Origin of the sequence: Duganella sp. CT11-25, assembly GCF_047302815.1 — a bacterium.
GTDB lineage: Bacteria > Pseudomonadota > Gammaproteobacteria > Burkholderiales > Burkholderiaceae_D > Rugamonas.
This window is the reverse complement of the sequence record NZ_JBKBFD010000001.1, coordinates 2,343,394-2,799,615: the sequence shown is the minus strand read 5'-3', so window position 1 is coordinate 2,799,615 and position 456,222 is coordinate 2,343,394. Positions and strand designations below refer to the sequence as shown.

Genomic DNA, 456,222 nt, shown 5'->3' with positions numbered 1-456,222 from the left:
GCCTGCGACAGCGCGGTGCTGGTGTTGCCGGCGGTGTCGCTGACCCGGACCAGCAGCGTGCCGCTGGCCGTCAGCGTGCGCGCCAGCGACCAGCTGCTCTGGCCGACGGTGGCCGCGGCAGTGGCCCAGGTGGCGCCGTTGTCGATCGAGACCTGGACGATTTCGCCGCTGGCCAGGTTGGCCGACAGCGTGCCGCTGACGGTCTGCGCCGGATCGCTGGTGATGAAGTCGGTCGGCGAGGTGCCGGTGTCGCTGGAGAAGGCGGCGGTGGCCACGGTGGTGGTGGGCGCGCTGGTGTCGAGCGTGTAGCTCTGGAAGCTCAGCGCGCTGTCGTTGCCGGCGGCGTCGGTGACCTTGAGCATGATGGCGCCGGCGCCGAGCGTGGCGCCGTTCCAGCTCAGCGCGGTGCCGGTCACCTTGCTGGTGATATTGGTCCAGTGGGCGCCGCTGTCGACCGAGCCCCAGACCACGTCGGTGCCGGCCGGCGCGCCGTCGAGCGTGGCGCTGATGGTCTGCGAGGCGGTCTTGGTGATGAAGTCGGTGGCACTGACGCCGGTGTCGGCCGACAGCGCGATACTGCCGAAGCTGATCGTCGGCACGGTGGTGTCGACCGTGTAGGCCTGGCTGAGCACGCTGCCGTCGTTGCCGGCGGCGTCGGTGACCTTGAGCTTGAGCGTGCCGGTGCTGGCGAGCGTGACGCCGTCCCAGCTCAGCGAGGTGCCGCTGACCTTGTTGCTGATGTCGGTCCAGTGGGCGCCGTTGTCGAGCGAGCCCCAGACCACGTCGCTGCCGGCCGGCGCGCCGCTGAGCGTGGCGGTGATGGTCTGGGCGCTGGTTTGGGTGACGAAGTCGGTGGCCAGCGTGCCGGTGTCGTCCGACAGCGCCTGGGCGCTGAAGGTGATCGTCGGCGCGGTGGTGTCGTACTGGTAGGCCTGCGACAGCGCGGTGCTGTCGTTGCCGGCGGTGTCGCTGACCTTGACCAGCAGCGTGTCGCTGGCCGTCAGCGTGCGCGCCAGCGACCAGGTGCTCTGGCCGACGGTGGCCGTGGCGGCGGTCCAGGTGGCGCCGTTGTTGATCGACACGTAGACCTTTTCGCCGCTGGCCAGGTTGGCCGACAGCGTGCCGCTGATGGTCTGCGACGGATCGCTGGTGATGAAGTCGGTCGACAGGGGGCCGGTGTCGCTGGAAAAGGCGGCGCTGGCCACGGTGGTGGTGGGCGCGGTGGTGTCGAGCGTGTAGGCCTGGGAGCTCAGCGCGCTGTCGTTGCCGGCGGCGTCGGTGACCTTGAACACGATGGCGCCGGCGCCGGCGCCGAGCGTGGCGCCGTCCCAGCTCAGCGCGGTGCCGGCCACTTTGTTGGTGATGTTGGTCCAGTGGGCGCCGTTGTCGACCGAGCCCCACACCACGTCGGTGCCGGCCGGCGCGCCGTCGAGCGTGGCGCTGATGGTCTGCGAGGCGGTCTTGGTGATGAAGTCGGTGCCGCTGACGCCGGTGTCGGCCGACAGCGCGATGCTGCCGAAGCTGATCGTCGGCGCGGTGCTGTCGACCGTGTAGGTCTGGCTGCGCACGGTGCCGTCGTTGCCGGCCGCGTCGGTGACCTTGAGCAGCAGCGTGCCGCCGCTGTCGAGCGTGACGCCGTCCCAGCTCAGCGACATGCCGCTGACCTTGTTGGTGATGTCGGTCCAGTGGCTGCCGTTGTCGATCGAGCCCCAGACGACGTCGGTGCCGGCCGGCGTACCGCTGAGGTCGGCGGTGATGGTCTGGGCGGCGTGCTGGGTGATGAAGTCGGTCCCCAGCGTGCCGGTGTCGTCCGACAGCGCCTGGGCGCTGAAGGTGATGGTCGGCGCGGTGGTGTCGAGCGTGTAGGTGTGCGAATAGGCGGTGCTGGTGGAGCCGCCGTTGGTCACGCGCGCCATGAAGGTGTTGGTGCCGGACAGCGTGGTGTTGGTGCTCCACGCGCTGCTGCCGACCGCGTAGGTGGTGGCGTCGGTCCAGGTGGTGCCGCCGTTGTAGGACACCTCGACCTTTTCGCCGGCGCCCAGGTTGCCCGACAGCGTGCCGCTGATGGTCTGCGCGGCGGTCTTGGTGATGTAGTCGGTCGACAGCGTGCCGGTGTCGGCCGACAGGTGGGCGCCGTTGACCGCGGCGGCCGGCGGCGGCAGCGCCTTGACGTCGGAGATGTCGAGATTCTGGAAGGTCGTGTACTGCAGGGAGCTGAGGGTCACGCTGCGGACGTCGCTCAGCGACACGGTGACCGGGGACAGCGTGCCGTCGTCGTTGATCGTCTTGTGGATGGTGGTGCCGGCCGTGCCGTCGGTCTTGACGTAGTCGATGACCAGGTCGTTGCCGTAGGAGGCCACGTCCAGCGCGTTCAGGTCGAAGGTGTAGCCGGCCTGGACGGTGATGATCAGCCGCGTCGTGGTCTGGTCCGGGTCCAGCGCATACAGGCCATTGCCGTCGCCGAAAATATACAGGTCGGGGCCGGCGCTGGCGAAGGTGAAGGTCTTGCCGCCGACGGTCTTGGTGATGGTGTTCTTGTGGCCGTCGCCGTCGGTATCGTGGCCATTGTCGTCGCCATCGACGTTGAACGTGAACGTCACCAGTTCCAGCGTGCCGTCGTACTGCGCCGGCGCCAGTGCGCGCGCCTCGATGGCGCCGGCGTGCGCCTCCAGCGTCCAGTTGCCGCCCAGGCTGGCGGAACCGGTGATGTCGGTCGAGGCGGCGACGTCGGCGCCGGTGGCCTGGGCGATGCCGGCCAGCAGCGCGTTGTGGTCGCCGGCGGCGACGTCGCAGCCGTACAGCAGCAAGTCGCCATCCGTCGTCAGCGCCTGGCCCAGCCGCGCCAGTTCGGCCTGCGTCGTCGACGAAGCCAGCGAGCTTACGCTCAGCGCATTGGTGCCCAGGTTGACCACGCCCTGCGAGCCGTGCGACAGGATGTGTATCGCGTCGAGCCCGCTTTGGCCGGCGGCCCATTGCGCGATCTGCGCCAGGCCGTCGCGGCTGCCGTCGAATTCGACGATGCCGACGCCGTCGCGCACGCCCGCTTCCAGCGTCTTGTAGTTGGCCAGCGAGGTGTCGACCAGCACCACCTCCTTCTTGCCCTCGTCCCGCGCCGGCTCGGCCGCGCGCACCGTCACCGCCGGCGGCACCGGCGGCGGGGCGCTGTCGTGGGCCTGGGCCGCGTGGGCGGCATCGGCCACGGCGCCGTCGAACATGAAGCGCTGCTCCAGCGGCAGCAGCTGTGAAGCCGGGCGCAGCGGGCGGCGGGCGCCGGCGGCAAGTTGTGCGGGGACGAAGGGATGGTTCATGTCAAGCTCCAGGGGATGCGTGGTGGGCGCGGCTTAAAGGGAGGGCCGAAGGGCTGGTCGTTGCGGCGAATTTGGCGAGATGGGCGTCGACCTTGCGGTCCAGCTCGGGCCGCCATTCAGGCGGCATGATGGCCAGCACGCTGGCCAGGAGTTGTTCGGTGGAGGCCAGCCGCGCGGCATCGCGCAGGCTGGCCTTGGCGGCGCTGGCCCACAGGTAGACCTTGGCCAGCTGTTCGGCGCTGAGGGCGCCCGTGTCCGGCTGCGGCGGCAGGTGGGCGTACAGCACGGCGGTCGGCAGGTAGGCCGCCACATAGCCTTCGGCGGCCAGGGTTTCCATGCCGGTCAGCGCGGCGTCGCGGTCGGCCTCGCCGCCATCGCCCTGCGATTGCATGATGGCTAGCCGGAAGCGCGCCTCGGTGAGGCCGGCCTTGGCCGCGCGCTCGAACCAGCCGCGCGCCTGCGCCAGGTCGGGCGGGACGTCGGCATCGTCGCTGAGGAACAGGGCCAGCCGCAGCATCGCCGGCGGCGCGTTGGACTGGGCGCCCTGGGTGCACAGCGCCAGGCCGCGCGGCACGTCGCGCGGCACGCCGCGGCCGTGGATCAGCAGCTCGGCGGCCGAGCACAGCGAGATGTAGTGGCTGCCCTTGGCGGCGTCCAGGTAGGACGCCAGCGCGGCCTCGGCGTTGCCGGGCCTGGCGGCGTCGCGCATCAGGCAGTCGCCGTGCAGGTGCTGGGCCGCCGGGATGCGGCGCGGCGCGGCCTTGGCGAACCAGGCGCAGGCGAGATCGGCGTTGACCGGCCGGCCCCAGCCGTTTTGATGGAACAGGCCCAGCGTGAATTGCGCCAGCGGGTTGCCGGCGGCGTGGCGCTGGAACAGCGCATAGGCGCGCGCGTAGTCGCGCTGGTCCAGCCGGGCGTAGGCCGCGCCCAGTTCCCTGGCGTAGTCCTTGGGCCGTTCGGCGCGGGCGGCGGGCGCCGCCAACAACAACAGCAGCAGCGGGGCCAGCAATCGAAGAATTCGTGTGTACAGCATGTTGGTTCCGGCGGCCGCCGGAGGGCGGCCGCTAAGTACGACGGTTGATTAGTTACGGCTCGGGAAGATCCCGCTGGTGGCGATCATGTAGTACATGGCGACAAACGGCGGCATGATGCTGGTCGGCTGGGTGCCGCCGGTCGGGCCGGTGACGCCGCTGGCGTTGGTGGTGCCGCTGACGGTGACCGGCGCGGAGCCGGCCAGCGTGACGGTGCCGCTGCCGCTGGCGGTGACGGTGACGGCGCCACTGATCGAGCCGGCCGCCATGGCCACGGTGGTCGGCGTGCCGCCGAGATAGATGCGGTTCGGCGGTCCGGCCGGCACCGACAGGTAGGCGTCGGTCGGGGTGGCGGTGCTGGCGCCGGCGTTGGCCGCGTTCAGCCGCAGCGCCGAGGTGTCGGCGCTGTAGGTCACGCCGCTCAGCGAGACGCTGCTGGTGCCGCCGGTGACGGCGCCCAGGTTGGCGGTGCCGGTCAGGCCGGTCAAGGTCAGCGGCACGGCCAGCGAGTGCGTGTGGGCCGGCATGTTGTTGATGGTCAGCGTGACGTTGGTGCTGCCGCCGGTCTGGCCGGGCACGAAGTTGCCGCTGCTGGGGCTGTTGCCGGCGCCGAGCAGGAAGCGGCCGCGCAGGTCGGGCAGGGCGAAGGTGGACTGGCCGTCGCCGCCGTAGGTGGTGCCGATCAGCGCGAACAGCGCCGAGTTCTGCGAGATCGGCAGCAGGCGGCCGTCGGCCGGAGCGTAGCCGCGCCAGTCGTTGCTCGGCGCGGCCAGCACGCAGATGGTCGACAGGTAATCCTCGGCCGAGCAGGCGTAGCTGGCGGTACTCCAGCTTCCTGCCACGGCGGCAACGGCGGCCAGCGTGATGCAACGGGCGATACGGTGCGAATGCGACTTCATATGTTCCCCTTTGGTTTTGGTGTGGGTGGAAAAACTATTTTTGCGGCGGCGCCATCAGCACCTTGCCGCTCATACCGGCGACCAGCTCGCCGAAGCGGCCGTCGATGACGGCCGTCAGTTTGACGGACTGGCTGACCGGATCGACGCGGGCGCCGATGCGCTGCACCTTGGCCGGGTAGGTCTTGCCGGTCTCGTCAATGCTGACCTGGAAGGCGGCGCCGCTGCGGATCCAGCTCAGCCAGCGCGAGGGAATGATGAATTCCAGTTCCAGCGTGCTGTCGTCGAGGATTTCCATCAGCGCCTGGCCGGGCTGCACGTACTGCTGTTCGCGCGCCTTTTGCTCGGCGATGCGGCCGCCGAACGGCGCCGCGATGCTGCACTTGCCCAGCAGCGCGCGGTTGGCCGCGACCTCCGCCTGGGCCTTGAGCGATTCGGCCTTGGAGATATCGAGTTCGATCTTGCCCACCGAGTTGAGCTCGGCGAGCTTCTGGTTGCCTTTCCAGTTGGTGTCGGCCGCCATCAGCGCGGCTTCGGCCTTGGCCAGCTGGGCCTGCTGCAGCACGCAGTCGAACTGCACCAGCAGCTGGCCCTGCTTGAAGGCGGCGCCCTCGGACAGCGGCAGGCGGTTGATCTTGGCGCCGATCTCGGCGGCCAGCGTGGTGTAGCGGCGCGGCGACAGCTGGGCGCGGATTTCGCGCGTTTCCAGCGTGGCGCCGGCGGCCGCCGGCTGCGGCACGGCAGCCTGGACCACTGGCAAGACCAGCGCGCCGGCTGCCAGGGCGAGGCGCAGCGCGGACAAGACAACGGTCATGGACGGTCCTCGAGCGACGGCAGCTGGCCCTGGTTCCAGGTTTGCAGCGATTTGGCGACGGCGGCGGTCAGCTCGGCCAGCGGCATGGTGGACGAGCCGTCGATGACCGGCTCCATGCCCAGCGTGGCCTGCAGGCGCGAGGCGGCCGCCTGCGCGTTCGACAGCGCCTGGTAGCGGCGCAGCTGCGACAGCACCGAGGTGCTTTGCTGCGAGATGCGGTCCAGCGCCGACTGTTTCTGCGCATCGGCCTGGTTGGCGATGTGCTGGGCGATGCGGCCGTCGACCTCGGAGATGGCGTCGGCGCGCTCGTACTGGCGGGCGGTGTTGGCGTATTGCTGGCGGGCGATGTGCACCTGGCTCAGCACGGCCATCTGCATCGCCATGCGGCGCTGGTTGGCCAGCGTCACGCCGGCGTCGGCCAGGCGCATCTGCGCCGGCGCCGAGAGCAGGCCCAGCAGGTTGAACGAAATCTGCGCGCCGGCTTCGTTCCAGTTCTGGTGGATCAGGTAGTCGTCGTTGCTGTGCTTGACGCCATAGTTGAACGACAGGCCGGGGAACAGCTTGAGCATGGTGCGGCGGGTTTCCTGCTGGGCGATGCGGGCGTTGTAGATGCCTTCGCGCAGGTCGGGATTGCGCATCAGCGCCACTTCTTCCATCTTGTCCATCGGTTGCTGCAGCCACAGCGTGTTGATGCCGGCGGCCGGTTCGGCCACCGTGTAGTCGCTGGACAGCGGCAGCATGGTCAGCGTCGCCAGTTCGACCCGCGCGGTCGACAGCTCTTGCTCGATGGTTTCCAGCAGGCGCAGGTTTTCCAGCAGCTGGCGCTGGTAGCGCAGCGGCTCCAGCGGCGAGCGGATGCGGTCGCTCTCGGCGGTGCGCGCATCCTTGAGCGCGCCTTCCGATTCGGCGATGGTGCTGCGCAGCAGCGGCACCAGTTTTTGCGCCGCCACCACGCGCCAGTAGGCGGTGCGCACGTCCAGGATCAGGTTGTGCAGGGCTTTGCGGCGGCGTTCGCCGGCGATCATCACGCGGTCGGCGTTCTGGCGGGCGGCGTAGTAGCTCTGGCCGAAGTCGAGCAGGCTCCACGAAATGCCGACTTCGCTGCTCAGCACCTCGCGGCTGGACGAGATATACGGATTGGCCAGCGACGGCGCGCCGGTGACCGAGTCGACGCTGCGGGTGATGAGGTCGTTGTTGCGGTCGCGGTAGCCGGCCGAAGCGATCAGCTTGGGGAGCATGTCGAACTTGCCGGCCTCGAAGGTGCCCATGGCCACGGCTTCTTCCATCGCCTTGTAGCGGCGTTCGGCGTTGTACTTGATGGCGCGGGCGATGGCGCCGTCCAGGGTCAGCGGGCCGGCCAGAGGCTCGACGTCGCGCGCCAGCGCCGCCTTGTCTTCCTGCAATGCGGAGCGGACTTCGGGCAGCGACAATTTCGCGCTTTCCACATTAAGCGTCGAGCAACCGCTGAGTATCAGCAGACCGGTTGCACCGAGTGCGAGGGTCTTGATTGCGGAGAAATTAATGTGTTTGATGTTTTGATTGGAGCGCATTAATTGAATTTCTCTGGTTAAGATGCCTAGTTAATTTAGGGTAATAAGTGTTTTGCGTAGTGTACTTCGGTGTAGCTACCCGAATTACCCATTTTGGGGCAATGTGGCGTATTCGATACAGCCATATTATCTTACTTCCAGTTCACAATCCTTCAGGAAACCTTCTGACGCCTTCCCTATATGGCTGTAGGGCTTAGCTCCAAGCTTCCGTGAAAATTCGTGACAATCAAAATAATATTAAGTTAATGTGGGATAAGAATTCCGTGATTATTGGAGAGAATTGGCCGGGTATTGGGATGGGCGAGCGGGCGCTCGGAAATAAAAAAAGGGAAGCATAAAGCTTCCCTTTTTTGTTATACCGGACCGGGTTATCGGCGGGTATCGACTTGAACCAGCGGTTCGTCGTTTTGCGGCGGCAGCGGCTTGCGTTCACGCGGCACGCGGGCCGGAGCGACCGCCTTGGCGGCAGCTTCCTGGGCGGCGCGCAGCTTGGCCGGGTCGGTGGCCGCCAGCGTCAGGCCGGCGGAGCCGAGCACTGCCTGCAGGTCGATCGGGGCCGATGCCGGCACCGGCGCGGCGACTGGCGCAGGTGCAGGTGCAGGTGCAGGCGCAGCGACCGGAGCCGGTGCAGGTGCGACGGCGACCGGTGCGGCAACCACAGGCTCAGCGACCGGCGCTGGCGCAGGTACTGGCGCTGGAGCTGCTTCCACGGCCACCGGGGCGGCCACTTCGGCGACCACGGCTGGTGTTTCCGCCACGGCTGCTACCGGTTCCGCTACGACTGGCTCAGCAACGACCGGCGCGGCAACCGGAGCGGCCGGCGCTTCCGCTACGACAGCGGCTGGCGCCGGTTCGGCGGCAGGTGCTTCGGTCACGGCAGGTGCAGCAGCAACGACCGGCTCGGCGACAACGGCAACCGGCTCGGCGACCGGCGCGGCTGCCACCGGTTCAGCAACTGCTTCCGCTGCCACTGGCGCTTCCACGGCGGCCATTGCCACGGGTGCCGCAGGCGCTGCGGACACTTCCTCAGCTACTGGTGCCTGGGCTGCGACTGGTGCGGCAACTTCGGCTTCGGCGGCTGGAGCGACGTTGAAGCCCAGTTCGCTTTGCTCGCCGGCTTCGCCGGTTGCGGATTCCTGGCCTTCCACGCCGTCGCGGTCGCGACGGTTGCGGTTGCGGCCGCCGCGACGGCGACGACGACGCGGCTCTTCGCCGTCGACGCCCGCTTCGTTTTCTTCACCTTCAGGACCGGCGTTCGGCGCGGTTTTCAGGATGCTGGTGGCGGCCTCGGTCACCGGACCGGTGGATGGCACGCCGGCGTTCAATGCCAGCTCTTCTACCTTGGCTTCGACCGGGGCTTTCTCGCCGCGCGGCTCGCGCGGAGGGCGTGGCGTGCGTTCCGGACGTTCGGCGCGCTCAGGGCGCTCGGCGCGTTCGCGTGGAGCCTGGCCTTCGACAGCCTGGTTTTCACGCGGTTCGCGCGGCTCGCGTGGCGGACGCGGCGGACGGGCTGGACGGCCGGCATCGGCCGCTTTCGCTTCATCCTGGCCTGGACGGGCTGCGCCTGGTTCGCGCTCTTCGCGCTCGCCACGGCCGCCTTTGCCATTACGGCTGCGGCCGCGCGGGCCACGGGCGTTGCGGTCGCCGCGGTCGCCGGATGGCGCCTTGACCACGATGGTCGGCTGCTGCGGCAGCGCCGGGGCGGCCGGCTTGCCGGTGAAGAAGCCGATCAGCTTGGCAAAGAAACCTTGCTCGGCCGGCGCCGGCACAGGGGCGGGAGCCGGCTTGATGACGGTTTCGCTCGGCTTGCGCTCGACCAGCGGTGCGGGCTGGTCCGGGGTAATGGTCTTGACCATGGCTTCCTGGCGCGGCTTGGCTTCTTCCTTCTGGCGCTTGCTGTAGGCCATGTCGGTTTCGGCGGTCTCGGCCAGCGAGTAGCTGGCCTGGCTGTCTTCCAGGCGCGGGTCGTCGTGCTTGATGCGTTCCAGCTTGTAGTGCGGCGTGTCCAGATGCTTGTTCGGGATCAGGATCACGGAAATGCGGTGACGGTTTTCGATCTTCAGCACTTCGCCGCGCTTCTCGTTCAGCAGGAAGGCCGCCACGTCCACCGGAACCTGCACGTGGATGGTGGCCGAGTTTTCCTTCATCGCCTCTTCCTGGATGATGCGCAGGACTTGCAGGGCCGACGATTCGGTGTCGCGGATGTGGCCGGTACCGGAGCAGCGCGGGCAGGTCACGTGCGAACCTTCGGACAGCGAAGGACGCAGGCGCTGGCGCGACAGTTCCATCAGGCCGAAGCGGGAAATCTTGCCCATTTGTACACGGGCGCGGTCGTGGTGCAGCGCGTCCTTCAGGCGTTGCTCGACTTCGCGCTGGTTCTTGGCGACTTCCATGTCGATGAAGTCGATCACGATCAGGCCGCCCAGGTCGCGCAGGCGCAGCTGGCGGGCCACTTCCTCGGCCGCTTCGCAGTTGGTGTTGAAGGCGGTGGTTTCGATGTCGGAACCGCGGGTGGCGCGGGCCGAGTTGACGTCGACCGACACCAGCGCTTCGGTGTGGTCGATGACGATGGCGCCGCCCGACGGCAGCGGCACGGTGCGCGAGTACGCGGTTTCGATCTGGTGTTCGATCTGGAAGCGCGAGAACAGCGGCACATCGTCGCTGTAGCGTTTCACGCGGTGCACCATGTCGGGCATCACGTGGCTCATGAACTGGTGCGCCTGTTCGTAGATATCGTCGGTATCGATCAGGATCTCGCCGATATCAGGCTGGAAGTAGTCGCGAATCGCGCGGATCACCAGCGACGACTCCTGGTAGATCAGGAACGCGCCGGAAGCCGACTTGCCGGCGCCTTCGATCGCGCGCCACAGTTGCATCAGGTAATTCAAGTCCCACTGCAGCTCGTCGACGTTGCGGCCGATGCCGGCGGTGCGGGCGATCACCGACATGCCTGGCGGCAAGTCCAGCTTGTCCATGGTTTCGCGCAGTTCCTGGCGCTCTTCACCTTCGACACGGCGGGAAACACCACCACCGCGCGGGTTGTTCGGCATCAGCACCAGGTAGCGGCCGGCCAGCGAGACGAAGGAGGTCAGGGCGGCGCCTTTGTTGCCGCGCTCTTCCTTTTCCACCTGGACCATGATTTCCTGGCCTTCGCGCAGCGCTTCCTTGACGGAGGCGTTGCGGACGTCGACGCCTTCGCGGAAGTAAGTGCGTGCTACTTCCTTGAATGGCAGGAAACCGTGGCGATCTTCGCCGTAGCTGACGAAGCAAGCTTCGAGCGACGGTTCGATGCGGGTGATCACGCCTTTGTAGATATTGGACTTGCGCTGTTCGCGTCCGGCGGTTTCGATGTCGATATCGATCAGTTTCTGACCGTCGACAATCGCTACGCGCAGTTCTTCTTGCTGCGTAGCATTAAACAACATGCGTTTCATTTTTATTAACTCCGCGACCCGAAGGTCATCTCTGTGCCGCCCGGCTTCTTAGTCCAGGCAACGTAGGTACAGGGATATACGCGAGAATCAGGTGATTGCGGTGGGTATGCCCATCCTGTGCGACACGGCAGCGCAGGGCTGCGGCCGCAACTGGGCGCTGAGAGGTCGATCGACATGCCGAGTGCCCGCATCACCTGCAACTCTTCTATGCGGCCCGGATGTTTGCGGGGGGCAGAGAATGCAGGCGGTGAGCAACGTCGTTGAGAGCCAAATCCTGGCCAAGCTTACGTACTACAAGTATTACAACAACCGGGCTGGTTTCAGCCTTCCGTCGAGCTTGCAGCAAAGCATTGGGGTCTGGCGAAAACGGCAAGCGTTATCAACTTCATCAACCGGCCAGCCCGACTCTTGATCGAGCTGACCGGACTTTATCCTTACAATCCAATCATTCTGATTCAGCATCCTTGCCGCCATCCGATTACAACAACGGTGCAACCTTGATTCCGGCAGGGGTGGTGCGTATACATTTTTTCCTCTGAATTTGCAATTTGGCGAGGCCAGTGGAGACGCCCCTGTGTAAAATGTGCTTTTATTCTTACACTTGCCGCAGATTGAACCGCAGCGAAACAATTATATATTCAAAATGAAGGACTTAGAGAGATTTCTGGGAAGACAGAGCAAATGAAGATGCAAAATGATGTTGTTCCCCCTTCAACACCTGCGCCGCTGCAAGCACAATTCGTCACCATCACTGAAGAAGAAGCCGGTCAACGTATCGATAACTACCTGTTGCGTGTGTGCAAAGGCGTGCCGAAAAGCCACGTCTATCGCATCCTGCGCTCGGGTGAGGTGCGGGTAAACAAGGGGCGTATCGATCAATTGTACCGATTGGTACAAGGTGATGTGGTGCGCATTCCGCCGGTCCGCATCGCGGAAAAGGCCGACGCCAGCCATGTGCCGGCCGCCGAGTTCAAGATTATTTTCGAAGACAGCCACCTGCTGGTGATCGACAAGCCGGCCGGCGTGGCCGTGCACGGCGGTTCCGGCGTCTCGTTCGGCGTGATCGAGCAGTTGCGCGCCTCGCGCCCGGACGCCAAGTTCCTGGAACTGGTGCACCGCCTGGACCGCGATACCTCGGGCCTGTTGTTGCTGGCCAAGAAACGTTCGGCGCTGACCAACCTGCACGAGCAGATGCGCGACGGCCACACCGACAAGCGCTACCTGACCATGGTGGCGGGCGACTGGAAAAATGCGCGCCAGCACGTCAAGCTGCCGCTGCATAAATATACGACCGCCGACGGCGAGCGTCGGGTGGCGGTGCAGGCCGACGGCATGCCGTCGCACACGGTGTTCACGCTGCTGAAGAAATTCCACGGCTTCGCCTTGCTGGAAGCGGAGCTGAAGACCGGGCGCACCCACCAGATCCGCGTACATCTGGCATCTTCCGGCTTCGCCATCGCAGGTGATGATAAATACGGCGATTTTGCGCTCAACCGCGCTTTGCTGAAAGCCGATGCCACGCGCGGCGCGCTCAAGCGCATGTTCCTGCACGCCCATCAAATTACGTTTACCCATCCGGATTCCGGAAAAATCATGACACTGAACGCGCCTTTGGCCGCCGAATGTGAGCGATTCTTGGTAAGCTTGGGGAAACCTCTTAACTAAACGCAAATATTCATTGAAGGAGCCGGCCAACTGGTGCGGCCGGAACACATGGCAAGAAAGCAATTTGATTTAATCGTCTTCGATTGGGATGGAACGTTGATGGATTCCACGTCAACGATCGTGAAATGCATACAGGCGGCGGCCCGCGACCTGTCGCTGCCGATCCCGCGCGACGATGCGGCCGCCCATGTCATCGGCCTCGGCCTGCATGAAGCCATGCAGGCGGTGCTGCCGGAAATCGATCCGTCGTATTACCCGCGCATGGTGGAGCGCTACCGCTACCATTTCCTGTCGCGCGATCATGAACTGACGCTGTTCCCGGGCGTGCAGGACATGCTGACCGAGCTGTCGCAGAACGGTTACTTCCTGGCGGTGGCCACCGGCAAGAGCCGGGTCGGCTTGAACCGCGCCATGAATGACGTCAAACTGTTGTCCATGTTTGATGCCACCCGCTGCGCCGACGAAACCTTCTCCAAGCCGCATCCCGCCATGCTGCAGGAGTTGACGCGGGAGTTGGGGCAGGATATGCGCCGTACCGTGATGATCGGCGATACTTCGCATGATTTGCTGATGGCGAACAACGCCGGCGCCGGCGCCATCGCGGTCCAGTACGGCGCCCATCCGGCCGACCAGCTGGCCGCCTGCAATCCGCTGTATTCGGCCGCCACGGTGGCCGAGCTGCACCAATGGCTGAGCGAGCACGCCTGATGCCAGTGGACGAGATCCTGATCTGCGCTTCGGACGCGGTGCTGGAAGGCGGCAAGGGCGTGCGCTTCGCCCTGACCGCCGGCGGCGACGACGGCACCGGCTTCGTGGTGCGCTACGGCGGCAAGGCCTATGCCTACCTGAACCGCTGCGCCCACGTGCCGATCGAGCTGGACTGGGCCGAAGGCGAGTTCTTCGAGTCGAGCAAGCTGTACCTGATGTGCTCGACCCACGGCGCGATTTATGTGCCGGAAACCGGCATGTGCGCCGGCGGCCCTTGCCGCGGCGGCCGCCTGCGGCCGATCGCCGTGGTCGAGCGCGACCAGCAGATCTTCTGGCAGCCGGACGAATACGTGCGCCCCGTGCGCGCCTGATAACAACCTGACAAAGCAATCCATGAGCGACAACACCAGCGATTCCAGCAACAGCAGCAGCGCCATCCCTCCCGTCACGCCGGGAAAACCGGCCGTGGCCGCCTCCAACTGGGAGCGCGAAGTGCTGGAAAAACTGGTGTTCGCCACGCTGAAAGAGCAAAAGGCGGCGCGCCGCTGGGGCATCTTCTTCAAGGCCGTGACCTTGCTGGTGATCGTGATCGGGCTCAGCGCCTACCTGGACATCAGCTGGACCGGTTCGGACGGCGAGACGCTGGGCCGCCACACCGCGCTGATCGAGGTCGACGGCGCGATCGAGTCGGAGGGCAGCGGTTCGGCGGCGGTGGTGATCCCGGCGCTGAACAAGGCGTTTTCCGACAGCGGCTCGGTGGCCGTGGTGCTGCACATCAATAGTCCGGGCGGCAGTCCGGTGCAGGCCGGCATGATCGTCGACGAGATGGTGCGCCTGCGCAAGGGCTATCCGGGCAAGCCGCTATACGTGGTGGTGGACGAGATCTGCGCCTCCGGCTGCTACTACATCGCGGCCGGCGCCGACCGCATCTATGTCAACAAGGCCAGCATCATCGGTTCGATCGGCGTGCTGATGGACGGCTTCGGCTTCACCGGCGTGATGGAAAAGGTCGGCGTCGAGCGCCGCCTGCTGACGGCCGGCGAGAACAAGGGCTTCATGGATCCGTTCAGCCCGCTGACGGAAAAGCACAAGCAGCATGCGCAGGCGATGCTGGATGAAATCCACCAGCAATTCATCGCCGTGGTGCGCAACGGCCGCGGCAAGCGCCTGAAGGAGACGCCGGACATGTTCTCCGGGCTGTTCTGGACCGGCGCCAAGGCCATCGACATGGGCCTGGCGGACGCCTTCGGCAGCGTCGACAGCGTCGCGCGCGACGTCGTCAAGGCCGAAGACATCATCGATTACACCGAGCACGAAGGCTTGCCTGAGCGCGTGCTGAAGAAATTCGGCGCGGCGATGGGGGCGGGCGCGATGAAATCGGCGGTGGACACGGTCAAGCCCAGCCTGCGCTGACGGGGCGTTGCCAGCCGGGCTCTTAGTCACAGTGATAGCATGACTGGCAGACCGATTAACATTATCAATCCAGCCTTTTTTTCACTTGCATATCCGACTTGGTGAACTATAGTAGTGTTGTAGTTCTTTCCAAGGGGGGCCGATATAAACAGTTTATCTTGTTGTCAGCACGATCTTGATTCAGTTTGATGGAACTACTCAACTGCATCATTGATGCGGAGTAGAGAGAATTTCGATTCCTCGTTAGAGCCCTGTGATGGGGCTGAGAACAGCGGCGCAATGCCGCTGTTTTCTATTTCGGCCTCGGTTTGCGCAAAGCCGCCGGCATCGAGCCAGGCCAGGAACTGGCGCTGCTGCTCGCTGTGCCATAGGGCCTGGGCGCCGGACGGCGGAGCGGCCGGGAGGTCGTTGCTGCGGCAGCTGGCCAGCAACAGTTCGGCGCGGTGCATGGCGGCCTGGGCTTGCGCCGCCGGGGGGGCGATGATGGTCGACATATGATGTCCTGCTGAGTTTCCTAGTGCAGTAGGCGGATTCCTAATGCGGTTTCAGTCTAACAATACATTTTTTGTCGTGACTTGATATGTATCAATGGTTGACCGTCCTGTAAAATCACGACCATGAGTAAACTATCCTTGGACCGCATCCTGCAATCGCAGGGTTTTGGCACCCGCAAATACTGCCGCTCCCTGATCGAGGACGGCGAAGTCAGTATCGGCGGCGTCGTGCATGACAACTACAAAGCCGGCATCGAGACCGATGGCCTGGTGCTGACCATCTTCGGCGACGAAGAGTGGGTCTACCGCCAACATCTGTATATCGCGCTGAACAAGCCCGCCAATTTCGAGTGCTCGCGCAAGCCCAGCCACCATCCCGGCGTGCTGACCCTGCTGCCCGAGCAATTCACTTGGCGCGAGGTGCAGCCGGTCGGCCGGCTCGACCACGACACCACCGGCATGCTGCTGATGTCCGACGATGGACCGTTTATCCATGCACAATCGTCGCCGAAGCGCCATGTTCCCAAAATCTACCAGGCCACCACGCAGGAACCGGTGAGCGACGACCTGGTGGCGCAGCTGTTGTCCGGCGTGCAATTGCACGACGAGCCGGCGCCGCTGGCGGCGCAAACCTGCGTCAAGCGCGGCGAGCACCAGCTGGAAATCGTGCTGGAGCAGGGCAAATACCACCAGGTCAAGCGCATGCTGGCGGCCGCCGGCAACCATTGCAGCGCCTTGCACCGCTCGGCCATCGGCGCGCTGACGCTGGAATCGCTGGGCATCGCCGAAGGCGAGTGGTGCTACCTGACCCCGGAACAACTGGCCATGCTGGCGCCGGCCTGAGCGTGATCAGGCGTCACAGGCGCAGCTTGCGTTTTTCCTTGATGCCGTAGCGCAGATAATGTTCGGCCGGATTCATGCCGGCCCTGGCGACGTCCGGGTTGGCCGCGAGGTAAAGCGCGGGATCGAAGGTGAGGTTCCAGCGCCGCTGCTTCGGGTCGGTGGCATGGATGAAGGTGTCCGGGATGTCGTAGCCGGCATAGCGGTTGGGCACCTTCTGTCCCGTCAGGATATTGGTCAGCTTGCGGAAAGCGATGCTGCCGTAAAACGGATCGGACAGCATCGGCGTGTAGTAGGCACACTCGTCGAAGAAGTAGTGCGTCACCTGGGACCAGCGGGTGCGCTGCGGATCGCGCTGCGGACTGCCGCCGTGCAGCAGGTTGGCGGCCCAGATCAGCGCCTGGCCTTTGCGCGCGTGGAAGCGCTGCGGCTGGGCCTGGCGCGCCTCCACCAGTTCGCGCCACATCGCTTCATAGAGTTTCTGGCTGGCCGCGCCGTCCATCTCCGCCACGCAACGGCCGATGTGTTCGTTGGTGTAGATCGGCCACTGGTGGCTGCCGGGGAAATACATCAGCGGGCCGTTGTCGTCGTCGGTGTCTTCCATGGCCACCCAGACGCCGCACATGAAGCGTTCCGGCGCCGAGCTGAAATGCAGCGAGTCGCTATGGAAATGCTGCTGCGTGCCGACCGGGAAGTTCAATGTCTGGAACGGCCACGCCGGGCGGCCGTACAGCTTGCCCAGCAATTCCAGCACCTGCTGGTTGCAGGCGATGCTCCGCACGTCGTCCTGGGTCTGCCAGGCGTTCTGCACCCGCAGGCTGTCGTCTTGCCGCCGATGGCCCTCGGCCCGCCATTGGGCCAGGTCGAACCGGTCCGCCAGGTCGCGCTGGATGTTGTCCGCCATGCGCGCGAAATCGGGTTCGGGAAAATCGAAGACCGCATAGCCCTGGTGCGCCAGGTCGAACGCTATCTTGCGCGTGGCCTCGTCGAGCGCCGGATCGCTGAAAATGCGCGCAAAAAACGGTGATTCGATGTGCGGGACGCCCGGTAGGGAGGTGATCATCGACTGTCTCCAAGTCTGCTGATGGATGGCATGGTAAATCAAGCGGGCGGCTGGGGCAATTGTACTGCTGCTTTGTACTGGTGCTTTCGCCGCCATCGCCCATCTGTTACAGTTTGGCCGGTGATGAACCTACCGCCCCACCCATGAAACTCGCTACCCTGAAAGACGACACCCGCGACGGCCAATTGATCGTCGTGTCGCGTGATTTGAAAACCGCGCAACTGGCCGACGGCGTGGCGCGCACCCTGCAGCGCGCGCTGGACGACTGGACCTTCATCGCGCCGCAGCTGGAGCAGATCTACCAGGACCTGAACCACGGCCGCGGCCGCCGCAGCTTCGATTTCGAGCCGAAAAACTGCATGGCGCCGCTGCCGCGCGCCTTCCAGTGGGCCGACGGTTCGGCCTATGTCAACCACGTCGAGCTGGTGCGCAAGGCGCGCGGCGCCGAGCTGCCGGCCTCGTTCCGGGACGAGCCGCTGATGTACCAGGGCGGCAGCGACGATTTTATCGGCCCGACCGACGATATCGCGCTGTTCCACGAAGAATGGGGCATCGACTTCGAGGCGGAGGTGGCGGTGGTCACCGACGACGTGCCGATGGGCGCCACCGCCGACCAGGCGCACCAGCGCATCCGCCTGCTGATGCTGGTCAACGACGTATCGCTGCGCAACCTCATCCCCGACGAGCTGGCCAAGGGCTTCGGCTTCGTGCAGGCCAAGCCGGCCACCAGCTTTTCGCCGGTGGCGGTCACGCCGGACGAGCTGGGCGAGGCCTGGAAGGGCGGCAAGGTCCACCTGCCGCTGCTCTCGACCTGGAACGACAAGCTGGTCGGCAAGCCGCAGGCCGGCGTCGACATGACCTTCAACTTCCCGCAGCTGATCGCGCACCTGGCCAAGACCCGCAACCTGCGCGCCGGCTCCATCATCGGCTCGGGCACGGTGTCCAACAAGGACGCCAAGCGCGGCTATTCCTGCATCGCCGAGCAGCGCGCCAGGGAAATGATCGCCGGCGGCGCGCCGCTCACGCCGTTCATGGCCTTCGGCGACACCATCCGCATCGACATGCTCAACGGCGACGGCAAATCCGTGTTCGGCGCGATCGAGCAAAAGGTGGCCCAGGCGGTCGCCCGCAAGTTCGCCTAGAGCTGCTCCATAAAGCAGAGCTCGCAGCCGATCGAGGTGATCGACAGGTCGGTGGGCGAGACTTGCTGGCGCGCGCGGATCTGCTCCAGCAGCGGCGCCAGCTTCGGCAGGAAGGGATCGCTGCGTATCTTGAACTGCAACACCAGCGCGCCGACGTCGCGCACGGCATTGAGGAAATCCGCCGCCGTCATGCGGTTCAGGTTGCCGCGGTAAGCGTTCCAGCGCTCGGGGAACTGTTCCTTGATGGCTTCCGGCGTCATCCACAGGTGTTCCCAGTTGGTGCGCCCGAGGTGGCCGCCGATGGCCGAGAACCACAGCCCGTCGGCGTAGATGGCGATCCGCCCGCCGGGGCGCAGCAGCGGCCGGAACGCGTTGAGCACGCCCTTCAAATCCATCACGTGCTCGAACACGCCGTTCGAGATGATCAGGTCGTAGCGCTGCGGATGGTCGATGGCCAGGTCGTGGACGTCGCATTGATGCATCGAGTAATTGAACTCGCCATAGCCCTGCTCGGCCATCACCGCCGCCAGCGGCTGGTGCTTCGGCGGGCTCAGGTCGATGCCCAGCGCCGACCTGGCCCGGCGCCGCGCGCACCACAGGATTTCATTGCCCAGGCCGCAGCCGAACACCAGCACATCCTTGCCCGCCGGATCGCCCAGCGGCAGCAGCGCCGCGTCCAGGCCTTTTTCGCGTTGCACGATATATTGCTTGCAGGTTTCGATCTGTTGTTCGCTCAGTTGCATGCTCGGCTTTCAGGTTGCGGCCAGCGCCGCCAGCGGCTGGTGGTGCTCGGGATGGCGGTAGAAAAAGTGGACCGGCAACACCAGGCCGGTGACGGGATCGCTCGCTTCGAGCATGCTCATGTGCAGGGGCTGCTGCTCGCGGCGGAAATGCCGCAGCACGTCGCGGCCGTAGCGGCGCCGCATGCTGCCCGCCGGCCCGGCCTGGATCGAGGTCCAGGGCCGTGCCTGCGGATCGGCCAGGCACGCCAGCAGCACGCCCTGCGGGGATAGCAGCCCCATCAGTTGGTGGAAGTCGCCGCGGTCGTCGTCCAGGAATTCCAGCACGTGGACCAGCGCGATCAAGTCGTAGCTGCCGTTCATGGCGCCATGGAGCTGCGGCGCCAACCGGCCCGGCGCCGGCTGCGGCGAGAGCGTCCACGCGGGCAGGCGCCGCGGATCGAACACCGGCGGGGCGCCGACCTGCAGCGCGCGCCGCCACGCCAGGTAGTCCGGAGGCAACATCCGCAGCGCGGCGCCGACGGCGCGCTGGCGCTCCAGCGCGCCGCAGCCCATGCAGTGCGGCGCGCTCCCGTCCGGCCCGGTCCGGCCGCCCGGGCCGGGACCGAACCCGGCGCCGCCGCACAGGTTGCAGCGCGGCTGGCGCGAGGCGTCCGCGCCGCTCATCGGATCGGCGCGCCGGCGCGGCGTCGGCAGCGTCGGCAAATAGTGACACACTGCGGAAATATGTGCATGTTCGTCATGTTTTGTGTGAATATGCTATTGCTGACAGCATCGTTGATATACCGCCGTTTGTCGAGCCCTTCGGCCGCCGCGGCGACTGACGAAAGGCGACGCGCATGGGAATGGCTATCGCAGTAATCGGGCTGGGCTATGTGGGCCTGCCGCTGGTGGTGGAATTCGGCAAGCATATGCCGGCGCTGGGCATGGACCAGAGCACGCACAAGGTGGCGTGCTGCCAGCGTGGCGAAGACCCGTCGCGCGAGCTGTCGGCGGCGCAGATGGCGGCGGCGGTGCACGCGCGCTACACCGCCGACCCGGCCGAGCTGGCGCAGGCCGACATCCTGATCATCGCCGTGCCGACCCCGGTCGACGCCGCCCACACACCGGACTTCGCGCCGCTGATCGACGCCAGCCGCGACGTCGGCCGCCACATGAAGCGCGGCGCCACCGTCATCTACGAATCGACCGTGTATCCGGGCGCCACCGAGGAAATCTGCATCCCCGAGCTGGAGCGCGCCTCCGGCCTGCAATGGAAGCGGGATTTCTTTGTCGGCTATTCGCCCGAGCGCATCAATCCCGGCGACCGCACCCACGTGCTGACCAACATCGTCAAGGTGGTCTCGGGCGACACGCCGGAGACGCTGGCGCGGGTGGCGGCATTGTACGAGACGGTGGTCGAGGCCGGCGTGCACCGCGCCTCCAGCATCAAGGTGGCCGAGGCCAGCAAGGTGATCGAGAACACCCAGCGCGACCTCAACATCGCGCTGATGAACGAGCTGGCGATCATCTTCGACCGCGCCGGCATCGACACCGCCGAGGTGCTGAAGGCGGCCGGCACCAAGTGGAACTTCCTCAAGTTCCAGCCCGGCCTGGTGGGCGGCCATTGCATCGGCGTCGATCCCTACTACCTAACCTACAAGGCGGACATGCTGGGCTACCACCCGCAGGTGATCCTGGCCGGGCGCCGCATCAACGACGGCATGGCCAAGTACGTGGCCGAGCAGACCATCAAGAACATGATCGCGGCCGGCCTGCACATCAAGGGCGCGCGGGTCAACGTGCTGGGCCTGACGTTCAAGGAAAACTGCGCCGACCTGCGCAACTCCAAGGTCGCCTGCCTGATCCAGGAGCTGCAGGCCTACGGCGTCGAGGTCTTCGTGCACGACCCGTGGGCCGATCCGGCGCAGGCGCTGCACCACTACGGCCTGGCCTTGCACGCCTGGGACGACTTGCCGGTGGCCGACGCCGTGGTGGCGGCGGTGGCGCACCGCCAGCTGACCGCGCGCACCACCGCCGAGTTCAGCGCCAAGCTGGCCGACGGCGGCTGCTTCATCGACGTCAAGTCCTGCTTCGCCACGGCCGGCCTGGCCGAGCGCGGCGTGCGCGTCTGGCGCCTGTAAGATGGACGCCGCCGTCAGCCAGGTCCAGATTGTCGGCCTCAGCCACGTCAACGCCGTGCGCGGCGCGCTGGCGCGCGATCCCGCCGCGCTGCCCTGTCCGGTCCAGGTGCTGCATATGCTGTCGGCGGTGCCGAGCCGCCGCTTCGTCGTCGATGAGGACGGCGCGCCGCAGCTCGACCCGGGCCTGCGGGCGACGGTGCGGGCGGTGGCCGACAGCGGCAAACTGGTGTTTTCCCAGGTCGGCGGCAACACCCACCATTTCTTTGGCCTGATGCGCCATCCGCAGCCGTTCGATTTCATGCTGCCCGAACGGCCGGCGCTGGCGCTCGACGACGGCGCCCGGCTGCTGACCTGCGGCTACGTCAGGGCGGCGCTGCGGCACATGATGCAAGCCGAATTCGACATGCTGGCGGCGCTGGCCAACGCCACCCGCGCGCCGCTCTGCCATCTGGAAAGCCCGCCGCCGATCAGCGACAACGGCTATTGCGAACGCCTGCTGCCGGCATCGTTCCAGCCATGGATCGCGCAGGGCCGCAGGGTGGCCGCGCCCGCGCTGCGCTACAAGCTCTGGCGCCTGCACAGCGGGCTGGTGGCCGCCGAGTGCCACCGGCTCGGCATCGGATTCCTGCCGTGTCCGCCGGACGCGATGGATGAAGACGGCTTTCTGCTGCCGCCGTACTGGTTCGACCCGCTGCACGGCAACGCCGACTACGGCGCGCTGCTGCTGCGCCAGCTGGCGCAGCGCATCAGGCGGACGGACGCGCCCGCGGAGCCGGCGCATGGCTGACCATCCCTACCGCGCGTTGCCGGCGACCGCGCACTGGCGCCGCGGCGTGGCCGATGTCCCGCTGCCGGAGATCGATCCGGTCGGCGACTTCAAGTTCAAGCTGGCGCCGTCGGACAAGGTGGCCAGCGCGGGCAGCTGCTTTGCCCAGCATATCGCGCGCCACCTGGCGGCCGGCGGCCTGCTGCATTACGTGGCCGAGCCTGGACATCCGCTGGGGACGGCTGAAACCGACCGGCAATTCGGCTACGGCATGTTTTCCGCCAGATACGGCAACGTCTACACCTCGCGCCAGCTGCTGCAGCTGTTGCTGCGCGCGCTGGGCGAATTCACGCCGCAAGAGCCGTGCTGGCGCGCCGCCGGCGGCGGCTATCTCGATCCGTTCCGGCCCACGGTGGAGCCGGACGGTTTCGCCAGCCGGGAGGAAATGGAGGCCGACCGCGCCGGCCACCTGGGGGCGGTGCGACGCATGTTCGAGACGCTGGACGTGTTTGTCTTCACGCTGGGCTTGACCGAATACTGGCGCGCGCGCGCCGACGGCGCCGCGTTCCCGCTGTGCCCGGGCGTGGCGGGCGGCGCGTTCGAGCCGTCGCGCTATTGCTTCGACAACCTGTCGGTGGCCGAGGTGGTGGACGACATGCGGCGCTTCCGCGACCGCCTGCTGGCGCTGAACCCGCGCGCGCGCATCATCCTGACGGTGTCGCCGGTGCCGCTGATGGCCACCATGGCGCCGCGCCACGTGCTGCTCTCGAACGCCGCCTCCAAGGCCATCCTGCGCGCGGCCGCCGACCAGCTGGAGCGCGAGCACGAGCGGGTCGCCTATTTCCCTTCCTATGAAATCGTCACCGCCGGCGCGGCGCGCGGGTGCTACTTCGATCCCGACCTGCGCTCGGTGACGGCGGAGGGCGTGGCCCACGTCATGCGGCTGTTCCTGCTGCACGCGGCGGCGCAGCCGGAGGCCGGCGCGGCGTGCCAGCCCGGGCTTGCCGATGCGGACGCGGCGGCGCAGCGCTTGGCGCACGACACCAGGCGCGGCGTCGACGCGGTCTGTGACGAAAACCTGCTCTAGCGGCACGCGGCGAGGTAGGCGCTGGCCTCGCCGTGGTCGCGGAAGAACAGGTGCACCCGCTGCGCGCTGCCGCTGCAGGGATCGGCGCTGTCGACCGCCACCGTCGCCAGGTCCTTGGCGCCGCAGCCGAAGTGCTCGGCCAGGTCGGCGCCGTACAACTGGTAGGGCTGCTGCGCCCGCCCTTCGTCGTTGAGGCCGCGCGCGGTGGCGGCGCGCTCGTCGGGGGCGATGAAGCAGATGGCCATCAGCCCCTTGGGCGTCAGCATCCGGTACAGCAGGTCGAATTGTTCGCGGTCCTGGCGGACGAATTCCAGGCCATACACGACCGAAATGAAATCGTAGCCGGCGGCGATCGCGGGGTTGCCCGCCAGCTCCTCCAGCGGCGCCTGGTCGCAGGCCGCGAACCAGCGCCGGTCGGCCCCCTGTTCCGCGCCCGCCAGCAAGGCCCGCCGCCAGCGCAGCGCGTCGCCGGGCAGCGACTGCAGCACCCGGGCCAGGCTGCGGTGCCGCTCCAGCGCGCCGCACTGCAGGCAGCACGGCGCGTCGCCGTTCTGCGCCATGCGGCCGGCCGGGCCGGGGCCGAACCGCAGGCCGCCGCACAGATTGCACGCCGGCGCGGCCGGGCGGGGCGCCGCTTGCAGCAGCACCTCTTCGTCGCAATTGGCCTTGACCAGTTCCTGCATGGCGCCGGCGTGCGCGTCGGCCGGCGGCGCCAGCGCCAGCGCGGCGGCGGTCGGCGGCAGCGCCGCCAGGCCGGCGAAATGCTGGAGGAAGACGCGCATGACGTGGCGCACGCCGGCCTCGGTGACGGAGCGCAGGTCGTCGGCGAAATAGCGGCCGCGCGCATGGCTGCCGGTGATGATTTCGTAGGATGGCATATACGCCACCAGCGGCCGGGCGTCGCTGATTTCGCCGCAGGCCGCCCGCAGCACCGACTTCGAATACGTGGTGGCGGTCAGCACGTGCTGGTCGGCGTGGCCGGTGGCGGCCAGCGGAACGGGCGACACCGTCAGGACGATCCTGGCGCCGGGATTGACGGCGCGCAGCAGGTCGATGAAGGCCAGCATGTCGTCCACCACTTCGGCCACGCGGAAATTGCGCAGGCGATAGCGGCCGGCGTCGATATCGTCGGCGACCACGGCCGGGCACAGCGGAAACACCACGCCGTCCGCCGCCGCTTCCCAGGCCTCGGTGAGGCCGAGCGTCAACACCAGCACGTCCAGGCTTTCAAACGCGGCGCGCACCGCCCGCAGGTGCTGCGCGCGGTCGGCCAGCAGCTCTTCGCGCGAAGCGAAGCCGCCGGGCTGGATGGCGGGCCGGAACGGGTCGATGTACGCGCCCCCGGCGCCGCGCCAGACCGTGTCCCCGGGGACCAGCTGGCCGTAGGCGCGGCGGTACAGCTGCAGCAACTGGCGGGCGGTATACAGGTTGCCGTAGCGCGCGCTGAAGGTGCCGTAGTTGTAGGCCGACGCCTCCTGTTCCGTGGCCATGGGGCTGGCCGCCTCGGTCACCAGGAAATGGAAGCCGGCCGCGCGCAAATGCCGCGCGATGTGCTGGGCGAAGCAGCTGCCCGCCGTCGCCACCTTGTCCTGCCGGCCGATCTGGAACGGCGCCGCCGTCATCGGATCGAGCAGCTCGCCGGCCTGGTCGGCCACGCCGCGGCTCCAGAAGCAGTGCTTGGGCAACTGGCTGTAGGGATGTTGTTTCATGCGCCGGCCTCGGTCTCGTTCAGGGCGTGCAACTGCTGGATCATCAGCTTGCCATACAGCAGGTTGCCGTGGGTCGGGTCGTCGCGGCAAAACTGCTGGCGCAGCATGCCGTCCTGGTCCACGGACTGCGGCGGCACCGGCACGAAGCGCATGCCGGAGCGGGCGCAATATTCCCGCAGCAGTTGCGTATGCAGGCGCCAGAACTTGTAGCGCAGGCGGTCCGGCGCCAGCCCGTGTTGCGCGATCGCTTGCGCGAAGCCGGCCGGGTGGCGCAGCACGTGATCGCGCGGGCTGGGAGCGGGCGGTTCGATCACATACAGCGGCCGCTGCCTGAATTGGGCGTGAAAAACCGCCAGGTCGGCGAAATCCTGGCGCATATGGCGCTGCAGGATGGCCTTCAGCAGGCCATACGGGTAGAGCGTCGCGTCCGCCACCAGCGGCAGCTGCGGCTGCTCGGGCAGGTGGAAATCAAACGGCCCGCCGGGATGGTTCACCAGGCCGAGGACGATGTGCCTGCTGGCCCGGATAAACAGGCAGACGCGCGCGTACGGGCCGCCGTCGACCTCGGCGAATTCGCCGGGGGCGCGGTATCGGACGCTGCCGTCGGCCTGCTCCTCCATGCAGTAGAGGAAGTCGAGATCGTTGTCCGGCGAGCCCACGCCCCTGAGCGCGTTCATATGGCTATGGCCGATGCAGAGTATCTTTTGCATGGCCGCTTATCCGCACCGGGCGTCCTGCGCGCGCGCCAGCTCCGCCAGCAGCCGGCCCACCAGCGGCGCCTGCGGCGCCAGCTGCACGCTGAAGCTCCAGCCGGCGCCAAGCTGGCGCAGGATGCTGGCCGGCAGCGCCGGATGGAATTGCGGATCGTCGCCGGTGGCGATCAGGTACAGCGCGCCGTCCGCGCGGCAGAAGCGGGCGTTGCGCCAGTCCTGGCCGGCGTGCCCGGCGGCGTCCCAGCACCACATCAGCGCGCCGCTGGGATTGCGCAGCTCCATGCCGGCGATGCGCGCGGCCAGCGCGCCGTCGGCGATGTCGAAGCGCAATTGCTCGATGCCGGCCGCCGCCGGCAGCGTGAACAGCAATTCCTGCAGGCTGCCGTCCAGCGCGATGGACAGGCTGGCCGCGCGCGCCTCGCTAAAGTCGTTGTCGCGCTGGCGCCAGAACAGCTGCGCCGTCATGTGCGGCGCCGGCGCCGGCCTGGGCATGAAGCGGGCCGGCGCCGCCGGCGCCTGCGCGAACACGCGCGCGATGTCGCCGCCGGCGCTGCGCTCGAGGAATTGCTGGTAGCTCATCAGGCCGGAATATTCCTGGTGCTGCGCCCGGTATTGCTGGTAGCTGATGTCGACGTCCAGCGGATAGTCCAGCACCAGGCCGTCGTTCCAGACCAGGCCGACGCCGAAGTCCTCCGACACCGTGACCGCCCGGCCGCGGTTGTGGTGGCGCAGCAGCGCGAACGCCTTGTAGGTCTCGCCGACCCAGGCGCCGTGGCGGCGCGCCAGCGAGGTCTGCTCCTCGCGCTCGGGATGGCAGTCGTGCACCACCAGCACGCCGCCCGGATTGAGCAGCGCCGGCAGCGCGCGCAGCGCATGGTCGACGTCGGGCCGCACATGGACCGGGTCGAAGAAGATCACGTCGAAGCGCCGGCCGGCATGCCGTTCCAGCAGCTGCGGCAGCGGCAGCAGGTCCTGCGGCGGCACGTCCGCGGCCAGGCGCAGCAGGCGCGGCAAATTGCGCGCGTCGAGATAGGAATGCTCCGGCAGGTAGGCCAGGGTCTTGCTGTCGCAGACGATGTCGGCGTAATAGGTGGCGCCGTCGAACTTGTTGTATTCGAGGTAGCTGGTGAAACCGAAGCAGCGTATCAGGCGGTTGATGATGTCGCCCTTGCTGAGGCGCAAGCGGCTGCCGGCGTCGTGCTGGTCCGGCGCCGGCAGCGCCAGCGGCGCCAGGCCGTAGTGGCGCCGCCGTTCGTGCACCAGGCGCGCGAAATATTCCCAGCTGTGCTCGGCGGCGATGCGCGGTTCCGGCGCCAGCGTCCAGTCGTCGGCATAGCCCAGCGCGGCCATCAGCGGCGCCAGCGGCGGGCGCAGCCAGGCCACGTCGTCGGCGGTGAACCAGTGGCGCCAGTCGCCGGCGCCCTTGGTGCGGGCCACCCGCTGGTATTGCGGATCGACGCTGGCGCCGGCCCGCACCGGCAGCCCCAGGTAGTCCGACAGCGCCTGCAGCCGGCCCGCCACCAGGTCTTCGTAGCGCAGGATGAACCAGTCGCCGGCGGCGGCGGCAAACGACGCCAGCGCCCCGCCGTGGGCCAGGGTGTCGGCCAGGAAGCACGAGGGCTCGCCCAGCGGCGGCAACTGCCGCAGCGAGACCGATCCCGGCGCCTGCTGCTTGCGCTGCAGCAGCATCGCATAGACGCGCAGATAGGCCGGGTCGTCCAGCAGCACGCGGTGCGACGCCACCAGGTACAGCAGCCGGCTGATCAGGTTGTCGCGCGGGTCGCGCACCAGCAGGATGCGGCGCTCGAAGCCGGCGCCGAAGGCGGCGATGCGGTCGGCGCGCTCGTGCTCGAAGATCAGCTTGACGGCGGCGTGCGGCGGCAGTTGCGCCAGCTCGGCGATGGGGACTTCGAAGTGCAGCGCCGGCTGTCCGCCCATGGCCTGCGCCACCGCGTACAGCAGCGCGCTGGTGCCGCTCTTGGCGTTGCCGACGATCAGGCAGCGCATGATGCCGCCCGCTGGCGCGCCAGCGCGTCGCCGAACACCTGCTGCGGCGACAGCCAGCGCACGCAGGAAAATTCCGCCAGCACCGCGTGCAGCTGGCCGAGGAAGTGCCAGCTGCCCTCGGCCATCGCGTAGTGATGGCTGAGGATGCCGACCGGCTCGTCCAGCGCGCCGTGGCGGCGCGCCCGCAGCATCGCCGCCAGCCGCTCGGCCAGCATAGCCGGCGCATGCACGCCGGCCTTCACGCGCCAGTCGACGATGTCGATGTGGGTGTCGACCCGCTGCACGCCGCCGGCGGCGGCGTGCGGCAAGCCGTAGTATTGCGACAGGCCGTACAGGCCGATGGCGGGCAAGGCCGCCACCAGCGGATCGGCCAGGCTGTTCCAGGGCGGCACCAGGACCGGCATGAAGCGCGCGCCGAACAGCTCGCGCATGCGGGCATGGCCTCGCTCCAGTTCGGCGCGCGCCACGGCCGGCGCGCGTTCGGCGCCGAATTCGCTTTTCGGCGCGCCCTCGGGCGCGTGGTTGACGTGGCCCCAGCCGTGCTGGCAGAACGACAGCGTCGGCAGCGCGGCGGTGTCGCGCGCCAGCGCCGGATCGGCCCGCTGCGGGATCACCGCCATCAGCACCGGTGCCCGGTAGCGCTGCGACATGGCGGCCAGCCGCGTCAGCGGCGCGCCGGACCGGACCAGGTCGTCGTCGCGCCACCAGAGTGTGCAGTCGGCCCGCGCCGCCTGCCACTCGGCCAGCTCGGCGCGCAGCGGCGCAAAGGGGTCGGCGATGCCGCCGCTGGCCGGCTGCAGCGCGGGATTCCATGCCAGCAGGTGCCGCAGCCACAGCGCGGCGTCCTGGTCCGAGCGGAACAGCAGCCAGCCGGGCCGGCGCGCCGCGCCGCACGGATCCTGCTGGTCGAACGCCAGCACGCTGCAGGCCATGGGCAGGTCCGCCAGCCGTTGCAGCATGAGGTCCAGCCGCTGCCGCGGCGGCGCGCCGTCGGCCGCCGCGCCGATGAAGTAGGCGACGCCGCGCGCCGACAGCGCCGCCATGGCGGCGGCAAGCGGGAGCGTCTCGGCCGGCGCCGTTGCCGCGGCATCGTCGGTGGCGGCCGGCGCCAGCACGGCGGCGATGAAGTCCGCCGGCGCGCCGGACCCGGCGTCCGGCCGGAACCACTGGCGGTTCAGGCCGGGCAGCGCGGCCGGCAGGCGGGCCTGGCGCCAGTCGAGCAAGCCCAGCGGCAAGCCGCTCAAGCCGTCGCGCGCCATGCGGTCCAGCGCGCTGCCGCCGCAGACGGCGCACGCGGCGCCGCCGTCGACGGCGCCGCCGCACAGATTGCAGCACGGCGCGGGCGCGCGGCTATCGGCCATGGCCGGCCATCCGCGCCAGGCCGCTCACGGCATGACCTCGTCGACGATGCGCAGGCTGCCGTTCCAGCCGCGCAGCCAGGCGCTCAGCAGCGCGATGTCCGGCGCGTGCCGGGCGAACAGGTGCACCGCGTCGTGGGCGCCGGTGACGGGATCGCTGCCTTCGATCACCAGCATGCCCATCTGCTTGGCCGCGCAGCCGAAGCGCTGGTAGACGTCGCGGCCGTACAGGTGGAGGTTGTCGTAGCGGTCGACGCCGCGCTCGAAGTCCTGGCTGCGCTCGCGCGACAGCGGCCTGCCGAAGCAAATGTGCAGCAGCCCGCGCGGCGACAGCACGCGGTGCAGCTCGTCGAAGGCGGCCAGGTCGTTCGGGATGCACTCGAGCACGTGGCTCAGCGTGATGAAATCGTAGCTGCCGTCGGCGCGGGCGATGGCCTGGATGTCGAGGCTGTTCTCGCCGCCGTAGACCGAGATTTCGTGCTGGCGGAACCAGCCCGGGTGGGCGCCCTGGTCGGGGCTGAACTGCAGGGCGCGACGCCAGTCGAGGAAGCCGATCGGCAGCGCCTGGAACAGGTGGCGCACCAGCCGGTGGCGCTCCAGCGCGCCGCACTGGCGGCAGTGCGGCGGCAGGCCGGTGCTGCTCATGCGGCCGGCCGGACCGGGGCCGAACGCGCCGCCGCCGCAGATGTTGCAGACGATCTGCGGCGGCGCCTCGGGCTCGATGGTGGCCGGCGCCGGCACCGGCACGGCCGCGGCCTGCTTGCGCAGCACGAACCAGTCCTGGAATTCGCCGTGGTGGGGATCGGCCAGCCAGGAGCCCGGCTGGTGCGCGGCCACCGTCAACCCTTCGGCCGCGAACAGCCGGCGCAGGAACGCTTCCTCGTAGGCGATCACGTGCAGCGGCTCGGCCGGATTGTGGATGTAGGCGTGCTCGGAGATCTGCTGGGTCAGCGGATAGCGCATGGCATGGTGCTGGGCCGCCAGCGAGTAGCCTTCGGGCAGGCTGAAAAAGGTGACGATCCAGCTGCCGCCGTCGCGCAGCAGTTGGCCGATGCGGCGCAGGTACTGGCGCACGTCGTCCTCGTACATATGGGTAAACACCGAGAAGGTGGTGATGCAATCGAAGCTGCACCCGGCGTACGGCAGCTCGAGCGCCTCGAACGGCAGGCCGCCCGGGTTGTAGCGGGCGTTGTGGACGTTGACGAAGTCGAAGCGGTAGCGCTCGCCGTCCGGCGGCGCGTCGAAGTGCTGGCGCAGCCAGTCGATATGTTCGGGCAGGATGTCGAAGCCGCGGTAGCTGCCGCGGAAGCCGGCGCGGCGCAAGCCATAGGCCAGGCGGCCGTAGCCGCAGCCGACGTCGAGCAGGTCGGCCGTCAGGTCGCCGCCGATGCGCTTGAGCACGTTGGCCGCCAGGCCATCCGAGATCGGCAGGAAGTTGTCCTCGGTCTCGCCCATGAAGCGCAGCGGCTGTGGCGGGATCAGTACGGCCGCCGCCGTGTCCTGGGCCGCGCTCATGGGCGCGGCTCCAGCGGCGCCAGCCGCGCCACCGTTTGCAGGATGACGTCGACGCGGTGCCCGAAGGTATGCTTGGCCACGATCAATTCACGCAATTGCTTGCCCTCCTTGCTGGTTTTCTGCTTGCTCTTCCGCAACCTGGCGACGCCGGCCGCGAGATCGTCCGGCGTGCTGTAGTAATGTACCGCATCGCCGAACAGCGCGCGGCAGGCCGGCATGTCGTCGCTGACGATGGTGGCGCCGCAGGCGCCGGCGTCGAACAGGCGGTTGCTGACGAAACCCTGCTGGCGCATGTCGCTCCAGTGGTCGTTGAGCACCACGCGGGCGGCCGAATAGTAATGGCGCAGCCGCGCGTTCTCGACATAGTCCTGGCGCACCTTGTCGGGCGGCAGGATGCCTTCCCACTGGCCGCCGTAGACGCTGAAATCGACGCCGCCGGCCAGCGCATACTGTACCACCTCGCGCAGCTGGCGGCGCGAGTTGCCGACGAAAATCACCTCCGGCACCTGCAGCTGCGGGTCCAGTTCCGGGTGGAACAGCGCCGGGTCGGTGCACTGCAGCAGCGGGCTGACCTGGTCGCCCATGCGCGTGCCGAGCCAGGCGGCAAAGCTGTCCGAGGCGACGAACACGTGGTGGTAGCGCTGCAGCTCGGTCACGGCGACCTCGTCCGGATGGCTGATCAGCCAGGCCAGGTTGATGGCGGTCGGCTGCGGCTGGTAGGCCGACAGGCCGCGCAGCACCAGCACCACGTCGTCGCCGGCGGTCAGGCCGTTGTACCAGTCGGGCAGGATGTCGATGCGGGCATGGTGGCCGCGCGCCTCCAGCGCGCGCTTGATGCCCAGCGCGAAATGGTAGTCGCCCCATTGATGGCGCTGCGCCATGTCGGGCACGCCGATCTTGATGGCGAAGCGCAGCGTGGTGTCGAGCATGTCCTGCAGGCGCCGGCGGAAGGTGGCGGCGCGCTGGTCGTAGGTGTGCCGGGTCAGCACCTCCTGGTGCAGGCGCGCGGCCAGCGCCTCGCGCTCGGCGTCGTGCTCGAGGTAATGCCTGAGCAGCGCCTGCAGCTCGGCGTCGGTGTCGAAGGCCGGCAGCAGGCCGGGGAACAGCTCGTCGGCGCCGCCGCGGCAGTTGGTCAGCACCAGGCGGCCGCTGGCGAGGGCGTCGAACACGCGCGAGTTGAGCGAGTTCCAGTCGCGCGTGACCGGATGCGAGTCGTCCAGCACGACCTTGGCCGAGCAATAGATCTGCGGCAGCGCCGCGTACGGCACGGCGCCGCGCCAGTGCTGGCGCCAGTCGGGCCGGTCTTGCCAGCCGTGGCCGTAGATGGCGAAGCGGTAGCGCTCGCGCGCCAGGTCCTGCAGGCCGATGGCCTCGCGCTCGGCGCCCCAGTAGCTGCCGGTGAAGGTGACGTCGCTGGCGTGCTCGGCGACGGCCGGCTGCGGCCGGAAGCGGCTGGCGTTGGCGGCGATCGGCAGCAGCGTGCCGGCCACGCCGCTGACCGCCTTGACATGGTCGAGCGCCTTCTGCGACGACGCGAACACCAGCTGGTAGGACGCGAACTGCGGCGCCGCCAGCCACTGGTCGACGCGGTTGCGGATCCAGGCCACCGTCACCAGGCCGGGATTGGCGTCGCTGACCTTCTCGATCGCATAGTCGTGGCGCATGACGACCAGCACGTCGGTGCCGGGCAGCTGGTGGGTCGGCATCGCGGCGAACATCACTTCCCAGCCGTACAGGCGGTGCAGCGCCTCGCCGAATTCCAGCGCGGTGAAGAAGTCGCCGGCCGGGGTGCTGATCGCGGTGGCGGTGACGGCGATCGTCACGCGCAGCGGCGTCGGCCGCCACAGCGTGTCGCCGTCGACCAGCGCGCGCAGGATGGTGCGCGTCAGGCGGCGCCCGTGGCGCTCGACGTACAGCTTGCGGTTGTTGCTGTGCAGCTGGGCCGTATACATTTTCTGCTGGGTGCCGGTGAGGATCTTGGAGTCGCGCGTGGCGCTGCGGTTGTGCAGCGCCACCGCGGCGGTCTCGCACAGCACCGCCTTGCCCAGCCGGGCGCGCAGCGTCAGGCACAGGTCGACGTCCTCCATGCCGTACACATAGCCTTCATGGAAGCCGCCGACGGCCTGGAAGTCGGCCGCGCGGCACATCAGCAGCGCGCCGGTGGCGATCGGCAGGTCGTAGCAGCCGGCCAGGTCGGCGCCCGGCTGTTCGCCCAGCTCCATCGGCGCGTAGTAGCGCTGGCCCTGGGCGCCGAGGACGTCGGTCTTGAACTGCACGCCCTGGTGGTGGGTGATGTAGCGCCAGGCGCCGGCGCCGTCGGCCAGCGGTTCGAGCAGCTTGAGGCCGACCGCGCCGACCGCCGGGTCGGCCAGCCGCGCCAGCATCGGCGCCAGGCAATCGTGCAGCATCACCAGGTCGTTGTTGGCGAACACCAGGTAGCGGCCGCGCGCCAGCGCGGCCGCGTGGTTGTTGGAGGACGAGAACGAGAAGTTGACGCCGCGCGCCAGCACCCGCAATGGCAGCCGCTGCGCGTATTCGGCCGCCACCGCCAGGCTGTCGTCGCTGGAGCCGTGGTCGACCAGCAGCAGCTCGTACGGATGCTGCCATTGCACCCGCGTCATCGAGTCGAGGAAGTCGCGCAGGATGGCGGCGCCGTTCCAGTTCAACGCGATCACCGACAGCAGCGGCGCGTCGCCGGCGGCCGGCCGCTCCGGCGCCGGCGCCTGGCCGCTGCCATGCCACAGGCGGTCCGGCACCGCATGGCGGTAGTGGCCGTCCGCCGGCGGCGCGAGCTGGCGGCCGAAATGGTCGACCAGCGGGAACAGCAGCGCGCCGTAGTCGTGCTTGAGTTCGAGGTCGCCCTCGACGATGACCACCCGCAGCCGGCGCTTGGCGCCGTTCATCAGCCGGGTCGGCAGGCGCACCAGGAACACATGGTGGCCGTGCCGGTTGTCGTTGCGCAGGCGGGCGCTGAAGCGGTTGGCCTGCACCACCTGCACCAGCTCATGGTCGACATACACCGCCACGTGCACCGGCCGGGCCGGCTGCTTGCGGTCCCAGGCCCAGCCCATGACCATGCCGCTGTTGGCCTGCTCGACAAAGCCCTGGTAGCGCTCCTCGGGCGCGATCGCCGCCAGCTGCTCGGGCTTGAGCTGCAGCGGCACGTCGTGCTCCAGCTTGAGGTGCAGCGTGGCGCCGCCGGCGCGCACCGCGATGTGGCGCGCCTGGCCGTCGTACAGCGCGGCCGGGAACGGCAGGTGGAAGCCGTGCACGCCGTCGATCTGGAACAGCTGGTTGACGTCGCGCCGCGGTTGCAGCGAGCGGGCCTGGCACAGCAGCTGCTCGCCGTCGTACAGGCCGACAACCAGGCTGTCGGCCGGCGCGTTGGTGTCGTAGACCCAGCCGGTGATGGCGTGGCCGTCGAGCTGCTCGACGCGGCCGCAGACCGCCTGGCGCCACGCCAGCGAGACGCCGCCGCCCTGGGCCCGCAGCCGCTGGCGGGTGCCGCGCAGGTTGACCGCCAGCGCGTGGTCGGCGCCGTCGTCGAGCGTGTACGGCAGCTCGAACTTGAAGTTGAAGGCGTCGCCCTGCAGCGCGCCGAGCTCGACCGGCATCTTGCCCAGGTTGCGCCCGCCGTCGTCGACGCGCAGCTCGGCGACGCCGCCCGGCAGTCCGGCCGGATCGATCCAGCCGTACAGGATGCCGTTGCGGACCCGGAAGCTGCCGCCGTCGTAGCGCTGGAACGGCAGGCCGTGCTCGGGCAGCGCCAGTTGCGCGTCGAGCTCCGGCACCCGCAGCAGCAGCCGGTGCGGCTGGCCGTCGAACAGCAGGTCGGGCGCGGCCAGGTGGAAGCCGTGGGTGCCCGGATCGATGCCGGCCTCCAGCACGTCGGGGCGGAATTGGTTGGCGGCGCAGGCCGGCTGCGGCTGGCCGTCGATATGCAGCTCGATGGTCAGCGCCAGCGCCGGGTCGGCGCAGCGCAGCCAGCCGCTGAAGCCGCCCGCTTCGGCCAGGTCCAGCGTGATCAGGTCGCCGCGCCGGCCGGCCGACGGGGCCGGGCTGGCCGGCGCGCCGGCCGCGGCCGCCGTCGCCGCGCGCGGCAGGCGCAGCGTGGTTTCAAACACATGGGCTTCGAGCGTGTCGAGGCCGAACGGCGGCAGGTGCTTGGGCAGCGGCCAGTGGAAGCCGCAGTGCAGGCCGGCGGCGCCGGGCAGCGTCAGGTCCGGGCGCGGCAGCGTGCAGCTGGTGAAGCCGGCGACCTGGCCGCCGATGCGGAATTCCAGCGCCAGCGGTTCCTGCGGGCTGTCCAGGTCCAGGCACCAGCCGCTGACGCCGTCCGGGCCGATGCTGTCGATCTGGCCGCGGATGGTGCGCGCGCGGGCGTCGCCGTCCGGGCCGGCGGGGGAGGAAAGGCTGATCGGTTCCATGCGGTCTCCTGCTGCGATAGGGATGGTCAAGGGGCGATGGCTCATGCGGCCGCGCCCAGCCACTGGCGCTGCCGCGCCAGGCAATGGCGCAGTTCGATTTCCGGCAGCACGCGCGGCGGCCGCGGCGCGCCGGGGCCGGCCGCGCAATGCGCGGCGATGGCGTCGGCGTAGCCGTCCTGGTCGAAAAAGCCGCGCGTCTCGATGCCGAGGCGGCCGGCGAACTCCAGCACCGGCGCGGTGGCCGAGGCCACCAGCGGCACGCCGCTGGCGGCCGCCTCGAGGAAGGACCAGGACAGCACGAACGGCACGGTCCAGTAGGCGTGCACGCGGCTGACGCTGAGCAGCTGCAGGTATTGCGCGTAGCCGATGTTGCCGACCAGGTGGACGCGCGCCATGTCGAGGCGGGGGCCGACCTCGGCCAGTAGGTGCTCCTTCCAGCTGCCGCCGCCGGGCGCCAGGCTGCCGTAGCCGGGTTCGCTGCCGCCGACAATCACCGCGTGCGCCCGCGGCCGCCGCCGCAGCACCTCGGGCAGCATGCGCATGAACACCTGGAAGCCGCGCACCGGCTCCAGGTTGCGCGCCACGTAGCTGATCACCTCGTCGCCCGGCTGGAACTGCAGCGCGCGGCCGTCGCGCCGCAGTTCCAGTCGCGCGTCCGGGTCGTGGCGCAGGCGCGCGCTGTCGATGCCGTCGTGGATCACGCTGATGCGTTCGCGCGCCCAGGCCGGGTAGGTGTTGCGCTGCCACTGCGTCGGCGAGACGGCGGCGTCGGCCAGCTCCAGGCTGAGCAGGTTGGTGCTGTTGCGCAGGCGCAGGCGGCAGCGTTCGGCGAAGCTGAGCGCCGGCAGCGCCGGGTCGAAGCCGACGTCCTGGCCTTCGAGCGCGTAGTAGTACTCGCAGTAGATCAGCAGGCGCGCGCGCGGGAACACGTCCTTCAGGAACAGCGCCTCGCCCCAGCCGGGGTGGGCCACGATGACGTCCGGCGTGTAGCCCTCGCGCTGCAGCTGCAGTGCGGCGGCGGCGGCGGCCTCGGCGTGCAGCACCTGGCCTTCCTGGTGCTGCAGCAGCGGATGGGTGTCGGCCGCGGCCGGGCGCAGCATGCGGTAGGTGCGCAGCGTGACGCCAGCCGGCACCGGCTGCTGGTAGCGGCCCAGCGCCACCACCTGGTGCGCCGGATCGCGCCCCAGGTCGGCCGCCAGGTGCAGGAACTGGCCGGGGAAGTTCTGGTGCACGAACAGGATCTTCATTGCGTCACCCCGGCCAGCTCGTCAAACACGGCGGCGCCGGCGGCCGGCATGCTGGCCACGGCCCACAGGTCCCAGTGCCGGCCCTCGTGCACCCGCACTTCGTGGAAGCCGGCCGCCAGCAGGCTGCGCCCCAGCGTGGCGGCGGTGAAGCCGGTGCGGTGCGCCATGTAGCCGTTGCCGGCGGCCAGCGAGGCCTGGTGGCCGAACACGATGTCGAGCGCGCTGATCGGGCCGGCGGCCGACTGGTACAGCGGCTCGTCGAGGCGGCCGGCGGCGATCTGCAGCGCCACCGCGCGCAGGTCGGGCAGCGTGATCAGCGCGTAGCCGTCGGGCTTGAGCACGCGGCGGAACTCGGCCAGCGCGCGCGGCACCTGATGGCCTTCGAGGTGCTCCAGGTTGTGCGAGGAAAACACGGCGTCGATGCTGGCGTCGGCCACCATGTGCAGGTCGCTGATGCTGGCGACGATGTCGGGCGCCACGGCGGCGTCGATGTCGAGCCGGATCTCGCGCCACTGCGGCGGGCCGAAGCAGGCCGGCAGGCGCCGGTTGCCGCGCGGGCCGCAGCCGACGTGCAGCAGCTGGCGGGCGGCGGCGTTTGGTACGGCAAGGGTGTCGGCGGCGCGCGGCGGCATGGCTCAATCCTCTGCGGCGGGCAGGCCGGCGCGGCGCGGGGCGCGCGGCCGCGGCGGCAGCGCCAGCCCGCTGAACAGCGCGCTGCGCAGGTCCAGGCTCAGGCTGGGATGGTAGGCGCGGTCGTCCAGCAGCGCCGCCTGCCAGCGCCGGCGCAGCCGCTCGGATTCGCGCAGCAGGCGCTGGCGCTGGGCCGGCGTGGTGTCGTGGCCGCGGCTGGCCGATTCGGCGTGCAGCAGGCGCGCGTGCGGGGTCCAGACGATGCGCCCGCCGCCGCGCTGCAGCTTCAGGCACAGGTCGACGTCGTTGAAGGCCACCGGGAACGCTTGCGCGTCCATGCCGCCGGCGGCCAGGTAGTCGCGCTTGCGCAGCAGCATGCAGGCGGCCGTCACGGCGCTGACCCGCTGGCTGAGCTGGTTGCGGCCGTGGTCGCCCCAGTCGGCGTCGGCCAGGTGGTTGCCGTAGTGGCCGGCCAGGTTGCCGAGGCCGAGCACCACGCCGCCGTGCTGCACCATGCCGTTCGGCCACAGCAGCTTGGCGCCGGCCGCCACCACGCCCGGCTGCAGCAGCGCGGCCAGCAGCTCCTCGAGCCAGCCGTCGTGCAGCGCCTCGACATCGTTGTTGAGCAGGCCGACGATCTCGCCGCGCGCCAGCGCCACCGCATCGTTGTTGAGGGCGGCGTAGTTGAACGGCCCCGGCCGCGCCAGCACGGTCACGCCGCGCCTGGCCAGCGCGCGCAGGTAGCGCCGGCTGGCCGGCTGCACCGAGCCGTTGTCGACCACGATCAGCTCCAGCGCCGGCCACGCCGTGTGGCGCTCGATGCTGTCGATGCAGCGCTGCAGCAGGTCGCCGTGGTCGCGGGTCGGAATGATCAGGCTGACGGCCGGCAGGGCGGCCGGCAGCGGGTGCCGCACGCGGCGCGCGGCGTAGCCGGCATCGGCCGGGGGCGCCAGCGGCGCCAGCGTGCTGCCGGGCGCGATGCGCTGCAGCGCGGCGGCGGCGGCGGCGTGGCGGGCTTGCCGCTGCCCGGCGTCGGGCGGCCGGCGGCGTTGGTACAGCACGCGCGGCACATGGACGATGGCCTCGGCGCCGTCCCGCCACAGGCCGGCCAGCACTTGCCAGGCCAGCGCCGCCGGATCGGCCGCCGCCTGCGCGCCGGCGGCGCGCACCGCGTCGGCGCGCATCAGCATGCCGTCCAGCGGATAGTCGCTGGCCAGCGCGTACTCGGGATTCCAGGCCGGTTTGAACCATGGCCGGCCGTCGCATTCGCTGTCGGCATACACCAGTTGCGCGCCGGGCAGGGCCAGGCCGTCCAGCGCCCAGGCCAGCGCCTGCGGCGCCAGCGCGTCGCCGGCCTGCACGCAGCCGAGCACCTGATTGCCGTCGTCCAGCGCGGCGCGCAGCGCGGCCGCGAAGGTCGGCAGGGCGCGGCCCGGGCCGGCGGCGTACACGCGCAGCGCCTGCCCGGGCCGCGCCGCCAGGCTGGCCGCGCTGTGCGCGTAGGCCTGGTCGTCGCCGGGGCCGCTGACGATGATGGCCACCGACGGCGCGGGGCCGGGCCGGGCCGGGCCGGGCGCGCCGGGCGCGGCGCACAGCGCCGTCCACTGCCGGTACCCGGCTAGGCCGAGGCCGCGCGGCAGCAGCCGTTCGTATCCCTGGATCACGTCGGTCAGCAGCGCCGGCTGGTCCGGCGGCAACAGCGCGCGCAGGCCGGACGCATGGCAGCAGACGGTGACCGGGCTGCCGTTGAGCGGCACGCCGTCCTGGTCGACCACGCGCACGCTGTGGGGCTTGCCGTCGGCCAGCTCGACCGGCAGTTCCAGCTGGAAGCCGTGGCGCTCGGCGGCCTGGCCGCGCAGGTGCGGGTAGAACCGGTCGGCGCGCGCGCCGGCCACCAGGAGGGCGCCGACAAACGCTTGCACGGTCTGGGTTTGCGGCAGGTAGGGATGGCGCGACCAACCGTGCAGGCGCAGGCCGCCGTCGCCGTAGACGCCGCCGGCCGTGCCGCCCTGGGCGGCCGGCGGCGGCGCATGATCGGCGTGGCCGGGCAGCACGACGGCGGTGTTGGCGACGCGCACCGTCAGCATGCCGCGCGCGGCGCCGTCCAGCGCCCCAAGGTCGGCCACGAAACCGTGGCAGGGGTCGGCGCCGTCCAGCTGCGCGGCCAGGTCGGGACGCGCCACATCGGCCACCGTGGCGGCGATCGCTTCGCCGTCGAGCAGGACCTCCAGCACCACGCGCGCCTGCGTGTCGCGCCGGTCGAGCGCCCAGCCGTACAGCAGCTCGCCTTGCACGCCTTCCAGCCGGCCCAGCCAGCGCCGCGCGCCGGCCTTGCCGGCGGCGCGCGTGCCGTGGAGGACGGCGGCCGGCGTGCGGGGTTGATTCATGCGCGGCGCTCCCCGTGGACGGGCTCGGCCAGCCAGGCGGCCAGCCAGGCGCCGGCGTCGAAACCGGCGTCGAGGCGGACCGCGGGCCGGCCGGCCGGCGCGGCGGCGCCGTCCTCGGCCAACACCACGGCGCAGCCGACCAGGTCCAGTAGCGCCTGATCGTCCAGCAGCGCCGCCGCCTGCGGCGCGGCGTCATCCGCCGGCGCCGCCGGGTCCGGCGCGGGCGGCAACAGGTCGACCACGCCGGTGCGCCACAGCGCTTCGCTGGCGTCGCCGATGACCAGCAGCCGCGGCGCGGCGATCAGGCGCGCCAGCCGCAGCAGCTGCGCGGCATGGGCCGCGCCGTGGCGGTGGCGCCAGACCGCGATGCGGCGGCAGCCGGACGGCAGCGGCGTGTCGGCGGCGGCCGGACGGCGCCCGCGCGCCGGCTGGGCGGCGCCGGCGGGCGCCAGGCGGGCGCGCAGGCGCTGGCGCGGACCGGCCAGCGGGTCGTCGCGCAGGAAGCGCTGGTAGTCCGGGTAGTAATCGGGGTAGCGCGCCAGCAGCACGGCGCGGTTCTGGCGCACCCGCAGTTTTTTTTCGTCGCCGAACGAGACGCCGCCCGCATGGGCCACGTAGACGCCGGTCGCCGCCAGGTGGCGGTAGCCGGCGGCGCGCGCGCGCAGGCACCAGTCGACTTCCTCGCCGTAGCCGCGCTGCAGGCCGACGCCGTCCAGCACGCCGACCGCGTCGAGCGCGGCGCGCCGCATCAGCATGGCGAAGCCGCAACAGGCCGGCAGTTCGATGTCGGCGCCCATCCCGCCACGGCGCAGCGCGGCGGCGGCGGCGTCGAGCCGGCGCAAGCCGGCCGGGCCGGGCGCCGGCGCCGCCACGCCGATGCTGGGGAAGCTGCTGATCTCGCCGTTGTTGGACCACGGCGTGACGGCGGCGATGTCGTCCGCGCTGTACAGCGCCGTCAGCAGGCGGTCGATCCAGTCGCCGTGCACCAGCGTGTCGGCGTTCAGCAGCAGGACGTCGTGGCTGCCCGGCAGGCGCAGCGCGCGGTTGACGCTTTCTATGAAGCCAAGGTTGTGGCGGTTGCGCAGCAGTGTGATGCGGCCGGCGGCGGCCAGGCTGTCGAGCCAGGCCGACAGCGCCGCTTCCGGGCTGCCGTCGTCGATCACCAGCACGGCGGCCGCCGCGCGGTTGTGCGGCAGGCTGGCCAGCACGCTGGCGAGGCAGGCCTGCACCGAGGCCAGGCCGCGGTACACCGGGATCACCACGGCCAGCGCCGCGTCGCGCGCGGCGGCCGGCGCGGCGGCCGCTCCCGGCGCGGCGAACGCCAGCGGCGAGCCCGGCAGGGGCGCCGCCGCCGTGGCCAGCGACCACACGCCGTCCGGCTGCGGCGGCACCACGCGGAAGCGGCCGGCCGGCAGCGTGAGCTGGTAGCGGGCCTGGGTCAGTTCGTCCTGCAGGTGCAAGGTCTGCGGCCCGCCGAACAGCAGGCCCTCGATGACGTCGCCCGCTTTCCAGCAGGCGCCGGGCGGCGCGGCGGCGGCGGCTTGCAGCGCCGACAGCAGGCTGGCGTGGCTGCCGTCGCGGCAGCGCGCCGGCAGCAGCGCCGGTCCCAGCGCGGCGACCCGGGCGGTGTCGCCCTGCGCCAGCCAGGCCTGCAGCAGGCCGTCCTGCAGCCGGGCGTCCAGCGGCGCGCGGCACCAGGCCTGGTGCCAGGCGGCGGCGGCAAGCGCCGGCCGCGCGGCTTGCACGATGGTGGCGCGCAGCAGCGCCGGCAAGGCTTCGGTGGGCAATAGGCGGCAGGCGGATTCCGCCGCCAGCAGGGCGTCGCCGGGGCGGCCGGCCTTGAAGGCCGAGACCGCCTGCTCCAGCAGGAAATCGGCGCGCCTGCGCGGCACGCCGAACTCCAGCGGCAAGGGGGAGTGCGTCCCCGCTGCTGCCGTCACGCTCAGACGATGTTGTGGACGATGGTGACCGTGCCGACCACGGTGGCCTCGGTGTGCAGCACACCATCCAGGTTGTGCGCGGCCACGCTGACAAAGTTCATCAGCAGGTCCGCGCGCGACAAGCCGTTCGCCAGCGCATTGGTCCAGAACGCCACGCCGTCGGCGTCGCCGGCGCGGGCGAAGGTGTTCTGGTACAAGTTGCTGATGAACTGGGCGTCGGTCTGCGCCGCCATCGCCTGGTATTCCGGCGAACTGAGGAAGAACTCGGCGATTTGCTTCAGCGACACACCCTGGTTGGCGGCATCGAAGTAGAACTTGATGCCGCCACCGTCCGCATCGCGCCCGAAGGCGGCCGAGTACAGCGTGCTGACGGCGGCCTGCGTGCTGTCCTTGGCAAACACCAGCGATTCGCCGTCGTCGAGCTGGACGAACTGGATCTTGCTGATGTCGGTGACCAGGCCGCTGTCGTTCTGCGTCACCACCGCATGGCCGCCGGACACGCTGACCGTGTAGTCGGAGGCGTTGCCGGCCATGTCGACGATGGCGTGGCCGGTGCCGCCGGCGATGGTGCTGTTGCCCAGTCCGGCCACCACCGTGTCCGAGCCGGCGCCGGCGATCACGGTGCTGTTGCCGGTGCCGAGCGTCAGCAGGGTGTTCTTGTTGTCGCTGATGACGATGCTGTCGTTGCCGGACGAACCGACCACGACGCGGTCGGTGATGCCGGCGGCATGCGCCGGTACCGTGGTGGGGCCGTCGTTGAGCGTGGTGATCACGCCGCCCTTGCCCTGGAAGATCACGACCGGGGCGTTGCTCGGCGGCGTGAGGGTGGTCTGCGTGGTGTCCGACGAGGAGATCAGCACCACTTCGGCGCCTGAGGCCACGGTCACCACGCCGCTGGCGTCCGGCGTGACCGTATCGAAGCGCACGGTGGCGTTGTCGACCGTGGTCAGGGCCAGGATCTTGCTGATGGTGTCGTCGGTGAACACCGCGGTGCTACTGCTTTGCAATGCAGTGGTGACGGTGCTGGTGTCTGATTCATACATGGTGCTCTCCTGTAGTTGCCAAGCTATTCCATTGAACCGGATGCTGTACTTCTACGGTTGGCTTTCCGCCGTTTCCGGTGCGACGATGCTGCTGTTTTTGCGCCGTTTTGCGGCCGGCGCGGCCTTGAATACGTGCGTGTGGGCGGCGTCGTCCCACGGGTTCTGGCCCGGCGCCGGCGGCGTGGCCGGCACGGCGCGCAGGCTGAGCGCGGTCAGGTGCTCCAGCCCGGACGGCCCGCTCAACGGCGTCGCGGTCTGTACCGGCAGCCGGAAGCCGCCGCTGAAATGGGCTTCGCCTTCGAGGCGGAACTGCGCGGCGCGCGGGCCGATCAGGGCGAAGGTGACTTCGGTGATGCGCCTGGCGGCGTTGCGGGTGCCGCAGAACTTGCCGGATTTGACGATCGGCAGCGCGCCGCCGCCCTCGACCGCCGCGCCGTAGGCCAGCTCCACGCCTTCCGGCCGGTCCGGCCACATGACCTGGAATCCTTCGAGGCGCAGTTCGCCGGCGGGGTCGCCCAGCCGCTCGCCGGGCGCCGCCACGGCGTCGCCCTGCCGTTCGATGTGGCCGATCAGCGAGATGCCGCTGGGGCCGATCTGGATGGCGTTGGCGCCGGCCGCGGCCGGGGTTCGGGCGGGGGCGGGCGGCGTGGCCGCTTGCCCATCCAGGCCGACCCGATCCAGCCGCAGCGCCGGCACCGGGTCGTTCTTGTTGACGAGGAAAGCGCTGACCAGCAGTTCGACCGGCGCTTCGCTGACATGCACCACGATGCAATCGGCGCCGTCGCGCAGGACCGCGCCGTGGGTGGCGGGCGTGCCCAGGGTTTCCATCCGGCCGCCGCCGTTGCCGGGGCCGCGCGCGATGCCCAGGGGCGCCAGCCCGCCTTTGGGGTGGCGCAGGATGTACATCCCGGGTTGCAGTGTGATGATGGTGCTGGAGATTTCCATTTGTTACCAATCCGAGTCAAGCGTTTTGGATAACATCTAGTGTCTTTTTTGTAGCGTTTTATGAATATACCGCAAACAATTGGAAACTAGTGCAGCACGTTAAAACTTTTTTATAGTGTCGTAAAAAAATTATTTGTACGGGACGGACTGGACAAATCCGCCGAACGCGAGAACGGATTTTCGCTATTGCTGGAATCTTTTTCATAGGGAAATGTTTCAGCCGTGCGGCACGGGTACGGCGAACAGCGGCGCCTTTCCCGCCCTGTTCGGGGAATAGCCATACGGCAATATCGCCAATAATGGTGGCTATATTCCCAGGAGTTGGACATGGCAGAAGACAGCGACGCCGAAAAGACCGAACCCGCGTCAGCGAAGCGCCTCGAGCAGGCGCGCGAGGAAGGCGACGTTCCGCGATCGCGGGAAGTGGCGACGTTTACCGTGCTGATGACCGCCGGCGCCGGCCTGTGGATGACCGGCGACGGGCTGATACGCCAGCTCAATTCCGCCCTGGTGTCCGGCCTGAGCTTAGACCAGGAGCAAATCTTCAATGCCGACGTGCTGCTCAGCCGCATCCTGGTGGACGTGGTGCGGGTGATGGTCGCCTGCCTGCCGCTGGGCATCGCGGTGATGATCGTCGCGCTGGCGTCGCCGCTGCTGGTGGGCGGCTGGCTGTTCAGCAGCAAGGCCTTCATGCCGAAGTTCAGCAAGCTCAATCCCATCAACGGCATCGGCAATATGTTTTCCACCAATGCGCTGGTCGAGCTGCTCAAGGCGGTCGGCAAGACGCTGGTGGTCGGCTTCGTGACCTGGCTGGTGGTGATGAAATACAAGGATGCGGTGATCGGCCTGGCGGTTGAGCCGCTCAAGCTGGGCACGGTACACCTGATCAACATGCTGGCCAGCAGTTTCCTGTTCATCGTCGGCGCGCTGGGCCTGATCGCCGCGATCGACGGCCCGTACCAGATGTGGCATTACGCGAACAAGCTGAAGATGACCCGCCAGGAGCTGATCCAGGAATCCAAGGAGTCCGACGGCAATCCGCAGATCAAGGCCAAGATCCGCCAGCTGCAGCGCGAGATGGCCAAGCGCCGCATGATGGCCGACGTGCCGACCGCCGACGTGGTGGTGACCAACCCGACCCACTACGCGGTGGCGCTGAAGTACAGCGACGGCATGCGCGGCGCGCCGAAAGTGGTGGCCAAGGGGACTGACGAGGTGGCGGCCAGGATCCGCGAACTGGCCAAGGAGCACAAGGTGACCATGCTGGAGGCGCCGGCGCTGGCGCGCGCGCTGCACAAGCACACCGAGATCGGCGACGAAATTCCGGAGGCGCTGTACGCGGCGGTGGCCGAAGTGCTGGCCTATGTGTTCCAGCTGCGCCTGTTCAGCAAGGGCGGCGGCAACCGTCCGGAGATACCGAGGAAACTCGATGTGCCGCCTGAGCTCGATCCGCTGGACCCGGCCTTCATCCCCAGGCACGGCAAGAAAACAGATTTAGATAAGGGAGCACCCGCATGAACGCCCTGAGCAACATCAAACTGCCGCCTTGGCTGCAAGGCCTGGCCAGCTCGCAAAACAAGGCCAGCCTGGCGGCGCCTATCCTGATCATCATGCTGCTGGCGATGATGGTGCTGCCGCTGCCGGCGTTCATCCTCGACATCTTCTTCAGCTTCAATATCGCGCTGGCGGTGATCGTGCTGTTGACCAGCCTGTACACCGTCAAGCCGCTGGACTTCATGGCCTTCCCGACCATCCTGCTGGTGTCGACCATGCTGCGCCTGTCGCTGAACGTGGCGTCGACCCGCGTGGTGCTGACCGAGGGGCACACCGGCGCCGACGCGGCCGGCAAGGTGATCGAGGCCTTCGGCCACTTCCTGATCGGCGGCAACTACACGGTCGGTATCGTGGTCTTCATCATCCTGACCATCATCAACTTCACCGTGGTGACCAAGGGTGCGGGCCGTATCGCCGAGGTGGGCGCGCGTTTCGCCCTGGATGCGATGCCGGGCAAGCAGATGGCGATCGACGCCGACCTCAACGCCGGCCTGATCGGCGAGGCCGAGGCCCGCAAGCGCCGCAGCGAAGTGGCGCAGGAAGCGGAATTCTACGGCGCCATGGACGGCGCCAGCAAATATGTGCGCGGCGATGCCGTGGCCGGCATCCTGGTGACGGTGATCAACGTGGTCGGCGGCCTGCTGGTCGGCCTGCTGCAGCACGACATGGGCTTCGCCGACGCGCTGAAGAACTACACGCTGCTGGCCATCGGCGACGGCCTGGTGGCGCAGATCCCGTCGCTGATCATTTCGACCGCGGCCGGTATCGTGGTGTCGCGCGTGGCCAGCGAGCAGGACATCGGCACCCAGGTGGTGGGCCAGCTGTTCGCCAAGCCGCAGGTGCTGTACATCACCGCCGCCATCATCGGCGGCATGGGCCTGATCCCGGGCATGCCGAACCTGGTGTTCCTGCTGCTGGCCGGCACGCTGGCCGGCTCGGCCTACCTGATGTCCAAGCGCGCGGTGACCAAGGTGGCGGCCGAGGCGGCGGCCGCCGCCGAAGCGGCGCCGGCCGCCGCCGCCGCCGCCGAGCAGGAAGAGGCCAGCTGGCAGGACATCATGCCGGTCGATACGCTGGGCCTGGAAGTGGGCTACCGCCTGATTCCGCTGGTCGACAAGACGCAGGGCGGCGAGCTGCTCAAGCGCATCAAGGGCATCCGCAAGAAATTCGCGCAGGAAGTCGGCTTCCTGGCGCCGCCGGTGCACATCCGCGACAACCTGGAGTTGAAGCCGTCGGCCTACCGCATCACGCTCAAGGGCGTGGAAGTGGGCACCGGCGAGGCCTTCAACGGCCAGTTCCTGGCGATCAATCCGGGCATGGCCAGCGGCACGCTGCCCGGCATGGCGACCAGCGATCCGGCCTTCGGCCTGCCGGCCACCTGGATCGACGCCGCGCTGCGCGACCAGGCGCAGGGCATGGGCTACACGGTGGTCGACGCCGGCACCGTGGTGGCGACCCACCTGAACCATCTGATCACGACCCACGCTGCCGAGCTGCTGGGCCGCGCCGAGGTGCAGGCGCTGCTGGATCACCTGGGCAAGGATGCGCCCAAGCTGGTGGAAGACCTGGTGCCGAAGATGGTGTCGCTGTCGACGCTGCAGAAGGTGTTGCAGAACCTGCTGATGGAAGGCGTGCATATCCGCGACATGCGCTCGATTATCGAGACGCTGGCCGAGCACGCGGTGCATACGCAGGATCCGAACGATTTGACGGCGCTGGTGCGCATCTCGCTGGGCCGGGCGATCGTGCAGCAGCTGTTCCCCGGCGCCGGCGAATTGTCGGTGATGACCCTGGATAACCGCCTGGAACGCTTGCTGATGCAGGCGCTGGCGGCCAGCGGTCCGGACGGCGCCGGCATCGAGCCCGGCCTGGCCGACACCATCGCCCAGCAGGCGCAGCAGGCGGCGCAGCAGCAGGAGGCGCTCGGCCTGACGCCGGTGCTGCTGGTGCCGGGACCGCTGCGGGCCTTGCTGTCGCGCTTCCTGCGCCGCGCCTTGCCGCAGCTGAAGGTGCTGTCGCATGCCGAGATCCCGGAGACCAAGACCATCCGCGTGACCGCGCTGGTGGGCCAGCAGCCGGCATAAGCCTTGATATGGTCGCGGGCGAGGCCATGCAGGCGGCTTAGACTGCTTGCATGGCTAACGACGACTACGACACGCCGTGGAAGGAAGTGATCATGCGTCACTTTCCGGAGTTCATGGCTTTCTATTTTCCCGCGGCGCATGCGGCGATCGATTGGTCGCAGCCGCATACTTTTCTCGATCGGGAGTTTGCCGCCCTGACCCGCGATGCCGAACTGGGCAAGCGCCTGCTCGACAAGCTGGTCAGCGTGAGTCTGGTCGATGGCGGTGAGCAGTGGGTGCTGGTGCACCTGGAGATACAGGGCTGGCATGACCTCGATTTCGCCGAGCGCCTATTTGTCTACAACTATCGCGCCTACGACCATTATCGCCGGCCGGTCGCCAGCCTGGCCCTGCTGGCGGACGACAGCAAGCGCTGGCGACCGGATTCGTTCGGCTACAGCCTGCTTGGCTGCGCCATGCGAATTGAATTCCCCGTCGTGAAACTCGTGGACTTTGCCGATCGGATCAAGGACTTGCGATCCTCTGCGAATCCATTCGCACTGGTCACCGCAGCGCATCTGCTAGCGCGTCAAACCACACGCAATGCGCATCGCCGCCGCATCGCCAAGTGGAAGCTCACGAAGCTGCTGTATGAGCAGGACTGGAGCAAGCAGCGTATCATCGATTTGTATCGCGTGATCGACTGGATCATGCGTTTGCCGAAGGAGCTAGACAAGCGCTTGCGCGACGGGATTCTAGAATTGGAAAGGAGGCATACCATGACTTACTTGTCATCGATAGAGCGAATTGGAATGGAAATTGGAATACAAAAAGGCATGGAGCAAGGCAGGGAGATAGGCATGCAACAAGGTATGCAGCAAGGTATGCAGCAAGGCATGCAGCAAGGTATGCAGCAAGGGCAGTCGGAACTGCTGATTGCGCTGATCGCGAAGCGTTTCGGTCCGATCGATCTGGATACGCGGTTGAAACTGGCGGCTGCGAATCCAAGGCAGCTCATTGCCTGGGCGCGAAACTTTGTCGATGCCGCGACGCTGGATGATGTTTTTAATAATAAATAGCCACCTCGGCCGCGATGGCGAAATGCGGCCCATTTGCCCCCCTGTTCATCGGATCGTTTCCAGAGTGCATCGTCAATAATGGAACTATCAGAGTCAAGGCGTCTCATCCGGAGGACGCGCTGCTCTATCTAGTCCCTGAGAGACGGCCATGAATGTGAAAAAATTTACCGCACCGACTTCCCGCGAAGCGCTGCGCAAAGTGCGTGAATCGCTCGGCCCCGATGCCGTGATCCTGTCCAACCGCCAGGTCGACGGCGGCGTCGAGATCCTCGCGCTGGCCAATGACGATGCCGCCTCGCTGGCCATGCCGGCGCCGCATTCGCCGATGGCCGATCCGGCGCCGTCGCTCGACCTGAACACCGCCGTGCCGACCAGCCATCGCCGCGCCGAAGCGCGCGTGGAACCGCGCATGGAGCCGGGCTTCCCGAGCGCCACGCCGGCCCCGGCGCAGCCGCAACCGCAGCCAGCATTGCCAGCGCAACCGGTGCGCCGCGTGGTGGCTTCCGCCGCGTCGTTCGCCAGCGCCACCAAGGCCGCCGCCGCCGCGCCGCAAGCCCAGCCGTCGGCCCCGGCCAAGGCCGGCGTCGACGCCGAGCAGGTCGCCGCGATGGTGGCCGCCGCCGTCGCCAGCGCCAAGGAAAACGCCGCCGCCGAGATGAGCGGCATGATGAATGAAATCCGCGCCATGCGCGGCATGATGGAAACCCAGCTGGCCGAAATCTCGTGGGGCGCGACCCAGTCCCGCGAACCGCAGAAGGCCGCCGTGCTGCGCGAAATGCTGGCCGCCGGTTTCTCGGCCAGCCTGGCGCGCTACCTGCTTGACAAGATGCCGGCCAACCGCGACGTCGCCGACAGCCTGCGCTGGATTAAGACCGTGCTGACCCGCAACCTGCAAACCATGGCCAACGAAGATGCGCTGATCGACCAGGGCGGCGTGTTCGCGCTGGTCGGCCCGACCGGCGTCGGCAAGACCACCAGCACCGCCAAGCTAGCCGCGCGCTGCGTGATGCGCCACGGCCCGGACAAGCTGGCGCTGATCACCACCGACGCCTACCGTATCGGCGCCCACGAACAGCTGCGCATCTATGGCAAGATCCTCGGCGTGATGGTGCATTCGGTCAAGGACGAAGCCGACCTGCGCATCGCGCTGAAGGAATTGAAGAACAAGCACACGGTGCTGATCGACACGGTCGGCGTCAGCCAGCGCGACCAGATGGTGACCGAACAGGTATCGATGCTGCAAGGCGCCGGCGCCGACGTCAAGCGCCTGCTGTGCCTGAACGCCACCGCGACCCAGGAAACCCTGAACGAAGTGGTGCGCGCCTATCAGGGCAGCGGCCTGGCCGGCTGCATCATGACCAAGCTGGACGAAGCGGCCGCGATCGGCAACGTGCTGGACGTGGTGATCCGCCAGAAACTCAACCTGTTCTACGTGTCGAACGGGCAGCGGGTGCCGGAAGACCTGCACCTGGCCGACCCGGCCTACCTGATCGACCGCGCTTTCAAGTTAAAACGCGATATCGTCAACACCCAGTACCTGGACGCGGAGCTGCCGATGCTGATGAGCACGGGGATGAACGGCGCCAACGGCGTGCGCGAGGTGCACCTTGGCTAATTTCGATTTCGACCAGGCGGAGGGACTGCGCCGCATGCTGGCGGGGCCGCAGCCCCGCATCGTCACCTTCCTGTCGGCCTCGCCGCAGGACGACAAGGGTTCCATGCTGGTCAACCTGGGCGCCTCGCTGGCGCGCGCCGGCAACGACGTGCTGATCGTCGACGCCTGCGCCAGCGCCCACGGCGTGGCCTCGCGCCTCGGCGTCGACGGCGGCGCCAGCCTGCTCGACGTGGCGCGCCAGGAATGCGCGCTGAACCAGGTGATCCACCAAGTGCCGCAGGGTTTCGCTGTGGCGTCGATGACACGCGGCGCGGTGCGCGGCGGCCCGGATGAAACGCGGCGCCTGGCCAAGGCCTTCGACGTGCTGGTCAAGCAGACCGGCGTGGTCATCGTCGACGGCGAATTCGACGGCGAGGCTTTCCCGGTGCCGGTCATGTCCAGCTCGGAAATCATCGTCCAGGTCTCGAATAGCGCTACCTCGATCAAGGCCGCCTACAGTATGATCAAGCGCCTGAACCAGGAACTGGGCCGGCGCCCGTTCGGAATTCTGGTCACCGGGGCTTCCGAATCCGAGGCAAAGGTGGTATACGATAATATGGCACAGGCAGCCAGCCGTTATCTGGCCGTCAACCTGGTTTCGATGGGCTCGGTGCCCGCGGATGAGTACCTGCAACGTGCCGCGCGCTTGGGGCGCGCGGTGGTCGATGCGTTTCCGCTGGCCGGTGCCTCGGTCGCGTTTCGTCAACTGGCGGGGCGCTTCGCGCTGGCCGGCTCGCCATCCTTTCATACGGGGAGCAGCAACCGCTTTAGCGCATGAATCATAGTAAAGATAAAAAATAAACTACATGTACACGGCCAAGGGGAAAACGGAGAAGGATTCTTTGCTGACGGCGCACATGCCGTTGGTCAAGCGCCTTGCCCATCACATGAAGGCGAAGCTGCCGCCCAGCGTCGAAGTCGACGACCTGGTGCAAGCCGGAATGATCGGCCTGCTCGACGCCATCAACCGCTATGAGGACACCCACGGCGCCCAGTTCGAGACCTATGCCGTGCTGCGCATCCGCGGCGCCATGCTCGACGAGCTGCGCAACAGCGACTGGCTGCCGCGCTCGATGCGCCAGAACATGCGCAAGATCGAGACCGCGATGGCCACGCTGCAGCAGCGCCTCGGCCATCCGCCGACCGAGTCGGAAGTGGCCAAGATGCTCAAGCTGTCGCTGGCCGACTACCAGGAAATGCTGGCCGACGGCGGTGGCCACCAGCTGGTCTACTACGAGGATTTCCACGACGACGACGGCAACGACAGCTTTCTCGACCGCTATGCCTCCGACGAGGATGCCGACCCGCTGCGCTCGCTGCTGGACGGCGACTTCCGCCAGGCCGTGATCGACGCCATCGACATGTTGCCCGAGCGCGAGAAGATGCTGATGGGGCTGTACTATGAAGAGGAGCTCAACTTGAAAGAAATCGGCGCCGTGATGGGCGTGTCGGAATCGCGCGTATCGCAATTGCATACGCAGGCCGTGGCGCGCCTGCGCGCCTCACTCCGGGAGCGGTCTTGGACTGGGCCAGCGTAGCCGGGGTGCTGCTGGCGCTGGCCGGCATCGTCATCGGCCAGTCGCTCGAAGGCGGCAAGATCGGGTCGCTGCTGCAGCCGGCCGCGTTCGCCATCGTGGTGATCGGCACCTTCGGCGCGGTGCTGCTGCAGACCCGCTTCAAGACCTTCGTGCGCGGCGTGCGCATGCTGCGGCTGGTGTTTGCGCCGCCGCCCGACACCCGCGCCGTGCTGGCGCGCGACATCAACGCCTGGAACCTGGCGGCGCGCCGTGACGGCCTGCTGTCGCTGGAGCGCTACATGCTCGCCTCCAAGGACAAGTTCAACACCAAGGGCCTGCGGCTGATCGTCGACGGCATCCATCCCGACAAGCTGCGCCAGCTGCTCGATACCGAGATCACCGCCTATGAAACGGAAGAGCGCCAGGCGGTGCGGATCTGGGAATCGGCGGCCGGCTATTCGCCCACCATCGGCATCCTGGGCGCGGTGCTGGGCCTGATCCACGTGATGGAAAACCTCACCGATCCGAGCAAGCTCGGTTCCGGCATCGCGGTCGCCTTCGTCTCGACGATCTACGGCGTCGGGCTGGCCAATTTGCTGTTCTACCCGATCGCGAATAAACTCAAGGCGATCGTCACGCAGGCCGTGCACCAGCAGGAAATCGCCGCCGCCGTGTTCTACGACATCGCCACCGGCGACCACACGCGCGTGATCGACGAGCGCATCGCCACGCTGCTGCGGGAGCACTGACATGCAGTACCGGCGCGCGCGCAGGAAGTTCGACGACGAACCGGAAAACCATGAGCGATGGCTGATCTCCTACGCCGACTTCATCACGCTGCTGTTCGCCTTCTTCGTCGTGATGTACGCGATTTCCTCCGTCAATATCGGCAAGTACGTGGTGTTCTCCGACGCGCTCGGCGATGCCTTCGGCGGCGCCGGCGCGGCCAGGCCGATTAACACCCAGGTGCAGAACCTGCCCATCCCCAATCCCGGCCTGAAGCGCCGCACCGAGCAGCTGCGTAAGGAAAAAGAGCACATGACCAAGCTGGCGCAGGATTTGCTGTCGACGCTGGCGCCGCTGGTCAAGGAGGGCAAGGTGCGGGTGACGCAGAACAGCCGCGGCGTCAGCGTCGAGATCAACGCCTCGGTGCTGTTCGACCCGGGCGACGCCCGCCTGACCAATGAATCGACCGAAGCGCTGCGCGCGGTGGCCGGCCTGCTCAGGGACGACAGCCACAAGGTGCAGGTCGAAGGCCATACCGACAACCAGCCGATCAGGAATCCGCAGTTCCCGTCCAACTGGGAATTGTCGGCGGTGCGCGCCAGCAGCGTGGTGCGGCTGTTCATCGACGCCGGCGTCGCGCCCGGCCGCCTGACGGCGGTCGGCTTCAGCGCCAACCTGCCGGTCGCGCCCAACGACACGCCGCAGGGGCGCGCGCGCAACCGCCGCGTGGCGGTGACGATCTTGTCGGGGATTCCGGAGACGGTGACGGAGATACCGACGCCGGCGGCGCCGGCGCCGCAATAGGCAGAATCAGCCGGCGAGGAAGCCGCGGCTGCGGGGCAGGGTGGTGGCCATGCCGCCGGGGCCGTAGAAATTATTCTGCGCCGCGCCCTGCGGACGCAAGGCTTGCAGCGCGCCCTGGGTGTGCCCCATCTGCTTGTTGATCAGCATGCCGTTGAGTCGGTTCAGTTCCTTGGCTTCGCGGGTATGTTCCAGCAGTGCCTGCCACAGCGAGGCCGATTCGTCGCGCGTCTCGCCGCTGGCGGCGATCCAGGCCTCCATGCCGGATTCCTGTGCCGGGAAGCCGGATTTGCCCAGCGCGCGGTGGCGTTGCGCGGACAACAGGGTCATTTGCGTGACCAGCGCGGTCTTGCGGGTGGTGACAGCCTGCAGGCTGTCGATTTCCGCCGTCACCAGCAGTTGCTGTTCCTGCTTGAGCACGTCCAGCAGGGTGGCCATGATGTGCTCTTCTTCGCGCAGGCTGTTCAGCGGGGTGGCGGTGGACATAAGATTCCTAACGTTTTCTTGAGTGCAGCAGATCCTTGACTGTATCCAGCAAGCCATCCGCTACTTTTTCCGAGTTGACCTGGAACTGACCGTCGGCAATCGCCAGCTTGATGCGTTCGACTTTCTTGGTATCGAACACCGCATTGGCGCCGCCGGCCGAACTGGCCGCCATAGCCTGGCCTTGCGGCGACAGGCGCACATTGTCCGACGCTACGTTCGTCGGCGCCGCTTCCGTCGCCTTTTCCGCGCCGCGCGCGGTCGAGGAGGTGGTCGCGGGCGTCGACGGCAAGCCGGTCGTGCTCTTCAATGTATCGTTGATTTTCACAGCATTTTCCTTCTCTGGTAGGAGTACGAAACTCCGGGATCTAAGTGAATAACGGCGGCTGGCCGGTAAACTTTAGCCGCGCGCCGCTGCCGATCCCCGGCGTTTCGTCAAAACGCCACCTCCACCAGTCCGCCTGTCTTGGCGATTCCGGTAATTTGTTGTCCACCGGAAGTTTTAACTTGTACTACCTGGCCGTCGCCGGCCGTGCTCATGGCGCGCGCCTCGGCCGAGACGCTGAAGCCGTTGCCGCTGGAGACCAGCCGCACCAGCTGCCCGGACTGCACCACCGGCTTGCTGCGCAGCGTGTCCAGGCGTAAAGGCGTGCCTGGAGGCAACGAAACATTGGCCATGCGGCCGATCACCTGGCTGGCGTCGGTGGCTATGCCTGCAGGCAACATTGTCAAATCGCCCTTGAGGGTCACCAGCTGGCCGGCGTCGATCGGCTGGCCCTGCGCCAGCGGCGCCGCGCTGGCGATGTAGTCGCCCATCACGGTGACGCTGGCTTGAATATATACCGTCCAGGCCGCCGGTGTCGCACAACGCACGCCCACCGTGGTCTTGCCCCAGGCGCGCGCGCCCGGCGTGAAGAACGCTTGCGGGTCGGGGCAGGCGGCCAGGTTCATGCGCGGGTCGATCGCGCCCACGGCGACCGTGACCTGGCCCGGCAGGCCGGCGGTCTGCACCTGCAGGAACTGTTCGACGCTGCGCTTGAGCGCGGCGGCGTCCTGGCGCCCCTGGGCGCCGGCCGAGCCGACGGCGGCGGCGAGCAGCGCGGCGAGTAAGAGACGTGATTTCATGGCGTAGGTTTCCCCTTCAATATGGCCATCATAGTCTGGCGGGCTGGACTTGAAGCGGTGAATAGCGCGGAAAAGGCCGTCCTTCTCTACCGATGGTTCCGCCAATCAACTCCGTATCATCGGTCCTGTCATAACAAGTTCGTCCACTGTTTGGGCGGCCACCAGGAGCCTGCGATGCTAGGGAAACTCGACGATTACCTGCGCTTTAACGAAGCCGCGCTGAGCCTGCGCTCGCAGCGGCAGAGCGTGCTCGCCTCGAACATCGCCAACGGCGACACGCCGAACTACAAGGCCCGCGACATCGACTTCAGCAGCGCGCTGAAGACGGCCCTGGACAAGGCCAGCCCGAGCGCGGCGGCCAGCCTGAAGACCACCGCCAGCAAGCATTACCCGAACCCTCCGCAAGACGGTAGCACCATGGCCGACGGCACGCCGCTGCTGTACCGCGGCGTGGTGCAGGGCGCGGTGGACGGCAATACGGTCGACATGGATGTCGAGCGCAACCAGTTCGCCGACAACGCCATCCGTTACGAGGCCGGCATCACCGCGATCAACGCCCAGATCAAAACGATGATGGCGGCGATCCAGTCAGGGAGCTAATCATGTCTTTGTTTAATATTTTCAATGTTTCCGGTTCGGCCATGAGCGCGCAGGCGCAGCGCCTGAACGTGGTGGCCTCCAACCTGGCCAACGCCGACAGCGCCACCAGCGCCAGCGGCGAAGCCTACCGCGCGCGCCAGGTGGTGTTCGAGGCGACCACGCCGACCGCCGGCGGCGCCGCCACCGGTGTGCGCGTCAGCCAGGTGGTCGAGGACCAGTCGCCGATGAAGCAGATGTACGACCCCAAGCACCCGATGGCGGACGACAAGGGCTATGTGACCATGCCCAACGTCAACGTCGTCGACGAGATGGTCAACATGCTGTCGGCGTCGCGTTCCTACCAGACCAACGTCGAGACCATGAACGCGGCCAAGACGCTGCTGCTGAAAACACTGACCATCGGTCAATCTTAACGAGGGGTTCATCATGGGTTTATCCGGAGGCGTGATCGACACGCCCAAAGCGGCCGCCACCAACAGCGTCGCCACCACCAGTACCGCCACCGCCACCGACAGCGTGCAGGCCGACCAGGACAAGTTCATGAAGCTGCTGGTGACGCAGCTGCAGAACCAGGATCCGCTGAATCCGATGGACAACGCGGCCATGACCAGCCAGCTGGCCCAGCTGTCGACCGTGACCGGCATCAACAAGGTCAACGCCACGCTGGAATCGCTGCGCACCGACCAGGCCACGGCCCAGTCGATGAGCGCGCTGAACCTGATCGGCAAGGGCATCCTGGTGGAAGGCAAGGGCATCGAGCTCAGCAGCGCCAAGGACGCCGACGGCGTCAGCACCAGCAGCAGCGTGTTCGGCATCGACCTGGCCTCGGCCGCCGCCAGCGTCACCATCAACATCCAGGACAAGACCGGCAAGACGGTGCGCACCATGAGCATGACCAACGCCGACGTCGGCACCTACCCGATCACCTGGGACGGCCTGATGGACGACAAGAAGACCACCGCGCCGGACGGCAGCTATACCTTTACCGTCACCGCCACCAACGACGGCAGCAAGGCGCTGACCGACGCCACGCCGCTGCAGCTGGCGGCCGTGGCCAGCGTGTCGACCGGCAGCGGCGGCGTCAAATTGAACACCTCGCTCGGGCATTTCAGCATGAGCGAAGTGAAAGAAGTTTTGTAAGCAGTCATCACACCTAGATAGGGGAATACCATGTTCCAACAAGGACTGAGCGGCTTGAACGCCGCATCCAAATCGCTGGATGTCATTGGCAACAACATCGCCAATGCCAGTACGGTGGGTTTCAAGAGCTCGCAGGCGCAATTCGCCGACCTGTACGCCAACTCGCTGAACGGCGTGTCGGGCAACAACGCGGGCATCGGTGTGACGACGGCTAAGCTGGCACAGCAGTTCACCCAGGGCAATATCGAGACCAGCAGCAATCCGCTGGACGTATCGATCAACGGCGGCGGCTTCTTCCGCATGGTGGTCAACGGCGCGGTGCAGTATTCGCGCAACGGCCAGTTCCATGAGGACGCCAGCCACACCCTGGTCAACGCCCAGGGCGCGCAGCTGACCGGCTACCTGTCCAACACGGCCGGCGTGATCCAGCTGGGCGCGCCGGTGCCGCTGACGCTCGACAAGTCGGACCTGACGCCGGTGGAAACCAGCGAAGTGAACTTCCAGCTGAACCTGAGCTCGGCCGAGAAAGTGCCGGCCACCATCCCGTTCGACGCCGGCGATCCGACCAGCTACAACAAGCAAACCGTGCTGAACGTGTACGACAGCCTGGGCACCTCGCACATCATGACCAGCTACTACGTCAAGACCGACGCCAATACCTGGGACGTGTACGCCGCAGCCGACAACAAGGAAATCGTCTCGGCCAGCGTGGCCGCCGCCATCAACAGCGACCAGACCGTGATCGATGCCCGCACCGCCTACAACAACGAGGTGCGCGCCACGCCGCCGGACCCGGCGTTGATCGCCACCGCCGCCGCCACCTATGCCACCGCCGCGTACACCGCGATGACGACCGCCGCCAGCGTGCCGCCGGCCGCCGCCTCGCAGGCGCAGCTGGATGCGCTGACGGCCGCCTACACCGCGCTGGACCCGACCGTCAGCGGCCAGATCACCGGCATGTCCCCCGACGAGATCAACTCCAAGCTGGCCGCGGCCATCACCGTGCCTGCGGTGAAAGTCGGCACGCTGCTGTTCACCAAGAGCGGCGCGCTCGACGAGCAGGCCATGGCCCTGATGACCCCGGCGCAAACCCTGCCGTTCCAGATCAGCCTGCCGATCTTCCCGGACACCGGCGCCCAGGAACCGATGATCGTCGCCACGACGTTCGACAAGACCACCCAGTACGGCAGCGTCACCAACGACCTGGGCTCGACCCAGAACGGTTACTCGGCCGGCTCCTGGCAGCGTTACGCCATCGACGAGAATGGCGTGATCATGGGCCAGTACAGCAACGGCAAGTCGCGCGCCATGGGCCAGATCGCCATGGCCAACTTCGCCAGCGTCGACGGCCTGACCCCGCTGGGCAACAATGCCTGGGCGGAAAGCTCGAGCTCGGGTCCGCCGACCGTGGGCGTGCCCAACGCCGGCTCGATGGGATCGCTGCGCGCCAGCTCGGTGGAAACCTCGAACACCGACCTGACGGCCGAACTGGTCAACATGATCACCGCGCAGCGCGTCTACCAGGCCAATGCGCAGACCATCAAGACCGAGGATTCGATCCTGCAAACCCTGGTCAACCTGCGTTAATTAGCCAGCCATGGACCGCCTCGTCTATACCGCGATGACCGGTGCCCGCCACGTGATGGAGCAGCAAGCCACCGTGGCGAACAACCTGTCCAACGCCACCACCACCGGCTTCCGCGCCCAGCTCGACACGTTCCGCGCGGTGCCGGTGGTGTCGGAGGGCCTGGCGACGCGCGCCTTCGTGGTCGATTCGACGGTCGGCGCCGACATGCGCGCCGGCCCGATCCAGACCACCGGCCGCGCGCTCGACATCGCCATCCGCGACCAGGGCTGGATCGCGGTGCAGTCGGCCGACGGTTCGGAAGCCTATACCCGCAACGGCAGCCTCAAGGTGAGCGAGAACGGCCTGCTGCAAACCAGCGGCGGCCAGACCATCCAGGGCGAGGGCGGCCCGATCGCCATTCCGCCGGACACCACCGTGATGGTGGCCGGCGACGGCACCGTCAGCACCATCTCCACCGACTATCAGCCGGGCCCGGCCAACGTGCTGGGGCGCATCAAGCTGGTCAATCCGGACCCCAAGGGCCTGGTGCGCGGCGACGACGGCCTGTTCCGCCAGACCAGCGGCGTGCCGGCCGACAACGACGCCGCCGTGCGCGTGGTGGACGGCGCGCTGGAGGGCAGCAACGTCAATCCGGTCGATTCCATGGTCAACATGATCAGCTTGGCAAGGCAGTTTGAAATGCAAATGAGCCTGATGAAGAACGCCGAGAATAACGCCGCAAAAGCCACCCAGATCCTCGCTTTGAGTTGATGTCCTCTCCCGCATAATGGTTGCGTGGGATGAGTAGCTGTCGCTCCGGCAGCCTCATCCAGGCAACGGGAGAAGGAAAATGATACGTTCACTTTGGATCGCCAAGACGGGCATGGAAGCGCAGCAGACCGCGCTGGACGTCACGTCCAACAACCTGGCCAACGTCAGCACCAACGGCTTCAAGAAGTCGCGCGCGGTGTTCGAAGACTTGCTGTACCAGAATATCCGCCAGCCGGGCGGCCAGTCGTCGCAACAGACCAACCTGCCGTCCGGCATGCAGCTCGGTACCGGCGTGCGTCCGGTCGCGATCGAGCGCGTGCACACCCAGGGCAATCCTCAGTCGACCGGCAACGACAAGGACCTGATGGTCAACGGCAACGGCTTCTTCAACGTGCTGCTGCCGGACGGCACCACCGCCTACACCCGCGACGGCTCCTTCCAGCGCGACAACAACGGCCAGATGGTGACCTCCAGCGGCTTCGTGCTGCAGCCTGCCATCACCATCCCGATCACCGCGCAATCGATCACCGTCGGCCGCGACGGCACCGTCTCTGTGACCCTGCCGGGCCAGGTCGCGCCGCAGCAGATCGGCAGCATCCAGTTGTCGACCTTCATCAACCCGACCGGGCTGGAATCGAAGGGCGAGAACCTGTACGTGGAAACCGGCGCTTCCGGCAATCCGCAAACCAATACGCCGGGCACCAACGGCACCGGCGTGATCCTGCAGGGCTACGTGGAAACCTCGAACGTCAACGTGGTCGAGGAAATGGTCAATATGATCCAGACCCAGCGCGCCTACGAGATCAATTCCAAGGCCATCACCACCTCCGACCAGATGCTGCAGAAACTGTCGCAGATGTAAGGGAACAGATCATGACCTCCGCCACCACCATTGTTGCCGCAGCGCTCGCCGGGTTTGTCCTCAGCGGCTGCATGAGCACCCCGACCTCCATCGTCACCATGCCGATGTCGGCCCGTCCGCTGACCTCGGAGCAGCAACAGGCTGTGCCGAGCAACGGCGCGATCTACCAGGCTTCGGTCTACCGTCCGGTGTTCGAAGACCGCCGCGCGCGCCACATCGGCGACGTGCTGACGCTGGTCATCACCGAGCGCACCTCGGCCAACAAGACCGGCGCCAGCTCGGGCAACAAGTCCGGCAGCGTCAGCGTTGCCCTGCCCAAGCCCTTGCAATCGACCTTCGGCAATCCGCTGGCGGTCAGCAACGACAGCAAGTTCGCCGACGGCGACAACCAGTCGGCCAGCAACGCCTTCACCGGCACCATGGGCATCACCGTGGTCGAGGTGCTGGCCAACGGCAACCTGATCGTGGCCGGCGAAAAGCAGGTCGGCATGAACAAGGGCGTCGAGTACATCCGCTTCTCCGGCATGATCAATCCGGACAGCATCGCCACCGGCAATACCGTGCAGTCGACCGCCGTGGCCGACGCCCGCGTCGAATACCGCACCAGCAGCCAGATCGACCGCGCCGAAGTGGCGTCGATGGCGTCGCGTTTCTTCCAAAGCCTGTTACCGTTCTGAGGCCGGATATGCACCGCACCCACCACATGATCACCGGCGCGCGCCGCACGGCCGGCGTCTGCAAGCTGGCGCTGCTGACCGCGGCGCTGGCCGGCCTGGCGCTGCTGTCGACGCCGGCCAGCGCCGAACACCTGCGCGACCTGGCCAGCATCGCCGGCGTGCGCCACAACCAATTGATCGGCTACGGCCTGGTCGTCGGCCTCGACGGCAGCGGCGACCAGACCACGCAAACCCCGTTCACCGTGCAGAGCGTGGTGTCGATGCTGCAGCAGTTGGGCGTGAACCTGCCGCAGGGCACGCAGCTGCAATTGAAAAACGTCGCCGCCGTGATGGTGACGGCGTCGCTGCCGCCGTTCTCGCAGCCGGGCCAGACGCTGGACATCACCGTGTCGTCGATGGGCAATGCCAAGAGCTTGCGCGGCGGCACCTTGCTGATGACGCCGCTCAAGGGCGCCGACGGCCAGGTCTACGGCATGGCCCAGGGCAATGTGCTGGTCGGCGGCGTCGGCGTGCAAGCCGGCGGCGGCGGTGGCGGCGGCAGTTCGCTGACCGTCAACCACCTGAGCGTGGGCAAGATTTCCGGCGGCGCCACCGTCGAGCGCGCGGTCGCTTCGGCGCTGGGCGAAAACAATATCATCCGGCTGGAACTGAACACCGCCGACTTCGCCACCGCCAGCCGCGTGGTCGAGGCCATCAACGACAAGTACGGCGCCGGCATCGCCTACGCGCTGGACAGCCGCGTGATCCGCGTGCAGGCGCCGAGCAGCAGCGACCAGCGCGTCAGCTTCATCGGCTCGCTGCAGGACATGCAGGTCAATCCGGCCGAGCAGCCGGCCAAGGTCATCATGAACGCGCGCACCGGTTCGGTGGTGATGAACCGCGCCGTCACGCTCGACACCTGCGCCATCTCGCACGGCAACCTGTCGGTATCGGTCAATGCCGACACCCAGGTCAGCCAGCCCAACCCGCTGTCGGGCGGCCGCACCGTAGTCACGCAGAACCCGCAGGTCGGCATCAAGGCCGACAGCGGCAAGGTGATGCTGGTCAAGGGCGGCGCCTCGCTGGCCGAGGTGGTCAAGGCGCTCAACGCCATCGGCGCCACGCCGCAGGACCTGCTGTCCATCCTGCAGGCCATGAAGGCCGCCGGTTCGCTGCGCGCCGAGCTGGAAATCATTTAAGCGGGTGACATCATGACCAGCCCAACTTCCAACACCACCGACCTGACCGGCAAGTTCGCGCTTGACGTCAAGGACATGGGCAGCCTGAAGCAGTCCGCCAGGGCCGGCAGCCCGGAAGCGCTGAAGTCGGCCGCGACGCAGTTCGAGGCGATGTTCGTCAACATGATGATGAAGAGCATGCGCGACGCCACGCCGCAGGACGGCATGATGGACAGCCAGCAGACCAAGATGTTCACCACCATGCTGGACCAGCAGACCAGCCAGAACATTGCCAAGAAGGGCATCGGCCTGTCCGACATGCTGATACGCCAGCTGTCCAAGACCAGCGACACCCAGGCGCTGGCGATCGGCGCCGACGGCAACACGGCCGCCGATGGCAACGGCGGCAGTTTCGGCGGCCTGGCCAGCCTGATGGACGCCAAGCTGCAGCGCGCCATCGCGGCGGCCGGCGGCAACGCTAGCGAGTTTGGCAACGGCGCGGCGCTGACCCTGGTCGGCAACGGCGCGGCCGGCGCCGCCAAGGGCTCGCAGGCGCCGCACGTGCGCAGCTTCCAGGACAAGCTCGGCGCGCACGCGGAAGAGGCCAGCCGCGCCACCGGCATCCCGGCCAAGTTCATGCTGGGCCAGGCGGCGCTGGAAAGCGGCTGGGGCAAGCGCGAGATCAAGGGCCGCGACGGCACCAACAGCAACAACCTGTTCGGCATCAAGGCCACCGGCGACTGGAAGGGCAAGGTGGTCGAGGCCACCACCACCGAATACGTCAACGGCAAGGCGCAGACCAAGGTCGAGCGCTTCCGCGCCTACGACAGCTACAGCGACAGTTTCAAGGATTACGCCAAGTTGCTGGCCAGTAATCCTCGCTATGAAAAAGTGCTGGCCAGCGCCGGCGACGCCGCCAGTTTCGCCCAGGGGCTGCAGAAGGCGGGCTACGCCACCGACCCCAACTATGCCAACAAGCTGACCAGCATCATCAAGCGCTCGCTGGCCGGCTAGTAAAGATTCGGCGCGGGCTGCCGTAAACGTCATATACAAAGAGTGTACATATCATGAGTCTTCTCAGCATCGGCAAAAGCGGTTTGTTGGCCGCCCAGGTGGGTCTGGCGACCACCGGCAACAACATCACCAACGCCGGTGTGGCCGGCTACAACCGCCAGGTCGCGATCCAGAACGATACCGCCACCCAGGACAAGGGTTTCGGCTTCGTCGGTACCGGCACCGAGGTGACGGCCGTGCGCCGCTATTACGACAACTTCCTGGCGACCTCGCTGCGCAACGCCGAGTCCAGCCAGGCCTCGCTGGACGCGTACACCAAGCAGATCAGCCAGATCGACAACCTGCTGGCCGATCCGACCGCCGGCCTGTCGCCGGCGCTGCAGGACTTCTTCAACGGCGTGCAGGACGCCACCTCGAACCCGGCGTCGTCGGCCTCGCGCCAGGCCATGCTGTCGAGCGCGGAATCGCTGGCGGCGCGCTTCCAGGGCCTGAGCGCGCGCATGTCCGAGATCGCCTCCGGCGTCAGCGGCCAGATCGTGTCCAGCGTCAGCGAGATCAACGCCTACGCTTCCGAGCTTGCCAAGCTGAACAACACCATCGCCGGCCTGACCACCGACGGCAAGGCGCCCAACGATCTGCTGGACCAGCGCGACCAGCTGCTGACCGAACTGAACAAGTTGGTCAAGACCACCGTGATCCCGGGCGACAACAATATGCTGACGGTGCAGATCGGCACCGGCCAGCCGCTGGTGGTGGGCAACAAGGCTTTCCAGCTGGGCACGTCGACCTCGCCGACCGACGCCAGCCGCGTCACGGTCGGCTATGTGACGTCGAGCGGCGCCTTCAGCGAACTGCCCGACTCGGTGCTGACCGGCGGCCAGCTGGGCGGCTTGCTGGAGTTCCGCGACGGCGCCATGGACCGCGCGCAAAATTCGCTGGGCCAGGTGGCGGCCGGGCTGGCGGTCAGCTTCAACGCCCAGCACGTGCTGGGCCAGGACCAGAACGGCGACCTCGGCACGCCGTTCTTCAATCCGATCAATGCCTATGTCGGGCCGAGTACCAAGAATTCGCCGCTCAGCACGGCCGAGATCAGCGCGGTGGTGACCGACGCCGGCGGCCTGACCGCCAGCGACTACAGCGTCGATTACGACGGCACCAATTTCAACGTCACGCGCCTGAGCGACGGCAAGATCACGCAGATCAATCCCTTCCCGCAGACCACGCCGCAGGTGATCGATGGCGTGTCCTACAGCATCACCGGCACCCCGGTGGCCAAGGACAACTTCCTGGTGCGGCCGACCTTCAACGCCGCCAAGGATTTCTCGGTCGCCATCCAGGACCGCACCAAGATCGCGCTGGCGGCGCCGATCGCCACCGCCGCGCCGACCAGCAACGCCGGCAACGGCAAGATCACGGCCGGCACGGTGGACGCCAATTACCTGACGCCGGGCAACGCGCTGACGGGGCCCGTCACGCTGAGCTTTGACCAGGCCAGCGGCACGCTGTCGGGCTTCCCGGCCACGCAGGACGTGACGGTGACGGTCAACGGCACGGCCACCGTGTATCCGGCCGGCACGCCGGTGCCGTACACCGACGGCGCCGCCATCAGTTTCGGCGGCGTCAGCTTCAACATCAGCGGCACGCCGGCCGACCTCGATACCTTCACGGTCGGTCCCAATGTCAGCGGCGTGGGCGACAGCCGCAACGGCGCCTTGCTGGCCGGCTTGCAAACGAAAAACATTTTAGATAATGGCAACGCCACTTACCAGACCACCTATGCCCAGATGGTCAACTTTGTCGGCACCAAGGCGCGCGAGGCGCAGATCGGCAGCAACGCCGCCGACGCCGCCGTGGTCCAGGCCACCAGCGCGCAGCAGAGCGTCTCCGGTGTGAACCTGGATGAGGAAGCGGCAAATCTGTTACGCTACCAGCAGGCCTACCAGGCCAGCGGCAAGGTAATGCAGGTGGCCAGCCAGTTGTTTGATACTTTGCTCAGCCTGGGCAATTAAGAAAGTAAGGTGGCACCATGAGTATGCGCATCAGTACCAAGACGATCTACGACCGGGGTGTGAACAACATCACCACGCAGCAGGCGGCGATGTCGCGCACCCAGCAGCAGCTGGCCACCGGCCGCAAGAACCTGACCGCGGCCGACGACCCGATCGCCACGGCGCGCGCGCTGGAAGTGACGCAGTCGCAATCGATCAACACCCAGCTGGTGACCAACCGCTCCAACGCCAAGGGCATGCTGTCGCTGGAAACCGTGGCGCTGGCCAGCTCGACCGCCATCATGCAGGATATCAAGGACCTAGCGGTCAAGGCCGGCAACGGTTCGATGACGCAAAAGGACCGCGAATCGCTGGCGGTGGAACTGGAAGGCCGGCTGTCCGACCTGCTGGGCCAGGCCAACACTTCGGACGGCGTCGGCGGCTATGTGTTTTCCGGCTATAAATCGACCACCTTGCCGTTCACGCAAACCGCCAGCGGCGCCGCCTACCAGGGCGACCAGGGCCAGCGCGAGCTGCAGGTCGGCTCCACCCGCAAGCTGCCGATCACCGATTCCGGCTCCTCGGTGTTCGAGAACAATGCCACCGGCAACGGCAGCTTCGTGACCGGCGTCGATGCGGCCAATTACGACCGCGGCGGCACCGGCATCATCAGCGCCGGCTCGGTCAAGGATGCGACCCAGCTGACCGGCCACAAGTACCAGATCGATTTCCAGGTGGTGCCGGCGTCGCCGGGCGTGTCCAAGGTGACCACCTATACGGTGACCGACCTGACCTTGAACCAGCCGGTGCCCGCCACGCCGGTGCCGGCCGTGCCGCAGCCGTACACCAGCGGCGCCAACATCACTTTCGACGGCGTGCAGTTCGACATCAAGGGCGACCCGGCCGACCTGGATAATTTCACGGTCGAACCGTCCACCAAGCAATCGGTGTTCACCACCGTCAGCGACATGATCAAGGCGCTGCGCGCGCCCGGCGACGGCGCGGCCGGGCAGGCCAGCCTGAACAATAAGCTGAACCAGTTGCAGATGAATATCGACAACGCCACCGACAATATCTTGTCGGTGCAGTCGGCGGTCGGCTCGCGCCTGAAGGAGCTCGACTACCTGGACAGCTCGGGCGACGACCTGGGCCTGCAATACGCGACCACGCTGTCGGTGTTGCAGGACGTCGACACGGTGGCGGCGATATCGCTGTTCACCCAGCAGCAGACCACGCTGACGGCGGCGCAGAAAGCGTTCACGACCATGAGCGGCCTGTCGCTGTTTAACTACATCAGCTGACGCCCCGCCTCCGCCCATAAAAAACTCCATGTGCGCATGACGCACATGGAGTTTTTTTTCGTCCGCGCAACGCACCCCGGTGTCAGTGCCGACATTCGGACATGAGCTCGTGTCCGAATGTCGGCACTGACACCGAAGGGCTTACTTGGCGGCCAGCATGCCGGCGGCGGGTTGCTTGCGCAGCCAGTCGTCGTGCTGCGCGGCGGCGGCGCCGCTGAGGCCGGCCGCGGCGTCGTATTGCCGCAGCTGCTCGCTCAGCGCCAGGACGCTGCCGCCCAAGCCGGCGGCGCTGGCGCTGGATTGCGCCGCCGCTGCGGCCGGCGTGGCCAGCTGGCCGGCGGTGCTCGTGCCTTCCGCCTGCTGGCCGTAGCTGGCGATGGCCTGCGTCAGCGCGCTGACCTGCGCCGCGCGGTCGGCCAGGAACCAGGCGTCGACCACCTGGCCGGTGCTGCCGTCGGTGCTGGTGTAGCTGGAGCTGAGGCCGATCCAGTTGTTGTTGTTCAGCTCGCTGACCTTGTCGGCCGCCACCGTCAGGCTGGCGATGTTCAGCGCCGCCAGCGTCTTCAGCTCGTCGGCCTGGCTGACGCCGTCCGCGTTGGCGTCGACCCACACGCGCAGGTCGCCGTACAGCGCGTCCCGGCTGTCGACCAGCCCGTCGTGGTTGCTGTCCAGGTCGGACAGCGCGGCGAAGCCGTCGCTGGCCTTGCCGCCGCCGCTGCGGTCGGTGGCGGTGCCGAACAATTCGCTGCCGTCGTTGATGACGCCGTCATGGTTGCGGTCCAGCGCGAGCAAGCCGTCGCCCGAGCCGACCCAGCCGGTCCGCACCTTGCCGCCGTCGGCGCGGATGTCGAACTGCACGCCGTCCAGGTAGTTCAGCGTGGCGATGCCGTTGCGGTCGAGGTCGAGGATCAGCGGGCTGGCCGACAGCGCCGCCTTTTGCGCGTCGCTCAGGGCGTTGCGCTGGGTGGCGCTCAGCGCGCTGACCTGGGCCATCGTCAACGCGGCGAGCTGGTCGACCGTCAGGCTGCTGAGCGAGGCGGCTTTCAAGCCGGCGATCTGCGCCGTCTTCAGCGCCGTGAGGTCGGCCGCATCCAGCATCTGCAGCTGGTCGGTGTTGAGCGCGTTCAGCGCCGCCAGCGAGAGCGCCGCGAACTTGGCCGAGTCGAGCGAACTGATCTGCGAGGTGGTCAGGCCCAGCACCTGTGTCGAGGCCAGCGCGGCGAGCTGCCTGGTCGACAGGGTGTTGACGGCGGAGTCGTCCAGGCTGGCGATCTGGTCGGACGTGAAGCCCGGAATCTGCGCCGTGGTGAAGGCGCTCAGGGAACTCAGCGCGTGCAGCTGGTCGGTGCTCAGTCCCTTGATCTGCGCCGCCAGCAGCGCCGCCACCGCCTTGGTCGACAGCGCGGCGAACTGGCTGGCGGTCAACACCGCCAGCTGCCTGGTGGTCAGCGTCTGCACCTGCGCCGTGGTGAAGCTGCCGACCGCCGTCAGGCTCAGGGAACTGAACTGGTCGCTGGTCAGGTAGGACAGCGTCAGGCCGCTGGCCTGCTGGGCGCTCAGGTTGCCCAGCTGTTCGGTCGACAGCTGCGCCACCTGCTTGGCGACCAGCGCGTGCATCTGCGCCGAGCCCAGCGAGCCGAAGCTGTCCGAGTCCAGCAAGCTCAACTGGTCGGAGGTCAGCGCCGCCACCTGGGCCGCGCTCAGGTTGCCCAGCGAGCTCAGTGCATTGATCTGGTCGGTGCTCATGGCCTTGATTTCGGTGGCCGTGAATCCCGGAATCTGCGCGCTGGTCAGGCTGGTAACCTGGTCCAGCGTCAGGGCGGCCACCTGGGCCGTGTTGAGCACGGCCAGCTGCGCGGAGCCCAGGGCTTGCAGGTCGCTCACTTCCATCGCCTGGATCTGGTCGGTGCCCATGCCCGGCAGCGCGGCCAGCGACAGCGCGCGCACCTGGGCGGTGGTCAACGCGACGATCTGGTCGGTCGTCAGGTTCAGCAGCTGGGTCTTGCTCAGCGTGGCGATCTGCGCGGTCTTCAGCGAGGCGATGTGGTCGGCGTCCAGCGACACCAGCTGGGCGGTGGTCAGCGCCGTGAATTGCAGCGCGGTCAGCGGGTTGAGCGAGGCCAGGCCGGCCAGCTGGTCGCTGCTGAGCGCCTTGATCTGCGCCGCCGTCATGGAGGCGATTTCGGCGGTGGTCAGCTGGCCCATCTGGTCGACGCTGAGCATGCTGATCTGCGCCGTGGTCAGCGCGGCGAACTGGCTGGTCTTCAGGCCGGCCAGGTCTTCCTGTTCCATGGCCGTCAGTTGATCGCTGTTGAGCGCGCGGATCGCGGCGGTGCTCACCGACTTCCATTGATTGACGCTCAGCGCCTGGATCTGGTGGGTGTTGAGCGAGGCGATCTGCTTGCTGGTCAGCGCGGCGATCTGCACGGTGGTCAGATTGCCCAGCTGGGTGTCGTCCAGCGCGCCCAGGCTGTCGGTGGACAGGCCGCCGATCTGCCGGGTGCCCAGCCAGCCGGACGGCAGCAGCGCGAATTGATCCGAGCTCAGGGCGTTGATTTGCTTCGAGGTCAGCGCGCGCACCTGCGCCGAGGTCAGCGCGGCCAGCTGGTCGTTGCTGATGGCCACCATGTCGTCGGTGGTCAGCGCCACGATCTGCAGCGTGCTCATGGCCGCCAGGTCGCCCGCTTCGATGGCGGCGAACTGGGTCGGGTCGAGCGCGGCGATGGAGCGGGTCGACAGCGAGCGCACTTGCTGCGTGCTCAGGTTGGCGATCTGGTCCGCCGTCAGCGTGTGCACCTGGTTGAGCGTGAGCGCGCCGATGGCGCCGGTGTTGAAGAAGCTGATCTGGTCGCTGGTGATGGCCAGTAACTGGTCGGTGCTCAGCGCCACCATCTGCGCCGAGCGCAGCGCGGCGATGTCGGCGCCCTCGATGGCGGCGATCTGGCCGGCCGTCAGCGCGGCCAGCGTGCGCGTGTTCATCGCCAGCATGTCGGCGGTTTCCAGCGCGACGATCTGGTCGGTGGTCAGCGACGGCGCCTGCAGGTTGCTCAGCGCGGCGATCTGGCTGGTCTTCATCTGCGCGATCTGGTCCGGCAGCAGCAGCGGCAGCTGGTCGGTGGTCAGCGCGCGGATCTGCGCCGTGGTCAGGCCGGCGATCGCGGTCAGCGCGGCCACCTGGCTGGCGGTCAGCAAGGGAATCTGGCTGACCTTGAGGCCGGCCACGCCCAGCGTCGACAACGCGGCGATCTGGTCGGTGGTCAGCGCCTGCAGCTGGTCGCTGCTGAGCGCCTGCAGCTGGGCCGACTTGAGGAAGGCGATGTCGCCCGCCTCGATGGTGGCGATCTGCGTCAGGTCCAGGCCCTTCAGGCCGTTGGTGCTCAGCGCGCCGACCTGCTCGCCGCTCAGCGCTTCCAGCTGGGCGGCGTTCAGGACCGACAGTTGCAGCGAGCTCAGCGCGCCGATCTGTTTGGTGCCGAGCGAGGCGATGTCGTCCACCGTCAGCGCGATGATGCGGTCGGTCGACAGCGCGGCGATCTGGTTGGTGGTGTAGTCGGACAGGTTGCCCAGCGCGGACAGTTGCGCCAGGCTAAGCACGGACAGCTGGGCCTGGCTGAAGGCGGCGATGTCGGCACTGCCCAGCGCGTGCAGCTGGTCGGTCAGCAACACTTGCATCTGGTCCGTGGTCAGCGAGCGCAGCTGGGCGGTGGTCATCGCCGCCAGGTCTTCGTTTTCGATGGCGACCACCTGGGTCAGGCTCAGGTGCGACACCATGCCGGTCGACAGCGCGCGGATCTGCGCGGTCGACAGCGCGATGAGCTGGGCGTCGGTCAGGCCGTCGGCCTGGTTGCTGCCGAGCGCGGCCAGCTGGCTGGTCTTGAAGGTGGTGAAGGTCGGCGTGGCCAGCGTGCTCAGCTGGTCGGTGCTCAGCGCCCGCATCTGTTGCGTGGTCAGCGAGGTGAGCGCGCTGAGCGCGCCCAGCATGCTGCTGTCCAGGTAGCCGATCTGGCGGGTGCTCAGCGCGGCGATTTCCAGCGTGGTCAGCGTGCCGTACTGGCTCAGCAGAAGATTGGTCAGCTGGTCGCTGGTCAGCGCCGCCACCTGGTTGCTGCTCAGCGCGCGCAGGTCGTAGTCCGGCAGCGCGTTGAGCTGGTCGGTCGGCAGCGCGGCGATCATCGCGGTCGACAGCGAGCGCACCTGGGCCGAGGTCAGCGCGACGATCTGCTGGGTGCTGAAGAATTGCAGCTGCGCCGTGGTCAGCGCGGCGACCTGCGCGGTCTTCAGCGCGGCGACCTGGGCCGGCGTCAGCGCCATGATCTGGTCGCTCGACAGGCCGCTGATCTGGCGCGTGCCGATGCCGTTCAGGCTGCCGAGCGCGGCGAACTGGTCGGTGTTCAGCGCGCCCATCTGGCGGGTGGTCAGCGCGGCGATTTCCTGCGACGTGAACGCGGCCAGCTGGCCCAGCGTCAACGCGGCCACCTGGTCGGTGCGCAACGCGGCGACCTGGGCGGTGCTGAGGGCGGCGATGTCGATCGCCTCGATGCTCGCGGTCTGCTCGGTGGTCAGCGCCGCCAGCACGGCCGTGCCCATGCCGCGTACTTGCGCGGTCGACAGCGCGACCACCTGGTCGGTGCCCAGCGCCTGCGCCTGCATGCTGCTGAGCGCGCTCAACTGGTTGGTCTTGAGCGTGCCGATCTGCGTCACCAGCAGGTTGTTGATCTGTTCGGTGGTCAAGGCCTTGATCTGCGCCGTGGTCAGCGGCGCCAGCGAGGCCAGGCTGTCGATCTGGCTGGTCGACAGCGCGCCGATCTGCCTGGTGGTCAGGCTGGACAGTACCTTGGTGCCGATCGCGCCGAACTGGTCGGAGGTCAGCGCCGCCAGCTGGTCGCTATTGAACGCGACGATCTGGTTGGTGCCGAGCGCGGCGATGTCGACCGCCTCGATCGCCTGCACCTGCGTGGTGCCCAGCGCGCCCAGCGTGGCGGCGTTCAGGCTGCGTACCTGGGCGGTGGTCAGCGCGACGATCTGGTCGGTGGTCAGGGCGCCGATCTGGCCGCTGGTCAGGCCGGCGATCTGGTTGGTTTTCAGCGTGGCGATGCTGCCCAGGCTGGCCACCTGATCGGTGGTCAGCGCGGCGATCTGCTTGCTGGTCAGCGGCGCCAGCGTGGCCAGGCTGGCCATCTGCCCGGTGGTCAGCGCATGCACTTGCTGGGTGCTCAGGCTGGCGATGTCCAGCGTGCTCAGCGCGGCGACCTGGGTCAGCAGCAGGTTGCTGACCTGGTCGGTGGTCAGGGCGGTGATCTGCTTGGTGGTCAGCGCCAGCAGGTCGGCGAGCTCGATCGCCTGCACCTGCGCGGTGCTCAGCGCGGCCAGCTGGGCGGCGCTCAGGGCCCGGACCTGCGCCGTGGTCAGCGCGACGATCTGGTCGCTGCTCAGGACGACGGCCTGGTCGGTGGTCAGCGAGGCGATCTGGCGCGTGGTCAGGTTGGCCAGGATGGACAGCGGCAGCGAGGCGATCTGGTCGGTGGTGAGCGCGGCGATGGCGGCGGTCGAGAAGCTGGCCAGCGACGACAGCGCGGCCAGCTGGGCGGTCGATAGCGCGGCCTTCTGGAGCGGCGTCAGCGCGGCGATTTCCGCCGTGGTCAGGCTGGTGATCTGCGCGGTGCTCAGCGACACCACCTGGTCGGTCGACAGCGCGGCGACCTGGCGGGTGGTCAGGATCGACAGTTCGGCATTGCTCAGCGCGGCGATCTGGTCGGTGGTCAGCGCCGAGATGGCGGCGGTGCCGATGGCGCGCAGCTGGTCGGTGCCCATGCCGAGGATTTGCGCGGTGGTCAGCGACGCCAGCTGGTCGGTCGACAGCGCGGCGAACTGGTTGGTCTTGAGCGAGCGCAGGTCGGCCAGGTTGAGGCTGGACACCTGGTCGGTGTTGAGCGCGCTCAGCTGTTTGGTGGTCAGCGCGCTCAGCGTGAGCAGCGCGTCGAGCTGCGCATTGTCCATGGCGCCCAGCTGGGTCAGCGTCAGCGCGGCCAGTTCGGCGGTGGTCAGCGCGCGCAGCTGCGCCGAGCTCAGCGCCAGCAGCTGGGCGGTGGTCAGCACGGTGATCTGGCGCGTGGTCAGCGACGCCAGGTCGCCGTTGGCCAGTGCGGCGATGCGGTCGGTGCCCAGCGCGGCCAGCGCGGCCGTGGTCAGCGCCCGCAGCTGCGCGGTGTTCATGGCGACCACCTGGTCGCTGGTCATGGCCGCAGCCTGGTCGGAGCCGAGCGCGGCGATCTGCGCGGTTTGCAGCAGCGCGAAGTCGTCCGTCCCCATCTGGGCGATCTGGTCGCTGGTGAGGGCGGTGATTTGCTTGGTGCCCAGCGGCGTGAGCGAGGTCAGCGCGGCGATCTGGTCGCTGCTCAGCACGGCCAGCTGGTCGGCCGTCAGCGCCCGCACTTCGGCGGTGGTCAGCGCGGCCATCTGGAACACGGTCAGCGCGCGCACCTGGTCGGTGCTCAGGCGGGCGATCTGCGAGGTCAGCATGGCGCGGACGTCGCGCGTTTCGATCGCGGCGATGGCGTCGGTGCTCAGCGCCGACAGCGCGCCGGTGCTCAGCGCCGAGATCTGCTGGCTGGTCATGGCGACGATCTGGTCGGTCGTCAGCGCGCGCAGCTGGTCACTGGTCATGGCGCCGAACTGGCGCGTGCCCAGGGTGGCCAGGTCGGCCAGCGTGATGCCGCCGATCTGGTCCGAGGTCAGGGCGCGGATCTGGCGCGAGCTCAGCGTGTTGAGGAAGCGCAGCGCGTCGATCTGGTCGGTGCTCAGCGCGGCGATCTGGTCGTTGGTCAGGGCGACGGTATCGGCGCTGTTCAGTGCCCAGATCTGCTCGGTTTGCAACGCGACGATCTGGTCGCTGGTGAACTTGCTGACCTGGCTGTCGTCGAGGGCGGCGATGTCGCGCGTTTCGATCGCCCGCACCTGGTTGGTGGTGAGCGAAACGATGTTCGCCGAGCTCAGGCCGCGGAACTGGCCGGTGCCCAGCGCGACGATCTGGTCGGTGGTCAGCGAGACGATCTGGTCCGAGTTCAGCACGCCGAGCTGGCTGCTGGCCAGCGAGGCCAGGTTGCGGGTGGTCAGCGACGACAGCTGCAGCGTGGTGAAGGAGCCGATCTGGCGGCTGTTCATGCCGGCCAGCGTGGACAGCGCGTTCAGCTGGTCGGTGGTCAGCACGCCGACCTGGTCGGTGCTGAGGGCGCCGACGGCGCCGCTGCTGAGCGCGGTGAACTGGTCGGTCTGCAGCGATACCAGCTGGTCGGTCGCCAGGCGCGCCACTTGCGCGGTCTGCAGCGCGGCGATGTCGCGCGTCTCGATCAGGCGCACCTGGTCGGTGGTCAGCGTGTTGAGCATGGCGGTGCTCATGGCGCCGTACTGGGCCACGGTCAGGCCGATGATCTGGTCGCTGGTCAGTCCCTGCACCTGGTCGCTGGTCAGCGCGGCCAGTTGGGCGTTGGTGAGGGCGACGACGTCCTTGCTCTCCAGCGCGCCCAGCTGTTGCGTGGTCAGCGCCTGGATTTGCGCGGTGGTCAGCGGCAGCAGCGATTTCAGCGCGACGATCTGGTCGGTGGTCAGCGCCGCCAGTTGCTCGGCGCTCAGCGCCTGCTGGTCGACGGTGCTCAGCGCCGCGATCTGGTCGGTGGTCAGCGCGGCGACCTGGTCGCTGCTCAAGGCGCGGATCTGGGCGGTGGTCAGCACGGCGAAGTCGCGCGTTTCCAGCGCCTGCACCTGCGCCGTGGTCAGCTCGTTGAGCAGGGCGGTGCTCAGCGCGACGGCCTGGGCGGTGCTCAGCGCGACCAGCTGATCGCTGGTCAGCGCCTGGACCTGGTCCGAATTCAGCGAGGCCAGCTGGCTGCTGGTGAGCATGTTGATGGTGCGGGTGGCCAGCGCGGCGATCTGGCTGGTGGTCAGCGACTGGATCTGCACGCTGGTCAGCGGCAGCAGCGACTTGAGCGCGACGATCTGGTCGGTGCTGAGCGCGGCCAGCTGTTCGGGGCGCAGCGCCAGCGCGTCGTTGGTGGTCAGCGACAGGATCTGGTCGGTGCTCAGCGCGACGATCTGGTCGGTGTTCAGCGCGACCACCTGGGCGGTGGTGAGCGCGGCGATGTCGCGCGTCTCGATCGCGCGGACCTGGTCGGTGCTCAGCTGGGCCACCATGCCGGTGGTCAGCGCGGCGACCTGGCCGACGGTCAGCATCGCCACCTGGTCGGTGCTCAGCGACAGGATCTGGTCGCTGCTCAGCGCCGCCAGCTGGTCGCTGCTCAGCGCCACCAGGTCCTGGGTTTCCAGCGCGTGCAGCTGGTCGGTGGTGAGCGCCCGGATTTGCGCGCTGCCCAGCACCATCAGCGATTTCAGTGCGACGATCTGGTCGGTGGTGAGCGCCGCCAGTTGCGCCGGCAGCAGCGCCTGCTCGTTGGCGGTGGTCAGCGCGGCGATCTGTTCGGTGCCGAGCGCGGCGACCTGGTCGCTGCTCAGCGCCAGTATCTGGCTCGTGGTCAGCGCGGCGAAGTCGCGCGTTTCAATGGCGCGGACCTGGTCGGTGCTCAGCTGGCTGAGCATGTCGGTGCTCAGCGTGGCGACCTGGCCGGTGATCAGCAGCGCCACCTGGTCGGTGCTCAGCGCGGCGATCTGGCCGGCCAGCAGCGCGGCCAGCTGGACGCTGGTGAGGGCGGCCACGTCCTGGGTTTCCAGCGCGTGCAGCTGGTCGGTGGTGAGCGCCTGGATTTGCGCGGTGCTCAGCGGCGCCAGGGTTTTCAGCGCCACGATCTGGTCGGTGGTGAGTACCGCCAGTTGTTCCGGCAGCAGCGCCCGTTCGTCGGCGGTGCTCAGCGCGGCGATCTGGTCGGTCGTCAGCGCGGCGATCTGGTCGCTGCTCAGCGCGCGGATCTGGGCGGTGGTCAGCTGCGCGAAGTCGCGCGTCTCCAGCGCCTGCACTTGCAGCGTGGTCAGCTGGGTCAGCCAGGTGGTGGTCAGCGCCACCACCTGGCCGGTGGCCAGGGCGATGAGCTGGTCGCTGGTCAGCGCGTGCACCTGGTCTTCGCTCATCGCGGCCAGCTGGGTGGTGCTGAGGGAGAGGATGTCGCGGGTCGCCAGCGAGGCGATCTGGTCGGTCGTGAGCGACTGGATCTGGCGGCTGCTCAGCGGCAGCAGCGACTTGAGCGCGGTGATCTGGTCGGTGGTCATCGCGGCCAGCTGCTCCGGCAGCAGCGCCACGGCGTCGTTGCTGGTCAGCGCCAGGATCTGCTCGGTGCTCAGCGCCAGCAGCTGGTCGGTGCCCAGCGCGCGCACCTGGTTGGTGGTCAGCGCGCCGATGTCGCGGGTTTCGATGGCGTGGATCTGGCTGGTGCTCAACTGGCTGAGCATGCTGGTGGTCAGCGCGGCGATCTGGGCCGTGGTCATCAGCGCCACCTGGTCGGTGCTCAGCGCCGCGATCTGGTCGGGCGTCAGCGCGGCCAGCTGGGCGCTGGTCAGGGCCACCAGGTCGCGGGTCTCCAGCGAGACCAGCTGGGCGGTGGTGAGCGCCTGGATTTGCGCGGTGCTCAGCGGCAGCAGCGATTTCAGCGCGGCGATCTGGTCGGTGCTGAGGACGGCGATCTGGCCGGCGCTCAGCGCCTTGGCGATGTCGGTGCTCAGCGCGGCGACCTGGTCGGTGCTCAGCGCGGCCAGCTGGTCGCTGGCCAGGGTGCGGATCTGCCGGCTGGTCAGCGCGACCATGTCGCGCGTCTCGATGGCCTGCACCTGGGTGGTGCTCAGCAGGCCGATCATGGCGGTGGTCAGCGCCGCCACCTGGGCCGTGCCCAGGCTGACGATCTGGTCGGTGGACAACGCCACCACCTGGTCCGGATTCAGCGCGGCCAGCTGGGCCGTGCTGAGGGCGGCGATGGTCTTGGTGGCCAGCGCGACCACCTGGTCGGTGGTCAGCGCGGCGATCTGGGCCGAATTCAGCGTGGTCAGCGAGCTCAGCGCGACGATCTGGTCGGTGCTCAGCAGCGGCAGCTGGCCGACCGTCAGCGCGGCGATTTCATTGCTGCGCAGCGCGTGCGCCTGGTCGGTGCTCATGCCGGCCAGCTGGACGTCGGTCAGGGCGGCGATCTGCCGGCTCGACAGCCAGACCAGGTCGCGGGTTTCCAGCGCGCCGAACTGGTTGCTGGTCAGCGCGACCAGGGTGGCGGTGGTCAGCGTGCTCACTTGCAGCGTGCTCAGCTGAGCGATCTGGTCGGTGGTGACGGTGCTCAGCTGGCCCGCGGTCAGCGCGTTGACCTGGCTGGTGGTGAGCTGCTGCAGCGCGCTCGAGGACAGCGAAGCCACCTGGTCGCTGGTCAGCGCGGTGATGGCGGCGGTGCTGATGGCGCCCACCTGCTGCGAGCTCAGCGCGGCGAGCTGGTCGGTGGTCAGGTTGACGATCTGGTCGGACGAAATGGTATTGATCTGCAGCGTCTGCAGCGCGCGCATGTCGGCGGTTTCCAGCACGGCCAGCTGGGCGGCGCTCAGCACGTTCAGCTGGCGGCTGGTCAGGGCCGTCATTTCACGCGTGCTCAGCGCCACCAGCTGCTCGGTCTTGAGGGTCAGGACCTGGTCGCTGGTGAGGGCGCCGATCTGGGCGTTGGTCATGGCCGGGATGCCGTCGGTGGTAATGCCGAGTATGCCTTCGAGACTGAGGCGCGACAGTTGCAGCGTGGACAGGGCGTGGATGCCCGCCGTGCTCATCGCGCCGATCTGGTCGGAGCTGAACGCTTGCATGTCCTCGGTCGTGAGCGTGGTGATCTGCGCCGTGGACCAGGCTGCGATCTGGTCCGTGTCAAAGGTTGGAACTTGCGTCGTCATTACAGGGTCTCCCGGGAAGCTCCCATGATAGCGTAAATTGCCCCATGGAAACCAAAATTAAGCTGGCTGGCGATTGAATTTGGCTATGGTTGCAGGCCCGGAGGTCGAACCGGCAAGCTTGCCGGTTTGACTGGCGGCGGACGTTGCGACCAGGTGCGCGGCATCAGCCGCACGCGTTCTATGCCTTCCAAAAACAGGTTTTGCACGGGCGTTCCCAGGTAGGGCAGGGTCATGGCGATCACCAGCAAGCCCACCCCCAAGGTGATCGGGAACCCGATGCCGAACAAATTCAGTTGTGGCGCCGCGCGCGTCAAGATGCCCAGCGCCACGTTGGTAATCAGTAAAGCCGCCACGATGGGCAGCGACAGCTGCACACCGGTGCTGAAAATCTTGCCGCCCCAGTCGGCCAGCTGCTTGAAGCCGCCGCCGTAGATCGGTGTCGCCGAGATCGGCAGCGAGGAAAAACTCTCCACCAGCGCCGCCAGCAGCACCAAGTGGGCGTTCACCGCCAGGAACGCCATGGTCGCCACCAGCGACAGGAACTGGCTGATGGCCGACGAGCGCCCCTGGGTGGCGGGATCGAAAAAGGTCGCAAACCCAAGGCCCATGGTCAGGCTGGAAATCTCGCCCGCCATCTCCACCGCCGCGAAAATGATGCGGATGGTGAAGCCCATCGCCAGTCCCACCAGCATTTCCTGCGCCAGGATCAGCAGCCCGGCCAGCGACAGCGGGTCGGCGGCCGGTCCCGCCGGCACGGCCGGCGCGACGATCATCGCCAGCAGGATTCCCAGGCTGAGCTTGATGCGCACCGGCACCGCGCTGTTGCCGAACAGCGGCGAGGCCGCGATCAGCGCCATGATGCGCGCGAGCGGCCACAGCAAACCCGCGACCCACATATTGATATCGGCGGACGAGACGGTAATCATGAGGGTTGGCGTCCCGCTGTTACATTTCCGTCAGGCATCAATGTCAACATTCTAAGCGAACTTTTTATAAAATCGGAAACTGTTACATATTGGCAAAATTGCTATCCCACAAGAAGCGGAATGCCGCCGAAGACCTCGCGCATATAGTCCAGCATCACCGACAGCATCCACGGCCCGGCCACCACCAGCGCGACGAAGATGCCGACCAGCTTGGGGATGAAGGACAGCGTCTGCTCGTTGATCTGGGTGGCGGCCTGGAAGATGCTGACCACCAGGCCGATGATCAGCGCCACCAGCAGCATCGGCGCGGCCACCATCAGGGTGATCTCCATCGCGTGGCGGCCCATCGTCATCACGCTTTCGGGTGTCATCGCGGCCTCCTAGTAGAAACTCTGGGCCAGCGAGCCGAGCAGTAGTTGCCAGCCATCCACCAGCACGAACAGCATCAGCTTGAACGGCAGCGAAATCACCGCCGGCGACATCATCATCATCCCCATCGACATCAATACAGAGGCGACCACCATGTCGATAATCAGAAATGGAATGAAGATGGCAAAGCCGATCTGGAACGCGGTTTTCAGTTCGCTGGTGACGAAGGCCGGCACCAGGATCCGCAGCGGCACGTCTTCCGGCCCCTGCAGGGCGGGGCTGCGCGACAATTTGACGAACAGCGCCAGGTCGGCCTGGCGGGTCTGCTTCATCATGAAAGTTTTTAATGGGGCCGCGCCCTTGTCGAGCGCTTCGGTCATGTTGATCTTGCTTTCCTGCAGCGGCAGGTAGGCTTCGTTGTAGATCTTGTCGAAGGTCGGCCCCATCACGAACAGGGTCAGGAACAGGGCCAGGCCGACGATCACCTGGTTGGGCGGCGCCGATTGCGTGCCCAGCGCCTGGCGCAGCAGCGACAGCACGATGATGATGCGGGTGAACGCGGTCATCAGCAACAGCGCGGCCGGGATGAAGGTCAGCGCCGTCATCAGCAGCATGGTCTGGATCGGCAGCGTGTAGTTGGTGCCGCCGCCGGCGGCCGGCGTGGCGTTCAGGGCCGGGATGCCGATGTTCGATTCCGCGCCCGCCAGCAGCGGCAGCGCCAGCGCGCCCAACATCAGCAGGGATTTGACGGCCGTAGCCCTGGAGATGCCGGCCAGCTTATTTGCCATTGCGCTTGTCTAAGGTTTGTTTGAGCCATTCGGCGAAGTTGGCGGTCGGCACGCTCGCCGTGGTCGCCGGTTCGCTGCTTTCCTGGCGCGGCATGGTGGCCAGCGCGTTCATGCGGCCGGGCGAGGCGCCCACCACGATCCATTGCTCGCCCACCTCGACCACCAGGATGCGCTCGCGGGTGCCGACGCTGAGGCTGCCGACCAGCTTGACGTTGCTGTTGCCGCCGCCGAAGTTCTTCGGGCCGAAGCGCTTCAGGAACCAGGCCAGGCCCAGCATCAGGGCCAGCACGAACAGCAGCGCGAAGGTGGTTTGCAGCAGGCCGCCGCCGGCCGACGTGGCGCCGGCCGCCGGGGTAGGGATGGTCATGGCCAGCGGGCCGGGCGGCGTTGCCGGCGCGGCGGCCGGGGTTGCGGCTGCCGCTGCCGGGCCTGGCGCCGGGTCGGCAACCGCGCCGGCCGGCGCCGCCGGCGTTTCGGCCGAGGCCGCCGGCGCCGCCGTGCTGCTGGCGGCGGCATGGCCGCCGCCGATGGTGCCCGAGACGGTGCGCTGGGCCATTGCGGGCGCGGCGGCCAAGGCCGCCGCGAGGATGAGGGTCAAGGTCAGTCCGTGTTTCATTTATTCAATTTTCGGATACGTTCGGACGGCGTGATGATGTCGGTCAGGCGGATACCGAACTTGTCGTTCACCACCACCACCTCGCCCTGGGCGATCAGGCAGCCGTTGACCAGCACGTCCATCGGCTCGCCGGCCAGGCCGTCCAGCTCCACCACCGAGCCCTGCGCCAGTTGCAGCAGGTTCTTGATGGCGATCTTGGTGCGGCCCAGTTCCACCGTCAGCTGGACCGGGATATCGAGGATGAAGTCGATGTCGTTATGCGTCTCGGTCTTGCTGGGCGTGCTGGAAAAGTCCTTGAACACGGCGGCGCTGGCCGCCTGGGCCTGCTGTTTTTCCAGCGCCGCGGCTTCCGCCTGGGCTTGCTCGGCAATCGCCGCGCCCCATGGGTCGTCATCCATGGCCTGGTCGTCTTGATTATCCGACATATTTCTCTCCTGTATTGCGGTCACCGGCGGCGTGTGCGCCGGCGTTATTTAATGTTATCGGCATTGGCGAGCAGTTTCTCCACCTTCAGCGCATATTGTCCGTTCATCACCCCGTAGCTGCAATCCATCACCGGCACGCCGTCGACCGTGGCCGAGATCAATTCCGGTATCGTCAGGGGGATGATGTCGCCCACCCGCATATTGAGGATTTCGTCGAAATTGACCTTGGCCGTGCCCAGCGACGCCACCACCTCGACTTCGGCGATCTGGATCTGCTGCGTCATCAGGCGGATCCAGCGCTTGTCCACTTCCAGCGCCTCGCCCTGCAGGCTGGAGGTCAGCGAATCGCGGATCGGCTCGATCATCGAGTACGGCATGCAGAAGTGGATCTGGCCGGACACCGATCCCAGCTCCACCGTGAAGGTCGACGCCACCACCACCTCGTTCGGCGTGGCGATGTTGGCGAACTGGGTATTCATTTCCGAGCGGATGTACTCGAACTCGACCGGGTAGACCGGTTCCCACGACTTGGTGTAGGCCTCGAACACGATGTCCAGGATGCGCAGGATGATGCGCTGCTCGGTCTGGGTGAAGTCGCGGCCCTCGACGCGGGTGTGGAAACGGCCGTCGCCGCCGAACAGGTTGTCCACCAGCAGGAACACCAGGCCCGGATCGAACACCATCAGCGCCGTGCCGCGCAGCGGCTTCATGTGCACCAGGTTCAGGTTGGTCGGCACCACCAGGTTGCGGATGAACTCGGAATACTTGGAGACCCGCACCGAGCCGACCGACACCTCGGCGCTGCGGCGCAGGAAGTTGAACAGGCCGACGCGCAGCAAGCGGGCGAAGCGCTCGTTGATAATTTCCAGCGTCGGCATGCGCCCGCGGACGATACGTTCCTGGGTGGCCAGGTTGTAGGTCCGGACTCCCGCGACGTCTTCCTGCGCCTGGACGTCGTCCTGGTCGCCATTGACGCCCTTCAGAAGGGCATCGACTTCTTCCTGGGAGAGAAAATTATCAGCCATGACTTTCTACTTACTGAATGATAAAGGACGTGAACAGGACATCTTCGACTTCCTGCTGCGAGCCGCGGTCTTCAAACGGTTCGCGCAATTGGGTGATGATTTCCTTGGCCAGCTGGATCTTGCCTTCCGGCGTGTTGATGTCCGCGGCGCGCTTGCTCGACAGCAGCAGCAGCATGCGGCTGCGCACCTTGGCCATGTTGTTCTTGATGTTTTCCTTCTCTTCCAGGCCGCCCACCTCCAGCGTGAACGCCACTTGCAGATACTGGTCGGCGCCGCTCTCGCCCGGTTGCAGGTTGACGGTGAACGGTTCCACCGGCACGTATTCCGGCGGGCCGACCGGCTTCTTGGACTTCTTGCCTTTCTTCGCCGGCGCTTCATGTTCTTCGCCGGCATCGGCCTGGCCGTGCAGGAAGAACCAGGCGGCGCCGCCACCCGCGGCGGCCAGCACCAGCACGACCGCCAGGATGATGATGATCAGTTTTTTGCTGCCGCCACCCGCAGGGGCTTCAACTTTCTGATCGGCTTTCATTTTTGGGTTCGCTTTCAAAATAGCCCTTGCTTGGTGCGGAAGTGGATCATGACGCCATTATGTCATTATCAGTTGAGCCTGCGCAGTTGGATACGCCGAAAAGAGGGGCGTTCCGGGCACTGCTTAACGTTTCCTTAGTGTAACAGACAACAAAACCGGGAGGGCAGGGGCGCCGGTCCCGGTTTGGCTGGTGCGGGCCCGGGATCAGGCGAAAGTATCGACCGCGCCGGCCGGTGCGCGGCGCGCCGGCGGGGCGCTGCGCGGCGGCTCCGCGCCCGTGGCGCCGCTGTCGCCGCCGAAACGGGCACTGGAACCGCCGCCGCCGCCGTTGCCGCCCTGCGCCGAGCCGGCCTGCTGGCTGAAACTGTTGTTCTGGTCCGACATGCCGGCCGACACGGTGGCGCTGCCCAGCTGGATGCCGGCCTCGCCCATCATTTCTTTCAGCTTCGGCAGCGCCGCTTCCAGCGCCTGGCGCACTTCCGGCGCGGCCGAGCTGAAGGCGGCGGTGGCCTGGTCCTTGTTGATGCTCAGTACGACCTGCAGCGGACCCAGGTCCGGCGGATTCAGTTCCATGGTGGCGCTCTGTTCGCCGCCGGCGGCCATGAAGACGATCTTCTGGCCCAGTTGCTGGTCCCAGGCCTGGGTGCCGACACGGCTGCTGAGCTTGTCGGTCGGCACGGTCGTGGCGGCCTTGGCGATTTCCTGCGCGGCACGGGCGGCGGTCGGCGCGATGGCGGCCGGCGCGGCCTCCTTCAGCGCCGTGGCGAATTCGGTGGCGGCGGCGGTCTTGGTCGCGGTGGCGTTGCCCGGCTCCAGCTGCGCCGGATCGGCTTGCTGCTGGGTTTGCGTCAATTGCGGCTGGCTGTCGCCGGCTGGCGCCGCCTTGGTTTCGATGCGGTTGATGACGTCGGTGCCGGTTTTCGGCGCGGCGGCGGTGTCGGCCACGGCGGCGGTATCGGCCGCCTTGTCGTCCTTCAGCGTTGGCGCCGGCTTGGTGTCGGCGGCGGCTGGCGTGGCGGCGGCCACCACCGGCTTGAGATTGCCGTTGGCGGCGGCGCCGTCGGCGGCGGCGGCAGCGGCGGCATCGGCGGCGGCTTGCGCGGCCGAACCGGCCTGGCCCAGTGCCGCCTTGAAGTCCTTGGCGGGGGCGCCATCGGCGCCGGCCTTGGCCGCTTGCAGCGCGGCGGCGTCCAGTACGGCGTCGCCGGTGTCCTGCACGCCGGCTGCGGCGGCATCGGCGGCGCCGGTCTCGCCGGCCGCGGCGCTGGCCGCCAGGGCTGCTGCTGCGGCTGCTGCTTCGGCGGCGTCGGCAGCCAGCGTGGCGGCGCTGCCGCCGGCTGTCGCCGCCGGGGCGATCGCCGCATCGGCGGCATCGGCAACCGGTACGCTGGCAGGTGCCGCCGGTTGATTAAAGGCGGCCACCAGGGCCAGCATGTCGGCTACCGGATCGGCCGATTGCGCGGCCTGGGCATCGCTGCTGGCGCTGTCGGCGGCGCTGTCCTCGCTGTCGCTGCTGGCGGTCTTGGCCGGCGCCGGGGCGGACGCGGCGGGCGCTTCATTCGCGGCGGCGGCCTGCTTGGCCTGGTCGGCCGCGTCGGCCTGGGTGTTTTGCTGTTGCTGGGCGGGCTTGGCCGGCGCCGCCTGCTTGGGCGCGGACGAGCGCGACGCGGCCGGGCGGTCAGCCGCCTTGGCCGGCGCATTCGAACTGCCGGCATTGGCCTGGCGCTGATCCATCTCGCGCGAAAGTGCTTGCTTGAACGAATTATCCGCACCGCCCGCGCCCAGGTTCAGGTTGACCTTGGGCGCCGCCACCGCGTTGGCGTTCAGGGTAGGAATTTGAAGGTTCGGAGTTTGCATGTTTCGCGCCGTATCGGTTGGTTAAATGCGTCAGCGTTTGTAATACGCCTGCCGTGCTGCGTGTTCGTCCATCTGCTTCTGGTCGCGCTTGTTTTCCAGCTTGAGCGCCGCAGCGTCGGCCCGGTCGTTCAGGGTGGAATAGGACATGCGCTTGCGCTCGCTCGCCTGCCAGACCATCTTTTCCTGCTCGCTGCGGTACTCGGCGTGCTTGATCATGTCCATCTGGCCCTTGACCGCCACCTCCAGCTTTTCGATGAAAGCCTGGAAGTTGCGGTAGGCCATGGGCGTGATCCCCGCCTGTTGCGCCGTTTCGAATTTCTTGACGTATTCCTCGCGGAAGCCGACCAGCATCTGATGCTTTTGCTTGGCGTCGTCGACCGCCTTCAGGGCGATCCCCAGCCGCTTGGCCGCATCGTCCGTTTCCCGGCGCGCCAGGTCCATCAGTGTTTCAAGTTGCGCTTTGGAAGCCATGATGACTCATTATAAGTAGCGGTTGGCCAAGGCCATCAGTCGAATAGAGAGGTAAGTTGGCCTAAGCTCTCGCCCATGGTCACGCGTTCGCTGATTTGCTGCTGCAGAAAGTTTTCTATCCTGTCATGCAACAGGATGGCCTGGTCCAGCACCGGATCGGTGCCGGCCGCGTAGGCGCCGACGCTGATCAGGTCGCGGCTGCGTTCGAAGCGCGAGAACAGTTGCTTCAGGTGGCGGGCCTTGGTCTGGTGCTCGTGCGAGGTGATCGAGTGCATGGCGCGGCTGATCGATTGTTCGATGTCGATCGCGGGATAGTGGCCGGCTTCCGCCAGGCGGCGGTTGAGCACGATGTGGCCGTCCAGGATCGCGCGCGCCGAGTCGGCGATCGGATCCTGCTGGTCGTCGCCCTCGGTCAGCACGGTGTAGAAGGCGGTGATCGAGCCGCCGCCCATTTCGCCGTTGCCGGCGCGTTCGACCAGGATCGGCAGTTTGGCGAACACCGACGGCGGATAGCCCTTGGTGGCGGGCGGCTCGCCGATCGCCAGCGCGATCTCGCGCTGCGCCATCGCGTAGCGGGTCAGCGAGTCCATGATCAGCAGCACGTTCTGGCCCTGGTCGCGGAAATGTTCGGCGATGGCGGTGGCGTAGGCCGCGCCCTGCAGGCGCATCAGCGGCGGCGTGTCGGCCGGGGCCGCCACGACCACGGAACGGGCCAGGCCTTCCTCGCCGAGGATTTGTTCGATGAATTCCTTCACCTCCCGACCGCGTTCGCCGATCAGGCCGACCACGATGACGTCGGCCTCGGTGTAGCGCGCCATCATGCCCAGCAACACGGATTTGCCGACGCCGGAACCGGCGAACAGGCCCATGCGCTGGCCGCGGCCGACCGTCAGCATGGCGTTGATCGAGCGCACACCGACGTCCAGCGTTTCGACGATGGGCGCGCGGCCCAGCGGGTTGGCGGGACGGACGTTGATCGGCGCGCTCTCGCTGGCGTGCAGCGGGCCGAGGTTGTCGAGCGGGCGGCCGGCGCCGTCCAGCACGCGGCCCAGCAGTTCCTGGCCGACCGGCAGGTGGCGCGCGCGGTCGCTCGGGCGGCGGCGCGGATGGGCCACGGTGCCCGGTTTCGGGATCGACGGCTCGACCGGGAACACGCGGGTGCCGGGCACCACGCCTTCGACATCGCTTTGCGGCATCAGGAACAAGCGGTCGCCTTCAAAGCCGACCACTTCGGCCTCGATCTTGCCGCCGGCCGGCAGCGGCACGGTGCAGGCGGCGCCCACGGCCAGGCGCAGGCCGACCGCCTCCATCACCAGGCCGGCCACGCGCGTGACGCGGCCCGAGACCTGCATCGGTTCGACGAAGCCGACCAGCGCGGCGCAATCGCTCAGATAGGATTTCCAGCGGCCCGCGTGCGGGTTGGCGGGGACGGGGGCGGTGTCCATGTCAGGCCAGCCAGTCCACTTCTTTGCCCAGCGCGTGGCTCAGGCGTTGCCAGCGCGAGGCGGCGCTGGCGTCGATCTGGTTGCTGGCGGTATCGACCTTGCAGCCGCCGCGGCCGACGCTGGCGTCTTCGACCACGCGCCAGCCGCCCTTGTCCAGTTCCTCGCCGATGCCGGTACGTACCACGGCGGCGTCGTCGGGGTGCAGCACCAGCAGCGCCGGCTGCTGCAACACCGGCAGGTATTCGATGGCGTCGCGCACGATCGGCAGCACCAGCTCGGGCTTGACCTGCAGCGCGTTCTTCAGCATGCCCTTGGCCAGCTGCAGCGCCAGGTCCAGCACCTCGTTGGCGATCAACTGGTCGGCGTCCTGCAGCGCGCTGCTGAAGCTGTCGGCCAGCGCGCGCACTTGTTGCAATTCTTCCTTGCTGGCCAGCTTGCCGGCCTCGATGGCGTCGGCGTGGCCGGCCGCATGGCCTTCATCGTAGCCCTCCTTGCGGGCTTGCTCGCGGATCGCCTCGAGTTCCTCGACGGTCGGGTATTCGACCGGCGGCGGCAGCGGCGGGCCCATTTCCAGCTGTTCCTGCTGCTCCTGCAGCGCCTCCTGCACGCGCTGCTCGGCCTGCAACTGGGCGTCTTCGGCGTCGCGCTCGCGCTGCTCGGCCTGGCGCAGGGCGACCGTGCTGGGACGCTCGTCGCCAAACGACGTCATCTCCCAGCGCTGGAACGCCGACTGCTGCTCTTTGGGTAACATGGCCATCAGACGAAGGAATCCTCACCTTTTCCGCCGAGCACGATCTGGCCTTCGTCGGCCAGGCGGCGCACGATTTGCAGAATTTGCTTCTGTTGCGTTTCCACCTCGGACAGGCGGACCGGTCCTTTCGATTCCAGGTCTTCGCGCATCATTTCCGACGCCCGCGCCGACATGTTCTTGAAGATCTTGTCGCGCAATTCCTGCGACGCGCCCTTCAGGGCGATAATCAGCATTTCCGACTGCACTTCGCGCAGCAGCAGCTGGATGCCGCGGTCGTCGATATCGATCAGGTTGTCGAACACGAACATTTCGTCCATGATCTTCTGCGCCATGTCGTTGTCGTAGTTCTTGATGTTGTCCATCACCGAACCTTCCTGCTCGCCGCTCATGAAGTTCAGGATCTCGGCGGCGGCGCGGACGCCGCCCAGCGACGATTTCTTGATGTTTTCATTGCCCGACAGCAGCTTGGTCAGCACGTCGTTCAGTTCGCGCAGCGCGGCCGGCTGCACGCCGTCCAGCGTGGCGATGCGCAGCACCACGTCGTTGCGCAGGCGGTCGGTGAAGTGGCCCAGGATTTCGCAGGCCTGGTCGCGCTCCAGGTGGACCAGGATGGTGGCGATGATCTGCGGGTGCTCGTTGCGGATCAGCTCGGCCACCGATTGCGAATCCATCCACTTCAGCGATTCGATGCCGGAGGCGTCCTTGCCGCCCAGGATGCGCGACAGCAGCACCGAGGCCTTGTCGTCGCCCAGCGCCTTGGTCAGCACCTGGCGGATGTACTCGTCCGAATCCAGGCCCACGGTGGAGGCCGCCGCGACCATGTCGCGGAAGTTGTCCAGGGTGCCGACCACTTCCTCATGGGGCACGTTCTTCATGGTCGCCATGGCGGCGCCCAGCTTGAGCACTTCGCGCGGGCCGAGGAACTTCATCACCTCGGCGGCCTCGCTCTCGCCCATGGCCAGCATCAGGATGGCGGCCTTTTGCAATCCGGTATTCTCAGTCATTTGCGCCTATCCATTCTTTAATCACGTTGGCAACGATGCGCGGATCCTCGGTGGCCAGTTTCTTGGCCATGGCCAGGTTTTCGCGGTAGCCGCGCGCGGTGTTTTCTTCCATCTTGCGCAACTCTTCCTCGGCGATGAGGGCGGCGTCCGGGCCTTCCTCGACGACCTCTTCCGGCTCTTCCGGTTCCGGCTCCGGCGCATTGATCTCGTCGATCTTCTTGAACACCGGGCGCATCATCGGACGCACGATGCGCATCAGGATGTACAGCAACACCAGCGCGGTGATCAGGAACTTCGCCAGATCCTTGGCCATCGGCAAGTTGGCCGGGTCGCGCCACCAGTCCGGCGGCGGCTCGAACGGCTTGTCGACGCCGTCGAACGGCGAGTTGGCCACGCTGACGGCGTCGCCGCGGTCCTGGTTGTAGCCCATGGCTTGCTTGACCAGGTCGTTGATCTTGGCCATCTCTTCAGGAGTATAGGCCTTGATCGTGACTTTGCCGTCCTTATCGATGAGGCGCTTGTAATTGACCACCACCGCCACCGTCATGCGGCGCAGGCCGCCCATGCCGCGTTGCTCGTAGCGCACGGTCTTGTCGACTTCGTAGTTGGTGGTCGATTCCTTGTGGTTCGGGCCGTTGGCGGCGCCGGCCGCCGCGGTGCCCGGCGGCGTGCCGGGGGCGGGCGCGTTCGGGCCGGCGGCGCCGGCCACCTGGGTCAGCGGCGCGGTGGCGGTGCCCGGCGGCTGGTTCGACAGCGCGCCCGGAATGCCGCCCGGATTGGCGTTGCCGCCATTGCCGTTGGTTTCCACGCTCTGCTGGCTGCGGATGGCGGAGGCGGCCGGCGGCGAGTTCGGCTTGTAGGTTTCGGCGGCCTGCTCGATCTGCGAGAAATCGACGTCGGCGGTGGCCTCGGCGCGCACATTGCCTTCGCCGACGATGGGGATGATGATCGATTCGACCTGCTTGATGACCTGCAGCTGCATGTCCTTGACATACTTGAGCTGGGTTTCATCCATGTTCTTGGCGTTCAGGCCGGAACTGCCGTTCTTGTTTTGGTCGGAAATCAGGTTGCCGGCCTGGTCGACCACGGTGACGTTGGCAGGCAGCAATTCGGGCACGCTGGAGGCGACCAGGTGGACGATGGCGCCGGTCTGCTGCGGGTCCAGCATGCGGTTGGGGTGCAGGGTGACGATCACCGAGGCGGTCGGCTTTTGCTGGTCGCGCACGAACACGGACGGCTTCGGCAGCGCCAGGTGGACGCGGGCGTTCTCGACCGGCGCCAGCGACATCACCGAGCGCGCCAGCTCGCCTTCCAGCGCGCGCTGGTAGTTGACTTGTTCGAGGAACTGGGACACGCCCAGCTTCTGGTTTTCCATCAGCTCGAAGCCGACGTTGCCGCCCTTGGGCAAGCCCTGGGCCGCCAGCTTCAGGCGGATATCGTGGACTTGCTCGGCCGGCACCAGGATGGCCGTACCGTTGTCGGAGAACTTGTGCTTGACGTTGAGCTTGTCCAGCTCGGCCGTGATGGCGCCGCCGTCGCGGTCGGTGAAGTTGGAGAACAGCACCGCGTATTCAGGCGGCTTGTTCCACAGCCACAGGCCGAGCAGGATGGCGACGACGGCCGCCGCGCCGGCGGCGCGCAGGAAATTGCGGCCCATCGGCGTCTGGATGAAGGGCAGCCGTTCCGCGCCGCCGTCGGTTTGCGCGGCAGCTGTGTCGTTTTGGATTTCTTCCGCTACGGCCATGATGGTTGGTTTCCGGTGGGTTCTGGTAGGAATGGGCCATTATTGCGCGTTTCCGGGCCGGTCAATGCCCGGAACAGAGCGCCGTTTACGGTCCTGCTCGGTCCTGTGGGCTGGCCTTCCCCTTGGTATTCTGTCAGCACTGATAGAGCCGTGCCGTATTGTAACGCCACGCTCGGCCATGTCGTGGAATTTGTTCCATGACAGCAACAAGACGGGAGTGAGAGATGAGAACAGGTGGAATCGACAGCAGCCAGATCCAGGCGATGATCGCGCAATTGAAGGCGCACGCCACGCGCCCGAGCCTGACGCCGCCGGTGATCCAGACCGAAGCGCCGGCCGCGCCCAAGGCGGAGTTTTCGGACGCGCTGAAGAAGTCGCTGGACGCGGTCAACGCCAGCCAGGTCGAGGCCGACGGCATGAGCAAGAAATTCGCGATGGGCGACGATAGCGTCAGCCTGTCGGACATGATGATCTCGATGCAGAAAGCCAGCATCAACTTCCAGGCCACCATCCAGGTGCGCAACAAGCTGGTCTCGGCCTACCACGACATCATGAACATGCAGGTCTAAAAAGCGGGGGCAGTTCCGACAAACGGACCCCGCCTTACTTCAGCACGACCTTGCGCAGCGTTTCCACCGCCAGCAGCGCGAAGAACAGCCAGGCGCAGGCGGTCACCGCGATCGGCGGCACGCCGGGGATGTGCATCACCCGGTCCATGAACGTGTAGGCGGTGGCGAAGACGAAGGCCGCCGCCAGTACCCAATTGCGCTGCTTGGCGAACAGACCGGCGCACGTGACCGTGCCGGCCAGGCTGATGATGGTGGCGATTTGCATGCTTTGATTAGCTGAGGCCGGCGATGCGGGCGTTGCGTTCGCGTTCCAGCTTGGTGATGTAGCGCTGCACATAGGCCAGCATGCCGCGCGAGATGTTGACGAATTCGCAGCCCAGGCGGCGGTTGGTCTTGTTGTTGAGCAAGGTCAGGTCGAGCGAGTTGCGCACCTGCAGCGCCGTGGCCACCTGGCCGATTTCCGGCAGGTCGATCAGGCAATCCGCATAGTTCTTGCCGATCGAGTCGCCCAAGATCATTTTATTGTCCAGGATGGCGATCCCGCCGCAGCTGATGTCGGCCAGCGGGAAGGTGGTGGTGCCGCCCAGCTCGGCAGGCAGCGGGATCACCACCCGCACCGGGTTGGTGACCGGCGTGGCGATGCGGTAGAACTCGCGCCGCTGCAGTCGGATCAGCGTGTCCGGGATGTCGATCTTGAACGCCGGGTTGCCTTCGAACGTGGTCGATTCGATATGGGCGGCGGCGAACAGGATGCGCACCTTGTCCAGCGTGGTTTCGAACGACAGCCGGCGCGAGGCCAGGATGCGCTTGTTCTGCTCCTTGTCGATCGAGCAGTCGAGGATCACGGTCCGGCTGTGCTCGTCCACGTCCAGGATCGAGGTCACGCAGACGTCCGCTTCGCCCTGGATCAGCATGCGGATTAACTGGTTTTTTTCGCCGATGCCGCGCAGCAGGGAGAAAATCTCCTTTCGTGATTCGACTTCAAAATCGTGCCAGTTTTCCAATTCCGCATCCTGAAAGTGTGGGTACATCTGTTGCCAGTTCGAGTCAAATTTCGGTCAAGGGGATGCTGGTGTCCGGCGGCGCCGGGAGCGCCAGGCCGGACTTTTGCGCTGATTCAATATGATATAGCCAGGCCAACAGTTCCGCAATCGTACGATACAGCGTGGGCGGAATTTGTTGGTCTAGATCAATATCCATCAGTAAAGAGACAAGTTCCCTGGACTCATGGATGAACACGCCTGCCTCCTGGGCGACGTTGATGATCTGCTCGGCCACCAGGCCGCGGCCCTTGGCCACCACCTTGGGTGCCGGGGCGCCGGTCTGGTAGGCCAGGGCCACCGCCTGCTGCAGCGGCCGGCGTGGGGCGTCATCCGTCATCGCGCGCCTCCTGGCTGATGGTCAGCGAGGACAGCGGCGCGCCGGCCGCCTCCATCGCGCCCTCCAGCCGGCCGGCATAGGCGCGCAGCGTGGTGGCGGTGTCGTCGCTGTCGGCCTGCACCTGGATGTGGACCTGGCCGCCGACCAGCGTGACCGAGGCCGACACCGCGCCCAGCATCGGGAAGCGGAAGCGCACGCCGCTGCGCCAGACCTGCTCCGGCTCGGCCTCGCCGCCGCCGCCGCCGTCGTCCTTGCGGCCTTCGCGCTGCTCGCGGCGGATTTCCCATTGCATGGCCTGGCCCGGCCACGCCTGGCCGTTCCATTGCACCCGGCCCTGTTCCTGCGTGTGCAGCTGCTGGTTGATCAGTTGCGCGGCGGTCAGGTCGGGACCGCTGGCGGCGGCGCGGGCGGCGCTCTCGCCGCCTTGCATCAAGCGCTGCATCTGCGGCTCGCGCATCAGCTCGGGCAGGGTGCGTTCGCCCTTGACCCATTCGGTGACGTGGGATTCGTAGAACAGGCCGCTTTGCGAGATGGTGTCGTGCAGCTTTTGCGCCAGCTGGCCGGCGTCCGGCGCGGCATTGCCGAACAGCGCGGTCTTGCCGACCAGGGCCAGCTGCGCCGACTGGCCGGCCTGGGCCGTGCCCAGCACCGTGGTCAGCACGCGGGCGGTGCTGCTCAGCGTCGGCAGCGGCGTGTTCGGATCGAGGTCGGGCAGTTCGTTGGACGGCGTCAGCGGCGCCTTGCCCAGCAAGGTGGCGGCCAGGCTTTGCGGTTTGACGGCATCGGCCGGGACCGCCGAACCGGCGGCGCCGGCAGCCAGGGCGGTCGCGGCGGCGGCTTGGCCGGCGGACGGCGTCGGCAGCGCGGCGGGATAGGCGGCCGGTGCGCCAGCCGCGGCGCCGGCGGCGGTTGCGGGGCGCGCCGGCTGGCCGGCGGGCGCGGCATCGGCCGCGTCCGCGCCGGTCGGCGGGCCGGGACAGGCGCCGGCCGGTGTCGCTGGATTGTCGGGGGCGGCGACGGCGGGTTTGGCCTGGCCGGGCAGGGCCGGATCGCCGCCGGCGGCGCTCTCCGGGCCGGCGCCGGCCGGCGTGCCGGGCGCGGCGCCGGGCCAGCCCGGCGGGGCGGCGGCGGAAGGCTTGCCGCTGCCGGGCACATAGACGGCCGATCCTTGCGAGGGCAGCGGCGCGGCCGGATCGCCGCCGGCGGCGCCGGTGTCGGCATACACCAGGGTGGCGCTGCCGCCGGGCGTGCCGTTACCGACCTGGAAGGTGGGACGCGGATTGGCGCTCAGCACGGTGAGCGGCACGTCGGCGCCGACCTCGGTGCCGGGCGGCAGCATCATGCGCACCGCGTTGTCGGCCACCTTGACCAGGTAGCTGCCATCCTTGAGCCTGGACATCACCTCGGCGGTGACGGTTTGCCCGACCAGTCCCTGCAGCGCGCGCTGGAAGGCCGCCTGGCGGCCGTCGCCGATGGCGACGCCTGCACCGACGCCGTCCGCCGGGGTCAGCGGCGTCACGGTGGCGGCGTCCAGGCGCGGCAGCATGGCGCGCGCCTGCTTTAGACGCTGCCGTAGGCGTTAATCACGCGCCGTTCAGTGCCGGTGGAGTTGATCAGCTTGGACAGTTGCTCCATCCATGGCATGGTCAGGTCGCGGATCTGGCGATCGGCGTTGAGCATCTGGCGTATCAGTTCGATCTTGCGTTCGCGGTCGGCGCCGTGCATCGGCTGCTGCGGCTCCTGCGCGCGCAGCGTCTGCACGTGGGCGGCGCAGCGCTGCTCCAGCAACACCAGCGCGTCCCAGTCGCTGCGGCTGGCCGCTTGCACCATCTGCTCGGTCAGGTCGGCCATCGCGGCGTACACGGATAAAACATCTTGAATCGTCATCATGGATCAGGCGCTCGCGAGATTGGGTTGGTTGACGCCGGTGGCGGCGGGGGTGTCGGCGATCGCATTCCAGGCGTCGCGCAACTCGGTCAGCAAACGCTGCACTTCTTCCAGGATCGCCGGGTCGTTGTTGATGTTGGCCGTCAGCAGGCGGCCGCTCATGTATTCGTACAGCGCATCGAGGCCCTCGGCGATCTCGCCGCCCGCCTTTTTGTCGAGCGCGGCGCGCAGGCCGCTGTCGATGATCATGATGGCCTTGGAGATCGATTTGCCCTTCTCGCCGATGTTGCCGCTGCGGATGCCGTTGAGGGCGCCGTTCAGCGCCACCAGTGCGCCGTCGAACAGCATCACGATCAGCTTGTGGGGACTGGCGGCGACCACGCCGGTTTCCATGCCAACCTTGGCATAGGCGTGCACGCCAGTTTGTCGAGATCCGAACATACTCTGTCTCCTGTTAAAGCGTCTGCGGCTTAGGCCTTGGCCATCGCCGCGAACTGTTGCGTCAAGAATGACGCGGTGGTATTCATGCTGGCGATCGAGGTGTCGAGCGCCGTGTACTGGGCGCGGTAGCGCGCCTCGATGTCGGTCAGCCGCGCGCTGAAGGCGTCGCGCTGCTTGGTGATGTCCTTGACTGTCGTGTTCAGGCCGGTGGTGCGGCTGGCGATCGCGCCGGTGCTGCCCAGGTAGCCCGCAGCTAAGGTGTTGAGCTGGTAGGCGTAACCCTGCGAGAAGCCGAAGGTGCCGCGCGAGCCGATGGTGTCGCCGGTGATCGTCAGTTTCAGCCCGTCCACGGGCGCGCCGGGGGCGCCGGTCAGCGACTGGCCGTCGCCGGTGGCGGTGTAGCCGCCGATGGTGCCGGCCACGTCCACGCCATCCACCGAGGCGCCGGTGCCGAACACCGCCGAGATGTCGGTCCCGGTGGCGCTGCTGATGTGGATATTCGACTTGGAGCCGTAGCGGGTCGACGCCAATTGCAGTTTGCCGTCGTCGCCGACGGTGGCGGTGACGGTGGCGCCGGCGGTGGCAAACGCGCCGACGCCGTTGATCGTCGATTGCAGCAGCGTTGCCAGCTGGCTGGGGTTGTAGCTGCCGGCCGGCAGCGTGATCGTGGCGGTGTTGGACAGCGTGGCTGGCGTGGTGTCGTTCAGTGTCACGGTCCAGGTGGTGTCGCTGTCGATCACCGTTTCCGCCGGCAGCACCGTGGTGCCGGCCAGCGTGCCTTTGCTGGCCAGCTGGGTGATATTGATCGCGTAGTCGCCGGCCTTGGTCTTGGCGGTGGAGCTGGCAAACACGATGTCCGGATCGGTGCCGCGGCCGACCGCCGCGAACAGGCCGGGAATGTCCTTGAAGTTGTTGGTGATGGCCTTTTGCAACTTGCTGGTGTCCAGGCTGAGCGTGCCGTCTTTCTGGAAGGCAATGCCGATCTGCGACAGGCTGGTCAGCGAAGTGCCCTGCAGGCCGGTGATCGAGGTTGACAGCTGGCGCCGGATCGATGCCTGCAGGTTGCGCAGCGTTGAGTCGCCCAGTAGCGGGCCGCCGGTCTTGGTGTCGGGATCATAGGCGCCTAACGACGCAATCTGCGTGTTGAGGTCGTTGTAGGCCTTGACGAAGGCGTTGACCGAGCCGGTCAGCGAAGAGCTGTCGGTGGCCACCGTGATCGTGGAGCTGCCGGCCTTGAGCGCACTGATGGTCACGCCGGCGATGGCGCCGCTGATGCCGGTGCTGGGGCTGGTCACGGCGATGCCGTTGACGGTGGCCAGGGTGTCGGCGGCGGCGGCCTTCTGCGACAGGTTCTGCACGCCGCCCGGGTCATAGCCCAGCAGCGCGACCAGGTCCGCATCGGGTGGATTGCCGCCGGAGCCAGACAGCGTGATTTTCATCGTCGAGCTGGCGCCGGTCGCGGTCGAGGTCAGGATCAGGTGGTTGGGCGTGGCATTGGCGCCGGTGCTGCCGTCCGACACAACGCTGGCGGTGACGCCAAAGTTGCCCTTGTTGATGGCATCGATGATGCCCTGCATCGTGTTGTTCGAGCTGTCGATGACGATGTTGCCGCTGGTGCGTGACGAGTCGGCGGCAAAGCCGGCGCCGAGGTAGGCGCCGCCGACGCCGGCAGTCAGGCCGGCGCCGGCCGGGTTGGTGCCGCCGACGGTGATCGGGCTGCCGTCGGCCGAGATCAGCGAGATCGAGCCGATTGCGGTGGTGCTCGAGCCGATGTTGGCGGCGCCGCTGTTGCCGACGCCCCCGGTGACCGTGCCGCTGACCGCTTCGGCGATGGCGATGTTGCTGCCGTCGGCATTGGTGAATTGCAGGTCGCCGCCGGCCGCGGTGCCGGTGACGGTGATGTTGGCGTCGGCCAGCGCGCGCGCCACGGCCGTGTTGCCGGTCAGCGCGGCGTCCAGCGAGGCGGCGGTCACGCCGCCGGGGCCACCGGCGGCCACGCCGGTGGCCTGGGCGGCGATTTCCACGCCGGCCACCGACAGCGAATAGGTGCCGCCGCCGCTGGTGTCGATGTCGCCGAAGCTGGAGACGCCGCCGGCGCCGAACAGGGTGGCGCTGGTGACCGTGGCCGAGGCCTTGGCCGAGACGCCGGTGGTGCCGCTCTTGGCGTTGATGGCGTCGGCCAGCAGGCGCGCGCTGCGGGTGGTGCCGTCGGTGGCGATCGCGGTGTTGTTGATGCTCAGCGCGCCGGGCGTCAGGCCGCCTGTGCTCAGGCTGGCGCCCAGGGCGCCGCCGGTGAGGCCAAAGCTGCCGCCGCTGACCGTGCCCAGCGAGAAGTTAATGGTGGTCTTGGCGCCCAGGCCGATCGCCGCCGTGGTGCTCTTGTATCCCGCCGAGGCCAGCGTCTGCGCCTGGGCGATCTGGGTGATGTTGACCCGGTAGCTGCCGGGCTGCGCGGCCGAGGTGGCGGTGGCGGTCAGGACGCTGGTATCGCTGGGTGTGCTGCTCAGGGCCTGGAAATTCGACAGCGAGGTCAGGCCGGACAGCGAGCCCTGGAACGCACCCAACGCGCTCGACAGGTTGCCGAACGCGGACACTTGCGACAGATAACTGGCCGACTTTTTATCGAAGTCCGCCAGCGGCGCGGACTCGACCGCCATCAGCTTGCTGACGATGGTGTTGACGTCGATGCCTGAACCGATGCCGGGAGAAGAGAGGCCCACGATGTGCTCCTAAGTAAAGCAATAATATAAGACAATATCGGCAGAATCAAACCGGACTTGAGAGGGGAGAATACCGGCCTGTTCGGCGAAAGCTGAAAAAACAGGCAGTGGCGAGTCCAGCGTGGGTCCGGCGCCGGGCGTGGCCCGCGAGACTGGAGAGGGCGGCGCTCCCGGAACAGGATGCCATCAGAAGAGAAAAAGCGGCGCGCGCCAGGCGCGGCCGCTTCAGGCGGTTTGCTGGATCAGCAAGCCGGTGCCGGATTTCGATTCCAGCGATTTGGCGATTTCCAGCGCCTCCGGCGTCGGAATCTGGCGCAGCACTTCCTTGGTGGTCTGGTCGACCACCTTGACCACGGTGCGCTTGCTGTCGCTGTCGACCGAAAACTCCAGCCCCTGCGACTTGGCCTGGACCGACTTGTTGAGCTGCGACACCGCTTCGTTGACCTGCTCCAGCGACGGCGTCGCGGACGGCGCCTTCACCGCGGCGGCGGTCTCGACGGCGGTGGCCGGCGCGCGCGCGGCGCCCTGGGCGGCGGCGGCGTCGGTGCTGACCGGAGCCCGGTCGGCGGGGCGGGCCGTGGTGGCCGAGCCTATGGTATCGATAGTCATGATGGCTTCCTTTGTGAAAAATCCCCGACTGATGAAATCAGCCGGGGAACCTGGTTAAAGCGGCGCTTTGGGCGCCGTCTCATCCCCGGATTTTAGCCACGCAGCAGCGACAGCACGCCGTTCGGCAGCGAGTTGGCCTGGGCCAAGATCGCGGTACCGGCTTGTTGCAGGATCTGGCCGCGGGTCAGGCTCGCGGTTTCTGCGGCGAAGTCGGTATCCTGAATGCGGCTACGGGAAGCAGACAAGTTTTCCGTGGTCGTGTTCAAGTTCGAAATGGTCGAGGCGAAACGGTTCTGGATCGCACCCAGCGACGCGCGGTTGCTGTTGATCTGGTTCAGGGCCGAGTCGATGGTTTTCAGTGCGGCGTTCGAGCCTGCCACGCTGCTGACGTCCAGTTTGGCGACCGATTGCAGCGAGCTGGCGACGGTTGCGGCGACGATGCTGGTGCCGGTCGAGCTGAGCGAGAAACCATTGTCCGACGAGAAGTCCAGGTGGCCACCGACGGTGACGCTGGCGCCGACGCCGGCATTGACGACCGGGGTCGGACCCGAGTTGTCCACGGTGTCCGCAGCGCCGCCGGCGCCGATCGTGATCGGCGTCGGGATGACGGCCGCGGTGCTGCCCGAGGCTGGCTTGTCGGCACCGCGGATGCCCGCCGTGTCCAGCGCGTCGTCAGCTGCGGTGTTGGTGTTCTGCACTTGGATGTCGTCGCCGGCATTGTTGGTCAGGACGATTTCCTTGCCGGTGCCCGCAGCGTTGGTCTTGATGGCGGCGCTGATGTTGGTGGTGCCGGACTGGGCGTTGATCGCCTGGGCCAGCGACGACAGGTCGCCACCTTTGACTTGTGCTGCGATGGTGACCGCTTTCGATTCCTTGTCGTTGGCAACCGAGTTGGCGCCGCGCAGTGCGAACTGGTAGGAGCCGTCGGTCAGGCCCGACAGGGTGGCGGTGGTGGTCGCGCTGGCGGTCACGCCGCTGCTGCTGCTCTGGCCATTGATGGCCGAAGCGATGACCTTGGCGCTGTCGTTGGCTTTGACGTCAATGTTGGTGGTGACGCCGGAACCGGAGTTCAGGGTCAGAGTCTCGGCGCCGACGTTGTTCTTGTTACCGGCGATGGCTTCCGAAATCACGGTGCCGCCGTAGGCCGAGGTCGACGTGTTGTTGCCGATGTCGGTGGCGCGGGCGCTTTGCACGCCGACGTTGATGGTCTGGCCCGAGTTGGCGCCGACCTGGAACTGGGCCGAGGTCAGCGAGCCGTCCAGCACGTTCTGGCCGTTGAACTGGGTGGTGTTGGCCACACGGTCCAGTTCCTGCGACAGAGCGGAAACCTCGCCCTGGATCGATTTGCGGTCGGAATCGGAGTTGGTGCCGTTGGCGGACTGGACTGCCAGTTCGCGGATACGCTGCAGCAGGTCGCCGGCGGTGCTCAAGCCACCCTCGGCCGTTTGAGCCAGCGAGATACCGTCGTTGGCGTTACGCGCAGCCGTGGTATTGCCGCGAATCTGCGACGTGAAACGCTCGGAAATGGCCAGACCGGCGGCGTCGTCCTTGGCGCTGTTGATGCGCAGGCCCGAAGACAGGCGTTGCAGCGAGGTCGACAGGTTGGCTTGCGAGGTGGTCAGGTTACGTTGCGAATTCAGCGATGCAATATTAGTGTTAATGACTTGTGCCATGATGTTTCTCCAAACTGGTGCTTCATTGTGGGCGGGTTGCCTCAGTTCCCCTTGGTCTGCCTCCGTGTTCCGAGACAATCAAACCGCAGTTGTAGCTACTAACGGTTGCCCAGCGGGAAAATTTAGGGTGGGAAACAGGGGTATATTTTATTATTTCGCCCTCAAGTTCGCCCCGCGTTCCCGTCTAAACGACCGCGATGCGGAAATCTTTAGGGTGAAAATAAATATATTTCCACCCTGATTTTGGCGAAAAAAAAGCCCGGCGGGCGCCGGGCTGGAGACCAACAGCAGGGGCGGCGGCTTATTCGGCCACCACCACCCGGTTCTTGCCGGTCTGCTTGGCCGTGTACATGGCCTTGTCGGCGCGCTTGACCAGCTCGGTCTGCTCTTCGTTGGGGCGGCGCAGCGCGACGCCGGCCGAGAAGGTGATCAAGACTTTCTCGTTGTCGTGCAGGAAGAAGTGCTTGGTCAGCTCGCGCTGCAGCCGGGTCATCGTGCTGGCGGCCGCCTCGACCGAGGTTTCCGGCATCAGGATCAGGAATTCCTCGCCGCCGAAGCGGGCGATCACGTCCATCGAGCGCAGCGTGTCCTTGACGATCTTGACCAGGTGCTTGAGCGCGGCGTCGCCGGCGATGTGGCCGTAGGTGTCGTTGAGCTTCTTGAAATCGTCGAGGTCGAGGATGGCGATGCACAGCGGCGTGCCGCGGCGGTCGGCGCGCGCGGTCTCGCGCTCGAACACGTCGTCCAGGCCGCGGCGATTCAGGCTGCCGGTCAGCTGGTCTTCGCGCACCAGCTCGCTCAAATGCTGCAGCTTGGCCTCCAACGTGTGAATGCGGTTCTCGGCGTCCTGCACTTCCTGGCGCGCCAGCACCATCTTGTCGCGCGCCTTCAGGGCTTCGCTCTGGACGATGCGGGTTTCCTTCAGCACTTCGTCGAGGATGTTGTTGAGTTCGGCGATATTGTCGGCCTTGCTGATCTTTTCCGAGTAGCCGCCGATCTTCTCGTGGAAGTCGCCGGTCGAGGCCGCCACCTGGCCGAGGCGGTCGATGAAGGTCATCATCATGTTCTTGACGGTGAGCTTGACGTCCGACAGGCTGTGCTTGAGCTGGCCCTGCTTGTAGATCACTTCCTTCAGGCTGCGCGTGGCTTCCTCCAGCGCGCGCACGTCGAGCGGGCCGGCGATCAGGTTTTGCACCGCCTCGATCTGGCCGCGCAGCCAGCTGTCGTCGTCCAGCAGTTCGCTGACGTTTTCCAGCAGCAGCTTGAACAGGCGCAGCAGCAACTCCTGCTGCTCGCCGGAGTCGCCGCCGCGCAGCTCGATCTGGAAGCACAGCTGCTTGAGGCGCAGCGCGATCTCGGCCAGCGCCTCCTCGCTGTGGGCCAGCTTGGTGGCCGCGCCCAGCGATTCGGCCTCGGCCACCAGCACCGGCGCGCCGGACAGCAGCGAGGCGACGGCGAAGGTCAGCGTGCGGCTCAGCAGGTCGCGCAGGGTGCGGGTCTGCTCGTCGTCGGCCGGCAGGCCGGCCACTTCGATGCCGCCCTTCCGGCTGACGAAGTGCTTTTCCACCAGCTGCGACAGCGTCTTGGCGTAGCCGTCCCAGTCGCGCGACTTGACGGCGCGGTTGAAGCGGCGGCCGAAGTCGGCCAGGTCGCCGGTGTTCTCGGTCAGGCGGGTGGCAAACTGGCTCAAGACCGATTCCGGGCCGGGATCGGCGCTGCCGGCCGGCGCGGGCGGCGCGGCGGCGATGCCGGCGATTTCGTTGTAGATGTCGCGGTAGGCTTCCGGCGTCGGCGCGATGCGGCGCGTGGCCAGGCGGCGGAACGCCTCGCGCGCGATCTCGGCCGGATTCTGCTCGGGAGTGGTGGGTTTGCTAGACATATTGCACGCGGCCTCGTTTAGGGATTACTCATTACCATCATGATAAGCCCGCGTCCTGGCCTGCATTGCGTGAATAAGGGGCTGGAAGGCGTCTTTCATCTAAGCATTAAAAGTGTTCACTTCGTCAATGCCGTGCGCGCGCGACTAGTATTTAGCCAGTTTCATGCGCCAGGGCGCGCCCGGCTCTATATTACCCGGGTCGGCGCGCTTATTCTATTAATTGGTTCTTGATGGCGTAATGGGTCAGCTCGGCGCTGTTTTTCAGCTTCATCTTGACCAGCAGCCGGGCCCGGTATTCGCTGACGGTCTTGACCGACAGCGACAGTTCCTTGGCGATCATGCCGACCGTCTTGCCGGAGGCGATCATGGTCAAGGTCTGGTATTCGCGGTCGGACAGCGCGTCGTGCGGCGGCGCCTCGTGGTCGTCGCCGACGTGGTTGGCCAGTTCCTGGGCCAGCGCCGCGCTGATGTACTTGAGGCCGCCGGCCACCTGGCGGATCGCCGTCACCAGCTCGCGCGGGGCGCTCTGCTTGGTCAGGTAGCCGGCCGCGCCGGCCTTGAGCGAGCGGATCGCGTACTGGTCCTCGCGGTGCATGGACAGCATCAGCACCGCCAGCTCCGGCTTTTCCTTCTTGATCTGCTTGAGCACCTCGATGCCGCTGCGGTCCGGCATCGAAATGTCGAGCAGCATCACCTGGCAGTCGGACTTGCGGAACAGCTTGATGGCGTCCAGGCCGTTTTCCGCCTCGCCGGCGACGACGATGTCGCGCGTCTCGGCCAGGATCTGCTTCAAGCCTTCCCGCACGATGGCATGGTCGTCGGCGATGAAGACCTTGATGGTGGCTTTTTCTGTCATGTAAATCTCTAACCCTGGTTCACGGCCTGTTATTGTTTCGCGTCCACGTGCTCCATGGCACATTATTTCGTGGAGGAAAGGTTTTCTCCAGCTATTGTAGCGCCAGCGGCCGCTGCAATGAGGGCTTCGCGTGCGGTATCGCGCTTAATTTTGATCGAGACCACGGTGCCGCCGCCGGTGGCGTGGCTCAGCGTCAACGTTCCGCCCAGCGCGCGGGCCCGCTCGGCCATGCCGCGCAGGCCGAAGGAGGCGGGCTTGCTGCGGTCGGACGGGAGGATGCCGCCGCCGTTGTCGCTGATTTTCAGGCTGACGTGGTGGCGCAGCCGCGCCAGCTTGACGCTGACCCGGCTGGCGTGCGCGTGCTTGGCGATATTGGTCAGCGCCTCCTGGGCGATGCGGAACAGCGCGGTGGCCTGGTCGTTGTCGAGGTCGACCTCGCGCTGGTTGGCGCTGAACTGGGTCTCGACCCCGGTCTGCCTGGCGAATTCGCCGGCCTGCCACTCCAGCGCCGCCACCAGGCCCAGGTCCAGCAGGGCGGGGCGCAGGTCCAGCGAGATGCGGTGGATGGCCTCGATGGTGCGGTCGACCAGGGCGTCGACGTAGTCGGTCTTGTCGCGCAGCGCCGGGTCGTGTTCCAGCCGCGCGGCCAGCATCGCCACCGCCATCTTGATGGCGGTCAGGTTGCCGCCCAGCTCGTCGTGGATCTCGCGCGCGATACGGGTGCGCTCCTGTTCCTTGACGCGGTCGGTGTGCGCGCTCAGCTCGGCCAGGCGGGCGCGCGAATGGCGCACCTCCATCTGCTCCTGCTTGCTCTCGCTGATATTGGTCATGATGCCGTCCCAGCGCACCGCGCCGTCCGCCAGCGCGTGCGGGGTGCAGCGCAGGTTGATCCACTTGACGTCTTTCCAGGCCTCGACCCAGATGCGGCCCTCCCAGTTCCAGCTCCACAGCGCCGAGGCCGAGGCCTGCATCGATTCCTGGTAGGACCTGCGGTCGTCCGGCAGGATCAGTTCGAGGAAGCGCTCGGGCTGGCCGTGCAGCTCGGCGGCGGTCAGGCCGAGCAGGGCCTGGCAGCCGTCGCTCAGGTAGGGGAAGCTGACCTTGCCATCGGCATGCAGCGCGAACTGGAACACCAGGCCGGGCGTGTTGGAGACGATGGCGTCGAAGCGCGCGCGCACCTGCTCCAGTTCCGCCGCCAGCGCCGTGTTGTCGTTGTGTGATCGGGATGCCGCAGTCATGTTCTCTTTATCGGTAGTCATTCAAGCCCGCCAGCGGGCGCGGAAGCGTTTCAGCAGGCGCCGGAAGCGCGCGACCCAACTGCCGGGCGGCGGCACCGCGTGCCGGCGCCAGTGGCGGAAGGCCCGGGCCAGCGCGCTCACTTCGCGCCAGGCGGCGGTGGCGCGCAGCCGTTCGATCCAGCGCGCCTTCAGCGCCAGGAACCATGCCAGCAGGGCGGCGAACCAGACGATGGTCAGCAGCACCGGCCGCGTCAGCAGGTACAGCCGCGCCACCGCCGCCGCGCCGCCCAGCTTGGCCAGCACGATGACCAGCAAGCCGGTCAGCGGATAGCCGTTGGCCATCGCCCACAGCGCCAGCAGCTTGACCGGGAACAGCAGCGTGGCCGGCAGCACGAACAGCACCAGCGCCGCATAAGGCCCGAGGCGGCAGATCCAGGCCTCCAGCCGGCGCAGCGGCGGCCAGGCCGCCAGCCGGCTCATCAGGCGCATGCCCAGGTCCCACAGCCAGTCTTCCAGCAGCAACAGCAGGGCGGCCAGGTACACCAGGGGTGCTAACAGCCAGCGTTGAAATCGGTAAAATAGTCTCATTATGGGAGCGTTGTTCCTTAGTCATGATGATACGTGAAAGCCGTTACAATAGCCCGTATGAATAAAGCATTTGTCAAAGAAGCAGACCAGGACGATGACGACGAGGCCGCGGCGCTGGCCCTGGCGATCCCGGCTGGCGCGAAGAACTACATCCGGCCGGAAGGCTACCAGCGCATCAAGGATGAGCTGCTGCAGCTGATCGACGTCGACCGGCCGGAGGTGGTGCGCATCGTGCACTGGGCCGCCTCCAACGGCGACCGTTCCGAAAACGGCGACTACATCTACGGCAAGCGGCGCCTGCGCGAGATCGACCGCCGCATCCGCTTCCTGACCAAGCGCATGGATTCGGCCGCCATCGTCGACCCCAGTGTGCACCACGGCAGCGACCAGGTGTTTTTCGGCGCCACCGTCACCTACTGCAACCAGCATGATGAAACCCGCACCATCACCATCGTCGGCATCGACGAGCTCGATCCGCTGAACGGCAAGATCAGCTGGGTGGCGCCGGTGGCGCGCGCGCTGACCAAGGCGCGCGAGGGCGACACCATCACCTTCCAGGCGCCGCACGGCGTGGAACAGCTGGACATCCTCGAGGTGAGCTATCCTGCGCCGGCTGCCGATTAAAGTCTGGGCCGGACTGTGCCTGCTGACGCTGCTGGGCTGGCTTGGCACGGCACGCGCGCTCGACGTCTACACGATCGACCTCAACTCCAGCAAATCCAGCTATAACGACAGCCACATCCAGCGCCTGCTGGCGGCGGCGCTGGAAGCGTCGAGCGCCAGATACGGCCCGTATGAGCTGCGCGTGGCGCCGCTGCGCATGGAGCGCGACCGGCTGCTGCAGGAGATGCTCAAGGGGGAGCTGGTCAACCTGAGCGGGCAGGTGACATCGCGCGAGTGGGAGCAAAAGCTGATCCCGATCCGCATCCCGCTCGACAAGGGCATTTCGTGCTACCGCATCTCGCTGATCGACAGCCGCAATCAGGACTTGTTCAGCGCGGTGCGCACGCTGGACCAGCTCAAGGGGATGGCGTTGGGGTCGGGACGGCAGTGGAGCCTGACCGCCTCGTACAAGCAGGCCGGCCTCCATGTGGTGGAGGGGACCACGTCGGCGGGATTGCATGGCATGCTGGCGGCGGGCCGCTTCCAGTACTTTCCGCGCGCGATCGACGAGGCGGTGCACGAGCAGGCCGCCTATGTGGGGGCGTTCCCCAGTTTGAGCGTGGAGAGCAGCTTTGCGCTCTATGTGCCGTCGCCGCGCTACTTCTTCCTGGGCGGCGGCGAGCGCCGGCTGGCGCAGCGGCTGGAATACGGCATGCAGATGCTGATCGCCGATGGCCGCTTCGACCAGATTTTCCACGAATTCTATGACGGCCTGATCGACAAGGTCGGCCTGCGCAAGCGCCGCGTCTTCAAGCTGGACAACCCGCTGCTGTCGCCGCAAACGCCGCTGGCCAACAAGGCGTACTGGTACGATCCGTTCGAGCACAAGTAGTTGTGGCGGTACGGGGTCAGCTGCGCTCGCGCAGGATGCGGTTGACGCCGGCCACGCGGCGCACGTTGCGCAGCAGGCCCGCCAGGTGCACGCGGTCCTTCACCTGGATGGTGAAGCGCAGCTGGTGCAGCACGTGTTCCTTGTCCTCGTCCATGCCGACGTAGGTGATGTTGGCGTCCGATTCGCCGATCTCCGCCGCCACGCGGGCGAGGATGCCTTTCTCGTTGTTGATCAGCAGCTTGATGCGGCTGTCGAAACGGCGGTTCAATTCCGTGCCCCACTTGACCGCGATCCAGCGGTCCGGCTCCTTGATCTTCTGGCGCTTGGCCAGCGTGCAGTCGCTGGTATGCACCAGCAAGCCCTGGTCGCGGCGCAGCTGGCCGATGATCGAGTCGCCCGGGATCGGCAGGCAGCACGGCGCCAGTTGCACCGACACCCCTTCGCTGCCGCAGATGGTGACCGGATCGAGTTCCGCCGCGCTGTTGTGGTCGACCGGCGCGCTGGCCGATTCGCCGCCGCGCAGGCCGAAGATGTGCCGCGCCACCAGCGCCGCCATGCGCTTGCCGATGCCGATGTCGGCGTACAGTTCGTCCAGCGACTTGGCGCTCGATTCGTTCAGCAGGCGCTCGGTCAGGTGTTCTTCCAGCTCGGCCTTCATGCCCAGCGACGACAGCGCCTGCGCCAGCAGCTGCTGGCCCAGCGTGATCGACTCCGGCAGGTTGATGGTGCGCAGGTGATGGCGGATCGCCGAACGGGCCTTGCCGGTGCGGACGAACGACAGCCATGTCGGGCTGGGCCGCGACGACGAATCCGTCACGATCTCGACGATGTCGCCGTTGCGCAGTTCGGTGCGCAGCGAGGCCGGTTCGTTGTTGATCGTCACCGACACCGTATGGTCGCCGATGCCGGTATGGATGGAATACGCGAAGTCGATCGGCGTCGCGCCGCGCGGCAGCGCGATGATCTTCGATTTGGGCGTGAACACATACACCGAGTCCGGGAACAGGTCGACCTTGACGTGTTCCAGGAATTCGGCCGAGTCGCCGGTCTGCTGCTGGATGTCGAGCAGCGATTGCAGCCACGCGTGGGTGCGCTGCTGCAGGTCCGACATATTCGCTTCGCCGTTCTTGTACAGCCAGTGCGCGGCCACGCCCGATTCGGCGGTGCGGTGCATTTCCTGGGTGCGGATCTGGAACTCGACCGGCGTGCCGTAGGGGCCGATCAGCGTGGTGTGCAGCGACTGGTAGCCGTTCAACTTGCGGATCGCGATGTAGTCCTTGAACTTGCCCGGCATCGGCTTGTACAGCGAGTGCAGCGTGCCCAGCGCGACATAGCAGTTGGGGAAGCTGTCGACCACCACGCGGAAGCCGTACACGTCCAGCACCTGCGAGAACGACAGGTGCTTGCTGCGCATCTTCTTGTAGATGCCGTACAGCGTCTTCTCGCGGCCATACACCTCGGCCTCGATGTCGGCCATCGCCAGCGTGTTCTTGACCGACTCCAGGATCTTCTTGACCACCTCGCGGCGGTTGCCGCGCGCCGCCTTGACGGCCTTGCCCAGCGTGCGGTAGCGCAGCGGGTACAGGTGCGAGAACGACAGGTCCTGCAGTTCGCGGTAGATATTGTTCAGGCCAAGGCGGTGCGCGATCGGCACGTACACTTCCATGGTCTCGCTGGAGATGCGCGCCTTCTTGGCCGGCGCCATCACCTCCATCGTGCGCATATTGTGCAGGCGGTCGGCCAGCTTGATCAGGATCACGCGCACGTCCGACGCCATCGCCAGCAGCATCTTGCGGAAGTTCTCCGCCTGCGCTTCGATCTGGCTCTGGAATTCGATCTTCTCCAGCTTGGACAAGCCGTCGACCAGGTTGGCCACCGGCGCGCCGAAGCGTTCGATCAGCTCTTCCTTCTTGACGTCCTGGTCTTCCATCACGTCGTGCAGCAGCGCCGCCATGATGGCCTGCGCGTCCAGCTTCCAGTCGGCGCAGATCTCGGCCACGGCGATCGGATGCGAGATGTAAGGCTCGCCCGATTTGCGCACCTGCCCGAGGTGCATCTCGTCCGAGAAGCGGTAGGCTTCCTTGACCTTTTTCAGGTCGGCGGCCGTCATGTACTCGGCCAGTTTTTCGGTCAGATGCGTTACCGAGGCGACGCCGGCGGTCAGGGTGGGCGTGGCCAGGGGCGACGAAGAAATCACAGGGGGAATGGGAGCGGGTGCGGATGAGGCGATGGTGGAAGCGGTGCTGTCGCCTGCGTCGGCTCCGGACATGGCTTTAGCCGGCGCTTTGGCCGGCTGTTTTGCCCTGGCGGGCTTGCCGCTCAGTGTCGGATCGGCAGGGATCAGATTCATACGTGTGCGTTCCGTCTCAATGGGAATGTCCAATACTACTGCTAAACCGCATCATTCACATTGTTCGGGAACGCGGGCCCAACTTACATTGGGACCTTTTTCAACATTTCCAGGCCGACCTTGCCGGCGGCGATTTCGCGCAGCGCGACGACGGTCGGCTTGTCCTTGGCTTCCACCTTCGGGGTGTGGCCTTGCAGCAGTTGGCGTGCGCGATAGGTCGCGGCCAGGGTCAGCTGGAAACGGTTCGGAATAGTTTTCAGACAATCTTCAATCGTAATACGGGCCATCTAGAACTCCTAAAATCTTGTGTATTTATTCAGCGTGGATACCCAGTTGGGCAAAGAGCGAGGCGTTGCGCGCCGCTTGTTGCGCAAACCGGCAACGGGCCGCTCTCACAATCGCCGTCAGTTCCGACAGGGCGACTGCAAATTCTTCGTTGATAATAGCATACTCGAACTCGGGAGCGTGGGCGATTTCGCCGCCCGCCGCCAGCAGCCGCTTGGTGATCACGTGCGGTTCGTCGGTGGCGCGTTTGTTCAGGCGTTCTTCCAGCGCGGCGATCGACGGCGGCAGGATGAAAATGCCGGCCGCCTGCGGGAACTGCTTCTTGACCTGGCGCGCGCCCTGCCAATCGATTTCCAGCAGGATGTCGGTGCCGGTCTTCATCTGTTCTTCCACCATCAGGCGCGAGGTGCCGTAGTAATTGCCGTGCACTTCGGCCCACTCCAGGAACTCGCCGGCCTTGGCGCGCGCGACGAAATCGTCGGCGCTGGTGAAGTAGTATTCCTTGCCGTGGGTCTCGCCCGGACGCGGCGCGCGCGTGGTGGTGGAGATCGACAGTTTGATCGCCGGTTCCTGCGCCAGCAGCGCGTTGACCAGCGTGGACTTGCCGGCGCCCGAAGGCGCGACGACCATGAACAGGCTGCCCGCTAATGCGTTGGTTGAACTCATGTCTATCTTTCAATAACGTAGGCGGGCGAGTTAATGCGTCGCCCAAAGACGTATTTTACCAAGAGCAAGAACTTGCCGCCATTTTCTCAAGCGCTGGCAACTCTGGCACACTAGGCCGTTTTCAACGGGGGAGACTGCACATGCATTATAAGAAGATGGCGGTGATTTGTTGCTGGTTGCTGGCGGCGCAAGCCACGGCCGCCGACGGGGCCGGGCGCGACTGGACCATGCTGATGGGCGGGCCGCAGCACGCGGGCCACATCGCCAGCGGCGGCGGCGTCGATTTCAGCAAGCTGGCGCTGGCCGGCCGCTACGCGCTGCACGCGGAAATCAGCGCCTCGCCGGTGGCCGCCGGCGGCCGCGTGTATGTGGGCGCGGAGGACGGCAACCTGCATGCCGTCGACCAGGCGTCGCGCCGGCTGCTGTGGATTTATCACTGCCAGGGTGGCATCGGCTCGACGCCGGCGCTGGCCGACGGCGTGCTGTATTTCCTCAGCCGCGACGGCCTGTTGCACGCGGTGGCGGCGGCCGACGGCAAGCCGCTGTGGCAGTTCCGCACCGGCGGCGAGGGGCGCTTCGCCGGCCTCGGCCTGTACGGCGCGCCGCTGGCGGCGGGGCCGGCGCCCGATCCCTGGGACTTGTACCTGTCCTCGCCGCTGGTCGAGGGCGGCAAGGTCTACGCCGGCAGCAGCGACGGCAACGTGTATGCGCTGGACGCGCTCAGCGGCAAGCCGCTGTGGGCTTTCAAGACCGGCGGCGTGGTGCATTCCTCGCCTGCGCTGGCCGGCAAGAACATCGTGATCGGCAGCTGGGATGGCGCCGTCTACGCGCTGGACGGGGCCACCGGCGCCGAGCGCTGGCGCTTCCGCACCAGGACCGAAGGGCAGGCCGATTACATGCAGGGCATACAGGCGTCGCCCAGCGTGGACGGCGATACCGTCTACATCGGCGCGCGCGACGCCTATCTGTATGCGATCGACGCCGCCAGCGGTGCGCAGAAGTGGCGCTACGACGCCAAGGGCAGCTGGGTGGTCGGCAGCGCCGCGCTGGACCAGCGCAACCTGTATGTCGGCACGTCGGACACCGGGCTGTTGCTGGCGCTGGACAAGGCCAGCGGGCAGGAGCGCTATCGCTTCGACACCAGGGTCTGGACCTACGCCGCGCCGCTGCTGATTGATGATGCGCTGGTGGTGGCGTCGATGAAGGGCGAGGCCTATGTGCTGGATGCCGCGACCGGCAAGCAGCGCTGGCGCTACCAGACCGACGCGGCGCGCCAGGACGGCTACCGCGTGCTGGACAAGGATGGCAAGTTCGATAGCGCGCGCTTGTTTACCGAGGCGCCGCATACGGTGTATTCCGCCGTCGAGCACGTCAAGCGCCTGGGCGCGTTCAGCGCCTCGCCGCTGTGGCATCGCGGCCAGCTGATCCTGGCGACGGCGACCGGCGAGTTGCTGTTCTTCGAGGCGGGGCGCTGACGCTCAGGCTTTGCCCAGCAGCGCGATCAGGTGTTGCGCGGCGGCGGGCGCGCGTTCCTTGGCGCCGTTGATGAAGTAGACGTAGACGGCGCCGGACTTGGCGTCCTGCCGCCACTGCTCGGCGGTGGCGGCCCATTTCTTCAAGGCCGGCTTGGAGTAGCCGGTTTCGATCTCGCTTTGCGCGTCCATCAAGCGGGCGTACACGAACTCGCCGGTGACCTCGGCGAAGTTGGGATACTTGGGCGAGTCGGTGATCACGGTGGCGATCTTGTATTTGCGCGCCAGCTTCAGGTACTCGTCGCACAGGAAGCTGTCGTGGCGCGCGTCCAGCACGTGGCGCAGCTTGCGCGTCCCCAGTTTGGCCGGCAGCAGCTTGAAGAAGGCTTCGATATCGTCGGGGTCGAATTGTTTGGTCCCGGCCAGTTGCCACAGGATGGGGCCGAGCTTGTCGCCCAGTTCGGCCAGGCCGCTGGCGATGAAGCGGTCTATCGATTCGCCGGCCTCGCCCAGCACCTTGCGGTTGGTGGCGAAGCGGCTGGCCTTGACGGCGAAGACGAAGTCGTCCGGCGTCTGCGCGGCCCACGCGGCGAAATGTTCGGGCTTGGCGGTGCGGTAAAACGTGCCGTTGATCTCGATGCTGGTGACCTGGCGGCTGGCGTATTCCAGCGCCTTCTTCTGCGGCACATCCTTGGGGTAGAACGTCTCGCGCCAGGGAGCGAAATCCCAGCCGCCTATGCCTACGCGTACCTGTGTCATGTGCATCTCCCGGCAAGTCGATGCGACGATGATAGCGGTATTTTCGCGCCGGCCCTTTTCGATTAACAAACAGTCCCAACCATAGGGTTTTCGTCACCCACATAGGACTGTTTATGAAAGACCTGATCGTCGTCGCCACCATCACCGCCAAGGAAGGCAGCGAAGCCATCGTCCGCGCCGCGCTGGAGCGCATCGTGCCGCCCAGCCGCGCAGAAGCCGGCTGCATCCGCTACGACTTGAACGTCGACCTCGGCAACCGGGCCAGCTTCGTCATGCTGGAAGCCTGGCGCGACGAGGAAGCGCTGGCCGCGCACGAAGCGACGCCGCACTTCCTGGCGCTGGTCGAGGCGATCGGCGGCAAGGCCGACGTGCAGGTCGTCAAGCTGAATCAGGTGTTATAACGGTATCAGTCCGGCGTGAAGGCCTTGGCGGCCGCCAGCGTATCGAGCGCTTCGCGCAGCAGCTTGATCTTGCCGTGTTCGGCGACCAGGCGGCCGGCGTAGGTTTGCTTGTAGAGCTTGCCGGTCGAGAGCACCAGGGCTTCGACGCTGTACTCGCCGAAAGCCTGGTCTTCGCCGTCGATCAGCAGCGCGATATCCTTGAAGCGGAAGTCCGGCACATTCTTCAGCAGGCCGGCGATGAACGCTTCGATGGCGGCCGGACCGACAGCCCGCGCATCGATGCCGAGCGATTTCAGCGACGGCAGTTCGAGCACGCCGTCGTCGGCGAACAAGGCTGCTGCTGTGGCGGGGTCCTGGATCGAGGAGAGGTAGGCGTCCAACAGTTTGGTGGCGGTTTTCATGATGTCATTTTCTGGGAAAAGGAAGAAGTGAGATCACTGTAAGGCTTGATGATTATGAGATAAAGCGGTTGCAAGCAAATGCTTTGTGCACAGATATGAATAATCCGATTTTTTACGGTCTTGCAAATAATCGCTAGACGACTGGTCTAATCGCTGCTATAGTCCAACCCATGAGTACAGCAACCACCCCTGAAACCGCCGATGTTCGCGGCAACATCCTTGCCACTGGCCAGCGCATCATGGCCGGCAAAGGATATTCCGCCGTCGGGCTGAACGAGATACTGGCGAGCGCCGGCGTGCCCAAGGGATCCTTCTACCATTATTTTGGCTCGAAGGATGCGTTCGGGGAGGCGCTGCTTGAGAGTTATTTCGAGGACTACCTGGCTGGCCTCGATCACACGCTGCGCCAGCCTGGCCTGACCATGGCGCAGCGCTTGATGCATTACTGGACCGGCTGGCAGGAGACGCAATCGTTCTTCGATTGCCAGGGCAAATGCCTGGCGGTGAAACTGGGCGCCGAAGTGGCGGACTTGTCGGAAGCCATGCGGTTGTCGCTCAAGCGCGGCACCGCGGGCATCGTCAGCCGCCTGGCGCGGGCCATCGAGACCGGCGCGGCCGAAGGATCGCTGACGATCGACGGCGATGCCGACGCTGTGGCCCAAAGCCTGTATCAGCTATGGCTGGGCGCCAGCCTGATGGTGAAGATAGAACGCGATACCAAACCGTTCGAGTCGGCGATGCTGACGACTCGGCAAATACTGCATCTGTCCCCTGGTTGAGGGGAGGGTGTCATCCGCATTTCCCAGGAAATGCTTTTTTTTACCATCATCGTAGACGACTGGTCTACTACTTGATGGAAATTTCACCACGTCTAGGAGAAGCAACATGAAAAAAGTTCTGATGGTACTGACCTCGCACAGCGAACTTGGCAACACCGGCCGCAAGACCGGCTTCTGGCTCGAAGAGCTGGCCGCGCCGTATTACACCTTCAAGGATGCCGGCGTCGACGTCGTGCTGGCCTCGCCCCTGGGCGGCCAGCCGCCGCTCGACCCGAAGAGCAACGAGCCATCCTTCCAAACCGACCAGACGCGCCGCTTCGAGGCGGATGCGGCGGCCACGGCGCAACTGGCCGCCACCGTGCGCCTGGACGCGATCAACCAGGCCGACTTCGACACGGTCTTTTATCCAGGCGGCCACGGCCCGCTGTGGGACCTGGCCGAAGACCCGCATTCGATCAAACTGATCGCATCCTTCATCGCGGCGGACAAGCCCGTTGCGCTGGTCTGCCATGCGCCTGGCGTGCTGCGTCACGTCAAGACGTCCGCTGGTCGTCCTCTGGTCGAGGGCAAGCAAGTCACCGGCTTCACCAATACCGAAGAGGAAGGCGTCGGCCTGACCGATGTGGTGCCGTTCCTGGTGGAAGACATGCTCAAGGCCAACGGCGGCGTGTATTCCAAGGGCGCGGACTGGGGTTCCTACGTGGTACGCGACGGCCTGCTGATCACCGGCCAGAACCCCGCCTCGTCGGCCGAAGCCGCCGCGCTGCTGCTGACGCAGCTGGCTTGAGCCCGGGCCCTCGCCGGGCCATGCGCCGGCGGGGGCAAACCATATACAACACAGAAAGGTGTAGGCGATGCTGGAACATATCAAATCCTCGGGTTGGCTGCGGGAGACCAACTTCATCAACGGCGCATGGGTTGCCGCCGATAGCCGCCGGGTTCATGGCGTGGACGACCCCGCCACGGGCAAAGTCATCGGAACGGTGGCCTGGTCGGGCGCCGCCGAAACCCGGCGCGCCATCGACGCCGCGCACACCGCTTTTGTCTCGTGGTCGATGACCACCGCCGCCGAACGCGCCCATCGGCTGCTGAAGGTGGCGGCGATGGTGCGCGAGAACATCGACAGCCTGGCCAGCATGCTCACGCTGGAGCAGGGCAAGCCGCTGGCCGAAGCGCGCGCGGAAATCCAGCTCGGCGCCGACTACATCCAGTGGTTCGCCGAAGAAGCCCGCCGCATCAATGGCGACATCATTCCGTCGCCGTGGCAGGGCCGGCAGATCCTGGTGACGCGCGAACCGGTCGGCGTGGTCGGCGCCATCTCGCCCTGGAATTTCCCGTTTTCCATGTTGGCGCGCAAAATCGCGCCGGCGCTGGCGGCCGGCTGCACCATCGTCGTCAAACCGTCGGAGCTGACCCCGTATTGCGGCTTGCTGTGGGGCCTGCTGGCGGAACAGGCCGGCCTGCCGGCCGGGGTGGTCAACGTGGTGACCGGCGACGCGGCGGCGATCGGTGGCGAACTGCTGGCCGATGCGCGTGTGCGCAAGCTGACCTTCACCGGTTCCACCCGGGTCGGCAAGCTGCTGTATGAACAGTCCGCCGCGACGATGAAAAAGCTGTCGCTGGAATTGGGCGGCAATGCGCCATTCATCGTGTTTGACGACGCCGACATCGACCAGGCGGTGGAAGGCGCCATCGCGGCCAAGTTCCGCAACAGCGGGCAGACCTGCATCTGCGTCAACCGCTTCTATGTGCAGGACGGCGTCTATGAAGAATTCTCCCGGCGCCTGGGCGAACGTGCCGCCGCTTTGAAGGTGGGCAACGGCTTCACGCCCGGCGTCCAGCAAGGCCCGTTGATCAACATGGCGGCCGTGGAAAAGGTCGAGGCGCATGTCGCCGATGCGCGGGCCAAGGGCGGCCTGGTGCTGACCGGAGGCCGGCGCCATGCGCTGGGCGGCACCTTCTTCGAACCGACCGTCATCGCCGACGCGCGGGCCGGAATGCTGATCGCGCATGAAGAGACCTTCGGTCCGGTCGCCGCCTTGTTCCGTTTCCGTCACGAGCAGGAAGCCATCGACGCCGCCAACGCCGAACCGTTCGGCCTGGCCGCCTATTTCTACAGCCGCGACCTGGCGCGCGTGTTCCGCCTGTCGCGCGCTTTGCAGAGCGGCATGGTCGGCATCAACGAGGGCCTGGTGACGACGGAGGTCGCACCGTTCGGCGGCGTCAAGGATAGCGGCATCGGACGCGAAGGCTCGATCCACGGCATCGACGAATACCTCAACTTGAAGTACATGAGCCTGGGAGGCTTGTCGGCGCCATAAAAAAAGGGAGCCGAAGCTCCCTTGGTTTGGCGCCTACTCCAGGTTCTGCACCTGTTCGCGCATCTGCTCGATGAGCAGCTTGAGTTCCATCGAGGCGTCGGCCAGCTCCTTGACGGAGGCTTTGGCGCCCAGCGTGTTGGCTTCGCGGTTCAGTTCCTGCATCATGAAGTCCAGGCGCTTGCCGACCTGGCCGCCTTTTTTCAGGATGTGGCGGGTCTCGGCCAGGTGCGCCGACAAGCGGCCCAGTTCCTCGGCGACGTCGATGCGGATGCCGTACAGGATCACTTCCTGGCGGATGCGCTCCAGCGCGTCCTGGCGCGACAACGCCGAATTCGAGCCCTGGCAGGCCAGGCCCAGCGCGTCCTGCATGCGCTCGATGGCTTTCTGCTGGAAGGCCGCGACCACCTGCGGAATCAGCGGCGTGATGCGCTTGACGATCACTTCCATGGCCTCGATGCGCGAGGTCAGCATCGCTTCCAGCGCCGCGCCTTCGCGTTGGCGGCTCACGACAAACGCCTCGACGGTGCGGGCGGTGAGGGCGGCGACATCGGCCTGCAGCGATTCCTGGCCGATCTGCGCTTCCTCGATGACACCGGGCCAGCGCAGTAGTTCGGCTACTGACATCGTTTGCACGCCAGGGAAATGGCTGCCCACTTCCGCCTGCAGGCGTTGCAATTCAGTCAACAATGGCAGGTTCAGCGCCTGGGTGCCGGCGGTGGCCGCCTTGCGCCCGAAGCTGAGCCGCAACTCGACCTTGCCGCGCGTGATGGCGGCCATGATTGCGGAGCGCAAATCGGGTTCAAGCGCACGCAAATCGTCGTTTATTCGAAACTGAAGGTCTAAAAACCGAGAGTTGACACTCTTGATTTCGATAGTCAGTGTTCCCGCCGCACTTTCACTGGTGGCGACCGCGTAGCCCGTCATACTGGAAATGCTCAATGGATATCCCCGATTTAATCTTTACAAAACAGTGATTTATCCACACAATCCGGTTGTTGAGGCGAGGAAAACTATGGCTGCACAAAACAACGCCCCGTTACCAGATGGTCTGGAAATTGCTGGATATCGCATTGTAAAGAAAATTGCGTCCGGTGGGTTCAGTATTGTTTACCTGGCGTACGATACCGATGGCGTGGCGGTCGCCATCAAGGAATATTTACCAAGTTCTCTGGCCTTGCGGCAGGAGGGCGAACTGGTGCCGGCCGTCTCCAAAGCCAATCTTCCCGTGTTCCGCATCGGCCTCAAGTGCTTTTTCGAGGAGGGCAGGGCGCTGGCGCGCATCGCCCACCCGAATGTTGTAAGCGTGCTCAACTTCTTCCGCGCGCACGATACCGTCTATATGGTGATGGCCTACGAATCGGGCCATTCGCTGCAGGAGCACATCCAGCGCCAGCGCACCAAGGGCAGCAAGGTGGGCGAAGCCTTCATCCGCACCATCTTCACCCAGGTGCTCAAGGGGCTGCGCGAAGTCCACGCCAACAAGCTGCTGCACCTGGACCTGAAACCGGCCAATATCTACCTGCGCACCGACGGCACGCCGATGCTGCTGGACTTCGGCGCCGCCCGCCAGACCGTCAATAACGACATGCCGACGCTGACGCCGATGTACACTCCCGGTTTCGCGCCGCCGGAGCTGTATTCCAAGACGGGCGGCCTGGGGCCGTGGTCGGACGTCTACAGCATCGGCGCGTCGATGTTCGCCTGCATGGTCGGCTCGCCGCCGCAGCCGGCCGACCAGCGCAAGACCGAAGATAAAATGGCCGGCCACTTCCTGAAGCTTGAGGGACAATATTCGCCGGAGCTGGTCAAGCTGGTGCGCTGGTGCCTGGCGCTTGATCCGCTAGAGCGGCCGCAAAGCCTGTTCGCGCTGCAAAAGGTGCTGCAGGTGGCGGCGGCGACGACGCCGGAACCGCCGCCACCGCCGCAAGGCATGATGGATAAACTGGGGGCCGGCCTGCAAGGGCTGGCCGGCCGCCTGCGCGGCCTGGTCGGACGGCTGGGCGGCATGGGCAAGCCCAAGGCCAAGGCCGCCCCCGACACGCTGGTATGAATCGAATATAAAGGCTGAGCCATGCAATTCTCCGTGTATCAGGAAAGCCACATCGGCGGCCGCAAGGTCAATCAGGACCGCATGGGCTACAGCTTCACCCGCGACGCGCTGCTGCTGGTGCTGGCCGACGGCATGGGCGGCCACCTGCGCGGCGAGATCGCCGCCACCGTCGCGCTGCAGACCATCTCGGCCATGTTCCAGCAGCAGGCCACGCCGTATGTGAAAAAACCGCAGCGCTTCCTGGAGGAAGCCTTCCTGGCCGCGCACCGCGACATCCACCAGTACCGCGCCGCCCACAACCTGCCGGAGACGCCGCGCACCACCATCGTCGCCTGCCTGATCCAGCACAACACCGCGACCTGGGCGCACTGCGGCGATTCGCGCCTGTACTGGATGCGCGGCGGCGAGATCCTGGCACGCACGCGCGACCATTCGCACGTCGAGAGCCTGATCGCCAAGGGGCTGGCGCTGCCGTCCGAGCGCGCCACCCACCCGGACCGCAACAAGCTGTATAACTGCCTGGGCGCCGACAGCCTGCCCAAGGTCGAGCTGTCGAGCGGCGGCGGCATGCTGCCGGGCGACTTGATGCTGTTGTGCTCCGACGGCTTGTGGTCTATGCTGCCGGACGACGACATGGTGCGGCGCCTGCACAGCCAGACCGTGGTGCGCGCCGTGCCCGACCTGCTGCAGACCGCGCTGGCGGTGGCCGGTAGCGCCAGCGACAACGTCACCGCGCTGGCCATCATGTGGCAGGGCAGCTCGGTCATCGACAGCATGGGCGCCATGACGGCGGCCGAACTGTCGACCGTGATCTCGACCGAGGCGCTGCCGGAAGACCTGCACAGCACCACCATCCATACGGCGCCGGTGCCGCCCGAACAAGCGGCGCCGGCCGAGCCGGAAGTCGACGCCTTCGATGAAGATGAAATCGAAAAGGCCATCGCGGAGATCCGCGGTGCGATCGAAAAATCATCCCAGATACTCAAATAAATAAGGAATACAGCATGACCTTTGAATCACGTCCCAGCGGCCGCGCCGTCGATGCGCTGCGCACCCTGCGCCTGACCCGCGACTACACCAAGCATGCCGAAGGCTCGGTGCTGATCGAATGCGGCGACACCAAGGTGATCTGCACCGCCAGCATCGAAGAGAAAGTGCCCGGCTTCCTGAAGGGCAAGGGCCAGGGCTGGATGACGGCCGAATACGGCATGCTGCCGCGCTCGACCCACACCCGCATGGACCGCGAGGCCGCGCGCGGCAAGCAGTCCGGCCGCACGCAGGAGATCCAGCGCCTGATCGGCCGCTCGCTGCGCGCCGCGTTCGACCTGGAAGCCTTCGGCGAGCGCACGCTGCACCTCGATTGCGACGTGATCCAGGCCGACGGCGGCACCCGCACCGCCTCGATCACCGGCGCGATGGTCGCCGCCTACGACGCCTTCTCCAAGCTGGTGGCGCGCGGCGCCGTGCCGGCCATCCCGCTCAAGCACTTCGTCGCCGCGATTTCGGTCGGCGTGTACAAGGGCATGCCGGTGCTGGACCTGGACTATGTCGAGGACTCGGGCTGCGATACCGACATGAACGTGGTCATGACCGACGCCGGCCACTTCATCGAAGTGCAGGGCACGGCCGAAGGCGCCGCCTTCGACCGCGCCAGCATGAACCGCCTGCTGGACCTGGCGCAGGGCGGCATCGCCGACCTGATCAAGCTGCAGAAGCAGGCGCTGGGCTTGAGCGCTTAAGCTGTTCCAGCAGTTCCCATCCTTCAGGCCAGTCTCCCAGCCCGCTGGCGGCATTGATGTGCCCCAGCTTGCCGGCGTCATGCAGGCCGCTGCCCCATGCCCGCGCGCAGTGCCGCGCATGCCCGACGCCGGCGTAGGGATCGTCGCCGCTGGCGACGATCAGGCTGGGAAAATCGAAGCGCCGCTCCGGCAACGGCGCAAAGCCGTGCGCGGCGGCGGGGAAGGCCGGTCCGCGCGGATCGGGCACCGCCACCAGCAGCGCCGCGCGGCACGCGGCGTGTCCCGTGGTCGCCGCCCAGTGCGCCACCGCCAGGCATCCCAGGCTGTGCGCCACAATCAGCGTATCCGGCCCCAGCGCGACCATGGCGCGCTCGATGGCCGCGACCCAGTCGCCGCATTCCGGTTCATCCCAGCTGCCGGCTTCCATCCGGCGCAGGCCTTCATGGCTGGCTTGCCAGCGGCTTTGCCAGTGGTCCGGCCCGGAGTTGCCGATGCCCGGCACGATCAGTATTTGCATGGTCGCTTTCGTAGAGTGATTGACCCGGGCCAGTATGCGGGCTAAGCTGCGGCTGTCACATGGGCTGGCAAATGAAAACGCGGCCCTGGGCGAATAATATCGAATAATTCAAGGGGTATTGCTGATGACTTCAAGGCGCGCGCTGGACAAGCTGGATAAACGCATCCTCGACCTGCTGCAGCAGAACGCCCGCCACACCAATACCGAGATCGGCAAGCAGGTCGGCCTGTCGCAGCCGGCGGTGACGGCGCGCATCCAGCGCATGGAAGAGGATGGCGTGATCGAAGGCTACGGCGCGCGCGTCAATCCGCGCCGCGCCGGGCTGGAGATCAGCGCCTTGATACGGCTGAAGACCACGCACGACAAGATCGATCCCTGCTTGCGGCTGTTCGCGGCGACGCCCGCCATCGTCGCCTCGGACCGCATCACCGGCGAGGACTGCTTTATCGTGCGCGCCACGGTGGCCACCATGAGCCAGCTGGAGGAGGTGATCGACAAGCTGGCCACCTTCGGCGCGGTGTCGACCTCGATCGTGCTGGCGACCTATCCGGGCAAAGGGTTTACAATGTCGGCTTCCTAGCATTACTTGCCATCTGTAGCCGACCCCATGACCCAACGCCTGATCCTCGCCTCGAACAACGCCGGCAAACTGAAAGAATTCAACGAACTGCTGTCCACCGTGGGCTTTTCCGTCCACGCGCAGGGCGAGTACGACGTCCCGGAAGCGGATGAACCTTTTCACACGTTTGTCGAAAATGCACTGCAAAAAGCCCGCCACGCCTCGCGCCTGACCGGCCTGCCTGCGCTGGCGGACGACTCCGGCGTCTGCGTCAACGCCCTGGGCGGCGCGCCCGGCGTGTACTCGGCGCGCTTTGCCGGCGAGCCGAAGTCGGACGCCCGTAACAACGAGAAGATGATCGCCGACCTGGCCGCGCATGCGGACAAATCGGCGTACTACTACTGCGTGCTGGTGTTCGTGCGCCACGCCGACGACCCGCAGCCGGTGATCGCCGACGGCCGCTGGAACGGCGAAATGATCGCTGAACCGCGCGGCAACGGCGGCTTCGGCTACGACCCGCACTTCTACATCCCGGCGCTGGGCAAATGCGCCGCCGAGCTGACGTCCGAAGAAAAGAACGCCATGTCGCACCGCGGCCAGGCCTTGCGCGCACTGGTAGAGAAGTTGAAATGATCCCGATTAAAATCGCCGGCGCCGCCAGCAAGGCAGGCGCCGCTCCGGCCGCCAACATCAGCGAAGCCGCCGGCGTCGCCGCCAAGTACCTGCAGGCCGGCGCGCTGAACCTGACGGCGCTGCCGCCGCTGTCGCTGTACATCCACTTCCCGTGGTGCGTGAAGAAGTGCCCTTACTGCGACTTCAACTCGCACGAAGCCAAGGACGGCCACACCTTTCCCGAGCAGGAATACCTGGACGCCGTGCGCACCGACCTGGAGATGGCGCTGCCGCTGATCTGGGGCCGCAAGATCTACACCATCTTCATCGGCGGCGGCACGCCGAGCCTGATGTCGGCGGCGGGGCTGGACCGCCTGCTGTCCGACGTGCGCACCTTGCTGCCGCTCGACAGCGACTGCGAGATCACGATGGAAGCCAATCCCGGCACCTTCGAGGCCGAGAAATTCAAGTCCTACCGCGCCAGCGGCATCAACCGCCTGTCGATCGGCATCCAGAGTTTTAACGAGCGCCACCTGAAGGCGCTGGGCCGCATTCACGACGACAACGAAGCCAAACGCGCCGTGGAAATCGCCCTGGCCAACTTCGACAACTTCAACCTGGACCTGATGTACGCGCTGCCGTCGCAGACGCTGGAAGAAGCGCGCCATGACGTCGAGACGGCGATGGCCTTCAAGCCGCCGCACCTGTCGCTGTATCACCTGACGATGGAGCCGAACACGCTGTTCGCCAAGTATCCGCCGGCGCTGCCGGACGACGATGCCAGCGCCGACATGCAGGACATGATCGCCGAACTGACCGCCGCCAACGGTTACCAGCAATACGAAGTATCGGCCTACGCCAAGGAAGGCCACCGCGCGCGCCACAATCTGAATTACTGGGAGTTCGGCGACTATCTCGGCATCGGCGCCGGCGCCCATTCGAAGATCTCGTTCCCGCACCGCATACTGCGGCAGGCGCGCTACAAGCAGCCCAAGGCCTATATGGAGCAGGCCAGGCTGGGCGCGCCGGTGCAGGAAGAGCACGAGATCGGGCGCGACGACATGGGCTTCGAGTTCATGCTCAACACGCTGCGCCTGCACGGCGGCTTCGATCCCAACCTGTTCGGCGAGCGCACCGGCTTGAGCCTGAACGCGATCGAGAAGACCCTCAACGAAGCAGAAGCCAAGGGCCTGCTGTACCGCGACTATAAGCTGATCAAACCGACCGAGCTAGGCCAGCGCTTCCTGAACGATCTGCAGGAAATGTTCCTGAAGTCTTAAAAACGCTTCCTTCAAAACTCTTCCCATTCCTTGTCGCCGCCGACGGTGGCCGGCTTGCTGGCGCTGGCCTTCGCCGGCGCTGGCCTGGACGCCAGCCGCTTCGGCGCCGGCGCGGCGGGGCGCGCAGGCGGCAGCGATGCGCGCGGCTTCGGCGCCGCCTGCGTCTGCCGCATGCCGTCGTTCCCCAGCTTGAACGAGGACGCCACGTCGGCCAGGCGCGCCGCCTGTTCCTGCATGCTGGCCGCCGCCGCCGCGGCTTCCTCCACCAGCGCCGCGTTCTGCTGCGTCACCTGATCCATTTGCGTGATCGCGGTGTTGACCTGGTCGATGCCGATGCTTTGCTCGCTGCTGGCCGAGGTGATCTCGCCCATGATGTCGGTCACGCGGCGCACGCTGGCCACCACGTCGTCCATCGTGCTGCCGGCCTGCTGCACCAGCTTGGCGCCGATGTCGACTTGCTCGACCGAATTGCCGATCAACTCCTTGATCTCCTTGGCCGCGCCGGCCGAGCGCTGCGCCAGGTTGCGCACCTCGGAGGCCACCACGGCGAAGCCGCGCCCCTGCTCGCCGGCGCGCGCCGCTTCCACCGCCGCGTTCAGCGCCAGGATGTTGGTCTGGAAGGCGATGCCGTCGATGACGCCGATGATGTCGACGATCTTGCGCGCCGACGCATCGATATTCCCCATCGTATCGACCACCTGGCCGACGATGGTGCCGCCGCGCTCCGCCACGTCCGACGCGGCCTGCGCCAGCTGGTTGGCCTGCTTGGCGTTTTCCGCGTTCTGGCGCACGGTCGACGTCAGTTCCTCCATCGACGACGCGGTTTCCTCCAGCGAGCTGGCTTGCTCCTCGGTGCGCTGCGACAGGTCCATATTCCCGGCGGCGATTTCGTTGGATGCGGTAGCGATGGTGTTGGTGCCGACCTGCACCTGGCTGACCACGTTGCGCAGCGAATCGTTCATGCCCTTCAGCGCCGTCATCAGGTCGCCGATTTCATCCTTCGACGACTCGCCGGAGAAGTGCGTGGTCAGGTCGCCGGCGGCCACCGTCGAGGCGATATCCACCGCCGACTGCAGCGGCACGGTGATCGAGCGTGAAATGATCCAGGCCGCGATCGAGCCGATGCTGACCATCAGCACGGCCAGTACCATCAGCAGCATGTTGCTGCGGTCATTGGCGGCGTCGATCGCATGGGCGGTATCGTCGATCGCCTTGCGCTGCAGGCTCAGCAGGTCCTTGACCTTGTTCTGGTAGGCGGTCGCCGCCGGCGTGAAGACGTCCTTGAACACGCGCTCCGCCTCGGCCGCGTTGCCCGCCTTCTTGGCGTTCATGATGTCGGTCTTGGCCTTCTGGTACTGGTTGCGGAAGGCGACCGAGGCCTCGTACATATTCTTTTCCTCTTCGCTGACCAGCAGTTCCTTGATGGTGCCCAGCAGCTCGCCGCCGCGCTTGGTGCTGGCGGCGATGACGTCGGCGAAGGTGTCGGACAGCGTCTCGTCGGTGCTGCGGGCGATCAGTGCGGTGCGCGCGATGGCCGAGTAAATCAGCACATACCAGTCGGAGACGATGCGTTCCTTGGCCAGCGGTTTTTCCATCATCTGCTTGGTGGCCGCGGCGTTGGCGCGGGCATTGACCAGCGCGACCGAGGTGGCAAGGATGGCAAGGAGCAGGACGACGGCGAAACCGACGGCGAGACGGGTACCGATGCGCATGTGGGACAGAAAATTCATGATGTCACTCCGATGAAATCAGGCGAAATCCGGCTTGCGGGGCTTTCAGTATGCACCTGTCGCCCCAAGCCGGTCATGTGATTTTCTGTGGTTTTGTTGTTTTTGAGAACAGTTAGAAAGTATGGGCCTGGTGCAGGTCGGGTTTTTCGCACCAGCGGGCGAAGGCTTCGGCCATGCGTTCGCTTTCATCGATGGCGCGGGTCCAGTCGCGGGTACGGCCGGCGTGGTTCTGGCCATAGACGGTGAAGTCCTTGCGGTCCGGTAGCTTGCCATTCGGGAGTTTGGCGACGAATTCCGGCGACGGCGAGACCAGGATCATATTGTCCAGGGATTGGTCTCTGGCGCGGCGCCAGGGCATGGACTTGTCCAGCCAGCCGGGCACGATGTAGTCGTTGAAGTGCGGGTACAGCACCAGGCCGGGATCGCGCTGGTAGGGCAGGTGCAGGTGATAGTCGATCAAGCCGCCGTCCCAGTAGGCGCCGTCGGGCGCGCCGGCGATGTTGGACACCGCTTCGAGCACCAGCGGGATCGAGCCGGAGGCCAGCAGCGCGTCGCGCAGGTTGTTCTCGGACAGGTCGACGAACCGGCCGGCGAAGGCGTCGAAGCCCTCGCGCAGCCATGCCGCATCGTCGCGGGCGTCGTGGAAGATCACGCGCTCCATCGACGCGGCCAGGCGCTGGCGCGAGACGGTGTTGTTGGCGGCGGCCAGCAGGAAGCCGGCCATTTCGCGCCAGCGCGCGCCGTTGGTGCGGCCCAGCGCGCCGACGCCGCGCACGGTCAGCACGTTGACGTGATGGTGCGGATGGCTGAGCGCCTCGGCGGCGCGGCCGTCGAGCAGTTCGTCGAGCAGGGCGCGGCAGGTCTGGCTGACGTAGCTGGCGGTGACCTTGGCGGGGTAGTGCTGGCCGGCGTACAGGCGCGCCAGGCGCTTGTGGGCGGCGACCGGGTCGTCGAAGGCCGCAGCGGCCATGCGCCAGGCGCCGATGGACGCGCCGACCAGGCGGCGCCGGCGCGGCGCGGTCTTGAGGAAGTCGCCGAACATCCAGCAATCGAGGCCGTGCAGGATCAGGCCCTTGGGCCCGCCGGCGGCGGCGGGGACGATAGCGATATCGGCGGCCTGCACGCCCTCGGCGGCGATACGCTGGCGGGCGCGCTGGCCCAAACGAATAATAATAGGAGCAGTCATTGCAGTATCAAAAATCCGGGGTCAGGTCCAAAACCTGGACACGGGCGCTACCGTAGCGATCGCTACGGTAGCGCCCGTGTCCAGGTTTTGGACCTGACCCCGGAGTTGTTATTTCAGGCCGCCGCCGAGGGAGCGGTAGAGGTCGATCGCGGTGGTGGTGCGCAGCAGGCGGGCTTGTACCAGCGTTTGCTGCGCACTGAACAGTTCGCGCTGCGCATCCAACACGTCCAGCGAACTGGCGACGCCGTTGTCGAAGCGTAGTTGCAGCAGTTTTAAACGGTCCGCCTGCGCTTCCTGTACCGCGCGCTGGGCGTTGACCTGCTCGCCCAGGTAGTCGCGCGCGGCCAGGGCGTCGGCGACTTCGCGGAAGGCCGTCTGGATGGTCTTCTCGTAGTCGGCGACCGCGATGTTCTTGCGCACTTCGGTGAGCGTCAGGTTGGCGCGGTTGCGGCCGGCGTCGAAGATCGGCAGCACCAGCTGCGGTGCGAACGACCAGCTGCCCGAGCCGCTGTCGAACAGGCCACCCAGCGATGGGCTGCTGCTGCCCACGGCCGCCGTCAGGCTGATGCGCGGGAAGAAGGCTGCGCGCGCGGCGCCGATGTTGGCGTTGGCCGATTTCAAACGCTGCTCGGCGGCGCGGATGTCGGGACGACGCGCCAGCAGGTCCGACGGCAGGCCTTCCGGCACGGCGTTCAGCGCGTCGAGCTGCGCGTCGCCCGGCATGGCGCCCGATGCGGCGGATGCCGGCGCCTGGCCGACCAGCAGCGTCAGCGCGTTCTCGGCTTGCGCGCGCTGGCGGGCCAGCGTCAGCGCGGCGGCGCGCGCGGTTTCCATCAGCGTTTCATTCGAACGCAAATCGAGGCGCGACGAGGCGCCGACTTCGGCGCGTTGCTGCGTGAGCTTGTAGGTGCGGGCGCGCGCTTCATAGGTTTGCTGCGCCAGCGCATACTGTTCGGCATACGCACGCTCGGTGTAGTAGGCCTGCGCCACTTGCGCCACCAGGGCGATCTGCGCCGCCTGGCGCGCTTCGTCGGTGGCGAGGTAGGCCGACAGGGCTGCGTCGTTCAGGCTTTTCACGCGGCCGAAGAAATCCAGCTCGAACGAGGACACCGACACGCCGGCGTCGTAGCGCTTGCCGATGGTCGTCTCGCCGCTGGACGAGAGGAAGGCCGGCGTCTTGGCCTTGGCGGCGCCGAACGAGGCGTTCAGGTTGGGCAGGCGGTCGGCCGACTGGATGTTGTACTGCGCGCGCGCCTCCTCGATGCGCAAGGCCGCGGTGCGCAGGTCGCGGTTGTTTTCCAGCGATGCGGCGATCAGCTGCTGCAAGCGCGGATCGCTGAAGTAGTCGCGCCAGCCGGTGTCGACGGCGGACCTGGCGTCGGCGGGCAGCGGCAGCGCGACGCTGGTGCGCGCCGCCGCGCCGGCGCTGTCGGCCGGGAAGGCCGCGGCCACCGGTGCGGCGGGACGCTCGTAGGTCGGCGCCATCGAGCATGCCGACAGCAGGGCCGCGCCAAGCAGCGGCAGAGGGAGAGCGAGGGCAGGGTAGCGCTTAGTCATAGGTTTCATGCTTCTTGTCGTCCATTTCATGTGCGGCCAGTTTGCGCTGGCGTTCGCTGCCCTTGAAGATCTTGCGTATCACGACGAAGAATACCGGCACCAGGAACACGGCCAGCACCGTCGCCGTGATCATCCCGCCCATCACGCCGGTGCCGATGGCGCGCTGGCTGGCGGAGCCGGCGCCGGTGGCGATCACCAGCGGCAACACGCCGAGGATGAAGGCCAGCGAGGTCATGATGATCGGGCGGAAGCGCAAATGCACCGCTTCCAGCGTCGATTCGATCAGGCCCTTGCCCTGCGCCTGCAGGTCTTTGGCAAACTCGATGATCAGGATCGCGTTCTTCGCCGACAGGCCGATGATGGCGATCAGGCCGACCTTGAAGTACACATCGTTCGGCAGGTCGCGGATGTGCGCGCCGAGCAGCGCGCCCAGCACGCCGAGCGGCACCACCAGCAGCACCGCCACCGGGATCGATTCGGACTCATACAGCGCCGCCAGCACCAGGAAGGCGGCCAGCAGCGACAACGCGAACAGCATCGGCGCCTGCGAACCGGAGGTTTTCTCTTCCAGCGATTGGCCGGTCCATTCGATGCCGAAGCCGGGCGGCAGTTGCGCCGCCAGGCGTTCCAGTTCGTCCATCGCCTCGCCGGTCGAACGGCCAGGGGCGGCGTCGCCGGTCAGCTTGATGGCGGGGTAGCCGTTGTAGCGCACCAGCTGTACCGGACCTTGTATCCAGTGCGATTTGGCGAACGAGGAGAACGGCACCATCGCGCCGCTGGCGCTGCGCACGTTGAGCTGCATGATGTCTTCCGGCTGCAGGCGGCGCGGCGCGTCGGCCTGCACGATGACGCGCTGCTGGCGCCCGCTCGACGCGAAGTCGTTCACGTAGGACGAACCCAGCGCGGTCGACATCATCGAGTTGATGTCGGCGAAGCTGACGCCCAGCGCATTGGCCTTCTCGCGGTCGATATCGACCTGCAGCTGCGGCGAGTCTTCCAGGCCCTCAGGACGCAGGCCCTTGAGGACAGCGCTCTTGCCGGCGAGGCCCAGCAGCTGGTTGCGGGCAGCGACCAGCGCGTCGTGGCCCAGCGCGCTGCGGTCCTCCAGGCGCGCGGTGATGCCGGTGGCGTTGCCCAGTTCGCGGATCGGCGGAGGGCTGAGCGGGAAGATGATCGCATCCGGGATCGAGGACAGCGCACCAAAGGCGCGCTGCGCAATCGCTTGCGCCGATTGATCCGGGCCGCGCTCCTTCCAGTCCTTCAGCGGGATGAACACCAGGCCGGCGTTCTGGCCGTTGCCGGAGAACGAGAAGCCCGCCACGGCGATGGTGCGCGCCACGCCCGGCTGCTTGCGGAAGTAGGCGTCGGCCTGCGCCAGCACGGCTTGCGTGCGGCTGGTCGAGGCGCCTGCCGGCAGCTGGACGTTGGCGATCAGATAGCCCTGGTCTTCGTTCGGCAGGAAGGACGACGGCAGGCGCACGTACAGCCAGCCCACCACGCCGCACAGCAGCGCGAAGATGACCAGGTAGCGGCCGGTGCGCTTCAGCATGTTGGCGATCACGCCCTGGTAGCCGGTCGCGGTGACGGCGAAGCCGCGGTTGAACCAGCCGAAGAAGCCTTTCTTCTCATGATGATGGCCGGCCTCCACCGGTTTCAAGATGGTGGCGCACAGCGCCGGCGTCAGGGTCAGCGCCATCAGCGCCGAGAACAGCATGGCCGACACCATCGCCAGCGAGAACTGGCGGTAGATCGCGCCGACCGCGCCGCCGAAGAAGGCCATCGGGATGAACACGGCGATCAGCACCAGCGTGATGCCGATGATGGCGCCGGTGATCTGCGACATCGCCTTGCGCGTGGCGTCGCGCGGCGACAGGCCTTCCTCGCTCATGATGCGCTCGACGTTCTCCACCACCACGATGGCGTCATCGACCAGGATGCCGATCGCCAGCACCATGCCGAACATGGTCAGCACGTTGATCGAGAAGCCGAACAGCTGCATCGCGGCGAAGGTGCCCATCAGCGCGATCGGCACGACGATGGTCGGGATCAGCGTGTAGCGGATATTCTGCAGGAACAGGTACATCACCAGGAACACCAGCACCACCGCTTCGAGCAGCGTCTTGACCACTTCCTCGATCGAGATCTTGACGAACAGCGAGGTGTCGTAAGGGATGGTGTAAGCCACGCCCGGCGGGAAGTACCTGGCCAGCTGGTCCATCTTCTCGCGCACGGCGGTGGCGGTCTGCAGCGCGTTGCCGGTCAGGGATAGCTGTACCGCGATCGCCGAGAACGGCGCGCCGTTCAGGCGCGCGCTGATGTTGAAGCTGGCGCCGCCCATTTCGATGCGGGCCACGTCCTTCAGCCGCACCAGCGAGCCGTTCGGGTTCGCGCGCAGCACGATCTGGCCGAACTCGGTGGTCGACGACAACTGGCCGGTCACCACGATCGGCGCGGAGAAGGTCTGCCTGGCCGGGCTGGGCAAGTCGCCCAGCGTGCCCGAGGTGACCTGCGCGTTCTGCGCGCGGATCGCGGCGGTGACGTCGGCCATGTTCATCTTCAGGCCGATCAGCTTGGCTGGATCGACCCAGATGCGCATCGCCCGTTCGGTGCCGAACAACTGCGCCTGGCCCACGCCCGGAATGCGCTTGATCTCGTTGACCACGTTGCGCGCCAGGTAGTCGCCCAGCCCCGTCGGATCGAGGCGGCCGTCGGTCGAGGTCAGGCCGACGAACATCAGGATGTTCGAGCGCGCCTTGTTGACCTGCACGCCCTGCTGCGTGACGGCGGCCGGCAGCCGCGATTCCACGCGCTTGATGCGGTTCTGCACATCGACCGCCGCCAGGTCCGGGTTGGTGCCGGGGACGAAGGTGACGGTGATGGTGACGGCGCCGCTGGCCTCGCTGGACGATTCGACATATTGCAGGCCGTCGGCGCCGTTCATTTCCTGTTCGATGACGCTGGTGACGGCGTCGTCCAGCACCTGCGCCGTGGCGCCGGGGTAGTTGGCCGTCACCACGATGGACGGCGGGGCGATGGTCGGGTACTGGGACACGGGCAGGACCGTGATCGCCAGCGCGCCGCCCAGCAGTATGAATAATGCGATCACCCACGCGAATACGGGGCGGTCGATGAAGAACTTGGCCATCAGGACTCCCGGTTATTTGGCAGGTGCGGCGGCTGCGGCAGGCGCCGGAGGTGTCGCCACGGCGGGGCCTTTCCACGGCTGCGGATTGACCGTGGCGCCAGGCTTGGCCTTCTGGAAGCCTTCCACCACGATGCGTTCGCCGCCCTTGAGGCCCGAGCTGACCACCCAGTTCTGGCCGTCGTTGGCGTTGGCGGTCACCGGCTGCGAGACCAGCTTGTTGTCGGCGCCGACGACCAGCACCGACGAGCCTTCATTGCTGCGCACGATGGCTTGCTGCGGCACGGTGATGGCGGCGTCGCTGACGCCTTGCTCCAGGCGCGTGCGCACGTACATGCCCGGCAGCAGGACGCGGTTGGGATTCGGGAACTCGGCGCGCATCGACACCGAGCCGGTGCTCTCGTCCACCGAGACGTCGGAGAACAGCAGCTTGCCCGCCTGCGGATAGGTCTGGCCATCCTCGGTCACCAGGGTCACGCGCGCCTCGGTTTTGCTGCCCCCGTTGCCGGCGCCTTTGAGCTTGCCCTCGGCCAGCGCGCGCTGCAGCTTCAGCATCTCGGTGGACGACTGGGTGATGGTGACGTAGATCGGATCGAGCTGCTGCACGGTGGCCATCGGCGTCGCCTCGCCCTGGCCGACCAGCGCGCCCTCGGTCACCAGCGCGCGGCTGATGCGGCCGGAGATCGGCGAGGTGACGGTGGCGTAGCCCAGCGTCAGCTTGGCGTTGGTGCGCGCGGCCTTGGCGGTGGCCAGGTCGGCGGCGGCCTGCTTCTGCGCGGTGACGGCGTCGTCGTATTCCTGCTGGCTGACGGCTTGCGCGGCCAGTAATGGTTTATACCGTTTCACCTTGAGATCGGCCTGGGCCAGGTTGGCCTCGGCCTTGGCGACGGCCGCCTGCGCGCTGTCGTAGGAGGCCTGGAACTGCGCCGGGTCGATGCGGAACAGGACCTCGCCGGCCTTGACGTCGCCGCCCTCCTTGAACACGCGCTGCAGCACGATGCCGGCGGTGCGCGCGCGCACCTGGGCGATGCGCGAAGCCTCGGTGCGGCCCGGCAGCTCGCTGGTCAGCGTGAGCTGGGCGGGGGCGACGGTGACGACGGCAACGGTGGCCGGCGGCGGGGCGGCGGGGGCTGTGCTCTTGTCGCCGCAGGCGCTCAACAGGGTCATGATGGCGGCGGCAACGGCGGTGCAACGAGGAACTGATCTCATGGATGTCTCGTAGAGGGTTTTATTGATGATGCAAGATTGTAATACAGCCAGAAATGGAATGTTTTGTTGGGCCAAAAACGCAAAAAAGGCGGGAGAGCGGCCTGTGCCGCGCTCCCGCCTTGCATGGGGGCTGCGTAAAAATCAGCGCATGCCGGAGATGATTTGCTTCAGTTTGCCGGTGTCGGCGCAGAAGGCGCGGATGCCTTCGGCGGTCTTTTCGGTCGCCATCGCGTCTTCGTTCAGCATGAAGCGGAAGGTCGGCTCGTCCAGCGAAATCTTGCCCATGGCGGCGCCGGCGCCGCTTTCGGCGCTCAGCTTGCGCTCCACCGGCGCGTTGCTGTCGGCCAATTGCTGCAGCAGGTCCGGGCTGATGGTCAGCAGGTCGCAGCCGGCCAGTTCCAGGATCTGGCCGGTGTTGCGGAAGCTGGCGCCCATCACTTCGGTCTTGTAACCGAACTTGCGGTAGTAGTTGTAGATGCGCTTGACCGACTGCACGCCGGGATCTTCGCCGCCGACGTAGTCGATGCCGGTGGATTTCTTGTACCAGTCGTAGATGCGGCCGACGAACGGCGAGATCAGTTGCGCGCCCGCTTCGGCGCAGGCGATCGCCTGGGCCAGCGAGAACAGCAAGGTCATGTTGCAGTGGATGCCTTCCTGTTCCAGGATCTCGGCGGCGCGGATGCCTTCCCAGGTCGAGGCCATCTTGATCAGCACGCGCTCGCGCTCGATGCCGGCTTTTTCATACAGGCGGATCAGCTCGCGGCCCTTGGCCACCGAGGCCGCCGTGTTGAACGACAGGCTGGCGTCGATCTCGGTCGACACGCGGCCCGGAATCACGCGCAGGATCTGCTTGCCGAAGGCGATCAGCAGGTGGTCGATGACCTCGGCGGTGCTGGCGTCGAGGTTGTCGCGCACGGCTTTTTCCAGCAGCGGCTTGTATTCGTCTTTCTGCACCGCCTTCAGGATCAGCGAAGGGTTGGTGGTGGCGTCGCGCGGGGTGTAGGCCTGGATCGACTGGAAATCGCCGGTATCGGCGACGACGGTGGTGAATTTCTTGAGTTGTTCGAGTTGATTCATAAGAATTGTCAATCAGGTAAGGGGCGATGGCTTTATTGTACTGCCATTCACGCAGCCGGAGCCATACGCATGACGATGGCGCCGGCCGCGATCAGCGTGACGGCGGCGATGCGGGCCGGCGCCAGCCGCTCGCGCAGGAACAGCGCGGCGATGGCGGCGGCGAACAGGATGGCGGTTTCGCGCAGCGCCGCCACGGCCGCCACCGGCGCCAGCGTCATCGCCCACAGCGCCAGGCCGTAGGACGCCAGCGTGCCGGCGCCGCCCAGCAGCATCACGCGCGCATGGGTGCGGGCGTAGGCCGGCAGTTCCTGCCAGCGGCGCGGCGAGCACAATAACAACAGTAGTGCCGTCAGCACGAACAGCCACATGGTGTAGCCGGCCGGCGCGCCCGACAGGCGCACGCCGACGCCGTCGATCATGGTGTAGCTGGCGATCACGCCGGCGTTGAGCAGCGCGTAGATGGTGGCGCGCCGGCGGGCGGCCCGGTTGGCGGCGACGTCGGCGCCGGCCGCGGGACCGCGCAGGATGCACAGGGTCAGCACGCCGCCGCAGATCAGCATGACGGCGATGTCCTGCGCCAGCAGCAGCCGCTCGCCCAGCAGCGGCAGGCTGGCCAGCGCCACCAGCAGCGGCGCGGTGCCGCGCATCAGCGGGTAGGCCTGGCTCATGTCGCCGTGGCGGTAGGCGGCGGCCAGCAGCATGTAGTAGACCACCTGGCAGCAGGCCGACGCCGCCAGCCACGGCCAGCTGGCCGGCAGCGGCGCGTCCGCCAGCGGCAGCAGCGGCAGCGAGATCAGCGCGGCGCCGCAGGCGACCAGCATGGTGGTCAGGTATTTGTCGGGGCCGGCCTTGACCAGCGCGTTCCAGCTGGCGTGCAGCAGCGCCGCCAGCAGCACGACCGTGACGACATGGGCTTGCATCGGCTAGCGCCGGCCGCGCGCGGCGATCAGCTTGTTGATTTCTTCCAGCAGCACTTCGAAGCGGATCGGCTTTTTGAAGAAGCTGTCGTAGGGCACCGCCAGGTCCTTGCGCGGGATGCCGGCGCTGGCCAGGATGAAGGGGATCTCGCGCAGCGCCGGGTCGGCGCGCCACCGCAGGCACAGCTGGGCGCCGTCCATCACCGGCATCATCAGGTCGGAGACCACGATGTCGGGCGTGTCGAGCGCGGCGGCGGCCAGCGCCTCGGCGCCGTTGCCCGCCGTGCGCACGCGGAAGCCGCGAAACTCGAACAGCATGGTGTACGCCGACAGCACGTCGAATTCGTCGTCGACCACCAGCACCAGCTTGCCGTCCGGGTTGGCGTCGATGATTGCGGGAGGAACGCTCATAGGGGGGCTACAGCGGCTGCGAGGGCTGGAACGAGACCGGCCCTTCGATGCTCATGCCCTTGTCGGTGATGAGCAGCATGTGGTTGGCGGCGTCGTAGCTGTTTTCGCGCAGCTTGAGCACGCCGATCTGGCGCCGGTTGATGCCGTTGACGTCGACATAGCGCAGCAGGACGATGTTCTCGAACAGCATCGACGCCGACGCTTCGCTGTGCAGCGGGCCCTGGCCGAAGTAGGGCAGTTCCTGCGTGAAGAAGGTGGTCACGTTGCGCACGCGCAGCTCGTTGACCAGCGCCGCCAGGAAGGAGCGCGAGCGTCCCTCGTGCACGACGATCTCGCGCAGGCCGTCGAGGCCGTCGATCAGCAGGCGCGACACCGCGCGCTGCTCGACATTGCGCAGCAGGCGCTGGGCCAGGCTGTCGACCAGCACTTCCAGCGGCGGGTGCCAGATGATCTGCAGCGCGCCGCTGTCGTAGTAGGACTTGAGGTCGAGGCCGACGCTGCGCGCCTTCTCCAGCAGCCGCGGCGGCGATTCGTAGAAGCCGGCGATCAGGCAGTGTTCGCCGCGCAGCAAGCCGTCATGGATGAAATGCAGCCCCATCAGCGTCTTGCCGACGCCGGGATTGCCCAGCAGCGCGGTGGTCGAGCCCCGGGCCACGCCGCCGTTGGTCAGGCGATCCCAGCCCTCGATGCCAAAGCCCAGCCGCTGCAGCGCCACCGTCGGCGCCGCGCCCGACTGCGAGCTGACCGCCTCCAGCCGCGGATAGATGGCGACGCCGTCCTCGCCCACCTCGAACACATGGCGGCCCAGCAGGTGCTTGCTGCCGCGCAGCTTGAACACCTTGATCTCGCGGATCAGCTGCAGGCCGCGTTCGTACTGGCTCAGCTCGATCAAGCCGTCGACCAGCGTGTTTTCCGAATCGGCCACGTTGCCCTCGGTCGGCGACAGCAGGAAGGTGGTGCACTCCATGGTCGAGACCAGCGAATTGAGCGACAGCATGAACTCGGACAGCGCCAGGTCCGACGGCTTGGCGTCGCGCACGGTGCGGAAGCCGTCGATGATCATGATGTCCGGGCGTTGCGCGGCCAGCGTGGCGGCGATCGACTTGAGCAGCTCGCGCAGGCCGCCGCGCAGCAGGTCGCCGTAGGCGCCGATGAAGACGATGCGTTCGCCGACCAGTTGTTCGTCGAAGAAGGAGAAGCTGCTCAGGTGGTTGAGCATCTTGCCGTGGGTTTCGGCGATCAGCGTCAGGATCAGCACTTTCTTGCCCTGGTGGGCATGCTGGAAGCCGATCTGGCAGGCCAGCGTCGTCTTGCCGCTGCCGGCCAGGCCCTGGATCAGGTACAGGCTGTGCGCGGGAAAGCCGCCGCCCAGGATATCGTCCAGGCCGGCCACTCCGGTATTGAGCAAGGGAATGCGCGTAGAAGTAGGTTTCATGTCCAAAATCGCAACGTTGTGCGTGCGGCAAATTAGCCACACTGTAGCGCAAGCCTTGAAATTATAGAAGGACTATCGGTCCGGGCGCGGTGCGCCACCGCACGGATGGCGGCCGGCCGACGCTTGGACAAGCATCGGCGGCGCACTTGGAACGATCGCGCGCGGCAAGGTACTCATGAAAAAATTTCAAGAACATTCAAGGAGAACGACATGCCACCAGGTTTCAATCCATGGAGTCTTTTCGCTAGCGCGCCGCCGAGCCATCCCGCCTTGCCGGACACGCACACCCAGCCGCCGGCCGATAGCTTGTCGCCGCCGCCGCCGCCGCCGCCGCGCCAGGCCCGCCGGCCGGTGCAAACCCGCCTGCAACATTTGCTGGCGCAGCCGGCGGGCGGCGCCCCGGTGGAAGAGGCGCCGATCGAGATGGCGGACCTCAGCAAGGTGGCGCGGCGGCCGGATGCCGATCACCGCTCGGCGGCGCTGCTGCCCGCCGGGCCCGAGGCCGGCGGCTCGGCGCTGCCGCCGCCTGTCGAGGCGGAGGTGCCCCTCTTGCGGCGGCGGCCCAGCGTCAACACCCGCCTGCGCCAGCTGCTGACTGCCGGGCCCGAGGGCGGCAGGCGGGGCAACGGGCCCGAGACGCCGGAACGCACCGCGCTGGCGCGGCGCCACCAACGTCCCGACCATCGCATCGCGACCCTGGACGGCGCCGGTTTTGCGCTGACCGCCGGCCGCCTGTTTTCATGGAATAACGGTACCGACAGCTGGGACCGGATGCCGCAGCGCGACGTCGCCTCGATCAGGCTGGGGGGCGATGGCCATGCCTACGCCCGGGGGGCCGGCAACCAGCTGTTGTGCCTGACGGGCCCGCGCGCCGGCAGCGCGCTGCCGCTGGCGGCGGGGCCCATTTTCGCGGCCTCGCCGACCGGCCGTATCGCGTCGCTGGCCGATGGCGCGCAGCCCGCCGGCGGCGCGGCGGGCACGGGCGGCCAGACCGGTATCCTCCTGAGCGAGCCGCCATCGCCCAACCGGCGGGCAGACCGGACGCTGCCGTTGCCGCAGCTGGCCGACGCCCCGCGCGAGCTGGCCTTCAGCAGCGATGGCTGCCTGCATATGCTGACCACCGGCGGCGATGTCTGGCGGCTCGGCGGCGATGACGTCGAGCAGGGCAACGCGGCGGGGTGGCAGCGCCTGCCCAGGGCCCCGGGCGCGCCACCGACGTCGTTGCTGACCTTGCCGAACGGCGCGATCGCCGTCGGCGACGACGGCGGAGCCAACCAGCATCTGCTGGAAAAAAACGGGACCTGGACCGCGCACACCGACGCCACGGCCAGCGGCCTGCAGCGCACCTACGGCCAGTTCAGGGATAGCCAGCAGAAATTCACCAACGTGACGCTGGGGTCGCCGTTCACGCCGGGCGCGGCGCGCAGCGACAAGAAGAATGTGAACTGGTTGCAAAGCAAGCTGGCGGTCTTCACGCCGGAACAAGCCATACAGGTGGCGCCGCGCGGCACCGCCGCGCTCACCATGGTCGGCCAGACGACCGAGCTGGTCGCGCGTTACCTCAATTATTTCAGGGCCCACTATCTTCCGGGCCCGGCCACGCCCGCGCCGGGACAGCCGCCGCTGCACACCCAGTTGCGGCAGGATTATCAAGAGCTGCGGGACCTGCCGCTGACCACCACGCCACCCGCCGTGCCGTTGACCGACGCAATCCACGACGCCATGAATACCAACTCGGGCGTGGCGCTCGACCGGCTGGAACGGGCGCTGGGCATGACCGATGCGCAAGGCCAGCTCAAGCCGAACTGGCGGGACTCGGCCGCGATTCGCGCCGCGCAGGCCAGGCGCCCCGGCGGCGCCGCCACCGACGACAACATGCTGCACCTGCTGGTGCGGCGGCGCCAGGCGATGCCGCCGACCGGCGACGCCGACGCCGTCCGCGCTTTCGCCGATACCACCCGGAGGCTGCAACGCCTGGTGCAGGCCGGCGTCCACCTGCACCGGCCCTTGGCGCCGAACGCGTCGCGCGAGGCCATGGGATACATGGCGCTGCCGGCGCGCATTTGGGACGATGCGACCGACGTGGTCAACGGCATGGGCCAACCCGCCAACCAGGGTCTCGATATCCTGGTCGGCCACCTGGTCAAGGATCAGCTGCGCTATGAAACCGCGCTGCAGCGCACCGCGCCCACCCGGGCGGACTCGGAAACCGACCTGCGACGGCTGAACGGCGATGACGGCAACGTGGTGTCGCAGCGCTTCAAGCAGAATATCTGGGACGCCCGCGCCGAGGTGGTGTTCGACAGCATGCGCGCCGTCATGGGCGCGTTCGGCCAGCCCGACCATGTGCTCAACCGGGCGGCGCGTTTCCAGGGCGTGCTCGGCGAGGACAAGCAGAACGACTACGTGCGGCTGGTGGACGAGTTGCCGCCGGGCGAGAGCATCCGCTTCGAATATACGGCGCAGGGCGGCCTGGACGGCGACGGCTGGAGCCATAACTGGACGCCCGCCGACCGTTTCAAGGAGGGCGCGCACCCGAAGGTGGACACGCCCGCCGACCTGGCCGGCAGGTTCAATATCGCCCTGAACAAGAAGCCGAACATCTTGCCGGTGCCGGGCGCCAGCCTGGCCCGCACCCGCGCCATGACCATCAGCAAGCGCGCGGACGGCATCGATATCACGTTCAGCCACGCGTTTGAAGGCGAGGTCAAGCTGCTGTGCGCGAAAATCAAGTGGGGCGCCGGCGAATACAAGGCCAACCATCGCACCACCGCCGACGGCAAGGATTCGCACTCGGCGCTGGGCCTGGTGTTCTTTGGCCTGGAGATCGTGCCGGCGGCGCTGGTGTTCAGCAAGGGCACCGAGGACAGCGTGAAACTGAGCCTGAAAAACGATGATGCGGGCACCGTCAGCCATGTGGTGGAGAGCTTGCTGTCGGGGAGGTACACGCCGGAAGAGCTGATCGAGCACACGGCGGACGCTTCGTACACGCGTTCGAAACACAGCAAATGGTCGAATACCCTGGACATGCAGGTCTTGATGGCGGTGGTCGGCATTTTCACGCCGCCGGAAAAGCTCTCGGAGCGCTTCAAGATGGTGATCGCCGGCGTTGAGCAGTGGACCGCCAGCCTGAACTTCAGCAACAGCGAATCGCGCACCCAGGATGCGAGCGGCGTCAGCACCACCAGGAGCGGCTACGACGCCACGGCCGGCCTGAACCGCAAATTCATTTCCGTCACCGAAATCCAGGGTTCGTGGATCAAGGCCCTGCCGGCGGTCAGCACGCTGGAGGGCAAGACCGACAACATCATCATCGGCGACGGCTACGAAATGGAACACAAGGTGCCGACCTGGATCGATCTGCAGATCATGGAGGTGTTCGCGCCGAAGGCGCTGCACCGCACGCCGGCCATACAGCAGAGCGCCGACGGCACGGTGACCGGCATGCGCTATACCATCAGCAGCAAGGACGGGCTCATCTTCGAGGCCCTGCCGCATTGGGAGGAACTGGCCAGGCGGAGTCCGGAAATCGCCGACAACCTGCGCGGCGCGGCCGCCTTGGCGCACGCCCAGGGCTTGCCGGTGGACATAGAAATGGAATTGGTGCCGGAGCGCCTGGAGATGCTGGACCACGCGCGCCGCTCGGACGACCCCGATCTGTCCCGCGCCGTGAGCGACGTCATGCGTTATCCCGAGAGCTGGCGCATCAAGCAGCTGCGGGTGGGCGGCAGGGAGCAGTACAGCACCGCGCTGGTGGCCGGCGCGTCCATGTTCCGCTACCGCAGCCATGCCGGCAATATCCACCAGAGCAATGCGGCGCTGATCGATATCAGCTACGACCCGCGGAGCCGCCATCCGGCCAAGCCCTTGCGCGCCACCGTGCGCGGTCCGCTGACCAACGGCGGCGGCCAACCCAAGTTCGACCAGCTCGACGCGCTGGCGAGCGGCAGGTTCATCGACGCGGCCTACGGTGTGAGCGAGGAGCCGCGTAGCGGCCCGCGCCGCCGCCTGGCGGCATTGCCGGCGCATGGCCCGGATGCGATCGGGCTCGCCGACCTGAGCAACAAGTGGCTGAAGGCGCCGCGGCCGGAACCGCATCTGGCGTTGCACCAGGGCCGCCCGGTGTTGCAATTCCGCTTGCCGGACAATCGCTGGCAGCACGTGGCGCTCAGTCCGGAAGAGGTGGGGCGACTGCTGGGCGAACAGCGCGGCGAAGCCACCTCGGCCTTGCTACAACTGATGCAGGCCGGCGCCAGCGGCAGGCTGGAGATACCGCTCGGTACCTGGGGGCAATTGAAGGACGTGACCGACCGTCCGCTGACCCAGCCTCACCCGTCGGAGCCCGACACCGGCCGGGCCCATGAGCGGCCGCTCGGCATCGCCGGCCTGCTGGCCGACGCCGAATGGCTGGAGCGGGCCATCCAGCAAGATACCCTGGACCCGGCGCAGCGCCATGTGCTGCGGGCCTTTTTCCCGGGCGAGCAATGGGAGACCGAGTGCGTGGAATTTGCGGAGAATCCGGCCATGGTGGCGGCCCTGGGCCATGCGCTGAGCCAGCTGGTCAACGCGCCGCCCGCCGTCAGCGCCGGCCACGCCACGCCGGCGGTGGAGGTGCTGACCGAACGGCCGTCGGCGGCCGCCATGATGCCGTCCAGCGCCATGGCGTCGGCATCGGGTTGACACAGGGGGGAGGTCAGCCGATGAAGGAGTCGAACTGCAGGTCGAATTCCTGCAGCGCCTTCTGGGCGTTCTGCATCTTCTTGCGGAATTCCGGACCGCGCTGCAGCGCCAGGCCGACGGCCAGCACGTCGATCACGACCAGGTAGGCCAGGCGCGCCGAAATCGGCGTGTAGGGGTCGATGTTGAAGATCAGGTCGATCGGGATCAGCACCGTCGCCAGGTCGGCCAGCGGCGTGCCGGACGGCGCCAGCACGATCACCTCGGCGCCGCCGCGGCGCGCCAGCTTGACCGAGCGCACCAGCGTCGGGCTGTTGCCGCGCTGGGAAATCGCCACCACCGCGTCGCCGGTGCGCAGCAGGGCGGCGGCGATGCTGTGGATGTGCGGGTCGGCGTAGGCGACGGTCGGCACGCCGGAGCGGAAGAACTTGTGCTGCGCGTCGGCCGCCACGATGCCGGAGGTGCCCTGGCCGTAGAATTCGATCTTGTTGGCCTTGGCCAGGATGTCCAGCGCCTTCTGGATCGCGTCCGGGTCGAGGTTGTTGCGCAGGTCCAGCAGGGTGTTGATCGAGCGGCTGCAGATCTTGTTGACCAGGTCGGCCGCGAGGTCGTCCTGGGTCGGCTGCTCGTTCAGGCCCGGCAGGGCCAGCGCCAGGCCCTGGGCCAGCTTGAGCTTGAACTCATGCCAGCCGTCGTAGCCCAGCGTGCGACAGAAACGCACCACGGTCGGTTCGGACACCTGGGCGCTCTTGGCGAGCGCCGTGATGTTCTGGCTGACCGTCTGGCCCGGATGGTCGAGGACCGCCAGCGCGACCTTGCGCTCCGATTTGGAGAGCGAGTCGAGCTGGGTGCGTATGGAATCTAGCAACATGTGGGCTTAGTCTTCCGGTAATGCTTCTTCACGCCATTGCAGGCCGTCGCGGCCGATCAGCGCCGAAGCGGCTGCCGGACCCCAGGTGCCTGCGGCGTAAGGAATCGGATAGCTGTCGTCCGCTTCCCAGTTGTTCAGGATCGGTTCGACCCATTCCCATGCCGCCTCCAGCTCGTCGCCGCGCATGAACAGGGTCAGCTGGCCGCGCAGCACGTCGAGCAGCAGGCGCTCGTAGGCGTCCATGCGCGGCGACTTGAACGATTCGCGGAAGTCCAGTTCCAGCTCGGCCTGTTTCAAGCGCATGCCGTCGCCGGGCGTCTTGGCCATCAGATTCATGCGCAGGCCTTCGTCGGGCTGCAGGCGGATGACCAGCGAGTTCGGCTGGAAGCTGTTGGTCGGCTGGGCGAAGATCGAATGCGGGATCTGCTTGAAGCGCACGACGATCTCGGCCAGGCCGTCGGCCATGCGCTTGCCGGTGCGCAGGTAGAACGGCACGCCGGCCCAGCGCCAGGTGTCGATCTCCGCCTTCATCGCGACGAAGGTCTCGGTGCGCGAATGTTCCGGCGCATCCGGCTCGTCGCGGTAGCTCGGCACGGCCTTGCCATCGACGTGGCCGGCGCGGTACTGGCCGCGCACGATGTTCTGCGCCAGCGTGGTCGGGGTGAATTTTTTCAGCGAGCGCAGCACCTGCAGCTTGGCGTCGCGCACGGCATCCGGCGCGATCGAGGTCGGCGGTTCCATGGCGACGATACACAGCAGCTGCAGCAGGTGGTTCTGCAGCATGTCGCGCAGCGCGCCCGAGGTGTCGTAGTAGCCCATGCGGTTGCCGACGCCGAGCTTCTCGGCGATGGTGATCTGGACGTCGGAAATCCATTCGCGGCGCCACAGCGGCTCGAACAGGATGTTGCCGAAGCGCAGGGCCAGCAGGTTCTGCACGGTTTCCTTGCCGAGGTAGTGGTCGATACGGTAGATCTGCGATTCCTCGAAGACCTTGCCCACTTCGGCGTTGATCTGCTTGGCCGAGGCCAGGTCGCGGCCCAGCGGTTTTTCCAGCACCACGCGCGAATTCCTGGTCACCAGGCCGTTGGTCTTCAGGTTCTCGCAGATCTGCGAGAAGATCGCCGGCGGCGTCGCCAGGTAGTAGACCTTGGTGATGGCGTCGTCCTTGCGCAGCGCCTCGACCAGCGTGTGGTAGCTGGTGGCGTCGGTCGCGTTCAGCGAGACGTAGACGATGCGGGCGGTGAAGCGGGTCCACGCGGCCGGCGTCACGGCCGGCGATTTGATCAGCGGTTTGGACGTGGTCTCAACGGTTTGCAGGAATTCCTCCTGGCTGGCGTCCGCACGGCCGACGCAGATAATGCGGGCGGTCGCCGGCAGGTCGTTCGCCACATCGCGTGCATACATTGCGGGCAGTAATTTGCGCATCGCCAGATCGCCGCTGCCGCCAAACAGAACCAGATCAAAATCGGTAAGAGCCATAGTATGAGAATCGTCGCAAAAAAAGTGCCGAAAGGATGTGCCGCGCGCTGTGCGCGGCCGCTGATGTGACACCTTACACCAGCCGTAGTTTGCCTGTGTAAATTTACTACTTTTAAAGGCGTTTTGCAAGAAATTTTACTACATTCCCCTCTGGCGAGGGCATGATGCATATCAAGGAATGCGGCGGTGTTGCGCGGCGGCGCCAGTTTAATTGCTTGGTGGAAAAAAGGGCTATAATGGCGGCATCCCGCATGCGATTCCCGCCGCCGGTCCGCGCCCCATCCGCGCCGCCTCCGCCCGATCATGAATTCGCCTCGTTCAGCATGCGCCGCCCCTACGCGGCAACCTAGCCTGCGGCCCTTCACCCGCCGCGCCTGATCGAATCAATCCATTATAAGCTGGCCTGCCTTCGCGTGCTGACGCATGGCGTTTGTCTGTCCGGCCCGGAGTTTTCCTATGCAAAACCGCTACGACCCCTTGCAGGCGATTGCCGTGCAGGCAGACAAAATGATGCTGTGCGTCCTCTGGGCGCTGCAATTGTTCTCGCTGGCGCTGGCCGGCGTCAACGACACCTGGATGCTGGCGCTGCTGGTCGGCCTGCCTGCCGCCGGCTTGCCGACCTTCCTGTATTTCAGCGCGTCCGGCTCGGTGCTGACGCGCTGCGTGGTCGCGGTCTCGGTGATGGTGTTCGCGGCGCTGAACATCCACCAGGGCGCGGGCTTGACTGAATTGCACTTTGGTATTTTCGTCTACCTGGCGTTTTTGCTCGCCTACCGCGACTGGCGCCCGATCGTGGTGGCGGCCGGCGTCATCGCCGTGCACCACCTCGGCTTCCATTATCTGCAGGAATGGAACTACGGCGTGATGTGCTTCACGCGGCCGCAGCTGTCGACGGTGTTCATCCACGCCGCCTACGTGGTGGTGGAGTCGGGCGTGCTGATCTTCCTGGCCACCATCCTGCGCCGCGCCGCCTGCCAGGCGGCGGAGCTGGAGAGCATCGTCTCCGCGCTGGCGGCGATTGAAGGCCGCATCGATTTGTCGGCCGCGGAAGGCAAGCCGCGCAGCCGTCTGGCGCGCTCGCTGCTGGAGATGCTGGTGACGATGCGCGACACCATCGCCGGCGTGCGCGATGGCGCGCATACCATCGCCGGCGCCTCGGGCGAAATCGCGCACGGCAATGCGGAGCTGTCGCGCCGCACCGAGCGCCAGGCCGGCAGCATCGAGCAGACCGCCGCGTCGATGGCGCGGCTGGCCGCCACCGTGCGCCGGAATAACGAGAGCGCGCGCCAGGCCAACGAGCTGGCGCAGAGCGCGTCGGCGATCGCCATCAAGGGCGGCGAGGCGGTGCGGCAGGTGGTCGATACGATGGGCGACATCAATGCCTCGTCGCGCCAGATCGTGGACATCATCAGCGTGATCGACGGGATCGCGTTCCAGACCAATATCCTGGCCTTGAACGCGGCGGTGGAGGCGGCGCGCGCCGGCGAGCAGGGCAGGGGCTTCGCGGTGGTGGCGTCCGAGGTGCGCAACCTGGCGCACCGCTCGGCGGCGGCGGCCAAGGAGATCAAGCAATTGATCGGCAATACGGTGCAGACGGTGGAGGGCGGCAGCCGCCTGGTCGACGAGGCCGGGGCCACCATGCTGCAGGTGGTCGACAGCGTGCAGCGCGTGACCGCCATCATGGGCGAGATGAGCAGCGCCAACCAGGAGCAGAACGAGGGCATCGAGCGCATCAACCACGCGATTGTGGAGTTCGACGAGAGCACGCAGCAGAACGCGGCGCTGGTGCAGGAAGACGCGGCGGCCGCCGATGCGCTGGCGGAGGAGGCGCAGCATCTGACGTCGCTGGTGGCGGCGTTCAAGCTGGAAATGGGGCATGCGCAGCCCTCCCGGCTTGCGGCGCCGGCGCGCCAACGGTTGCGGCTGGTGGGCGCCGGCTGACGTTTATTCGACGTAGGTGTTTTCGACGCGGCCCGCGACGTCCATGCGGATGCCGAGCAGCTTGCCGCTCAGCGGATACTGTTCCAGTTCCGGCGCCGGACGCGCGCCGGCGCTGGTCACGTACAGCGTGCGCAGGTCCTCGCCGCCGAACGCCATCATGGTCGGGCAGCGCACCGGCAGCTTGATCTCGCCGATCAGGTCACCGGTGGGCGACAGCTTGGCCAGCCGCGCGCCCTCAAACATCGCCACCCAGTAATTGCCTTCGCTATCGACCGCCGCGCCGTCCGGACGGCCGCCGTAGTTGTTGGCCTTGTCGGTCGAGAACTGGTGCAGCAGGCGCTGGTCCGACACCGCGCCGGTCGCGACGTCGAAATCGGCGCGCGTGACGCGATGCGCGGCCGTATCGGCGTGGTACATGGTCTTGCGGTCCGGGCTGAAACCCAGGCCGTTCGAATTGGTCATGCCACCCGACCAGGCCTTGCGGATCGCGCCTTTCTCCAGCACGAACATCTCCGCCGCCGGCTTGTCGCGCGGCTCGTAGATCGTACCGACCCAGAAACGGCCGGCGCCATCGACATGGCCGTCGTTGAAGCGCGCCACGGCGGTGTCGTAGGGCGCCGCCGCGATCTCGGTCAGGCGCACCTCGTCGCTGCCGGTGTCCAGATGCGCAAAGCCGCTGCGCATGGCGACGATCAAGCCGCCCTGGTCGCTGATGGCCAGGGTGGCCGGCTCGCTGGACAGCTTCCACGAGCGGTGCGCGCCGCTGGCCGGATCCAGGCGGTGCACGGTGAATGCGGGGATATCAACCCAGTACAGCGCCTGTTCCAGCGGATGCCACAGCGGGCATTCACCGGTCTGCATGACGGCGTCGTAGGCTACCGTTACTTCGGCTTCGATGTTTGGAGTAGTCATAATCAGATGTGCTGTGCGGCCTTGGCCATGAAGATCAAGCCGTTGGTCGAGCTGTCGTGACGCTCGGGCTTGGCATCGCCGGTCAGTTCCGCGTGAATATTCTTGGCCAGGACCTTGCCCAGCTCCACGCCCCACTGGTCGAAGCTGTTGACGTCCCACAGCACGCCCTGCACAAAGGTCTTGTGCTCGTACAGCGCGATCAACGCGCCCAGCGTCGACGGCGTCAGCTGGTCCATCAGAATCGTGTTCGACGGACGGTTGCCCGGGAAGGTCTTGTGCGGCACCAGCGCCTCGATTTCCTCGGCGCCGAGTTTTTGCGCGCTCAGATCGGCGCGCACTTCATCGGCGGTCTTGCCGGTCATGAAGGCTTCCGACTGCGCGAAGCAGTTCGCCAGCAGCGAGTCGTGATGGCCGGGCAGGTCGTGCGTCGCGCGCAGCGCGGCGATGAAATCGATCGGCGTCACATCGGTGCCCTGGTGCAGCAGCTGGAAGTAAGCGTGTTGCGCGTTGGTGCCGCACTCGCCCCACACCACGGGGCAGGTCGGCGTATCGACTTCCGCGCCGTTGCGCGTGACGCGCTTGCCGTTGCTCTCCATGTCGAGCTGCTGCAGGTAGGCCGGGAAGCGGCTCAGGTCCTGGTGGTACGGCGCGATCGACAGCGAGCCGGCATCCAGGAACTGGCGGTTCCAGAAGCCGACCATCGCCAGCAGCACCGGCATGTTCTGCTCCAGCGGCGCTACGCGGAAGTGTTCGTCCATCGCATGCGCGCCGCCCAGGAAGGCGCTGAAATAGCCGAAGCCCACCGCCAGCGCCACCGCCAGGCCGATCGCCGACCACACCGAATAACGGCCGCCGACCCAGTCCCAGAACGGGAACATATTGGCCGGGTCGATGCCGAAGGCTTTCACCGCGTCGATGTTGGTGGAGACGGCGACGAAGTGGCGCGCCAGGTGCTCTTCCTTGGCCGACTGCAGGAACCAGTTGCGGGCGGTGCCGGCGTTCAGCATGGTCTCCGCCGTGACGAAGGTCTTGGAGGCGATGATGAACAAAGTCGTTTCGGGATCGACCTGCGCCAGCGCCGCATCCATGTCATGGCCGTCGACGTTGGAGACGAAGTGCATCTTCAGGCGCGGATGCGCATACGAGCGCAACGCCAGCACGGCCATCTTCGGGCCCAGGTCGGAGCCGCCGATGCCGATGTTGACGACGTCGGTGATCGGCTTGCCGGTGTGGCCCAGCCATGCGCCGCTGCGCACGCGGTCGGTGAAATCCTTGATGTGATCCAGCACGGCGTGCACGTCGCCGTTGATGTCCTGGCCGTCGACGACCAGTTCCTTGCCGCGCGGCATGCGCAACGCGGTGTGCAGCACGGCGCGATGTTCGGTAAGATTGATCTTCTCGCCATTCAGCATCGCATCGCGCTGGCGCTCGACGCCGCGTTCGCGGGCCAGGTCCAGCAGCAGGCCGACGGTTTTCGCATCCAGGCGGTTCTTGGAATAGTCCAGGAACAGGCCGGCCGCATCGACGGTGAGTTTGGGGAATCGCTGCGCGTCGGCGGCAAACAGCTGGCGCAATTGCCAGGTTTTGGCGTCGACGGCGTGGGATTCGAGGGCTTGGAAGCTGGCGGTGGTGGTCAGTGCAGGCTGGCGCATAATGTTTGGCGTCGTTAGTCTGTGATGGGGAGGGGATGCGTGAATGATACAGGAAAATCCGGTAAATTCACTACGGTTCGAGAGCCGATGCGGAATTTTTATGGCATTGGAGGTGTACTACTCTGCACGCTGACATGATTTGTCGGTGCCGCCGATAGCCCGCGTGAGCCAGCCAAATACAAGAAAAGCCAGTCGGCTTTGAAATTTTGTAGTAAAATTTCACGGAAATTCATTCATAAGGAACGATCATGGCGTTGCATCCAGTCCTAGAAACCGTCACCGCTCGCATTATCCAGCGCAGCAAACCATCGCGCGGCGCGTACTTGGCCCATCTTGAAGCGGCCCGCGTCAAAGGCGTACAGCGCGGCGCTTTGGCCTGTACCAACCTGGCGCACGGCTTTGCCGCTTTCCCCGCCAACGACAAGCTGTCGCTGAAGGAACTCAAGAAGCCGTCGGTGGCGATCGTCTCGGCCTACAACGACATGCTGTCGGCGCACCAGCCGTTCGAAGGCTTCCCGGCGCTGATCAAGGACGCCGTGCGCGAAGTCGGCGCCGTGGCCCAATTCGCCGGCGGCACGCCCGCCATGTGCGACGGCGTCACGCAAGGCCAGCCGGGCATGGAGCTGTCCCTGTTCTCGCGCGACGCGATCGCCATGTCGACCGCCGTGGCGCTGTCGCACAATATGTTCGACTCCGCCGTCTACCTGGGCGTCTGCGACAAGATTGTACCCGGCCTGCTGATCGGCGCGCTGCACTTCGGCCATTTGCCTGCGGTGTTCGTGCCGGCCGGCCCGATGACCACCGGCCTGTCGAATTCCGAGAAAGCCAAGATCCGCCAGCTATACGCGCAAGGTAAGGTCGGCCGCGCCGAACTGCTGGAAGGCGAGTCGCAGTCCTACCACGGCGCCGGCACCTGTACCTTCTACGGCACCGCCAACAGCAACCAGATGCTGATGGAAGTCATGGGCCTGCACCTGCCGGGCGCCGCCTTCATCACCCCGAACACGCCGCTGCGCGACGAACTGACCAAGGCCGCCGCCAAGCGCGCCGCCGTCATCACCGCGCAATCGAACGAATACCTGCCGGTCGGCCATGTGGTCGATGAGAAGTCCATCGTCAACGCGGTCGTCGCGCTGCTGACCACCGGCGGCTCGACCAACCACACGCTGCACCTGGTGGCGATCGCCAAGGCGGCCGGCATCGTCATCGACTGGAACGACTTCGACGAACTGTCGAAAGTGGTGCCGCTGCTGACCCGCATCTACCCGAACGGCAACGCCGACGTGAACCACTTCCACGCCGCCGGCGGCACCGGCTTCGTCATCCGCGAACTGCTGGATGGCGGCCTGCTGCACGACGACGTCACCACCATCCTGGGCAAGGGCCTGCGCGCGCACTGCGCCGAGCCTTTCCTGGGCGAGGGCGGCAAGGGCGTGGTCTGGAAAGACTCGCCATTGGAATCGGGCGACGAAGCGGTGCTGCGCAAGATCACCGCGCCGTTCTCGCCGGACGGCGGCACGGTGCTGGTGCAGGGTAACCTGGGCCGCGCGGTGATGAAGGTCTCGGCCGTCAAGCCGGAACACCAGACGGTGGAAGCGCCGGCGCTGGTGTTCAATTCGCAGGAAGATTTCATGGACGCCTACAAGGCCGGCACGCTGGACCGCGACTTCGTCGCCGTGCTGCGCTTCCAGGGCCCGCGCGCCAACGGCATGCCGGAACTGCACGCGCTGACTCCGGCGCTGGCCAACCTGCAGGACGCAGGCCGCCACGTGGCGCTGGTGACCGACGGCCGCATGTCGGGCGCGTCGGGCAAGGTGCCGGCGGCGATCCACGTATCGCCTGAGATCCTGGCCGGCGGTCCGCTGGGCCTGGTGCGCGACGGCGACATCATCCGCGTCTGCGCCAAGAGCGGCACGCTGGAAGCGCTGGTCGAATCGAGCGTATGGCATTCGCGCTCGCTGGCCACCGCCGACCTGACCCCGAACGGCGTGGGGATGGGCCGCGAGCTGTTCGCCATGTTCCGCAACAGCGTGTGCGAAGCGGAGAAGGGCGCGACCACCTTCGGGCTGCCATCCCCGATTCCTACCACGGTAGGCCTGCATGACAAAGACCCGGTCGGCAACACCGTACCAGGTTCCGATGAAGATTACTCGATGAAGAAAGATGCGTAAATCATGACTATGACTCTGCTCGACATTATGCGTACCTCGGCCGTGATCCCTGTGATCGCGATCGACGATCCTGAACATGCCGTCCCGCTGGCGCGCGCGCTGGTGGCCGGCGGCATCCGCGTGCTGGAAGTCACGCTGCGCACCAAGCACGGCCTGGGCGCGATCAAGGCCATGTCGGCTGTCGAAGGCGCTATCGTCGGCGTCGGCACGCTGACGCAGCCGGAAGAATTCGCAGCGGCGCGCGACGCGGGCGCGGTGTTCGGCGTCTCGCCGGGCCTGACGCCGGCGCTGATCGCCGCCGCCAAGAGCAGCGGCCTGCCGCTGCTGCCGGGCGTGATGACGCCGTCGGAAGTGATGGCCGCGCGCGAACAGGGCTTCAAGCAGTTGAAATTGTTCCCCGCTGTTCCAGCCGGCGGCATCGGCATGCTGAACGCGATCAACGGCCCGCTGCCGGACGTGACGTTCTGTCCGACGGGCGGCATCTCGCAAGAGACGGCGTCGCAATTCCTGGCGCTGAAAAACGTCGCCTGCGTCGGCGGCTCCTGGCTGACGCCGAAAGACGCCATCGCCGCCGGCGACTGGCAGCGCATCACCGACATCGCCAAGGCCGCCAGCGGCCTGCGCTAACACCCCAAACGACGCCTCGGCGTCGTTTTTTTATGGTGCCGCGCCAAGCAGTCGCTGATCGAGTTCTTCGCGAAGCACCTTGCGGAATCCGGCTACGGTCAGCGGCTGGTTGTCCTTGTTGCGCTTGTCGGCGCTTTTTATGGCGTCGCGGAGTGCGGCGTTAATCATTGTCTGATAGCCGGTCCCCTGTGCTTCGGCCCTGTTGCGAAAGAAGGCAATGACATCATCGTCCAGCATGATGGTGATGCGTGTCTTTCCTGTCGGGTCAATGACTGGACCGCGTTTGCCTCTACTGAAATCGTATTCCTTATCCATGGTATTGCTCCGCTTCGCTTTTGCTGGCTTTACGCGCGGAAATCACTCGTGTTCGGTTTCCGCGTGGAGTGTGGATGACGACTAGAATTCTGCCGACGGCGTCGGTGCCCACCGTACTGAATCGCTGCTCCCCGTCTGCATCAGGAATTTCGATCGTGATGGACATCGGGTCGTTCAGCGCTTCCTCGGCCTGCGAAAAGCTGACTTTATGCTTGATCAGGTTTGACTTTGCCTTGGCGGGGTCGAACTCTATGTCTTTGCTGGGATTATGCATATACTATGCATATACAGTCAAGCAAGCTCGCGTGTGTTGATCAGACGCATCTAATAAGCAGATTTGTGAGCGATATTTGGGATTGCTCGGTGATAAGATAATCCTCTTCAATCGGAGAGGGATGGGCTATGCCGGGAAAAATCCACAGCTGGATCGCGATGATGTGCGTGCCGGTGTTCTGTTCTTCCGCCGCGCTGGCGGAACCGGTCCTACGTTACGCCAACCCCATCGTCTACGCCGACTATTCCGATCCGGATGTCATCCGGGTCGGCGACGATTACTACATGGTGGCGTCGAGTTTTCATTTCTCACCCGGCATTCCTGTTTTGCAGTCCAAGGATCTGGTGCATTGGAAGATCGCCGGCCATGTGTTGGATAAGCTGAGTTTCGATCCTGCCTATAATATGCTCCCGCCTTACACACTCACCGACAGCACGTCGAAGCCGGTGGGCAAGGGGATGCGTTATGCGGGCGGCGTATGGGCGCCGGCCATTCGCCATCACAACGGCCTGTTCTATGTCTATTGGGCCACGCCGGATGAGGGCATCTTCATGAGCTCGACAGCCAGCCCCGCCGGCAAATGGTCCGATCCCGTGAAGGTGCTCGACGGCCCGGGATATGAAGATCCCTGCCCGTTCTGGGATGACGACGGCAAGGCCTATCTGGTCCACTCGAAAGTGGGGGCGGGACCGGTGATCCTGCACGCCATGAGCCCGGACGGCAAAACGCTGTACGACGCCGGCACGACCATCATTGAAGACAAGGCCAACCTGCCGGTCCTGGAAGGTCCCAAGACCTACAAGCGCAACGGCTACTACTACATCTTCGCGCCCATCGGCGGCGTGGAGACCGGCGCGCAAGCCGTCATGCGGTCGCGGAAGATCGAGGGGCCGTATGAATACAAATCGGTGCTCAATCCCGGTAACGGCTTGAAAGGCCCGCACCAGGGCGGCTATGTCGAGACGCCTTCGGGGCAGGGCTGGTTCATCCACTTCAACAGCACCGGCGCATTCGGCCGCATCGCCCACTTGCAGCCGGTGGCGTGGAAGGATGACTGGCCTGTGATGGGCGCGGCGGGCGTGCCCGTATCGGACCATGTTTATCCCGACACCGGCAAACAATCCGCCGACAAGATCCAGGACACGGACGAGTTTTCAAGCGACAAGCTCGGCCTGCAATGGTCGTGGAATCACAATCCCGATGATGCGCGCTGGAGTCTGTCGCAGCGGCCCGGCTACATGCGTATCGAAGCCAACAAGGCCAGGTATCTGGTCGGCGCCCGCAATACGCTGACGCAGATCCTGCAAGGCCCGCATTCCGTCATCAGCACGCGGATCGAAATCAAGGCGCTGGCCAACGCCCAGAGAGCGGGCCTGAGCCTGTTCGGCGTGAAGCTGCCGTGGATAGGCGTGGCGCGCGACAACGGCGCGAACTACCTGACTTACTCCAACGCCGGCGAGGAGACGCGCGGCGCCAAAATCGAAGGCGACGCCATCATCCTGCGCGCCCGGGTCTTTGAAAGCCAGTTCGTGCAATTCTCCTACGCCTTGGGCGAGAACGAAGCGTTCAAGGATGTCGGTCCGGTGACGCCGCTGGCGAAATTCTCGTGGTGGAAGGGCAGCCGTCCCGCCGTGTTCACCTACATCAAATCCGAGACGGATGAAGTCCAGTCCACCCGAACCGGCCGCGATCAAATCAAGCAGAATTACATTGATGTCGACTGGTTCAGGGTGACGGACTGGAAGTGATCAGGTACAGGATGCATCGGCCAGCAGCGCCGGCCGCGCGTCCTTGCCGGCGTTGAGGAAGCGGACCCGCAGCAACGTCAACCCGCGAAGGTGCCGCGTCCACAAGCCGTAGGCCGGCATGACGGCCGCGTACATATGCGGATCAGGGTAGATATCCTGGCTGACGGGGACGTCCGCCGCCTTGATCGCCGGCTCCGTGGCGGCCGCCATCTTGATGGTCACGTCGCGCAGCAGCACATGCTCTATCTGCCTGCCTTGCATGCCGGTAAAGAAGGAGCCGCGCACGCCGTTGTCATCGCCCGTGATGCGGTCGAACACGATGTGGCGCAGGTTGCCCGGCGCGGGCCGCGCCTGGCCCGGCCGCACCCGGCCGCGATCGCCCAGGTAGAGGAACAAGGGGCTCTCGCTGCGCACGATATGGGCGTCATGTACCAGCACGCGCTCCAGCGTGCCGCCGTCGACGATTTCCCATGAGATGCCGCCGTCCGACTTGCGCCGCTTGCGCGAGCGCATCGTCTCGGCGGGCCCGCCCAACACCACATTGCGCACCAGGATATTGCGGAAGTCGCCCTGCGAATCGGTGCCGAACTTCAGCGCGTTGCAGCTGCTGAAGAACTGGCAGTTTTCGACCAGGATGTTTTCCATCGGACGTTGCCCTGCGCCCTTGAAGCACAAGGCGTCGTCGCCCGAATTGATCCAGCTGTTGCGCACGATGACGCGGCGGCAGCCATCGATATCCAGTCCGTCGTTGTTATGATTGGCCTGGTTCTCAACCCGGATGCCGTCGATCAGCAAGTCCTCGCAATTGAGGTAGTTCTGCATCCAGCACGGCGAGTCCTTCAGGTTGATGTCCTTGATCACCACGTTCCTGCAATCCAGCATGCGGATGATGAAGGGACGGCCCGGCGTGCCGCTGATGGTTTCCTCGCCGGGGAAGTTGTCGTGCGTGCCGCGGCCGTCGATGGTGCCCTTGCCGCCGATGCCGACACGCTCGCAACCCTGGGCAAAGATCAGCGATTGATTCATGCCCATATTGCTGTCCATGACGGTCAGCCGCCTGGCCAGCCGTTCCGGATAGTCCTTCAGGTTGGTGCTGGCGAGCAGGCGGCTGCCTTCGGCGATCTCCAGCATCACGCCGGAGCGCAGGTCTATCGTGCCGCTGACATAGTCCCCTTGCGCCAGCCGCACCGTGCCGCCGCCCGCAGCCGCGCAGGCGTCGATGGCGCGCTGGATGGCGGCGGTCGCCAGCGAACCGGCCGCCAGTCCATAGGCTTCCGGCTGGAAGACGCGATCCGGCACCGGCCATGCGAGCAGGGTCTTGGTCAGGTTCAAGGCCATGAGGTCGAGGTCGTTGCGCAGGCGGTCGGACCATTCCGGCGCCGCGCCGCAAGGTGTCGCCGCCATGACGGCCGGCGACACCCAGCTGCCGAGCAGGCCGCAGCCCAGCGCCAGGGCGAGGGTGCGGCGTTGTGGATTGATGGCGTTCATCGCTCTCACAGTTTGAGGTTCAGGGTGACGAACATCGATCGTCCGAGGGGATCGTAGGTCGCCGCGATGGTGTTGTTGGACGGCAGCTGCGACGAACCCAGGACCGGCGGATCCTTGTCGAGCACATTGCGCATCCCCGCAGTCACGCTGAAGGTTTTGCTGAACTCGTAGCCTGCCGTCAGATCCAGGTAAGTGTACGCCTTGATCACCGGATTGGTCAGCGACTCCAGCGCCGGCGGCGTGTTGCCCTGGCGCTGAGGGATGACGTAGGTATCCACCGTCACGCTGTCGATGAAGCGGGCGCGGGCGGACAACATCAGCTTGCCGGTATTCATGGTCAGGCGGGCGGTGCCTTTCCAGCGTGGAACCGGCTGGCCGCAGGTCGCGCCCCAGGAGCCCACGCATTGGTTCTTGATGTTCGGCAGGTCCTGGATAGGCGTGAAGGTCAGCTCTTTCACATACGTCCAATTGGTGTCGAAATTCCAGCGGGTGTTGCCCATCAGGCCCCAGTCGGTACGGAAGCCATAGTGCCCCGCGAAGTCGTAGCCTTGCGTTGTGATGCCGCCGATATTGGCCGCGGTGGTCATCACGTAGGTCGGCGCCGCGATCTGGCCGGTGATCGGATCGCGGTTGATCGCCTTGCAGTACACGCTGTTGGCATTCTGGATCGTCTTGTAGCACAGGTCCAGCACGGACTGGATGCCGCCGCCGCCCAGCGTCGAAATCGCGTCGTCCAGCGTGATCTTGTAGTAGTCAAGGCTCAGGTTCAGCCCCTTGATGAAGGTCGGCGAGTAGACTGCGCCGACCGTCGTGGTGTGCGACTTCTCTGCGGTCAGGTTGGGGTTGCCGCCGACCACCTGGTTGATGAAGTTGGATGGCTGCACGGCCTGGTCGAACACCAGGTTGGCCGGCACGCCGGTGGCCACGCACAGCGCCCTGACCGCCTCGGTCTGCTGCGAGGCCGGCTGGCGGTTGGAGCAAGGGTCGGTCGCGGTCGGACCGTTGGTGCCCTGGCCGCCAAACAGTTCGCCCACGTTCGGCGCGCGTATCGATTTTTGCTTCTGCGCGCGGAAGGTCAGGCTCTCGGCCGGCGCCCATTCGGTGCCGATGGAGCTGGTCCAGACCTTGCCGACCGATTCAACGTCATAGTCGGAACGGCGGAAGGCGCCGCTCACGCTCAGGCGCTTGGCGAACGGCTTGTCGGCCAGCAGCGGCACCCGCGTCTCGCCATAGAATTCCTTGACGCTGGACGAGCCCTGCGTGGCCAGCGCCGCGTTCCAGCCGGACACGTCGCCGGAGGCCAGGAAGGCGTCCGGCGTGTATTTGGCGGTGGCGCGCCGGTGTTCGACGCCGACCGAGAAATCGACCGCGCCGGCCGGCACTTCGGCCAGCTTGCCGGTGATGTTGCCGGCGGCGACTTGCTGTTCCGCGCGGATCGTCGAATTGGAGAAAATCGAGATGGCGTTCCTGGCCGCGTCGGTCATGTTCTGGCCGAACGGGTTGAGCACCGGCGCCGCGCCGCCTTGCGACAGGATCGCATTCTGGAAGCGGCTCAGCGCAATCGAGCCGCTCTGGTTCTGCGATTCGATGGTGCGGCTGTTGGTGTAGTACATATCGTACTTCAGGTCGCTCAGGAATTTTTCCGAAACATCCTTCAAATCGCCGCGCAGGCCGACCGCCACGCGGAACACGGAATGGTCCGTTTCCGCCGCGCGCGTGCCGATGTCGGGCAGGCGGCGGTTCAGGTTCAGCACGGCCAGGCCGTCGCCGGCCACCGTCGTCAATGTCTGCGTGCCGGCGGTGACCCTGGTGGTGCCGGTTTCCTTCAGGTCGAGCTGGCGCATGACTTCCTGCATTTCCGGGCTCAGGTAGGGGTTGTTGGTGTTCACCAGGAAGTTGCCGCTCGCGCTGGTTGGCGCGATCTGCACGTTCGCGGTGTTATTGCTGAAGTGCAGCTCCATGTAGCCGGTGTTGTGCTCGTCAAAATCGTAATGGGAGAAGGCATTGCCCATCCAGCGTTTTTGCGGCGTCACCAGGTAGGAGTTCGGGCCGAGGTCATAGGCGTCGGCGGCGGTATAGGGGCGGATCGCCTTGCCGGTCTGGTCGAAGATGGCGCCGAGCGAGCCCATGTTTTGAAGGCCGGCAGCGATCATGGCCGCGTTCAGTGCCGGGTTGGAGCTGGACGAACCGACCACCGGCAGGTTGCCGATGCGGCCGTTGGGCACCGTGGCCGAGCCGCTGTAGACCAGGCCCGGCCTGCCGCCTGCGGACAAGCAGGTCTGGCCGGACGGGACCGCTTGCGGCGTGCCAGGACGGGTCGCCGACCAGGAGGAGGCGGTGACGCAGCCGTCGCCCATGGACGGCAGCGCCCAGTCGCCGCGGTCGGCGCGCGTCATGCCTTCGCGGTCCATGTAGTTGACGGACAGGACGGCGTTGCCTTTGTTGTTGGCGAAGTTGCCGCCCACCGTCAGGTCGAGGCTTTTGGTCGGCGTCTTGCTGGGCTGGTCCCAGGTGCGCTGGGCGTTGACTTCGACGCCTTCGAAGTTGTCGCGCATGATGAAGTTGACGACGCCGGAAATGGCGTCCGAACCGTACACGGCGGACGAGCCGCCGGTGACGGTTTCAATCCGCTTCACCAGCGAAGAGGGGATGGTATTGATATCGGTGGTGAAATCCGGGCCGGTGATGGCGAAGCGGCGGCCGTTGACCAGCACCAGGTTCCTGGTCGGCCCGAGATTGCGCAGGTTCAGCGTCGAGGTGCCGGACGGCTGGCCTGCCTGCATGGTGTTGGCGGTCGGGCTGCTGAGCTGGTTGGCGGTAAATTGCGGCGTGTCGGACAGCAGCGTTTCCAGGCTTTGCGTGCCGGTCACTTTCAGTTCCTGCTGGTCGACCACGGTAACCGGCGTCGGCGCCAGGTAGCCGCCGCTGGCCAGCCTGGAGCCGGTGATGACGACCTTGTTTTCATCGGGTTTGGCCTCTGGCGCCGCATCCTGCGCGCTGGCCATGCCGGTGACGCTGACGGCCACCAGTAACGCCGAAATCGAATGCCCATGACCTAGCCTGCTTCTTTTATTTTTACGCATTGTTGTCTCCGTTTTTCACCTAATGGGAAGCCTCTTGTTACGCTAACAATAAATTGTTTGCGCAACCATTTGGCTGTGGTAAATAGTAGGTAGCTTCATATCGCGCAGTCAATCGGCGGCCGCTCAAGCCCTTGACTAAAGCCGCTATAGTCAACAAGTTGATTGCTTGCGATGACGAACTGTTGCTTTTTCTGGATATGATCCTTGCCCAATCATGGAGATAAAAATGACCCACCCTCGCTGGCTGCGGCTGATGTTACTGGCTACCATTTTCCTCGGCAGTGCGGGGGCGGCTGAGCTGCCCATCGACCGCCGCGCCCTGGTTGAGCGGCACAGCCCGCATTTGAGCGCTGTCGATCCGTGGGCGCCGCTGAGCGTGGGCAACGGCCAGTTTTGCTTTACCGCCGACGTGACGGGCCTGCAGACTTTCCCCGACTATTACAGCAGGAACGGCATCGCGGTGGAGACGCAGGCGCGCTGGTCGTGGCATGAGGACCCGAATCCGAACGGCTACAAGCTGGCCGACGCCAACCGCGACTACACCGCCCATGGCCAGACCGTGGGCTATCCGACCAATCTCCAGGCGCCGGCGGCCGGATGGCTGAGGGAGAATCCGCATGCGATGCCGTTGGGACAGCTGCGCCTGCATTTGAATGGCAAGGTACTGGCCATCGATGACATCAAGAACATCGACCAGAAACTGGACCTGTGGACCGGTATGCTGACCAGCCGCTATACCATAGAGGGACAGCCCGTCAGCGTGACGACGGCGGCCAGTCCCGGCCAGGATACGCTGGCGGTGCGCATTGCCTCGCCGCTGCTGGCCAGCGGCAGGCTGGCGGTGCGCCTGGCGCTGCCGCGCGGTTATGTCATCGCGGTCAAGGCGAATCCGCCGCTGGACTGGTCGCAGCCGGAATCGCACAGCACCAGGGTGACGTCGCAGGGCGAGCGCATGCTGGCGCTGGAGCATGTGCGCGACGGCGCGCGCTACGCCGCCGTGCTGAACGCGGCGGCGCCCATTTCCATCGCGAGACCGGCGCCGCATGAATTCCAGATCGCGCCCGCAAAAGGCGGGGAGCTCGATTTCACGCTGTCTTATTCTGCTGGCGCCGCCGTGCCCGCTGCGAGTCCGGCGGCGGTGCTGGAGCAAAGCGCCAGTCATTGGCGGGCGTTCTGGCAGAGCGGCGCGGCCGTCGATTTCAGCGGCAGCACCGATCCGCGCGCGGTGGAGCTGGAGCGGCGCGTGGTGCTGTCCCAGTATCTGACCGCGATCCAGTTCGGCGGCGACTTCCCGCCGCAGGAAAGCGGCTTGACCACGACCACCTGGTACGGCAAGCATCACACCGAAATGGTGTGGTGGCATGCGGCGCACTTCGCGCTGTGGGGCCGCCCGCAATACCTGGACAACACGCTGCGCTGGTTCCAGCAGACCTTGCCCGTCGCACGCCAGATCGCGGCATCGCGTGGGCTGAAGGGCGCGCGCTGGCCCAAGATGACCGGCCCTCAGGGACGCGATAGCCCCGGCGGCAATCCGCTGATCGTATGGAACCAGCCGCACCCGATCCACCTAGCGGAACTGATGTACCGCAGCGCGCCGGACCGGCGGACGCTGGATCAATATCGCGAGCTGGTCTTCGCCACCGCCGATGCGATGGCGTCCATGCTGCACTGGGACGCGGCCGGCAAGCGCTATGTGCTCGGGCCGCCGCTGTGGATCGCGCAGGAGATCTACGATCAATCCACCAGCATGAATCCAGCCTATGAATTGAGCTACTGGGCCACGGGCTTGCAGATCGCGCAGCAGTGGCGCGCGCGTCTCGGCCTGCCGCCGGATCCGGACTGGGAGCGGAAGCGTTTGCAGCTATCCAGGCTGCCGCAAAAGGATGGCAAGTATGTCGCGCTGGAATCGACGCCGGATACCTGGGACAACATCGCCAGCCGCCATGATCATCCATCGTTCCTGATGGCGCTGGGCCAGCTGCCTGGCGCCGGTGTCGATCGCGAGGTGATGCGGCGCACGCTGGATGCGGTGCTGGCGAGCTGGGACTGGCATACCAAGATCTGGGGCTGGGATTATCCGATGATCGCCATGACCGCCGCGCGCCTCGGGGCGCAACGGCAGGCGGTGGACGTGCTGCTGAAAACCGATGGCCCCAACAACGGCTACACCGCCGCCGGACACAATCCAAATACCAATCTGCCGGTCTACCTGCCCGGCAATGGCGCCTTGCTGGCCGCCGTGGCGATGATGGCCGGCGGCTGGGATGGCGCGCCCTCGCAGGCGGCGCCGGGCTTTCCGCACGATGGCGGCTGGGTGGTGCGCGCCGAGGGCTTTAAGCCACTGCCGTAGTCACACAGCCGCCGCGATATGCTCGCGCAGCCATTGATGGGCGGGGTCTCGGTGCGAGCGCTCGTGCCACAGCATGGCCATTTCGTAGCCCGGCACGGCGAGCGGCGGTTCGACCATCCTGAGCGCGCCGTTGCCGCGCACCAGGCGCTCGGGCAGCATGGCCACCATGTCGCTACCGGCCAGCGCTGAAATCACGAACAGGAAGTGGGGCACGGACAGCGCCACCCGCCGCGTCAGTCCCGCCTCCGCCAGCGTATCGTCGGTGATGCCGCGGAAGCCGCCGCCGTCAGGCGAGACGACGACATGCTCAAGCGCGCAGAACTGCGCCAATGTCGGCCGCCGCTTCAAGCGCGGATGACCCGCGCGGCCGGTCAGCGCGTAACGCTCCTCGAACAGCGGACGGCGGCGCAAGCCTTCCGGCGCGCCGTCGGTGGTGTGGAAGGCAAGGTCGATCTGGCCCTGCTCCGATTGCTGGGCGATGCGGGCGGGGGCGAGTTCCAGCACGGCCAGGCGGGTATCCGGGGCTGCGGTCCGCAAGCTGGCCAGCGCCGGCAGCAGTATCGTCGATTCGCCGTAGTCGGAGGCTGCAACGCGCCATGTCTGCCGTGCCTGCAACGGATCGAAAGGGCTGGCCGGCGATACCGCGCGCCCCAGCGCTTCCAGCGCATCGCGCAGCGGCGCGCGCAGCTCCTCCCCGCGCGCCGTGGGACGCATGCCGCGCGGTCCCGGCAGCAGGAGCGGATCCCCGAAGATATCCCTCAGCTTGGCCAGGTGCACGCTGACCGACGGCTGCGAGAAGTTCAGGCGCTGCGCCGCGCGCGTGACGTTGTGCTCGGAGAGCAGCACGTCCAGCGTGACGAGAAGATTGAGGTCCAGCCTTCGAAGATTATTCATGTTAATACCTGCTATATTGGGAATTCATTTCCAATATACCGGAGCGCGACCTATCCTGCATGCTCTTATCTTATTTGGAGATGCTGTCATGAATGTCCTGATCGTCTATGCCCATCCTGAACCGTTGTCGCTGAATGGTTCGCTGAAAAACTTCATGGTCCAGCGGCTGGAGCGCGCCGGGCACCAGGTCCAGGTGTCCGACCTGTATGCGATGAACTGGAAGTCCGCGCTGGATGCAGCCGACAGCCTCGATGCGCCGGATGGGCGCTTCAATGCCAGCCTCGCTTCGCGGCAGGCGTTTGAGCGCGGCCGCCAAAGCGAAGACATCGTGCGCGAGCAGCGGAAACTGCTGTGGGCAGATACCGTCATCCTGCAGTTTCCGCTGTGGTGGTTTTCAATGCCGGCGATACTCAAGGGCTGGGTGGAGCGCGTGTATGCGTATGGCTTTGCCTACGGCGTCGGCGAGCATTCCGATACCCGCTGGGGCGACCGCTATGGCGAAGGCACGCTGGCCGGCAAGCGCGCCATGCTGGTGGTCACGGCGGGCGGATGGGAATCGCACTATGGCCCGCGCGGCATCAACGGGCCTATCGACGACATCCTGTTCCCTATCCATCACGGCATACTGTACTACCCGGGCTTCGATATTTTGCCGCCGTATGTCGTCTATCGTACCGACCGCACGGACGATGCGCGCTACGCCTTGTTTTGCGAAGAACTGGGCCGGCGCCTCGATACGCTGGCCACGACGGCGCCGATACCATTCCGTCCGCAGAATGGCGGCGAATACGATATCCCGCAAATGACGCTGCGCGCCGATATCGCGCCCGGGGAGCAGGGCTTCGCCGTGCATGCCGGGCGCTGATGCGGTTATGGCGCGCGGTGCCGCAACCGCATGCGCAGGCCGATCGGCGACATGGTGAAGCCGGATAGTTCTTGCGGCTCGCTGTTGTCGACGGTGGCGATGGATGCGATGTCGAAGCTGCCGAGCAGCATGGCGGTGGCGAGCTTGATTTCCAGTAGCGCCAGGTAACGCCCCGGGCAGGTACGCACGCCGGCGCCGAAAGGCATCGAGACATGCTTGTTCATCGCGTCGTCGCCGCGCCGCAGCCAGCGCTCGGGATCGAAACCGGCGGCGTTGGCGACGTGGCTTTCGCTGACGCTGTCGTTGCGCATCACCAACCATACCAGGCCGCCTTTCGGCACGGCGACATCGCCGATCACGCTGTCGCGCAACGCTTCCAGCGGAATGTACGGCGCCACCGGCTTCAAGCGCATCGCTTCCTGCGCGCAGGCGTCCACGTAGTCCAGCGCATCCATTTGCTCGATGTTGAACGCCGCCGGATCGGGCGCGATCCGCATCACTTCCTCGCGCGCTTTTTGCAGCGTGGCCGGATTCTGTTTCAGCAGGTAGAGCATCCATGCCAGCGTGTTGCTGGTGGTGTCTTCGCCGGCCAGCAGCATGGTGGTGACGTTGCCGGCGACGGCGATGTCGTCGACGCTGCCGCCGCCTTCCGCCGCCGCGCAGATCATCGCTTCCAGCAGGTTGGCGGGGTGCTCGCGGCGCGCCGGCTCGGCGTTCAGGCGCGTGCGCGCGGCGGCGATCAATTCGTCGATAGCGCCGCTGAGCGCGACGACGCTGCGGTCCAGCTGGCGGTCGGCCGGCAGCTTGATGTAGCGCCAGTAGGGGAAGAGGGAGATCGAACGCCTGGCCACCGCCGGCAGGATGACGTCCATGTGGCGCTGGATCACGTCCTCGCCGCCGTCGATGGTGTTGACGTCCGTGCCGAACGCCAGGCCGGCGATGATGTCGACGCTGAAGCGTTTCAGGTCCTCGGCCAGGTCGATGGCGGCGCCGGTCTGCGCGGCCTGCCGCCAGTGGGCCTGCAGGCGTTGGCCGACCTTGACCAGGGACGGGAAGTAAGCCTTGACCGCGTGCGGCGCCAGCGCCGTCATCACCATGCGCCGCTGGTCGCGCCATGCCGCGCCTTCGGCCAGGAATACACCTGGACGCCCGCCCATTTCATCGGATACCTGCGCTGTAATCGCGGGACGGCGGAAGCCCTCCGGCCGATCGCGCAGCGTGGCGCTGACCAGTTCATGGCTGGACACCACCAGCAGCGGCGTCTTGCCGAAGGTGATGCGGAACAGCGGACCGTACTGGCGGCTCCACGCCTCCACGTCCTGGTGGATGCGCAGGGGACGCAACTGCGCCAGGTTGCCCAACAGCGGCCACGGCTTCGGCCCCGGCAGATCGGCGATCTGGCGCAGGGTGGTGGCTGGTGTTGTGGTGCTGGTCATGATGTTTTGCATTATGGCTCCTCTGGCGACGATGCCTCACTATGCCTCGTCGTCCGTCGCCCGTATTGAACGTTTCCGACAAACGAGTATAAACTCCCCGCATGACCGCTCCGAACCATACCCGCCTGATCGTGCCGCCGTTCGCGCTGGCTTCCTGCGTGCGCGCCTGCATCACGCGCAGCACGGTGGAGGCGCCGCTCGCCGAGCCGGCCGACCGCTTCAATCACTTCCCGGCCACGCCGCTGTGCTCCATCACGTGGTTCATCGAGGGCGAGGCGGAAGTGGTCGAGCCGCCGACGCCATGCCCGCCGATGCGCGCCGTATTCTGCGGCCCGCAGACGCGGCCCATGGTGACCTACAATCCCGGGCCGGTGCGCATGTTCATGGTGATGTTCTACCCGCAGGCGATGCACGCGCTGAGCGGCATCGACGTGCCGGGCTGGGTCGACCGCTGGGCCCCGCTGGAGGAAGTGCTGGACCCGGCGTGGCAGGCGATGTCCGACGCCGTGCTGGCGGCCGCCGACGATGACGCGCGGCTGGCGCTGATCGCCGCCTTGCTTGAGCCGCTGTGGCAGGCCAGGCGGCCGGGCGGCGCCGCCGGCATCGCCGGCGACTGGGTGCGCCACCTGGCCTGGCAAGCGGCCGACTCGGTGCTGGGGCGCGGCGCGCGCAGCGTCGAGCGGCGCATCAAGGCCAGCGCCGGCCAGCCCTTGCGCAGGCTGCTGCGCATGCAGCGCGCGGAGCAATCGTTCTTCGACGCGCGCGACGAATACCTGGCCGGGCGCGTGGTCTGGTCCGACGTCGCCGCGCGCGGCGGTTATTCAGATCAGGCGCATCTATGCCGCGAGGCGCGTGAAATCACCGGCCGCAGTCCGGCGGACCTGGCGCGGGTGCTGGCCAACGAAGAGAGCTACTGGATCTACAGGATCTGGACTTGACCGTACTCTTAACCGAGCACGCCGCCCCAGGCGGCGGGATCGACGTCGGCCACCGTCTGCGAGAAGGTCCAGATATGGCCGCCGGGATCGGCCACTGAATACTGTCGCTCCCCGAACGGGTAGCCGGTGGGCGGGCTCAGCGAGCGCGCGCTGGCGGCCAGCGCGCGCTGATAGTGCTGGTCGATATCGGTGACGCGCACCATGATCGAGTGGCAGGCATGCGGGCAGGGCGGCGTCGGCTTGGGCCGCTGCGCCACCACCACCGCGCCGGCGCCGCCGGCGATATCCAGTTGTACCCGATGGTCGCCGATGCGCAGGCGTTCCGCAAAGCCGAAGGCCTGGCACAGCCATGCGGCCGCGATGGCGACGTCCGGATAGTGCAGCACAGGGATCACCATCACATCCTGCATCGAGCGGTTGCTGGCCAGTTGCGTCATCGGCGTCACCCCGGCAGCAGGGAGGCGATGCGGTTGCGGCCGTTGTGCTTGGCCTGGTACAGCGCGCGGTCCGCCGCGCCGATCAATGCGTCGATCTCGGCCGGCGCATCGACCTTTTGCGTGGCGATGCCGATGCTGACCGTGACCTGGCGCGTGCCGGCGTCGCCGCGCTCGTGCGGTATCGCCAGTTCCAGCGCGCGGGCGCGGATGGCTTCGGCCATCAGCGTGGCCTGCTCGACGTCGGTCTCGGGCAGTATCATCGCGAACTCCTCGCCGCCGTAGCGCGCCATCAGGTCGCACGGGCGCTTGAGCATGCCGGCCAGCGCGGCCGCCACCTGGATCAGGCACTGGTCGCCCTTCTGGTGGCCGTAGTGGTCGTTGTAGGCCTTGAAGTGGTCGATGTCGATCATCAGCAGCGACAGCGGCGTGCCGCCGCGCTTGGCGCGCCGGTGTTCCTTCTCCATCGCGACGTCGAAGTGGCGGCGGTTGGCGATGCCGGTCAGGCCGTCGGAGAAGGTTTGCGAGCGCAGCACCATGGTCTGCTCGCGCAGCAGCTTCTCGCGGGCCACGGCGATGCTGACGTCGTTGATCTGGATCAGGCAGTGGCGCGCTGCGCCTTCGACCGCGATCGGCGTCACTTCCACCGCCTGCTGGATGCGCTCTTGGCGCGCCGCCGCCGGCGCGTTGGCGTGCAGCGCGAACGGCGCCTTGTTCAAGGTCTGCGACAGCAGCGACGGGAAGTTGTTGTACAGCGCCTGCTGGATCGCGGCGTCGACGCGGCCGCCGCGCAGGCCGGGGCAGACGGCGAAGAAGTCGGCGCCGATCACCTTGTCGTGCGCCAGGCCGGAATGCTTGGTCATCCAGGCGTTCCACAGCACGATGCGGCGTTCGCCGTCAAGCACGATGGCGCCCAGGTTGACCGCGCACAGCACGCTGTGCAGCAGGCCGAGTTGATCGCTGGCGGGCAGGGTGTTCATCGCCATGGCCGCTATGCCTGGCCCATCGCGCGGGCGATGTAGAGATTGATCTGTCCCTTCAGGTCTTGCAGCGCCGACAGATCGAGCACGAAGGCGACGTAGCCGTGGATCTGGTGCTTCTCCAGCAGGAAGTCGATGTGCAGCATCAGCACCACGGTGTCGGCCGCGCTGCCGGTGGCGGTCAGGATCTCGTCGCTGGTGCCGACGTGGTATTGCGGCAGCGAGCCTTGCAGCTCGTGCTGGAAGATGTTGGCCAGCGTGCCGACGCAGGAGTTCAGGATGATGTTGCCGATCTCGCACATGGCTTCCTGCTCCATCTCGGTCAACTCCTGCAGCGGCACCGATTCGCCCACCATCAGGCGGACGATCTCCAGGCTTTTATCCTCAGGGAACATCAGGATCGCCTCGGTCTCGAACGCGCCCTGGTAATGCTGGCTGACGCCGCAGATGCGCTCCGGCTCGTCGGAGTCGCGTGCGCCCAGCAGGCGCGCGGCCTCGGCGCGGGGGATGAAGCTGATCGACGGCACCGACATGCGCACCGCTTCGTTGACGATGGCGCTCATCGAGGCCGCCGCCTGGCCCACGCCGATGTTGAAGATCTCGATCAGCGCGTCGTTTTCCAGTTCTGAGAGGTTGAGCATGATTACGCCGCTTCCAGGGTCGCCAGCAACAGCGCGATGCGCGCCTCGGTGATCGGCTTTTCGACGAAGCCGATGCCCATCGCGGCGGCGCGCTCGCGCGTGGCCGTCTGCACATTGGCCGTCAGCAGCGAGATCGGTATGGCGGGGAATTCCTGGCGCAGCTGCTCGGCGGCGGCGATGCCGCCCATGCCCGGCATGTTCACGTCCATCAGGATCAGGTCCGGCGCCACCTCGCGCGCCTTGAGCAGCGACTCCTCGCCGGTGCCGGCTTCGGCGACCACCCAATCGGCATGCAAGCCGGTGATGTATTGGCGCGCCATCATGCGCGATACGCGGCTGTCATCGACAATCAAGACTGTTTTGGTTTGCGTCATATTCCATCCCCAGCGATCTTTTTTTTGAACCTGCGTGGCGATCATTCTCGCATATCCGGACCCGTCGCTGGCGACCATCGTTGCATCATGAACAGCGCTTGTGCGAGTCTGCTACACCGCGCCGGCGGCTGAGTTGTCTGAACGCAATTTTTTTACCGAAAACAGGGACGGGGGAGGGCGATCCGTTAAAATAGCGCCATTCGATTTCCCCTTTCTTATAGAAACATCATGACCCAAGACGAACTGAAACAAGCCGTAGCCCGCGCCGCCATCGAATACGTGGTGGCCAACGAGATCATCGGCGTCGGCACCGGCTCGACCGCCAACTTCTTCATCGACGAACTGGCCAAGATCAAGCACACCATCAAGGGCGCCGTGGCGTCCTCGGAAGCGACCGCGGCCCGCCTGCGCGGCCACGGCATCGAGGTGTTCGACCTGAACGACGTGCCGGAGATCGCCGTCTACATCGACGGCGCCGACGAGATCACAGAAGCGGGCGCTATGATCAAGGGCGGCGGCGCGGCGCTGACGCGCGAGAAGATCGTGGCCTCGGTGTCGAAGCAGTTCGTCTGCATCGCCGACGGCTCCAAGCTGGTCGACGTGATGGGCAAGTTCCCGCTGCCGGTGGAAGTGCTGCCGATGGCGCGCGCCTCGGTCACCCGCGCGCTGGCCAAGATCGGCGGCACGCCGAAGCTGCGCCTGAAGCCGGGCACCGACGAGGCTTTCATCACCGACAACGGCGGCATGCTGATCGACGTCGCAGGCCTGTCGATCACCGACCCGGTCGCGCTGGAGCAGCGGATCAACCAGATCGTCGGCGTGATCGCGGTCGGCCTGTTCGCCGCGCGCGGCGCCAACGTCTGCCTGCTGGGCACGGCCGACGGCGTCAAGACGCTGAAATTCTGATGACCGCCCGCTCCCTGGTCCTGCTGTTGGGCGGCGCGCTGTTGAGCGCCGCGCTGGGCGCCTGCTCCTGGCTGCCGTCCAAGTCGCGCGACGACGATGCCGCCGCCGCCCAGGCGCTGGCCGCCGCGCGCAAGCCGGCGCCGCGCACCACCGCCGCCGACGGCACGCCGCTGGCGCGCATCGACGGCGTCGAGATCGAGAAGGTGCCGTTCCGCCCGGGCGTCTCGTCGGCGACGGTCGAAGTGCTGGCCAAGCAGCGCGGCTGCACGGGCGGCTGGGGAGCGGGTTTGGTGAGCGAACCGGGACCGGTCGAGGTGTATCGCATGACCTGCGAAAGCGGGAAGGTGTTCATGGCCAGGTGCGAGCTGAAACAGTGCAAGGCCATGTAGTGCGAAGGCCGGCGGCGGCGCGCCGCCGGCCTTGCCGCTTGCTTAGTCGGCCGGCGGCACGTAGCCCATCGCGGCATCGGCGCCATCGCCGAAGAAATGCTTTTCCATCTGCGTCGCCAGGTATTTGCGGGCGCGCTGATCGGCCAGGTTCAGGCGGTTTTCGTTGACCAGCATGGTCTGGTGCTTGAGCCAGGCGGCCCAGGCTTCCTTGGAAACCGACTCGTAGATCTTCTTACCCAGTTCGCCCGGATACGGTGGGAAGTCCAAGCCCTCGGCTTCCTTGTTGAGTTTAATGCATTGAACGGTGCGGGCCATCTGTCTTGCTCCTAAAGCGGTATAGAAAAGTGTGATTATAAAGACTTAATCAGAACCTGGGATTTGCGCTGCCAGTTATACATGCGCTGGCGGTCCTTCGGCAGGGAGTCGACCGTGGTCGGCACGAAGCCGCGCTTCTGGAACCAGTGCGAGGTGCGGGTGGTCAGCACGAACAGCTTTTGCACGCCGATGGCGCGCGCGCGGTTCTCCATGTGCTTGAGGATGCGCTCGCCGTCGCCCTGGGCCTGGACTTCTGGATTAACCGTCAAGCATGCCATTTCCGCCATTTTCTGTTCCGGGAACGGATACAGCGCGGCGCAGCCGAAGATCACGCCATCGTGCTCGATGACCGAGAAGTAGTCGATTTCGCGCTCGATCAGCTCGCGGCCGCGCTTGACCAGCGTGCCGTCGGCCTCCAGCGGCTCGATCAGCTTGATGATGCCGCCGACGTCCTCGATGGTGGCCGGGCGCAGCGATTCCAGGTTCTCGTGCGAGATCATGGTGCCGACGCCGTCGTGGGTGAACAGTTCCAGCAGGGCCGAGCCGTCCATCGCGAACGGCACGATGTGCGAGCGTTCGACGCCGTTGTCGCAGGCCTTGACGCAGTGCTTCAGGTAGAACGCGGTGGCGTCCGGCAGGAAGCCGGCCATCAGCACGGCCTCGGCCTGGTGCGAGGACAGTTCGCGGATCTCGGCGCCGCCGGCGTCGGTCATCATCGGGGTTTCGGTGATGAAGATCAGTTTGTCGGCGTGCAGGGCGATGGCGGTGCTGCAGGCCACGTCCTCCATGGTCAGGTTGAACGCCTCGCCGGTCGGCGAGAAGCCCAGCGGCGACAGCAGCACCAGGCCGTCCGAGCCGAGGATGGAGTGGATGGTCTCGGCGTCCACCTTGCGAGTGACGCCGGTCATCTCCAGGTCGACGCCGTCGATCACGCCCAGCGGCCGGGCGGTGATGAAGTTGCCGGAAATGATACGGATCGCCGCGTGCGACATCGGCGTGTTGGGCAAACCCTGGCTGAAGGCGGCCTCGATATCGAGGCGCAGCTCGCCGGCGGCCTCCTTGGCGCACTCCATGGCGGCCGGGTCGGTGACCCGCACGCCGTTGTGGAAGCGGCCTTCGACGTTACGCAGGGCCAGCTGTTCGGCCACCTGCGGGCGCGAACCGTAGACCACGGTGACGTTGATGTCGAGCGCATGCAGCAGCGACAAATCATGGGCCAGCACCTGCAGTGCGCCGGCGCTGACCAGCTCACCCGGGAAGGCGACAACGAAGGTCTTGCCGCGGAAGGCGTGGATGTAGGGCGCGACCGAGCGCAGCCATTGGACGAATTGGGTAGGGTTTTCCATTAGCCGCATTATAATTCGGGGCGCGACGTCCGCGCCAAAACCTTTGTAAAAAACAATGTCAGAAGCCAGCAACAAGCCGAAAAGCGCGCAGCAAAGCCCGCAAGCCCCTCGAAACCGCACTCCGCAAGCGCCAGCCGCCCGGCCGCAGGGCCAGCCACGCCCTCAGGGAGAGCCGCGCCAGGGCGGCCAGCCAGGCCAGCGCCCGCCGCGCGCCGAAGGCGCCGGCCAGCCGCAGCGCGCGCCCCGCGCCGAAGGCGCCAGCCAGCCGCAGCGCGCGTCGCGCCCGGACGGCCGCCCGCCGCGCGCGGAAGGCCCGGGTCGGCCTCCGCAGCAGGCGCGCGCGCCGCGCCCTGACGGCGAAGGCGGTTCGCTGGCCCAGCCTCCACGGCGTGAGCCACGGCCACGCCTGACGCCCGAGGAGCAGGCCGCCCGCGAGGCCGAGCGCAACTTCCGCAACCCGCTGCCGCCGATTACCTACCCGGAAGACCTGCCGGTCTCCGGCCGCCGCCAGGAAATCGCCGAAGCCCTGATGAACAACCAGGTCATCATCGTCTCCGGTGAAACCGGTTCCGGCAAGACCACGCAGTTGCCGAAGATCTGCCTGGAGCTGGGGCGCGGCCAAAAAGGCATGATCGGCCACACGCAGCCGCGCCGTATCGCCGCCTCGTCGACCGCCAAGCGCATCGCGCAGGAACTGGGCTCGCCGCTGGGCGAACACGTGGGCTTCAAGGTCCGCTTCGCCGACACGCTGATGAAGGGCGCCTCGGTCAAGCTGATGACCGACGGTATCCTGCTGGCCGAAACCCAGACCGACCCGCTGCTCAAGGGCTACGACACCATCATCATCGATGAAGCCCACGAACGCAGCCTGAACATCGACTTCCTGCTCGGCTACCTGAAACAGCTGCTGCCGCGCCGTCCTGACCTGAAGATCATCATCACCTCGGCGACCATCGACGCCGACCGCTTCTCGCGCCACTTCGGCACGCCGGAGAAGCCGGCGCCGGTGATCGAAGTCTCGGGCCGCCTGTACAAGGTCGAAGTGCGCTACCGCCCGATCGAAAGCGATGTCGTCAATCCCGCCGTCGCCAACGCCGAAGGCAAGGGCGCCCGCACCGCCGCCGCCCGCGAAAAGCGCGACCTGATGGACGCCGTGGTCGACGGCGTCGATGAACTGTGCCGCATCGGCTCCGGCGACGTGCTGGTGTTCCTGCCCGGCGAACGCGAAATCCGCGACGTCGCCGAAGCGCTGCGCAAGCACCACCCGCCGCACGTCGAGATCCTGCCGTTGTTCGCCCGCCTGTCGGCCGAGGAGCAGGAGCGCGTGTTCAAGCTGACCAACGCGCGCCGCATCGTCCTGGCCACCAACGTGGCGGAAACCTCGCTGACCGTGCCCGGCATCCGCTACGTGGTCGATGCCGGCCTGGCGCGCGTGAAGCGCTACAGCTACCGCAACAAGGTCGAACAGCTGCAGATCGAACCGATCGCGCAATCGGCCGCCAACCAGCGCGCCGGCCGCTGCGGCCGCGTGGCCGACGGCGTCTGCATCCGCCTGTACGAAGAGCAGGACTACCTGCAGCGGCCGAAATTCACGGAACCGGAAATCCTGCGCTCGTCGCTGGCCTCCGTCATCCTGCGCATGAAGTCCCTGCACCTGACGGACGTGGAGACCTTCCCGTTCATCGAACCGCCGCTGGCGCGCGCCATCGCCGACGGCTACCAGCTGTTGCAGGAACTGGGCGCGGTCGACGAATACAACCAGCTCACGCCACTGGGCAACAAGCTGTCCAAGCTGCCGCTGGATCCGCGCGTGGGCCGCATGATCCTGGCCGCGCTGGACAACGCCAGCCTGAACGAAGTGCTGATCATCGCCTCCGCGCTGTCGGTGCAGGACCCGCGCGACCGTCCGATGGAGCATCAACAGGCAGCCGATGAAGCGCACAAGAAGTTCGCCGACGAGAAGTCGGAGTTCCTCAGCTACATCAAGATCTGGAAGTGGTTCGAAAACGCCATCGAGCACAAGAAAACCAACCGCCAGTTGATGGACAACTGCCGCACCAACTTCCTGTCGCAACTGCGGCTGCGCGAGTGGCGCGACGTCCACTCGCAACTGCTGACGATCGTGAAAGAGCAGGGCTGGCGCATCAACGAAGCCCCGGCCACCTACGAGAACCTGCACCTGGCGCTGCTCACCGGCCTGCTGGGTAACATCGGCTTCAAGAGCGAGGATGAACCGGGCGCCGGCTACCTGGGCGCGCGCGGCATCAAGTTCAACATCTGGCCCGGCTCCTCGCTGCTGAAGAAACCGGGCAAGTGGATCATGGCGGCGGAACTGGTCGACACCACGCGCCTGTACGCGCGTTGCGTGGCGCAGATCCAGCCTGAATGGCTGGAGAAGGTCGGCGGCCACCTGCTGAAGAAATCGTGGGGCGAACCGCGCTGGGAGAAAAAATCGGCACAGGTCACAGCGTCCGAGCGCGCGACCTTGTACGGCCTGGTGGTGTACAGCCAGCGCCGCATCAACTATGGTTTGTTCAATCCGGTCGAGGCGCGCGAGATCTTTATTCGCGATGCGCTGGTCGGCGGCGACTACGAGACGCGCGCGCCGTTCTTCGCGCACAATCATAAGCTGATCAAGGAAATCGAGAACCTTGAGCACAAGTCGCGCCGCCTGGACGTGCTGGTGGACGATGAACTGATCGCCGCCTTCTACGACAAGCTGCTGCCGGCCGACGTGGTCAACGGCGCCGGCTTCGAGAAGTGGCACAAGGATGCAACGGCCCAGGAACCGAAGCTGCTGTACCTGAACCGCGATGAGCTGATGCGCCACGAGGCGGCCGGCGTGACCACCGATCTGTTCCCGAAAATGATGACGGTGACCGGGCTCGAGCTGGCGCTGACCTATCACTTCGAGCCGGGCAGCGTGCGCGACGGCGTGACGATGGCGGTGCCGCTGTATGCGCTGAACCAGCTGCCGCGCGAGCGCGTCGAATGGCTGGTGCCGGGCATGCTGAAGGAGAAGGTGCATCTGCTGCTGAAGTCCCTGCCGCAGAAGCTGCGCCGCCATTGCGTGCCGCTGCCGGACTACGCGGCCAGGTTCTGCGAGCGCGTGAACGAAGCCGGCGTCTTCGGGCGCGGCGACTTGATCGACGCGATCATCGCCGATATCCGGAAGGAGATCACGATCTCGGTGTTGACCTCCGACTTCAAGCCGGAGACGCTGCCCGCGCACCACTTCATGAACTTCAAGGTGATCGACGAGCACGGACGCCAGCTGGAGATGGGCCGCAACCTGGCCACGCTGCAGGCGGAATTCGGCAGCCAGGCGCGCGAGAGCTTCCAGAAGATGGCCGAGTCGTCCGGCGGGCAGGGCGTCAGCCTGCGCGCGCTGGGCACCGGCGGTGCGGCGCCTGCGGCGGCATCGTCGTCGGCGAAAGCCGGAGCGCCCGCCCCGCAACAGGGCAAGGGCGCACCCGCAGCGGCGGCGACCGCCACCAGCGGCATCACGCTGACCGGCCTGACCTCGTGGACCTTCGGCGAACTGCCGGAGCTGCTGGAAATCGCCCAGGGCAAGCTGACGCTGATCGGCTTCCCGGCCTTGGTCGACAAAGGCACGCACTGCGACCTGGAAGTTTTCGACGATCCGACGGTCGCCGCGCGCACGCACCACGCCGGCCTGCGCCGCCTGTTCGCGCTGCAGATGAAGGACCAGATCAAGTTCATCGAAAAGGGCATCCCCGGCCTGCAGCAAATGGGCATGCAGTTCATGAGCATGGGCACGCAGGAGGAGCTGCGCGACCAGATCATCAACAAGGCGCTGGACATCGCCTGCCTGCAGGATCCGCTGCCGGTGGATGCGGTCAGCTTCGCCAAGCGCAAGGACGAAGGCAAGTCGCGGTTGGTGCTGCTGGTGAACGAGATCGCGCGTTTGCTGTCGCAGGTGCTGACCGAGTTCCACGGCCTGCCCAAGCGTCTGCAAGGCTTGCCGGCGCAGGCGGCGGCCGACATGCAGTCGCAGTTGCAAGGATTGGTCAACAAGCGTTTCCTGTCGGAGAACGAGTACAGCCAGCTGTCGCACTTCCCGCGCTATTTGAAGGCGATGAATGTGCGGATCGAGAAGCTGCGCGGCGATCCGTCCCGCGATGCGAAATTGCTGGCCGAGTGGCAGCAGGCCGCCCTGTTGTACCAGCGCGTCAACAAGGACAAATCGGCGGGGAAAAATACCGATCCGAAGATGGTCGAGTTCCGCTGGATGCTGGAAGAATTGCGCGTATCGCTGTTTGCGCAGGAGCTGCGCACGCCGATGCCGGTCTCGGTCAAGCGTCTGCAGAAAGTATGGGAGTCGATGCAGCGCTAAGCGCGCTGGCGAACGCAGGCCGAAGGCGGTTTCGGGGTAGACTTTATCTCAACAGGAGGTGTTGCGATGAAGGTCAAGACCGCTGGTTTGTTGCGCAGCCTGGTTCGCTCGGGCACGCGGATGACGAAGCTGTTCGTCGCCGCCACGGCTGCGCCCAAGCCGAAAACCAAACGCAAGCGAAAGGTGGCGAACGCCACGGCCTTGCCGCGTCCAGCCGCGCGGCGAGCGAAGCCGGCGGCGGTCGCCCACATTCCGCCGTCGCCCGGCAAGTGGCTGGCATCCCACCTCACCGCCTACGGGCACCGCATGAGCTACTGGCTCTACCTTCCCAATAATATTCCCGAACCAGCCGCCCGCAAGGGCAGGCCGTTGCTGGTCATGCTGCATGGCTGTAACCAGACCGCCACCCAGTTCGCGCAAGGCACGCGCATGAACCACTGGGCCGAGCAGATGGGTTACGCCGTCCTTTACCCGCAACAGCTGGTCAGTACGCACGCCCACCGCTGCTGGAAATGGTACGACCGGGCGACGCAGGAGGGCGGCGGCGATGTGCCGATGATCGTCGGCATCGTCAACAAGGTCATGGCCGAATATCCCATCGACCGCTCGCGCATCTACATCGCCGGCATCTCCGCCGGCGCCGGCATGGCCAACATCGTCGCGCTGAACCATCCACGGTTGTTTGCCGCGGTGGGCATGCACTCCGGTCCTGTGTTCGGCGCCGGCCACAACACCATCGGCGCGCTGGGCGTGATGCAGCACGGCGCCGGCATGCGCGCCGACGTGGCCGCGCGCGAAGTGCTGATGCGCCAGCCGCAATTTCCCGGCATGCCGGCGATCCTGATCCAGGGGGAGGGCGACAGCGTGGTCCGTCCCATCAACCAGACCCAGCTCGCGCGGCAAAGCCTGCTGCTGAACGGCCTGTCCGCCGCGCCGAAGATCACGCACAAGCCGCAGGGGCGCGGCGGCAGCCGCAACGCCCATCGCCTGCACGACTTCTACGTCGGCCGCAAGCTGCTGGTGCGCGTCGCCCAGATCGAACAGCTGGAGCACGCCTGGAGCGGCGGCGATCCCGCCCTGGCCTACAACGCCAAAGCCGGTCCCAACGCCAGCAAGATGATGCTGGACTTCTTCTCCCGCCATCAGCGCACTTGATGCGACAGATATCGCTGGTCCTGCTTATTGCGCCGCCACCTTGGTGATGCGGCCCTGGGCGTCGAGCATCACGACGGTTGGGATCTGCCGCACGCCGAAGGCGCGGAAGATGTCGCCGTTCTGGTCCAGCGCCAGCGGGATCGTGGTGCGCTTCTGTTTCGCATAGTCGGCCAGCTCGGCGCGCGAGGTCCACAGCGGCGAGGAGATGCCTACCCATTCGACGCTGCGGTCCTTGGCCAGCCGCTCGGTCTCGCGCCGCACGCGCTCGCAGGCGCCGGCGGTGGCCGGCCTGGTGTCGCGCAGGTAGGATTCGCACCACGGCGAGAAGAACACCAGCGCGCGCGGCTTGCCGGCGCCGATGGCGATGGTCTTGCCGGCCATGGTGGTGACGCTGATGCCGCTCACCTGGTCGCCGACCTTGAAGGCCGCCGGCGCGGCGTTTTGCGGCGCCAGCGGAATCCCGCCGGCCGATGCCGGCGTGGTGGCGACGCGCTCCAGCGCATCATGCAGTGCCTGGTCGTCCAGATGGCCGACATGGACGATGCGGCCATTGGCGTCGATGACGACGTGCTGCGGCGTGACGCGCAGATTGAGCTGGCCTCCCAGGCTGCCGTCGTCAATGACGACCGGCATGTGCAATCCATATTGGGTGCGGAAGGCGCGCACGTCGGCCTCGGTCTCGCTATAGCCGGTGTTGACCGCCACCACTGCGATGCGCTTGCCGTATTGCTGATAGAGCCGCTCGAAGCCCGGCGACTGTTCGCGGCAAGGCTTGCACCATGTGGCCCAGAACTTCAGATACACCGGCTGCTTGCCGTACAGCGAAGCCAGGTCGATGCGCTGGCCGTCGAGCGTGGTCAGCGTGGCCGAAGGGCCGGGCTGGCCGACCAGCTTCTGGCCGACGCGCTGGGCGCGCTGCTTGCCGTCGCCGCCATCGTCATTGGCCGCCGCGACCGCTGTCCCGTAATGCAGCAGCCCGCACAGCGCAAAAAACAGTGCACTCCATTTCATGATTTGCCTTTGATGAATTCAATATCAACTCATCGTACGCAGGACCTGGCGCAGAAAAAAGGTGCAAGAACTATCTAAACGCCTGGGCCATGATCAGAACAGCAGGAAGGCGGCCGCCGCCACCGCCGTCGGCGCCAGTGCGCCAACCAGCAGGCCGATGGCGCCGATCGATTCATCCTGGAAGCCGCGCCGCAGCAGCGAGACGCCGGCCGGATTGGGCGCATTGGCGATCACCGTCAGGCCGCCGCCGGCCACCGCGCCGGCCACCAGCATGTACTGCGACTGCGCCGAGATCCCCTGGATCAGCGAGCCGAGATAGGTGAGGGCGGCGTTGTCGGTGATCGCGGTCAGGCCCAGCGCGCCGAAGAACAGCGCCACCGGCGGCAGGCTCTCGACGATGGGCTGCAGCCACCATTGCTGCATGCCGCCCAACACCACCAGCCCGGCCAGGAAGAAGCCGACCAGCAGGCCTTCCTTGATGATCAGCGGATTCTGGTAGCGCTGGTAAGCCTGCGTAAAACCGAGGAACAGCATGAAGATGCCGAGGAACAGGACCGGATGATGGCCCAGTACCACCACCGCCGCCAGGAAGGCCAGGTGGATGGCGGTCACCGCCAGGGGAACCGGCGCCGGCTGCTGGTCCGACGCCGCCGCCGCGGCCGGCGCGCGCAAATGCTTGCGCAGCACGAAGCTGACCGCGGTGGCGTTGATGATGACGGCGATCGTCGCCTTCCAGCCGAAGTGCGACGCCATGAAGGCGCTGTCCCACTGCCAGGTGGTCGCCACCATCAGCACCGGCGGCGCGGCGTAGGCGGTCAGCGTGCCGCCGATCGAGACGTTCACAAACAGTACGCCCAGGGCGCCATACTTCAGCCACTCCGGCATGCCGTCGCGGAAGATCAGCGGCGCCAGCATCAGCGCGGCCAGCGTCATCGCGGCCGGCTCCGTGATCAGCGAACCGGCCAGCGGCACCAGCGCCAGGCCGAACCAGGCCAGCGCCAGTTCGGTCCGCACCGGCATGGCCTTGGCCAGCACCATCAGCACGCGCTGCACGATGTCCAGCACCGGGCGCGAGGCCGCCACCACCATCACGGTGAAGACGAACAGCGGCTCCGTGTACTGGCGCGATTCGGCATAGTCGATGGCGGCGGCGCCGCCACCCAGGAAGGCCATCGCGATAATCAGGATGAAGGCCCAGAAGCCGAACACCACCTCGACCTCGCCCAGCAGGTGGAACAGGCCGGCGTGCCGGGGATGGCGATGCGACAGCACCTCGAAGGATTTGGCCGCAAAAGTGTGCAGCAGCGCTAGTCCGAACAGGACCGCGCCCACCAGCTGTATCGTTTGCAAAGTATGTCCTTTTATTAATTTCCTAAGCCACATGGTACAGCAAGGCGCGCACGAATCAGATAGGCCTTGCCAAAACCCGATGCAAATAGTACTGTGTATTTATACAGTATATGCGGTAAAATTCCATGACACTTTCAGCTGCCCTAGCCGCGCCCGAAGCCGTGCATCCGTCCCTGTGGCGGGCATCGCAGCTGGCGCACAGCGCGACCCGCTGCATCGACACCGGCTTTGCCGCCTTGTCGGCGCAGCTGCCGGGCGGCGGCTGGCCGCTGGGCACCCTGATCGACCTGCTGGTGCAGCAGCACGGCATCGGCGAACTGCGCCTGCTGCGGCCGGCGCTGACCGGGCTGGGCAAGCGTCCCATCGTGCTGCTGCAGCCGCCGCATGCGCCGCAGGCGCTGGCGCTGGCGGCCTTGGGGCTGGAGCCATCGCAGCTGATCTGGATACGCAGCGGCGCCAGGAGCGGCGATGCCCTGTGGGCGGCGGAGCAGGTGCTGCGCAGCGGCTGCTGCGGCGCGCTGCTGCTGTGGCAAAGCCAAGCGCGCGGCGAAACGCTGCGCCGCTTGCACCTGGCGGCGCAAAGCGGAGACACGCTGTTCTGCATGCTGCGGCCACTGGCTGCGGCGCAGGACGCCTCGCCGGCGCCGTTGCGGCTGTCGCTGAAACCGGCGGCGGGCGGCATCGACATCGGCTTCGTCAAGCGACGAGGACCGCAGCGCGATACGCCCTTGTTCTTACCCTTAACGCCTTCTCTGCTACAACGTCATGCGCCTCTGGATAGCGATACACCTGCCGCGGCTTCCGCTCGAAGTATTTTGCCCGCGCTGGTCGGATGACAACTGCACGGTGGTGCTGGAGCAGGAGCGGGTGGCGGCCATGTCGGACCTGGCGGCGGGCGCCGGGGTCCAGCTGGGCATGCGGCGCGGCGGCGCGCTGATGCTGGCGCCGCAATCGCAGTTCCAGCAGCGCGCGCCGCAGCTGGAAGCGGAAGCGTTGCACGCGGTGGCGATGGCGCTGCTGCAATTTACGCCGCAGCTGGCGCAGGCCGAAGAGGCCACGCTGCTGCTCGACGTGGGCGGCAGCCTGCGTCTGTTTGGCGGTATCCGCGCGCTGTGCCGGCTGGTGGCGGCCAGCATGCGCGCGCTGGGATTTACAGCCGTGCTCAGTTGCGCGCCGACCGCGCGCGGCGCCTGGCTGCTGGCCCGCAGCAACGCGGGGCGGGCCTTGACGATGGAGGCGTTAGCGCGGCGCATGGACCGCTTGCCCGGCAGCCTGCTGCCCCCGGCTCGGCCCTACCTGAGCTGGTTCGAGGGCATAGGGTGCATGACGCTGGGCGAGATGCGCCGCCTGCCGCGTCCAGGCCTGCAGCGGCGCTGCGGCCGGGACTTGCTGGACATGCTGGACGACGCGCATGGCGAACGTCCGGAGCTGCACGAATGGCTGGAGGCGCCGGCCAGCTTCCGCGCCAAGCTGGAACTGTTCGACCGCGTGGAAAACGCGGAGGCGCTGCTGTTCGGCGCGCACCGGCTGCTGCTGCAACTGACGGGATGGCTGAGCGCGCGCCAGCTCGCGGTCGAGCGCATCCAGCTGCTGATGGAGCACGAGCGCGGCAAGGTCGCGCGGCCACCCACCGTGATCGACATCGTGCTGGCCGAGCCGACCTGGCGCGACGCGCATCTGGTGCGCCTGTTGAAGGAACGGCTTGCCAAGCAGGTGCTGGACGCGCCGGTGATCGGCCTGTGCCTGGAAGCGCCGCAAGTGCAGCCGATGGCGCCGCCGAGCGACTCGCTGTTTCCCGAGCCGGGCGGCAGCAAGGAGGATTGGCAGCGGCTGCTGGAGCTGTTGACGGCGCGGCTGGGGCCGGAGAATGTGCTGCAGGCCGCGCCGCGCGCCGACTATCGTCCCGAGCAGGCCAATGCCTGGGTCAGCGTGCAGGAAAAAATCCGCCCGGCCGACGCCCGTTCGCAGCTGCCGCCGGACATGCCCAGCCTGCCGCGTCCGGCATGGCTGCTGGCCAAGCCGATCGCCTTGCTGATGCGCGACCATCGCCCGTACTACGGCTCGCCCTTGCGCATCATGTCCACCGGCGAGCGCATCGAAGCCGGCTGGTGGGGCCAGATGCAAACGCGCGACTATTTCATGGCGGAAGGCGAGGACCGGGCCCACTACTGGCTCTACCGCGAACGCAACGCCAACGACGGCGAATTGTCGCCGCGCTGGTATCTGCATGGATTTTTTGGCTAAAAAGATCGGCCTATAATGAACTCTCCACCACTTGGGAGTGATGTCATGACTAAACGTATTGCAACAAAGCTGGTCGAAACTCCCGGCTCTCCACTGAAAATCGTGCACTGGGTGGTGTCGCTCCTCTCGCATTGCTAGATACAGATGCTGGGTATGAAGTTGTACTCAACATCTTGGCGCAGATCGAGTACGGAGTGATTTCATAGGTGCCGCCCCCAGACAAGTTCTTATGGCGCATTGCCAAGGACACGGACAAATACAGCGCTGATCATCAGATTTGATCGTGCTGTCAACATTGGAGACCTTGATCAGACTGGGGCGGGGCATTGCGCGACATGCGCCATGCCGACTCGCTTCCTGTCACTTGGGTGACGGAGCCCCCCGGAAAAGCATCCATTGAGATCGGCGATGCCTGGTTGGCGAAGAGGGCCGCACCGTTGTTGTTGGTGCCATCAGTCATCGTGCCTGAAGAGTATAACGTCCTGATCAATCCCGCGCATGCTGCGGCGGCAGCAATTACCGCACAAGTTGTTCGGCAATTCATCTACGATCCGCGTTTAAAATAGCATCTGCGCTTTTAATCGGGACATGCGATGCGATCACAACGACAGGAATTCATGGGCGCCGACGGGCACAAGCTGGCCGCGCGGCTCGATGCGCCGGACGGCGACGTCAAGGCGTATGCCTTGTTTGCCCATTGCTTCACGTGCGGCAAGGACGTGTTTGCCGCCAGCCGCATCGCCCAGGCGCTGACCGAGCATGGCATCGCCGTGCTGCGCTTCGACTTCACCGGCCTGGGGGCGAGCGAGGGCGAATTCGCCAACACCAATTTCTCGTCCAACCTGGAGGACCTGGTGGCGGCCGCCGATTTCATGCGCGCCACCTGGCAGGCGCCGCGTTTGCTGATCGGCCACAGCCTGGGTGGCGCGGCGGTGCTGGCGGCGGCCTCGGAGATGCCGGAAGTGAAGGCGGTGGTGACCTTGGCCGCGCCCAGCCATCCGGCCAATGTCACCGACATGTTCAGCGAGCACCTGGACCAGATCGCGAGCGCCGGCGAGGCCCATGTGCAGCTGGCGGGCAGGCCTTTCCGCATCAAGCAACAGTTCGTCGATGATGCGGGCGGGCATAATTTGAAGGTGAAGATCGCGGCCCTGAAGCGGGCTTTGCTGGTGATGCATGCGCCGGGCGATGACACGGTACCCATCAGCAATGCGATGGAGATTTTTACGGCGGCCAAGCATCCGAAGAGCTTTGTCTCGCTGGACAGCGCGGACCACCTGCTGACCGACCGCGCGGACGCGGTCTATGTGGCCGGCCTGATCGCGGCCTGGAGCGACCGCTATATTGCTTGACGTTTTACTCGTCGTCGAATTCTTCGGCCAGGTCTTTCCAGCCCTTGCCGGCGGCGAAGGTGTTGAATTCGTCCGGTGCTTCCAGCACCAGTAGCTTGCTTTCCTGCAGCACGGAATCGCCGGCCGTCAGCGCCGGGCCCTTGTAGCCGACGGTGCGCAGTTGCGCGACCACGGCGTCGATCAGCGATCTGTCCTTGTGCAGGCCGGTGATCGAGCTGGAGAAATCCACATACACGTCAATCGCGCCGTAACCTTCGTCGAAGATACGGATCGCCTTGGCGTCGTGGGCCCGGCCGGAGCCGTCGGAGGCCTTGAAAGGGCCGCTGAGTTGGATGTCGGTGTCTTTGTTCATGTGCTCAGCATACACCCGTCAGTTCACCTTGGGCAAGGCCATGCCGCGCTGCACCGCCGGACGGGCCGCCATCATCGCCATCCAGCGCTGCACATGGTGCTTGGCCGCCAGTTGCGCGCCCAGCGCCGACTTCATCTTGTCGGCGGCGGCGGCCACCCACGGATAGGTGGCGATGTCGGCAATGCTGTATTCCTCGCCGGCCACATAGGTGTGGCGCGCCAGTTGCCGGTCCAGCACGCCCAGCAGGCGTTCGGCTTCGTCCAGGAAGTGCTGGCTGGCCAACGCGGATTTTTCCTTGGCGCGCAGCTCGAAGAAGCCGACCTGGCCCAACATCGGCCCGAGGCCGCCGATTTGCCAGTGCAGCCATTCCAGCACCTTGTACCGTTCGGCACCGGAAGCGGGCAGCAGCTTGCCGGTTTTCTCGGCCAGGTAGGTCAGGATGGCGCCGCTCTCGAACACGCTGACGGTCTTGCCGCCGGCGTCAGTGTCGACGATGGCCGGGATCTTGTTGTTCGGCGAGATGGCCAGGAACTCCGGCTTGAATTGCTCGCCTTCGCCGAGGTTGACGGTCTTGATGATGTACGGCATGCCCAGTTCTTCCAGCATGATGGGAATCTTGCGGCCGTTCGGCGTGGTCCAGGTGTGCAGCGTCAGCATGGCGGTCCTCCAGATCAGGTACCCGTACGATAATCTATCTGGACACAGTGTTGCGCCCGCTACGTTTTGCGCGGTACAGCGCCTGATCGGCCTGCTCGTAAATCTCGCACTGGCCCAGCTCGGAGTCGGGCGCGATGAACGCCAGTCCCAGCGACAAGCTTACGTGACCGCCCGGCGGGTTGCATTGATGCGGGATCAGCCGCGACGCCATGTCGGCGCGGATTTGCTCGGCCAGCGCCATGCTTTCGTCGGGGCCGCTGCTGGCGAACAGGCAGGCGAACTCGTCGCCGCCGATGCGGAAGCTCAGGTCGCCCGGCCGGTGCAGCGCGCCGCGCATGCAGTCGGCCACCGCCTTGAGCACGTCGTCGCCCTGCGGGTGGCCGTAGGTGTCGTTGTATTCCTTGAAGCGGTCGACGTCGGCCAGCAGCAGGGTCAGCACGCGCTGGTCGCGGTGCGCGCGCTTCTGTTCTTCGGTGAAACGGATGTTGAAGTAGCGCCGGTTCTTCAGGCCGGTCAGCTCGTCGGTGACGCTGTCGTTGTGGGCGACCTTGGCCTCGGTGATGTCGGTCGAGACGGCGCAGGTGGCGTAGACCTCGCCGCGGGCGTCGAACAGCGGGAACTTCACCGTGGCATAGGTGTGCAGCGTCTTGTCGCGGTGGTAGACCGATTCCTCTTCCCGGATGGCGCGCTGTTCCAGCGCCGCCCTGCGGTCGTTGTGCCACAGCTGCTCCGCGATCTCGCGCGGAAACAGGTCGAACACGTTGGAGCCGACGAAGCTGGCCGGATCAAAGCCGTCCAGGATCTCGAAGTGGCGGTTGGCCATCGTCACCGTGCCTTGCAGATCCTTCGTCGAGATCAGCACCGGGGCGTGGTCCAGCAGGGCGCGGAAGATGCGGTCGGACTCGCGCAGTTCGTCTAGCTCGCTGCGCGGGGTGGGGCGGGAGTCGTCGTTCCGGTCTGGCATGAAGCCAGTATAGACCCGGAGCGGGGCCGGTGCGATAAACCGGCCCCGTATTGCCTGATAATTACTTCAGCGGTTGCAGAATTGCCTCAAGGCGATCCGGCGTGCCGGCGATGCGCTCCAGGCGCGGGTACTTCAGGCCGCCGTGGTAGTCCAGCGCGTAGGTCTGGTACAGATTGCCCTTCTTGACCAGCAGGTTGATCGGCTCCTTGCCGGTCTTGGCCGCCGTGACGGCGGCGCGCAGCACTTCCGGCTTGTAGGCGCGGCCGTTGACGGCCAGCAGCGTGTTGCCGCCCGACAGGCCGGCCTTGAAGCCGACGCCGTCCCACTGGAAGGCTTCCAGCTTGCCTTCGGGGCCGACCGAGAAGCCCAGCGAGTACTGGAAGTTGGCCGACTTGCTCAGGTCTTCCTGGGCCTTGAGGAAGTCGGTCTGCTTTTCGGTGTAGACCAGTTTCCAGCCGGCGCGCGCCAGGCCGTCCAGCGGCGCGCCCGGGCCGTGGCCGTCCAGGCGGGTGCGCAGGAAGCCGGCCCAGTCGTAAGGCTGGACCGCGTTCAGCGCCTTGACCACGTCTTCAAACGTGTAGTGCCTGGCGACATTGACGCCGTCGTCCACGCCGAAGAAGCTGCGCGCGAAATCGTTCAGCGAGCGCTGCTCGCCGGACAGCTCGCGGATCCTGGTGTCGGCGTCCAGCCAGATCAACTCGCCTTCCGAGTAGTAGTCCTCGGCGCGCTGCCAGTTGTTCCAGCCCTGCGGACGGCGGGCGTTGACGATGGGATCGTTGGTGGTGTCCTGCACCGCGCGCCAGTCGCGGCCCTTGACGTTGTCGTAGCGGGCGGCGGTGGCGGCGATCAGGTCGCGCGTGTTTTCCGGCTTGATCAGGCCGGAACGGGCCGCCAGCACGGCGCCCCAGTACTGGGTCTGGCCCTCGTACACCCACAACAGCGAGTTCTGCAGCGGTGTGTTGAAGTTGGGGACGTTCTGGTCGGCGGGACGGCGGAACTTGCCGTTCCACGAGTGCGTGAATTCGTGCGACAGCAGTTCGCGGCGCGCCTCGTACTTGTTCCATTCGGCGAAGTAGCCCAGCTTGACGCCGTTCTCGCTCGACTGGTGGTGCTCGCGGCCGATGCCGCCGAATTCGTCGCTGATGGCGAACAGGAAATCGTAGTGCTTGTAGTGCTGCGAGTTAAACAGCTTGTACGCTTGCTGCACCATCGCGCGGTGCGGCGCGATCTGTTCCGGCGTCGCTTCCAGCTGGTCGGCGGAATCGGCCACCACGTTCAGGTGCACCGGAATCTTCGCGCCCGGATCGAGGTCGATGCGGCGGAAGTAGCGGCCGGCGAACAGCGGCGAGTCGATCAGCGCTTCCAGGTCGATCGGCTTGAAGGCGACCTCGTCGCCGTTACGCGCGTCCTGCTCCAGCGCGCTGCCGTACTGCCAGCCGGCCGGCACGGTCAGGTTGGGCTGCACGGTGATGCGGCGGCTGTCGTAGCCGGCCGGGTACATCGTCACCGACTGCCATTGCACGCCGAGGATGTCGTTGGTCATCGTGGTGCGGCCCTGGTTGGGCTCGACCGGCGACAGGTACTGGAACTCGACGTCGACGCCGGCCGCGCCCTTGGGCACGTCGATGTGGAAGGCGTAGACGTTGACGGTGTCGCGCTTCCATTCCAGCGGCTTGCCGTTGGCGCTGACTTTGAGGCCGGCGAACTGGTTCAGGGCGCCGCTCGGGCCGTGGTTGCCCGGGATCCATTGCGGATACAGCAGGGTCAGCTTGCCGGGCCTGGCCGGTATGCTTTCGCGCACGCGGAAGATTTGCTGCGCGGTGTTGGTGGCGTCCACTTTCAGTACGATGGTGCCCGGGTAGGGCTGCGCGGAGATGGATTCCGCCTGGGCGCTGAAGGCGGTGGCCAGCAGGGCGGCGAGAGCGACACGGGTAATGGTCATGATTCAACGATAACAGGATGGACAAGCGGGCGAGTGTAGCACGCGGGCAACTTGCAAATCTGGCAAACAGATGACGCACCGCAGCGAAAATATGTTGAAATAATTCGGCCGTCTGGGGATGTCGCGGCCGTTTTTCAAGGCCTTGAAAGCCCGAAAAACCGACCTATATCGGACTCAGTGGTTGCCCAGATGGGGACCACCGAGGGGAATCTTCCCCGCCCATATCGCTTAATTTGAAAAGGATATCCACCATGCGTACTTTCGACCTGACCCCACTGTATCGTTCCGCCATCGGCTTTGATCGTCTGGCACAACTGCTGAACGACGCCCAGCGCGGCGACTCCACCCCGAGCTACCCTCCCTACAACATCGAGCTGGTCTCCGAAGACAACTACCGCATCGTGATGGCGCTGGCGGGCTTCGACCGTTCCGAGATCGACATCACCTTCGAACGCGATTCGCTGCACGTCGTCGGCCGCAAGCAGAAGGACGCCACCGAGCGCACCTTCCTGCACCGCGGCATCGCCGCCCGCGATTTCGAGCAGCGCTTCCAGCTGGCCAACCACGTCAAGGTGACCGGCGCCAGCTTCGACAACGGCATGCTCAGCATCGAACTGGTGCGCGAAGTGCCGGAAGCCCTGAAACCACGTAAAATCGTGATCGACGGCGGCCAGAATGTCACCGCACTGGAGCAGCGCCAAGCCGCTTGATTCCCGCGTAGTTTAGTATGATCCACTGGCCGGTTTATCCGGCCAGTTGTACGTTGTAAGCAGATGTTTTCGCATGTTTTATTAAGCGGTGTCTAAGTTTTTAGCCTCATATTGAATACATCTACAAACCTTATTCAATTCAGGAGTGCCCAAATGTCCAAATCTACTCTCAAACGCGCCGCCGTGGCAGTCGCCGTACTGGGCGTGGTTGGCGCGGGCGGAGCAGTCGTCGTGCAGCAAAACAGTGCCACGGCCGCCGCAGCCGCCGCGCCGGCCACTGTCGCCGCGCCGGCCGCGCCGGTCGCCGTGCCTGCGCCGACGATCTCGCTGCCTGACTTCAGCGTCATCGTCGCCCACAACGGCCCGGCCGTGGTCAACATCAGCGTCACCGGCAGCACCAAGACCGCCTACGACGGCGCCGATGCGCAGGCGCGCGGCAGCGATCCGTTCGCCGACGATCCCTTCTATGAGTTCTTCCGCCGCTTCCAGGGCCCGCAGCAGCGCGGCGGCCAGCGCGCGGTGCCGACCCATGGACTGGGCTCGGGCTTCATCATCAGCGCCGACGGCGTGATCCTGACCAACGCCCACGTGGTGCGCGATGCCAGCGAAGTGGTGGTCAAGCTGACCGACCGCCGCGAATTCCGCGCCAAGGTGCTGGGCTCGGATCCGAAGAGCGACGTCGCGGTGCTGAAGATCGACGCCAAGAACCTGCCGGTGGTGCCGCTGGCCAAGGGCAACGACCTGAAAGTCGGTGAATGGGTGCTGGCGATCGGCTCGCCGTACGGCCTCGACAACACCGTGACGGCCGGCGTGGTCAGCGCCAAGGGCCGCTCGCTGCCGGACGGTAATGTGCCGTTCATCCAGACCGACGTCGCCGTCAATCCGGGCAACTCGGGCGGGCCGCTGTTCAACACGCGCGGCGAGGTGGTCGGCATCAACTCGCAGATCTACAGCCAGACCGGCGGCTACCAGGGCTTGTCGTTCGCGATTCCGATCGATGTCGCCAACAAGATCAAGACCCAGATCGTCGCCACCGGCAAGGTGGTGCACGCCAAGCTGGGCGTGACGGTGCAGGAAATCAACCAGGGCTTCGCCGATTCCTTCAACCTGGCCACGCCGGAAGGCGCGCTGGTGTCGAACGTCGAGCGCGGCGGCCCCGGCGACAAGGCCGGCCTGAAGGCGGGCGACGTGATCCGCGCCCTCAACGGCCAGAAGATCGTCAGCTCGGGCGATTTGCCGGCCATGGTCAGCCTGGCGACGCCGGGCGACAAGGTCAACATCGAAGTCTGGCGCCAGGGCAAGAGCGTGCAGCTGGGCGCGGTGCTGGGCAACGCCAACGACAAGGTGGCCGCCGCCGAAACCGACCGCGCCGACCAGGCCAGCGCCAAGCTGCGCCTGGGCTTGTCGCTGCGGCCGCTGGACTCGCTGGAGAAGCGCCAGTCCGGCCTGCCCAACGGCCTGCTGATCGAAGACGCCGGCGGCGCCGCCGCCAATGCGGGGGTGATGCCGGGCGACGTGCTATTGTCGGTGAATGGCCGCGCGGTCAACACCATCGACCAGGTGCGCGAGGTGGTGGGCAAGGCCGGCAAGTCGGTGGCCTTGCTGGTCCAGCGCGGCGACGATAAAATCTTCATACCGGTGCGACTTGGGTAACGTCGGACCGGCAGAACGCGAGACAAAAACAGAAAGGAAATAATATGCGACTTCTGCTGGTGGAAGACGATACGATGATCGGCGAAGTAGTGCTCGACCTGCTGAGGGCTGAGCACTACGCCGTCGACTGGGTCAAGGATGGCGACATGGCCGATACGGCCCTGCAGACCCAGACCTACGACCTGGTGCTGCTGGACCTGGGGCTGCCGCGCAAGGACGGCCTGGAAGTGCTGCGCTCGATGCGCCTGCGCAAGGAGCTGACCCCGGTGCTGATCGCCACCGCGCGCGACGCCAAGGAACAGCGCGTCGCCGGCCTCGACGCCGGCGCCGACGATTACGTGCTCAAGCCCTACGACCTCGACGAACTGCTGGCGCGCATCCGCGCCTTGCTGCGCCGCTCGGCCGGCCGCGCCGAACCGGTGTTCGAGCACGGCGGCGTGACGGTCAATCCGCAAACCCGCGAAGTGATCGCCGACGGCAAGCCGGTCAGCCTGTCGGCGCGCGAATGGGCGGTGCTGGAAGCGCTGATCGCGCGGCCGGGCATCGTGCTGTCGCGGCACCAGCTGGAAGAGAAGCTGTACAGCTGGAAGGATGAAGTCAACAGCAACGCGGTCGAAGTCTACATCCATGGCCTGCGCAAGAAGCTCGGCGCGGAATTGATCCAAAACGTGCGCGGTCTGGGCTACATGGTTCCTAAACTATGAAGGTGAAGATGCCGTCGCTGCCACGGGTGCCCGTGGTGACGCACTCGCTGCGGGGACGCCTGCTGTGGTTCCTGCTGGCCGCGATCACCATGGCCGCCATCGCGCAGGCGATGATCGCCTACCGCAGCGCGCTGAGCGACGCCGACCAGATCTTCGACTACCACATGCAGCAGATGGCGATGTCGCTGCGCTCCAGCGCCACGCTGACCAACAAGGCCGCCGACACGGCGGCCGATCCCGAGAACGACGACCTGGTGGTCCAGGTCTGGACGCCGGACGGGGCGCAGGTGTTCCGTTCGCTGTCGCGCGCGGCGCTGCCGCAGCGTGCCGTGCTGGGCTTCTCCAACGTCAAGGCCAACAACACGACTTACCGGATTTTCTCGGTGCAGACCAGCAACCAGACGGTGCAGGTGGCGCAGGACATGGCGGTGCGCCAGCGCATGGCGGGCACGCTGGCGCTGCGCACGGTCGGCCCGATCGCCGTCATGGCGCCGGTGCTGATGCTGGTGGTGTGGTGGGTGGTCAGCGGCTCGCTGGCGCCGGTGTCGCGGGTCAAGCGGCAGGTGGCGGCGCGCCAGGCGGACGATCTGTCGCCGGTGTCGGAAAACGATTTGCCGGACGAGGTGCTGCCGCTGGTGCACGAGTTGAACCTGCTGTTCGGCCGGGTGCGCACCGCGTTCCAGGCCCAGCAGCATTTCGTGGCCGACGCCGCGCACGAGCTGCGCACGCCGCTGGCCGCGCTGAAACTGCAGGTGCTGAGCCTGGAGCGCGCGCAGGACGATGCGTCGCGCAGCGTCGCCATCGCGCGCGTGACCGGCGGCATCGAGCGCGCCACGCGGCTGGTCGAGCAGTTGCTGGTGCTGGCGCGCCAGGAAGGCTCGGTCGACGACGTCAAGCTGGAGCCGGTCAGCCTGAGCGACCTGGCCAAGCGCACGCTGGGCGACATGGCCGGGCTGGCGCAGGCGCGCCAGATCGACCTCGGCCTGCATCACGCCGACGAGGCCACGGTGGCCGGCCAGCCGGACGCGCTGATCATTCTGCTGCGCAACCTGATCGACAACGCCATCAAGTACACGCCGGCCGGCGGCACCGTCGATATCGACCTGCGCCGTAGCGCCGGCGCCACAAAGGCGGCGGCGGGGCGCATCATGCTCAGCGTCGAGGATTCCGGCCCCGGCATCCCGCCGGAAGAGCGCGAACGGGTGTTCAGCCGCTTCTACCGCGTGCCCGGCAGCCCTGCGGGCGGCAGCGGTTTGGGCATGGCGATCGTGCAATCGATCGCCGAGCGCCACGGCGCCGTGCTGACCCTGGACCAGTCCGAGCGTCTGGGCGGGCTGAAGGTCAAAGTCGATTTTCCTGAGACTGCAAGGGCCACTCCAGTCTAAAATGCCACTTTGGCATTGTTGTTGGAGTGGCGCATGAAAAAAATCGGATTTTCGGGAACCCTGGACCCGATCACCAACGGACATATGTGGGTGATCAACGAAGCCCGTTCCATCGCGGACGAGGTGGTGGTGTTCCTGTCTGAAAATTCGGCGAAAAAGCCCAAATTCTCGGCCGAGGAGCGCAAAAGCATCATCGCGCTCAGCTGCGACGAGCAGGGCTGGGACAATGTGCAGGTGGTCATCGTCAAGGGCGACTACACGGCGCGCGCGGCCAAGAAGCATGGCGTCGAGTGCCTGATACGCGGTATCCGCACCACCGCCGACTTCGATTACGAGAATCTGATCCAGCAAACCAACGTCGACGTGCTGCAGGGCGCCAAGACCATCTTCGTCATGCCGCCGCGCGACCTGGGCTCGGTGAGTTCCAGCTTCGTCAAGGCGCTGGAGGGGCCGATCGGCTGGAACTGGATCATGAAGAAATTCGTGCCCGGTCCGGCCTATCACGCCTGGGTGCTGAGCTGGCTGCGCAAGGAGTGGGAGACGCTGTGGGATTACGCGCACCTCGATGCCACCGCCATCGCCCATGCCGACGAATGGTTCGTCCAGCTGACCGGCGCCACCGCTTACGGCGGACCGGCGCGGTACTATCACAACCTCGATCACCTGGTGCACGGCCTGTGCGAGATCCGCGTGTGGGCGGCCAACACGCGGCCCGATCCGGTGGACGTCGACATCGTCAAGCAGGCGTTCTGGTTCCATGACGCCGAGTACGGCCATGGCGGCGTGCAGGGCGCGCTGACCAACGAGGAAGCCAGCGTGCAGCTGTGGCTGGGCAGTCACCTGGCGCAGGAGATGGGCGATGCGGCGGAGCTGATACGCGCCACCGATCACTTCCAGGAAGGCGCGGTCACGCACCGGCTGAAGGACATCATGTTGTGCGTGGACCTGGCGATCCTGGGGCAGGACGACGAGGTCTATCAGAATTACGCGCGGGCGATCCGGCAGGAGTACATCCACCTGCCGGACGTGAAGTACCGCGAGCAGCGCGGCGGGGCGCTGGCCCATCTGTGCCGCAAGGCGGAAGCGGGCCAGTTGTACTGCAACGCCTATTTCGCCGACCAGTACAACGAGCGCGCCATCGACAATATGCAGCGCGAGATGGAGTTCCTGGGCGCGAAATAGCTCTTAGTGCGGCGGCAGTTCGATTTCCTCCTTGCGGGCGGCGATGGCTTCGCCCAGCGCCATCAGGTCCAGCTTGGCCTTGCGGGCTTTCGGGAACATCTCGCCTTCCTCTTCCTTGACGTGATGGTCGATCAGCTCGCCCAGCACCTTGACCTTGGCGTCGTACAGGTCGTCGGTCGGCTCCATCGCGATGATCTGGGCGATCAGGTCCTTGGCCGAGGCGTGTTCGACCAGCGCCTCGTCCAGCATGTCATCGTCCTTGGTGGCGGCGCGCACGGCGGTGTAGAAAATTTCTTCCTCGGCCGTGGCGTGCTTGGTCAGTTCCGTGCAGATCTGCAACGCCAGTTTCTGCTTGGTGATATGGGCGCGCTCGCCCAGCTCGTCGTACTGCTCGAACAGCGACTTGACGTGTTCATGGTCCTCGGTCAGCAGCGTGATCGCGTCCTGCGGGTCGGTTTCAGTTGGAATAGGCTTGGGAAGCTTGCCCTGGCTGTGGGAAGTGGTTCTCATATCGGCTCCTTGCGTGGCGAATGAATTGGCGGGCACTGCCAAGCCAGTCTAGGTGCGCGGGAGCCTGCGGTCTGTGCGTTGCTCAACGCTGCTAGAAGCGATTCCAGTTGTTGCGGCGGTGTTCGTTGGCTTCCTTCAGCAGGTGGCTGGCGCGCAGCTCGTCTTTGGGGCTGAGGCGGTCGCCCAGCTGGACCGTCATCGCCAGTTCCTGGATCGCCGGCGGGTATTCGTGCTCGGCGGCTTCTTCCAGCAGGTGGCGGGCCTTGGCGCCGTCCGGCTCGACGCCGCGGCCTTCGCGGTAAATATAGGACAGCAGGAACATCGCGTGCGGATTGCCGCCCTCGCTGGCGGCCTCCAGCCAGCGCGCCGCTTGCGCGTCGTCGCGCGCCACGCCGTCGCCGTTCTTGTAGAGCAGGCCCAGCGCCAGCGCCGCCCTGGCGTGCTTGTGCCCGGCGGCGATGCGATACCACGGCGCCGCCGCGGCCGGCCGTGGCGCCACGCCGATCACGCCGACGCGCAGCATCTCGCCCAGCTGGAACGACGCTTCCGTATCGCCGGCCCGCGCGGCCTGCTCGAACAGGCGCAGCGCGTCGGCGCGCTGGTCGGGGCGGCGCTGGTACAGCAGCCCCAGCTCGCGCTGCGCCACCGGCATGTTCTGCTTGGACCAGGACATCAGTTTGCGCTCGGCGCTGGCGTCCGCCTCCTGCATGGCTTTCATGCCGATGGTTTCAATCTGCGCCGAGGTCGGCTTTTCCTGCTGGATCTGGCATCCGAACAGGAACACCGACGCCAGCACCGTCACCAGCAGCGCGCCGGGATAGTGCTGGACGCGCATCATTTGCTCAAGTCCACGGTGTACTTGGCGAAGCCGCTGGCGTCCAGCGCGCCTTCGGCCGTGACGGCGGTGATGCCGCTGCCCTTGGCCAGCGCCAGGTGGCCCGGCGCCGAGCGCAGGATCACCGGACCGGCCGTCGCCACCTTGACGAAGCTCCAGCTGCGCGCGCTGCCGTTGCCGGCCAGCGTGACCTTGCCGGTGGCCGCGCCCTGCGCCGTCAGGTAGTTGCTGACCACGGTCTGGTTGGCGTCCGGCGACTTGATGATGGTCTTGCTGCCGTCGATGCCGGGCACCGCGCCGCCGCCGCCCGCGCGGTAGTCGTTGGTGGCGACGATGAAGTCGTCCGTATCCGCCACCGCCTTGCCCAGGTAGGTCAGGTTGACGATGCGGCTGCCGGCCGGCTTGGTGACGTCGATCTGGTAGGTCAGCGCGTTGTTCTCGGCGTAGAACACGTCGTAGTTGTAGATCGTGCCGTAGCTCGGCACCAGGTCCTGCTCGGCGGTCTTGGCCGGGTCGATCTGGCCGAACTGCTTGGCCGCCGTTTCCAGCCAGGCCTTCAGGTCGGATCCCTTGATCTTCACCGCTTGCAGGTTGTTGTTGCTGTACAGATAGAGGTCGCCCGGATTGCGCACCTGCAGGCCGACCGGCGCGGCGGCGCTGGCGCCCGGCGCGACGTCGGTGAAGTCCGAAGGACCGTTGCGGCCCGCCTTGAACGGCGCGCTGCACGAGATCACCGGAATGTTCTTGTAGCTGGCCAGGGTCGCATCGGTGCTGCCGGCGATGAATTTCTTCACGTAGTCCAGCTGCGCCTGGTTGACCAGCTGGATCGCGCTGACGTCGCCGGCCAGCGCGAAGTAGGCCGACATTTCAAAGTCCGTCGTCACGCCCAGCGGCTGCTTGGCGAAGGCGATGGTGGCGGCGTGCTCGGTGGCGATCAGCGGCGCGATGGCCGGATCGGCTTTGACGTTGGTGGTGCCGTCGGTGTACTTGAAGCCGCGCGATTCCACCGTGGTCTTGGCCGGTTGCACCACCCACTTGCCGCCGGTGTAGGCCAGCGTCATCTTGATGATGCCGAGGCGGCGGCCCCAGCTCTGCGCCATCACGGTCGGCACATTGTTGACGAAGCCGTTGACGGCGTCGATATTGGCGCTGGCGGGGAAGGCCGTGAACGATGGGTCGAGCGCGGCGGCGCCGGTCTCTTTACCCTTCGGGAAGATCAGGTGCGAGTGGCCGATCAGCAGCGCGTCGATGCCGGTGGTGGTCAGGTGGTAGCTGCCGTTTTCCATCTTCGGGCTGTAGGCGCTGGTGTCCAGGCCGCCGTGCGACAGGGCCACGACCAGGTCGGCGCCCTTGGTGCGCATTTCCGGCACGTACTGCTTGGCCGCTTCCTGCACGCCGGTGACGGCGACCTTGCCGGCCAGGTTCTTCTGGTCCCACTCGAGGATCTGCGGCGGCACGAAGCTCATGATGCCGATGTTCATCTTGACGTCCAGCTTGGTGCCGTCCGGCTTGGTCGCCGAGAAGGTGCGCGCCAGCAGCGAATACGGCTGCACGATGGGCTTGCCGCTGCTGACGCCGGTGACGTTGGTCAGCACCAGCGGGAACGATGGCGATCCGCAGCTGCCGGTCGGCTTGGTCACGCCCGGAATGCCGAAGTCGGTATTGGTGATCTGGCTCAGGTAGGGCAGGCCGTAGTTGAATTCGTGGTTGCCGAAGCCGCCGCCGTCGTACTTCATGGCGTTCATGGCCTTGTGCACGGCCAGCGTGTCGCTGCAGGCGATCGGCTTGGTTACCGCCTGCAAGTCGCCCAGCAGGGTGCCCTGGATGACGTCGCCGTCGTCGAGCAGCAGGTTGTTCGGGTTTTCCGCGCGCGCCGCCGCGACCAGGGTCGAGGTGCGCTCCAGGCCCAGGCTGGTGTCCTCGGCCAGCGAGTAATAGTTGTAGCTCATCACGTTGGCATGGATGTCGGTGGTCTCCATGAGGGCCAGCGTGACGGTCGTGCCTTCCGGGATCGCCGGCGTGGTGACGGGAGGGACAACAGGCGCCGCAGGCGTGGCGCTATCGCCGCCGCAGGCAACCAGGCCGGCGGCGCTCATGGCGGCCAGCACTACCAGATTCAATTTCATCGCTACCTCGAAGTGGAAAATTCAAGGTTGCGACTTTAACCAAACAACATGACACGGCCGTGACATCCGTCAACTAATAAGCCCAGTACGGTCCGCTCTTGCCGGCCACGGTGTTGCCTTCCATGACCACGAACACGCGGCGGCCGTAGAAGAAGGGCAGGCCCCAGTCGAAATAATTGCTCGACGACGTGGTGCTGCCCACCGTGCCGCCGACCTGCGCCGCCGTGATGGTCGATGCCAGGCTCACCATGTTGACCAGGTTGAAGTTGACCGTGCCGGTGGCGCTGCCGTCCGACGCGGTATTGGTCGCCGTCAGCGCCAAGGTCGAGGCCGGGCAGTAGAAGTCGCCGCCGGAGCAGGCGCGTATCGTGCTGTCGGTGAAGAAGTAGCCGTTCGAGCCGCTGTCGATGAAGCTGGCGCTGTAGGTCTTGCCCTTGTAGGTGGTGCTGAAATCGCCGCCGCTGTTGGCCTTGAAGATGGTTTCCGAGCCGATGGTGTTGTTGCTCTGCGTGTTGACGCCGAAGATCAGCGTGCCGCTGACCGAGGTCAGCCCGGCCGTGCCCACGGCCGGCAGGGTCATCAGCAAGCCGTTGTTGTTGACGGCGAACGAGGCCACCGGATTGCTGATCTGCGAGGCCAGCGGCATGGCGCTGGCGCTGCAACTGCCGCTGGCGCAGGCGTAGTAGACGCCGCTGATGGCGGCGTTGGCGCAGGCCGTGCCGCAATCCTGCTTGAACATGCCGACGCCGAGGATGCCCTTGGCGCCGATCGCCGACAGCGTGCCGAGGTTGGCGCCGGCGCTGCTGCAGGTCGACGGCGTGACCGTGTAGCTGCTGCCGGTGTCGGCGATCACCTGGATCGAAATGCCGGAGGCCACTTCGTCGGCCATCTTGACGTCGGCCTGGCGCACGCCGCCCCAGGTGTAGCCGCTGATGAACTTGCCGCATTCGCCGGCGTCGGCGCCGGAGGCGGTCTTGACGGTCGGCAGCGCCAGCGTCGCGCTGAGCGTGCTGGCCAGCAGGCGCAGGCCGTAGGAGCCGGTGTCGACCAGCACGTGGTCGATGGTCTGGCAGGTGCTGGTGCCGGGACGGCACACGGTCACGCTCACATACGGCACGTTGATCACGCCGCTGACGCCGGTCGGGCCGCTGTCGACGATGATGGCGGCGCTGTTGCTGAGCGCCGCCGTGACGCTGAGCGCGGCGCTGGCGTTGGCCGTGCCGCCTTCGCCGGTGCAGGCCAGGCTGTAGGTGAAGTTGCCGGCGGCGGTGGGTGTGATGGTGACCGAGCCGGAGCTGGCCTTGGCGCCGCTCCAGGCGCCGCTGGCGGTGCAGCCGGTGGCGTTGGCCGAGGACCAGCTCAGCACCGTGGTCTGCGCGGTGTTGATATTGGCCGGCGCCAGCGTCAGGCTGGCGGTCGGCGACGGCGGCGGGGTGCTGACCACCACGCTGGTGGTGTTGCTGACGGCGCCGCAGGTGAGCGTATAGAAGGAGGTGCCGGCCGCGCCCGCGGTGACGGTTTGCGTGCCGCTGGTGGCCAGCGTGCCGCTCCATGCGCCGGACGCGGTGCAAGAGGTGGTGCTGGGATTGCTGACGCTCCAGGTCAGCGTGATCACCTGGCCGACCGTGGTGGCGGTCGGCGTGGCGCTGATGCTGACCACCGGCGTGGCGGCTGCGGAGGCCGCTTCCATGGTGGCGGCGGTGGTGGCGGTGGAGGACGAGCTGCCGCCGCCGCAAGCGCTCAAGGCCAGGGCGAGGCAGGTCAGGGCGGCTGCCAGATTGATGTGTTTCATGTGGCCGTCCTTATTCTATGGTGTTGGTGTCGAAGCCGGCCGGCAGCGCGCTGGGGAGCCAGGCATGTCCGGCAAACGAGCGCATGTGGCCGTTGGAGACGATCACCACGTCGGACTGCTCGACCGCCAGCTGCGAATGGCCGGCCTTGGGACGCTTGCCGGCGGCGGCGGTCATGGCGGTGAACTTGTCGCCCAGCAGCGTGCGCAGGTCCGGTAGCGTCGGGCCGCTCCAGCTGACGGCGAACACCACGCCGGCGGCGTCGCTGTATTCGCGCACGATGGTGCCGCTGTCGAGCGTGCTTTGGCTGACGGTGTAGACAGCGGCGGTGCTGTCGCTGCCGGCCGCGGCCAGGCTGCGCGCCGCCTGCTTGACGGGCGTGCCGCCGAAATCGGAAGGGGCCCCGCCCAGCGCGGCATACGCCAGCGCGCCTTGCAGCAGGGATAGGAACAACATGAGTACGAGTGCGCGGCGCATAGAGGCTCCATTGCCGGAAATAAAGACAATGAAGTGTAGGCCGGCTGCGGGTTGGATGGAGTTAGCGAGATGTAAGCAAACGTTACACGTAAAAAAACGGCGCCGGCACAGGGTGCGGGCGCCGTCTTCGGAAGCGATCCGCTTAGAACTTGACGTAGAAGCGGCCGAAGTAGGACGCGCCGTTCAGACCGAACTGCACGCTCTCATACTTGAAGCCGTTGTCGGTTTGATCCGCATCCTGCGAGGTCGGCTTGGCGTTGAAGATGTTGTTGCCGCCAAAGCTGAACTTCATGTTCTTGTTGATGTTGTAGGTGAAGCTCAAGTCGGCCGAGGTCTTGGACTCGTAGCGCTGGTTGGGCACGCCGTTGGCCGTGCCGTCGAAGGTGCCCAGGGTCTGCGGGCCGAAGTGAATGATCTTCAGGTCGCTTTCCCAGGGGCCGGTCACGTAGTTGAAGCCCAGCGTCACCTTCGAGCGCGGCGCGCCTTGCTCGATGTACAGGCGCTCCTTCTCCGACAGCAACACGTCCTCGAAGCCCTTCAGCGAAGCCGGCGCATGGATGTCGGTCACTTCGGTCTTGCTGACGTTGAGCGCCAGGAAGGTGGTCAGCTTGTTGGCGCCGATGGTGGTCTTGTGCGAGGCGGTCAGGTCCAGGCCCTTGGTCTTGGTGTCGACCGAGTTGACGAAGAACTGCGCTTCGCCCACGCCCAGCGCGGCCAGGCGCTCGGCCAGGTCGGGATAGGTGTCGGCGTTGAAGCGGCCCGACAGCACGATGCGGTCCTTGATCTTGATCTGGTACAGGTCGGCGGTGACGGAGACGGCCTGGTTCGGCGTCCAGGTCGTGCCCAGCGTGTAGCTGGTCGACTTTTCTTCCTTCAGCTTCGGAATGCCGGCCGCGTTGGCGACCACGCCGCCGTTCGGCGCCAGCACCACCTCGGTCGGCACGCCGCCGATGAAGTCGGTGAAGGTCGACGACAGGTAGACCTGCTGCAGCGACGGCGCGCGGAAGCCGGTGCTGGCCGAGCCGCGCAGCAGCACTTCAGGCGCCACGCGCCAGCTGCCGGCCAGCTTGCCGGTGCTGGTCGAGCCGAAGTCGCTGTATTTTTCGTAGCGCACGGCGGCCTGGGCCTTGATGGTCGGCGTCACGTCCAGCTCCAGGTCGAGGTAGGCGGCGGTGCTGTGACGGTTGGCGTCGACGCGGTCGCCCGGCTGGAAGCCCGGGAAGCCCTGGCTGCCGGCGTTGCCGCCGAAGCCGACGCCGTCGGCGTCGATGTACGAGCCCGCTTCGCCGGCGAAGATCTTGAAGTTCTCGTGGCGGTACTCGCCGCCGAAGGCGACGTTCAGGCCGCCGCCCATGATGCCGTCGTAGAAGCGGCTGAAGTCGAGGTTGGTGGTCAGCTGTTCGAACGAGAAGCCGCCCGCGTTGAAGTGGTCGGCGCTGACGCCCTTGCCGCCGGCCAGCAGGTCCTTGTTGGCGATCGAGGCGTTGATCGTATGGCGGATGTCATAGATCATCTTGTTGTAGCCATAGGTCTGCGACAGGTCGGCGTTCCATTCGCCGATCCGGGTGCGGTGGCCGAGCGTGGCGTAGCGGTCGTCGATCCGGGCGTCGATGAACGGCACGAAGCCGTCCGGGTACATGGCGGCCGAGTTGCGGCTCGGGATGTCGTCGGAGCCGACGCCGCCGCGCGCGAAGGCGGCGCTGGAGGCTTGGCGCTTCTGCGCGCCGGCGGTGAAGTACAGCTTGCCCTGGCCCACGGTCGGCAGTTCGCCGTTCAGGTACAGGGTCTGGTTCTCGGTCTTGCTGTCGCCGATGATGCGCGGGTTGTCCGCTTCGGCGCGGTTCGAGCGGCCGCGGTTCAGGTACTCGCCGGTGATGCCGAGCACGCCGCCGTTGCCGATGTCGACGCCGCAGTAGGCCGAGGTCAGGTAGTTCTTGCCGTCGCCCTCGCCGTACTGGCTGTAGCCGGCGATGGCTTCGCAGCCCTTGCTTTTCTTCAGGCCGATGTCCATCACGCCGGCGATCGCGTCGGAGCCGTACTGGGCGGCGGCGCCGTCGCGCAGCACCTGCACGTCCTTGATGGCCAGCATCGGGATGGCGTTCATGTCGGTGCCGGTGTTGCCGCGGTTGCGCGCGCCGAACAGGTTGACCAGCGCGGTGGTGTGGCGGCGCTTGCCGTTCACCAGCACCAGGGTCTGGTCGGAGCCGAGGCCGCGCAGCGCGGCGGAATCGACCAGGTCGGCGCCGTCGGAGCCGCTCTGGCGGGTCGAGTTGAACGATGGCGAAATGTAGGTCAGCGTCTGCGCCAGGTCGAACTGGCCGCCTTGTTCGCTGGACTTGCTCATCGGGATGATATCGACCGGCACCACGGTGTCGGTGGCGGAGGTGGTGGCGCGGCGCGAGCCGACCACGCTGACCGATTGGATAGGCGAGGCTTCCGGCGCCGATTGGGCTTGGACGGAAGGAGTCAGCGTCAGCGCGGTGGCGCCGTAGAGGCTGAGTAAGACGGCTTTACGTAAGGTTGTAGTTGCGAACACGTGTCGTCTCCCATGAAAAATTTGATTCTATTCAAATAACTCATATCAATACGTGTTTTTGTATCAATTTTCCCTTTAAACATTATTTACTGTTGTTTTAGCGCGCCAGAGTGGGCTGGCCGCTACGTAGTGCTACGGATGCGGTTTTCCCACTGATTAAAATACTTTCGTCGGCGGCAATGCGGGTGACGATCCGGCACGGCTGGCCCAGGTGGGCGCCCTGGTAGAGCGTCAGGCCGGTGTGCAGGTGGACGGTGAGGGCGCCGGCCGCGACGCCGGTGGCGTTGTCTTCCAGCGCCGGATCGAGGTGGTTGAAGTTGCGGCCTTCGAAGGCGCCGTCGGGACGGCGGCACCAGGCGTAGCAGCCGCTGACGCCGTTTTGCCCGCTCCAGTCGGCGATGGCGGGCAGGTCGGGGGCGAGCGCGTGCAGCGCGGCGCTGTCGGCCATCTCCAGCAGCAGCTTGGGGCTGCCGACCGAGGCGATGGCCGGCGGCGAGGCCAGCCGGAGAGCCGGGGCGGCCAGCAGGCGCGCGGGCAGATCGGGCGCGATCGCCACGTCCGGCGGCGTTTGCGGCGCCAGGCGGATGAAGACTTCGTCGCCGGTCAGCGTCAGCGTGAGTTGCTGGCCGCGCATGGCGGTACGGACCGCCAGCGTCGGCCGTTGCGCCGACAGCAGCACCCGCGCCGCCGCCAGCGTGGCGTGCAGGCACAGCGGGCTGCGCGTGTGCGGGTAGAAGTAGTCCAGCACGATGCCGCCGTCCGGCGCCGCATCGACAAACACGCAGGCCGCCTTGTTGCGCTCGCGGGCGAATTGCTGGCGCTGGTCGGCGCCGGTGTCGTCGTCTTGCACGACGAGGGCGGCATTGCCGCCGCCCGCTGTCACGCCAAAGCACAACCATTCCTGGATGCTGGTTTCTCGCATTCTGAGCCCGTGAATATGCATTTCATCGCATCCGCGCACCGGTGGCTTGCAGGGGATGCAAGAATGCTATTTTCGTTAAGAAAGAGCATCATGATACTGCGTAGCGCGTTGTTGATGGCCGGACTGCTGCTTGCGGGACCGGCGCTGGCGGCCTTGGCCACCACCAAGCTGATCGACGGCCATATGGTCGAGCTGGTGACGGTGAAGCAGCCCGCGGCCGAGGCCACGGTCGTGTTTGAAAACGGTTCGCGCGCCACCGTGGATAAGTGGGATCAGGTCATCGACGCCATCGGTCCGCGCGCTTCCGTGTTTGCCTATAACCGTCCCGGCTACGGCAAGAGCCAGGAGACCGAAGCGCCGCGCGACGGCCTGACCATCGTCGAGCAGTTGCGGCGCAACCTGCGCAGCGAAGGCCTGGCGCCGCCGTATATCCTGGTGGGGCATTCGATGGGCGGGCTGTACATGCAGCTGTTCGCCAAGCGCTATCCGGACGAAGTGGGCGGCATCGTGCTGGTCGACGCGCTGTATCCCCGCGTCATCAAGAAGCATGAGGATTTCCCATGGCTGACCCGCATCGGCGAGCGCTTGTTCTTCTCCGGCATGGTACGCAAGGAAATCGGCAGTATTCACGAGACCGGGGAGCAGGTGCTGGCCCAAGGCGACATCGACGACAAACCGATGATACGGCTGATCAACCAGCCGAAGGGGGCGACCGCGATTCCAGTGGACCTGGGCGTCGTCAATAGCGACCCGCAGACCATCGCCTTCGTGCGTGGTTTGTATCCACGCGCCAAGACGGTGGTGGTCGATTCGGATCACCAGATGCAAAGCGCGTCGCCGGAGGTGGTCGTGGAGGCGATTAAGGAAATGATCGCCGCGCAGCACAAATAGCCCACCTGGCGAGGGAGTGGGTGTAATATACTGTATATAAACACAGTATTCATCATGAGCCCACCACCATCGTCGCAGGGACTGCCGGCCTATGCCGAGCTGTTCTGCCTGTCCAACTTCTCCTTCCTGCAAGGCGCATCCCACGCCGAGGAACTGGTCACGCGCGCCGTGCAGCTGGATTATGCCGGGCTGGCCCTCACCGATGAGTGCTCGCTGGCCGGCGTAGTGCGTGCTCACGCCGTCGCCAAGAAGGCGGGCTTGCCGCTGATTATCGGCAGCCACTTTCACCTGACCAATCCCGACGGCAGCCCCGCGTTGTCGCTGATCGCGCTGGCCAAGAACCGCGAGGGCTACGGCAATCTGTGCGAGCTGATCACCATCGCCCGCAACCGCGTCGCCAAGGGCAGTTATCTGCTGACGCCGGCCGACCTGGCCGCGCCGCCGCCCGCATTCGCCCATCTGCAAGGTTTGCCGGACTGCCTGCTGATTTTGCTGCCGCATTATCCGGCGCACCAGCCGGGAGACGTCGATCGCCTGCATGCGCAAGCGGCGTGGATGGCGGCGACCTTTCCCGGCCGCGTGTGGATGGGGCTGAACCTGCTGCAGCGCGCCTTCGACGAAGCGCACCGGCTCAGCATCGACGAGGTGGCATTGCAGCATCATATGCAGGTGGTGGCGGTCGGACATGTCTGCATGCATGTGCGCTCGCGCAAGCCCTTGCACGATACCTTGACGGCCGTGCGGATCGGCAAGCCGGTCAGCGAGTGCGGCTATTCGCTGTCGCAGAACGCGGAGCAGCATCTGCGGCCGCGCGTGCGGCTGGCGAACCTGTATCCGCCGCAGGCGCTGCTGGAGACGCTGTGCATCCTGCAGCAATGCTCGTTTAATCTTGAGCAGCTGTGTTACGAATATCCGCATGAGCTGGTGCCGCCCGGCCATACGCCCACCAGTTATCTGCGGCAGGAAGTCTATGCGGGCGCGCAGCGGCGCTGGCCGGCCGGCGTGTCGGACAAGGTGCGCGGGCAGATCGAGAAGGAATTGGAACTGATCGCGGAGCTGGAATACGAACCGTATTTCCTGACGGTGTATGACATCGTGCGCTTCGCGCGCGCGCAGGAAATCTTGTGTCAGGGCAGGGGGTCGGCCGCCAACTCGGTGGCCTGCTATTGCAGAGCTCTCCCCCTACAAAACGCGATACTTCCTCGTGTGAGTGCGTCGTTGGCATAGCGCGGAGATTGCTGCGGTGCTTCGTCGAGAAGTATGGAATTCCATACTTTTAGCATACTTAGCGCTCGCCAAATTTGTCGGCATCCTGCGCGAGTTCACGTCAGGTGTGCCTAAACCCATAATCTTGCCGGGTCGGAAGCATAAGTTTGCCGACGGGCCTTCAGTTCGCAGCCCAACTTCTAAGCAGGTTCCAACAGTTCGCCCGCATTTATTTGCAGACTGGAACCATAACGTTGCCGTTGCAAGATTTCGGAAGCATATCCTTGCCTCCCTAGCAAACCACCATAATCACTCCAAAATTATCCGCTTTTCAACGGGAGTGACAATTGGTGACAATTGAAAGTTTACAGTTTAGCTATGACACGTATATCATTACTGTGAGGAGATCAGTATTGCCTGATTTCATCGTTAATGACGAAAGACAGCAGGACTCGTCCGCCGCATAAACTCGGCCCCATCGTCCCATTTCACGTAGAGGAATACTTATGAGCGAAAGAAACCACGGGTTGATCATCGAGGGCTTCGTGCAGGGCTCCTACAACCTCATATTCGAGAACAAAATCGAAGTGCGTCATCATCCGCTCACTAGCTGGGCCCAAGCCACCGTTTCCGGTAGCCAAACCGGCTTTCAAACCACAAAGGACCACGTTCTTCGCACTCTCAACGGTGTACAGCACACTCTTCACCATGTGGGTGGAAATGACGAGCTCCTGAACGAGCTTGGAGAGTTCGAGATGCGCTTACAAGAAAGCCAGAGCGTTGTGGACCTAGGAAATACAATCGATGAGGCGAGCTCGATTTTGGACCGCGCATTCAACCGTCAAGTATCCCGCTAAACATCAGCTTTCTCGATTCTCTAGCACGTCAGTCATGCCAATGATGTATTGAATACCATGTCAAAGCTGTAACGTAAGGAGCGAAAATATGAAGCCAATCAAGGAAAAGACACCTGGCGGGTCCGCATCAGCTGCAAAACGAAATGCAGTCAAAGGCCTCGCAGCAGCACTTGGTAAAACCGTACAACATACAACGAAGCCCAACAACGATTTTGATGCACTCCTTGAGGAAATTCCAAAGGAGCTTCGCAAGAAGGCCCTAAACTGGTATGAACGTGGCATTCGACGAGGCATGACGATTGCCACTGACATGATGGCCGATGGTCAGATCACTTTCGACGGCGAGTACGTACGCGCACCGAACACAATAAATGCAAGAGTACGAACAAAATTTGCGAAAGGAGACTGGGAAGATCATAAGTTTAAGATCCCCGCTGCGGACCTCGGCTTTGACTGATGAAAACGATATAAATAATTTCTAAAATACAGCAATCATATGAACATTGATATTTATACGTTGGCCCGTCGAGCTAATCAATTGGAACAAGCGCCGGGATTTCTGCATTGCGAGGTCGAGTCGGAAGCAGATCGCGAGTTGGCCTTCCACTTCGAATCGCCCCTTTCTTCCTATGCATTCCTAGCAGCACGATCCTCACTTGGGATGCAAGCGCGCATCTCCGACCGCGCAGAGCATATCGTCATCGTTACGCAGCCGTAGGAACATGGTCATGGCAACAAGATCACCCATGACTACGACAAGCATACGCGGGAGAAGATCGCCGATCACCGCAATAGTCCAGCTCAGACACGATCTGATAAATCAACAAAATTCCAATTAGGAGAACAGGCGTGGCGTTCAAGACCCCCCAGATCGAAACCATTGTTCCAGAGAGTCCAGATCGCCTGTTTCGCGATTTGACTCGCCGCCGGCTACCGGATGTCCTTCCGCATCAAGCTGAGATTATGCGTAAATACGCAGCAGAGGCGGTTGATCAACCGGACGTCGCGCTGCAGTTACCAACCGGTAGCGGAAAGACACTGGTGGGGCTTCTCATTGCAGAATGGCGCCGCCGAAAATTCCGAGAGCGTATCGTTTATTTGTGCCCAACAATACAGCTCGTAAACCAAGTGGCGGCGGAGGCCCACGACAAATACGGCCTTTCTGTCGCAAAGTTCATCGGTCAAATTAAAGATTATTCTCCAGCAGATAAAACAGATTACCAACTGGCGAACAGAATTGCGGTCACAACTTACAGCGCGCTGTTTAACACTAATCCGTTTTTTGACGACGCCGATATCATCCTCGTGGATGATGCACATGTAAGTGAAAACTACATCGCAAAGCAATGGACAATAGTCGTTCCGCGGGCCAGCGAAGAGCATGCAGCACTTCATCGCGCATTGACGAACGTACTTGAGCCGCATCTTTCAGGGACGGACCTAACCCGTCTTCGTGGAGTATGGGACGACATCGTCGACCGAACTTGGGTCGACAAAGTTCCGACGCCGACTCTCGCTGAAATTGCGGACGAGCTCATCGAAGTTTTTGACGCCCATACCGCTAATACTAAACTTGCATACCCGTGGTCAGTCATTCGATCTCACCTGCTCGCGTGTCAGATGTACATCTCTTCCAACGAGATATTGATTCGCCCGCTGCTCCCGCCGACCTTTTCACATGCGTCCTTTATAGGCGCACGACAGCGAATCTTTATGTCAGCCACGCTGGGCGCAGGAGGTGACTTAGAGCGTCTAACTGGCAGAAAGGAAATTTACCGCATCCCGGCACCTGCCGGTTGGGATACTCAAGGGGTTGGGCGAAGGTTCTTTATCTTCCCCGAGATGTCTTTAAAACAGGATGATATTCCTGCGCTTCGTACACGCCTGATGAAGCGCGGTGGACGCAGTGTGGTTTTAGTCCCATCAGAGACTGCCGCAAACAAAACAGCGGAAGATATAACCAAAACAATGGGAGTACCTGTTTTTAGCGCTCGTGACATTGAGGACTCGAAGATGAAGTTCGTAAGTCAACCGAACGCTGTTGCGGTCATCGCAAATCGCTATGATGGTGTAGATTTTGCCGGCGATGATTGCCGCTTGCTGTTCATTGATGGCCTTCCGAAAGCGATGAATTCTCAAGAGCGTTTTTTGATGTCACGCATGGGAGCAAATACTCTTTATAACGAACGTATTCAAACTCGTGTAGTTCAAGCAATTGGGCGGTGCACTAGATCGCTTGAGGACTTTTCTGCCATTGTGATAACAGGTGAAGAACTCCCAGACTATCTTACAGACCTACGACGTCGGCGCTACTTGCATCCCGAATTGCAGGCCGAAATCAACTTCGGCGTTCGCCAATCACTTCAGACTGACGCAGCCAATATTTATGATAATTTCGAGATCTTTTTAGAGAATGAAAAGGACTGGGAACAAGTAAACAATCAGATAGTTGATGAGCGGTCGCGGCTCATTCAGGAGCAGATGCCTGCGGTCCGCGAGCTACAACAGGGCGCGAGCTTTGAAGTAGACTATCAAATGTATATGTGGCGTAAAGATTACGAATCGGCAGTTGAAGCAGCTGAGCGCGTACTTGGGGTGTTCACTAGCCGAGAGCTGCGCGGCTATCAAGCGCTCTGGCATTACCTGGCTGGCTCTGCAGCTCACTTAGCGTCCATCGAAGGAAACGCTACAATGTCAGCTAAAGCCCGTGCACATTTCGTTGAGGCACACCAAGCGGCACCTGACATCAGTTGGCTCGCAAAATTTGCACGCCAGCAGCGGCTGATCGATTGGTCTCCAAAGATTGAAGCCCGCACCGCAATATTGACGCAGGTAGAAAGACTAGCTGCGAACTTGACTCGCCTCGGCACAACACAAGATCGCGAGTTTGCAAACCTCGAAGCATCCATCATGGACGGATTGCGAAAGCCAGAAACCTTTGAAAGTGCACAAAAATCTCTCGGAGACCTCCTGGGCTTCGTAGCACACAAGGTGGAGCGTGAAGGCTCTCCAGATCCTTGGTGGATATCGGGTGAACAGTGTGTAGTTTTTGAGGACTACGTCAACACTACCCATGAGGGCACATTGTCTGTGGAGAAGGCGCGCCAAGCAGCGTCTCATCCAAATTGGATGACCGCAAATGTCCAAGAAGCAAAGGGATGCGCTATCACGACAATCTTGGTTTCGCCAGCACGAAGAATCCGCAGGGCTGCTTTAGCCCATGTGGGCGACGTCCGGTACTGGGATTATCAGGCATTCGTCGACTGGGCTGACAAAGCACTTCGCACAATTCGAGATTTACGTCGAGATTTTTCCGAAGCAGGTGATTTGCTTTGGCAAGCTCGTGCTGTTTCAGCCATTCAGGACAATGGATTAGACTTGTCATCGATTATTGAAGCAGCGAATCTTCGCTCGCTGGCAGACTATATGACACCTGAGTAATTCTTGAAAAGAGTTCTGTATGAGATCAGGTCCTGCCAGCGAACAAATCTCCGGGTAAGGCAGTACCTGTATTGCCAACAGAGGGCTCAACTCCGGCTTCGGCCAAGCGCTAGCTGTAGCGGATGGAAACGTATTGCAAGCCCTGTCGCTATAATGAATCAAGGCTGCGTCACGCTCTGGTTGCAAGGCTTGCTTAGCCCTGCATATTGCCGGCGTTAGCTCTGAATTGTGGCCCAGCAGCCTATCTGCGACGCGCTAAACTGACGGCTGTTGCACCATAAAAGGCTCTGCCAGAATTCTCAACATAGTGGCTTGGGTTTGCCGGAAGAACCCAAGTTGCCACCAGCAACAATCTTCCCGCTGAAGCTGGTTCGAGATTTACACAATCCCTAGCCGCCTTTAGGGCTTTCATAACGCGCTCGCCGGGCTCCGCAGGCAATCTTTGTGCACCGCCAATGAGCAGGGCGATAGTACGAGACTGGTGGCGCATGACGTCCGCGAGGGTATCTGCCAGCGTCAATTCGTCCACCCCGCGGGCAGTGGCATACTCGATCCCGCATCGTGCTTGAATCAATCGAGCTAGGTGCTGTATCCCTTCTTCCTCCATGAGATGTCCAGCATCGATCACTACCGCAAACATCCCGCCGGCCTCGAGCATTGGAGCCAGATCCTCAAAAAATTGAGCTGACTCGTCGTTGGAGCGCACTTGAACAAACACGCCGGAAGCCAACCCACGATCGAACGGGCCAGGAAACAGCAATTGATCGGCTAACTGACGCGCACTCAGGGGGAAGTTTCTCATGGATTGAACGGGCAGCTAAAACGGCATTTCTGCCGTTATGTAATTGCCCTAATAATACCCACTTCGAGGCAATAGACCAGACTAGAATTGCAGTTAACGTCAGGAAGAATCTCTAGGCCAGTGCAAGGATCTTGTCCTCTTCAATAGCAATAAATCCATCGGGATCCCTTACAGCGATATATTCATAGACGGCATCGCTGAGAACATCTGCATCTTCTGTATCGTGGTAGTTCAAAAAGATCTCCCCTAGCTCGGGGGCCTGGGAGAAGAAGTCCTTAAGGCGCTGGAAAACCAGCTCTGGCGACTCGTTGCGTACCCCATTCTCGAGTGCCATTTGCTCCTCAAAAGAGGAGTAAACAAGCCCACCGGTGAACCCATCTACATGGCATAAGTCACGCACGTGCTCACGGAATGTGCTGTCTTTGGAATAAACCTGCCGCAAGTATTCGTTCACGGCCTCTGTGGGTGACGTAGACGTAACGAATGCTGGCTCCCACATAGAAATTGAGTCTTCATGAGCAACTAAATAACGCTTAAACATATTCAAAAAACCTTAGGCAACGTAAAACGAACCCGCCCTTCCAAGTATTTTTTCGGAAACGAGGACCGGCTGTGGAGAATGCGCCATTGTGACTTAAACACGGCTGACTTAAAAGCAGCATTTTGCAAAACTGAGTGAAATGCCAACCACTCAACCGTCCTCAATGTCCAAAAAACCGTCTGCACGCGCAATATTGGCTGCGAACGTTGTGAAGTTGCGAGAGGAAAAAGCATGGTCACAAGAGATGCTAGGCTTTGAGAGTGGTTTGCACCGCACATTTATTGCCCACGTTGAGCGCCAAGCGAGAAATATTTCCCTGGACAATCTCGAAAGGATTGCGACCGCGTTCGGTGTCGATGCATATCAGCTTTTGCAGCCCTAGAACGCTATCCACATAGCTGTTAGCGGCGTCCGGCATCAAAATAATTCCCTCATGGAAATTAAAATCCCTCTTGCGCGCTTCTAGGAGCAACGTCTATACTGTTTATGCATACAGTATTTTGGTTGAATTCTTGGACATAGCATGTTAACCGCGCCCCTCACCATCCCACCATCCGTAGCAGAACAACCAGGACAGCTTTCGCTGCGGGATGTATGGCGTGCGAGCGAACTAGCGATATCGCGGTCGACAACATGCAGTACCGGCCATGCGATGCTTGATATTGAACTGCCCAACGGCGGATGGCCCAGGTCGACCCTTGTAGAGCTTCTGGTTCAACAGCACGGTATCGGTGAGATGCAATTGCTAAAACCCGTCCTTGCATCGCTATCCCGTCATCAGCGGGTTGCGCTTATCCAGCCGCCATATCTACCGCATGCCATGGCATGTCGTGCCTGGCATGTGAACGATCGTAATTTGCTCTGGCTCCGGCCAAATCGTTCCGCCGATGCACTGTGGTCAGCCGAACAAATTCTCAAGAATGGTAGTTGCGGGGCTGTAGTGCTATGGCAGTCAAATGTCCGCCCAGAGGCGCTTAGGCGATTGAACTTGGCCGCACAAACGACAGACACCTGGATCTGGTTAATGCGCCCGCTTGCCGCATCGGCAGACGCCTCACCATCACCACTTCGCATGGCACTCCGCCCCGCTCTTGGCGGGGTTTCCGTAGACATCATCAAACGCCGTGGTCCTCATTGCGAGAACCCCATTTTTTTACCGCTTGCGGATATGCCCGCTGGTCGCCAAATGCTGGATACAGACCATGAAACTCATGTTAAGCGTGTACCTGCCACTGCTGCCATTGGAAGCCCTGCGTCCATGTTGGTCTGAACGTGGCCCGTACGCTGTTGTTGACAGAGGCATAGTCTTGACGTTGTCACACGAGGCTGCGTGCGCCGGAGTTCGACATGGCATGCATAGCGGCGGCGTAGCGGCAGTCGCACCGGAAACCGTAATTCTTGAGCGCGCACGAAACCAGGAAGACTTGGCCCTTGAGGCTATCACGACTTCCTTGATGCAGTTCACACCCGACATTACCTTCCAGGCGGACTTCTCCGTGCTCCTCGATATAAGCGCGAGTCTGAGATTATTTAAGGGGGCACATGCCCTGAGCCTCCGCGTGATGAACACTATCAAGGCCTTAGGTTTCACGTCGCATGTGGGGACTGCACCTACTTCCGAAGGTGCATGGCTATTCGCCCACAGCTCTCGCATGAAAGGCCTGCCACTTCGCCGTCGGGTCTTGTCGATGGCCTCGATGCATAAGCGACTTAACCTACTGCCTTGCGGTCTTTTGCCAGAGACAGCCCCTTTTCATGATTGGCTAAATGACGTTGGCGCAAGGCGCCTTGGTGCGTTGCGGCGGTTACCGCGAGCGGGGCTTCTGCGTCGTACCAACAAAGGGTTATTGGTCGCACTGGACCGGGCATACGGTGATGAACCTGAAATGCACGAATGGATAAAGCCTCCTTTGCATTTTTCGGCCCGGGTCGAGACGTTTGACCGCGTGGAGCATGCTGATGCGCTTCTGCATGGTGCGACCCGACTTATTCTTCAGCTTGTCGGATGGCTCGTCTCGTTACAACAATCCGTAAGGGTGCTCACGTTATACCTGGAGCACGAACGTGGCCGTGCAGCGGTACCGCCGACAGAAATCGAAATTGCGCTTGCAGAACCCGTTTGGCATGAGGCGCATCTGGTGCGGCTGCTGAAAGAACGATTGGGTAAAGTGGAGCTGGAGCGCCCGGTAATCGCATTGCGGCTCGACGCGGTGAAAATTGAAGCTATGCTGCCGCAAAACGACTCGCTTTTCCCAGAACCCGGCGGTTCGCCTCAAGACTATGCCCGTCTGCTGGAATTGCTGACTGCACGATTGGGGCCTGAGGGAATTTTGGTACCGGCATATGTGGATGATTATCGTCCCGAAGTTTGTAATACTTGGGTGCCTGCGAACACCAAGCGCCCCAAGGCAGATATGGAAATTTTAGATGGCCGTCCGTTTTGGTTACTATCAAAACCAATCAAATTACTGATGCGAGATGACCGACCTTTTTACGGCGGTAGCCCACTGAAGTTTATCAGTAGCCCTGAGAGGCTGGAGGCCGGTTGGTGGGATGACCAGACAGCAGCGAGGGATTACGTTGTTGCACAAGGAGCCGATGCGACTTGTTATTGGATTTATTTTGAGCGTATAAAAGAAGATGCGCGGTGGTTTCTTCACGGCCTGTTCGCGTGACGTATGCATACGCTTCCATCAACGCCATTGAGGCCTGCAACGGCGGATCTACCTGCTTATGCGGAGCTCCAATGCTCAAGCTACTTCTCTTTTTTGACCGGAGCATCAGCGCCTGATCTGTTGGTTGAACGTGCTCACCAGCTCGGGTATAGCGCACTCGCAATTACAGACGAGTGCTCACTGGCCGGGGTAGTACGCGCCCACTTGGCAGCAAAAGAATTAGGACTTCACCTGGTCATTGGTAGCCAGATGAGGGTGACACCTGAAGATGGAAGCCCCCCCTTTCAGTTACTTATTCTAGCGACAAATCGCAATGGATATGGGAATCTCAGCGAGCTAATTACGGTCGGGCGTATGCGTAGCGAAAAGGGTACCTATCTCATAAGGCCCCGCGATATCGCCACGCCAGTGGGCGACCTTGTTCACCTTCGGGGTCTGCCGGATTGTCAGTTTGTTTTGTTGCCTCAATATTGTGCCACGCTCCAAGAGCTAGAGCGCCAAGCCGCTTGGCTTGTTCAGTGTGCACCTGGCCGCGCTCGTATCGCACTTACCCTTCACCACAGGAACAAAGACTCGGCGCATCGCCGGCTTGTCCAAGATATCTCGGACGAATTCAGCTTACCTATCGTAGCAACAGGTGACGTAATGATGCACGTCCGTTCGTATAAGCCCCTGCATGACACGATCACGGCAATTCGGCATAACATCCCTGTCGCTCAATGCGGATACCGGCTCCCACCAAACGCCGAACAGCATTTGCGTTCACGACTACGTCTTGGCAATCTGTACCCACGCGAAGCTCTCGATGAGTCCGTGCGTCTAGCTCAGCTATGCAATTTTTCGCTTGATGAGCTCAGGTACGAATACCCGCACGAGCTTGTACCCGACGGTGAAACTCCAACTTCATATCTGCGCAAGGAGTCGTACATCGGGGCGCATTGGCGTTACCCCCAAGGCATTCCTGAAAATGTACAGGCACAGCTGGAACATGAACTCAGCATCATTGCCGAGTTGCGATACGAGCCATATTTTCTCACTGTTTTTGATATCGTACGATTTGCCAGGTCACAGCAAATCCTTTGCCAGGGACGAGGCTCTGCTGCGAATTCAGCGGTCTGCTACTGTCTGGCTGTTACAGAAGTAGACCCTTCGCGCGGAACCCTTTTATTTGAACGGTTTATGTCAAAGGAGCGAAACGAGCCTCCGGACATCGACATCGATTTTGAGCATCAACGGCGAGAAGAGGTCCTCCAATATGTCTACAAAAAATACGGAAGAATGCGCGCAGCTCTAACTGCAGTCGTGATTTCGTATCGCCCTAAATCGGTGCTACGCGATGTTGGGAAATCCCTCGGAGTTGACTTGGCTGTCGTGGATGCAGTGGCGAAGGCCGCCAGCAGTTGGAGTGGGAGTACGGACCTTCAAAAGCGTTTGCTCGACTGCGGATTTTCAAGTGAATCATCAATTGTAGAAAAATGGTCAGACCTCGCCGATGCGTTACTAAACGCGCCGCGTCACCTATCTCAGCACCCAGGTGGATTCGTAATTTCACACACAAAACTCTCCCGGCTTGTACCCATTGAAAACGCGAGCATGGAGGATAGAAGCATCGTGCAATGGGACAAAAACGACATCGATGCAGTAGGTCTTATGAAGATTGACCTGCTAGCCCTTGGGATGTTGTCGTGCCTCCGTCGCACACTGGAGCTTGTTTCACAGCAGCGCGGCTCTAGGTTCGAGATGGGTGACATCCCTGCGGAAGATCCTGCTACATATCAAATGATTTGCGAAGCGGACACCGTGGGTGTCTTTCAAATCGAGAGCCGAGCGCAGATGGCTACTCTGCCTCGAATACAGCCGCGCACATTTTTCGACTTAGTAATTGAGATTGCGATTATTCGACCAGGGCCTATTCAAGGCGGAATGCTTCAGTCATACATTCGACGTCGTCAAGGACTTGAGCCAGTGACATATCCTGGACCTGAAATTCAATCGGTTCTTGAACGCACGTTGGGCGTGCCGATTTTTCAGGAGCAGGTTATGTCGATCGCGATGGTCGCGGCCGGATTTTCAGCAGGTAAAGCGGATGCGTTGAGGCGGGCCATGGCAGCCTGGCAGCGCAAAGGTACTCTGGAACAGTTTGAAGCAGACCTTCTATCTGGGATGACTGAGCGCGGCTATACCATTGAATTTGCGAACTCAATTATCTCGCAAATCAAAGGCTTTGCTGAATACGGATTCCCAGAAAGCCACGCGAGCAGCTTTGCCTTACTGGCGTACGCATCGAGTTGGCTCAAGTTCCACGAACCAGCCGCGTTTTTGGCCGCACTTCTTAACTCCCAGCCGATGGGCTTTTACTCGCGTTCTGCCCTCGTTCAAGACGCGCAGCGTCATGGTGTCGAAGTGCGTCCGGTTGATGCCTGCATCAGCAACTGGGACGCATCGCTCGAGCCACCGCTGTATGGGACACAGCCAGCAGTTCGACTTGGCCTCAGTAACGTCAAGGGATTTGAACAGGAGGCCGCTTGGCGTATTGAAGAAGCTCGTTCAATCCGTCCATTCGAAAACACGACCGACATGGCGGCTCGCGCCAATCTTGACGCAGGCGATATGAATGCGCTTGCCAGTGCGAATGCGCTTGAATCTTTATCGGGTAATCGTCGCCAAGCGATGTGGCAAGCCAAAGCTAGTGTTCCTGATAAGGGCTTGCTGCGGCCTGCAGAAATTTTGGAAGATTTGGTTGAGTTAGAGAGTCCCACGGAGGCTGAGAACGTGGCCGCCGACTACCGTTATGTCGGCCTTACGCTCGGCAGCCACCCAATAAGCTTCCTTCGTGAGCGTTTGTCAAAAATGAGGTTCATCCCGTCTGACGTTTTGGCTGGTTTCGCCGATGGGCAACTTGCACGTGGCTGCGGCATTGTCACGGTACGTCAGCGGCCAGGCACTGCAAAAGGCGTTGTGTTCATTACTCTGGAAGACGAAGCCGGGACTGTGAACGTAATTTGCTGGCCAACGTTGGTTGAGCAGTTCCGCAAGGAGGTGATGGGTGCGCAGCTCTTGGGCGTGTACGGAGTTTGGCAGTGTGAAAGCAACGTAAAGCATCTCGTCGCAAAACGGCTCGTGGATCTAAGCCATCTACTCGGTGAGCTTGACACCCGCAGCCGCGATTTCCATTAAATCTAGAGGTACTAAATTAGCGACGTGTTCCCTGACTTTCGTCACTACACAGAGTACTCAGAGCCGGCATATGCTACCGAAAGCGAGTTCGTATGCGCTTCGACTTGAGCGCCGATAATCGCAGTTGGGCGATTCTGCTAAACTACCTGTATCAATCACTCTCTTTGCCGGAGATTGAACCATGGCCGCTTTGAAGAAAACCTCCCCCAGCCCGGACAGCTCCTATAAATTGGCGGCCGCCGCTCGCCGCGCCAAGGTCGCTTCCATGGGGGCGCTGATTGTCGGTGAGGTTAAGCCCTCCCAAGGCCGAATCCGCGTCACGCTGGGTGGCAAAGCGATCAGCCGGAACGCCCGCTACGACGCGTTCGGACCGTCCTCCATCGACATTCCCGAATTTTCCAGCGCCCGGAAGCACAAGTCAGCATGAGGATGCGGCCAGGGGCCGCTTTTTTTTTTCGAATACGGCTTTCGCGCGCGAAACTTCTCCCGTAACACAGAACTAGTGGCGATTCCGCCATTGCTTACCGCGTCGAGCAATTTGCTCAACAAGGCTAGCACCGCCCCCCAGGTCAACCATCCCAGGGTTACAATTGCTTGGCTCACGCCTTAGCAGACACGCAAAATACCGACCATACAGCCAAAGGCGCCGTTGCAAGAAAGTTTGGAGCGCCATTATTCCCGGTTTAGGACTTGCGGCTTGCTTTGCTGATGAGCACCTCCAGCAAAAGAGCTGGCACTGGCGCTTGCGAATCCCGGCGTCGATAACAAGGCAACGGCAATCATTCAACGATAAAAGAAGTTCGACAATTTCGTGACCGCCATCGCCATCCTGGCCAGCACAATCGCAAGAAGTTCGAAGTAAGATGATGAGCAGATTGGTGTGGAAGGATTTGCGGCCTATCCGCTCAACTTATCTTACCGAAGGAAGCGAGAGAAATCATGTGCGTCAATTACATCACCGTCTCACGTCAGATTTGCTTCGACTGGTTCCGTACGCTGATTGAGGTAAGCGACGACTGGCGGGATGAAATCTATCGCGATTACACAGCGCCGTTCATCATTCACGACGAACGGGGGCAGCGCAAAGGCTTGGTCGGCAGCTATGGGTTTGTGCCACAGCGGCACCGTCCATTCAAGAAACTTACAAAAGAGGAAGACGCAAAGGTTGAGACGGCGAAGGCTTTGGGGAAGAAGATCCCCGTGCTCAAGCGCATCTCTTTGGAAACGATGAACGCACGCGCAGAAGAAGTGGGGAGCAAAGTCACCTACAAGCGCTTCTGGCTCCTGCAGCAGCTTTGCATTGTGCCGGCCCACAGCATATTCGAACCGAACTGGGAAACGGGTGTTCACGAACGATGGGCAGTGGCGCTTGCCAACAAAGAACCTATGGGGTTGCCAGGTATGTGGCGGACGTGGCAAGAAGAAGATGGCACAGTAACGAACAGCTTCACGCACTTCACATTGAACTCTGACGAGCATCCCTTGCTGCGAAGATTTCATCGACCTGGGGAGGAAAAGCGTGGCATCGCCATACTTAGGCCTGAGCACTACGACGATTGGCTCTCCAGCAAAAATCCGGAATTTTCGCGGGCGCTCGTTGAGCTTTACCGACCGGAAGAACTGACCGCATATCCCGCCCCTAAGCCTAAAATTTCGAAAGTATCTGAACGTGACGAAATGGACCAGGAAGATACTCAAGCTGAGGCAGTGGTGCAATCAGGGAAAAATCAAGGTAGTCTATTCGATTCCTAAAATGCACTAGGTTAAACTTGATCGGACACGCGGCGTCGGATGATCGACAGCTCCCGCACTCCGTTGGTAAGCGTCCGCTGAGCGCCGTCTTGAGTGCTGTAGAAAATTAATCGATGATGGCATCACCCCGCTGGGAAGCGGCGTCATCTCAAAGGGCTGCTGGCAGGTTGCAGTTCCAAGGCAAGAAATCATCAACCCGGTTCACGGGATGATCGGCGATATGCGTCAGCACGTGACGCAACCAGGCTTCGGGGTCGACACCGTTCAGCTTGGCCGTGCCGATCAACGAATAGATCGCGGTGGCGCGTTCGCCACCACTGTCGGCGCCGGCGAAGAGGTAGTTGCGGCGGCCGATGGCGACACCACGCAAGGCGCGCTCGGCAGCCGAGTTATCGATCTCGATGGCGCCGTCGTCGCAGTAGCGCAGCAGTGCCGGCCAGAGTTTGAGCGCGTACAGGATCGCCGCCGCCGTGTCGGACTTGCGAGACAAGGTATCGAGCGCGCTACGCAACCAGCGCTCCAGGTCATCGAGCAGCGGGCGCGAGCGGGCTCGTCGAACCTCTCTTCGTTCGTCGGGAGGCTTGCCCCGGATCTCGGCCTCGATCACATAAAGTGCGGCGATGCGGCGCAGCGCCTCGGTGGTCAACGGGCTTGGCCGCGCCGCGTGCAGGTCGTGGAATTTGCGCCGCGCGTGTGCCCAGCAGGCCGCTTCGCGGATCGTGCCGTGCTCGAACAAGGCGTTGAAGCCGGCGTAGGCATCGGCTTGCAGCACGCCCTCGAACTTGGCTAGGTGCGTTTGCGGATGGATGCCCTTGCGGTCCGGCGTGTAGGCAAACCAGACGGCTGGCGGCGTGGTGTCGCCAGCTGGCCGGTCATCGCGCACGTAGGTCCATAAACGCGCCGTCTTAGTTTTGCCATTGCCGGGCGCCAGCACCGGAATCGGGGTGTCGTCGGCATGCAGCTTCGACGCCGCCAGCACATGGCGTTGGACGGCATCGACCAACGGCCGCAGCAGCGCGCTGGCCGCGCCGACCCAGCTCGCCAGCAGCGCGCGATCCAGGTCGACACCTTCGCGGGCGTAGATGACGGACTGGCGGTACAGCGGCAGATGATCGGCGAACTTGGCCACCAGGATGTGCGCCAGCAGACAGGGGCCGGCGATGCCGCGCTCGATTGGCCGGCTCGGCGCCGGCGCCTGGACGATGGCGTCGCAGCAAGAGCACGCCAGCTTGGGGCGCACATGGCGGATCACGCGGAAGCTGGCCGGCACGAACTCCAGTTGCTCCGCCACATCCTCGCCCAGCGGCCGCAGGCCACCACCACAGGCCGGACAAGTATCGGCGGTCGGCGCATACACCTTCTCGTCACGCGGCAGATGCTCGGGCAATAGCCTGCGCACCGATTTCTTACGTGGCGCCTGGTCAGCGGCCGGCATCTCGCGCGCCGCCTCGGCCTCGTCGGCCTGCAGGTCTTCCAGTTGCAGCTCGAGCTGCTCGATTTGATCGTCCAGCTTTTCCGACTTGCGGCCGAACTGCATGCGCCGCAATTTGGCGATCTGCAGCTTGAGGTGCTCGATCTCGACGGCGCGCGTGTTCAGTTGTTCGGCCATGCCGGCCAATTGCTCGTCACGCTCTTGCAGCAGGCGCTCGCTGGCTAACAGCAATGCCTTCAAGGTGTCGATATCGTTGGGCAGGTCGGCTGGGCTGAGCATGCGTCAAGTTTACGCGAGCCTTGTGACGTTTACAAGGCCGACGTCGGCTTCCAGGTGCGTTCTGGCCGTCGCCAGTCTATGCCTTCGAGCAGCATTGACAGCTGCGCCTACGTCAGCGCCACCGAGCCGTTGGTCGCTTGCGGCCAGATGAAGCGCCCGCGCTCAAGCCGCTTGGCCAACAGACACAGGCCATCGCCGGTCCACCACAGTAACTTGATGAGGTCGCCGCGTCGCCCTCGGAACACAAACACGTGGCCGCTGAACGGATCTTCCTCCAGCCCCGTCTGCACTTTTGCAGCCCGGCCATTGAAGCCGGAGCGCATGTCGGTGATGCCAGCGGCGAGCCAGACACGGGTACCGGTGGGCAGGCCGATCATATCGCAGCACCCGGTCCAACACCTGCGCCAATATGGCCGCATTGGGCTGCCCGTCGATCCGAATGCGAACCGTTGCTAAGAACTGCCGCACCTTGGTTCGGAGCTCGGCGCGCCGTTCGTAAAGATGGTCATGTAGGCAAGAACGCGGAACGGTAATGCAGAACCGCTGTCTTACCGTGTTGGCTGCACTGCCGAATGCTGACAAGCCATCAATGGAAGGCGCGGCGTTGTGTACGGAATGCGGCAGGGAAAACCAAGCAAATGGAGGCACTATGCAACAATCATTAAACCGCAATATTTCGTGTGCTGTTTTGTTTTCGATCGGGCTCATGCTTTCACCTTCCGGTGGCGCGATTGGTTCATTGCCGCCAAGGGCTGAGCCGCAAGGTCAAGCGAACCGGTCAGTCCAACCGGAAATCGACAAACGTACAGCCGAAATGTCGTTGGAGAAACAGGGACAACTGATCGCCGAGGCTCAATCGGCTGTGGCGGAAACGGAGCGGGCCTTGAGGGCATTGAATGAAAAGAAAAACAGCGAAGCGCTCGATGCGCTCGCGGTTGCGACCGGTAAGCTAGAGTTGATCTTGGCAAGAAATCCGAAGCTCGCCCTGGCGCCCGTGCGTACAGATGTGATCACCCATGATTTGTTTGCCAAGATTGACACGGTAAAGGCCGCCGTGAACGAAGCACGCAATTTGCTCAGCGACGGTGAAATTCAAAAGGCGCGCCAATTGATCGAGGGCCTCGGTAGCGAAATTGAATATCGGACGCTGAACATTCCGCTCGCGACCTATCCTGCCGCAATCAAGAGCATTACGCCGTTGATTGATGCGGGAAAAGTCGACGAGGCGAAAGCGGCACTGCAAACCATGCTCAACACTTTAGTCATTACGACCGAAGTGGTACCGCTTCCCAAACTCCGCGCGGAGGAGCAGATCAAGGCAGCCCAGGCACTCGCCGACAAAAAAGGGCGCACCAAGGAAGAGGACGATAAACTTGCGCAGAGCATCCAAGGGGCCCGCGAGCAGATACGTATGGGGGAGACGCTCGGCTATGGTTCAAAGCAGGATTACAAACCGATGTATCAACAGATTGACGAGATCGAGAAGAGATCGGCGGGAGGCAAATCCAGGCTAGGCTGGGTCGACAAGATCAAACGACAGCTCGCTCAATGGACTGGCAGGTGACGATTTTTCCGCTGTATCGGATCGAGCAGATAGCGGCGCGCCAAGGCTTGTCGTTGGCGCGCTTCACGCTACCCTAGTGGATCGGGTGCATCGGCGCGGCTTGCGTCCGCTGATCGACCGCTTGGCCGAACTGCGCAGGGAACGAAGTTGCCTGCATGTGCCCCTGCAGCCAGATCTGCTTCTTCCTTCCGTTCGCTATCGCTACACAACCTTAAGCGTAGATGGAAAGTGGGACCATCACGAAATGCCTCGATCGACGTTCGACGGCCACAGCAGCAATACCCGGTTCGGGTGTTGTGCACTGACGACGATACGCCTTTGCATAGTCTTGCCGGCCAGGCTGGCCTCGACCGTGTAGCTGCCTGGCTTCAGCTTGGCCAGCAGGAAGGGACCGTCGGAGGTCGTGTTGAGCACTTCACGCCCTTTGGCGTCGCGTACGCTAACAGCGACATCGGCGGCAAATTCCGAACGGTGTTTGTTCGCAACTGCAAACTCGAGCGTCAACGGCCAGCGCCGGCTTTCGGCCTGTAGCGCCGCAGCCTCGTCCTGGCCTATGCCCCCGCTCAGGTAGGCGACCTGACCCGTGTTTTGAACCGGCGGCAAGCTCACGCTGGCGGAGACGCTGCCGGCCGCGGCCAAGCCGAGCGCGCCTGCGATGGCGGCGCGATGCATGACTGACTTCATGGCAAACTCCTTTCATTGAGAAAGTGAAGGGAGCGCCCGACAATTGCTACAGGCAATGCTGTGTTGACGTCTCCCTTTACGCCTGATTTAGACAAGTCGGTAGGGCACTCGGTTCCGGCTTCGGGCAAGCGACCTTGGACCGGCAGGCTCACTTCGTCGAGCGCCTTGAACTGGGCGGCTATCTCGCACGTGCCAGCGATCCTCCGCCCGGCAACAAGGTCATCTGGCGCGGCATGCGACGGCGTGTCGACATCCAAATCGGATATTGCCTGGAATGTGAAAATAGTGGGTAATCACAAGGAGCCTTGTAACGTTTACAAGGCCGACGTAGGCTTCCAGGTGCGTTCTGGCCGTCGCCAGTCTATGCCTTCGAGCAGCATTGACAGCTGCGCCTGCGTCAGCGCCACCGAGCCGTTGGTCGCTTGCGGCCAGATGAAGCGCCCGCGCTCAAGCCGCCTGGCCAACAGACACAGGCCATCGCCGGTCCACCACAGTAACTTGATGAGGTCGCCGCGTCGCCCTCGGAACACAAACACGTGGCCGCTGAACGGATCTTCCTCCAACACCGTCTGCACTTTCACAGCCAGGCCATTGAAGCCGGAGCGCATGTCGGTGATGCCAGCGGCGAGCCAGACACGGGTACCGGTGGGCAGGCCGATCATCGCAGCACCCGGTCCAACACCTGCGCCAATATGGTCACATTGGGCTGCCCGTCGATCCGAACGCGAACCTCGCCCAACTCAAGCACGATAATGCCGCCGGCATCGGAGTTGGAATTACTCGGTGCAGGCGCAGTTGGCGCCAGCATCACCGGCAACAGGCCATCGTCTCGCATCAGTGCAGGTACGCCAAGGCGTCCTTGTCGATACAGCCGGCGCCAGCTGAAGACCTGGTTGGCATTGACGCCGTGCTCACGCGCTATGCGCGCGACCGAGGCGCCAGGCTCCAGAGACAACGCCACCAGGGCGCGCTTGAACTCCAACGAATGCTGGCGATAGTGGCCACGTTCATTCGTGGAAATGACCGGTTGAAAATTTGTGTCCATATTCGAAAATTGTGGGCACCAATGCTGTGCCAAAATTTGATCATGGATGACGCTGGTCACGCAGTCCAGACGGCGCTGGAAAGACGCTTACCTCCGTTGCTGCCATTCGTCAACCCAAACGTTTTGGTTGTTAACGCCACAGGGCATCCTGTCCGCAGTCGGTGCGTTGTTGGATGCGCATATTGTCTCAGCGATGGCAGATGGCAGATGGCCGAGGGAGTGCCGACAATGCTCGCGCCGCAGTCGCCACTTTCCCTGCAGCAGGCACCGGTTGGTGAGTGGCAGGTTAATAGCACTGGGATAGGCTTGTTAGCCTATCGCAACACCAGTATGTCGGCGATGAAGTCGGTGAAGGGACTCAGGCTGGCTGGGCTCTCAATGCCGCTTTGGGCCGCGAGTACCAGGATGCGCTCTGGCGCGAATGGTGTCGTCGTTCATCGACAAGAGCCTTGCTTTACGAGCTTTGAACGATCTCTCCGAAGAAACCTCGGTCGAATTCGCCTTCATATTGGTTACATGATAATCGACTCGATGACTGCCGGTGGACTCGATAATAATATCGCCAGTCTTGGTGGTATAAAGCGGAATTTTCAGTTCATATAAAAGGTCGCGAATTTCTTGTCGAGGATGGTCGTGATGATTATCGTAGTTGCTAGTGCAAATCGCCACCGAGGGATTAACTTCTTCCAGAAATTTTTTCGTCGTGAACCCATTGTCGGCGCCGTGGTGAGCCAGAATTAAGATATCGGTCTCCCGCTTAACGCTGGATGCGCGACGGATCATGGATGAGATTTGCGACGACTCAACATCGCCCAAGCTGAGAACATTAAACGAGCCCTTGCGGAAAAATTTAATGCTTGAATTGTCGTTCGAGCCGTCGTAGACCTCACGTGGGTGATAGAAGATATCAGTGTACCCAACACCATCAGTGGAATTAAGACTCTTCACGTACGGTGGGTCTATACGTTGCGCTCGCACAGTGAACGAGCGCGGCTTGGCTTGATAGGCAAGAATCATCTCTTTGCAGGCGATGGCGCACGCAGTGTCATGGTCGTAGCCAGGATACTCGATTCGCTTGGGACGCAAATTTTCCAGTATCCATGTGAGCCCGCTTTGACTGCAATGATCGCTGTCCCAGCTGGTGATGTGCAAGGTGTCAATCGTAGTCTTACCGCAAATGTCGAGCTCTTCACGCAGCCGATCTTCGTTGAGTTCCGTAATCATCGCCTCGATGAGCGTGAAGTGGCAGTCAGCAAAGTAAGAGTACGAGGCGCCGGCGCAGCCAAGTTGATAAGCGCGAAAGCGCGTGTTAACAGATTTCAGCATTTTATGTCTCTAATTCACCGTTTTTGGACGTGGCCCCGTTCTGGGCCAATTTGTATTTTTTTCACATACCGCACTTCACTCGTGCGGTATCGAGGTGTTCTCGCATCGCCTCAGGCATGCACGCCGCAACTAAGCAAATGGCAAGAGTGAATTCGCGGAGCGAATGACGATTGGCGAACTGGACGATTTTCATTTCCTGCGAGCATTTTACAAGTTGGATATGATTAAAATATAGACAGCTCTGGGTGGCTTCAAATGATCCGGACATGATTTGACTGTTAGGGTTCTCAGAAAAAGCGGGCTATAAGGTCGTTGCGAGGTAGACGTTGATATCGGCTTCCCCGACGATAAGCTGTAATGCAGGAAGCCCATCCTCCAACATAGACCGGGCCAAACCAACGAGCTGCACTACATCGTCCTGACTGGCGTTTGCAGAATAACCGCGCGGATGCGAATGCCAGTCACCCACATAGCCAACGATAGCGGCCGTGCGCGACTCGACATCCTTCAGTAGGGCAGCGACACCTTGAGTTCCTCGTACAAACGAGGTCGGGGTTCCGACGCTGTCTGGCGGTGGAGGGCACGCCTTAACTAACACAATGCGTTTGAGCGTCAGGTCGTGATATCCGAGAAGGATGCCGCCTGTTTCATTAGGCAAGCTTGCAACCCGCATTGCCCTCAATTCCTGCTCAAGTCCCTCATCCAAGAATATCGTGAAATCGCCGATTTCTTTTCTTGTTTCTTTGAATGCGTGCACCGCGTGGGAGTAAACATCACCGGTATCGGTGTTGCGATCCCATACCGCGATTTTGGCATCTGCTGTCTTCGCTGTCTTGATTACCATCTGCGCCAAATTGGCCGCATGAAGCTGGACTTGTGCCAAAGGCAGCCTGAAAGAGATATCCCGACAGCTGGCGCCAGTCCAAAAAGTGCCGAGGTTTCCGTACAAGTGGTGCTCGCCCCAAGCCTCTTTTATGATGGCGCGGTAATACTGAGCCTCAATCGTGCGGAGACTAATCGACCTGTCGGCGCTCTCCGCGAGCAAGACAGATGACCGACCACTTGGCGTGATGAATACTGACATATGCCTGGGTAACGTTGCATCGTCGCTCGCTAATCGCGGATAGTCCAACGTCGTCGATGCATCAATGATTAGCGAGGTGCCAGCGAGCGCGGAAGCAACGTCGGCGGCTCCGAACAATGTGGCATCGGCTTGTATTGGGGTGAATCGTGCAGGGTCTCTTGTGACTGCCTTAGCGGCATCAGTTGCAACGAGCGACTTACCATGGCCGATCTCAGCATCAGTTGCCACATGGCGTGTCAGATTGTGCGGCTTTATGTGGTCCTTGTCGATAACAGTCCAAGAGCCCCAACCTGATCGAGCCCATAGGTTGAGCAAACTGCTTCCCAAAGCACCAGCACCTACCAAGACACTTTTGACGCCGTCATCATCAGAGCCGGATTGGTGTCGAAAGTCTTTAAATTCGTTCTTACGTAAGAATGAGAATTGCGCTAACAACATCTCATCTAAGCCATCTAATACGGGCACCTGCCCGGCGAGCGCAGTTTCGCAGACGTACGTCCCCCTATGTAAAACTAATGCACCTATTTTTCGCCCGACTTCAAGAAACGGCTCAAACACCATGAACGCATGGTGGAGCGTTTGAGTTGCGGCGACGGCTGCACTCAACCTCATCGGCGTGTGCAGTACAAAGATAACGTAGGTACCACCGAAAGGTTGTCTCGCAACCTGGCCGGTCAATCGACTCGCAATCTTCTCACGCAGGAGAGCCAGAAGGTCAACGCCTCTCGACGAAAACAAACTAACCAGGTCGGCCATCGTCTCCGGCATGTCTTGGATATACCCGTGCTCGACGGGAGGTAGCACTATCTGTATTGGTTCCGGTGCGCCTGTAGCCAGCTCGGATGTCTCAGAAAGTATGTAAGTATTTCCGCCTCCTACATGCTTCTCAGATATAGCGATTTCAAATTTACATCCATCTGCCACCAGCTCATCGAAATTCGCCGGCGCCACCAGTTCGTCGTTCGAGTCGAAGAATAAAGTTTCGGGGGCTTGATCTGCGGCGTGCAGTGTTCCCGATGCGGTTGAGGCTAGCCACCACTTCACCCGGCGGAGGAAACGCTGAGCTGTCCACGTGCGCAAGACTGTTGCCCTAGGTTCGTAATGGAGGCAAAGCTCTCTCGGTGAGCCAGGTCGGGTTTGATTTTGATGCAGTAGGGTGGGGAACTCAATTCGCAACATCTGCGCGGCCACGTACTGTTTCGAGTCTTGGGGCACCACGAACGCGACGCGTTCGGAAAACTGAATATCGACGCGGGAGCGGGTAGGGATGCCGTGAGTCTGCAAATCAACAACTATGAGTTCATAACGACCGTCCTCGGAACGGCTGCACTCGATAAAAGCGCAGTCCTCATCCCGCAGCACGGCACGCAAAACTTGGCCAGCCCGCTCTAAATGCAGATCAGCAGGTTCTACAGGTACGGCGCTCGGGAAGTCGTAGTACTCGGTCATTGACCGCCCGCACGCGACGGACTCGAAACGGCTGCACCAACGGCACCAACAGCGCCTGACTTAATCCACGCGTTGCCGCTGGAGGTCAGTTCAAAAACGATTGGCTCCGGCTTATTTGCATTAGGCTCTTCCATCGTTACCAGAAATGCCCGGCCGCCCACTGCATCAAGACCCGCTTTATAGCCGTTGCGTGCTTGAATGTGTGGCGGTTGTACCTGCTGGTACGATTCCTTAATGTCGGTGCAGGGATCGCTGCAACTGACGATGTAGGCCCCCTTACGGCCTCTATCGAGAATCTCTTGAACCTGCGGTTTAGGCACAGTCTTTTTTTCGCCTTTTTCATCACTGAGGGCGAGGTAGCTGCAATGGTGTGGAATGTTGTAGATGTCCCATTCGAGCCGGTCCATGTTGCCATGGAACTTGGTAGTGTCGACGATATCTGTCAGACTCTCCCACGTTGCATCGCCGACCTCTAAGTAGTCGAAAATTTCGCCGTCGGCGTCAAGCCTGACATTGAACACCAACGAAGCATCATTGCGAATGATGTCGCCTTCATCACAATGTTTGATAAATGGAGAATGGCAGAAGAACTCCACCTTGTCGTCTACAAGGGTGAAGCCTTCGACGATTGTGCCAGCGTCCACGAACAGATGGTCCCGTGCATTCTCGCTTTCGCCACGATCTCGCAACTTGGGCCGCAGCCATTCCATCAGTGTCTCTGGTTGTGAGAACACTCGAATACCTTTGCCTTCAAGCAGGCGGTGACGACCTTCGCGCAGCAAGATGGCAAACTCATCCATCTGGCTATCTTTATCAGCTGTCTGGACCAACATCGCAGCTGGCATCCAAAGTTCCTCGATTTTAATTCGACCTTCGCCCTGATATTTCTCTGCGTGCTGAAGCTCGAAGAACTCAGTGCTGCCTTGGATGTGATCCAGGTCGGCGTGCGTGAAGGCTACGACGTCGAAGTAGTTACGGCCGGCAGTCGTGAGTTCTGCCTTCAGTTCCGTCTTCAGATTGATCTCCGGGCGTTGTGAGTCTTCCGATGCCGAAGAGTGGTTGAAGTCGAAAAGTATGCGGCGACCATTGTGCAGGACGATTTGCGACGTATCGCCGTGTCCAACAGGGTAAAACTTCACGATATGTTTGGTCGCCATGAGAGTGCCTTTGTTTAGCCGGAAATTATAGTTGCATTATTGATACTTTATCCGCTATTCTGATTTGAGTAAAGGTGTCATTGATGCTTTTTTTATGCAAGTTATGTATGGAAAGCGGTACAAATAAAATGAGTGAAAAAATTTCGTTAGCTTTGTCAGGGGGCGGAAGCCGTGCGATGGCATTCCACGCCGGCGCCCTGAGGTATTTCGCTGAATTGGGCTTGCTGGAAAGCGTAGCCGAGATATCTTCGGTGTCTGGCGGGAGTCTACTGACCGGCCTGATTCTTACGAAATCCGGCATGCATTGGCCAACTTCGCAAGAGTACGTAACCGATGTCTTTGGCAAGGTCCGCTGTACGTTGTGCACCACGAACATCCAAGCGAGCGCGGCCATTAGGCTAGTCTCGCCACGATACTGGCGATTTTTTGGATCCCTCCCAAATCTCGTCGCCCGCGCCATCTACATGGACTGGCGAGTACGGGGTACGCTCAATGACCTGCCGCAATCTCCGATATGGTCAATTAATTGCACGACAGCAGAAAATGGTCGGCGTTTCCGATTTAAGCAAGGGCGCCTAGGTGACTATGAATCAGGATATGCAGAAGCGGGGGAGTTCCCGCTAGCCTCGGCGATGGCTACCTCAGCAGCCTTCCCCGTCGGTATCGGACCATTTCGTCTTTACGCAAAGCGCCTGGCGTGGTGGAAGAAGCCCAGCTGGGGCGCCAAGGTAGAAGAGAAGATTCCGCCCCCATATGAACTTATGCATCTTTACGATGGAGGTGTGTACGACAACCTTGGACTGGAGCCGCTTTTCAGCGCCAGTACCGGCCTCCCCAACAAAGAACATTGCGTCATTGTGTTGGATGCAGGCGCACCACTGGGACGCGGCTTCGGCATGTCATCGCTAAACCCTTTCCGGATTAAACGCCTGATGGACGTGATGATGGATCAGACTCGCGCACTGAGGGTCCGTGGATTCATTAGCTACGTTAAGCAGCACAAAAGAGGCGGCTATCTGGGAATTGTCCGCACCAAAAACATCCGTGAGGTCCTCGAAAAGCAGCCGGATCGATCGAGCTTTTTATCAGAGGAACTGGCGACGCGCGTGACTAACTTCCCAACGTCGCTGAGTAGATTAGACGAGGCCGACTTCGATGTGATTGCGCGCCATGGCTACGAGATGGCAAAGCTAACGCAAATTGGCTTCCCCTATCTTCCATCTGCCTAAACTGCTGAGGGTGCAGGGTCGTGGCCTGCGGAGTCAGCTAGGCTCTGCTAGCTGCTTTCGTGGCCAGAACGGTAGGTTTCAGCATGGTTAGTTTTGTTCAGATTTAAAACTAATGCTGATCAATTTTGCGCACAGTTCTGCGCCTTGTGATTTGGACTAAGGACTATAGGCCAACCAGGCCCCCTTCCTCGACACCTTCGCATTGATACTGCAGGACGAACTGGACCGGCGCCGCTCTCGCCTGATGGACCGGCGCTACCAGCACAGCGGCCTCGACGAGCGCGCCACGCTGGCCGACTTCGACTGGCGCTACAAGGCGGCGATCCACGAGGTGTTAGCCATGGTGATGGGAAATTAGATGATCACGCCAGTGACTGTTACCCGTTGCCTGCGCTTGGAAGGCTTGATCTCCAAGCAAATAATTTGAACGGTCAGACTCAACCAGCCTTAGGGAGCTTTGAGATATCAGCGAGAGCATTCGCCAGGTGAGCTTTTGACTGGCTTTCCTTTTCGTTTGCCAGTTGCGCCGCAACAGCGACTAAGTCGAGCACCGCAGGCACCGCGGAGGCCGCTCCTGCTAACAGAGAGTTCACTGCGCCAAGCACCTTGGCTCTGCTGCGTGGATTTGCAATCGTGAGGAGCGCGCAGAGCAGCAGAGCGAACTTCAGCCAGTCAGGGGCTGCTGTGATGCTGCGCGAGAGCGCTTGTATGCCTGCAACGCACGCGCGAATCGCGGTCAGGCCGGCGAGGGTAAAGTTGGCGCCTGCAACCTTAATGTTTAGTTCGATTGCTGCCGTGCGCGAGTAATCACGCAGATAAAAGATGCAATCGAGCGAGACCATATTTCCTCCCATCGCCGCGATATGTGCATCCTTACTAAGTACTCCATCTGCCCCGAGCGTTTGCTGCAAAGCGACGAATTCAGCATCGTCTGGGTCAACTCCAGCCTTCAGTGATCTAACCAGGTCCTCGTCGGGAATCGCGAGTGTGATTTTGGTCTTGTACACCTCCCAATGCTGTCGCATGACTTCGGCGTCCAGACCTTGAGTTGTCGCCATGAGTGGAATTTTCTCTTCGACCTCTGCGAAGAAAATTGGTGGGGCGTACAGTGTCACCGTCTCAGCCTCTATCACTTCCATCAAACCTGTTTTGGCTTCGTCTGTGCGTCGTTTAGAAGAAAGCCAACGCAGCTCTCCGAGAACTATGTTTGTGTCGACTACAAGTGAAATCTTGGCGATTGCTACCATTGGATAGTTCAGCTGTCGCAGCGTACCTATCGAAGTACGCAGCTCCTTCAGCTTGCTCGAACGCACGGCGAGAAAACTATCGGAAAGTGCTGAGGTTACGTCGGATATTGCGTTGTTCATGCAATGTTTGAGATCATTATTTATGTCGTTTATTTGGAATTTTTTGAGCACTATCGTATGCGTGCGGATTGATTTTGCATTTGAGGTCTTTGTATTGATTGGCTAGTCTTTCAAGAAGACCGCTGTGGAGCTGTTAAAAGGATGCCAAATCGGGGCTGAGGTTTCTAGCTGACCGTCTCGTCGCAGCCGGTGATGCGCGGCACCTGGGAATTGTTGCGGATTCAGGGGCGCTAATGCGTTCGGATTATGATAAACGTCCAGGCCTTCAATCCAAGTTTCAACATAGTCAGCGGCATTTACATCGTGCACGAAGGATCGTGGAGAAGATGAATTTGGATTGGGGTCAGCAGCCATACCTCTTCTTACTATCTTCACTCGTTTTGAGCCGAATCCAGTCATGATGCCCATTCGGTTGAATTTCGAAATATCGGCACTGGCATTCGTGATGACTGCGCTGATATTTTCAGCCCCCGGTAAGTTGAAAAAGCCTGATTCTACTGTCTTTGTTCCCCACTGGTGGACGAGTACTCTACGTGGCTTGATGACCAGTTCGCCGGACGCTAATTGCTCCGGGTCCCAGTCCATCCCATATAGATATATAGGAAGTGCTGTGCGGCTATATGCCATTGAGCCCGGGGCATGAAAATCTTGGATTGCCATTACGAACGGACGACCTTTGACATTTTCGCGCTCCCAGTACTTCATCTGCAGCTTCTTTGTGAGGGGGCCGGCATATCGAATCGGCATGTAGTTTTGCTGGAATTGACGCAGCTGCTCAGGAGTGTCCAGGGATGGGGGCGGAATTTTCTTACCGTCGGCGTCCAGACTTGGATTTACTGATGTGGCCTCAATGCATACCTTACCGGATACGCTGATGGCACAGAAATCGGGAATCGCATCCTCTTTGTTCAAGGCGTGCCGCGCCTCGACGAGCATCGCAAAGATGTAGAGCTCCCAGAGTCGAGTATCGAACCCTGTAGTCTGAAACTGTTGAATGAAGTTACCGTCTGCATCCTCGTGCCAGCGCATCATTGGCTTTATTAGCTCCAACGCCGGTGAGAACTGCTCAAGCGTTGTGAGTTTTTTAAAATCAGCGTTCAGTTGGGCTTCGGCGACGATGGGGGTAAAAAAATCTACAGACTTGCGCTTCTCATCGCCTTGAGCAGGATGCTCTTCAAATTCTTTCATGACCCTTGCGATGAGCTCCGGTAGGTCGGCCATCACCTCGGCCGGCGTGTCGAAAAATGCTGACATACCGAAGAAGCGATAGCGTTCGTTAAGGTCTCGCGTAAATGCGATGGCTGTGAAATCGCCGTCTTGGTCTTCCACTACCGCTATCAAAATGGTTTCGTCCCAGGCCTGGAGCCAGCGTATCTCTCTCGAGAACAGAACGAGAGTCGGCCCCCGGCAGTAACCTCCTAGGGCGTCAAATCTAGATTGGCTGATATCAGTGAACTGGTTGGACATAGTAGGTCTCGTGGTGCAGTTATCAATTTTGAAATTGTATTCTAAAATGCCTAGCTAAATATGACTGTGAGAAATGATATGGACTACTTGGATTCTGTTCCTTACGTCTCCTTCAAGGAGATAGACTTTACGGCCACTGCGGTTGGTCTGCGTTCGCTACTGTTGGGGGACGGTCCGGACCTCAGCTTTCAAGGATTGAATATTGGTATCGTCGATAAGTTCATTACGCAGCTCGAATATGATTTGCTCAAGACACAGTTTGAAGAAGAGCGTACGCCCATCGACAAAGTTGTGTTCGTGTCGGCCCAGTCACAGATGTGGATTTTTGCAGTGTATGAACTTCTTCGGACTTGGCGCGGTCAGGCAAAAAAAATGCTGAGTTGGGGGGAGATGGGAGTGCTGGAAAAGATGCGCGATGGAGTAGACGAAGGAATTCTGAACCTATCAAGCGTAGTGCGGAAGGCGCAAATCCAAATGTTTATCGACAACTCGTCGCTATTAAAAGCACTGGCGAGAGATTACGCCCGTACTGACACTGTCTTCTACTTGGTTGAAGCGATTCGAATACGTCTGGCCAAGCATGAGTTACCAAAGGGCGGTGGAAACTCTAGATTTCCTCGTGCGCCAACTCACGGGACGATAAATCGCTGGTGCGGCGCGCTCGATTACGAGTTGGACGACGGCGTCCAAACAACAATCGGTATGGTGAATCGAAGGGATATTGCTGAGGGAATCCGGCAACTGGCACTGAACGAAGACCCCCAGGATGAACAAACCCGCAATGCCATGAAGGAGTGGCTGCGTGGTCCCAGATGGACCGAATAGCTCCTTATCAAGGCGGCAGTGGCACGATACTCGACGAGTCTAGCGACGACGGGATTGGATTCCTTTAACCCAAGCGGCTTGCGGCGGGCTTCAATACTTGCCATGGTATGGCAGCTTCAGCACGTAAAATGCGTGGTAGGGCAATAGAAAGGGAACGTCGTGGCAGGATTCGAAGAAATACGTCCATTCGACGGCATGTGGGCACCGCTGCAGGCGCGCCTCGAGCTGAGGCAGATGTTCGGGCGCTGGTTGTCGCGGACGCATCACCCCCGCCACTTCCTCGAACAAGATGAAATGGTAGACGAGCTGAGCCTCCTCGATCTATCGCAGCACTACCGAATGGAGTATCTGGGCGGCGCGGAGGACGTTGCCAAGACTTGGGACGAATCGGAGCAGCGTATTGCAGACGGCGGCCCGACGTTCGCCAACCTCACGCACTTGGGCTGGGTGTTCTTCGACGGCGGTCGTTGGATTGTGCAGCGACCGCCCTTAGGCACGCTCTCGGACATCACCTACCCGAGCCCGAGCACGAAGACCTTTCTGGCAGGGCTCAACAAACTCCGACTCGTCGCGAGGTCTGACACGTCTAATCCTGACGCACAAGCGCTTGCAGGCAGGATATTGGTCGAAAACTGGCTCGAACGGAACATCCCTACCAAAAACCCGGACTGGCTTGTTGGTCGGCTGTGGGAGTGGTTGTGTCCAAAGCCGCAGCCTCGCGCTGCAGATAATGGCAGCAACGCGATGCAGGCGGCGACCCCTGTAGTGAACGAGGCGAGTGGTTCGTTGGCATTGTTAGACGCTGAGGCCGCAGATGTCGACAAAGCCTTCTTGGAGTTGTCTGGATGGTGTGCTGTCCTCGGAGTTTCCGGCAGATGGAACATTCGATGGGGGGCGGTTGAGATGCGGTACTGCCGTGAGGCGGCTCATCGAGCCTTGGACCGCCAAGTACTTTGGGGCACCTGGGACAACGATGTTGCGCGCTACGCAGAGGTGCTCGAAAAGACGTTTGCTATTCCGCAAGAACGACTACGGTATGGCAGGACTCCGAGGCAGGCGCCGCCGCGGACACTGGTGTCTCGGGCTGATTGGATGAAATGGCTCGAGGTTGAACATCTCATGATGGAACGGCTCGGCGCGAACACTGTCTGCTTTGCATTTGGCCTACTTTGCTCTGAGCTTGAGAAGACTGACATTGGACCGGGTATCACGGCTGCAGCGGAGAGGATCATATCGTTCGCAGCTGACTATCCGATGGCGTTGCAGCACTTCCTATTTCGAGTTGATGCTGTGCCAGCGCTGTTGGTGGACATGCTTATGCACCATCGCACTGCCTGCCTGGCTGCCAAATTGGCTATAGAGTGGCGGCCAGATTCAGGACGTGACAGGGACCGCAATGTGAGCCGTGATGCCCAGACCAAAGCGTTTGCGGTCCAAGACGCGCTATCGTTCCTGGCTTACCACCTGAATAAGGGGACGCTTGACCTTGAAGAATGCGCGTCCTTGGTTACCTGGTGCTACGCAGGCGGCGCTGACGGCCGGATGGCTGTTGCAGATTCGAGGAGGCCGATTGGGCGGCAGCTTCTCGGGATGGTCGCAAGAGAAAAGGAAGAAACTCAGTCTGCGGTGCTTCAGTACCTCGTCGATCAGGCGGCCTACCAGAACAACGTGCCCCGTGCGTGCTTTACGGGAGTACTCAACGGACTGAACTGCCTTTCGAACGCTCCAAGTGCCAACGCTTTCCCAATCGTTGCTCTGTATTCAAAGTTTGCGCGCGACCTGCACCTCGAATGGACCGACGCTTCCAGCTTGTCTGCAGAACTGGCCGCGCGACTCGTCGCTATTGCATTCGCACAAGCCGCGTCCGACCGAGATGCGTTGCTAGTCCCATTCGATAGCGAAAAACTGCTGCGAGATTCGCCGGACGATGAGAGGCCGTCCCTGCGCTCCTCCATTGCTCGAACTCTGAGAGGACATGTGCTGTTACTCTCACGCGCAGTGGCCGGTTGGCCTGACGCAGTCGTGCCGACGGAGCTTTGCCATGCGTTGCAAGCCCTCATTTCGCGCAGTGTTATCGAGCATACCGAGAAAGGGCGCGTCGGAGCGCTCACTGACAGGTACAGCTCAATCCGCTTTCTTGGACGTGAGGAGAGCTCGCCGGCACTAGACCTCACAGCCGCATGGCGTCGGCTAGATGGCACTCATCAGGAAGCCATGCTGCAGGCGCTTGCTCAGTCTGATGACCCGGCGCTACTTGCAGAGTTTTGTCAGCACCTGCCAGCGGCGGCGAAGCCAGGCCTCCAAGCGCGGTTACGGCAACTGAAGCCAGGAGAGGCTTCAAGGCTTTGGACCTGGCCCGAGTTGCAACACCGCATCGATTCCTTATTAGTCGCTGGCGAATATGGGCTTGCCCGTGAGCACCTGGATGAAGCCCACCGGAGCTTGGACCGTGCACCGCCGCAGTTCCGGCTTGCCCTTTTGGGCCTCGAGCTTCAGCTGCTCCTGCAGGAAAAGAATTGGATAGCACTCGATGGCGCGGTTGTCCCGTCGACACTCGATGACGCCACAACGCGACAAGCACAAGACCAACTGGACTTCTACAAGGCTACTTCCCAACTACTTCGCCCGAACGGCAATCTGGCAGGTGCTCGGGTCGTACTGCAGCGTCTCGCAGCGCGTCCCGGTGCGGCCTCTGCATACAAGGAAAACGTCTTCGCAGTTGTCATTCAGCAGCTTCTGGGACCAACCCTGCACCCGTTGACCGGTGCGGACGTGGAGACCGGTGAGGGGCTGCTTGCGGAAATTAATGCTGCGGTAGCTGCGAACGAGATGCTAACTCGCACCAACCTGCTCGCCAACCGTGCGCTGCTCTTACTGGCATTGCAAAGGCCAGAGGATGCATTAGAGAGTGTGGCTGCGCATCGTCGGGAGACGCGAAGCTCAGACCTTGAAGTCATCGCTGCACTTGCAAAATCGGAGATGGGGCTGCGGGGTGAGGCGATGGCTATATTGGACGCTGCCATCATAGAGTTCGGTACTGACGACCGGCTCATTGCGGCTAAGAATGACCTCCAAGCGGGTGACGCTATGCCGAGCGTCGCGTCGGCTTCAGTTGCTGTCGACCCGACTTCATCGATCCGGGCCGCCTTGCAGCAGTTGACCGAGCTTCCACCTTCCCTGGTTGGTGACGTACTAGGCCCACCTGGCCGCGGAGTTCGAGGTTACCTCGTACGACAAGTATCACGTGCTCTTGCCGCGCTACAACACATGGCAGCGATGTTGCGTGACCGGAAAAATCCAGGAGACGAGGCGAGGTTCGAGAACGACCTTAACACCGCCGTGCGAGAGGTGCTGGGAGCTTCGCTCGCAGTGGCCAAGTGGGATGTGGCGGACCAGTCGCTCGGTGGAGCAACTGCAAACGGCAATCCTGGCGAACGGGATGCCGTTATCCGGATATCTGGTCAGGAAATATCCATCTATGAGGCGCTCGTCTGTTCCGGGCTTGATCGGACTTATTCCAAGGCGCACTTTGACAAACTGTTGTCGTACGGCGTCTGCGATATCTATTTCCACGTCACTTACTCGTACGCGGAAAAGCTCAAACCTCTCCTCGATTATGTCAGGCAAATGCTTGAACATGAGGTTCCTCACGGTTTCACATACCTCGGCTGCGAGATTCTGGAGCCTCCCGATTACGAAACAAGCGGGTATATTGCGACGTATCGTGCCGACCATCGGGAGGTTGCGGTTGTATTCTTTATTGCGGACCTTAAGGCCTAGGGGCTGCTGGTCGCGGACCCGGCCGCACCAACGACTTAGCCGGCGGCACAGACTGTGCGCACGCTAGAGGACTGTCCGTTGCCTCACTGGCTTGCAAGCTGATATTTGGTCTCATCTTCCGCTTTAAAAAAGATGCCCTTGAAAGCACCTGCAGCCCAGTGTTTACGACGTACTAGTTCGCTAGCAGTTCCCACCTCGGACCATTGATTGCCTTAGTGGCTCCAAGTTTCACGCTTCATTCAGTGTCTTGAAAACGGCTGTGTACCAGGCTAGTCGATGGATTTTGGCCGATACCGAGGTGTCAGCTTCACTTCGGATGTACTCTAGGCATTTGCTACGGAACAGACGATACTCCTGAAGTGTTTTCCGCCGCACTTCGGGAACATCACATGCCTCGACAGGGAATTTGGAGTTTGCAGCGGTCATCGACAGCTCACTTTTTGTTCTTCAGGCCGAGAATGGACTGGACTGAATCGTGCCAATCATTCGACGTCCTCGAATCTAAGACCTCGTCAGAGTTAGAAAATTTTACGGAAAGCACCTTCGCATCCCACAAAAACTCAAAATGGCCGTAGAACACTGAAACAAGTCGCGTGATAGCGAGCGTAGTGGTGTACCTCGCTACAAAATAGCCGACAAGGAAAAATATCATTAAGCCGACAATAGCTGTGCCCCACCAGCTATTGCCCGCAGCAATGGTCCCTCCGGCGAATCCAATGGAAAGCGCGGCGGTGCCATAGGGCCCCCAACTGAGCAGGCGCTCACCATGCAATTCGTTGTGTGCTTGAATAATGTAGTCCCGCAGGCTCGTGTCCAGGGCTGCGACAATAGTCAACTGGGCGTCACCATCACCAACCATCTGTTCCAACTGACGGCCGAGAAACTCCTTTTGGCTACGTGGAGGAAGTGCAGCGAACGCTTGCGCGTCGGCTTCCGAGTAATTTGACCTAGCCATAAGCTCCCCCTTAGTGAGTTCTATATCTGGGCGACACTACTGCTGTCCAGCTATTCGAAATTTCCCGAAAGTATTGCCAGAAATATACTTCGCCATTACATTATTTGCAACCAGAGGTTACCCTTAAGACTGCAGCCCCCGATTGTCCAGCGGTTGAGCGGATATCCATATCTCGCGCCTAAAAAGGAAAAATATGCAATCGAGCCAAGAAGTCCTCGTGGATGTGGCGCAACTCATTTCGCGCGTGATGGTGCAGAAAACGGCGAATGTAGAGCTGCCGACAGGTGAGCCGCTGACTACTGACATCCGTGGAACGGGTTCCCTGCGTTACCCCCATGTCAAGGTACTTCACGGCGACTTTCCAGGCGTGGTCGCTAACTTGACGCAATGTGAAGTAGGGATTGAATGCGCAACTGAAGTTGAGGACGGCTACGTCGAGTGCGACATGTTCAATTACGTCGAGGAGTATGGGCAGTTTCCCGAAGGCGTTCGAATGAGTGTGTCCGTTACAGTTTCCAGGGCCATCTTCGACACACTGACCGAAAATCTTGCTGGCCCCCAAAGCAAATGTACACTCTACTTTAAGCTTCCAGACTGGCAAAACAAATTTACTACGGAGCGCGACTATGCCAGCGTGCGAGCAGTCCGCGCATCAGTACATTTGGAAAATTCGATACGGCTTGTAGCCAGCGCCCAACAGGACCCTGAGGACAACAAGTACCATCACGCTATTGCCTCAAGAGTTTTTACAAAAAGCTGGTCATTGCGCTATCGCATTGGTGCCGAATTAGCGGCCGGACTTGCAAAGCAAGACATGCCGACCACACGGTGGGATGCAATAGAAACGATGCGTGAAATCATGGACCACCTTGTCGGTTCATTTCACACCATGGAGCAAAGCGTTGCGGAGGGAATTCCGGAGAATCTGTTTAGGTCCTCACCATCTGAATTCTTGGCGCAGATTTCTGATTTACCCAAAGAACTGGCAGACAGGCTGACTTCCTCTTACGATAGAGTCTGGGTCCATGTGCCTATATCGCAGGTGTTGCAAACGGGAGAGGCAGCAACCGAACTGCGCTCGCAACGACTGGTGGCCGACGTCGAAGGAATTGAAGAGTTGGCTCGCCTTTACTGCGAGCACAAGCAGTTGCGTTCGCCACTTCTCGAATGGGCGATTGTCGATGCTCTAATTTATTCGGAGACCATTGGGTTCGCCAGGATTTTGCTTTCGCAGACTCAGTTCCTGGGTATGCCCTTAGCAGTACCTTTGGAGCCAGTTGGACACTGGAAGCGAGTGCGCAAGTCATTTGTTGAAAGTGCTTGGAAACTATTAGATGAGGCAATCGTTCTAGCCGTCACGGCAAGCGCAGCGAGTATCGCGAACGCAGTTAGCGAAAGTGGCTTTTGGCCCATCTTTTGGGGGATCACGGCTGTTCGATGGCTTCGCAAAAAGGATGACCCCAAGGTAGCCATACGTGCGAAAAATTTCGCGCTTCTTTCTGATATGGCCAGCGCACATCAATGCCTCAAGACCTATGACTTCAATGCCGCCCTGCTCAAGACCCACCTCCATGCGCTAGAGATTCGCGGTGCAGTCTTCAGTGTGACCGTGTACAACGTGCTGGAGAAGCGCTTATCCAACGAGTAAGCGGCCGTGGGCAAGCATGGCTGAACTGATACGATAACGCACTGGGCGAGACCATCAACGGCTTGTACAAGACGGAGCTGATACATCACCGTGCTCCCTGAAAGACGCGCGAACCCGTCGAACTGTCAACGGTGGAGTGGCTGACCTGGTCCATTCATCATCGGTGGCTTGAACCGCGTGGATACCGTTGGGCGTCCGCCGTACGCTCCAGATATATCCAGAAGCATGACGCCTCCTCGCCTTGGGCAACATAGTAGTCGCGTGCCACCGTCTGATCGTTCCACCACCCGGCCTCGATCCGCTCAGACCCACCAATGATGCGAAGCAGGGTTCCGTAAAAGGGCCTTTCGTTACGGACCAGCAGTCGGATTGGTTTCTGCAGCACGAGGGAAGCGCGGCCGCGTTCATGCTTAAGCGCCAGCTTAAAGGTGGTCACAGCCAGCTGCTGGGCGGTGAGCCAGCCTGTCATCTGCAGGATGAGTTCCGTCGCGCCTGCCATGAGGGCTTCGGCGTGCTCAACACGCTCAGACGTCTCCACATGCGCCTTGAAGTGCGCGGGCGGGGGCATCCACTTCCGTATTTCCTGGACATCGCCGTACGCACGATCGAGCTCTTGCACCAATGCCTTGCTTGTGCGGCGCAACAGGCCGGCCCGTGGGAGGCGCCGCAACGTCCCCAGGGCGGCCACCCCGATCGCGTGCAGCCAGGGGCAATACACCATCGCCGCCGGCAGCAGATCGCAGGGCAGGCCAGTTCCACCGTCAGTACCAGCCTGACCGCGCTGTGGCGCACCAGCGCGCTCAGGCGACTGGCACCGCCAAACAGGCGCAGGCTGGGGCCGACGTCGAGCATTACGCCCTGATCGGCCTCGAAGGCCCCGTCGGGCATGTACTGCATCAGGGGCAGGGTAAGGGCGTGCAGCGTCTGCGCTTCGCGCGCCGGATCGCGCTCGAGCATGACGGTGGCTGACGACAGCGCCGCTAAGCCCCCGCGCGCGCATGCCTCTGTTTCCCCAAAGCTTGAACCTAAATGGTCCACGAAATGACCATATTGCGCTCCTATCGTTGCGTTTTCAATGACCATCGCTCGAAGGCGTGCGCGTCTTAACCCAGTAGTCTTTTGAGACCGTCAACGAATCCCCGCTCAAAGAGCACGACTCCGTCCCTTTGGATGATTTCACCCCGTTTCCCGATTTCCAAGTTGTGCTCCCGAAGGTAGTTGGGATCAATCGCCTGCAGTAGTGATTTCTTTTCAGTAGGCAGCAACTGCTGGGTAGCGTCAAATACCGCTACGTTGCTTTGGTCGCCTGGCACAGATGCAGTGCCCATGTAGACGGCGATCGGCTTTTGCAGCTTCCTCAGCACGATCACTTCGCCGCGCGTCTTGTTCAATTCGGATCGCATTATTTGCACCAATTGTCGGACGGCCGGGTCCGGAATATTAATCAGCCAGTCGTCATCAATGCATGCTTTCGGCGAGGCGGGAGGCCGCGCATATGCGGCCCATGCGAGTATGAGCGTTCGGTAGTCGCCAGACTTGGAGTTGCCAAGCGTCTTTGCGCTGAGCACCTTCTCCGACACCAATATGCGCTCGATGTGGGCGAATGTGAACAGCAGCGAGCCCGCCTTGTACTGCTCTCCGCAGATTCGGTGCAACTCCGCTAGGTTCTTCTTCTTTGACGGGTGTTTAGCTAGCCCGGCGAGACCATGGTAGGTTTCATCAGGATGAGGTGAATTCATGGCCGGACTCCGGAGCATTGTTCGCTAGCCAAGACTGACTCTTTCGAAACTCGGATCGGGAATACGCGGCTTGCTTCGCCCGGCGTCGGTAACAGGTCGGCAATGAATTGTCTGGACTTTCCCAATTGCTCACTTAAGCCAGCGTTAGGATTTTCCAGCATGCTAACCGCTATGCGCCGACCGGCAGGCGAATTTTCCGGGTCGCACTCATGCCCAATGCGACGGATGAATTCGTTCCCAAGGAGATGTTGTTCTTCGCGGCTCAATGTAAAGAAACGAGGTGCTAGGCTATCGCGCAAAAGCGCCGAGTCGAGTAACTGACTTCGCCGGATAATCGCTTCGCCCGGATTCACATCTGGGTAGATTTCCGCGTCTTCAAGAACACCGGATAACTGCAACAGCTCGCTGTCGGTGCCGTCCACAATAACCGTACATTCGACGTTAGAGCCATTGGCGACCAAGGCCATCCCGCCGCCAGTGTCCGCTCCGTTTTCCCATCGCGTCCTTGCAATTGCAATGCAGCGTTGAATTATGCTGTAGCAGGCGGTCATGGACTGCGCGGCCTCTTCAAGATCCTTAAGCGTTGTTTCGAATCTGCGCTCGGTTCCCAGAAGTTCCGTATGAAGTCTCCTGGCTAGAACTGGATCGCATTTTTCCGCATCGTAGACCCTGTCTTTGAGCTCTTCAAGCTCCTCGTTTCGTTTGATAGCGAGCGTCTGGGCTTGCTCGTAACGGTAGCTTAGGTTATTGCAATGAACAACCAGCGCGGGCACGTAGCGCGGTTCAGTGATGAACCACCTGCATCGAACACAGTTTCTGGCGCCACCGGGGACAGGACCAAAGATCCAAGCAGCGCCATTCTTACCTAAGGCAGTTCCGCCGTTATGGCATCCGCCAAGCTTTTTGTTTTCTGGCACCGCGTCAGTGTTTCCCCCCATTGGGCAAACGCCGTGATGCATCGGCATCCATCCGGCTGGATTGCGCGTTGTCGAATCCTTGCCAAGTGCAGCAAATGCACTTGTCTCGTCGTTGAAAACCGCCTGATCGCGCAGCTGCTCCATCGTTGCACTGGCCAAAAATTTCTGTATGCTCTCCTCCTCTAATGCGGATAGCCTGGCGCATGCCCTGTCTATCTCTTGCATTATGTGTGCTGCGCCCGGTTTTATGTAATACAGCGTCATCAAGAGTCGGCTGTGGCCTACCACCTTTTGTAGCAATGGCAGGGACATTCCGCCGTCAAGGGCCAACGCCGTGATTAGGCTAACCCTGAGTGAGTGGAGCGGAAAATCGGTGAGCCTGTTTTTCTCGAATGGATCTTGCACGAGCCTAATCGGGGAGCCATCCGGGCCCACCTTTCCTCTGCTTGCAAGCGAGAATTGAAAATCACGTAACATCGTCCACCATGCAAAAGTGACAGCGCCGTTACTCAAGGGAAGGTGCGCCAGCGACTTCGGTTTTCCACGTTCTTGCACGCCGGGATAGGCTGGCTCACGGAACAGGAAGACCGCCTCGGCGTGGGATTCGATCTGTTCTTCGCTCTTGGCTTGAACAATCCCATGCTTGATAAGTTCGTTCCACGACGTGGTCGTATGAACTGGGTTGTACTTGGTTTGCCAGTCGCGCAATTTCTGCAGCCAGTAATGTATATTGCGCGCCAACTCGCCTTTTTCTCGGTAGCGATCAAGCGAGCTTTCCGAGGGAGCACCGGTCCCCTCGAGGTCCGAATAAACATCGGCATTTTTAGGCCACGGCAGGATGGGCCATGGGATGTTGAAACCTTTGGTGGCGCCCTCCTTATTGCGATCGGCAGTCTTGTTGGTGTTGATGTGCAGCACTGTGGTTTCGCGTAATTTCAGGCCACCCTCCTCGGCGATGTGTTCTACCTGACGGCGGAGCACCCCATGAGCGACTTCCGAAACACTTCGTCTGGTTCTAGCTGGTTTGCTGGCAAGTTGGTGGCCTGGTTGTTCAGCTTCGCTCTGTCGCGCCATAGCTTCGCGCAGCGTGACATTAGCCTGGTTCTGCTTCCACGGAGTGCTTGGTTGTAGAGCTGTTGCCAGCGACCCGTCATAGCACCATGTATCCGCCTCCCCGGAATCCAAAACGCGGACTTGTAAGGTACGGAGGGGCAGGGTCAGCTTCACGAGCAGTGCCATCCAGCGTACAGGCGACCACATTTCGGTAATAGTTATGGCCTTGGGCGAGCGACTGCCTCTTTGAATTGTGCGTAACCGCCAGACGCAATCCGGATCGCTCTTATCGATGAGGTGTTCCGCGACCGGGAACCATCCCGTCTCCAGTGCCGTGTGAGCCCAAGTCCAGTCCGTAAAATTTGGCCCTGAGACCAGCCAACGACGCAGTTGGTCGATGTAGCCGTAGGGCAGCGGTGAACGGACTGATTCAAATGTTTCCGCCCCTTTGGACTTGCCCATTCTTGAAAATGGGTTTCGGTGTTTTTCTGATAGAACGGGGTAGCCGTAATCGTCCCTTTCGCTACACTCCTGTAACAGCACCCAGTCAAGGAACCTGACAATGTAATCGTGCTCCACTGCACGTTTGGGATTCACGATGCTCCTGTAGTTGTCCGCGACTCTGGATTCCTTAAGCAGGAAAATCAACGGATCGCGTGCAATTTTTTCTTCGACCAACTTCCCCTGCGCCAAGTAGGCGCCAAAAAATTTTAAAAAAGCGTTCAATTTCGATGTAATGCCTCCCTTCTCCTGTTTTATCCAATTCGCGGCTAGCACGCGCCATTTCTCCAATTGCGGATAATCGTGGGTGACCCACGCCAGATCCATGTCAAAGTATTTCCGAACTTTGCCTACGCGCGTTCCGGAATCAGTTCTGGCCGGGAAGGGACAACGGTAGGAGGGGTTGTCCAATTTGTTTCCGTGCGCATCAGTGGCAGGATGTTCTGATTGGATAACCCATGTGAGGAAGGCGTCGATGTCTTTAGAGCGCGTCGCTGCGGCCGATGAACGCAATAGTTTTTCGGAACCCGTGCGATTTCGCATTAGCGGCAGGCAGCATTCTGCCCAAAAGTCATCTGCAGCGTGCGACCCCGCGCGCAATAACTCGTCAGGATTCTTCACATAGGTGGCGCGCTGTGGATACCGCTCGTTCAGCAAATAGTCCACCAGAAAGCTGGTAAGCGATATAATTTTTTTTGCAACCACACTGTAGGTTCTGATACTTGAAAGGTCACGACCCTTGGCCGCTTGCGCTAGCTCCCACTCGTGAGCCACAGAGCTGAGCCAGCGATGCGCCAAGTCGCGCCATCGCTCCAACTCAGGGTGTTCTTCCGTAAGCCAGCCCATCGCCCAGTCAGTGGCCCTTAGATCACCACGGACTCGTTTCAGAAGCGGGTAGGGCCCATCAGGAGTCATTTGAAGTGACTCCACTTCTGGATTCACATTTTGCACGGTTGCGGCAAGTTCGTTTGAACCTGTCCTCCTATTTTTCAATTTCATCTCCTTCATTAGTCGTGCTCCAGAGGACCATCGAATTTGTGTGTATCAATTGCGTGGTCACTCAGCCGGCCCGACGCGGCGTCGAGTGCGGCGCGGATTTCGCCTGTGGTTGGCAGTGTGTAAACAGCCTGCGACCCGATGGCGGAGTGATGCATAAAGTACTTGATCATTTTCATATCCAAGCCGCCCCGCTTTAGACGCTGTCCGTAGGCGTGCCGGTGCCCGTGGGGGGTTAGGCCCAATTCCTTTAGCGAACCGGCGTCGTCGGGGATGAGACCGGCGCGTCGGACTGCCGACGCGTGAGCTTCCTGGAAACGCCCTATCTGATAGGGGGCGCCTTGATTCCGTTGCAAGTTGACGAAGGCGTACGGGTGATTGCGCGGCACGCGCTGGACCTGATAAAGGTAACGCCTCCATAGCTTCCAGAACAGAATTCCATACTCTGGCTTGAACCAGTAGGCTTGTTTGTATAGTTTTTTCGGATCCTCGTGGGTGCCACCCTTCCACCCAGCGCGGCCTTTGCCAAGGATCTCCGTCCTAGGCTTCAGTCCGAAGCGTTGGCTCAAGTAGTCACGCCTATTGCCAACGATTCGGTGTCCGGTCGCGTCTTTCCAGCCGGACGGAGCTGCACCCTCCACCGGGTGATAGATCCGGACAAGTGCGCTTCCCGGAACGACAGGGTCTTCGCACACGTCTTCGATATACAAATGCAACGGTTCAGATTCCCGAAATCCAGCAGCGTCCAGGAGGAGCGTGATCAGGATGTCGCGCCAGTTGTAGTGACCGTTGACGAAGTAACCGTGCAGTAGTAGGCGGTCGAATATTGCGTCTGGAAACGCAGGCGGTTCCACAGATGTCACTACGATTTCCTTAGTACGGTTCAGCTCATGCAAACTTCCGGCCTTCATCGTGGGTGACCACGTGTGCCCCAGGAGGGCTTTAGAGCGCCGGTGCTCGTAGGCGGCAGCGGCCATCAGTCGATCATGTACATTTCCCTCGCGATGGGGATTGAATGGGCTTCCCGCGTCGTGGTCGCCATCGTCCTGGTGTCTAACGGCCCATTCAAAGAATTCCGTAAGCGCGTGCACTACGCGGTTTAGCTTCTTGTTACCGGCTGCCCGCCAGCACAAGCTGCTTGGATCAATCCTCGTAGTCGGGTTGAATGTTCCCTTCCGTAGCGCGCTGCTGAAGGATCGGAAGTGTTCGTGCGGCTCGATTGCGGCCTCTACCAGCGCCATGTACTTGTCCGCGCCGACTGGAGAGCCAAACCCCCGTTGCGGGACGTTGACCAAACTATATTGAAGAAAAAGCCTGACCGCCTCGCGAACTTTGTTCATCCAGGGCAGCGAATGCCCAATTGACATATGCGTGAAGTACTCCGCCAATTTTTTGAGCACAAGTCCGTCGTACAGAATTCCGGGTACGTCGATCGTATTGCCGGTTTGGTCTTGGTGCACCTCGAGTTTGGTGTACATCACCAGATTGTGGGGATGAATGAGACCTTTTTTCATGACGTCCTCGCGATAGATTGGGGAAGCACTGCTAAGCGCCGGCTGGTGCACGGCTCGTTCCCGACCGCTGCTTGGACGGCCGATTCGTCCGCCTACCAGCGAGACTTGCCTTGTCAGCCTGGTGAAGGCCGTGTACGGCATCGTTCGGTGCAACAGGAGGCCGGGCCAGACTCGCAACGGCCTTGCATACCGCCGGATGGAACGCAGCAACGACACCGGTCGACTCTGGCATCCACGGTTCCATTTCAGGCACCGCGATCACTTTTTGCATCTCGATGAAGCGCAATATAAAATTGAACGCCAGCCGATGATCCTTGGATTGGGCTATCGCGTCACCTATCACGCGCTGCACAGTGATATCGGAAAAAGCTGGATTTGCCCGGCCGAAGGATAGTGAAAACAAGCTGTCCGACAGAGGCGCTTTGATGGCGACTGCCGCAATTACCACGTCGAGCGGTTTTCTGGATTCAACGACTGACAACGGGCCACATTGATCGGGCGTCGGTGGCGACTTGCATAGCTCCTGCCTCGGCGATCTTGCAAAAGGAAATTTCATGTTTCCCCCTATATTTGGTCAACTTTATGTGCAGCCGTTAATTCGCCTGCTACAACCTTTGCGGCATTTTTGCAGGGTTCGATGACCTCGTTGGCAGCAAATCATGCACGAATCGATGCTTTCACGGTGTTTTGCGATACATATCCGCCGTTAATTTTTGTCCGATCTTTTTTGGATCCTCCGATGTATGAAAGTATCGTAGGATGACCGGGGGGGCTTAACAAAAGGTTGATCGCCAAATCACCTCAAACATGTCGAATAGTCCAAATTCGCGTCGAATTTACTGGGAAGTATGGGTGGTTAGCGACGGGAGATAAGCCTCGGCGTGACGGAGGTCGATCCCGAGCGCAGCAACATGCTGACGGGGCGCTTCATTTCGCGCGAGCGCAAGGAGCCGCCGGACATCGACGTCGACTTCGAGCACCAGCGGCGCGAGGAGGTGATCCAGTATATCTATCAGAAATATGGTGCGGACCGCGCGGCGCTGGCGGCGGTGGTCATCAGCTATCGCCCCAAGAGCGCGCTGCGCGACAGCGGCAAGGCGCTGGGTGTGGACCTGGCCATCGTCGAGAAGGTCGCCAAGTCGCACCACTGGTTCGACAGCCGCAACGACTTGCTGGCCCGGCTGGCGGAGTGCGGGCTGGACCAGGAATCGCAGCTGGCGCAGCAATGGGCCGCGCTGGCGATGGCGTTGCTGGGCTTCCCGCGCCACTTGTCGCAGCATCCGGGTGGTTTCGTGATCTCGCATGAAAAGTTGTCGCGGCTGGTGCCGATCGAGGCGGCCACGATGGCAGGGCGTTGCGTGATCCAGTGGGACAAGGACGACCTGGAAGAGCTGGGGCTGATGAAGGTGGACGTGCTGGCGCTGGGCATGCTGTCGGCGCTGCGGCGCGCGCTGGATGTCGTGGGTGAGCGGCGCGGCCAGCCATTCAGCCTGCAGGATATTCCTGCGGAGGATCCCGCTACCTACGACATGATTTGCGAGGCGGATACCATCGGCGTGTTCCAGATCGAGTCGCGCGCGCAGATGAGCATGCTGCCGCGCTTGCGGCCCAGGGAGTTCTACGATCTGGTGATCGAGGTGGCGATTGTGCGGCCTGGGCCGATACAGGGCGGCATGGTGCATCCCTATCTGCAGCGACGCATGAAGCGCGAGGCGAATCATTGTCCGCCGGGGCTGGAGGCGGCTCTGGAACGCACTTTGGGGGTGCCGATCTTCCAGGAACAGGTGATGCAGATCGCTCAGATCGCGGCTGGATTTACCGAGGGCGAGGCCGATCAGTTGCGGCGCGCTATGGCCGCGTGGAAGCGCAAGGGCGGCGTGGACAAGTACCAGCAGCGCATTATGGAGGGCATGAAGGAGCGTGGCTATGAGGAGAAATTCGCGGCGGCCATTTGCGAGCAGATCAAAGGTTTCGGTGAGTACGGCTTCCCCGAATCGCATGCCGCCAGCTTCGCGCTGCTGACCTATGCCAGCTCCTGGCTCAAGTGTCACGAACCGGCGGCCTTCCTGTGCGCCTTGCTCAACAGCCAGCCGATGGGCTTCTACAGTCCATCGCAACTGGTGCAGGACGCCAGGCGTCACGGCGTGGTGGTGCGCGAGATCGAGGTCACCATCAGCGGCTGGGATACCTCGCTGGAAGAGCCGGCCGGCAAGCGCGGCCAGCCGGCGGTGCGGCTTGGCCTGTCGCTGCTGAAAGGTATGCGCGACACCGCAGCCAAGCGCATCGAGATCGAGCGCGCCGCGCAGCCATTCGCCAGCGTCGCCGACATGGCGCGCCGGGCCGACCTGGACCGTCATGACTTGCAAGTGCTAGCCGCCGGCAACGCGCTGCAGCAACTGGCGGGCAACCGGCGGCAAGCGCTGTGGCAGGCGGTCGGCGCCACGCCGGACAAGGATCTGCTGCGCCCGACCACGCCGGACGAGGAGGTGCCGGTGCTGAGACCGCCAACCGAAGGGGAAGAGATACTGGGCGATTACCGCTCGCACGGCTTGACCCTGGGCCGTCATCCGCTGGCGCTGCTGCGCGCCAGGCTGCTGGAGCACCGCTTCCTGCCGGCGGCCACGCTCAACACCTACACCAATGGCATGCTGGCGCGCGCCTGCGGCATGGTCACGGTGCGGCAGCGGCCGGGGACGGCCAAGGGGGTATTGTTCATCACGATCGAGGATGAGACGGGCAATGTCAACGTCATCATCTGGCCGTCCCTGGTGGAGCAGCAGCGGCGCGAGGTGCTGAGTGCGCCGCTACTGGGGGTATATGGCGTGTGGCAACAAGAAGGCACGGTGCGCCATCTCGTCGCCAAGCGGCTGGTCGACATGTCCCATTTGCTGGGGCGGCTGCCGACCATCAGCCGCGATTTCTGTTAATCCAGCGTTGACGACAGGTTGGCGTTGGCGGTGGCGCCGCTGGTGCCATAGTAGTTATGGATCTGGGAAGCCCAGGTCTGGTTGGCCATGTTCGGCCAATGGTCGGTATCGGAGCCTGGCGCGTTTTCGATGCGGTCCTTGTCCAGGTTCAGCGTGAAGCGCTTGTTCACGGTATCCAGCGTCAGCGCCTCCCAAGGCACGGCGAACAGCTTCTCGCCGATGGTCAGCACGCCGCCGGACGACATCACCGCGTAGGCGATCTTGCCGGTGCGCATGTCGAGCATGATTTCCTTGATCTCGCCCAGATGCTCGTTCTTGAGGTTGTGCACGTGGTCGCCGATCAGGGTGTCGGCGCCCATCAGTTCCGGCCCCGGTCCCTTGTGGCCGTTGTCCACATACATGCCGTAGGCATCGCGTTCTTCGTAGCTCATAATAGACCTCCTCTTTATAATGAGTTGTCATTTTGTTCTCAATGATAACGGCGGTCTGTACGCTGATACACAGTCTGGTCGGCTTGCCAAACTTTCCTTTTTGAGCAGGGCTTTGCCCGGCGTTTGCGGATTTTTCCGGGGTGGAAGGTGAAGAATCGGACGTTTTAGGGTATAATTTCAATTTCCCGCACGTGCCGTTCGGCACTATCTGCAATGACCAAATTTGTCTTCGTCACCGGTGGCGTCGTGTCTTCCCTTGGTAAAGGGATTGCCGCCGCCTCCCTCGCCGCGATCCTCGAATCGCGCGGCCTCAAAGTCACCATGCTCAAGCTCGACCCGTACATCAACGTCGATCCTGGCACGATGAGCCCTATGCAACACGGTGAAGTGTTCGTCACCGACGACGGGGCTGAAACCGACCTCGACCTCGGCCACTACGAGCGCTTCATTTCCACCCGCATGAAAAAGGTGAACAACTTCACCACCGGCCAGATCTATGAATCGGTGATCCGCAAGGAACGCCGCGGCGAGTACCTGGGCAAGACCGTGCAGGTGATCCCGCACATCACCAATGAAATCCAGGACTACATCCGTCGCGGCGCCGAAGGCTACGACGTGGCCCTGTGCGAAATCGGCGGTACCGTGGGCGATATCGAGTCGCTGCCGTTCCTGGAAGCCGCGCGCCAGCTGAGCCTGCGCGCAGGCCGCAAGAACACCGCCTTCGTCCACCTGACCCTGGTGCCGTTCATCGCCTCCGCCGGCGAACTGAAGACCAAGCCTACCCAGCACTCGGTGCAAAAACTGCGTGAAATCGGCATCTCGCCGAACGCGCTGCTGTGCCGCGCCGACCGCGCCATCCCGGAAGACGAACGCGCCAAGATCTCGCTGTTCTCGAATATCGAAGAGCAGGCCGTCATTTCCGTGTGGGACGTCGACACCATCTACAAAGTGCCGCAAATGCTGCACGACCAGGGCCTGGACGCGATCATCTGCGAAGCGCTGGACCTGAATCCGGCGCCGGCCGACCTGTCGGTCTGGAGCCGCCTGATCTACACGCTGGAACATCCGAAGACCGAAGTGTCGATCGGCATGGTCGGCAAGTATGTGGAATTGACCGAGTCGTACAAGTCGCTGACCGAAGCGCTGCGCCACGCCGGCATCCACAACGAATCCAAGGTCAACATCGAGTACATCGACTCGGAAGAGATCGAAACCACCGGTTGCGCCTCGCTGGCCAAGTACGACGCCATCCTGGTGCCGGGCGGCTTCGGCAAGCGCGGCGTCGAGGGCAAGATCATGGCGGCGCAGTTCGCCCGTGAAAACAAGATCCCTTACCTGGGCATCTGCCTGGGCATGCAGGTCGCGCTGATCGAATACGCGCGCCACAAGGCCGGCCTGAGCACGGCGAACTCGACCGAGTTCGACCTGGAAACCGCCCAGCCGGTGGTGGCCCTGATCGACGAATGGCAAGGCCAGGACGGCAAGGTCGAGAAACGCGACGAGAATTCCGACCTGGGCGGCACCATGCGCCTGGGCGCGCAAACCTGCGCCATCAAGCCGGGTACGCTGGCATCGGAAATCTACGGCGCGGTCGTGACCGAGCGTCACCGTCACCGCTACGAAGCCAACAACCACTACCTGCCGCGCGTCGAAGCCGCCGGCCTGGTGGTCGCGGCCCGTACCCCGACCGAAGACCTGTGCGAAATCATGGAATTGCCGCGTACCGGCGACAACGCCCACCCGTGGTACATGGGCGTGCAATACCACCCGGAATTTAAATCCACCCCGCGTGACGGCCACCCGCTGTTCACGTCCTACATCAAGGCAGCACTGGCCCACAAGGCCGCCGGCGGCAACCGCCCGCACGCTGTCGCCGATGAACTCCAAGGAGACGCAGCATGAAATTGTGCGGATTTGACGTTGGCCTCGACCAGCCGTTCTTCCTGATCGCCGGCACCTGCGTGATCGAATCGCGCCAGATGGCGTTCGACACCGCCGGCGCGCTGAAGGAAATGACGGCCGCGCTGGGCATCCCGTTCATCTACAAGTCCTCGTTCGACAAGGCCAATCGTTCCTCCGGTACCTCGTACCGCGGTCCCGGCCGCGACAAGGGCCTGGAGATCCTGGGCGACGTCAAACGCGAACTGGGCGTGCCGGTGCTGACCGACGTGCACTCGATCGACGAAATCGCCGAAGTCTCGGCCGTCGTCGACGTGCTGCAAACGCCTGCCTTCCTGTGCCGCCAGACCGACTTCATCGTCGCCTGCGCGGAGTCCGGCCTGCCGGTCAACATCAAGAAGGGCCAGTTCCTCGCGCCCGGCGACATGAAGAACGTCATCGACAAAGCCCGCCTGGCCGCCAAGGCCAAGGGCTTGAACGAAGACAACTTCATGGCCTGCGAACGCGGCGCCTCCTTCGGCTACAACAACCTGGTGTCCGACATGCGCTCGCTGGCGATCATGCGCGAATCCAACTGCCCGGTCGTGTTCGACGCCACCCACTCGGTACAATTGCCAGGCGGTAACGGCACGTCGTCCGGCGGCATGCGCGAAATGGTGCCGGTGCTGGCGCGCGCGGCAGTGGCCGTCGGCGTGGCGGGCGTGTTCATGGAAACCCATCCGAACCCGGCGGAAGCCTTGTCGGACGGTCCAAACGCCGTACCGCTGGGCCGCATGAAGGAATTGCTGTCGACTCTGATCGAGCTGGACCGCATCACCAAAAAAGCTGGCTTCCTGGAGAACAGCTTCAACTAAAAGCAACAAGCCCGGCGCCAGTTTCTGTTACCTTCACGCCGGGCCACCCCCGTTATCCTTGATCCGCAACGCGCGTAAAGACGCGTAGCGACTTCGTATCGCCTAACTTTGGAGAATGACATGAGTGCTATTGTTGACATTATCGGCCGTGAAATCATCGACTCGCGCGGCAATCCTACCGTTGAATGCGACGTGCTGCTGGAATCCGGCGTCATGGGCCGCGCCGCTGTACCGTCGGGCGCCTCGACCGGTTCGCGCGAAGCCATCGAACTGCGCGACGGCGATCCGAAGCGCTACTTCGGCAAGGGCGTGCTGCAAGCCTGCGAAAACATCAACACCGAGATCTCGGAAGCCATCATGGGCCTGGACGCCAATGAGCAAGCTTTCCTGGACCGCACTCTGATCGACCTGGACGGCACCGAAAACAAAGCCCGCCTGGGCGCCAACGCCATGCTGGCCGTGTCGATGGCGGTCGCCAAGGCCGCCGCTGAAGAAGCCGGCCTGCCGCTGTACCGCTACTTCGGCGGTTCGGGCGCGATGCAACTGCCAGTGCCGATGATGAACGTCATCAACGGCGGCGCACACGCCGACAACAACCTGGACATCCAGGAATTCATGATCATCCCGGTCGGCGCGCCTTCGTTCAAGGAAGCGGTCCGCTACGGCGCCGAAGTGTTCCACACGCTGAAAAAGATCCTGCACAAGAAGGGCCTGAGCACGGCCGTGGGCGACGAGGGCGGTTTCGCGCCATCGCTGGCCAACCACGAAGAAGCGATCAAGCTGATCATCCAGGCCATCGAAGAAGCCGGCTACGAGCCGGGCACCCAGATCGCCATCGGCCTGGACTGCGCGGCGTCCGAGTTCTACAAGAACGGCAAGTACGAACTGGAAGGCGAAGGCCTGTCGCTGACCGCGACCGAATTCACCAACCTGCTGGCGACCTGGTGCGACAAGTACCCGATCATCTCGATCGAAGACGCGATGCACGAAGGCGACTGGGACGGCTGGGCGATCCTGACCAAGGAACTGGGCAAGAAGATCCAACTGGTGGGCGACGACCTGTACGTCACCAACACCAAGATCCTGAAAGAAGGCATCCAGAAAGGCATCGCCAACTCGATCCTGATCAAGATCAACCAGATCGGTACCCTGACCGAGACCTTCGCCGCCATCGAAATGGCCAAGCGCGCCGGCTACACCGCCGTGATCTCGCACCGTTCGGGCGAAACCGAAGACTCGACCATCGCCGATATCGCCGTTGGCCTGAACGCCCTGCAGATCAAGACCGGCTCGATGTCGCGTTCGGACCGCATGGCGAAATACAACCAGCTGCTGCGTATCGAAGAAGACCTGGGCGATATCGCTTCCTACCCAGGCCGCGATGCGTTCTATAATCTGAAGTAATTAAGCAAGCGCGGCCGGATCAGATCCGGCCGCTTTTCACTCCATGCGTCTGATTACCCTCGCACTGGCAGCACTGCTGCTGCTGATACAGTACCCGCTATGGCTGGGGAAGGGCGGATGGCTGCGCGTGAAGGACTTCGAGGCCCAGGTCGACGTGGCCCACAAGAAGAACGCCGAACTGCTGGCCCGCAACGCCAAGCTCGACTCCGAAGTGCGCGACCTCAAGGACGGCACCGGCGCGGTCGAGGAGCGTGCCCGCTACGAGCTGAGCATGCTCAAGCAAAACGAAATCTTTATTCAAATCGTCGGCAAGGGCCAGGCTGCCACGCCCGTGCCGCTGGCGCCCAAACCCGCACCGCAACCCTGATCCCGATGAACATTCGCGCTGGCATATTGCTGATGTTGGCCGTGGCGGTTCCGCTGGCGCACAGCGCGGACTGCGTACACGTGCGCGTCGGCTATATGGACCAGCACCGGCCGCCGTACTGGATGGGCGACGGCGAGAAAGTGCCGGATCCGCCGGGCGCCAGCGTCGATTTGATCCATGACGCCGTGCTGGGCGCCGGCTTCGGCTGCGAGCCGACCTGGGTGCGGCTGCCGGTCGCGCGCCTGAAGGTGGCGCTGGCGGCGGGCGACATCGACATGTCGCCGATCGGCGAACTGGCGTTTTACCCGGCGGAGATCGCGCTGCCGCGCGACAAGGCCGGCAATATTGAACTCAACCGCGCCTTGCACAACACGCTGGTGGTGCTGGTGCGCGCCAGCGACAAGCTGCCGGCCAGCACCAATCCCATGCAGTATTTCAAGGGCAAGGTGCTTGGCGTCCCGCAAGGCAACAGCTATGTCGCGCGGCTGCGCGAGGCCGGCCTGACCATCGACGAAGGTGGGCGCGACCTGGACCGCAACATCGAAAAACTCAAGCTGGGCCGCATCGACGGCGTGGTGGTGGCGGCGGTGACGCCGGCCCACCTCAAGGCCTCGCTGGCCAAGTACCAGGGTACGGTGGTGCAGCTGCCGCAGCCGATGGTCCAGACCCGCCTGTGGCTGGCGTTCAACGACAGTTTCTACCGTGCCCACCGCGAGCAGGTCGAAGCGCTGTGGACCTGGCTGGATACCCACCGTGGCCGCCTCGGCTACGTCATGCAAAAGTACCGCAAGCAGGACTGAGTTTCCCCTTTTTGCACTCGTTTTGTTAAAATGGCAATCCCGTGTATCCAAGGAGTCGCGTGCTCATGTCATCCCAGCTCAAACATATCAGCGCCATCAGCCTGTTCGTTGAGGACCTGCCGGCGGCGAAAGCTTTTTACCTGGACGTCTTCAGCGCACCGGTGGTCTATGAAGACGCCAGTTCCGTCGCGATCCAGTTCGACAACCTGATCATCAATCTGCTGCACGTCGAGAATGCCCCCGAGATCATCGCGCCCGGCGCGGTGGCGGCACGCGATGCCGGTTCGCGCTTCCAGCTCAGCATCTGGGTGCCGGACGTGGATGCGGTCTGCACGCGCCTGCAGCAGCGCGGCGTGCAACTGCTGCAAGGTCCGGTAGACCGCCGATGGGGCATGCGCACCGCTAACTTTACCGACCCCGCCGGCCACAGCTGGGAAGTCGCCCAACAAATAGGTTCCTGATATGTTGCATCACATTTCTTTCGGCGTCCGCGATCTGGCGCTGTCCGGCGCATTCTATGACGCAGCGCTCGGCGCGCTGGGTTTCCGTCGCGTGTTCGAGGACGACGAGGTGATCGGCTACGGCGTCGAGGATGACAAGGACCTGCTGTGCCTGAAGCTGCGGCCCGACGCCACGCCGCCGGGCGACGGCTTCCACATGGCATTTTCCGCTTCAACGCGCGCGGCGGTCGATGCCTTCCACGCCGCCGCGTTGCGTGTCGGCGGCAGCGACAATGGCGGGCCCGGCCTGCGCCCCGACTATGGCGACCACTACTATGCCGCCTTCGTGGTCGATCCCGACGGCCACCGCATCGAGGCGGTCATCAACAACAATCCGGGACGGGGGTGCAATGACTGCTAAGCGGATTGCGCTCGCCCTTGCGCTCTTGTGTTGCGCGCAGAGTGCGCTGGCCGACGAATTACGGATCCCGGTCCCGGGCGAAGGCTGGACGCTGAAACTGGATGCGCCTTCCATGAGCGAAGTGCCGGCCGCACGCGAAGGCCACGTCTATACCGGCAATGCCGGCAAGCTGAATTTATCCCTGCATGTCAGCAAGCCGCTGTGTCCAGGCGGCGACAGCAACGAGAACCTGTACAAGTGCTTCGGAGCAAAGATGCAGGGCATACCGCATATCATCAACGGCTCTATCCGGGCCAGCGAGACAGCCAATGGTATCCAGGTTACCTACTTGATGGAGGTCTCCTCCGGAGACAAAAAGGTTCGCGCATTTAATCTGAACTACTTATTTGTAAAGAATGGCAAGTGGGCCGATGTTCACGTCTCGGTTGTGCAGCCGGTCAAGGAGGATCTGGAGTCCGTGTTCAAGCTGATCGATACCATTGGCATCACTGATGAAAAGCCTGCTTCATGAAGCGTCTCAACGGGCAGGCATAGGCTAGAATAAGCTCCCTGGTTGTTATTTGAGTCTGGCTTGAGAGTTCTTTTATTTGCAATAACGCTGGCTGCGGCCAGCGTCCAGGCGGCACCTGTTATCGGCCCGAATTCGAAGGGCGATGATGTCTTGCGGGCGCAGGTGCTGCTCGACCGCGCGCACTTTTCTTCCGGCGAAATCGACGCCTCCTACGGTGGCAATCTGCGGCAGGCGGTACGCGGCTTCCAGAAGCTGAACCAGTTGCCGGTCACCGGCCTGGTCGATGCCGCCACCTGGGCCGTGCTGCTGCGCGACCAGGCGCCGGTGCTGGATGTCTACACCGTCACCGAGCAGGACGCCGCCGGCCCCTACGCGCCGGTGCCGGCGACGATGGCCGCCAAGGCCCAGCTGCCGTCGCTCGCTTACGCCAGCCTGGCCGAAGCGCTGGGCGAGAAATTCCATTGCAGTCCGGAGCTGTTGCGCCGCCTGAATCCCGGCAAGTCGCTGAAGCGCGCCGGCGAGCAACTGCTGGTGCCGGCCGTGGCCAGCAGCAAGCCGTTGCCGAAAGCCGCATCGATCCTGGTCGATGCGAAAGAGGGCACGCTGACGCTGCTCGACACCGGCGGCATGCCGTTCGCGCAGTTCCCCGCCAGTACCGGCAGCAAGCACGATCCGCTGCCGGAAGGACGCTGGCAGGTGCGCGGCGTCGCCACCAATCCAGAATACCGCTACAACCCCAAGCTGTTCTGGGACGCCAGGGCGGGCGAGGGCAAGGCCCGCATCGCGGCCGGTCCGAACAACCCGGTCGGCCTCGCATGGATAGAGCTGAGCATCGAACACTACGGCATCCACGGCACGCCAGAGCCGGGCAAGATCGGCAAGACCCAATCGCACGGCTGCATCCGCCTGACCAACTGGGACGTGATGACGGTGGCGCGCTCGATCGTGCGCGGCGCGACGGTTTTATTGCAAGCTTAGTGACATTTCAATAGTTTCCTAGCAAGAAATATTTTGTAGAATCGGCTCGTCGATTTTCCTTGAGAAAAATCCATGCCGAAATTACTTGCCGCGATCCTCTTCACACTGCCGTTGCTGTGCCAAGCCGAAGTCTACAAATGGGTAGACGCGAAAGGCGTGGTTCACTATTCCGATAACAAATACGAGGCCGAGAACGCCTCGGTCGCCGAACTGAAAGTGAACGGCCCGGCGACGCCGGCGCCAGCCGGCCCGACCTGGCAACAGCGCGATGCCGAGTTCCGCCGTCTCCAGCAGCTCAAGCTGACGAACCCCGGCTATCGTCCGCGCATAGCGGAGCCGGCGCCCGTGCCGAAGCAGGCTTCCTACCGTGGCGGCAAGGTCGACACCGATGCATCGCGCTGCGACATGGCGCGCGATATCATCAACGGCAAGCTGACGCTGACCAACGGCCTGCCCATCGACGCTCACGGCCGGCAGACTGCGGAAAACGACATCCGGAGCTTTTGCCGCTAAAATCTACCTGACTTCAGGGAGGCGGCCATGGCGATACAACTGGATCATCTGATGGTGCCGTCGCGCGACAAGATCGCGGCGGCGAAACTGTTGGCGGAGCTGCTGGGCGTGCCGTGGTCCAGCAGCGGCATCGGGCCGTTCGCGCCGGTGTTTGTCAACGACGGCCTGACCATCGACTTCGACCAGTGGCCGGAACCCATCCCCCTGATACACTACTGCTTCCGCGTGGATACGGCGGAGTTCGACGCCATCCTGTCGCGCATCCGGGCGGCCGGCATTGCTTACCGCAGCGCGGTGCATGGTCCGGTCGATCACGCGGTCGATATGGCGCACGGCGGCAACATCGTCTACTGGAACGAGCCGGATGGCCATCAATGGGAAATGCTGACCGTCAGCTATGCGCGACGCCCTTAATGACTATGAAAGACCTCACTTGAAGACAATCGGACTGATCGGCGGCATGAGTTGGGAATCGACGGTGCCTTACTACCGTCAGGTCAATGAAACGGTCAAGCAGCATCTGGGCGGCCTGCATTCGGCCAAGGTGGTGCTGTACAGCGTGGACTTTCATGAGGTCGAGCGCCTGCAGCACGCCGGCGACTGGGATGCCGCAGGCGTGATGCTGGCCAACGCGGCGCGTTCGCTGCAGGCGGCCGGCGCCGATTTCCTGGTGCTGTGTACCAACACCATGCACAAGGTGGCGCCGGCCATCGAGGCGGCGGTGAGCATTCCGCTGTTCCACATCGCCGACCCGACCGCCGAGGAAATCAAGCGCGCCGGCTATACGAAGATCGGCCTGCTCGGCACGCGCTTCACGATGGAACAGGCGTTCTACAAGGAGCGCCTGCGCGAACGCCACGGCCTGGACGTGGTGGTGCCGGACCAGGCCGGCCGCGACATCGTCCACCGCATCATCTACGAAGAGCTGTGCCTGGGCAGCATCGTCGACGCCTCGCGCGACGAATACCGCCGCATCATTGCGGAGCTGGTCGCGCAGGGCGCGCAAGCCATCATCCTCGGCTGCACCGAGATCTCGCTGCTGGTGGCGCAGCAGGATACGCCCGTGCCGCTGTTCGATACCACCGGCATCCATGCGCGCAAGGCCGCCGAATGGGCGCTCGCCTGACCAACGGAGAAAAACATGAAACTGATCGGCATGCTGGATTCCCCTTATGTCCGCCGGGTGGCGGTGTCGCTGCAGATGCTGGGGCTGCGCTTCGAGCACCAGTCGCTGTCGGTGTTCAGCACCTTCGAGCAGTTCCGGCAAATCAATCCGGTGGTCAAGGCGCCGACCTTGCTGGCCGAAGACGGCACGGTGCTGATGGACTCGACACTGATCCTGCAATATGCGGAAGCCGTGGCCATGCCGGCCGCACGCCGCACGCCGGTCATGCCGGCTGAACTGCTGCGCTCGCAATATCTGCTGGGCCTGGCGCTGGCGGCCTGCGACAAGGCGGTGCAGATCGTCTATGAACGCATGGTGCGGCCGGCGGAAAAGCAGCACCAGCCGTGGGTGGCGCGCGTGACCTCGCAAACGCTGGCTGCGCTCGATGCGCTGGAATCCGAACAGAAACTGAATCCCCTCGACGCCAGCAGCGCTGCCATGCCCCCGGCCGGCGTGATGATCGCCGTCACCTGGTACTTCATCCAGCAGATGCTGCCGGAGGTGGTGACCGCCGCCAACTACCCCGCGCTGGCGGAATACTCGCGCCAGGCCGAAGCGCTGCCCGAGTTCAAAGCCGCGCCGCACGGCGATGGCACCTACCTCGGCTAAGCGGCCGGGATGGAACAACTGCTGGTTCTGATCATCGAGGTCTTTTTCGAGATACTGCTCAACGTCCTGGGCAACGGCCTGTTCGACTGGCCGACGCAGGGCCGCGCGCGTTCGCGAGAGGGCGAGAGCATCGTGCTGCCTTGTATTTGCTGGTTCCTGTTCGCCGCCTTCCTGGGCTGGCTGTCGCTGTTCGTGGCGCCGCACGCGCTGATCACCTTGCCGGCCCTGCGCATGGCCAACCTGGTGCTGGCGCCGGTGGTGACCGCCTTGATCTCATGGTGGATCGCCGACTGGCGCTCCCACTGGCACGGCAATATCACGCCGCGCTATTATTTGTGGAAATCATTTTGGTTTACGCTCGGGATGGTACTCGTGCGCTTTGCCTGCACTGTGAAAGATTAATTGCATGCCCCTGTCTTCCTACCTCAACACCACCCCCGTCGTCGGCGAAGGGCTGTACCTGCATCCGTCGGCGCAAGTGATCGGCGACGTCACCATCGGCCGCGATTCCTCGGTGTGGTGCAACACCGTGCTGCGCGGCGACGTCAACCGCATCGTCATCGGCGACTGCAGCAATGTGCAGGATTTCGCCATGGGCCACGTGTCGCACAAGAACGCGGCCAAGCCGGACGGCTCGCCGCTGATCATCGGCGATTATGTCACCATCGGCCACTCGGCGCTGCTGCATGGCTGCACCATCGGCAACGAATGCCTGATCGGCATGGGCTGCATCATCATGGACGATGTCGTCGTGCAGGACCAGGTGATGGTCGGCGCCGGCAGCCTGGTCTCGCCGCGCAAGGTGCTGAAGAGCGGCTATCTGTATGTCGGCCGCCCGGCGGTGCGGGTGAGGGCGCTCAGCGCCGAGGAAATCGCCTACCTGAAGTATTCGGCCGAGCACTACGTTCGCGTCAAAAACAACTATCTGGCGGGCTAGAGGGCGTTCTCGAACGCATTCCTCATTTACTTCTTGTAAATGAGAATCATTATTGTTAAGATGCGTTTTTGCCAGCAATCGCCGTAGGTCTCCGAGAGCCAGCCGTACAACTACTCTCTCTTGGAATCCTATGGCTGCTACCCAATCGGGCGCCCGGCATACCGCTGCGCCTTCGTCCTTCCACGCACGCCCACGCCTGATGGGCGTGGCCGTACAATCCGCACTGCTCACCATGCTCGGCGCCGCGTTGCCGGCTTACGCGCAGGATGCGCAAGCCGCCGCCGCCGCGCCCGCAAAATCCGCGCTGGAACTGTCCGAGATCCTGGTCAAGGCCAAGCGCGACGAAGCGGCCTCGACCCGCAACGGCAGCACCGTCGTCATCGGCGCCGAACAGCTGGAGCAGAACAGCGCGGTCGACATGGCCAACATCGCCCGCTACTCGCCGCTGATCAGCGTGCCGACCGCGGCCAGCGGCAGCGGCAACATCTGGGATGGCGCCGGCAACACCGGCTTCAATATCCGCGGCGTGGAGGGCAATCGCGTCAGCCTGGAGCTGGACGGCATCACGCTGCCGGACGCCGCGCCGAAACCGGACGGCACCACCACCAACGCCTTCGGCGTCGGCCGCGACTACTTCGATCCCGAAACTTTCCGCGAAGTGCGCATCGGCTCGGGCTCCAGCCCGGCCGGCGCCGGCACGCCGGGCCTGGGTGGTTCGGTGTCCTTCGTGACGAAATCGCCGGAAGACTACCTGAGCGGCTCGGCCAAGCTGTACGCCGACTATAAATTCGGCTACACCTCGGACCGCGCCAGCCGCATGCACGCGGTGACCGCCGCCACCGCGATCGGCGACAAGCTGAAGGCCCTGATCGTCGCCGTGCACCGTGACGGCGAGAACGCGGACAGCCTGGGCACCGCGCCGCTGAATCCGGACGACTGGAATTCGGACGCCGTGCTGGCCAAACTGAACTGGACGCTGACCCCGAACCAGAAACTCAACTTCACCATCGACAGCTACAAGGCCAAGCACGACCGCATCTACGAAAACAAGACCGGCGCCTCCTATCCGGACGGCGCGACCCAGGATTCCACCACCGAGCGCACCCGCTACAGCGTCGAGCACCAATACACGCCGAGCAACGGCACCTTGTTCGATACGCTGGACACCCGCCTGTACTCGCAGAAATCCAAGGTGGTCGACCTGACCCACGCCGACTACATCACCGGCGGCCAGCCTTACACCCGCGACATCAACACCGGCTTCTACAACGACAGCGAAGGCCTGGCGCTGGACGCCACCAGGCAGCTGGACCCGAACACGCTGCTGGCCTACGGCATCAGCTACGAGCAGCAGCAAAGCCGCCGCCCGTGGCGCGAGGACCGCACCGTCACCAAGACCGGTGCGCACCAGATCACCGTCAAGAACCGCATGGCGGACATGGATACCGACAAGCTGGCGGCCTACCTGCGCGGCGAGTTCGGCTTCACGCTGGGCAGTCATCAAGCCACGCTGACCCCCGGCCTGCGCGGCGAGCAGCGCAAGCTGACGCCGAAAAACCTGGCGGCCTACATTGTCGCCGTGCCGAGCGCGGCCAAGGAAATCAAGGAGGAAACCGATGCCTTCTTCACGCCGAGCCTGAACCTGTCGGTGGAACTGGCGCCGCACTTCAATGCCTATGCGCAGTACACGCGCGGCACGCGGCTGCCGACGGCGGCCGAGCGCACCGGCACCTACGACTCGTTCAGCTACACCGGCGCCGGCAACGGCTACGCCGTGCTGGGCAACCCCGACCTGAAAAAAGAAACCAGCAACGCGTTTGAAATCGGCCTGAAAGGCGAGCCGGCGCCGGGCGTGGATTTCAGCTTCTCGCTGTTCCATACCAACTACAACAACTTCATCGAGTACGCGACGCAGCCGGCCGATCCGGTCAACTATCCGACCATCACCTTCGGCCTGTACCGCCCGGAAAACGTCGGCAAGGCCAAGACCTGGGGCGGCGAGCTGAGCAGCCGCTTCGCGCTGGGCCAGTGGCTGTCGCGGATGAAGGGCTACAGCGTGGCGGTGGCCGGCGGCATCTCGCGCGGCTCGGCGGAAAACACGCTGACCGGCAAGTCCGGCGAACTGGCGTCGGTGCAGCCGTACAAGGCCAACGCCAGCTTCGCCTACGACGATCCGGCCAAACGCGGCGGCGGCGCGTTCACCGTCAGCACGGTGCGCGGCAAGCAGTCGCAAAGCGACGTCATCTCCGGCGTGACGGCGGCCCGCTTCGCCGTGCCCGGCTACACCACGCTGGATCTGACCGGCTACTGGAACATCGGCAAACACGCCGCCATCAGCGCCGGCATCTACAACCTGGGCGACAGGAAGTACTGGGACTACGCATCGGCACGCACGCTGCCGGCCGGCACCACCGCGGCAACGCTGGCCGACATCGAACGCATGGCACGTCCCGGCCGCAATTACGCAGTCAACCTCAAAGTGATTTACTAAGGAGTCCACCATGAAACCTCATCATCGATTTGCCCTGGCGCTGAGCGGCGCCTTGCTGCTGACCAGCCTGCCTGGCGGCGCCGCCACGCTGGCCGAGCGCTACGACGCGCTGCGCACCGAACAACCCAAGCTGCAACTGCGCGACGCCGCCAAGACGCTGAACGTGTCGGAGGCGGAGCTGCTGGCCGCCAGCGGCATCGGCAAGACTGTCACGCGCCTGCAGGAAGGCGAGAACGTGCCGCGCGAGATCATGCGCCGCGCGCTGGACCTGGGCAAGGTGCTGGCGCTGACGCGCAATGAAAACGGCGTGCTGGAGCGCACCGGCGTGGCCACCAAACTGAAGCCGCAGGAAGAAGTCGTCGGCCTCGACGCCGACAAGGAAAAGGAACGCGAAGCGCGCCTGCGCAACATCGCCGGCGGCTACCTGGGCGGCGAGATCGACCTGCGCTTCACCTTTAAAAACTGGAAGTATGCGTTTGCCGTGGCGCAGCCGGGCAAAGACGGCGTGGTCTCGCGCAGCCTGCAGTTCTTCGATACGCACGGCGACGCCGCGCACAAGATCTACGTCAAGAGCGACGCCGGCGTGGCCGTGTTCGACAAGCTGGTGGCCGACTTCCGCAATCCGGCGCAGAACGCCGACCTGAAAGTGGTGGCGGCGCCGGCCAAGCCGGCCGAGAAGCCGGACAGCGCGATCGACGTCAAGGAATTCCAGATGGCGTGGACCGAGCTGACCGACGTGCACCAGTTCAACCGCCTGCTGAGCGAGTTCGGCGTCTCGCGCGAACAGGCGATGCGCCTGGCGCCACCGGGCGCGGCGCAGCGCGTCACGCCGCTGGCGGTGCGTCAGCTGCTGGAGGAATCGGCCAAGCAAAAGCTGGACATCATGGCCTTCCTGGGTAACGAATCGACGATCCAGATCTTCAGCGGCAAGGTTGCCAAGGTGATGGAGGCGGGCGGCTGGTTCAACGTGCTGGATCCGGAATTCAACCTGCACCTGCGTGACACCGCCTTCAACAGCGGCTACGTCATCAAGCGCGCCGGCGTCACGTCGGTGGAATTCTTCGACAAGAAGGGCGAGCTGGTGGTGAGCTTCTTCGGCGTGCGCGAGCGCAACAAGCCGCAGCCGCAAACCTGGACCGACATGACCGCGGCGCTGCCGAAAGCCGACAACGCCGCCAGCCAGGCCAGCCGTTAAAAAATCCGGGGCCAGGCTTGAAATGCGGACCCCGGAGTTGTTTTTAGCCGTTGACGGCGGCGCGGCCCAGGGCTGGGTCGTCGGTGAAGAAGCCGTCCAGGCCGGTGGCGATGTAGCGCTTGATTTCGGCGATCGAGCCCGCTTCGTTGCGGGCTTTGTCGCCGGCGCCGTTGCGGAAGTCCGCCGCCAGGAAGTGGTTTTCGGGACGGAAGGTCCACGGTTCCACCCGTAGGCCGGCTTTGTGCGCGTCGTCGACCAGCGAGCTTGGCGCGTCCAGGCTGCCGTCCTTTTTCAGCGGGATGAGGGAGCGTGTCGGCGGCGCTACCACGTCCGCGTATTGGGCGATGTCGCGCAGGCCGGCCGGCGTGCACATCTGCGCGAAGGTCAGCGTGCCGTTTGCCGCCGCGACGTCCATCGGGCGCACGTTCTCGCCGATCACCAACTGCATCAGGCGCAGGTTGGCGCGCTGGCCCAGCTTGCCGCGCAGGTATTTCAGGTTGGCGACTTCAAACGATTGGATCTCGACCGGATTGCGGCGCGTGTAGTCGTGCGCGCCGAGGATGGCGAGGAAGCGGTCCTCCAGCGGCAAGCCGACGCTGGCGAAGTAGGTCGAGTGCTTGAGCTCCGGCACCAGGCCGATGATGCGCCCGCGCGCCGCCGCTTCGGCCGCGACGAAGTCGATGATCTCCTCAAACGTGACCACCTGGTACATGCCGTTGTACTGCGCGCTGCCCGGACGATACGCCGGGATGCGCTCGATGGCGCGCAGCGTTTTCAGTTCGGCCAGCGTGAAGTCGTCGACGAACCAGCCTTCGTGCGTTTCGCCGTCGATGGTCTTGCGCGTGCGGCGGCTGGTGAACTCTGGATGGCTGGCGACGTCGGTGGTCTCGCTCAAGAACGCTTCGTGGCGCGCGACCAGCACGCCGTCCCTGGTGCTGACCAGGTCCGGTTCCACATAGTCGGCGCCGTCGGCGATGGCCTTGGCGTACGAGGCCAGCGTGTGCTCCGGACGCAGCGCGCTCGCGCCGCGATGACCGAACACCAGCGGCGTCTTCGGACCGGCGCCGACCGGGGCGATGCCCGGCATGCCGGACAGGTCGGGCGTGGCCGGCGCGGCGGCCGCCAGGACCGACGAGGCCGGCATCAGCAGCGATGCGCCGGCGGCCACCGCCGCCGTCTGGATGAAGCCGCGACGCGACAGGCGTGTAGGTAAATAAAGTTTGTTCATCAGAAGTCCGCCATCAAAGTCAGGAAGCCCTGACGTGGTGCAATCGGGAATGTATTGTAAGTCCCGCTGGCCGCGCCGACTACCACGTTCAAGCTGCCCTCGCGATTGGCGAGGTTGCTGACGTTGACGCGGTAGCGCGCGTTCTTGACCCAGCCGCCGTTGAGGAAGGGCAGCTTGCCCGATACGCCCAGGCTCATCAGGAAGTAGCTCGGCACGTCGAGGTCGTTGGTGTAGGTGGCGTAGCGCTTGCCGACGTAGTCGCCGATCAGCTGGAACTCGGTGTCGGCCACGGTCAGCGTGGCGACGAATTTGTTCATCCACTCCGGGCTGCCAGGCACGGCCTTGCCTGCCGTGGCGACCACGTCCTTGCCGTTCAGGTAGTTGTCCTGGTAGGTCGAACGGTTGAACGACAGCGCGTCGTAGAACGAGAACATGCGGCCGAAGTGCAGCGTGCCCGACAAGTCGATACCATCGGTCTTGACGCTGCCGACGTTGGCCAGCAGCGGATTGCCGCCGATGATGGACGAGATCACCGGCGTCGGGCTGATGGTCAGCAGGCGGTCCTTGAAGTTGACGTGGTACAGGTTGACCTGGCCGTCGAAGGCGGTGACCGCGCCCAGGTCCAGCTGGTGGCTGGTGCGCAGGCCGGCTTCGTAGGTGATCGAGGTTTCCGGCTTGGCCGTGTCGCGGAACAGGTCAAATGCCTGCTGGCTCGCCAGGCTCCACGGCGAGGCGCCGCCGCCGCCGTAGGTGACGAACTGGCGCATGTTCTTTTGCACGTTGACGAACAGCTGGTCTTGCGAGGTGATGTCCCAGCGCGCGCCCGCTTGCGGCAGGAACCATTTCTTGGTGATGATCTCGCCGACCGGCAGGGCCAGCGAACCGTTGGCGATGGCGCCGGCTTTGGGTTGCACCGGGAACTGGCCGTCTGCAAACTGCAGGCTGGACTTGAAGCCGGCCTGCAAGGCCAGGTCGGGACGCACGCGCCATTCATCCTGCAGGTGGATCTGGGCCACCTTGTTGTCGATCTCGCTGCCGTACTGCGTGATCAGCGGATTGCTCGGACGGTCGTATGGCGAGCTTGGATTGTTGACGTCCAGCGCGTACCAGCGGCGGTAGGCCGACGAGCGGTTGTGCTCCAGCCACAGGCCGGCTTGCAGCTTGTGGTCGCCGAACTCGCTGCTCACGGTCGACAGCCAGCCGTTGCGGTTGATCGCGTATTCGGTGGTGCGGGTGGCGTAGCCGGAGTTGCCGAACACCTGCTTCAGGTTCTGGCCAGGGAAGTAGACCGCGAACAGCGCCGGCAGGCCGGCCACGCCGATCGGGCCGGCGACCACGCCGACGCCGTCATCGTTGTGGTAGTAGATCTGGTTCGACCAGGTGGTCGATTCGCCCAGGTTCATGTCGAACTTGGCGTAGGTCAGGTAGTCGGTGCGCTGGGCGTCGCTGTAGTAGTTGCGATAGTTGTTGCCTTCCGCGGCCGGCGTGCCGCCGGTGGCCGACAGATAGGCCAGCGCCTGCTGGAAGTTCGGATACATGAACGGGCGCGTGTACGGCTGGTATTTCTCGGCGGCCGAGCGCACGGTGCTGTCTTCGTTCGGCTCGATCTTGTCCGAGTAGTCGACGAACAGCGTCAGCTTGCCCAGGCTGCTTTGGTTGACGTACTTGGCGTTGATCTGGTCGCCGCCCTGGCGGCCGTTGAAGTCCCAGGCTTTCTGCTCGTGGTGCACGCCGGAGATGTAGGCGCTGTTGCCGTCGCCGAAGTTGCCGGTGTCGTAGCGCAGGAAGGTGCGCGAGGTGTTGTAGCTGCCGACGGTCTGCTGCACGGCCAGGTTGCGGCTGGCCAGCGGATTGCTGGAGAAGGTTTCGATGGTGCCGCCCAGGTTGCTGGTCGAGGCGGTCGACAGGTCGCCCGCGCCCGACGACAGGATCACGCTGCCGACGTTTTCGCTGATGACGGCGCGCTGCGGCGACAGGCCGTTGTAGTTGCCGTACTGCTGGTCGCCCAGCGGCACGCCGTCCATCGTGTAGCCCAGTTGCGGGCCGCTGAAGCCGTGGATGAACAGCGACAGATTCTGTTCGTTGTTGCCCCAAGGGTCGGCGGTCTGGAAGCTGACGCCGGGCAGGGTTTGCAGCGCTTTCAGCGGGTTGATGCCCGGCAGGATTTTCTGCATATCGCTCTTGTTCATCTCGACCGAGGAGCGGGTCTTGCGGGTCGACACTTCGACCACGGCGACCGGCGCGCCGGCGGCCGCTTCAATTTCCGCAGCGGGAGCGTCGACCACATCGGCCATATCGGCCACGGCGGCGGCTACATTGGCGGCGATCGCCAGCATCGGGAAGCTCAGCGCGGCGAAGCACACTGCGGATAATTTCTTGTTCATCTTTTTGCCTTGAAAACCAGTTTGAGGGAATAGCAACGCCCCGCATCATAGGCAGCAAGTGTTACGGGATCATGACCATGCGTTACACTGCTGTCTGGAAATAAGGAGATCATCACGATGCGCAGATTTTTAATGCTGGCGCTGGCACTGCAACTGGCCGGCTGCTATACGGTGGACCAGTCGCGGCTGGGGAACTTTGTCACGCAGACCATCCAGCCCGGCATGCCGATGGACCAGGCGCTGGTGCGTATGCAGACCGAGGGCTTTTATTGCAGCGCCGGCGCGGACGCCGTCAGCATCTGCACCCGCAGCCAGGCCCGTTTTCTGCGCGACAGCTGTACCGAGCGCGTCGACCTGGTGCGCAGCGCCACCGCCGCCAAGACCGTTGGTGCGATCGATGTATTGGAAGTGAAGTGCAATAAAAAATGAGATCGCGTCCCCGTTTTTTGCCCGATAACTTTACGCTGGCGATGATCGCCACCGTGATCGCGGGCAGCTTTTTCCCATGCACCGGGCAGGGTGCGGTCGTTTTCAACAGTGTCACGCATGTGGCGGTCAGCCTGCTGTTCTTCCTGCACGGCGCCAAGTTGTCGCGCGAGGCGGTGGTGGCGGGTATCACGCACTGGCGCCTGCATTTGCTGGTGTTGCTGTGCACCTTCGCCTTGTTCCCGCTGCTGGGGCTGGTGCTCAAGCCGGTGCTGGTGCTGCTGGTGACGCCGGATCTGTACCTGGGAATACTGTTCGTGTGCATGCTGCCGTCCACCGTGCAATCGTCGATCGCCTTCACGGCGGCGGCGCGCGGCAATGTGCCGGCGGCGATCTGCAGCGCGTCGGCGTCCAATCTGCTGGGCATCTTTTTAACGCCGGTGCTGGTCGGCCTGCTGACCACGGCGCAGATGAAGGGCGGCTCGACGCTGGAATCGGCGCTGCAGATCGCCGTCCAGTTGCTGCTGCCGTTTATCGCCGGCCAGGTGGCGCGGCGCTGGATCGGCGCCTGGGTCGAACGCAACAAGGAGCTGACGCGGCTGGTGGACCAGGGCTCGATCCTGCTGGTTGTCTATACCGCCTTCAGCGAAGCGGTCGGCCAGGGCCTGTGGCATCAGGTGTCGTGGCAGACGCTGGGCGGCCTGCTGCTGATCGATATGCTGCTGCTGGGATTGGTGATGTTCATCAGCGCCCAGCTGGCGCGCCGGCTGGGCTTCAGCCGCGAGGACCGCATCGCCATCGTGTTCTGCGGTTCCAAGAAAAGCATGGCCAGCGGCGTGCCGATGGCCAAGGTGCTGTTCGTGGGCACGGCGCTGGGCGCCGTGGTGTTGCCGCTGATGCTGTTCCATCAGCTGCAGCTGATGGTGTGCGCCGTGCTGGCGCAGCGCTACGCCGAGCGCCGCCTCCGCGCCTAGGCTTAGTGCTTGGCTTCGCTGGCCGGGATCAAGGCCTCGACCGGCGCATCGCTGACAAACAGCTGGGCGCAGTCGACCTTGTCGTACTCGTAGTGCTGGCCGCAGAAGTCGCAGTTGACGCCGACCAGGCCGTGTTCATCCAGTACGCTGTCGACTTCTTCGCGGCCCAGCATCTTCAGCATGTTGCCCACTTTTTCGCGCGTGCAGGTGCAGTGGAAGGCCGGGTGCAGCGGCTCGAACACGCGGATGGTCTCTTCCCAGAACAGACGCTGCATCAGCACGTCGATGGTGGTTTCCAGCAGTTCCTTTTCCTTCAGCGTCGAGCCGAGGATGACGGCGCGGTTCCAGGTTTCCAGCGCGTCTTCCGAGGTCAGCGGCGCGGCGCCGGTGGTGCCGCCATGGTCGGGCAGCTTTTGCAGCAGCAGGCCGCGCGAGACGTTGTCGTCGGCCGCCAGCCACAGCTTGGTGTCCAGCTGTTCCGAGCGCAGCATGTAGTTTTCAATGACGGTCGCGACCGAGTCGCCGTCCAGCGGCACGACGCCCTGGTAGGGCTGTTGGCCCGGCATCTTTTCCAGCGGATCGAGCGTGATGATGAAGCGGCCCTTGCCGTTCTCGTTCAGCAGCGACGGCAGCTTGGCGTCGTCGGCGATGACCGCGTCCGGGGCGAGCTTGGCGGTGGCGCGCAGGTGCAGGTCCGCGTCGCACTCGACCACCAGCAGGCGCACCGGACCGTCGCCGTGGATCTGCATGATGATGGAACCGTTGAACTTGAGGTTGGCCGACAGCAGCGCGGCGGCCGCCACCATTTCGCCCAGCAGTTTCTTGACCGGGGCCGGGTAGTTGTGACGCGACAGCACTTCGCGCCAGGTGCCGGAAACGTCGATCAGCTCGCCGCGCACGGCGGCGTTATCGAAGATGAATTTCTGCAGGGTGTCCTGGCCGGTGATGGGGGTGATGCTCATTTTTCTTATCCAATCTTTTTGAGTTGCGTCTTGAACAGTTGGCCGCGTTTGACATAGCTGTCGGCCGCGCCGGCCAGGCCGGCGACTTCTTCCGGCGTCAGCTGGCGCACGGCTTTGGCCGGCGCGCCGATGATCAGCGAGTAGTTCGGGAATTCCTTGCCTTCGGTGACCAGGGCGCCGGCGCCGACCAGGCTGCCCTTGCCGATCTTGGCGCCGTTCAGGATCACGGCCTGGATGCCGACCAGCGCGCCATCGCCGATGGTGCAGCCGTGCAGCATGGCCTGGTGGCCGATGGTCACGTTCTTGCCGATGTCCAGCGGATAGCCCATGTCGGTGTGCATGACCGTGCCTTCCTGTACATTGCTGTTTTCACCGATCGTGATGCGTTCGTTGTCGCCGCGGATGGTGACGCCGAACCAGACCGTGGTGTTGGCGTGCAGGCTGACTTTGCCGATCACGCTGGCAGTGTCGGCAACGAATGACGATGCATCGATCTCGGGCGCGTGTTCGCCCAGTTGATATATTGACATTGGAAACCTTAGGTTGAATGCTGAATGCGGTGGGATGGCGCTATTTTACGCTTGCGCAGCTATCGAACGGTCGTGCTATTATTTTGCTTTGCGGCCAGCAATGCTCAGACAATGCATGCATATTGCGCTGGCCGCCGTATTTTCAAGGTTGATCCATCATGACGCTGACTCCTTCCCGTTCCGAATTCCTGACCGTTCGCGGCTTGCGCTGCCATGTGCGCCACTGGGGCAGGGAGGGCGCGCCCAAGATTTTCATGATGCATGGCTGGATGGATGTGGGCGCCTCGTTCCAGTTCGTGGTCGACGCGCTGCAGGGCGACTGGCACGTGATCGCGCCGGACTGGCGCGGCTTCGGCCTGTCGCAGCGCAACGGCACCGATACCTACTGGTTCCCCGACTACCTGGCCGACCTGGACGCCATCCTGCGCCATTACTCGCCCGAGCAGGCGGTCAACCTGCTGGGCCACAGCATGGGCGGCAACGTGGTCGGCCTGTACGCCGGCGCGCGCCCGGAGCGCATCCGCAAGCTGATCAACCTGGAGGGCGCCGGCCTGCGCGGCGCCAGGCCGGAGCAGGCGCCGGGCCGCTACGCCAAGTGGATGGACAGCCTGCTGGACAAGCCGGACATGCGCACTTATCCGAGCCGGGCCGCCGTTGCCGCGCGCCTGCAAAAGACCAATCCGCGCCTGAGCGACGAGCGCGCCGCCTTCCTGTCCCAGCACTGGTCGGCGCAGAACGACGCCGGCGAGTGGGAAATCCTCGGCGATCCGCTGCACAAGCAGGCCGGCCCGCTGCCGTACCACGTCGAGGACGTGATGGCGTGCTGGAGCGCGATCAGCGCGCCGGTGCTGTGGGTGGAGGCCGACCAGACCAATATGTGGGACTGGATGGGCGCCAAGCCGGAAGGGCGCGCCGAGCTGGAGCGCCGCCTGGGCCATCTGCGCGACGTGACGTGCAAGATGGTGCACGATGCGGGCCACATGCTGCACCACGACCAGCCGGTCGAACTGGCGCACATGATCGAGGAGTTTTTGTCGCGCTGAACGAAAAGCTTGCCAAGACTTTGCTTGTTTGGCATGATTGGCCGCATGAACCCGCATAACACTACCGTCACGAACCTCAGCCGCGTCGCGCCAGACGCTGGCCTGGCCGCGTTCGCCGGTTGCGGTCAGTCCTACTCCATTATTCGAATTATTCAGGGTCGCTGAGCTGCGGCTGCGCCGGTGCTCGGCGCCCCCAGACCCCGCGCGGGCCTGGCCCGCATTCCCTCGAATAATTGAATGGAGCACTCAATGACGACATCCTATCCATCGCTGGCCCAGATCCGCGACACCGCCGCACGCCTGAACGGCAAGATCCTGCATACGCCGGTCTGGCGCTGGCAAACCGGCGTCATCGAAGAGCAATTTCCGTCCACCGAAGTCTGGCTCAAGCTGGAGCTGTTCCAGAAGACCGGCACCTTCAAGCTGCGCGGCGCGCTCAACTGCATCGAAGCGCTGGACGCGGAAGCGCGGCGGCGCGGCGTGGTCGCCGTCAGCGCCGGCAACCATGCGATCGCGGCGGCCTACACCGCGCGGCTGGCCGGCTGCAGCGCCAAGGTGGTCATGCCGCGGCATGCGAATCCGGCGCGCGTCGCCGCCTGTCGCGAGTTCGGCGCCGAAGTGCTGCTGATGCCGGACATGCACCAGGCCTTCGCCCATGGGGACGACATCGCGCGCGACGAGGGCCGCACCATGCTGCATCCCTACGACGGCCCGCTGACCGCGCAGGGCACCGGCACGGTCGGGCTGGAACTGATGGCGCAGGTGCCGGACCTGGACGCGGTGGTGGTGCCGGTGGGCGGCGGCGGCCTGTGCGGGGGCATCGCCGCCGCCGTCAAGCAGCTCAATCCCGGCTGCGCCGTGTTCGGCGTGGAGCCGTTCGGCGCCGACGCGCTGTACCGCAGCTTCGCCTCCGGTGTGCCGGAGACGCTGGAGCGGGTCGATACCGTGGCCGACAGCCTCGGCGCGCCGTATGCGATGGACTACAGCTTCAACCTCTGCCGCCGCTTCGTCAACGAGGTGGTGCGCGTGAGCGACGACGAGATCTGCCTGGCCATGCTGCATCTGTTCCGCGACGCCAAGCTGGTGGCGGAGCCGGCCGCCGCCGTGGCGACGGCGGCGCTGTTCGGGCCGCTGCGCGAGCGGCTGGCCGGCAAGCGCGTGGCGTTGCTGGTCTGCGGCTCGAATATCGATCCGGCGCGCTTTGCCGAGTTGCTGTGCAGGGGCGCGCGCATCCGGGATACAATGGCAGCATGTTAAAAGTTGATCTGCACTGTCATTCCAACGTCTCGGACGGCGTTCTGGCCCCTGCCGCCGTGGCGGAACACGCGCGCAAGGCCGGCGTCGACGTCTGGGCGCTGACCGACCACGATGAAGTCGGCGGCATTCCAGCCGCCCGCGCCGCCGCCGAGGCGCAGGGCATGCGCTTCGTCACCGGCGTCGAGATTTCGATCACCTGGGCCAATGAAACGGTCCACATCGTCGGCCTGCAGATCGACGAGAACAATGCCGCGCTGGTCAACGGCCTGGCCTGCACCCGCTCCGGCCGCGACAACCGCGGCCGCGAGATCGCCCGCCAGCTGGCCACCGCCGGCATCGAGGGCGCCTACGAGGGCGCGCTGAAGTTCGTCGGCAACCCGGACCTGATGTCGCGCACGCACTTTGCCCGCTATCTGGTGGAAATCGGCGTGTGCGCGAATATCCCCGACGTTTTCAAGAAATACCTGTCGGAAGGCAAACCGGGCTATGTGCCGCATTGCTGGGCCAGCCTGGCCGATAGCGTCGGCTGGATACGCGGCGCGGGCGGCATCGCCGTCATCGCCCATCCAGGCCGCTACCGGTTCAGCCAGCTGGCCCAGGGCGAGCTGTTCGACGAGTTCAAGCAACTGGGCGGCAGCGCCATCGAGGTGGTGACCGGCAGCCATACGCCGGACCAGTACCCGGTCTATGCGCAGTTGGCAAACAGCTATGGTTTCCTGGCCTCGCGCGGCACCGATTTCCACGCGCCGGGCGAATCGCGCATCGATTTCGCCTTGCTGCCGCCGCTGCCGGCCAACGTCAAGCCGGTCTGGCACGACTGGTTCTGAGCGCGCTCCCTGTCGCGGTAATCTCGCCTTCCGATTACCGGTCCCATGTAAGTAGCCGTATCTTGATTTTGCATTGGCGCGGTCTTACCTTATGATTTGGGCAAACTTGCCTGCACCTGGAGACCTACAATGAAGCGCATCGTCCTGTTTATCGCCACCAACCTCGCCGTGATGTTGGTGTTGTCCATCGTCCTGTCGTTGCTGGGCATCGGCCGTCCGGGCGCGGGCAATACGCTGGAACTGGGCAGCCTGCTGGCGTTTTCGCTGGTGGTCGGCTTTACCGGCGCGATCTTCTCGCTGCTGATCAGCAAGCCGATGGCCAAATGGTCGACCGGCGCGCGCGTGATCGACAATCCGTCCTCGTCGACCGAGCTGTGGCTGGTCAACACCGTCAAGGCCTTGTCCGAGCGCGCCGGCATCGGCATGCCGGAAGTGGCGGTCTACGATGGCGAGCCGAACGCGTTCGCCACCGGCGCCTTCAAGAACTCGGCGCTGGTCGCCGTCTCGACCGGCCTGCTGGAAAACATGAACCGCGACGAAGTGGAAGCCGTGCTCGGCCACGAGGTGGCCCACATCGCCAACGGCGACATGGTGACCATGACCCTGATCCAGGGCGTGGTCAACACCTTCGTGGTGTTCCTGGCGCGCGTGGTGGGCTTCTTCGTCGACAAGGTGCTGCTGAAGAATAACGGCGAGAACCGCGGACCCGGCATCGGCTACATGGTGACCGTGTTCGTCTGCGAGATCATCTTCGGCCTGGCCGCCTCGCTGATCGTGGCCTGGTTCTCGCGCCAGCGCGAGTTCCGCGCCGACGCCGGCTCGGCCAAGCTGCTGGGCAGCAGCGTGCCGATGCAGCATGCGCTGGCGCGCCTGAACGGCATGCATCCCGGCGCGCTGCCGCAGTCGATCGCGGCGTCCGGCATCACCAGCGGCGGCGGCTGGGGCGCGCTGTTTTCCACCCACCCGCCGTTCGAGCAGCGTATCGCTGCCTTGCGTAGCGTACAATCGTAACGTTTTCAACAGCGGCGCGGGCCGGACCTTAACAGGGCCAGCCCCGCCAGCCACATATGAGTCAATTCTTCCAGGTACATCCCGTCAATCCGCAGCAGCGCCTGATCAAGCAGGCCGCGCAGATCATTCACGGCGGCGGCATCGTCGCCGTGCCGACGGATTCCTGTTACGCGCTGGTCTGCCATCTGGACGACAAGGCGGCCGTCGAGCGCTTGCGCCGCATCCGCGGCATCGATGAAAAACACCATTTGACCCTGCTGTGCCGCGACCTCAGCGAGATCGGCGTCTACGCGCGGGTCGACAACCGCCAGTTCCGCTTGCTGAAGACGGCGACGCCGGGCCCGTTCACTTTCATTCTCGAAGCGACCAAGTGCGTGCCGCGCCGGCTCAGCCATCCGTCGCGCAAGACCATCGGCCTGCGGGTGCCGGAAGACGCCATCGTGCATGCGCTGCTGGAGGAGCTGCAGCAGCCGCTGCTGGGCACCACCTTGATCATGCCGGGCGAGAGTGATGCGCTGAACGACGCCGACACCATTTGCGAGCGGCTGGGCAAGCAGCTGGAATTGATCATCGACGGCGGCGCCTGCAGCATGGAGCCGACCACGGTGATCGACCTGACCGGTCCGGAAGCCGAGCTGGTGCGCCAGGGCCGCGGCGATGCCGCCGCTTTCGGCCTCTGACCCTCAACAAGGCAAGCGCGCCGGCCTTCGACGGCGCCGCAAGATCACCCCTGTAGCCTCTGGTAAAATCCCCACATGGATATTGATAGCATTGTTCAGACCATCACGGTCTACGCCATCCCTGTTCTTTTTGCAATTTCCCTGCATGAAGCCGCACATGGATATGTCGCCCGCTATTTTGGCGATCCCACCGCAGCCAACGAAGGCCGTTTGAGCCTCAATCCGCTGCGTCACATCGATCCGTTCGGCACCATCATCCTGCCGCTGATCCTGAGCCTGCTGACCCTGCCCGCGCTGGGCTTCGCCAAGCCGGTGCCGGTTGACTACGGCCGCCTGCGCAATCCGAAAAAGCAGATGGCCATGGTGGCCGCCGCCGGACCGGCCGCCAACTTCGCCATGGGCCTGGGCTGGATGGCGCTGTGGGTGATCCTGAGCTACGGCCTGAAGCTGGAACAGACCGATTTCTTCGTGCAGATGTGCCGCGCCGGCATCGGCGTCAATTCCGCCATGTGCGTGTTCAACCTGATTCCGCTGCCGCCGCTGGACGGCGGCCGCATCGTCACCGGCATCCTGCCGATGGGACTGGCGCGCAAATACGCGCAGATCGAGCGCTACGGCGTGTATGTGTTCATCGGCCTGATCCTGATGATGCAGTTCGGCCTGCTGACCGGCTTCCTGATCGGCGGCATGCATGTCCTGCAGAGCATCTTCCATGTGCTGGTGTTCCCGCTGATTTTCCTTTTGAACTGAGCCCGAACCATGTATCCCGATCGTGTCGTTTCCGGCATGCGCCCCACCGGCTCCATGCATCTGGGCCACTATCACGGCGCATTGAAAAACTGGATCAAGATGCAGTCCGAGCTGCCGTGCCTGTTCTTCGTGGCCGACTGGCACGCGCTGACCACGCACTACGACGACCCGTCCGTCATCGAGCGCAGCACCTGGGAGATGCTGGTCGACTGGCTGGCCGCCGGCATCGATCCCTCGCAATCGACGCTGTTCATTCAGTCGCGCGTGCCCGAGCACGCCGAGCTGCACCTGCTGCTGTCGATGGCCACGCCGCTGGGCTGGCTCGAACGGGTGCCGACCTACAAGGACCAGATCGAGAACCTGGCCAACAAGGACCTGGCGACCTACGGCTTCCTCGGCTACCCGCTGCTGCAGGCGGCCGACGTGCTGATCTACCGCGCCAGCCAGGTGCCGGTGGGCGAGGACCAGGTGCCGCATATCGAGATGATGCGCGAAATCGCGCGCCGCTTTAATCATCTGTACGGCAAGGAAAAGGGCTTCGAAGAGAAGGCGCTGGCCGCCGTGAAAAAGCTGGGCAGCAAGCGCGCCAAGCTCTACAACGAGCTGCGCACCGAGTACCAGCAGGAGGGCAAGGACGAGGCGCTGGAGCAGGCCAAGGCCATGCTGGACGACGCCCAAAGCCTGTCGCTGGGCGACCGCGAGCGGCTGTACGGCTACCTCGAAGGCAGCCGCAAGCTGATCCTGGTCGAGCCGCAGGCGCGGCTGACGGCGGCGTCGCGCCTGCCGGGCCTGGATGGCCGCAAGATGTCCAAGAGCTACGGCAACGCCATCGCGCTGCGCGAGGACAAGGAATCGGTCGGCAAGAAGGTCCGCACCATGCCGACCGATCCGGCCCGCGTGCGCCGCACCGACGCCGGCGATCCGGCCCGTTGCCCGGTCTGGCAATTCCACCAGGTGTATTCCGATGCCGCGACCCAGGAATGGGTGGTCAAGGGCTGCAAGTCGGCCGGCATCGGCTGCATCGAGTGCAAGCAGCCGGTGATCGACGCCATCGTCAAGGAGCAGGAGCCGATGCACGAGCGCGCCCAGCAATACCTGGACGATCCATCGCTGGTGCGCGCCATCGTTGCCGACGGCAATGACGCGGCGCGCAAGCTGGCGCTGGACACCATGCGCGACGTGCGCGAGGCCATGGGCCTGGCCTATTCGTAAAATTCAGTAAAGACCGACATGACCGATACCATCTCTCCCTGGGTGCAACGCTATGCCCCGCTGATCCCCGGCGGCGCCGTGCTGGACCTGGCCTGCGGCAGCGGCCGCCACGCGCGCCACCTGGCCTCGCTGGGCCACGCGGTGGTCGCGGTCGACCGCGATCCCGAGGCGCTGGCCGCTGCGGCCTGTCCCGATATCAGCACCAGCGCCATCGACCTGGAGGAGGAGGGCGCGGCCTGGCCTTTCGGTCCGGACCGATTTGCCGGCATCGTGGTCACAAACTACCTGCATCGGCCGCTAATCGGCGCCATGCTGGGCAGCCTGGCGTCGAACGGCGTGCTCATTTACGAGACCTTCGCCGATGGCAATGCGCAGTTCGGCAAGCCGTCGAATCCGGCGTTTTTGCTGCAGCCCGGCGAGTTGCTGGCGTGGGCGCGCGAGCACGGTTTGCGCGTGGTGGCCTTCGAGGATGGCGTCATCGACACCCCGAAAGCTGCCATGGTGCAACGTCTGTGCGCCGTCAAGGCCGATTTCCCCCGCGTGGCGGCACTTTTACCGCCATTTTGAGCGCCGATTTGTCGCCCCGAATGCACCATTGGCGCGGCCTATCGTCTACAATCGTTGTTTTAATACTTTATGCAGTGGTTTCCTATGATTAAGGGCAGCATAGTAGCAATCGTTACCCCGATGCACGCAGACGGCAGTCTGGACTTCGAGGGCTTGAACCGGCTGATCGACTGGCACATCGCCGAAGGTACGGACAGCATCGTCATCGCCGGCACCACCGGCGAATCGGCCACCGTGAGCGTGGAAGAGCACTGCGCGCTGATCAAGGCGACGGTTGCCCATGCCAAGGGCCGCATCCCCATCATCGCCGGCGCCGGCGCCAACTCGACCGCCGAGGCGATCAAGCTGACCCGCTTTGCCAAGGAAGCGGGCGCCGACGCCACGCTGCAGGTCGTTCCCTACTACAACCGTCCTACCCAGGAAGGCATGTTCCAGCACTTCAAGGCCATCGCCGAAGCGGTGGACCTGCCGGTGATCCTGTACAACGTGCCGGGCCGCACCGTTGCCGACATGAGCAACGAGACCATCCTGCGCCTGGCCGCGATCCCGAACATCGTCGGCGTGAAAGACGCGACCGGCAACATCGGCCGCGGCTACGACCTGCTGCGCCTGGCGCCGAAATCGTTCGCCGTGTACTCGGGCGACGATCCGACCGCGATGGCGCTGATGCTGGCCGGTGGCGCGGGCAATATCTCGGTGACCGCCAACGTCACCCCGCGCGCCATGGCCGACATGTGCCGTGCGGCCATCGCCGGCGACATCGCCAAGGCGCTGGAGCTGAACAATAAAATGTTCCCGCTGCACCAGAAACTGTTCATCGAACCCAACCCGGTCCCGGTCAAATGGGCGCTGGCGGAAATGGGCAAAATGCCAGCGGGCATACGCCTGCCGCTGGTGCCATTGGCGGCTGATTGCCACGAAGCGGTACGCGCGGCCCTGCGAGAAGCCGGCGCACTGTAAAACCCGTAGTGTAAAGCTTGCAGGACAAGCAACAAGCCCCGACCTGGTTCGGATCATATTTTGCTGCACTTCAGCTTCTTAAACAGTAACGACATGACTATTCGCAAGACAGCTTCTATTTCCTCGCAGCGCGCCCTGATCGTTGGCGCATTGGCGGCCAGCTTGACCGGTTGCGGCATGCTCGGCTCGGTCATCGGCAACGACAAGGTGGACTACAAGTCGGCCAAGAAGGCCAGCACGCTGGACGTGCCGCCGGATCTGACGCAATTGCAGAAAGATAACCGCTACTCGCTGCCGGATTCGAACAATGGCGTGGCCACCGCGTCCGGCTACAACGCCTCCAAGGGCGCCGCAGGCGGCCCGGCCGCTGCCGTCATCCCTGGCCAGCCAGCCGCCGGCACCGTGGTGCCGACCAGCCTGAACGACATCAAGGTCGAACGCGACGGCAATCAGCGCTGGCTGGTGATCAAGCAGACGCCTGAGCAGCTGTGGCCGCAGCTGAAGCAGTTCTGGGAAGATTCCGGCTTCACCATGGCGCAGGAACTGCCGACCGCCGGCATCATGGAAACCGAGTGGAACGAGAACCGCGCCAAGATTCCGCAAGACTTCATCCGCAACACCATCGGCAAGGTATTCGATTCGGTCTACTCCAGCGGCGAGCGCGACAAGTTCCGCACCCGCATCGAGCGCCGCGCCGACGGCGCCAGCGAGATCTATATCAGCCACCGCGGCGCCCAGGAAGTGGCGACCGGTTCGCAGAAGGAAACCACCAGCTGGATGCCGCGTCCTAACGATCCTGGCCTGGAAGCGGAATTCCTGGCGCGCCTGATGAACAAGCTGGGCAATGGTGGCCCGACCGATACCGCCGTGGCCAAGACCGCCGTGGATAGCGCGATTGTTCAGCCGCAGCATGCCTCGCTGGTGGGTGCCGGCGCCGAGCGCGCCGTGCAGGTGGACGAGGGCTTCGACCGCGCCTGGCGCCGTGTCGGCCTGGCGCTGGACCGCGCCGGTTTCACGGTGGAAGACCGCGACCGCACCCAGGGTATTTACTTCGTCCGTTATATCGACGACGTGACCGAAACCAAGGGTTTCTTCAGCAAGCTGTTTAGCTGGGGTTCGGCATCGGAAGCCGACAAGGAAGCGCAGCGCTATCGCATTTCGGTAAAAGCCGGTGCGGGTAATAGCAGCACCGTTACCGTATTGAGCAATGCCGGCAAAGTTGAATCCAGCCCGGTCGGCGATAAGATCCTGACCCTGCTGCATGAGCAATTGAAATAAGTATTACTCACGTAGAAAAGCCGGCGTAAGCCGGCTTTTTTTATGCCTGCAACAAAGCTTTGGACGAAAAAAAACCCGCCTGCACTGAACGCGACCTTGAGCGCGTTCAGGCTGGCGGGTTTTTTCTCGTGCTGATTACTTCGAAGCAGCAGGAGCCGAAGCAGCTGGTGCTGGAGCAGCAGCAGCGTCCGAAGCTGCAGGAGCAGCAGCGGCTGGAGCAGCAGCGTCAGCAGCTGGAGCTGGTGCTGGAGCAGCAGCTGGAGCAGCTTCTGGAGCAGCTACTGGAGCTGGAGCAGCAGGAGCTTCTTCTTTTTTCGAGCAAGCAGCCAGAGCAACAGCCAGCAGGGAAACGATCAGCAGGGATTTTTTCATGGGGTTTTCCTTAATTAATTCAAAATTAAACAGATTGTTGCGATTAATAATTACCGGTAATTATCGCTCATTAGGTCGTCTTCGAAGGCTTTCGTACCTATAATGGTGCCTGCCAGACAACGGAAACTTCCTAACCGAATATTATAGCGATTTTTAGTGCATCGCAATAGGACAAACAGTCGTTCACACAACTATTTTGCGATATCGCAACATTTCGGTTTCGACCCCACTTCAGCGGAATCCGCACTTATCACCAGTGTTCGCATCGAACACCCGCATTTTACCCGAATTGACTCATAATCCTGTTGAGTTTGCATACAATCCGGGGCCCGATTCTAACCAAATTGTAAGGAAACGTTCCAGGCTGGTTTGGGTATCCGCCGGTGAATCGAAAACCGCTTCTCCGCGGAAATGATCGGCGTGAAAACGGCGCACAATGTCGCGCTGGTCGGCGATGCAGAAGGAATCGGTCAATTGCCGCAATTGCTGGCTGGTGCGCCGGACTTCAATTAAATGGCCATAATCCTTGAGCAGCCGCAGGAAGCGCGGCGCGTTGCGCTCCATGTGGCGGCCGTCGTGCGCCACCAGCTGCAGCTGGCCGCCATCCTTGAAGAAGCGGCGCAGCAGGGCGTCGCTGGCGCTGCTGCCCAGCTCCCAGATGGCAAAGTCCGGGTCGAACAGCTGCAGCGTGTGCTGCGCGCGGGTCAGGCAGCTGGCCAGGTGCTGGACGAACTCCGCCTTGGTGGTGAAGGGAAATACCTGCTTTTCCATGCCGCCTCCCGTTTTTTATTCGGCCTGATTAACCCAGCTCGATCCAGCCATCCTGGTACCAAGTATACAAAGCTTCCAGCACATCGTCCGAAGCGAGGGCCAGTTCGGCGCCTTCGAGGCGGCGGTTGTTGGCCAGCAGTTCCAGCGTGATCTTGTCGGCACGGCCGACGCCGAACGATTCGCCATTGATGAAGACGTTTTTGCCGCGATACAGCATCTGCGTCTTGCGCGACAGCGACAGGCCTTTTTTAGCAGCGGCTTCGCCGAACTTGCCGACCGTTAGCGGTTTTGCCGGGCCGGTGAAGAAGACGTTGTGCTTGGGCGTGGACATGTACTCGCCAAAGAAGATCGTGATGTCTTCCTCGGTGAAGCGGACCTTGTTCAGTTCCTCCGTCAGCGCGGCCAGCATGTGGCGCGGGATCTCGGCCGGCTTGGCGGTCGCCTCCAGCTCCGGGTCGGCATAGCGGCCCGGCAGGTCGATCGAGTCGGCCATGAATTGCAGGAAGTTCTCGCCCAGTTCCTGGTAGGACGGCGAACGGAAGCCGATCGAATAGGTCTGGCAATCGCCGATGGCGATGCCGTCGTGGGCGTAGTGCGGCGGCAGGTACAGCATGTCGCCCGGATTCAGCACGAACTCCTCGTTCGGCTTGAAGTTGGCCAGGATCTTCAGCGGCAGGCCGTCGACCAGGCTCAGGTCCTTCTGCGGGCCGATGCTCCAGCGGCGCTGGCCCTGCGCCTGCAGCAGGAACACGTCGTAGGAATCGAAGTGCGGACCGACGCCGCCGCCATCGGTGGCGAAGCTGACCATCAGGTCGTCCAGCCGGGCGTCGGGAATGAAGCGGAACTGGCGCAGCAGCTCGTCGGCCTTGGCGTCGAACAGGTTGACGCCCTGGACCAGCATGGTCCAGGCCTTCTGCGTCATCGGCGGCAGGCTTTCCAGCGGGCCGTGCTGCATGTTCCACTCGCCGTCGACCGACGTGATCAGGCGCGATTCGGCGTGGTTGGTGGAGGCCAGCTTGGTCAGCGCGTCCAGGCTGAGCAGCGGCTTGAAGCCGGGGATGGCGTTGCGGATCAAAAGCGGCTTTTTGTGCCAGTAGTCGCGCAGGAACTGCGCCGGCGTGATGTCGCCGAGGAGCGGTAATTTTTTCATGCGCCATTATAACCATCCGCCGTGCCGATTGTCGGTCCGGCGGCAGCCCGGGCGGCGATCCAAGGTATAATCCGGGGGCTTATATACAGAAAGGAACTGAAATGAAGATTGCCAAGAACACGGTCGTGACTGTGAATTACAAACTGTCCGATGCCCAGGACAATCTGATCGAAGACGGCCGTCAACCGATGGTCTACCTGCACGGTGGCTACGAGAACACCCTGCCAAAAATCGAAGAAGAACTGGACGGCAAGGAAGTCGGTTATTCCTCCATCATCCAGATCGAACCGGAAGATGCGTTCGGCGACTACGACGCCGCGCTGGTCAAGGTCGAGCCGCGCAACCGCCTGCCTGAGCCGCTGGAAGTGGGCATGCAGTTCGAAGGCATGCCTGACGGCGAAGACGGCGAAGAAGCGATGATCTTCACCGTGACCGACATCGCCGACGACAAGGTCGTCCTGGACGGCAACCATCCGCTGGCCGGCATGGCGCTGCGCTTCTCGCTGAGCGTCGCTGAAGTGCGCGAAGCATCGGATGAGGAAATCGCCCACGGCCACGTACACGGCGCCCACGGCCACCACCATGGCGACGAGGACGACGAAGGCGAAGACGGCGATCACGTCGCCATCCACCCGATCCACTAAGTTGTTTTAGCGTAGCGCGCCCGCGCGTTACTGCGGCGCGTCGGCGCCGCCGCCCTTGATGCTGAACAGGGTGGCGGCGCCCGGCGCGACGCGCACCTCGGCCCACTCGGCGCCGAGGCTCAGATGCCCCACATTGTCGCGCCACTGGATGGCCGGTTCGCTGCCCGTTGTCGCCGCCGCCGCGCTGTTCTGCGCATCGATCAGCAGCACCTTCCCCTTGAATTTTTCCGCCATCGCCTTGATTTGCCGGCGCGGCTCGGCGAAGCCGTCCTGCCTGGACTGGAAGCTGGGCAGCAGCGAGAAGCCTTCGTCCGCCTGCAGTCCGACGTCGCCGTCGGAGAACAGCACCAGTCCCTGCATCTTCTGCCGTGTGGCCAGCGTGAACAGGCGATGCAGCCAGGCACGGTTGGCCACCAGGCGATCCTCGTACTCGCTGTTGCGGCCCGCCTCCGGGCGGTAGTGGTTGTTATTGGCCGGCAGGTTGACGGTTGCGAACAGCACCTTGCCGTATTCCCAGTGCGCGTTCTCCGCGTAGCTGCGGAACTTGGCGGTGGACGACAAGCGTGTCAGCGGGATGCGGCGCGCGCCCAGCGATTCGCCGTCGCCGTAGAACAGTTCACGCAAGCGGTTCAGGCGCTCGATCGCGTTCGAGCGGCCGGCCGAGTTGAGGCAACCGCTCCAGTCGCTGCCGGCCAGCGACACGATCATCGGCTGCGCCGACTCGTCCAGCAGCGCGCGGCGCTGGGCATACAGCCTGTCGCTGCAAGGCTCGCTGCCGGCCTTGATGCCGGTGGCGACGATGAAGGCCGGATTGGCTTGCGTCGCCTCGGCGATGGCCCGCTTGAGCGCGGCTTCATCCTGCGACGCCTGGAGAGCGTGGCCGATCACGCCGAACTGGAAGCCGCGCGGCTTGGGCGGCGCGGCGTGCGCGGCCGACGACGCCAGCGCCGCCAGCACCAGCGAGGCGCACAGCATCGCGCGGCGGCTGCGCGGCGTGCACATCATGCCTGCGCCGACTCCGTCAGGCGCTTCAGCTGATACAGGCGGTCCAGCGCCTCGCGCGGGGTCAGCGCATCGGGATCGAGATCGTCCAGCGCGTCGAGCAGCTCGCGCATGGCCGGGCTGGTGGTGTTGCCAGCCGCCGGCGGCGCCACTTCGTCGTCGTCGGCATCGGTGGACGGCGCGGCGAACAGGTCCAGCTGCGGCGTCGCATCCAGCGCCTGCGCTTCCAGGCGCGCCAGGTGCTTGCGCGCGGCCTTGATCACAGGCTGCGGCACGCCGGCCAGCTGCGCCACCTGCAAGCCGTAGCTCTGCGAGGCGGGACCGTCCTGCACCGCGTGCAGGAACACGATGCTGTCCTTGTGCTCGACCGCCGACAGGTGCACGTTGTACGCGGTCGGATGGCTCTCCGGCAGCTGCGTCAGTTCGAAGTAGTGGGTGGCGAACAGCGAGAAGCTGCGGCTGGTGTCGATCAGATGGCGCGCGATCGCCCACGCCAGTGCCAGGCCGTCGAAGGTCGAGGTGCCGCGGCCGATTTCATCCATCAGCACCAGCGAATGCTCGGTGGCGCCGTTGAGGATCGCCGCCGCCTCGGTCATCTCCACCATGAAGGTGGAGCGGCCGCCGGCCAGGTCGTCGGTCGCGCCGATGCGGGTGAAGATGCGGTCGATCGGACCGATCGCCGCGCTGGCCGCCGGCACGTAGCTGCCCATGTAGGCCAGCAGCGTGATCAGTGCCACCTGGCGCATGAAGGTCGATTTACCGCCCATGTTGGGACCGGTGATCAGCAGCAGGCGGCGGTCGTCGACGAAGCGGCAATCGTTGGCGATGAAGCGCTCGATCTGGTTCTCCACCACCGGATGGCGGCCTTCGACGATGTTGATGCATGGCGTCTCGACCAGCTGCGGCGCGCACCAGTTGTGGCGCAGCGCGTGCTCGGTCAGCGAGGTCAGTGCGTCCAGCTGCGCCAGCGCCTTCGAGATGGTCTGCAGGGTGCCGATGAACGGCGCCAGGTCGCCCAGCAGCAGGTCGTACAGCATCTTCTCGCGTGCCAGCGCGCGGTCCTGCGCCGACAGCGCCTTGTCCTCGAACGCCTTCAGTTCCGGCGTGATATAGCGCTCGGCGTTCTTCAGCGTCTGGCGGCGGCGGTAGTCGTCCGGCACCTTGGTGGTCTGGCCGTGCGTGACTTCGATGTAGAAGCCGTGCACCTTGTTGTACTCGACGCGCAGGTTGGCGATGCCGGTGCGGGCGCGTTCGCGCGTCTCCAGGTCGACCAGGAACTGCCCGGCGTTCTCCGACAGCGCGCGCAGCTCGTCCAGCTCGGCGTCGTAGCCGCGCGCGAACACGCCGCCGTCGCGCACCATGGCCGCCGGTTCAGGCGCCACTGCGCGCTGCAGCAGGTCCAGGCAGGCGGCCGGTGTGGCGATGTCGGCATGGATCGCGGCCAGCAGGCCGTCGGCGTCAGTGATGGCGCGGCTCAGTCCCTGGCGCAGCGCGGGCAGCTGCGACAGGCCGTCGCGCAGGCTGGCCAGGTCGCGTGGACGCGCCGACAGCAGCGCGATGCGGGTGGTGATGCGTTCGATGTCCGGCACTTCGGCCAGTGTGTGCGACAGGCCGCCGGTGGCGTCGGCCTGGCCCAGCGCGGCGATGGCCTGGTGGCGCGAGCGCGCCACGCCCTGGTCGCGGCGCGCGTGGTGCAGCCAGTAGCGCAGCAGGCGCGAACCCATCGCGGTGCGGCAGTGGTCCAGCAGCGAGAACAGGGTAGGCGACTCCTGGCCGCGGATGGTCTCGGTCAGTTCCAGGTTGCGGCGGGTGGCGGCGTCGAGGCCGATGAATTCATTTTCGGTTTCGGTCGACAGCGTGCGCACGTGCTGCAGGCCGCGTCCCTGCGTCGACTGCGCGTAGCGCAGCAGCGCGCCGGCCGCGCCGAACGCCGCGCCCAGGCCGTCGGCGCCGAAGCCGGTCAGCGTCGCCACGCTCAGTTGATCGAGCAGCGCCTTGTGGCCGCTGACGACGTCGAAGTGCCAGTCCGGCACGCGGTTGACGTGGCAGCTCAGGTTTTCCTCGAACAGGTCGGCGTTATCGCCGCGCAGGATCTCGGCCGGCGCGATGCGCTCCAGCTCCTGCAGCATGCGCAGGTTGACGGTGCGGCTGTCGCCGGAGAACTCCATCAGCTTCAGCGCGCCGCTGGCCAGCGACAGCCACGCCAGGCCGGCGGTGGCCACCTTGCGCTGGCTGATGATGCACATCGCCAGCAGCGGACGTTCGGCCTTTTCCGGCAGCAGGTCGGCATCGGTCAGGGTGCCCGGCGTGACCACGCGCATCACCTTGCGTTCGACCGGGCCCTTGCTGGTGGCCGGGTCGCCGATCTGTTCGCAGATCGCGCAGGACTCGCCGATCTTGACCAGCTTGGCCAGGTAGCCTTCGAGCGAATGGAAAGGCACGCCGCACATCTTGATCGGCTGGCCGCCCGACGAGCCGCGCGCGGTCAGCGTGATGCCGAGCACGCGCGAAGCCTTCTCCGCGTCCTCGTGGAACAGCTCATAGAAATCGCCCATGCGGTAGAACACCAGCATGTCCGGGTACTCGGCCTTGATGCTGAGGTACTGCTGCATCATCGGCGTGACTTTTTCGGTAGGGCTGTTCTTGACGGCGGCGGCGTTGATTTCGTTCGGGACGGTGGTCATTGGTTCTTTTTCGGCGGTGCGATGAGTCTGGTTTTGCGGAGACTCAAACGGCCTCCGCGCTTAACCCGTCATTCTACCGCTTTCGGCGGTGCGCTGACGAATTCGTGGAACTGCCTTGACGTGAAGGATCGATGCGATGACCAGATGCGAGCGAGAGTAGGCCATCGCCCGCGAACGATGTGCGGCGTGGTTCGCGTCTCCGGATCGGCAAAGGGGCTGCACGGCGCTACAATGGACCAATGTATGCGGGGCCAGGTTAGCGAAAGATGTGGCGGCAATCCCGTCGCAATGAGGGGGCGATGAAGTATGCGGTTGAAATCGATCGGGCAATCGACAGTGAGCAGCTTGCATCTGCCTTGACCCTGGCCGAGCAGTGGATCGTTGCTGCCCCTGAAGACGCTAGTGCCTGGAGCAAGTTGGCTCATGTTCATGAAATGAGCGAGGATTTTGCGAAGGCGAGTAGCGCTGTCTCTGTGGCCCTCAAAATTTCACCTGAATATCCACCTTATTTGTTCAAAAAAGGCTATGTCGAGTATCGCTTGGGAAACTATACGGATGCCGCACGGTCCTTTGGGCGATGTGTCGCGAGGTCTGAAATAACCCGGGACGGCTACTATCTGGATGCCGCCCGGATAGCTCAGGCCCGATGTCTCGTTCTGGATGGGCGTGCGAGTCTTGCCGTCACTGTCATTGCCTCGGCAGCTGCAAACTCGGCGACATGGCTGGACAAGCGATTCTCCAAGGAGGATGTGATGAAATCGATTAATCCCCCGCATTGAAGAGCAAAAAAGCGGACTGGCGTCGAAGTCGCTTCAAAAGGCGGCCTTGCCACGCATGACGAGGACTTCGGCCAAGCGCCGGGCCATTGGGACGTGCCCTCCGGTCTTTACCTGATGCTGCCATTGCTGGGGCCGTCGACGATGCTCGACGCCAGTGCGCTCCCTGTCGACTTCGCAACAGATCTGCTTGATGTGGCGGCACTCGACCACTATGCATTCCTCCGTGATGGCTTCCTTCAGTGGCACCAGAGCAAAGTGCCCGACGGGGAAACGCCGGTCGCGACACTTTAGCGACACCCCATGCGGCATAGTCATCGCTCGCTGCAAAACTCATCCACCACACACTCTCTCCAAGGAATTTTAATGAAGCTGTCAAACATCATCCCTGCCATCTTGCTGACCACGCACGGCGCGGTATCCGCCGCACCCGGACCGGACGACGATGGCGGCCCGCGTCCGACGCTGAGCCTGGGCCTGGGCGCCGTCGTGTCGTCCCAGGTGTATGCCGGCGAGGATCGCAAGATCATGCCGGTACCGTTGGTGTCCTACGAGAGCGAGCGGTTTTTCTGGCGCGGTATCGGCGGCGGGCTTCATCTGGCCGATCGCGACGGCTTCAGCCTGGACGCCACGCTGTCGGCCCGCTTTGGCGGCATCAAGCGCAAGGACTTCGGCGCCCGCGAACTGGCCCAGCGCGGCATTCACCGGGATCTGCTGGACAATCGCGACGATGGCCTGGACCTGGGCATCGCGGCGGCCTGGGGCGGGGACCTTGGCGAGCTGGAAGTCGGCGTCAAGGCGGATGCGACGGGCGCCAGCAAGGGCTACGAGGGCAGCCTGAAGTACGGCTATCCAATCCGGTTCGGCGGTACGCGGATCACGCCCCATGCCGGCGTCTCCCTCATGTCGAAGAAACTGTCCAACTACTACTACGGGACCCACGACGCCGAGGTCGCGCGCGGTGTCGTCAACTACAAGCCGGGCAGTGCGGCGGTGCCGGCCATCGGCATCGACGTGGTGCATCCGCTGTCAGGAAAGTGGATTATATTGGGCAGTTTCTCGTACAAAATACTGCCGACCAAAATTACCGACAGCCCCTTGATCAAGCAAGGCGCCAATGGCAGCGCCTCGCTGATCCTGGGCGTATCGAGGGGATTTTGAGCTTCATAAAGGGCGCACGATGATCGAACAGGCACTGAGCATATTGATTGTCGAAGACAATGCCGCGCTGGCGGCCAATATCTACGATTTCCTGGAAGCCTGCGGCCATCTGCCCGACGCCGCGCCCGACGGCGAGTCCGCGCTCGGCCTGATCGGGCTGCATCGATACGATGCGATCGTGCTGGACTGGATGATGCCGCGCATGGACGGCATGGCGATGCTGACCCGCCTTCGGGGCGAACTGAAATCGGACATTCCGGTGCTTTTTCTAACGGCAAAAGACCAGGTGGAAAACAAGATCCAGGGTTTTGAGGCCGGCGCCGACGACTATCTGGTCAAGCCGATCGCGCTGGCTGAACTTGAGATCAGGCTGCGTGTGGTCGTGACCCGCGCCAAGGCCGCACAAACGCACTCGCGCGTGCTCGCAGTGGCCGATTTGCGGTTCGACCTGGGCACGCAGCTTGTCACCAGGGCCGGGCGCGAACTCGCGCTTTCGCCGATCCGGCGCCAATTGCTGGAACTGCTGATGCGCAGGTCGCCCCACGTGGTGCGCCGCGAGGACCTTGAGAACCTGATCTGGAAGGACGCCGTGCCCGACGCCGACATACTGCGCTCGCACATGCACATGCTGCGCAAGGCGGTGGATGGTGATTCTGTCGTCAAATTAATCCAGACCGTCACCGGCTCTGGCTATCGCATACGGTCTGGACATGATTGAATCAAAAACACAGAACGCCCACCCGGTGGTGCGCCGCCGTAGTCTGCAATGGAAAATCAGCCTGGCCTTTATCCTGTTCGGGCTGGTGATGACCCTCGGCATTATATTTCAGGCGAGACTGAGCCAGGGCCTGATCGTCCATCCGATCTGGGAGCAACTGCTGATGTCGAGCACCTCCCAGTATCTGGCGTCGGCGCGAGAGCAGCCCGGCTTCCCCCTGCCATCGCAGGGACCCCTGCGTGGCTGGCGCCTGTCCGGGGAGCGCATTCCAGGTGATATGCCGGTCTACTTCGCCAAGCTGGCGCCCGGCTACTATGACGAGGAGAAAACCGATAATCTCGATGCAGGCAGCCATGCGGTGCTGGTGACCGCGGCCGGAGCGGAGCGGATTGTGATGTCGCTGGATATCACGGAATTGGAGCGCGACCAGAACAGGAGCGTCGTGCTGGGTGCCGTGTTCTGGATGCTGGGCGTGATCATGATCACGCTCAGTGCGCTCTGGATTTACCGCAGCCTCAGGCGGCCCATGCAGGAGCTGGCGCTGGCGATGAATGAGCTGGACCCGGAACAACCGTCCGCGCGTCTGTCGGTCGATTTTCAATTGATCGAGCTGCATGATATCGCCGTGCTCGTTAACCAGCACCTGGTGCGCGTGGAGCGGTTTATTCAACGCGAGCGCGGCTTGCTGGACCAGGCCAGCCATGAGTTCCGCACGCCGATCGCGGTCATCGCCGGCGCGACCGACGTCCTGATGCGGCAGGCGCTGCCGCCAAGCTCGCTGGCGCCGCTGCAAAGGATACGTGCGACGACCGATAACCTGACCGAGATCATGGCGGCCTTGCTTTATCTGTCGCGCGAGCCGGACGGGCAGGCCCACAACGAGACCACGCGCATCGACGCATTGCTGGACGTGCTGGTGGCCGACCACCGGCATTTACTGGAAGGTAAGCTGGTTGACTATATGCTCGACACGGCCGCGCCGCTGTGGGTCAAGGCGCCTGAGGCGATGGTGCGCATCGTGATCGGCAACCTGCTGCGCAACGCGGCCGAAAACAGCTATGAAGGCGCGATCCATGTCGCGCTTGACCGCGGGTGCCTGAGTGTGCGCGACTGCGGCACCGGCTTTGACACCGTTGCCGCGGCGCGCAGATATTCCCTGTCGCTGCGCAACTCGGTGAAGCTGGGCGGCGGGCAGGGCCTGGGGCTATTCCTGACCAAGCGCATTTGTGAGCGATTTGGCTGGTCGCTGCTGGTCTCGTCGACCATTTCCAAGGGAACGCTGGCGCAGCTGCGCTTTTACGACGAGTGACTTCACGCGGGCACTTCCGGACGGAGCTCGACACCAAAAAAAAACCCGCGATGTGCGCGGGTTAAGTCCAATTCCTTTGGAGAGATTTGGAGGAGACGAATACATTGTGCCGCGTCGCACAAATTTTTGCCAAGTCTATTTTCGCATACCGTTATTGGTTTCCTGATCGGGGCCCGCGCGGCGTGTTCGCGGCCTTCGCAAAAAAGCTCGGCGCCGGGTAAAAGCTGTGATAAGATGGATTCTGTTATCGATAACTTGAGTTTCAACAGGTTGTCGGTAGCGGATGTTTCACCGTCACTCGCCAGTGTTTAAGCGGCCACCCCGGCCGCTTTGATCCGGCGGCTTTTTCAGCCGCCGGCCTTTTTTCGTCCATACACTTGCCGGGTGGCGGCGCAACATCGCATCCTGGCCGCTAAACATGGGGATCGCGCCTGACTTCACTGGGTTTTATCAACTCGACCGCATATAATCGACACTTGCCTGAACAACCGGAATCAATGGTGCCTGTAAAACAAACCGACCGTAGCCAGACCGGCGCGACCATCTACGACGTTGCCCGGATAGCCGGCGTATCGGCGATGACCGTATCGCGCGTCATGAACGGCAATACGCACGTCTCCGAAGCCACGCGCGACAAGGTGACCGCCGCCGCCGCGTCGCTCAACTACCAGGTGAACTTCGCCGCCCGCGCGGCGCGCGTCGGCACGCTCGGCGTCGGCCTGTTGTACAGCAATCCCAGCTCGGCCTACCTGAGCGCCTTCCTGGTCGGCGCGATGGAGCAGTGCAGCCAGAGCGGCGGCCAGTTGATCCTGGAACGCTGCGACGACATGCGCAGCCAGCGCAGCGCCATCGCCCGCCTGATCGCCAACGGCGCCGACGGCATCCTGGTGCCGCCGCCGCTGTGCGATTCCAAGTCCGCCCTCAAGCAGCTCGACCAGATCGGCATGCCGACCGTGGCCATCGCCACCGGCCGTCCGCTGGCCGGCGTCTCGGCCGTCCGCATCGACGACTATGAAGGCGCGATGGCGATGATGCGCTACCTGCTGGGACTGGGCCATACCGACATCGCCTTCGTGCAGGGCGACCCGCTGCACACGCCGGCGCAGTTGCGCTACCAGGCCTACCTGGATGCGATGGAGCAGGCCGGCCTGAAGGTGGCGCCGGAGCGCGTCGCGCCCGGCCTGTTCACCTACCGTTCCGGGTTGAGCGCGGCGCGCCAGCTGTTGGGACGCAAGAGCCGGCCGAGCGCCATCTTCGCCGCCAACGACGACATGGCGGCGGCCGTCATCGCGGTGGCCCACGGCCTGCACCTGCAGGTGCCGGAAGACCTGGTGGTGTGCGGCTTCGACGATACGCCGGTCGCCACCACGGTGTGGCCGGAGCTGACCACCATCCACCAGCCGATCGGCGACATGGCGCGCGCCGCCGTCGACCTGCTGATCGAACAGATACGCCGCCGCCGCGCCGGCGGTCCGGTGGTGGCGCAGCACAAGCTGTTGCCGTTCACGCTGATCGCGCGCGAGTCCTCGGACCCGGCTGCCGCCGGCGCCCAGGACGGCGACGCGCTTACAGGATAAGGATGCCCTGCAGCGAGGAGATGCGCTCCGGATCGGACCAGTCTCCCAGCAGGCGGCCGGCCGCATCGAACTCCAGCAACTGACGGCCCTTGGCGCCGTTGTCCGGTCCATGTCCCTGCCAGTTGGCCACCACCAGGTGGCCGTTGTCCAGCTGCTGGAAGCTGGCGTAGAAGAACGGCGCGATCTCCGGCGCCACGTCGCCGGCGCCGCCGAAGGTGCCGGCCAGCCGGCCCCCGGCATCGAAGCGCGCCATGAAGCCGCCGTAGCCGGCCGCCACCAGCGTCGAGCCGTCGGCGCAGCGCTCCGCTTTCCACGCATGTTCGAAGCCCGGCGCGCGCAGCTCGCGCAGCGCGTTCAGCGCGCTGTCGGTTTCCAGGATGTGATCGTTCATGCACAGCAGGTAGCTGCCGGCGACGGTGGGGCGCATCAGCCGCACGTAGTCGCCGTCGCGGCGCGCGGTGTGCCGCAGTTGGCCGCCGGCGTCCAGCGTCAGCACGTTGATGCCGCCTTCGCCGTCGAGGTTATAGCCGGTCACCAGCGTGCTGCCGTCGTCCTGCCGGCGGGCGGAGGTGACGTCGGCCCAGCGGTCGCAGGCGGCCAGCACTTCGCCGCTGCCGATGTCGATTTCAAAGTAGCCGCGCTCAAAGCCGATCAGCGCGCGGTTGGCGTCCAGCCGCTGCATGTCGCGCGCCAGCGGGAAGTCGGCCAGCTCGCGGGTCCAGCCTGCGCCGGGGTGGATGGTGTCGATCAGCGACAGGCGCTGGCGGCCTTCGTCGATGGCCAGCAATCGGTGGTTCAATGTCATGTGTGCTCCGTGTTACCAGTAGGATGTCCAGCTGCGGCTCAGGCGCAGCAGGGCTTCGAGGTAGAAGTAGTCGCCCCAGATGCAGCTCTCGTCGACGCCGATGCCGTGCGGCTTGTGGTAAACCGCGTGCCGCAGCAGGCCGCCACCCGGGAGGTCGTTGCCTTGATAGCGTTCGGACAGCTGGCGCACTGTGCGCAGCGCCGCGCGCTGGTAATCGCCGCGCAGCGGATCGAGCAGCGGCAGGCTGTTGGCCAGCTCCAGCAGGCCGCAGGCGGCGATGGCGGCGGCCGAGCTGTCGCGTTCCTCGGCGCCCGAGGTGAAGACCAGGTCCCAGTAGCAGACGCCATCTTCCGGCAGGCGGTTCAGGTAGTAGTTGGCCAGCACCTTGGATAGCTCCAGCAGGCGCGTGTCACCGTTGTGGCGGTACACCAGCGGGAAGCCGGAGATGCCCCAGGCTTGCCCGCGCGCCCAGCACGAGTCGTCCGCGAATCCCTGATGGGTCTTCCCATGGCGCGGCGCGCCGCTGGCCGGGTCGAAGTAGAAGGTGTGGAAGGTCGAACCGTCGGCGCGCACGATGTGGCGCGCGGCCGCTTCGATGTGGCGGTTGGCGGCGTCGCGGAAAGCCGGCTCGCCGCTGTAGTCGCTGGCCCAGTACAGCAGCGGCAGGTTCAGGTTGCAATCGATGATCATGCGGCCGGCCTGCTCGGGATCATTCAGGTCGCCCCAGGCCTGGATGATGCCGGCGCGCGGCTGATAGCGTTCCAGCAGCAGGCGCGCAGCGCCCATCGCCGCCTCGGCCGCGACGGCGCTTCCGGTCAGCTTGTAGGCCGACACACAGGACAGGCTGTACAAAAATCCGAGGTCGTGGTGGTTGACGTTGTGGCGTTCGGCCTGGCGGCGGTGGAAGCTGAGCACCTGGCGCTCGGCCGCCTCGCGGTAGCGCGGTGCGCCGCTGGCCTCGTAGGCCAGCCACAGCATGCCGGTCCAGAAACCGTTGGTCCATTCGTCGTTGCCCATCGCCGGGTACACGCCAGCGACGCTGGACGGTGCGGGGAACTGGTCGCCGAAGTGGGCAAGGTTGCGGTCGACGGCGGCCAGCGCGCTGGCCAGCGCCTGTTCGACCATCAACTGGTCGTCGCGCTGCGGCGCGCTGCCGTCCTTGAGCGTTTCCATGATGGCGGGGTTAAGAGACGGAGGCATTGGATTCCTTTGCAAGCGAGGCGGGTGAAGGTGTTGAGTTGCGCGTGATTTCAGGCGGTGTGGCTTCCAGCGCCCAGGCGGACAGCGCGAGGAACACGGCGCCCAGGCCTGCCAGCACCAGGTAGGTGGCCGGGAAGCCGAGCAGGTCGTAGCTCTTGCCGGCCAGCGGCGACAGGATCGCCAGCCCCAGCGAATGGCCGAAGCTGACGCCGACCATGTAGATCGTGGAGGCGAGCCGGTTGTCGAAGTGGTGGGCGATGTAGCGGAACACCGACACCACCAAGATCGGCAGCTCCAGCGAATGCAGCATCTTCAACACCGAGATCGACACCGGGCCGACCGCGAAGCTGGAGCCGCCGATGCGCAACATCATGATGACGCCGGCCAGCATCAGCCCGCGCTTGGCGCCGATGCGCCGCACCAGCAGCGGCGACAGGAACAGTCCGCCGGCCTCGATGAAGATCTGCGCCGAGTTCAGGTAGCCGAACATGGCGGCGCCCTGTTGCGGCGTCGGGAACAGCGAGGCGAAGTAGCTGGGGAACTGCTGGTCGAACACCAGGTACAGATTGGTCACGCCGAGGATGAACACCATGAAGCGCCAGAACTTGGGATCGCGCAGCAATGCCAGCGCGTCGGCCAGCTTGACCTTGCCGGCGGCGGTCGTGGCCTCGTCGGCGGCGCCGCTGCCGGTCTTCCACAGCGCCAGCATCGCGATCAGCACCAGGCCGGCGCCGGAGGCGATGAAGAAGTTGATGCCGGGGTTGATGTTGTACAGGCGGCCGGTCAGCATGGCGGCGCTGGCGAAGCCCAGCGATCCGCACAGCCTCACGCGGCTGTACTCGAAGCCGTGGCGGCGGCCGATGCGATCCACATACGATTCGATCGCATAGCTGCCGGCGATGAAGGTCACGCCCAGGTAGGCGCCGCCGGCGACCGCGCCCAGCAGCAGGTTGGCCTTCAGCAGCGGCGCGTAGACGTAGACGAAGAACAGGCCGCACAGGCTGCACAGCGCGCCGACCGCCCACAGGATGTGCTTGCGCGTGCCGACCTTGTCGGAGATGAAGCCGTAGACCGGCTGCGAGCACATGGCGGCGATGAAGTTCGCCGAGAACACCACGCCGGCTTCGGCGCCGCTCAGCTGCAAGGTGTTGCGGAGCCACAGCGTCAACAGCGACACGCTCATCGCCTGCGCGAAGAAGTAGATGAAGACGAAGCTGCACAGGAAGCGGAAATGGTTTTGCTTGTCGGTCATGGCCGGCTCCCTGCATGCGCCGCGACGGGCGTGATCCAGATTGCCTGGCCGCCGGATGCGGACAGGCGCGTGTCGATCACGCTGGAGGCGTCGACCAGGCGGCGCTCGATCTTCACGTGCGTGGCGCCGGGCGCGTTGGCGTCGTCCGAATAGATGCTGGCCTGGTACGGCCTGCCCGGTGCCAGGAAGTCCAGCTTGACCGACAGCGCGCGCGCATCGTTGTTGGTGATACTGCCGATGAACCAGTCTTCGCCCTTGCGGCGCGCGGTGGTGATGAACTGGCCGGGGGTTCCATGCAGCACCCTGGTCTGGTCCCAGCTGGTCGGAATGCGGTCCCAGAATTCCAGCTCCGGCTCGTTGTGCTCCATTTCCGGCTTGTCGTACCAGTACAGCGTTTGCAGCGGGCTGTAATAGATCGCCGCCAGCGCCAGCTGGTGCGCATGGGTGGTCTTGATGCGCGGATCGAAGTAGCAGATCGTGTAGTCGGCGGCACCGGCCAGGTAGCGGGTGAAGGGCAGTATGGTGTTGTCGGTGGCGCTAGGCATTTCCTCGTTGCCGCGCACCCCCTCGGCGGTCAGCAGGTTGGGCCAGGTGCGCTGCTCGCCGGTCGGGCGCCAGTCGTCGTGGATGTTGACCATGATGTGGGCGTCGGCCGCCTGGCGTATGGCCTGGTTGACCCAGGTGGACCAGCGGTGCGAGCCGACCTGCACGAAGCCGAACTTGACGCCCTTGACGCCCCAGTCGCGGTAGGTCTTGAACAGCGTGTCGGACTGCGTCAGCAAGGCTTGCTGGTTCACGTACAGCCAGACGCCGATGCCCTTGCTCTTGCCGTAGGCGATGATGGCGGGCAGGTCGAAGTCCGGTATCGCGACCTTGCTGGCGTCCGAATCGAAGCTGAAGGCCGGGCCGTACCACTTCCAGTCGAACAGGATGTACTGCAGGCCGCGCCGCGCGGCGAAATCGATGTTGGCCCTGGCGCTGGCGGTGGTCTGCGTCATCACGCGCATGATCTTGCCAGGCTTGATCCAGTCGGGCTGCGCGATGCGCGAAGGTGGATTCAGGTTGAGGATGAAGTAGCTATGCTCGGCCAGCGCGCCGGCCGATTCCGCGACCATGATGCCGCGCCATGGCGTGGAAAACGGCGAGATCAGGTCGGCCGCGTCGTGCATCGACGTGACCAGTGTGTTCGGGCGCTCCTTGCTCAACTTGAACTTGGTGCGCGCGTAGTCGACCATCTGCGCCTCCAGCAGGCTGACGTGGATGCCGCCCAGCAGTTCCAGCGTCAGCGGACGCTCGGATTCGTCGGGCCAGTCGGCCAGCTCCAGCTGCTTGTAGGGCGCTTGCGCCCAGCCGTGGTACCAGGCCTTGGCGCCCACCGGCAGCGCGAACTCGGTGTTCTCGGCGGTGATGCGGTAGTAGCTGCCTTTCGGATGCTCGGGGAAGCTGAAGCGGAAGGCCACGCCTTCGTCGTAGGCGCGTACTTCAAGCTGCAGCTTGTAGTCGGGATTGTCGTCCTTGACCATGTCGATGGTCAGCAGGTTGTAGCGGTCCGGGATCACGGCTTGCTCGCCGTAGCCTGGGGTCCAGCTGCTGTCGTGCGCGGTGATGCCGTTGCCGGTGATGGCGAGGTTGTCGAACCATTTGGCGCGTCGGTCCACCTTCAGCGCCATCGCGCTTTCGGACAGGTGATTATCCAGCCGCAGTTCGAGCAGCGAATCGAGGATCACCGGCTTGTGCTTGTAGTTGACGCGGTAGTGCAGCTGCCGCTCGCCGCCGGCCAGCACCTTTTGATAGAAGATGTACTGGATGTTCTTGTCGGGCGAGGAGACGCTGGCAAGATGGTGCTGCTGCGCTGACTGGGCGTGCGCGGCCAGCGGCATCCACGCCGTCAGCAGCAGTCCCAGGAAACTGGCAAGGATTTTCATAGTTGTCTCAATTATTATCTTTGTAATGTACCGCTTAGTGATTGTAGACCGACACTGCGGGCAGCAAGCCATGCAGCTGCTCCAGCGTCGGCGGCGCGGCGCCCCGCGCCCGGCCGGCGGCCGCGCCGCCGGCGACGGCATGGCGCAGATGCTGGTCCATGCCGGCCGCCGGATGGCGCATGAGGCTATACAGCAGGGCGGCGATGCTGGCATCGCCGGCGCCGACGGTATCGGCCACCCGCACCGCCGGTGCCGGCGCGCGCCATTCCCGATCACCGTGCAGCAGCCTGGCGCCGGCGGCGCCCAGCGTGTAGAGATAGAGCGCACCCGGGTTGATGGCGCGTAGCGCGGCCAGCGCCGGTTCCGGATCCCGGCAGCGGAACAGGCCACACAAGTCCTCGTCCGATACCTTGATCACGTCGGCCAGCGCCGTCATCTGCCGCAGCACAGGATCGTAGCGTTCGTCCATCAGCGCCCGGTAGTTCGGATCGTAGCTGATCGATACACCCTGTTCCTTGAGCCGCGCGGCCAGCGCCAGCAGCTTGTCGCGCAGCGGCGGCCGCGCCAGGCTGATGCCGCCGAAATGCACCCACGACGCGGCGCCTTGCCAGCCGGCCGGCAGCCGGCTCGGATCGAAGTGCAGGTCGGCGCTGTCGTCGCCGACGAAGAAATAGCGCGGCGGATTACGCTCGTACACGATGGCCAGCAGTGGCGAACGGCCAAGCTGCTGCAGGAAGCGCGGATCAAGTCCCGCTTCCGCGCTGGCCTGCAGCAGCGCGTCGCCGAACACGTCGTCGCTGATGGCGCCGGCGAATGCGCTCGGCACACCGAGGCTGGCCATCACGCGGGCCACATTCCAGGTCGAGCCACCGACCTGGCTGGTCCAGCTATCGGCGCCGCTGCGCAGCAGGTCGGTCAGCGCCTCGCCGGCCGATACGAAGACGGGTAGGCCGCTCATGCCTCGCTCCCCAGACCGTGCAGCACTTCATAGCACGCGCCCATGGTGTGGTAGTCGACTTTGCCGGCCGGGCTTTTCTCGTCGCTGAGCTTTTCGTTGGCGGGACCCAGCACGCGATACCAGGCGCCATGCTGGTGGTCGACGAAGTGGCGCCAGCTATAGGCCCAGATCTGGTCGTACCAGACCCAGTAGCCGTCGTCGCCGGTGCGTTGTGCCAGCACGGCGGCCGCCGCCAGGCTTTCGGCCTGCACCCAGAAATACTTGTCGGCGTCGCAGATCTCGTCGTCAGGCCCGAAGCCGTAGTGGATGCCGCCATGCTGCGCATCCCAGGCCTTCGATACGGCGAGGTTGAACAGGTCGGCCGCGCGCGGCGCCAGCCATGCGGTCTGGCCGTCCAGCGCCACCGGATGGCGTTCCAGTTGCAGCAGCAGCTTGGCCCATTCGGTCAGGTGACCCGGCTGGTAGCCCCATGGACGGAAGATATTGCTCTTGTCGTGACGGTTGTAGTCCCAGTCCACCGACCAGTCGGCGTGGTAGTGCTCCCAGATCATGCCGCCGGCCAGCGCCGCCTGGCGCACGGTGATGTTGTGGGCCAGCACGGCGGCGCGCTGCAGGTAGTGGGTTTCGCCGCTGGCCTCGAAGGCGGCGATCAGCGCTTCGCAGGCGTGCATGTTGGCGTTCTGCCCGCGATAGGGATCGAGCACGCTCCAGTCGCCGCTGGCCTGGTCGGCGTACAGGCCGTGTTCCGGCTGCCAGAAGCGGCGCTCCATCAGCTCGAAGGTTTCCGTCATGTGGTCGCGCGCCTCGCCGACACCGGCCGCCAGCGCCTGCGCATAGGCCAGCAGCACGAAGGCCAGGCCGTAGCAGTGGTTGTCGGCGTCGATGACCTGCTTCCTGCCATCCTTCCAGGACAGCTGCCAGGCGTAGCCGCCGGTGCGCGGATTACGGTGCACCTGACGCAGGAAGGCCAGGCCGTGGTGCAGCGCCTCCAGGTAGGCCGGGTCGCCGAACTGGCGCCAGGCCTTGGCGTAGTTGAAGATGAAGCGCGTGCTGCTGACCAGGTGGCGCGTATGGCGGTCGTAGACCGTGCCGTCGTCGCGGAAGAAGTGGAAGAAGCCGCCGCTGGGATCGATGCAGCGCGGGTGATAGAAGCGCATGGTGTGGGCGATGTGCGACAGCAGCATCCCGCGCGAGCGAAAATCTGGAAGCATGGTCAGTCTCCTTGGCGGGCGTTCGGCCACGCCGCGATGCGGTAGCGCGTGTGCCACGGTTGGTCGGGGTGCAGCGCCAGGCCGAGGCGGTCGGCCAGCGGATGCCCAGCCGGCGCCTGCGCCACCCGGCCCAGGTCGAACAGGCTGTTGAGCGGTTCGGCGCCGATCGCCAGGTGGCGGCTCATCCACGGGTAGTTGATGCGGCCGCCGTTGCTCATCCATAGCATCAGGTCCGGCAGCTGATCCGTGTCCCACCACATGCCGACGCTGGCGTCGTAGTCGAGGTAGTGCAGCGCGAACGGCGGCTGGCCACCGGTGCCGTTCAAGGCGCGTACCTGCACCAGTTCCTCGGCCGGCATGGCCAGCGGTAGCCGCGACAGGTCGAGCGGACCGTCGACGCCGGCCAGCGCCGATAGCGTGGCCGATTGCATGTCCGGCAGCAGCCGCGAGACGGCGCCGGGCGGGCAGGCCGGGTAGCTGTGGATGCCGGCATGGTCGCCCAGCGCCACCTGTACCCGCCCCGGCGCCGGTGGAATGCGGAAGGTTGGATGCAGGCCCACCGGCACGCGCGCGGCGCGGCGCGCCCAGATACTGAGGCTGATGTCGAGCGCGGGCGCGTTCGGATCGGCGGCGATCACCCGCTCGATGCGGGCGATGGCGCTGTCGGCCGGATAGTCGATCGCCAGGTGCACGCGCAGCGCGTTCGCTTCGATGCAGGTCCAGCGCTGGTTGGCGGCGTAGCCGTGCATCCAGCCGTCGTCGCTGGCGTGCGTGCGCCAGCCTGGCGGCAGGTTGGACGGCGTGTCGGCGCGGCCGAAGGGCACGCACGGCCATTCGCCGCGCAGGCGCCGCAGCACCCCCGGCAGGCCGGCCGCGCTGGTGGTGCCTGCCCACGGCGCCACGTGCATCAGGTCGAGTTCGCGCTCGTCGTCCAGGCGCAGGCTGACGGGGCCCAGCATGCCGCCCAGCGGCTGCACCTCGGCGCTGCCGTGGTCCCAGCTCAAACGCCAGCCGCGGCCGGCGTTGCCCGGCGCGACAGCATCAGTGGCATGCGTCGTCGAGCGCATCATCGGGCCAGCCATCCGCCGTCGACCGGCATGACCGCGCCATGCACATAGTCGCTGGCACGGCTGGCGAGGAACACGGCGACGCCGGCCAGGTCGTCGGGACGGCCCCAGCGGCCGGCCGGAATGCGGGCCAGGATCGCCGCCGAACGGTCGGCGTCTTCGCGCAGCGCGGCGGTGTTGCTGGTCTCGAAGTAGCCGGGCGCGATGGCGTTGACGTTGATGCCCAGCGCCGCCCATTCATTGGCCAGCGCGCGCGTCATGCCGGCCAGCGCGCTTTTGCTGGCGGTGTAGGCAGGCACGCGGATGCCGCCCTGGAACGACAGCAGCGAGGCGACGTTGATGATCTTGCCGCTGCGGCGTTCGGCCATGTGCCTGGCCAGCGCCTGCGACAGGAAGAACACCGAGCGCAGGTTGGTGTTGACGACGGCGTCCCAGTCTTCCTCGGTGACGTCGAGGCTGTCGGCGCGGCGGATGGTGCCGGCGTTGTTGACCAGGATATCGATGCCGCCGTTGAAGGCGATGGCGGCGTCGGCCACCCCTTGCAGCGGTTCGGTCGAGCCGAAATCGGCCGGCACGAACAGGAAGCGCCGGCCCAGCGCCCGCACCTGCGCCGCGGTGTCGTCCGCCGCGCTGCGGCCGGCGGCGACGATGTCGGCGCCGGCTTCGGCCAGCGCCACGGCGATCGCCTGTCCCAGCCCCGTGTTGGCGCCGGTGACCAGGGCGGTTTTGCCGGCCAGATTAAACAGATTGGACATGGCGGCTCCTACTTCAGCTGGCAGATATCGAGCACGTTCATGTCGGTATAGTCGAGGTTTTCCCCGCCCATGGCCCAGATGAAGGTGTAGTTGGCGGTGCCGGAGCCCATGTGGATGGACCACGGCGGCGACATGACCGCCTCCTCGTTGGCGACGATGATGTGGCGCGCGGAGTCCGGCTCGCCCATGAAATGGAATACCCGTTCGGACTCGCTCAACTTGAAATAGAAGTACACCTCGGAGCGTCGGTCGTGCAGGTGCGGCGGCATGGTGTTCCAGACGCTGCCGGTTTGCAGCACCGTCAGGCCCAGCAGCAGTTGGGCGGATTCGCAGAGGCCCGGAATCACGTACTGGTAAATGGTGCGCGCGTTCGAGGTTTCGGCGCTGCCGCGTTGCAGCGGCACCGCCTGCGCATGCGTAATTTTCTTTAACTCGAAGCGTGCGTGCGCCGGTGTCGAGACCAGGTAAAAACGCGCGGGGCGGTTGCCGTCCACCGATTCGAACGTGACGTCGGCGCAGCCCATGGGGATGTACATGCCGTCCAGCGGCGCCAGCTCGAACCGCTCGCCATCGACGGTGACGATGCCGTCGCCGTCGGCGACGTTGATGATGCCCAGTTCGCGGCGCGTGAGGAAGGGCTGGCCGGCCGCCGAGGCCGGTTCCGTGTGGCGTGGCAACATGATAGCCTGCGTCACCGGCGCTGCGCCGCCGACGACAAAGCGCTCATGGTGGGAGTAGTTGAGTTTGATTTTGTCGGCGACAAACAGCTGGTTGATCAAATAACGGTCGCGCAGTTGCTCGTTGCTGACGCCTGCCATCATGTCCGGATGGGTGGCGTGGAAGATTTTCTCGTACATGGTCGGTCTCCTGATGGTGTCTGCCTGGCGCTTGTGCCAACGCCGGACTATCTTTTCATCAAATATTACAGTAAGCTGTTATCGATAACAAGCAAAACTATTGAGGAGACCGTATTGAAAGCGACTACCTGTGGTTTGATGCTGGCGCTGCTTCCCATGCTGGCCGGTGCGCAGACCGTGATTTCCAAGAGCTTCAGCGCCGACCCGTCGCCGCACTACTTTGGGGGCCAGTACTATGTCTATGCGACGGATGATCAGAACAATTCCGGTAAATACTGGGATTCGACGCAATGGCGCCTGCTGACGTCGCCCGACCTGAAAAACTGGAAGGACCACGGCCCGTTCATGGCGGCCAGCATATTCAAATGGGCCGCGCCGGGCGCCAAGGCCTGGGCGCCGGAGGCCCTCGAATACGGCGGAAAATACTACTTTTTCGCGCCGGTGGGCGGCAAGCAGATTGGCGTGGCGGTCAGCGATCACCCGGAGGGGCCGTTCGTCGACGTGATCGGCAAGCCCCTGGTGGAGACGCCGCGCGACGGCAATGCCGGTGCCGAACCGATTGATCCGGCCGTGTTTGTCGACAAGGACCGGCGTATCTATCTGTACTTCGGCACGCGCACGCCCAAGGTGGTGGAGCTGGCGCCGGACCTGAGCCGCACGGTTGGCGCGATACGCGATGTCGCGCTCAAGGGCATGCCGGAGAAGAGGGCGTATGGCGAGGCGCCGTTCCTGCATGCGCACAAGGGAATTTACTACTTCTCCTTTTCCACCGGCTGGCCCGGGCAGATCGTCTATGCCACCGCCGCTTCGCCGCTGGGCCCTTTCACCTACAAGGGCGTGCTGATCGACTACCTGAAGATATCGACCAATCACCAGGCCATCCTGGAACACGACGGCCGCAGCTACCTGTTCTACCATGACGCTGTGCTGCCGGGCGGCGATAGCTTCAAGCGCTCCATCCTGGTCGAGGAAATTAAGTACGACGCCGACGGGAAAATGCGCCGCGTCCCCGGCACGCCGCGCGCGCCGTGGGTGGCGGACCTGGGCAATGGCCGCTACCAGAACCCGGTGCTGCACGCCGACTATGCCGATCCGGACGCGATCCGCGTCGGCGATATGTACTACATGGTGTCGTCGAGTTTCAGCAACACGCCCGGGCTGCCGCTGCTGCAATCGTCGGACCTGGTCAACTGGGAGCTCGTCGGCCATGCGCTGCCCGCCTTGCCGCCGGCGGCGGTATTCGCCACGCCGCAGCCGGGCAAGGGCGTGTGGGCGCCGGCGCTGCGCCATCACGCAGGCAAGTTCTGGATTTTCTATCCCGACCCCGATGTCGGCGTGTACGTGATGACGGCGAACCAGTTCGGCGGTCCGTGGAGCGAGCCGCATCTGCTGTTGCCGGGCAAGGGCATCATCGACCCGGCGCCGTTGTGGGACGACGACGGCAAGGCGTGGCTGGTCCACGGCTGGGCCAAGAGCCGTTCCGGTATCAACAACATCCTGACGCTGCGCGGCATGAACCCCGACGCCACCGCGTTGCTGGACACGCGCGGCAAGGACATCATCAACGGCGACCTGCTGCCGGGCTATCACACCATCGAAGGCCCCAAGCTGTACAAGGCCAACGGCTATTACTACGTGTTCGCTCCGGCCGGCGGCGTCGAGCAGGGCTGGCAGTCGGTGTTCCGTTCGCGCAGTATCGAGGGACCCTACGAGGACAAGATCGTGATGGCGCGCGGTACCTCGGCCATCAACGGGCCGCACCAGGGCGCCTGGATCGATGGCGCCGATGGCAAGGACTGGTTCCTGCACTTCCAGGACAAGGGCGCATACGGCCGCGTGGTGCACCTGCAGCCGATGCGCTGGCGCGACGGCTGGCCGGTGATCGGCGCCGATGCGGGACAGTCGGGCGTCGGCGAGCCGGTGGAGAGCTACGACAAGCCCGCCGGCAAGGAGCGCGGCATACTGGTGCCGCCGACCGGCGACGAGTTTGCGTCGCCGCGCCTCGGCCTGCAATGGCAGTGGAACGCGAATCCGGCCAAGGGCTGGCACACGCTCGACGCGCGGCGCGGCTACCTGCGGCTGTACGCGCAGCCGGCTGCGGCCAGCGTGCGGATGGCGCCCTCGGTGCTGACGCAAAAATTCCCGGCTCCGTCGTTCACCGTCGAGACGAAGATAGAGCCGCACGGCGCCGGGCTGCAGCGCGCCGGCCTGGTGGTGCTCGGCGTGCAGTATGCGTGGCTGGGACTGCGCCGGAGCGGCGGCGTCACGCAGCTGGCGTTGTCACGCTGTGAGACGCCGGCGCTGACCTGCGAGGAGCGTGTCGAGCCGTTGCCGGTGGCGGTCAAGGGCCCGGTCTACCTGCGCGCGCGGGTGGAGGAGGGCGCGCAGGTGCAGTTTTCGTACAGCCTGGATGGCGTGGCCTACACGCCGGCGGGCAAACCCTTCCAGGCCGTGGCGGGCCGCTGGGTAGGGGCACAGGTCGGTTTGATGAGCCTGGCCGCAGAGGGCGCGCCGGACCGGCAGTCCTATATCGATGTCGACTACTTCCGTGTCGGCCAATAAAATACAACAAGGAGACAGTATATGAATATTCGAATCGCCAGCGCCGTCGCCGCGCTGTTCCTGGCTGCCGGTCCGGCCGCCGCAGCGCCATCGCAGCTGCAGGTGTTCCCGTTCGTGGAGGCGGTGCGCTACACGCATCACAACGACGACTACACGGTGCGCGTGCGCACGCCGGGCGGCGTCTGGCAGGACCTGTACGAATACAAGGTCAAGGTCGACCTGGACAATCCCAGCGACGCCTCCATGGTCTATTTCAATTTCGACGGCCCGGTTGAAGTGGCTGTGCAGAAGAACAACGGCCGCTTCAGCGAAGTGAAGGTCCGGCCGTCCGGCAAGGGCATCAAGCCGGTGGTGCGCGGCCATACCGCGTACTTCACGCTGACGCGCCCGGAGAATTTGAGCATTGAGTTCGACGACGACCGCCTGCACAACCTGCACCTGTTCACGCACGCGATCCGCAAGGACATGCCGGCCGCGCCACCGCGCGCGGCCAATGAGCCGATCGGCAGGGGTACGCCGCCTGATTTCACGCAGCCGGTGGTGTACTTCGGCCCCGGCGTGCATGATGGCGAGTTCAACGTCCGCTCCAACACCACCGTCTACATCGACGGTTCGGCGCTGCTGAAAAAGCCGCTGGTGATCAACGGCGTGGAGAACGTCAAGGTTATCAGCGACGGCCTGTTCGACGGCGTCGATATGACGACCATCAAGGATTCACGCCATGTGGTGATCGACGGCCCGATCTTCATCAACCAGCCGTATGGCACCATGCGCTGCATCACGTCGCAGGATATCGAGGAGCGCAACATCCGCACCATCGGCGGAGGCAAGTGGTCGGACGGCCTGGGACATTTCGCCTGCGAGCGCGTGACCGTGGCCGACAGCTTTGTCCGCACGTCCGACGACAGCATCACGCTGTACAACCACCGCTGGGATATCTGGGGCAATACGCGCGACATCGTGGTCAAGGATTCGACGCTGTGGGCCGATATCGCGCACGCGGTCATGATCGGCATCCACGGCAACACGCCGACGCCGGCCCATCCCGAGCCTGAAGTGCTGGAGCGCATCCGCTTCAGCAATATCGACATCCTCGATCACGACGAGGACGACCCGGAGTACGAGGGAGCGATCGGCATCATGGCCGGCGACGACAACCTGGTGCGCGACGTGACGTTCGAGGATATCCGCGTCGAGCGCATCGAGGAGGGCAAGCTGTTCAACCTGCACATCGCCTATACGCCCAAGTACAACACCAGCCCGGGGCGCGGCATCGAGAATATCCTGCTGAAGAATATCAGCTTTACGGGAGAGGGCGCGCCCAGCGCCTCGGTCATGTACGGCTACGATGCGCAGCGCAAGGTCAAGAACATCGTCATCGATAATGTCACCGTGGGCGGGCGCAAGCTGACGGCCCCCGAAATCAACGTGCTCGATATCGGGCCGTTTGTCGAGGGCGTCAGCTTCAAGTAACGATCAGGCGTCCGGACCCCGACGGCGGCGCACCGCCGCCGTCATCGCCATCAATCCCAATCCCATCATCATCCACGCGGCCGGTTCCGGCACCACGGCGACCCGCGCATCCGAAATCGCCACCCCTACCGTTCCGGCCTGCTGCGCGCTCAGGCCCGGCGTCCAGCTGAAGTCCGCCAGCGCGCCGGTCACCGGGTTGTAGCTGCCCAGCGGCGCGATGCTGTCGTTGAAGGCGGAGATCACGAAGTGGCTGACATACCGCGTCAGCGGATCCGGCTCGCCGTTGAACGTCAGGTCGAACGACAGCACGCCGCCGAACGTCACCGCATGGAACAGGTCATTCGAGGTGTCGTTGCGGAACTGGTAGCCGCCATTGGCCGCCGTGACGCCCCAGGAGTCGATATAGGCCGCGCTGTCGAAGCCGACAAGGTTGCTGATGACGGCGGTCGCCAGCGGCACGCCGGCGCTGGCGCTGAGTTGCATGTCGAGGTAGCCGCTGGCGGCGCCCAGGCCGGCCGTGTCGATGGCGACATGGAGGGTGCCGGCGCTGGCCGCGCCGCCTGCCAGCAGCGCCGCGGCCAGCGCCAGGCGGCGCAGCAGGGAGGGAATAGTAGAGTGCATGATGGTTATCCTTTAGTTGAGAACTTGCTGGAGGGCCGGGGTGTAGCTGACCACGGTGCGGTTCGGATTGCTGAAGCTCAGCGCCACGTTGACGGTGGCGCCGGCGGCCAGCGGTCCGGCGATGGCGACATACGGCACGCCCGCGTTGGCGCCGCTGGCGTTGTCGAGGCCGACGCCGCTGGTCAGGCCGCCCAGCACCAGTCGCAACGGGCCTGCCAGCGCCGCGCCGCCGGTGTTGGTCAGCGTGACACCGCCGGCGTACTTGCCGGTGGCGCGGTTGAGCGTCGCGCCTTGCTGCGTCATGCGCACGCCGGCGCTGACGTCCTGCAGCACCGGCGGCGTCGCGACGGCGCCGTGGAAGCGCACCTCCGACATATTCCCGAACCAGGTGCCGGCGTTGTAGATGCGGAGGTAGCGGTAGGCGCCGCCGCCGGCGGCCAGGGTCTGCCAGTCCAGCGTGGAAGCCGCCGGCGCGGTGAGCGTGGTCCAGCTGGCGTTGTCGTTGGAGCCTTGGATGACTGCGCCCTTGATGCGCGCGTAGTTGCTGTCCTGCCGCGCCGCCAGTTCGACGCTGGCCAGCGTGACCTGGTTGCCCGCCTTGAAGTCGAACGTGATGTAGCTGCCCACGCCGGAATTATTGGCGCCGATGCGGAAGTCCGACAGCGTCGCCAGGTTGCCGTCGAATAGCGCGGCCGCATTGCTCAAGGTGGTTGCCGCCGTCCGTCCCGAGGTGGAATCGATCAGCGTGGCGATACTGGTCACGTTGCGTATCACATCGGCTTCATCGACCAGCACCAGCGACGAACTGTCGGTGGTGCCGGAGTTCGGCAAGCCGTCCGCGCCGTTCTGCTGCTTGTAGCGGATGGCGAAGGTGACCGGTCCGGTGGCCACGCCCTGGCCCAGCGTTGCGCTGGCCGTGAAGTTGATGTTGTCGGTGCTGCTGACCGTGGCGGCCTGGCCCTGGATCGTCGCGCTGACGTTGTTGATCGCCTCCTTGGCGGCGAAGGTCAGCTTGACGGTGTTGCCCGGCACGATGCGGTTCCTCAATGCCTGAGTGGAGCCGATCGAGGCCGAGGCGATCTTGTTGGACGACGCCACCACGCCATGCAGCCGCAATTCCGCCATGTTGCCGAACCAGCTGCTGCCGTTGAGGATGCGGATGTAGCGGTAAGGCTGCGGGTTGGCGATGGCCAGGGTCTGCCAGTCCGCCGTCGAGATGGCGGTGGTGGAGATGGTGTCCCAGTTGGCATTGTCGTTCGAGCCTTGCACCACCGTGCCCTTGATGCGGGTGTAGAAGCTGTCCTGGCGAGCCAGGATCTCCACCCTGGACAGCGTGGCCGTGCCGCCTTCCTTGAAGTCGAAGGTGACGTAGCCGCCGGCGCCGCTGCCGTTGAGGCGGAAATCGGTGAAGGTAGTGAGGTTGGCATCGAACAGCAGGTTGACCGTGGCCAGCAGGTCGGCCTGGTTCCTGCCGCTGGAATCCTGCAGCGCCGCGATCGCCGGCGGATTGACGATCAGCGCCGACTGGTCGGCGATGTACAGCGAAGTACCGTCGGTGGTGAACAGGGTGGTGGTCGCGTCGACGCCTTCGGCTGTCTTGTAATCGAGCTTGAACTTCACTGCGCCCGGCGCTACGCCGCCTCCGGCCACCCAGGTCGCGGTCCAGTTCAGGTTATCGCTGCTGGCGACCGTCGCCGCCTGGCCCAGCATCGCCACGCGTACCGTGTTGATCGGCGCGGTCGATTTGAACGTCAGCTTGACCGTGTTGCCGAGGACGATGCGGTTCTTCAGCGCCTGGTCGGAGGCGATCGATACCGCCGCCAGCTTGTTGACGGTCTCGTGCCGTTCGCCGAAGATGTGGAACTCCGACAGTTCCAGGAAGGTGCTGGACGGCTCGATCATCTGGATCTTCAGGAAGCGGAACGGCAGGGCGCGCAGGTCTTCCTGCACGTCGAGCGTCTGCATGTCTTCGGTGACGCTGGTCAGGCCAGGCGTCAATCGCGTCCACTCATCCTTGTCGTTGGAGCCGTAGATGGTCACGCCGCCGATGCGCTCGGGGAAGCTGGCGCGCACCTGCAGCGCGAAGCTGTTGGCCGAGATGGTGAAGTCGGGGCCGAAGTCCAGCGTATGCGTCAGGTTCTGCGCGCTGGTGTAGACCACGAAGGTATCGGGCGAGTTGTCCAGCGCCTTGGGCACTTCCGTGCCGAAGGTCGACGTGGCCAGCATGTTGGTGTAGTCGATGCTGCCGTCGGCCAGCAGCGGCGTCAGTTGGCGCAGTCCAGCCACAGCGCTGCTCAAGGCCGTCAGCTTCTGTCCGAAGACGGTGTCGCTGGCGCTGGAGATCACCGCCATGATGTCGGCATAGGCGCTGTTGTAGGCAGCCAGCGTGGAGGCGATATACACCGCGGTTGGCTGGTACGCGGCGATGGCGGCGGTGACCGCGGCCTGGCGGTCGGCGCCGACGGTGATCCGCACGCGCTTCGAGGTCACGGTCGCACCATCGGATGCGCTGATCACGAAGGCATAAGTGCCCGGTTGCGTTGGCAGCCAGGAGAAGGCGCCGGTGCCGGCGTTGAAGAGCGCGCCCTGCGGCAGATTGTCGGCCTGGTAGCTCAGCACGTCGCTGGCGTTGCTGTCGGTGGCCGAGAAATCGTAGCTGAGCGCGGCGCTGGAGCCTGCATACGTGTACAGCGTCAGTTCCGCGCCGCCGGCGTTGAAGGCCGGCGGCGTCAGCAGGGTGGAAGCCTGGATGTTCACGTGGTCGAACTGCACGGTGGTGCCCGCGCCCTTGACCGTCAGGTAGACCAGGTCGCCGAAGCCCTGGTAGGCGTTGAAGGCGTAGGCCACATAGCGCCACTGGCCCTTGGTGTCCGGCAGGGTGATGGTGTCGCCGAAGACGTCGACGGTCGCGGTGCCGTTGGTGCGCACGCGGAACGCTACGCTGCGCGCGGCGTTGGCGTAGCCGACCAGGGCGAGCTTGCTGCCGGCCGGTGTCGCGCTGACCTCCACGTAGCCGGTGGAGCCCTCCAGTTTCGCCAGCGAGTTGGCGTCGAGCGCTGTAAAGCGGTCTTCGAATTCGCGATACGGTTCAACGATGGGCTTGACCAGGTATTTCGCGCCCTCGGCCTGCACCGCCTGCGGCATGAAGATCCAGAAATCGCCGCCGCCGTCGACGCCATCCCAGTTGTAGGACACGCGCTGCGAATAGATCTTGGTGAAGTTCGGCGCGCGCTGTTCCATGTTCACGCCGCGCGCATATTTATAGTAGTAGTACAGTTCCCAGGTATTCTGCGTCAGCCGGCCGCGATAGGCGCTGGCCAGCTGCTTGTAGATGATGGTGGGATTGCCGCTGGCGTCGGTGTGCGCGGCGGTCGGCACCCATGGCGTGTCGTAGCCGAGCATATAGGTGCCGAAGTATTCGGCGGCATCCAGGATGCGGTCGTTGAGGAACTCGTAGGGGCCGACGGCGTTGGGGGCGGTGGAGGCGGTGCCCTCGACCGGATCGACCTTGGTGCCTTGCCCCATCAGCAACCGCGCCAGGATTTCCATGTTGGTGAGATCGCCGGCGCCGTGTGCCTGGTCGCGGCCCATCTCCACGTGCTGGACCACCGGCGGATCGACCGCCTCGCCGGTCAGGTCGTTCTTGTCCACCAGCCGGAACAGCTGCTTGATGGCGCCGTTCTGGCCCTGGTCGATGGCGGTCTTGTTCACCGTGAACCATTCGACGCCCTCGTTGTAGCGCTCGCGGTTGCCGGTGAAGATATAGCCGGACATGGCGCCGATCAGCGGGTACAGATGCTGGTTCATGAAGTAGGCGTTGCTGTGCTGTAGCGTCTCGATGACCGGCGTGATCAGGTTGGTGGTGTAGGCCAGCGTATCCTGTTCGGTCCAGGCCAGCGCCGGGGTCTGCGTGCTGGTGTAGCGCAGGATCTCGGCGGCGGCGGTCATGCGGTTGAGCGGGATGCCGGAGTGGATGTGGGCATCGACGTAGTACGCATACTGTGCCGGATCCATCTGCGACCAGATGCGGATGATGTGCAGGGCGTTGGCGCGGTAGGTGTCGTCGCCGGTCACATAGTAGAGCACCGCCTGGGTATAGGCCTTGAGGGAGTCGGCGATGAATTTCGACTCCACGCCCTGGCTGTTGAAGGCGTAGGTGCCCGGTACGTCAGGATTGGCGCCGCTCTGGTTGCTGGAGGTGACCGTCTTCGCCGCCGACGACGACAGCGTCATTTGGTTGAAGTGGGTATTCCATGGTTCTTTTTGCGCCAGCACCTGGGCGCGCATGTTTTCCAGGACGTCTTTGGTCAGTCCGACCCCGGGGTGCTTGAAGCCGCTGGCGTCCGTGGTTTCGGTGATGGCGGGCTGGTAGCTGGTGGCCAGCGTTTGGATGGCGTTGGCCGCGTCGGCCGCGCCACAGGCAAGCAAACTTAGCGATAGAGCGAATAGTATTAGCCTGTTCATTGGGTCTCCTTCTCTTTTTAATCGTTTGGGAATTTCAGCTGACTGTTATCGATAACAATTTAAATGAAAAAAAATGCGGCATCGACCGACAGCTGTATCGCAGTTTAGGCAACTGCCGCGCTCTCGTCGTATAGCGTTTTTGCGGCCATCCATATCGAATTTGCATAGGTGGGTTGTGGCTTCCAAGCTACAACCGAGCGTCGAGATATCGATAACAAAAAAACTGGTGGACATCTGAAAAGGATGTGATACCATCAATTCTGTTATCGATAACTTGCCTTGATGGATTATCCGATACGCGACAAGAAAAAGGGGCGGCACTGCCCCATCACGCGCACAAAGCGCGGATTACACAACAACGGAGATATCAAATGAAGATGAAGATCAAGCACACGCTGCCGGTTTCCGCGCTGGCGTTGACCGTAGCGCAAGGACTGTTCGTTGCGCCGTGTGCGCTGGCGCAGGGACAAGCCCAGGGGCAGGATGCGGCGCAGGACGTGACCGTGGTGGTGACCGGCATGCGCGCCAGCGCCCGCAGCTCGACGGCGATCAAGAAGGACTCGGTCGAAATCGTCGATTCGATCACCGCCGAAGACATCGGCAAACTGCCGGACCCCAACGTCGCTGAAACCCTGACCCGGATTCCCGGCGTGCAGGGCTACCGTTATGGCGGCGAGGGCGCCTCGCCGGTCGGCGTCGGTTCCGGCCTGACCATCCGCGGCCTGTCCGGCCAGACGGCGTCGCAGGTCAACGGCCGCGCCTATTTCACGGCCGGCGGCCGCGAATACAATATCGAAGGCGCGATTCCGGCCATGATCGCCGGCGTCGACGTCTACAAGAATCCGTCGGCCGAGCACATCGAAGGCGGCATCGGCGGCCTGGTGAATATCCGCACCCGCAACCCGAGCGATTTCAAGGGCCCGACCGTGTCGGTGGGCGTGTCCGGCCGCTACAACGACCTGGCCAAGGAAAAGGATCCCGAGCTGTTCGGCCTGGTCGCCAACAAATGGAACCTGGAGGGCGGCGGCAAGCTGGGCGTGATGGCCGCTGCCGTGTACCAGAGCAGCACCGGCCGTTCGGACAACAACCCGGCCAACGGCGGCGCCAACTTCAAGCGCGCGGTGCGCGCCGACAGCGCCGAATACCAGGCCATGGCCGCCGCCAATACCGCCAACAATCCGGGCCTGCCGATGGCCAGCTATGTCGGCCGCAGCGACGTCAACTACCTGGCCAACGTGCCGACCAAGGCGGTGTCGTCCACCGTCGGCGCCTATACGCCCGACCTGACCGGCCTGACGGCCGAGCAGGCCGCCAACGTCATGACCGCGCCCGCCATCAGCAACAACGCCTTCCAGGAAACCATCATGCGGGTGCGCCGGGGCTTGAACCTGGCCGCCGACTACCGCCACGACAACACGCTGCGCTTCTTCACCGAGTTCAATTACACCTACTACCTGTACCACCAGAACTACCGCGGCCTGAACTCGGTCGACGGCGCCAACGTGCAGAACCTGACCACCACGCCGTTCGCCTTTACCGAGGGCCTGGCCAACCGCAATATCAACGGCGGCAGCAACGACGTGCTGGCCACCAAGCGCCTGCTGGGCGGCACCTTCCTCAACTCCACCGTCAACACCGTCGGCGGCGACGAGCATACGCCTTACACCACCTGGATCGCCGCCGGCGGCGCCGACTGGAATCCGACTCCCGAGCTGGCGATCAAGGCGGAGTTCAACTACATCAAGTCCAAGAAGGACCAGGACAACCGTTCGGTCAACATGGATTCGAAGGCGGGCCTGTACTGGAGCACCACGCGCCTGGCCGACGGCGCGCCGCACCAGCTCAACTTCTCGGGCCCGAACCTGGGCGACGCCTCGAACTTCGTGTTCCGCGACTACGCCAACGGCACCAACCAGCGGTGGGACGACAAGGGCAACGCCAGCGCCATCAGCGGCAAATACACGGTGGGCGAGGGCCTCCTGCGCACCGTGAAGTTCGGCACCCGCTATGCGCGCCAGGAAAGCCAGTACAACAGCTACAGCTTCGCCGGCAAGGCGCTGACGACCGACGGCCTGCCGCTGAACGCGGCCCGCAGCAACGGCATTTCCGCCGATACGCTGGGCGTGACCCAGCAGTCGCCGACCAACTTCATGGACGGCGACGCCGGCTACGCCGGCGGCTACGTGGTGTACGCGCCGGGCGCGCTGCTGGGCAACCAGGTCTCCGCGCTCTTCCCTAAAGCCGGCATCCCGTTGGAAAACGCCTACGTGGAAAACGTCGGCGCGCGCCGCTTCTTCCGCGAGAACACGCTGGCCGGCTACGTGATGGGCGAATTCTCCTTGCTGGACGATCGCATCACCGGTAACGCCGGCGTGCGCGTGGTGCGCACGGAGACCCGCGCCATCGCCATGAACGCCCTGGCCACGGCGGGCGTGTACACGCAAACCGCGTCCAACACCTCCTACAACAACGCGCTGCCGTCGCTGAACGTGACCGGCTACATCACGCCGGACTTCCTGGCCCGCTTTGGCTACGGCAAGGGCTTGACGCGCGCGCCGATCGACCAGCTGAACCCGAGCATCACGGTCAATCCCGTCACCGGCACCGGCAATATCGGCAACCCGGACCTGCGGCCGCAGACCGCCAACAGCTTCGACCTGTCGCTGGAACGCTACTTCAGCAAGACCAACTACGTGTCGGCGGCGATCTTCGACAAGGAGATCGACGGCTTCTTCAACGGCATCGTCGAATGCCAGACCATCGCCGGCGTGCCCGCGTACAGCGGCAACCAGAGCAACAACTGCAGCGGCGGCCAGTACCAGATGACCAAGTCGGTCAACTCCGAGAAGGGCTATGCGCGCGGCGTGGAGGTGGCGGGCCAGTACTTCTTCGACAGCTTCGCCGCGCCGCTGAAGAACTTCGGCGTGGCCGGTTCCTACACCTACGTGAAGACGTCCAACCCGGTCAACTTCGGCACCGCCGCCGCGCCGCGCGTGGTCGATTCGATCCAGCCTTTCCAGTCCAAGAACAGCTATAGCGTCTCCGGCATGTACGAGGATGCCAAGTGGTCGGGCCGCCTGGTCTACACCTGGCGTTCGGACTCCATCCTGTTCGGCGCGTCGGCCAATCCGATCGACGCGCGCGGCATCGCCGCCACCGGCATCCTGGACGGTTCGCTCAACTACAACATCGACGACAATTTCACGCTGTCGTTCAACGCCTCCAACATCCTCGACAAGGCGCTCAACCGCTTCGTCGGCGAACCGGGCGCCTACCAGACCGGGATCGAGCGCCAGCACTATGCCAACGGCCGTACCTTCAGCCTGGCGATGCGCTACAAGTTCGGCAAGTAAGGTAACCTGATAGTGAGTGGATGGCGAGCCCAGGCTCGCCGTCCGCGTTTTTAACGCCCATTCGAAAGTCCCCATGTCCAAACGCATGTCCTCCATCCTGTTGGCGGTGCTGACGCTGTGCGCGCAGGCGCATGCGGCCGCGCAAACCCCGCCGGCGCCGCGCGCCGAATGGGAGCAGCCCGAGATTGTCGCGGTCAACCGCGAGCCGATGAAAACCACCTTCTTCAATTTCGAGACGCGCGAACTGGCGCTGCGCGGCGAGATGGCGGCGTCCAGGTACTACCGCTCGCTGGACGGTACCTGGTCGTTCGCGTATTCGGCTTCGCCGGAAGCGCGGCCGCGCGATTTCTACCAGCCCGCCTTCGATGTCGGCGCGTGGAAATCTATCCAGGTGCCGGGCATGATCCAGGCCCAGGGCTATGGGCTGCCGATCTTCACCAATATCCAGTATCCGTTCCCCGCCAATGAGCCGCTGATCCCGCACGAGTTGAACGAGGTCGGTTCCTACCGGCGCGACTTCGACGTGCCGGCCGACTGGAGCGGCCGCGATGTCTTCCTGCATGTGGGTGCGGCGGGCGCCGCCTACTACGTGTGGGTCAACGGCCAGGCGGTGGGCTATTCCGAAGACTCCAAGCTGCCCAGCGAGTTTGACCTGAGCCGTTATGTCCTGCCGGGCAAGAACACCATCGCCATCGAGGTGTACCGCTGGGCCGACGGCTCCTACCTGGAAGACCAGGACTTCTGGCGCGTGTCCGGCATCGAACGCAGCGTCCATGTGTATGCGGAGCCGAAGGCGCGCCTGCGCGATTACCGCGTGACGGCCGATGCCGGCGGCCAGTTCCGCCTGGACGCCGAGATGGCGGGGCAGCCGTCCGGCGGCGAGATCGCGGTCTCGCTGTACGACGGCGAGCGCCTGGTGTTGAGCGGGAAGGGCGCTATCGCCGCTGGCAAGGCGGCGCCGGTCGCGGGCGTGGTCGCCGGCGTCGCGCCGTGGTCGGCCGAGACGCCCAAGCTGTACCGCATGCTGGTCGAGTACCGCGACGGCGACGGCAAGCTGGTGTCGGCGACGTCGCGCCAGATCGGCTTCCGCACGGTGCAGGTGGTGGACGGCGAAGTGCGCGTCAACGGCAAGCGCGTGATGATCAAGGGGATGAACCGCCACGAGCACGATCCGGTCACCTACCGGGTGATGTCGATGGAGTCCATGCGCAAGGACATGGAGCTGATGAAGCAGGCCAACATCAACGCCGTGCGCACCTCGCACTATCCGAACGACCCGCGCTGGTACGACCTGGCCGACCAGTACGGCATGTACATCTTCGACGAAGCCAACATCGAGTCGCACGGCTATATGGAGCTGGGCGACAAGGCCGGTGATCCGGCCAAACGCGCCGCGATCCAGTTGGGCTACAAGGAGCACTGGAAGCTGGCGCACCTGGACCGCGTCTCGCGCATGGTGCAGCGCGACCGCAACCATCCTTCGGTGATCGCCTGGTCGCTGGGCAACGAGGCCGGCACCGGCCCGAATTTCGAGAATGCCGCGCAGTGGGTGCGCGACAACGATCCGACGCGGTTGCTGAGCTATCTGGGCCACGGCACGCTGGGCGAGGAGCATCTGCCCAACAGCTATGTCGATATCTACGCGCCCATGTACGACGATATCGAGAAGATGGCGGACTACGCGCAGGACCCGCGCTACCGCCAGCCGATGATCCAGTGCGAGTACGCGCACGCGATGGGCAACTCGCTGGGCAACCTGGAGGACTACTGGAAGGTGATCCGCTCCTACAAGAAGCTGCAGGGCGGCTTTATATGGGACTGGGTCGACCAGACCGTGTATGCCAGGGACCGGCAGGGCAGGCCTTACTGGGCCTCGGGCTTCGACATCAATCCCGCACGTGGCGACAACAGCGTGGTGGGCGACGGCGTGGTGCGCTCCGACCGCACGCCGGACCCGGAATACTACGAGCTGCAGAAAGTCTATTCGCCGGTGGTGTTCGAGGGCGATCCGAAGTCCGGCAAGCTGACGGTGGTGAACCGCTATGACTTCAAGGATCTGTCCGAGTTCGATTTCGACTGGAACATCGCGCTGGACGGCGTGCCGTCGGCGCAGGGACGGCTGGACGGCGTGCGCGTCGCCGCCGGCGGCCGGCAGGAGGTGCCGATCAAGCTGCCGGCGCTGGGCGGCCATGCGGGCGCCGAGGCGGTGCTGACCGTGCGGGCGCGCTATCGCGGCGCGTCGACGCCGGGCGTGGCCGCCGGCAGCGTGGGTGGCTGGTCGCAGTTCGTGCTGGCGCCCGCGAAGAAGCAGGCCCCGGCGGCGCTGGTCAAGCCGACGCGCGACGGCGACGCCATCAGCCTTGTTGCCGGCCCGGTGGCGCTGCGCATCGATACACTGACGGGAGATGTCATCTACAGCGCAGGCGGCAAGCGCCTGCTCGGCGGCGGCTCGCCCAACTTCTGGCGCGGCCTGACCGACAACGACGAGGGCGCGGGCGTCGACAAGAGCCACGGCGTGTGGAAGAAGTTCACCGAGCAGCGCCAGGTGCGCGCCGTGACGATGGGCGCCGGCAGCGTCAAGGTGCTGTACAGCTTTGGCGCCGGCGCGGCGCATTGGGAAACCGAGTACGCGCTGTCGGCTGCCGGTGAGTTGCGCGTGACGGCCAGCTTCACGCCGCTGCGCGACGACCTGCCGGATCCGCTGCGGCTTGGGCTGCGCTTCAACCAGCCGGCCGCGCTGGAGCGCGTGCGCTGGTACGGCAAGGGACCACAGGAATCCTATGCGGACCGGCAGACCGGCTATGCGCTGGGACTGTACGAGGGCGGCGTGGCGGAGCAGTACCACGGCTACAGCCGGCCGCAGGAAAGCGGCAACAAGACCGGCGTGCGCTGGCTGGCCTTGTTCGACCGCGCGGGCGACGGCGTCCGCGTGGCGGGTGCCCAGCCCTTGTCGGTGAATGCCCTGGCCTTCCCGTACGAGGACTTGTACCTGCGTCCGCGCGGCACCTGGAAAAGCTCGGAGATCGCCGCGCACGGCGACGGCTCGCTGCTGATCGACATGGCGCAGGCGGGCGTCGGCGGCGATACGGGGTGGAGCCTCGATGGACGCCCGCATGTGAAGTACCGCATCGGCCTGGCGCCGGCCACATACAGCTTTACCGTGTCGCCTTACAGGAGCACGAGCGATAAGTAGAAAGCGTAGCGCAAGAAGCTAAACGCAATGATGCGCCGAAGCGGTGCACATATACTCCATTCAACATTTCGGTACCGAGTGGCCGGCGGCGATGCCGCCGGCAACGCACCCGCCTGGCCAGCGGATTGATAAAACCGGATTTGATAACACTGGAGACTTTATGAAACGCACTGCGATAGGCACTTGCCTGTTGATGTCGCTGGCCGCCTGCGGCTCGGACAACACCAACACCAACGCCACCACCACCACGGCCACCACAACGCCCGCTGTCAAGGCAGGCGCGTACGACAGCGCGCTGGCTTTCGACAAGAACAAGTACACCACGATCAATGTCACCATCGACGGCGTGAAGACACCGGTGCGCTGGTACAAGGAAGTCTGTTACGTCGGCAAGCCGGTCCTGATGGCCGGCACGCAGACCGGCATGGGCGGCGCGGTCACCACGCTCGCCAATCCGCAGTGCGGCTACCAGAGCATGAATATCTACGTGCCTGAAAGCGTCGCCGCCGGACAGGACGCCGCGCTCTACTTCGCCGTCAACAACAGCGGCTGGATGGCCAGCTACGTCAAGGCCAGCGTCGCCGATGGCGCCACCTTCGTCAGCGGCACCAGCAACGTCGGCGCCGCGCTCAAGGCCGGCTATGTGTATATCGACGTCGGCACGCGCGGCCGCGGCATCGTCGCCGCCGACGGCAGCTACGCGGGCAAGTCTCCGACCGCGATCGTCGACGCCAAGGCGGCGGTGCGCTATCTGCGCCTCAACGACGCCGCCATGCCCGGCAACGCCAACCACATCGTCGTCAACGGCACCAGCGGTGGTGGCGGCCTGTCGTCCATCCTCGGCGCATCGGGCAACAGCGCCGACTACCTGCCTTACCTCGCCACCATCGGCGCCGCCGGCGTGGCGGCGGACGGCAGCAGCACGCAGCGCGACGACGTGCTCGCGATCAATGCGTATTGCCCGATCACGGACCTGGGCAATGCGGACCTGGCGTACGAGTGGGTGTACAACATCCTGAACACGCGCCAGACGGTGGGCAGCCTGCCGAACGCCAAGGGCAGCGCCGAACTGATGGCGAAGTTCGTGGCCTATCAGGCCGGCCTGGGCCTGAAGAATTCCAGCGGCGTGGCGCTGACCGCCACCACCATGCTGGAGACCATCAAGGCGGAGGTGATCCATTCGGCCGAAACCTATATGGCGTCCGGCGGCACCATCCCCGCCATCGGCGAGGCCATGACCTATAGCAGCGGCATGGGCGCGGCGGCCGTGACCAAGAGCTATACCAACGACTGGATCACGGTGGACAACGCGGCCAAGAAGGTGACGGCCGTCGACATGGAGAAGTACCTGAAGTTCGTCGCCACCCAGGCCACGCTGAAGAACACGCCGTCGTTCGACCAGACTGGCCTGACCATCACCGCCTCCAGCGGCGAGTCGAATATGTTCGGCACCGGCGCGCAGGTGTATTCCAACTTCACCGAGTACGGCTGGGACAACAACGATGTCGCCGGCGATGGCATCGGCTATGCCGATACCGGCTACTCGTGGACCCAGTATGCCGCGCTGCCGGCCACGCCGCTGCTGGCCCAGGTCAAGCTGATCAACCCGATGGCCTATGTCGGCACCGGCGCCGGCACGGCGCCGTACTGGTACGTCCGCCATGGCACGCGCGACCGCGACACCGCCTTCACCGTGTCGATCAACCTCAGCCGCGCGCTGGCGGTCGACGCCAGGGTGGCGGACCTCAACTATCGCCTGGCCTGGAACCAGCCGCACGCCGGCAACTACGACGTGCCCGAGGCGATGGCCTGGATCGCCCAGACGCTGAAGGCGGCGACGGCGAAAGGGCTGTAAGCGCTTCGATCATTTTCTTGATTGGTCTGGCCAATCCCTAAATTGGTCTTGCCGGTTTGTCGGGCCGGGGCTATATTCTCGGGCAGCAATGCCCGCAATATATCCTCGTGATGGTGGCTAGCCATCTTCACGCCTGACCAGCAGAGACCAGTGAAGGGAAGCGCAGCATGAACGATAAGAAACTCGGACCGGTGGACCGGCGGACCGTGCTGAAGGCGGCCGGCGCCGCCGGCTTGATGCTGGCGACCGGCGCCTACGGCGCGGACGCCCGCAAACGCTATGCCGTGGTGGGCGTGGGCTCGCGCTCGCGCATGTACACGCGCGCCGTCACCGGCAAATACCGCGACCGCGGCGAGATCGTCGCCGTCTGCGACCGCAACGCCGGCCGCGCCGCGCTGGCCGTCAAGCGCATCGCCGAAACCGGCGCCAGCCAGCCGGTGGCCTACGCGGCCGCCGACTTCGACCGCATGCTGCGCGAGACCAGGCCGCAGTTCGTCATTGTCACCACCACCGACGCCAGCCACGACGACTACATCGTGCGCGCGCTGGACGCCGGCTGCGACGTCATCACCGAAAAGCCGATGACCACCACGGCCGAGAAGGCCCAGCGCATCCTCGACGCCGTCAAGCGCAGCGGGCGCCATATCCGCGTCACCTTCAACTACCGCTATTCGCCGCCGCGCACCCAGGTCAAGGACCTGCTGATGAGCGGCGAGATCGGCGACGTGCTGTCGGTCGACTTCACCTGGCTGCTCAACACCGTGCACGGCGCCGACTACTTCCGCCGCTGGCACAGCAACAAGGCCAATTCCGGCGGGCTGATGGTGCACAAGGCCACCCACCATTTCGACCTGGTCAACTGGTGGCTGGGCGCGCAGCCGGAACTGGTGCACGCGTTCGGCGCGCGCCAGTTCTACACGCCGGAGATGGCGCGGCGCATGGGCCTGCAAGGCGCGCACCAGCGCTGCCTGACCTGCACCGAGAAAGCCAAGTGCAATTTCTACTTCGACCTGGCGGCGGACCCGGGGCTGAAGGAGCTGTATCTGGACAACGAGAAGCACGACGGCTATTTCCGCGACCAGTGCGTCTGGCGGCCGGAGATCAACATCGAGGACACCATGAGCGTGATGGTTCGCTACGACAACGGCGTGCAGCTCAAGTACGCGCTGCAGGCCTACGATGCGTGGGAGGGCTACCACATCGCCTTCAACGGCACCAAGGGCAGGCTGGAGCACAGCATCGTCGAATCGGCCGGGGTGGCGGGGGCGAACGCGGTGCAGAGCAAGAGCAACGAGGTTACCACCCGCGTCATCCCGCTGCGCGGCCCGGTCCGCGAGATCGCACCCTGGACCGGCACCGGCGGCCATGGCGGCGGCGACGACGTGATGCTGGAGGAGATCTTCGGCGATGCGCCGGCCGACAAGTACAAGCGCGTCTCCGACGAGCGCGCCGGCGCCTATTCCTGCCTGGTCGGCATCGCGGCCAACCGCTGCTTCGAGCAGGGCGCCTCGGTCCGCATCGCCGACCTGGTCACCGGCCTGACGCCGCCGGTGCGCGCGCCGATGCCCGACCGCGGCGCGCCGGTGTCCATGCCGCTCAGGATCAAGATGCCCTGAGCGGGCGCCGGCGCGTCATCCGGACCACGCGTCTTTCCTTCAGGCCGCCAGCGGCAGGGCGCCGGCCAGCGCGGCGCGGCCGGCGGCCAGCTGGCGCGCCACCCGCGCCACGCGGGCGCCGAGGTGGGCCGAGGTGTCCAGGTCGGCCTCGGTGGCGCCATCGTCGGCCGACAGGTCGGCGTCCGACTGGGCGGCGGCGCCGATGAAGTAGCCGTGGCGGTTGAGGGTGTTTTCCGTCGTCGTGGATTTGTTGTGGCCGGGCGGCAGGCCGAGGTTGACCCAGTGCATGCCGTGCTGCGCGGCGAAGATGGACAGCTGCTGCAGCGTGACCAGCTTGTCGCCCGAGCGCGAGGCGGCGTTGGTGAAGCCGGCGGCCAGCTTGTCCTGCCATTTGGCGCCGGCGAAGGCGTGGCGCGAGCTGGCGTCCATGAACATCTTGAACGCGCCCGAGGCGCTGCCCATATAGGTCGGGCAGCCGAAGATGATGGCGTCGGCCGCTTCCAGCGCCTCCCAGTACGGCGACGGATCGTCGACGCTGATCAGCAGCGTTTCCGCGCCGGCGGCGATGGCGCCGCTGGCGACGGCTTCGGCTTGCTTGGCGGTGTGGCCGTAGCCGCTGTGGTAGACGACGGCGATGCGGACGTGGGGCAGAGGGGGCATGGCGTGCTTTCAGCGGATGGCGGCGGCATCCGATGTGCCTGCCTATACCTGTAAGACGCGCGCCGCGCCGCCGTTGTGACAGCTTGGTTGCAAATAATAGCAAGAACCTGAGGTGGCTCAATCAGTCAGCCCGCGTAACCAGTCATTCTACGCGGACGCCCGTAGCGGGCGCATGATGAGAAAAACAGCGATGTCAGGTCTGATTTTCCGACTGCCTACTTATCTCTTGCCGTTGGTAATGGGATTTATTGAATGGTCGCTTCGTCGTGTGATGCACGAGTCCACTCCAATGGCATTTTTGCCGGCAACAATCGTGTCCGTAGGATTGGGCATGCTGTCTTCCATCATAGTGAATGATCTCCCGTACCGAACACTGTCCGTTTTGTCGATTCCCAAGCAGCAGATTCTCCGCTTGGTTTCCGGGTTGTCGTTGATATGGATGTTGACAGGGTTAGCACTGTGGTTTGAGCTGGTGTTGATGACGATCCAAGCTGCGCCCGCCTTTGGCCTTCCTGATATTTCAATATTGGATCTGAACGCACCGTTATCATATTCCGCGTTATTCTATCTACTATGCTTGCTATTCAACGAGATTAAAGCAGGGGTGTCACTATGAACCAACTTTTGGTATTGGCCATACTTCCACTGGTTGGGATATTGGCCGGCAGGTTTATTGTATGGCTGATCAAACGCTATGCAAGCGATCCGGCTGATCCTGCCGTAGAGTTTTATTCCCAACTCGATGCTTATCGCAATGCGCCTGAAGAACGCAAGCTGCGCATTCTTGGCGAAGTGAAGAGGCGTTTAATGCTGTAGGTATCCCATCATTTTGCCGTTTCATACCTCTTCAGCAGGGCGGGCAGGCGCTTGGCGCCGGTCTGGCCCAGCCAGTCCCACATGGCGTCGATCTCGGCGCGGTGCGCGCCGTAGTAGGTCTTGTTGACCATCAGCCAGAGCGAGCGGGTGCGGAAGGGCCGCTCCAGGCGGGCCAGTTTGCCGCCGTATTCCTTGGCCAGCAACGCGTCCAGGTCGCCCGGTGCGTTCAGCGAGACGGCGACCGCGTCCACGCGGTCCAGCTTGAGCTTGTCGAAGTTGCGGCGGCTATTGGCGGCGCCGTCGTCGATCCGCATGCCGGCTTGGCGCAACTCGGCGGCGTAGGAGACGCCGTGCGTGACGCCGACCCGGCGTCCGCGCAGGAACGCGACCGCGTCCCTGTCGCCCGCCGCGCGGTCGGCGGCGCGCACATACACCATGATGAATTGCGGCACGCCGCGGCTGGCATCGGGCTTGCCCCGGCCGTCGACCGGGTAGACGACTTGCGGCAGCTCTGCCGGCGGCGTGGTCAGCGCGACGGCGTCGATCTCCCCGGCGTTGAGCGTCAACAGCAGCCTGGCCGTCGGCAGGCGCACCAGTTCAACGGCGCAGCCGGAGGCCGCCGCCATTTCCCGCAGCAAATCGATGGTCGCCCCCGGCGCCCTGGGGACGGTGTCCGTGCCCAGATAGTAGGGCGGCGCGTTTTGCGAAGTGTAGCCGATGCGCAGCGTGCAGGCGTCGGCGCCGGCGGCCAGCAACAACAAGAGCAGGGGAGCATGGCGCATCGTCATTAATTCATAAAATGTGAATGATTTGTTGTTGTTGAACGTATTGTTGACGGTAAGTGTAAATCATATAGTGATCACGTCAACCAACCACTTTCAGGAGCAGATCATGAACTTCACTAAAATCATCGCCGCAACCACACTGGCCCTGGCGACCGGCATGGCCGCCGCCGCCCCGGCCGGCTTTACCGACCAGTATGCGCAAGTCAACGGCGTCAAGCTGCACTACCAGATCGGCGGCAAGGGCAGCCCGGTCGTGCTGCTGCACGGCTACGGCCAGACCGGCCATATGTGGGGCCCGGCGATGGCCGAACTGGTCAAGAACCACACCGTCATCGTACCCGACCTGCGCGGCGCCGGCGATTCCGAAAAACCGGCGGGCGGCTACGACAAGAAAACCATGGCCGTCGATATCCATGAACTGGTCAAGGGCATCAGCAAGGAGCCGGCCGCCGTCGTCGGCCACGACATCGGCCTGATGGTCGCCTACGGCTACGCCGCCCAGTTCCCGGCCGACACCAGCCGCGTGGTGTTCATGGACGCCTTCGTGCCCGGCATCGGCGACTGGCGCAACGCCTTCCCGGCCAAGGCCGTGTGGCACTTCCACTTCTACGGCGAGACCCCGCTGGCGCTGGTCCAGGGACGCGAGCGCATCTACTTCGAACACTTTTGGAACGACTTCTCGGCCGATAAAACCAAATCGGTCAAGGAAGCGGACCGTAAGCTGTACGCGGCGGCCTATGCGCAACCGGGCGGCATGCGCGCCGGCTTCGCCTACTTCAGCGACTTCGAACGCGACGCCGCCGACTTCGGCCCGATGTCGCAGACCAAGCTGGCGATGCCGGTGCTGACGCTGGCCGGCGAGTACTCGGCCGGCGATTTCCTCGGCAAGCAAATCAGCTCGGCCGCCGTCAATGTGCAGAGCACCATCATCAAGGGCTCGGGCCACTGGCTGATCGACGAAGCGCCGGAACAAGTGGTGCCGGCGCTGGTGCAATTCCTGAACTAATGTAATGAGTTTGTAATGTTGGCGTCATCTTTGGGTCAGGGATGGATTTCTATACTGGAGCCATCACTCACTCAAAGGACGTCATCATGAAAAAACTGCTGCTTGCCGGCGTGGTCGCCACGCTGTTCTCCGGTTTCGCTTCGGCTGCCGCCACCAACGTCGTGCTGGTGCACGGCGCCTACGCCGACGGCTCCGGCTGGAACGATGTCATCGCCCGCCTGCAACAGGCCGGCATGCATGTCACCTCGGTGCAAAATCCCCTGACTTCATTGGCTGACGATGCCGACGCCACGCGCCGCGTCCTGGCGCTGCAGGACGGCCCGACCGTCTTGGTGGGCCATTCGTGGGCCGGCACGGTGATCAGCGAAACCGGCACCGATCCGAAAGTCGGCGCGCTGGTCTACGTGGCCGCGCGCGCGCCGGATGCGGGTGAGGATTACGGTGCGCTGGCCGCCACCTTCGCGGCGCCGCCCGCCATGGCGGGCCTGGTCAAGTCGCCGGACGGTTTTGCGCAACTGAGCGAAGCGGCCTTCGTGCGTGACTTCGCCGGCGATATCGATCCGGCCAGGGCGCGCGTGCTGTACGCAGGGCAGGGACGCATCTCGCAGAAGCTGTTCAGCGCCCGTACGACCCAGGCGGCGTGGAAGGTCAAGCCGACCTACTACGCGGTGTCGGCCAACGACCGCACCACGTCGCCTGAGCTGGAGCGCTTCCTGGCCAAGCGCATGGGCGCGAAGACCATCGAACTGCAGTCCAGCCACCTGTCGATGATCTCGCATCCAGACGAGATTGCGAACCTGATCCTTGAGGCGGCAGCGGCGGTGAAGTAATACTGGAGAACAGCCCCGTCCTCAGGCGCGCAGCGCGCGGGGCGGGGTGTCTTTCGGGAGCCCCCCCATGCCTACTCCTCAACCACCTCTTCAGTTTCCCATCCGCGTGCCCTCCGATGTGCTGGAAGCGCTCGGCGAATTCACCGGCCATTTCTGGTCGGACTCGCTCTCGCTGGAGCCGTTCATCTGCGATGCGATCCGCGCCTATATGAAACCAACTCCGGCAGTCCAGCAGCAGCCGGCGGCGCCATCCGAGGCGGGATACCAATGGAAGGAGCTGTTTCTGCCAGAAGGAACCAGGCTGCGCGCGAGCTTCGGCCAGAAGCACTATTTCGCCGTGGTGAAAGGAGGGGAAATCAAATACGGCGAGCACGCTTTGTCGCCGTCATGCTTTGCGAACCTGCAGGGCCGCGGCAACCGCAATGCCTGGAAAGCCATCTGGCTGCGCCTTCCAGGCAGTGATCAATGGCTGCTTGCCGATGTTTGCCGGTCAGCGCGGAAAGCTGCAATAGCGCGTCTGCTCTAAGGCGACGCACAGGGGGACAACCAGCCATCCCGGGCGGCGCCCGACAGTCTTTTTTACATTGCGCTGACCAGCACCGCTGTATCGGCGGCGGCCTCGCGCACCATGATGCGATCCGCCGTGAAGGCCGCATCGCTTGCCGCGGCCGTGCGCACCGGGCCGATCATCGTGCCGTTGGCCATGCCCTTGGCGTCGGTGCGGAAGCTGCCCACGGGCGCGGACTGGCTGCTGACGTAGATGTTGTAGACGGTGTCCGGCTTGAGCTTGTACAGGAAGGCCTCCATCGCATCCACCACGCCGAGGTTGCGCACCACGACAAAGCCCTTGGCCTCGCCGCTGACCGCTTTCAATTGAATGTTGTGCGCATCCTGGTTCACGCGCGGCACCAGATTGGCATGGTCGCCAGCCGACGCCGCCACCTTCGACAAATACACCAGCGCCTGTGGCGCCTGTCCACCCGGCATGGAGGCGACGATCTTGTTGGTGACCGGGTCGATCACCTGTACGCCATCGCCGTTTTCCAGCCCCACGTAAATGCGGCTGCTGTCGTCCGAGGTCCAGATACCATGCGGCAGCGCGCCGGTGGAGATCGTCGCCAGCAGCTTTGCTTCCTTGCCGGTGCTGTAGACCTTGACGAGATTCTCGCCGCCGACCGTCACATAGGCCCGTACCTCGTCGCCCACCTTGGCAAACGCCAGGTGATTGGTGATGAAGCCGGTGTCGATCACGCCAGTCACCTCCAGGGTGGATGTGCTGATGCGCGTGACCTTGCCGACATCCTTGTGCGTCATCCACATCTCGCTGAAGTCCGGCGTAAATTGCAGGAAGGGCGAGAACGGACTGACGACGCTGATGCGCTTGACGATTTCATGCGACGCCACATCGATCACGTCCACCGTCGGCGTGAAGCTCGACACCGCGAACGCCAGCTTGCCGTTTGGATGGAACTGCACCATGCCCGGCCCCAGGTCGGTCTGGATGCGGCGCGTCTCCCTGAACGTCACCGGATCGATGACCGAGATATAGTCCTCGCCGCGCACCACCACCCAGACCTCCTTGCCGTCGGCGCTGAAGAAGCCCTCGTGCGGCGAGCGGCCCACATAGGTCTTGCCTTTGACCTTGTTGGTCGCGGTATCGATGAAGGTCACCGAGTTGGAACCGTTGGAGATGGCGATCAGCGTCTTGTGGTCCGGCGAGTATCCCAGTCCGTGCACATTGATCTCGCCGCGATACAGTGGCGACAGCACGTCCGGGCGGGCGTTGCCCAGCTTGATCTGTCCCAGCAGCGTATTGCTGGCCGGGTTGAATACGGAGATGGTATTGGTGTTCTGGTCCGCCGTATAAACGCGGTCCAGCGGCGATGGCGCGGCGCCGGCGGATGCCGATAGCAGCGTGCCGATCGCAAGCGAGGCGATGGTCTTCATTGTGGAATCTCCTTGTTGTGGTGTTGCAGCCAGGCCTGCATGACCTTGATCTCGTTCTGCTGCTCGGCGATGATGCCGAGCGCCAGATTGCGGATTTCCGGATCCTGGGTGTAGAGCAGCACGGCCTTGGCCATGTCGACCGCGCCCTGGTGGTGCGGCATCATCATGGTCACGAAATCATGCTCGCTGACGCCGTTCATCGGCGCCTGCCTCATGCCGTCGTCCATGACGGCCATGGCGTCGTCCATCAGCGCACCGAAGGGCTTTGCGGTGCTGGCGACGAACACCGGCGGCGCGGCCGCCGCCGGGCCGCCATGGTGGTGTTCCTGGGCGCTGGCCGACAGCGCGGCCAGCGACAGGGTGCAGCTGACGGCGAAGCGCATGGCTGTCATCCTCATGGCCGCCATCCGATCAACCGCGATACAGCGGGTTGGCGCCGACGTACACGATCACTTTGCCGGCATCGACGCCTTCCGGAGCGATTTTCGACAGCTCGAACGCACTTTCGCCGCGCAGCGTGTCAAAATGCCAGGTGAAGCTCTTGCCGTCGACGTTGAATTCCACGGTGTCGCCGTTGTCGACGTTGACCCATTTGGCATCGGGCTTGATGACGACGTGGCGGTCGGCGTTGGCGGCGCTGGTGGCCATGCCGAATTCCTTGGTGTTGACGGCGGCGTAGGCGCCGCTGGCGGTGCCGGCGATGGCGGCGACGATGATGGCGGTGCGGATGGCTTTGAACATGGTGTTTCCTTTCAGTGGTGTGTGATGATGGAGCCAGTCTAGAGGGCCGGCACTGACAGGAAGATGACGTCCAAATGACAGATTTGTAATCCAAGCGGGCCCGCAAAAGGCCGACAATTGCGGCATCTGGAGAACATCATGAAAATTCTGGTTGTAGAAGACGAGCCCAAGGCGGGCGATTATCTGGTCAAGGGCCTGCAGGAATCCGGCTACGTGGCGGACCTGGCGCGCAACGGCGTCGACGGCCTGGCGCTGGCGCTGGAGCACGACTACGAGTTGATCGTGCTGGACGTGATGCTGCCGCAGATGGACGGCTGGTCGGTGCTGGCCAGGCTGCGCGAGCGCAAGCACACGCCGGTGCTGTTCCTGACCGCGCGCGACGACGTGTCCGACCGCGTCAAGGGCCTGGAGCTGGGCGCCGACGACTACCTGGTCAAGCCCTTCGCCTTCGCCGAACTGCTGGCCCGCATCAAGACGCTGATGCGGCGCGGCCCGGTGCGCGAGGCGGAAGTGATACGCCTGGGCGACCTGGAGATCGACGTGCTGCGCCGCCGGGTCTCGCGCCAGTCCCACCGCATCGAGCTGACCGCCAAGGAGTTCGCGCTGCTGCACCTGCTGGCCAAGCGCCAGGGCGAAGTGCTGTCGCGCACGCAGATCGCCTCGATGGTGTGGGACATGAACTTCGATTCCGACACCAACGTGGTCGACGTCGCGATCCGCCGCCTGCGCGCCAAGGTCGACGATCCCTACGCCGTCAAGCTGATACAGACCGTGCGCGGCATGGGTTACCTGCTGGAAGAGCGTCCGTGATGGGCAAGCTGCGGCCGCTCTCGCTGACGCTGCGCGTGGCGCTGCTGCTGTCGGCGGTCGCGGTGGTGATCTTCCTGGCGATCGGCGCCTACCTTTACCACACGCTGGCGCGGCAGATGTCCTACCGCGACGACGTCGAGCTGATCAACAAGGTGATGCAGATCCGCCGCATCCTCGGCGAGCTGCCGTCGCCGCAGGCGATCGTCAAGGACGCCCGTCCGCTGACCGACACGCTGCTCGGCCACGACGACTTCATGCTGAAGGTGACGGCGCCGGACGGCCGGCAGCTGCTGCGGACCTCGCCCACCTCGCGCCCGCTGCCGCATGTGGACAGCGTGCCGCCGCAGCGCGCGCTGACCCTGGACGACGTGCACGACTGGGTGCCGGCGATGGGCAGCGGCCGCATGGTCAGCGCGGTCGGGCTGGTGGGCGCGGAGACCGGCAACGGCGCCGGCGAACCGGTGCAGATCACGCTGGCGCGCGAACGGTCGGACCGCCTGAAGATGTTGCGCGGCTATGCGATCGACCTGCTGCTGGCGCTGTGCGGCGGCGCCGTGCTGGCCACTCTGCTGGGCTATGTGGTGGTACGCCGCAGCATGCGCCAGCTGCGCTCCGTGATCGGCAAGGCCAACGACATCAGCGCCAGCCGCCTCAATACCCGTTTGTCGCTGCAGGACGCGCCGGTGGAGCTGCGCGAGATGGGGGCCGCCTTCAACGCCATGCTGGACCGGCTGGAAGACGGCGTGCAGCGCCTGTCCGGCTTTGCGGCCGACCTGGCGCACGACCTGCGCACGCCGGTCAACACGCTGATGGTGGAGACGCAGGTGGCGCTGGCGCGCCCGCGCACGGTGGAGGAGTACCAGGCGCTGCTGGCCTCCAACTCGGAGGAATACGAGCGCCTGGCGCGCATGATCGAGAACACGCTGTTCCTGGCGCGGGTCGACAACGCCCAGCTGGCGCTCAAGCGCGAGACGCTGGACCTGCGCGCCGAACTGCAGCGCATCCACGACTACTTCGACATCCTGGCCGAGGATCTCGGCGTGCGCTTCACGGTGGCGTCGCCGCCGCTGCAGGCGTGGATCGATCCGGTGCTGCTGCAGCGCGCGGTCAACAACCTGGTCTCGAACGCGCTGCGCCACACGCCGGCCGGCGGTGCGGTCCAGCTGTCCGCGCGCGAGGTCAAGGACGACGGCGAGGAAGGCATCGAGCTGGCCGTCAGCAACACCGGCCCCGGCATCGCGCCGCAACATTTGCCGCACATCTTCGACCGCTACTACCGCGCCGACGCGGCCCGCTCCGACCACGCCCACTCGGCCGGCCTCGGCCTGTCCATCGTCCGCGCCATCATGGAGTTGCATGGGGGTAATATCCGGGTGCAAAGCGAGGCGGGCGCAAGCACCGTATTTTTCCTGCTGTTTAAAAAAGATAAAAATACTTGAAAAACCGTGTCGATTTCAGGAGTGCTGCTTCGTCGTCGGGGTAGAGTGACGATTCACTCGGCCCACCCCACACAAAGGAGATCATCATGGATGCAAAAGTAGATGCGGTTCCGAAAGACATGCACACCGTCACCCCGCACCTGGTATGCGAAGGCGCGGCGGACGCCATCGAGTTCTATAAGAAAGCCTTCAACGCCACCGAGTTGATGCGCCTGCCCGGCCCCAACGGCCGCGTCATGCACGCCGCCATCAAGATCGGCGATTCCACCATCATGCTGGCGGACGACTTCCCCGAATACGGCGGCCTCGGTCCCAAGGCGCTGAAGGGCAGCCCGGTCACGCTGCACCTGTACACGCCGGACGTGGACGCGTCCTTCAAGCAGGCGGTCGACGCCGGCGCCACCGTCAAGATGGCGGTGGCCGACATGTTCTGGGGCGACCGCTACGGCCAGGTCACCGATCCCTTCGGCCACCACTGGTCGCTGGCCACCCACATCAAGGACGTGACGCCGGAGGAAATGGACGCGGCGATGAAACAGCAAATGCCCGAGTGCCAATAAGGAGACCGACATGCGTTTTATGATCATCGTAAAAGCCACCGACGATTCCGAAGCGGGCAAGATGCCGAGCACCGAGCTGCTGACGGCGATGGGCAAGTTCAACGAGGAACTGGTCAACGCCGGCGTGCTGCTGGCGGGCGAGGGCCTGCATCCCAGCTCCAGGGGCGCGCGCATCCGCTATGACGGCGCCAGGCGCACCGTCATCGACGGCCCGTTCGCCGAGACCAAGGAGCTGATCGCCGGCTTCTGGCTGATCCAGGTCAAGTCCAGGGAAGAAGCCATCGAGTGGATGAAGCGCTGCCCGAATCCCTTCGACGGCCCGTCCGAGATCGAGATCCGCCAGGTGTTCGAGATGGAGGATTTCGGCGAGGTCGCCACGCCGGAGCTGGTCGCGCAGGAAGAAGCCTTGCGCGCCCGGATGGGATCCTGATACCTTAGCGTTAAATTCGTACAGGAGCATGCAATGGAATTCATGGTACTGCGCCGCGCCAACCAGAGCACGGAACGAGGAATCCAGCCGCCGGCGCTGGAGCCGGGCACTTTTCTGCGTCCCAGCGCGGAAGCGGTGCGGCTGCTGCGGCGCGACGGCGTCTGGAGCGAAGTCAAAGGCCCGTTCCCGCCCAAGGAGCTGATCGCCGGCTTCACGCTGATCGAGGCGGAGTCGCGAGAGGACTGCATCGAGCAGGTGCGCTGGTGGCCCCTGTTCGACAGCGGCGCAGTCTATGAAATCCGCGACGCCGGTTGTCCCGGCAATTGCGTGGGCTTCGATGAACGCGGCACGGCGGCCGGCACCATCCCGCAGCGCGATGAAGCATTGACGCGCTACGTGGTCTTCATCCGCTCCGACGCCGGCGCCGAGGCCGACCTGGTGCCGCCGCCGGAAGTGATCGACGTCATGAACGCCACCAACGAAGCGGGCGTGCAGCAGGGCGTGCTGCTGGCCGGCGAGGGCCTCAAGGCCAGCGCCTCGGCCGCCCGCGTGCACTATGCGAACGCAAAGACCTCGGTGGTGGACGGTCCGTTCACGGAAGTGAAGGAACTGATCGCCGGCTACTGGATGCTGCAGGCGGCCTCGCGCGACGCCGCCATCGCCTGGGCCAAGAGCTATCCCTACCCGCATCCCGGCGACCTGACGCTGGAGCTCCGCGAAGCGTGCGAGCGCATCGCGCACCAGGAATTTACGCCGGAAATGCGCGCCGCCGAAGAGCGCCTGCGCGCCGAACTGCTGGAGGCGGGCCTGCGCAACGCCTTCAGCAAGGCAGCCCGTGGCGGCTAGCGTCCACAAGATCGTCGAGGCGGTATGGCGGATGGAGTCCGCCAAGATCATCGCCGTGCTGGCGCGCATGCTGCGCGACGTCGGCCAGGCCGAAGAGCTGGCGCAGGACGCGCTGGTGCTGGCGCTGGAGCGCTGGCCCGAAGCCGGCGTGCCCGAGCAGCCGGCCGCCTGGCTGACGGCGGTGGCCAAGAACCGCGCGCTGGACCTGCTGCGCCGGCGCCAGCTGCATCGCGAAAAAGAACCGCAGCTGACCTACGAGATCGAGGAACAGCTGCAGGACGCCGCCCCCAATCTCGACGCGGCGGTGGCCGACGCGCTGGAAAACGACATCGGCGACGACCTGCTGCGGCTGGTGTTCGTCGCCTGCCACCCGGTGCTGCCGACCGACGGCCGCGTGGCGCTGACGCTGCGCCTGCTGGGCGGCCTGAGCACCGAGGAAATCGCCCGCGCCTTCCTGGTGCCGGAAGCGACGGTGGCGCAGCGCATCGTGCGCGCCAAGCGCACGCTGGCCGAAGCCAGGGTGCCGTTCGAAGCGCCGCGCGCGCACGAGCTGGTCGGGCGGCTGGCGTCGGTGCTGCAGGTGATCTACCTGATCTACAACGAAGGCTATTCCGCCAGCGCCGGGGCCGACTGGATGCGGCCGGCGCTGTGCGAGGAGGCGCTGCGGCTGGGCCGCATCCTGGCCGAGCTGGCGCCGGACGAGGCGGAAGTGCACGGCCTGGTGGCGCTGATGGAGATCCAGTCGTCGCGCGCCCGCGCCCGCGTCGGCCCCAAGGGCGAGCCGATCCTGCTGCTGGAGCAGGACCGCGCGCGCTGGGACCAGATGCTGATACGGCGCGGCCTGTCCGCGCTGGCGCGCGCCGAGCGCACCGGGCGCGGACTCGGCCCGTATGGCGTGCAGGCGGCGATCGCGGCCTGCCACGCGCGGGCGCGACTGGCGTCGGACACGGACTGGCAGCGCATCGCCGCGCTGTACGACGCCTTGTCGCAGCTGGCGCCGTCGCCGGTGGTGGAGTTGAACCGCGCGGTGGCCCTGTCGATGGCCTTCGGCCCGGCGGCGGGACTGGAAGTGGTGGATGGCTTGCTGGACGCGCCGGCGCTCAGGCACTATCACCTGCTGCCCAGCGTGCGCGGCGACCTGCTGGCCAAGCTCGGACGGCACGCCGAAGCGCGCCGCGAATTCGAACGCGCCGCGGCGCTGACGCAGAACCAACGCGAACGCCAGCTGCTGCTCGCCCGCGCGGCGGCATGAAAGGCGGGGTCAGTTCCGCCTTAGGTGTTGCTCTGGAACCAGGCCAGCGCGTCTTCCCACAGCGGCTGCGCCTTGGCCTTGAAGTAGCCCATGTGGCCGATGGCGCCCAGGCCGGAACGCTGCGAGTCGATGGTGACGGCGGTGACGCGGGCGTTGCGGTAGCCGGCCATGAAGGCGTCGCGCGAGGCGGGGCGGGCCCACAGGTCGTCCAGCGTGTTGACCGCCACCACCGGCATGCGCACCCGGTCGTAGCTGCCGCGGATGCCGCGCATGCCGGGATCGTCGAAGAAGTAGTGGGGAAAGCGGCACCAGCCCTTCCATTGGCGGTAGACGTCCAGCGGCAGGTCTTCGCCCATGCCGAGCTTGCTCCAGGCCAGGTAGCCTTTCCAGCGCGTCAGCAGCGGACCGACGATGTGCCACATGGTCCAGACCTTGACGCGCTCCAGCGGCGGCATCCAGCCGTGCCAGCCGGCGCCGGTGGCGAACAGGTAGCAGGCGGCGATCCGGTCCTGGTTGGGCAGCAGGCCCAGCGCGTGGCCGCCGTAGGAGTGGCCGATCATGAACAGCGGCAGCGCATCGCCTTTGGTCGCATCCATGTGGCCGACGGCGGCGGCCAGGTCGAGCCGGCCCCAGTCCAGGTAATCCATCTTGAAGCCCTTCAGCGTGGCCGGCTTGGACAGGCCGATGCCGCGATAGTCCAGGGTCAGCACGCGGTAGCCGCGCGCGGCGGCGAACTCGGCGAAGCGGCGGTAGTAGCCCTGCGGCACGCCGGTGGCGGGGGCGACGACCAGGTGGGCGCGCGCGGCGCCGGCGGCGGGGTATAGCGTGGCGGCGATCGGATAGCCGTCGGCCGCGTTCAGGGTCAGGCGCCGGGGGGCGTTCATGGCGGGTCTCCTTGCAGTTGCGCGCGCAGCAGCGGGAACAGCGTGGCGCTGACCAGCTCCATCGGCGCCACGCTGCCGGCCACGCGGGCTTGCAGCAGCGCGCCCTCGTAGGCGGCGACGATCAGCGCGGCCAGGCCGGCGGCGTTGGGGATCTTGCCCGAGGCTTCGAAGGCCCGCGCCAGCCGCGCGCGGATGGCGGCGAAGCCGTCCGACAGGGCGCGGCGGATATCGACGTCGTCGACGTCGGACTCCAGCGCCACCGTGGCCAGCGGGCAGCCGCGCTGGAAGGCGCTGGCGGCCAGCTGCTGCTGGGCCCTGGCGGTCCACAGCTCCAGCGCGGCCACCGGGTCGGGGGCGGCCGGCAGCAGCTTGTCGAGCAGCGCGCACAGGTCGGCCACCTGCCGCTCGATGGCGGCCACCGCCAGTTCGGATTTGCCGCCGGGGAAATGGTGGTACAGGCCGCCCTTGGGCGTGCCGGCCTCGGCCAGGATTTCGCTCAGGCCGACGCCGTGCAGGCCGCGCCGCTGCAAGGCGTCGCCCATGGCGCGGATCAGGCGGTCTCGGGTAGGTGTGGTCGTCATCGGTTAACTATACCGACCGGTCGGTCTGTACGCAAGAAAAATAAAACCCCGGCGGACCGGGGCATGGGTTGCTGTTGCTATTGCCGGCTCAGGCCAGCGTGGCTTCGAGCAGCCTCACCAGCGACTCGATGCCGTCGGCGTCGGTCTGGTCGAAACGGTTGGGCAGCGGGCTGTCGAGGTCGAACACGCCGACGATGGCGCCGTCCGGGCCGCGCACCGGCACCACCAGCTCCGAGCGCGAATTGACGTCGCAGGCGATGTGGCCGGGGAAGGCGTGCACGTCCGGCACGACGATGGACCTGCCCTCCACCACGGTGGTGCCGCAGACGCCGCGGCCCTTCTTGATGCGGATGCAGGCCGGCTTGCCCTGGAACGGTCCCAGCACCAATTCGTCGCCCTTGAGGAAGTAGAAGCCGGCCCAGTTCAGGCCCGGCATGCTGTTGAAGACCAGCGAGCTGAAATTGGCGGTGTTGGCGATCAGGTCGCGCTCGCCGTGCAGCAGGCCCTGCAGTTGCGGGCGCAGGTCGTCGTACATGGCGTTTTTGGCGGCGGGAGTGTCGGTGCCGTAGGCGGCGTCGCTGAGGGTGAAAGTCATGATGTTCTGTTCAGAAAAAGGCGCAAGGCGCGCTGAGGGCTATATGGTAGCGCATCTCGCCCATGTCAGCCCAGCGTGTCGGCCGCCAGCCGCCGCAGCAGCGCGGCGGCCGGGTGGCCGTCGGCGACGATCAGCCCCAGCCCGGCCGCCAGCTCGTCGCCCTCGGCCAGCCTGCGGTAGGCCACGCCGGCGCGGCGGATCGCGGCAAACGAGGTCGGCAGCAGCGCCAGCCCCTTGCCGGCCGCGACGTCGCTGAGCAGCACATGGTGGTCCCGCGGCTCGCGCACGAAAGCCGGCGCGAAGCCGTGCTTGCGGAACACCGCGTGACTGTGGTCGAAGAAGGCCGGCTGGCGGGCGCGCTCGAACCAGTACACCGGCTGGTCCCGCAGGTCGGCCAGCGTCAGGCCGCGGCGCCTGGCTAGCGGATGGCGGCTGGACAGCGCGACCAGCAGCGGCTGCCTGCCCAGTTGCCGCACCTCGAGCCCGAAGGTGGCGGTGGGCAGGGCGATGACCGCCGCGTCCAGCCGCCGCGCCCGTAATCCGGCCACCAGCCTTGGCGAATCGGCAAACACCAGCTCCGGCGTGCATGCGGCGTCGGCCAGCGCGCCGGTGAAGGCGCGGAACAGGTCGGACTCCATCGACGTCGTCAGGCCGAGCCGCAGGCGCAACCCGGTCTGCCGCGCCCGCAGCGCCAGCTCGGCCTCGTCCAGCAGCGCGAGGATGCGCAAGGCGCGCGGCAGCAGTTCGGCGCCGGCCGGCGTCAGCGCGACGTGCTGCGTGTCGCGCTCGAACAGGCGGACCCCGAGCCGCTCCTCCATCTGCCGCACGGCGCGGCTCAGCGGCGGCTGCGTCATGTGCAGCTGTTCGGCGGCCTGGCGGAAGTTCAGGCACTGGGCCACCGCCACGAACATCTGCAGGGCATGGGTGTCGAGTTGTCTCATGATACTGAAAAGGTATCACGATTTTGCACATTCCGCCGGCCGCCCGGCGCGCCTAGACTGGCCTGCATCAACTACCTGGGGAGCGGATCATGAAAAAAGCATCGCGTATGGGACTGGGCTGCATGGGCATGTCGGAGTTCTACGGCGCCACCGACGACGCGCAATCGCTGGCCACGCTGGAAGCGGCCTACGACAACGGCGTCACGCTGTTCGACACCGCCGACAGCTACGGCATCGGCCACAACGAAGAACTGCTGGGCCGCTTCGCGCGCGGCAAGCGCGCGCGGCTGGTGATCGCCACCAAGGCCGGCCTGGTGCGCAGCAAGGGCAGCTACGAGCGCCGCATCGACAACGCGCCGGCCTACCTGCGCGCGGCCTGCGACGCCTCGCTCAGGCGGCTGGGGGTCGAGCATATCGATTTATACTATATCCACCGTTTGAACCTGGAGCAGACCGCGCTGGAGGATGCGATGGGCGCCTTGGCCGATCTGGTTCGGCACGGCAAGATCGGCGCCATCGGCCTGTGCGAGGTGTCGCCGGCCACGCTGCGCCGCGCCGCCGCCATCCATCCGCTGGCGGCCGTGCAAAGCGAATATTCGCTATGGACGCGCGATCCGGAAGACGGCGTGCTCGCGGCCTGCCGCGACGTCGGCGCCCGTTTCCACGCCTACAGTCCGCTGGGCCGCGGCTTCCTGACCGGCAAGGTGGCGCCGCTGGAGGACGGCGATTTCCGCAAGCTCAGCCCGCGCTTCGCGGCCGCCAACGCGCAGCACAACCAGCGCATCGCCGACACCGTGCGCGGCATGGCGCTGGCGCAGGGCTGCACGCCGGCCCAGCTGGCGCTGGCCTGGCTGCTGGCGCAGGGCGACGACATCGTCCCGATTCCCGGCACCAAGCGCATCGGCTACCTGCTGGAAAACCTGGGCGCCTTGCAGGTCCGGCTGTCGGCGGCCGAACTGGCGCGTATCTCAGCCGCGCTGCCGGCCGGCATGGCGGCCGGCGCGCGCTATCCGCAGGCGGGCATGCAAGGCGTGAACGCTTGATACGCTTTGCCGAGCTCGCAACTCCGATGCACTCCTAGCGGTTTTCCGAGGCACTCCTACGATATTTGTAGGCACTCTCCGATGGCGCGCCGGAAGCTTGCGCGCTACTCTGGTGACTATGCATTTTTGACCAGGGAAGATGAAAAAATCATGCCTACCAGAAAAAAGAACGCCATCCAACCGCGTCAGGGGAAGTGCAAGACTTGCAGCGAGGCGCCGCCGCATCGTGTCGGCGGCGCCGCAGCGCCCGATATCGAGACCATGCTGATGGTGGGAACCGAGCACGTCGTCATCCACTCGGAGGAGGATGACAATATCGACTTCATGGCGGAACTGATCGACCCCTAGCGGCTGGCCTCCCTTCTACTGGAAGTGCCGCCGTCCATCGTAACCGGTACCCGGAGTCGTCCTACACCTGCTGCTGCGCGTGTCCTATATTGTGTGCCTGGGCTGTGCACTACGATGGCTGCTCCTGTGATGCAAGCAGGATCAGTGAGCGGTATTTACATCGGGAGACAATCATGGCAACCAACGACCAAGGCAGCAAGCAAGGCGGCAAGCAAGGCGAGAAATCCGGCAGTCAGCAAAGCGATACCAGCAAACGCGGCTTCGCTTCGATGGATCCGGAACAGCAGCGTGAAATCGCTGCGGAAGGCGGGCGCGCGGCACATGAAAAAGGCACGGCACACGAGTTCACCTCGGAAGAGGCACGCCGCGCCGGCAGCATGAGCCACAAGAACGATGCGCGCAGCAGCCAGAGCAGCACCGGCGGCAGCGCGTCGCGCAGCGGTGCAGGCGGCAGCAAGGGCGGCGCCCGTGACCAGGACGAGGACGAGGGCGACAGCGGCGGCGCCGGCGGCCGGGGTTCCGGTTCCCGTTCAGGCGGTTCGGGTTCCAAGTCCTGAGGCCCGGACTCCGCAGCCTGACCCGGCCGGGCGATAGCGCCCGTTAAAAAAAGATCTGCAGGCCAGCCGCCTGCGGATCTTTTTTATTTGCGCACTTCCTTGAAGTCGGCGTCGACCACGTCCTCTTGCGGCGCGGGCTCGCCCGGCGCCGTGCCGGCGCCGGATTGCGCGCTTGCATACATCTGCTCGCCCAGCTTCTGTGCCGCCGCCGACAGCGCCGCCGTCCTGGCGTCGATGTCGGCCTTGCTGTCCTGCCTGGCCGCGCTTTCCAGCGCGGCGATGGCGGCATCGATGCGCTCGCGGTCGGCGGCGGCCAGCCTGTCGCCGTGCTCCGCCAGCGTCTTGCGCGTGCCGTGGATCAGGGCGTCGGCGGCGTTGCGGCTCTCGGCCAGCGCCTTCATGCGGCGGTCGTCCTCGGCGTGGGCGGCGGCGTCCTGCACCATCTTGCGGATCTCCGCCTCGCTCAGGCCGGAGTTGGCCTTGATGGTGATTTTGTTTTCCTTGCCGGTGGCCTTGTCCTTCGCGCCCACGTGCAGGATGCCGTTGGCGTCGATGTCGAAGCTCACCTCAATCTGCGGCAGGCCGCGCGGCGCCGGCGGGATGCCGACCAGGTTGAATTCGCCCAGCAGCTTGTTGCCGCTGACGATGTCGCGCTCGCCCTGGAACACCTTGACCGTCACCGCCGGCTGGTTGTCGTCGGCGGTGGTGTAGACCTGGCTGAAGCGGGTCGGGATGGTGGTGTTCTTGGCGATCATCTTGGCCATCACGCCGCCCAGCGTTTCGATGCCCAGCGACAGCGGCGTGACATCCATCAGCAGCACGTCGGTGCGCTCGCCCGACAGCACCGAGGCCTGGATCGCCGCGCCCACCGCCACCGCCTCGTCCGGGTTGACGTCCTTGCGCGCTTCCTTGCCGAACAGCTCGCGCACGGCCTGCTGCACGCGCGGCATGCGGGTCATGCCGCCGACCAGGATCACGTCGTCGATCTGCTCCACCTTCAGGCCGGCGTCCTTGAGGGCGGTGCGGCACGGCTCGACGGTGCGGGCCACCAGGTCTTCGACCAGCGCTTCCAGCCTGGCGCGCGTCAGCTTCAGGTTCAGGTGCGCGGGCGTGCCGCCGGCCATGGCGATGTAGGGTTCGTTGATGTCGGTCTGCTGCGACGACGACAGCTCGATCTTGGCGCGCTCGGCGGCGCTCTTGATGCGCTGCAGGGCGATCGGGTCGCGGCCCAGGTCGACGCCGCTGAGCTGGCGGAATTCGCGGATGATGTGCTCGACCACGCGCTGGTCGAAGTCCTCGCCGCCGAGGAAGGTGTCGCCGTTGGTGGACAGCACCTCGAACTGCTTCTCGCCCTCGAGGTGGGCGATCTCGATGATGGAGATGTCGAAGGTGCCGCCGCCCAGGTCGTAGACGGCGATCTTGTGGTCGCCCTCGGACTTGTCCAGGCCGAAGGCCAGCGCGGCGGCGGTCGGCTCGTTGATGATGCGCTTGACCTCGAGGCCGGCGATGCGGCCGGCGTCCTTGGTGGCCTGCCGCTGGGCGTCGTTGAAGTAGGCCGGCACGGTGATGACGGCGTCGGCGACCTTGTCGCCGAGGTAGTCTTCGGCCGTCTGCTTCATCTTGCGCAGCACCTCGGCCGAGACCTGCTGCGGCGCCAGCTTGCGGCCGCGCGCCTCGATCCAGGCGTCGCCGTTGTCGGCGCGCAGGATCTGGTAGGGCATCAGGGGCAAGTCCTTCTGCACCTCGGCCTCGTCGAACTTGCGGCCGATCAGGCGCTTGACGGCGAACAGCGTGTTCTGCGGATTGGTGACGGCCTGGCGCTTGGCCGTGGCGCCGACCAGGATCTCGTTGTCCAGGTAGGCCACGATCGACGGCGTGGTGCGCGCGCCCTCCGAATTTTCAATCACCCTGGCCTGGCCGCCCTCCATGACGGCGACGCAGGAATTGGTGGTGCCCAAATCGATGCCGATGGTCTTGCCCATGATGTCCTCCTGGCGGAATGCCCCCGATGTGAGACAAGTTGCGGCGGCCTTGGTTCCGGCCGTCGCCACCGCCGTGAGCCAGATCAACGATGGCCGCGTCGCCAACGGTGCGCGCCGCGCCCTGCGGGCATACTGCGGCAAGCAGCGAGGGGCGAGAGGGGCGGGGCCAGCCATGCATGTAGTCGACATCACCATGTATTACGCGCGCCAGGGCGGCGGCATCACCACGTATCTCAACGCCAAGGCGGACTGGCTGGCGCGGCGGCGCCAGTTCCGGCACACCATCGTCAGCCCCAACGTCGCCGGCGGCGACGCGCGGGTGATCGGCCTGCCGGCCATCGCCTTGCCCGGCATCCACGGCTACCGGGTGCCGCGCGGCGTGTCCCGGCCGGCGCGCGTGCTGCGCCAGCTGCGGCCGGACCTGGTGGAGGTGGGCGACGCCGGCCCTTGCGCGTGGGCGGCGCTGCGCGCGCGCCAGCGCCTGGACATGCCGGTGGTCGGCTTCTATCATTCCGACCTGCATAGCCTGGTGGAGCACAGTCTCGGCGCGGCCGCCGCGGCGCTGGCCGCGCGCTATCTGCGCGCGCTGTACCGCCAGTTCGACCTGGTGCTGACGCCCAGCCGCATCATGCAGGCGCGGCTGGCGGCGCTGGGCGTGGCCGGCGCCGTGGTGCAGCCGCTGGGCGCCGACTGCGCGGTGTTCAGCCCGGCGCGGCGCGACCCGGCGTTGCGGCGCAAGCTGGGCTTGCCGCCCGATGCGCGGCTGCTGGTGTATGCCGGACGGTTCACGCCGCAAAAGAAGCTCGCCCTGCTGGCCGGCGCGCTGGCCCGGCTGGGGCGGCCCTACCACCTGCTGCTGATCGGCAGCGGCACGGCGCCGCCGCGTTCGCCGCACATGACGGTGCTGCCGTTCCAGGGCGACCAGCGGATCTTGGCGCGCCTGCTCGCCAGCTGCGACGTGCTGGTGCATCCGGGCGATATGGAAACCTTCGGCCTGATCGCGATTGAGGCGATGGCCTGCGGCTTGCCGGTGCTGGGGACGGGCGGCGCGGTGGCGGAGCTGGTCGATACGGAGACCGGATTGCTGGTCCGCCCGGACAGCGTCGACAGTTTGTGCGAGGGCATCGACGCGCTGTTCAGGCGCGATTTGAACGCCCTCGGCGGCAACGCCCGCCGCAAGGCGCAGGATTTGTACGACTGGAACCGCGTCATGCCGCAGCTGCTGCGGCGCTATCAGGGTTTGCTGGCGGCGTGGCCGCGCGCGGTGGAAAGAGGGTATGGCCTGGTCCGCGAGTGAGATCAAGGCCGTCTGCGTCTCCATTCACGATGTGGCGCCGGCCACGTGGCCGGCGTGCCTGCGGCTGCTGCAGGCGGTGCGGCAGGTGGCGGACATTCCGGTCACGCTGCTGGTGGTGCCGCGCTATCACGGCGCCGCCACCCGCCATGCCGGCTATGAAGCCATGCTGGGCGCCTTGCTGGCGCAGGGACACGAGCTGGCGCTGCATGGCTACCGCCATCTCGACCGGGCGCCGCCGGCGCGCGGCTTGCGCGGTTTGCCCGGGCGCTATTGGCGTGAAGTGTTTACGACGGGCGAAGGAGAGTTTGCCGCGATCGATGCGGTGCGCGCGCGGCGGTTGCTGGCGCTGGGGCTGGCGTGGTTCGCCGCGCGCGGCTGGCCGGTCAGCGGCTTTGTGGCGCCGGCCTGGCTGCTGGGCGCCGGCGCCTGGCAAGCCTTGCAGCAAGAAGCGGCGTTTTCCTATACGACGACGCTGACGCATTTTCATCTGCTGCCGGCGCGGCGCGCGCTGTTCTCCCCCAGCCTGGTCTATACCGCGCGCAATCGCGGCGGCCGCTGCCTGTCGCCGCCGGCGGTGACGGCGCTGGCCGGCTGCCTGGCGCCGGCGCCGCTGGTACGCCTGGGCCTGCACCCGCGCGATGCGGAGTTTCCCCGGCTGGTGCTGCACGCGCAGCGCGTGCTCGGGACCTTGCTGGAGCGGCGGCAAGCGCTGACCAAGGCGGCCTTCGCCCGCCGCCTGCCACCGCCTTAGAGGCAGATGGTGACGTGGGCGCCCATCGGCATCTGCGCGCGTCCCGTCACCGCCGCCTTGGCGAAATGGAACAGCTGCTTCATCTTGCTGGCGCCGGCGTCCCAGTATTCGGCCGACTCTATTTTGAGCCGTATCATCGCCAGGTGCGGATCGTCCAGTCCGCCGGGGAACCAGGCCCGCACCAGCGGGCTCCATAGCTCGCGCGCCTTGGCGCGGTCGCGCAGCAGGTAGGCGCGGCCGGTCACGGACAGGTAAAGGTCGTGCTCGGGATTGGAAAAGCTGACGTTGACCTCGGGATGCCGTTGCAGGTCGTGCGTGAAGGGCGCGTCGTCCGAGGTGAAGAACCACATATTGCCTTCGGTGTCGATCTGCTGGCTGGTCAGCGGGCGGCTGGTCAGTATGTGCTCATCGTCGGTGGTGGTGAACATGCCGAAGCGCACATCCTTGATCTTGGCGGCGATGGTGTTGATTTGTTCCTGCGAATACAGCGGCATGATGCGCCTCCATGATGGAAGTGGGAAGATGGCCCCACCATAGCGCTCGCGTCCGCCGCACTCTGTACGCAAGCCCACCTTGGCTTTACATAATAGATACACAAGGCTGGTTGACTTCGCAAATGATAATCATTATCATTTGTGTCTTTGCGCGGTGCAAACGGCCGGCGCTTATTCATCGAAGGAAGTCAATTGAGCGTACAAAACGCCAGCGCCGCACGCAATGCCAGCCGCGCCGTGTGGCTGAAGCAGCTGCACCAGTGGCACTGGATCAGTTCGGCGCTATGCCTGCTCGGGATGTTCTTGTTCAGCATTACCGGCATCACGCTGAACCATGCGTCGCAGATCGAGGCCAAGCCGGTCATCGTGCGCCGGCAGGCGCAATTGCCGGCGCCGCTGACGGCGCAGCTGCGGACCTACGCCGCCGGCCATGACGGCGCCAAGGAACCGCTGCCGGCCGCCGTCGAGCAATGGCTGCTCGCCACCTGGAAGGTGCAGGCCGGCGGCCGCGCCGCCGAATGGGCCAGCGACGAAGTCTACCTGCCGATGGCCAAGGCCGGCGGCGACGCCTGGGTGCGCATCGCGCTGGACGATGGCGCGGCCGAATTCGAGAACACCGACCGCGGCTGGATCTCCTGGCTCAACGACGTCCACAAGGGCCGCAACACCGGCGCGGCCTGGAACTGGTTCATCGATATTTTCGCCGGCCTGTGCCTGGTGTTTTGCATCACCGGATTATTGATCTTGAAGTTCCACGCGACTAACCGGCCGTTCACCTGGCCGATGGTGGGCTTGGGTATTTTGGTTCCGTTTGTCATTGCTCTGCTGTTTATTCATTAATCTCACGACAGGTACTCCATGAAATTACGCTACTCCATCGCGCTGAGTCTGCCACTGGCCAGCGCCTCGGCCATGGGCGCCGATCTGGCCCTCAAACTCGACGTGCCGCAGCTGAACGTGGCCGAATACCACCGCCCCTACATCGCCGCCTGGCTGGAAAACGCCGACCAGAAAGTGGTGGCCAACCTGGCCGTGCTGTACGACGTCAAGAAGAAGGACAACGCCGGCACCAAGTGGCTCAAGGACATGCGCCAGTGGTGGCGCAAGACCGGCCGCGACGTGGCGCTGCCGCTCGACGGCGTCAGCGGCGCGACCAAGGCGCCGGGCGAGGCCACGCTGAGCATCCCGAAAGGCGCGCTGGACAAGCTGCCGGCCGGCCAGTACACGCTGCTGGTGGAAGCGGCGCGCGAAGCGGGCGGCCGTGAAGTCGTCAAGCTGCCGCTGCAGTGGCCGCCGAAGTCGGCGCAGAACGTGACCGGCCAGGGCAAGGAAGAACTGGGCGCCGTGGTTGTACAACTCAAACCGTAAGGCGGAGACATGTTGAACTTGAATCATAAAATAAATAAGTCATGGATGGCGGCGGCGCTGGCCGGCCTGTCGCTGGTGTCGTTCAGCGCGCACGCGCACAAGCCGTGGCTGCTGCCATCGTCCAGCCAGGTCGAAGGCAAGGAAGCCTGGGTCACCGTGGACGCGGCGATCTCGGAAGGCCTGTTCGACATCGATCACCAGCCGCTCAAGCTGGACGGCATCGTGGTCACCGGCCCGGACGGCGGCAAGCTGGAACTGCAGAACGTCAACAACGGCAAGCTGCGCAACACCTTCGACCTGAAGCTGCCGAAGCCGGGCACCTACAAGATCGAGCTGGTGTCGCAGAGCGTGTTCGGCAGCTACAAGAGCAAGGAGGGCGAGACCAAGCGCTTCCGCGGCAGCGAGGCCACGCTGGCCAAGGACGTGCCGGCCGACGCGACCGAGGTGAAACTGTCGCGCACGCAGAGCCGCCTGGAGACCTTCGTCTCGACCGGCGAGCCGGACATGGCGGTGTTCAAGCCGACCGGCGTGGGCCTGGAACTGGTGCCGGTCACCAATCCGACCGAGCTGCGCGCCGGCGAGAAAGTCACCTGGCGTTTCCTGCTGGACGGCAAGCCGGCCGCCAACCAGGGCGTCAGCCTGATCCCGGGCGGCGTGCGTTATCGCGGCACGCTGGGCGAGATCCGCAAGAACACCGACGCCAAGGGTGAGCTGACGATCGAACTGCCGGCGGCGGGCATGTACATGGTCAGCAGCAGCTGGCCGGCCGCCGCGCCGCAAGTGCCGGGCCAGCCGCCGCAGATGGCGCCGCGCCGCGCCACCTATGCGGCGGTGGTAGAAATCCTGCCGGAATAAGGCAGGCATGCGCCGGGTACTCCTGCCTCACGCTATTTCCGAAGACCCGGCGCCGGCAGGCGGTGCGATGCGCGATTTTGCGGGTCGCAGCATGGGCACCAGCTGGTCGGTGCGGCTGGTGGCCGCGCCGGGCGAGGCCTTGCCGGATCTCCAGCAGGGGCTGCAGCAACAGCTCGACGCCATCGTGGCCGAGATGAGCCACTGGGAAGCCGATTCCGACCTGGGCCGCTTCAACCGCGCCGGCGCCGGCAGCTGGCAAGTCTTGCCGCCGGCTTGCTTCGATGTGCTGTCGTATGCGCTGGGCGTCGCGCGCGACTCCGCCGGCGCCTACGATCCCTGCGCCGGCACGCTGGTCAACCTGTGGGGCTTCGGTCCGCACGGGCGTTTCGACCAGCCCGGTTTTGCTCCCCCCGCAGCCCACCGGATCGCCGAGGCGCGCGCGCACCTGGCCGCGCAGCCGGTGGTGCTGGAGCAGGGCAGCCGCCGGGCCTTGCAGCCGGGCGGCGTGCAGCTGGATCTGTCGGCGGTGGCCAAGGGTTACAGCGTCGACCGGCTGGCTTACTATTTAAAAACACAGGGCGTGCGGCACTACCTGGTCGAGGTCGGCGGCGAGCTGCGCGGCGCCGGCTTCAAGCCGGACGGCCAGCCGTGGTGGGTGGCGCTGGAGCAGGTGGGCGATGCCGCGGCCCAGCCGGACGAACTGGTGCTGGCGCTGCACGGCCTGGCCGTCGCCACCTCGGGCGACTACCGCCGCTATTTCCAGCTGGACGGCCGACGCTATTCGCACACCATCGACCCGCGCAGCGGCATGCCGATCGCCAACGATCTGGCTTCGGTCACCGTGGTCCACGCGCAATGCATGGCGGCCGACGCCTGGTCGACCGCGCTGACCGTGCTGGGCTGCGAGCAGGGCTTGCGCCTGGCCGAGCGCCAGGGACTGGCGGCGCGCTTCGTCGTCCGCAACGCCGACGGCGGCTTCACCGAACACATGAGTAGCCATTTACGCGGCATGCTGGACGAATGATCTGGACCAACGACCCTACCCGATTAATGCTGGTGGCCGGCTTTAGCGCCAGCTATGCGCTGGTCTGCCTGGCGTCCTATCTGCGCACGCGCCGCAAGCGCCTGGCCGCGCGGCGGGCCAAGGCGGCAGCGGCGGCCTCGCCCGGCTGGATCATCGCCTACGCCAGCCAGACCGGCAACGCCGAGGCGCTGGCGGGGCAAACGCTGGCCACCTTGAAGCTGGCCGGCATACCCGCGCAGCTGAGCGAATTATCCGATCTACAGGGCGCGGACCTGCAGCGCGCCGAGCGCATGCTGTTCCTGGTCAGCACCTATGGCGAGGGCGATGCGCCCGACGCCGCCGCCGCCTTTGCCGGCCGCCTGATGACGCAAGGCCTGGCGCTGCCGCGGCTGCACTACGCGGTGCTGGCGCTGGGCGACAGCGCCTACACGCAGTATTGCGGCTTCGGCCGCGCGCTGGACCAGTGGCTGCAGGCGCAAGGGGCGCAAAGCCTGTTCCCGCGCATCGAAGTCAACCGCAGCTCGGCCGACGCGATCGCGCACTGGCGCCAGCAACTCAGCCACCTGGCCGGCACCAGCGACGCGCCGGACTGGAGCGCGCCGGCCTTCGACAACTGGCGCCTGGCCGTGCGCGTGCAGCTCAACCCGGGCAGCGCCGGCGCGCCGGTCTACCACCTGGAGCTGGAGCCGCAGGACGGCGAACCGCCGGCCTGGGAATCCGGCGACCTGGTGCAGATCGCCGCGCCGGCCGACCCGTCGCGCCCGCGCGAATACTCGATCGCCTCGATCCCGGCCGACGGCCGCGTGCACCTGCTGGTGCGCCTGCACAGCCATGACGACGGCAGCTGGGGCCTCGCCTCCGGTTGGCTGACGCAGCAGGCGCGCATCGGCCAGGCCATCCAGCTGCGGCTGCGCCAGCATCGCCGCTTCCGCCTGGAAGACAATGTGCAGCGGCCGCTGATCCTGATCGGCAACGGCAGCGGCATCGCCGGGCTGCGCGGCCACCTGAAGGCGCGTGCGCTGGCCGGGCAGGGCCGCAACTGGCTGTTGTTCGGCGAACGCAACCATGCGCACGATTTCCACTACCGCGACGAGCTGGAAGCGCTGCGGCAGGCGGGCCGGCTGGAGATCGACCAGGCCTGGTCGCGCGACGGCGGCGCGGCGCGCTATGTGCAGGACCTGCTGCCGGCCCGGGCCGGCAAATTGCGGGCCTGGGTGGCGCAGGGCGCCGCCATCTATGTTTGCGGCAGCCTGGACGGCATGGCGGCCGGGGTGGATCTGGCGCTGGCGGACATACTGGGGCGCGATCAACTGGACCGTCTGGTAACCGAAAATCGCTATCAACGTGATGTTTATTGACACACTACGACACACTGGAAATACATGGATGTGGTAATAATGCCACGGTCGCATATGGTGAAAATGCGTTTTGGCGATACAAAATTTTTTTTCATCAACAATATTCTAAATAATCAATATTTTTGATCGCTTTATTTTGTTCTTGTACAGAAATCCCGAAAAACAGCCACACTTTGTTACAGGGGCGTTACATAATTGTCGGCTGATGAGCAAGGATAGCCTCCGTTCCTCGTCGCTTAGCCTGATCCTGTAATGTCCTGCGTCGTGGCCGGTTGGCCAGATCCGCGTTAGGCCTGCCCGGGCCGCCAAAGCGCGAAGATGCGTTCTCCTTGTTCATGTTGTTTATATAACCACATTACAGGGAGTAATGAATGAATTTGCAAGAGAAAGCAGGCGTCCGATCCGTGCGTCTGGCACTCGCAGTCCTGGCCGGTTCCACACTGTTCGCAGGCCAGGCATCGGCACAAGAGCAGGCGATCCAAAAGGTTGAGATCACCGGTTCCGCCATCAAGCGCATCAACGTCGAAGGCGCACTGCCAGTGCAGCGCCTGACCACCGAACAGATCGCCAAGTCCGGCGCGACCACGGTTGCCGACCTGATCCAGGCCCTGCCTTCGATGCAAGGTTTCACCATTGAGGCGATCGCCGCCGGCACCAACTCGGGCGGCCGCGTTTCCGCGTCCATTCACGATATCGGCGAAAGCTACACCCTGGTGCTGCTGAACGGCCGCCGCATCGCCCCGCAAGGCTCGGGCTCCGCCATCAACCTGAACGCCATTCCGTTGAGCGCGGTTGCCAGCGTCGAGATCCTGACCGACGGCGCCTCCGCGCTGTACGGTTCCGACGCGATCGCCGGCGTGATCAACTTCGTGCTGAAAAAAGAACTGCAAGGCGGCAACATCGAAGTCAGCGCTGGACAGCCGGGCGCCAGCAAGGCCGGCCAGAAGAGCAACATCAGCGCCACCTACGGCTTCGGCGAACTCGACACCAACCGCTACAACGTGATGGCCTCGTTCCGTCACGACGAGCAGGGCCAGGTCAAGGCCACCGACCGCGACTTCGCCAAGACGTCGTACGTGCCTTACAACTGGAACGGCAAGAGCTACATCTACGACCGCACCAGCGCGGCAGCGATTCCAGCCAACGTGTCCGCCACCTTCAATTCGGGCGCGGCGCCGATCGGCTTCAATCCCTACCTGAAGCAAAACGGCAATTGCGCGGCGATGAACCAAGTCTCCCTGAGCAACACCGCTCTGGTGCAGAACTGCGGCTTCGACTACGTGCAGACCATCGAAATCATCCCTGAAAGCAAGCGCGACAGCTTCTTCGGCAAGGCGACCGTGCGCGCCACCGACAGCATCGACGTCTACCTCGAAGCGGCCTACTCGCGCATGGACCTGACCGCGCGCATCGCGCCGAACACCGCGTCGGTGGCGATCGCCAAGAACTCGCCGCTGTACAACACCTACGTCAAGCCTTACCTGACCGCGGGCCAGGACGCCGACATCAAGGCGGTGACCGCCAGCTACCGTACCTACGACTGGGGCACGCGCGACAGCGAGACCATCACCGATTCCAAGAATCTGGTGCTGGGCAGCAAGGGCGAGATCGGCGCATGGAGCTTCGACACCGGCCTGACCTGGTCGCGCAACGCGATCGACGAGCGCTATGTCGGCGGCTACGTGAAGAACGCCGAGTTCCGCGACATGCTGGCCAAGAACCAGTTCGACCCGTTCCTGGGCATCGGCCAGCAATCGGCCGCGACCAAGACCCTGATCGCCAACTCGGTGTTCAATGGTTCGATCCGCGAAGCGTCGACCACGCTGAAAGGCATCGACTTCCACGGTTCGCGTGAAATCTTCAAGCTGCCGGCCGGCGCAGTCAACGCCGCATTCGGCGCCGACTACCGCGACTACCACTACGAGCAAACCCCGAACGCATCGTCGTCGGACATCTTCGGCTTCAGCGCCTCCCCGGCCTACGATCTGCAACGCGCCAACTACGGCGCGTTCACCGAGATCAACGTTCCTGTGATCAAGTCGATCGAAGTGACCGGCGCCGCCCGTTACGACACCTTCGACGCGGTCAAGAACGCCATCGCCAAGCGCGACATGGGCAGCAAAGAATCGTCGAGCACCTACAAGGTGTCGGCACGCTGGCAGCCGACCAGCTCGTTCCTGCTGCGCGGTTCCTACGGCACCGGCTTCAAGGCGCCGTCGATGCTGGACATCGGCCAGCCGCTGGTGTCGGCAGGCTTCACCTCGGCATCGTGGGATTGCCCGGCCAATCTGCGCGCCGAGAACGCCGACTACTGCCAAGTGGGCAAGCGTCAGTACAACGTGATCTCCGGCGGTAACGAAAACCTGAAGCCAGAGAAGTCCAAGCAGTACACCGTGGGCTTCCGCTTCGAGCCGACCTCGTCGTTCTCGGTGCAGGCCGACCTGTGGGATGTGAAGATCCGCGACGCCGTTTCCAGCGTGTCGGAAGCACAGATCTTCGCCGATCCGGTCAAGTTCCGTAACCTGTTCACCACCTTCGTGGATCCAGGCAACGGCCAGACCTACTGGGCCAAGAAGACGCTGTCGATCAACATCGGTCAGACCCACAACCAGGGTATCGATTGGGAAACCACCTATCGCCACAACTTCGGCATCGGCCGCCTGACCACCACCCTGAACGGCACCTACCTGCTGAAGTCGGACTACACCCGTCCAGGCACGGATAACGACTGGGTCAACAGCATGAACCGCTACGGCATCAACGACGCCGTGTCGTTCCGCCACATCGTGCGTCTGTCCAGCACGCTGGACACCGGCGCGTTCTCGAACCAGCTGACCGCCAACTACCGCAACGGCTACACCGATGCCGAAGCGACCAGCCGCAACGTGGCGACCAACGTGCTGGAAACCTTCCGCGTCGAAGTGCCTTCGCACCTGACGTTCGACTGGCAGGGCAAATGGCAGGCGACCAAGGTCATCACGCTGCGCGCCGGCGTGAAGAACATCGCCGACCGCGATCCACCGTTCTCGCTGCGCGCGTCGTCGGGCCACCAGGTTGGCTTCGACCCACGCTACGCGGATCCGATGGGCCGCACCTTCTACATGACCGGCAACTACAGCTTCTAAGCTGAAGGGCTGCGCATAGCCAAAGCCCCCACCAGCCTGGACGCGGTCTCGATCGCGTTCAGTGCGGGTGGGGGCTTTTTTTGCTTGGCGGTCAAGCCAGGTCGGCTTGTTCCAGGCCGCGCGCCAGGCTCGAGATCGATGGGTTGTCGATGAACACGCAACGCTTGCCGGTGCGCTTGCAATAGTCTTTCACGCGCCAGTAGGCGCTGTGGCTGATGCAGCCGGTCTGGCAGATCACCAGGTCGGCCGCCGCCAGGCTGGCGTCGAGGCGGTTGGCGTTGTCTTCCAGGCCGCCGTCGTGGTGCGCGAATTGCGCGCCTTCGCGCTCGATCAGTTCGCGGTAGGTGGCGACGTTGCCGCTGCGCCCGCCCACGCACAGCACCGCGCGGTCGCTCAGCCTGAGCGGCATCTTCATGACGTGCTCGACCACCTGGCGCGCCTCTTCCTGGATAGGCGCGGCCGGTTCGGCGGCGCGCGCCAGTTCCAGCTTGAGCTCGGCGATCTGGTTGCGCATCGCGCGTTCGCGTTCCTCCATCTGGCCCAGGCGCTCGGCCAGCTTGGCGCGCGATTCCAGGCCGGGTATCGATTCCCGCAACTGTTCCAGCTCCATCTTCAGCGAGTCGATCATGCTGTCCTTGCCGACCGCCTGCGCGCGCAACTGCATCAGCTGCGCGCCGTGCTTTTCGGCGTCCGCGCTTTTCTCGGCCAGCAGCGCGGCGCCGCGCTGCTGCGCCTTGGCCAGGTCGTGCGTCAGCCGCTTGTTCTCTTCCAGCGTGGCGTTGAATTTGTTGATGTCGGCCCGCACGCAGGCCCCGGCCTGGTGCTGCACCATGTGCAGGTCGCGGCACATCTGCTCTTCCAGCTCGGAGGTGCAGCGCGGATGGGTCAGGCCGGCCCAGAAGGCGCCGGCCACATCGCCGTTGGCGACGGCGGTGCGCCACAGCTCGCCGACCTGCTCGGCGCTCTTGGCGGCGCGGAAGCGCAGCAGCACGGCGGCGTAGCGGCGTTCCAGTTCCTTTTGCAGCGCTTCCGACAGGCGGTTGCGGTTGCCGCATTCGGTGACGGCGCCGACGTGGACTTCATAGTCGTCGGCCACCACTTTGCCGCTGGTGATTTTATCCACCAGCTTGCGCAGCACGCCCAGCGGGAAGCCGACCCCGACCAGCGGGCAGTGGCAGGCATGGCCCAGCTCCCACAGCCGGCGGCGGCGCGATGCGTGCGCCTCCGGCTGCGCGGCCAGCACGCTGATGACGTTGTTGATGACCGGCTTGATGACTTGCCGGGTCGCGGTCTGTTCCGCCGGGCGGGCCGGCGTGACCGTGCCCGCCACCTGCGGCATGGCGGCGGCGATGATGGCCGCCAGCGGATCGTGTTTCTCGCACATGGGTGATGCTCCGCTTACGCCGTGGCCGGCGCGGTGCGGGCGCGCGCCATGATGCGGCTGAGGAAGTTGGTCTTTTCCTGCTCGTGCATATTGCGCTCGACCACGCCGGCCCACTGCTCGGAGAGCTGCTGGCAGGTGGCGCTGAGCACCGGCGCCAGATCGGGCAGGCTGGCCAGCGCTTTCAGGTGGCGCTCGATCACCGAGGCCAGCTTCACGCAGCCGCCGGTGGCGTCGCTGCCGGCCGTGTAGTGCGACATCAGGTGCAGCACCGCGGACAGCATCAGTTCGGGATTGTGTCCGCCGTGGGTCGGGGCGAGAAAAATCGGATTGCTACGGTCTATGGCCATCAGACGCTCCTGGTTCGAGAGTGGAGAGCATGGCTGGCGGTATGGCTGGCTACTCAGGGGAGTGGGCGCGGCGGCGCCCGGTTAACGCACAGTAAAATTGGTCGTCAAGCGGTCAGTATCAGCTTGTTCAGCTGGGTGATGCGCAGGCGGTAAATCCGGCCGGCATGTTCGATTTCCAGCTCGCGGCCGCTTTCCATCAGGCCGGCGCTGCTGACGCGCTTGACCGGGGAGAGCGCCTGCACGGTCGCGGTGTGGGCTGGACGGGCGGCGATTGCCGGCGGCGTTGCGGGTAGGGTCGTGCTCATCGTCATTTTCTCCTTAAATAAGAATGATTCGTATTTGCATTCATTATTGTGGAAGGCCGGACGGAATGCAAGCCTTATTTCATTGGTAACGGCGGGAGCGTGAAAAAAAATGGCCCGGTGCTGGACCGGGCCGAAGGCTGGGTAATGCGGAGGTAGTACCTGGTGCTACAACGCGGCCAGCAATTGGCCGGGAGTGATGGTTTCGCCCTTGGTCTTGGCCGCCGCCAGCTGCTTGGCGCGGGTGCGCGACGGCGGCAGCCGGCGCAGCGTCTTCAGCGCCTCGGGGTCCTTGATGCCGATGGTGCGCTGGTCGACGCTGATCAGGCCGATCTCGTTGAAGGCCGACAGCGTGCGGCTCACCGTTTCCAGGGTCAGGCCCAGGTAGCTGCCGATTTCGTGGCGCGTCATGCGCAGGTTGAACAGCTTGCTCGAATAGCCCATTTGCGCGAAGCGGTCGGCCAGCGCCACCAGGAAACGCGCCACGCGGGCCTCGGCGCTGAGCGCGCCCAGCATGCCGATCATCGCCTGCTCGCGCACCAGCTCGCGGCTCATGACGCCGTACATCATGTTTTCCAGTTCCAGGTGCACGCGGCCGAGCGCGGTCAGCTTCTTGAACGGCAGCAGGATCAGGTCGCAGTCCGACAGCGCCACCGCTTCCGACGAGTAGTGGCGGGTATGGATGCCGTCCACGCCCAGCATGTCGCCCTTCATCGGGAAGCTGAGCACCTGTTCGTTGCCGAATTCGTCGATCAGCACCGTCTTCAGGAAGCCGGAGTTGACGATGTACAGCGTGTCGAACGGTTGGCCGATGGTGTGGATGCGCTGGCCGGTCTTGAATTGCACGTGCTGGAACAGCAACTCCTCGGTGGTGACCGAACAGGCCGCCGGGATATGGAGCAGGTCGCAGACTTCCTTCAGGTTCGACCACAGCCGCCCCTGACGCTGGCGGCCTGCCTCCATCGACGAGGATTGCATGGTGGTCGTCGTGGCGGGGCGAATTTCAGACGTTTGCGTGGACAGCATAGTGATCTCCTGTGTACAGGTATTGCTTTTCGTTGGGAACGGGAATGGTGCCGCGCAGCATTTGCTGCGTGCCTTGTAGCCGTGCAGCATGAATCGATGGTTTCAGTATGCCAACGCAGGGGGGAGATAGATATCAGCAATGGCTGAATATGCACGTAGGAGCCAGCGCAGGGATGTAGGAGTACTCCTACGGCCCAGCACGGTATTCAGGTTTTGAAGGGGGATAACAGGCGGTGCGCCACGGCATATTGCACCATTTCGGAGAGGGAGTTCATGCCCATTTTCTGCATGATGCGGGTTTTATGCGTGCTGACGGTCTTCACGCTCAGATGCAGGCTGTTGGCGATTTCGGTGATGGATTTGCCTGCGACCAACAAAGAAAATACCTCGAACTCGCGGTCCGACAGCTGTTTATGCAACAGGCTCTCGTTCGGCATCATGATATTCAGCGCCAGCTGCTCGGCCACCTCGGTGCTGATGTAGGGACGGCCGGAGGCCACCTTGCGGATCGCGCCGACCAGCTGGGTGCCGGCGCTCTCCTTGGTCAGGTAGCCCTGGGCGCCGGCGCGGATGGCGCGCACCGCGTACTGTTCTTCCTCGTGCATGGTGAGGATCAGGATCGCCAGCTTGGGCGCCTCGGCCTTGATCTGCCGGATCAGGTCGACGCCGCTGCGGCCGGGCATGGACAAGTCCAGCAGCAGCAGGTCGAAGCCGCCCTGGCGCACGTGGCCGAGCACCTCGAAGCCGTCGATGGCCTCTCCCACGATGTCGATGTCAGGTGCGCCGTCGAGTATGCGTTTGAGACCTTCACGCATGATGGTGTGGTCGTCGGCGATGACTATACGAATCATAGAGAGAGGAAGTTATAAAAAGTGATTAAGAGTAAAGCATGTTGCGTTTGCGTTAACTTCGAATGTTACTATAAAAAGCATCTCATTTGCCTTTTTATTTACTACCGGGTTCCTTGATCAGGCGGTGCACCAGCACCGGAATTTTGGAATGTGACAACACCTTGTTGGTTACACTGCCCAATAACAACTGGCCCCAGCCGCTGCGACCGTGCGAGCCCATGAAGATCAGGTCGCAGCCGTTGTTTTGCGCCACGTCGACGATTTTCAGCGCCGCGCTTTCGGCAAACGCGGTCATCGCTTCGCAGCGCACGCCGCGCCTGGCGCAGGAATCGACCACGTCCTGGGTGTGCTCGGCGCCCGCGCGCCGCATGGCGACGCGGTATTCATCCTCACTGGGATAGCTGGGGGGGATGATTTCAACGTAGATCGGGTACTGGTACTCCGGCGCCACGAACAGCACCAGCACTTCGGCGCCGAGTTGCTCGGCAAAGGTGACCCCGGCGCAGGCGGTCTTGCTGGAAACGGCGGAGCCGTCGGTGGTGATCAAGATTTTGCGGTACATGGCCAACCTCCTTATCAAACCAGCTACTGCTTTCATTGTAGTCGCGATTTACATTATTGTTAGGATGGAAAGACTTGATGTTTATCAAATAAAAGCGCTTTATACTGTGGCATGCCTGTGCGCTTTTATACTTTTTACCGGTTTTTTTTGCATTCAAGCACTACTTTTGTGTCTCAGGGCGTACTTTGGCGATCTATCCAATGTTAGTATCTCCAAATACAACAGTAAACTTGGCTTATGCCCGGCATACGGGGCAGGCGACCCGGCGTTGGGATTGAATAATCCGGCTGCGCCCTGCTACACTCGCTACAGTGCGTTATATTGCCGCGTGTCATCACAAGCAAGTTTAGGGCAGCAATTTTACAAATTATGGAGAAGCAGGAATTATGACTAACGCCGCTGATGATTTCGACGCATTATTTGAAGAAGTGTCTGCTCAGAGCAAGACCGCAGCGCCCGCTCCAGCGCCTGCTCCCGCACCGGCCGCCGCGGCGGAAGATGACCTGGAAAGCCTGTTTGACGAAGTAGCGTCGTCGGCCCGTCCGGCCGCCGTCGCCGCGCCAGCCGCCCCGGCGGCCGAGGCGGCGCCGGCCGAGCATGCCGAAGGCGAAGAGGGCGGCGACAAGCCGATGTTCGAACGCCTGGGCGGCATCGTGCGCCTGTTGCACGATTCGCTGCGCGAACTCGGCTACGACAAGGCACTGACCGAAGCCTCGACCCAGATCAACGACGCCCAGGATCGCCTGGAATACGTCGCCACGCTGACCGAGCAGGCCGCCAACAAGGTGCTCAACACGCTGGACGAAGGCATGCCGGCGCAGGACGTGCTGTCGAAGCAGTCGAAGGACATGGAAACCCGCTGGGCCGACCTGTTCGCGGGCAAGCTGAGCCTGGACCAGTTCAAGCAGCTGGCCGGCGATTCGCAAGCCTTCGCCGTGGCGGTCTCGGCCGCCACCGAAGCTGAGAAGGCCCGCCTGCTGGAAATCATGATGGCCCAGGACTTCCAGGACATCACCGGCCAGCTGATCAAGAAAGTGGTGAACATCACCAAGACAGTGGAGCACGAACTGGCAGAACTGCTGCGCGACAACGCGCCGCCTGCGGTCCGCGAGAAGATTGCACAAAAAGAAGTGTCCCTGATGTCCGGCCCATCGGCTCCGGCCGTAGCGCTGAACCAGGACAATGTCGACGACCTGCTTGCTGATCTGGGATTCTAATGGACGATATGCTCAAGGATTTCGTCGTCGAGGCGATGGATCTTGCGGTCAATGTGGAAGAGCATCTGCTGCGGCTCGAACGCGACCCGGACAACAAAGAAACGCTGAACGCCGTTTTTCGCTCCTTCCATACGATCAAGGGCGGCGCCGGCTTCATGGGCTTGCCGGCCATGGTCGCCGCCTGCCACCTGACCGAGAACCTGTTTGACGCGCTGCGCACCGGCGCCGCGCCGGTGACGCCGCTGGCGATCGAGGCGGCGCTGCAAGCGTCGGGCTTCGTGGCCGACCAGCTCGCCGAATTGAACAACGGCGCCGAGCCGGACAGCCTGTCGGCGATGCCGAAGGATCTGGAAGTCATCCTGACCGACGCCATCGAAGGCAAGACCGATTCGGCCCCGGCCAAGGCGGCCGCGCCGGCGCCTGCGCCCGCCGCCGCCCCGGCCGCCGCGGTCGCGGCCCCCGCCGCGGCAGCGCCGGCGGCCGACGGCCTGGACTGGGAAGGCATGTACCAGGCCGTGATGCCGGAAGGCAGCTACACGCGCGCCGCCGCCGCGCCGGCCGCGGCCGCATCGGCGCCGATCCCGGCCGCGGAAATCGCCGCCGTGGCCGCCGCCGTGCAAGTGGCGCCGACGCCGCGCGCGCGCGAAGCGGGCGAGAAGCGCGAAGAGCGTCCGCAAGCGGCGCCGGTCAAGGAAGAGTCAATCCGCGTCGATGCTGTTAAACTAGACGCCTTGCTGGAAGTGGCGGGCGAATCGGTGCAGGCCGCCAACCAGGCTGCCGTGCTGCTGGAACGCCTGCTGCAATTCAAGTTTGAAGGCCAGGCCCAGACGCTGATGGCGACGCTGGCGGAAACGCTGGAACGCGCCTCGCGCTATTCCACCGAACTGCAGCGCGCCACGCTGGCGACCCGCATGCAGCCGGTGGGCCGCCTGTTCCAGAAGTTCCCGCGCCTGGTGCGCGAGCTGGCCAAGGACCTGGGCAAGGACGTCGAGCTGACCATCGAGGGCGCGGAGACCGAAGTCGACCGCGTGGTGGTGGACAGCCTGTACGATCCGCTGGTGCACATGCTGCGCAATTCGCTGGACCATGGCGTCGAGTCGCCGGAGGACCGCATCGCGGCGGGCAAGCCGGCCAAGTCCTACATCTCGCTGAAGGCGTGGCAGGAGGCCAACAGCGTGATGATCGTGCTGCAGGACGACGGCAAGGGCATGGATCCGGTGGTGTTGCGCACCAAGGCCCAGCAAAAAGGCTTGATCAGCGAATCGGCCAACCTGAGCAACGACGAGTGCTTCCAGCTGGTGTTCCTGCCGGGCTTCTCGACCAAGGAAGTGGCCTCCAGCGTCTCCGGGCGCGGCGTCGGCATGGACGTGGTCAAGACCGCCGTGGAGAAGAACCGCGGCGCGATCCATATCGAATCGGCGCTGGGCAAGGGCACCAAGTTCGCCATCCGCCTGCCGATCGAGCTGTCGATCGTGCCGACCATGCTGGTCTCGACCTCGGGCGCCGCGCTGGCGTTGCCGATGGCCGTGGTGCAGCGCGTGGTCGAGCTGCCGGAAGTGTTCATGGAAGTGGGCGGCGCGCCGGTGCTGAAAGACCAGGGACGTCCGCTGCCGGTGCGTTCGCTGGCCGACTCGCTGGGCTACGAGAGCTGCCGCGAGAAGGTGGGTATTGTTGTCGCTGCACCACAGCCGTATATCCTGGCGGTGGAAGCGGTCGACGGCACGGCCGACCTGGTGATCAAACCGATGACCGCGATTACCGTCGAGGGCATCACCGGCACCGCCCGTTCCGCCGAAGGCGAACTGGTGCTAGTGGTGGGCCTATCCTTCCTAATGGACGGATGCAGAAGTACTGTACGCATGGCAGCCTAGCTTCGACGCTAGGCCGGAAAGACCAAAAGCCTGCGTCCACGCAGGCTTTTTTTATTTGCAATACAGAATTTTTTAAAAGGAGTCATAAACAGTGTATCGATAGGCGGAACCGCATCGGCTCACGAGGCCCGAAGGCGGCGCCCGCTATCGCATTGCACAATATGGCATAATCGAAGTGGATCACTCACACAGGCAGCAGCAGTACGCATAAACATGATGAAGACGCTTTACGACAAACTCTGGGAATCCCACGTGGTCAAGGCCGAGGAAGACGGCACCACCATCCTGTACATCGACCGCCACCTGGTGCATGAAGTCACCAGCCCGCAGGCATTCGACGGCCTGCGCGAAGCCGGCCGCCAGCCGTGGCGCATCTCGGCCAACCTGGCCGTGGCCGACCACAACGTGCCGACCACCTCGCGCGCCGACGGCATCGCCGACCCGGTCTCGCGGCTGCAGGTCGAGACGCTGGACAACAACGCCAAGTCCTACGGCCTGACGTACTTCAATATGAACGACAAGCGCCAGGGCATCGTCCACGTGATCGGGCCGGAGCAGGGCGCGACGCTGCCGGGCATGACCGTGGTCTGCGGCGACTCGCACACCTCGACCCACGGCGCCTTCGGCGCGCTGGCGCACGGCATCGGCACCTCGGAAGTCGAGCACGTGCTGGCGACCCAGACTCTGCTGCAAAAGAAATCCAAGGCCATGCTGGTGCAGGTCGACGGCGCGCTGCCGGCCGGCGTCACCGCCAAGGACGTGGTGCTGGCCATCATCGGCAAGATCGGCACCGCCGGCGGCACCGGCTACTGTATCGAGTTCGGCGGCTCGACCATCCGCGCGCTGTCGATGGAGGGCCGGATGACGGTCTGTAATATGGCGATCGAGGCCGGCGCGCGCGCCGGCATCATCGGCGTCGACGACACCACCATCAACTACGTCAAGGGCCGCCCGTTTTCGCCGGCGGGCCCGCACTGGGAGCGCGCGGTGGAATACTGGCGCACGCTGCATTCGGACGCCGGCGCCAGATTCGACCTGGTCGTCACGCTGAACGCGGCCGAGATCAAGCCGCAGGTGACCTGGGGCACGTCGCCGGAAATGGTGATCGCGATCGACGGCCGGGTGCCGGATCCGGACCTGGAAAAAGACAGCGTCAAGCGCGACGCGATGGAAAAGGCGCTGGTCTATATGAACCTGAAGCCGAACACGGCGATCGAGGACATCCGCATCGACAAGGTGTTCATCGGTTCGTGCACCAACTCGCGCATCGAAGACTTGCGCGCCGCCGCCGATGTGGTGCGCGGCAAGCATCGCGCCTCCAACGTCAAGCTGGCGCTGGTGGTGCCGGGCTCGGGACTGGTCAAGGACCAGGCCGAGAAAGAGGGCCTGGACCGCATCTTCAAGGATGCCGGCTTCGAGTGGCGCGAGCCGGGCTGCTCGATGTGCCTGGCGATGAACGCCGACCGCCTGGAGCCGGGCGAGCGTTGCGCCTCGACTTCCAACCGTAATTTCGAAGGACGCCAAGGACAAGGCGGACGCACCCATCTGGTGTCTCCCGCCATGGCCGCGGCAGCCGGTATCGCCGGCCACTTCGTCGACGTACGCGCACTGCGTTGATTTTTTTGATTGATTCTACGAGAACACCATGAAAAAACTATTTGCTCTGTCCATCATTGCCCTGATCCTGACCGGCTGCAACACCGTCAACGGCTTCGGCAAGGACGTTAAAAAAGTCGGTGAATCGCTGGAAGGCGCTTCGACCAAAAAATAACACGCAGTACGGCGGGCCGCGACGGTCCGCCGTCGCACAACCCGAACGAGAATCATGGATAAATTTACGATCTACGAAGGCCTGGTGGCCCCGCTCGACCGCGCCAACGTCGACACCGACGCCATCATCCCGAAGCAATTCCTGAAGTCCATCCATCGCACCGGCTTCGGCCCGAACCTGTTCGACGAATGGCGCTACCTCGACCACGGCGAGCCCGGCATGGACAACAGCCGCCGTCCGCTGAACCCGGACTTCGTGCTCAACGAAGCGCGCTACCAGGGCGCCTCGATTCTCCTGACCCGCAAGAACTTCGGCTGCGGCTCCTCGCGCGAACACGCGCCGTGGGCGCTGGACCAGTACGGCTTCCGCGCGATCGTCGCGCCGTCGTTCGCCGACATCTTCTTCAACAACTGCTACAAGAGCGGCTTGCTGCCGATCGTCTTGTCCGAATCCCAGATTGATCATCTGTTCAATGAAGTCAAGGCCTTCCCCGGTTACCGTCTGGTGGTCGACCTTGAACAGCAGCGCATTTCCACCAGCAATGGCAGCGTCTCCTATCCCTTCGAGATCGACGCCTTCCGCAAATACTGCCTGATGAACGGGCTCGACGATATCGGCCTGACCCTGCGTCACGCCGACGCTATCCGCGGCTTCGAAGAGCGCCATCTGGCAAACCAACCCTGGTTGGCTAACGTCATCTAATCGATCGAATAACATGAAAATTGCAATCCTCCCGGGCGACGGTATCGGCCCGGAAATCGTCGCACAGGCCGTCAAGGTCCTGAACGTGCTGGGCGAAAAATTTGAGCTGGAAACCGCCCCCGTCGGCGGCGCCGGCTACGCGGCCCACGGCCACCCGCTGCCGGAAGGCACGCTGGCGCTGGCCAAGGCCGCCGACGCGGTGCTGTTCGGCGCCGTCGGCGACTACCAGTACGACAAGCTGGACCGTCCATTGCGTCCCGAGCAGGCCATCCTCGGCCTGCGCAAGAACCTGGGCCTGTTCGCCAACCTGCGTCCGGCCATCCTCTACCCTGAGCTGGCCGGCGCCTCGACGCTGAAGCCGGAAGTGGTGTCCGGCCTGGACATCCTGATCATCCGCGAACTGACCGGCGACATTTACTTCGGCCAGCCGCGCGGCGTGCGCGAGTGCCCGGACGGTCCGTTCAAGGGCCAGCGCGAAGGCTTCGACACCATGCGCTATGCGGAAGGCGAGATCCGCCGCATCGCCCACGTGGCGTTCCAGGCGGCGCAAAAGCGCGACAAGCGCCTGACCAGCGTCGACAAGGCCAACGTGCTGGAGACCTTCCAGTTCTGGAAAGACATCGTCACCGACGTCCACCGGGAATATCCTGACGTCGCGCTCGAGCATATGTATGTCGACAACGCCGCGATGCAGCTGGTGCGCGCACCGAAGAAGTTCGACGTCATCGTCACCGGCAATATGTTCGGCGACATCCTGAGCGACGCCGCCGCGATGCTGACCGGCTCGATCGGCATGCTGCCGTCGGCCTCGCTGGACGCCAACAACAAGGGCCTGTACGAACCGTCGCACGGTTCCGCGCCCGACATCGCCGGCAAGGGCATCGCCAATCCGCTGGCCACCATTCTGTCGGCCGCCATGATGCTGCGCTTCTCGCTGAACAAGGCCGAGCAGGCCGACCGCATCGAGACCGCCGTCAAGAAAGTGCTGTCGCAAGGCCTGCGCACCGCCGACATCTACGAGGAAGGCACCACCAAAGTGGGCACCGAGGAAATGGGCAACGCGGTCGTTAAGGCACTCGCATAAAACATAAGACAAGGAAGAGCAAAATGAAACTCGTAGGCTTGGTAGGTTGGCGCGGCATGGTGGGTTCGGTCCTGATGCAGCGCATGCAGGAAGAGGGCGACTTCGCCCACATCGAACCGGTGTTCTTCACCACCTCGAATCCGGGCGGCAACGCGCCGGCGATGGCAAAGAATGAAACCAAACTGAAAAGCGCGACCGATATCGACGAGCTGAAAAAGTGCGAGATCATCATCTCGTGCCAGGGCGGCGACTACACCGGCGAAGTGTTCCCTCAACTGCGCGCGGCCGGCTGGAACGGCTACTGGATCGACGCCGCGTCGACCCTGCGCATGGAAAAGGACGCGGTCATCGTGCTGGACCCGGTCAACCTGCACGTCATCAAGGACGCGCTGGGCAAGGGCGTGAAGAACTACATCGGCGGCAACTGCACCGTCTCATGCATGCTGATGGGCCTGGGCGGCCTGTTCCAGCACAACCTGGTCGAGTGGATGACTTCCATGACCTACCAGGCGGCATCGGGCGGCGGCGCGCAGCACATGCGCGAACTGCTGACCCAGTTCGGCACCATCAACGCCGCGGTCAAGGCCAAGCTGGACGACCCCGCGTCGGCCATCCTGGAAATCGACCGCCAGGTGCTGGCGACCCAGCACGGCCTGAGCGCTGAGGAGACCAGGCAGTTCGGCGCGCCGCTGGCGGGCAACCTGATCCCTTGGATCGACAAGGACCTGGGCAACGGCCAATCGAAGGAAGAGTGGAAGGGCGGCGCCGAGACCAACAAGATCCTGGGCCTGGGCGCGGACTTCGGCTCGAAAGCCATCCCGGTCGACGGCCTGTGCGTGCGCATCGGCGCCATGCGCAGCCACTCGCAGGCGCTGACCATCAAGCTGAAGAAAGACGTGCCGATCGACGAGATCCACGACATCATCGCCTCCAACAACCAGTGGGTGAAGGTCATCCCGAACACCCGCGAAGCGTCGGTCACCGGCCTGTCGCCGGCCGCCGCGACCGGTAGCCTGAGCATCCCGGTCGGCCGCCTGCGCAAGATGAGCATGGGCGATGATTACCTGTCGGCATTTACCGTTGGCGACCAGCTGCTGTGGGGCGCCGCCGAACCGCTGCGCCGCATGCTGCGCATCGTGCTGGACGCGTAATACCAGTAGTTCAATTGTTACAGCAGAAGGGGTTTTCTCTATGTACTCTCATAGGGGAAACCCCTTTTTTTGCGTTAAAGTAGGCGTAGACGTTACAGAACCTCGTGTATCACTAGAGAAACATCGTGCAAAGCTTGCATGCTCCTGTGCATGATGATATGTTGGTATATCTGGGAAAGTAACATTTTCCCTCTGACAACCTACTGCCGCCCACTATGCCTGTACACACCCGCCCCAGCATCGTTTCGTTCGCGTTGAAGACCATCACCAGCGCTGTTGCCAGCGCGGTGCTGGTGGCCGCATCGGCCAACGCGGCGGGACTCGGCAAGCTGACCGTCCTGTCTTCGCTGGGTCAGCCGCTGCGAGCGGAGATCGAACTGACCGCCGTCTCGGCCGAGGAAGCCGGCGCCCTGGTGGCCAAGCTGGCGCCGGCCGACGCCTTCCGCACCGCGAATATCGATTTCAACCCGGCGCTGCTGTCGCTGCGTTTCGAGGTCGACCAGCGCAACGGGCGGCAAATCATCCGCGTCAGCTCCAGCCAGCCGATCAACGAGCCGTTCGTCGACATGCTGCTGGAACTGAACTGGACCGGCGGCCGCATGGTCCGCGAATACACCTTCCTGCTGGATCCGCCCGACCTGCGCAGCGCGCAGTCGCCGCAAGTGGCGGCGCCGGTGGACCTGACCGGCCGCGTGCCGGCTCCGGCGCCGGCCGCCGCCCAGCCGGCGGCGGCCGCGCAGCCATACGCGGCGGCACGGCAGCCGGCGGCGCCGCCCCCGGCGCCGGCGCGCGCCAGGCAGGCGGCAGGCGAATACACCGTCAAGTCGGGCGACAACCTGACCCGCATCGCCAACCAGGTCAAGCCGGTCGACGTCTCGCTGGACATGATGCTGGTGGCGCTGTACCGCGCCAATCCGGAAGCGTTCAGCGGCAATAATATGAACCGCCTGAAGTCGGGCCAGATCCTGGCCGTGCCGGATTCGGACGCGATCCGCAACAGCGCGCCGGAAGGCGAGGCGCGCGGCGTGGTGGTCGCGCATGCGGCCGATTTCAATGCCTACCGCGCCAAGCTGGCCGGCCAGGTCGCCAACAGCACCCCGGCGAAAGAGCCGGACACGTCGCAGAACGTGTCCGGCAAGATCACCGCCAAGGTGGAAGAAAAGCCGAACGCGGTCAACGTCGCCAAGGACAAGCTGACGCTGTCCAATACCACCGCCGCTGCGCCGGTGGAAGGCAAGAGCGGCCGGGTGGCGGAGGAAGACAAGATCGCCAAGCAGAAGCAGGCGGAGGAAGCGGCAGCCCGCGTCAAGGAGCTGGAAAAGAACGTCAACGACCTCGAAAAGCTGATGGCCGTGAAGAACAAGGCCGGGGCGGACGTCAAGGCGCCTTCGGCTTCGGCCGTGGCCAGCGCGCCGGCGGAAGCCGCCGCGTCGGTGCCGCCCAAGCCCAAGCGCACGCTGGTGCTGCCGCCGAAGAAGGCGCCCGAGCCTAGCCTGTTCGAAACACTGATGGACAACCTGAACTACGTCGGCATCGCCGCCGCCGCCCTGCTGGCCGGCGTGGGCGGCATCGTCGCCTCGCGCCGCCGCAAGAAATTCGTGGTGCCGAAGGAGGAAACCTCCATCCTTGGCGATACCGCCATGCCGCCGCAATCGCTGATCGCCGAAGCCGGCGGCCAGAGCGTCGATACCAACAACAGCGTGTTCAACTCGAACTTCGCACCATCGGCCAGCCAGCTCGACACCAATGAAGTCGATCCGGTGGCGGAAGCCGACGTCTACATCGCCTACGGCCGCGACGCCCAGGCCGAAGAGATCCTGAAGGAAGCGCTGCGCACGCATCCGGAACGCCATCCGGTACGCCTGAAGCTGCTGGAAATCTACGCCACCCGCAAGGATGCGCGTTCGTTTGAAACCCAGGCCTCCGAGCTGTATTCGATGACGCGCGGCGAGGGCGACGAGTGGGCCCAGGCCGCGGCCATGGGCCAGGCGCTGGATCCGGGCAATCCGCTGTACACGATGGGCAAGGACGTCGGCGACGGTTCGACCGTGTTTGCCGCCGCGCCGCTGGCCGCGGGGGCGGCAGCGGTTGCCGCGACTGCGGCCTCGGACTTCGGCAACGATTTCGGCGGCAACGACCGCGCGGATGCACCGGCGCCAGCCGGCCTGGACCTGGACCTGAGCCAGGACGCCGCGCCGGCCGGCAATACGATGGAATTCGGCAGCGACATGGAAACGGCCCTGCCGCAAGCAGCGGACGCGGCCGTATCGCCAGCATCGGTCGCGGCGGAGTCGGACAACCTGATGGACTTCGACCTGGGCGGCCTGAGCTTCGAACCGGTGGGCACCACGGCGCCGGCGATTGAAATGCCGGCCCCGGCTGCGGAAACGCCGCTGGAAGACGAATTCAACCTGGCCTTCGATGCACCCGCTCCGGCTCCGGCAGCGGCTCCCGCGCCGGCCCCGGCGCCGGTGGAGGACATGAGCATGGACTTCGGCCTGGACCTGCCGGCCGCGGCCGCCGAGCCGGCTGAGCCAAGCAAGCCGTCGGCCGCCACCGATCCACTGGATCTGGACCTGATGAGCTTTGAGATTCCGGAAGTACCGGCCTTCAGCGAACCGCCGAAAGCCGAGCCGGCCGCGATGGACTTCAACGACAGCCTGGACCTGCCGGCCGATATCGAATCGGTCACGGCGGCGCCGCCGCCGGCAGCGCCGGAGTTCGACCTGTCCAGCATCGACCTCGACCTGGATAGCGGCCTGGGCGGTGGCAACGCGGGCACCGAAGCCGCCGCGCCTGCCCAGCGCGACGACACGCTGTCGGCGCATCACATGGAAATGGACACCAAGCTGGACCTGGCCATCGCCTACCAGGAAATCGGCGACAAGGAAGGCGCGCGCGAACTGCTGGACGAAGTGCTGCGCGGCGGCAGCGACGACCAGATCGCCAAGGCCAACGCCATGAAGGCCCAGTTGGGATAAGTGTGGCCTGCGGGTTGTACCGGATATAATGGCTGACTCAGACTTTAGATTGGGCAGCAATTGAAACGGATAGCAATCGGCGTCCAGTACGACGGCACCGCGTGGCACGGCTACCAGAAACAGGAAGACGGCCACACGGTCCAGGATAAGCTGGAGCAGGCGCTGGAGAAATTCGCCAGGGTGCCCTTGGCCACCACCTGCGCCGGCCGCACCGACACCGGCGTCCACGCGCTGGAACAAGTCGTCCACTTTGACACCGACCTCGACCGCGACACCCATTCCTGGGTGCGCGGCGTCAACGCCTTCCTGCCGCCGTCGATCGCCGTGCGCTGGGCCAAGCAGCTGGACGGCGACCCGACCGTCAACGATTTCTTCCACGCCCGCTTCAGCGCCCGCGCCCGTACCTATCACTATGTGCTGTACAACAATCCGACCCGCTCGCCGCTGCTGGAGGGACGCGCCGGCTTCTGCTTCCGCCCGCTGGACGTGGAGCTGATGCGGCAGGCCGTCAAGCCGCTGATCGGCTGGCACGACTTCACCGCCTTCCGCGCCGCGCAATGCCAGGCCAAGTCGCCGGTCAAGCTGATGCACGACATCCAGATCAAGCGGGTCGGCGAGCTGGTGGTGTTTACGATTACCGCCAACGCCTTCCTGCACCACATGGTGCGCAACCTGGTCGGCTCGCTGGTCTATATCGGCACCGGGCGCGAGAAGCCGGAATGGCTGGGCCAGTTGCTGGAAACCAAGGACCGCCACGCCGCCGCGCCGACCTTCATGCCGGACGGCCTGTACCTGGCCAAAATCGATTACGACCCCAAATGGGAACTGCCGCTGGAGAGCTCCAGCGCGCTGCCCTGGTTTTAAAGGACATACGCATGCCACGTACCCGCATCAAGATCTGCGGCCTCACCCGCCCGGAAGACGTGCAAGCCGCCGTGGCCTCGGGCGCCGATGCGATCGGCTTCGTGTTCTATCCGAAGAGTCCGCGCTACGTGACGCCAGAGCGGGCCGCCGAGCTGATCCGCGCCGTGCCGCCCTTCATCACCTGCACCGGGCTGTTCGTCAACGCCTCGCCGGAACAGGTGGCGGCCACGTGCAAGGTGGCGCCGATCTCGCTGATCCAGCTGCACGGCGACGAAACGGTGGCGCAGTCCGCCGCCATCGCGGCGGCGGCCGGACGACCGTTCATGCGGGTGTTCCGCGTCAAACCTGACACTCTGCCGTCCGATTTGTTAGAATACGAGCAGCAATGCCGCGCCGCCAGTCCCTTGTTCACCAGCCTGTTGCTGGATACCTATGTGGATGCCTATGGCGGTGCAGGAAAGGGTTTTGATTGGTCTCTCATTCCAAAAGATCTCGCGCCTCGGGTCGTTTTAAGTGGTGGCTTGAGCGTACACAACGCGACTGACGCGGTGGTCGGTGTACGCCCCTACGCCGTCGACATCAGCAGTGGTGTCGAAGCGGCCAAGGGGATCAAGGATGCCCGCAAGATCGCCGACTTTGTCGCGGCGGTGCGGGCCGGAGATGCCATTATTGAAAGCGAAACCCATCATGAACGCTCCAGCGAAGGCCCTGTTCCACGCTAAAGACTACGACCTGCCCAACGAAAAAGGCCATTTCGGCCCGTATGGCGGCTCGTTCGTTGCCGAAACCCTCACTTACGCGCTTGCCGAGCTCAACGAAGCTTACGAGCGCTACAGCAAAGATCCCGAGTTCCTCGAAGAGTTCCGTTACGAGCTCAAGCACTTTGTCGGCCGTCCGTCGCCGATCTATCACGCCAAGCGCTGGTCCGAGCTGGCCGGCGGCGCGCAGATCTACTTCAAGCGCGAAGACCTGAACCACACCGGCGCCCACAAGATCAACAACGTCATCGGCCAGGCCTTGCTGGCCAAGCGCATGGGCAAGCCGCGCATCATCGCCGAGACCGGCGCCGGCCAGCACGGCGTCGCCACCGCCACCATCTGCGCCCGTTTCGGCCTGGAGTGCGTGGTCTACATGGGCAGCGAGGACGTCAAGCGCCAGGCGCAGAACGTCTACCGCATGAAGCTGCTGGGGGCGACCGTGGTGCCGGTGGAGTCCGGCTCCAAGACCTTGAAGGACGCGCTCAACGAAGCAATGCGCGACTGGGTCACCAACATTGAAAACACCTTCTACATCATCGGCACCGTGGCCGGCCCCCATCCTTACCCGATGCTGGTGCGCGACTTCCAGTCGGTGATCGGCGAGGAATGCCTGGTGCAGATGCCGGAAATGACCGGCCGCCAGCCGGACTACGTGCTGGCCTGCATCGGCGGCGGCTCGAACGCGATGGGCATCTTCTATCCGTATATCGACCAGGAGGACGTCAAGCTGATCGGCGTGGAAGCGGCGGGCGAGGGACTGGACGGCAACAAGCACGCGGCGTCGCTGACCAAGGGCTATCCGGGCGTGTTGCACGGCAACCGCACCTATCTGCTGCAGGACGAGAACGGCCAGATCATCGAGACGCATTCGGTCTCGGCGGGCCTGGATTATCCGGGCGTGGGGCCGGAGCACGCCTACCTGAAGGACAGCGGCCGCGCGCAATATGTCTCGATCACCGACGACGAGGCGCTGCAGGCTTTCCACGATTGCTGCCATATCGAAGGCATCATCCCGGCGCTGGAATCGTCGCACGCGCTGGCCTACGCGGCCAAGCTGGCGGCAACCTTGCCGAAAGATCAAATCGTTTTAGCCAACCTGTCGGGCCGGGGCGACAAGGACATGCATACGGTCGCCGAGCGTATGGGTTTGAACTTCAATTAAGGAAAACAGCATGTCCCGTATCGCAGCAACTTTCGCCGCCCTGAAGGCGCAAAACAAAACCGCCCTGGTCACCTTCATCACCGCCGGTGATCCAGCCCCCGAACTGACCGTGCCGCTGATGCACGCCCTGGTGGCGGGCGGCGCCGACATCCTGGAACTCGGCGTGCCGTTTTCCGATCCGATGGCCGAAGGCCCGGTGATCCAGCGCGCCTGCGAGCGCGCGCTGGCGTTCGGCGTCGGCATCAAGGACGTGTTCGGCTACGTGGCCGAATTCCGCAAGACCAACCAGACCACGCCGGTGGTGCTGATGGGCTATGCCAACCCGATCGAGCGCATCGGCCCGGACAACTTCATCGCGCAATCGACGGCGGTGGGGGCGGACGGCGCCATCGTGGTCGACTATCCGCCGGAAGAGTGTGAAGTGTTCGCGGCAGCCATGCGCGCCGCCGAGCTGGACCTGATCTTCCTGCTGGCGCCGACCTCGACCGAGGAACGCATCGCGCAGGTGGCCAAGGTCGGCGGCGGCTTCAGCTACTACGTCTCGCTCAAGGGCGTGACGGGCGCGGGCAACATCGACACCGTCGAGGTGGCCGAGCGCCTGACGGCGATCCGCAAGCACGTCAAGCTGCCGATCGGCGTCGGCTTCGGCATCCGCGACGGCGCCACCGCGCGCGCCGTGGCCGAGGTGGCCGATGCGGTCGTCATCGGCAGCCGCATCATCCAGGAAATCGAAAACACCGGCAAGGACGGCGCGGTAGCAGCTGTGCAATCTTTCGTTTCCGGCATCAGAACCGCGCTCGACGCTTGATTTTCCTCAACTGCGCCGCCTTTTTTGCTGGCTCGGCAAAGGCGGCGCAGGCCTGATTCTCCTAGTGCTTTTCCTCTAAAACCCCGCCATTTTCATGACGAAGTTTAAAAATTGTTGTACTGCAAAGTTCGACAGGGGGGCGAGAAACAGCTACACTTCGGCCACAAGTTAGCTGCAAGGAGAATTTATGAGTTGGTTGGAAAAACTGCTGCCCCCACGAATCCAGCGTTCCGACGCTGCCGCACGCAAGACCATGCCCGAGGGCCTGTGGGTCAAATGCCCGTCCTGCGAAGCCGTGCTGTACCGTACCGATCTGGAATCGAACCTGCACGTTTGCCCCAAGTGCGACCATCACATGCGGATCCGCGCCCGTGAACGCCTCGACAGCCTGTTCGACGCCGGCGGCCGCTACGAAATCGGCATGGACACGCTGCCGGTCGATACGCTGAAGTTCAAGGACAGCAAGAAATACCCTGACCGCCTCAAGCAAGCGATGGAAGCCACCGGCGAGACCGATGCGCTGATCGTCATGGGCGGCGCCATCATGAGCATGCCGGTCGTCGTGGCCTGCTTCGAATTCGAATTCATGGGCGGCTCGATGGGCTCCGTGGTCGGCGAGCGCTTCGTGCGCGGCGCGCAAGTGGCCCTGGAACAGAAAGTACCGTTCATTTGCATCACCGCCACCGGCGGCGCCCGCATGCAGGAGGGCCTGCTGTCGCTGATGCAGATGGCCAAGACCACCGCCATGCTGACCAAGCTGTCCGACAAGAAGCTGCCGTACATCAGCGTGCTGACCGATCCGACCATGGGCGGCGTGTCCGCGTCGTTCGCCTTCATGGGCGACGTCGTGATCGCCGAACCGAAGGCGCTGATCGGCTTCGCCGGCCCGCGCGTGATTGAAAACACCGTGCGCGAGAAATTGCCGGAAGGCTTCCAGCGCGCCGAGTTCCTGGTCACCAAGGGCGCGGTCGACATGATCGTCGACCGCCGCAAGATGCGCGAAGAAATCGCCCATCTGCTGGCATTGCTGCAAAATCAAGCGGTAGAAGTCATCGCCTAAGAAACGACCGCTTCCCCACGCTACGGCGCGCAATCGGCTATCATGCCGGCCTGCGCGCCGTTTTACATTTCAGAGCCCACATCATGTCGAACCTTCCAACTACTTTGCCCGCCTGGCTTGCGCTGCTTGAATCGCGCCATGCCGAAACCGTCATCAACATGGGCCTGGACCGCGTTCTCGCTGTCAAGGAACGCCTGCAGCTGAGCTTTAGCTGCCCCGTCGTCATGGTGGCGGGCACCAACGGCAAGGGTTCGACCTGCGCCATGCTGGAATCGGTGCTGATGCGCGCCGGCTACAAGGTCGGCCTGTACATCAAGCCGCACTTCCTGGACTTCAACGAGCGCGCCCGCGTCAACGGCGAGCTGGCCAGCGACGAGGTGCTGGTGGCGGCCTTCAACACGGTCGAAGCCGCGCGCGGCGACACCGTGCTGACGTACTTCGAATTCACCACGCTGGCCATCATGCACCTGCTGTCCGGCGCCGGCATGGATGTCGTGATCCTGGAAGTGGGCCTGGGCGGCCGCCTGGACGCGGTCAACATCGTCGATGCCGACGTGGCCATCGTCACCAGCGTCGATATCGACCATACCGACTACCTGGGCGACACCCGCGAGGCGATCGGCTTCGAGAAGGCCGGCATCTTCCGCGCCGGCAAGACCGCGATCTGCTCCGACCCGGTGCCGCCGCAATCGCTGATCGACCACGCCAACGCCATCGGCGCCGACTTGTGGATCATGGGCCGCGACTTCAATTATTCCGGCGACAAGCAGCAATGGAACTACGGCGGCCGCGCGCAGCGCCGCAATTCGCTGGCCTATCCTAGTCTGCGCGGCGCCAACCAGATCCTCAACGCCTGCGCCGTGCTGGCCGCGCTGGAAGCGCTGAAGCTGGAACTGCCGGTCGGCGCGCAGGAAGTGCGCACCGGTCTGGTGACGGTCGAACTGCCGGGCCGCTTCCAGGTGCTGCCGGGCCGCCCGACCGTGATCCTCGACGTCGCCCACAATCCGCACGCGGCCTCGGCGCTGAACCAGAACCTCGGCAACATGGGCTTCCACCCCTACACCTATGCCGTGTTCGGCTCCATGCACGACAAGGATATCGACGGCGTGATCGCCGCCATGTCCGAGCATGTCGACCACTGGTGCCTGACCGACCTGCCGTCGCCGCGCGCCGCCGGCGCCTCGGAACTGGCCGCCAAGGTGCAAATCGTGCAACCCGAAAAAGCCGAGCGCACCATCAATATCTTCGCCGATCCGGCCGCCGCATACGCAAATGCGATGAGCCGGGCCGGGGAGAATGATAGAATTGTGGTCTTTGGATCTTTCCTCACGGTCGCCGGTGTCATGGCGGCGCGAAAATCCTCATTCCATTGAACGCACAGGACTGAAATCACGCATGGGCTTGTTCTCGAAACTCGGTAAAAACAAGCAAGAGTCGGCTGGCGCTGGTCAGGACAGCGGCTATTACACCAGCGCAGATGACCAGGCCGCGACGGAGCGCGCACGCGCCAAGCGCGCCTCGTCGGCTGACGGTTCCGCCAAATCCCGCCGCTCCAAGGATCGCGACAGCGATGATCCTGTGTTGCCGGAAAAGAAACGCGCGCGCCGCCGCCTGGTCGGCGCGATCGCGCTGGCGCTGGCGGTCGCCGTCGGCTTGCCGATGGTGCTGGATTCCGAGCCGAAGCCGCTGGCGTCCGACATCGATATCAAGATTCCATCGAAGGACAAGCCTGCCGCACCTGTGCCTGCCGCCGCCGCGGTGACGGCCAGCGCTTCGCTGGACAGCAAGGAAGAAATCGTCGACGACGTCAAGCCGGCCGCCAGGCCGGCGGTCGTCGCGCCGCCGGCGGTAGCCGCCGTCAAGGTCGATAGCGCCAGGCAGGAAGCGGAAGCCAGACTCAAGTCGGAAGCCCTGGCCAAGACCAAGGCCGAGCACGAGTTGAAGGCCCGCCAGGAAGCCGATTACAAGCAGGACCTGGAACGCAAGCAGGCCGAGGCCAAGGCGGAAGCCAAGCTCAAGGCCGACAAGGAAGCGGCCGAGCGCAAGCTGGCCGCCGCCAAGCCGGCCGCCGACAGCGCCAAGCCTGCGGCCGCGAAGTCGGAAGACGCGCGCGCGCTGGCTATCCTGGAAGGCAAACCCGCCGCCGCCGAGTCCAGCCAAAAATTCGTCTTGCAAGTGGCCGCGCTGGCCGACCAGGACAAGGTCGACGAGTTGCGCGAGAAACTGAAAAAAGCCGGCATCAGCTCCTTCACGCAGAAGGCGCCCACCGGCGGCGTGACGCGCATCCGCGTCGGCCCGTTCAGCAACAAGGAAGAAGCCGAGAAAGTGCGCGCCAAGCTGACCAGCATGGGCTTGAACGGCCGACTGGAAACCGTCTGACGTGACGATGTTCGATTACCTGGTGATGTTCGTGCTGGCGGCGTCGGTCGTCATCAGCATGATGCGCGGGCTGGTCAAGGAAGTGCTGTCGCTGGCCGGGTGGGTGGTGGCCTTCGTGGTCGCCAACGCCTACGCCGCCGCGCTGGCCCCGATGTTGCCGCCGGTGGTGCCGGGCGAGGTGCTGCGCCTGATCCTTGCGTTTATCGCATTGTTTATCGGCGTGAAGATATTAACGGGCCTGCTGGCCATGGCGCTGGGCGCCTTGCTCGACGCCGGCGGCCTGAGCATCGTCGACCGCCTGCTTGGCGCCGTGTTCGGTCTGGCCCGTGGCCTTGTAATTGTGTTGGCGGCCGTCATCTTATGTGGGATGACGTCCCTGCCGAAGCAGGATTTTTGGAAGGATGCGTTGTTGAGCCCGTACGCCGAGAGCGGCGCGCGCATGGTGAAAACCTTCCTTCCCGCTGCGATGGCGCAGCATGTGAACTTTTGAATTCTTTAAATCTGCGTTTTTAATCTGTAATACCAGTCCAGGAGCACCATCATGTGTGGCATCGTCGGCGTCGTTTCCCATCAACCTGTCAATCAACTGCTGTATGACGCATTGTTGCTGCTGCAGCACCGCGGCCAGGATGCAGCGGGTATCGCGACCAATCACAGCAGCATGTTCGCCATGCACAAGGCCAATGGCCTGGTGCGTGACGTCTTCCGCACCCGCAATATGCGTACCTTGCAAGGCAATTCCGGTATCGGCCATTGCCGCTATCCAACCGCCGGCTCGTCGAGCGAGGAAGAAGCGCAGCCGTTCTACGTCAACGCGCCGTTCGGCATCACGCTGGCGCACAACGGCAACCTGACCAACTGGGAACAGCTCAAAAAGGAAATGTTCCAGAACGACCGTCGCCACATCAACACCGATTCCGACTCGGAAGTGCTGCTGAACGTGCTGGCCCACGAAATCCAGAAAGCCACCACCGGCATCTCGATCGACGCCGACACCATCTTTGAAGCCGTGACCGTGCTGCATCGCCGCGTGCGTGGCGGCTACGCCGCCGTGGCGCAGATCGCCGGCGTCGGCCTGCTGGCGTTCCGCGATCCGTTCGGCATCCGCCCGCTGTGCCTGGGCATCAACGAAACCGAACAGGGCGCCGAATACCTGATCGCTTCCGAGTCCGTGGCGCTGGAAGGCATGGGCTTCCGCTTCGTGCGCGACATCGCGCCGGGCGAGGCCGTCTTCATCGACGCCGACAAGCAGCTGCATTCGCGCCAGTGCGCCGACAATCCATCGCTGAACCCGTGCGTGTTCGAGTTCGTCTACCTGGCCCGTCCCGACTCGGTCATCGACGGCGCCTCGGTCTACGCCACCCGCTTGAAAATGGGCGAGTACCTGGCCGAGAAGATCAAGCGCGAATTCAAGGATGGCGAGATCGACGTCGTCATGCCGATTCCGGATTCGTCGCGTCCGGCGGCGATCCAGCTGGCGCTGGCGCTGAACGTGGAATACCGCGAAGGCTTCATCAAGAACCGCTACATCGGCCGCACCTTCATCATGCCCGGCCAGGCCGCGCGCAAGAAATCCGTGCGCCAGAAGCTGAACGCGATCGCCTCCGAGTTCAAGGACAAGGTCGTGCTGCTGGTGGACGATTCCATCGTGCGCGGCACCACCAGCCGCGAGATCGTGCAGATGGCGCGCGAAGCAGGCGCGAAGAAAGTGATCTTCGCCTCGGCCGCGCCGCCGGTGATCTACCCGAACGTGTACGGCATCGACATGCCGACGCGCGACGAGCTGATCGCCTACGGCCGCACCACCGAGGAAGTCTGCCGCGAGATCACCGCCGATCACCTGGTCTACCAGGACATCGAGTCGCTGAAACGCGCGATCTCGGACGTGAACCCGGCGCTGAAGAACTTCGAGGCTTCGTGCTTCGACGGCATCTACGTCACCGGCGACGTGTCGCGGGAGTATCTGGACAAGCTGGAATACGAGCGCCATCATCCAAGCAAGGCCGCCGCGCCGGAGGATGCGGGCCGCTCGCAACTGAATCTGAATCTCGCGACCGCCGAAGGCTGATGTCGCGGCCCGGTACAGTGCGAGCTGTACCGGGCTTTTTTTTCGAATAGACACACATGAACGACAAGAAAAACTACGGTTTCACCACCACCATCCTGCACAACGACCGCCAGAAAGGCATCGAGCACGGTTCGCTGCACAAGCCTATCCACACCTCGGTCGCCTTCGGCTACGCCGATGCGCGCCAACTGGCGTCCGTGTTCCAGGGCAAGGAGCCGGGCTTCCGCTACGGCCGCCAAGGCAACCCGACCATCTCCGCGCTGGAAGACAAGGTCAACAAGATGGAGCAGGGCGTCGGCACCATCTGCTTCGCCACCGGCATGGGCGCGATCGGCGCCGTGTTCCAGTCGCTGCTGCGCGCGGGCGATCACGTGGTGTCGTCGGCCTTCCTGTTCGGTAACACCAACAGCCTGTGGCAGACCGCGATGGCGCAGGGCGTCGGCGTCTCGTTCGTCGACGCCACCGATGTCGTCAACGTCGAAGCGGCCATCACGGAGCAGACCCGCATCGTCTTCGTCGAAACCATCGCCAACCCGCGCACGCAAGTGGCGGATCTCAAGCGCATCGGCGAGCTGTGCAAGGCGCGCGGCATCCTCTACGTGGTCGACAACACCATGACCACGCCGTATCTGTTCCGTCCGAAATCGGTGGGCGCGGGCCTGGTGGTCAACGCGCTGACCAAGTCGATCTGCGGCCACGGCAACGCCCTGGGCGGCAGCCTGACCGATACCGGCGAGTACGACTGGACCCGCTACCCCAACATCTTCGAGAACTACAAGAAGGCCGCGCCGCCGCAATGGGGGCTGGCGCAGATCCGCGCCAAGGGCTTGCGCGACTTCGGCTCCTCGCTGGCGCCGGATGCGGCCCACCACATCGCCGTCGGCGCCGAGACGCTGGCGCTGCGCATGCAGCGCACCAGCGCCAATGCGCAGGCGCTGGCCGAGCTGCTGGAGTCGGACGAGCGCGTGGCCGCGGTCTACTATCCGGGCCTGAAGTCGCATCCGCAGCACGCCATCAGCGGCGAGCTGTTCCGCAGCCATGGTTCCTTGCTGAGTTTTGAGCTGAAGGACGGCATCGACTGCTTCGACTTCCTGAATCGCCTGAAGCTGGCGATTCCGGCGTCCAACCTGGGCGACAACCGCACGCTGATCATTCCGGTCGCGCACACCATCTTCTTCGAGATGGGCGCCGAGCGCCGGGCGTCGATGGGCATCGCCGAATCGCTGATACGGGTCTCGGTCGGCATCGAAGACACCGACGACCTGCTGGACGACTTCAGCTGCGCGCTGGAAGGCTGCTGACATGAAGGCGGCGCTGCTCCTGCTCATGCTGACCGGGTCCGCCCTGGCCGGCGAGCAGGATCAGCGCCAGGCCCGCCTGGCCGAGATCGCGTACTACACTACGGACTACGACGGCGCCGATATTTCCATCTCCAGGTTCCGCTGCCAGTTGCCGTCCGTCCCGCCGCGCCCGGTCGCGGCCGGCGACAGCGAGGCGCTGATGCGGGCGCTGGCCGCCTGGCACGCTTGCTACCAGCGGTTCCTCGACAACTACACTGCCGCGCTGCCGGTCGGCCGCAGCATTCCCGCCGACCTCGCCGACCTGATGACGGATGCAGAACTGCGCGCCGCCCAGGCGCTGATGAGCGAAGTGTTCGTGCGGATGGCGGAGGAGGCCAGGCGCCAGGTCGATGTGGTCGCGCTGGTGGAAGCCGCGTGGGACGGCAAGCAGGGCGATATCGCACTGGGGGCGCGCGCGGCGCCGCACCTGCCGGAGACGGCGGCCAGGCGCTAGCGTTTGGCAGGAATTGATGCAATATTGACTGTTCAATAGCGGTGGATCTTGCTAGTCTGCGCAGCATGACCACACCATTCCACCTGAAGCACCGCCTGGCCCTGGCCGGCGCCATCTTGCTTGTTGCCTCCGCCCGCGCCGCCGCGCCGGCCACCGACGCCGAGCTCCTCTCCATGATGAAAACCCGCGTCGATGTCGACCACGCCGGCACCGGCATGGTGGTCGGCCTGATCGACGCCGGCGGCAGCCATGTGCTGGCCTATGGCAGCCTGAGCGACGGCGGCGCGCCGGCCGATGCGGACACGGTCTACGAGATCGGCTCCATCACCAAGGTCTTCACCGCCACCATCCTCAGCGACATGGCGTTGCGCGGCGAGGTGGGCCTGGCCGACCCGGTGGCGCGCTATATGCCGGCGGCCGCGGCGCCGCCGGCGTTCGGCGGCCGCCAGATCACGCTGGCCGACTTGTCGTCGCAGGTGTCCGGCATTCCCGGCATCCCGACCAACCTGGCGCCCAAGGACGAGGGCAATCCCTTTGCCGACTATACGGTGCCGCAGCTGTATGCATTTGTGCATGGCTACACTCCGACGCGCGCGGCGGGCGAGCGCTACGAGTATTCGAACGCGGGTGTCGGCCTGCTGGGCCATGTGCTGAGCTTGCGCGCCGGCGCCGACTACGAAACCCTGGTGCGCCAGCGCATCACAGGCAAGCTGGGCATGGACAGCACGGCGATCGCGCTGACGCCGGCGATGCGCCGGCATCTGGCGACCGGCTACGGCATGCCGGGCATGGCGGCGCCCAACTGGGACATGCCGGTGCTGGCGGGCATGGGCGCGCTGCGCTCATCGACGGCGGACATGCTGAAATTCGTGGGGGCGAACATGGGCTTGCCGAAGTCGCCGCTCTACGGCGCGATGCAGGCCACGCACCAGCCGCGCCATGCGGTCGAGGGCAAGCCGGAATTGTCGGTGGGGCTGGGATGGCATGTGCTGGAGCAGCACGGTGCGCACATCGTCTGGCATAACGGCGGCACGGCAGGCTACCGCACGTATATCGGCTTCGACACCAGCACCGGCCGCGGCGTGGTGCTGATGTCGAATTCGCACATGGGGTCGGACGATATCGCCAGGCGCGCGCTCAACAGCGCCTTCCCGCTGATCGTGCCGAAGCCGATGGCGATGTAGGGCTTAGTGCCAGCTGCGCATCAGGCCGACGGCCAGGCCTTCCAGCGCGAATTCTTCCTCGGGATCGACGGTGATGATCTTGAAGTCCGGGTTCTCCGGCAGCAGTTCGACGGTCGATCCGGTCTTGCGGTAACGCTTGACGGTGACGTCGTTGCCGATGCGGGCGACGACGATCTGGCCGTTCTTGGCGCTGTCCACCTTCTTCACGGCCAGCAGGTCGCCGTCCATGATGCCGGCGTCGCGCATCGATTCGCCGCGCACCTTCAGCAGGTAGTCCGGCTTGGACGAGAACATGGCCGGATCGACGCTGTAGCTGGTTTCCAGGTTTTCCTGCGCCAGGATGGGCGAGCCGGCGGCCACGCGGCCGATCAGTGGGAGCGACATCATCAGCGATACCGGGACTTTCGACGCTGCCGGCTCGGCGTGCGCTCCCAGCAGGCGGATGCCGCGCGAGGTGCCGGCGGCGATCTCGATCGCGCCCTTGCGGGCCAGCGCCTGCAAATGCTCCTCGGCCGCGTTGGCGGACTTGAAGCCCAGTTCGTTGGCGATCTCGGCGCGGGTCGGCGGGAAGCCGGTGTTCTCGATGGCATCCTTGATCAGATTGAGAATTTGTTCCTGGCGTGCGGTGAGCTTGATCATGAGTGCGGTATTGGCCTGTGTATATAGACAGTCTGTATTTTTGTACAGTATGGGCTGTAATGCAAGGGAATTTGTTGCTTTCAACGAAATAAGATGAAAAAAGTTTGTGCGGCGGCCTCATAGGGGCGGCGCGGCGCCGTCATAGGGGCGCGGAGCGGCTGGACTTCCGCCGGGAATGCTGATATAGTCGCGGGCTTACCTCTTCCCACACCTGTCTTGACGCCAGGGTGGGCTATATTCACAGTCCTTAAGGGAGTTTGCATGCGTCACTATGAAATAGTATTTATCGTCCATCCGGACCAGAGCGAGCAAGTGCCCGCCATGATCGAACGTTACAAAGCAACCGTAACGACCCGCGGCGGCGCCGTGCACCGTGTTGAAGATTGGGGCCGTCGTCAAATGGCTTACTCGATCCAGAAACTGGCTAAAGCACACTACATCTGCCTGAACATCGAATGCGACAACGAGACCCTGGTCGAGCTGGAAACCGCATTCAAATTCAATGATGCAGTTCTGCGTCACCTGACCGTCAAGCTGAAGAAAGCGGAAACCGCTCCTTCGCCGATGATGAAGTCGGTACAGCGTGAAGATGCAGCGAAATCGCATCGCACCGAAGCTCCAGCAGCAGCTGCCGCTCCTGCGGCCTAATTGTTTAAAACCGGGCTGAAACAGCTCCAGTGAATCAGAGCCAATTTATTGCCTTGATCGCCGAACGGGACGCCTTGCGCTACACCCCGGCCGGTATGCCGATCGTGAACGCTGTACTCCAGCACCGGTCGCAGCAGATGGAGGCGGGCATCGCCCGATTGAGCGAGTTTGAAATTGCCGCGGTTGCCGCGGGCGAGATTTCAGGCCGCTTCAGTCAGGCGCCACTGGCCGGCATGTACCAGTTCACCGGTTTTTTGAACAAGAAGACACGCAATAGCAAAAGCCTGGTGTTTCACATCATTGATTTTAGTGCTGTCACAGACAGCTCAATTTAAATACAGGAGCCTAAAATGGCATTCGGTAAAAAGTTCGACAAAAACAAGCTCAAGCTTAAAGAAAAGCGCAAGCAACAAAACCCACTGTTCAAGCGCAAGAAGTTCTGCCGCTTCACCGCAGCAAACGTGGAACAGGTTGACTACAAAGACGTCGACACCCTGAAGGACTTCGTCCAGGAAAACGGCAAAATCATGCCAGCACGTCTGACCGGTACCAAGGCGCACTACCAGCGTCAAGTTGACACCGCAATCAAGCGCGCTCGCTACCTCGCGCTGCTGCCTTACACCGATCTGCACCACGCTTAATTGCGTCGTCTAGATAAGATCCTGGAGAAGAACTATGCAAATCATTCTGTTAGAAAAAGTCGTCAACCTGGGCAACCTGGGTGAAGTCGTTAAAGTTAAAGACGGTTACGCACGTAACTTCCTGATTCCGCAAAAAATGGCTCGCCGCGCTACCGCGTCCGCCGTTGCTGAATTCGAAGTCAAGCGCGCTGAACTGGAAAAAGCTGCTGCCGCCAAACTGGCCGCCGCCCAAGCCCAAGGCGAGAAACTGAACGGCATGACCGTGACCGTTTCGCAAAAAGCCGGTGTAGACGGCCGTCTGTTCGGCTCCGTCACCAACTTCGACATCGCTGAAGCGCTGACCAAAGCTGGTTTCGCCGTTGAAAAAGCTGCCGTGCGCATGCCTACCGGTCCTCTGAAGACCACCGGCGAGCACCCAGTCAGCGTCGCTCTGCATACCGACGTGGTGGTGGAAGTGACCGTTGCCGTCGTAGGCGAAGCTGCCTAATACTTGACCGGGCGGAAACGCCTGTCGAGTTTGCAACACCCTTGAAAAAAGCCGGGCTTAGCCCGGCTTTTTTCTCGTCATAAATTTTGTAGTCCGGCACAAGCAGGTATAATTCGCGCCATGAACACCCCCTCCGATCCGCAACTAGATTCACTCCGCGTCCCGCCGCATTCCATCGAAGCAGAACAGTCCGTCATCGGCGGCCTGCTGCGCGATAATGCTGCGTTCGACCGCATTGCGGACATGATGAATCCGGACGACTTCTACCGCTACGACCACCGCATCATCTTCGAGCAGATCGTCAAGATGATCAACGGTTCCAAGCCGGCCGACGTCATCACCGTGTTCGAGAACCTGACCCAGATGGGCAAGGCCGACGACGTCGGCGGCCTGGCCTACCTGAACGCGATGGCGCAGAACACGCCGTCGGCGGCCAACATCCGCCGCTACGCCGAGATCGTGCGCGACCGCTCCATCCTGCGCCAGCTGATCACCGTGGCCGACGAGATTTCCGGCCAGGCGTTCACGCCCCAGGGCAAGGAAGTCAAGCAGATGCTCGACGAGGCCGAGTCGAAGATCTTCGCCATCGCCGAGCAGGGCGCGCGCGGCGCCGCCGGCTGGCTGCCGGTGCAGCCGCTGCTGACCCAGGTGGTCGAGCGCATCGACGAGCTGTACTCGCGCGAAGGCCAGTCCGAGATCACCGGCGTGCCGACCGGCTGGATCGACCTCGACCGCATGACCTCCGGCCTGCAGGCGGGCGACATGGTGGTCGTGGCGGGCCGTCCGTCGATGGGCAAGACGGCGTTCTCGATGAACATCGCCGAGAACGTCGCGGTGGAAGAGGGGCTGCCGGTGGCCGTGTTCTCGATGGAGATGGGCGGCGTGCAGCTGGCCATGCGTATGCTGGGCTCGGTCGGCCAGCTCGACCAGCACCGCCTGCGCACCGGCAAACTGAACGACGAGGATTGGCCGCGCCTGACGCACGCCATCCAGAAAATGAACGACGCGCAAGTCTATATCGACGAGACCCCCGCGCTGAACCCGATCGAAATGCGGGCCCGGGCGCGCCGCCTGTCGCGCCAGTGCGGCAAGCTGGGCCTGATCGTGGTCGACTACCTGCAACTGATGCAGGGCTCGCAGCAGGGCGACAACCGCGCGGCCGAGATTTCCGAAATTTCGCGATCGCTGAAAGGCCTGGCCAAAGAGCTGCAGTGCCCGGTGATCGCGCTGTCCCAGCTGAACCGCTCGCTGGAACAACGTCCCAACAAACGTCCCGTCATGTCCGACCTGCGCGAATCCGGCGCGATCGAGCAGGACGCGGACGTCATCATCTTCTTGTATCGCGACGAGGTCTACAACCCGGACTCGCCCGATAAAGGAACGGCCGAGATCATCATCGGTAAGCAGCGTAACGGCCCGATCGGCTCGGTACGCCTGACCTGGATCGGCCAATACACCAAGTTTGGTAACTACACCGGTAACCTGGCGCTGTACCAGGGCGATTAATCTTTACGCCGGCCCACCAGGCCGGCGCCTGCAGTAAATATAAACGGAGAAAGACATGTTTGGACGCTTGATGCCCACCGAGGGCAAATTTTTTGACCTGTTTAACCAGCACGCCGACCTGTGCGTCAAAGGTGCAAAAGAGATGCTGGGCCTGATGTCCAACTTCGATGACCTGGAAAATCGCGTGCACGCGATCGAAAGCATCGAGAAGCAAGCCGACAAGATCACCTACGCCACGGTCGACCTGCTGCACAAGACCTTCATCACGCCGATCGACCGCGACGACATCCACAAGCTGATCACCCGCATGGACGACATCCTGGACCTGCTGGAAGACGCCGGCCAGACCGTCTCGCTGTACGACCTGCATTCGGTGACGCCGGAAGCCAAGCGCCTGGCCGAGCTGGTGCTGGCCTGCGCCGAGAAGGTGCGCGACGCCGTGGCGCTGCTGCACAACATGGACAACTCGCGCCAGATCGTCGCCATCTGCGAAGAGATCGACCGCCTGGAATCGGACGCCGACCACGTGATGCGCGCCGCCATGTCCAAGCTGTTCCGCGACGAACCGGACGTGCGCAACCTGATCAAGATGAAGGCCATCTACGAACTGCTGGAGACGGTGACCGACCGTTGCGAAGATGTGGCCAACATCATCGAAGGCATCATCGTCGAAAACGCATAATTAAAAAGATCTCCGATGAATACCATACAAATGAGCATCTACGTGCTGGGCATCCTGATTGCCCTGGCGTTGGTGTTTGACTTCATGAACGGCTTCCATGACGCCGCCAACGCGATCGCCACCGTGGTCTCGACCGGCGTGCTGAAACCGCAGACCGCGGTCGCCATGGCGGCCTGCTTCAACTTCGTCGCGATTTTCGTGTTCCACCAGCTGACCGTGGCCGCCACGGTGGGCAAGGGCACCATCGATCCCGGCGTGGTCGACCAGTACGTGATCTTCGGCGCGCTGGTGGGCGCCATCGTCTGGAACATCTTCACCTGGTACTACGGCATTCCCTCGTCGTCCTCGCACGCGCTGATCGGCGGCCTGGTCGGCGCGGCGGTCGCCAAGAGCGGCACCGGCGCGCTGATCTCGGCCGGCCTGATCAAGACGGTGGTGTTCATCGTCCTGTCGCCGCTGCTGGGCTTTGTGTTCGGTTCGCTGATGATGCTGCTGGTGTCGTGGGTGTTCGTGCGCTCGACGCCGCGGCGGGTCGACAAATGGTTCCGCCGCCTGCAACTGCTGTCGGCCGCTTCGTACAGCCTGGGCCACGGCGGCAACGACGCGCAAAAGACCATCGGCATCATCTGGATGCTGCTGATCGCCGCCGGCTACTCGAAGGCCAGCGACGCCATGCCGCCGCTGTGGGTGATCATCTCCTGCTACACGGCGATCTCGTTCGGCACGCTGTTCGGCGGCTGGCGCATCGTCAAGACCATGGGCCAGAAGATCACCAAGCTCAAACCGGTGGGCGGCTTCTGCGCCGAGACCGGCGGCGCCATCACGCTGTTCACCGCGACTGCGCTGGGCGTGCCGGTCTCGACCACCCACACCATCACCGGCGCGATCGTCGGCGTCGGTTCGGCGCAGAAGATGTCGGCGGTGCGCTGGGGCGTGGCGGGCAACATCGTCTGGGCCTGGATCTTCACCATCCCGGCCTCGGCGTTCGTCGCCGCGATCGCCTGGTGGATCGGCCAGCACATCCTGTAAAAACCAAGGGAGCTTCGGCTCCCTTTTTTATGGTCCGCGTTCCGGCTGCACACCAAGGCGCCGATACGCCTCATCCAAGACTTTACGACGTTCCGTTTCGGGCAAGCCTGGCGGCAGCACGACGGTAGTTCGATTGCCGTTTGTACTCTTGAGAACGTAGGTGTATTCCGCATCTGGATTGCGAGGGAAATATCGATGAATAATCCATATGCAAAGGATTGCTGCCAGCATGGAAATGGTCATCCAGGAGCCAATCAAAAGCAGCCCTTCAATCACACTTCGCCAGTTCATCTTTCACCTCCTCGCAACCCATCGGGTACCACGGCGATCAGCCAAATTATAGCGCCGATAAAAGTCGAGGTTCGCTCGCCATCCATATCGCCAAGCGTATCGCTGCCGTTCATCAGGCTGAGGTGCAGGCTAACGGCCCAAGCTATTAAACCTATCCACAAAATAAGATTCGTCAGTTGCGCCCGATGGTCGTCGCTGCGATCAAAGGCGATACTGTCCGGGGTCTCGCTGTCGGTTTTTGGAAGCTCTCTTGCGCGCGTGAAGGGCAGCATCATGCCCAATGCAGCTCCACCAACGGTCGGTCCAATGAATGCAACAGCGCCGGCATCATGCAGACTATTGCGTAGCAAAAATTCAAGAGCCGCCATCAACCATGGGAATAGCCAAGTCAGGATTCTGAGTTCCATTTTTTTTGTTGGCGTGGGGATGAAAGCATTTAATGTATGGCCATCCTCAAAGCGGCAAGTTGATCTGGATTGCGGTAGAATCGAAAATCCATTGAGGGGCTGAGCATGCAGGCAATCGATTTCGCGACGTTGACGCAACTGGCTGAAGCATCGGCTGCGGTGACGGGCGAGTGCAGTTGCAACACCGAGCCGCTGCTGGCCTGGCGCAAGCTGCCGATGACGCTGGAGCTGGAGCGTTTCGAGGAAGTCGCCACGCTGGTCGAGGATCCGTATGGCGATCCGACCTACACCGAATACCATCCGGACGGCACACGCTACGACAGCGAGGACGCGCCCATCGCGCCGCGCTACTATCCATTCAACCGCTGCCAGGTCGCCCGCTGCATGAACTGCGGCCGCCACTACCTGCGCTACAACGAGGCCGGCGGCTACTTCACCGAACTGCGCATCCGCGCGCTGCAGCCGCAACTGCTGGTTGACGCCGCGCTTTAAATGTCGTCCAGCCAGTTCTGGATTTGCAGGCCGGAATAAGCCGCAAAGTCCCGCACATTGTTGGTAACCAGTGTGACGTCCAATGAGATGGCGTGCGCCGCGATCAGTTTGTCGAGCTGATCTCTTTTTCGGTCGCGCGTCGCCCATCGGATAGGGGCGTAGGCGTGTGCGGCCGCATCGTCGAACGGTGCGACGATGATGTCGCGTGTAAGATCAGAAGCTTTCACGGTCCTTCTGCTCTCGCATCTGGTTTTAATGTAGGCGGTAATCGAAGGATTGTAAATACAGGGATGTACGTTGTTTGATGCAGCTAAATGGAGTCGGATGCGCTGAATACTGTTCGGCGCATCACGAGCGGCGTGATGCAGGCCACTGCCAGGGCAGGCTGACGTCCAGGTACACCCACGCCCGTGGCATCGGTAGCGCCAGCCCCCCCCCAGCAGCATGCTCAGCGCCACAGCCAGGCCGGTGTTTATCGCCGCCGGTCACCCATGATGCTTGCCCGAAGCATGCCGCTGTTGCGCACGGCTGAAGCCGGATACGCTATCATCCCGCTCCTTTGCCCGTACCCGATTCCGATGCCTATTCCCCGCAGCAAACGTTACTCTCGACTTCAGCGCGGCGTGGAAGCCCTGCTGGACATGGCCATGTTGGGCGGGCTGGTCAGCGCGCTGAGCTACCACTGCGGCTTGCATGGCCGCCTGGGCGTGACGCGCCATACGCTGACGTTGCCGCCTGAGCGGCGCCTGCCCCGGCCGCTGAAGATCGCTTTCGCTTCCGATTTCCACGCCGGCCGGCCGACGCATCCGGCCATCTTCGCCGATCTGTTCGCGACCATCGCGGCCGAGGCGCCGGATGTGCTGCTGTTCGGCGGCGACTACGTGACCGGACCGGCCCGCCACGCGGCGGCGCTGTGTCCGGGGCTGGCGGCCTGCCAGCCGCCGCTGGGCAAGTTCGCCGTGTTCGGCAATCACGACCTGTCGACCGACGACCAACTGATCGCGCGGCTGTTCGGCGATGCCGGCGTGACGATGCTGGTCAACCGCGCCCAGGCGCTGGCCGCGCCGTTCGACGGCGTCTCCGTCTGCGGCATGGACGATCCGTGGACCGGCGCGCCCGACGGCAACGCCACCTTCGCCGGCGCCGGCGCCACGCGCATCCTGCTGGTGCACGCGCCGGACGGTTTGCTGATGCTCGACGGCCACCGCTTCGACATCGGCTTCGCCGGGCACACGCATGGCGGCCAGATCGCGCTGCCCGACGGCACGCCGATCGTGATGCCGCAGGGACCGCTGTCGCGGCCGTATTATTACGGCCGCTTCCCGGTGCGCGACAACGGCGAGCTGATCGTCAGCCGCGGCGTCGGCTGCAGCGGCATTCCGGTGCGCATCAACGCCGATCCGGAACTGGTGATCTGCACTATGCAATAATCCCCCACATGCATCCTATCCAACTGAATGCCGAAGATCCCGCCGGACATGTAGCCATTTTGCTCATGGAGGAGTTGTCGACCGCGCTGGAGGCGATTACCGGCGACGGCGGCAAGGCTTCCTTCGACGTCGAGGACGTGCGCGGGCCGATGGCGCGCTTTGTCGTCGCGCGCGACGCCGGCGGCGCCGCGTTGGGATGCGGCGCGTTCCGGCCGCTGCAGCCGGGCGTGGCGGAGATCAAGCGCATGTATGCGCGCCACGGCACCAGCGGGGTCGGCAGCGCCGTGCTGCGCTTCCTGGAGGCCGAGGCGGCCGCGCTCGGCTATCAGGCGCTGTGGCTGGAGACGCGCCTGGTCAACCGCCGCGCGGTGGATTTCTATTCGGCGCGCGGCTACACCCGCATCGCCAACTACGGCAAGTACATCGGCAACCCGCTGGCCGTGTGCTTCGAGAAGACCCTGTAGCACAGGCCGGCCGCGCGCACGATACGTGTCAGCCTGGTCTTACATGGATCAGCTCCGAACGCCGATTCACAGCGCGCATGTTTGTTGTCACAATATTGTCTGTAAATTAAACAGGCAATACCCAACATGAAAATCGTCGATCAACGCTACCTCGACAGCGATAACCGCTATTCCACCCAACCCTGCTTGCTCAGCATCCTTGAACTTGACGACGCCGTCGCCGGCGCCACCGCCGAAGCGGACCTCGACCAGCGCCTGCAGACCGCCTTGCCGGGCCTGCGCGACCAGCGCGGCCTGGTCGGCATGCGCTGCGCCGAAGTGCCGCACGTGGTCGAACTGGTCCAGCAAGTCGCGATCGAATTGCGCCGGCTGGCGCTCAATGAAGTCACGGTGGGCTTTGTCGGCGTGGTGCCGCACATGCAAGGGCGCTACCGCCTGGTGCTGCCGTACTCCGCGAAAAACGCCGCCGCGCCCGCGCTGGCGCTGGCCACGCAATTGGTGGATGCGCTGGCGCACGGCCGCTCGTTCAACCTCAAGGCCGGGCTGGCGCGCCTGCGCGCCTTGTGCGATCGCCGCAGCAAGCCGAGGGCCGGCTACTTGATGCACACCGCCCGCACCATCTTGATGTCGGTGATCCCCAGCAAAACCTTCTCGATGCCGTCCATCTTCAGTGTCAGCATGCCGTCCTCCAGCGCCGCCGCCAGCAGCTGAGCGACGCGGCTGTGTTCCTGCAGTAGCTTCTTGACCTTGTCGGTGCCGATCATCAACTCGTGCAGGCCGACCCGGCCCTTGTAGCCCTTGTTGCACTCGTCGCAGCCGATCGCGCGGTAGAGCGTGAACTTGCCATCCTTGGCATAGCGCTCGCGCCAGCCGGCCAGCACGGCGGCGCGGCCGGCGTCGGCGTCCTTGATGAAGCTCTCGGTGTGGAGCAGCTCCTCGCAATATTCCGTCAGCAGCGCCTGCAGTTCCGCCGCCGACGGCTCGACCGCCTGCTTGCACTTGCCGCACAGGCGCTTGGCCAGCCGCTGCGCCAGGATGCCCAGCAGCGCGTCGGCGAAGTTGAACGGGTCCATGCCCATGTCCAGCAGCCGCACGATCGATTCCGGCGCGCTGTTGGTGTGCAGGGTGGCGAACACCAGGTGGCCGGTCAGCGAGGCTTCGATGCCCATGCCGACGGTTTCCTTGTCGCGCATCTCGCCGACCATGATGATGTCCGGGTCGGCGCGCAGGAAGGCCCGCATCACGGTCGCGAAGTCCATCCCGGCCTTGCGGTTGACCTGCACCTGGCGCAAGCCTTTCTGCGTGATCTCGACCGGATCCTCGGCGGTCCAGATCTTGGTGTCCGGCGTGTTCAGGTAGTTGAGCACCGAGTGCAGCGTGGTGGTCTTGCCGGAACCGGTCGGGCCGCAGACGAAAAACAAGCCATACGGTTTCTCGATGGTGGCGCGCAGGCGCTGCAGGTTGAACGGCAGCACGCCCAGCTTGTCGAGCGGAATCGGTTCGCCCGCCGCCAGGATGCGCATGACGATGTCCTCGACGCCGCCGGCCGACGGAATGGTCGCCACCCGCAGCTCGATGTCCAGCGGGCCGTATTTCTTGAACTTGATCTTGCCGTCCTGCGGCTTGCGGCGCTCGGAGATGTCGAGGTCGCACATGATCTTGACCCGCGCCACCAGCGCGCTGCGGTAGCTGGCCGGAATCTCGATGTAGGGCACCAGCGTGCCGTCCTTGCGGAAGCGGATGCCAGTCTTGCCCTTGCCCGGCAGCGGTTCGATGTGGATGTCGGACACGCCCTGGCGGTAGGCGTCCATGATGATCTTGTTGAGCAGCTTGACCAGCTCGTTCTCGACCGCCTCCGACACCTCGGCCGAACCTTCGCCCTCGTCGTCGCCGTCGTCCATGCCGGACAGCAGGTCGCCGACGCTGCCGCTGTCGGCGTGGCCGTAGAACAGTTCCACCATCTGGCGGAACTCGCGCCGGCTGGTGACGCGGAACACCGGCTTGGCCTTGGGCAGGATCTGGTTGACGATGTGGGTGTGCGCCACCCGATCCGGATCCAGCGCCACCACCAGCGTGCCGTCCTTGCCGTCTTCCAGCGGCAGCCAGCCGGATTCCTCGACGTACTGGCGCTTGAGGTTTTTCAGCAAGTCCATCGGTTTCAGGCGGTCCGGCTTGAAGTGCTCGTACGGCACGCCGAAGAATTTCTCCAGCGCCACGCCGATGGCGGGCAGCTTGATCTCGAACTCGTCGATCAGCACGTCCTCGATATCGATGTCCTGCTTGCGGGCCGAGCGCGTGGCCAGTTCCAGTTCCTGCGCCGACAGCACCGCTTCGGTCACCAGCCCGTCATATTTGGTGCGTACCATTTGCGGCGGTTTCATGCGCTGGGAAAACGCCACCGACAAGGTTTCGCACAGCTCCTTGACGCCCGCTTCGGCGATGGCGGAGAACGGTGCGCGGTCGCGGTTGTTGATGAACTGGACCACGCCCAGCAGCTCGCGCGATTGCACCGCGATCAGCGGCGCCACCAGCATCTGCCGGGTGCGGTAGCCGGTGCGCTGGTCGACGCCTTGCTGGAAACGCAACTCCGGCGAGTATCGCGCCAGCTCCGTCTGGTCGTAGACGTCGGCGATGTTGACGGTCTTGCGCGTCAGCGCCACGTAGCCGGCGATGCTGGCCGGCGTCACCGCCAGCTTGAGGTCGCGGAACGAGGTCAGCCCGGTCTTGACCTTGGAGACGATGTAATCCTTTTCGTTGTCCATCGCGTACAGCGTGAAGCGGTCGCAGTTGAACAGGTCGCAGAACTCCATGCCCAGGTCGAGCATGATTTCATCGAGATTGCTGGTGGCGTGGATCTTGGTGGTGACGGTCTGCAACTTCTGGAAGAACGCCAGCCGCAGATCGACATCGCTGGCGGTGGGGCCAGGGCGGGAACTGGGGAGGCCGGCGTCGTTCATGATGGCGTCCTTCGGGACGAAGCTACTGGTTCAGTTCGACTTCCATGCCTTCGTAAGCGAGGAAGACCTGCAATCCATTGAGCAGCGGAGCGTGGCGCGTCATCACTTCGGCGAACACGGCTTCCAGTTCGTCGTCGCTGCGGGTCGGTTCGTGATGAGTGCAGTATAACGCTTTGACGCCGCAGCGCAGCGCCATTGCAAAGGCTGAATCGAAGGTGCCGTGGCCCCAGCCCTGCTTGGCCGGATATTCCTCGCGGGTGTAGGAGCAGTCGACGATCAGCGCGTCGACGCCCAGGACCACGGCGTCGATGGCGGCGTTGCGCTCGTCCATCCAGCGCTGGTAGGTGTCGTGCTCCGGGTGGCCGGCGGGGTGGATGTTGTAGTGCGGCTCGTGGTCGCCGGTGAAGAACAGCGAGCGGCCGTGGCATTCGATGCGGTAGCCCAGGTCGGTGACCGGGTGGTTCATCACCACGTTGTGGATGGTGGCGTCGCCGACCTGGATGGCCTGGCCGATGTCCAGCGTCTGGTATTCGATGGTGGCGTCCATCTGCGTTTCGCTGACCGGGAAATAGCTGTTTTGCAACTGCACGCCCATCACGTGCTCGATGCCGTTGCCGGTGACCGGATCGGTCACGCCGTGCAGCCGCACCCTGCTGTCGCGGATAAACAGCGGCGTGAAGAAGGGCAGGCCGTGGATATGGTCCCAGTGGCTGTGGGTAATGAAGATGTTGGCGTGGATAGGCTTGGTCTTGTTCTGTATCAGCGACTGGGCCAGCGAGAACAGACCGGTGCCGCCATCGATGATGATCAGGGTGTCGTTGTCGGTGCGCACTTCGATGCAGGTGGTGTTGCCGCCATAGCGCGCCGTGCGCGGGCCGGGGGAGGGAATGGAACCACGCACTCCCCAAAATTTGAATTTCATGCTCAATCCCTGATGATCGCTTTGTTGTTTTTGCTAGATGCCGCCGGCCGATGATAGCTTTTTTTTTACACAGCAGGGAAAAACCCGACAGTGGATGCGGCAATTTTGAGCCTGCGGCCATTTCCCGATGTACAACAGCTTGCACTGGAGCTACACTTCCAGACTGGGACTATGCGTATCTGCTAGTGACCCGCCATAACAGGTACTAAAAAAACAACCATGCAAGAGTTGAATCAAACGCAAATCGCCCAACGCCTGGACCAACTGACCGAGCTCAGCGTCCAGCTGGGCAGCAATCACGATACCGATTCGTTGCTGGAGCGTATCCTCACGGTCGCCAAGGGCATGACCAACGCCGACGGCGGCACGCTGTACCGTCCGAGCGAAGACAAGCAGCACCTCGATTTTCACATCCTGATCAACGACACGCTGGACATACATCAAGGTGGCGCCAGCGGCGAGCCGATTACCGCGCCCGGCGTGCCGCTGTTCGACGGCAGCGGCGAAAAGAACCTGGCCTCGGTGGCGGCCTATGCGGCGCACTTCGGCCTGTCGGTCAACATCGAGGATGTGTACAAGGCGGACGTCTTCAACTTCTCCGGCATGGTCAAGTTCGACCAGTTGCGCAACTACCATACGCAATCGATCCTGACGGTGCCGATGAGCGACCACGAGGGCGAACTGGTGGGCGTGCTGCAGCTGATCAACGCCAAGGACGCCGACAGCGGCGGCATCCACGCCTTCTCGCAGACCGACCAGCGCTTCATCGAAGCGCTGGCCGCCCAGGCCGCCGTCGCGCTGACCCACCAGCGCCTGATCGCGCAACTGGAAGAACTGCTGGAAGCGCTGGTCAACCTGATCAACATCGGCATCGACGAGAAGTCGCCGTACACCGGCCGCCACTGCCAGTTCGTGCCGGAGCTGACGATGATGCTGGCCGAGGCCGTGCACAACACCGAGACCGGCCCGCTGGCCGCTTTCCGCATGAACGACGGCGACCGCAAGGAGCTGTGGCTGGCCGGCCTGCTGCACGATTGCGGCAAGATCACCACCCCGGTGCACGTGGTCGACAAGGCCACCAAGCTGGAAACCATCTTCGACCGCATCGCCGTGATCGACACCCGCTTCGAGGTGCTGCTGCGCGATGCGGAAATCGCCGCGCTGAAGCGCAAGCTGGCGGCGGGCGGCGACGCCGCCGCGATCGCCGCCATCGATACCGAACTGGCGCAGCTGCAAGCGACGCTGCGCGAGGAACGCGACTTCATCCGTTACGCCAACATCGGCGGCGAGGGCATGAAGGCCGAAGACCAGGAGCGCGTGCGCCAGATCGGCCAGCGCCGCTGGACCGGCCCGGACGGCGCCGAGCAGGACTTCTTCGACGCCGACGAGCTGATGAACCTGACCATCAAGTTCGGCACGCTGACCGAGGCCGAACGCAAGATCATCAACAACCACATCTCGATGTCGATCCGCATGCTGGAGTCGCTGCCGTGGCCCAAGCACCTGAAGAACGTGCCCGAGTACGCCGGCGGCCACCACGAGCGCATGGACGGCAAGGGCTATCCGCGCGGCCTGACCAAGGAGCAGATGTCGATCCAGGCGCGGCTGATGGCGATCGCCGACATCTTCGAGGCGCTGACCGCCAAGGACCGGCCTTACAAGAAAGGCAAGATGCTGTCGGAGTCGCTGCGCATCCTCGGCCACTTCTCGCTCAACGGCCATATCGACCCGGACCTGTTCGATATCTTCATCCGCAGCAAGATCTACATGCAGTTCGCGCTGAAGAACATGGACGAAAAGCAGATCGACGAGATCGACGAAGCCAAGATTCCCGGCTACACGCCTTAAGGACCGCGCGTGCGCCTGCTCCCCGCCCAATGGACCAAGCTATTCGGCAAGACCGTGCGCAAGTACGGCCTGCGCTGGGCGCTGGGCCTGTGCCTGACCGCCGTGGCGGTGCTGCAGGTCTCGGGCGACATCCGCATCGACGCCATCGAGCGCATGGACACCTTCTTCTCCGGCCTGCGCATGCGGCTGGTCAAGCCGGTGCTCGATCCCAAGATCGTCATCGTCGACATCGATGAGAAGAGCATCGCCGAGGTCGGCCATTTCCCCTGGAACCGCAAGATCGTCGCCCGGCTGGTGACGCAGCTGACCACGCACTACGAAGTCGCGGCGGCCGGCTTCGACATTGTGTTCCCCGAGGCGGACAACACTTCCGGCTACGACGTGCTGGACCACCTGGCCGAGGGCGAGATGAAAAACGTCGCCGGCTTCCGCGGCAAGGTCGATGCGCTCAAGGAGTCGCTCGACTACGACGGCCTGCTGGCCAGCGCGCTGCAGGACCAGCCGGTGGTGCTGGGCTATAACATCGCCGACGACCAGCGCAAGGGCAAGCTGCCCGATCCCTTCTTCACCACCGAGACGCTGAACGGCCGCACCGTGCCGGCCTTCGGTTCCAACGGCTACCTGGCCAACCTGGAGCGGCTGCAGGAGGCGGCGGCCACCGGGGGCATCTTCACCGCCATCACCGACGCCGACGGCATCCTGCGCCGCTCGGCGCTGCTGATGCGCATCGGCGACGGCTACTATCCGACGCTGTCGCTGGCCACCGCCGCCGTCGCGCTGCAGGCGCGCGCCATCACGCCGTCGTTCTCGACCAACGTGGCGGAGCTGTCGGCTTCCGAGCGCGCCCACGGCGGCCTGGAAAAGCTGCTGATGTTCGTCGGCCAGGAGAAAAAGCCGCTGGTGATCCCGGTCGGCGAAAACCTCACCGGCGCCATCGAGTTCCGCGGCACCGGCGGTCCCAAGGGCGGCGCCTTCCCCTACGTGTCGGCGGCCGATGTGCTGGCCGGCCGGGTCAAGAAGGATGTCATGGCCGGCCATATCATCCTGGTCGGCACCACCGCGCCGGGCCTGCTGGACTTGCGGCCGACGCCGGTCAACAACGAATACCCGGGGGTGGAAGTCCACGCCAACCTGATCAAGTCCATCCTCGACGAGCGTTTCAAGGTGCGTCCCGACTATGCCGACGGCATCGAGGGCATGCAGGTGGTGCTGGTGGGGCTGCTGCTGTCGATCGCGCTGGCGGTGATGTCGCCGCTGCGCTCCATCCTGTTGGCGGCGCTGGTGGCCGGCGGCGTGTTCGGCCTGAACTACTGGGCCTACACCGACATGGACTGGGTGCTGAAGATGGCGATGACGCTGGTGCTGATCGCCTGCGTGTTCGTGCTCAACGTCGCCTGGGGCTATTTCTTCGAGGTGCGCAAGGGGCAGGCGCTGGTGTCGCGCTTCGGCGAGTACGTGGCGCCCGAGCTGGTGGCCGAGATGGCGGAAAACCCGGAAAAATACAATATGGACGGCGAAAGCCGCGAGCTGACCGTGCTGTTCGTCGACGTGCGCGGCTTCACCACCATTTCCGAAGGGCTGACGCCCAAGGCGCTGCGCGAGTACATCAACCTGTACCTGACGGCGATGTCGGAAGACATCCGCGACAGCCATCGCGGCACGCTGGACAAGTACATCGGCGACGCGGTGATGGCGTTCTGGGGCGCGCCGGTGGCGTTCGACGACCACGCCAGCCGCGCGGTCGCCACCTCGCTGCTGATGCAGGCCAGCGCGCACCGCCTCAACGACGACTTCGTCGCGCGCGGCTGGCCGCCGCTGAAGATCGGCATCGGCCTGAACTCCGGCCTGATGCACGTGGGCGACATGGGCTCCAAGATCCGCCGCGCCTATACGGTGATGGGCGACGCCGTCAACCTCGGTTCGCGGCTGGAAGGCATCACCAAGGTCTACGGGGTCGGCATCACGGTCGGCGAAGCGACCCGCGCCGCCGCGCCGGAGTTCGCCTACCGCGAGCTGGACCTGGTCAAGGTCAAGGGCAAGAACGAGCCGGTGGCGATCTTCGAGCCGATTGTCTTGGACAAAGACCTGGCCGACGCCGAACGCCATGAACTGGAGCGCTGGCACGCGGCGCTGGCCGCCGTGCGCGCCCAGCAGTGGGAGCAGGCGGAAACCATCATCGCCGAACTGCAGGCGCTGTCGCCGGGGCGCGGCTTGTACCAGCTGTACGTTGAACGCATCGCCTATTACCGCGCGCATCCGCCGGGCGAGGGCTGGGATGGCGTTACCACCTTCGAAACCAAATAATGAAAAATCGGCAACCGTGATAGTGAAATAACACAGCCACAACTTCCGCGGAAAATGTGCCGCGCAGCGCGAAAATTCGTGGCGAATTGGGCAATTCGGTCTACACTTTAGAGAACACAAGTTTCCTTGTGGCTAAATTTCTCTTGGCAACTATCCCTGTGCCGCTCTACATGAACGACTGAAATCCAACACTTGAGCCTGCCAGGCCAAATTCGAAGGTTTCAAATAGGCATTACTTAAAGCCTATGCTAGCATCGAAGAGAATTTGTTAATTAATAGTAACAAATATGCAAACTTACGCTGTATCCCGACACGATTACAAGAGCTGACACATGAGAAATAGCCTAACGCGCCTGCTTGCAGGTTCCCTATTAGCCGCAGCCGTCACATCGGCCTGGGCAGCGGACGACGTGATCCGTTTTGAGATCGCCCGTTTCGAGGTCAAGGGCAACACGCTGCTGCCGCAACCGCAAATCGACGAGCTGCTGAGCAAATTCACCGGCAAGGAGCGCGACTTCGGCGACGTCCAGCGCGCCCTGGAGGCACTGGAGGCGGTGTACCACCAGCGCGGCTACAACGTGGTGACGATCGAGCTGCCGGAGCAGGAACTCAACCGCGGCGTGGTGCAGCTGCGCGTGGTGGAAACCAGGATCGGCCGCGTCAGCGTCAAGGGCAACCAATACTTCGACGAAGCCAATATCCGCCGCAGCCTGCCGGCGCTGCAGGAAGGCCGCACGCCGAACCTGAAGGAAGTGTCGTCGAACCTGAAGCAGGGCAACGAAAATCCGTCCAAGCAGGTCACGATGAAGCTGCAGAGCGGCGACAAGGACGACGAGGTCGACGCCGTGCTGGAGGTCAAGGACGAGTCGCCATGGAAGGTGATGGCCAACGCCGACAACACCGGCACCGAATCCACCGGCAAGACCCACCTCGGCGTGATCCTGCAGAACGCCAACCTGTTCGGCCGCGACCACCTGGCCTCGCTGCAGTACACCACCTCGGCCGAAGAGCCGGGCCGCGTCAAGGTGTACGGCGCCGGCTACCATATTCCGCTGTACGGCTCGGGCGATTCGCTGGACTTCTTTGCCAGCTACTCCAACGTCGATTCCGGCACCATCTCGGCCGGCGCCCTCAACCTGGCCGTCAGCGGCAAGGGCGCCGTGTACGGCGCGCGCTACAACCAGGCGCTGGACAAGCGCGGCGAGCTGGAGTCGCACCTGAGCTACGGCCTCGACGTCAAGGCCTTCAAGAACAGCATCCAGCTGTCGGGCACCGAACTGGGCAACGATGTCACCGTGCATCCGGTCAGCATCAGCTACCAGGCCAGCCTGCCGATCAAGCAGGGCGAAATCGGCGGCCAGGTCACACTGGTGCGCAATATCTCGGGCGGCTCGAACGGCGGCCAGGACGCCTTCACGCTGGCGCGCATCAACGCCAAGACCGACTACACCATCTTGCGCGTGGGCGGCAGCATCACCCGCGCGCTGGCCGGCGACTGGCAGGTACGCGCCATCGCCAACGGCCAATACAGCAGCGATGCGCTGATTCCCGGCGAGCAGTTCGGCGCCGGCGGCGCGACCTCGGTCCGCGGCTTCATCGAGCGCGAGATTTCCAACGATTCCGGCCTCGGCGTCAACCTGGAAGTCTACACGCCGAACCTGTGTCAGCGTGCGGGCTGGAATTGCCGCCTGCTGGGTTTCTACGACAGCGCCTATGTCAAGCGCAACCACGCACAGCCCGGCGAACTGGACAGCACATCCATCGCCAGCACCGGCGTCGGTGCGCGTTTCGTGCTGTCGACCTATGTCAATCTGCAACTTGATTATGGCCATGTGCTGCGTGCCGGCGCCACCACCCGCGCCGACGCCAACCGCCTTCACGTGCGTGTGGCCCTGGCCTATTGATGACGTAAAGAAGAACTAAAATGAAAACGCAAACCCAATTCAAACTGCGCCGCAAGCTGCTGGCCGTGGTGGTGGCCGCCGCGTTCGGCGCCGCGCAAGCCAATCCGGTGGCGCCAACCGTGGTGCACGGCATGGCGACCTTCAACCAGCAGGGTAGCCTGTATTCGATCACCAATACGCCCAACACCATCATCGACTGGCGCAGCTTCTCGATCAATGCGGGCGAGATCACCCGCTTCATCCAGCAGAGCAGCGACAGCAAGGTGCTCAACCGCATCACCGGCCAGGACCCGAGCCAGATCCTCGGCGCGCTGCAATCGAACGGCAAGGTATTCCTGATTAACCCGAACGGCGTGGTGTTCGGCGCCGGTTCGCGGGTGGACGTCGCCGGCCTGGTCGCATCGAGCCTGAATATCTCCAATTCCGATTTCCTGGCCGGCAAGAACAACTTCGACGGCGCCGCCAGCGCGGGCAAGGTCAGCAACCAGGGCAACATCACCACGCCGTCCGGCGGCCAGATCTTCCTGGTCGCGCCGGCGGTGGAAAACAGCGGCGTCATCTCCTCGCCGAACGGCGATGTGGTGCTGGCGGCCGGCCACAGCGTGCAGCTGTTCGATTCCAAGGATCCGAACGTGCAAGTGGTGGTGTCGGCGCCGGCCGACCAGGCGGTCAACCTCGGCAGCATCGTGGCGCAGGGCGGCCGCGTCGGCGTGTACGGCGCGCTGGTCAACCAGCGCGGCGCCATCAACGCCAACAGCGCAGTGCGCGGCGAGAACGGCCAGATCATCCTCAAGGCCAGCGGCACCACGCTGGTGGAAGCGGGCAGCGTGACCAGCGCCACCGGCAGCAACCTCAACACCGGCGGCGACATCATGCTGCTGGGCGCCAGGGTCGGCGTGACCGGCAATGCCGTGGTCGACGCCAGCGGCGAAGCGGGCGGCGGCAAGGTGCTGGTGGGCGGCGATTACCAGGGCAAGAACGCGGCGGTGCAGAACGCCCGCCAAACCTATGTCGGCGCGGACAGCGTCATCAAGGCCGACGCCACCGTCAACGGCGACGGCGGCACGGTGGTGGTGTGGGCGGACGACAGCACGCGCATGCACGGCAGCTTGTCGGCACGCGGCGGCGCGGCCGGCGGCAATGGCGGCCAGGTCGAAACCTCGGCCAATTTCCTCGACGTGGGCGGCGCCCGCGTGACCACCGGCGCGGCCAAGGGCAAGACCGGCACCTGGCTGCTGGATCCTTACGATCTGACCATCAATCTGACGGAGGGCGGCGCCGTCGGCCTGGGCGACGTCGACCAGTTCGCGGATACGCCGATCACGGGCTCGACGCACATCGACGCCGGTACGCTGTCGAGCGCGACTTCCAACATCGTCCTGCAAGCCAAGCACGACATCCTGTTCAGCAACGCCGTCACCAACAGCAACAGCGGCGTGAGCCTGACGGCGCAGGCCGGCAATAACATCACGGTCAACGCCGCATTGTCCATGATGGGCGATATCACGCTGACGGCCAATGACGCCGCCAGCGGCGTCGCGACCGGCATGGGCGCGATCACCGTGGCCGACCTGAGCAGCACCACCGCCATCGCCACCCACGGCAACAATCTGACCATGACGGGCGCCAATATCACCGTCAACGGCAAGGTCAACCTCGCCGGCGGCGATTTCGAGGGGCGCGTCGCCTCGACCGGCGGCTTCTTCACCACCGGCGCCAACGGCGTCATCTCGACCACCAGCGGCAGCCCGGCCCTGATCTCGATCATCGCCGACAATATCAACCTGAACAGCGCCGCCGGCAGCATCGGCGGCGGCGCCAGCGATGGCATGGATTCGGTGTCGCTGGCGGCTTACTCGGCCAGTCGCGCCATCACGCTCGGCGGCAGCGAATCCACCGCTTCGCTGACCCTGACCCAAGGCGACCTGGACGCGATCGGCAGCGGCAGCCTGTCGATAGGTCACAGCAGCTCCGGCAATATCGTCAGCGCCGGCGATATCACCTTCAACCAGGCGCTCACCCGCAACCTGCTGCTGGAAAGCGCCGGCAACATCACGCTCAGTCATGTGTTGACCGCGAAAGACGCGCTGTACGTCAGCGTCGATGGCAGCGGCACACTGACGACCGGCGCCGGCGCCGACCTGTGCTTCGGCACGGTCGCGTTGAAGGGCAACAGCATGACCCTGGGCGGCAAGGTGGCCGGAAGCAGCATTTCCGTCAATACCTTTGGCAACGGCACGGCGATCAGCCTGGGCACCGGAACTACCGGACTGAGCCTGACGCAAGCCGAGCTGGGCGCGCTGCATAGCACCGTATTGAACATCGGCACGGACCAGGACCGCACCGGTGCCACCACCGTGACAAGCGCGATTGACCTGAGCGGCGGTGATACCGCCACCGCCCACCTGAACATCGGCGGCGCCGCGATCACCGTGACCGGCGCGCTGAAGGCGAATGGCGCGCTGGCGCTGGATGGCACGGGAGCGCTCAGCGGCGCCGGCGTCATCACCGCCGGCGACCTGACGCTGCACGGCAGCTCGGTCTCGCTGACTGGCGCCAGCACCGTCGATTCTGTGCAGGGCAGCGCTTCAACCGGCAACTTCAGCTTCAAGACGGCCGGTAGCATGTACATCGCCGGCGGCGGCATCACCGCGACCTCCGGCAATACCACGCTGACGTCCGTCTCCGGCGGCATCAGCCAGGATATGTATGCGCCGATCAAGACGCAAGGCCTGGCGCTGGCTGCGGCCAGCGCGGCGCAGCTGAACTCCAGCTCCAATCAGATCGATGCGCTGAGCGCCACCAGCGTCAGCTCGCTATCGCTGACCGACATGGGCACGCTGACGCTGAACACCATCACGCTGAGCGGCGCCGTTGAGGACAATGTGATCAGCATTCATGCCGGCGATATCACAGTGGCGGGCCCTCTCGACGCAAAGACCAATCCGATATACCTGATGGGCAGCGCGATCACCGGCGGCGGCGTCATCACCGCCGGCATGCTGAACGTGGACGGCAGCTCGGTCGCGCTGACCGGCGCCAACAAGGCCAGCATCATCGCCGGCCATTCCGACACCACCTTCAGCTATAACGCTTCTGGCAATGTATCACTCGGCAGCATCACCGCCGATACCAGCCTGACGCTGACGGCCACCGGCAATATCACGCAGCAGTTTGGCTACAGCTATATCGATACGCCGCTGCTTAGTGTGAGCACGCCGGGCGTGGTCAGTATCGGCGGCGCCACCAATGCTATCGACGCACTGACCGCCACCAGCGTCGGTTCGCTCACGTTCAGCAATCCGGGGGCGGTCACGCTGAATGCGATCACGCTGACCAACGCTGGTACGGGCGGCGCGGTGGACATCCAGAGCAACGGAGCCATCACGCTGGCGCAGGCGCTGAATGCCGGCAGCAAGGGGATTGTTTCGCTGGAGGGCGAATCGGTGACGATCAACGCCACCGCTGCCGCCGATATTTTCAAGATCGGCGCTAACACGCTGACTCTGGCGGCGAACGTTTCCGCGAACGTCGTCAGCATCGAGCCGCTGGGCCAGAACTACAGCATGGTGATCGGTTCCGGCAGCGGCTGCGGCGCGACTTGCCTGGCGGTGGATAACATGTATTACCTGGTGGCGCCGACGCTGGGCCTGGGCTCGACCGATAGCTACCAGCAGGTGGGGGGCATCTCGGTCAGCGGCATCAGCGGTACCGGCACGTCGGCTTCCAGCATCAACTCAATCACCACCCGCATCGGCCTGCTCAACACGGCTGGCGACATTACCCAGAGCGGCGCGATCGTCGTGCGCGACCTGGGCATCGAGACCGAAGGCCATGTCACGCTGAACAACGCCGGCAATCATGTCAACAACCTGGGTGTGTCGCAAACCGGCAGCGGCAAGAATGTCCAGTTCACCGACAACACCACGCTGGCGATTGCCAAGCTGCAGGGCGGCACCGTCACGGCGACGCAGCTCTACAGTATCGATGGTGTGCAGTCCGATGGCGATGTCACGCTGAATGTCACCGGCGGCATCGTCAAGGGCGGCGGTACAGTGCCTGGCGGCAGTATCGTCGCGAATGGATTGACGATGACCACCACCGGCGGTGTCGGCACCGGCACCAGTACCAGCACCGCGCTGGTGACCAAGGTGTCCTCGCTGGATGTGGTCAACACCGCCGGCAGCCACAGCACGGCGGCCATCAATATCGCCAACACCAACAACACTGAGCATGGCTCGGTGTTGACCGTGAACCGGGCGATCCAGAGCGGCACCGACAACGACGGCGCCATCAAGATCGACAATACCGGCGGGATGACGATCGCGGCCGGCTCGCCGCCGACCAATGGCGTGCAGACCGGCATCGGTAGCATCACGCTGCAAACCCACAGCCCGCTGGTGATCAATGGCAGCGTCACTTCGACGTCCGGCAATATCACGCTGGCGGCAGGTACCGGCTACGACACGAGCAATACGATCACCATCGGCAGCACCGCCAATGTGACGACCGGCGGCTCGGTGTCGGTGACGGCGACCTCGTACAGCAATACTGCCGGTGGTACCGTGGACGATGGCGATCACAGTGTCACGCCGATCATCCAGACGCCAACCCCGCCTCCGACGCCTACCCCAGCGCCGACGCCAACGCCGACGCCAACGCCAACGCCAACGCCAACGCCAACGCCAACGCCGACACCAACGCCGACACCAACGCCAACGCCAGTGCCGACTCCGGTGCCGACACCAGTGCCGACCCCAGTGCCGACCCCAGTGCCGACGCCAGTGCCGACGCCAACCCCGACGCCAACCCCGCCGCCTTCGGCCGACATCTGCACCATCGCACCGAATTCGGCGTTGTGCCAAGTGTTGTCGCCGCCGACGGCCAGCGAGCCGGTCAAGCCGGTGCAGCAAGCGTCGAACGAGATCATCAAGACGGTGACGACCTCCGCGCCGAAGACCGACTTCGACCAGCTGGCCTTCCTCGACACGAAGAAAACCACCACGTCCAGCGGCGGCAGCAGCACCGGCGGCGCGGCCACCTCGACCACGCCTGACGACACCAAGTCGGACAAGACGGCCGACAAGGCGGCCGACAAGACCGACACCAAAGAAGTCGCATCCAATGACAAGAGCGGAACCAAAAATGAACCAACTAAAAAAATGTACTGCAATTAAGGCGCTGATGCTGCTGGCCCTGTTTTGGGTGGCCGGCGCCAGCTGGGCCGCGCAGGTTGCCGGCACCGTTGTGCAACTGAGCGGCCCCTTGCTGGCCAAGAAGGCCGACGGCGCAGTGCGCATCCTGTCGATGCGTTCTGAAGTGGAGAGCGGCGATACGCTGGTGACGGAGAAAAACACCTACGCCATGGTGAAATTCATCGACAACAGCGAAATCACACTGAAGCCGTCGACCACCTTCAAGGTCGAGGACTTCAGCTACGACGCCGGCAAGCCGGACGGCGACAACGCTTCGTTCAGCCTGGTCAAGGGCGGCCTGCGCTCGGTGACCGGCCTGCTTGGCAAGCGCAACAAGGAAAAGTTCGCGATGAAGACGCCGAGCGCCACCATCGGCATTCGCGGCACCACCTTCATTGCCGAGTGGGTTGAGCCATCGGCGCAAGCGGTCGCCGCACGCGAAGCCTATCTGATGGCCAGCACCGCCGCGCTGGGCGACGCCTATCCAATCCAGCCGCTGATGCTGGCGCAGATCAATATCCCGCTGCCGACCGGCGTGACGCCGAATCCGGGAGTGACGGCACCCCTGCCACCGGGCTTGTACGTACAGGTGATTGACGGCTTGATCAACGTGACCAACAAGGGCGGCACCCAGAATTTCGCCGCCGGCCAGTTCGGCTTTACGCCGACCCCGAGCCAGGCGCCTGTTTTCGTGCCGAAGGACCCGGGCCTGCAGTTCACGCTGCCGAAGGCATTCAGTGCGCCACCGCCTGTATCGGGATCGAGTTCCGCGCCCAAGTCCAACGCCGTCGATTGCGAAGTACGCTAAGCGCTCCGCATCCCCTCCAAGGCCAGGTCGATACCTGGCCTTTTTCTTTGCCGAAAGCGCTTGACCTTACTATCGTGGGATACTTGATGCTGGTGGTATGTGAACAGCATCGGGATTTCTTTATGAACCAGCAAGCAATCAAAATTGAGGGCATGAGTTGCGCCTCCTGCGTGGGCAGGGTGGAGAAGGTACTGGCGGCGGTGGCTGGCGTGGACAAGGTCAGCGTCAACCTGGCGACCGAGATGGCGCGCGTCGAGTCGGCGCAGCCGGTGGACCTGGCGCTGCTGGTGCAGGCGGTCGACCAGGCCGGCTACCAGGCCACGCCGGTGCTGCCGGACGCTCCGGCCGGCGCGCCTGCGGCGGCGGAACGCGCGCACGGCCTGCCCGGACCGCGCGACGGTGACGCCGTGCTGCTGGCGGCGCTGCTGTCGCTGCCGCTGGTGCTGCCGATGCTGCTCGAGGCGGCCGGCGTGCACTGGATGCTCGATGGCAGGATCCAGTTCCTGCTCGCCACGCCGGTACAGTTCTGGCTGGGCGCGCGTTTCTATCGGGCCGGCTGGCTGGCCGTGCGCGCCCGCAGCGGCAACATGGATCTGCTGGTGGCGCTGGGCACCAGCGCGGCCTACGGCTTGAGCGTCTATCAGCTGCTGGCCAGTCGTAGCGCCATGCCGCACCTGTATTTCGAAGCATCGGCCGTGGTCATTACGCTGGTCTTGCTGGGCAAATGGCTGGAGGCGCGCGCCAAGCGCCAGACCGCGTCGGCGATCCGCGCCTTGCAGGTGCTGCGTCCCGACGCTGCACGGGTGCGGCGCGGCAACCAGGATATCGATGTGCCGATCGCCGAGGTCAGCGTCGGCGATCTGGTGGTGGTGCGGCCAGGCGAGCGCATCGCAACCGATGGCGTAGTGGCGGAAGGCGCCAGCCATGTGGACGAAGCGCTGATCACCGGCGAAAGCCTGCCGGTGGCGCGTCACGCGGGCGAGCGCGTAACCGGCGGCGCCATCAACGGCGAAGGGCTGCTGCTGGTGCGCGTGACGGCGGTGGGCGCGGAAAGCACGCTGGCGCGGATCATCCGGCTGGTCGAGGATGCGCAGGCCGCCAAGGCGCCGGTGCAGCATCTGGTGGACCGCGTCAGCGCCGTGTTCGTGCCGGTGGTGCTGGTGCTGGCGCTGCTGACGCTGGCCGGCTGGTGGCTGTATGGCGGCGATGTGGAACAGGCCATCATCAACGCGGTGGCGGTGCTGGTGATTGCCTGCCCGTGCGCCCTGGGGCTGGCCACGCCGGCCGCCATCATGGCCGGCACCGGCGTCGCCGCGCGTTACGGGATATTGATCAAGGATGCCGAAGCGCTGGAGCTGGCGCATCGTATCACCACGGTCGCTTTCGACAAGACCGGCACGCTCACCGAAGGCAAGCCATCGCTGGCGGCGCTGGAACCAGTACCTGGCGCCGACAAGGCACGCCTGCTGCAGCTGGCCGCCGCCGTGCAGCGTGGCAGCGAGCATGCCTTGGCCCGCTCGGTGCAGGACGCCGCTGCCGCTTCCGCCGCGCTTGCGCCGCTCACGGCGTCCGACGTCAGCGCCTTGCCCGGCCGAGGCGTCGCCGCCACGGTGGACGGCATGCGCCTGGCGCTGGGCAGCACGCGCCTGATGCAAGAGCAGGGCGTTTCGTTGGAGGCGCTGTCCGCGCGCGCCGCCGCATTGGAACGGCAAGGCTTGACCATCTCCTGGCTGGCCGACGCCGGCGAGCGGCAGCTACTCGGCCTGCTCGCCTTCGGCGACCGCATCAAGCCGCAGGCCCGGACCGCGCTGCAAGCCCTGCACGCGATGCACGTCCAGACCATCCTGCTCACCGGCGACAACCAGGGCAGCGCCGACGCCGTCGGCAAGCAGCTCGGCATCGGCCACGTGGTCGCCAACATGCTGCCGGCTGACAAAGCGAGCACCGTCGCCGCGCTGAAGACGGACGGTGCCTGCATCGCGATGGTCGGCGACGGCATCAACGACGCTCCCGCGCTGGCCGCCGCCGATGTCGGCATCGCCATGTCCAGCGGCACCGACGTCGCCATGCACGCCGCCGGCATCACGCTGATGCGTGGCGATCCGGCGCTGGTGGCGGCCGCCATCTCGATCTCGCGCCGCAGCTACAGCAAGATCCGCCAGAACCTGTTCTGGGCCTTCATCTACAACCTGGTCGGCATTCCGCTGGCCGCGTTCGGCCTGCTCAACCCCATGCTCGCGGGCGGTGCGATGGCGCTCAGCTCCGTCAGCGTCATCAGCAACGCGCTGCTGCTGCGGCGCTGGAAACCGGAAGAACAGTCATGAATATCGGACAGGCAGCCCAAGCCTCGGGCGTATCGGCCAAGATGATCCGCTACTACGAAAGCATCGCGCTGATCCCGCCGGGGCGGCGCAGCGACGCCGGCTACCGCATCTACGGCGACAACGACGTGCACACGCTGCGCTTCGTCAAGCGCGCCCGCACGCTGGGCTTCTCGCTGGAGCAGATCGGCGGGCTGCTGTCGCTGTGGCAGGACAAGGCGCGCGCCAGCGCCGACGTCAAAGCCATCGCGCTGAACCACGTGGAAGAGCTGAACCAGCGCATCGCCGAACTGACGGAAATGCGCGACACCCTGCAAACGCTGGCCGGCTGCTGCCATGGCGACAATCGTCCCGATTGCCCCATCCTGCAAAATTTGGCGGACTGACTCAGGTTGTCTGTATAATCTCGCCACGTTTTGGTGCCCGCGCGTCTGTCCAGATGCGCAGTTAAACGGGAAGCAGGAAGCTGGTTACGCCAGCCAACCTGCGCTGCCCCCGCAACGGTAAACAAGCGTCGTCGTCGACGACAACCCACTTCGCTATACCACTGTGCTTTTGCATGGGAAGGTCAGGCGGGTCTGCTTGCTAGCCCGGATACCGGCCAGGACAGGTGGAAATGCCCAGGCATTTCTGTTCAATCCGCTCACGGGGAGGTGAGTGGCTTGCTTTCTGTTGTCCGACAATTCAATGCTTCTATCCAGCGCGCCACGGCCTTGCCGACCGGCGGCCATGCCTCGCGCATGCGCCGTCCATGCTCCGCTGCGCGCTGCTTTTCCAGGATCCCATCATGTTTAATCTGCCCGTCGACGCAGCCATCGGCTCGATCGAGACGCTGCTGTATTCCATTTCCAACGTGCTGTACCTGCCGGTCTTGCTCGGCATCGCGGCGCTGGTGCTGCACATGCTGGTGTGCTGCGGCACCTTCGGCGCGGAGTGGCTGGAACGCCGCCGCGGCGTGCGCGTGCTGGTCGCCACCGCCAGGCAGGAGATGTCCGCCGCGCTGACCGCGCAGGAAGGCGAGCCCGGATTGGACGCCCGCCTCGAACGCCTGGTGCAGCGCGCCGACGCCGCCGGCGTGCGCCGCCTCGACGGCGTGCGCTTCGTGGTGCGGGTCGGCCCCGCGCTGGGCCTGATGGGTACCCTGATCCCGATGGGAATCTCGCTGGCCGGCCTGGCGCAGGGCAACCTGCCGAAGATGGCGGAGTCGATGACGACCGCTTTCACGGCCACCGTGGTGGGCCTGGCCTGCAGCGTCTGCGCCTACGTACTGAGCCTGGTGCGCGAGCACTGGCTGCGCAGCGACCTGACCGAGATCGCCTACGCCGCCGAATCGCTGCTGGCGTCGCACGACACCAAGCCGCACCTGGTGCGCGCGGGGGCCTGAGATGACGATGCGCTACCTGAACCGCCACCGCTACAGCCGCATCGGCGAGCATAGCGAAGATCCGCTGGCCGGCGTCGCCAACCTGTTCGACGCCAGCATCGTTTTCATCGTCGCCATGATGCTGGCGCTGTTCTCGGCCTGGAACATGATGGACCTGCTGGATCCGAATTCGGAGGTCACCATCGCCAAGAAGAGCGCCGACGGCCACGTCGAGGTGCTGACCAAGAAGGGCTCCGAGATCAAGGTCAGCAAAGTGAGCGACAAACCGTTGTCGGGTTCGGGCAAGCGCCTGGGCACCGCGTATCAACTGCCGGATGGGAAGGTTGTCTATGTTCCGGAATAAGTTCTATGCGCTGGCCCTGCTGCTGGCCTCCTTGTGCATCGGCGGCTACGTCCACTCGGCGCAGGCGCCGCGCACGCTGGCGCTGATGCTGGGCGATGTCGAGTCGCGGCCGGCGGTGCTGGCGGTGCGCGGCCTGCAGGCCGAGTTGAAGGAATTGAACGTCGTCGTGCGCATCATTCCCGCCAACGGCATGACGCCGGCCGACCGCAGCGCGCTGGCCTCCGCCGACGTGGCGATCGTCAACGCCAAGGGCCGCCAGGCCATGACGGGCCTGACCACCGAGCTGCAAACGCTGCAGAAGGCGCGCAAGCCGGTGTTCGCGGTCGGCGGCGCCATCGACGACGCCTTGCGCGAGCTGGCCGTGCGCGACGACAAGACCATTCAGTCCTACCACCGCGAAGGCGGCGTGGAGAACATGGGCAACCTGCTGCGCTACATCCTGCGCAACAGCTTCGGCTCGCAGATCGCCGTCGCGCCCGTGCATGCGATGCCGGAAGTGGGCCTGTACGACGTGACGGCCAACCGCACCGTCGGCACCTACGAGGAATACCTGCAAGGCTACGCCCACTACAAGACCGGCGCGCCGTGGATCGCGGTGCCGTTTTACCGCGCCAGCCTGGTGGCGGGACAAACGCTGCCGTTGGCGGCCATCGTCGCGCGCCTGGAGGCGAGCGGCTACAACGTGCTGCCGGTGTTCGGCTATCCCTACGAGACGCCGCTACGCCTGCTGCTGGACGAAAACGGTAAGAGCCGCGTCGACCTGATCGTCGCGCTGGGCATGAAGGTGGGTGGCACCGCCAACACCGGCGCCATCCTGGACAAGATCGGCGTCCCGGCCATCAACGCCATCACGCTGAGCCAGCAGACGCTGGCCCAGTGGCAGGAGTCGCCGGTCGGCCTCGATATCATCGAACGTACCTGGCAGCTGGCCGGCGCCGAAGTGGCGGGCCTGATCCAGCCGACCGTGGTCGCCAGCCGCGAGCGCATCAGCGACGCGCAGACAGGCCTGGCCTACGTCGAGGAGACGCCGATCGCCGAGCGCATCGAGCGCCTCAACGAACGGGTGGCCGCCTGGCTGGCGTTGCGCCAGAAGGCCAATGGCGACAAGCACATCGCCATGATCTACTTTAATTATCCGCACGGTTCCGAGACCATCGGCGCGGCCTACCTGAACGTGCTGCCGGAGAGCCTGTGGCAGATCGTCCAGCGCCTGAAGCGGGAAGGCTACCGCACCGGCGACGCGCTGCCGGCCACGCAGGACGAGCTGCAAGGCGAGATCCAGCAGTGGGGTAACTATCCAGGCAAGTCGAAAGGCGACTACATGGCGGGTCTGAAGCATCTGGCCGAGAGCGGCCAGGCGCTGCTGGTGCCGCTGTCGGATTACCAGCAGTGGTTTGCCAAGCTGCCGCAGCCTCTGCGTGCGTCGATCGAAAAATCCTGGGGCGTGCCGGAGAAGGCACCCGTCCTGTGGCGCAACGCCAAGGGCGAGGCCTTCTTCGTCTATCCCGCGCGCCGCTTCGGCAACGTGCTGATGGCGCCGCAGCCGGGCCGCGCGTGGGAGCAGAACCTGGAGAAGCTGCACAATGAAGTGAGCATGCCACCGTCGCATGAATACATCGCTTTTTATCTATGGCTGCAAAAGGACTTCCACGCCAATGCCGTCATGCACATCGGCACCCACGGCACGCAGGAATGGCTGACCGGTAAAGAGGCCGGCCTGTCCGAAAGCGATCCGACCGAAGCGCTGATCGGCGCCATGCCGAACATCTACCCCTACGTGATGGACGACGTGGGCGAGGGCATACAGGCCAAGCGCCGCGGCATGGCGACCATCATCGACCACATGACGCCACCGTTCGACGTGGCGGGCCTGAACCCGGACCTGCGCGAACTGGGCGCGCTGCTGAACGACTATCGCGTGGCGGAGCAGAAAAGCCCGCTGCTGGCGCGCAGCCATCTGCTGGCGATCAACCGCCTGGCGGCCAAGAGCGGCGTGTTGAAGGACATGAAGAAGACCGAGCTCAAATCGGAAGCCGACATGGAAGGGCTGGAGGAATACCTGGACGACACCGGCGGCAAGCTGACGCCGTTCGGCCTGCACACCTTCGGCGTGGCGCCCAAGCCGGAGCAGCGCAACGCCACCGCGCGTGCGGTGGTCAGTCTGGATAGCACCTCCACACCGGAGCAAAAGGCCAAGCGGATCGTGCAGCTGGAAGGCGATATCGAACGCAGCGCGGAGCTGGAACTGGAGCGCCTGATGCAGGCGCTGGCAGGCCGCTACATTCCGAGCGGCGCCAGTGCGGACCTGGTGCGCAATCCCGATGCGCTGCCGACCGGCCGCAACTTCTTCGGCCTCGATCCGTCGCGCATTCCGAGCAAGACCACCTACGAAGCCGGCGCCAAACTGGCGCAGCAGCTGGTGGACGACTACCGCAAGCGCCACGGCGCCTATCCGGAAAAGCTCAGCATGAACTTGTGGGGCGTCGAAACCTCGCGCCACGAAGGCATCATGGAAGCGCAGGCGATGTCGCTGATGGGCGTGCGTCCGACCTGGGATGAGCGCGGCCGCGTGACCGGCGTGGAAGCGCTGACGCGCAATCAGCTGGGTCGCCCACGCGTGGACGTGACGCTGATTTCGTCGGGCCTGTTCCGCGACCTGTTCGGCAATCTGCTGACATTGATGGACCAGGGCGCGCAGCTGGCGCAAAAGCAGGATGACGAAGGCGGCAACGTGATGCAGGCCCACAGCCGCAAGACCGCCGCCGCGCTGGCCGCGCGCGGCATCGCGGCCGACGAGGCGCAGCGCATGGCGTCGGTGCGCATCTTCGGCCTGCCGAGCGGCGCCTACGGCACGCAGATCGAGAAGCTGATCCCGTTGACCAACGCCTGGCAGAACGAGAAGGATGTGGCGGACGTGTTCATCAACCGCATGAGCCATCCGTTCGGCGCCGGCTATTGGGGCGACGACAAGGCCGATCCGGGCCAGCGCCGCGAGCTGTTCAGGCAAGCCATCTCCGGCAGCCAGATCGCGTTGCACAGCCGCTCCAGTAACCTGTTCGCGACGCTGGATAACGACGACTTCTTCCAGTACCTGGGCGGCACCGCGATGGCGATCCGCAGCGTGGACGGCAAGACGCCGGAGGTCATGGTCAGCGATTTGTCCAACCCGCGCAAGCCGGGCCACAAGACGCTGGAGCAGTACATGGGCCAGGAGATGCAGTCGCGCTACCTGAACCCGCGCTGGGCCGACACCATGCTGAAGGAAGGCTATTCCGGCGCGCGCTACATCAACCGCGTGGTCGACTACCTGTGGGCCTGGCAGGTCACCGTGCCGGAAGTAGTGGACAGCACCAAGTGGCAGCGCATGTACGACACCTATGTGGAGGACCGCCACGGCCTGAAGGTGCGCGAACGCTTCGCCAGCAGCGGCAATCTGCGCGCCTTCCAGGCGATCACCGACCGCATGCTGAGCGCCATCGAACGCGGTTACTGGAAGCCGAGCGACGCGGTGCGCAACAAACTGACGCAGCAGAATGCGCAGGCGATCAAGGATGCAGGCGTGTCGTGCAGCGCGGATTCGTGCAGCAAGGCGACGATGAAGGTGGCGCCGCAGTTCAACGCGGAGTTCGTACCCAACGTCGGCAGCAATGCGGCCATCGTGCGCGGCGCCGCTGCCGCCAGCCGTCCGGGCGGCGCCGCGCCGTCCGCGCAACCGGCTCCGCCGGCGCCGAGCCGGCAGGCCACCGATGCGGCCATGCAGAACGCGATCACCGAACTGCAGGCATTGCAGAACAAGGCGCAGGAGCTGCAGCCGCCACCCGCGCAACCGCCGCGCGCCAAGGCCAAGCCGGCCGAGCCGGCGCCGCAAGCCAAGACCGACGCGCAGGACGCGAAAGTCAGCGGCTTTGAAATGCAGACGCTTGCCAATCTCACGCCGGTGCAGAAGACCGTCGGCACGCTGGCGCTGCTGGCGCTGGCCGCCGCGCTGGTTGGTGTCGGCTATGTCAGCCGTCGTAACAAACTCCGTCAATTGAAGGGCTTTTTATGATCAGCAGTAAATCCATCGCCGCCTTGGCAGCCTTATTGCCGCTGGCATCCTACGCGGCCGAAGATGGCGACGTCGCCGAAACGCTCGGCACGGTCGAAGTGCGCGGGCACTACGACAACGGCGTCGGCACTTCAGGCGCCGCCAGCCAGGGTTCGGTGACGGCGGCGCTGATCGCCAACCGTCCGGCGCTGCGCCCGGGCGAGCTGCTGGAGTTTGTGCCGGGTGTGATCGTCACGCAGCACAGCGGCGACGGCAAGGCCAACCAGTACTTCCTGCGCGGCTTCAACCTGGATCACGGCACCGACTTCGCCACCTTCGTCGACGGCATGCCGGTCAATATGCGCACGCACGCGCACGGCCAGGGCTACACCGATCTGAACTTCCTGATCCCCGAACTGGTGGACCGCATCAATTACAAGAAGGGTCCGTACTACGCCGACGAGGGCGACTTCGCCTCGGCCGGCGCGGCGCACATGGGATTGGCGAACAAGCTGAAAGAAAACACCGCCAGCGTCAGCATCGGCGAGAACAAGTACATCCGCTCGGTGCTGACCGGTTCGACGCCGCTGGGCGCGGGCAACCTGGTCTACGGCGCGGAGCTGGGCCACAACAACGGCCCTTGGACCAATCCGGAAGCCTTCCACAAGAGCATAGGCGTGCTGCGTTACACGCAGGGCGGCAGCGACAACCAGTTCAGCGTCACCGGCATGGCCTACAAGGGCGGCTGGTATGCCAGCAACCAGATCCCGCTGCGCGCGGTGCAAAGCGGCGAGCTGGATCCCTACGGCGCGATCGACCCGAGCGACGGCGGCCGCACTTCGCGCTACAGCCTGTCGGCGTCGCTGCGCCAGCGCACCAGCGAGACGCTGTTGCAGGCCAATGCCTACGTGGTGCAATCGAGCCTGGACCTGTACAACAACTTCACTTACTTCCTGGATGATCCGGTCGATGGCGACCAGTCGCGCCAGACCGAGAAGCGCCGCATGACGGGCTTCGATGTCGGCCAGACCTGGTTCAGTCACTGGGGCGGATTCGATGTCAGCAACAAGATCGGCGTGCAAGGACGTTACGACTACCTGTCGCCGCTGGCGCTGTACAAGACCAGGAACCAGCAGATCACCGGCGTCATCACGCAGGGCACGGTGAAGGAAGCCAGCGCCGGCGCGTACCTGGAGAACACCGTGCAATGGCTGTCGTGGATGCGCACCACGGCCGGCCTGCGCTACGACCGCTATCGCTTCGACGTCGACAGCAACATCGCCGAGAATTCGGGCAAGGTCAGCGCCGGCACCACGTCGCCGAAGATCTCGATGGTGCTGGGCCCCTGGGCCAAGACCGAATTCTTCCTCAACTACGGCGAAGGCTTCCACAGCAACGACGCGCGCGGCACCACCGTGCACCTGACGCCGCGTGAACTGGAGCCTATCGATCCGGTCACGCCGCTGGTCAAGACGCGCGGCGCGGAACTGGGCGTGCGCACCGAGTTCCTGCCTGGCCTGCAAAGCTCGATGGCCTTGTGGAAGCTGCGCTCCGCGTCGGAGCTGGTGTTCTCCGGCGATGCCGGCGATACCTCGGCCAGCCGCGGCAGCTATCGTTCCGGCATCGAGTGGAACAACCACTATATCGCCAACGACTGGCTGCTGTTCGACCTGGACCTGGCTTACTCGCGCGCGCACTACACCGAGCATGACGAGGCGGGCGACTACATCCCCGGCGCGATCGGCAAGGTGGCCTCGTTCGGGGCGACGGTCATCGACGTCGGCCCGTGGTCCGGCGCATTCCAGATGCGCTACTTCGGTCCGCGTCCGCTGATCGAGGATAACAGCAAGCGCTCGGCCACGACGGCGATCGCGTATGCGCGGGTGGGGTACAAGCTCAATCGCAGCTGGGCGGTGTCGCTGGATGTGTTCAACCTGTTCGACCGCAAGGCCAGCGACGTGGACTACTACTATGCGTCGCGCCTGCCGGGCGAGCCGGCTGAAGGCGTGGACGACTTCCACTACCACCCGGCCGAGTCGCGCAGCTTCCGCCTCACCTTGAAGGCCACGTTCTAACGTGCTCCGGCGGCGCCGTCCCGGTGCTAGCATTTGCGTATGACGACACCATACCAACTCTATTACTGGGACGGCCTGCAGGGCCGCGGCGAATTTGTCCGGCTGGCGCTGGAGGAGGCGGCGATTCCGTATGTGGATATCGCGCGGCGGAAGCAGGGCATGCCGGCGCTGATGGCCAGCCTGGATGGCGACAAGGTCGATCATCCATCGTTCGCGCCGCCGTCGCTGCAGGCGGACGGGATGCTGATCGGGCAGACCGCCAACATCCTGCTGTTCCTCGGCGCGCGGCATGGGCTGGCGCCGCGCGCGGAAGAGGGGCGCCTGTGGGCCAACCAGCTGCAGCTGACCATCTGCGACATCGTCGCCGAAGCGCACGAGACGCATCATCCCATCTCGACCAACAAATACTACGAAGAGCAGAAGAAGGAAGCCAAGGCGCGCGCCAAGGATTTCCGGCTGCACCGCATTCCGAAGTTCCTGGATTATTTCGAGGGCGTGGTGCAGCGCAATCCGGGGCGGGGCGGCTGGGCGGTCGGCTCGCGGCTATCGTATGTCGACCTGTCGCTGTTCCAGCTGATCGAAGGCTTGCGCTACGCCTTCCCGAAAACGATGGCCAGGCTGGAGCCGTCGTATCCGGGGCTGGTCGTCTTGCACGACAAGGTGGCGGCGCGGCCGAATATCGCGGCGTATGTGCGGTCGAAGCGGCGGATACCGTTCAATGAAGACGGCATCTTCCGCCGCTATCCCGAGCTTGAGAAATGATCAGGCGGCGCTGGTGACAGGGTAGCCTGCATCGGCGATGGCCGACTTCAGCGGCGCCAGCGCGCTGGCGCTGTCGATCTTGACGGACTTGGTGGCCAGGTCGATCTCGACCTTCGCCGCCGCATCGATAGCCTGGACCGCCTTGGTCACCGCACCCACGCAGTGCCCGCAGCTCATGTTTTCCACTTGAAGCTGATACATCGCCTACCTCCCAAAAAGTTTCGATGATCATACTGTAGTCCTTCCCGTCGCGGGAAGGTCAAGGGAAATCTCGTCGTAGGGGAAGATGATTTGGTCGTCGTCGTGGCGCTCAAGAATGCCTGCATTTAAAAGCGCGTTGATGTCAGTTTTAACTTCTGCAATGTCGCGATCTAGTCCTTCCGCGATGGCCGTAACCGACATGCCGCCAGCACCGCAGAGCAGCTTCAAGATCGCCCATCGGGTGTCGCTAATGACCTGCGACAGTAATTCTTGGGAGGAAAACACAATCCTGGTGGAAGAATCAGAAATGCCCGCTGCCAGATATTGAGCGAAATTTGCCATCGCCTGTCTTGGTGGGCATACTTCAAAGGTCACGGTTTTCATTGTTCCACCTCTCAATATCTGCCTCAAAATCAGCAATCAAGTGCCTGATTGATCGGTAACGATACGCCGAATTACACATCGGCCATTTACCACATAGGCCAATCGATATTTGTAGGTGTGTATTGAATGTGTGGCGGCTGTTGGAAGCATCCAAATAACCAGTTCTGCGAAAGCGTTCTGCGAATAAACAAGGCGCGTCTTTCGAAGTAGGGTCGCTTTCATGTTGCGCTCACCGAAATACGATGTCAATTGAGCTCAACGATAGCTCTCAGCGCACGGCCAGTGTGGTTATTCGACTAGCCCCTGATACAAATCAATCGCTTTTTAGTTCCATAAATCGCACTATTTCCCGGTTTTTATTGACAAATGAATGAGAATTGTTATCATTCGCATTCCATGTAAATTGCATTACTAATTGGGGAATAGATGAATAAGCAGGCTCACGTTCAAGGGCGTTTTCAATTGCATCGATTGACGGTATTGGTCACGCTCGCCATGCCGCTGGTCGCTCACGCCCAGGCGACGGAACAGTCGACGGCCGTGCTGCCGCAGGTCGAGGTCTCCGGCTGGAAAATGGGCGATACGACCGAGGGCACCGGTTCCTACACCACCGGCCGCGCCAAGACCGCCACGCCGCTGAGCCTGTCGCTGCGCGATACGCCGCAGTCGATCTCGGTCGTGACCCAGCAGCGCATCGAAGACCAGGGCCTGGTGACGGTGACCGATGTGGTCAACAACGTCACCGGCGTCTCGGTCAACCAATACGAAACCAACCGCGCCGGTTTCACCGCGCGCGGCTTCGATATCGACAACCTGCAGATCGACGGCATTCCGACCACCTGGGACCAGGCGTGGAGCTCCGGCGAAGTCATGGGCACGCTGGCGGTGTATGACCGCGTCGAAGTGGTGCGCGGCGCCACCGGCCTGATGACCGGCGCCGGCAATCCTTCGGCGGCGATCAACCTGGTGCGCAAGCGCGCCACCAGCAAGGAGCTGACCGGTTCGGCCGAGCTGGCCATCGGCAGCTGGAACGATTACCGCACCCAGCTCGATGTCTCGACCCCGCTCAACAAGGAAGGCACGGTGCGCGCCCGCGTGGTCGGCGAGTACAACCAGCGCGACAGCTGGATCGATCTGGTGGAAAACAAGAGCAAGACCATTTATGCGACGGTCGAAGCCGACCTGACGCCGAAGACCCTGCTGTCGGCCGGCTACACCCGCCAGGAAACCGATCCCAAGGGGCCGATGTGGGGCGGCCTGCCTTACTGGTACAGCGACGGTTCGCTGACCAACTGGGACGTGTCGAAGACCTCGTCCGCCGGCTGGACCAGCTGGAGCACCGAGTACTACAACGCCTTCGCCAACCTCGAACACGAGTTCGACAACGGCTGGAAGGTGCGCGCCAGCTTTACCCACAGCGACCGCAAGGCCGACTCCTATCTGCTGTACGTGTCGGGCGTGCCGGACCGCGCGACCGGCCTGGGCATGTTCCCGTTTGCCGGTTCGTACGTGACGCATACCAAACAGGACGACTTCGGCCTACACGCCAGCGGCCCGTTCCAGCTGTTCGGCCGCAAGCATGAAGCCGCCTTCGGCTACCAGCATTCCGAGCAGAAGTTCAACTCGGACAGCCGCGCCGCCGATTTCGGCGGCGCCTCGTCGGACATCGGCGACTTCAACCACTGGAACGGCGCCGCCTATCCCACTCCGACCTGGGGCGCGGCGACCTTCTACGAAAGCAGCGTCACCAGGCAGGAAGCCTTGTACGGCGTGGCGCGCTTCGCGATCACCGATCCGCTCAAGCTGATCGTCGGCGCCCGCGTGACCAACTACACCAAGACCGGCCACGGCCTGTGGACGCCGGCCTACGAGGTCAAGAACGAGCATGAAGTGACGCCGTATGCCGGCCTGGTTTACGACCTCAACGATAGCTGGTCGGCCTACGCCAGCTATACCGAGATCTTCCAGCCGCAGAACCTGAAAAATTTAGCCGGCTCGACCCTCGACCCGATCACCGGCAAGAGCGCGGAGACCGGCGTCAAGGGCGAGTTCTTCGACGGCCGCCTGAACGTATCGGCGGCCGTGTTCAAGATCAGGCAGGACAACCTGGGACAAGCGGCCGGCCTGGTCGATCGCGGCGGCTTGCCGGAGGCTTACTACGTCGGCACCAAGGGCGCCACCAGCAAGGGTATCGAGTTCGAGATGTCGGGCCAGTTGGCCAAAGGCTGGAACGCCACCGCCGGCTACACCAGCTTCAAGGCGGAAGACGCCAGCGGTGCGGAATTCAACAGCGTGTACCCGCGCAAGCTGCTGCGCCTGTACACGACCTACAATCTGCCGGGCGAACTGAGCAAGTTCACGGTCGGCGGCGGCGTCAATTGGGAAGGCCGTACCTACACCATCGACCCGAACGCTCCGGCATCGACCAGCGGCCGCATCGAACAGGAAGCATACAGCCTGGTCAACCTGATGGCGCGCTACGAGATCAGCAAGAACCTGTCGGCGCAATTCAACCTGAACAATGCGCTGGATAAAAAACACTTCGGCATGTTCGCCGCCTATGGCGCGATCACCTACGCGGCGCCACGCAGCGCTTCCGTGTTGCTGAAGTATCGCTTCTAACACCAGGGACCGGGCCCGAGGGCTCCGGTCCCCAACACGCATGAGGTTATTTTGCGCGCTTTCTGGACTGTGATACATCGTTACGCCGGCTTGCTCATCGCCGGTTTTTTGTTTATTAGCGGCGTGACCGGTGCCATCATTTCGTGGGACCACGAGCTGGACGATCTGCTCAATCCGCACCTGATGGAAGCGCATAGCGCCGGCGCCGCGCAGCCGTCGCTGGCACTGGCGCGGCAGATCGAAGCGCGCTACCCGCAGGTGCGCGTCTCCTTTGTGCCGCTGCACGTGGAGCAGGGCGAGTCGATCGCCTTCGGCGTCAGCGGCCGCGTCGATCCCGCCACGCAAAAGCTGGTCGAACCCGGATTCAACCAGGTCTTCGTCGATCCCGTCAGCGGCGCCGAACTGGGCAAGCGGGAATGGGGCGTGGTGTGGCCGATCACCAAGGAAACCCTGGTCTCCTTCCTGTACCGCCTGCATTACACGCTGCACATCCCGGAGTTGTGGGGCATCGACCGCTGGGGCATCTGGCTGATGGGCGTCATCGCGATGATCTGGGTGGTCGACAGCTTCGTCGGCTTCTACCTGACCCTGCCGGTGCGCCGCCGCCATACCGCGCGCCCGGCCGACGATATCGCGGGCGACCAGCCTGCTCCCGCCGGCAAGACCTGGTGGCGGCGCTGGCAGCCGGCGTGGAAGGTGCGCTGGAGCGGCGGCAGCAACAAGCTCAACTTCGACCTGCACCGCGCCTTCAGTCTGTGGACCTGGATGCTGCTGTTCATCCTGGCGTTCACCGCGTTTTCGCTGAACCTGTACACCGAGATTTTCTATCCGGTGATGCAGAAGATTTCCAAAGTGACGCCGTCGCCTTTCGACACCCGGCCGATGGCCGACAAGCACCATCCGATCGCGCCGCGCCTGGCCTATGCCGACATTCTCCAGCGCGCCAGCGTCGAAGCGGCGCGGCGCCAATGGCCCGAGCCGGCGGGCAGCGTGTTTTATTCGCAGGAATTCGGCATCTACGGCGTCAGCTTCTACAAGCCCGGCGACGATCACGGCGCCGGCGGCGTCGGCCCGCCGCTGCTGTACTACGATGGCGCGGATGGCCGCCTGCTCGGCGACCGCCAGCCATGGAAGGGGACGGCGGCCGACCTCTTCGTGCAGGCGCAATTCCCCTTGCACTCGGGCCGCATCCTCGGCTTGCCGGGACGCATACTGATTTCGTTCATGGGCGTGGTGGTCGCGATGCTGAGCGTGACCGGCGTGATCATCTGGTGGCGCAAGCGCGCGTCGCGGGTGGCGGTGGCGCGGAGACCGCGGCAGCTTAGCCCTGCGGCGGATCGTCGAGCTTCGACAGGTCGAGGCTGACCAGCGCCCAGATGCCGCCGGCGTAGTCGGGTTCCTGGGACAGGGTTTCCACTTCGGAGGGTTTGATTTCGAAGGCGCGGCCCTGTTCCACCAGCTGGCCGATGTGGCCGTAGATCGCCTTGGCGGCGTTGCTCATGGCTTTGTCCACCGTCTCGCCGGTGGTCACGCACCCGGGCATATCGGGCACGGTGACGCCATATTTGGTGGCGCCTTTCCTCCGGATAAGGATAGGGATGTCCATGTCTTACCTCAGGGTCCGAAAGGCTGGTCCAATCAATGACTTGGGATGTCTAGTGTCATACAGGTCGCTGCGCGTTTCAAGCACTTTCGTCGTCGAGCCTGTTTCCCCCTCTGTTCTCCGTTTGGTTTGATTGACATCATTCATTGCCTCGGATAACATCGAAAACATACCAAATTGTATATTCAGGTGTCTTCCTGGCAAGGCACTCTGCAGGTACCCGATCCCCGTACCTGGTTAAGCGGCTTACGCTTCGTTCAACCAACCATACGGGGACTCACTATGAAATCCATCAAACTGGCGGTCCTGGCCGCGGCACTGCTTGCCGCCGGCGGCGCCAGCGCCGAGACCATCACCTTGCCGGCATCCCTTCTTACTGCCCGCGTGCAAAACACCGTGCACAAGCACCGCGACGTGGTCGAAGCCGCTGTTGCCAATTCGGCATACGGCCAGGCCATGTTGGCCCGTTACGACAAGCGCGAGACCGGCCCCGTCGATTCCGCCGATATGTGGTGGATGCTGGACTATGACGAGTCCCGCGCGCTGTGGCTGAGCGCAGGCCAGATTCTCAAGGACAGCCACCGCGAGGCGGGCGAGGGGCGGGACGAGGAGTACCAGGCCAGCCATCCCAATGGCGAACCCGACATCCTGTCGGTGCGCATGGTGTCGGAAGAGGTGGCGGCGGTGCCGGAGGCCGACACCTGGGCCATGCTGCTGGGCGGCCTGGGCATGATCGGCGCCGTCGCGCGCCGGCGGCGCGCATCCTGAGCGCAAAAAAGAAGCCCCGCCGGCATTGCTGCGGGCGGGGCTAACAGGTACGGGTTTATTCTACTACAGCACGTCGCTGGCGTGATCGGCCAGGCGCGAGCGTTCGCCGCGCGCCAGCGTCACGTGGCCGCTGTGCGACCAGCCCTTGAAGCGGTCCACCACATAGGTCAGGCCGCTCGAACCTTCGGTCAGGTAAGGCGTGTCGATCTGCGCGATGTTGCCCAGGCACAGGATCTTGGTGCCGGGACCGGCGCGCGTCACCAAGGTCTTGACCTGTTTCGGCGTCAAGTTCTGCGCTTCGTCGATGATCAGGAACTTGTTGACGAAGGTGCGGCCGCGCATGAAGTTGAGCGACTTGATCTTGATGCGCGAGCGGATCAGGTCCTGCGTTGCCGCGCGGCCCCATTCGCCGCCGTCCGAATCGGACTTGTTGAGCACTTCCAGGTTGTCGTCGAAGGCGCCCATCCATGGCGACATCTTCTCTTCCTCGGTGCCCGGCAGGAAACCGATGTCTTCACCGACCGGCACCGTCACGCGGGTGACGATGATTTCGTTGTAGAGCTTGGTCTCCAGCACTTGCGCCAGGCCTGCCGCCAGCGCCAGCAGGGTCTTGCCGGTACCGGCCTGGCCCAGCAGGGTGACGAAGTCGCATTCCGGATTCATCAGCAAGTTCAAGGCGAAGTTCTGCTCGCGGTTGCGGGCGGTGACACCCCACACATTGTTCTTGTTGTGGCTGAAGTCGCGCAGCGTCTGCAGCACGGCGGTCTTGCCGTTGATCTGCTTGACCTGGCCGTAGAACGGCGCTTCGCCATTCTTGGGTTCCAGGAAGATGAACTGGTTGACCAGCAGCGACGGCACGAACGGGCCGGTGACGCGGTAGAACGTGGCGCTCTGGCCGTTCTTGTTTTCCTGCCAGCTCTCCAGGTCCTTGCCGTGCTTGGTCCAGAAGTCGTCCGGCAGCTGGACGATGCCCGAGTACAGCAGGTCGGTATCTTCCAGCACGTGGTCGTTGAAGTAGTCCTCGGCCGGCAAGCCCAGCGCGCGCGCCTTGATGCGCATGTTGATGTCCTTCGACACCAGCACCACCGGGCGGCCTTCCTGTTCCGCTTCCAGCGAGCGGACCACGGACAGGATCTGGTTGTCGGCCTTGCCGACCGGCAGTCCGACCGGCAGGTCGGCCGTTTGCAGGCGCGTCTGGAAGTACAGGCGGCCCTTGGCATCCTTGTTGCCCAGCTTGGACAGCGGGATGCCGTTCTCGATGGCGTCGTCGTCGGTGTTGGACACCAGCGCGTCGAGGGTGCGTGACACCTGGCGGGCATTGCGCGCCACCTCGGTCATGCCCTTCTTGTGGTTGTCCAGTTCTTCCAGCGTCATCATCGGCAGGTAGACGTCGTGTTCCTCAAAGCGGAACAGCGACGATGGATCGTGCATCAGCACGTTGGTGTCGAGCACGAACAGCTTGGTGGTGCCGGTCTGGTCGGCGTGGCGGCTGGTGGACGACTTGATCGCCACTTCGTTCGGCTTGTGCTTGGCCGGATGCGGCGCTTCGGCGTTGATCGGCGTGACCTTGCCGCGCGTGGACGGCGCCTGCTTGGCCTTGGCGGCCGGCTTGGCCGCCGGCGCCGGGGCGATGACGCCGGCGGAGGCCGCCTTCAGTACGGCCGGCGCGGCTTTCAATACGGCGGCCACGGCCTTGGACTTGACCGGGGCCTTGGGTGCTGCTGGTGCTGCTGGTTTTGCTTTGGAAACTGGGACTGCTTTGACAGGCGCCGCTTTCTTCGGCGCGGGCGCAATCTCGGCTACCGCCGCCATGGCGGGAACCGGGCGCGGCCCTGTCGCTTTTGGATAGTCTTTCGCCAGAAGTAAAGTCGCTGGCTTACTAGGTAATTTTGGCAGTGGCATCAGGATCTCAATCAAAAAATATCTGGAGGAATCCGCCCATAGGCGCAGCGCGCCGCCGTAACACGGCGACGTTGGGACCGGATGGGGTGGATGCTGGGTAAAACAGGTTATAAGACTGCCGACGGGCGCTCATCTGGCCCGGAGAAAGTACCGCGTGGTGGCCGGCTGGCCACCATGTAGGGTGGGAAGAGTTACAGTGATGACTCAAGGGCTGGTATGCATGGTTCTGCTACGGTTGAGCAACTTCTGGAAGCCGCAACGCGAATACTAAGCCTGGCGCGCTACAAATTCCAGCACTTCATCGACGTGACCCGCTACTTTCACGCCTCTCCATTCTTTCACCAATTGACCATGAGCGTCAATCACAAACGTGCTGCGTTCGATGCCGCGCACGGTCTTGCCGTACATTTGCTTCATCTTCATGACGCCGAACTGCAGGCAAACGGCTTCGTCGGGGTCGGAAATCAGTTCGAACGGCAGGCCGAGCTTGGCCTTGAAGCTTTCGTGCGAGCGCAGCGAATCGCGGCTGATGCCATAGATTTCGGCGCCGGCGGCCTGGAATTGCGCGTGCAGGTCGCGGAAAGCCATGTTTTCGGTGGTGCAGCCGGGAGTATTGTCCTTCGGGTAGAAGAACAGCACGGTATGCCGCGCAGGACGGCCCGCCAGCTGGAAGGTCAGGCCGCTGGTCATCGGGGCTGCGAAGTCGCTTACTACGGATTGGCTATCAGCCACAGGCTCTCTCCTGAACGGTATGCATTAAGAACGGGCGGCTCCCTGTACGATCAGTTGGCCCGAACGTCCTGGCAATTCGCCCCAGGTGATGGGGCAAACGGGCATGGCAAGGTGTTGGATCTTCTGATGGTAGTCGGCCATCGACGCCAGTTGGTAACCTTGGGATTGCCATCCCGCCAATAACTGCTCGAATATGGGGGCAAGTTTCTGGCCTTCAAGCTCCGCATGCAAAGTATAAACGTGATCGCGCGCGGCACCCTCGGTCAGCTTGAGCAGGAAGGCGGCGATGTTGCCGGTCGTGATGATGGTGCCATCGATCTCGCGCCCCAGCAATTCGTCCAAAGTGGGGAGGGTGGTCGGCAGCTGGATATGCCGGAGCACCTGGTCGCCGTCGGCCAGGCGGTGCGGGCCGTCGGCCGGATTGGCCAGCGTGCCGTTTTCGTTGAGCACGCAACGGCCGTCCGAGGCGTAGGCGTAGCCGGCGGCGTCGTGCTCGGCGAAGGCGGCGTTGTTCATCTGCCAGCCGGCCGCGCCGTGGGTGCGCGGCGCCGTGCCGAACACCTGGCTGTAGCGGGCCGCGGCCTTGCGCATCATGCCGGTGGACCAGGCGCCGTCGCGGTTGGCGACATTGTCCTGCCACAGCACGTGGTCCCAGGTGTGGATGCCGCACTCGAAGCCGGCGTCGCGCACCACGCGCATTTCAGCGGCGCAGTCCTTGCCGATGTCCGGCCCCGGCAGCAGGGTGCCGTACATCAGCGTCTTGATGCCGTAGTGCTCGACCACCGAGGTGCGCGACACCTTGCTGAAGAAACCCGGGCGCAGCGCGCGGCGCAGCGCCCAGCCGGTGTGGTCCGGCCCCAGCGAAAACAGGAAAGTGGCGCCGGCCTGGCGCGCCTCGAGCATGCGTACCAGGTTCAGTACGCCCTCGCGGGTGCCGCGATAGGTGTCGACATCGATCTTCAACACCATCAGCGGCGGGGTGGGGTGGTTTGCGGTCAAGTCTCAGTCCATCAGGGCTTGGGCGGCGGCCACCTGGCCACGGTAGGCGTCGAAGATCTTCTTCAGCGCGTCGGCCATGCTGGTGCTCGGTTTCCAGCCCAGCTCTTCGCAGGTGTTGGTGATCTTCGGCACGCGGTTCTGCACGTCCTGGTAGCCGGTGCCGTAGTAGGCGCCCGAGGTGGTCTCGACGATCTTGACCTGCTTGGCGCCGGTCGCGTACTCGGGGTATTTGTCGGCCAGCTCCAGCATCATGCCGGCCAGCTCGCGGATCGAGTAGTTGTTGACCGGGTTGCCGATGTTGTAGATCTTGCCGCTGGCGGCGCCGTCCTGGTTGGCGATGATCTTCATCAGCGCGTCGATGCCGTCGTCGATGTCGGTGAAGGCGCGCTTCTGGCTGCCGCCGTCGACCAGCGAGATGTTCTCGCCGCGCACGATGTGGCCGAAGAATTGCGTGACCACGCGCGACGAGCCTTCCTTCGGCGTGTGGATCGAGTCGAGGCCGGCGCCGATCCAGTTGAACGGACGGAACAGCGTGAAGTTCAAGCCTTCCATGCCGTAGCCCCAGATCACGCGGTCCATCAGCTGCTTGGCGTTGGAATAGATCCAGCGCGGCTTGTTGATCGGGCCGCAGATCAGCTCGGAGTTCTCGGGATCGAATTCCTCGTCGTGGCACATGCCGTACACTTCCGAGGTCGACGGGAACACCAGGTGCTTGCCGTACTTGGCGGCCGAACGCACGATCGGCAGGTTGGCCTCGAAGTCCAGCTCGAACACGCGCAGCGGCGCCTTGACGTAGGTCGACGGCGTCGCGATGGCGACCAGCGGCAGGATCACGTCGCACTTCTTGACATGGTACTCGACCCATTCCTTGTTGATCGTGATGTCGCCTTCAAAGAAGTGCATGCGCGATTTGTAGGCCTCGTTTTCCAGCACATCGGTGATACGGTCGGTGTTCATGTCCATGCCGTAAACGTGCCAGTCCGTGGTTTCCAGGATGCGCTTCGACAGGTGATGGCCGATAAAGCCGTTGACGCCGAGGATGAGTACTTTTTTCATGTTGTGTGTATCCAGGTAATGTTCATTGTCCGCCGGCGGCCGTCGCGACGGCGGCCAGGCGGCTTTGCAACTGCTCGGCCGTCACGGCTTCGCCGTCGGCCGTCAAGGCGGAAATGGTCAGCATGCGGCCATCACCGCAAACGCCAAAGATGCAATTATCCACCACGGTCAATCCCGGAGGCAAACCCAGGGAAACAACGTTGCCGAAATTGCCATGGCCGGTACCGCTGAGGCGCGCGCGCTGAATCACGTAGCGTACACCGCCGATGTCGGTGAAGGCGCCCGGATAGGGCGGCGCCACCGCGCGGTGCAGGTTGTAGACTTGCTGGGCGGGCTGGCTCCAGTCGATGCGGCCGTCCTCCGGCTTGCGTCCGCCGAAATAGCCGCCACGGCGCAAGTCGTTGTGCAGGCGCGGCGCGCTGCCGTCCAGCAGCGACGGCAGGATGCGCCACAGCGCCTGTTCGGCCGCCACGGTGACCTTGCCGAACACCTCGAAGGCGGTGTCGTCCGGCAGGATCGGCACTTCCATCTGCGAGACGATGGCGCCGGCGTCCGGCTTGACGGTCATTTCGTGCAGGCTGGCGCCGGTGACCGGCGCGCCGTGCAGCACCGCCCAGTTGACCGGCGCGCGGCCGCGGAATTCCGGCAGCAGCGAGCCGTGCATATTGAACGCCGGCGCCACCGCCAGCAGTTCGGCCGGCAGCATGTGGCGGTAGTAAAAGCTGAACATCAGGTCCGGCTTGGCGGCCTTGACCTGTTCCAGCAGCGCCGGCGATCTGGCGTCGGCCGGCGTCAGGTAGGGAATGCCCTCGGCCTGGCACAGCGAGATCACCGATTCGAACCAGATGTTTTCGCCGGCGCTGTCCTCGTGCGTGACCACCAGCGCGACGTCGACGCCGCCGGCCAGCAAGACCTTCAGGCAGCGTACGCCGACGTTGTGGTAGGCGAAGACGACCGCGCGCCTGGGCTGGTCGAAATCATTCATGGCCACGGCCCACCACGCGTTTTTCCACGCCGGACGCTGACGCCGTCTGCTGGCCGGGCTGCGGGTCCTGCTGTTGCTGCAGGATGGTTTGCACCACGTAGCGCGGACGGGCGCGCACTTGCTGGAAGATGCGGCCGATGTATTCGCCCAGCAAACCGATGCCGAACAGGATCACGCCCATGAAGAAGAAGGCGATCGCGAACAGCGTGAACACGCCTTCGGCCTCGGCCCCCATGGCGAAACGGCGCACCAGCAGCAGCAGGACCAGCGCGGCCGAGGCCACCGACATCAGCATGCCCATCATCGAGAAGAATTGCAGCGGCACCAGCGAGAAGCCGGTGACCAGGTCGAAATTCAGGCGGATCAGGCTGTACAGCGAATATTTCGACTCGCCGGCCGCGCGCTCCTCGTGCTCGACCACGATCTCGGTCGGCTTGCGCGCGAAGCGGTAGGCCAGCGCCGGCACGAAGGTGTTGACCTCGCCGCACTGGTTCATCAGGTCGACGATGTTGCGGCCGTAGGCGCGCAGCATATTGCCCTGGTCGGTGATCTTGATGTTGGTGATTTTTTCGCGCAGGTGGTTCATGGCCTTGGAGGCGTAGGTGCGCCACACCGCGTCCTGGCGCTTGCGGCGGATCGAGCCGACGTAGTCATAGCCTTCGCGTATCTTGGCCACCAGGTTGCCGATCTCTTCCGGCGGATTCTGCAGGTCGGCGTCCAGCGTCACCATGATGTCGCCGCGCGACGCCTCGAAGCCGGCCAGGATGGCCATGTGCTGGCCATAGTTGCCGTTGAACAGCACCACGCGCGTGACGTCCGGACGGGCGCGGAACTGCTCGGCCAGGATCGCCACCGAGTTGTCGCGGCTGCCGTCGTTGACGAACACGATCTCGTAGCTGGCGCCCAGCTTGTCGAGCGCCGGGTACAGGCGCTCGAACAGCGCGGCCAGGCCGTCCTGCTCGTTGTAGATCGGAATGACGACCGAGACTTCCGGTTTCGTGGAGGCGGTCATTTGATCAGGATCGCTTTCACGGCGGCGACGGCGCGGTCCACATCGGCGGTGGTCATGGCGTAGAACATCGGCAGGGTCACGGTCAGGCGGCCGATCTTCTCCGAGACCGGGAACATGCCCTCCTTGAAGCCGCGCGCGCGGTACATGGTGAACAGATGGATCGGCGCGTAATGGTAGCCGGTGCCGATGTTGAAGCGCTCCTGCATCGCGCGCATGAAGTCGGCGCGGGTGGTCGGGCCGTTGTCCGGCAGGATGATCTGGAACAGGTGGTAATTGCTGCTGTCAAACGCCTGCAGCGGCAGCTGGGCGCCCGACTGCGCTTCGAACGCCGGGCCGAAGGCTTCGTAGTAGCGGCGCGCCAGCGCGCGGCGGTGGGCGGTGATGGCGGCGATGTTGGCGAACTGGCCCAGGCCGATGGCGGCCATGATGTCGCTCATGTTGTATTTGCCGCCCAGCAGGTCGACATCGATGCCGTCGACGCCGTTGCGGGTCACGCCCTGCAGGCGGTATTTTTCCGCCAGGCGCGCCTCTTCCATATTGTTCAGCACCAGCGCGCCGCCTTCGCCGGTGGTGATGTTCTTGTTGGCCTGGAAGCTGAACGAGACGAAGTCGCCGAAGGCGCCGATGCGCCGGCCCTTCCACTCGGAACCGAAGGCTTGCGCCGCATCCTCGATCACGCGCAGCTTGTGTTTTTTGGCGATGGCGTACAGGCGGTCCATGTCGACCGGCAGGCCGGACAGGTAGACCGGAATGATGGCGCGGGTGCGCGGCGTGATCGCCGCTTCCACCTTGTCGAGGTCGATGTTGCGGGTGAGCGGATCGATATCGGCGAACACCGGCGTGGCGCCCACTTCGATGATGACGTTGGCGGTGGCCACCCACGACACGGGCGTGGTGATGACTTCGTCGCCGGGGCCGATGCCGGCGATGCGCAGCGCGATTTCCATGGTGCAGGTGCCGGAGTTGAAGGTGCGCACCGGGCGGCCGCCGAAGTATTCCGACATCTGCGCTTCAAACGTCTGTACCTTCGGACCGCTGGTGATCCAGCCGGAACGCAGGACCTCGCTGACGGCGGCAATCGTGGCCTCGTCTATTGTTGGTTTTGAGAAAGGTAGAAAGGGCAGGGCTGCGGTCATGAGGGTATTTGCTCTCTGGTTTTTATATATTGATAGCGGATGCCCGCATTCTAAATTGTTCGTCAGGTGCGCGCCAGCCAGGCGACGCCTACCAGGATCACGAAAATGGCCAGCAGGCGCTGGGTCGACAGCGCTTCGCCGAACAGGTACCAGGCGCCGATCGCGGTCACGACGTAGCCCAGCGACAACATCGGGTAGGCGATCGAGACGTCCACCCGCGACAGCGCGATAATCCACAGCACCACCGATAGCACATAGCAAGTAAGCCCGCCAATGATAGGCAGCTGGCTTGCCACCTTGATGCCGACAGAAAAAAGATTCTGCAGCGTCAAGTGGATTTCGCCGATGTTGCGGGCGCCGGCCTTGAGCAGCAATTGCGCGACCGCGTTGAGCAGCACGCCGAAAAGAATGAAACTAAAAGTTGCGATATTCATTTATGTTTTTAATCATTACAGATTGGTAATGACGATGCGGCGGCTGTCTTCCACCACCACGCGCATCGCCACGCCCCTGGTTTTCAGCTCGGCGTAGGCGTCGTCGCTGAGGATGGCCATGGCTTTCACGCCGGCGGCCGTGTGGCCGTTCCAGCGCGCGACGAAACCGTCCAGCGTCGGGATGGCGAGCTCGGGCTGCTGGCGCAGGCCGAAGGTGAATTCGTCCCAGTAATCGACCAGCACCACCGTGCGCTGCAGGTAGAAGGTCATCGACTGCTCGTAGGTGCGGACCGAGTAGACCGGCGTGTCGGCCTTGAGTTCCGGCAACATCTTCAGCGCCAGCGCCTTGCCGGCGCGCAGTTGGCCGTAGGGTTCGAAGCCGGCCAGGATCAGCTGGGTGGCGGCGAAGCCGGCGATGGCCAGGGTCAGCACGCCCAAGTCGCGGCGCAGCTGGCGCGCATGCAGCAGCGCCAGCGCGCCGCCGGCGGCGGCCACGATGCCGGCCGCCAGCACCCACGGCTGGTAGGCTTCCAGCAGCGCGCGTTCGCTCGGATGGCGCACCGACATCTCGATCATATGCGGCACGGCGGCCAGGCCGGCCACGCCGACCAGCAACAGCAGGCCGGCGGCGATCGTGCGGTTCAGGCGCGAGGCGTTTTCCAGGTAGCTGCCGATCAGCAGGGCCAGCGCCGGGAAGATCGGCAGGATGTAGCCCGGCAGCTTGGAGCTGGAGTAGCTGAAGAAGCAGAAGATGAACACCGCCCAGATCAGCAGCAGCAGCTTGGGCTGGAAGGCGGCCACGCGCTCGCGCCTGGCGGCGTTGAACAGCGCCTGCGGCAGCACGCCCAGCCACGGCAGGATGCCGGGGGCCAGCATGATGAAGAAGTAGTACCACGGGCCTTCGCGGTGGTGGGTCTTCAGGAAGAAGCGTTCCCAGTGCTCGTGCACGAAGAAGAAATGCGGCTGCTCGGGATTCTGCAGCCCCACCAGCACGAACCACGGCGTGGCGACGGCGAAGAACAGCAGCAGGCCCTTGCCCAGGTGCAGCCGTTTCCAGATCGCCAGGTCGCGCGACAGCGCCGAGTACAGCACCAGCACCGCGCCCGGCAGCACCAGGCCGATCAAGCCCTTGGCCAGCACCGCCAGCGCCATGCCGGCCCAGCAGACAAGCATCCAGTTGCGGTTCTCGGCCGGCGTGGCGCGGTCGCGCTGGGCCACCAGCAAGGCGCACAGGGCGATGGTCATCATGCCCGACAGGCTCATGTCGAGCGAATCGATCTGGCCGGAGGCCACCCAGAACAGGCTGGAGCCGAGCGCCAGCGCGGCGTAGAAGCCGGCGCGGGCGCCGAACACGCGGCGGCCCGCATAGCCGGTCAGTAACACGCCGCCCAGGCCGCACAGCCCGGTCCACAGGCGCGCCTGCCACTCGCCCAGTCCGAACACGGCGTAGGTGGCGGCGTTCATCCAGGTTTGCAGCGGCGGTTTCTCAAAATACTTGATGCCGTTCAGGCGGGTGGTGATCCAGTCGCCGCTGGCGAACATCTCGCGCGCCATCTCGGCGTAGCGGCCCTCGTCGGGCGGGACCAGCGTGCGGAAGCCCAGCATGTACAGCCAGACGATGGTGAACGCCGCCAGCAGCGACCAGACGACTTTCTTCGAGTTGTACAGGTCGTTCATCAGGCGCTTTTACCCTCGCCGGCGTCAATCACCAGGGCCAGCGTGACCTTGCGGCCCTCGCCCATCAGGATGTTGTAGGTGCGGCAGGCGGCCTGGCTGTCCATGCATTCGACGCCGATGCGGCGCATGGTCAGCGCGGCGGTCAGGCGTGGGTGGATGAAGCGCTGCCTGGCGCCGGTGCCGAGGATGACGACGTCCGGGCTGTCGGCGCCGATGATGTCGAAATGCTCTGCGGTAATGGATTCGAAGGTGGGGGCATCCCAGGCGCGCGGCGGGATTTCCGGCAACACGATCAGGCTGTAGTTGTAGCGCTGGGCATTGATTTCAACGCCGGTTTCATCGTAGCCGGTGACGGTCTGGTATTTTTTGGTATCGCTTGCGTGGAGCTTCATGGCGTAAAGGTGCGAAAGAACGGTATTGGAACGGTATTGAACCGTAAAGTAGCGTCATTGTAGCGTTTTTCCGGGTGCCTCCAGCCCTTTCGCAGCCTCAAAGGTTGATTAAATGGGAGGCTTTCGGCAGAATGGTTCTTTTCGCACTGCAGCAAGGGCCAACGCCGGGTTTTTGGCAGGTCACAGCGGTTTGCCTCACCAAGACAGGATTTTATTTTGCGACCGATTCAAAAATCGAACAAACTGGCGGAAGTCTGCTACGAAATCCGCGGCCCGGTGCCGGAAAAGGCCCGGCAGATGGAGGAAGAAGGCCATAAGATCACGAAGTTGAATATCGGCAACTTGGCCGTGTTCGGCTTCGATCCGCCGGACGAGATCGTCCAGGATATGAAGATCAACCTGTCCAACGCGGCCGGCTACACCGATTCCAAGGGCATGTTCGCGCCGCGCAAGGCCGTGGTGCATTACACGCAGAGCAAGAACATTCCCGGCGTCACCATCGAGGATGTCTACCTGGGCAACGGCGCGTCCGAGCTGATCGTCATGTCGATGAACGCGCTGCTCAACACCGGCGACGAAGTGCTGGTGCCGGCGCCCGACTATCCGCTGTGGACCGCGGCGGTGTCGCTGTCGGGCGGCACGCCGGTGCACTACGTCTGCGACGAGCAGCAGGAGTGGTACCCGGACATCGAGGACATGCGCCGCAAGATCAACGCGAACACGCGCGCCATCGTGGTCATCAACCCGAACAATCCGACCGGCGCGCTGTACCCGGTCGAGCTGCTGCTGCAGATCATCGAACTGGCGCGCCAGCACGAGCTGATCATCTACGCCGACGAAATCTACGACAAGGTGCTGTACGACGAAGCCGAGCACGTGTCGATCGCCTCGCTGGCGGACGACGTGCTGTTCGTGACCTTCAACGGCCTGTCGAAGAACTACCGCGCCTGCGGCTACCGTTCCGGCTGGATGGTGGTGTCGGGCGAAAAAAACCACGCAAAAGACTACATCGAGGGCCTCAACATGCTGGCCTCGATGCGCTTGTGCGCCAACGCACCGGGGCAGTTTGCGATCCAGACTGCGCTCGGCGGCTACCAGTCCATACAAGACCTGGTGGGGCCGGGCGGGCGCCTGTTGAAGCAACGCGACCTGGCCTACAAGCTGCTGACCGACATTCCGGGCGTCACTTGTGTCAAGCCGAAAGCGGCGCTCTACATGTTCCCGCGTCTCGATCCGAAGATCTATCCGATCGTGGATGACCAGCAGTTTGCCTACGAGCTGCTGGCGGAAACGAAAGTGCTGATCGTCCAGGGCAGCGGCTTCAACTGGATCGCGCCGGATCACTTCCGCGTCGTGTTCCTGCCGAACTCGGACGACATGACGGAAGCCTTTGGCCGCATCGCCAAGTTCATGGAAGGCTACCGCAAGCGCCACGGCGCCAGCTTCTAACCCAGATTAAGAAACGAAAATATGAAACCCATCAAAGTAGGCTTGTTAGGCGTCGGCAATGTCGGCGGTGGTACGTTTGACGTACTGGAACGCAACCAGGAAGAAATCCGCCGCCGCGCCGGCCGCGGCATCGAAGTGGTGGCCGTCTCGGCCCGCAACCTGGAGCGCGCCCGGACGCGCACCGGCGGCAAGGTCAAGGTGGTCTCCAGCCCGTTCGACATCGTCAACGATCCGGACATCGATATCGTCGTCGAGCTGATCGGCGGCTACGAGCAAGCCAGGGAACTGGTGCTGCAAGCCATCGGCAACGGCAAGCATGTGGTCACCGCCAACAAGGCGCTGCTGGCCGTGCACGGCAACGAGATTTTCGCCGCGGCGCAAGCCAAGGGCGTCATGGTCGCGTTTGAAGCGGCCGTGGCCGGCGGCATCCCGATCATCAAGGCGCTGCGCGAAGGCTTGACCGCCAACCGCATCGAGTGGCTGGCCGGCATCATCAACGGCACCACCAACTTCATCCTGTCCGAAATGCGCGACAAGGGCCTGGACTTCGCCACCGTGCTGAAGCAGGCGCAGGAGCTGGGCTACGCGGAAGCCGACCCGACCTTCGACATCGAAGGCGTGGACGCGGCGCACAAGGCCACCATCATGTCGGCGATCGCCTTCGGCATCCCGGTGCAGTTCGACAAGGCCCACGTCGAGGGCATCTCCAGGCTGAACGCCATCGACATCCGCTACGCCGAACAACTGGGCTACCGCATCAAGCTGCTGGGCATCGCCAAGCGCGCCAAGGTCAACGGCGTGGAAGGCGTGGAACTGCGCGTGCATCCGACGCTGATCCCGGCCAAGCGCCTGATCGCCAACGTCGAAGGCGCGATGAACGCCGTGCTGGTGCATGGCGACGCCGTCGGCGCCACGCTGTACTACGGCAAGGGCGCGGGCGCCGAGCCGACCGCCTCGGCCGTGATCGCCGACCTGGTCGACATCACCCGCCTGGCCACGGCCGATCCCGAGCACCGCGTGCCGCACCTGGCGTTCCAGCCGAACGCGATGACCGACATCGAGATCCTGCCGATGTCGGAAATCACCACCAGCTACTACCTGCGCATGAACGTCAGCGACCAGCCGGGCGTGCTGGCCGACCTGACCCGCATCCTGGCGGACGCGACGATCTCGATCGACGCCATGTTGCAGAAGGAACCGGCGGACGGCGAAACCCGTACCGACATCATCTTCCTGACGCACCAGACGCAGGAAAAGAACGTCATCGCCGCCATCGCCAAGATGGAAGCCCTGCCGACCGTGGGCGGCAGCGTCACCAAGATCCGCCTGGAAAACTTGAGCTGATCTGCGGACGTAAAAAAACCGGACAGCGTCTACGCACGCTGTCCGGTAAAGGGTATTTTGCTAAGGGCTAAGGTACTGGCGGATTACTTCGAAGCGACGGTCAGCTCGCTCTTCACTTCCTTCACGCCTGGCACGGCCGATGCCACCTGGATAGCCTTGGTGCCGACATCGGTGCTGGCCACCGAGCCGCTCAGCACGACCACGCCGTCGGTGGTGGTCACGCCGATTTGTTTTTGATCTGCCAGCGAGGCTTTGATTTTGCTGGTGATGGCCTCATCGTTGGTGGCGGTGCCGGTTTTGGCGGCGCCGGCCATAGCACCTTCTTGCTGACCAGCAGCGAAAGCGCTACCGGTAGCGGCAGCGGCGGTCAGGGTAGCGGCAACCATCAGGCGGGCGATCAGTTTGGTAGTCATCATGATTTGCTTCCTTTTTTCAAGTTTGAGGTGAGAACGTCGGTGACGTTACCCTATCCTTTGCAAACCCCGTGCCAGCTCTGATAATCCCTTTGTATTCAATGGCTTGATCGTGTTTTTCTAATGGGAAACCACATCATCGTGGCATTTCCGGCCATATTGCGCGGATTTTGTCGGGAAATGGCGACAAGACCTCGCCGCCATTTTCTAACTTATTGATTTTTAAGGGATTCATCCTGTCGCTCGGCGGCGACAGCGCTGGCGTCGCTGCGGAACAGGCTGGCGTCCAGGTCGTATTTCTGCAGCAGGCGGTAGAACTCCGTGCGGTTGCGTTCGGCCAGGCGGGCGGCGTCGGCCACGTTGCCGTCGGTGAGTTTCAGCAGCTGCACCAGGTAGTTGCGCTCGAAGCGCTGCTTGGCCTCGGTGTAGCTGAGCACCTCCAGCGACGGCACGCGCAGGGCCCGCTGCACCAGCGACAAGGGCACCAGCGGCGCGGTGGCCAGCGCGCAGACGTGCTCGACCACGTTATACAGTTGCCGCACATTGCCCGGCCAGGCGGCGGTCGTCAGCGCCTCCAGCGCGCCCGGCGCATAGCCGCGCACGGTCTTGCCGTACTTGGCCGCCAGCGCCTGCAGGAACTGGGTCGCCATCGGCGCGATATCCTCGCGCCGCTGCGCCAGCGGCGGCAAGGTCAGCGTGATGACGTTGAGGCGGTAATACAAGTCTTCGCGGAACTGTCCCTCGTGCATGGCCACGTCGAGGTCGCGGTGGGTGGCCGACAGGATGCGCACGTCGACCGGCCGCGCCACGTCCGAGCCGAGCTGGCGCACCACGCGCTCCTGCAGCACGCGCAGCAGCTTCACCTGCAGCAGCAGCGGCATGTCGCCGATCTCGTCGAGGAACAGCGTGCCGCCGTCGGCCGCCTGCAGCAAGCCTTCGCGCGCGGCGACGGCGCCGGTGTAGGCGCCCTTGACGTGGCCGAACAGCTCGGACTCCAGCAAGGCTTCGGGGATCGCGCCGCAGTTGACGGCGATGAAGGGCGCCCTGGCGCGGCGGCTGGCGCGGTGGATGGCGTTGGCCAGCAGCTCCTTGCCGGTGCCGCTCTCGCCGCGGATCAGGATGCTGGCGTCGGAGGCGGCCACCAGCCGCGCCTCGGCCAGCAGCTCGTCCATCACCTGGCTGCGGCTGATCAGGCCGGCGCGCCACTGGTCGTCGCCGTTGGCCGGGCCGGCCGCCGCCGCGGACAGGCTCAGCGCCTGTGCCACGCGCTCCAGCAGCAGCTTGGCGTCGAAGGGCTTGGTCAGGTAGGCGTAGGCGCCCAGCGTGGTGGCCTCCACCGCGTCCGGGATGGTGCCGTGCGCGGTCAGCAGGATCACCGGCAGCGCCGGATGGCTGCGGCGAATTTCCTGGAACAGCGCCATGCCGTCGCGGTCGGGCAGGCGGATGTCGCTGATGACCAGGCGCGGCAGCTCGATCGACAGCCGCGCCAGCGCCGCCTCCGCGCTGCCGACCGCCGTCACGCGGTAGCCGTTGGCGGTGAGCCGCATCGACAGCAGGCGCAGCAGGTCGTCGTCGTCGTCGACCACCAGCAGGTGGGCGCCCTGGCCCTGGCCAGGTCCCTGTGCGGCGGCGCTCATTTGGTCACCGCCTGCGGGCCGGGGGCCGGACGGGCCGGCAGCGTGCGCTCGATGGTTTTCAAGCCTTCCAGCATCTCGTTGAGCTGGTCGATGCGGCGCTGGTTGTCCTTTTGCTGCAGGGCCAGCTTGTCGGCATGCTCGGACAGCCGGCGCGTCTCGGCGCAATTGCTGGACAACATTTGCGCCAGCAGCCTGAACGGTCCCGCATCGGTCTCCGCCGAGGTGGCGACGCTGTCGAGCAGGGCCTGGGCGCGCGCCAGGTCGCCGTTGCCGCGCGTGAGCATCAGCACCATACCCATCTGCACCGCCACGCGCGGACTGCGCTGCTGCAAGCCCAGGCCGCTCAGTTCCTTCACCATCTCGCCCTGGCTCATGCGGCGCAGCGATTGGTGGTAGCTCAGCAGCGGACCGACCTCGTCGGGCGGCGGCAGGGGCGGCGGCGCCTCCACCTCCACCACGGGTGGCGGTGGCGCGACGGGCAAGGGCGGCGCCGGCATCGGCGAGTTCAGCGTGCAGGCCGTCAACGACAGGCACAGCAGCACTGGCGGCAGGTAGAAGTTATATTTCATAAGGCAATTCGATTCTGAAACGGGCGCCTCGTTCGGAGGGCATGAGTTGCAGGACGCCGCTGTGCGCGGCCACGTATTCATGCACGATGGACAGGCCGATGCCGTTGCCGCGGCGCGCGCCCGGCGGCTGGCGCTGTCCCTGGTAAAACGGTTCGAAGATGCGGGCGGCGTCGTCCGGCGCCACGCCCGGTCCCTGGTCGATGCAGTCGAGCAGCAGCTTGCCGTGCAACTCGCCCAGGCGGAAACTGATCAGGCCGCCTGGAGGGCTGAAGCGCACGGCGTTCGACAGCAGGTTGCCGACCGCCACCGTCATCTTGTCGGCGTCGATGGCGATCGGCCGCGCCTTGCCTTCGGTGACGACGGTCAGGCCGCCGGCCTGCGACTGCAGGCGCTGGCTGTCGATGCACAGCGTCAACAGGGCCGCCATGTCGGCCGGCTGGCGATGCACATGCTGGGCGTCGAACGTGGCGGCGTTGTAGCGCAGCAGCGCTTCGATCTGCGACTGCAGGGCCGCCGTGTTCTGGTTCAGGATGCCGGCGATCTCGCGCTGGTTGGGCGACAGCGCGCCGGCCACGCCGTCCTGCAGCAGGGCCACGCCCTCGCGCAATGCCGCCAGCGGCGTCTTCAGCTCGTGCGAGATATGGCGCAGGAAGCGGGCCTTGTCGGCCTCGAGGTCGGCCAGGCGCTGGCGCAGCCAGTTCAGTTGCTGGCCGACGCGCTGCAGGTCGCTCGGGCCGCGCACATCGATGGCCTGGTCGAAACGGTTTTCGCCGAGCCGGTCGATCGCGGTTTCGATCTGCGCCAGCGGACGCGACAGCCACAGGCCGAAGCCGCCGGCCAGCGCCGCCGCCAGCACGATCGAGGCGATCACCTGCGCCTTCAGGATGCCGCGTCGCTGGTCCAGCTCGGTCAGCAGCTCGCTGTTGCGGCGCTCCACTTCCTGCTTGACTTCCTCGGCCAGCTGGGCGTTCACCTCGGGCAGCGGCGCCAGCACTTTTTCCAGCGCCTGCTGGCGCGCGTTGGTGCGGGCGTGGGTCGACATCTGCAGGATGTCCCAGGCTTGCTCGCCGGACTGGCGCCAGCGGTCGAACAATTGCTCCTGCGTGTAGGGCAGGGCGGCGGCCACCGAGTCGAGCGCGGTGCGCGCCTCGCGCCAGGCATCGGCGTAGCGCCGGCGGAAGGCGGGGTCGTCCAGCACCAGGTACTGGCGGGCGCTGCGCGTCATGGCGACGCTGCGCTCGGCCAGTTGTTGGGTGTTTTCAGTCAGGGCCAGGGCGTGGCGTCCGCTGTCGCGGCTGTGGGCCGCCAGGCGGTCCAGGGTCCACAGCGCGTGCAGCGAAGCGGCGCTCAGGAGGACGGCGATCAGCAGGAATACGCCCAGCAGCAATTGGCGAAACGAGAGTTTCGAGAGCATGTTGTTAAATAGTGTCTATATTGGCTGAATGATATGTGCAAAGCCGCTCTATAGCCTGTTCGATTGGCGGGCGTTGCAGTTCTGCACGGCAGCAAATTTTTAGATTGCGCATCGTCGCGCGTTTCGATTACGCTGATTTTATTAGCGAAGTTGTACCGGTTTTCTCTTGGGAGTCTTATGTCGAATCTTTTGCGCCGCCTGTCCATCCGCAACAAACTGATGCTCAGCATGGCGTTCTGCCTATTGCTGTTCCTGGCGGTCTCGGCGACGCTGAGCGTGGTCATGACCGGCAACGGCATCCGCGAGCGGGTCGTGAACCAGGAGCTGCCGGCCGAAGTCGGCGAGATCCGCAACGATATCCAGCGCCAGATCGGCGAACCGCTGGCGGCGGCCAGGGCGATCGCCTCCAACACCTTTTTGCTGGACTGGGAAAAGGCTGGCCAGCCGGACAGCGGCCTGGACGCCTGGAAGGCTTACGCGGCCAGCGTGCGCAAGACCACCGGCGCGGCGGCGGTGTCCTGGGTGTCCGCCAGCACCGGCAAATACCACGATGAAAAAGGCTTCAGCCGCATGGTGGAAAAGGGCAGCGATCCCTGGTTCTTCAGTTTCCTCGACAGCGGCAAGGCGTATTCGCTGAACCTGGACAAGGAGCCGGGCGCCACCACCTACAACGTCTTCATCAACACGCGCTTCGACGCCGGCGACGGCAAGCTCGGCGTCGCCAGCCTGGGGCTGGCGGTCAACAAGCTGGCCGAGACCATCCGCAGCTACAAGATCGGCGCCTCCGGCTTCGTCTACCTGGTGCGGCCGAACGGCATGCTGATCGTGCACCGCGACGCCGCGCTGGCCGACGGCAAGCACTTCATGAAGGACTTGCCGGGCCTTGACGCGGACGTCAGCGCCAAGCTGCTGGGCGGCGAGCGCTACGCCAGCGCCTCGTATTCCGCGCCGGACGGCAAGCGGCTGGTGGCGGCGTCGTTCGTGCCCGAGCTGAACATGTACGTGATCGCCGAAGTGCCGGAGGCCGAGGTGCTGGGCCAGGTCACGCGCTCGGTGACGATCTCGGCGCTGGTCGGCGGCCTGGTGGGCGGCGGCATCGGCATGTTCGTGATCTTCCTGGTCAGCGCGGCGATCGCGGCGCCGGTGGCGCGCGCCGCGCACATGCTGGGTGAAATCGCCGACGGCAACGGCGACCTGAGCCGCCGCATGACGGTCGAGAGCGAGGACGAAGTCGGCGCGCTGGCCGACGGCTTCAACCGCTTCGTGGCCTCGCTCAACAGCACCATACGCAAGGTGCGCGACAGTACGGAAACCATCGCCACGGCCTCCAGCGAGATCGCCAGCGGCAACCTGGATCTGTCCTCGCGCACCGAGGCGCAGGCTTCCAGCCTGGAGGAAACGGCGTCCGCGATGGAGCAGCTGACGGCCACCGTGACGCAGAACGCGGACAGCGCCAAGCACGCCAACCAGCTGGTGCAGTCGGCCTCCGGCTACGCCACCGAGGGCGGCGTGGTGGTGGGGCGCGTGGTGCAGACCATGGTCTCGATCAAGGACAGCTCGCGCAAGATCGTCGACATCATCGGCGTCATCGACGGCATCGCCTTCCAGACCAATATCCTGGCCCTGAACGCGGCGGTGGAAGCGGCGCGCGCGGGCGAGCAGGGGCGCGGCTTCGCGGTGGTGGCGTCCGAGGTGCGCAACCTGGCGCAGCGTTCGGCCGGGGCGGCCAAGGAGATCAAGGAGTTGATCAGCGACTCGGTGCTCAAGGTCGACGCCGGCAGCGCGCTGGTGGACGAGGCGGGCGTCACGATGGGCAAGATCGTCTCGTCGGTGGAGCAGGTGACCAGCATCATGGGCGAGATCGTCGCCGCCAGCCACGAGCAGAGCGAAGGCATCGCCCAGGTCAACCTGGCGGTGACGGAGATCGACAGCACCACGCAGCAGAACGCCGCGCTGGTGGAGGAAGCGGCGGCGGCGGCGGGATCGCTGCAGGAACAGGCGGCCAACCTTCAGCAGGTAGTCAGCGTGTTCAAGCTGGAAGAAACGCGGCTGGCGTTGCGCTAGACCGGCATCAGGCGGCGGGGCCGACGTCCATGCCGTCGTAGGATTCGAGCTGGTGATCTTCGGCGAACTGGTAGAACTCCTGGTTGCGGGCATGCAGCGTGTCGACGGTGTGCCGCTCGACTTTCTCGATGTGCAGCCACCACAACGCCGGCGTATCGGATTCCGGCTCGGAGTCGTAGATGCCGACGATCGTGTAGCCCTTGGCCTTGAACAGCACCTGCGCCAATTCCAGCTTGGTCTTGGACTGGTCGGCGAAGAAGTAACCCCACAGCAGCGGCTCGCTGATATCCCACGGCGCGTTTTTCTCCATGTCGGCAAACAGCTCGACCATTTCTTCTTTGGTAATCATATTATTCCTTGTTGGCGTTGACCTCATTTTACCAAATAGGCGTGGCGGCTATGCGCGCTTGAACTGGACCGTCACTTTGAGGCCCTGGCCGCCGGCGGCGTCGTCCAGCATGATGCCGGCGCCGTGCAGGGTGGCGATGTCGCGCACGATGGCGAGGCCGAGGCCGGCGCCGCCGGGATTGCGCTCCAGCGTGGAGGCGGCGCGGTAGAAGGGCGCGAACACCCGTTCGCGCTCCGCCGCCGCGATGCCGTGGCCGCTGTCCTCCACTTCCAGCGTGACGCCATCCGCGCCTTCCAGCACGCGCAGCGTCACCGTGCCGCCGGCCGGCGTGTAGTGCAGCGCGTTGTCGGCCAGGTTGGCGACCATCTCGTGCAGCAGCAAGGCCTGGCCGCCGACGACGCACTCATGCTCCGCTTCCAGCGACAGGTCGATATGCTTGGCCACCGCCGCCATCGCCATCTCCAGCCCGACCTGGCGGGCGATGTCGCGCAGCGATACCGGCGCATTGGCGTCGGTGCTGCCGCCGTTTTCTATGCGCGCCAATGTCAGCAGGCGGTTGGCCAGGTTGACGGTGGAGTCGGTGGTGGCGGCGATGCTGTGGACGATTTCCCGCAACGCCGCCTTGCTGGCTTCCGGGTCGGTGTTGGGCCGGTCGCATTCGCGCAACGCCAGCTCGGCCTGCGTCTTCAGCACCGTCAGCGGCGTGCGCAGCTGATGCGAGGCGTCGGCGATGAAGCGGCGCTGACTGCTGATCAGGATGTGCAGCCGCGCGCGCGAGCTGTTCATCGCCGCCACCAGCGGCCGCACTTCCTTGTGCACCAGCGTCGGATCGACGTCGGAGGAGTCGTTCAGGCTGCGCGTCTCGACCGCGATCTTCAGCCGCATCAAGGGCTGCAGCACCAGCCGCACCGCGAACCACACCAGCAGCGCCACCGCCGCCAGCAGCAAGGCCTGCCACGCCAGCGTGTCGAACAGGATCTGGTTCGACAGGCCGCGCCGCGCTTCCAGCGTCTCGCCGACCTGGATCAACGCGATGCCGCGCATCGAGTCGTCGTACACCGGCTGCAACAGCGCGGCGATGCGCACCGGCTGGCCGTTGTAGTTGGCGTGATAGAAGCGCACCAGCGCCGGATAGGCTTCCGAGCGCGGCACGTTGGCCGGCACCGGCGGCAGGTCGGCGTAGCCGGATACCGTCTCGCCCTTGATGCCGGTGACCTTGTAGTAGATGCGGCCCAGCGTGTCGGTTTCAAAACTGTCCAGCGCGACGTAGGGCACGTCGGCCACCACCTTGCCGTCCTCCACCGAGACGCGCTCCGCCAGCGCGCGCGTGGAGGCCAGCAGCGAGCGGTCGTAGGCCACGTCGGCGGCGTCCAGCGCGTTGCGGTAGACCGAGACGGCGTCCAGCGCCACCAGCAACAGCAAGGGGACCAGCAGCCAGCGCAGCAGCTGGCCGCGCAGGCTGCCCAGCGGGGCGCCGGGACCGAAGCGGCGGGCGAGCGTGGTCAGCAGCGGCATGGAGCGCGGCGCCGCTGCGTCAGCCGGCCGGCGCCGGCCGTGGCTGCAGCACGTAGCCGATGCCGCGCAGCGTGGTGATGATGGCCGCATCCGGCGCCGTGATGTCGAGCTTCTTGCGCACGCGGTGGATGTACAGGTCGATCGCGTCGAGATTGGCGTCGTCCGCCAGCGCGAACACTTCGTCGAACAGCTTTTCCTTCGACACCGCGCGGCCGGAGCGGGTGATCAGCGTTTCCAGCACCGCGTGTTCGCGCGGCGTCAGCGCCAGCGCGTTGCCGGCGTAGGTGAACATGCGGGTGACGGTGTCGAAACTGAGCGCGCCGCAATTGTGCACCAGCGCTTCGTTGCCGACGCTGCGGCGCAGCAGGGCCTTGACGCGCGCTTCCAGTTCGGCCAGTTCGAAGGGCTTGGCGAGGTAGTCGTCGGCGCCGAGGTTGAGGCCCTGCACGCGGTCTTCCAGGCCGCCGCGCGCGGTCAGTATCAGCACCGGCGTCTGGCCGCGCGGGGCGCCGCGCGCGCGCAGGCGCTTCAACACGTCCAGCCCGTCCATGCGCGGCAGCGTCAGGTCGAGTATCACCAGCGCGTAGTCCTGCGTGTGCAGCAGGGCGTCGGCGTCGGCGCCGTTGTCGGCGCATTCGACCGTCAGGTGGGCGTCGCGCAGGGCTTTCGACAGCCAGTGCGACAGTTCGGTGTGATCTTCTACTAACAGTATGCGCATGACGTCTTGCCTGGGGCGTGAAAGCTGCATCATGGTCCGCCCGGCAGGAAAAGGGAAGCCCCGGCCCTAAATGTGGCGAACGGGACACAGTGAAAGGCAATTGAAAGGAAGCTCCTCCTATAGTGGCAACAGATCGCAAAGATCAGGTATCACATAAAACTATATCCTCTGGAGACACAGCATGAAGAAATCCGTATTTACCCCCTCGGTATTGGCATTGGCAATGGCGGCTGCGGCCGGCGGCGCCCAGGCGCAGTCCAATGTGCAAGTCTATGGCCTGCTGGACGTCGGCGTCGAAAACGCCAACAACCAGACCCCGACCGGCGGCAGCATGACCCGCGTGATCTCGGGCGGCATGAACACCTCGCGCTGGGGCCTGCGCGGCACAGAGGACCTGGGCGGCGGCCTGAAAGCGGTGTTCGGCCTCGAAGGCGGCATCCTGATGGACACCGGCGCCCAGGACGGCGCGCTGTTCAAGCGCCAGGCCTATGTCGGCCTGGAAGGCGCCTTCGGCCGCGTCGTCATGGGCCGTTCGTTCACCAGCGTGTACGACACCGTGATCGCCTTCGATCCGATGGGCTTTGCGCCGTTCTACTCGTGGGCCACTTCCGGTCCCGCCACCGGCCCAAGCAAATACGGTTTCACCACCGCATACGACAACATCATCAAGTACAGCGGCTCCGTGGGCGACTTCAAGTTCGGCGCCAACTACGCGGCCGGCGAGCAGACCACCGGCACACAGGACAGCGCCAAGGTCGGTTTCACCACCGTTTATAAACTCGGCGCCGCCAACCTGATGGCGACCTGGGAGCGCAACAACGGCAACACCGTGGCCGCCACCGGCAACCGCGACAAGAACACCGTCTGGCACATCGGCGCCAACTATGAAACCGGCCCGGTGAAGCTGTGGGCCGTCCTGCGCGACTACAAGCTGGTGGCCGGCAAGGCGCTCACCGCCGATGTCGACGCCACCACCACCTGGGCCGGCATCGCCTGGAAGACCGATGCCGTCACTACGCTGACCGGCGCGGTCTATCACGTCAACGTCAAGAACGTCGCCGCCGGCAAGGACGCCGACCCGACCATGTATGTGGCGCGCTATCGCTACGCGCTGTCCAAGCGCACCGACCTGCACGTGTCGGCCGCCTACGCCAAGGCCAGGAACGGTCAGCTGACCGGCCTGTCGCGCGATGATGCCGGCTATGCCGACAGCCAGCGCGGCGTCACCGTCGGCATGCAGCACCGCTTCTGATGAAAGCCTGGCTGGCGTTGATGGCGGCGCTGCTGTTGAGCGCCGCCGCGCAGGCCGCGGGCCTGGAGTGCATCGTGCCGTCCAAGCCGGGCGGCGCGATGGACCTGACCTGCAAGCTGGCGCAGAAGGGCCTGGAAGGCTTGCGCAACACGCCCAATGCGCCGCCGTCGGATATGCATATCAGCTATCTGCCGGGGGGCATCGGCGCGGTGGCGTGGCATTCGCTGGTGTCGCAGAGGCGCGCGGAACCGGACACGCTGGTGGCTTTTTCGGGCGGCTCGCTGCTCAATCTGGCGCAGGGCAAGTTCGGCAAGGCCAAGGCATCGGATGTGCGCTGGGTGGCGGCGCTGGGCGCGGACTACGGCATGATCGCGGTGCGCGCCGATTCGCCCTTCAAGACGCTGGGCGACCTGCTGGCCGCGCTGAAGGCCCATCCGCAGAAAGTGCTGATCGGCGTCTCCGGCACCATCGGCAGCCAGGACTGGCTGAAGATGGCGATGGTGGTCAAGACCGCCGGCATCGACCCGAAAGTGCTGCGCTTCGTGGCGCTGGAGGGCGGCGGCGAAATCTTCACCGCGATGCACGCCGACTTCGTGCACGTGGTGTCCGGCGACGCCAGCGAAGCGTCGCTGTATGCGGCCAGCGGCAATACCCGCGTGCTGGCGGTGCTGTCCGAGCAGCGTCTGCCGGGCGTGCTGGCCAATGTGCCGACCGCGCGCGAGCAGGGCATCGATGTGGTGTGGCCGATCATCCGCGGCGTGTGGATGGGGCCTCATGTATCGGACAAGGATTATCGCCAGTGGGTGTCGGCTTTCGACCGCGTGCTGGCCAGTCCGCAGTTTGCACAGATGCGGGCCACATCCGGCCTGTATCCCTTCGGGCTGACCGGCGATGCGCTGGCGGCCTACGTAAAAAAAGCCGTGGACGACTACGGCAGGCGCGCGGCCGAACTTGGCCTGGTGCGCTAATCAACCCAATATAGACGATGGAGACTACGATGATTTCGAAAACGACCCTGGCCGCCGCATGCGCGACCCTGTTTGCCGGCGCCGCCATGGCGCAGGTGCCTCCGGGCTATCCGGCCGACTACCAGAAGATCATCGACGGCGCCAAGAAAGAGGGCAAGCTGGTGATCTACGGCGCCACCGACAGCAAGGCGACCCAGCCGCTGATCAAGGACTTCAACGCCCTGTACCCTGGCATCACGGTCGAGTACAACGACATGAACTCCACCGAGGTGTACAACCGTTTCATCTCCGAGGCGGCGGCGGGCGGCAATACCGCCGACGCCATGTGGTCGTCGGCGATGGACCTGCAGATGCGCCTGGCCTCCGACGGCTACGCGCTGCAGTACAAATCGGTGGAAGTCTCCAAGATCCCCGGCTGGGCGGTGTGGGACGACAAGGCCTACGGCACCACCTTCGAGCCGGCCGCCATCGTCTACAACAAGCGCCTGGTCGATGCCAAGGAAGTACCGCAGAACCACGCCGACTTCGCCAAGCTGATACAGCAGCCCAAGTTCAAGGACAAGGTCACCACCTACGACATCGAAAAATCCGGCGTCGGCTTCATGTTCATGACGCAGGACGCGCGCGAGAATCCGAAGTTCCTGGAGCTGGAAAACGCCTTCGGCGTGGCCAAGGTGCGGGTGCAGTCGTCCACCGGCACGATGATGGAGCGTATCTCGTCGGGCGAAAACCTGATCGGCTACAACGTGCTGGGCTCCTATGCGCTGGTGCGCGCCAAGGCCGATCCGTCGATCGGCGTGGTGCTGCCGAAGGACTACACGCTGATCATGTCGCGCGTGATCTTCATCAACAAGGCGGCCAAGAACGTCAACGCCGCCAAGCTGTGGATGGACTACATGCTGTCGCACCGCGGCCAGACCATCATCGCCAACGACTCCAAGCTGTTCGCGATTCGCCAGGACGTCGTGGGCGAAACCACCTCCGCCGACCTGATCAAGCAGATCGGCAAGGACAACGTCAAGCCGGTGCCGGTGCATCCTATCGTGCTGCAGTTCCTGGGACCGGCCAAGCGCATGGCCTTCCTCAAGCAGTGGAAAGACACCGCCGGCAAGAAGTAATGCAGGCCGCCGGCGCGCCACGCGCGCCGGCTCGTAGCATCCATCTTTACGGAATTACTCATGCAAACTCTGACCATCCCAAACTCCGGCCGGTCCAGCATCAATTGGCCGCGCGGCGTGGTGGTGACGCTGGCCGCGATCGCCATCTTCCTGCCGCTGTTCCTGATCTTCTACCAAAGCTTTTTGAGCGCGCCGTTCTTCATGCCGGTCAAGGAGCTGGGCTTCGACGCCTACCGCTTCATCTTTGAAGATCCCGATTTCTCGGTCGCCTTCAAGAACGCCTTCTGGCTGGCCACCGGCCTGGCCGTGATCGCCGTGCCGCTGGGCGGCATGCTGGCCTTCCTGATGATACGCACCGACCTGCCCGGCAAGGGCTTCATCGCGCCGCTGCTGCTGGTGCCGATCTTCGTCTCGCCGATGGTGATGGGCTTCGGCTATGTCGTCTCGATGGGACCTGTAGGCTTCTACTCGCTGTGGTTCAAGGACATCCTCGGCTTCATCCCGTGGAATATCTACTCCTTCACCAGCATCGTCATCATCGCCGGCCTGACGCACGTGCCGCACGTCTACCTGTACGCCTCGTCCGCGCTGAAAAGCCTGGGCTCCGATGTCGAGGAAGCTGCCCGCGTGGCCGGCGCCTCGCCGCTGCAGGTGATGTTCAACGTCTCGCTGCCGATGATCACGCCGGCGCTGGCCTATGCCGGCGTGCTGGTGTTCTTCCTCGGCTTCGAAGTATTCGGCCTGGTGCTGGTGCTGGGCGACCCGGAAGGCCACATGGTGCTGGCCACCTACCTGTACAAGCTGACCAACAAGCTCGGTACGCCGTCCTACCACCTGATGGCCGCCGTCGCGGTCTGCCTGGTGATGGTGACGATGCCGCTGGTGATGGTGCAGCGCTGGCTGCTCAAGTCGGCCAACAAGTTCGTCTCGATCAAGGGCAAGGGCGCGCGCAGCAAGGCCATGCCCCTGGGCCGCTGGAAGTGGCTGGCGTTCGCGCTGATCTTCGGCTGGCTGATGTTCACCATCATCATGCCGATGTCGGGCATCGTGCTGCGTTCCTTCGTCCAGTACTGGGGCGAGGGCGTCAGGCTGGCCGACGTGCTGACGCTGCAGCACTTCCGCGAGATCCTGGAACAGCCGGCGCTGATACGCGGCATCGTCAACACGGTGCTGATCGGCGTGATCGGCGGCGGCCTGGCGGTGATCTGCTACTGCGCCATCGCGCTGGCCATGCACCGCAAGCCGGACATGATCACCCGCTTCCTCGACTACAGCGTGCTGGTGCCGCGCGCCGTGCCGGGCCTGCTGGCCGGCCTGTCCTTCCTGTGGGTGTTCCTGTTCGTGCCGAGCTGGATGGACGGCATGTTGAAGGGCATGGACAACGGCGTGGCGCTGTGGCTGAGCGAGCATGCGATCCCGGTGCTGCGCTCGCTGCGCTCGACCATCTTCGCCTTGTGGCTGGCGTATTCGGTGGTGTGGCTGGCCTACGGCATGCGCCTGATCTCGACCGCGCTGCTGCAGGTCGGGCCGGAGCTGGAAGAGGCGGCGCGCGCGGTCGGCGCGTCGCGCGGCCAGGTCACGCGCGACGTCACCGTCCCGCTGATCAAATACGGCCTGCTGGGCGCGTGGCTGATGGTGTTCCTGATCTTCGAGCGCGAGTATTCGACCGGCGTCTACCTGCTGTCGCCGGGCACCGAGGTGATCGGCGCGATGCTGGTGTCGCTGTGGGCCACCGGCTCCACCGACCTGGTGGCGGCGCTATCGTTCATCAACATCTCGCTGGTGGCGATCGGCCTTGGCGTCGCGCTGCGCTTCGGCGTCAAGCTGCATAACTGAGTAAATAATATGAAACGAGACATCATCATGAATGAACTGACCGTCAACGACCTGCACTTGGACTACGGCACCGGCGCCAGCGCCAACCCTATCCTCAAGGGCGTCTCCATGCACCTGCAGAAGGGCGAAGTGGTGGCGCTGCTCGGCCCTTCGGGCAGCGGCAAGACCACGCTGCTGCGCGCCGTCGCCGGCCTGGAAAGCCCGAAGGCGGGCACCATCGCCATCGGCGACCGCAATGTCTTCGACGGCGCCAAGGGCTTCGAGATGGCGGCCGAGCACCGCAACCTGGGACTGGTGTTCCAGTCCTATGCGCTGTGGCCGCACAAGACCGTGTTCGACAACGTCGCCTATGGCCTCAAGCTGCGCAAGCTGGGCGCCGGCGAGATCAAGGACAAGGTCGGCGACGTGCTGAAAAACCTGGGCCTGGGCCATCTGGCCGAGCGCTATCCGCACCAGCTGTCCGGCGGCCAGCAGCAGCGCGTGGCGATCGCCCGCGCGCTGGTCTACAACCCGCCGGTGATCCTGCTGGACGAGCCGCTGTCCAACCTGGACGCCAAGCTGCGCGAAGAGGCGCGCGCCTTCCTGCGCGAGCTGATCGTGCGACTGGGCCTGTCGGCGCTGATGGTGACGCACGATCAGGCCGAGGCGATGGCGATCTCGGACCGCATCCTGCTGCTCAATAACGGCAAGATCGAGCAGCAAGGCACGCCGCAAAGCATGTACGAAACGCCGGACACGCTGTTCACCGCGGAGTTCATGGGCAGTAACAACCGCCTGCCGGCCAAGGTCGTGCAGCGCAGCGGTACGCAGGTCCAGCTGGATATCAACGGCGCGACGTTGCAGGGCACCGCGCGTGGCGTGGGCGGCGGCGAGCCGTCGACCATCATCCGCGTGGAGGAGGTGAGGGTCAGCGCCACGCCGGTCGAGAACGCGATCGAATTGCCGCTGCTGACCTGCATGTACCTGGGCGACCGCTTCGAGTGCCTGTTCAAGAGCGAAGCGGGCGCGGAGATCAGCCTGCGCGCCTATTCCAAGTACCGGCTGGAGCCGGGCCGCTACTGGCTGCAGCTGCCGGCGGACAAATTGTGGGTATTTTGACGGCTTAGAGTATTCCTGCTAAGTCTCCAGGGGCGGCTCCGCAATCGTGCGGGCCGCCCTTTTTTTGTGTTTATATGCTAAAAATAGTGGGATTTGGAGAGAATTCGTGCGCTTGCTTGCACAACTTTAGGGCTGAAACAATAAATAGTTGCTCCCAGTCTATTTTTTCGGGCTTATATAATTAACGGTCGTTTATAATTTGAAAAGTTCGCCGGCTGGCATTTCTGGATTATTTATCAACATGCGCACTCATGGCGTTCGTTTTTCTATCGCTGGGCATGCCGAATGGGCGCCGGGCCTGACCACGCCCGAAGCCTGGGCCGCATGGGCCGAGGCGCCGTATGTTATCCAGCCAGGGGAAGAACCGGGCGTCAAGGCCATGCCGGCAATGCTGCGCCGCCGCGCCGGTTTTCTCGGCAAGATGGCGCTGGAAGTGGCTTACCAGTGCCTGGACGGGCGCAGCGACATCCCCACCGTATTTTGCTCGCGGCACGGCGACGTGGCGCGCGCGGTCGATTTGCTGACCGACCTGGCGCGCGGCGAGGCGCTGTCGCCGACGGCTTTCGGCATGGCGGTGCATAACGCGATCCCCGGCCTGCTGACCATCGCCCGCGGCGACCGCGCCAACCATATCGCGCTGGCTTCCGGCGCGGCGACGATCGAGCATGCGGTGATCGAGGCCTGCGGCCTGCTGGCCGACGGCGCGCCGTCGGTGCTGCTGGTGGCCTGCGACTGCCCGCTGCCGGAACTGTTCAAGCCTTTCGAGGAGTGCGAGGAGCAGCCGCACGCGTGGGCATGGCTGATGACGCCCGCCGACGGCGACGCGATCGCGCTGGAGTGGAGCGCCTGCGGCGACAAGCCGGCCGCCGGCATGCCGGGCGGCCTGGAAGTGGCGGCATTCCACCTGAACGGTGCGCGGATGATGGAGCGCTGCGATGGACGCCTGCGCTGGCGCTGGAGCCGCGATGCTTGATGCCGTGACGACGCGCCTGTCGCTTTATTGGCGCGTGTTCGCAACCGGTTTGAGTTTCGCGGTGTTCGGCGTCGGTGGGCTGGTGCTGCGCGTCGTGGTGTTCCCCATGCTGAACCTGATGGTGCGGCAGCCGGAGCGCCGCGTGGCCGCCGCCCGCACGGTGATACGCCGCGCCTTCCGCGCCTACGTGGATCTGATGCGGGCGCTGGGCGTGCTGCGCTACGAGTTGCGCGGCATGGACAAGCTGGAACGGGGCGGCCTGCTGATCCTGGCCAACCATCCGACGCTGATCGACACGGTGTTCCTGATGGCCTTCGTGAAGAACGCCGACTGCATCGTCAAGGGCGCTTTGTGGAACAACCCGTTCACGCGCGGCCCGGTGCGGGCGGCGGGCTACATCAACAACGAGGGCGGGCCGGCGCTGGTGGATGACTGCATCGCCTCCCTGGAACGCGGCAACAACCTGATCGTGTTCCCGGAGGGGACGCGGACCGGCTGCGACGGCGTGATCAGCATGAAGCGCGGCGCGGCCAACATCGCGGTGCGCGGTGCGCGCGCCATGACGCCGGTGCTGATCCGCTGCGATCCGCTCACGCTGGGCAAGGGCGAGAAGTGGTGGCGCGTGCCGCCGCGCCGCGTGCTGATACGGATAGACGTCCAGGATGACCTGGCGATAGAAAGCTTTACGGAAGGCGGCGCCAGCGAAGTGATGGCGGCGCGCCAGTTGACCGAATTTTTACAGAACTATTTTACGGGGAAGTGCCAAAGCCATGCTTGAACTGGAAGTGAAAGAACTGATCATCGATGTGCTCCAGCTGGAGGACATCACGCCGGCCGATATCGACAGCGCGGCGCCACTGTTTGTGGAAGGACTCGGACTCGATTCGATCGACGCGCTGGAGCTGGGCGTGGCGCTGCAGAAGAAGTACGGGATTTCCCTGTCCGCCGATTCGGAAGATACCCGCCGCCACTTCGCATCCGTGCAGGCGCTGGCGGCAATGATCGATAGCCATAGAAAGAAATAAGGGAGCAGGACCATGATTGACTTGAATGAAATGAGCAAGGACCAGCTGCAGGTGTGGGTGGTGGACCTGCTGGCCGAGATGTTTGAACTCGACAAGACCGAACTGACGGCCGAGTCGAACCTGTACGCGGACCTGGATATCGACAGCATCGACGCCGTCGACCTGGCCGTGAAGCTGAAACAACTGACCGGCAAGCGCCTGCAGCCGGAAGTGTTCAAGACCATCCGCACCATCGGCGACGTCGTCGATGCGCTGGCCGGCATGACGGAGCAGGCGGCGTAAGCGACATGCCGATGACTGTTTTAACGGCGGCGGTGACGCTGCTGTATCCGCTGGCGATCTGGTTCGGACATGGACAGGTGGAGCCGCGCTGGCTGGCCGGCTTGCTGCTGCTGGCGGTCGCCGCGCGCCTGCCCGCGCTCAAGCTGAGCGGCGTCGCGCGCTGGTCGGTGGCCGGCGCGCTGGTGCTGGTGGCCTGCGCGATCTGGAGCAACCTGCTGCTGCCGCTCAAACTGTATCCGGTGCTGGTAAACGCCGCGCTGCTGGCGGGCTTCGCCTACAGCCTGACGACGCCGATGTCGGCCGTCGAGCGCATGGCGCGCCTGCGCGGCGACGATTTTCCGCCGGTGGCGCAGGCCTACATGCGCAAGGTGACGCAGGTGTGGTGCGGCTTCTTCGTGTTCAACGGCGCAGTCGCTTTCGCCACCGCGCTGTGGGCGTCAGAGGCCGCGTGGTCGCTGTACACGGGCGTGATTTCCTATGTCCTGATGGCGGTGTTGTTCGGCGCGGAGTATCTCGTGCGCCTGCGTTTCAAACGTTTGCATCATGTCTGATCGTATCGAGAATTTGTATGCGGCCATCGCCGCGCGGCCGGCCGGCGGCCTGGTCGGCTGGCGCGAGGGCGAGGGCGTCACCAATCGGCAGTTCCTGGCGCACACACAGGCCTGGCATGCGCTGCTGCGCGCGCAGGCCGGCCGCGATTTCGCCTTGTACCTGGAAGATAGTATCGAATTCGGCGCGGCGCTGCTGGGCGCCTGGCATGCGGGGAAAACCGTCTGGCTGAGCGCCGATACGCTGGAGGCCACCTGCGCCTCGCTGCGCGCCTCGGTCGACGGTTTCCTCGGCCAGTTCCCAGCTGATCTGCAACCGCTGCTGCCTTTGCCGCAGGACGACGGCGCGGCAGCCGCGGACCTGGGCGGCGCGCTGCCCGGCGACATGCCGGCGCTGGTGGTGTTCACCTCCGGCAGCACCGGCGCGGCGCAGGCCATTCCTAAAAAACTCTCGCAGATGGCGAGCGAAGTCGAGACGCTGGACGTGCTGTTCGGCCGGGCCGCCGGCGACGCCGCCGTACTGGCGACCGTCTCCCATCAGCACATCTACGGCCTGTTGTTCAAGGTCCTGTGGCCGTTGAGCACAGGGCGCGCGATCCACGCGATGAGCATCGCCTACCCCGAAGAACTGGCGCCCGCCATCGCTGCCGGCCCTTGCGTGCTGATCGCCAGCCCGGCGCACCTGAAGCGCCTGCCGGAGCATCTGGACTGGAGCGGCGCCGCGCGCATGCTGCGCGCCGTGTTCTCGTCCGGCGGCCCGCTGGCGCCGGAAACCGCCTTGAGCGCCGGCGGCCTGCTGGGGGAAACCCCCATCGAAGTCTACGGCAGCTCGGAGACCGGCGGCGTAGCCTGGCGCCAGCGCAGCCGTTGCGGCGACGACTCGTGGCTGCCATTCCCCACCGTGGACTGGCGCCTGGGCGAAGAAGACGGCACGCTGGAAGTGCGCTCGCCGCATCTGGAAGACGACAACTGGCTGGCGCTGGCCGACCGCGCGGGGCGCGTCGAAAGTGGCGGAGCACAGCGCTTCATGCTGCTGGGCCGCAGCGACCGCATCGTCAAGATCGAGGAGAAACGCATCTCGCTCAGCGCGATGGAAGCCACGCTGCTGGCCTCCGGCCTGGCCGCCGAAGCGCGCGTGGTCCTGTGCGTGCCCGTTCCCGGCGAACGCCAGCGCCTGGCCGCCTTCATCGTGCCGACGGTGGCAGGCCGCGCCATGCTGGATGCCGATGGCAAGCCGGCGTTGAACGCCCGCCTGCGCACCGTGCTGGCCGCCGCCGTGGAAGCGGTCGCACTGCCGCGCCGCTGGCGCTACCTGGAGCAGATGCCGGTCAACGCGCAAGGCAAGACCACATTGGCCGCCTTGCTGGCCTTGCTGGATAGTGAAGACGGCGTGGCCAGCCACCGTCCGCGCTTCCCGCAGATGCGGGAGCTCGAACGCGAGCAGGCGCGCGTGCTGTTGGAAATCACCGCACCGGCCAGCCTGCTGTATTTCGACGGCCATTTCGATGTCGCGCCGATTCTGCCGGGCGTGGTGCAGGTCGACTGGGCGATTCACTATGGCCGCCAGTATTTCAATCTGCCGCCGCGGTTCAAGGGCATCAACGCGCTCAAGTTCCAGCAGGTGATCCAGCCGGAGAACCCGATACAGCTGGAGCTGCTGCACGATGCCGTCAAGGACAGCCTGCAATTCCGCTATGTGTCCGAAGCGGGGCAGCACGCCAGCGGCCGCGTCATGCTCGGAGGCGGCGATGTTTAAGCCTTGCATCGTGGTCCCGGTCTACAACCATGAACACGCGATCGGCGCCGTGCTGGCCGGGTTGCTGCGTCATGGTGTGCCGTGCATGCTGGTCGACGACGGCAGCAGCGCATCGTGCGCCGCCGTGCTGGACGCGCTGGCGCGCGAGCATGCCGGGCGTGTCGTGCTGGTGCGCCTGCCGCACAACCAGGGCAAGGGCGCGGCGGTGCTGGCCGGCTTCCGCCACGCGGCGGAACTGGGCTACACCCACGTGCTGCAGATCGACGCCGACGGCCAGCACGAAACCGCCGACGTGCCGACATTCCTGGCGCAAGCCGCAGCGCATCCGGACGCCATCATCTGCGGCCATCCGGTCTACGATGAATCGGTGCCGAAAGCGCGCCTGTACGGCCGCTACGCCACCCACATCTGGGTCTGGATCAACACGCTGTCGCTGGACATCAAGGATTCGATGTGCGGCTTCCGCGTCTATCCGGTGGCGCCGGTCAACGCGCTGGCGGCGCGCCGCAGCATCGGCGTACGCATGAACTTCGATACCGACATCCTGGTGCGCCTGTTCTGGGACGGCATGCAAGTGATCAACCTGCCTACGCGGGTGTCGTATCCGTCCGACGGCGTATCGCACTTCCGCGTCTGGCGCGACAACGTGCTGATCTCGTGGATGCACACGATGCTGTTCTTCGGCATGCTGCCGCGTATTCCCCGTCTGCTGGCGCGCAAATGGCAGACCAAATGAGCACGCGCGGTTTGCACTGGGCCTCCATCAACGAAATCAGCTTCGTGGCCGGCATGCGCCTGCTGTTCTGGATCTGCCGCGTGTTCGGCCGTTGGCCGTTCCGCGTGGTGCTGTATCCGGTGCTTGGCTGGTACGTGATGAGCAAGCCGCTGCCGCGCCGCGCCTCGCAGGATTACCTGAAGCGCGTGGCCGGCCGCAGCTCGACCGCGCTGCCCGGCGTGCTGCGCCATTTCGCTTCCTTCGGCGAGAGCATCCTGGACAAGATGCTGTTGTGGGGCGGCCTGTTCAAGCTCGATAGCGTCGACCTGCACGGCGGCGAACTGATTACCGACGCCGTGGCGGCGGGGCGCGGCGGCCTGCTGATCTGCGCCCACCTCGGCAACCTGGAACTGTGCCGCGTGCTGTCGCGCCAGCGTCACGACATCAAGCTGACGGTGCTGGTGCACACCAAGCACGCGCAGGCTTTCAACGACATGCTGGGCAAGCTCAATCCGGAGAGCCAGCTCAATCTGATGCAGGTGACCGAGATGTCGCCGGCGACGGCGATCCTGCTGTCGGAGCGCGTGGCGCGCGGCGAATTCGTCGTCATCGCCGGCGACCGCGTGCCGGTCTCGCACAATCCGCGCGTCGCGATGGCCGACTTCATCGGCGCGCCCGCCGCCTTCCCGGTCGGCCCCTACGTATTGGCCAGCATCCTGCAATGCCCGGTCTACCTGCTGTTCTCGATCCGCGAGGGGCGCCGCTGGTCGGTGTATTTCGAATCCTTCCGCGAGTCGGTGCGCATTCCGCGCCAGGGCCGCGAAGCCGCGTTCAACGCGCTGGCCGCCGACTACGCCAGGCGGCTGGAGCACTACTGCCTGCGCGCGCCGCTGCAGTGGTTTAACTTTTACGATTTTTGGCACTCACCACAATTGGAACGCCCAGATGCATCTCGCTGACATTGCCCAACTCCACAATCCGCGCACCGTGCGCTTTGATCAAGACCGCCTGAGCATCGAAGACATCGTCGATATCGCGCAGGGCCGCGCGACGGCCGTGCTGTCGGAAGATCCGACCTTCCGCGCCGCCATCCAGCGCGGCGCCGACTTCCTGGAGCGCCTGCTGCGCGAGGACGGCACCATCTACGGCGTGACCACCGGCTACGGCGATTCCTGCACCGTGACCGTGCCGCCGGAACTGGTGGCCGAGCTGCCGCATCATCTGTACACCTATCACGGCGTCGGCCTGGGCGAGTACTTCACGCCGGCGCAGACGCGCGCGATCCTGGCCTCGCGCCTGGCGTCGCTGAGCAAAGGCTATTCCGGCGTCAGCGTCGAGCTGCTGCTGCAGATCACGCGCCTGCTGGACGCCGGCCTGCTGCCGCTGATTCCATCCGAAGGTTCGGTCGGCGCCAGCGGCGACCTGACGCCGCTGTCCTATCTGGCGGCGGTGTTGTGCGGCGAGCGCGAAGTATGGCGCGACGGCGTGCAGGTGCCGGCCGCGCAAGCGCTGCAGGAAGCCGGCATCACGCCGCTGCGCCTGCGTCCGAAGGAAGGCCTGGCGATCATGAACGGCACCGCCGTCATGACGGCGCTGGCCTGCATGGCCTACGACCGCGCCGACTACCTGGTCAAGCTGACCACACGCATCACGGCGATGGCTTCGTTCGCGATGGACGGCAACGCCCACCACTTCGACGAAGTGCTGTTCTCGGTCAAACCGCACGCCGGTATGCAGCAGGTGGCTGCCTGGCTGCGCAGCGACCTGCCGACCGACCAGTGGGAACGCAACGGCAAGCGCCTGCAGGACCGCTACTCGATCCGCTGCGCGCCACACGTGATCGGCGTGCTGGCCGACGCCATGCCGTTCTTCCGTTCGTCGATCGAGAATGAACTGAACAGCGCCAACGACAATCCGCTGATCGACGCCGACAACGAGCGCGTGCTGCACGGCGGCCATTTCTACGGCGGCCATATCGCCTTCGCCATGGACGGCATGAAGAACGCCGTCGCCAACCTGGCCGACCTGCTGGACCGCCAGATGGCGCTGCTGGTCGACAGCCGCTACAACCACGGCCTGCCGGCCAACCTGTCCGGCGCCACCGGTCCGCGCGCGGCCATCAACCACGGCCTGAAGGCGTTGCAGATCAGCGCCTCGGCGTGGACCGCGGAAGCGCTCAAGCTGACCATGCCGGCTTCCGTGTTCTCGCGCTCGACCGAATGCCACAACCAGGACAAGGTCAGCATGGGCACCATCGCCGCGCGCGACTGCCTGCGCGTGCTGGAGCTGACCGAGCAGGTCGTTGCCGCGCTGCTGATCACGGTACGCCAGGGCGTCTGGCTGCGCTGCCTGGCCAGCCCGGAACTGCAACCGCAGGCCGCGCTGGCGGCGATGCAGGAAGCGCTGGGCGCCGACGTCAAGCCGGTCGAGGAAGACCGCCGCCTGGAACCGGACCTGCGTCTGCTGCTGGAACGCATCCGCGCCAAGGCATGGGATCTGTATGCGCCGAACTAACAAGGAAAGCCGCTGGTTCGCGGAAGTCGAGATGCAGGTCCAGTTCTTCGACCTGGATCCGATGGAAATCGTCTGGCACGGGCGCTACGTCAAATACCTGGAAGTAGTACGCTGTGCCTTGCTCGACAAGATAGGCTACAACTACCCGCAGATGAAAGAGTCCGGCTATGCCTGGCCGGTGATCGACATGCAGCTGCGTTATGTCGGCTCGGCCACGTTCGGCCAGAAGCTGAAGCTGCGCGCCGATATCGTCGAGTGGGAGAACCGTTTGAAGATCGATTATCTGATCACCGATGCCGAAACCGGCAAGCGCCTGAACCGCGCCACCACCACCATGGTCGCCGTCGATATCGCGACCAAGGAAATGTGCTACGTGTCGCCGCCGGTGCTGTTTGAAAAACTGGGAATCGAACATGATGAGTAAGCTCAAGTATACGCTCAAATACGCCATTGCCGCGCTATCGCTGGCGGCGCTGAACCACGCGCAGGCCGCCGTGCCGGTGGCGAAGATCCAGGCCATGCTGGCCAAGCCGGCCGTCATGTGCGGCCGCTTCGACCAGACCAAGCAACTGGCGGGCATGAAGAAGCCGCTGGCCGCCGAGGGCCGTTTCTGCGTGGTCGCCGGCAAGGGCGTGCTGTGGCGCACCCTGAAGCCTTTCCCCAGCACGCTGCGCCTGACGCGCGACGAGATCGTCAACTACCAGGGAGACCGCGTCGCCATGCGGCTGGACGCCAAGACCGAGCCGACCGTCCGCGTCATCAACAATGTGCTGTTCTCGCTGCTGGCCGGCGACCTGGGACAGCTCGATACGCTGTTCGACGGCGACGGCAACGTCGACGCCAACAGCTGGAACGTCTCGCTCAAGCCGCGCCAGGCCGCGCTGGAAAAAGCCATCGGCACCATCAAGCTGGAAGGCGGCGCCTACGTCAAATCCATCGTCATGAGTGAAGCCAGCGGCGATCGCACCACCATCGTCTTCTCTGCCATGCAGACCGGCGAGGCGGCGATGACCAAGGAAGAGGCGGCGCTGTTTTGACGCGCACCAGACAACTCGCGCTGCTGTGGCTCGTGGCGGTGTGTCTGCTGCTGGGCCATAACGCCTACCTGTGGGCGGTCAAGCGCATCGTGCCGGATACCGACATCATGGCGCTGCTGCCGGTGCAGGAGCGCGATCCGGTGCTGCAGCAATCGTTCACGCACATGGTCGATGCGGCGCAGCAGCGCGTGATCGTGCTGGTCGGCGCGGCCGACTGGGACGACGCCAAGCGCGCCGCCGACGCCTACAGCGCGACGCTGGACGCGCGCAAGGATCTGTTTGAGTCGACGCCGATCAATGAGCAGACGCAGAACGACTGGCTGTCGCTGTTCCAGCAGCATCGCCTTATTTTGCTGACGCCGCAGCAGGAAGCGCAACTGCGCGGGCAGCCGCCGCAGTTCTGGCTGGAGTCGGCGCTGGCAAAACTGTATGCGCCGTTCGGCGGCCCCAAGCTCGGGCCGTGGCAGGAAGATCCGTTCGGCCTGTTCGCTGGCTGGGCGCAGGAGCGCGCGCAGGAAACGCCGGTGCGTCCGCGCGACGGCCACCTGTTTGTCGCAGATACCCAGCGCCAGTACGTGCTGCTGCCGCTGACGCTGAAGGTGCCCGCGCTGTCGATGACCGCGCAGGAAACCGTGCTGCCGTTGTTGAAGCAGGCCGGCGAGGCCGCCCGCAAGGCCGCGCCGCAGGTGGAGCTGATCCAGGCCGGGGTGATCCTGCATGCGGCCAACGCCAGCGCGCAGGCCAGCGGCGAGGTCTCGACCATCGGCATCGGCTCGCTGCTCGGCATCATCCTGCTGATGTGGTTTGCCTTCCACTCGTTCAAGCCGATCTCGCTGATCCTGCTGTCGATCGGCATCGGCTGCCTCGGCGCGCTGTCGGTATGCTGGATGCTGTTCGGCCATATCCATTTGATGACGCTGGTGTTCGGCGCCAGCCTGATCGGCGTGGCGCAGGACTACGGCATCTACTTCCTCTGCAACCGCCTGGCAGCCGATGAACAGCTCGATTCGCCGGCCTTGCTGAAACGCCTGCTGCCCGGCCTTTGCCTGACGCTGCTGGCGGCGGTGATCGGCTACATGGGACTGGCGCTGACGCCGTTCCCGGGCCTGCGCCAGATGGCGGTGTTCTCGGCGCTGGGCCTGGTATTCGCATGGCTGACGGTGGTGTTCTGGTTCCCGGCGCTGATCGGCGGCCGCACGCTGAGGAGCGGAGGGCTGGTGCGCGTCTATGGCGCCGCGCTGCGGCGCTGGCCGCTGCTGCGCCTGAACCGCGCGACGCTGGTGGCCGCCGTGGTGTTTGTGCTGGCCGCAGGTTATGGCATCAGCCGCCTTGGCGCCAACGACGATATCCGCCTGCTGCAAAATCCCCCCAAGCATCTGATCGCCGACCAGATCAAGTTGAGCAAGCTGCTGGATGCGCCGACGCCGGTGCAGTATTTCCTGGTGCGTGGCGATTCTTCCGAGACGGTGCTGCAGCGCGAGGAAGCGCTGAAGGCGCGTCTCGACACGCTGATCGCCGCCAAACGCATTTCCGGTTACCAGGCGATGTCGAACTGGGTGCCGTCCGCAAAGACGCAGGCCGCGCGCCGCGCGTTGATCGAGGAGAAGCTGCTGGCCGACGGCGGCCCGCTGCAAGGCATCGCCACGCAAGCCGGCGAAGACGCGCAATGGATCGCCGCCACCCGCAAAGGCTTGTTGGCCGCCGCGGCACCGTTGACGCTGGACGACTTCCTCAAGGCGCCGGCCAGCGATCCATGGCGACACCTGTGGCTGGGCCGGACCGAAGGCGTCTACGCCAGCATCGTCGCCTTGCGCGGGCTGTCCAGCACCGCTGTGCCGCAGGTGCTGCTGGCTGCGGAAGGATTGGACGGCGTGCAGTGGGTCGACAAGGTGGCCGAGATATCGTCGGTGCTGGGCCGCTATCGTGTGTATATGAGCTGGGTGGTGCTGGGCGCGTATGCGGTGGTGTTCGCGCTGCTGTTTGCGCGCTACCGTGGTCGGACCTGGCGCGTGCTGGCGCCGACCGCGCTGGCCAGCATCGCCACGCTGGCCTTGCTCGGCTTCGCGTCGCAGAATTTGCAGCTGTTCCACGTGCTGGCGCTGATGCTGCTGCTGGGCGTCGGGGTCGACTACGGCATCTTCATGCAGGAGCATCCGGATCGCCGCGACCACACGCCGTGGCTGGCGGTCGGCATGTCCGCCGCGAATACGATTTTGTCCTTTGGTTTGCTGGGCCTGAGCTCCACGCCGGCATTGCAGGCGTTCGGCCTGACGATGCTGCTGGGTACCGCGCTGGTCTGGCTCATTGTTCCCTGTTTTGGCTCCATCAAAGAAAGCAAGCATGACTGACGCAATGAATATCGACACCGCAGAAATCCTGATCGTCGGCGCGGGTCCAGCCGGTTCGGTCGCCGCAGCGCTGCTGCGCCAGCAGGGGCGCCAGGTGCTGGTGATCGAGCGCGAACAGTTCCCGCGCTTTTCGATCGGCGAGAGCCTGCTGCCGCAAAGTATGGAGTATCTGGAAAAGGCCGGCATGCTGCGCGCCGTGGTGGAAGCGGGCTTCCAGTTCAAGAACGGCGCCGCCTTCATGCGCGACGGCAGGTATACCGATTTCGATTTTCGCGACAAGCACTCGGACGGCTGGGGCACCACCTATCAGGTACAGCGCGCCACCTTCGACCACATCCTGGCCAAGGAAGCGGAGCGTTTCGGCGCCGAGGTCCGTTATCGCCATGAAGTTCTGAACATCGAATTGGGGCAGGGCGCCAACGGTGGTGCGCGCGTCACCGTCAAGGATGCCGATGGCGGCCAGTACCAGGTCGACGCGGGCTTCATCCTGGACGCCAGCGGTTTCGGCCGCATCCTGCCGCGCCTCCTGAAGCTTGAGACGCCGTCCAACTTCCCGGTGCGCGGCGCGATCTTCACCCATATCGAAGACGGCATAAGTGGCGGCTTCGATCGTAACAAGATCCGCGTGACCGTACATCCGAAACATTGCGACGTCTGGTTCTGGACCATTCCGTTTGCCGGCGGCCGCTGCTCGCTGGGCGTGGTGGCGGAGACCAGCTTCCTCGACCGCTACCAGGGCAGCGCCACCGAGCGGCTGCAGGCCATCGTCGCCGAAGAGCCGTCGCTGCAGGCGCTGCTGGCCGACGCCAAGTGGGACACGCCGGCGCGCCAGATCGTCGGTTATTCGGCCAACGTCGAGAAGCTATGGGGCCAGGGCTACGCGCTGCTGGGCAACGCGGGCGAGTTCCTCGATCCGGTGTTCTCGTCGGGCGTGACCATCGCCTTCAAGTCCGCCAGCCTGGCCGCGGCCGCCTTGCAGCGCCAGTTCGCCGGCGAAACGGTCGACTGGCAGGCCGACTACGGCGCGCCGCTGCGCAAGGGCGTCGACACCTTCCGTACCTTTGTCGAGTCCTGGTATGCGGGCGGCTTCCAGAAGATCATCTTCCACGAAAACCAGCAGCCGGAAATCAAGCGCATGATCTCGGCGATCCTGGCCGGCTATGCCTGGGACCTGAGCAACCCGTTTGTGAAGGAGACGCCGCGTCGCCTGGCGGCATTGGAGGCGTTATGTACGCCCGCCTGATGCGCGCGCTGCCCGTGGCGACGGCGCTGCTGCTGGCCGCCTGCGCCAGCGTGGCGCCACCGCCCGAGGCGCGCCTCGGACTGAAGCTGGCGCCGGCCGCGCTGGGCACCTCCATCAGCGTGCAGCAGCACCTGAAGGTGGAGCGCAACGGCCGCACCGACGATCTGGATGTCGCCCTGCAGGTGGAGCCGGAGGCGATCGACGTGGTGGGGCTGGCTTTCGGCCAGCGCGTGCTGACGCTGCATTACGACGGCAAGGAGCTGACCTCGTGGCGCCACGTGATGCTGCCGTCGCAGGTGCGCGCGGAAGACGTTTTGGAGGACATGCAGCTGACCCTGTGGCCGGCCGAGGCGATCGCCGCCGCGCTGCCTGCGGGCTGGCGCATAGCCGAGCAGGTCGCAAAGCGCACCCTGTACCTGGCCGATGAGCCTATCATGGAGATAGCCTATAGCGGAAATCCCCGCTGGAGCGGCACGGTGGTATTGGAGAACCTGCGATATCACTATAAGCTGACGATACAGTTTGCACCAGAGACCTGAATGACTATTTACCTCAACGCTTGCGGCATTATCTGTGCGCTTGGCGACAGCCACGCGCAGGTCAAGGCACGCCTGTACGCGGGGCAGACCGGCGTGGCCGCGACCGGCAACTGGTCGCCGGGCCGAGAGCTGCCGCTGGGCAGCGTGCAGGCGGCGCTGCCGTCGGTGGCGCACCTGCCGCCGCACCAGCGCAGCCGCAACAACGCACTGGCGCTGGCGGCGCTGGCGCAGATACGTCCGGCGGTTGAGGCCGCCATCGCCCGCCATGGCGCGGACCGCGTCGGCGTGGTGCTGGGCACCAGCACTTCGGGCATCGGCGAGACCGAGCGGGCCATCGGCCTGCATGCCGAAGTGGGCTCGCTGCCGGAAGACTTCCGCTACGCCGTGCAGGAAATGGGTTCGCCCGCCGAGATGCTGGCGCGGGAGCTGGGCCTGACCGGCCCGGCCTATGTGCATTCGAGCGCCTGCTCGTCGAGCGCCAAGGCGATGGCCAGCGCGGCGCGCATGATCAACATGGGACTGTGCGATGCGGTGATCAGCGGCGGCGCCGATTCGCTCTGCACGTTCACGGTGGCCGGATTCGCGTCGCTGGAATCGGTCAGCGCGGAGCGGTGCAACCCGATGAGCGTCAACCGCAAGGGCATCAACATCGGCGAAGGCGCCGCGTTGTTCCTGATGAGCGCCGACAGCGCGCCGGTCGCCTTGCTGGGCTGGGGCGAATCGTCGGACGGCCACCATATGTCGGCGCCCGATCCGGCCGGCGGCGGCGCGCGGCTGGCGATGACCCAGGCGCTGCAGCGCGCCGGAATCAGCGCCGCGCAGATCGACTACATCAACATGCACGGCACGGCGACGCCGCAGAACGACGCGATGGAGTCGCGCGTGATCGAAGGTTTGTTCGGCCTCGATGTGCCGGTCAGTTCGACCAAGCCGTTCACCGGCCATACGCTGGGCGCGGCGGCCGCGATCGAGGCGGCGCTGTGCTGGCTGGCCATGCAGGACGATAATCCGGAAGGCAGGCTGCCGCCGCATCTGTGGGACGGCGCCGCCGATCCCGCGCTGCCGGCGCTGGCGCTGGCGCCGGTCGGCGCCTCGCTCGGGCGTCCGCTGCGCCATGTGCTGAGCAGTTCCTTCGCCTTCGGCGGTTCCAACGCCGTGCTGGTGCTGGGGAGGCCGGCATGAACATGCCCGATATCCGTGCGCTGGTGCCGCACTCCGGCCAGATGGTGCTGCTCGACCGCGCCCTCGGCGCCGACACCGACAACCTGTGCGCCGAAGTACGCATCCACGCCGGCAGCATGTTGGCGGGCGAGCAGGGCGTGGGTGCATGGGTCGGCATCGAATACATGGCGCAGGCGATCGCCGCGCATGCTGGCTGGCTGGCGCTGGAGCGCGGCGAGCCGGTCAAGGTCGGCTTCCTGCTTGGCTCGCGCAAGTACGAGGCGAAGGTGTCGCACTTCGCACCGGGCAGCGTGCTGCACGTGCATGTGCACCGCGTGCTGCAGGCGGAGAACGGCCTGGGCGCGTTCGAGTGCCGCATCGATATCGTGGATGGCGAGGCCGGCGTGGCCACCGCCACGGTGACGGTTTTCCAGCCCGATAATGTCAATCAATTTCTCAAAGATGGAAACGTAGCATGAATCAGAATAAGTCCATGAGCGTGCTGGTGACGGGATCGTCCCGTGGCATCGGCAAGGCGATCGCGCTGCGCCTGGCGCGCGACGGTTACGACGTGGTGCTGCATTGCCGCAGCCAGCGCGGCGAGGCCGATGCGGTCGCGCAGGAGATCGAGGCGATGGGCCGCGCCGCGCGCGTGCTGCAGTTCGATATCAGCGACCGCGCCGCCGCCGCCGCCGCGTTGGAGGCGGATGTCGAACAGCATGGCTGCTACTACGGCGTGGTGTGCAACGCCGGCGTCGCGCGCGACAACGCCTTCCCGGCGATGTCCGGCGAGGACTGGGACATCGTGCTGCAGACGAACCTGGACGGTTTCTACAACGTGCTCAATCCGCTGGTGATGCCGATGGTCCAGCGCCGCAAGCCGGGCCGCATCGTCACGCTGGCTTCCGTCTCGGGCCTGATCGGCAATCGCGGGCAAGTGAACTACAGCGCGGCCAAGGCCGGCATCATCGGCGCCACCAAGGCGCTGGCGCTGGAGCTGGCCAAGCGCGCCATCACCGTCAACTGCGTGGCGCCGGGCTTGATCGAGACCGACATGATCGGCGAAGTGCCGATGGAAGAGGCGCTGAAGATGATACCGGCGCGCCGCGTCGGCAAGCCGGAAGAGGTGGCGGCCGCCGTCAGCTTCCTGATCGGCGAGGAGGCGGGCTACATCACCCGCCAGGTCATCTCCGTCAACGGCGGTATGGCATGAGCCGCCGCGTCGCCGTCACCGGCATGGCCGGCATCAGCCCGATCGGCAACGACTGGGCCGCGATCCGCGAGCGCCTGGGCCAGTACCGCAACGCCGTGGTGCGCATGGCGGACTGGGAAGACTATGAAGGCCTGAATACGCGCCTGGGCGCGCCGGCCGCGCCGTTCGAGCTGACCGACCGCTATAACCGCAAGGCGATCCGCAGCATGGGCCGCGTGGCGCTGATGGCGACCCGCGCCACCGAGCTGGCACTGGCCGATGCCGGCCTGCTGGAGCATCCGCTGCTCAAGAGCGGCGACCTGGGCGTGTCCTTCGGTTCGTCGGCGGGCACGCCGAGCGCCATCGGCGACTTCGGCCGCATGATGGAAGAGCGCACCACCAAGGGCATCAACGCCACCACCTACATCAAGATGATGGCGCACACGGCGCCGGTCAACATCGGTGTATTCTTCGGCATCACCGGCCGCGTGATCACGACCTCGAGCGCCTGTACGTCCGGCAGCCAGGGCATAGGCTACGCGTATGAAGCGATCCGCGGCGGCAAGCAGACCGCGATGGTGGCCGGCGGCGCCGAGGAACTGTGCGCCACCGAGGCGGCGGTGTTCGACACGCTGTTCGCTACCAGCACCCGCAACGACGCGGGCCACACCACGCCGCGTCCGTTCGACGGCGGCCGCGACGGCCTGGTGATCGGCGAAGGCGCCGGCTGCCTGGTGTTGGAGGACATGGAGCATGCGGTGGCGCGCGGCGCCGTGATTCATGCGGAACTGGTGGGCTTCGGCACCAACAGCGACGGCTGCCACGTCACGCAACCGAATGCGGCCACGATGCAGAAGGCGATGCAGCTGGCCTTGCAGGATGCGGGTTTGCAGCCGTCGGATATCGGCTACGTCAACGCGCA

The 456,222-nt window shown here is 64.6% G+C and carries 391 protein-coding genes, 8 pseudogenes and 1 riboswitch (2 of these 400 cut by a window edge); of the genes and pseudogenes, 220 read left to right on the top strand and 179 right to left on the bottom strand.

Annotated elements, in window-relative coordinates:
• The 6 genes from ACEN9F_RS11895 to ACEN9F_RS11870 all read right to left on the bottom strand — a co-directional run.
• A protein-coding gene (locus tag ACEN9F_RS11895) for an Ig-like domain-containing protein (RefSeq protein WP_413420229.1) crosses the window boundary here: on the bottom strand, nt 1–3,308 show its beginning. It extends 4,561 nt beyond the left edge of the window; only the first 3,308 of its 7,869 coding nucleotides appear in the window; its start codon is at nt 3,306–3,308; the stop codon falls past the left edge of the window.
• Between the two features lies 1 nt (nt 3,309).
• Nucleotides 3,310–4,341 (bottom strand): tetratricopeptide repeat protein, encoded by a 1,032-nt coding sequence (locus tag ACEN9F_RS11890; protein WP_413420228.1) that lies wholly within the window; start codon nt 4,339–4,341, stop codon nt 3,310–3,312.
• A 48-nt stretch (nt 4,342–4,389) separates the two neighbouring features.
• Entirely contained in the window at nt 4,390–5,238 is an 849-nt protein-coding gene (locus ACEN9F_RS11885; RefSeq protein WP_413420227.1) for a phage tail protein, read from the bottom strand.
• Nucleotides 5,239–5,272: 34 nt separating this feature from the next.
• On the bottom strand, nt 5,273–6,049 hold the full coding sequence (locus ACEN9F_RS11880; protein ID WP_413420226.1) for an efflux RND transporter periplasmic adaptor subunit: 777 nt from the start codon (nt 6,047–6,049) through the stop codon (nt 5,273–5,275).
• Nucleotides 6,046–7,494 (bottom strand): TolC family protein, encoded by a 1,449-nt coding sequence (locus ACEN9F_RS11875; RefSeq protein WP_413420225.1) that lies wholly within the window; start codon nt 7,492–7,494, stop codon nt 6,046–6,048. The genes ACEN9F_RS11880 and ACEN9F_RS11875 overlap by 4 nt, the downstream gene beginning before the upstream one ends.
• A gap of 473 nt (nt 7,495–7,967) precedes the next feature.
• Nucleotides 7,968–11,033, bottom strand: a complete 3,066-nt coding sequence (locus ACEN9F_RS11870) for an Rne/Rng family ribonuclease (RefSeq protein WP_413420224.1) — start codon at nt 11,031–11,033, stop codon at nt 7,968–7,970.
• 681 nt (nt 11,034–11,714) lie between these two features.
• On the opposite strand from ACEN9F_RS11870, the gene ACEN9F_RS11865 reads away from it, so the two are divergent.
• The 4 genes from ACEN9F_RS11865 to ACEN9F_RS11850 are packed head-to-tail and all read left to right on the top strand — an operon-like array spanning nt 11,715 to nt 14,819.
• Nucleotides 11,715–12,698 (top strand): RluA family pseudouridine synthase, encoded by a 984-nt coding sequence (locus tag ACEN9F_RS11865; protein WP_413420223.1) that lies wholly within the window; start codon nt 11,715–11,717, stop codon nt 12,696–12,698.
• 48 nt (nt 12,699–12,746) lie between these two features.
• Complete coding sequence (locus tag ACEN9F_RS11860; protein WP_413420222.1) at nt 12,747–13,406, top strand: HAD-IIIA family hydrolase; 660 nt, start codon at nt 12,747–12,749, stop codon at nt 13,404–13,406.
• The gene (locus ACEN9F_RS11855) at nt 13,385–13,777 is read left to right on the top strand and encodes a Rieske (2Fe-2S) protein (protein ID WP_413420221.1); all 393 of its coding nucleotides are present in this window, start codon (nt 13,385–13,387) and stop codon (nt 13,775–13,777) included. Before ACEN9F_RS11860 ends, ACEN9F_RS11855 begins: the two co-directional genes overlap by 22 nt.
• Nucleotides 13,778–13,799: 22 nt before the next feature.
• Nucleotides 13,800–14,819 carry a S49 family peptidase gene (locus tag ACEN9F_RS11850; protein WP_413420220.1) on the top strand — a complete coding sequence of 340 codons (1,020 nt, stop codon included), beginning with the start codon at nt 13,800–13,802 and terminating at the stop codon, nt 14,817–14,819.
• Nucleotides 14,820–15,013: 194 nt separating this feature from the next.
• Here the strand turns inward: ACEN9F_RS11850 and ACEN9F_RS11845 are convergent, their stop codons facing one another.
• On the bottom strand, nt 15,014–15,313 hold the full coding sequence (locus ACEN9F_RS11845) for a hypothetical protein (RefSeq protein ID WP_413420219.1): 300 nt from the start codon (nt 15,311–15,313) through the stop codon (nt 15,014–15,016).
• Between the two features lie 123 nt (nt 15,314–15,436).
• On the opposite strand from ACEN9F_RS11845, the gene ACEN9F_RS11840 reads away from it, so the two are divergent.
• Nucleotides 15,437–16,156, top strand: coding sequence for a pseudouridine synthase (locus tag ACEN9F_RS11840; protein ID WP_413420218.1), 720 nt, complete (start codon nt 15,437–15,439; stop codon nt 16,154–16,156).
• 13 nt (nt 16,157–16,169) lie between these two features.
• Here ACEN9F_RS11840 and ACEN9F_RS11835 read toward each other — a convergent pair whose 3' ends face one another.
• Nucleotides 16,170–17,216, bottom strand: a complete 1,047-nt coding sequence (locus ACEN9F_RS11835; RefSeq protein ID WP_413420217.1) for a phytanoyl-CoA dioxygenase family protein — start codon at nt 17,214–17,216, stop codon at nt 16,170–16,172.
• Nucleotides 17,217–17,359: 143 nt separating this feature from the next.
• Between ACEN9F_RS11835 and ACEN9F_RS11830 the strand changes: the two genes are divergently transcribed.
• Nucleotides 17,360–18,358 (top strand): fumarylacetoacetate hydrolase family protein, encoded by a 999-nt coding sequence (locus ACEN9F_RS11830; RefSeq protein WP_413420216.1) that lies wholly within the window; start codon nt 17,360–17,362, stop codon nt 18,356–18,358.
• Here ACEN9F_RS11830 and ACEN9F_RS11825 read toward each other — a convergent pair.
• Both ACEN9F_RS11825 and ACEN9F_RS11820 read right to left on the bottom strand, forming a co-directional pair.
• Nucleotides 18,355–19,101: a class I SAM-dependent methyltransferase gene (locus ACEN9F_RS11825; RefSeq protein ID WP_413420215.1), complete on the bottom strand. Its 747-nt coding sequence runs from the start codon at nt 19,099–19,101 to the stop codon at nt 18,355–18,357. The two genes, ACEN9F_RS11830 and ACEN9F_RS11825, sit on opposite strands and share 4 nt — an antisense overlap.
• Before the next feature lie 9 nt (nt 19,102–19,110).
• Nucleotides 19,111–19,815, bottom strand: coding sequence for a hypothetical protein (locus ACEN9F_RS11820; protein ID WP_413420214.1), 705 nt, complete (start codon nt 19,813–19,815; stop codon nt 19,111–19,113).
• 128 nt (nt 19,816–19,943) lie between these two features.
• Between ACEN9F_RS11820 and ACEN9F_RS11815 the strand changes: the two genes are divergently transcribed.
• The 3 genes from ACEN9F_RS11815 to ACEN9F_RS11805 are packed head-to-tail and all read left to right on the top strand — an operon-like array spanning nt 19,944 to nt 23,074.
• On the top strand, nt 19,944–21,221 hold the full coding sequence (locus ACEN9F_RS11815) for a nucleotide sugar dehydrogenase (RefSeq protein ID WP_413420213.1): 1,278 nt from the start codon (nt 19,944–19,946) through the stop codon (nt 21,219–21,221).
• 1 nt (nt 21,222) lies between these two features.
• Entirely contained in the window at nt 21,223–22,008 is a 786-nt protein-coding gene (locus tag ACEN9F_RS11810; protein WP_413420212.1) for a hypothetical protein, read from the top strand.
• Nucleotides 22,001–23,074 (top strand): GSCFA domain-containing protein, encoded by a 1,074-nt coding sequence (locus tag ACEN9F_RS11805; protein ID WP_413420211.1) that lies wholly within the window; start codon nt 22,001–22,003, stop codon nt 23,072–23,074. The genes ACEN9F_RS11810 and ACEN9F_RS11805 overlap by 8 nt, the downstream gene beginning before the upstream one ends.
• Here the strand turns inward: ACEN9F_RS11805 and ACEN9F_RS11800 are convergent.
• Genes ACEN9F_RS11800 through ACEN9F_RS11745 form a run of 12 tightly spaced genes read right to left on the bottom strand, consistent with a single transcriptional unit; the run spans nt 23,071 to nt 42,995 of the window.
• Complete coding sequence (locus ACEN9F_RS11800) at nt 23,071–24,783, bottom strand: GSCFA domain-containing protein (RefSeq protein WP_413420210.1); 1,713 nt, start codon at nt 24,781–24,783, stop codon at nt 23,071–23,073. The genes ACEN9F_RS11805 and ACEN9F_RS11800 overlap by 4 nt on opposite strands.
• The gene (locus tag ACEN9F_RS11795; RefSeq protein WP_413420209.1) at nt 24,780–25,493 is read right to left on the bottom strand and encodes a hypothetical protein; all 714 of its coding nucleotides are present in this window, start codon (nt 25,491–25,493) and stop codon (nt 24,780–24,782) included. Before ACEN9F_RS11795 ends, ACEN9F_RS11800 begins: the two co-directional genes overlap by 4 nt.
• 6 nt (nt 25,494–25,499) lie before the next feature.
• Nucleotides 25,500–27,503: a class I SAM-dependent methyltransferase gene (locus ACEN9F_RS11790; protein WP_413420208.1), complete on the bottom strand. Its 2,004-nt coding sequence runs from the start codon at nt 27,501–27,503 to the stop codon at nt 25,500–25,502.
• Nucleotides 27,491–28,864, bottom strand: a complete 1,374-nt coding sequence (locus tag ACEN9F_RS11785; protein ID WP_413420207.1) for a polysaccharide deacetylase family protein — start codon at nt 28,862–28,864, stop codon at nt 27,491–27,493. Before ACEN9F_RS11785 ends, ACEN9F_RS11790 begins: the two co-directional genes overlap by 13 nt.
• A 24-nt stretch (nt 28,865–28,888) precedes the next feature.
• Nucleotides 28,889–30,376, bottom strand: coding sequence for a methyltransferase domain-containing protein (locus tag ACEN9F_RS11780; protein WP_413420206.1), 1,488 nt, complete (start codon nt 30,374–30,376; stop codon nt 28,889–28,891).
• Entirely contained in the window at nt 30,373–34,803 is a 4,431-nt protein-coding gene (locus ACEN9F_RS11775) for a glycosyltransferase (RefSeq protein ID WP_413420205.1), read from the bottom strand. Before ACEN9F_RS11775 ends, ACEN9F_RS11780 begins: the two co-directional genes overlap by 4 nt.
• 41 nt (nt 34,804–34,844) lie before the next feature.
• Complete coding sequence (locus ACEN9F_RS11770) at nt 34,845–36,050, bottom strand: glycosyltransferase (protein ID WP_413420204.1); 1,206 nt, start codon at nt 36,048–36,050, stop codon at nt 34,845–34,847.
• A complete protein-coding gene (locus ACEN9F_RS11765) occupies nt 36,047–36,682 on the bottom strand; it encodes a class I SAM-dependent methyltransferase (RefSeq protein ID WP_413420203.1) in 636 nt (211 codons plus the stop codon). Before ACEN9F_RS11765 ends, ACEN9F_RS11770 begins: the two co-directional genes overlap by 4 nt.
• A gap of 3 nt (nt 36,683–36,685) precedes the next feature.
• Nucleotides 36,686–39,067 carry a glycosyltransferase family 2 protein gene (locus ACEN9F_RS11760; protein ID WP_413420202.1) on the bottom strand — a complete coding sequence of 794 codons (2,382 nt, stop codon included), beginning with the start codon at nt 39,065–39,067 and terminating at the stop codon, nt 36,686–36,688.
• On the bottom strand, nt 39,064–40,959 hold the full coding sequence (locus ACEN9F_RS11755) for a glycosyltransferase family 2 protein (RefSeq protein ID WP_413420201.1): 1,896 nt from the start codon (nt 40,957–40,959) through the stop codon (nt 39,064–39,066). The genes ACEN9F_RS11760 and ACEN9F_RS11755 overlap by 4 nt, the downstream gene beginning before the upstream one ends.
• Before the next feature lie 50 nt (nt 40,960–41,009).
• Entirely contained in the window at nt 41,010–42,050 is a 1,041-nt protein-coding gene (locus ACEN9F_RS11750; RefSeq protein WP_413420200.1) for a DUF4214 domain-containing protein, read from the bottom strand.
• Nucleotides 42,051–42,101: 51 nt separating this feature from the next.
• On the bottom strand, nt 42,102–42,995 hold the full coding sequence (locus ACEN9F_RS11745; RefSeq protein ID WP_413420199.1) for a hypothetical protein: 894 nt from the start codon (nt 42,993–42,995) through the stop codon (nt 42,102–42,104).
• 327 nt (nt 42,996–43,322) lie between these two features.
• Here ACEN9F_RS11745 and flhB point away from each other — a divergent pair, with 327 nt between their 5' ends.
• The 8 genes from flhB to motD all read left to right on the top strand — a co-directional run bounded on the left by flhB (nt 43,323) and on the right by motD (nt 52,392).
• Nucleotides 43,323–44,513 carry a flagellar biosynthesis protein FlhB gene (gene flhB / locus ACEN9F_RS11740; protein WP_413420198.1) on the top strand — a complete coding sequence of 397 codons (1,191 nt, stop codon included), beginning with the start codon at nt 43,323–43,325 and terminating at the stop codon, nt 44,511–44,513.
• Nucleotides 44,510–46,633, top strand: coding sequence for a flagellar biosynthesis protein FlhA (gene flhA / locus ACEN9F_RS11735; RefSeq protein WP_413420197.1), 2,124 nt, complete (start codon nt 44,510–44,512; stop codon nt 46,631–46,633). The genes flhB and flhA overlap by 4 nt, the downstream gene beginning before the upstream one ends.
• A gap of 50 nt (nt 46,634–46,683) precedes the next feature.
• Complete coding sequence (locus ACEN9F_RS11730) at nt 46,684–47,691, top strand: DUF4351 domain-containing protein (protein ID WP_413420196.1); 1,008 nt, start codon at nt 46,684–46,686, stop codon at nt 47,689–47,691.
• A gap of 148 nt (nt 47,692–47,839) precedes the next feature.
• Nucleotides 47,840–49,306 carry a flagellar biosynthesis protein FlhF gene (gene flhF, locus ACEN9F_RS11725; RefSeq protein WP_413420195.1) on the top strand — a complete coding sequence of 489 codons (1,467 nt, stop codon included), beginning with the start codon at nt 47,840–47,842 and terminating at the stop codon, nt 49,304–49,306.
• On the top strand, nt 49,299–50,123 hold the full coding sequence (locus tag ACEN9F_RS11720; protein WP_413420194.1) for a MinD/ParA family protein: 825 nt from the start codon (nt 49,299–49,301) through the stop codon (nt 50,121–50,123). Before flhF ends, ACEN9F_RS11720 begins: the two co-directional genes overlap by 8 nt.
• Nucleotides 50,124–50,151: 28 nt before the next feature.
• Entirely contained in the window at nt 50,152–50,883 is a 732-nt protein-coding gene (locus tag ACEN9F_RS11715) for an RNA polymerase sigma factor FliA (protein ID WP_413420193.1), read from the top strand.
• A complete protein-coding gene (locus tag ACEN9F_RS11710) occupies nt 50,865–51,611 on the top strand; it encodes a flagellar motor protein (protein WP_413420192.1) in 747 nt (248 codons plus the stop codon). The genes ACEN9F_RS11715 and ACEN9F_RS11710 overlap by 19 nt, the downstream gene beginning before the upstream one ends.
• 1 nt (nt 51,612) lies before the next feature.
• Complete coding sequence (gene motD, locus ACEN9F_RS11705; RefSeq protein WP_413420191.1) at nt 51,613–52,392, top strand: flagellar motor protein MotD; 780 nt, start codon at nt 51,613–51,615, stop codon at nt 52,390–52,392.
• 6 nt (nt 52,393–52,398) lie between these two features.
• On the opposite strand, the gene ACEN9F_RS11700 is transcribed toward motD, so the two are convergent.
• From ACEN9F_RS11700 to flgA, 3 genes are all read right to left on the bottom strand, one after another.
• On the bottom strand, nt 52,399–52,875 hold the full coding sequence (locus ACEN9F_RS11700; RefSeq protein ID WP_413420190.1) for a flagella synthesis protein FlgN: 477 nt from the start codon (nt 52,873–52,875) through the stop codon (nt 52,399–52,401).
• A 7-nt stretch (nt 52,876–52,882) separates the two neighbouring features.
• Complete coding sequence (gene flgM, locus ACEN9F_RS11695; protein ID WP_413420189.1) at nt 52,883–53,200, bottom strand: flagellar biosynthesis anti-sigma factor FlgM; 318 nt, start codon at nt 53,198–53,200, stop codon at nt 52,883–52,885.
• A 107-nt stretch (nt 53,201–53,307) separates the two neighbouring features.
• On the bottom strand, nt 53,308–53,997 hold the full coding sequence (gene flgA / locus ACEN9F_RS11690) for a flagellar basal body P-ring formation chaperone FlgA (RefSeq protein WP_413420188.1): 690 nt from the start codon (nt 53,995–53,997) through the stop codon (nt 53,308–53,310).
• A 174-nt stretch (nt 53,998–54,171) separates the two neighbouring features.
• On the opposite strand from flgA, the gene flgB reads away from it, so the two are divergent.
• The 11 genes from flgB to flgL all read left to right on the top strand — a co-directional run bounded on the left by flgB (nt 54,172) and on the right by flgL (nt 65,074).
• Nucleotides 54,172–54,597, top strand: a complete 426-nt coding sequence (gene flgB, locus ACEN9F_RS11685; protein WP_413420187.1) for a flagellar basal body rod protein FlgB — start codon at nt 54,172–54,174, stop codon at nt 54,595–54,597.
• 2 nt (nt 54,598–54,599) lie between these two features.
• Nucleotides 54,600–55,010 carry a flagellar basal body rod protein FlgC gene (gene flgC / locus ACEN9F_RS11680; RefSeq protein WP_413420186.1) on the top strand — a complete coding sequence of 137 codons (411 nt, stop codon included), beginning with the start codon at nt 54,600–54,602 and terminating at the stop codon, nt 55,008–55,010.
• A gap of 13 nt (nt 55,011–55,023) precedes the next feature.
• Nucleotides 55,024–55,737: a flagellar hook assembly protein FlgD gene (locus ACEN9F_RS11675; protein WP_413420185.1), complete on the top strand. Its 714-nt coding sequence runs from the start codon at nt 55,024–55,026 to the stop codon at nt 55,735–55,737.
• 30 nt (nt 55,738–55,767) lie between these two features.
• Nucleotides 55,768–57,324 carry a flagellar hook protein FlgE gene (locus ACEN9F_RS11670; RefSeq protein WP_413420184.1) on the top strand — a complete coding sequence of 519 codons (1,557 nt, stop codon included), beginning with the start codon at nt 55,768–55,770 and terminating at the stop codon, nt 57,322–57,324.
• A 10-nt stretch (nt 57,325–57,334) separates the two neighbouring features.
• A complete protein-coding gene (flgF, locus tag ACEN9F_RS11665) occupies nt 57,335–58,075 on the top strand; it encodes a flagellar basal-body rod protein FlgF (protein WP_413420183.1) in 741 nt (246 codons plus the stop codon).
• 79 nt (nt 58,076–58,154) lie between these two features.
• Complete coding sequence (gene flgG / locus ACEN9F_RS11660; protein ID WP_413420182.1) at nt 58,155–58,937, top strand: flagellar basal-body rod protein FlgG; 783 nt, start codon at nt 58,155–58,157, stop codon at nt 58,935–58,937.
• Nucleotides 58,938–58,948: 11 nt separating this feature from the next.
• Nucleotides 58,949–59,614, top strand: coding sequence for a flagellar basal body L-ring protein FlgH (locus ACEN9F_RS11655; protein ID WP_413420181.1), 666 nt, complete (start codon nt 58,949–58,951; stop codon nt 59,612–59,614).
• A gap of 8 nt (nt 59,615–59,622) precedes the next feature.
• Complete coding sequence (locus ACEN9F_RS11650; protein ID WP_413420180.1) at nt 59,623–60,792, top strand: flagellar basal body P-ring protein FlgI; 1,170 nt, start codon at nt 59,623–59,625, stop codon at nt 60,790–60,792.
• Nucleotides 60,793–60,804: 12 nt separating this feature from the next.
• The gene (gene flgJ / locus ACEN9F_RS11645) at nt 60,805–61,785 is read left to right on the top strand and encodes a flagellar assembly peptidoglycan hydrolase FlgJ (RefSeq protein ID WP_413420179.1); all 981 of its coding nucleotides are present in this window, start codon (nt 60,805–60,807) and stop codon (nt 61,783–61,785) included.
• Nucleotides 61,786–61,838: 53 nt separating this feature from the next.
• Nucleotides 61,839–63,794 carry a flagellar hook-associated protein FlgK gene (gene flgK / locus ACEN9F_RS11640; protein WP_413420178.1) on the top strand — a complete coding sequence of 652 codons (1,956 nt, stop codon included), beginning with the start codon at nt 61,839–61,841 and terminating at the stop codon, nt 63,792–63,794.
• Nucleotides 63,795–63,811: 17 nt separating this feature from the next.
• Entirely contained in the window at nt 63,812–65,074 is a 1,263-nt protein-coding gene (flgL, locus tag ACEN9F_RS11635; protein ID WP_413420177.1) for a flagellar hook-associated protein FlgL, read from the top strand.
• A gap of 141 nt (nt 65,075–65,215) precedes the next feature.
• On the opposite strand, the gene ACEN9F_RS11630 is transcribed toward flgL, so the two are convergent.
• From ACEN9F_RS11630 to fliF, 14 genes are all read right to left on the bottom strand, one after another.
• Nucleotides 65,216–75,928 carry an iron-regulated protein frpC gene (locus ACEN9F_RS11630; protein WP_413420176.1) on the bottom strand — a complete coding sequence of 3,571 codons (10,713 nt, stop codon included), beginning with the start codon at nt 75,926–75,928 and terminating at the stop codon, nt 65,216–65,218.
• An 83-nt stretch (nt 75,929–76,011) separates the two neighbouring features.
• Complete coding sequence (fliR, locus tag ACEN9F_RS11625; protein WP_413420175.1) at nt 76,012–76,854, bottom strand: flagellar biosynthetic protein FliR; 843 nt, start codon at nt 76,852–76,854, stop codon at nt 76,012–76,014.
• A gap of 101 nt (nt 76,855–76,955) precedes the next feature.
• Nucleotides 76,956–77,225, bottom strand: a complete 270-nt coding sequence (fliQ, locus tag ACEN9F_RS11620) for a flagellar biosynthesis protein FliQ (RefSeq protein ID WP_413420174.1) — start codon at nt 77,223–77,225, stop codon at nt 76,956–76,958.
• Between the two features lie 9 nt (nt 77,226–77,234).
• Entirely contained in the window at nt 77,235–78,011 is a 777-nt protein-coding gene (gene fliP / locus ACEN9F_RS11615) for a flagellar type III secretion system pore protein FliP (protein ID WP_413420173.1), read from the bottom strand.
• Nucleotides 78,001–78,609 (bottom strand): flagellar biosynthetic protein FliO, encoded by a 609-nt coding sequence (gene fliO / locus ACEN9F_RS11610; protein WP_413420172.1) that lies wholly within the window; start codon nt 78,607–78,609, stop codon nt 78,001–78,003. Before fliO ends, fliP begins: the two co-directional genes overlap by 11 nt.
• A 14-nt stretch (nt 78,610–78,623) precedes the next feature.
• Entirely contained in the window at nt 78,624–79,052 is a 429-nt protein-coding gene (gene fliN, locus ACEN9F_RS11605; RefSeq protein ID WP_413420171.1) for a flagellar motor switch protein FliN, read from the bottom strand.
• Nucleotides 79,053–79,096: 44 nt separating this feature from the next.
• The gene (gene fliM / locus ACEN9F_RS11600) at nt 79,097–80,077 is read right to left on the bottom strand and encodes a flagellar motor switch protein FliM (RefSeq protein ID WP_413420170.1); all 981 of its coding nucleotides are present in this window, start codon (nt 80,075–80,077) and stop codon (nt 79,097–79,099) included.
• Between the two features lie 10 nt (nt 80,078–80,087).
• Nucleotides 80,088–80,606 carry a flagellar basal body-associated protein FliL gene (gene fliL, locus ACEN9F_RS11595; protein WP_413420169.1) on the bottom strand — a complete coding sequence of 173 codons (519 nt, stop codon included), beginning with the start codon at nt 80,604–80,606 and terminating at the stop codon, nt 80,088–80,090.
• Between the two features lie 204 nt (nt 80,607–80,810).
• Entirely contained in the window at nt 80,811–82,463 is a 1,653-nt protein-coding gene (locus tag ACEN9F_RS11590) for a flagellar hook-length control protein FliK (RefSeq protein WP_413420168.1), read from the bottom strand.
• 30 nt (nt 82,464–82,493) lie between these two features.
• Nucleotides 82,494–82,934, bottom strand: a complete 441-nt coding sequence (gene fliJ, locus ACEN9F_RS11585; RefSeq protein WP_413420167.1) for a flagellar export protein FliJ — start codon at nt 82,932–82,934, stop codon at nt 82,494–82,496.
• 35 nt (nt 82,935–82,969) lie between these two features.
• On the bottom strand, nt 82,970–84,379 hold the full coding sequence (gene fliI, locus ACEN9F_RS11580; protein ID WP_413420166.1) for a flagellar protein export ATPase FliI: 1,410 nt from the start codon (nt 84,377–84,379) through the stop codon (nt 82,970–82,972).
• A 1-nt stretch (nt 84,380) separates the two neighbouring features.
• Nucleotides 84,381–85,136, bottom strand: coding sequence for a flagellar assembly protein FliH (locus ACEN9F_RS11575; protein WP_413420165.1), 756 nt, complete (start codon nt 85,134–85,136; stop codon nt 84,381–84,383).
• The gene (gene fliG / locus ACEN9F_RS11570) at nt 85,136–86,134 is read right to left on the bottom strand and encodes a flagellar motor switch protein FliG (protein WP_008451337.1); all 999 of its coding nucleotides are present in this window, start codon (nt 86,132–86,134) and stop codon (nt 85,136–85,138) included. Before fliG ends, ACEN9F_RS11575 begins: the two co-directional genes overlap by 1 nt.
• Complete coding sequence (fliF, locus tag ACEN9F_RS11565) at nt 86,127–87,878, bottom strand: flagellar basal-body MS-ring/collar protein FliF (protein WP_413420164.1); 1,752 nt, start codon at nt 87,876–87,878, stop codon at nt 86,127–86,129. Before fliF ends, fliG begins: the two co-directional genes overlap by 8 nt.
• Nucleotides 87,879–88,102: 224 nt before the next feature.
• Here fliF and fliE point away from each other — a divergent pair, with 224 nt between their 5' ends.
• The gene (fliE, locus tag ACEN9F_RS11560) at nt 88,103–88,447 is read left to right on the top strand and encodes a flagellar hook-basal body complex protein FliE (protein WP_413420163.1); all 345 of its coding nucleotides are present in this window, start codon (nt 88,103–88,105) and stop codon (nt 88,445–88,447) included.
• A gap of 34 nt (nt 88,448–88,481) precedes the next feature.
• On the opposite strand, the gene ACEN9F_RS11555 is transcribed toward fliE, so the two are convergent.
• The 13 genes from ACEN9F_RS11555 to ACEN9F_RS11495 all read right to left on the bottom strand — a co-directional run bounded on the left by ACEN9F_RS11555 (nt 88,482) and on the right by ACEN9F_RS11495 (nt 101,718).
• Nucleotides 88,482–88,712 (bottom strand): hypothetical protein, encoded by a 231-nt coding sequence (locus tag ACEN9F_RS11555; RefSeq protein WP_413420162.1) that lies wholly within the window; start codon nt 88,710–88,712, stop codon nt 88,482–88,484.
• A 7-nt stretch (nt 88,713–88,719) separates the two neighbouring features.
• Nucleotides 88,720–89,478 carry a flagellar brake protein gene (locus ACEN9F_RS11550; protein WP_413420161.1) on the bottom strand — a complete coding sequence of 253 codons (759 nt, stop codon included), beginning with the start codon at nt 89,476–89,478 and terminating at the stop codon, nt 88,720–88,722.
• A 16-nt stretch (nt 89,479–89,494) separates the two neighbouring features.
• Complete coding sequence (locus ACEN9F_RS11545; protein ID WP_413420160.1) at nt 89,495–89,827, bottom strand: EscU/YscU/HrcU family type III secretion system export apparatus switch protein; 333 nt, start codon at nt 89,825–89,827, stop codon at nt 89,495–89,497.
• Nucleotides 89,817–91,373, bottom strand: a complete 1,557-nt coding sequence (locus ACEN9F_RS11540; protein ID WP_413420159.1) for a flagellar hook-length control protein FliK — start codon at nt 91,371–91,373, stop codon at nt 89,817–89,819. Before ACEN9F_RS11540 ends, ACEN9F_RS11545 begins: the two co-directional genes overlap by 11 nt.
• 14 nt (nt 91,374–91,387) lie before the next feature.
• On the bottom strand, nt 91,388–91,717 hold the full coding sequence (locus ACEN9F_RS11535; RefSeq protein WP_413420158.1) for a flagellar protein FliT: 330 nt from the start codon (nt 91,715–91,717) through the stop codon (nt 91,388–91,390).
• Between the two features lie 3 nt (nt 91,718–91,720).
• Nucleotides 91,721–92,155: a flagellar export chaperone FliS gene (gene fliS, locus ACEN9F_RS11530; protein ID WP_413420157.1), complete on the bottom strand. Its 435-nt coding sequence runs from the start codon at nt 92,153–92,155 to the stop codon at nt 91,721–91,723.
• A gap of 29 nt (nt 92,156–92,184) precedes the next feature.
• A complete protein-coding gene (fliD, locus tag ACEN9F_RS11525; RefSeq protein WP_413420156.1) occupies nt 92,185–94,875 on the bottom strand; it encodes a flagellar filament capping protein FliD in 2,691 nt (896 codons plus the stop codon).
• 225 nt (nt 94,876–95,100) lie between these two features.
• Nucleotides 95,101–95,484: a flagellar protein FlaG gene (locus tag ACEN9F_RS11520; RefSeq protein ID WP_413420155.1), complete on the bottom strand. Its 384-nt coding sequence runs from the start codon at nt 95,482–95,484 to the stop codon at nt 95,101–95,103.
• Between the two features lie 92 nt (nt 95,485–95,576).
• Nucleotides 95,577–97,157 carry a flagellin gene (locus ACEN9F_RS11515; protein ID WP_413420154.1) on the bottom strand — a complete coding sequence of 527 codons (1,581 nt, stop codon included), beginning with the start codon at nt 97,155–97,157 and terminating at the stop codon, nt 95,577–95,579.
• 301 nt (nt 97,158–97,458) lie between these two features.
• Nucleotides 97,459–99,036 (bottom strand): GGDEF domain-containing protein, encoded by a 1,578-nt coding sequence (locus tag ACEN9F_RS11510; protein WP_413420153.1) that lies wholly within the window; start codon nt 99,034–99,036, stop codon nt 97,459–97,461.
• Between the two features lie 208 nt (nt 99,037–99,244).
• Nucleotides 99,245–99,892 carry a response regulator gene (locus ACEN9F_RS11505; protein WP_413420152.1) on the bottom strand — a complete coding sequence of 216 codons (648 nt, stop codon included), beginning with the start codon at nt 99,890–99,892 and terminating at the stop codon, nt 99,245–99,247.
• Nucleotides 99,893–99,954: 62 nt separating this feature from the next.
• On the bottom strand, nt 99,955–101,130 hold the full coding sequence (locus tag ACEN9F_RS11500) for an ATP-binding protein (protein ID WP_413427038.1): 1,176 nt from the start codon (nt 101,128–101,130) through the stop codon (nt 99,955–99,957).
• Nucleotides 101,131–101,151: 21 nt separating this feature from the next.
• Nucleotides 101,152–101,718 carry a hypothetical protein gene (locus ACEN9F_RS11495; protein ID WP_413420151.1) on the bottom strand — a complete coding sequence of 189 codons (567 nt, stop codon included), beginning with the start codon at nt 101,716–101,718 and terminating at the stop codon, nt 101,152–101,154.
• A gap of 57 nt (nt 101,719–101,775) precedes the next feature.
• On the opposite strand from ACEN9F_RS11495, the gene greB reads away from it, so the two are divergent.
• Complete coding sequence (gene greB / locus ACEN9F_RS11490; protein WP_413420150.1) at nt 101,776–102,342, top strand: transcription elongation factor GreB; 567 nt, start codon at nt 101,776–101,778, stop codon at nt 102,340–102,342.
• A 181-nt stretch (nt 102,343–102,523) separates the two neighbouring features.
• Nucleotides 102,524–103,213, top strand: a complete 690-nt coding sequence (locus ACEN9F_RS11485) for a hypothetical protein (protein ID WP_413420149.1) — start codon at nt 102,524–102,526, stop codon at nt 103,211–103,213.
• A gap of 16 nt (nt 103,214–103,229) precedes the next feature.
• Here ACEN9F_RS11485 and ACEN9F_RS11480 read toward each other — a convergent pair whose 3' ends face one another.
• The 3 genes from ACEN9F_RS11480 to gmk form a co-directional block, all read right to left on the bottom strand.
• Nucleotides 103,230–105,563 (bottom strand): RelA/SpoT family protein, encoded by a 2,334-nt coding sequence (locus ACEN9F_RS11480; RefSeq protein ID WP_413420148.1) that lies wholly within the window; start codon nt 105,561–105,563, stop codon nt 103,230–103,232.
• 83 nt (nt 105,564–105,646) lie between these two features.
• Nucleotides 105,647–105,850 (bottom strand): DNA-directed RNA polymerase subunit omega, encoded by a 204-nt coding sequence (gene rpoZ, locus ACEN9F_RS11475; RefSeq protein ID WP_008451304.1) that lies wholly within the window; start codon nt 105,848–105,850, stop codon nt 105,647–105,649.
• Nucleotides 105,851–105,875: 25 nt separating this feature from the next.
• Nucleotides 105,876–106,514, bottom strand: coding sequence for a guanylate kinase (gene gmk / locus ACEN9F_RS11470; RefSeq protein ID WP_413420147.1), 639 nt, complete (start codon nt 106,512–106,514; stop codon nt 105,876–105,878).
• 140 nt (nt 106,515–106,654) lie between these two features.
• On the opposite strand from gmk, the gene ACEN9F_RS11465 reads away from it, so the two are divergent.
• On the top strand, nt 106,655–107,989 hold the full coding sequence (locus ACEN9F_RS11465) for a PQQ-binding-like beta-propeller repeat protein (protein ID WP_413420146.1): 1,335 nt from the start codon (nt 106,655–106,657) through the stop codon (nt 107,987–107,989).
• A gap of 3 nt (nt 107,990–107,992) precedes the next feature.
• Here the strand turns inward: ACEN9F_RS11465 and ACEN9F_RS11460 are convergent, their stop codons facing one another.
• Entirely contained in the window at nt 107,993–108,745 is a 753-nt protein-coding gene (locus ACEN9F_RS11460; RefSeq protein ID WP_413420145.1) for a DUF72 domain-containing protein, read from the bottom strand.
• A gap of 113 nt (nt 108,746–108,858) precedes the next feature.
• On the opposite strand from ACEN9F_RS11460, the gene ACEN9F_RS11455 reads away from it, so the two are divergent.
• A complete protein-coding gene (locus ACEN9F_RS11455) occupies nt 108,859–109,146 on the top strand; it encodes a putative quinol monooxygenase (protein WP_413420144.1) in 288 nt (95 codons plus the stop codon).
• A 5-nt stretch (nt 109,147–109,151) separates the two neighbouring features.
• On the opposite strand, the gene ACEN9F_RS11450 is transcribed toward ACEN9F_RS11455, so the two are convergent.
• Complete coding sequence (locus tag ACEN9F_RS11450; RefSeq protein ID WP_413420143.1) at nt 109,152–109,547, bottom strand: nuclear transport factor 2 family protein; 396 nt, start codon at nt 109,545–109,547, stop codon at nt 109,152–109,154.
• Nucleotides 109,548–109,717: 170 nt separating this feature from the next.
• Here ACEN9F_RS11450 and ACEN9F_RS11445 point away from each other — a divergent pair, with 170 nt between their 5' ends.
• The 3 genes from ACEN9F_RS11445 to ACEN9F_RS11435 all read left to right on the top strand — a co-directional run bounded on the left by ACEN9F_RS11445 (nt 109,718) and on the right by ACEN9F_RS11435 (nt 112,647).
• Nucleotides 109,718–110,326, top strand: coding sequence for a TetR/AcrR family transcriptional regulator (locus ACEN9F_RS11445; RefSeq protein WP_413420142.1), 609 nt, complete (start codon nt 109,718–109,720; stop codon nt 110,324–110,326).
• A 106-nt stretch (nt 110,327–110,432) separates the two neighbouring features.
• Complete coding sequence (locus ACEN9F_RS11440; protein WP_413420141.1) at nt 110,433–111,113, top strand: type 1 glutamine amidotransferase domain-containing protein; 681 nt, start codon at nt 110,433–110,435, stop codon at nt 111,111–111,113.
• Nucleotides 111,114–111,180: 67 nt separating this feature from the next.
• Nucleotides 111,181–112,647, top strand: a complete 1,467-nt coding sequence (locus tag ACEN9F_RS11435) for an NAD-dependent succinate-semialdehyde dehydrogenase (RefSeq protein ID WP_413420140.1) — start codon at nt 111,181–111,183, stop codon at nt 112,645–112,647.
• 33 nt (nt 112,648–112,680) lie between these two features.
• Here ACEN9F_RS11435 and ACEN9F_RS11430 read toward each other — a convergent pair whose 3' ends face one another.
• Nucleotides 112,681–113,571, bottom strand: coding sequence for a YicC/YloC family endoribonuclease (locus tag ACEN9F_RS11430; protein WP_413427036.1), 891 nt, complete (start codon nt 113,569–113,571; stop codon nt 112,681–112,683).
• 88 nt (nt 113,572–113,659) lie between these two features.
• Between ACEN9F_RS11430 and ACEN9F_RS11425 the strand changes: the two genes are divergently transcribed.
• From ACEN9F_RS11425 to rph, 3 genes are read left to right on the top strand one after another with little or no spacing between them, the layout of a single operon-like run.
• Nucleotides 113,660–114,697 carry a serine/threonine protein kinase gene (locus ACEN9F_RS11425; RefSeq protein WP_413420139.1) on the top strand — a complete coding sequence of 346 codons (1,038 nt, stop codon included), beginning with the start codon at nt 113,660–113,662 and terminating at the stop codon, nt 114,695–114,697.
• A gap of 21 nt (nt 114,698–114,718) precedes the next feature.
• Complete coding sequence (locus tag ACEN9F_RS11420; RefSeq protein ID WP_413420138.1) at nt 114,719–115,687, top strand: PP2C family protein-serine/threonine phosphatase; 969 nt, start codon at nt 114,719–114,721, stop codon at nt 115,685–115,687.
• A 14-nt stretch (nt 115,688–115,701) separates the two neighbouring features.
• On the top strand, nt 115,702–116,436 hold the full coding sequence (gene rph, locus ACEN9F_RS11415; RefSeq protein ID WP_413420137.1) for a ribonuclease PH: 735 nt from the start codon (nt 115,702–115,704) through the stop codon (nt 116,434–116,436).
• Here the strand turns inward: rph and ACEN9F_RS11410 are convergent.
• Nucleotides 116,399–116,953, bottom strand: coding sequence for an RBBP9/YdeN family alpha/beta hydrolase (locus ACEN9F_RS11410; protein ID WP_413420136.1), 555 nt, complete (start codon nt 116,951–116,953; stop codon nt 116,399–116,401). The two genes, rph and ACEN9F_RS11410, sit on opposite strands and share 38 nt — an antisense overlap.
• 124 nt (nt 116,954–117,077) lie before the next feature.
• Between ACEN9F_RS11410 and ACEN9F_RS11405 the strand changes: the two genes are divergently transcribed.
• From ACEN9F_RS11405 to hemW, 3 genes are read left to right on the top strand one after another with little or no spacing between them, the layout of a single operon-like run.
• Nucleotides 117,078–117,533 (top strand): Lrp/AsnC family transcriptional regulator, encoded by a 456-nt coding sequence (locus ACEN9F_RS11405; protein ID WP_413420135.1) that lies wholly within the window; start codon nt 117,078–117,080, stop codon nt 117,531–117,533.
• A gap of 27 nt (nt 117,534–117,560) precedes the next feature.
• On the top strand, nt 117,561–118,145 hold the full coding sequence (gene rdgB, locus ACEN9F_RS11400) for an RdgB/HAM1 family non-canonical purine NTP pyrophosphatase (protein WP_413420134.1): 585 nt from the start codon (nt 117,561–117,563) through the stop codon (nt 118,143–118,145).
• Nucleotides 118,142–119,404 (top strand): radical SAM family heme chaperone HemW, encoded by a 1,263-nt coding sequence (gene hemW, locus ACEN9F_RS11395; protein WP_413420133.1) that lies wholly within the window; start codon nt 118,142–118,144, stop codon nt 119,402–119,404. Before rdgB ends, hemW begins: the two co-directional genes overlap by 4 nt.
• Before the next feature lie 11 nt (nt 119,405–119,415).
• Here the strand turns inward: hemW and ACEN9F_RS11390 are convergent, their stop codons facing one another.
• From ACEN9F_RS11390 to ACEN9F_RS11350, 9 genes are all read right to left on the bottom strand, one after another.
• Nucleotides 119,416–121,134, bottom strand: a complete 1,719-nt coding sequence (locus ACEN9F_RS11390; protein ID WP_413420132.1) for a methyl-accepting chemotaxis protein — start codon at nt 121,132–121,134, stop codon at nt 119,416–119,418.
• 112 nt (nt 121,135–121,246) lie between these two features.
• Nucleotides 121,247–122,320: a patatin-like phospholipase family protein gene (locus tag ACEN9F_RS11385; protein ID WP_413420131.1), complete on the bottom strand. Its 1,074-nt coding sequence runs from the start codon at nt 122,318–122,320 to the stop codon at nt 121,247–121,249.
• Between the two features lie 108 nt (nt 122,321–122,428).
• Nucleotides 122,429–123,877 (bottom strand): efflux transporter outer membrane subunit, encoded by a 1,449-nt coding sequence (locus tag ACEN9F_RS11380; RefSeq protein WP_413427034.1) that lies wholly within the window; start codon nt 123,875–123,877, stop codon nt 122,429–122,431.
• Nucleotides 123,870–127,022 (bottom strand): efflux RND transporter permease subunit, encoded by a 3,153-nt coding sequence (locus tag ACEN9F_RS11375; protein ID WP_413420130.1) that lies wholly within the window; start codon nt 127,020–127,022, stop codon nt 123,870–123,872. Before ACEN9F_RS11375 ends, ACEN9F_RS11380 begins: the two co-directional genes overlap by 8 nt.
• Nucleotides 127,023–127,034: 12 nt before the next feature.
• Complete coding sequence (locus tag ACEN9F_RS11370) at nt 127,035–128,228, bottom strand: efflux RND transporter periplasmic adaptor subunit (protein ID WP_413420129.1); 1,194 nt, start codon at nt 128,226–128,228, stop codon at nt 127,035–127,037.
• A 141-nt stretch (nt 128,229–128,369) separates the two neighbouring features.
• Nucleotides 128,370–129,305 carry a transaldolase gene (gene tal / locus ACEN9F_RS11365; RefSeq protein WP_413420128.1) on the bottom strand — a complete coding sequence of 312 codons (936 nt, stop codon included), beginning with the start codon at nt 129,303–129,305 and terminating at the stop codon, nt 128,370–128,372.
• A gap of 47 nt (nt 129,306–129,352) precedes the next feature.
• Nucleotides 129,353–130,225 (bottom strand): EamA family transporter, encoded by an 873-nt coding sequence (locus tag ACEN9F_RS11360; protein WP_413420127.1) that lies wholly within the window; start codon nt 130,223–130,225, stop codon nt 129,353–129,355.
• Between the two features lie 3 nt (nt 130,226–130,228).
• Nucleotides 130,229–130,633 (bottom strand): response regulator, encoded by a 405-nt coding sequence (locus tag ACEN9F_RS11355; RefSeq protein WP_413420126.1) that lies wholly within the window; start codon nt 130,631–130,633, stop codon nt 130,229–130,231.
• A gap of 7 nt (nt 130,634–130,640) precedes the next feature.
• A complete protein-coding gene (locus tag ACEN9F_RS11350; protein ID WP_413420125.1) occupies nt 130,641–132,068 on the bottom strand; it encodes an ATPase domain-containing protein in 1,428 nt (475 codons plus the stop codon).
• A gap of 210 nt (nt 132,069–132,278) precedes the next feature.
• On the opposite strand from ACEN9F_RS11350, the gene ACEN9F_RS11345 reads away from it, so the two are divergent.
• Entirely contained in the window at nt 132,279–136,748 is a 4,470-nt protein-coding gene (locus tag ACEN9F_RS11345; protein WP_413420124.1) for a hypothetical protein, read from the top strand.
• A 13-nt stretch (nt 136,749–136,761) separates the two neighbouring features.
• Here the strand turns inward: ACEN9F_RS11345 and ACEN9F_RS11340 are convergent, their stop codons facing one another.
• Entirely contained in the window at nt 136,762–137,616 is an 855-nt protein-coding gene (locus tag ACEN9F_RS11340) for an SIS domain-containing protein (RefSeq protein WP_413420123.1), read from the bottom strand.
• Nucleotides 137,617–137,622: 6 nt separating this feature from the next.
• Entirely contained in the window at nt 137,623–139,095 is a 1,473-nt protein-coding gene (gene zwf, locus ACEN9F_RS11335; protein WP_413420122.1) for a glucose-6-phosphate dehydrogenase, read from the bottom strand.
• Nucleotides 139,096–139,551: 456 nt separating this feature from the next.
• Between zwf and ACEN9F_RS11330 the strand changes: the two genes are divergently transcribed.
• A complete protein-coding gene (locus ACEN9F_RS11330) occupies nt 139,552–141,036 on the top strand; it encodes a methyl-accepting chemotaxis protein (protein WP_413420121.1) in 1,485 nt (494 codons plus the stop codon).
• A gap of 3 nt (nt 141,037–141,039) precedes the next feature.
• Here the strand turns inward: ACEN9F_RS11330 and ACEN9F_RS11325 are convergent, their stop codons facing one another.
• Nucleotides 141,040–141,948 carry an SMP-30/gluconolactonase/LRE family protein gene (locus tag ACEN9F_RS11325; RefSeq protein WP_413420120.1) on the bottom strand — a complete coding sequence of 303 codons (909 nt, stop codon included), beginning with the start codon at nt 141,946–141,948 and terminating at the stop codon, nt 141,040–141,042.
• Between the two features lie 2 nt (nt 141,949–141,950).
• On the bottom strand, nt 141,951–143,600 hold the full coding sequence (gene pgi / locus ACEN9F_RS11320; protein ID WP_413420119.1) for a glucose-6-phosphate isomerase: 1,650 nt from the start codon (nt 143,598–143,600) through the stop codon (nt 141,951–141,953).
• A 248-nt stretch (nt 143,601–143,848) separates the two neighbouring features.
• On the opposite strand from pgi, the gene edd reads away from it, so the two are divergent.
• Together edd and eda are read left to right on the top strand one after the other, a co-directional pair.
• On the top strand, nt 143,849–145,771 hold the full coding sequence (gene edd, locus ACEN9F_RS11315; protein WP_413420118.1) for a phosphogluconate dehydratase: 1,923 nt from the start codon (nt 143,849–143,851) through the stop codon (nt 145,769–145,771).
• A gap of 3 nt (nt 145,772–145,774) precedes the next feature.
• Entirely contained in the window at nt 145,775–146,398 is a 624-nt protein-coding gene (eda, locus tag ACEN9F_RS11310; protein WP_413420117.1) for a bifunctional 4-hydroxy-2-oxoglutarate aldolase/2-dehydro-3-deoxy-phosphogluconate aldolase, read from the top strand.
• Nucleotides 146,399–146,428: 30 nt separating this feature from the next.
• Here the strand turns inward: eda and ACEN9F_RS11305 are convergent, their stop codons facing one another.
• Nucleotides 146,429–146,713, bottom strand: a complete 285-nt coding sequence (locus ACEN9F_RS11305) for a BrnA antitoxin family protein (RefSeq protein ID WP_413420116.1) — start codon at nt 146,711–146,713, stop codon at nt 146,429–146,431.
• Nucleotides 146,706–146,987 carry a BrnT family toxin gene (locus ACEN9F_RS11300; protein WP_413420115.1) on the bottom strand — a complete coding sequence of 94 codons (282 nt, stop codon included), beginning with the start codon at nt 146,985–146,987 and terminating at the stop codon, nt 146,706–146,708. The genes ACEN9F_RS11305 and ACEN9F_RS11300 overlap by 8 nt, the downstream gene beginning before the upstream one ends.
• 128 nt (nt 146,988–147,115) lie before the next feature.
• Here ACEN9F_RS11300 and ACEN9F_RS11295 point away from each other — a divergent pair, with 128 nt between their 5' ends.
• A complete protein-coding gene (locus tag ACEN9F_RS11295; RefSeq protein ID WP_413420114.1) occupies nt 147,116–148,735 on the top strand; it encodes a glycoside hydrolase 43 family protein in 1,620 nt (539 codons plus the stop codon).
• On the opposite strand, the gene ACEN9F_RS11290 is transcribed toward ACEN9F_RS11295, so the two are convergent.
• Both ACEN9F_RS11290 and ACEN9F_RS11285 read right to left on the bottom strand, forming a co-directional pair.
• Complete coding sequence (locus ACEN9F_RS11290) at nt 148,736–150,223, bottom strand: glycoside hydrolase family 28 protein (RefSeq protein WP_413420113.1); 1,488 nt, start codon at nt 150,221–150,223, stop codon at nt 148,736–148,738.
• Between the two features lie 5 nt (nt 150,224–150,228).
• Nucleotides 150,229–153,249, bottom strand: coding sequence for a TonB-dependent receptor domain-containing protein (locus ACEN9F_RS11285; protein WP_413420112.1), 3,021 nt, complete (start codon nt 153,247–153,249; stop codon nt 150,229–150,231).
• A gap of 283 nt (nt 153,250–153,532) precedes the next feature.
• Between ACEN9F_RS11285 and ACEN9F_RS11280 the strand changes: the two genes are divergently transcribed.
• Nucleotides 153,533–155,656: a hypothetical protein gene (locus ACEN9F_RS11280; RefSeq protein ID WP_413420111.1), complete on the top strand. Its 2,124-nt coding sequence runs from the start codon at nt 153,533–153,535 to the stop codon at nt 155,654–155,656.
• Here the strand turns inward: ACEN9F_RS11280 and ACEN9F_RS11275 are convergent, their stop codons facing one another.
• Entirely contained in the window at nt 155,657–156,550 is an 894-nt protein-coding gene (locus ACEN9F_RS11275; protein WP_413420110.1) for a LysR family transcriptional regulator, read from the bottom strand.
• A gap of 88 nt (nt 156,551–156,638) precedes the next feature.
• Between ACEN9F_RS11275 and ACEN9F_RS11270 the strand changes: the two genes are divergently transcribed.
• Nucleotides 156,639–157,415, top strand: a complete 777-nt coding sequence (locus ACEN9F_RS11270) for an NAD(P)H-dependent oxidoreductase (RefSeq protein WP_413420109.1) — start codon at nt 156,639–156,641, stop codon at nt 157,413–157,415.
• A gap of 5 nt (nt 157,416–157,420) precedes the next feature.
• On the opposite strand, the gene ACEN9F_RS11265 is transcribed toward ACEN9F_RS11270, so the two are convergent.
• Nucleotides 157,421–158,863, bottom strand: coding sequence for a cytochrome P450 (locus ACEN9F_RS11265; RefSeq protein ID WP_413420108.1), 1,443 nt, complete (start codon nt 158,861–158,863; stop codon nt 157,421–157,423).
• 89 nt (nt 158,864–158,952) lie between these two features.
• Between ACEN9F_RS11265 and ACEN9F_RS11260 the strand changes: the two genes are divergently transcribed.
• Nucleotides 158,953–159,789, top strand: coding sequence for a DUF6597 domain-containing transcriptional factor (locus ACEN9F_RS11260; RefSeq protein WP_413420107.1), 837 nt, complete (start codon nt 158,953–158,955; stop codon nt 159,787–159,789).
• 8 nt (nt 159,790–159,797) lie between these two features.
• Here the strand turns inward: ACEN9F_RS11260 and ACEN9F_RS11255 are convergent, their stop codons facing one another.
• Genes ACEN9F_RS11255 through ACEN9F_RS11240 form a run of 4 tightly spaced genes read right to left on the bottom strand, consistent with a single transcriptional unit; the run spans nt 159,798 to nt 162,218 of the window.
• Complete coding sequence (locus ACEN9F_RS11255) at nt 159,798–160,226, bottom strand: VOC family protein (protein ID WP_413420106.1); 429 nt, start codon at nt 160,224–160,226, stop codon at nt 159,798–159,800.
• A 5-nt stretch (nt 160,227–160,231) separates the two neighbouring features.
• On the bottom strand, nt 160,232–161,203 hold the full coding sequence (locus tag ACEN9F_RS11250) for a diguanylate cyclase (protein ID WP_413427032.1): 972 nt from the start codon (nt 161,201–161,203) through the stop codon (nt 160,232–160,234).
• Nucleotides 161,204–161,214: 11 nt separating this feature from the next.
• Nucleotides 161,215–161,844 carry a chemotaxis protein CheC gene (locus tag ACEN9F_RS11245; RefSeq protein ID WP_413420105.1) on the bottom strand — a complete coding sequence of 210 codons (630 nt, stop codon included), beginning with the start codon at nt 161,842–161,844 and terminating at the stop codon, nt 161,215–161,217.
• A gap of 2 nt (nt 161,845–161,846) precedes the next feature.
• Nucleotides 161,847–162,218, bottom strand: coding sequence for a response regulator (locus ACEN9F_RS11240; RefSeq protein WP_413420104.1), 372 nt, complete (start codon nt 162,216–162,218; stop codon nt 161,847–161,849).
• A 228-nt stretch (nt 162,219–162,446) separates the two neighbouring features.
• Here ACEN9F_RS11240 and rpiA point away from each other — a divergent pair, with 228 nt between their 5' ends.
• Nucleotides 162,447–163,124 carry a ribose-5-phosphate isomerase RpiA gene (gene rpiA / locus ACEN9F_RS11235; RefSeq protein WP_413420103.1) on the top strand — a complete coding sequence of 226 codons (678 nt, stop codon included), beginning with the start codon at nt 162,447–162,449 and terminating at the stop codon, nt 163,122–163,124.
• A complete protein-coding gene (locus ACEN9F_RS11230; protein ID WP_413420102.1) occupies nt 163,124–163,513 on the top strand; it encodes a hypothetical protein in 390 nt (129 codons plus the stop codon). The genes rpiA and ACEN9F_RS11230 overlap by 1 nt, the downstream gene beginning before the upstream one ends.
• Before the next feature lie 42 nt (nt 163,514–163,555).
• Here the strand turns inward: ACEN9F_RS11230 and ACEN9F_RS11225 are convergent, their stop codons facing one another.
• Both ACEN9F_RS11225 and argA read right to left on the bottom strand, forming a co-directional pair.
• Nucleotides 163,556–163,828, bottom strand: coding sequence for an oxidative damage protection protein (locus ACEN9F_RS11225; protein ID WP_413420101.1), 273 nt, complete (start codon nt 163,826–163,828; stop codon nt 163,556–163,558).
• A gap of 35 nt (nt 163,829–163,863) precedes the next feature.
• Nucleotides 163,864–165,174 carry an amino-acid N-acetyltransferase gene (argA, locus tag ACEN9F_RS11220; protein WP_413420100.1) on the bottom strand — a complete coding sequence of 437 codons (1,311 nt, stop codon included), beginning with the start codon at nt 165,172–165,174 and terminating at the stop codon, nt 163,864–163,866.
• 55 nt (nt 165,175–165,229) lie between these two features.
• Between argA and hrpA the strand changes: the two genes are divergently transcribed.
• Both hrpA and ACEN9F_RS11210 read left to right on the top strand, forming a co-directional pair.
• Nucleotides 165,230–169,531: an ATP-dependent RNA helicase HrpA gene (gene hrpA, locus ACEN9F_RS11215; RefSeq protein ID WP_413420099.1), complete on the top strand. Its 4,302-nt coding sequence runs from the start codon at nt 165,230–165,232 to the stop codon at nt 169,529–169,531.
• A gap of 66 nt (nt 169,532–169,597) precedes the next feature.
• Nucleotides 169,598–170,686 (top strand): alpha/beta hydrolase family esterase, encoded by a 1,089-nt coding sequence (locus tag ACEN9F_RS11210; protein WP_413420098.1) that lies wholly within the window; start codon nt 169,598–169,600, stop codon nt 170,684–170,686.
• A gap of 24 nt (nt 170,687–170,710) precedes the next feature.
• Here ACEN9F_RS11210 and ACEN9F_RS11205 read toward each other — a convergent pair whose 3' ends face one another.
• Complete coding sequence (locus ACEN9F_RS11205; protein ID WP_413420097.1) at nt 170,711–171,697, bottom strand: TlpA family protein disulfide reductase; 987 nt, start codon at nt 171,695–171,697, stop codon at nt 170,711–170,713.
• Between the two features lie 93 nt (nt 171,698–171,790).
• Nucleotides 171,791–173,047 carry a putative Na+/H+ antiporter gene (locus ACEN9F_RS11200; RefSeq protein ID WP_413420096.1) on the bottom strand — a complete coding sequence of 419 codons (1,257 nt, stop codon included), beginning with the start codon at nt 173,045–173,047 and terminating at the stop codon, nt 171,791–171,793.
• 125 nt (nt 173,048–173,172) lie between these two features.
• Here ACEN9F_RS11200 and imuA (ACEN9F_RS11195) point away from each other — a divergent pair, with 125 nt between their 5' ends.
• From imuA (ACEN9F_RS11195) to ACEN9F_RS11175, 5 genes and pseudogenes are all read left to right on the top strand, one after another.
• Nucleotides 173,173–173,883 carry a translesion DNA synthesis-associated protein ImuA gene (gene imuA, locus ACEN9F_RS11195; RefSeq protein WP_413420095.1) on the top strand — a complete coding sequence of 237 codons (711 nt, stop codon included), beginning with the start codon at nt 173,173–173,175 and terminating at the stop codon, nt 173,881–173,883.
• A complete protein-coding gene (locus ACEN9F_RS11190; protein ID WP_413420094.1) occupies nt 173,813–175,291 on the top strand; it encodes a Y-family DNA polymerase in 1,479 nt (492 codons plus the stop codon). Before imuA (ACEN9F_RS11195) ends, ACEN9F_RS11190 begins: the two co-directional genes overlap by 71 nt.
• Nucleotides 175,292–175,389: 98 nt before the next feature.
• A pseudogene (locus ACEN9F_RS11185) lies at nt 175,390–175,497 on the top strand (antitoxin Xre/MbcA/ParS toxin-binding domain-containing protein); the annotation flags it as partial.
• Nucleotides 175,498–175,626: 129 nt separating this feature from the next.
• Nucleotides 175,627–175,857: an RES family NAD+ phosphorylase gene (locus tag ACEN9F_RS11180; protein ID WP_413427031.1), complete on the top strand. Its 231-nt coding sequence runs from the start codon at nt 175,627–175,629 to the stop codon at nt 175,855–175,857.
• 27 nt (nt 175,858–175,884) lie between these two features.
• Nucleotides 175,885–176,643 carry an alpha/beta hydrolase family protein gene (locus ACEN9F_RS11175; protein WP_413420093.1) on the top strand — a complete coding sequence of 253 codons (759 nt, stop codon included), beginning with the start codon at nt 175,885–175,887 and terminating at the stop codon, nt 176,641–176,643.
• Nucleotides 176,644–176,647: 4 nt separating this feature from the next.
• Here ACEN9F_RS11175 and ACEN9F_RS11170 read toward each other — a convergent pair whose 3' ends face one another.
• From ACEN9F_RS11170 to ACEN9F_RS11155, 4 genes are all read right to left on the bottom strand, one after another.
• Entirely contained in the window at nt 176,648–176,995 is a 348-nt protein-coding gene (locus ACEN9F_RS11170) for a hypothetical protein (protein ID WP_413420092.1), read from the bottom strand.
• An 18-nt stretch (nt 176,996–177,013) separates the two neighbouring features.
• Nucleotides 177,014–177,652, bottom strand: coding sequence for a glutathione S-transferase family protein (locus ACEN9F_RS11165; protein ID WP_413420091.1), 639 nt, complete (start codon nt 177,650–177,652; stop codon nt 177,014–177,016).
• 34 nt (nt 177,653–177,686) lie between these two features.
• Nucleotides 177,687–178,616 (bottom strand): sensor domain-containing diguanylate cyclase, encoded by a 930-nt coding sequence (locus ACEN9F_RS11160; protein ID WP_413420090.1) that lies wholly within the window; start codon nt 178,614–178,616, stop codon nt 177,687–177,689.
• A 61-nt stretch (nt 178,617–178,677) separates the two neighbouring features.
• A complete protein-coding gene (locus ACEN9F_RS11155; RefSeq protein WP_413420089.1) occupies nt 178,678–180,558 on the bottom strand; it encodes a M61 family metallopeptidase in 1,881 nt (626 codons plus the stop codon).
• A gap of 251 nt (nt 180,559–180,809) precedes the next feature.
• On the opposite strand from ACEN9F_RS11155, the gene ACEN9F_RS11150 reads away from it, so the two are divergent.
• The 5 genes from ACEN9F_RS11150 to coaD all read left to right on the top strand — a co-directional run bounded on the left by ACEN9F_RS11150 (nt 180,810) and on the right by coaD (nt 186,192).
• The gene (locus ACEN9F_RS11150; RefSeq protein ID WP_413420088.1) at nt 180,810–181,268 is read left to right on the top strand and encodes an Hsp20 family protein; all 459 of its coding nucleotides are present in this window, start codon (nt 180,810–180,812) and stop codon (nt 181,266–181,268) included.
• 153 nt (nt 181,269–181,421) lie between these two features.
• On the top strand, nt 181,422–182,921 hold the full coding sequence (locus ACEN9F_RS11145; protein ID WP_413420087.1) for a Do family serine endopeptidase: 1,500 nt from the start codon (nt 181,422–181,424) through the stop codon (nt 182,919–182,921).
• A gap of 44 nt (nt 182,922–182,965) precedes the next feature.
• The gene (locus tag ACEN9F_RS11140; protein ID WP_413420086.1) at nt 182,966–183,625 is read left to right on the top strand and encodes a response regulator; all 660 of its coding nucleotides are present in this window, start codon (nt 182,966–182,968) and stop codon (nt 183,623–183,625) included.
• A gap of 8 nt (nt 183,626–183,633) precedes the next feature.
• Complete coding sequence (locus tag ACEN9F_RS11135) at nt 183,634–185,010, top strand: ATP-binding protein (protein WP_413420085.1); 1,377 nt, start codon at nt 183,634–183,636, stop codon at nt 185,008–185,010.
• A gap of 33 nt (nt 185,011–185,043) precedes the next feature.
• A complete protein-coding gene (coaD, locus tag ACEN9F_RS11130; RefSeq protein ID WP_413420084.1) occupies nt 185,044–186,192 on the top strand; it encodes a pantetheine-phosphate adenylyltransferase in 1,149 nt (382 codons plus the stop codon).
• A gap of 3 nt (nt 186,193–186,195) precedes the next feature.
• On the opposite strand, the gene ACEN9F_RS11125 is transcribed toward coaD, so the two are convergent.
• The 7 genes from ACEN9F_RS11125 to ACEN9F_RS11095 form a co-directional block, all read right to left on the bottom strand.
• Nucleotides 186,196–186,702 (bottom strand): hemerythrin domain-containing protein, encoded by a 507-nt coding sequence (locus ACEN9F_RS11125; RefSeq protein ID WP_413420083.1) that lies wholly within the window; start codon nt 186,700–186,702, stop codon nt 186,196–186,198.
• 91 nt (nt 186,703–186,793) lie between these two features.
• Nucleotides 186,794–187,540, bottom strand: coding sequence for a tetratricopeptide repeat protein (locus ACEN9F_RS11120; RefSeq protein ID WP_413420082.1), 747 nt, complete (start codon nt 187,538–187,540; stop codon nt 186,794–186,796).
• Nucleotides 187,537–189,663 (bottom strand): bifunctional 2',3'-cyclic-nucleotide 2'-phosphodiesterase/3'-nucleotidase, encoded by a 2,127-nt coding sequence (locus ACEN9F_RS11115; protein WP_413420081.1) that lies wholly within the window; start codon nt 189,661–189,663, stop codon nt 187,537–187,539. The genes ACEN9F_RS11120 and ACEN9F_RS11115 overlap by 4 nt, the downstream gene beginning before the upstream one ends.
• A gap of 73 nt (nt 189,664–189,736) precedes the next feature.
• Nucleotides 189,737–191,455, bottom strand: coding sequence for a DUF3443 family protein (locus ACEN9F_RS11110; protein ID WP_413420080.1), 1,719 nt, complete (start codon nt 191,453–191,455; stop codon nt 189,737–189,739).
• A gap of 10 nt (nt 191,456–191,465) precedes the next feature.
• Nucleotides 191,466–191,930, bottom strand: coding sequence for a DUF2844 domain-containing protein (locus ACEN9F_RS11105; RefSeq protein ID WP_413420079.1), 465 nt, complete (start codon nt 191,928–191,930; stop codon nt 191,466–191,468).
• Nucleotides 191,931–192,072: 142 nt separating this feature from the next.
• Complete coding sequence (locus tag ACEN9F_RS11100) at nt 192,073–194,466, bottom strand: TonB-dependent receptor plug domain-containing protein (RefSeq protein ID WP_413420078.1); 2,394 nt, start codon at nt 194,464–194,466, stop codon at nt 192,073–192,075.
• Between the two features lie 97 nt (nt 194,467–194,563).
• Nucleotides 194,564–195,388, bottom strand: coding sequence for a PhzF family phenazine biosynthesis protein (locus tag ACEN9F_RS11095; RefSeq protein WP_413420077.1), 825 nt, complete (start codon nt 195,386–195,388; stop codon nt 194,564–194,566).
• 90 nt (nt 195,389–195,478) lie between these two features.
• On the opposite strand from ACEN9F_RS11095, the gene ACEN9F_RS11090 reads away from it, so the two are divergent.
• From ACEN9F_RS11090 to ACEN9F_RS11070, 5 genes and pseudogenes are all read left to right on the top strand, one after another.
• Nucleotides 195,479–196,279 (top strand): alpha/beta fold hydrolase, encoded by an 801-nt coding sequence (locus ACEN9F_RS11090; RefSeq protein WP_413420076.1) that lies wholly within the window; start codon nt 195,479–195,481, stop codon nt 196,277–196,279.
• A gap of 54 nt (nt 196,280–196,333) precedes the next feature.
• Nucleotides 196,334–197,449, top strand: a pseudogene (locus ACEN9F_RS11085) (PHP domain-containing protein); the annotation flags it as partial.
• Between the two features lie 542 nt (nt 197,450–197,991).
• Entirely contained in the window at nt 197,992–198,342 is a 351-nt protein-coding gene (locus ACEN9F_RS11080) for a hypothetical protein (protein WP_413420075.1), read from the top strand.
• An 88-nt stretch (nt 198,343–198,430) separates the two neighbouring features.
• Nucleotides 198,431–198,799: a hypothetical protein gene (locus tag ACEN9F_RS11075; RefSeq protein WP_413420074.1), complete on the top strand. Its 369-nt coding sequence runs from the start codon at nt 198,431–198,433 to the stop codon at nt 198,797–198,799.
• Between the two features lie 392 nt (nt 198,800–199,191).
• Nucleotides 199,192–201,783: a DEAD/DEAH box helicase family protein gene (locus ACEN9F_RS11070; RefSeq protein WP_413420073.1), complete on the top strand. Its 2,592-nt coding sequence runs from the start codon at nt 199,192–199,194 to the stop codon at nt 201,781–201,783.
• Between the two features lie 241 nt (nt 201,784–202,024).
• Here ACEN9F_RS11070 and ACEN9F_RS11065 read toward each other — a convergent pair whose 3' ends face one another.
• Together ACEN9F_RS11065 and ACEN9F_RS11060 are read right to left on the bottom strand one after the other, a co-directional pair.
• Entirely contained in the window at nt 202,025–202,585 is a 561-nt protein-coding gene (locus tag ACEN9F_RS11065; RefSeq protein WP_413420072.1) for a hypothetical protein, read from the bottom strand.
• Nucleotides 202,586–202,697: 112 nt separating this feature from the next.
• A complete protein-coding gene (locus tag ACEN9F_RS11060) occupies nt 202,698–203,039 on the bottom strand; it encodes a hypothetical protein (RefSeq protein ID WP_413420071.1) in 342 nt (113 codons plus the stop codon).
• 226 nt (nt 203,040–203,265) lie between these two features.
• On the opposite strand from ACEN9F_RS11060, the gene ACEN9F_RS11055 reads away from it, so the two are divergent.
• The 6 genes from ACEN9F_RS11055 (at nt 203,266) to ACEN9F_RS11030 (ending at nt 210,730) form a co-directional block, all read left to right on the top strand.
• On the top strand, nt 203,266–203,508 hold the full coding sequence (locus ACEN9F_RS11055; RefSeq protein WP_413420070.1) for a helix-turn-helix domain-containing protein: 243 nt from the start codon (nt 203,266–203,268) through the stop codon (nt 203,506–203,508).
• A 141-nt stretch (nt 203,509–203,649) separates the two neighbouring features.
• Nucleotides 203,650–204,396: a translesion DNA synthesis-associated protein ImuA gene (gene imuA / locus ACEN9F_RS11050; RefSeq protein WP_413420069.1), complete on the top strand. Its 747-nt coding sequence runs from the start codon at nt 203,650–203,652 to the stop codon at nt 204,394–204,396.
• On the top strand, nt 204,329–205,801 hold the full coding sequence (locus ACEN9F_RS11045; protein WP_413420068.1) for a Y-family DNA polymerase: 1,473 nt from the start codon (nt 204,329–204,331) through the stop codon (nt 205,799–205,801). Before imuA (ACEN9F_RS11050) ends, ACEN9F_RS11045 begins: the two co-directional genes overlap by 68 nt.
• A 3-nt stretch (nt 205,802–205,804) precedes the next feature.
• The gene (locus tag ACEN9F_RS11040) at nt 205,805–208,978 is read left to right on the top strand and encodes an error-prone DNA polymerase (RefSeq protein ID WP_413420067.1); all 3,174 of its coding nucleotides are present in this window, start codon (nt 205,805–205,807) and stop codon (nt 208,976–208,978) included.
• 181 nt (nt 208,979–209,159) lie between these two features.
• Nucleotides 209,160–209,405 carry a hypothetical protein gene (locus ACEN9F_RS11035; protein ID WP_413420066.1) on the top strand — a complete coding sequence of 82 codons (246 nt, stop codon included), beginning with the start codon at nt 209,160–209,162 and terminating at the stop codon, nt 209,403–209,405.
• 512 nt (nt 209,406–209,917) lie between these two features.
• Entirely contained in the window at nt 209,918–210,730 is an 813-nt protein-coding gene (locus tag ACEN9F_RS11030) for an SOS response-associated peptidase family protein (RefSeq protein ID WP_413420065.1), read from the top strand.
• 148 nt (nt 210,731–210,878) lie between these two features.
• Here ACEN9F_RS11030 and tnpC read toward each other — a convergent pair whose 3' ends face one another.
• Entirely contained in the window at nt 210,879–212,441 is a 1,563-nt protein-coding gene (gene tnpC / locus ACEN9F_RS11025; RefSeq protein ID WP_413420064.1) for an IS66 family transposase, read from the bottom strand.
• A 107-nt stretch (nt 212,442–212,548) separates the two neighbouring features.
• Nucleotides 212,549–212,818 carry an IS66 family insertion sequence element accessory protein TnpB gene (gene tnpB, locus ACEN9F_RS11020; protein ID WP_413420063.1) on the bottom strand — a complete coding sequence of 90 codons (270 nt, stop codon included), beginning with the start codon at nt 212,816–212,818 and terminating at the stop codon, nt 212,549–212,551.
• Between the two features lie 155 nt (nt 212,819–212,973).
• On the opposite strand from tnpB (ACEN9F_RS11020), the gene ACEN9F_RS11015 reads away from it, so the two are divergent.
• On the top strand, nt 212,974–214,005 hold the full coding sequence (locus tag ACEN9F_RS11015; RefSeq protein ID WP_413420062.1) for a YfdX family protein: 1,032 nt from the start codon (nt 212,974–212,976) through the stop codon (nt 214,003–214,005).
• Nucleotides 214,006–214,242: 237 nt separating this feature from the next.
• Here the strand turns inward: ACEN9F_RS11015 and ACEN9F_RS11010 are convergent, their stop codons facing one another.
• The 6 genes from ACEN9F_RS11010 to ACEN9F_RS10985 form a co-directional block, all read right to left on the bottom strand.
• On the bottom strand, nt 214,243–214,689 hold the full coding sequence (locus ACEN9F_RS11010) for a carboxypeptidase-like regulatory domain-containing protein (protein WP_413420061.1): 447 nt from the start codon (nt 214,687–214,689) through the stop codon (nt 214,243–214,245).
• A 314-nt stretch (nt 214,690–215,003) separates the two neighbouring features.
• Complete coding sequence (tnpB, locus tag ACEN9F_RS11005) at nt 215,004–215,351, bottom strand: IS66 family insertion sequence element accessory protein TnpB (RefSeq protein ID WP_413420060.1); 348 nt, start codon at nt 215,349–215,351, stop codon at nt 215,004–215,006.
• Entirely contained in the window at nt 215,348–215,794 is a 447-nt protein-coding gene (tnpA, locus tag ACEN9F_RS11000; protein ID WP_413420059.1) for an IS66-like element accessory protein TnpA, read from the bottom strand. Before tnpA ends, tnpB (ACEN9F_RS11005) begins: the two co-directional genes overlap by 4 nt.
• Nucleotides 215,795–216,109: 315 nt before the next feature.
• Nucleotides 216,110–217,060 (bottom strand): ComEC/Rec2 family competence protein, encoded by a 951-nt coding sequence (locus ACEN9F_RS10995; protein WP_413420058.1) that lies wholly within the window; start codon nt 217,058–217,060, stop codon nt 216,110–216,112.
• 301 nt (nt 217,061–217,361) lie between these two features.
• A complete protein-coding gene (locus tag ACEN9F_RS10990) occupies nt 217,362–219,593 on the bottom strand; it encodes a ThiF family adenylyltransferase (RefSeq protein ID WP_413420057.1) in 2,232 nt (743 codons plus the stop codon).
• Entirely contained in the window at nt 219,590–220,750 is a 1,161-nt protein-coding gene (locus ACEN9F_RS10985) for a hypothetical protein (protein ID WP_413420056.1), read from the bottom strand. Before ACEN9F_RS10985 ends, ACEN9F_RS10990 begins: the two co-directional genes overlap by 4 nt.
• 128 nt (nt 220,751–220,878) lie before the next feature.
• Here ACEN9F_RS10985 and ACEN9F_RS10980 point away from each other — a divergent pair, with 128 nt between their 5' ends.
• Together ACEN9F_RS10980 and ACEN9F_RS10975 are read left to right on the top strand one after the other, a co-directional pair.
• Nucleotides 220,879–221,979, top strand: coding sequence for a patatin-like phospholipase family protein (locus ACEN9F_RS10980; protein ID WP_413420055.1), 1,101 nt, complete (start codon nt 220,879–220,881; stop codon nt 221,977–221,979).
• Between the two features lie 169 nt (nt 221,980–222,148).
• Nucleotides 222,149–222,292 (top strand): annotated as a pseudogene (locus ACEN9F_RS10975) (ATP-binding protein); the annotation flags it as partial.
• Between the two features lie 124 nt (nt 222,293–222,416).
• Here the strand turns inward: ACEN9F_RS10975 and ACEN9F_RS10970 are convergent.
• Both ACEN9F_RS10970 and ACEN9F_RS10965 read right to left on the bottom strand, forming a co-directional pair.
• Nucleotides 222,417–223,397, bottom strand: coding sequence for a PIN domain-containing protein (locus ACEN9F_RS10970; protein ID WP_413420054.1), 981 nt, complete (start codon nt 223,395–223,397; stop codon nt 222,417–222,419).
• Nucleotides 223,398–223,448: 51 nt separating this feature from the next.
• Complete coding sequence (locus tag ACEN9F_RS10965; protein WP_413420053.1) at nt 223,449–224,813, bottom strand: hypothetical protein; 1,365 nt, start codon at nt 224,811–224,813, stop codon at nt 223,449–223,451.
• A 78-nt stretch (nt 224,814–224,891) separates the two neighbouring features.
• Between ACEN9F_RS10965 and ACEN9F_RS10960 the strand changes: the two genes are divergently transcribed.
• Both ACEN9F_RS10960 and ACEN9F_RS10955 read left to right on the top strand, forming a co-directional pair.
• A complete protein-coding gene (locus tag ACEN9F_RS10960) occupies nt 224,892–225,638 on the top strand; it encodes a hypothetical protein (protein WP_413420052.1) in 747 nt (248 codons plus the stop codon).
• A gap of 159 nt (nt 225,639–225,797) precedes the next feature.
• On the top strand, nt 225,798–229,418 hold the full coding sequence (locus tag ACEN9F_RS10955) for a hypothetical protein (RefSeq protein WP_413420051.1): 3,621 nt from the start codon (nt 225,798–225,800) through the stop codon (nt 229,416–229,418).
• A gap of 433 nt (nt 229,419–229,851) precedes the next feature.
• On the opposite strand, the gene ACEN9F_RS10950 is transcribed toward ACEN9F_RS10955, so the two are convergent.
• Entirely contained in the window at nt 229,852–230,373 is a 522-nt protein-coding gene (locus ACEN9F_RS10950) for a hypothetical protein (RefSeq protein ID WP_413420050.1), read from the bottom strand.
• 193 nt (nt 230,374–230,566) lie between these two features.
• Between ACEN9F_RS10950 and ACEN9F_RS10945 the strand changes: the two genes are divergently transcribed.
• Together ACEN9F_RS10945 and ACEN9F_RS10940 are read left to right on the top strand one after the other, a co-directional pair.
• Nucleotides 230,567–232,021 (top strand): hypothetical protein, encoded by a 1,455-nt coding sequence (locus tag ACEN9F_RS10945; RefSeq protein ID WP_413420049.1) that lies wholly within the window; start codon nt 230,567–230,569, stop codon nt 232,019–232,021.
• Between the two features lie 29 nt (nt 232,022–232,050).
• A pseudogene (locus ACEN9F_RS10940) lies at nt 232,051–232,275 on the top strand (IS3 family transposase); the annotation flags it as partial.
• Here the strand turns inward: ACEN9F_RS10940 and ACEN9F_RS10935 are convergent.
• Nucleotides 232,179–232,640 carry a hypothetical protein gene (locus ACEN9F_RS10935; RefSeq protein WP_413420048.1) on the bottom strand — a complete coding sequence of 154 codons (462 nt, stop codon included), beginning with the start codon at nt 232,638–232,640 and terminating at the stop codon, nt 232,179–232,181. The pseudogene ACEN9F_RS10940 and the gene ACEN9F_RS10935 sit on opposite strands and share 97 nt — an antisense overlap.
• 164 nt (nt 232,641–232,804) lie before the next feature.
• Here ACEN9F_RS10935 and ACEN9F_RS10930 point away from each other — a divergent pair, with 164 nt between their 5' ends.
• The gene (locus ACEN9F_RS10930) at nt 232,805–232,990 is read left to right on the top strand and encodes a hypothetical protein (protein WP_413420047.1); all 186 of its coding nucleotides are present in this window, start codon (nt 232,805–232,807) and stop codon (nt 232,988–232,990) included.
• Between the two features lie 134 nt (nt 232,991–233,124).
• On the opposite strand, the gene gmtX is transcribed toward ACEN9F_RS10930, so the two are convergent.
• From gmtX to ACEN9F_RS10910, 4 genes are read right to left on the bottom strand one after another with little or no spacing between them, the layout of a single operon-like run.
• Nucleotides 233,125–233,760 (bottom strand): gamma-mobile-trio protein GmtX, encoded by a 636-nt coding sequence (gene gmtX, locus ACEN9F_RS10925; RefSeq protein ID WP_413420046.1) that lies wholly within the window; start codon nt 233,758–233,760, stop codon nt 233,125–233,127.
• Nucleotides 233,757–237,239 (bottom strand): VPA1269 family protein, encoded by a 3,483-nt coding sequence (locus ACEN9F_RS10920; RefSeq protein WP_413420045.1) that lies wholly within the window; start codon nt 237,237–237,239, stop codon nt 233,757–233,759. The genes gmtX and ACEN9F_RS10920 overlap by 4 nt, the downstream gene beginning before the upstream one ends.
• Complete coding sequence (gmtY, locus tag ACEN9F_RS10915; protein ID WP_413420044.1) at nt 237,239–238,741, bottom strand: gamma-mobile-trio recombinase GmtY; 1,503 nt, start codon at nt 238,739–238,741, stop codon at nt 237,239–237,241. Before gmtY ends, ACEN9F_RS10920 begins: the two co-directional genes overlap by 1 nt.
• Before the next feature lie 31 nt (nt 238,742–238,772).
• Entirely contained in the window at nt 238,773–239,297 is a 525-nt protein-coding gene (locus tag ACEN9F_RS10910) for a hypothetical protein (protein ID WP_413420043.1), read from the bottom strand.
• 319 nt (nt 239,298–239,616) lie between these two features.
• Between ACEN9F_RS10910 and ACEN9F_RS10905 the strand changes: the two are divergent.
• Nucleotides 239,617–241,668 (top strand): annotated as a pseudogene (locus tag ACEN9F_RS10905) (error-prone DNA polymerase); the annotation flags it as partial.
• On the opposite strand, the gene ACEN9F_RS10900 reads toward ACEN9F_RS10905, so the two are convergent.
• On the bottom strand, nt 241,665–242,099 hold the full coding sequence (locus tag ACEN9F_RS10900) for a PRC-barrel domain-containing protein (RefSeq protein ID WP_413420042.1): 435 nt from the start codon (nt 242,097–242,099) through the stop codon (nt 241,665–241,667). The pseudogene ACEN9F_RS10905 and the gene ACEN9F_RS10900 overlap by 4 nt on opposite strands.
• 213 nt (nt 242,100–242,312) lie before the next feature.
• On the opposite strand from ACEN9F_RS10900, the gene ACEN9F_RS10895 reads away from it, so the two are divergent.
• The 17 genes from ACEN9F_RS10895 (at nt 242,313) to ACEN9F_RS10815 (ending at nt 256,683) form a co-directional block, all read left to right on the top strand.
• Nucleotides 242,313–244,001, top strand: coding sequence for a CTP synthase (locus tag ACEN9F_RS10895; RefSeq protein ID WP_413420041.1), 1,689 nt, complete (start codon nt 242,313–242,315; stop codon nt 243,999–244,001).
• A complete protein-coding gene (gene kdsA, locus ACEN9F_RS10890) occupies nt 243,998–244,852 on the top strand; it encodes a 3-deoxy-8-phosphooctulonate synthase (protein ID WP_413420040.1) in 855 nt (284 codons plus the stop codon). Before ACEN9F_RS10895 ends, kdsA begins: the two co-directional genes overlap by 4 nt.
• Before the next feature lie 120 nt (nt 244,853–244,972).
• The gene (eno, locus tag ACEN9F_RS10885; protein WP_413420039.1) at nt 244,973–246,256 is read left to right on the top strand and encodes a phosphopyruvate hydratase; all 1,284 of its coding nucleotides are present in this window, start codon (nt 244,973–244,975) and stop codon (nt 246,254–246,256) included.
• A 43-nt stretch (nt 246,257–246,299) separates the two neighbouring features.
• The gene (gene ftsB, locus ACEN9F_RS10880; RefSeq protein ID WP_413420038.1) at nt 246,300–246,623 is read left to right on the top strand and encodes a cell division protein FtsB; all 324 of its coding nucleotides are present in this window, start codon (nt 246,300–246,302) and stop codon (nt 246,621–246,623) included.
• A 5-nt stretch (nt 246,624–246,628) separates the two neighbouring features.
• Nucleotides 246,629–247,423 (top strand): hypothetical protein, encoded by a 795-nt coding sequence (locus ACEN9F_RS10875; RefSeq protein WP_413420037.1) that lies wholly within the window; start codon nt 246,629–246,631, stop codon nt 247,421–247,423.
• Between the two features lie 65 nt (nt 247,424–247,488).
• A complete protein-coding gene (locus tag ACEN9F_RS10870) occupies nt 247,489–247,884 on the top strand; it encodes a VOC family protein (RefSeq protein WP_413420036.1) in 396 nt (131 codons plus the stop codon).
• Nucleotide 247,885: 1 nt separating this feature from the next.
• On the top strand, nt 247,886–248,284 hold the full coding sequence (locus tag ACEN9F_RS10865; protein WP_413420035.1) for a VOC family protein: 399 nt from the start codon (nt 247,886–247,888) through the stop codon (nt 248,282–248,284).
• Nucleotides 248,274–248,795: a hypothetical protein gene (locus ACEN9F_RS10860; protein ID WP_413420034.1), complete on the top strand. Its 522-nt coding sequence runs from the start codon at nt 248,274–248,276 to the stop codon at nt 248,793–248,795. Before ACEN9F_RS10865 ends, ACEN9F_RS10860 begins: the two co-directional genes overlap by 11 nt.
• 60 nt (nt 248,796–248,855) lie before the next feature.
• Nucleotides 248,856–249,773 carry a L,D-transpeptidase family protein gene (locus tag ACEN9F_RS10855; protein WP_413420033.1) on the top strand — a complete coding sequence of 306 codons (918 nt, stop codon included), beginning with the start codon at nt 248,856–248,858 and terminating at the stop codon, nt 249,771–249,773.
• Between the two features lie 72 nt (nt 249,774–249,845).
• A complete protein-coding gene (locus tag ACEN9F_RS10850) occupies nt 249,846–250,286 on the top strand; it encodes a DUF4124 domain-containing protein (protein ID WP_413420032.1) in 441 nt (146 codons plus the stop codon).
• A 27-nt stretch (nt 250,287–250,313) separates the two neighbouring features.
• Nucleotides 250,314–250,700: a VOC family protein gene (locus ACEN9F_RS10845; RefSeq protein ID WP_413420031.1), complete on the top strand. Its 387-nt coding sequence runs from the start codon at nt 250,314–250,316 to the stop codon at nt 250,698–250,700.
• A 19-nt stretch (nt 250,701–250,719) separates the two neighbouring features.
• A complete protein-coding gene (locus tag ACEN9F_RS10840) occupies nt 250,720–251,412 on the top strand; it encodes an aspartate/glutamate racemase family protein (RefSeq protein ID WP_413420030.1) in 693 nt (230 codons plus the stop codon).
• 15 nt (nt 251,413–251,427) lie between these two features.
• Nucleotides 251,428–252,060 carry a glutathione S-transferase N-terminal domain-containing protein gene (locus ACEN9F_RS10835; protein WP_413420029.1) on the top strand — a complete coding sequence of 211 codons (633 nt, stop codon included), beginning with the start codon at nt 251,428–251,430 and terminating at the stop codon, nt 252,058–252,060.
• Between the two features lie 9 nt (nt 252,061–252,069).
• The gene (locus tag ACEN9F_RS10830) at nt 252,070–252,462 is read left to right on the top strand and encodes a hypothetical protein (protein ID WP_413420028.1); all 393 of its coding nucleotides are present in this window, start codon (nt 252,070–252,072) and stop codon (nt 252,460–252,462) included.
• Between the two features lie 4 nt (nt 252,463–252,466).
• A complete protein-coding gene (locus ACEN9F_RS10825) occupies nt 252,467–252,997 on the top strand; it encodes a gamma carbonic anhydrase family protein (RefSeq protein ID WP_413420027.1) in 531 nt (176 codons plus the stop codon).
• Between the two features lie 130 nt (nt 252,998–253,127).
• Nucleotides 253,128–255,488 (top strand): TonB-dependent hemoglobin/transferrin/lactoferrin family receptor, encoded by a 2,361-nt coding sequence (locus ACEN9F_RS10820; protein WP_413420026.1) that lies wholly within the window; start codon nt 253,128–253,130, stop codon nt 255,486–255,488.
• Between the two features lie 10 nt (nt 255,489–255,498).
• Nucleotides 255,499–256,683, top strand: coding sequence for a hemin-degrading factor (locus ACEN9F_RS10815; RefSeq protein WP_413420025.1), 1,185 nt, complete (start codon nt 255,499–255,501; stop codon nt 256,681–256,683).
• Nucleotides 256,684–256,726: 43 nt separating this feature from the next.
• On the opposite strand, the gene ACEN9F_RS10810 is transcribed toward ACEN9F_RS10815, so the two are convergent.
• Together ACEN9F_RS10810 and ACEN9F_RS10805 are read right to left on the bottom strand one after the other, a co-directional pair.
• Nucleotides 256,727–257,911: a glycerophosphodiester phosphodiesterase gene (locus ACEN9F_RS10810; RefSeq protein ID WP_413420024.1), complete on the bottom strand. Its 1,185-nt coding sequence runs from the start codon at nt 257,909–257,911 to the stop codon at nt 256,727–256,729.
• Nucleotides 257,911–260,295, bottom strand: a complete 2,385-nt coding sequence (locus tag ACEN9F_RS10805; RefSeq protein ID WP_413420023.1) for a TonB-dependent receptor — start codon at nt 260,293–260,295, stop codon at nt 257,911–257,913. The genes ACEN9F_RS10810 and ACEN9F_RS10805 overlap by 1 nt, the downstream gene beginning before the upstream one ends.
• A gap of 117 nt (nt 260,296–260,412) precedes the next feature.
• Between ACEN9F_RS10805 and ACEN9F_RS10800 the strand changes: the two genes are divergently transcribed.
• Both ACEN9F_RS10800 and ACEN9F_RS10795 read left to right on the top strand, forming a co-directional pair.
• Nucleotides 260,413–260,724 (top strand): hypothetical protein, encoded by a 312-nt coding sequence (locus ACEN9F_RS10800; protein ID WP_413420022.1) that lies wholly within the window; start codon nt 260,413–260,415, stop codon nt 260,722–260,724.
• Complete coding sequence (locus ACEN9F_RS10795; protein WP_413420021.1) at nt 260,721–261,695, top strand: bile acid:sodium symporter family protein; 975 nt, start codon at nt 260,721–260,723, stop codon at nt 261,693–261,695. Before ACEN9F_RS10800 ends, ACEN9F_RS10795 begins: the two co-directional genes overlap by 4 nt.
• Before the next feature lie 2 nt (nt 261,696–261,697).
• Here the strand turns inward: ACEN9F_RS10795 and hslO are convergent, their stop codons facing one another.
• Both hslO and ACEN9F_RS10785 read right to left on the bottom strand, forming a co-directional pair.
• Nucleotides 261,698–262,657, bottom strand: coding sequence for an Hsp33 family molecular chaperone HslO (gene hslO / locus ACEN9F_RS10790; protein WP_413420020.1), 960 nt, complete (start codon nt 262,655–262,657; stop codon nt 261,698–261,700).
• A 5-nt stretch (nt 262,658–262,662) separates the two neighbouring features.
• Complete coding sequence (locus ACEN9F_RS10785) at nt 262,663–263,187, bottom strand: gamma carbonic anhydrase family protein (RefSeq protein ID WP_413420019.1); 525 nt, start codon at nt 263,185–263,187, stop codon at nt 262,663–262,665.
• Nucleotides 263,188–263,345: 158 nt separating this feature from the next.
• Here ACEN9F_RS10785 and ACEN9F_RS10780 point away from each other — a divergent pair, with 158 nt between their 5' ends.
• The 10 genes from ACEN9F_RS10780 (at nt 263,346) to bamC (ending at nt 272,772) form a co-directional block, all read left to right on the top strand.
• Nucleotides 263,346–264,230: an alpha/beta fold hydrolase gene (locus ACEN9F_RS10780; RefSeq protein ID WP_413420018.1), complete on the top strand. Its 885-nt coding sequence runs from the start codon at nt 263,346–263,348 to the stop codon at nt 264,228–264,230.
• A 249-nt stretch (nt 264,231–264,479) separates the two neighbouring features.
• Entirely contained in the window at nt 264,480–265,487 is a 1,008-nt protein-coding gene (locus ACEN9F_RS10775; RefSeq protein WP_413420017.1) for a threonine/serine dehydratase, read from the top strand.
• Entirely contained in the window at nt 265,481–266,314 is an 834-nt protein-coding gene (locus ACEN9F_RS10770) for a 3',5'-nucleoside bisphosphate phosphatase (RefSeq protein ID WP_413420016.1), read from the top strand. Before ACEN9F_RS10775 ends, ACEN9F_RS10770 begins: the two co-directional genes overlap by 7 nt.
• A 129-nt stretch (nt 266,315–266,443) precedes the next feature.
• Nucleotides 266,444–267,325: a protease HtpX gene (htpX, locus tag ACEN9F_RS10765; RefSeq protein WP_413420015.1), complete on the top strand. Its 882-nt coding sequence runs from the start codon at nt 266,444–266,446 to the stop codon at nt 267,323–267,325.
• Nucleotides 267,326–267,381: 56 nt separating this feature from the next.
• Entirely contained in the window at nt 267,382–268,005 is a 624-nt protein-coding gene (locus tag ACEN9F_RS10760) for an L-threonylcarbamoyladenylate synthase (RefSeq protein WP_413420014.1), read from the top strand.
• Between the two features lie 75 nt (nt 268,006–268,080).
• A complete protein-coding gene (locus ACEN9F_RS10755; RefSeq protein ID WP_413420013.1) occupies nt 268,081–268,755 on the top strand; it encodes a site-2 protease family protein in 675 nt (224 codons plus the stop codon).
• A 9-nt stretch (nt 268,756–268,764) separates the two neighbouring features.
• Nucleotides 268,765–269,967 carry a tryptophan--tRNA ligase gene (locus tag ACEN9F_RS10750; protein WP_413420012.1) on the top strand — a complete coding sequence of 401 codons (1,203 nt, stop codon included), beginning with the start codon at nt 268,765–268,767 and terminating at the stop codon, nt 269,965–269,967.
• An 18-nt stretch (nt 269,968–269,985) separates the two neighbouring features.
• Entirely contained in the window at nt 269,986–270,534 is a 549-nt protein-coding gene (locus ACEN9F_RS10745; RefSeq protein WP_413420011.1) for a class I SAM-dependent methyltransferase, read from the top strand.
• Nucleotides 270,535–270,618: 84 nt separating this feature from the next.
• The gene (dapA, locus tag ACEN9F_RS10740; RefSeq protein ID WP_413420010.1) at nt 270,619–271,494 is read left to right on the top strand and encodes a 4-hydroxy-tetrahydrodipicolinate synthase; all 876 of its coding nucleotides are present in this window, start codon (nt 270,619–270,621) and stop codon (nt 271,492–271,494) included.
• 93 nt (nt 271,495–271,587) lie between these two features.
• Entirely contained in the window at nt 271,588–272,772 is a 1,185-nt protein-coding gene (gene bamC / locus ACEN9F_RS10735) for an outer membrane protein assembly factor BamC (RefSeq protein ID WP_413420009.1), read from the top strand.
• Between the two features lie 135 nt (nt 272,773–272,907).
• Here the strand turns inward: bamC and ACEN9F_RS10730 are convergent, their stop codons facing one another.
• The 3 genes from ACEN9F_RS10730 to ACEN9F_RS10720 form a co-directional block, all read right to left on the bottom strand.
• Entirely contained in the window at nt 272,908–273,144 is a 237-nt protein-coding gene (locus ACEN9F_RS10730) for a hypothetical protein (RefSeq protein WP_413420008.1), read from the bottom strand.
• A gap of 294 nt (nt 273,145–273,438) precedes the next feature.
• Nucleotides 273,439–273,915 carry a hypothetical protein gene (locus tag ACEN9F_RS10725; RefSeq protein WP_413420007.1) on the bottom strand — a complete coding sequence of 159 codons (477 nt, stop codon included), beginning with the start codon at nt 273,913–273,915 and terminating at the stop codon, nt 273,439–273,441.
• 28 nt (nt 273,916–273,943) lie between these two features.
• A complete protein-coding gene (locus tag ACEN9F_RS10720) occupies nt 273,944–275,065 on the bottom strand; it encodes a JmjC domain-containing protein (RefSeq protein ID WP_413420006.1) in 1,122 nt (373 codons plus the stop codon).
• Nucleotides 275,066–275,166: 101 nt separating this feature from the next.
• Here ACEN9F_RS10720 and ACEN9F_RS10715 point away from each other — a divergent pair, with 101 nt between their 5' ends.
• The gene (locus ACEN9F_RS10715; protein ID WP_413420005.1) at nt 275,167–275,709 is read left to right on the top strand and encodes an FKBP-type peptidyl-prolyl cis-trans isomerase; all 543 of its coding nucleotides are present in this window, start codon (nt 275,167–275,169) and stop codon (nt 275,707–275,709) included.
• A gap of 27 nt (nt 275,710–275,736) precedes the next feature.
• On the opposite strand, the gene ACEN9F_RS10710 is transcribed toward ACEN9F_RS10715, so the two are convergent.
• Both ACEN9F_RS10710 and mutS read right to left on the bottom strand, forming a co-directional pair.
• Entirely contained in the window at nt 275,737–276,714 is a 978-nt protein-coding gene (locus ACEN9F_RS10710) for a hypothetical protein (RefSeq protein ID WP_413420004.1), read from the bottom strand.
• The gene (gene mutS, locus ACEN9F_RS10705) at nt 276,711–279,395 is read right to left on the bottom strand and encodes a DNA mismatch repair protein MutS (RefSeq protein ID WP_413420003.1); all 2,685 of its coding nucleotides are present in this window, start codon (nt 279,393–279,395) and stop codon (nt 276,711–276,713) included. Before mutS ends, ACEN9F_RS10710 begins: the two co-directional genes overlap by 4 nt.
• Before the next feature lie 266 nt (nt 279,396–279,661).
• Between mutS and ACEN9F_RS10700 the strand changes: the two genes are divergently transcribed.
• From ACEN9F_RS10700 to ACEN9F_RS10675, 6 genes and pseudogenes are all read left to right on the top strand, one after another.
• On the top strand, nt 279,662–280,174 hold the full coding sequence (locus tag ACEN9F_RS10700; protein WP_413420002.1) for a tetratricopeptide repeat protein: 513 nt from the start codon (nt 279,662–279,664) through the stop codon (nt 280,172–280,174).
• A gap of 36 nt (nt 280,175–280,210) precedes the next feature.
• Nucleotides 280,211–280,465 (top strand): annotated as a pseudogene (locus ACEN9F_RS10695) (MlaA family lipoprotein); the annotation flags it as partial.
• A gap of 72 nt (nt 280,466–280,537) precedes the next feature.
• Complete coding sequence (locus tag ACEN9F_RS10690) at nt 280,538–281,332, top strand: MipA/OmpV family protein (protein ID WP_413420001.1); 795 nt, start codon at nt 280,538–280,540, stop codon at nt 281,330–281,332.
• A gap of 19 nt (nt 281,333–281,351) precedes the next feature.
• A complete protein-coding gene (locus ACEN9F_RS10685; RefSeq protein WP_413420000.1) occupies nt 281,352–282,050 on the top strand; it encodes a response regulator transcription factor in 699 nt (232 codons plus the stop codon).
• Nucleotides 282,043–283,359: a sensor histidine kinase gene (locus ACEN9F_RS10680; RefSeq protein WP_413419999.1), complete on the top strand. Its 1,317-nt coding sequence runs from the start codon at nt 282,043–282,045 to the stop codon at nt 283,357–283,359. Before ACEN9F_RS10685 ends, ACEN9F_RS10680 begins: the two co-directional genes overlap by 8 nt.
• 500 nt (nt 283,360–283,859) lie before the next feature.
• Entirely contained in the window at nt 283,860–284,936 is a 1,077-nt protein-coding gene (locus ACEN9F_RS10675; protein ID WP_413419998.1) for a LacI family DNA-binding transcriptional regulator, read from the top strand.
• On the opposite strand, the gene ACEN9F_RS10670 is transcribed toward ACEN9F_RS10675, so the two are convergent.
• From ACEN9F_RS10670 to kduI, 9 genes are read right to left on the bottom strand one after another with little or no spacing between them, the layout of a single operon-like run.
• On the bottom strand, nt 284,926–285,741 hold the full coding sequence (locus ACEN9F_RS10670) for a hypothetical protein (protein ID WP_413419997.1): 816 nt from the start codon (nt 285,739–285,741) through the stop codon (nt 284,926–284,928). The two genes, ACEN9F_RS10675 and ACEN9F_RS10670, sit on opposite strands and share 11 nt — an antisense overlap.
• 12 nt (nt 285,742–285,753) lie before the next feature.
• Nucleotides 285,754–286,941: a glycoside hydrolase family 88 protein gene (locus ACEN9F_RS10665; RefSeq protein WP_413419996.1), complete on the bottom strand. Its 1,188-nt coding sequence runs from the start codon at nt 286,939–286,941 to the stop codon at nt 285,754–285,756.
• Nucleotides 286,925–288,193 (bottom strand): oligosaccharide MFS transporter, encoded by a 1,269-nt coding sequence (locus ACEN9F_RS10660; RefSeq protein WP_413419995.1) that lies wholly within the window; start codon nt 288,191–288,193, stop codon nt 286,925–286,927. The genes ACEN9F_RS10665 and ACEN9F_RS10660 overlap by 17 nt, the downstream gene beginning before the upstream one ends.
• On the bottom strand, nt 288,190–290,118 hold the full coding sequence (locus ACEN9F_RS10655; protein ID WP_413419994.1) for a glycoside hydrolase family 97 catalytic domain-containing protein: 1,929 nt from the start codon (nt 290,116–290,118) through the stop codon (nt 288,190–288,192). The genes ACEN9F_RS10660 and ACEN9F_RS10655 overlap by 4 nt, the downstream gene beginning before the upstream one ends.
• 34 nt (nt 290,119–290,152) lie before the next feature.
• Nucleotides 290,153–291,076 carry a carbohydrate kinase family protein gene (locus ACEN9F_RS10650; RefSeq protein ID WP_413419993.1) on the bottom strand — a complete coding sequence of 308 codons (924 nt, stop codon included), beginning with the start codon at nt 291,074–291,076 and terminating at the stop codon, nt 290,153–290,155.
• Nucleotides 291,073–292,287, bottom strand: a complete 1,215-nt coding sequence (locus tag ACEN9F_RS10645; protein WP_413419992.1) for an AGE family epimerase/isomerase — start codon at nt 292,285–292,287, stop codon at nt 291,073–291,075. Before ACEN9F_RS10645 ends, ACEN9F_RS10650 begins: the two co-directional genes overlap by 4 nt.
• Before the next feature lie 2 nt (nt 292,288–292,289).
• A complete protein-coding gene (locus ACEN9F_RS10640) occupies nt 292,290–293,357 on the bottom strand; it encodes a hypothetical protein (protein ID WP_413419991.1) in 1,068 nt (355 codons plus the stop codon).
• The gene (kduD, locus tag ACEN9F_RS10635; RefSeq protein WP_413419990.1) at nt 293,354–294,109 is read right to left on the bottom strand and encodes a 2-dehydro-3-deoxy-D-gluconate 5-dehydrogenase KduD; all 756 of its coding nucleotides are present in this window, start codon (nt 294,107–294,109) and stop codon (nt 293,354–293,356) included. The genes ACEN9F_RS10640 and kduD overlap by 4 nt, the downstream gene beginning before the upstream one ends.
• 8 nt (nt 294,110–294,117) lie before the next feature.
• Nucleotides 294,118–294,966, bottom strand: a complete 849-nt coding sequence (kduI, locus tag ACEN9F_RS10630; RefSeq protein ID WP_413419989.1) for a 5-dehydro-4-deoxy-D-glucuronate isomerase — start codon at nt 294,964–294,966, stop codon at nt 294,118–294,120.
• Nucleotides 294,967–295,080: 114 nt separating this feature from the next.
• Between kduI and ACEN9F_RS10625 the strand changes: the two genes are divergently transcribed.
• Nucleotides 295,081–297,528 (top strand): family 43 glycosylhydrolase, encoded by a 2,448-nt coding sequence (locus ACEN9F_RS10625; protein ID WP_413419988.1) that lies wholly within the window; start codon nt 295,081–295,083, stop codon nt 297,526–297,528.
• 21 nt (nt 297,529–297,549) lie between these two features.
• Nucleotides 297,550–299,001 (top strand): hypothetical protein, encoded by a 1,452-nt coding sequence (locus ACEN9F_RS10620; protein WP_413419987.1) that lies wholly within the window; start codon nt 297,550–297,552, stop codon nt 298,999–299,001.
• Nucleotides 299,002–299,004: 3 nt separating this feature from the next.
• Here the strand turns inward: ACEN9F_RS10620 and ACEN9F_RS10615 are convergent, their stop codons facing one another.
• Together ACEN9F_RS10615 and ACEN9F_RS10610 are read right to left on the bottom strand one after the other, a co-directional pair.
• Nucleotides 299,005–299,622, bottom strand: a complete 618-nt coding sequence (locus ACEN9F_RS10615; protein WP_413419986.1) for an NF038129 family PEP-CTERM protein — start codon at nt 299,620–299,622, stop codon at nt 299,005–299,007.
• 12 nt (nt 299,623–299,634) lie between these two features.
• Complete coding sequence (locus ACEN9F_RS10610; protein ID WP_413419985.1) at nt 299,635–304,086, bottom strand: discoidin domain-containing protein; 4,452 nt, start codon at nt 304,084–304,086, stop codon at nt 299,635–299,637.
• Nucleotides 304,087–304,457: 371 nt separating this feature from the next.
• Here ACEN9F_RS10610 and ACEN9F_RS10605 point away from each other — a divergent pair, with 371 nt between their 5' ends.
• The 4 genes from ACEN9F_RS10605 (at nt 304,458) to ACEN9F_RS10590 (ending at nt 314,103) form a co-directional block, all read left to right on the top strand.
• A complete protein-coding gene (locus tag ACEN9F_RS10605; protein ID WP_413419984.1) occupies nt 304,458–307,439 on the top strand; it encodes a TonB-dependent receptor in 2,982 nt (993 codons plus the stop codon).
• A gap of 73 nt (nt 307,440–307,512) precedes the next feature.
• A complete protein-coding gene (locus tag ACEN9F_RS10600) occupies nt 307,513–310,632 on the top strand; it encodes a glycoside hydrolase family 2 TIM barrel-domain containing protein (protein ID WP_413419983.1) in 3,120 nt (1,039 codons plus the stop codon).
• Nucleotides 310,633–310,792: 160 nt separating this feature from the next.
• Nucleotides 310,793–312,487, top strand: coding sequence for a subtype B tannase (locus ACEN9F_RS10595; RefSeq protein ID WP_413419982.1), 1,695 nt, complete (start codon nt 310,793–310,795; stop codon nt 312,485–312,487).
• Nucleotides 312,488–312,654: 167 nt separating this feature from the next.
• Nucleotides 312,655–314,103 (top strand): Gfo/Idh/MocA family protein, encoded by a 1,449-nt coding sequence (locus ACEN9F_RS10590; RefSeq protein ID WP_413419981.1) that lies wholly within the window; start codon nt 312,655–312,657, stop codon nt 314,101–314,103.
• Between the two features lie 39 nt (nt 314,104–314,142).
• On the opposite strand, the gene ACEN9F_RS10585 is transcribed toward ACEN9F_RS10590, so the two are convergent.
• A complete protein-coding gene (locus ACEN9F_RS10585) occupies nt 314,143–314,763 on the bottom strand; it encodes a flavodoxin family protein (protein ID WP_413419980.1) in 621 nt (206 codons plus the stop codon).
• A 112-nt stretch (nt 314,764–314,875) separates the two neighbouring features.
• Between ACEN9F_RS10585 and ACEN9F_RS10580 the strand changes: the two genes are divergently transcribed.
• Nucleotides 314,876–315,379, top strand: coding sequence for a hypothetical protein (locus ACEN9F_RS10580; RefSeq protein ID WP_413419979.1), 504 nt, complete (start codon nt 314,876–314,878; stop codon nt 315,377–315,379).
• Complete coding sequence (locus tag ACEN9F_RS10575; RefSeq protein ID WP_413419978.1) at nt 315,376–315,579, top strand: hypothetical protein; 204 nt, start codon at nt 315,376–315,378, stop codon at nt 315,577–315,579. Before ACEN9F_RS10580 ends, ACEN9F_RS10575 begins: the two co-directional genes overlap by 4 nt.
• Before the next feature lie 8 nt (nt 315,580–315,587).
• Here the strand turns inward: ACEN9F_RS10575 and ACEN9F_RS10570 are convergent, their stop codons facing one another.
• Entirely contained in the window at nt 315,588–316,361 is a 774-nt protein-coding gene (locus ACEN9F_RS10570) for a substrate-binding periplasmic protein (RefSeq protein WP_413419977.1), read from the bottom strand.
• Nucleotides 316,362–316,470: 109 nt separating this feature from the next.
• Here ACEN9F_RS10570 and ACEN9F_RS10565 point away from each other — a divergent pair, with 109 nt between their 5' ends.
• The 3 genes from ACEN9F_RS10565 to ACEN9F_RS10555 all read left to right on the top strand — a co-directional run bounded on the left by ACEN9F_RS10565 (nt 316,471) and on the right by ACEN9F_RS10555 (nt 318,726).
• The gene (locus ACEN9F_RS10565) at nt 316,471–317,370 is read left to right on the top strand and encodes an alpha/beta fold hydrolase (RefSeq protein ID WP_413419976.1); all 900 of its coding nucleotides are present in this window, start codon (nt 316,471–316,473) and stop codon (nt 317,368–317,370) included.
• An 86-nt stretch (nt 317,371–317,456) separates the two neighbouring features.
• Nucleotides 317,457–318,200, top strand: coding sequence for an alpha/beta fold hydrolase (locus ACEN9F_RS10560; RefSeq protein ID WP_413419975.1), 744 nt, complete (start codon nt 317,457–317,459; stop codon nt 318,198–318,200).
• A 67-nt stretch (nt 318,201–318,267) separates the two neighbouring features.
• On the top strand, nt 318,268–318,726 hold the full coding sequence (locus ACEN9F_RS10555) for a hypothetical protein (RefSeq protein ID WP_413419974.1): 459 nt from the start codon (nt 318,268–318,270) through the stop codon (nt 318,724–318,726).
• Nucleotides 318,727–318,779: 53 nt separating this feature from the next.
• Here ACEN9F_RS10555 and ACEN9F_RS10550 read toward each other — a convergent pair whose 3' ends face one another.
• From ACEN9F_RS10550 to ACEN9F_RS10540, 3 genes are read right to left on the bottom strand one after another with little or no spacing between them, the layout of a single operon-like run.
• Nucleotides 318,780–320,147, bottom strand: a complete 1,368-nt coding sequence (locus ACEN9F_RS10550; RefSeq protein WP_413419973.1) for a YncE family protein — start codon at nt 320,145–320,147, stop codon at nt 318,780–318,782.
• Complete coding sequence (locus ACEN9F_RS10545; protein WP_413419972.1) at nt 320,144–320,545, bottom strand: DUF305 domain-containing protein; 402 nt, start codon at nt 320,543–320,545, stop codon at nt 320,144–320,146. The genes ACEN9F_RS10550 and ACEN9F_RS10545 overlap by 4 nt, the downstream gene beginning before the upstream one ends.
• 13 nt (nt 320,546–320,558) lie before the next feature.
• On the bottom strand, nt 320,559–320,888 hold the full coding sequence (locus ACEN9F_RS10540) for a CzcE family metal-binding protein (protein WP_413419971.1): 330 nt from the start codon (nt 320,886–320,888) through the stop codon (nt 320,559–320,561).
• Between the two features lie 138 nt (nt 320,889–321,026).
• On the opposite strand from ACEN9F_RS10540, the gene ACEN9F_RS10535 reads away from it, so the two are divergent.
• The 6 genes from ACEN9F_RS10535 to ACEN9F_RS10510 all read left to right on the top strand — a co-directional run bounded on the left by ACEN9F_RS10535 (nt 321,027) and on the right by ACEN9F_RS10510 (nt 326,225).
• The gene (locus ACEN9F_RS10535; RefSeq protein WP_413419970.1) at nt 321,027–321,698 is read left to right on the top strand and encodes a heavy metal response regulator transcription factor; all 672 of its coding nucleotides are present in this window, start codon (nt 321,027–321,029) and stop codon (nt 321,696–321,698) included.
• Entirely contained in the window at nt 321,698–323,137 is a 1,440-nt protein-coding gene (locus tag ACEN9F_RS10530; RefSeq protein ID WP_413427029.1) for a heavy metal sensor histidine kinase, read from the top strand. Before ACEN9F_RS10535 ends, ACEN9F_RS10530 begins: the two co-directional genes overlap by 1 nt.
• Before the next feature lie 86 nt (nt 323,138–323,223).
• Nucleotides 323,224–323,697, top strand: coding sequence for a VOC family protein (locus ACEN9F_RS10525; protein ID WP_413419969.1), 474 nt, complete (start codon nt 323,224–323,226; stop codon nt 323,695–323,697).
• Between the two features lie 10 nt (nt 323,698–323,707).
• A complete protein-coding gene (locus ACEN9F_RS10520; RefSeq protein WP_413419968.1) occupies nt 323,708–324,127 on the top strand; it encodes a YciI family protein in 420 nt (139 codons plus the stop codon).
• A gap of 33 nt (nt 324,128–324,160) precedes the next feature.
• Complete coding sequence (locus ACEN9F_RS10515; protein ID WP_413419967.1) at nt 324,161–324,973, top strand: YciI family protein; 813 nt, start codon at nt 324,161–324,163, stop codon at nt 324,971–324,973.
• Nucleotides 324,974–325,004: 31 nt separating this feature from the next.
• Nucleotides 325,005–326,225 (top strand): RNA polymerase sigma factor, encoded by a 1,221-nt coding sequence (locus ACEN9F_RS10510; RefSeq protein WP_413427027.1) that lies wholly within the window; start codon nt 325,005–325,007, stop codon nt 326,223–326,225.
• Nucleotides 326,226–326,245: 20 nt separating this feature from the next.
• Here the strand turns inward: ACEN9F_RS10510 and ACEN9F_RS10505 are convergent, their stop codons facing one another.
• From ACEN9F_RS10505 to ACEN9F_RS10490, 4 genes are all read right to left on the bottom strand, one after another.
• Nucleotides 326,246–327,109: an alpha/beta fold hydrolase gene (locus tag ACEN9F_RS10505; protein ID WP_413419966.1), complete on the bottom strand. Its 864-nt coding sequence runs from the start codon at nt 327,107–327,109 to the stop codon at nt 326,246–326,248.
• Complete coding sequence (locus ACEN9F_RS10500; RefSeq protein WP_413419965.1) at nt 327,106–327,690, bottom strand: TetR/AcrR family transcriptional regulator; 585 nt, start codon at nt 327,688–327,690, stop codon at nt 327,106–327,108. The genes ACEN9F_RS10505 and ACEN9F_RS10500 overlap by 4 nt, the downstream gene beginning before the upstream one ends.
• An 88-nt stretch (nt 327,691–327,778) precedes the next feature.
• Complete coding sequence (locus tag ACEN9F_RS10495; protein ID WP_413419964.1) at nt 327,779–328,285, bottom strand: GAF domain-containing protein; 507 nt, start codon at nt 328,283–328,285, stop codon at nt 327,779–327,781.
• Nucleotides 328,286–328,350: 65 nt separating this feature from the next.
• Entirely contained in the window at nt 328,351–329,226 is an 876-nt protein-coding gene (locus tag ACEN9F_RS10490) for a LysR substrate-binding domain-containing protein (RefSeq protein ID WP_413419963.1), read from the bottom strand.
• A gap of 89 nt (nt 329,227–329,315) precedes the next feature.
• On the opposite strand from ACEN9F_RS10490, the gene ACEN9F_RS10485 reads away from it, so the two are divergent.
• The 3 genes from ACEN9F_RS10485 to ACEN9F_RS10475 all read left to right on the top strand — a co-directional run bounded on the left by ACEN9F_RS10485 (nt 329,316) and on the right by ACEN9F_RS10475 (nt 331,174).
• Complete coding sequence (locus ACEN9F_RS10485) at nt 329,316–330,269, top strand: aldo/keto reductase (RefSeq protein ID WP_413419962.1); 954 nt, start codon at nt 329,316–329,318, stop codon at nt 330,267–330,269.
• A gap of 150 nt (nt 330,270–330,419) precedes the next feature.
• On the top strand, nt 330,420–330,617 hold the full coding sequence (locus tag ACEN9F_RS10480) for a hypothetical protein (RefSeq protein ID WP_413419961.1): 198 nt from the start codon (nt 330,420–330,422) through the stop codon (nt 330,615–330,617).
• A gap of 173 nt (nt 330,618–330,790) precedes the next feature.
• Nucleotides 330,791–331,174 carry a KGG domain-containing protein gene (locus tag ACEN9F_RS10475; protein ID WP_413419960.1) on the top strand — a complete coding sequence of 128 codons (384 nt, stop codon included), beginning with the start codon at nt 330,791–330,793 and terminating at the stop codon, nt 331,172–331,174.
• Nucleotides 331,175–331,257: 83 nt separating this feature from the next.
• Here ACEN9F_RS10475 and dnaK read toward each other — a convergent pair whose 3' ends face one another.
• On the bottom strand, nt 331,258–333,156 hold the full coding sequence (dnaK, locus tag ACEN9F_RS10470; RefSeq protein ID WP_413419959.1) for a molecular chaperone DnaK: 1,899 nt from the start codon (nt 333,154–333,156) through the stop codon (nt 331,258–331,260).
• Between the two features lie 28 nt (nt 333,157–333,184).
• Between dnaK and ACEN9F_RS10465 the strand changes: the two genes are divergently transcribed.
• Together ACEN9F_RS10465 and ACEN9F_RS10460 are read left to right on the top strand one after the other, a co-directional pair.
• Complete coding sequence (locus ACEN9F_RS10465; protein WP_413419958.1) at nt 333,185–334,453, top strand: glycosyltransferase; 1,269 nt, start codon at nt 333,185–333,187, stop codon at nt 334,451–334,453.
• Complete coding sequence (locus ACEN9F_RS10460; RefSeq protein WP_413419957.1) at nt 334,434–335,204, top strand: DUF2334 domain-containing protein; 771 nt, start codon at nt 334,434–334,436, stop codon at nt 335,202–335,204. Before ACEN9F_RS10465 ends, ACEN9F_RS10460 begins: the two co-directional genes overlap by 20 nt.
• On the opposite strand, the gene ACEN9F_RS10455 is transcribed toward ACEN9F_RS10460, so the two are convergent.
• Nucleotides 335,201–335,698, bottom strand: coding sequence for a pyridoxamine 5'-phosphate oxidase family protein (locus ACEN9F_RS10455; protein WP_413419956.1), 498 nt, complete (start codon nt 335,696–335,698; stop codon nt 335,201–335,203). The genes ACEN9F_RS10460 and ACEN9F_RS10455 overlap by 4 nt on opposite strands.
• Before the next feature lie 192 nt (nt 335,699–335,890).
• Here ACEN9F_RS10455 and ACEN9F_RS10450 point away from each other — a divergent pair, with 192 nt between their 5' ends.
• From ACEN9F_RS10450 to ACEN9F_RS10425, 6 genes are all read left to right on the top strand, one after another.
• Nucleotides 335,891–336,538, top strand: a complete 648-nt coding sequence (locus tag ACEN9F_RS10450; RefSeq protein ID WP_413419955.1) for a PepSY-associated TM helix domain-containing protein — start codon at nt 335,891–335,893, stop codon at nt 336,536–336,538.
• Nucleotides 336,539–336,556: 18 nt separating this feature from the next.
• Nucleotides 336,557–337,066, top strand: coding sequence for a DUF2271 domain-containing protein (locus ACEN9F_RS10445; protein WP_413419954.1), 510 nt, complete (start codon nt 336,557–336,559; stop codon nt 337,064–337,066).
• 9 nt (nt 337,067–337,075) lie between these two features.
• The gene (locus ACEN9F_RS10440; protein WP_413419953.1) at nt 337,076–337,921 is read left to right on the top strand and encodes a DUF4198 domain-containing protein; all 846 of its coding nucleotides are present in this window, start codon (nt 337,076–337,078) and stop codon (nt 337,919–337,921) included.
• Between the two features lie 7 nt (nt 337,922–337,928).
• Nucleotides 337,929–338,945 (top strand): FAD:protein FMN transferase, encoded by a 1,017-nt coding sequence (locus tag ACEN9F_RS10435; RefSeq protein ID WP_413419952.1) that lies wholly within the window; start codon nt 337,929–337,931, stop codon nt 338,943–338,945.
• A complete protein-coding gene (locus ACEN9F_RS10430) occupies nt 338,942–340,303 on the top strand; it encodes a sulfite reductase subunit alpha (protein WP_413419951.1) in 1,362 nt (453 codons plus the stop codon). Before ACEN9F_RS10435 ends, ACEN9F_RS10430 begins: the two co-directional genes overlap by 4 nt.
• Nucleotides 340,304–340,707: 404 nt before the next feature.
• Entirely contained in the window at nt 340,708–343,428 is a 2,721-nt protein-coding gene (locus tag ACEN9F_RS10425) for a TonB-dependent receptor (RefSeq protein WP_413419950.1), read from the top strand.
• Nucleotides 343,429–343,519: 91 nt separating this feature from the next.
• Here ACEN9F_RS10425 and ACEN9F_RS10420 read toward each other — a convergent pair whose 3' ends face one another.
• The 6 genes from ACEN9F_RS10420 to ACEN9F_RS10395 all read right to left on the bottom strand — a co-directional run bounded on the left by ACEN9F_RS10420 (nt 343,520) and on the right by ACEN9F_RS10395 (nt 347,900).
• A complete protein-coding gene (locus ACEN9F_RS10420; protein WP_413419949.1) occupies nt 343,520–344,812 on the bottom strand; it encodes a DUF2325 domain-containing protein in 1,293 nt (430 codons plus the stop codon).
• Nucleotides 344,813–344,826: 14 nt separating this feature from the next.
• Nucleotides 344,827–345,159: a hypothetical protein gene (locus ACEN9F_RS10415; protein WP_413419948.1), complete on the bottom strand. Its 333-nt coding sequence runs from the start codon at nt 345,157–345,159 to the stop codon at nt 344,827–344,829.
• Nucleotides 345,160–345,263: 104 nt separating this feature from the next.
• The gene (hemP, locus tag ACEN9F_RS10410) at nt 345,264–345,464 is read right to left on the bottom strand and encodes a hemin uptake protein HemP (RefSeq protein WP_413419947.1); all 201 of its coding nucleotides are present in this window, start codon (nt 345,462–345,464) and stop codon (nt 345,264–345,266) included.
• Nucleotides 345,465–345,629: 165 nt separating this feature from the next.
• Complete coding sequence (locus tag ACEN9F_RS10405; protein ID WP_413427025.1) at nt 345,630–346,424, bottom strand: Crp/Fnr family transcriptional regulator; 795 nt, start codon at nt 346,422–346,424, stop codon at nt 345,630–345,632.
• Between the two features lie 269 nt (nt 346,425–346,693).
• On the bottom strand, nt 346,694–347,338 hold the full coding sequence (locus tag ACEN9F_RS10400; protein WP_090314830.1) for a response regulator transcription factor: 645 nt from the start codon (nt 347,336–347,338) through the stop codon (nt 346,694–346,696).
• Between the two features lie 94 nt (nt 347,339–347,432).
• On the bottom strand, nt 347,433–347,900 hold the full coding sequence (locus ACEN9F_RS10395) for a universal stress protein (protein WP_413419946.1): 468 nt from the start codon (nt 347,898–347,900) through the stop codon (nt 347,433–347,435).
• A gap of 386 nt (nt 347,901–348,286) precedes the next feature.
• Between ACEN9F_RS10395 and ACEN9F_RS10390 the strand changes: the two genes are divergently transcribed.
• The 20 genes from ACEN9F_RS10390 to ACEN9F_RS10295 all read left to right on the top strand — a co-directional run bounded on the left by ACEN9F_RS10390 (nt 348,287) and on the right by ACEN9F_RS10295 (nt 370,754).
• Complete coding sequence (locus ACEN9F_RS10390; RefSeq protein WP_413419945.1) at nt 348,287–349,117, top strand: protein phosphatase CheZ; 831 nt, start codon at nt 348,287–348,289, stop codon at nt 349,115–349,117.
• On the top strand, nt 349,117–350,988 hold the full coding sequence (locus ACEN9F_RS10385; RefSeq protein ID WP_413419944.1) for a chemotaxis protein CheA: 1,872 nt from the start codon (nt 349,117–349,119) through the stop codon (nt 350,986–350,988). The genes ACEN9F_RS10390 and ACEN9F_RS10385 overlap by 1 nt, the downstream gene beginning before the upstream one ends.
• Before the next feature lie 213 nt (nt 350,989–351,201).
• On the top strand, nt 351,202–352,605 hold the full coding sequence (gene leuC, locus ACEN9F_RS10380; RefSeq protein WP_413419943.1) for a 3-isopropylmalate dehydratase large subunit: 1,404 nt from the start codon (nt 351,202–351,204) through the stop codon (nt 352,603–352,605).
• Between the two features lie 28 nt (nt 352,606–352,633).
• Nucleotides 352,634–352,759, top strand: a complete 126-nt coding sequence (locus tag ACEN9F_RS10375) for an entericidin A/B family lipoprotein (protein ID WP_008450980.1) — start codon at nt 352,634–352,636, stop codon at nt 352,757–352,759.
• 54 nt (nt 352,760–352,813) lie between these two features.
• Nucleotides 352,814–353,461 (top strand): 3-isopropylmalate dehydratase small subunit, encoded by a 648-nt coding sequence (leuD, locus tag ACEN9F_RS10370; protein WP_413419942.1) that lies wholly within the window; start codon nt 352,814–352,816, stop codon nt 353,459–353,461.
• Nucleotides 353,462–353,474: 13 nt separating this feature from the next.
• On the top strand, nt 353,475–354,545 hold the full coding sequence (gene leuB / locus ACEN9F_RS10365) for a 3-isopropylmalate dehydrogenase (RefSeq protein WP_413419941.1): 1,071 nt from the start codon (nt 353,475–353,477) through the stop codon (nt 354,543–354,545).
• A 23-nt stretch (nt 354,546–354,568) separates the two neighbouring features.
• Nucleotides 354,569–355,696, top strand: a complete 1,128-nt coding sequence (asd, locus tag ACEN9F_RS10360; protein WP_413419940.1) for an aspartate-semialdehyde dehydrogenase — start codon at nt 354,569–354,571, stop codon at nt 355,694–355,696.
• Nucleotides 355,697–355,911: 215 nt separating this feature from the next.
• A complete protein-coding gene (locus ACEN9F_RS10355) occupies nt 355,912–358,677 on the top strand; it encodes a FimV/HubP family polar landmark protein (protein WP_413419939.1) in 2,766 nt (921 codons plus the stop codon).
• Nucleotides 358,678–358,737: 60 nt separating this feature from the next.
• Nucleotides 358,738–359,541 (top strand): tRNA pseudouridine(38-40) synthase TruA, encoded by an 804-nt coding sequence (gene truA, locus ACEN9F_RS10350; RefSeq protein ID WP_413419938.1) that lies wholly within the window; start codon nt 358,738–358,740, stop codon nt 359,539–359,541.
• Between the two features lie 11 nt (nt 359,542–359,552).
• Complete coding sequence (locus ACEN9F_RS10345; protein ID WP_413419937.1) at nt 359,553–360,263, top strand: phosphoribosylanthranilate isomerase; 711 nt, start codon at nt 359,553–359,555, stop codon at nt 360,261–360,263.
• Nucleotides 360,229–361,461, top strand: coding sequence for a tryptophan synthase subunit beta (gene trpB / locus ACEN9F_RS10340; RefSeq protein ID WP_413419936.1), 1,233 nt, complete (start codon nt 360,229–360,231; stop codon nt 361,459–361,461). The genes ACEN9F_RS10345 and trpB overlap by 35 nt, the downstream gene beginning before the upstream one ends.
• 10 nt (nt 361,462–361,471) lie before the next feature.
• Nucleotides 361,472–362,269: a tryptophan synthase subunit alpha gene (gene trpA, locus ACEN9F_RS10335; protein ID WP_413419935.1), complete on the top strand. Its 798-nt coding sequence runs from the start codon at nt 361,472–361,474 to the stop codon at nt 362,267–362,269.
• Nucleotides 362,270–362,456: 187 nt separating this feature from the next.
• Nucleotides 362,457–363,329 (top strand): acetyl-CoA carboxylase, carboxyltransferase subunit beta, encoded by an 873-nt coding sequence (gene accD / locus ACEN9F_RS10330; RefSeq protein ID WP_413419934.1) that lies wholly within the window; start codon nt 362,457–362,459, stop codon nt 363,327–363,329.
• Between the two features lie 83 nt (nt 363,330–363,412).
• Complete coding sequence (gene folC, locus ACEN9F_RS10325) at nt 363,413–364,702, top strand: bifunctional tetrahydrofolate synthase/dihydrofolate synthase (RefSeq protein WP_413419933.1); 1,290 nt, start codon at nt 363,413–363,415, stop codon at nt 364,700–364,702.
• 22 nt (nt 364,703–364,724) lie between these two features.
• Complete coding sequence (locus ACEN9F_RS10320) at nt 364,725–365,708, top strand: SPOR domain-containing protein (protein WP_413419932.1); 984 nt, start codon at nt 364,725–364,727, stop codon at nt 365,706–365,708.
• Nucleotide 365,709: 1 nt separating this feature from the next.
• On the top strand, nt 365,710–366,198 hold the full coding sequence (locus tag ACEN9F_RS10315; protein WP_413419931.1) for a CvpA family protein: 489 nt from the start codon (nt 365,710–365,712) through the stop codon (nt 366,196–366,198).
• Nucleotides 366,199–366,249: 51 nt separating this feature from the next.
• On the top strand, nt 366,250–367,776 hold the full coding sequence (purF, locus tag ACEN9F_RS10310) for an amidophosphoribosyltransferase (protein WP_413419930.1): 1,527 nt from the start codon (nt 366,250–366,252) through the stop codon (nt 367,774–367,776).
• A gap of 56 nt (nt 367,777–367,832) precedes the next feature.
• Nucleotides 367,833–369,077: a cystathionine gamma-synthase family protein gene (locus ACEN9F_RS10305; protein ID WP_413419929.1), complete on the top strand. Its 1,245-nt coding sequence runs from the start codon at nt 367,833–367,835 to the stop codon at nt 369,075–369,077.
• Between the two features lie 25 nt (nt 369,078–369,102).
• Nucleotides 369,103–369,570, top strand: a complete 468-nt coding sequence (locus tag ACEN9F_RS10300; protein WP_413419928.1) for a hypothetical protein — start codon at nt 369,103–369,105, stop codon at nt 369,568–369,570.
• Nucleotides 369,571–369,635: 65 nt separating this feature from the next.
• Nucleotides 369,636–370,754, top strand: coding sequence for a serine hydrolase domain-containing protein (locus ACEN9F_RS10295; protein ID WP_413419927.1), 1,119 nt, complete (start codon nt 369,636–369,638; stop codon nt 370,752–370,754).
• 3 nt (nt 370,755–370,757) lie between these two features.
• Here ACEN9F_RS10295 and lexA read toward each other — a convergent pair whose 3' ends face one another.
• The gene (gene lexA / locus ACEN9F_RS10290) at nt 370,758–371,393 is read right to left on the bottom strand and encodes a transcriptional repressor LexA (protein ID WP_413419926.1); all 636 of its coding nucleotides are present in this window, start codon (nt 371,391–371,393) and stop codon (nt 370,758–370,760) included.
• 261 nt (nt 371,394–371,654) lie between these two features.
• Between lexA and rpsF the strand changes: the two genes are divergently transcribed.
• The 7 genes from rpsF to ACEN9F_RS10255 all read left to right on the top strand — a co-directional run bounded on the left by rpsF (nt 371,655) and on the right by ACEN9F_RS10255 (nt 376,386).
• Nucleotides 371,655–372,041, top strand: a complete 387-nt coding sequence (rpsF, locus tag ACEN9F_RS10285; protein WP_413419925.1) for a 30S ribosomal protein S6 — start codon at nt 371,655–371,657, stop codon at nt 372,039–372,041.
• Between the two features lie 29 nt (nt 372,042–372,070).
• Nucleotides 372,071–372,376, top strand: a complete 306-nt coding sequence (gene priB, locus ACEN9F_RS10280) for a primosomal replication protein N (RefSeq protein WP_413419924.1) — start codon at nt 372,071–372,073, stop codon at nt 372,374–372,376.
• A 15-nt stretch (nt 372,377–372,391) separates the two neighbouring features.
• Nucleotides 372,392–372,682 carry a 30S ribosomal protein S18 gene (rpsR, locus tag ACEN9F_RS10275; protein ID WP_008450941.1) on the top strand — a complete coding sequence of 97 codons (291 nt, stop codon included), beginning with the start codon at nt 372,392–372,394 and terminating at the stop codon, nt 372,680–372,682.
• Between the two features lie 34 nt (nt 372,683–372,716).
• Nucleotides 372,717–373,169 carry a 50S ribosomal protein L9 gene (gene rplI / locus ACEN9F_RS10270; RefSeq protein WP_413419923.1) on the top strand — a complete coding sequence of 151 codons (453 nt, stop codon included), beginning with the start codon at nt 372,717–372,719 and terminating at the stop codon, nt 373,167–373,169.
• Nucleotides 373,170–373,289: 120 nt separating this feature from the next.
• On the top strand, nt 373,290–374,675 hold the full coding sequence (locus ACEN9F_RS10265) for a replicative DNA helicase (RefSeq protein WP_413419922.1): 1,386 nt from the start codon (nt 373,290–373,292) through the stop codon (nt 374,673–374,675).
• Nucleotides 374,676–374,730: 55 nt separating this feature from the next.
• The gene (locus tag ACEN9F_RS10260) at nt 374,731–375,357 is read left to right on the top strand and encodes a DUF47 domain-containing protein (RefSeq protein WP_413419921.1); all 627 of its coding nucleotides are present in this window, start codon (nt 374,731–374,733) and stop codon (nt 375,355–375,357) included.
• 15 nt (nt 375,358–375,372) lie between these two features.
• Nucleotides 375,373–376,386 (top strand): inorganic phosphate transporter, encoded by a 1,014-nt coding sequence (locus ACEN9F_RS10255; protein ID WP_413419920.1) that lies wholly within the window; start codon nt 375,373–375,375, stop codon nt 376,384–376,386.
• Between the two features lie 27 nt (nt 376,387–376,413).
• Here ACEN9F_RS10255 and ACEN9F_RS10250 read toward each other — a convergent pair whose 3' ends face one another.
• The gene (locus ACEN9F_RS10250; protein WP_413419919.1) at nt 376,414–376,677 is read right to left on the bottom strand and encodes a hypothetical protein; all 264 of its coding nucleotides are present in this window, start codon (nt 376,675–376,677) and stop codon (nt 376,414–376,416) included.
• The gene (locus tag ACEN9F_RS10245) at nt 376,674–377,084 is read right to left on the bottom strand and encodes a hypothetical protein (protein ID WP_413419918.1); all 411 of its coding nucleotides are present in this window, start codon (nt 377,082–377,084) and stop codon (nt 376,674–376,676) included. The genes ACEN9F_RS10250 and ACEN9F_RS10245 overlap by 4 nt, the downstream gene beginning before the upstream one ends.
• A 105-nt stretch (nt 377,085–377,189) precedes the next feature.
• On the opposite strand from ACEN9F_RS10245, the gene ACEN9F_RS10240 reads away from it, so the two are divergent.
• Nucleotides 377,190–377,576 (top strand): hypothetical protein, encoded by a 387-nt coding sequence (locus ACEN9F_RS10240; protein WP_413419917.1) that lies wholly within the window; start codon nt 377,190–377,192, stop codon nt 377,574–377,576.
• On the opposite strand, the pseudogene ACEN9F_RS10235 reads toward ACEN9F_RS10240, so the two are convergent.
• Nucleotides 377,573–377,788, bottom strand: a pseudogene (locus ACEN9F_RS10235) (VapC toxin family PIN domain ribonuclease); the annotation flags it as partial. The gene ACEN9F_RS10240 and the pseudogene ACEN9F_RS10235 overlap by 4 nt on opposite strands.
• A gap of 411 nt (nt 377,789–378,199) precedes the next feature.
• Between ACEN9F_RS10235 and ACEN9F_RS10230 the strand changes: the two are divergent.
• From ACEN9F_RS10230 to ACEN9F_RS10220, 3 genes are all read left to right on the top strand, one after another.
• Nucleotides 378,200–379,006, top strand: a complete 807-nt coding sequence (locus tag ACEN9F_RS10230; protein ID WP_413419916.1) for a metallophosphoesterase — start codon at nt 378,200–378,202, stop codon at nt 379,004–379,006.
• A gap of 65 nt (nt 379,007–379,071) precedes the next feature.
• Nucleotides 379,072–379,470: a GNAT family N-acetyltransferase gene (locus ACEN9F_RS10225; RefSeq protein ID WP_413419915.1), complete on the top strand. Its 399-nt coding sequence runs from the start codon at nt 379,072–379,074 to the stop codon at nt 379,468–379,470.
• A 126-nt stretch (nt 379,471–379,596) separates the two neighbouring features.
• Complete coding sequence (locus tag ACEN9F_RS10220) at nt 379,597–380,181, top strand: cyanophycin synthetase family protein (protein ID WP_413419914.1); 585 nt, start codon at nt 379,597–379,599, stop codon at nt 380,179–380,181.
• Here ACEN9F_RS10220 and ACEN9F_RS10215 read toward each other — a convergent pair.
• Together ACEN9F_RS10215 and ACEN9F_RS10210 are read right to left on the bottom strand one after the other, a co-directional pair.
• Nucleotides 380,064–382,427 (bottom strand): ATPase, T2SS/T4P/T4SS family, encoded by a 2,364-nt coding sequence (locus ACEN9F_RS10215; protein ID WP_413419913.1) that lies wholly within the window; start codon nt 382,425–382,427, stop codon nt 380,064–380,066. The genes ACEN9F_RS10220 and ACEN9F_RS10215 overlap by 118 nt on opposite strands.
• A gap of 22 nt (nt 382,428–382,449) precedes the next feature.
• Nucleotides 382,450–383,349, bottom strand: coding sequence for an MBL fold metallo-hydrolase (locus tag ACEN9F_RS10210; protein ID WP_413419912.1), 900 nt, complete (start codon nt 383,347–383,349; stop codon nt 382,450–382,452).
• Between the two features lie 219 nt (nt 383,350–383,568).
• Here ACEN9F_RS10210 and ACEN9F_RS10205 point away from each other — a divergent pair, with 219 nt between their 5' ends.
• The 12 genes from ACEN9F_RS10205 to ACEN9F_RS10150 all read left to right on the top strand — a co-directional run bounded on the left by ACEN9F_RS10205 (nt 383,569) and on the right by ACEN9F_RS10150 (nt 406,320).
• Nucleotides 383,569–385,197 (top strand): HD domain-containing phosphohydrolase, encoded by a 1,629-nt coding sequence (locus ACEN9F_RS10205; RefSeq protein ID WP_413419911.1) that lies wholly within the window; start codon nt 383,569–383,571, stop codon nt 385,195–385,197.
• A 9-nt stretch (nt 385,198–385,206) separates the two neighbouring features.
• Nucleotides 385,207–387,501, top strand: a complete 2,295-nt coding sequence (locus tag ACEN9F_RS10200) for a CHASE2 domain-containing protein (RefSeq protein ID WP_413419910.1) — start codon at nt 385,207–385,209, stop codon at nt 387,499–387,501.
• A 332-nt stretch (nt 387,502–387,833) separates the two neighbouring features.
• Nucleotides 387,834–389,405 carry a ShlB/FhaC/HecB family hemolysin secretion/activation protein gene (locus ACEN9F_RS10195; RefSeq protein WP_413419909.1) on the top strand — a complete coding sequence of 524 codons (1,572 nt, stop codon included), beginning with the start codon at nt 387,834–387,836 and terminating at the stop codon, nt 389,403–389,405.
• Nucleotides 389,406–389,425: 20 nt separating this feature from the next.
• Nucleotides 389,426–394,582 carry a beta strand repeat-containing protein gene (locus tag ACEN9F_RS10190; protein WP_413419908.1) on the top strand — a complete coding sequence of 1,719 codons (5,157 nt, stop codon included), beginning with the start codon at nt 389,426–389,428 and terminating at the stop codon, nt 394,580–394,582.
• Nucleotides 394,551–395,408, top strand: a complete 858-nt coding sequence (locus tag ACEN9F_RS10185; RefSeq protein ID WP_413419907.1) for a FecR domain-containing protein — start codon at nt 394,551–394,553, stop codon at nt 395,406–395,408. The genes ACEN9F_RS10190 and ACEN9F_RS10185 overlap by 32 nt, the downstream gene beginning before the upstream one ends.
• A gap of 122 nt (nt 395,409–395,530) precedes the next feature.
• A complete protein-coding gene (locus tag ACEN9F_RS10180) occupies nt 395,531–397,732 on the top strand; it encodes a heavy metal translocating P-type ATPase (RefSeq protein WP_413419906.1) in 2,202 nt (733 codons plus the stop codon).
• On the top strand, nt 397,729–398,115 hold the full coding sequence (cueR, locus tag ACEN9F_RS10175) for a Cu(I)-responsive transcriptional regulator (protein WP_413419905.1): 387 nt from the start codon (nt 397,729–397,731) through the stop codon (nt 398,113–398,115). Before ACEN9F_RS10180 ends, cueR begins: the two co-directional genes overlap by 4 nt.
• A gap of 14 nt (nt 398,116–398,129) precedes the next feature.
• Nucleotides 398,130–398,350: riboswitch (cobalamin riboswitch) on the top strand.
• 166 nt (nt 398,351–398,516) lie between these two features.
• Nucleotides 398,517–399,113, top strand: a complete 597-nt coding sequence (locus tag ACEN9F_RS10170) for a MotA/TolQ/ExbB proton channel family protein (RefSeq protein WP_413419904.1) — start codon at nt 398,517–398,519, stop codon at nt 399,111–399,113.
• 1 nt (nt 399,114) lies between these two features.
• Nucleotides 399,115–399,456 (top strand): DUF2149 domain-containing protein, encoded by a 342-nt coding sequence (locus ACEN9F_RS10165; protein ID WP_413419903.1) that lies wholly within the window; start codon nt 399,115–399,117, stop codon nt 399,454–399,456.
• Nucleotides 399,443–403,504: a cobaltochelatase subunit CobN gene (locus tag ACEN9F_RS10160; RefSeq protein ID WP_413419902.1), complete on the top strand. Its 4,062-nt coding sequence runs from the start codon at nt 399,443–399,445 to the stop codon at nt 403,502–403,504. Before ACEN9F_RS10165 ends, ACEN9F_RS10160 begins: the two co-directional genes overlap by 14 nt.
• Nucleotides 403,501–405,558 carry a TonB-dependent receptor gene (locus ACEN9F_RS10155; RefSeq protein WP_413419901.1) on the top strand — a complete coding sequence of 686 codons (2,058 nt, stop codon included), beginning with the start codon at nt 403,501–403,503 and terminating at the stop codon, nt 405,556–405,558. The genes ACEN9F_RS10160 and ACEN9F_RS10155 overlap by 4 nt, the downstream gene beginning before the upstream one ends.
• A gap of 39 nt (nt 405,559–405,597) precedes the next feature.
• Nucleotides 405,598–406,320 carry a glutathione S-transferase gene (locus ACEN9F_RS10150; RefSeq protein WP_413419900.1) on the top strand — a complete coding sequence of 241 codons (723 nt, stop codon included), beginning with the start codon at nt 405,598–405,600 and terminating at the stop codon, nt 406,318–406,320.
• Here the strand turns inward: ACEN9F_RS10150 and ACEN9F_RS10145 are convergent, their stop codons facing one another.
• Both ACEN9F_RS10145 and ACEN9F_RS10140 read right to left on the bottom strand, forming a co-directional pair.
• Nucleotides 406,321–406,521, bottom strand: coding sequence for a heavy-metal-associated domain-containing protein (locus ACEN9F_RS10145; protein WP_413419899.1), 201 nt, complete (start codon nt 406,519–406,521; stop codon nt 406,321–406,323).
• 27 nt (nt 406,522–406,548) lie between these two features.
• Nucleotides 406,549–406,905 carry a helix-turn-helix domain-containing protein gene (locus ACEN9F_RS10140; RefSeq protein WP_413419898.1) on the bottom strand — a complete coding sequence of 119 codons (357 nt, stop codon included), beginning with the start codon at nt 406,903–406,905 and terminating at the stop codon, nt 406,549–406,551.
• 426 nt (nt 406,906–407,331) lie between these two features.
• On the opposite strand from ACEN9F_RS10140, the gene ACEN9F_RS10135 reads away from it, so the two are divergent.
• Both ACEN9F_RS10135 and ACEN9F_RS10130 read left to right on the top strand, forming a co-directional pair.
• Nucleotides 407,332–409,527: a TonB-dependent siderophore receptor gene (locus ACEN9F_RS10135; protein WP_413419897.1), complete on the top strand. Its 2,196-nt coding sequence runs from the start codon at nt 407,332–407,334 to the stop codon at nt 409,525–409,527.
• Nucleotides 409,528–409,596: 69 nt separating this feature from the next.
• On the top strand, nt 409,597–410,892 hold the full coding sequence (locus tag ACEN9F_RS10130) for a PepSY-associated TM helix domain-containing protein (RefSeq protein WP_413419896.1): 1,296 nt from the start codon (nt 409,597–409,599) through the stop codon (nt 410,890–410,892).
• Here the strand turns inward: ACEN9F_RS10130 and ACEN9F_RS10125 are convergent.
• On the bottom strand, nt 410,849–411,133 hold the full coding sequence (locus tag ACEN9F_RS10125; protein WP_413419895.1) for a type II toxin-antitoxin system HicB family antitoxin: 285 nt from the start codon (nt 411,131–411,133) through the stop codon (nt 410,849–410,851). The two genes, ACEN9F_RS10130 and ACEN9F_RS10125, sit on opposite strands and share 44 nt — an antisense overlap.
• Nucleotides 411,134–411,808: 675 nt before the next feature.
• On the opposite strand from ACEN9F_RS10125, the pseudogene ACEN9F_RS10120 reads away from it, so the two are divergent.
• Nucleotides 411,809–411,898 (top strand): annotated as a pseudogene (locus ACEN9F_RS10120) (PEPxxWA-CTERM sorting domain-containing protein); the annotation flags it as partial.
• 63 nt (nt 411,899–411,961) lie between these two features.
• Here the strand turns inward: ACEN9F_RS10120 and ACEN9F_RS10115 are convergent.
• The 10 genes from ACEN9F_RS10115 to ACEN9F_RS10070 form a co-directional block, all read right to left on the bottom strand.
• On the bottom strand, nt 411,962–413,800 hold the full coding sequence (locus ACEN9F_RS10115; RefSeq protein WP_413419894.1) for a PhoH family protein: 1,839 nt from the start codon (nt 413,798–413,800) through the stop codon (nt 411,962–411,964).
• Between the two features lie 267 nt (nt 413,801–414,067).
• Nucleotides 414,068–414,532, bottom strand: a complete 465-nt coding sequence (locus ACEN9F_RS10110) for a peroxiredoxin (protein ID WP_413419893.1) — start codon at nt 414,530–414,532, stop codon at nt 414,068–414,070.
• A 24-nt stretch (nt 414,533–414,556) separates the two neighbouring features.
• Complete coding sequence (locus ACEN9F_RS10105; RefSeq protein WP_413427023.1) at nt 414,557–415,501, bottom strand: xylanase; 945 nt, start codon at nt 415,499–415,501, stop codon at nt 414,557–414,559.
• A gap of 33 nt (nt 415,502–415,534) precedes the next feature.
• Nucleotides 415,535–416,587 carry a bifunctional UDP-4-keto-pentose/UDP-xylose synthase gene (locus ACEN9F_RS10100; RefSeq protein ID WP_413419892.1) on the bottom strand — a complete coding sequence of 351 codons (1,053 nt, stop codon included), beginning with the start codon at nt 416,585–416,587 and terminating at the stop codon, nt 415,535–415,537.
• 22 nt (nt 416,588–416,609) lie between these two features.
• Nucleotides 416,610–417,572, bottom strand: coding sequence for a formyltransferase (locus ACEN9F_RS10095; protein ID WP_413419891.1), 963 nt, complete (start codon nt 417,570–417,572; stop codon nt 416,610–416,612).
• Nucleotides 417,565–418,584 carry a glycosyltransferase gene (locus ACEN9F_RS10090; protein ID WP_413419890.1) on the bottom strand — a complete coding sequence of 340 codons (1,020 nt, stop codon included), beginning with the start codon at nt 418,582–418,584 and terminating at the stop codon, nt 417,565–417,567. The genes ACEN9F_RS10095 and ACEN9F_RS10090 overlap by 8 nt, the downstream gene beginning before the upstream one ends.
• A complete protein-coding gene (locus tag ACEN9F_RS10085) occupies nt 418,581–419,720 on the bottom strand; it encodes a DegT/DnrJ/EryC1/StrS family aminotransferase (RefSeq protein ID WP_413419889.1) in 1,140 nt (379 codons plus the stop codon). Before ACEN9F_RS10085 ends, ACEN9F_RS10090 begins: the two co-directional genes overlap by 4 nt.
• Before the next feature lie 62 nt (nt 419,721–419,782).
• On the bottom strand, nt 419,783–420,154 hold the full coding sequence (locus ACEN9F_RS10080; protein ID WP_413419888.1) for an SMR family transporter: 372 nt from the start codon (nt 420,152–420,154) through the stop codon (nt 419,783–419,785).
• Nucleotides 420,155–420,169: 15 nt separating this feature from the next.
• Nucleotides 420,170–421,831, bottom strand: coding sequence for a glycosyltransferase family 39 protein (locus ACEN9F_RS10075; protein ID WP_413419887.1), 1,662 nt, complete (start codon nt 421,829–421,831; stop codon nt 420,170–420,172).
• The gene (locus tag ACEN9F_RS10070; RefSeq protein WP_413419886.1) at nt 421,831–422,223 is read right to left on the bottom strand and encodes an Mth938-like domain-containing protein; all 393 of its coding nucleotides are present in this window, start codon (nt 422,221–422,223) and stop codon (nt 421,831–421,833) included. Before ACEN9F_RS10070 ends, ACEN9F_RS10075 begins: the two co-directional genes overlap by 1 nt.
• A gap of 216 nt (nt 422,224–422,439) precedes the next feature.
• Here ACEN9F_RS10070 and ACEN9F_RS10065 point away from each other — a divergent pair, with 216 nt between their 5' ends.
• Together ACEN9F_RS10065 and ACEN9F_RS10060 are read left to right on the top strand one after the other, a co-directional pair.
• Nucleotides 422,440–423,672: a pyridoxal phosphate-dependent aminotransferase gene (locus ACEN9F_RS10065; protein WP_413419885.1), complete on the top strand. Its 1,233-nt coding sequence runs from the start codon at nt 422,440–422,442 to the stop codon at nt 423,670–423,672.
• A gap of 21 nt (nt 423,673–423,693) precedes the next feature.
• A complete protein-coding gene (locus ACEN9F_RS10060; protein WP_413419884.1) occupies nt 423,694–425,016 on the top strand; it encodes a homoserine dehydrogenase in 1,323 nt (440 codons plus the stop codon).
• An 83-nt stretch (nt 425,017–425,099) separates the two neighbouring features.
• Here the strand turns inward: ACEN9F_RS10060 and ACEN9F_RS10055 are convergent, their stop codons facing one another.
• The 4 genes from ACEN9F_RS10055 to ACEN9F_RS10040 all read right to left on the bottom strand — a co-directional run bounded on the left by ACEN9F_RS10055 (nt 425,100) and on the right by ACEN9F_RS10040 (nt 429,049).
• Nucleotides 425,100–425,432: a BON domain-containing protein gene (locus tag ACEN9F_RS10055; protein WP_413419883.1), complete on the bottom strand. Its 333-nt coding sequence runs from the start codon at nt 425,430–425,432 to the stop codon at nt 425,100–425,102.
• Nucleotides 425,433–425,641: 209 nt separating this feature from the next.
• On the bottom strand, nt 425,642–427,066 hold the full coding sequence (locus ACEN9F_RS10050) for a sigma 54-interacting transcriptional regulator (RefSeq protein ID WP_413419882.1): 1,425 nt from the start codon (nt 427,064–427,066) through the stop codon (nt 425,642–425,644).
• On the bottom strand, nt 427,063–427,635 hold the full coding sequence (locus ACEN9F_RS10045; protein ID WP_413419881.1) for a hypothetical protein: 573 nt from the start codon (nt 427,633–427,635) through the stop codon (nt 427,063–427,065). The genes ACEN9F_RS10050 and ACEN9F_RS10045 overlap by 4 nt, the downstream gene beginning before the upstream one ends.
• Nucleotides 427,625–429,049, bottom strand: a complete 1,425-nt coding sequence (locus ACEN9F_RS10040; protein WP_413419880.1) for an ATP-binding protein — start codon at nt 429,047–429,049, stop codon at nt 427,625–427,627. Before ACEN9F_RS10040 ends, ACEN9F_RS10045 begins: the two co-directional genes overlap by 11 nt.
• A 177-nt stretch (nt 429,050–429,226) precedes the next feature.
• Between ACEN9F_RS10040 and ACEN9F_RS10035 the strand changes: the two genes are divergently transcribed.
• Nucleotides 429,227–431,113 (top strand): methyl-accepting chemotaxis protein, encoded by a 1,887-nt coding sequence (locus tag ACEN9F_RS10035; RefSeq protein WP_413419879.1) that lies wholly within the window; start codon nt 429,227–429,229, stop codon nt 431,111–431,113.
• A gap of 7 nt (nt 431,114–431,120) precedes the next feature.
• Here the strand turns inward: ACEN9F_RS10035 and ACEN9F_RS10030 are convergent, their stop codons facing one another.
• Genes ACEN9F_RS10030 through ACEN9F_RS10020 form a run of 3 tightly spaced genes read right to left on the bottom strand, consistent with a single transcriptional unit; the run spans nt 431,121 to nt 433,695 of the window.
• The gene (locus tag ACEN9F_RS10030) at nt 431,121–431,462 is read right to left on the bottom strand and encodes a ribonuclease E inhibitor RraB (protein WP_413419878.1); all 342 of its coding nucleotides are present in this window, start codon (nt 431,460–431,462) and stop codon (nt 431,121–431,123) included.
• 48 nt (nt 431,463–431,510) lie between these two features.
• Entirely contained in the window at nt 431,511–432,977 is a 1,467-nt protein-coding gene (locus ACEN9F_RS10025; RefSeq protein ID WP_413419877.1) for a sensor histidine kinase, read from the bottom strand.
• A gap of 19 nt (nt 432,978–432,996) precedes the next feature.
• Complete coding sequence (locus ACEN9F_RS10020) at nt 432,997–433,695, bottom strand: response regulator (RefSeq protein ID WP_413419876.1); 699 nt, start codon at nt 433,693–433,695, stop codon at nt 432,997–432,999.
• Nucleotides 433,696–433,876: 181 nt separating this feature from the next.
• Between ACEN9F_RS10020 and ACEN9F_RS10015 the strand changes: the two genes are divergently transcribed.
• From ACEN9F_RS10015 to ACEN9F_RS09905, 23 genes are all read left to right on the top strand, one after another.
• Nucleotides 433,877–434,947 (top strand): porin, encoded by a 1,071-nt coding sequence (locus ACEN9F_RS10015; protein WP_413419875.1) that lies wholly within the window; start codon nt 433,877–433,879, stop codon nt 434,945–434,947.
• The gene (locus ACEN9F_RS10010) at nt 434,947–435,915 is read left to right on the top strand and encodes a tripartite tricarboxylate transporter substrate binding protein (protein WP_413419874.1); all 969 of its coding nucleotides are present in this window, start codon (nt 434,947–434,949) and stop codon (nt 435,913–435,915) included. Before ACEN9F_RS10015 ends, ACEN9F_RS10010 begins: the two co-directional genes overlap by 1 nt.
• 29 nt (nt 435,916–435,944) lie before the next feature.
• A complete protein-coding gene (locus tag ACEN9F_RS10005; RefSeq protein WP_413419873.1) occupies nt 435,945–437,033 on the top strand; it encodes an ABC transporter substrate-binding protein in 1,089 nt (362 codons plus the stop codon).
• Between the two features lie 60 nt (nt 437,034–437,093).
• Nucleotides 437,094–438,869, top strand: a complete 1,776-nt coding sequence (locus ACEN9F_RS10000) for an ABC transporter permease (protein WP_413419872.1) — start codon at nt 437,094–437,096, stop codon at nt 438,867–438,869.
• 27 nt (nt 438,870–438,896) lie between these two features.
• On the top strand, nt 438,897–439,967 hold the full coding sequence (locus ACEN9F_RS09995) for an ABC transporter ATP-binding protein (protein ID WP_413419871.1): 1,071 nt from the start codon (nt 438,897–438,899) through the stop codon (nt 439,965–439,967).
• Between the two features lie 241 nt (nt 439,968–440,208).
• On the top strand, nt 440,209–440,940 hold the full coding sequence (locus tag ACEN9F_RS09990) for a beta-ketoacyl synthase chain length factor (protein WP_413419870.1): 732 nt from the start codon (nt 440,209–440,211) through the stop codon (nt 440,938–440,940).
• Nucleotides 440,933–441,718: a lysophospholipid acyltransferase family protein gene (locus tag ACEN9F_RS09985; RefSeq protein WP_413419869.1), complete on the top strand. Its 786-nt coding sequence runs from the start codon at nt 440,933–440,935 to the stop codon at nt 441,716–441,718. Before ACEN9F_RS09990 ends, ACEN9F_RS09985 begins: the two co-directional genes overlap by 8 nt.
• Nucleotides 441,711–441,965, top strand: a complete 255-nt coding sequence (locus ACEN9F_RS09980) for a phosphopantetheine-binding protein (RefSeq protein WP_043481206.1) — start codon at nt 441,711–441,713, stop codon at nt 441,963–441,965. The genes ACEN9F_RS09985 and ACEN9F_RS09980 overlap by 8 nt, the downstream gene beginning before the upstream one ends.
• Before the next feature lie 30 nt (nt 441,966–441,995).
• Nucleotides 441,996–442,247, top strand: coding sequence for an acyl carrier protein (locus ACEN9F_RS09975; RefSeq protein WP_413427022.1), 252 nt, complete (start codon nt 441,996–441,998; stop codon nt 442,245–442,247).
• Between the two features lie 5 nt (nt 442,248–442,252).
• The gene (locus ACEN9F_RS09970) at nt 442,253–442,798 is read left to right on the top strand and encodes a hypothetical protein (protein WP_413419868.1); all 546 of its coding nucleotides are present in this window, start codon (nt 442,253–442,255) and stop codon (nt 442,796–442,798) included.
• Entirely contained in the window at nt 442,791–444,551 is a 1,761-nt protein-coding gene (locus ACEN9F_RS09965; protein WP_413419867.1) for an AMP-binding protein, read from the top strand. The genes ACEN9F_RS09970 and ACEN9F_RS09965 overlap by 8 nt, the downstream gene beginning before the upstream one ends.
• Entirely contained in the window at nt 444,544–445,287 is a 744-nt protein-coding gene (locus ACEN9F_RS09960; protein WP_413419866.1) for a glycosyltransferase family 2 protein, read from the top strand. Before ACEN9F_RS09965 ends, ACEN9F_RS09960 begins: the two co-directional genes overlap by 8 nt.
• Entirely contained in the window at nt 445,272–446,225 is a 954-nt protein-coding gene (locus tag ACEN9F_RS09955; RefSeq protein ID WP_413419865.1) for an acyltransferase, read from the top strand. Before ACEN9F_RS09960 ends, ACEN9F_RS09955 begins: the two co-directional genes overlap by 16 nt.
• Nucleotides 446,212–447,780 (top strand): HAL/PAL/TAL family ammonia-lyase, encoded by a 1,569-nt coding sequence (locus ACEN9F_RS09950; protein WP_413419864.1) that lies wholly within the window; start codon nt 446,212–446,214, stop codon nt 447,778–447,780. Before ACEN9F_RS09955 ends, ACEN9F_RS09950 begins: the two co-directional genes overlap by 14 nt.
• Nucleotides 447,767–448,204: an acyl-CoA thioesterase gene (locus ACEN9F_RS09945; RefSeq protein ID WP_413419863.1), complete on the top strand. Its 438-nt coding sequence runs from the start codon at nt 447,767–447,769 to the stop codon at nt 448,202–448,204. The genes ACEN9F_RS09950 and ACEN9F_RS09945 overlap by 14 nt, the downstream gene beginning before the upstream one ends.
• Entirely contained in the window at nt 448,197–448,817 is a 621-nt protein-coding gene (locus ACEN9F_RS09940; protein WP_413427020.1) for an outer membrane lipoprotein carrier protein LolA, read from the top strand. The genes ACEN9F_RS09945 and ACEN9F_RS09940 overlap by 8 nt, the downstream gene beginning before the upstream one ends.
• Nucleotides 448,814–451,165 (top strand): MMPL family transporter, encoded by a 2,352-nt coding sequence (locus tag ACEN9F_RS09935; RefSeq protein WP_413419862.1) that lies wholly within the window; start codon nt 448,814–448,816, stop codon nt 451,163–451,165. The genes ACEN9F_RS09940 and ACEN9F_RS09935 overlap by 4 nt, the downstream gene beginning before the upstream one ends.
• Complete coding sequence (locus tag ACEN9F_RS09930; protein WP_413419861.1) at nt 451,158–452,408, top strand: NAD(P)/FAD-dependent oxidoreductase; 1,251 nt, start codon at nt 451,158–451,160, stop codon at nt 452,406–452,408. Before ACEN9F_RS09935 ends, ACEN9F_RS09930 begins: the two co-directional genes overlap by 8 nt.
• Complete coding sequence (locus ACEN9F_RS09925; protein WP_413419860.1) at nt 452,393–452,947, top strand: DUF3261 domain-containing protein; 555 nt, start codon at nt 452,393–452,395, stop codon at nt 452,945–452,947. The genes ACEN9F_RS09930 and ACEN9F_RS09925 overlap by 16 nt, the downstream gene beginning before the upstream one ends.
• Nucleotides 452,948–454,129: a beta-ketoacyl-ACP synthase gene (locus ACEN9F_RS09920; protein ID WP_413419859.1), complete on the top strand. Its 1,182-nt coding sequence runs from the start codon at nt 452,948–452,950 to the stop codon at nt 454,127–454,129.
• Complete coding sequence (locus ACEN9F_RS09915) at nt 454,126–454,587, top strand: 3-hydroxylacyl-ACP dehydratase (protein ID WP_413419858.1); 462 nt, start codon at nt 454,126–454,128, stop codon at nt 454,585–454,587. The genes ACEN9F_RS09920 and ACEN9F_RS09915 overlap by 4 nt, the downstream gene beginning before the upstream one ends.
• A complete protein-coding gene (locus ACEN9F_RS09910) occupies nt 454,584–455,321 on the top strand; it encodes a 3-ketoacyl-ACP reductase FabG2 (RefSeq protein ID WP_413419857.1) in 738 nt (245 codons plus the stop codon). The genes ACEN9F_RS09915 and ACEN9F_RS09910 overlap by 4 nt, the downstream gene beginning before the upstream one ends.
• Nucleotides 455,318–456,222 carry the 5' portion of a beta-ketoacyl-ACP synthase gene (locus ACEN9F_RS09905; RefSeq protein ID WP_413419856.1) on the top strand. It continues 328 nt past the right edge of the window, so 905 of the gene's 1,233 nt are visible here — the first part of the coding sequence; the start codon lies at nt 455,318–455,320; its stop codon lies off the right edge, out of view. The genes ACEN9F_RS09910 and ACEN9F_RS09905 overlap by 4 nt, the downstream gene beginning before the upstream one ends.

Bases quoted from the DNA above. Each gene is read 5' to 3' on its own strand.
- ACEN9F_RS10950 (WP_413420050.1), bottom strand. From the start codon at position 230,373: ATGGCTAGGTCAAATTACTCGGAAGCCGACGCGCAAGCGTTCGCTGCA.
- ACEN9F_RS11865 (WP_413420223.1), top strand. From the start codon at position 11,715: ATGAAGATGCAAAATGATGTTGTTCCCCCTTCAACACCTGCGCCGCTG.
- lexA (WP_413419926.1), bottom strand. From the start codon at position 371,393: ATGATCAAGCTCACCGCACGCCAGGAACAAATTCTCAATCTGATCAAG.
- ACEN9F_RS11035 (WP_413420066.1), top strand. From the start codon at position 209,160: ATGGCCGCTTTGAAGAAAACCTCCCCCAGCCCGGACAGCTCCTATAAA.
- ACEN9F_RS11230 (WP_413420102.1), top strand. From the start codon at position 163,124: ATGACCGCCCGCTCCCTGGTCCTGCTGTTGGGCGGCGCGCTGTTGAGC.
- ACEN9F_RS10305 (WP_413419929.1), top strand. From the start codon at position 367,833: ATGAACGACAAGAAAAACTACGGTTTCACCACCACCATCCTGCACAAC.
- ACEN9F_RS10825 (WP_413420027.1), top strand. From the start codon at position 252,467: ATGCCCCTGTCTTCCTACCTCAACACCACCCCCGTCGTCGGCGAAGGG.
- ACEN9F_RS10645 (WP_413419992.1), bottom strand. From the start codon at position 292,287: ATGCTTCCAGATTTTCGCTCGCGCGGGATGCTGCTGTCGCACATCGCC.
- ACEN9F_RS11750 (WP_413420200.1), bottom strand. From the start codon at position 42,050: ATGTATGAATCAGACACCAGCACCGTCACCACTGCATTGCAAAGCAGT.
- rplI (WP_413419923.1), top strand. From the start codon at position 372,717: ATGCAAATCATTCTGTTAGAAAAAGTCGTCAACCTGGGCAACCTGGGT.
- purF (WP_413419930.1), top strand. From the start codon at position 366,250: ATGTGTGGCATCGTCGGCGTCGTTTCCCATCAACCTGTCAATCAACTG.
- ACEN9F_RS10690 (WP_413420001.1), top strand. From the start codon at position 280,538: ATGAAGCTGTCAAACATCATCCCTGCCATCTTGCTGACCACGCACGGC.
- flhB (WP_413420198.1), top strand. From the start codon at position 43,323: ATGGCAGAAGACAGCGACGCCGAAAAGACCGAACCCGCGTCAGCGAAG.
- kduI (WP_413419989.1), bottom strand. From the start codon at position 294,966: ATGTACGAGAAAATCTTCCACGCCACCCATCCGGACATGATGGCAGGC.
- ACEN9F_RS11240 (WP_413420104.1), bottom strand. From the start codon at position 162,218: ATGACGCAAACCAAAACAGTCTTGATTGTCGATGACAGCCGCGTATCG.
- ACEN9F_RS09995 (WP_413419871.1), top strand. From the start codon at position 438,897: ATGAATGAACTGACCGTCAACGACCTGCACTTGGACTACGGCACCGGC.
- ACEN9F_RS11495 (WP_413420151.1), bottom strand. From the start codon at position 101,718: ATGAGACTATTTTACCGATTTCAACGCTGGCTGTTAGCACCCCTGGTG.
- ACEN9F_RS11405 (WP_413420135.1), top strand. From the start codon at position 117,078: ATGACTTCAAGGCGCGCGCTGGACAAGCTGGATAAACGCATCCTCGAC.
- ACEN9F_RS09980 (WP_043481206.1), top strand. From the start codon at position 441,711: ATGCTTGAACTGGAAGTGAAAGAACTGATCATCGATGTGCTCCAGCTG.
- ACEN9F_RS11780 (WP_413420206.1), bottom strand. From the start codon at position 30,376: ATGAGCGCGGCCCAGGACACGGCGGCGGCCGTACTGATCCCGCCACAG.
- ACEN9F_RS10835 (WP_413420029.1), top strand. From the start codon at position 251,428: ATGAAACTGATCGGCATGCTGGATTCCCCTTATGTCCGCCGGGTGGCG.
- ACEN9F_RS11535 (WP_413420158.1), bottom strand. From the start codon at position 91,717: ATGATGACGATTCAAGATGTTTTATCCGTGTACGCCGCGATGGCCGAC.
- ACEN9F_RS10225 (WP_413419915.1), top strand. From the start codon at position 379,072: ATGGAGGAGTTGTCGACCGCGCTGGAGGCGATTACCGGCGACGGCGGC.
- ACEN9F_RS11105 (WP_413420079.1), bottom strand. From the start codon at position 191,930: ATGCGCCGCGCACTCGTACTCATGTTGTTCCTATCCCTGCTGCAAGGC.
- ACEN9F_RS11255 (WP_413420106.1), bottom strand. From the start codon at position 160,226: ATGACGCAACTGGCCAGCAACCGCTCGATGCAGGATGTGATGGTGATC.
- ACEN9F_RS10045 (WP_413419881.1), bottom strand. From the start codon at position 427,635: ATGAAATATAACTTCTACCTGCCGCCAGTGCTGCTGTGCCTGTCGTTG.
- ACEN9F_RS10870 (WP_413420036.1), top strand. From the start codon at position 247,489: ATGTCATCCCAGCTCAAACATATCAGCGCCATCAGCCTGTTCGTTGAG.
- ACEN9F_RS10795 (WP_413420021.1), top strand. From the start codon at position 260,721: ATGAGATCGCGTCCCCGTTTTTTGCCCGATAACTTTACGCTGGCGATG.
- ACEN9F_RS10895 (WP_413420041.1), top strand. From the start codon at position 242,313: ATGACCAAATTTGTCTTCGTCACCGGTGGCGTCGTGTCTTCCCTTGGT.
- ACEN9F_RS11190 (WP_413420094.1), top strand. From the start codon at position 173,813: ATGCGCCTCTGGATAGCGATACACCTGCCGCGGCTTCCGCTCGAAGTA.
- ACEN9F_RS11840 (WP_413420218.1), top strand. From the start codon at position 15,437: ATGAGTAAACTATCCTTGGACCGCATCCTGCAATCGCAGGGTTTTGGC.
- ACEN9F_RS11795 (WP_413420209.1), bottom strand. From the start codon at position 25,493: ATGCAAAAGATACTCTGCATCGGCCATAGCCATATGAACGCGCTCAGG.
- ACEN9F_RS10460 (WP_413419957.1), top strand. From the start codon at position 334,434: ATGGCCTGGTCCGCGAGTGAGATCAAGGCCGTCTGCGTCTCCATTCAC.
- ACEN9F_RS10170 (WP_413419904.1), top strand. From the start codon at position 398,517: ATGTTTAATCTGCCCGTCGACGCAGCCATCGGCTCGATCGAGACGCTG.
- ACEN9F_RS11340 (WP_413420123.1), bottom strand. From the start codon at position 137,616: ATGTTGCTAGATTCCATACGCACCCAGCTCGACTCGCTCTCCAAATCG.
- ACEN9F_RS11440 (WP_413420141.1), top strand. From the start codon at position 110,433: ATGAAAAAAGTTCTGATGGTACTGACCTCGCACAGCGAACTTGGCAAC.
- ACEN9F_RS10390 (WP_413419945.1), top strand. From the start codon at position 348,287: ATGACTAACGCCGCTGATGATTTCGACGCATTATTTGAAGAAGTGTCT.
- tnpC (WP_413420064.1), bottom strand. From the start codon at position 212,441: ATGCTCAGCCCAGCCGACCTGCCCAACGATATCGACACCTTGAAGGCA.
- ACEN9F_RS10770 (WP_413420016.1), top strand. From the start codon at position 265,481: ATGTTAAAAGTTGATCTGCACTGTCATTCCAACGTCTCGGACGGCGTT.
- ACEN9F_RS10965 (WP_413420053.1), bottom strand. From the start codon at position 224,813: ATGTCCAACCAGTTCACTGATATCAGCCAATCTAGATTTGACGCCCTA.
- fliR (WP_413420175.1), bottom strand. From the start codon at position 76,854: ATGATTACCGTCTCGTCCGCCGATATCAATATGTGGGTCGCGGGTTTG.
- ACEN9F_RS10405 (WP_413427025.1), bottom strand. From the start codon at position 346,424: ATGGAGGCAGGCCGCCAGCGTCAGGGGCGGCTGTGGTCGAACCTGAAG.
- ACEN9F_RS10700 (WP_413420002.1), top strand. From the start codon at position 279,662: ATGTGGCGGCAATCCCGTCGCAATGAGGGGGCGATGAAGTATGCGGTT.
- ACEN9F_RS10980 (WP_413420055.1), top strand. From the start codon at position 220,879: ATGAGTGAAAAAATTTCGTTAGCTTTGTCAGGGGGCGGAAGCCGTGCG.
- ACEN9F_RS10615 (WP_413419986.1), bottom strand. From the start codon at position 299,622: ATGCACTCTACTATTCCCTCCCTGCTGCGCCGCCTGGCGCTGGCCGCG.
- ACEN9F_RS11010 (WP_413420061.1), bottom strand. From the start codon at position 214,689: ATGAAGTCAGTCATGCATCGCGCCGCCATCGCAGGCGCGCTCGGCTTG.
- ACEN9F_RS10145 (WP_413419899.1), bottom strand. From the start codon at position 406,521: ATGTATCAGCTTCAAGTGGAAAACATGAGCTGCGGGCACTGCGTGGGT.
- eda (WP_413420117.1), top strand. From the start codon at position 145,775: ATGACTATGACTCTGCTCGACATTATGCGTACCTCGGCCGTGATCCCT.
- ACEN9F_RS10095 (WP_413419891.1), bottom strand. From the start codon at position 417,572: ATGAATGATTTCGACCAGCCCAGGCGCGCGGTCGTCTTCGCCTACCAC.
- ACEN9F_RS11545 (WP_413420160.1), bottom strand. From the start codon at position 89,827: ATGACGGATGACGCCCCACGCCGGCCGCTGCAGCAGGCGGTGGCCCTG.
- ACEN9F_RS10820 (WP_413420026.1), top strand. From the start codon at position 253,128: ATGGCTGCTACCCAATCGGGCGCCCGGCATACCGCTGCGCCTTCGTCC.
- ACEN9F_RS10710 (WP_413420004.1), bottom strand. From the start codon at position 276,714: ATGATGTGCACGCCGCGCAGCCGCCGCGCGATGCTGTGCGCCTCGCTG.
- ACEN9F_RS10945 (WP_413420049.1), top strand. From the start codon at position 230,567: ATGCAATCGAGCCAAGAAGTCCTCGTGGATGTGGCGCAACTCATTTCG.
- ACEN9F_RS10220 (WP_413419914.1), top strand. From the start codon at position 379,597: ATGAAAATCGTCGATCAACGCTACCTCGACAGCGATAACCGCTATTCC.
- ACEN9F_RS11325 (WP_413420120.1), bottom strand. From the start codon at position 141,948: ATGACTACTCCAAACATCGAAGCCGAAGTAACGGTAGCCTACGACGCC.
- ACEN9F_RS10720 (WP_413420006.1), bottom strand. From the start codon at position 275,065: ATGAAAAAATTACCGCTCCTCGGCGACATCACGCCGGCGCAGTTCCTG.
- ACEN9F_RS11790 (WP_413420208.1), bottom strand. From the start codon at position 27,503: ATGCGCTGCCTGATCGTCGGCAACGCCAAGAGCGGCACCAGCGCGCTG.
- flgC (WP_413420186.1), top strand. From the start codon at position 54,600: ATGTCTTTGTTTAATATTTTCAATGTTTCCGGTTCGGCCATGAGCGCG.
- ACEN9F_RS11630 (WP_413420176.1), bottom strand. From the start codon at position 75,928: ATGACGACGCAAGTTCCAACCTTTGACACGGACCAGATCGCAGCCTGG.
- ACEN9F_RS11520 (WP_413420155.1), bottom strand. From the start codon at position 95,484: ATGACTATCGATACCATAGGCTCGGCCACCACGGCCCGCCCCGCCGAC.
- ACEN9F_RS10060 (WP_413419884.1), top strand. From the start codon at position 423,694: ATGAAACCCATCAAAGTAGGCTTGTTAGGCGTCGGCAATGTCGGCGGT.
- tnpB (WP_413420060.1), bottom strand. From the start codon at position 215,351: ATGATCGGCCTGCCCACCGGTACCCGTGTCTGGCTCGCCGCTGGCATC.
- ACEN9F_RS11245 (WP_413420105.1), bottom strand. From the start codon at position 161,844: ATGCTCAACCTCTCAGAACTGGAAAACGACGCGCTGATCGAGATCTTC.
- ACEN9F_RS11265 (WP_413420108.1), bottom strand. From the start codon at position 158,863: ATGCAAAACATCATGACCAGCACCACAACACCAGCCACCACCCTGCGC.
- ACEN9F_RS10090 (WP_413419890.1), bottom strand. From the start codon at position 418,584: ATGACCGCCTCCACGAAACCGGAAGTCTCGGTCGTCATTCCGATCTAC.
- ACEN9F_RS10265 (WP_413419922.1), top strand. From the start codon at position 373,290: ATGAACACCCCCTCCGATCCGCAACTAGATTCACTCCGCGTCCCGCCG.
- ACEN9F_RS11030 (WP_413420065.1), top strand. From the start codon at position 209,918: ATGTGCGTCAATTACATCACCGTCTCACGTCAGATTTGCTTCGACTGG.
- ACEN9F_RS10575 (WP_413419978.1), top strand. From the start codon at position 315,376: ATGAACCAACTTTTGGTATTGGCCATACTTCCACTGGTTGGGATATTG.
- ACEN9F_RS09950 (WP_413419864.1), top strand. From the start codon at position 446,212: ATGCATCTCGCTGACATTGCCCAACTCCACAATCCGCGCACCGTGCGC.
- ACEN9F_RS11410 (WP_413420136.1), bottom strand. From the start codon at position 116,953: ATGCAAATACTGATCGTGCCGGGCATCGGCAACTCCGGGCCGGACCAC.
- ACEN9F_RS11465 (WP_413420146.1), top strand. From the start codon at position 106,655: ATGCATTATAAGAAGATGGCGGTGATTTGTTGCTGGTTGCTGGCGGCG.
- ACEN9F_RS10000 (WP_413419872.1), top strand. From the start codon at position 437,094: ATGCAAACTCTGACCATCCCAAACTCCGGCCGGTCCAGCATCAATTGG.
- ACEN9F_RS10475 (WP_413419960.1), top strand. From the start codon at position 330,791: ATGGCAACCAACGACCAAGGCAGCAAGCAAGGCGGCAAGCAAGGCGAG.
- ACEN9F_RS10725 (WP_413420007.1), bottom strand. From the start codon at position 273,915: ATGGAAAAGCAGGTATTTCCCTTCACCACCAAGGCGGAGTTCGTCCAG.
- ACEN9F_RS10805 (WP_413420023.1), bottom strand. From the start codon at position 260,295: ATGAACAAGAAATTATCCGCAGTGTGCTTCGCCGCGCTGAGCTTCCCG.
- gmtX (WP_413420046.1), bottom strand. From the start codon at position 233,760: ATGAATTCACCTCATCCTGATGAAACCTACCATGGTCTCGCCGGGCTA.
- ACEN9F_RS10605 (WP_413419984.1), top strand. From the start codon at position 304,458: ATGAAGATGAAGATCAAGCACACGCTGCCGGTTTCCGCGCTGGCGTTG.
- rpiA (WP_413420103.1), top strand. From the start codon at position 162,447: ATGACCCAAGACGAACTGAAACAAGCCGTAGCCCGCGCCGCCATCGAA.
- flhF (WP_413420195.1), top strand. From the start codon at position 47,840: ATGAATGTGAAAAAATTTACCGCACCGACTTCCCGCGAAGCGCTGCGC.
- leuC (WP_413419943.1), top strand. From the start codon at position 351,202: ATGATGAAGACGCTTTACGACAAACTCTGGGAATCCCACGTGGTCAAG.
- ACEN9F_RS10960 (WP_413420052.1), top strand. From the start codon at position 224,892: ATGGACTACTTGGATTCTGTTCCTTACGTCTCCTTCAAGGAGATAGAC.
- asd (WP_413419940.1), top strand. From the start codon at position 354,569: ATGAAACTCGTAGGCTTGGTAGGTTGGCGCGGCATGGTGGGTTCGGTC.
- ACEN9F_RS10900 (WP_413420042.1), bottom strand. From the start codon at position 242,099: ATGAGCTACGAAGAACGCGATGCCTACGGCATGTATGTGGACAACGGC.
- ACEN9F_RS10210 (WP_413419912.1), bottom strand. From the start codon at position 383,349: ATGAAATTCAAATTTTGGGGAGTGCGTGGTTCCATTCCCTCCCCCGGC.
- ACEN9F_RS10860 (WP_413420034.1), top strand. From the start codon at position 248,274: ATGACTGCTAAGCGGATTGCGCTCGCCCTTGCGCTCTTGTGTTGCGCG.
- ACEN9F_RS10215 (WP_413419913.1), bottom strand. From the start codon at position 382,427: ATGAACGACGCCGGCCTCCCCAGTTCCCGCCCTGGCCCCACCGCCAGC.
- coaD (WP_413420084.1), top strand. From the start codon at position 185,044: ATGAAAAAAATCGGATTTTCGGGAACCCTGGACCCGATCACCAACGGA.
- ACEN9F_RS10610 (WP_413419985.1), bottom strand. From the start codon at position 304,086: ATGAACAGGCTAATACTATTCGCTCTATCGCTAAGTTTGCTTGCCTGT.
- ACEN9F_RS10850 (WP_413420032.1), top strand. From the start codon at position 249,846: ATGCCGAAATTACTTGCCGCGATCCTCTTCACACTGCCGTTGCTGTGC.
- ACEN9F_RS11160 (WP_413420090.1), bottom strand. From the start codon at position 178,616: ATGCCAGACCGGAACGACGACTCCCGCCCCACCCCGCGCAGCGAGCTA.
- ACEN9F_RS09960 (WP_413419866.1), top strand. From the start codon at position 444,544: ATGTTTAAGCCTTGCATCGTGGTCCCGGTCTACAACCATGAACACGCG.
- ACEN9F_RS09985 (WP_413419869.1), top strand. From the start codon at position 440,933: ATGCTTGATGCCGTGACGACGCGCCTGTCGCTTTATTGGCGCGTGTTC.
- ACEN9F_RS11860 (WP_413420222.1), top strand. From the start codon at position 12,747: ATGGCAAGAAAGCAATTTGATTTAATCGTCTTCGATTGGGATGGAACG.
- ACEN9F_RS11115 (WP_413420081.1), bottom strand. From the start codon at position 189,663: ATGAAATTGAATCTGGTAGTGCTGGCCGCCATGAGCGCCGCCGGCCTG.
- ACEN9F_RS10185 (WP_413419907.1), top strand. From the start codon at position 394,551: ATGAACCAACTAAAAAAATGTACTGCAATTAAGGCGCTGATGCTGCTG.
- tal (WP_413420128.1), bottom strand. From the start codon at position 129,305: ATGAATCAACTCGAACAACTCAAGAAATTCACCACCGTCGTCGCCGAT.
- ACEN9F_RS10780 (WP_413420018.1), top strand. From the start codon at position 263,346: ATGACGCTGACTCCTTCCCGTTCCGAATTCCTGACCGTTCGCGGCTTG.
- ACEN9F_RS11055 (WP_413420070.1), top strand. From the start codon at position 203,266: ATGCCAACCACTCAACCGTCCTCAATGTCCAAAAAACCGTCTGCACGC.
- ACEN9F_RS11765 (WP_413420203.1), bottom strand. From the start codon at position 36,682: ATGCCGCCGCGCGCCGCCGACACCCTTGCCGTACCAAACGCCGCCGCC.
- ACEN9F_RS10445 (WP_413419954.1), top strand. From the start codon at position 336,557: ATGAAATTACGCTACTCCATCGCGCTGAGTCTGCCACTGGCCAGCGCC.
- ACEN9F_RS10455 (WP_413419956.1), bottom strand. From the start codon at position 335,698: ATGCCGCTGTATTCGCAGGAACAAATCAACACCATCGCCGCCAAGATC.
- ACEN9F_RS11380 (WP_413427034.1), bottom strand. From the start codon at position 123,877: ATGACTAAGCGCTACCCTGCCCTCGCTCTCCCTCTGCCGCTGCTTGGC.
- fliF (WP_413420164.1), bottom strand. From the start codon at position 87,878: ATGGCCGTAGCGGAAGAAATCCAAAACGACACAGCTGCCGCGCAAACC.
- ACEN9F_RS11090 (WP_413420076.1), top strand. From the start codon at position 195,479: ATGATACTGCGTAGCGCGTTGTTGATGGCCGGACTGCTGCTTGCGGGA.
- folC (WP_413419933.1), top strand. From the start codon at position 363,413: ATGTCGAACCTTCCAACTACTTTGCCCGCCTGGCTTGCGCTGCTTGAA.
- ACEN9F_RS10375 (WP_008450980.1), top strand. From the start codon at position 352,634: ATGAAAAAACTATTTGCTCTGTCCATCATTGCCCTGATCCTGACCGGC.
- ACEN9F_RS10005 (WP_413419873.1), top strand. From the start codon at position 435,945: ATGATTTCGAAAACGACCCTGGCCGCCGCATGCGCGACCCTGTTTGCC.
- rpsF (WP_413419925.1), top strand. From the start codon at position 371,655: ATGCGTCACTATGAAATAGTATTTATCGTCCATCCGGACCAGAGCGAG.
- ACEN9F_RS10075 (WP_413419887.1), bottom strand. From the start codon at position 421,831: ATGAACGACCTGTACAACTCGAAGAAAGTCGTCTGGTCGCTGCTGGCG.
- ACEN9F_RS11550 (WP_413420161.1), bottom strand. From the start codon at position 89,478: ATGTACCCACACTTTCAGGATGCGGAATTGGAAAACTGGCACGATTTT.
- fliJ (WP_413420167.1), bottom strand. From the start codon at position 82,934: ATGGCTTCCAAAGCGCAACTTGAAACACTGATGGACCTGGCGCGCCGG.
- fliS (WP_413420157.1), bottom strand. From the start codon at position 92,155: ATGTTCGGATCTCGACAAACTGGCGTGCACGCCTATGCCAAGGTTGGC.
- ACEN9F_RS10385 (WP_413419944.1), top strand. From the start codon at position 349,117: ATGGACGATATGCTCAAGGATTTCGTCGTCGAGGCGATGGATCTTGCG.
- ACEN9F_RS10240 (WP_413419917.1), top strand. From the start codon at position 377,190: ATGCAGGCAATCGATTTCGCGACGTTGACGCAACTGGCTGAAGCATCG.
- ACEN9F_RS11845 (WP_413420219.1), bottom strand. From the start codon at position 15,313: ATGTCGACCATCATCGCCCCCCCGGCGGCGCAAGCCCAGGCCGCCATG.
- fliN (WP_413420171.1), bottom strand. From the start codon at position 79,052: ATGTCGGATAATCAAGACGACCAGGCCATGGATGACGACCCATGGGGC.
- argA (WP_413420100.1), bottom strand. From the start codon at position 165,174: ATGGAAAACCCTACCCAATTCGTCCAATGGCTGCGCTCGGTCGCGCCC.
- ACEN9F_RS10760 (WP_413420014.1), top strand. From the start codon at position 267,382: ATGAGTCAATTCTTCCAGGTACATCCCGTCAATCCGCAGCAGCGCCTG.
- ACEN9F_RS11420 (WP_413420138.1), top strand. From the start codon at position 114,719: ATGCAATTCTCCGTGTATCAGGAAAGCCACATCGGCGGCCGCAAGGTC.
- ACEN9F_RS09945 (WP_413419863.1), top strand. From the start codon at position 447,767: ATGCGCCGAACTAACAAGGAAAGCCGCTGGTTCGCGGAAGTCGAGATG.
- flgJ (WP_413420179.1), top strand. From the start codon at position 60,805: ATGACCAGCCCAACTTCCAACACCACCGACCTGACCGGCAAGTTCGCG.
- ACEN9F_RS11830 (WP_413420216.1), top strand. From the start codon at position 17,360: ATGAAACTCGCTACCCTGAAAGACGACACCCGCGACGGCCAATTGATC.
- ACEN9F_RS11810 (WP_413420212.1), top strand. From the start codon at position 21,223: ATGGACGCCGCCGTCAGCCAGGTCCAGATTGTCGGCCTCAGCCACGTC.
- ACEN9F_RS11675 (WP_413420185.1), top strand. From the start codon at position 55,024: ATGGGTTTATCCGGAGGCGTGATCGACACGCCCAAAGCGGCCGCCACC.
- ACEN9F_RS11500 (WP_413427038.1), bottom strand. From the start codon at position 101,130: ATGACTGCGGCATCCCGATCACACAACGACAACACGGCGCTGGCGGCG.
- ACEN9F_RS10395 (WP_413419946.1), bottom strand. From the start codon at position 347,900: ATGTACCGCAAAATCTTGATCACCACCGACGGCTCCGCCGTTTCCAGC.
- ACEN9F_RS10195 (WP_413419909.1), top strand. From the start codon at position 387,834: ATGAGAAATAGCCTAACGCGCCTGCTTGCAGGTTCCCTATTAGCCGCA.
- ACEN9F_RS10040 (WP_413419880.1), bottom strand. From the start codon at position 429,049: ATGCTCTCGAAACTCTCGTTTCGCCAATTGCTGCTGGGCGTATTCCTG.
- ACEN9F_RS11270 (WP_413420109.1), top strand. From the start codon at position 156,639: ATGAATGTCCTGATCGTCTATGCCCATCCTGAACCGTTGTCGCTGAAT.
- leuD (WP_413419942.1), top strand. From the start codon at position 352,814: ATGGATAAATTTACGATCTACGAAGGCCTGGTGGCCCCGCTCGACCGC.
- ACEN9F_RS10155 (WP_413419901.1), top strand. From the start codon at position 403,501: ATGATCAGCAGTAAATCCATCGCCGCCTTGGCAGCCTTATTGCCGCTG.
- ACEN9F_RS10570 (WP_413419977.1), bottom strand. From the start codon at position 316,361: ATGCGCCATGCTCCCCTGCTCTTGTTGTTGCTGGCCGCCGGCGCCGAC.
- fliI (WP_413420166.1), bottom strand. From the start codon at position 84,379: ATGGACACCGCCCCCGTCCCCGCCAACCCGCACGCGGGCCGCTGGAAA.
- ACEN9F_RS10485 (WP_413419962.1), top strand. From the start codon at position 329,316: ATGAAAAAAGCATCGCGTATGGGACTGGGCTGCATGGGCATGTCGGAG.
- ACEN9F_RS11805 (WP_413420211.1), top strand. From the start codon at position 22,001: ATGGCTGACCATCCCTACCGCGCGTTGCCGGCGACCGCGCACTGGCGC.
- ACEN9F_RS11425 (WP_413420139.1), top strand. From the start codon at position 113,660: ATGGCTGCACAAAACAACGCCCCGTTACCAGATGGTCTGGAAATTGCT.
- ACEN9F_RS11345 (WP_413420124.1), top strand. From the start codon at position 132,279: ATGCCACCAGGTTTCAATCCATGGAGTCTTTTCGCTAGCGCGCCGCCG.
- ACEN9F_RS11670 (WP_413420184.1), top strand. From the start codon at position 55,768: ATGTTCCAACAAGGACTGAGCGGCTTGAACGCCGCATCCAAATCGCTG.
- ACEN9F_RS11785 (WP_413420207.1), bottom strand. From the start codon at position 28,864: ATGGCCGATAGCCGCGCGCCCGCGCCGTGCTGCAATCTGTGCGGCGGC.
- trpB (WP_413419936.1), top strand. From the start codon at position 360,229: ATGAACGCTCCAGCGAAGGCCCTGTTCCACGCTAAAGACTACGACCTG.
- gmtY (WP_413420044.1), bottom strand. From the start codon at position 238,741: ATGAAAAAAGGTCTCATTCATCCCCACAATCTGGTGATGTACACCAAA.
- ACEN9F_RS11505 (WP_413420152.1), bottom strand. From the start codon at position 99,892: ATGACAGAAAAAGCCACCATCAAGGTCTTCATCGCCGACGACCATGCC.
- ACEN9F_RS11125 (WP_413420083.1), bottom strand. From the start codon at position 186,702: ATGAGAACCACTTCCCACAGCCAGGGCAAGCTTCCCAAGCCTATTCCA.
- ACEN9F_RS11260 (WP_413420107.1), top strand. From the start codon at position 158,953: ATGACCGCTCCGAACCATACCCGCCTGATCGTGCCGCCGTTCGCGCTG.
- ACEN9F_RS10490 (WP_413419963.1), bottom strand. From the start codon at position 329,226: ATGAGACAACTCGACACCCATGCCCTGCAGATGTTCGTGGCGGTGGCC.
- ACEN9F_RS10100 (WP_413419892.1), bottom strand. From the start codon at position 416,587: ATGAAAAAAGTACTCATCCTCGGCGTCAACGGCTTTATCGGCCATCAC.
- ACEN9F_RS10085 (WP_413419889.1), bottom strand. From the start codon at position 419,720: ATGACCGCAGCCCTGCCCTTTCTACCTTTCTCAAAACCAACAATAGAC.
- dapA (WP_413420010.1), top strand. From the start codon at position 270,619: ATGATTAAGGGCAGCATAGTAGCAATCGTTACCCCGATGCACGCAGAC.
- ACEN9F_RS10530 (WP_413427029.1), top strand. From the start codon at position 321,698: ATGGGCAAGCTGCGGCCGCTCTCGCTGACGCTGCGCGTGGCGCTGCTG.
- ACEN9F_RS11075 (WP_413420074.1), top strand. From the start codon at position 198,431: ATGAAGCCAATCAAGGAAAAGACACCTGGCGGGTCCGCATCAGCTGCA.
- ACEN9F_RS11870 (WP_413420224.1), bottom strand. From the start codon at position 11,033: ATGAAACGCATGTTGTTTAATGCTACGCAGCAAGAAGAACTGCGCGTA.
- ACEN9F_RS10910 (WP_413420043.1), bottom strand. From the start codon at position 239,297: ATGAAATTTCCTTTTGCAAGATCGCCGAGGCAGGAGCTATGCAAGTCG.
- rpoZ (WP_008451304.1), bottom strand. From the start codon at position 105,850: ATGGCCCGTATTACGATTGAAGATTGTCTGAAAACTATTCCGAACCGT.
- ACEN9F_RS10010 (WP_413419874.1), top strand. From the start codon at position 434,947: ATGAAAGCCTGGCTGGCGTTGATGGCGGCGCTGCTGTTGAGCGCCGCC.
- ACEN9F_RS10985 (WP_413420056.1), bottom strand. From the start codon at position 220,750: ATGGCGACCAAACATATCGTGAAGTTTTACCCTGTTGGACACGGCGAT.
- hemW (WP_413420133.1), top strand. From the start codon at position 118,142: ATGATCCCGATTAAAATCGCCGGCGCCGCCAGCAAGGCAGGCGCCGCT.
- ACEN9F_RS10665 (WP_413419996.1), bottom strand. From the start codon at position 286,941: ATGCCTCCGTCTCTTAACCCCGCCATCATGGAAACGCTCAAGGACGGC.
- ACEN9F_RS10055 (WP_413419883.1), bottom strand. From the start codon at position 425,432: ATGATGACTACCAAACTGATCGCCCGCCTGATGGTTGCCGCTACCCTG.
- flgB (WP_413420187.1), top strand. From the start codon at position 54,172: ATGCTAGGGAAACTCGACGATTACCTGCGCTTTAACGAAGCCGCGCTG.
- gmk (WP_413420147.1), bottom strand. From the start codon at position 106,514: ATGAGTTCAACCAACGCATTAGCGGGCAGCCTGTTCATGGTCGTCGCG.
- tnpB (WP_413420063.1), bottom strand. From the start codon at position 212,818: ATGATCGGCCTGCCCACCGGTACCCGTGTCTGGCTCGCCGCTGGCATC.
- ACEN9F_RS10495 (WP_413419964.1), bottom strand. From the start codon at position 328,285: ATGACTTTCACCCTCAGCGACGCCGCCTACGGCACCGACACTCCCGCC.
- ACEN9F_RS11305 (WP_413420116.1), bottom strand. From the start codon at position 146,713: ATGGATAAGGAATACGATTTCAGTAGAGGCAAACGCGGTCCAGTCATT.
- ACEN9F_RS10555 (WP_413419974.1), top strand. From the start codon at position 318,268: ATGCCTACTCCTCAACCACCTCTTCAGTTTCCCATCCGCGTGCCCTCC.
- rph (WP_413420137.1), top strand. From the start codon at position 115,702: ATGACCTTTGAATCACGTCCCAGCGGCCGCGCCGTCGATGCGCTGCGC.
- ACEN9F_RS10420 (WP_413419949.1), bottom strand. From the start codon at position 344,812: ATGTGCGAGAAACACGATCCGCTGGCGGCCATCATCGCCGCCGCCATG.
- ACEN9F_RS11180 (WP_413427031.1), top strand. From the start codon at position 175,627: ATGCGCCATGCCGACTCGCTTCCTGTCACTTGGGTGACGGAGCCCCCC.
- edd (WP_413420118.1), top strand. From the start codon at position 143,849: ATGGCGTTGCATCCAGTCCTAGAAACCGTCACCGCTCGCATTATCCAG.
- hemP (WP_413419947.1), bottom strand. From the start codon at position 345,464: ATGAGCACGACCCTACCCGCAACGCCGCCGGCAATCGCCGCCCGTCCA.
- flgG (WP_413420182.1), top strand. From the start codon at position 58,155: ATGATACGTTCACTTTGGATCGCCAAGACGGGCATGGAAGCGCAGCAG.
- ACEN9F_RS10685 (WP_413420000.1), top strand. From the start codon at position 281,352: ATGATCGAACAGGCACTGAGCATATTGATTGTCGAAGACAATGCCGCG.
- ACEN9F_RS11045 (WP_413420068.1), top strand. From the start codon at position 204,329: ATGAAACTCATGTTAAGCGTGTACCTGCCACTGCTGCCATTGGAAGCC.
- ACEN9F_RS11065 (WP_413420072.1), bottom strand. From the start codon at position 202,585: ATGAGAAACTTCCCCCTGAGTGCGCGTCAGTTAGCCGATCAATTGCTG.
- ACEN9F_RS11575 (WP_413420165.1), bottom strand. From the start codon at position 85,136: ATGGCCATGTTACCCAAAGAGCAGCAGTCGGCGTTCCAGCGCTGGGAG.
- ACEN9F_RS10115 (WP_413419894.1), bottom strand. From the start codon at position 413,800: ATGCCACTGCCAAAATTACCTAGTAAGCCAGCGACTTTACTTCTGGCG.
- ACEN9F_RS10775 (WP_413420017.1), top strand. From the start codon at position 264,480: ATGACGACATCCTATCCATCGCTGGCCCAGATCCGCGACACCGCCGCA.
- ACEN9F_RS11145 (WP_413420087.1), top strand. From the start codon at position 181,422: ATGTCCAAATCTACTCTCAAACGCGCCGCCGTGGCAGTCGCCGTACTG.
- ACEN9F_RS10430 (WP_413419951.1), top strand. From the start codon at position 338,942: ATGATCTGGACCAACGACCCTACCCGATTAATGCTGGTGGCCGGCTTT.
- ACEN9F_RS10560 (WP_413419975.1), top strand. From the start codon at position 317,457: ATGAAAAAACTGCTGCTTGCCGGCGTGGTCGCCACGCTGTTCTCCGGT.
- ACEN9F_RS11460 (WP_413420145.1), bottom strand. From the start codon at position 108,745: ATGACACAGGTACGCGTAGGCATAGGCGGCTGGGATTTCGCTCCCTGG.
- ACEN9F_RS11435 (WP_413420140.1), top strand. From the start codon at position 111,181: ATGCTGGAACATATCAAATCCTCGGGTTGGCTGCGGGAGACCAACTTC.
- fliQ (WP_413420174.1), bottom strand. From the start codon at position 77,225: ATGACACCCGAAAGCGTGATGACGATGGGCCGCCACGCGATGGAGATC.
- ACEN9F_RS10785 (WP_413420019.1), bottom strand. From the start codon at position 263,187: ATGTCAATATATCAACTGGGCGAACACGCGCCCGAGATCGATGCATCG.
- ACEN9F_RS10550 (WP_413419973.1), bottom strand. From the start codon at position 320,147: ATGAAGACCATCGCCTCGCTTGCGATCGGCACGCTGCTATCGGCATCC.
- ACEN9F_RS11555 (WP_413420162.1), bottom strand. From the start codon at position 88,712: ATGCAAATCGCCACCATCATCAGCCTGGCCGGCACGGTCACGTGCGCC.
- ACEN9F_RS09910 (WP_413419857.1), top strand. From the start codon at position 454,584: ATGAATCAGAATAAGTCCATGAGCGTGCTGGTGACGGGATCGTCCCGT.
- ACEN9F_RS11480 (WP_413420148.1), bottom strand. From the start codon at position 105,563: ATGAATCTGATCCCTGCCGATCCGACACTGAGCGGCAAGCCCGCCAGG.
- ACEN9F_RS10105 (WP_413427023.1), bottom strand. From the start codon at position 415,501: ATGGTGTTGAAGATCGATGTCGACACCTATCGCGGCACCCGCGAGGGC.
- ACEN9F_RS11510 (WP_413420153.1), bottom strand. From the start codon at position 99,036: ATGTCTAGCAAACCCACCACTCCCGAGCAGAATCCGGCCGAGATCGCG.
- ACEN9F_RS11175 (WP_413420093.1), top strand. From the start codon at position 175,885: ATGCGATCACAACGACAGGAATTCATGGGCGCCGACGGGCACAAGCTG.
- kdsA (WP_413420040.1), top strand. From the start codon at position 243,998: ATGAAATTGTGCGGATTTGACGTTGGCCTCGACCAGCCGTTCTTCCTG.
- ACEN9F_RS10995 (WP_413420058.1), bottom strand. From the start codon at position 217,060: ATGCTGAAATCTGTTAACACGCGCTTTCGCGCTTATCAACTTGGCTGC.
- ACEN9F_RS10030 (WP_413419878.1), bottom strand. From the start codon at position 431,462: ATGATTACCAAAGAAGAAATGGTCGAGCTGTTTGCCGACATGGAGAAA.
- ACEN9F_RS10650 (WP_413419993.1), bottom strand. From the start codon at position 291,076: ATGAGCGGCCTACCCGTCTTCGTATCGGCCGGCGAGGCGCTGACCGAC.
- ACEN9F_RS10680 (WP_413419999.1), top strand. From the start codon at position 282,043: ATGATTGAATCAAAAACACAGAACGCCCACCCGGTGGTGCGCCGCCGT.
- ACEN9F_RS10165 (WP_413419903.1), top strand. From the start codon at position 399,115: ATGACGATGCGCTACCTGAACCGCCACCGCTACAGCCGCATCGGCGAG.
- hslO (WP_413420020.1), bottom strand. From the start codon at position 262,657: ATGAGCATCACCCCCATCACCGGCCAGGACACCCTGCAGAAATTCATC.
- ACEN9F_RS11275 (WP_413420110.1), bottom strand. From the start codon at position 156,550: ATGAATAATCTTCGAAGGCTGGACCTCAATCTTCTCGTCACGCTGGAC.
- ACEN9F_RS11800 (WP_413420210.1), bottom strand. From the start codon at position 24,783: ATGAAACAACATCCCTACAGCCAGTTGCCCAAGCACTGCTTCTGGAGC.
- ACEN9F_RS10135 (WP_413419897.1), top strand. From the start codon at position 407,332: ATGAATAAGCAGGCTCACGTTCAAGGGCGTTTTCAATTGCATCGATTG.
- ACEN9F_RS11210 (WP_413420098.1), top strand. From the start codon at position 169,598: ATGAAGGTCAAGACCGCTGGTTTGTTGCGCAGCCTGGTTCGCTCGGGC.
- ACEN9F_RS11250 (WP_413427032.1), bottom strand. From the start codon at position 161,203: ATGAACACCCTGCCCGCCAGCGATCAACTCGGCCTGCTGCACAGCGTG.
- ACEN9F_RS10535 (WP_413419970.1), top strand. From the start codon at position 321,027: ATGAAAATTCTGGTTGTAGAAGACGAGCCCAAGGCGGGCGATTATCTG.
- ACEN9F_RS10565 (WP_413419976.1), top strand. From the start codon at position 316,471: ATGAACTTCACTAAAATCATCGCCGCAACCACACTGGCCCTGGCGACC.
- ACEN9F_RS11540 (WP_413420159.1), bottom strand. From the start codon at position 91,373: ATGCTGCCGCGCCTGGACGCCGCCACCGTGACGCCGCTGACCCCGGCG.
- ACEN9F_RS10400 (WP_090314830.1), bottom strand. From the start codon at position 347,338: ATGATTCGTATAGTCATCGCCGACGACCACACCATCATGCGTGAAGGT.
- cueR (WP_413419905.1), top strand. From the start codon at position 397,729: ATGAATATCGGACAGGCAGCCCAAGCCTCGGGCGTATCGGCCAAGATG.
- ACEN9F_RS10655 (WP_413419994.1), bottom strand. From the start codon at position 290,118: ATGAAAATCCTTGCCAGTTTCCTGGGACTGCTGCTGACGGCGTGGATG.
- fliL (WP_413420169.1), bottom strand. From the start codon at position 80,606: ATGAAAGCCGATCAGAAAGTTGAAGCCCCTGCGGGTGGCGGCAGCAAA.
- fliP (WP_413420173.1), bottom strand. From the start codon at position 78,011: ATGGCAAATAAGCTGGCCGGCATCTCCAGGGCTACGGCCGTCAAATCC.
- ACEN9F_RS10015 (WP_413419875.1), top strand. From the start codon at position 433,877: ATGAAGAAATCCGTATTTACCCCCTCGGTATTGGCATTGGCAATGGCG.
- htpX (WP_413420015.1), top strand. From the start codon at position 266,444: ATGAAGCGCATCGTCCTGTTTATCGCCACCAACCTCGCCGTGATGTTG.
- ACEN9F_RS11080 (WP_413420075.1), top strand. From the start codon at position 197,992: ATGAGCGAAAGAAACCACGGGTTGATCATCGAGGGCTTCGTGCAGGGC.
- ACEN9F_RS10435 (WP_413419952.1), top strand. From the start codon at position 337,929: ATGCGCCGGGTACTCCTGCCTCACGCTATTTCCGAAGACCCGGCGCCG.
- ACEN9F_RS11225 (WP_413420101.1), bottom strand. From the start codon at position 163,828: ATGGCCCGCACCGTTCAATGCATTAAACTCAACAAGGAAGCCGAGGGC.
- ACEN9F_RS10755 (WP_413420013.1), top strand. From the start codon at position 268,081: ATGGATATTGATAGCATTGTTCAGACCATCACGGTCTACGCCATCCCT.
- ACEN9F_RS11850 (WP_413420220.1), top strand. From the start codon at position 13,800: ATGAGCGACAACACCAGCGATTCCAGCAACAGCAGCAGCGCCATCCCT.
- ACEN9F_RS10300 (WP_413419928.1), top strand. From the start codon at position 369,103: ATGCTGACCGGGTCCGCCCTGGCCGGCGAGCAGGATCAGCGCCAGGCC.
- ACEN9F_RS10180 (WP_413419906.1), top strand. From the start codon at position 395,531: ATGAACCAGCAAGCAATCAAAATTGAGGGCATGAGTTGCGCCTCCTGC.
- fliM (WP_413420170.1), bottom strand. From the start codon at position 80,077: ATGGCTGATAATTTTCTCTCCCAGGAAGAAGTCGATGCCCTTCTGAAG.
- ACEN9F_RS10025 (WP_413419877.1), bottom strand. From the start codon at position 432,977: ATGCCGCTGCTGACCACGCTCGCCCGCCGCTTCGGTCCCGGCGCCCCG.
- ACEN9F_RS10745 (WP_413420011.1), top strand. From the start codon at position 269,986: ATGACCGATACCATCTCTCCCTGGGTGCAACGCTATGCCCCGCTGATC.
- pgi (WP_413420119.1), bottom strand. From the start codon at position 143,600: ATGCGCCAGCCTGCACTGACCACCACCGCCAGCTTCCAAGCCCTCGAA.
- ACEN9F_RS10525 (WP_413419969.1), top strand. From the start codon at position 323,224: ATGGATGCAAAAGTAGATGCGGTTCCGAAAGACATGCACACCGTCACC.
- ACEN9F_RS11775 (WP_413420205.1), bottom strand. From the start codon at position 34,803: ATGGAACCGATCAGCCTTTCCTCCCCCGCCGGCCCGGACGGCGACGCC.
- ACEN9F_RS11280 (WP_413420111.1), top strand. From the start codon at position 153,533: ATGACCCACCCTCGCTGGCTGCGGCTGATGTTACTGGCTACCATTTTC.
- ACEN9F_RS11095 (WP_413420077.1), bottom strand. From the start codon at position 195,388: ATGCGAGAAACCAGCATCCAGGAATGGTTGTGCTTTGGCGTGACAGCG.
- ACEN9F_RS10345 (WP_413419937.1), top strand. From the start codon at position 359,553: ATGCCACGTACCCGCATCAAGATCTGCGGCCTCACCCGCCCGGAAGAC.
- ACEN9F_RS11355 (WP_413420126.1), bottom strand. From the start codon at position 130,633: ATGAGCGTTCCTCCCGCAATCATCGACGCCAACCCGGACGGCAAGCTG.
- ACEN9F_RS11715 (WP_413420193.1), top strand. From the start codon at position 50,152: ATGTACACGGCCAAGGGGAAAACGGAGAAGGATTCTTTGCTGACGGCG.
- leuB (WP_413419941.1), top strand. From the start codon at position 353,475: ATGAAAATTGCAATCCTCCCGGGCGACGGTATCGGCCCGGAAATCGTC.
- mutS (WP_413420003.1), bottom strand. From the start codon at position 279,395: ATGACCACCGTCCCGAACGAAATCAACGCCGCCGCCGTCAAGAACAGC.
- ACEN9F_RS11815 (WP_413420213.1), top strand. From the start codon at position 19,944: ATGGCTATCGCAGTAATCGGGCTGGGCTATGTGGGCCTGCCGCTGGTG.
- ACEN9F_RS11390 (WP_413420132.1), bottom strand. From the start codon at position 121,134: ATGAATTTTCTGTCCCACATGCGCATCGGTACCCGTCTCGCCGTCGGT.
- ACEN9F_RS09920 (WP_413419859.1), top strand. From the start codon at position 452,948: ATGACTATTTACCTCAACGCTTGCGGCATTATCTGTGCGCTTGGCGAC.
- flgK (WP_413420178.1), top strand. From the start codon at position 61,839: ATGAGTCTTCTCAGCATCGGCAAAAGCGGTTTGTTGGCCGCCCAGGTG.
- ACEN9F_RS10190 (WP_413419908.1), top strand. From the start codon at position 389,426: ATGAAAACGCAAACCCAATTCAAACTGCGCCGCAAGCTGCTGGCCGTG.
- ACEN9F_RS10205 (WP_413419911.1), top strand. From the start codon at position 383,569: ATGCAAGAGTTGAATCAAACGCAAATCGCCCAACGCCTGGACCAACTG.
- ACEN9F_RS10415 (WP_413419948.1), bottom strand. From the start codon at position 345,159: ATGGCCATAGACCGTAGCAATCCGATTTTTCTCGCCCCGACCCACGGC.
- ACEN9F_RS10140 (WP_413419898.1), bottom strand. From the start codon at position 406,905: ATGAAAACCGTGACCTTTGAAGTATGCCCACCAAGACAGGCGATGGCA.
- ACEN9F_RS11370 (WP_413420129.1), bottom strand. From the start codon at position 128,228: ATGAGATCAGTTCCTCGTTGCACCGCCGTTGCCGCCGCCATCATGACC.
- zwf (WP_413420122.1), bottom strand. From the start codon at position 139,095: ATGGCTCTTACCGATTTTGATCTGGTTCTGTTTGGCGGCAGCGGCGAT.
- ACEN9F_RS11885 (WP_413420227.1), bottom strand. From the start codon at position 5,238: ATGAAGTCGCATTCGCACCGTATCGCCCGTTGCATCACGCTGGCCGCC.
- ACEN9F_RS10670 (WP_413419997.1), bottom strand. From the start codon at position 285,741: ATGACATTGAACCACCGATTGCTGGCCATCGACGAAGGCCGCCAGCGC.
- ACEN9F_RS09965 (WP_413419867.1), top strand. From the start codon at position 442,791: ATGTCTGATCGTATCGAGAATTTGTATGCGGCCATCGCCGCGCGGCCG.
- ACEN9F_RS11890 (WP_413420228.1), bottom strand. From the start codon at position 4,341: ATGCTGTACACACGAATTCTTCGATTGCTGGCCCCGCTGCTGCTGTTG.
- ACEN9F_RS10620 (WP_413419987.1), top strand. From the start codon at position 297,550: ATGAATATTCGAATCGCCAGCGCCGTCGCCGCGCTGTTCCTGGCTGCC.
- rdgB (WP_413420134.1), top strand. From the start codon at position 117,561: ATGACCCAACGCCTGATCCTCGCCTCGAACAACGCCGGCAAACTGAAA.
- ACEN9F_RS11300 (WP_413420115.1), bottom strand. From the start codon at position 146,987: ATGCATAATCCCAGCAAAGACATAGAGTTCGACCCCGCCAAGGCAAAG.
- bamC (WP_413420009.1), top strand. From the start codon at position 271,588: ATGACTATTCGCAAGACAGCTTCTATTTCCTCGCAGCGCGCCCTGATC.
- trpA (WP_413419935.1), top strand. From the start codon at position 361,472: ATGTCCCGTATCGCAGCAACTTTCGCCGCCCTGAAGGCGCAAAACAAA.
- ACEN9F_RS11455 (WP_413420144.1), top strand. From the start codon at position 108,859: ATGAAAGACCTGATCGTCGTCGCCACCATCACCGCCAAGGAAGGCAGC.
- ACEN9F_RS11170 (WP_413420092.1), bottom strand. From the start codon at position 176,995: ATGAACAAAGACACCGACATCCAACTCAGCGGCCCTTTCAAGGCCTCC.
- ACEN9F_RS11835 (WP_413420217.1), bottom strand. From the start codon at position 17,216: ATGATCACCTCCCTACCGGGCGTCCCGCACATCGAATCACCGTTTTTT.
- ACEN9F_RS11375 (WP_413420130.1), bottom strand. From the start codon at position 127,022: ATGGCCAAGTTCTTCATCGACCGCCCCGTATTCGCGTGGGTGATCGCA.
- ACEN9F_RS10865 (WP_413420035.1), top strand. From the start codon at position 247,886: ATGTTGCATCACATTTCTTTCGGCGTCCGCGATCTGGCGCTGTCCGGC.
- ACEN9F_RS09930 (WP_413419861.1), top strand. From the start codon at position 451,158: ATGACTGACGCAATGAATATCGACACCGCAGAAATCCTGATCGTCGGC.
- ACEN9F_RS11430 (WP_413427036.1), bottom strand. From the start codon at position 113,571: ATGACGGGCTACGCGGTCGCCACCAGTGAAAGTGCGGCGGGAACACTG.
- ACEN9F_RS09970 (WP_413419868.1), top strand. From the start codon at position 442,253: ATGCCGATGACTGTTTTAACGGCGGCGGTGACGCTGCTGTATCCGCTG.
- ACEN9F_RS10050 (WP_413419882.1), bottom strand. From the start codon at position 427,066: ATGAGCGCCGCCGCACAGGGACCTGGCCAGGGCCAGGGCGCCCACCTG.
- ACEN9F_RS10035 (WP_413419879.1), top strand. From the start codon at position 429,227: ATGTCGAATCTTTTGCGCCGCCTGTCCATCCGCAACAAACTGATGCTC.
- flgF (WP_413420183.1), top strand. From the start codon at position 57,335: ATGGACCGCCTCGTCTATACCGCGATGACCGGTGCCCGCCACGTGATG.
- ACEN9F_RS11770 (WP_413420204.1), bottom strand. From the start codon at position 36,050: ATGAAGATCCTGTTCGTGCACCAGAACTTCCCCGGCCAGTTCCTGCAC.
- ACEN9F_RS11110 (WP_413420080.1), bottom strand. From the start codon at position 191,455: ATGAAACACATCAATCTGGCAGCCGCCCTGACCTGCCTCGCCCTGGCC.
- ACEN9F_RS10830 (WP_413420028.1), top strand. From the start codon at position 252,070: ATGGAACAACTGCTGGTTCTGATCATCGAGGTCTTTTTCGAGATACTG.
- ACEN9F_RS11360 (WP_413420127.1), bottom strand. From the start codon at position 130,225: ATGCAAGCCCATGTCGTCACGGTCGTGCTGCTGGCGGCGCTGCTGCAC.
- accD (WP_413419934.1), top strand. From the start codon at position 362,457: ATGAGTTGGTTGGAAAAACTGCTGCCCCCACGAATCCAGCGTTCCGAC.
- ACEN9F_RS11700 (WP_413420190.1), bottom strand. From the start codon at position 52,875: ATGTCCACCGCCACCCCGCTGAACAGCCTGCGCGAAGAAGAGCACATC.
- ACEN9F_RS11855 (WP_413420221.1), top strand. From the start codon at position 13,385: ATGGCTGAGCGAGCACGCCTGATGCCAGTGGACGAGATCCTGATCTGC.
- hrpA (WP_413420099.1), top strand. From the start codon at position 165,230: ATGTCAGAAGCCAGCAACAAGCCGAAAAGCGCGCAGCAAAGCCCGCAA.
- ACEN9F_RS11650 (WP_413420180.1), top strand. From the start codon at position 59,623: ATGCACCGCACCCACCACATGATCACCGGCGCGCGCCGCACGGCCGGC.
- motD (WP_413420191.1), top strand. From the start codon at position 51,613: ATGCAGTACCGGCGCGCGCGCAGGAAGTTCGACGACGAACCGGAAAAC.
- ACEN9F_RS10640 (WP_413419991.1), bottom strand. From the start codon at position 293,357: ATGATGCGCTCGACGACGCATGCCACTGATGCTGTCGCGCCGGGCAAC.
- ACEN9F_RS11745 (WP_413420199.1), bottom strand. From the start codon at position 42,995: ATGGAAATCTCCAGCACCATCATCACACTGCAACCCGGGATGTACATC.
- ACEN9F_RS09915 (WP_413419858.1), top strand. From the start codon at position 454,126: ATGAACATGCCCGATATCCGTGCGCTGGTGCCGCACTCCGGCCAGATG.
- ACEN9F_RS10920 (WP_413420045.1), bottom strand. From the start codon at position 237,239: ATGAAGGAGATGAAATTGAAAAATAGGAGGACAGGTTCAAACGAACTT.
- ACEN9F_RS10510 (WP_413427027.1), top strand. From the start codon at position 325,005: ATGGAGTCCGCCAAGATCATCGCCGTGCTGGCGCGCATGCTGCGCGAC.
- flhA (WP_413420197.1), top strand. From the start codon at position 44,510: ATGAACGCCCTGAGCAACATCAAACTGCCGCCTTGGCTGCAAGGCCTG.
- ACEN9F_RS10250 (WP_413419919.1), bottom strand. From the start codon at position 376,677: ATGAACTGGCGAAGTGTGATTGAAGGGCTGCTTTTGATTGGCTCCTGG.
- ACEN9F_RS10540 (WP_413419971.1), bottom strand. From the start codon at position 320,888: ATGTTCAAAGCCATCCGCACCGCCATCATCGTCGCCGCCATCGCCGGC.
- ACEN9F_RS10715 (WP_413420005.1), top strand. From the start codon at position 275,167: ATGAAGATTGCCAAGAACACGGTCGTGACTGTGAATTACAAACTGTCC.
- ACEN9F_RS11730 (WP_413420196.1), top strand. From the start codon at position 46,684: ATGGCTAACGACGACTACGACACGCCGTGGAAGGAAGTGATCATGCGT.
- ACEN9F_RS10585 (WP_413419980.1), bottom strand. From the start codon at position 314,763: ATGCCCCCTCTGCCCCACGTCCGCATCGCCGTCGTCTACCACAGCGGC.
- ACEN9F_RS10245 (WP_413419918.1), bottom strand. From the start codon at position 377,084: ATGGAACTCAGAATCCTGACTTGGCTATTCCCATGGTTGATGGCGGCT.
- ACEN9F_RS11450 (WP_413420143.1), bottom strand. From the start codon at position 109,547: ATGAAAACCGCCACCAAACTGTTGGACGCCTACCTCTCCTCGATCCAG.
- ACEN9F_RS11880 (WP_413420226.1), bottom strand. From the start codon at position 6,049: ATGACCGTTGTCTTGTCCGCGCTGCGCCTCGCCCTGGCAGCCGGCGCG.
- ACEN9F_RS11120 (WP_413420082.1), bottom strand. From the start codon at position 187,540: ATGATGCGCGTCCAGCACTATCCCGGCGCGCTGCTGGTGACGGTGCTG.
- ACEN9F_RS11515 (WP_413420154.1), bottom strand. From the start codon at position 97,157: ATGGCACAAGTCATTAACACTAATATTGCATCGCTGAATTCGCAACGT.
- imuA (WP_413420069.1), top strand. From the start codon at position 203,650: ATGTTAACCGCGCCCCTCACCATCCCACCATCCGTAGCAGAACAACCA.
- ACEN9F_RS11290 (WP_413420113.1), bottom strand. From the start codon at position 150,223: ATGAACGCCATCAATCCACAACGCCGCACCCTCGCCCTGGCGCTGGGC.
- ACEN9F_RS10875 (WP_413420037.1), top strand. From the start codon at position 246,629: ATGAACATTCGCGCTGGCATATTGCTGATGTTGGCCGTGGCGGTTCCG.
- ftsB (WP_413420038.1), top strand. From the start codon at position 246,300: ATGCGTCTGATTACCCTCGCACTGGCAGCACTGCTGCTGCTGATACAG.
- fliG (WP_008451337.1), bottom strand. From the start codon at position 86,134: ATGACTGAGAATACCGGATTGCAAAAGGCCGCCATCCTGATGCTGGCC.
- flgL (WP_413420177.1), top strand. From the start codon at position 63,812: ATGAGTATGCGCATCAGTACCAAGACGATCTACGACCGGGGTGTGAAC.
- ACEN9F_RS09975 (WP_413427022.1), top strand. From the start codon at position 441,996: ATGAGCAAGGACCAGCTGCAGGTGTGGGTGGTGGACCTGCTGGCCGAG.
- ACEN9F_RS11825 (WP_413420215.1), bottom strand. From the start codon at position 19,101: ATGCAACTGAGCGAACAACAGATCGAAACCTGCAAGCAATATATCGTG.
- ACEN9F_RS11165 (WP_413420091.1), bottom strand. From the start codon at position 177,652: ATGCTGACGCTGCACACCTGGACCACGCCGAACGGCCGCAAGATTCCC.
- ACEN9F_RS10355 (WP_413419939.1), top strand. From the start codon at position 355,912: ATGCCTGTACACACCCGCCCCAGCATCGTTTCGTTCGCGTTGAAGACC.
- flgA (WP_413420188.1), bottom strand. From the start codon at position 53,997: ATGAAATCACGTCTCTTACTCGCCGCGCTGCTCGCCGCCGCCGTCGGC.
- ACEN9F_RS11350 (WP_413420125.1), bottom strand. From the start codon at position 132,068: ATGAAACCTACTTCTACGCGCATTCCCTTGCTCAATACCGGAGTGGCC.
- ACEN9F_RS10320 (WP_413419932.1), top strand. From the start codon at position 364,725: ATGGGCTTGTTCTCGAAACTCGGTAAAAACAAGCAAGAGTCGGCTGGC.
- ACEN9F_RS10730 (WP_413420008.1), bottom strand. From the start codon at position 273,144: ATGAAAAAATCCCTGCTGATCGTTTCCCTGCTGGCTGTTGCTCTGGCT.
- ACEN9F_RS10520 (WP_413419968.1), top strand. From the start codon at position 323,708: ATGCGTTTTATGATCATCGTAAAAGCCACCGACGATTCCGAAGCGGGC.
- ACEN9F_RS10480 (WP_413419961.1), top strand. From the start codon at position 330,420: ATGCCTACCAGAAAAAAGAACGCCATCCAACCGCGTCAGGGGAAGTGC.
- ACEN9F_RS10295 (WP_413419927.1), top strand. From the start codon at position 369,636: ATGACCACACCATTCCACCTGAAGCACCGCCTGGCCCTGGCCGGCGCC.
- ACEN9F_RS10595 (WP_413419982.1), top strand. From the start codon at position 310,793: ATGAAACGCACTGCGATAGGCACTTGCCTGTTGATGTCGCTGGCCGCC.
- ACEN9F_RS10080 (WP_413419888.1), bottom strand. From the start codon at position 420,154: ATGAATATCGCAACTTTTAGTTTCATTCTTTTCGGCGTGCTGCTCAAC.
- ACEN9F_RS10810 (WP_413420024.1), bottom strand. From the start codon at position 257,911: ATGAACAAACTTTATTTACCTACACGCCTGTCGCGTCGCGGCTTCATC.
- ACEN9F_RS10990 (WP_413420057.1), bottom strand. From the start codon at position 219,593: ATGACCGAGTACTACGACTTCCCGAGCGCCGTACCTGTAGAACCTGCT.
- ACEN9F_RS10815 (WP_413420025.1), top strand. From the start codon at position 255,499: ATGAAACCTCATCATCGATTTGCCCTGGCGCTGAGCGGCGCCTTGCTG.
- ACEN9F_RS10125 (WP_413419895.1), bottom strand. From the start codon at position 411,133: ATGGACATCCCTATCCTTATCCGGAGGAAAGGCGCCACCAAATATGGC.
- ACEN9F_RS10845 (WP_413420031.1), top strand. From the start codon at position 250,314: ATGGCGATACAACTGGATCATCTGATGGTGCCGTCGCGCGACAAGATC.
- imuA (WP_413420095.1), top strand. From the start codon at position 173,173: ATGACACTTTCAGCTGCCCTAGCCGCGCCCGAAGCCGTGCATCCGTCC.
- eno (WP_413420039.1), top strand. From the start codon at position 244,973: ATGAGTGCTATTGTTGACATTATCGGCCGTGAAATCATCGACTCGCGC.
- ACEN9F_RS11140 (WP_413420086.1), top strand. From the start codon at position 182,966: ATGCGACTTCTGCTGGTGGAAGACGATACGATGATCGGCGAAGTAGTG.
- ACEN9F_RS11155 (WP_413420089.1), bottom strand. From the start codon at position 180,558: ATGACCATTACCCGTGTCGCTCTCGCCGCCCTGCTGGCCACCGCCTTC.
- ACEN9F_RS10260 (WP_413419921.1), top strand. From the start codon at position 374,731: ATGTTTGGACGCTTGATGCCCACCGAGGGCAAATTTTTTGACCTGTTT.
- ACEN9F_RS10515 (WP_413419967.1), top strand. From the start codon at position 324,161: ATGGAATTCATGGTACTGCGCCGCGCCAACCAGAGCACGGAACGAGGA.
- ACEN9F_RS09940 (WP_413427020.1), top strand. From the start codon at position 448,197: ATGAGTAAGCTCAAGTATACGCTCAAATACGCCATTGCCGCGCTATCG.
- ACEN9F_RS10020 (WP_413419876.1), bottom strand. From the start codon at position 433,695: ATGCGCATACTGTTAGTAGAAGATCACACCGAACTGTCGCACTGGCTG.
- dnaK (WP_413419959.1), bottom strand. From the start codon at position 333,156: ATGGGCAAGACCATCGGCATCGATTTGGGCACCACCAATTCCTGCGTC.
- ACEN9F_RS11135 (WP_413420085.1), top strand. From the start codon at position 183,634: ATGCCGTCGCTGCCACGGGTGCCCGTGGTGACGCACTCGCTGCGGGGA.
- ACEN9F_RS11015 (WP_413420062.1), top strand. From the start codon at position 212,974: ATGCAGAACCGCTGTCTTACCGTGTTGGCTGCACTGCCGAATGCTGAC.
- ACEN9F_RS11040 (WP_413420067.1), top strand. From the start codon at position 205,805: ATGCATACGCTTCCATCAACGCCATTGAGGCCTGCAACGGCGGATCTA.
- ACEN9F_RS10590 (WP_413419981.1), top strand. From the start codon at position 312,655: ATGAACGATAAGAAACTCGGACCGGTGGACCGGCGGACCGTGCTGAAG.
- ACEN9F_RS10750 (WP_413420012.1), top strand. From the start codon at position 268,765: ATGTATCCCGATCGTGTCGTTTCCGGCATGCGCCCCACCGGCTCCATG.
- ACEN9F_RS09955 (WP_413419865.1), top strand. From the start codon at position 445,272: ATGGCAGACCAAATGAGCACGCGCGGTTTGCACTGGGCCTCCATCAAC.
- ACEN9F_RS10545 (WP_413419972.1), bottom strand. From the start codon at position 320,545: ATGAGGATGACAGCCATGCGCTTCGCCGTCAGCTGCACCCTGTCGCTG.
- ACEN9F_RS10800 (WP_413420022.1), top strand. From the start codon at position 260,413: ATGCGCAGATTTTTAATGCTGGCGCTGGCACTGCAACTGGCCGGCTGC.
- ACEN9F_RS10070 (WP_413419886.1), bottom strand. From the start codon at position 422,223: ATGAAGCTCCACGCAAGCGATACCAAAAAATACCAGACCGTCACCGGC.
- ACEN9F_RS10160 (WP_413419902.1), top strand. From the start codon at position 399,443: ATGTTCCGGAATAAGTTCTATGCGCTGGCCCTGCTGCTGGCCTCCTTG.
- ACEN9F_RS10600 (WP_413419983.1), top strand. From the start codon at position 307,513: ATGTCCAAACGCATGTCCTCCATCCTGTTGGCGGTGCTGACGCTGTGC.
- ACEN9F_RS10150 (WP_413419900.1), top strand. From the start codon at position 405,598: ATGACGACACCATACCAACTCTATTACTGGGACGGCCTGCAGGGCCGC.
- rpsR (WP_008450941.1), top strand. From the start codon at position 372,392: ATGGCATTCGGTAAAAAGTTCGACAAAAACAAGCTCAAGCTTAAAGAA.
- ACEN9F_RS10255 (WP_413419920.1), top strand. From the start codon at position 375,373: ATGAATACCATACAAATGAGCATCTACGTGCTGGGCATCCTGATTGCC.
- ACEN9F_RS10505 (WP_413419966.1), bottom strand. From the start codon at position 327,109: ATGAACGCCCCCCGGCGCCTGACCCTGAACGCGGCCGACGGCTATCCG.
- ACEN9F_RS10660 (WP_413419995.1), bottom strand. From the start codon at position 288,193: ATGACCGACAAGCAAAACCATTTCCGCTTCCTGTGCAGCTTCGTCTTC.
- ACEN9F_RS09990 (WP_413419870.1), top strand. From the start codon at position 440,209: ATGCGCACTCATGGCGTTCGTTTTTCTATCGCTGGGCATGCCGAATGG.
- ACEN9F_RS11445 (WP_413420142.1), top strand. From the start codon at position 109,718: ATGAGTACAGCAACCACCCCTGAAACCGCCGATGTTCGCGGCAACATC.
- ACEN9F_RS11760 (WP_413420202.1), bottom strand. From the start codon at position 39,067: ATGAATCAACCCCGCACGCCGGCCGCCGTCCTCCACGGCACGCGCGCC.
- greB (WP_413420150.1), top strand. From the start codon at position 101,776: ATGAATAAAGCATTTGTCAAAGAAGCAGACCAGGACGATGACGACGAG.
- fliE (WP_413420163.1), top strand. From the start codon at position 88,103: ATGAGAACAGGTGGAATCGACAGCAGCCAGATCCAGGCGATGATCGCG.
- ACEN9F_RS11150 (WP_413420088.1), top strand. From the start codon at position 180,810: ATGCGTACTTTCGACCTGACCCCACTGTATCGTTCCGCCATCGGCTTT.
- ACEN9F_RS10500 (WP_413419965.1), bottom strand. From the start codon at position 327,690: ATGACGACCACACCTACCCGAGACCGCCTGATCCGCGCCATGGGCGAC.
- ACEN9F_RS11655 (WP_413420181.1), top strand. From the start codon at position 58,949: ATGACCTCCGCCACCACCATTGTTGCCGCAGCGCTCGCCGGGTTTGTC.
- ACEN9F_RS11590 (WP_413420168.1), bottom strand. From the start codon at position 82,463: ATGCAAACTCCGAACCTTCAAATTCCTACCCTGAACGCCAACGCGGTG.
- ACEN9F_RS11330 (WP_413420121.1), top strand. From the start codon at position 139,552: ATGCAAAACCGCTACGACCCCTTGCAGGCGATTGCCGTGCAGGCAGAC.
- ACEN9F_RS11295 (WP_413420114.1), top strand. From the start codon at position 147,116: ATGCCGGGAAAAATCCACAGCTGGATCGCGATGATGTGCGTGCCGGTG.
- kduD (WP_413419990.1), bottom strand. From the start codon at position 294,109: ATGTCCAATCTGTTTAATCTGGCCGGCAAAACCGCCCTGGTCACCGGC.
- ACEN9F_RS09925 (WP_413419860.1), top strand. From the start codon at position 452,393: ATGTACGCCCGCCTGATGCGCGCGCTGCCCGTGGCGACGGCGCTGCTG.
- ACEN9F_RS11385 (WP_413420131.1), bottom strand. From the start codon at position 122,320: ATGACTGCTCCTATTATTATTCGTTTGGGCCAGCGCGCCCGCCAGCGT.
- ACEN9F_RS11205 (WP_413420097.1), bottom strand. From the start codon at position 171,697: ATGAAATGGAGTGCACTGTTTTTTGCGCTGTGCGGGCTGCTGCATTAC.
- ACEN9F_RS10440 (WP_413419953.1), top strand. From the start codon at position 337,076: ATGTTGAACTTGAATCATAAAATAAATAAGTCATGGATGGCGGCGGCG.